The organism is Paenibacillus mobilis, from assembly GCF_058267595.1.
Genome location: NZ_JBZCMS010000004.1, coordinates 1 through 461,373 on the forward strand (window position 1 = coordinate 1; position 461,373 = coordinate 461,373).

Below are 461,373 nucleotides of genomic sequence, written 5' to 3' on the forward strand. Positions count from 1 at the left end.
CACAGATATCAATGGGGACGTAAAAAGATGACTCCTGTACAGTACAGGAATCATCTTTTATCTGCGGCTTAAAACCACAAGTCCCTTTTTTTACAAGTGTCCTTGACAAAGGGTACAGTTCACGCCCCCTCTTTTTGTATTTTAAGTGAGTTTGCGCTTGCCTGGCTTATATAGGCTATAATGTATTCGTATAATTGCCTACTGTTGACATATACTGTCGTTTGATCTACATTGCTTAAACATGCTATAAGTGTAGAAGTGTAGAAGTGAAGAAGTGAAGAAGCAGCAGAGACATGAGCAGGTTTATTTGTTTATTTTGTTAATTTTATTAATCGGGATAAAGCTTTATCCTGTGATCTATAGAGAGGTTTTTGATATGGAAAATAACTTTTGGCGTGATTTGCCACGACCATTTTTTATACTGGCACCCATGGAAGATGTGACGGACGTTGTATTTCGTCATGTGGTAAGTGAAGCGGCCAGACCGGATGTGTTTTTTACGGAGTTTGCGAATACAGAGAGTTACTGCCACCCGGAGGGGAACCAAAGTGTGCGCGGGCGGCTGGCTTTTACAGAGGATGAACAGCCGATTGTAGCCCATATCTGGGGAGATAAGCCGGAATATTTTCGTCAAATGAGTATCGGGATGGCGGAGGATGGGTTTAAAGGCATTGACATCAATATGGGTTGTCCTGTAGCCAATGTAGCGGAAAATGGTAAGGGGAGCGGCCTGATCTGCCGTCCCGAAATCGCAGCGGACATCATCCAAGCCGCCAAAGCCGGGGGACTGCCCGTAAGTGTAAAAACAAGGCTCGGCTTTACGGAAGTAGACGAATGGCGCGACTGGTTAACCCACATTTTGAAGCAGGACATTGTCAATCTGTCCATTCACCTGCGGACCAGAGAGGAAATGAGCAAAGTAGACGCTCACTGGGAACTGATTCCGGAGATTAAGAAGCTGCGTGATGAAGTCGCGCCACATACACTTCTGACCATCAATGGGGATATTCCTGACCGTCAGACTGGCCTTAAGCTCGCTGAGCAATATGGGGTGGATGGGATTATGATTGGGCGGGGGATTTTTCAAAATCCGTTTGCTTTTGAGAAGGAACCAAAGGAGCACAGCAGCGAAGAATTGCTTGATCTGTTAAGGCTGCATCTGGATCTTCATGATCAATATTCAGCGCAGATGCGACGTTCCTTCAGTGCTCTTGTCCGCTTCTTCAAAATCTATGTCCGTGGATTCCGCGGGGCCAGTGAATTAAGAAATAACTTAATGAGTGCCAAGTCGACGGGTGAAGTGCGTGCGTTGCTCGATGAGTTTGGTAGCAGAGATCAAGATGGTGCGGAGGATCGGTAGAGGTTAAACGGCGACAGTTTAGGACTTTATTTTCTTGTCCTTAGCTGTCGCCGTTTCATTTTCAGGAGCCAGTCTAAGCTTTTATTTAACCTAAGCGGGGGTTCGTCGTCATCAACGTGCTTCCGATGTTCCTCCCCAGGTTTCACCCCATATGCGCATTTCCCGAAGTACAGGGATGTACGCCCTTCCTTTATCTGTTAGCGAATACTCAACTGTAACAGGTGAAGTAGGGAACACCTGGCGGTTGATGACTCCATGCTGCTCAAAGTGACGCAAGACATCCGTTAGAGACTTGATGCTGACGTTGTTTAAATGTCTTCGCATCTGATTAAATCGCTGAGGGCCCAGACTAAGCAAGGTGAGTACTAAAATAGCCCATTTTCCGCGAACAACCTCCAAAGCCTCGCGAATGGAGACGAGACATTGTTCGTCCTCTTTGCTGATATCCACAAAATCATCCCTTACTATTGTATAGTTAGTCTAATTTATAGAGCTATATAAAAATAATGTGTCTACTTTAAAGTATATACTTAATAATTTATAGTAACAACAGAGCTTATTTAACTGCCAGGGTTGAATTGGTTTTGAAGGTCCACTGCTAATTATTTAGAACATATTGTGCCAGCATGGGGCAAGGTAATTATGAGGAGGAGATAAGTATGTCCATTGATCAATCGTCTCAGAAGGTGGAGGCTCAGTTTTTTGATGTTATTCAAGATCGGAGATCTGTAAGGTACTATGATTCCGAAGTGAAAATCTCACGGGAGGAAATAAAAGATATATTGCAGCTAGCTACGCTGGCTCCTTCTGGCGCCAATCTCCAGCCGTGGCGGTTTCTCATCATCGATTCGCAGGAGCTAAAGCAAAAACTGCTTCCGATCGCCAACAACCAGCAGCAAGTGATCGAGGCTTCAGCCGTCATTGCGGTACTCGGAGATTTGGAAGGTTATACAATGGCCGAGAAGGTTTACGGGATGGCGGTCGATGCGGGGTACATGCCTGAAGAAACAGCTAAATCATTCGTGGAGCGCTACCAAAGACTTTTCGCGAGTATGCCTCCAGAAAATGTACTCCAAAAAGTACTTATTGATAGTGGCCTGGTATCCATGCAGCTCATGCTTGTCGCTCGTGCTAAAGGCTATGATACGGTCCCGATGGGCGGTTTTGACCCAATAAAATTTGTAGAAGAGTTTGACATTCCGGCGAGATACGCTCCAGTTATGCTCATCGCCATCGGTAAGGCGGCAAAGCCCGGACACCGGACGTTAAGATTACCGATAGAAGATGTCGCTTTCTTTAATGAATTGCCTAAGGCTTGATATTAATCATTTATGTTATATAAAAAGAAGACAAAGGATATGAACTGCACCGCGCCGATTGTTAACCAAACTAACAATTGGAGGTGCAGTTTTTGTGTTTTTCGCGGAGATCAAGGAACTTCGGCACCTGATACCTTATTGACCATTAATGGGGATTTTAGTATTTTGCGGACCGTGTGGTAGAATGGAGTCGTGAAATTGATGCTGATGTTGCACTATTGGGTCATGGAGAAGAGCGCTAATCAAACAGCGAATGTGGAGGCATCCCCCATCATCTTGGCGGGGTGTTTTTTTGGGATAAGGCAATCGGCAATTGTATCGAAGTTAGCGGCAGAAGCCTAACCATATAGGGGGATTATATGTCCTGGAGTAAATTAAAGCAGCAGCTGGAGAGTTTTCTCAGTCCTGCGTTACATGGCAGGGTTGAATACCGGGCAACAAGTTACCGCTATTTACCGGATAAAGCAGGGAGCTCTTATATTTCGGTAGATAAAAAGAATGTATTCGATATGAGGGATAAAACCAGCGGTATCCGCTGGTATCAAACGGAACTGGAAGTCAAAAATGACCCAGGGATTGAAATTCCTATTAGCTCGGAAGAAATCGAGGCAGTTAGAAAAGAGACCAAAGGCAACGTTCCGGAGGATCGGCTTATCGTCATTGCCAGAAACAGAAAAATGACAGAACTTGCAAAAGAACTTATGGCGGCTCAGTCCTCCTTAAGTAAGTCCAATTTTACCGCTTTAGCTAATAAGTTTTTAACTACTTCTATAGAGGACAGCATGGAGAGCAACGATATCTTAATGAATGTTCTGGCTTTGGTGGACAAAAGAGTGGGGAAAAAGCGGATTTTAAACATGGCCGAGAAAATGAAGCTAAAGCATCCCGTTGTGCAGTATTTTTATGAGCTGCGGCGCAGTGCGTTGTGATGTAAACGAAAGAAGACGCCAGGAAACTCCTGTGCGTCTTTTTGCTTAGACGGCATATAGCCTGAAAACTTCCCTTTAAAACCAACTCCATAACAATGCTAATCAGCATTGTTACTCTCACTATATATATTTTTCTCTTTGAGAAATCAGAATCAGTCTTTTAAATATTGCATTTCTTAATTACATCTTGCAACATACGTAAGTTATAATGGATGATATGTATAATAATGTAAATCGGTGGTTTATATGGGGGCGAAGATTTTGAGGCTTGTAAAAATTTTATTAATAGTGTTAGGATTCAGCATGATATTTGGCTGTAGTTTTAATCAGAAGAGCATTAAAAGCTTTAAAAAGGATACTATTTACCAACTAAAAGTAGTGGCCTATGATGATGAGTCCTTTATGAATGATTTTGGGAATTTCATTAATACGGAGTACCCCAATATTAAATTTCAAGTGATGCCTTTCAAACAAGTATATCAAAGCGCGGATATGGCACAGGATTTTGTTAATTTGGTCGCAGAAAATAAACCTGATTTAATTATAGGAGCTTTTGATTTCTTAATGGCAAAGTTGCAAGAAGAAGGGCAACTTCTTTCTTTAAATACCCTATTAGGAAAAGATACATTGAACCTCTTACATCCAGGTATAAGAAAAGCCCTAGAATCTTCGGGAGATGGGGCTATATACAATATTCCACTCGCTTATGAGGGGGAAGCCTTATATTATAACACGGATATTTTTATGGAAAACGGTGTTAGCCTACCAGAAGAAACTATGGCCATGCCTGAACTGCTTAATTTAGCAGGGCGATTTACAAATTCCGGAGAGTCTGGGCTTTTTTATCCTTCGGATCCAGGTGCGTTAGTAAGGGAAATCGGGAGCCTAGAAGGGCTTACTATGGTTCAGCCGAGTAAATTAAATTTGGTAATTAACACAGATAGCTGGGCTAATATAGTAAATCAGATTAAACCGTTGTTTGAACAGGGAGCAATAAGTACATGGGATGATGAAGCGGATGAGGATTTATTTTTAGCAGGAAAGGCTGCAATGACAATAGCTTCAACTAACTTCTACAAGGATTTAGAGTCATCAGGTACTAAGTTCAACTGGAATGTTATTCAACTCCCCCAAAACAGCTCAAATCAATTGAATATTTCTACAGAAAGATTGGTTGCGGTATCTAAATATAGCGGAAACCCTGAGACGAGCAGCTTGTTAATTCATTATTTATTATCTAAACAAATGGCAACCGTTTTTCAAAATATGAACTCCCTGCTTTCTTCATCGATAGAGTCTCCAATAGCGATGGATTCGTCACATCCACTTCATTTTATGTATACGGGTGATGCGAATTTAGATGCAATAAGAAACATGAATTTGTTTGCAGAGATCCCGCCAGAAATCCAAGATAAATATAAGGACACAATTAAATTGATCATAAATAATGATATTGACGTTCAAAAAGGTCTGGAAGATATTCAAAGTTTTGCTGCAACCTATAAAAAATGATTAGTTGTATGTTTACTATAGCTAATTTAAAAGGGTGAACCTATTGAAAGCAAAGTTGTTATTAACTATTTCAGTATTGCTGTGTGTCATGTTGTCGGGATGTTCTAGTGCTAAGGAAAATAATTTATTTGATCAAGATCATACCTATGAATTAACCGTATTATATTCAGGATCTAATTTTTATAAAGATTATGGAAATTACATAGTAATGAAATATCCGAACATAACTTTTAAAGTAATTTCTATAGACCGGTTATTTAAGGAAACAGACCCCTTACAAGTGACCTTGCCTAAGCTCGTAGCAGAAGAAAAGCCAGATTTATTATTCCTGACCCCCGGGCAGGAACAGATATTAAGAGAGCAGGACAGGCTTCAGCCTCTACGCGCGAGTTTAGGTTCAAAAACAATAGAGCTCATCCCGCAAGCTGTTCAAGATGTGTTGGAATTTAATGGCGGGGGGGACATATATAGCATACCTGTATCATTCAGTTCTCAGGCGTTGTTTTATAATAAAAATGCGTTTACAAGTTTGGGGATTTCACAACCCTCTATGACTATGAATTGGACCGATTTTGTAAATACGGCTTTAAGATTTAGCCATTCGAGCTTTCTTGGATTATACCTTCCTAATCCTGACCCCAATGTATTATTTCAGTACATAGGTCTTTCGGAGAATCTGACATATATCGATAAAAACAGCGCAAAAATGATTCTGAATTCAGAAAGCTGGAATAAAATTATTAATGATATGAAATCCCTTTACAATGACGAGGTGGTAAATGCAGTACAGTCCAACACGGAAAACAATTTTATGAACGGGACAGCGGCTATGACAATTGCCAATGAGAGCCTGTTTAATCAGTTAACAAGCACAAAGGCTCCATTCGAATGGGGAGTTGTGCCGCTGCCAAGCCAAGATTCTACGATTCCTATAGATCTGGGTCCTTCTATATCTGTCAATAAAGATGGGGCACATGCAAATGATGCCGTAAAAATTCTTCAATATATATTGAACGATCCATCAAATATTATTTTTAGGCAGAATGCAGGTGGCATGCTTCCGGCCACTATGGCTGCTTCGGCTCAAACGGATGAAACAAATCCAATAAACTTTTTGTACAACATGAAAGCCAATCTTAATATGCATGAAGTAAATAAAAGAATTAATAAAACATCCGATGAATTCATAAGTAATTTTAATTCTTATTTGTCTGAAATGCTCTGGAAAATCATCGGGGGAGAGATAGATTCTTATGAAGGGCTGAGTAATGTTGAAAAATATGGAGCTGAGCAGTTGTTATTATTAGATATGGAGAATAAATCAAATGGGTAGTCAATAGATGCTCAGCGAAAGCTCTCCACTGCTCTATTCTGTGGTACCTATCCGATTGTTTGCCTATAAGGCGACCTTTGTCGCGGATGAGATTGAACTTGTCGATCACGACTGTATGGAGTGGATACATCCCGAAGCTGAAGGACTATGAGTTTGCTCCGGCGGATGTGAAGTTTGTGAAGATGGTATTATGATGTCGTTAGGAACGCTTGCTTGTAAAGCAGGCGTTTTTTTATGTACTCGTTGAACGAGTCGTTAAATGACGTACGTACATCAAAATATCGAAATTTTTAATCAAATTTTATTGACACCTAAAAAAAATCGGCGTTATGATCGTGACAACACCTAACCTACAACATAAAAACAGTTTTTATCATTGCCATATGAAAGCGAATACAGTTGCGGAGCGATTTATGAACGAGACGAAACGAATGACTTTAAAGGAAATTTCCCAGCAGATCGGCATTTCGGTTGCGACGGTGGACCGGGTTCTGAATAACCGGGGCAACGTAAAACCCGAGACGTACCGGAAAGTGATGGAGAAGCTGGGCGAACTGAATTACAAGCCGAATAAATCGGCGAGTTTCCTGTCGCGGAAGAAGGAGATTTCGGTCGCCGTCGTGTTCCCCGAGCTGCCGGATTATTTCTGGAGCCAGATTGAGAAAGGCGTAGAAGTGGCGACGGAGGAACTGCGCGATTACGGGCTGCGGATCGAGCTGTTCAAATCGGAGAAATACGATATGGAGAAGCAGAAGCAGGTGGTTCAGGATATTATCGACAGCAAGGCGTTTGACGCGATTGCGGTTTCGCCGAACGATTCGGAGGAAATGGCCGAGCTGATCGACCGCGCCATGGACGAAGGCATCGCGGTTTGTACCTTCAACAACGACTCGCCGTTCAGCAAACGGTTGTTTTACGTCGGCTGCGATTATCGGATTGCCGGCAGGCTCGCTGCGGATATGCTGTGCAAAATGACAGGGCCCGGAGCGAAGTTTGGTCTGATTACCTCGGATGCTTCTTCGATTCCTTCGGCCACTACGTTCCAGCTCCAGCAAAAAATCACCGGCTTCCGCGAAGTGGTCGCCGAACAGCGGGCGCAGCTGACCCAGCTGCTTAAACTGAAGCAGGAAGAATATGATCTGCCCGGCATATTCGCAGACTTGTTCGCCCGGGTGGATGCGGTTTATGTGACCAGCGCCAAGCTGCATATTGTTGCCAGACATTTGGAGCAGGCGGGCTTGACCGGAAAGGTGCCGCTCATCGGCCATGATATGACGGAGGAAATTTATGAGGACCTGCAGCGGCAGCTTGTCTCGGCAACGATTTGCCAAGATCCGGTGAATCAGGGCTACCTGGCGGTCAAAACTCTTTTTGATTATCTTGCTTATAATGAACCTATTGATTTGAAGGAGCATATCACCAAACTTGAGCTGGTGACCCGGGAGAACGCGAGATATTACATTTAATACCGGAAAGTAGTAGATATCCGGCCTTATCATCCATTCCCTGCAAGGGAGTGGAGTTATTCGGAGTAAAATGATGTACGTACATCATTTTGTTATTGATTTCAATCAGTAATTTATTCCTTGAAAGGGGGGATGCAAAACCGGGGTGAAGAGAGCTTTTTCTATATTGGGCTCCTATTCTAGCGGCTATGTTCTACGGCTATGTTCTAGTGCCCACATTCTAGTGCCCACATTCTAATGCCCATATTCTAATGTTCGTGCTCAAGCTGCAGGGGTCACCTGAGGGCTTGCCAGAGAGAGAAATGAAACCGTTTTTTTAGCTAGAAGCGGCCCTTCAGGCCGCCTTACCAGGCAAAGAAAGGAGCGTTCAAATGAGCCAAACAAGAAAGATGTTATCCGCCGTAATTGCGGTCCTTTTGCTGCTGACGGTCACAGCCTGCTCCGGAACCGGCCAAGCGGACGGCGGGAAGCAGACGATTACCTGGTGGGACACGATGACAACGGAGGGCAGCGTGAATGCCATCAACAAGATTATTAGCGAATATGAGGCGGTCCATCCGAATGTCGTAATCAAACGGACTTATCTTTCCTACAATGATATCAAGACGAAGCTGCTGCTCGGTTCGATCGGCGACAAAGGGCCGGATATTTTGTGGATCGACAGCGCCGACCATCAAACCTTTGCCGCGGCGGGCGTGCTCGCCGATATTACGGACGAAGTGAAGGCCTGGGGGCAAGCCGATAAATACGTAAAAGGACCGTGGTCATCGACCGTTTATGAGGGACGGAATTACGGGGTGCCGGTAGGCAGCAATAACCTGGCCCTTTTTTACAACAAAGATATGCTGGAGCAGGCCGGCCTGAAGCCGCCGACCAATTGGGAGGAACTGCAGACAGCGGCCGCCAAGCTGACGAAAGGCAATGTGTTTGGTTTTGCGATGAGTGCAGTCAAAACGGAGGAAGGTACGTTTCAATTTTTGCCGTTTCTGCTACAGGCAGGAGCCGATGTTACGGACTTTGATGCACCGGGAACTTTGAAAGCGCTAACCCTGCTGACGGATATGGTCAACAAAGGGTATATGTCCCGGGAAATCGTGACCCAGAAGCAGGCGGACACTGCCACGCAGTTTGCTGCAGGGAAGCTGGCGATGATGGAGAACGGCACCTGGCAGATTCCATTCCTGGATCAGAATTCGAAAGTGAACTGGGGCGTTGTGCCGCTGCCGGCCGATCAGCAGTCGGCCACCGTGCTTGGCGGAGAAAACTGGGCGATTTCCGCAGCCTCCAAACACAAAGAAACGGCGTTTGACATCATCCAGTTTGCGAACGAGCCGGACCGGCTGAAGGAGCTTTTGAAGACAAACGGACGGCTGCCGAGCCGAGGGGATCTGCTTCAAGATCCGTTTTGGCAGTCGGATGAAAGAATGAGGGTTTTTGCCGACAGCATGCTGGATTCCAAAGCGCGGGCTTACGGCCCGAATTATGCGAGCATTTCCGAAGCGATTCAAACGATGATGCAGGAAGCCTTTACCGGTGCGGAAACGCCGGAAGCCGCTCAGAAAAAAGCCAGCGCTGCCATTCATAAATTACTTGAGGAACAGCAGGCCGATTAAGCGGTGTGCGAGGTGCGCACTAACGATATTTTTACGATGTTTCAATAACAATTCTGTTGGCGTGTGCACGCCGCATGATCGGCGTACGCCACCCCCTATGCGATGAAATTCCGAAAGGAGGAATCCGTCATGGAATCCAAAACGGTCTCAACGATCCCGGCTGGCCCAACGATGCCGCAGGCCAATCCCCGGACGCGATCCGGCTTATTTACCGCGTGGACGAATTACCTATTCATTTTGCCGATCGTTTTGTTTGTGCTCGTGTTTGTGCTGTTCCCAATTCTGTATAATGTGACGCTGAGCTTTCAGGACGTGAACGTCTACAACTTCAAGAAAGCGCATGCCTTTGCCGGTTTGGAAAACTATATCGAAACGTTTAAAGATCCGGTGTTTTATACGGCTTTGCGGAATTCCGTTGTTTTTACGGTATTCAGTCTGCTTTTCCAGTTTGGCATCGGTTTTGCGTTTGCGTTGTTCTTCAACTGGAGGTTCCCCGGACGAAATCTGATGCGTTCGCTGATGCTGCTCGCCTGGATGCTGCCGGTCGTGATCAGCGCCTCGGTGTTCCAGTGGATGCTGAACGGCGACTATGGAGTCGTCAATTATGTGCTGCAGTGGCTGGGGATCATCCATGAACCGCACAGCTGGCTCAGCGATAACCGGACTTCGCTGATGTCCACGATCGTGGCCAATATCTGGATCGGCATTCCGTTTAATATGATCATTTTGCTCACCGGTCTGCAAAGCATGCCGGAGCAGCTGTACGAAGCCGCCAAGCTGGACGGGGCCAGCCGGGGGATGCAGTTCAGGAAGATTACGCTGCCCCTGATGAAACCAACGATTCTTATCCTGCTAATGCTCGGCATTATCAATACGTTTAAGGTGTTCGACCTGATCTTTATCATGACGGCGGGCGGCCCGGTCAACTCTTCCAATGTGCTGCCGATTTATTCGTACCAGCTGTCTTTTACGAAGTTTGAATTTAGTCAGGGTTCAGCCGTATCGATGGTGATGTTTATTATTCTGATCCTGCTGGCGATCGTTTACCTGAACATGACGCGGAAGGAGGAAGCCCAATAATGAGTACCGCCTATTCCCGAAAAACATACCTGCTCACCCTCGTTTCGGTGATCCTGACGGCGCTGTTCCTGTTCCCCGTCTATTGGATGATCAAAACGTCGCTCACCCCGATTACGGATTTGTTTTCGACGCCGCTGAAGTTCGGACTTGCGAATTCGACGGGGCAGGCTTACGCCGACAACTTCATTCACAACCAGGATATGCTCCGGTATATCGGCAACAGCTTTATCGTGGCGATCGGCACGATGGTGTTGACTTTGATTTTTGCGGTGCCGGGCGCTTACGCGCTGGCCAGGCTGAATATCAGAGGGAAAGCGCTGATCATGATTTTGCTGCTCGCGATCCAGATGCTGCCGGGCATTACGATGGCGATGCCGCTGTTTATCATGTTTTCCAAGGTGCATTTGGTTGACAATTATTTGGGACTTATTCTGGCGGATATGATTCACGCGCTGCCTTTTGCGGTCCTGATTCTGCGGCCTTCCTTCATGGCGCTGCCCAAAGGGCTTGAGGAAGCGGCGGCGATCGACGGCTGCAACAAGTTTACCGCTTTTATCCGCATCATGGTTCCGCTGGTCGTGCCGAGCATGATGACGGTCGCCGTGTTCTGCTTCCTGTTCGGGTGGGGGGACTTCGTGTTTGCGCTCACCTTGACGACAGACGACGCCGTCCGCCCGCTGACGCTGGGCCTGTACCGCTTCATCGGCCAATACGGGACCGAGTGGAACAATCTGATGGCGGTCGCCACGATTGCGGCGCTGCCGATTATTATCATTTTCGTCGCTCTGCAGCGTTATGTGGTTGGCGGAATTGTATCCGGTTCCATGAAGGATTGAGTTTGAACTAGAAAAATATAAAGGATAGGAGCATTTGCGATGAAATTTACTGATGGTTATTGGCATGTCAGAACAGGCTTAAACGTTTTATATCCGGTTGAAATCCGGGATGTGAAGCTGGCTGAGGATGCGGTGACGGTTTATGCCTCGACCAAAAAAATCGAACACAAAGGCTCAACCCTGAACACCACCTTGCTGACCGTCCGCTACAGCTCCCCGATGAAAAACGTCATCTGCGTCGAATACATCCATAATGACGTCGATGAAGCGGCTCCGAAATTCGAAGTCCGGCAGGACCCGGCTGCAGCCGTATCCGTCAGCAAGGAGGGCGGCATTGCCCGCCTCGCCAGCGGCGAACTGAGCGTAAACATCGACCTGATGCAGGGCTGGCAGGTGGACTATCGTTACGGGGACCGGAGATTGACCGGCACGGGCTATAAAGGTCCGGCCTACATCAAATCCCTGCTTGGCCCGGAGGTCTACATGCGCGAGCAGCTTGATCTTGGGATCGGAGAATACATCTACGGGCTCGGCGAACGTTTTACCCCTTACCTGAAGAACGGGCAGACGGTCGACATGTGGAACGAAGACGGCGGAACCTCCAGCGAGCAGGCTTATAAAAATATCCCGTTTTATCTGTCCAATTACGGATACGGTATTTTTGTGGACCACCCCGAACGGGTTTCCTATGAAGTCGGCTCCGAAATCGTCTCCAAGGTGCAGTTCAGCGTTCCCGGCGAAAGGCTGAGATATTACATCGTCGGCGGGGATACGCTCAAGGACGTGCTCGGCAATTACACGGCGCTTACCGGCAAACCTGCGCTGCCGCCGGCCTGGTCGTTTGGGTTGTGGCTGACCACCTCGTTTACGACCAACTACGACGAAGCAACGGTCAACAGCTTTGTGGACGGGATGCTGGAGCGGGATATCCCGCTGCATGTGTTCCATTTCGACTGCTTCTGGATGAAGGAATTCCAATGGTGCGACTTCAAGTGGGATGAGGATGTTTTTCCGGATCCGCAGGGCATGCTGGAACGGCTTAAAAGCAAAGGGCTTTCCATCTGCGTCTGGATCAATCCGTATATCGCCCAGAAGTCGGACCTGTTCCAGGAAGGCAAGCAGAACGGCTATCTGGTGAAAAATCCGGACGGCACCGTCTGGCAGTGGGACCGCTGGCAGTCGGGCATGGGCCTGGTCGACTTTACGAATCCGGCTGCGGTGCGATGGTACAAAGACAAGCTGATCGAGCTTCTTCGGATGGGCGTCGACTGCTTCAAAACCGACTTCGGCGAACGGATCCCGACGGATGTCGTTTATCACGACGGCTCCGATCCCGTTAAAATGCACAACTATTATACGTTCCTGTACAACAAGGCGGTATTCGAAGCGCTGGAAGAAGTCCGCGGGAAAAACGAAGCGATGGTGTTCGCCCGTTCCTCCACTGCCGGCGGTCAGCAGTTCCCGGTTCACTGGGGCGGCGACTGCTCCGCGTCTTACGCCTCCATGGCGGAGACGCTGCGAGGCGGCTTGTCCCTCGGTATGAGCGGCTTCGGCTTCTGGAGCCACGACATCAGCGGGTTCGAGCGCACGGCGACGCCGGATCTGTACAAACGCTGGTCCGCGTTTGGTTTGCTGTCGTCCCACAGCCGGCTGCACGGGAACGAGTCGTACCGCGTGCCGTGGCTGTTCGACGAAGAGGCGGTGGATGTGCTTCGCTATTTCACCAAGCTGAAATGCACGCTGATGCCTTATTTGTACGGCAAAGCGGTGGAGGCGGTGGAAGCGGGGCTTCCGGTGATGCGCTCCATGGTGCTGGAGTTTGCGGACGATCCGAACTGCGCGCCGCTGGACCTGCAGTACATGCTTGGCGACAAGCTGCTGGTGGCGCCGGTCTTCAACAACCGCGGCGAAGGCAGCTATTATTTGCCCCGGGGACGCTGGACACATCTGCTGACCGGCGAACAGCGGGAAGGGGGACAGTGGTATGCGGAGAATTACGATTATTTCAGCCTGCCGCTGTTCGTCCGCGAGAACACGCTGCTTGCTGTCGGGCAAAATGAACAGCGGCCGGATTATGATTATGCGGACGGCGTTTGCCTTCATCTGTTCGAGCTGCGGGACGGAGCTTCCGCAGAGACGGTCGTCTACAGCACCAAAGCCGAGCGGGAGCTTCAGGTAAATGCGGAAAGAGCAGGCCGGGAAATCTGCATTACGGCGCAAGTGCAGCCGCAGCAGGCGCAAGCTGCCGGCAAGCCGTGGCATCTCGTCCTGAGAAACGTTGACGAGGTGGAGTCGGTCACCGGCGCTTCTGCCGAGCAAACGCCGCAAGGCCTGCTTTTGACGCCGGATGAAACGGGGGACAGAGCTGTGATCGTTCGGCTGAAATAGCGGACAGGTGAAGTCGTAGGGGCATTCGGTATAACAAAGGTAGAAAAAAAGCTAAAAGCATAGGGGGATCGCGCCTTCATAAGGGGAACAGCGCCTTCGCCAGTGAATGTTAAGTTTATGGTGAGGTTAAACCGATAAATTTATTAATAATCGTGTTTAGAACTCGAAGAACGGAGATTCCCTTATGCTAAATAAAATACTCGCGCTATTTAGAAAGCCGCAGCCAGCTAAGGTTTCTAAGAAGCCACCCTCAGCCGCAGCATCCAAATCCCGCAGGAAAGTAGAAGCCGGCCGAATCGGGGAATTAGGCGAGCACAAGATCAATATTCAGCTGGATCAGCTGCCGAAGGACTGCAAATCACTTAGCGATCTTATGGTAAAAAATCCGAAGTCCCGGACGGGTTATTCGCAGATCGACCACCTGGTTATCACTCCTTATGCCTTATTCGTTATTGAAACCAAAAACTACAACGGTGAGATCAAAGGCGGGCGTTCCGACAAACAATGGTCCGTCAGCAACCGGTTTAAGATGTATAACCCCTTGATGCAGAATTATGGGCACATCAAGGCCGTAGAAAATTTGCTTGCTGATGAGACGAATCTGAGGTTTGTTTCGTTGGTTTCATTTACGATGAGATGCAGGTTCAGCATTGACCTGGAACTTCGAAAAATCCATTCGGACGAACTTATCGTTTATGACACTGAGCTGTCCGAGTTTATATCCAGAAAGCTCATCCGGTTAAAAACGGAGAAGCCGGAACCTCTGTTCAATCCTGAAACAATTCAAAAGATATACGATGAGCTTAAACAGGCCAATATCACGGATCCGGCCATCCGTCAGCAGCATATTGACAGCATCAAAACGACTAAGAGCAGTGCGTCCTCTGGACATGGACAAAAGACTTCATCTTAAAAAGACTAAAAAGCTGATCCCTGCACTTCGCAGGAATCAGCTTTTTGACGTTTAAAGTCACGTGCTTAATCGGTAATGGTCTATCCCAAACAGCTCTTCACGTGTCTCCTCGCCCCAAATCCCATGTCTTAATTCATCATTAAAGCATGCCCTGCTTCCGCTCAATTTCGCAGGTAGAATTTACAGCGAAACCGATTGTGCTGCCGGCAAAAGGGTCTGGAATTCCGCGAGCGAAAGCACGTTAGCGTATTTGGCGTTCAGATCAAACAGGTTCGTACAGTGGGAGAAATAGGAGCGGTCGAAGCAGCATTCGTCGATGACGAAGGTGGTGAAGCCATGGGAGTGGCTGTCCACGGCCGTTGCCCGCACGCAGCCGGAGGTGGATACGCCGCATACGACTACGGTGTTCACGCCCTCCCGAATCAGATGAGCGGTGAGCGAGGTCTGGAAGAAGGCGCTCGCTTTTGTTTTGTCCAGCACCCACTCGTTCTCCAGCGGTTGGATGAGGTCAGGGAACTTATTGAACTTTCCGCTCATATCGAGCTTGCTTTTCGACTTGACGGCTCCGCCGGCATAGGTGCTGTTATAATCGTCGCCGCGCGTAAAGATGATAGGCTGATTCATGCTTCGGAACAAGCCGAGCAATTGCGCGATTTTCGGCAGCGCCTCCCAGGAAGCGGGGCCGCAGGCGGTCGGAAACTCCGCGATGGACTCTTCCAGTGTAAGTCCTTCCGAGCCGGTAAAACCGTAAGTGGCATCAACGACCAGCAGGGCCATCCGCTGTCCGGCCTCCATTTCCTCCATAAAACCTGCCTTGCGGTATGTTGTCCATTCCGGTTCCGGAATGGCTTTCATCCATTCTTTAATCGTAGTTTGATCCATGAGGGTATACCCCTTTCCTTCCCAGAGGGAGTTCTTTTATATGGTTGCCGCTTTGGCCGCTGCGGATTTCCAATACTCGACGATTTCGCTGCCTGTTGCGATCCAGACGTCTTCACGGCTGCGGATATGCTTGAAAGCTTTCTCCAGATATTTGCTCCGGAAAGGATGGCCGATCAGGAACGGATGCACGCAGATCGACATCACTTTGCCGGTATGGCCGCCTTCCTCGTAGAGCACATCGAATTGATCGATGATGGACTGCGCAAATTCCTCGGCGGTATAGTTCAGGTTCAGAATAGCGGTAATATCATTAATCTCAATGGAGTAAGGAATCGTGTACAGCGAGCCGCTGCGGACCTTCATCGGATAAGGCTGCTCGTCGTTCACCCAATCGGCGACATAGGTAAAACCTTCCTCGGCAAGAATGTCCGGCGTACTGAAGGTTTCCGACAGTGCCGGTCCGAGCCATCCCTTCGGTGCCTTACCCGTGGCGGCCGTAATTGTATCGCGCACATTGCGGATAATTTGCCGTTCCTCTTCTTCCTCCATGCCGACAACGAAGCGAGAGTTGGTTTGCCCGTGTCCGAGCCATTCCCAGTCGAGCTTCATTCCTGCTTCCATGATTTGCGGATACATTTCACACACTTCGCTGTTCAGCGTTGCGCTTCCCTTGATTCCGTATTTATCCATCAGGTCCATCAACCGCCAGACCCCGACACGGTTGCCGTAGTCGCGCCAGGAATAATTCATGATGTCGGGGACAAGTCCGGCGGTAACCGGTGCAATGGACGTACTGGGCAGGTCGAAGTGAAAATGCTCGATATTCGGGACGACCCACAAAGCTACGCGGGCACCGCCCGGCAGAGGCAGCGTTTCTCTGTCGACAATTGGAACAAAATCGAACCTTTCATGATTCATTTTCTCTCACTCCTTCAATTTTGAGTAAAATTCGATAAAACCTAACCAAACTTATTCAAAACATACCATAATTATATCGGTAAATCCGAAGGGGTCAATAACTTTTTGTGAATAAACCTAACATATATATGACATAAAAGGCGACTTTTTCTTCAGCCTTACAAGTTGCCGGGAATGAGTCGATAAGATAAGATGGAGGATATTCGATCAAACTAAGTAGAAGAGAAGCATCAAAACGGAGGATATACCTATGTTAGTAGCCATCCAGGAAGCGGCCAAGCTGCTTGGCGTCTCTCCGACGAGCTTGCGCAGGCTGGAGAAGGATGACATTGTAAAAGGGTACGGCATTCGCGTCTATTACACGCCGGGGGGACAACGCCGTTATTCCACGGAGGAAATCGAGCAGTATTATTTGAACCGCGGATTCTCCGGCCGCTTCGGCTTCGGCGATCACCCTGTGCTGCTCGTTATGGATTGCAATACCGCGTTCACAAGCAAAGATTCGGCCATGCACGGCGAATGGGATAAGGAGATCGCCCATATTAGCGAACTGGTGGATACGGCGCATAAGACGGGGTGTCCGGTTATTTTTTCAAATTCTTATTTCGATCCAAAGGATCCGGCGCTGAACCTATTTCTCCGCAAGGTGCCTGCCATGGAGGCTCTCGCCCATGATCCGGCGGAGATCCAAATCGATCCCCGCATCAAGGTGAGACAAACGGATCGCAAGATTTTTACTAAATATTACACGGTTTATTCCGATACGGATTTGCTGCCCCTTCTTCGTTCTTTCGACTGCGATACGCTGATCCTGTGCGGCTTCTCCACGAGCGGCGCCGTCCGTTCCATGGCGACCGAAACGATCCAATACGCCATGCGTCCGATCATACCCGCCGAAGCGGTCGGCGACCGCGACGACCTTGTGCATCGCAACAATTTGAGCGATATCGACCGCAAGTTTGGCGATGTGGTGAAGCTGAGGGAAGTGCTGCAATATTTGCAGGAGCGTAAGGGTTAATGGTTATTGCCGAAATTCGATCTGAAACAAACAAGGCTTGGGAAGCGCCGCACGCCCCCAAGCCTTTGTTTGTTTGCGGCCAAAGCCGGCAAACGTGCCTCTTTTTACCGCCGCATTTTTTATTGCTCAGCCATATGTATTTAACATAGGTTTCTGCCTGTTTAAGCCTTAAAATGAACCACGGCGCTGTACTGCAGCTGGTTTCGGACCGGGTCGAAGGCGGCCTGATGCTGCACCGAATGAACCTTGAGCATTAAAGCTTTGTTAATGTCGATGCGATCCTCGATCGTTTTTTCCAGAACCTTAAGATCGTAAGCCTGAAAAAACTCTATTTTATCCTGAATTGTATCCAAGGTAATATTCACGGTTTCACCTCCTGCTTGCAATTCTATTGTAGCAAAAAAGTTAAAGGTTCCCGCAAGGTTTTCTGCCCTCTTTAGCGCATTCGCCGCCCAATCCCATTAGCTCCTTTAGCTTTGCCAAAAAGGCTGCCCTACGGCAGCCTTTCAAATTTGTTTTCCTGGGCGTCGATCAGCGCCAGTTTGTAATTGAGTTTTTCCAGTGTTTTCATCAGCAGTCCTATTTGTTCCTCGACTTTGTTTTTTTGGCTGGCGAGCATTATTTTTCTTAGGGGCAGGGTGCGGTCTCCGCTTTTGTACAGTTCAACGTATTGTTTGATTTCCGCCAGCGGCAAACCGGTCGAACGCAGCGCTTGGACCATCTCTACGCAGTCGACGAAATGGTCGCTGAATTTACGGACCCCGTTTGCATCCCGCTCTGCCGCAGGCAGCACGCCTTCCTTCTCATAGAAACGCAGCGTATACGGGGATATCCCCGTTTGCTTAACAACTTCCTTAAGGGTATAAGCCATAAAAGACCTTTCACCGCCTATCGAGGTTAGAGTTACTCTACTCTATTTTATAATCCCGGCTTGCCTTGAGTCTATAACCCCCTTGTCCATAAAGGATAGGGTTTTTCATTTGACTTAGAGCGGCTGTAGCCCGGTAAGCTAAAGGAGCAATCATAAACCAGTGGAAGAGGAGGGTCTTCAATGACCAAAACGGTATTGATTACCGGGAGTTCAACCGGGCTGGGAAATACGGCTGCCAGAAAATTTGCCGAAGAAGGATGGAATGTAGTAGCAACAATGCGTAAGGCTGATAAGCGTTTGGAAGAGGATTATCCCGAGAAAATATGCGTAATGGAACTGGACGTGACCAGCCCGGCCACGATCAAGGCAGCCATTGACGCCGGAATCCAGCGGTTCGGACGGATCGACGCCGTTGTGAATAACGCCGGCGTCAGCATCCTGTCCATCTTTGAGGCAACGCCGATGGAGACTGTCCGCAGCGTGTTCGAAACGAATGTTTTTGGCGTCATGAACGTCGTTCAGGCTATTACCCCGTATTTCCGTGAGCAAGGCGGCGGTACGGTTATTAACATCACCTCGAACGTTGGTTTTACGTCCAATCCGCTCCTGACGGTATACGTGTCGACCAAACATGCCGTCGAAGGATTTACAGAGGCGCTTTCGTTCGAGCTTGAATCGCAAAATATCGCCGTCAAGCTGGTAGAACCCGGCGCCATGCGGACCACCCATTTCGCCGCCAACACGATGGCCGCCACCAAAGACTTGGCTATTCCTGAAGCGTACAAGCCCTATTTTGATCATATGATGCGAACGATGCTGCATTATCCGTTTGAGAACGCGGATGAGAAGCAGGTCGCCGAACAAATCTACGCCGCAGCGTGCGATCCGTCGGATCGGCTCCGTTACCTCGCAGGTCCGGACGCGGAGGAAACGGCAAGGCTGAGATGGACCCAATCGGAAGAAACCTATATGGCGACCATGCGGGAGCTGCTGGGGCAGACGGCGTGGAACAACAGCCAAAACTGATGAAGGCTGATGGCATAAGCTAAGCTTTGAAGATTCTGCTCCAAAAGGATGGTGGGTTGGAAGATGAAGGAGAGATTGCACCCTGAACTTAAAGAAGGATTTAACGCTTTGCCGGAGGTCTTGTATACCCGGGACAATTTAGAGGACAAAAGGGAAGAGATGCAGCTGTTTGCCGCCGCCGTGGCTGCATCGCTGCCTGCCCATGATGCCGTAAGGATTACCGAGGCCTATGCGCCGGGAGCAGCAGGAGACCCGGATGTACGAATCAAGATTTACCAGCCGCCCGGGAAAAATGTCCCTCTTCCAGGCGTTCTCTACATTCACGGCGGAGGTTATATTCTAGGCTCTGCGGATATGATGGATCCTGCCCTGCAGCAAATGGCGGCGGAGCTCGGCTGTGTCATCGTATCCGCAGATTACCGGCTGGCGCCGGAGCATCCTTTTCCGGCTCCGCTCGAAGATTGTTACGCCGCGCTTCGCTGGTTCTCCGAGCACGCGCAGGAGCTGGGCAGCGACCCTTTGAGAATCGCCGTTATGGGCCCTAGTGCCGGGGGCGGTTTAACGGCCGCTTTGTCCCTTTTGGCCAGGGACCGGAAGGGCCCCTCAATCCTGTTCCAAATGCCGCTTTACCCGATGCTTGACGACCGGATCGTCACCCGATCCAGCCAAGAAATCACGGATGAGCGTGTATGGAGCACGGCCAAAACCCGGCTGGCCTGGGAGATGTATCTAGGAGAGCAGGAGGAGGTTTCTCCTTATGCCGCTCCGGCACGGGCCGCCGATTTATCGGGACTTCCGCCCACTTACACCTGTGTCGGGGATCTGGATCCGTTCCGCGATGAAACGATCGATTACGTATCCCGGCTGACGCAGGCCGGCGTACCTGCCGAATTTCATTTGTACCCCGGCTGTTTCCATGGCTTTGAAGAGTATTTTCCTTCTGCGGAAATCAGCCGGCGGGCGACCCGGGAATATTATTCGGCTTTAGCAAGAGCTCTGCACAAATGATCGGCTGCCCGGCCTAATCAGCTGCATCTAATCTCCTAAACCCCAAAATGCACCTTCCCTGTCAGCGTTCGCTGTCCAAGAAGGTGCATTTCATTTAAGTATTCGTTATTTAGCCTGATCCGTTCGTTTCCTTAGGCCAAAGCCCGCTCGACTTCCTGCTTTAACTGGCCTGCATTCAGCTCCGCAGGGAACTGAAATTCCTTGTTGTTTATGAATACGGTCGGGACCATCTTTACTTTGCGTTTCATCGCTTCGGCCGTGATTTGCAGGCTTAACTCAATGTTGTCCGGCTGCTCCTGCAAGCCGTATTCTTCCACCAGCAGCTTTTTAATCGAATGGCTGTCCGATTCGCTCCAGCGGTTTTGTTTGGCAAACAGCTCTTTCATGAGCTCATAGACCCGCTGCGGATCCCCATAATCCAGGAAGGCGTTCGCCAAGGTGCCGTACAACAGCATTTCGCGCGGCTTGTCGTAATGTTTGATCACATACTGAACCTGGCCGCTCGCGAGTGCGGGAAAATGCCCGCCGCGCGGCATGGAGGTCCAGCGGGTGATATTCAGGTTGCGGGAAGCCCAGCTTTTGGGAGGCGGCAGCACATCCGCCTTGAATAAGGCCAGGCCCGTCGGGACTTCGATATAGCCAAGCGGCGGCAAACCGTTTCCGTTTTCATAATACATACGCGTAGAGGAGGCTGCCGTGTCAGTCACCCAATAGATCATGATATGGGTGATTAATTCATCCCAGGAGTATATTTTTTGCAGGTCGCCTTCACAATCGCTCCAGGCGTGGAATTTCTCCATGATCCAGGCCGCCAGACCGACCGGGGAGTCGGATAGACCGTAAGCAAGCGTTTGTGGACGGGTACGGCCAAGCTGGGGATGTCGCCCACCACTTCCCGGGTAACTTCCCGTAAGCTGGCGGGTGCTTTGTAGCCGAATTTATCTATTGAAAAAGGTCATGGATCTCATAAAAAAGAACCTTTTCCAAGGAAAAGGCTCCCTTATCTGCTATCCGTTATTTGCTTTCGTCCTGGATTTCCTCGCGGAAACCCTTGAGGCTCATTTTGCGGTTATCGTTTTTGGCTTCGATATCCTGTTTTTCGGCCGCGGAAATTTCATCGGCATGCTCATCGAGATATTCCTCGGCTTCGTTCAGGTTCGCAATCGTGTGATTGATATGCTGCTGCAGATGAACGGCATTATCCTTGCGGTTATCCGGTTTAGGCACGGTATTCCCTCCTTTTTCTAAGAATCGCTGTTAGGATGCATGATTTAATTGAAAGCTATACGCAGGAATGAAGGAAATTATGGAAAGGAGCCTCCCGTCCAATTGAATCCCGCCCGCCGTTAGGGTAAAATTGCACTATCTGTACTTAGGAAAAGGGGATTGTTTCGTTTGAGCCAAGAAGAAATCGTAAATGAACTGCCGGAGAATTACGCCGAGCTGAAAAAACAGGCCAACCGCACGGCGGATTGGAGAGCGCGTCTGGCTGCCGTGGAGGAGCTGGGCCGTTTCGACCATAAACAGGTCATCGATATTTTGACCCGCCTGTTGGAGAGTGATCCGGTATATACCGTCCAAAATGCCGCCTATCAAAAGCTCAAAGCTTTTGGCTATGACGCGAAGGCGCCTTCTCCAAATAAACCGGAGCCCGTTAAAGGGGTATCCAAGATTTTGCTTCGCATCAAAAAAAGTCTTCCACGCGATCATGCCTATGAGGACTTCAAGGAAAAATTCAAGAAAATGCGTATCGATATCTATGACGCTTATGAAGGCGAAAAAGGCGAGGATTTTGATGCCTGGCTGCAGAAAATGTGGTCCGAGCTTGGAACGCCGGCGGGCAAATAAAAGATAACAAACCTAAAAAACCTCTTTGATCAGGATCAGCACCCCGGTTTATTGACGAAGTTCACCGTTGGAGCGTTCAAGTTCAAAGAGGTTTTTTGCTTTCAGGTTATCCTTGGTTCAGCCACGACTCGTTTACTTTGATTTCGGTTCTGATTATAATGAGTTTCGTAAAATTTAATTGCAAAACATTTACTTTCGAGAGGATACGGGACTAATGTTCTGAATCGGGACGCACGTTTGCAGCCGGTTGAAATCCCTGGAGTAAAAACTGGAACGTTAGGCCAGTTTTCTCCATCCCCTTTCGTTTGTTATGATCAGATTTGGAGAGGAGGGAAAAAGATGAAAAGAAAAGTGCTGTTATCCGGTTTTGAGCCCTTTGGCGGTGAGCAGGTGAATCCGTCTTACGAAGCGGTCAAAAGACTGAACGGTAAAACGGCAGGCGATGTGGAGCTGATCGGTATTCAGGTCCCGACGGTTTTTAAAACCTCGATCGAGGTGCTGACCGAGGCTATCGAACGGCATAAGCCCGACGTAGTCATAGCGGTTGGACAAGCGGGAGGCAGGGCGCAGATTACGCCTGAACGCATAGCCGTTAACGTCGACGATGCCCGGATTCCCGATAACCGGGGGCAGCAGCCTGTCGATGAACCGGTTATTACCGGCGGTCCGGCTGCTTATTGGTCAACGCTGCCCATCAAAGCCATCGTCCGGAAATTAAGAGAAGCGGGAATACCGGCAGCCGTGTCCAATTCGGCGGGAACCTTTGTGTGCAATCACCTGTTTTACGGTCTGATGCATGAGCTTCAGGAAAAATATCCGCAGATCCGGGGAGGATTTATCCATATTCCGTATTTGCCGGAGCAGGCATTAAGCAGCGGTCAGCCTTCAATGAGCCTGGATACCGTTGTCCTGGCGCTGGAGACGGCAGCCGCAGAGGCTGTTCATGCGCTTCAGGATATCAAGGAGACAGGCGGAGCGTTCCATTAAGTCAGGAAGCAGGGAAAGGAGGGGCGTGAGGCTGCTCCTCTTTTGCGTTCTCCCTTTACCGCCAATTTGGTTTACCTTATAGTTCCTTATGAAAGAGGCAAAAGGAAGCCGGGACGGCACACGGATTAGCAGCTTTAATCAAGATTCAAAATATTTAACAGAACAGAATATAGGAGAAGCGTGATGACAAAAAAATACAGCACGTTAGATGTTACGGAGCAGGAATTACGGCCGGACTCTATATTCGGTACGGATGCAGGGATGGCCTTGGTGGATGCTAAGGGAATTTTTATCAAAGTCAATTCCGAGCTGTGCCAGTTTCTTGGATATGAGGAACAGGAGCTTCTGGGAGAATATGCGGGAAAAATCGTCCATCCAGAGGATATGCCTCTTATCCGCAAGAATTACCGGGCCTGGATGGAAGAAGGCACAGAAATATTGCATTTGGAGAGTCGTTATCTACATAAAGAAGGACATGTTTTGCGCGTATTGGCCCGGTTATTGAAAATGCCGGTCATGGACACGAATTTCATAGTGCTTCATCTTACGGATATGACCTGGACCAGTCAGCGGAATCAAGGCAAGACCAACTGGGAAGTGATGAAAACCCTCTATCATTTAAATTCGGACGCCGTTATGGTTGTAAACCTTGAGGGCAGGGTCATCAAGGTTAATGGCGCGTTCGAAAAAATGTTTGGTTACCGGGAAGCGGAAATGCTGGGCGGGTATCCGCCTACCATTCCTTACGCGCTTCTTCAGGAAACCTTGGCTTGCCTTAAGGATCAGAAAGGAGATCCTGCGCTCCTCAAGAAGGAATACGAAACCGTCAAACGGACCAAAGAAGGCCGGTTGATTTCCGTTTTTGTGAAACTGTTCCCAATCTGCGATGAAACCGGAGCGCTTTATGCGCTTGGCAAGGTAATGAAGGACATTACGGAACAAGGCATTTTGACCAGCCAGTTTCATGATCTCGTGGAATTTAATCTGGATCCTATTCTGATCTTTAATTCCAGCGGTTATGTCGTGCAGAGCAACAAGGCGTTTACCGATCAATTCGGCTGGCCGATGAGCCGGGTGCTGGACCGGCATTGGCATCAGCTTCCCTTCATCGTCCGGGAATATGATTCGGATTTGAAGCAGATGGCCGAGAAAGTGAGCGGCGACAATATCGTGACCGGCTTCGAAACCCAGCTGCTCAAAGAGAACGGCGAAATCGTGCAGATTTCGCTGACCGGATTTCCGCTTAAATACGGCCGGAACGGTACGGGAGGCAGCGCATTTATTATCCGGGACATCACGCCTCAGAAGAAAGCGGAGCAGCTGATGATCGAATCGGAGAAACTTTCCCTGGCGGGCCAGTTGGCGGCAGCCATAGCGCATGAAATCCGCAACCCGATTACTTCTATTAAAGGGTTCCTGAAGCTGCTTGAAAATTCCGAACGTAAACAGCATTATTTTGAAATCGTCAATACGGAAATCGACCGGATCGAGCTCATCCTGAGCGAAATGCTGGCGCTGGCCAAACCGCAGGCTTCCAGGCTGGAGCGGAAGAGCCTCAGGCTCATTCTCGATCAAGTCGTTTCATTGCTTGGCGGAGAAGCCAATATGAACGGCATTGAACTGATTCTGAACGATTATGCCGAAGGAGCGGAGGTGGACTGTGACGAAAACCAGATCAAGCAGGTCTTTATCAACTTCATAAAAAACGCTATCGAAGCCATGCCGGAAGGAGGAACCTTGACGATCGAACTGTCTGCGCCGGAACCGCCTGATTCCCCTGATTTAAAAATCGTATTTACCGACACGGGGACGGGAATTCCGCCGGAGCTGCTGGCCAAAATCGGGGAACCCTTTTTTACTACAAAAAAGAGAGGGACCGGTCTTGGGTTTATGACCAGCAGAAACATCATCGAGAACCACAAAGGAAAACTAAGCATCACAAGTAAAGTGAATGAAGGAACAAGAATTGAAATCAGGCTTCCATCGGCTGGCCTGGCTTAGCACTAAGAAGTTTTACGCCAATGAGAAAGGTACCTGGGTTTCATTTGCCTAAGGGCCTTTCCCCTGACAACCATCGATAATTCGATTGACAATAGAGGTCCGGGTGCCTATTATATAGAATAATTTAATTGCCTTTTTTTGGCCTATAATTCCTACTATTTTCATTAACTTAATAAGATTTAAGGGGGATGCTCATGAACATCGACCATATCGAGGCCTTTATTTACATCCATCATTATGGAAGCTTTAACAAAGCGGCTGACGTTCTGTATATTTCCCAGCCTACTGTAACTGCCCGGATTCAATCTCTGGAGCGGGAACTGGACTGCCGGTTATTCGACCGCCTGGGCAAACAGGTTCATTTGACGGATAAAGGCAGACAGTTTCTTCCTTATGCCCAGCAGATTCTCCAAACCTATCAAAAAGGAAAACATCAGCTCCACACAGGCGAAGCCCTCCCGGGTGAAATCCGGATCGGCAGCACCGTTTCGGTATCGAATTATTTAATGCCTTCCTTGCTGACCGGCCTGAACAGAAAATTTCCGGACATCAAATTCAAGCTGTTGACGGCGGCAACGGACGCGTTGGCCTCCAAGCTGGCCAACAAAGAAATCGACTTCGCTTTTGTCCGAAAAATCGTTAACCCCAATTTCCAGTCCTATTCCTTCTATGAGGATCCGATCCGTCTATACGTCTACAAAGAACATCCGCTGGCTGCGGTGAAAAACGCATCCATCCGCGACCTGGAGGAGGAGCGGCTGATTTTCTTCGAATGCGGCTCCCTGGATTGGCTCCGGATTCAAAGAGCGTTCGAAATTCTGCAGCAGCCCCCGAACATTTTATACCATGTGGATAATTCCGAAACGGCCAAAAAGCTGGTGCTTGGCAGGTCGGGCATCGCTTTTCTGCCCGGCGTTTGCGTCAGACAGGAGGTGGAGAGCGGGGAACTGATCCCCGTAGACATCTCCGAAACGGCTGGAACCGTCCTGCAAACCCATCTGATTTCCCTGAAAGACGAGCATACAACTGTCATAGAATCCTTGTTGGAGCTGGGCCGGGAGCTGTAGCCGGAGGCGATTCGATTTTTACATCGAAAAATAGAAAAACTCTATTAGACGCGTGATAAAAATCACGGTAAAGTTAGTACCAATATAATTCTTACTAATTCGATAGGTATTATCGATAAAAGAAAAAGTCTAATTTGAGGGGGATCTATCGATGAGAAAAACAAGCGCTGTCCTATTTGCCATTTTATTGACCGGGGTGATCGCGGGATGCGGCAGCAAGGAAAAAGCCTCGGGAAATGCCGCTGCCGCGGCAGCCGGGAATAAAGAAGCCGTGACCAAAATCGTTGTCGGGACCGGAACCGGGTTTCCAAAGGTCTGCTTTATCGACGAAAACGGCAAATTGACCGGCTTTGACGTAGAACTGGTGAAAGAGATCGATAATCGCCTTCCGCAATATGAATTCGAATTGCAGACCCAGGAATTCTCGAACCTGCTGCTGAGCCTTGAAACGAAAAAGATCGATTTTGTCGCTCACGAAATGGAAAAGAATCCGGAAAGAGAAGAAAAATATTTGTTTAACAAAGAACCTTACGCCCACTGGAGAAACAAAATCATCGTGGCGAAGGATAACGACACCATTCACTCGCTGGACGACCTGCAGGGCAAAAAGGTGCTCACCGGAGCTACAAGCGCGGAAGCTCAGATTCTCGAAAACTATAACAAAGACCATAACAATGCGATTCATATCGTCTACCAGAATGGAGCGGCCAACGATACGGTAAGCCAGATTACGAGCGGACGGGTGGATGCTACCATCGGCGCGGATTTCTCTCTCCCGCTGATCGATCCGCAGGGCAAACTCAAGACGGTTGGCGATGACTTGTCCGAAGCGGATATCCTGTTCGTGTTCCGCAAAAATGACCCGGCCGACCAAAAGCTGGCCGATGCCATCGACGGCGCGATCAAGGAACTGAAAGCTGACGGCACGCTGGGCAAGCTGAGCAAGGATTGGCTGGGCCAAGACTTCACGGCGGATTCGGACACGGGCAAATAAGCATCAGGAACGGAGGGGACCGCATTGGGAGCGCCGTTTGATTTTTCTTTTATTTTTCGTTTCTTCCCCAAGCTGTTTGACACGCTTGGACTTACGCTGCTTATTGTCGCCGGTTCGCTGGCGGCGGGGATCGTCGTCGGTTTCCTGATTGCGCTCCCCCGGCTTTACAACGTACCGGTATTAAAGGGGTTCTCCCAGGTCTATGTTTCCTTCTTCCGGGGGACTCCGATTCTGATTCAGCTGTTCCTATTCTATTACGGCCTGCCGGAAATTCTTAAGCTGGTAGGGATTGACCTTTCCAAAGCGCCGGTGCTGGTTTTCGTCATCATTACTTACGGCCTGAATACCGGGGCTTTCCTGTCCGAGACGATCCGGGCTTCAGTGACGGCCGTGAGCAAAGGCCAAATCGAAGCGGCTTACGCGGTGGGCATGACGGGGGTTCAGGCGTTTACGCGCATCGTTTGGCCGCAGGCGCTGGCGGTAGCCGTGCCGGTGTTCTCCAATGTCGTGCTCGCGCTGCTGAAAGATACCTCGCTCGCTTTCACTTTGGGCGTGATGGAGCTTACGGGCAAAGCGCAGACGCTTGGCGCGATCACCCAGCATTTTATTGAAGCTTATATCTCGCTCGCTTTGATCTATCTGGTCATCAGCATGGCTTTGGAGCAGCTGCTCAGGCTGGCGGAGCGTAGACTGATGCGGCACGAACAAACCGATGCTGTCGCCGCCAGACGATTCAGGTTTCCCAAAGCCCGTTCTTACCGGCAGCTCATTGCGGGAGCGGATCCCGGCAAAGGAGGAGCGGAGTTATGAAAATCGACTTGACGTTTGTATGGACGGCTTTTCTGCAGATCCTGCCGGCGATTCCTACAACCCTGGTTATTACGGCGGTTTCGGTCTCGGCGGGTTTTGTGATCGGATTGCTGGCAGCATTGGCCCGGATCTACAAGGTTCCGCTTCTCGGGCAGGCGGCCTCAGCTTATGTCACCTTTATCCGGGGAACCCCGATGCTCACCCATCTGCTGCTGATTTATTTCGGGCTTCCGGTCATCCTGGACGCTTTGTCGGCCCAGTTCGGCTGGGGTTTCAAATCCGCTTCCATTCCGATGATCGGTTTTGCCTTCGTTTCTTTCTCGATTACAGCCGGCGCTTATATGTCGGAAGTCATCCGGTCGGGCCTGCTTGCCGTTGACCGGGGTCAGATGGAGGCGGCTTATTCCATAGGCATGACTACGCCGCAGGCCTTGCGCAGAATCGTGTTCCCGCAGGCTTTATCGGTCAGCATTCCCAACCTGTCCAATTCCGTGATCGGGATGCTGCACGGCTCTACGCTGGCTTTTACGGTGTCGGTGGTCGACATCAACGCGAAAGCTCAGATCGTCGCTTCGACCAACTGGAAATTTTTTGAGGCTTATGTGGCTGCGGCTCTGATCTTCTGGGGGCTTACGCTGCTTATCGAACGGCTGACCGCCGTGATCGAGAAACGCATGAATCTGTACAACCGGGGTGGCGTTATATGATCAAACTCAAAAATATCCGCAAATCCTTCGGCAAACATCAGGTGCTGAAAGGCATCGACCTGACCGTGCAAAAAGGGGAGGTCGTTGTGATTCTGGGCCCTAGCGGTTCGGGAAAAACGACGCTGCTCCGCTGCGTGAATTATCTGGAGAAACCCGGCGACGGCGAAATCCGGATCGGAGACTACCATTTGAACTGCAAACAGGCCGGCAAAAAAGAGATTCACGCCCTGCGCCGGAAATCGGCCATGGTGTTTCAGCAGTATAATCTGTTCCGCCATAAAACGGCGATCGAAAACGTCATGGAAGGGCTTGTCGTCGTCAAAAAGCTGCCCAAGGCAGAGGCGCACCGGCGCAGCGCCGAACTGCTGGAGAAGGTGGGGCTTGGAGCCAAGCTTGATGCGTATCCGAGCCAGCTTTCCGGCGGACAGCAGCAGCGTGTAGGCATTGCACGCGCGCTGGCGCTGGAGCCGGAAGTGATTCTCTTCGACGAGCCGACCTCGGCACTCGACCCCGAACTGGTGGGCGAGGTGCTGGAGGTCATTCGCAAGATCGCGGCGGAAGGCATCACGATGATCGTGGTCACGCATGAAATGGGTTTTGCCCGGGACGTGGCGAACCACGTTGTATTTATGGACGGGGGCGTCATCGTGGAAGAGGGCAGCCCGGCCGAGGTCTTTAATCATCCGAAGGAAGAGCGGACCCGGCAGTTCCTGAAGCGGATTACGCCGGAGCCGAGCTACAGCATCTGAACTCTAGCCAATCAGGGGGAATCGAAATGGCAATCAAGATCAGCATATTGGATCAAAGCCCGATTTATCCGGGCGAAACCTACGAGGTGGCGCTGGCCCATACCGTAGAGCTGGCGCAGAAAGCCGAAGAGCTGGGTTTCCGCCGGTTTTGGGTTTCCGAGCATCACGACTCCGGCCAGGTGGCGGGTTCGTCGCCCGAGGTGCTGATTTCTTACCTGCTGGCCAAAACGAATACGATCCGCATCGGTTCCGGCGGGGTGATGCTTCAGCATTACAGCCCTTATAAAGTTGCCGAAAACTTCAACGTATTGGCCACGCTGGCACCGGGCCGGGTGGATCTGGGCATCGGCCGGGCGCCCGGCGGGCTTCCCCGCAGCACCCAGGCGCTGCAGAGGGGCGGCGGAGATACCGCTAGCCTTACTGAGAAAATCACTGAGGTGGCCCAGCATTTGGGCAGCGGACTAGGTGAGGATCATCCGCTTGCGGGGCTGCGGGCTACGCCGCTGCCGCTAACCGCATCCCAGCTGTACGTGCTCGGCGCAAGCGTCGGCAGCGCCAGAATTGCGGCGGAGCTGGGCCTGCCTTACGTATTCTCCTTGTTCATCAACGGGGACGAAACCCAGGCGGCCGAAGCGGTTCAGGCTTACAGGGAAACCTTTGAGCTTCAGGCCGGGGAAAAAGGGCTTCCGGGTTTGAAGCCGCAGATTATCGTCGCCCTTTCGGTGGTCGTGGCGGAAACGGAGGAGGAAGCGGAGGAACTGGCCGGCCATTACAAGCTGGTCAAAATTCATTTGTCCAGCGGCAAAACTTTAACGGTCGCCACGACCGAGCAGGCGGAGGAATTTGCCCGGCAGACCGGAGAGCCCTATACGATTCAGGAGCTGGAGCCTGCCGTGGTGAAGGGCACCAAAGAATCGGTGCGGCAAAAGCTGCTGGAGCTGCAGGAAACCTTCGGCGTCGAGGAATTTGTTTTCACCAGCAACATTTCGCCGTTCGCCAAGCGGCTCCGCTCGTTTGAGCTGCTGAACGAGGCTTTGGCCGAAGTGCCGGCCGAAGCCTGAGGTACTGTTTCTATTCCGCACAGGAGGTGTCTCTTATGGCTAACCAGCCTACAGGTACAAATATAGATACGGCTGCGGAACCCGGGCTGGAGCAATGGGTGCGGATTCGCAGGCATCTCCATCAATATCCGGAGCTCTCCGGCGAAGAGATGGAGACTACGGCTTATATCCGCGCCCGGCTGGAGGAGCTGGGCATCCGGATTGCAGACGCCTTCCAGCTCCGCACCGGTCTGGTTGCGGAGGTAGGCGGGCAGCGCCCCGGGCCGGTCATTGCGATCCGCGCCGACATCGATGCGCTTCCCGTCACGGAGGAGACGGGCCTGCCCTACGCTTCCGCCATCCCTGGGAAAATGCATGCCTGCGGCCATGATTTCCACGCCGCGGCGCTGATCGGGACGGCGTATGCCCTGAAGCTGCGCGAAAGCGAGCTTTCCGGCACGGTCCGGCTGATCTTCCAGCCAGCCGAAGAGAAAGCGAAAGGCGCGCAGCAGGTCATCGCCAGCGGAGCGCTGAAGGGGGTGGCGGCCATCTTCGGGATGCACAACAAACCCGATCTGCCGGTCGGCACGATCGGGATCAAGGAAGGCCCGCTTATGGCGGCCGCCGACGGTTTTGCGGTGCAGGTGCACGGTAAGGGCACCCACGCCGCCGTTCCGGAAGCGGGCCTTGATCCGATCGTGGCCGCTTCGCATATCGTGACGACGCTGCAGTCGATCGTGAGCCGGAATGTCGGCTCGCTGGAAAGCGCGGTCATCAGCGTCACGAAATTCAACAGCGGAACGATCTGGAATGTCGTTCCGGACCTGGCGGTGCTGGAGGGTACCATCCGCACCTTTGAAGAAGGCGTCCGCACGCGGGTGCTGGAACGGTTCCGCCAGATGGTGGAGGGAACGGCGGCCAGCTTCGGCATGGCGGCGGAGCTTCGCTTCATTGAGGGGCCGCCGCCCGTGCGCAACGATGCCGCGCTTGCGGCGCTTGGCAGCCAGGCCGCCCGCGAAGCGGGTTATACGGCCATTGTGCCCGTGCCTTCGCCGGCGGGCGAGGATTTTGCCGTCTATCAGCGCCATGTGCCGGGTTTGTTTGTGTTTATGGGGACAAACGGGACCGAGGAGTGGCATCACCCGAATTTTAATTTGGATGAGGCGGCCCTGCCGGTGAGCATAGGATTTTTCACCAGGCTTGCCGAGCTTGCTCTTGAACGGTTTACGCAAGACGGGGGTGAGCCGAGATCACGGAGCTGAAAGCTGATCGGTCCGCCTCTCTTTTGCATAAAGTTTATGACGTCCTGATCGTCGGAGCGGGCTCCATGGGGATGAGCGCCGGCTATCATCTGGCCAAAAGGGGCGCCGGCGTGCTTATGATCGACCGCTTTGATCCGCCGCACCGGGAAGGCAGCCACCACGGCGAACCCCGGCTGATCCGCCATGCCTACAGCGGGGATCCCGTTTATACGGACATGGCGCTCCGCGCGCAGCGGCTCTGGGAAGAAGCCGAGCAGGAGAGCGGGGAACGGCTGTTTGTCCGGTCCGGCGTGCTTAACGTGTCCGACAGTGAGCTTTACGGCTATGGTCCGCGTTTCCTGGAAGCCCGGCGGCGTTCCGTTCCGGCGGAGCTGCTGGATGCCGGCGAAATCCGGAAGCGCTGGCCCGGTCTGCAAATCCCGGACCGGTTCGAAGCGTTGTACGAACCGGCGGCCGGTTATTTGCACAGCGAACGCTGCGTGGCCGCTTACCGGAAGCTGGCGCTGCAGGCCGGAGCGGAGCTGCTGCCTAATACGCCGGTGATGCACGTGGCGGCGGAACCCGGGCAGGTTACGATTTTTACGAGAGAGGGCTGCTATCACGGCGCTGCCGCCATTTTGAGCGCGGGCGCCTGGTTCCGCTCCCTGACGCCGTTCCTTTCGCTGCCCATCCGCGCCGTCCGCAAAACGGTCGGGTGGTTTGAAGCCGGCGGAGCGTTCCGTTCCGGAGATTTCCCCGGGTTCACGCTGAACGCCGAAGAAGGAAGCTACTATGGATTTCCCGATATTGGCGGGGCCGGCTTGAAAATCGGGCGTCATGATACAGGTCTCCCCTGGACACCCGGGGAGGAGCTTCTGCCGTTCGGCGCACGGGAGGAAGACGAAGGGGACCTCCGCAGGCTGCTGGAGCGTTATCTGCCCGGAGCGGCGGGCCGGCTGCAGAAGGGAGCCGTATGCAAATATGAGCTTTCGCCGGACGAGGATTTTATTCTGGACCGGCATCCGCAGCATAAACATGTCATTGCCGCCGGAGGTTTCTCCGGGCACGGCTTTAAATTTGCGAGTGTCATCGGGGAGGTTCTGGCGGATCTGGCAATGGAACAGCCGTCGTCTTTTGATTTAAGCCCTTTTGCGTTATCCCGCTTTAACCGCCGTGCGGTCAAAGCTTAATTTTTGACAATCTGGAGGAGATCCCTTTGAGCGAAGCGTATAAACTGGCTTTTTTAGAGGCTTATGACCAGCTAAAGGAAGCGGTGGACGGTTTAAGTCCGCAGCAGCTGGACTGGAAGCAAACCCCGGAGGTCTGGAGCGTCAAAGAGGTGCTTACTCACCTGACCGACCATCTCATCGTCGTTTCGTTCCGCATTCGCGACATTCTGGCGGGAACGGAGAAACCGCTGCCGGTATTCAGCCAGGACAACTGGATCAACGGCCAGCATGCCAACGACGGTGAAATCGAGGACATTTTTGAGGTTTATGGGACCCTGCTTCGGTATAACGCCAGGCTGTTCGGACGGCTGACGCCCGAAGACTGGGCGAAGACGGGCATCAATGCCAAAGGCGAAGAGGTGACCGTCTCCGAAATCGCACGTCTTTTTACGGCGCATGTTCAGAACCATCTGGGGCAGATCAGCCGGATCAAGCAGGCGCTTGCCGCGGCTGCGGTATAAATGAACGAAACCTACAATATTAAAGGAGGATGATCATGATGGCCAAATCCAAACAATTAAAGCTGGGCGCTCTGCTGCACGGAGTCGGAGGCGGAACGTCGATGTGGCGTCACCCGGACGCGAAAGCGGACGCCAGCGTTAATTTTGAGCTGTATAAGCAGTGGGTGCAGAAGGCGGAAGCCGGTAAACTTGATTTGATCTTTATCGCGGACGGCTTGTATATCACGGAAAAATCCATCCCTCATTTCCTGAACCGGTTTGAGCCGATTACGATCCTCAGCGCCCTGGCCGCAGCGAGCAGCCATATCGGGCTGGTCGGGACGTTGTCCACGTCCTACAGCGAACCGTTTACGGTTGCCCGCCAGTTTGCTTCCATCGACATGATCAGCGGTGGCCGGGCAGGCTGGAACGTGGTTACCTCCCCGCTGGAAGGTTCGGCGCTCAATTACGGGAAACGGGAGCATCCCGACCACGACAAGAGATACCGGATTGCAACGGAATACCTCGAGGTCACCCGCGGGCTGTGGGATTCCTGGGAGGATGATGCGTTTGTGCGGAACAAGGAGACCGGGCAGTTTTTCGATCCGGAGAAAATGCACACGCTGAACCACGAGGGAGAGTTTTTTTCGGTAAAAGGCCCGCTTAACATTGCCCGTTCCAAGCAGGGGCGTCCGGTAATTTTCCAGGCCGGAGCCTCCGAGGTCGGGAAAAATTACGCGGCCAAAGAGGCGGATGCCGTCTTTACCGGACATGAAACGCTGGCGGAAGCGGCGGCTTTCTACAGCGACGTGAAGCAGCGGGCCGCTTCCTTCGGACGCAACCCGGACGAAGTGCTGATCTTTCCGGGCATTTCGCCGATTATCGGCGCTACCGAAGCAGAAGCCGAGCAAAAATATCAGGACGTGGCGGCGCTCGTCACTATTGAAAATGCACTGGATTATTTGGGCCGATTCTTCGAGCATCATGATTTCTCCCAATATCCGCTGGACGAACCGTTTCCGGAGCTTGGCGAGCTGGGCAAAAACAGCTTCCAAAGCGGCACGGATAAAATCAAAAAGGATGCCAGGGAACGCGGCTTGACGCTCCGTCAGGTGGCGCTGCAGTCGGCGACGCCGCGCAGCGGCTTTATCGGTACGCCTGAGCAGGTTGCGGACCGCGTTCAGGAATGGTTCGAGAAGGGGGCGGCGGACGGATTCATGATTGCTTCCGCCGTTCCGAACGGGCTTGAGGATTTCGTGGACCATGTGGTGCCGATCCTGCAGGAACGCGGCTTGTTCCGTACGGAATACGAAAGCGGCACGCTGCGCGGCAATCTGGGATTGCCTGTGCCGGAGAACCGTTATGCGGCGGAACGCAAAGCGGCGGCAAGCGCTGCAGGCTCCCCGGCAGCCGCCAGCGAAACCGCCTCCGGCGTTTAAGATGCGCCGATGGTTATGGATATGGAGAACCGGGGGAAGGCACCTTATGCCGCAGGCATAGGTGAGGACAGCAGAAAGGCCGTAATCGAAGCTGTAAATGAAGTCACTGTGCATGAAGTTACTACTATGAATAAGGTTACTGTGAAAGGCTGGCGGCCTCCGTCTCGGCCAATGCCGGCGGCCGGTTCGAGCTGGTGCTTCGGGAAGGACTGGCCGTGGTCAACGACCCTTCGGCGGTAAGCAGAATCAGGCAGGCTGCCGTAAGGGAATTGGGGAATGAGGCTGTCCTTCGGCTTGACCGGGCCAGTCTGGCGGGGGAGGATTTCGCCTGGTATCTGGACCGGGTTCCCGGCGCTTTTGCTTTTATCGGCTGCGGCAACTCTGAACGGGGAATCAGCGCTCCGCTGCATCATCCGCAGTTCGATTTGGATGAATCCATCTTGGTACGCGGCGCGCGTATTTTTGTGCGGCTGGCTTTATCGGAAGGGACAGGAGGAGATCAAGAAAGATGAAAATAGCGCTGTTCAGCTTGCTGATGAACCTTCCAAATGCGGTTACGGGTGAGACCTTAGCGGCGCAGCAGAAATTTCAAAATGTGTTGGAGCAGGCCGCCCTAGCCGAACAGCTTGGCTTTGACGCTTACGGGATAGGGGAGAGGCACGGAGAACCTTTCCTTTCCTCCTCGCCGCCGGTCGTTTTGACGGCCGTTGCGGCCCGCACTTCCAGAATCCGGCTGCTGACCACCGTTACGGTGCTGAGCGTGCTGGATCCCGTCCGGGTGGCGGAGGATTATGCAACCCTGGATCATCTTTCGGGCGGAAGGCTGGAGCTGATCATCGGCAAGGGGAATGATCCCCGTCATTATCCGCTGTTCGGTGTGCCGGAGGAGGAGCAGTGGCAGTCTCTGGCGGAGCGTTACCGGCTGCTGCGCAGGCTGTGGAGCGAGGAACAAGTGACCTGGGAAGGCCGTTACCGGCCGCCGCTGCATGAGGTCACAACCCAGCCGCGCCCCTTTCAGCCGTCCATTCCGGTGTGGCATGGAAGCGCGTCGAGCACCTTGTCCACCGAACTGGCGGCCGAATTGGGCGAGCCGATTTTCTCCTCCAATACTTTTCATCCGATGGAGAAATACAAGGCGTTAATTGATCATTACCGCCAGCGCCTGGAGCATTACGGGCACGATCCGGGCAAAGCGGTTGTAGGGGCAGGAGCGGGAAGTCTTTATCTCGCCGATACTCCGGAGGAAGCGGTCAGACGCTATAAACCGTATCACGATGCTTTTGGCATGACCGAAGCTTCCAAACATAATAAATCGCCTTTTACCGGCCTTCAGGATTATATCGATAACGGCCCTGCGCTGGTCGGCAGCGCCGAGCAGGTGATCGACAAGATTCTGAAATACCAGCGGGCGTTTGGCCATGAAGTGCTGGCGATCAGCGTGGACGGTCTGACGGAGGCGGAGCAGCGGGAACAGCTGCATCGTTTTGCCGAAGACGTGTTTCCTGTGCTCAAACGGGAAATCCCAAGCAGCGTGTGGGGCGGATCGGGCAAGCCGGACCGCCGAAAACGCCTGCAGCAGGCATCCAACAAAATCTGATCAAGAGGAAGCGGAGCGGGACCGGACCGGAATAACGGGCCGTGTCCCCTTCCAGCCGAAACCCCGGAGAGAAGCCAAGGCTTCGACCGGGGATTTCTTTTTATATGAAGTAAGGGCTTTAGAATCCAGCTGAATTTTGTAGGATAAAATCAACATTAAACATTATAACGTTATATTTACATAGGTGTGTTGTTATGATAGTTTAAGGTATAAATAGATACTTCATTTTGGAGTGTGGAGGTGAGCCGATGAGCAGAAGGCTGCTTAGAAATCTGCAGCAGACCGATGGCAGGCGGATAGATCTCGTGATAACGGATGGAATCCTTACCGAAGTTCTGGTTCAGGGGCAGGATCAACCGGGTGAGCTTGGGGAGAAAGAGCCTGATTCCGGCGGCCGTTTTGACGGCTTTGACGTTTGGGAAGCGCCGGCTGGCACTTACGTCTCAAGCGGCTGGATAGATATGCACGTTCATGCCTTCCCTGAATTTGATCCGTATGGGGATGAAATCGATGAAATCGGCGTCAAGCAGGGCGTAACGACGATCGTCGATGCGGGCAGCTGCGGAGCCGACCGGATTGCAGATCTGGAAGCAAGCGGGAGGAAGGCGGATACCCGGCTGTTGGCTTTTTTGAATATTTCCCAAATCGGGCTGAAACGCATTGATGAATTGTCCGATATGTCCTGGATCAACCGGGAAAAGGTCGTGCAGGCTGTCCGGGATTATCCGGAATTTATCGTTGGCCTCAAAGCCCGGATCAGCCGAAGCGTCGTTAAGGAAAGCGGCATTCAGCCGCTTATGGCGGCGCGGGAGCTGTCGGAGCAGACGGGATTGTCGCTGATGGTCCATATCGGCTCGGCGCCGCCGGACATCCGGGAAGTGGTGCCGCTGCTGCAGCGAAAGGATATCATTACGCATTATTTGAACGGCAAAGCGAACAATTTGTTTGACGCGGACGGCAATCCGCTGGACGTATTGACGGATGCGGTACGGCGCGGCGTGCACCTGGACGTGGGCCACGGCACCGCCAGCTTCTCGTTCGCCACGGCGGAAGCGGCCAAACGGCACGGCATTCATCCGGATACGATCAGCACGGACATTTACCGCGGCAACCGGCTGAAGGGTCCGGTATACAGCATGGCGAACGTGCTGAGCAAATTTCTGGAGCTCGGCTACGGGCTGGAAGAGACGGTGCGGCGCGTCACGGTGAATGCCGCGGACTGGCTTGGCCGTCCGGAACTCGGCCGGATTCAAGCCGGGGATCCGGCGAACCTGACCTTTTTTACAGTGGCAGACGAAGCGACAGTTCTTGTGGATTCCGAAGGGGAACGCCGGACCTCAAACCGGCGAATTGAAGCTAAAGGAGCGATTGTCGGTGACAAATTCTTTTCAAGCGAAATACGGGCTTAAACGGGTAATTAACGCCAGCGGGCGCATGAGTATTCTCGGGGTATCCGCGCCAACGGACACCGTTATGGAAGCGATGAAGCAGGGCGGGCAAAGCTACGTGGAAATCGCCGATCTGGTCGATAAAGCGGGGGATTACGTGGCGCGCCACGTCGGCTCGGAAGCGGCGGTTGTCGTCAACTCCGCCTCCAGCGGCATTGCGCTTTCCGTAGCGGCCATCGTGACTCGGGGCAACCGCCGCCTCAGCGAGCGCCTGCACCAGGAGCCGATCGAGCGAAACGAGATCATCATCCTGAAAGGGCATAACGTACAGTATGGAGCGCCGGTGGAAACGATGGTATACCTCGGCGGCGGCAAGCTGGTGGAGGTCGGTTACGCCAACGAAGGCAAAGCCGAGCATATGGCGGATGCCGTCAATGAACGTACGGCCGCTTTGCTGTATGTCAAGTCCCACCATGCGGTGCAGAAAAACATGATCTCCGTCGAAGAAGCCTGGGAGGTCGCGCAGAGCAAAGGGATTCCGCTCATTGTGGACGCGGCGGCCGAAGAGGACCTGCAGAAATATGTAAAAGTGTCCGACCTCGCCATCTACAGCGGCTCCAAAGCGATCGAAGGCCCAACGTCCGGCATTGTGGCCGGCAAGCGAACCTATATCGAATGGCTGAAGGTGCAGCTTCACGGCATCGGCCGCAGCATGAAGGTCGGCAAAGAGACGACGTTCGGATTGCTTCAGGCCCTGGACGAATATGCGGAGAAGCAGGACCGCAGCGAGCAGGAGAAAGAGGAACTGCAGCGTTTGGTGGCCCTGAACGGCCAGATCCCCGGTATCAAGGTCACGATTGTACAGGATGAAGCGGGCCGGGCCATCTTCCGCGGCCGTATCCACGTGGACGCTTCGGAAGCGGGCTTAACCGCCAGGGAACTGAACGACAAGCTTCAAAAGGGAGACATCGCCATTTATACTAGGGACTATGGAGTCCGCCAAGGGTATTTCGATATCGACCCGCGTCCGCTCATGGGAGACGACATGGCCGTCATCGAAGCCAAAATCCGCGAATATACAGGGGGAACAGCAAATGTCTAATATTAGCAAACGTTTCTATAGAAACCGCGTCGCTTTAAACGTGTTAACCAAAGATATCGAAAATTCTAAAGAAATTTTTGAAGCGGCCGAAGGCCATGTTTTGGTCGGCGTCCTGTCCAAAAACTATCCGACCGTCGAGCAGGCCGTGGAGGCCATGAAAGCTCATGGCCGTGAAATCGAAGATGCGGTATCGATCGGACTCGGCGCGGGCGACAACCGCCAGGCCGCCATGGTCGCGGAAATCGCCAAATATTATCCGGGCAGCCACATCAACCAGGCGTTTCCGGCCGTGGGCGCTACGCGCGCCAACCTGAACGGCAAAGACAGCTGGATCAACAGCATGATTTCCCCGACGGGCGAGGCGGGTTACGTCAATATTTCGATGGGGCCTGTCAGCGCAGCGCAGCCGGATAAAGCGATTGTGCCGATCAAAGCGGCGATTGCGCTCGTGAAGGATATGGGCGGCAATGCGCTTAAATATTTTCCGATGCAGGGGCTTAGCCGGGAAGAAGAGTTCCGTGCGGTGGCCAAAGCCTGCGCCGAAGAGGAATTTGCGCTGGAGCCGACCGGCGGAATCGACCTGGACAATTTTGAAGCGATTTTGCGCATAGCGCTGGAAGCCGGCGTTCCGCAGGTGATTCCTCACGTGTATTCGTCTATTATTGATAAAGAGAGCGGAGCAACGATCATCCGGGATGTGCGGGTGCTGCACGAAACGATGACGAAGCTGGCTGACCTCTATGCCTAAGACGGTTGCCGCCTTTGGCGAGGTGATGATGCGGCTGCAGGTGCCGGGCCATGAGCTGCTTGCCCAAAGCGATACGCTTAAATATTCGTTTTCGGGAACCGGCGTGAACGTCATCTCGGCGCTCAGCCAGTTCGGACATAAAGGCTACCTAGTATCGAGGCTGCCTGACAATCCGCTTGGCGACGCCGCTGCCGCCTATTTGCGCAAGCTGGGGATCGACACTTCCAAGATTTTGAGAGGCGGCAGCTATTTGGGCATGTATTTCCTGGAAAATGGATTCGGAGTCCGGCCCAGCCGGGTCACTTACTCGAGCCGGCAGGAAAGCAGCTTTAACACCGCTCCGGACGGCGTTTATCCGTTTGAACGAACGGCCGGCGAAATCGACGCCGTTCATTTCTGCGGCATTACGCTGGCCATGAATGACGGCGTCCGCCAGGCGATGAAGGCATTTGCCGGGCAGGTGAAAGCCCGCGGCGGTCTGGTCATCTTCGACTGTAACTACCGCCCGGGACTATGGGCAGCAAACGGCGGTTATGCTTTCGCCAAACCGCATTACGAAGCCATGCTGGAGCTGGCTGACGTCGTGTTCATGAACGAGCAGGACGCGCTGCATGTGCTTGGCATGACCTCCGCCACCGGCAAGCAGGAGCGCGAGGAGCTGCTCGAAGAGCTGATCCCCGCTGCGGCGGAGCGGTACGGCGTGCGGGCGGTGGCGGGCACGCACCGCAGCATCCGTGCGGACGGGCGTCATTCGCTGCGCGGCTACGTATACCGGGACGGCCGGTTCAGCTATTCGGACGTGCTGGTGTTCCCGGTGCATGACCGGATTGGAGCCGGCGACGCATTTGCCAGCGGCATTATCCACGGCGAGCTTGAGGGATTTGCCCCTGAACGGACCGTCGCTTTTGCGGCTGCGGCGGGCATGCTGGCCCATACGGTAACGGGCGATACGCCGATGGCGTCCGAAAGCGAGGTGCTCCGGGCGATGGCCCAAGGCCTCCGCGATGTGGAAAGGTAGGAATACAAGGTGAGTTTAAAACGGAAAGACAGACCGTTATATTTGCAAATTAAACATATTATCAAAGACCGGATATTGCACGGCGTTTATCCGCTGGATTCGGTCATCCCCTCCGAACCTCAGCTGGAGAAGGAGTTCGGGGTCAGCAAAATCACGGTGCGCGGCGCCGTGCAGGAGCTGGTGCAGGAGGGGTATCTGGAGAAAGGCAGCGGAAGGGGAACGCGGGTTGTCCGCAATACCGTTACCTCCAAGCTGTCCAAGTGGAAACATTTCACGGAAATTCTCGTTGAAGAAGGCCATAAGATTCGCAAGCAGTGGCTCGGACTCCAGCAGGTCAAGAACGAACCCGGCAGCAAGCCCTTCGAGCTGTTTGGTCCGCTGTGCCTGAAGCTGAGCCGGATCTATTATCTGAACGATGTTCCGTATATTTACTACGAGCATTACGTGTCTCCGGCCGTGGACGGCCTGGAGGACGATGAGCTGGACGGGCGCTCCCTGTATGAGCTGCTTGAGGAGCAGGGAATCACGCTCGATAAACTCCGCGACGAATTCGCCGCCGAGCTGCCCTCCGCCGAAATCGCGGAGCTGCTGAAGCTGGACGAAGGAATGCCGGTGTTAAAGCGGATCCGGTATTCTTTTGACGGCCAGGGACAGGTCGCGGAGCTCAGCTTTGGTTATTACCATACGGCGAAGCAGAGTTATGTGGTGAATTACGAGGCTTAGCCGTTTTGAATCGTTAATGATTCAGGTTGTAAGATCCTTTAGTACGTGAATGGAACCGTTAATTATGTTATGTAAAATAACACATTAACGGTTTTTTTATAGCCATTTTAAGAAACTAACAAAAATAACCGTGTTTTCACGCTTTATCGCATTTATAATTTAAAGCACTATCTATAATTCTATCGCCTTTTGTCTGTTTTGCTCTCATGTGGCTTGCTTGGTTGGCATATGCAAATTCAGAAGGGGGAAATGGGAATGCGTTCAGCGATCCGCAGACGGCTGCTGCAGAAACACCGTGTCTTTTTTCGTCTTTTGGCACCTTATCTTATGTTTATGCTGCTCACAATGGTGCTTGGGACTGTGCTGTATGATAAAACGCTGAAGCTTGTAGAACAGGAGACGGTCAAATCCAATCAACAGATGCTGGACCAGGTCAAAGATATGATCGACCGGAGAATCTCCGAAATCGATACGATTGCCAGGCAGCTGATGTCCGACCCGAAAATCATGGGCCTGCAGCAGGTGGACAAGCCGTTTGAAGGCGCAAATACTTACAGGGTTTACGAAACGCAGAACAGCTTGTTTAACTACAACATCTCCAATAACTTTATCCTCGATTATTATTTATTCTTCAAAAAAGGCGATCTGGCATTATCCTCTCAAACCTCTTACACCCTGCCTAAATTTTATCCGACTGTGCTTCAATATGAAGGTTTGGATTACGACAGTTGGAAATCCACATTGTTTGATCACTATGAAGTCCGACGGTTTTATCCGGCCCATACTGCTTTATATGAAGGCGGAACTTATTCGCTGCTGACCTACGTTCGTTCTATTGGTTATCCGGGACATACGGAAGGGGCATTAGTGATTCTGGTAGATACGCGCGAAATTGAGAAGCTGCTCAGCCGCATCAACCTGCAGGGAGGGCAGGCCTCCATTACGGATGCCGACGGTCAAGTGCTTGTTTCCGTAGGGCCGGGACCGGAGGATGCCGGAAGCGGGGGCAAAATGCTGAATACCTATGCCAAATCCTCTTCCAGCGGCTGGACTTATTCGGTTTCCCAGCCTGCCAGGGTAGCGATGGAGAAGGTTTTTTATATTAAAAAGATTACGTTTATCCTCGTATTTGCTTTTCTCGGAGCAGGAGCGCTGCTGGCCTTTTTCTTCGCTTACCGGAGCAGCCGGCCGCTGCAGCATCTCGTCTTCCTGATTCGGGAACGTCTCGGGGATCCGGGCCGGGCGGGGGATACCTACGGTTTCATTCATTCCTCCGTTTCGAAGCTTATCGACAGTCATGAAGAGCTGCGGCATGAGATTGAACGCCAGGCCCCGTTTCTGCGCGAAAGCTTTTTCGACAGGCTGTTCAAAGGGGATTTTCAGTCTCCTGCGGATATTGAGTCGCTGCTGGATCACCAGAAGCTGCAGCTTAAAGGCAACAGATATGCGGTGGGACTGCTGTATTTCCATAGACCGGATAACGGGCTGAATACAGATCTGCTGCGCGAGCTGGATGTCAACCGGGTGCTGATCAAAGAGGTGCTCAGGGACACGCTTGGCAAACAGCATTTCTTTCATGACATCTCTGAAGATAAAATTGCTCTTTTGTTTGTGGATCAAGGGGAAGACGAAACGGCATTCCGGGGACAAATCGAGCAGTGGTCCCGCGAAGGCTTGCAGAGAATCACCGGGCAGCTTGGCTATAAGCCTGCTATTGCCGTCGGCCATTTATATGAATCGCTGCTGCAGGTCAACCGGTCGTTTGAAGAAGCCCGGCAGGCTGCGGCGTATTCTGCCGGAACGGAAGACGGCGCGGTGCGCTGGTACGGGGAACTGCCGGACGGAAGAAATGAATTTTATTATCCGGGAGAAGTGGAGACAAGGCTGATCAACGTTACCAAGGCCGGAGACGCTGCGGAAGTCGGGGAGCTTATCCAGATGCTGTATAACGATAATTTTGTTGCTAGGCATCTGCCTCTTTCCATGCAGCAGCTGCTGCTGTTCGAGCTGCTGGGCAGCCTGGCTAAAGCGGAAGCCCAGATCCGGCCGGGAAAGGTTCGCGATTTTCGTTCCCTGTTTCAACGCATTCAGCTGGCAGAGGTTCCTGCCGAGCTATTCGGGCAGATCGCCGAAGGGTACACCCAGCTGTGCCGGATTGTAGACGAAAGGAAACGCAGCCGGAACGTGCGGCTGATCGATGACATTATGGAGCTGATTGAACGCGATTACAACGTTGCCGATCTAAATCTGGATTGGGTGGCTGACCGGATGAACATGTCCAAGGTTTACCTGTCGCAGTTTTTCAAGGAGCAGACCGGTACGAATTTCTCCGATTATTTGGAGAAGCTTCGGATGGAACATGCCAAATATCTGTTGTCGGAGACAGAGCTGACCATCTGGGATATCGCCCTTCAGGTCGGTTATCGCTCCTCTAATACCTTCTGCAGAGCGTTCAAACGGAGCAACGGAACAAGCGCAACGGCATTCCGGGAAGCCGCGGAGATTTATCGGAAAGAAGCTTTATGACAGATTTCTGTCATGTATGTTTCCGTGAATAGGCCTGATTCCTAAGGGATTCCTAAGAAATGCACAAATGAAAGGGGATTCACCACCTGTTTTCTTAACAATTGCACATGCCTGAAACACAATACGATAGACTTCCTTCCACCGCTCTTTTAATCTTAGAACCAATTTCCGGCGCTTCGCGAGAGCTTCAGATTAAGCCGGAGTTTTAAGAAAGGCGGTGGTTGCTTCTTTCATCCTTAGCCCGGGAACTTTAACCGGGTTAATACCACATTTTCTGAGGAGGGGAAGACAAGTGGGCATGTTGCAGGAGCAGGTAACCCCCCTTCCGGCGGGCGAACGTGAGCCGGCTGCTGTCAGGAAGAAGCGGACCTTCTTCCGCCTGCGGCGCAGCTGGCAGCTTTATGTGTTAATGGCTCTGCCCTTTTTGTATCTGATTATCTTTAAGTACATCCCGATGTACGGTGCCCAGATTGCGTTCAGGGATTATATCGTTACCAAAGGCATCTGGGGCAGCAATTGGGCGGGACTCAAACACTTCGAGCGGTTTATACACTCTTACGATTTCTGGAGGATTACGAAAAATACGCTGCTGCTCAGCCTTTACAACCTGGCCGCCGGCTTTCCTTTCCCTATTTTGCTTGCACTTGGCCTCAATTATATGAGGAACGGCATCTTCAAAAAGTCGGTTCAGATGGTAACCTACGCTCCGCACTTCATCTCGGTCGTCGTGATGATCGGGATCGTCAAGGAGCTCCTCAACCCGCGCAGCGGCATCGTGAACCAGGTTATTTCGTGGTTCGGTTTTGCCCCGATCGATTTTCTGAGCAAGCCGGGTTTGTTCAAGACTATTTACGTGACAACAGATATCTGGCAGCACATCGGGTTTAACTGCATCATCTTCATCGCCGCGTTATCCAGCATTGACCCGGCGCAGCATGAAGCGGCAGTCATGGATGGCGCAAGCAAACTTCAGCGCATGTTCCATGTCGACCTGCCGGGCATTATGCCGATTGCGGTAATCCTGCTTATTCTGAACACCGGGCACGTGCTGGATGTCGGATTCGAGAAGGTGCTGCTGCTGCAGAACCCGCTGAACCTGAAGACGGGGGAAATTATAGATACCTATGTTTACAAGGTCGGCCTGGCCTCGCAGGTGGCTAACTATTCGTATTCCACGGCAATCAATCTGTTCAAGTCGGTCATCAACTTGATTTTGCTGATCACGGTTAACAAAATCGCGCAGAAAACGCAGCACGGAAGCTTATGGTAAAGGGGGCGGACTCGGACATGGAAACTGCATTTAAAAACGAAACGTATTCGGACCGTATCTTTACTGTGGTGAATTATGTGCTGATTACCATCCTGTTTCTGCTGATTCTGTACCCGCTCATTTATGTAGTCAGCTCCTCGTTCAGCAGCTCGCAGGCGGTGGTGTCCGGTGAAGTGCTGCTTTGGCCGGTGCATCCGACGCTGGAGGGTTACCGGGCGGTGTTCCAGTACAAGCTCGTCTGGAGCGGCTTCGTCAACTCCGTGATCTACACGGCGCTAGGGACGCTGGTGAACGTGTTTATGACCGTGCTGGCGGCGTATCCGCTGTCGCGGAAGGATTTTTTTGGCAGAAACGTATTTATGGTGCTGTTTATGTTCACCACGATGTTCACGGGCGGGCTGATTCCGACTTACCTGCTGGTGAAGGATTTGGGGATGCTGAACAGCCTTTGGGCGATGATCCTTCCCGGAGCTTTGACCGTCTGGAATGTCATCATTACCCGGACCTATTTCCAGATGACGATACCCGATGAGCTGCTGGAGGCGGCCCAGCTTGACGGCTGCGACGATTTCCGGTTTGTCTGGAAAATGGTGCTGCCTGTCTCCGGCCCGATCCTTGCCGTCATTGCGCTCTATTATGGAGCCGCGAACTGGAATTCCTATTTCAATGCGCTTATTTATCTGAAAGACCAGGATATGTATCCGCTGCAGCTGGTCTTGAAAGACATCCTGATCAGCAATGACGTCGATACTACCGTGTTCTCGGGAGATCCGGCAGATGCGGCCCGGCGCGAGGCGATGCGTGTTCTGCTGAAATATTCCCTGATCGTAGTCACCACGGTGCCGCTGCTGATCGTTTATCCCTTCGTACAGAAATATTTCGTGAAGGGCGTCATGATCGGATCGTTAAAAGGATAATTAGGAGGGGTTATCATGAAGGGAAGATTATTATTCAGAAACGGCATGAGCTGTCTTCTTGCCCTTGTTGTTTTGCTCAGCGCGTGTTCCAGCAAGGGAAATGAGGCGTCGTCGCCGGATGACTCGAAAAAGGCCGTTACGGAAGCCGGACAGTTTCCCATCGTAAACGAGCCGATCACGATTAAAGTCATGACGGCCGCCATTCCGACCGTCGAGGACTTTGCTACCAACGAATTCACCAAATATCTGGAAGAGAAAACAAATATTCATATTGAATGGGAGGTCGTACCCAGCAGTTCTGCCGCGGAAAAGCTGAACGTGGTGCTCGCCGGCGGCGACCTTCCGGACGTCATCATGGGCATGAACGTTTCGAACGATCAGCAGCAGTTATACGGACAGCAGGGCGTGTTCGTGTCCCTGAATGATCTGATCGACAAATATGGGATCGAAACGAAAAAAATGTTTGAAGAGCGCCCGTTGATCAAAGAATCCATCACAGCCAGCGACGGCAATATTTACGCCCTCCCGGCGCCTAATGAATGCTACCACTGCTCCATGCGCCAGAAAATGTGGATTTATCAGCCTTGGCTGGATAAGCTGGGGCTTCAAATGCCGACCACTACCGAAGAGTTCTACGAAGTTCTGAAGGCTTTTAAAACGCAGGACCCGAACGGCAACGGCAAAGCGGATGAAATTCCTTTCTCCGGAGCGCCGATGGCTTACGGCACGACAACGACAACCGCCATTGAAAACTTTCTGATGAACGCCTTCACCTACGCGCCTTACACCCGGATTTATTTGAACGACGGCAAAGCCGATGTGCCTTACAACAAAGACGGCTGGCGGAAAGGGCTTGAATACCTGCATAAGCTCTACGCTGAAGGTTTGATGGATCCGCAGGCTTTAACCCAGGATGGCACGCAGCTTATGCAGCTTGGGGAAAATCCGGGCGTTCCGATTTTGGGTGCGGCATCCGCGCCTAATATGAGTGCGATCACGCAGCTCAGCGGCGAAAGCGGCCGCTGGCTGGAGTATGTGGCTGTCCCTCCGCTGAAAGGACCGGATGGCCTTCAGGTCACGCAGGTAGATCCTTATCAGATCGCCGGCGGGGCGTTTGTCATTACAAGCGCAGCTAAAAATCCGGAAGCGGCTTTCCGTCTCGCAGACATGCTGTATGACCGCGAGAATACGCTCCGCCTGAATTTCGGCGTTCTCGGCAGGGATTGGGATTGGGCGGCTGAAGGCGAGAAAGGGATCAACGGCGAGCAGGCGATTTACAAGACCCTCACCAAATTCGGTGTTCAGCAGAATTCCAACTGGTCTCAGGTAGGGCCGAATTTCCGGCCTAGCGAACTCCGCCTGGGTGAGGTTGCCGATCCGGACAACCCGCTGGAAAGCATTTTGTACAAAGAGACGAAGGAAAAATACGACCCTTACAAAATCGATACGGCCAGCGTTATGCCGCCGCTATTCTTCACCTCGGATCAAACGGCCGAAATGGCGGATCTGGCCAAAACCCTGTTTGATTATGTGAATGAAATGACGGCCCGTTTCGTAACCGGAGATATGGAGCTGAACGATGCCAATTGGCAGAACTACCTGCAGACGTTAGACGGCATGAACCTGAAACGTTATCTCGAAATCTATCAGGAAGTTTATGATGCGAAACAGAAGTAAAGCTGACAGAAAAGAGGTCTAAATCACATGGGGAAATTGGAAATGCCGGAAGGCTGGAAATGGTTTACGGAGAGCCGGTACGGGATGTTTATCCACTTCGGGCCTTATGCCCAGTATGGACGCGGGGAACAGGTTCTGTTCCGGGAGCATTTGAATCAGCAGGAATACGCCGAGAAGGCGTGTTCCTGGAATCCGCAGCATTACGATCCCGAGCTGTGGGCGTACACCGCCCGGAAGGCGGGCATGAAATATGCGTGCCTGACTACAAGACATCATGACGGTTACTGTCTCTGGGACACGAAAACCACCGATTATTCCAGCGCCGCACAGGCGCCGAAACGAGATTTTGTCCGCGAGTTCGTAGATGCTTTCCGTAAGGAAGGACTGCGGATCGGCTTGTATTATTCCTGGATCGACTGGCGGATTCCCGCTTATTTCGACGGTCCGGACAAGGACCCGGAGGGCTGGGCAGTGATGAAAGCTTATCTGCACGCTCAGGTCGAGGAGCTGGTGACGAACTACGGGCAAATCGACCACTTCTTCTTCGACGGTGTATGGCCGAGGGATTCGGAGGATTTGGGCAGCGTCGAGCTTGTGGCCCGGATGAAGGAAATTCAGCCGAATATCCTCGTCAACAACCGGCTGGGATCCTCCAAGGCGGACAACGTTTATGCCGATGGCGGAGCCGGGGCGGGCGATTCGGAGGTGCTCGGCGACTTCGGGACGCCGGAGCATGTCATCGTTCCCGATAAGAATCGGCTTTGGGAATCCAACCAGGTGACCACCTGGCGGCTTTGGGGATATACAAACGGCGAACGCTGGCGTCCTGCCGATTACTTGCTGGATATGCTTTGTGAATGTGCGGAAAAAGGCGGCGAACGCGGCGGCAATCTGCTGCTTAACGTCGGGCCGCAGCCGGACGGCCAGCTGCCGCCGGAGTTTGTGCAGCGCGTGCTCCAGATCGGGCAGTGGCTGGAGGTGCACGGTGAAGCGGTGTACGGCTCCGACGGCGGTGCGGTGACCGAATTTATTACCTACGGACGTCAGACGACCAAAGGCAACAATCTTTATTTGATCATTCGCTTCTGGGACGGTTCCCCGCAGCTGCGTCTGGCTGATTTGGCCGTAAAGGTCAGGAAGGTTGTGCTGCTGACGACAGGGCAGGAGCTGACGTTCAGCCAGACGGAAGATGAACTGGTCATCCAGGGATTGCCGAGTGAACGCCCAACCCGGCTGTTCCCGGTGCTCAAGATCGAATGCGAAGGAACTCCGGCTGCCAACGATTGGGGCAAACAGCGGCTGTGGGAAGGCGACCCCGCAAGGGTGGCCGAATGGGCCCGCAGGCAGCGGGGCACATCGGTTTTTGTGAACGGGAATGATTAATTTCATATGGACCGCCGGATCGGCCAGGGCCCTTGTTCCTGGCCTTGATCTGTCAAATCGAATGAAAGGAAGTGCCGGAATGAACGAACGCAGGGGAGAAACCGAACGGATTATGCAGGAGAAAGGCATTGTGCCGGGAGAGGTGCCGAAGGCGGCGGCCGTGAATCCGCCAGCCGTATTGCCCCCTTTCTAAGTGGATAAACGCATGATCAGGTCTGCGCTGAGCAATACGGTTTCCTGCGGAGCACCAGGGCGTTCTATGCGCCGCTTGAGCATTTCTACCGCCCGCTGGCCCAATTCCTCTTTGTGCAGATTAACCGTTGTCAGGGGAGGAGAGGCCTCAGCCGCAGCTTTGATATTGTCGATTCCGGCAATCCGGATGTCGCTCGGGAAAGAAATACCCGTTTCTTGAAGCTTATGCATCCATGCCAAAGCGATGTCGTCATTGGCACAGATCCAGCTGTCCGGGCGTTCCTCCGGCTGGAGTGCAGCGTAGTTCTCCCACATTTTCTTGAGCCAGCCGGGGCCGCCCTCCATATAGGGAAGATTCCATTCAGACAAACGGACATCAGGCTCCGCATAGGCCTCAAAGCCAAAACGGACACCGAGCTGCCTTTCCTTAAAACTGGTCGTCCTTCCATCGTCACCGATAAAGCCGATATGCCGCATGCTAAGCGACAGCATATGACGGACCAATGTGCTGCCCGCCTCGAGGTTGTCGTGGACCACCTTGTCGCATTTCACCATGGGATCTTTGTGATCAACCAAAATCAAAGGTTTCCCCGTGTTCTCCAGCGTATGCAGAACGGGATAGGAGAATTCGCCCATTACGATAACGCCGACGCAGCCAGCCCAGTCCAGGTGGGGAGCGATAGCTTCTTCCGGAGTGGCTGCTCTGCCGATCTCCGTCTCCGAGGGGGCCAAAATCAGGTGATGCCAGCCCTGCTCGCTGCAGCCCTCAATGAGGCCTGAAAGCACTCGCTGCCAGTAGCTGGCGTTCCCCTGATGGCTCTGCTTCATGCAGATGAGCACAAAAGAAGCCGTTGATCTGGATTCAGATTTCGAAGGCAGCTTGTTTTGCTGTTTATAGTACCCTGTAGTGCGAGCCAGCTCGAGCACACGTGCCCGGGTCGCCTCGCTGACGCCTGACTTGCCGCTTAATGCGCGGGATACAGCATATTTGGACAAGCCTAGCTGATCGGCGAGAAATTGAATCGATATTTTACGTGCCATCCCTACCTGCTCCTATTCAGAGTGAAAAATAAATTTTATCCTAACAAATTACATAACGAAAATGGATAAAACAAATCCGGAAACCTCGTGATTTCCCGCCAATATTGAGAAAAGGTTCTTTATTAACAGGTCCCTTTGGGGAGTTGACGAGGTTTTGGAGAGCGGATAAACTGATCGTAATAACGATATCATATCATAACATAACGAAAATAACATATTTATTCGGAGAGGAAGGCGAAAGATGAACGTTCTCGTATTTTACGATGAAAAATTCCCCTATCCCGGCGAAAGGCCGTCTGCCGATCATGTCCGGCTGCTTCTGAGTGGAGGAGCCGAGCTGGTAGATGCCGAGGGTCTTGCCCGAAGTTTGGCTTCCTGTAAGCGGGAGGTGCTGGTTCATCTTCACGGCCCTTATTTTCCGAAAGAAGCTTGGCCGGCTATTCTTGGACATCTGAAAGGCGGCGGCGGGCTGGTGCATGCCGGAGGCGTTCCTTTCCGTCAGCCGGTAAGCCGGGAGGGCAGCGGTTGGCGGATAGAGCGGGAACAGCCGGCTTACCACCAGCTGCTCGATATGCATGACGCTCTGGACGTCGATGTGCAGGCGGTGAAAGAAACCAAGGCTTCGGCCGAGTTTCCGGTACTGAGCGGCCAAGAGCAGCTGTTCGGTATTGCCCCGACCTGCGGCCTTACGCTGCATCCAACCAAGTCAAGCGATATGCCTGCGGAGATGGGATCCAGCGGACCGATGGACGCGGTCATTTATCCGCTGCTTACCGGGGTGGACGCGGACGGGCGGGAGCGCTGCGCCCCCGTTGTTATGCTGGAGCAGTATAAAGGGGCTTATGCGGGAGGACGCTGGATTCTGATTAATCAGCAGCTGAGTCCGGAGTTTTGGGCAGGCGGGGGCCCGGCGCTGCTGGGGGAATTGGCGCGGTATTCGGGACTCGGCGTAACGGAGTTGTGGCTGAAGCCGAATTATGCGTCCTATGAGCCTGGTGAACAGGCCATGATCACGATTCAGCTGCAGACGCTTGCACGGACGGAGACCACCAGCCGGAAATGGAATTTTTCCGTGGCGGTGTATAAGGACGGGGCTGAGCAGCCCCTATGGACGGCTGGCGCTGAAGCGCCCGCAGGCCGGGAGCAGCCTGACCTGCAGTTCGTCAGGCTGCCCGTAAAGGCCGCTATCGAATCCGGCTTGTACCGCGTGTTGTGTGAAGCGGCGTCGGATGCGGGCGAGAAACGAATCCTGACCCAGGGGTTCTGGGGCATGGATCGGGAGCTGCTGCAGTCCGGCGAACCGCTTAAGGCGGGGCGGGATTATTTTACGCGCGGAGGCAAGCCGGTCCCGATCGTCGGCATGACGTATATGGCGTCAGATGTGGCCCGTAAATTCCTTCATCTGCCTAATGTGCAGCGCTGGGACAGCGACATGGCCGAAATGAGCCGGGCGGGAATCAACCTGATCCGCACCGGGGTCTGGACCGCCTACCGCATGATTATGTTTGCCGACGGCCATGCGGCTGAAGATGCGATGCGGGCGCTTGACGCTTTTATCCTTACAGCCAAAAAGCACGGTTTGGAAGTGACCTTTACCTTCTTCTCTTTTGCCCCGGAAACATGGGAAGGGCTGAACCCTTATTTGGACCCGCGTTCCGTGGAAGCCGAAAAGCGGTTTATTGCCTCCATCGTAAGCCGTCATCAAGGGACGGTTAACGTTCATTGGGATCTCATCAACGAGCCGTCCCTGTTTAATCCGCAGCGGATCTTCGAAGGGCCGGTGACGGCAGCTGATCCTTTTGAGCGGAGAGCCTGGGGCGAATGGCTTCGTCAAAGATACGAAGGTGATTTAACCAGGCTGCAGGAATGCTGGAATATGACGCCGGACCAGCTGACGTCCTTTGAAACGGCCCCGGCTCCGGATCCCGATGATACGGCCTACCACAGCGTGCTTCAGCCGAGGAAACGCGGGCCGATGCTGGATTACGCCCTGTTTAGCATGGATATGCATAACCGCTGGGCAGGCGAGCTGATCGGGACAATCCGCCGCTCCGATCCTGAGCAGCTGGCGACAGTCGGCCAGGACGAAGGCATCTGTTCACAGCGTCCGTCACCGTTCTTCTACGCTCCGGCCGTGGACTATACGACGGTGCATTCCTGGTGGCAGATGGACCATCTGGCCTGGGACGGCATTTTTACCAAAACGCCGGATAAGCCGAACCTGGTCCAGGAAACCGGGATCATGCACGTTCAGCGTCCGGACGGCATGGCCAAACGGAGCGAGGAAGAACTGCGCAATATTTTGGAGCGCAAGTATGCGTATGCTTTTTCGACCGGGGCAGCGGGTGCGGTGCAGTGGATCTGGAACATCAATTATTTCATGGATAACGCCAACGAATCTAACATCGGTGCGCTGCGGGCGGACGGCACGCAGAAGCCGGAGGCGGACGTCTCCTACGACTTCGGGCGTTTCATGAAGGAAAATGTGGCTTTATTTGAAGAACGGAAGCTGGAGGAGGTAGCGGTGGTCTATCCGTTCTCCAACGATTTTTCAAGCCGCAAGCTGGCTTTCGAGGCTACAACCCGGGCGGTAAGAACCTTAACTTTCGGGTTAAACGTTCATCCGCGCGGCGCTTCCGAATATGATTTGGAGAGCCTGCGCCGCTATCCGGCCAAGCTGATCCTCGTGCCGAGTGCTCATAATTTTGCGGACGAAGCTTTTGAAGAATTGGTAGCCCTGGCTGAAAAGGGCAGCACCGTGCTTTGGACCGGCCCGCTGCGGATCGACGCTTATTGGGGGCACAACGCCTCCAGGCTGAAAGACAAGATCGCTGCGACCTCGCCTGGCAACGTGCTGCGGGAAGAACTGCTTGAGCTTGACGGAGAGCGGTATCCGGTTTCCTTCGGGGAGAAAAAGATCGGCCTGCTGGAGCTTGAAAGACTCCAAGGAACAGGGGCGAATCAGGCGCAGGGAACAGTCACCGTACCGCTTGGCAAAGGAAAGTGGATTTGGTGCCCGCTGCCGGTAGAACTGAACGAGCGCTGGGAAGCGATTGAAGCCCTGTATGAAGAAGCGTTGTCCGCTGCCGGCGTTACCCGTGAGCTGGAGTGGCTGGAAGGCGGGGAACTGGCCGGGATTTACGGTCGAAGGCTCGAATACGGTGACGGAAATCTGTTTGTGTTCGTATCCGAATATGGCGGAGACGCGGATATCCGGGTGCGTGATCCAAAGTCGCTGAACGAATACGCCTTCAGGCTTCCGCAGGAGCGCTCCGTGCTGTTTGCGACGGATGCCGGCGGATGCGTCACCTCGCTTTATCGGCCGGGGCAGGTGAAGATCGAGAGGGCAGAGAAGAAGAAAGAGACAACGACGGCTTAGCGCTTTTTTATCTATCTCGGGTTCCCTTTCGGTTTCGGTTTCGGTTATTCCTTGGAATCAATAGTCGAATTTATTTATTCAAGAGAGGACGGATTGCAGTGGGACTTACGAATAAAATCGGAGTGATTGTCGACAGCTTTGGATTGGGTATCCGGGAGGGGCTTATCAAAGCCAAGGAAATCGGCGCGGACGGCGTGCAGATTTGGGTGACGCAGGGCGAGATGGAGCCGGACAATATGAATGCCGAGAAACGGACGGAGCTGAAAAGGTTCATCCGGGAGCTGGGGCTCGACATCTCGGCGCTCTGCGCGGATTTTGGCGGAAGCGGCTTTAAGGACCCGGCGCAGAACGGATGGAAGATCGAAAAATCGAAACGTGCGCTCGATCTGGCGCTCGATCTGGACTGCCGCGTCGTGACGACGCATATCGGTATCGTGCCCGAGGATCCGGCCGACCCGGTTTATGCCATTCTGCAGGAGGCCTGCAACGAGCTGGCGGCCTATGCGCATTCGCTGGGCGGTTATTTTGCGATCGAAACCGGTCCGGAAACGGCGGAACGCCTGAAAGGGTTCCTGGATTCGCTGGATACCAAAGGCGTGGCGGTCAACTTTGACCCGGCCAATATGGTGATGGTGACAGGAGATGATCCGGCACGCGGCGTCCATACCCTCAAGGATTATATCGTGCATACGCACGTCAAAGACGGCGTCCGGCTGCGGGAAGTGAATCCGTACGACGTATACGGCGCACTGGATCATACGAAGCTGGATCAGGAACCGGGCTTCAAGGAGGTGCCGGTCGGCGAAGGCGGCGTTGACTTTGACGCTTATTTCCAGGCTTTGCAGGACATCGGCTATGGCGGTTACCTGACGGTGGAACGCGAGGTCGGCGATACGCCTGAAGCAGATATCAAGCAGGCGGTCGATTTTATCAAACGATACCGGGCTTAGACGCGCTTAGAAACAGGAGTCTCCGAATCGGAAGGAAGATGGAGGCTTACTAAATAAATCATACTAAAGAAATCAAAAAAAGGCGGCACCCTGGTTCCCAGGCAGCCGTCTTTTCCTATAAAGACTTGAGTTAAAAGCTGAGTTAAAGGCCTCAGTTAAATCTCGTTCCAGAAACGGCGCAGATTATCCAGGCCGATTCTTGCGCCGTCCCGGCAGGGCTCCATGCCTTCGAATTCCAGGGAGAGATACCCGTCGTATCCCGACTGTTTGACCAGGCGGAGCGTTTCGCGGATGTTCAAATCGCCTTGGCCGACGATGGCCCCGCGCAAATATTTGCCGGCCGCCGAACGGAACCAGCCTTCGCCGGGATCCTGGGAGGCAGGGCGGATGTAGAAGTCTTTGATATGCACGATGGAGGCGTATGGAAGGTTATTTGGCACGGCCGCCAAAGGATCTTCGTCGGCGCAGACGAAATTGCCGATATCCAGCGTTGTTTTGAAATTGGGTTCGCCTACGGCCTGAATGAGCGTTTGGACCCGGTCGCTCTGCTGGATGAAATAGCCATGGTTCTCTACGCTGGTCGTTATGCCGTACCCGGCCGCATAACGGGCTATTTCCCGGCATGCTTCAGCGAGCCGCTGGACCTGTGCATTGAAATGACCGATCGAGACGTCAGGAGAGGAAGCAACGTCATGGCGCATAAGAGATACGCCAAGCTTGGCGGCGATATCGACCTGCCCTTTGACCCGCTCAATCTCCTTGCGGAACAATTCATCGTCGTCCGTCAGGAAGTTGGCACCGATCGCATAATTGGAAAGCTCGAGTCCGTTGTGCTCCGCCCGGGAGCGGATTGCGTCAATCAGGCCGGGATTGTCGGTCAGGCTGTAGCCGAGCGGCACGATTTCGACGTGTTCGCCGCCGATGGAGGCCGTATAGTCGAGTACGTCCTCAACGGTCATCTCGCCGGATTGCAGGGCGCCATACAGGCTGTAAGTGCTTAATCCGATTTTCATAGATAAACCTCCTTGCCGGTAGCGGCGGATTCATAGACGGCATTCAGGATTTTCATGATTTCTACGCCGTCCTCCACCGGGCTCAGCGGCTGTTTATTGTGCTGGACGCAGTCGATGAAATGGGCGATTTCGCTTTCGAAGGCTTTCTCGAACTGGAAGCCGGCGCTGTCGGTTTGCGGCTGGATGTTGAGGATGGTGTTGTTTTTCTCCGTGACGATGCAAACCTCGGGATCGATTTCGAAGCCGCCTTTGTCGCCGTACAGCTTCACGATGCCTTCGTTTTGTTTGGCATGCAGGGAGAAGCTGACGTCGATCATCAGCGAAGCGCCGTTTTCAAACCGGATCAGGGCATTGGCCATATCTTCCACATCATTCAGCTCGGCGTTGTAATCGGCGGCCTGATAACGAGAAAGGTTCTGGATGTGGGCCCGGTTGCCCAGCTTGCTGTAAGTATTGCCGCTGACCGATTTGACCTTCGGACGGCCCATCATGTACCAGCAGAGGTCAATGACGTGTACCCCGATGTCGATCAGCGGCCCGCCGCCGGAACGGCTTTTGTCGCTGAACCAGCCGCCCGGATTGCCGAAGCGGCGAATATAGGAGGCTTTCGCATAATAGATTTCGCCGAATTCGCCGCTGTCCGCGAAGGCGCGCAGCATTTGGGCGTTCGGATCGTAGCGGCGGACGAAGCCGACCTGCAGCAGCTTGCCGGAGCTTTGAACGGCTTCCTGGACCTGAAGGGCCTCTTCCACGGTCTTGCAGAGCGGTTTCTCGACCAGGACATGTTTGCCGGCCTGCAGCGCGGCGATGCTGATTTCGGCGTGAGTATTGTTCCAGGTGCAGATGCTGACCGCGTCGATGTCCGGATCGGCCACAAGCTTGCGGTAGTCGGTATAAACCTTCTTCGCACCATAGGCGGACGCGGCGGCGTTGGCCCGCTCTTCATTCAGGTCGCATACCGCGTAAACTTCAGCTTCCGGATGAGCGGAGTAAGGCTTGAGATGATATTCGGAGATCGAACCCGTGCCGATCACGCCGATTTTGACGATGGACATAAATAAAAGCAGCTCCCTTCGATTTAAGAAACTTATCAGGTGAACCTTAGAAATTGAGTGGGGCAAAGAAGGAAAAATACGCCTTTAAAACGAAATGTTCGCCTGAAAGTGTTCTGCATATTTTGCCCTGAGCGAAATTCAACCGTTCACCTGAGGGTTTCGGATTTATTTGTATTGTTATCGATTTGCGGCTGGAAAGCCATGCACCACCTTGCTGTTTGTTTGAACAAATGTGCGATCAGGGGGAATCAGAGATGAACAAACCAGCTTCTTTACGCGAACCGATGGATATGCCGGATCCTTATTTTCCGGTCAAGCTGCATACCTGCCGTCATGGCAGCTGCGGGCGGGAGATGTTTCCGCCGCATTGGCATGAGCATATGGAGGTGCTTTATTTTACGAAGGGAGAAGCCGTTATAGAATGCAATTCCGTCCCATTCCGGGTCCGGGAGGGGGATGTGTTGATGCTGAACTGCAACGATCTGCACCAGGGAACCTCCCTTTCAGATGAGGTGGAATATTACGCCCTGATCTCCGACTTGTCTCTGCTGCAGAGTCCTTCGCCGGATGCGATGGAGGTGAAATACATAGCACCGTTCGTCCAGAACCGGATTCTGTTTCAGCATCTGATTCGGGACGATGAGGCCGTTGGAAAGGTCATGGATGCCATCGTGCAGGAATTTGCCAGTCAGCAGATCGGCTACGAGCTGGCGGTAAAATCGTCCATTTTCAGGCTGCTGACGCTGCTGATAAGGGAATATACGGCCGAGACACCGAAGGCGTCTTCCGGCGACAACACCCGAAGGAGGAATCTGGAGCGGTTTGCTCCGATTTTTGAATATATCGAACAGCATTATCTCGAGGAAATCAGCGTCTCGCAGCTCTCCCGGTTCGCGGGCCTGAGCCGCTTTCATTTCAGTCGGCTGTTCAGCGAGCTTACAGGACAGACCGTGACGGAATACGTCAACCATATCCGTATTTCAAAGTCCGAATACCTGCTCCGCAACACGGAAATGACGATCTCCGAAATTGCACTGGCTTCCGGCTACCAGGATCTTTCTTATTTCAGCCGGACCTTTAAGAAATTCAAAAGCGTGCCGCCTTCCGAATTTAGGACGTTTGCTCCTGAAGGAGCTGAAAGAGGGCGGCCATGAAACGGCTCCTTCCCCTGCCGGCTGTCCCGCAAAATCAGGGTCCCCGTTTCGGGCGTAACTCGCTTTTTTTCTGGATTGTGTTCGCTTTTTTGCTGGCGATCGTGCCGGTGTATGTAGTGGCCATGGCTCTGAACGAATCCGGTTCGCGGAGCGTCAAGAAGGAAATTTTCAGCTCCATGCAGTCGCGGGCCCGGTTTTTTATGGGGACTTTGGAGCAGGAGCTGGGCAACACGGTGCTGCTGATGAACAATTTATCCCAGGACTCCGACTTTCAGAAGCTGGGTACGATCGCCCCGGCATTGGGGCGGACGGAATATTTTCAGGCCGTGGAACGGGTTCAGGGCAAAATGCTGCTGCTGCAGAGCTCAAATCCTTATATTACGAGCGCCGAGGTTTATATTCCCCAAATCGAAAAAACGATCCGGGGCACGACCTACGTGGAACCTATGCCTGAGAAACAGATTGAGGCCATTAGGCGGAAGTCGGCCAGCTTTCTTTTTACATTCGAGAACAAACTGCAGATGGGTCTGGTTTATCCGGAATACAGTTCATCCGGCAAAGCCCCCAACTTCGCGATTCTTGTCACGCTGGATCGTTACCGGGTGCAGGAGGCGATGGAACAGGCTGTCGGCGGAAGCGGGGGCGCCGTTCTGACGGGGAATATGATCCCCTGGTCCGTGTCCGAAAGCTCTGAACCGGCTGCGGCCGAAACCGGGGACAAGCTGATGGAGCAAATTCAGGCGGGAAGCAGGGACCTGAAGGAGCTTTCGGGGAAAGTAATCCCGGTTAAAGCGAACGGAATCCGCTATTGGGTGAGCGTCCAGCCATCGGACAAACTGGATGCCGTGCTCGTCTTGTATGCGCCGGAGCGCCAATTCCTGCAGTCGCTGGGCATGTACCGGTTTATCTTTATCGGTTTGTCCATCTTCTCTCTACTGATCGTATTAGCCTTCAGCGTTTGGATTTACAATCGGATTCATCAGCCTCTCAACCGGCTTGTCCGGGCCTTCCGGAGACTGAATATTGAGAACCTCCAGCAGGTGGAGCTTCACCATGGCCATCCGGACGAATTTCATTATCTGTACGAGCACTTTAATGAAATGGTCCAGCGGATGCAGATGCTCATTCAGGAGGTCTACAAGCAGAAGATTCATGCCCAGCGGTCGGAGCTCAAGCAGCTGCAATCGCAGATCAATCCGCATTTTTTGTATAACAGCTTTTTTACGCTGCATCAGATGGCGGAGATGTGGGACATCGACAATCTGGTGTTGTTTACCCGTCACCTGGGCGAATATTTCCGGTTTATTACCCGCAGCGCTTCGGACGAAGTGAGGCTGCAAGCCGAGGTCCAGCACGCCCAATCCTACACGTCCATCCAGACGATCCGGTTTCACAGCTGGATTACCGTAGAGTGGGACCCGATTCCGCCCGGCTGGAGTAACCGTACGCTGCCGCTGCTAACCTTGCAGCCTTTAATCGAAAATGCCTATGAACACGGCTTGAAAAGCAAAGAGGGAGGCGGGAGGATCGAAATTCGAATGACGGCGGAGGTAGACGGTCTTCGACTGTCCGTTGAGGACAACGGCGATGCTTTAACGGATAAACAATTATCCGGCTTAAAGGATAAGCTCCGGGGACCGGAAACGGAAGGGGAGGAAGTTACGGGACTGGTTAATGTGCACCGCCGCCTTCAGCTGATGTTCGGCGGTCAGTCCGGACTTCAGTTGACCCGCGGCAGGCTAGGAGGATTACGGATCGAAATCATTTTGCCTTTGGAGGAGGAGACCCAGGATGTACCGGTTGCTGATCGTGGATGACGAACCTTTTATTGTGAAAGGGCTTACTTATTTGTGTGAGCACACAAGCCGGCTGGATCTGGAGGTTGAGCAGGCTTACTCCGCCGTTTCGGCTCTGGACAAACTGGAACGGACGCCGGCCGACATCGTCCTTACGGATATCCGGATGCCGGGTTTAAGTGGATTGGAGCTGCAGAAGGTGATTCGCCAACGCTGGACGAGAACCAAAGTGATTTTTCTGACCGGATATGATGATTTCGCTTTTATTCAGGAAGCCACCCGGGACGGCAGCGCGGATTATATTTTGAAAACTGAAGGCAATGAGGCCGTGCTGGCTGCCCTCAGGCGGACGATTGTTTTGCTGGAAGAAGAGTTTAATGCTTTCAGGCTGCTGGTGCAGGCGGAAGAGAGGATGGCGCGGACACTTCCGCTGCTGCAGAGGCAGTTTCTGCTCGACCTGCTATACGGTCAGGATATTGTTGAAGACACTCGCTCCGATTTTGCCGAACTAAAGTTTGAGCTGGACGAGACAGTTCCTTCTCTGCTGGTGCTCTGCCGGATCGACGAAAGTGCGGCCCTGGATCGGGGGATGAAGACTAGATTCGGATATGCCCTGGAGCAGCTGGCTCATGAGCTCATAAAGCCTTTTGCCCGCATGGCTGCCGTAGAATACGAGTCGTTCCGGAACGTCTGGTTTATTCAGAATGTAACTTCGGGCGGCAGTGTGACCGGAGGGAACCTCCTGCAAAGCTTTAATCTGGTTAAACATGCCTTGGAGCAGGTTCAGAACCGTTCCAGAAGCCTGCTAGGACTTCGAATTTCACTGGTTGTCGCCGGAAATTGGGTCTGCTGGAGGGAAATCCCCGGAAAGTTTGAGGACCTGAAGCTGCTGCTGGGAAGTGGATTGGGCTGCGTGGAGGAAACGCTGCTTGTCGAGCATGAACCCCGTACCGGCAAAGGCCTGGTGGAACGCAGCAAAGACGCTGCTGTCCGGACCGTAACCAAAAAGGTGGAATTCATGCGTGCATCCCTTGAACAAAGAGATTGCAGGACTTTTGGAGAACTGCTGGAGGATTTGACCACCTCCATATTCGAGGACAATTCCCCGGCTGGAACGCTGGATAAAATCACCGTCTATTATCAGATCGTTTCGTTGTATTTCCCTTATATTCGCCACGTCGAGAATGCTTTGGACCCGGCTCGGGGCCGGTTTATCGATCTAGGCAGGCTTACCCGGTACGACAGCCATTCATCATGGAAGGACGCAGCAGCGTATATCAGGCAGATTGCGGATTGCATCTTTGAAAGCTTGGAGAACGGAAGAAACGAGCAGCAGCATGAGGTTATCGACAAGGTGAATTTATATATCGAGCAAAATTTATCGGGGGATCTGTCCTTAACGCAGATCGGCGACAAGGTGGGCCATAACCCCTCTTATTTATCCAGACTGTACAAGCAGGTAACAGGACAGGGATTATCCGAAGCGATTACGGCGGCGAGATTGTTGAAAGCCAAGCAGCTACTGGAGGAAACAACGGATAAAATTCATGAAATCGCGGCCGCGGTCGGCTTTATTTCTCCCCCTTATTTCTATCGTTTCTTCAAGGCGGCTACCCACTTGACTCCGCAGGAGTACAGAGAAATCACAAACAAGTAAACAAAAGATAGCAAAGTAAAGAGCTTAAACTAGATAGCTCTTTTTTTGTCCCCTTATACTTTTGTTAAGCCATTGTAAAGTTTCCTTCAGAACTAATGTCAGGTAACGGGTCTTATGCTGTGCATGCAGTCTACCCAATTACAAGGAGGTTAGCGTAATGAAGAGAAAGAAAAAAGGTTTGGCGCTGCTCGCAGGTTTGCTTGTGTTATCTATGGCCCTCAGCGGCTGCGGGAGCGGAAACGGCAGCAGCAACACAGGGGAAGCATCAGCCGGTACAAGCCCGGCGGTCAGTGAACCCGGTGATCCGTTTGGCGTTTATGATCCTCCCGTAACCCTGACAGCGGTAAAGATGCTAAGCGAAGAAGTAAAGTTTCCGGAGGGGCAGGACATTGAACACAATGTCTGGAGCGACTTGTACAAACAGATGGGCATTGATGTGAAGTATAAATGGACGGTAACAGGGAGCGACCAATACGATTCCAAGCTGAATATCGCCATCGCATCCAAGGATTTGCCCGATTTTATGATGGTCAACGAAACACAGCTCAGACAGCTGGCCGATGCCGGACAGCTGGCCGATTTGACGGAGGCTTTCAATAATTACGCCAGCGATGATCTTAAAGCGGTCATGAAGATTGACGAAAATGCGCTGCCTTCCGCTACCTTTGACGGGAAGCTGCTGGCCATTCCGTCCACGCAGCCGGTGATCGGCGGTTCGGCGCCGCTGCTTTGGGTCCGGGCGGACTGGATGAAGAAGCTTGGGCTGCCTGCGCCAAAATCGATGGACGATGTCGTGAAGATCGCCGAAGCTTTCGCTGCTAACGACCCGGACGGCAACGGAAAAGCCGACACTTACGGCCTCGGGCTGACTCAGAAGATCGGGCAGAGCACGGACAGCATCGGCATTTTCAACGGATACGGAGCTTATCCGCAAATCTGGGTGGATGACGGATCAGGCGGCCTCAAATACGGCAGCATCCAGCCGGAAATGAAAGAGGCGCTGGCTACGCTGCAGAAGATGTATGCAGAGAAGCTGATCGACCCGGAATTTGGTGTGAAGGATACGGTAAAGATGTTCGAAACCATTACCTCCAATAAACTCGGCATGGTGGTAGGTCCAAGCTGGTATCCGGCATGGCCGTTCTGGGATATGGTGAAAGCCGATCCATCGGTCGATTGGGTATCTTATCCGATGCCTTCAGTGGATGGCGGCGAAGCTACCGTCCAAATGCCATTCTCCGTTTCGCAATATTATGTGTTAAAGAAAGGCTACAGCCATCCCGAGTTGATCGTAAAGCTGGCGAATCTGTATTATCAGAAGCTGTACAGCGAAGAAGCCGAATTTGATAAATACGGCCAAGTAACCACGGCAACCGATTCGATCGGGGTCAACAAATATTCGCTGGTCGAGGTCGTAAATCCAAACAAGGATTTGATCCGCCAGCAGGAGCTGGAGGAGGCGCTCAAGAGTAAAAGCGACGCCAATATTTCCAGCTCGGAGACCAAAATCATGTATAAGGAATTCCAGACTTATCTGGACGGGACCAATCCGGCCGGCTGGTCCGGCTACGCCGCCAACGGTCCGGACGGTGCGATGAAGCAGTTGCGTATACTGAACGATGCCGGAAAAGTCATCAGCAACGGATTTGTCGGGGCCCCTACAGAAACCATGGCTGAGAAGAAGGTGACGCTCGACAAGCTCGAAATCGAAACGTTCACCAAAATCATCACCGGCGAAGCATCCGTGGATTCCTTCGATTCCTTCGTGAAGAGCTGGAAATCGCTGGGAGGGGACCAAATTACGGAGGAAGTTAACGAATGGAAAACCTCGCATTAACCTCTGAGCGGAACAAAGGGGAAGGGCCTTCAGGAGTTCCTTCCCCTCCCGGTGAAACGATCCCTTCGCCGGGCAGAAGGCCCGCTTTGTCGCTGCAGCTGCGCAGACAATGGCCGCTGCATCTCATGGTTCTGCCGGCTATTGTGATTGTGCTGATCTATTGTTATTGGCCGATGGTGGGCATCATTATGGCTTTCCAGAAGTTTGACCCGTTCAAAGGCATGCTTCATTCCAAATGGATTGGCCTCGATAATTTCAAGTATGTATTCGCTTTGCCGGATACGCCACATGTCATCTTCAATACGATTTTTATTGCGGCGATGAAGATCGTTGCCGGGCTGATTGTCCCCATCACGATAGCCCTGCTGCTGAACGAGCTGCGGAGCGAACTGATCAAACGCGGGGTGCAGACGCTGATTTATTTGCCGCATTTCTTGTCTTGGGTTATTCTCGGCGGCATTTTCATCGATATTCTGTCGCCGACCACCGGGATCGTCAATCAGCTCCTTGGCCTGTTCGGCATAGAGCCGATCTTTTTCCTGGGCAGCAACGCCTGGTTTCCTTATACGCTTGTCGTGACCGACGTTTGGAAGGAATTCGGGTTCAGCACGATCGTTTATTTGGCGGCCTTGACGTCGATTGACCCTTCGCTTTATGAAGCGGCTACGATGGACGGGGCGAACCGCTGGAAGCAGACTGGGCATGTCACGCTGCCCGGTATGCTGCCGATCATCATTTTGCTGGCTACGCTCAGCCTGGGCAACGTGCTGAATGCCGGCTTTGATCAGGTGTTCAATATGTACAGCCCGACCGTATATGAACGCGGAGATATTCTCGATACCTTGATTTACCGGATAGGCCTGGAAAATGCGCAATACGGCGTGGCTACGGCCATCGGCCTGTTCAAGTCGGTCGTCTCCCTGATCTTTATCGTCACTTCTTACAGCCTTGCATCCAAATTTGCGAACTATCGAATCTTCTAGCGGAGGAGGTCAAGCCGATGCATCTGATGACGCCGGGTCGCAGAATTTTCCTTATCCTGAATTATATCCTGCTGATCGGGATCTCCCTGCTTTGCCTGTTGCCCCTTATTCATATTCTGGCCGTATCGCTCAGCTCCAAAGGGGCGGCGACGACGGGAGCGGTAAAGCTTTGGCCCATCGAATTCACCTGGAGCTCCTACGAATATGTACTGAACCGGCCCCAGTTTCTGGCGTCCATGTGGATCAGCGTTCAGAGGGTGCTCCTGGGAACGGCAATCAGTATGCTGCTTACGCTTCTCACTGCCTATCCGCTGTCCAAGGAACCCTCACAATTCAAATTCCGGACGGGTTACGCGTGGTTTTTTGTTTTCACTACGCTGTTCTCCGGCGGGTTGATTCCCTGGTACGTGACCGTGAGGGATACCGGACTGGTGGATACGCTGTGGGCTTTAATTATTCCCAACGCCGTAGGCGTATTTAACGTTATACTGCTGCTCAACTTCTTTAGGGGGCTGCCGAAGGAATTGGAAGAATCCTGTTTTATGGATGGAGGCGGCTACTGGACCAGCTTGTGGAAAATTTACGCCCCTCTGTCTTTGCCTTCCTTGGCAACGGTTACGCTGTTTACGATGGTGGGTCATTGGAACTCCTGGTTTGACGGGCTGATTTTAATGAATTCGCCTGACAACTACCCGCTATCGTCCTATTTGCAGACCGTCATCGTGCAGGAGGATCTGTCGCATATGAATGCGGATCAGGCGGCGGCTATGGCCGACGTGTCCAACCGGACATTCAAGGCTGCCCAGATCTTCGTGGGTTCCCTTCCCATTCTGGTCGTTTATCCTTTCCTGCAGCGGTATTTCGTGAAGGGGATAGTGCTGGGGAGCGTGAAGGGATAACCTCGCAGGGCATAAAATTAAGGATAACCAACAAGAGAATAAATGGACCGTATCCGATCACCGCAGGTTCGGCAACTTTAAGAGATTATCCTAAGAACTTCGGGATAATCTCTTTTATTAGGGGGATTCATTTTGTCCTCAAATGTAAACTTTCGGCCCCAGGGTCAATTTGGGCTTCCCGCCGACCGATAACAAGGACAGAGGGAGGAGGAAGAAGATGGATATCCCAGCTACATCTATGTCTATGAGCCAAGCCAAGCTGGCTCAGGCCGTCAGCATTCAGGTTTTATCGATGGCGAAAAACCAGGCGGAGACGCAAGGACAAAATCTCGTGCAAATGCTCGAAAAAAGCGGCAGCCCCAATCTGGGGAAAAACCTCGATATCTCCATTTAAGGAGCGGACAACCGTCGGCTTCCAAAACAAGCAGGCATGCCGTTAAGGAGGTGCCTGCTTGTTTTTGTCCAAGAGCCTGCCGAGGATGGAAGCAATCCGCGACATAATATGATAAAATGATTAGGTTGCTGGATATTTGACCATAACTGCAGAACGCCCGAAGAGATACGTGGGGACGAACCTTATGTTCAGCCCGCAAATCTTAAGGCCGCCTGCTAAACAAGATCGCTATAGATGGAGGGGAATACGATGCTGCCGATTGATCCGCAATACATTCAACAGAGAATCGACGAGATGAAAGACCAAGATTTATATATACATCTTGAATTAACAAACGGGGCTTATGCGGCTCACCACGACGCGTCCCGGCATCCTGCCGCCAATTTTATTACGAATGCGGTCATCCGCTACGTCCATGGCGGTATTTCCGGAGTTGGACCCTACCGGGTAGGTCTCAAAATGGAGCAGGGCTGGATCTATTCCGAAGGCCTGACCCATTATGAAGAGACGGAAAATGATCGGCTTATTCTGGCCGGGCATGACAAGGACGGCAAGCTGGTAGTTGCCCTGCAAATCAGCCCGTACCCTTTTAAATGACGTTACGAGGAATGGAGATGAGGAGATGATCACGGATATGGATCGTTATGACAATCACCGCGTATTGGTCGTACTGCCTCACCCGGACGATGAAAGCTTCGGCGTCTCGGGGAGTTTGGCCAAATACGTAAAAAACGGCTCCCGGGTTACATACGCTTGTTTGACCCTTGGACAAATGGCTCGCAACATGGGCAGCCCACTGTTTGCAAACCGTATTACGTTGCCTGAAATCCGCAAGGAAGAGCTGGCGCAGTCCTGCCGGGCGATCGGCATTCAGGATTTGCGGATGCTTGGCTTCCACGATAAAACGATTGAATTCGAAGAGCGTGAGCTGCTGGACGGAGCGATTTCAGCTTTGATTGAAGAACTGAACCCGACGGTTATTTATACATTTTATCCTGGTTATGCGGTTCACCCCGATCATGATGCGACCGGCGCCGCCGTTGTCCGCTGCGTAGAGAACCTGCCGGCTGAAAGAAGACCGGTGGTCCGCGCGATGGCGTTCTCAAAAGGCTGCGAAGATATCATCGGGCCGCCTGACGTCCGAGTAGATGTTAAAGATTTCGTGAAACAGAAAGCGGCTTCGGTTCAGTCGCATAAATCGCAGTTCTGGGTGCCTGAGCTCAAGAAAGCCAGCCAGAAAGATTTGGAGGACCGTTTCGGCACGGAGCGGTTCTGGACCCTGAAATTCGATTGACGGTTGGTTATTGGGGGAATTCAATTCTTAAACGAAAAAAAGCCCGGTACAGTGATATGTGCCGGGCTTTCAATATCTTACTTCGAAATGTCCAAAAATCCCTCTCCAAACACGTCCCGCACATCATGAATGGTAATAAAGGCTGCCGGATCGACGGCTTTTACAATCTTTTTCAGCGGGGAGACTTCCTGTTTGCTGATGACGATATAGAGAACCTCTTTCGGGTTTTTGGTATAGTAGCCATGGCCTGACAGCACGGTCACGCCGCGGTCCATTTGGGTAATGACCCTCTCGGCAATGTCGTCCTGCTTCTCCGATATGATCGTTACTGCTTTTTTGGGATTCAGCCCCTCGATGATAAAGTCCATCACTTTCGTACCTACATACAAAATGACGATGGTCAGCATCAGCTTTTCCGCACCGATAATGAAATAGGAGGAAAAGGCGACGATCAGATCAAAAAACAACAGCGCGTAACTGATATTCCAATCGAGATATTTATTGGCGATCCGGGCGAGAATCACGGTTCCCGCCGTGGTTCCGCCTACCCGCACGATCAAGCCGATGCCCAGTCCCACAAGCACGCCGGCAAAAATCGCATTAACGGTCAGCTCGTCGGAATGAACCCTCCAGTTTGCCGTTAAATGCAGAAACAGGGAATTAAAGGCGACGGCAAGGACCGTGTACAGCGTAGTTCGCCGGTCCAGAAATCTATAGCCGACAATCAGCAGAAATCCGTTGATGACGATATTGACAATAGAAGGCGACCACTGAAACAAATAATATAAAATGATGGTGACCCCGGTCACGCCGCCCTCGCCAAACTCATTCGGGATAACAAACAAATTGACGGCCAGCGCGAATAAAAAGGCACCTAACATAATGAATGCGATATCCGCAGCTTTCTTTTTCATAACTTAACTCTAGTCCTCTCTGCAAGCATGTCTCCAGTTTTACAACCAAATCATCGTATCTACTTACGCCATCAAAGTCAATACGACTTTGACACTTTACTTTGCTATCCAATTCACTTGAAAAAGAACCGGATTCGCTCCGGACGGATGGACGACCGGGAAGGGAGAAGCATAAAAAATGCACCCTCAGAATTTCCATCGGCTAAACCCAAGCGGGTTCCAATGTCTATTTTGAGAGGTGCATTTCATTTGGCTGTCTCCGGTTCTTTTACGGTTATGTCTGCATTTTGTTGAGCGTGCCAGGTTGAAAAAAAGTGCCGGCAGAAAGACCGGGTTAGAATAAACGTCAGGAAGATGCTGCTCCAGGAGCAAAACCAGTTCCAGTCGAGGTACCGGACCAAGTCGGTGTAGCGTTCAATCAGGACCTCGATAACCGTTAATCCGGTGCTCCAGAGGACATAATAGACAAATTCCATAAGTCTCCGTTCTCTGACGGGTTTGTAACAAATGCAAAGGGCACAAATACTTGGATAAGCGATGTACTCATAAGTAAAGCTCGTCACGTAAATGTCCGAAAGTTCCCGGACAGGGTAGGACAACAAACCAAGCTCGACGGCTAAATGGCCAATCAAACACGTCACCAGCTGTTTAAAAAAGAAAGCGGTACACGCCAGTCGTCTTTTTGTCCGCGGAATGAAAAAAAACAAAGCAAAGGATACAACCCAGACCATGATAAGAATCCCGTATTGCACCTTAAGGCTCATAAAATGACCTCGTCTTCGTTTGGGCCTGCCCTGAAAAACCAATCGACGATCCGCTCCACGGTTGTTAGCAAAATCAGAAAGCAGATGGATCTGAGCGCCCAGTTAAAATGGTGGTATTCTATCAGCCGCGTGTATTTGACGATCAAGCTTTCACAAAACGTAAGAAAAGCAATACAAAACAAGAAATGAAGAAACCTGCGGGTTCGCGAAATGCCGATACTGTATACAATGAAGATGCTGCATACCAAAGGGAACCAGATCACTTTGAAAGTGAGCCCGATATGGGAGGCTTGAGGAAATTCACGAACCGGGTATGCAATGAAATGCCATTCTACAAGGCAGGTTTCGATCAACCAGGCGATCCCTTGGCATACAAGCCAGCTTAGGACAAAAATATGTCCTTTCCCTTTTGGGATGAGATAAGCGGAAAGGGTACCGGCGACGACCCAAATGATTAATAGAAGATTTTTGTCCATGTCCATACCTTTAAAATGTGTAAAAAAGCTAATTTCATGCATAAACGGCAGCCTTGGACGCTAATTCGGTCCTGAGGCTGCCGTTTGTTTTTTATCCGGATATGCTGTATAAATAAACTTCGACATTCGCCAGCGTCGGGCACCAGCGGGATTGATCGATGATCAGCCGGATGCGGGCGGCCTTGACGGGAGCGAAGCGGCAGATGTGCTTGTATCCCACCACCGTGCCTTCATATACAGGTCTCCAACGGGTTTGCGTTTCTACCGACAATCCATCGCCCAGCCCGTCTTCCGTCTTTCCGTCCTCCTGAATCTCAATCCGGAAGGCTTCAATCCGTTGTCCTACCGCAATATGCTCTTGGAGCACTATGCGGTTAAAGGTTTGAATGGAGCCAAGGTCGATTTCGAGCTCGGCCCGCTCCACGCCTTCCGGGGCGGACCAATAGGTTTGGTTTCCGCCGCTGACGGCAGACGCGCCATCATGCTCCGCATCCAGGCTGGCAGACGCGCGGACGGCTGCGTTCGCCGCGAGATTATGGCTGTACAGTCGACTGATTCGTTCGCCTAATCCGGCCAGGCTGCGGACATCCTGCTCGTGAATCAGTCCCCGCCGGTCCGGCGGCAGGTTCAGCAGGAAAGTGGAGTTGCCGCCGACCGTCCGCTCGTACAGCTCCATCAGCTCATCCGGCGATTTCACCTGATCGTCTTCCGACTCGTGGTAAAACCAGCCGGGTCTGATGGAGGTGTTGACTTCAGCCGGATACCAGACCAAAGCGTCGGCCTTCTCGATGATGCTGCGGCTTCCAAGATCGTCTTCGTCCGAATTGATCCGGGAGGCAAAAACCCCGTCATCTTCGGTTTGCGACTTCTCCTGGATTTTTTCGTTATCCTGCAGGCTCGCGGGCACTACGCTCCATTCCGAGGTCCGGGTATGTCCGGCTTCATTGCCGCACCAGCGGACGTCCGGTCCGCAGACCGAAATTACGGCATTCGGCTGAAGCTCCCGGATCACGGCGTAATAGCGGTCCCAGTCATAAACCTGCCGTTTGCCGTTTGGACCTTCGCCGCAGGCTCCGTCAAACCAGACGCTGAACAGTTCGCCGTAGCCGGTCAGCAGTTCGGTCAGCTGCCGGACGAAGTAATCATTGTAAGCGTCCGAATCCCCGTAACTCGGCTCATGCCGGTCCCAGGGCGAAAGGTAAATGCCGAATTTCAGCCCGGCTTCCCGGCAGGCGTCCGAAACTTCACGGACGAGATCGCCTTTGCCGTCCCGCCAGGGGCTGTTTTTGACGGAATGCTCCGTTACGCCGCTTGGCCACAAACAAAAGCCGTCATGATGTTTGCAGGTGAGGATCAAAGCTTTCATGCCAGCGGATTGGCATGCCGCCACCCATTGCCGGGCGTCCAGCTCGGTCGGCTGAAAAAGGGAGGGAGACTCGTTGCCGAGTCCCCATTCCCGATCCGTAAACGTGTTTACGGTAAAATGGATAAAAGCGTAAAATTCTAGGGACTGCCAGGCCAGCTGGCGTGGAGCCGGCTGGACCCGGGCAGCTTCCCGGATGGAAAGGGCCATGGTTTTGTCTTCCTTTTTGCATTTTTTTTCTTTCTTTTTGCATTTTTTATCGCCGCCGTGAAGAGACCGGTGTCAGAGGCGGATTAATGATTGAACTTTAACTTGCCGTCGTAAAGCTGGGCCACCTGCTGGTCTGTCAGGGCACCGCTCAGAATCAGCACTTCGTCCATCAGGCCGTAATAAGGATTTTTCCCTGCGGCCGAAGTGGATTGGTTGCCTAGAAGCAGCGGTTTGTTATTGGCAAACAAATCAGCGCCTTCCTCGGACACCGGCACGGACATGACCAGAGCGCCGTTGATATAAACTTTATAGTCGTGGCGGTCATAAGTCTGAACGACCTGGCTCCATTTACCGGCCGGAACGGTCAGTTCCGAATTCGGACCCAAAGTGGTCGGATACCAGCGGGCGCCTTTGGCTCCGTCTTTGCCGGCCAGGATAAACGGATTCTGGAATCCGCCGGCCGGAGCATCGGTCAGCAGCGTGGCGCTGTACATTTCGTTGGCGTTGTCTCCTTTGGAGTAAAGCACTTCAGCTCCGTTGGCCGCAGGCGCGGACAAGCCGAAATCATCCGGTTTGACCCACATGGAGATGGTGTACTCGCTGCGGTTCAGCAGCTGGTTATTAGGGATGGAAATGTAGCTGTTTGCCGCCGAACCGCTGCTGCCGAAGCGCAGTGCACGTCCTTTGTAGCTGTCGTTGTTAACGATGCTTACGGAAGAGGATTTGGTGCCGTTCAACCCGCTTTCCGAGCTGTCTTTCACCTCGCTGCTGTTGCTGCGCACATTGTCGAAGGTATAGTGGGCAATCACGTCTACATCAGCGGCCTGGGGCTGGTCCGGAGCCGTGCCGGCCGGATCGGCTTTGGCAGCCGGATCGTTGTAAACGGCAATCTCGGTAAGAGCCGGCGCGTTTCCGGCATCATGGATCGTCATTCTGATTTGGCTTGCGGTTACCGGATCAAATACTGCGGTATGACTTGCGCCGATACCGTAGCCTTCATAAAACGGCACCCAGTCCGTTCCGTTCCAGTAGTCATAGCTGTAGGAACCGATGGCAGGCTGGAAGGGGCGGTAGTTCCCCGACTCCGGCGCTGTCGCTACATATTCCCCGGCTTTTATGGCGTTAAAGGTGGTTTCTTCGCCCAGGTCGATCGTAATTGACTGTTCCTTATTCGTGCTTGATGTCCAATAGGTGCTGGGCAGGCCGTCCGTAAGCGAACCGGCCGCATAAGGCGTTGTGCTCGTAAAGTCGGTGGTCACCTTTTTCCCGAGGGCGAGGTTCACGATTTCCGGCGGATTCTCCGGCGTTACCCGGTCGCCTTGCTGCACTTCCTGTACGCCGATGTCCGGCGCATCCCCATAATAAAGCGGGTTTCCGTAAAAATCCTTGTCGCCAAGCTGCGGCACGTAAATGCCGGCGTCAACCAGCGGCGAGCCTTCCTGCAGCTTGTAGCCGTCCCAGACGGTCGCGCCGCTCAGCACGCCGTTGGGACCTGCGCTAGGCGCCTGGCCGGGATCCACGAAAGCCGGATCGGCGGTTACTTGATCCGGGTCCTCCGGCAGTCCGACGGCCGTGAAGCCGTTGGCCGCATAAAAAGCGTTATGGCTGAATTCGCCCGTGCCGTAGTCATCAGGGGAAGCGGCCCAAGTGGACGGCGAAGGTCCCGTTTTGTCGTAGAACACATTGTTGTAGAAATAATACGGCACTTGATCGAAATAAGCCCCGATATCATCGTTCCGGTTCGTAAACGCGGTTTTTTGTCCGTCATAGACAAACACGTTGTTCAAGAAATAAGTCGGTGAGGAATCCGGCCCGAACCAGCCGAATTTAATCAGGTATTCTCCGTCGTCGTCGCTGATGTTGTAGCGGGCGATGTTATTGGCGCTGCGGCCCAGGTAAGACATCCAGCCCATCGGATTGTCGTGCGTATAGTTATATTGGTAAACGATGTTGATGTTCGGGGAATCGAAGTCAAAGGCGGTGCCGTCCCCGTTGCTGGCATCGGTCGTTGTCGGACCGCCGTAAACCTCGTTGTTCTGGAACACGACATTCCACGATTTCCATGGATAAATGCCCGCGGACTGGGCGTTGTACCGCTGCATCCAGCCGTCCAGCACGTTGTATTCCACGACGGCATCCTTGGCGTCGCAAAGGTCGATGCCGCCTTGGGCGATATCCTGCAAATAGTTGTGGCCGATGTAGATGTTGGTTTGCCACAAGCCGTATCCGCCGATTTCATCCTGGAAATCGGTTTTGGTCGTGTAGTTGAAATTAGCGATTGCGAGCAGGTCGACGTGTTTGATAAAGTTGCGTTCGATCCGCACGTCGTCAAACGTCATGTTCGGCTTAAGCGAACCTATCACGTAGAACATGATGCCGCCGTTAAAAGAAGCATTTTTGTATTCGTTAGGCCATTCATCGGGGCTGTCGACATCATGGATGTAGCAGTCGCTGATGTAAATGTGATGCATGACGCTGTTGCCGCCCTCCGGCACCTGGTCCGTGTTCAGCACAACGAGAATACCGTCCCGGATGTTGGAAGGTTCACCGTTCTGGTAAGTCGTTTTGACCAGATCGGTATCAAAATCGTCGTCATTGGTCACCTCGAGATGACGGATCTCCCAATACTCCTGATTTTGCAGAAAAACAGCCCCGGTCTGATGATAAGGCCGCGCCACGCCACCGCCGTTGATCACCGGCAGATCGCCTTCGCCGTAGCGGTCGATGAGGATCGGCGCGCCTTCGGTGCCGGAGCCTTTAGGCCACAGCTGGCCGTTCCAAACGCCGCCGGATTTAAACAGCAGGGCGTCGCCCGGCGCAAAGGTGGTGGCATTGATTTTTTCGAGGGATTTCCAGGCTTGGTCCGGGCTTGTGCCGGTATTGGAATCATTGCCTGCCGCGGAATCCACGTAATAGGTGGTTCCCGTTACGGTAGGCGGCTCGGCGTCCGCGTTCACGGATGCTTCGGCAGCAGCCGCGGAGGCCGGGGAGGAGGATAAACCGGCGGTGCCGGTATCCGGAGAAGCCGCGTAAACGGCGGAATTTCCGGTTGAGGGGATGCCCCATAAAGTAGTTAAAGCCATCAGCACTGACATCAATAAATAACAAGTTTTCTTCAAATCCGTCCGCTCCTTTTTCTAAACAATTTAGAAACTATCCTTTTCGGGTTAGCGTTCTTCTGAATTTACCGTTATTTGATCATAATGGGCTTGCTGGATATTCACTTTCGCGGATTTGGCGGCAGAGCTGATATAGTCCGCGAATTTAGTCCGGAGCAGCTGTTCCCGGATCTGCCCCTGAACCTCCTCGAAAGGAACGGCCTGATTTTGTCTAACCGCATCCAATTTCAGCAGGCTGTAGCCGGAGCCGTCATCCAGCATGGAGGAATGCTGGCCGGGCTGCAGGTTCCCGGCGGTACTGGAGAGGAGGTCTTTGTTTTGAAAAAGCTGGCTTGAACCCCCTGAACCGCTCGTACCGCCTGAACCGGCAGCCGTAACGGTCTGCTTACCGTAGGTGGCTTTCTTCGCCTTAAGCGCGGCTTCCGCAGGGGATTTTCCGCTGTCCAGTGCCTGTCGGACCTGTTCGGCAGCCGTTTTGGCTTCCGCTTTGCTGTTGTCCTGGTAGGGGATGCGGATCAGCTCGATGTCGTATTCGTCCCGGCTTTGAAACAGCTCCGGATGAGCGGCGTAATAGCTTTTCATTTCCGCTTCCGCCGGTTTCAGAATTCCTTCGCCAAGCTTCTCCTGAAGCTGCTGCTTGAGATGGCTCATATAATAATCGTAATACTGGTCCAGCGTAAAAGAGGAAAGCCCGTAAACCGGCTGGCTCGATTGAAGATTTTGGCCGCGCTGCCGGTTCTGCGCCTGCCAGTCGGCAAGAAGGCGGGAGAAAGAAAGGTCCTGAATGAGTCCCGCCTGCCGGGCCAGCCGCTGGACGGTTTTGTCTTCGGCGGCGATCCGGTTGGTCCGCTGCTTCAGCAGCTGGATCGGGATTTCGCCCCCGAAGGAAGTCGTCCAGTAATCCGGCCGGTCGTCGGCGCCGTATTGGGTTTTGAAATACGTGGTGACGGCGCTTTTTTCACGGTTCATCAGCAGCCGGTATTCCTGTGCGGTCACCGGCTCGCCGTCAACCGTCAGGATTACGGCGTCAGCGCTGGCGGCGGACAGCTTCTCCGGGCTGCCGGGCATGGCGCCGTCAGGGCTGACATTGGCGGTTATGGCTGGGCTATTGTCCGCCTCCGGGCTGCCGTCCTTCCCGCCGGAAAAAGCGGCGGACAAGCTGACGGCTGTTCCCCCGGCCGCGGCCAGAACAAGCGCAAACGCGCCGAGCACCAGCAGCCGTGTCCGCTTCTTCGCTGCGGATTTGACCCGGCGGCCGGCCTTGGAAGAAGGTTTCCATTCGCGACTCCAATTTTGAATTCGACTCTGATTTCGATTCTGGTTCCGTTTCCGGCTCCTGTTCATGCCAGGCACCTCCCGAAGCTTCAAATCTTGCAGAAAGAAAAAGTCCGGTAAAAAATCGAACGTTGTCCGATCCCTCGGGCCCAGGCGTTTACCCCAAATCCGGCTGATCCGTGAGCCGGACCTCCGGCCGTTCGCAGCCGTGCAGCTCGAACACAACAAGCTCGTTGCGGCCTTCCTTCAGCAGCGGGGCAGGGATGTACAGCGTTTTTTGCGGCCCTGCTTTCCAATACCGTCCGAGGTTGAAGCCGTTTACATAAACAACGCCTTTGGTCCAGCCGTCCAGCTTCAGGAAGGTATCCGCTTTCGCTTGGGCCTGAACCTCAAACGTGCCGCGGTAAAACGCCGGCTGCTGAGGCTGCGGGCATTCGGCTGCTGCCTTGCCGCCGAATGCGCCGGTCCCGGTTTCATTCGCCGGCTCCGGCTCGCAGGCGGAGTAGATCAATTTGTTCAGGGAAGCGGGCTCCAGCGGAAGCCGATGAATCGTCCAGCCGTACAGGAACTGGTTCCCGTGGCGGACGCCCTCCGTGATGCCTTTCGGATCGCGCAGCAGCGGCCCGTAGTTGATGCGGCCCATATTTTCCACCAGAATGTCCAGCTTGAGTCCCTCTGGAGGGATGGATAAAGGCAGCGTGGAAGGCGACCAGCGCTCGATCGTCCCCAGATAACGGCCGTTGCCGTAAACGATGGCCCGGTCGCTTACATGCTGGAGCACCAGCTCCATTTCCGGGCGTGGGCCGGTGATTGTGGTGGAGTACAGGATAAAGCCGTATTGCTGGCCCAGCTTTTCCATCGGCTCCGGAGAAGAGCGGTACAGAGGCTCGGACAGCTGCTCAAGCGAGCTGAACAGAGGGACTTTTTCCTTCATGGTAGCTATGCCATAATCGGCGGTCGGAATCGGCTCAGGGAGCGAAAGGGGAGGCAGTTCCTCAAATTGCGAAATCACTTCCCGCACCGCAAAAAATTTGTCCGTCGGCACCCCGCTTTCGCTGAGCGGCGCGTTGTAATCGTAACTCCCCACGGTCGGTTCGTAGGCGGTGATATGATTGGCCCCGTTATAGAAGCCGAAATTGGTCCCGCCGTGAAACATATACAGGTTAAACGAAGCGCCGCTGTCCAAAATGTCGGCAATCGTTTGGGCCGTATCATCGGCGGTCCGGGTATGGTGCTCCTCCATCCAATGGTCGAACCAGCCGTTCCAGAATTCCATGACCATGAGCGGACCTTCCGGCTGGTATTCCCTCAGCTTGGCAAAGGCATCCTTCGGCTGGGAGCCGAAGTTGACGGTAGCCAGCACCCCGGGAACCGTCCCGCCCTGCAGCATAAAATCCTCCGGGCCGTCGGACGTGAACAGCAGCACGTCGATGCCTCGCGTTTGCATGGCATTTTTGATGGCCTGCAGATAGGCTTTGTCATTGCCGTAGCTGCCGTATTCGTTTTCGATCTGCATGGCGATTATAGGGCCGCCGTTTGTACACTGCAGCGGACGGAGCAGCGGCAGGAGCACGTCGAAGTAGGCTTCGACCTTTTTCAGATAGAACGGATCGTTCGAGCGCAGCCGAAGGTTGGCATCCGCCAGCAGCCAGGCCGGCAGGCCGCCGAATTCCCATTCGGCGCAGATGTAAGGACTTGGCCTTACGATGACATGAAGTCCCACCTCTCCGGCTAAAGTGATAAAGGACACAACGTCAGCCATGCCTTCAAAGTGAAAAACACCTTCCTTAGGTTCATGCAAATTCCACGGAATATAAGTCTCTACCGTGTTTAAGCCGCAAGCCTTCAGCTTGAGCAGGCGGTCGCGCCAGTATTCCGGCACGACGCGGAAATAGTGGAGTGCGCCGGACATGATTCGCAGCGGCTCCCCGTTCCAAACGAAATCATTGTTGGTGATGCCAAAAGAACCCACAAATTTGCCCTCCCGTGATTGCTGTGAATTTGGTTGTGTGGTTATGCTCTCTACGAAACCGGCTGATCCTTATCCCTTCACGCCGCCCATCATCATGCCGTCGGTCAGCCGCTTTTGCAGCAGGGCATAAATGATAATGGTCGGAATGAGGACGATGACCAGTCCGGCAAACAGCGAACCCCAATCGGTCGCATACTGCTGAATCTGCATCAGATTGGACAAGCCGATCGGAATGGTTTTTTTCTCGTCGCTCGTAATTAAAGTCAAGGCCAGCACGTATTCGTTCCAGAAATCAAAGAAACCAAAAACGATCAGGGTCACGACGGCAGGACGGGTAATCGGCAAAATAATCCGGAACAGCGTGCTGGTATATCCGCATCCGTCGATCAAAGCCGCTTCCTCAAAGTCGCGGGGAATGCTTTTCATGAATCCGATCATGAGGTAAACAGAGAAAGGCAGGCTGCCCGTGGCATATACCGCGCTTAGCCAAAATCGGTTGTCAAGCATGTGCAGATTGTTCATCAGGATAAAGAGCGGCACGATAATGTAGACGCCGCCGATAAAGAGACCAGCCATGTAGACGTTGGTTATGAACGTTTTCCCCCGGAAGGACATCCGGCCAAGCACGTAAGCCGTCGGCAGCGCGACCGCGAGCAGAATCGCCATCGACATGGCGACCACAAACACGGAGTTCAGCATATAATCGCCGATGCGTGCCGTAGTAAAAGCTTCCACGTAGTTGGACCAGTTAAGCTGTTTGGGCAGGCTCCAGGGACTTTCCATCACCTCCTCATTGGATTTCAAAGAAGCAAGCACGTTCCAAAGCAGCGGATAAATGACAATCACGGCCTGGATGATTAAAATAAGGCGGAGAAACAGCCGTCCGATCCAGGCCAGCGATTTTTTCCCGGAATGGGGAAGGGTTTGCGGCGTATGGGAGGAACGGGTGGTTTGGGCATTAGCTGCAGCGGACATCTCAGGAGTTCCCCCTTTCCGTTAACCGGTTGCTCAGCAGGGCGAGCACGAATGAAACGATAAAAACAAACACGCCGATCGCCATGGCGTAACCAAAGTTGGAGTTGGCGAAAGCCTGGCTGTACAGGTAGGTCATCACGACTTCGGAGTGGCGGTCCGGCCCGCCTGCGGTCATGATGGACACGATGATAAAGCTGATCGTCAGCACCCCGTTGATGCTGAAGATGATCGTGATCCGGATGATCTCCCACAGCAGCGGGATGGTGATATGGAAAAATTGGCTGACCGGCGTCGCCCCGTCGATGCTGGCCGCTTCGTAGAGCTCCGGCGAAATGCCGTCGATGCCGGCCATGTACATGACCATGTAATAACCGGCTGCCTGCCAGATCATCGTCACCGCAAGCGCCCACAGCACGGTCCGGGAATCGCCCAGCCAGGCCAGCGCCCAGTTGCCGAGACCGACGCTTTCAAGCCCGGCGTTCAGAAAGCCGATCGTCGGGTGATAAATAAAGGACCAGAGGATTGCGATAACTACGAAGGATAAAATGCTCGGGAAAAAGAAAACCGTCCGGTACAAAGAACGTTCCCGGAGTTTGGAGCGGGTCAGGATGGAGGCGTTCACCAGCGCGATGAACAGCGTCAGGACGGGAACGACCAGCATCAGGAACCCGGTGTTGCGCAAGGACAGCAGGAACACGTCGTCATGAAACAGGTCGGTAAAATTTTGCAGGCCGACCCATTTTGGCTTGTCGCCGATTCCCGTCCATAAATAAAAGGATTTCTGGAACACCTGAATGGTCGGATATAGCTTGAACAAAGCCATCAGCACGAGGCCGGGCAGGAGACAGAACAAGAGGAACCATTGGCGTTTGGCTTTCATGGACATGGGGATTCACCTCCGAAAGGAACTATTGAGCTGGGGTGTCGATGTGAGCAGGGATGCAATGTCTGCGAGCGATGTGTGCAGAGCTCCGATGCAAACCGAGCGCTACGCTTCTGCAGACGGGTCCTCCGATGCAGACCGAGCGCTACGCTTCGGCAGACCGCTCCGATGTCGAGTGTTCTTACGACCGCTGTTCCTCCCGCATTTCTTTAACTAGGTTAAGAAGGATGAAATCCGGGAGCAAGCCTATGCTTCCGAGGTAGCTTTCCTTTGGAAAGCTTTCAGGCGGACGCTTCGCTTCTTCAGAATCACTCGCCCTCTCCGTTAAGCAGGCTTAGCGCTCTTTGGTGAGGGAACTGGCAGGGCTCAAAAAGTTCATTGCATAGCTGAATTTTGTAATAGGGTAAAAGGTTGAGCGTGTTAAAGGCCACGCTCGAACCTTAGGGGTAAAGCTTTTTGTTATAGCCGTGAAAAGGTACGGCGACTAAACTTTAAATCGTTAAATATAAACTAAAAACCGAGATAGAGAACCCAAGATTTAAAATCTAGGATATAAAACCTAAGATATAAAGCCTAAGACCATGAAACCTAAGATCACGAAACATGGATCTGGAAGCTGGCTCGCATCGCCAGATCCATGTTTTGAACCTAATTCCCGTTTTTCTCGAGCTCCTCGTTCAGCTCGGTATAGAGCTTGGTCAGCTTGCTGCTGTATTCGTCGAGGCTCATCTGTTTGTTCATAATGGAAGAGATCGGCTTGTAGACCTCGTCGCTAGGGTTGTATTTGCTGCCTTTGGCAACGGATTTGAAGCTGCCGTTGACGGCTACCATGCCGCTGTCCACGGCTTTATAGACGTTGTAGGTCGTTTCGGAGATGTAAGGTTTGGCCAGATCGGGCGCGCCTTTGACGGCAAGCACGGCTTTGGATTTTTCGGCGTTCAGCTTCACGCTTTCGTCGGTGTAGAGGTAGCGGAGGAACGCTTTGGCCAGCTCGGTGTTTTTCGCTTTGGCCGGGATGACGATCTGCTCGACGCTGGTCAGCGCGGTTACCGGATCGCCGTCTTTAAAGGCCGGCACGCCGAGGAAGCCGAATTGGAAGCCGTCTTCGCGCGGCGCGTCTTTCATTTCGTCCTCGAACCAGGTGCCGTTCGGAATGAACATCGCTTTGCCCTGCAGGAAGGAGGTTTGCGCCTGGGTGTGGTTGAGGGCGACGGTGCCTTTCATGAGGCCGTTGTCTTCGGTGGCGATTTTTTCGATGATGCCCCAAACCTGCTTGAAGCTGTCGCTGCTCCAGAAGGCGGGATCGTAGTCAAAAAACTGGTTCAAGGCGTCCTGGCCGCCGACATTGTAGATGGAGGGGACGATCATTTCCTCCAGATACCCCGGATAGAGGCCTTGGTAGGTGAACAGCGACCGGCCGTTGGCTTTGGCGGTGTCGTTCAGGGCGAACAGTTCGTCCCAGGTTTTCGGCACCGGAATGTTGTTGCTGTCAAACAGGTTTTTGTTGTACCAGAGTCCCATGACGCCGAAGTTAAACGGCGCGAGATACACTTTTCCGTCTCCGTAAGGGGACATGGCGCGTGATTCCAATACGCCCGGTAAAATTTTATCCTTGAGCGTGCCCGAACCGCTTTCGTCCTGGCCGTCAAACACGTCGGTCAAGTCCAGCAGGGCATGGTCTTTGATAAGCCCGTCGAGGATCGGCGTGTTGTCGCTGCCCGCGACGTACATCAAATCGGGCGGGTTGCCCGCGACGATTTTTGGCCGCACCAGCTCGGCGATTTTTGGGCTTGCGGTAATGTTGATTTTGGTGCCGGGATAAGCTTTCATAAAATCTTCGGCGATCGTATCCCAATATTCGCGGCCGTAGCCGCCCTGGAAGACGGCGATGTTCAGCTCGGGATCGGCAAAACCGCTAGTACCCGCAGAAGCGGAGCTGCTGCCGGCATTGCTGCCCGGGTTATTGCTTGCGCTGTCCGAGCTGCTGCCGCCGTTGCTGCCGCAGCCTGAAAGGACAAGGAATGCCGTTGCTACAATGCCTAAGGTTTTAATACGTGTCTTTAAGCTCATCGAATGACCTCCCCTGAAAAATATGTGTTCATTATATAAGCGGAAAGCCGATTGCCAAATATACAAAACAGCGGAATCAGCTGGACGATTTTTGGGGATTTTACACGGACTTAACAAAAAACTGGACGATTTTACGATGAAGCTTAAAATCGTCCAGTTTGATGGGAAACCTCTAACCTTTTATGTCAGCTGGTATAGGAATACCGCTTTAGTAAGCGTTTACCATTATGAGGTTTGAGGGATGATTTTTTTGGGAGAAACACCGAACTGGCGTTTAAACAGACGATTGAAGTAATAAGGGTCATGAATGCCGACCTCGGCTGCCGCTTCTTTCACGAGAAAACGTCCTGAGGACAGCAGCTCGTAAGCTTTGGCCATCCTGAATTCGTTCAGGTAAGTCAGAATGCTTTGCCCGGTTTCCGTTTTGAACAGCTGACACAGGTAGGCTTCGGACAGATTGACATAAGCGGCGACCTCCGTCAGCACGATCCGTTCCGCGAAATGCCGGTGCAAATACTCCAGCACGCTGACGATTTCCGGACGGTAACTCGAACCCGGACCGGAATGCGGTTCCGCGCCGGAAAACGGATAGGCAACCCCATCCGGGTCCGAAGGATAAAGCGAGGCAGCTTGCCCCGGTATGTTTACGGCGCTGAGCGGCGGGGCTGCCGAAGCCGGCAAAATGGCGGGGGCCTTTCCAGGTTCCGTAAAAAGCACGGGCAGTACGGCTTTGCATTGCCGGATCTGCCGGTTAAGCTCCTGTACCGTGCCTGCGCCTTCCGTATAAACAATCCCCGTCTGAAGGTTGTAATACATATGCATCAGGCTGGCGATCCGGTTAGCCAGGTGCTCCGGCCATTCCGCCCCGCAATCCGGGTCGCAGCTCACGGCAAGCAGCCATCCCCCGTTCTGCAGGGTTACGGCCGACCGGTGAGCGGAATCGGGGCAAAGCTCGCCGAGCAGGCTGATTAAAGCCGGCTCCAGGCGCCCGGTTTCCTCCTGCGACAGAGGAGATGCAGGTGAAGGGACGGCCAGGAACAGCAGCACCTGTTCGCCGGGGGCGAACCCCGGAAGCGCTTCCGCTTTTGTTTTTACGGCAGGCGCTTCCGAAGGGGAAGGCAAGGGGAAAGTAGAGTTCCAGGCTTCCGCTGAAAGCTGCCTGAACGCTTTTTCGAAAAGGGAACCGGCGGAAGGAGGAAGCTGGCCATGAATCTGATAGCGGCGATCTTTCCTGTCCAGCTTGTCGGCGATTTCGTGCAGCACCTTCATAAAATTGTCCCTTTCCAGCGACAGCTTGAGCATATAGTCGTGAGCCCCCTGCTTCAGCGCTTCGCGGACCAGCTCGAAATCGTTATAGTTGCTGAGGACCAGCACCTCGCCGTCAAACGGCTCGTTTTTCAGCTGCTTGATCAGCTGGATGCCGTCCATGTCGGGCATTTTGATGTCCGTGATCACGATGTCGATGCCTGTGCCCTGTATACTTGAATTCTCCGAAACATCCGAAGCGGCGGCCGGCCGGATCGCCTCCAGCGCCGCCTGCCCGCTGGAACAGGAACCGGCATAAACAAACCGTCCGGTTTCCCAGCGGATCAGCGTTTGAACCGCATGCCGCACAATCAGCTCGTCGTCAACAATCAGCACTTTATACATACGTTTTGACCTCCTCATGAACGAAATGTACCGGCAGAACCAGCCTGGTTTTTGTTCCGTGCCCGGGTGCGCTTTCCGTGCGGAGCCCGTAAGCCTCGCCGTAATGAAGCCGGATCCTTTCGTGGACGTTGTGAATGCCGATGCCGGACAGCCGGCTGCCCGCATTGTTTTTGTGCTCAAGCTCCGCCGGATCAAACCCCTTGCCGTCATCGGCCAAGGTCAGCGTCAGATCGCCGCCGCGGACGGCAAAACGGACGGTAATAAACGTTCGTTTGCTGTTTTCGGCGCCGTGAAGGATCGAATTTTCCACGATAGGCTGCAATATGAATTTTGGCACAATGACGTCTTCATCCGGCTCGACGGCCTGGCAGTCCAGTTCAAAGGAATCCCCGTAGCGGATCCGCTGGATGTTGGCGTAATGGCGAAGATTCGCCATTTCTTTGCTTAAGGGAATCAATTCTTCCTTCACAAGAATCGTATTCCGCAGCAGCTCCGATAAGGAGCCGATGCCTTGGGTGAGCGATTCGTTGCCGCTGAGCATGGCGCTCCACTTCAGCGAATTCAGCGTGTTGAACAGAAAATGAGGATTGATCTGCGCCTGCAGCATTTTCAGCTCGGCCTCTCGTTTGGCCTGCTGCTCCAATTGTACCTGCCGGATCAGCAGCTTCAGCTCGGTCACCATGTCGTGGATCGTGATGGTCAGCTGCTGCATTTCATCCGGCGGAGCCACCGGCTTCGGAATCGGGTCGAAGCGGCCTTTGTGGATCCGTTTGGCATAACGCAGCAGGGAACGGAGCGGCGAGTTGATGCTGTCGTAAATCCAAAGCCCGATCACGCTGGAAAGGACCAAGGTCAGCAGGCAGAGCAGCACGATATTTCCCCGCAGGTCGCCAAGCTCTGAAATGATATAGGAATGGGGGATCAGACCGATCAAATACCAATTCGCCGCATCGATGTAGGTGCTGCTGACCAGATACTGCTTGGACCTGATTTTGGTCTGGAAAGCCCGCAGCGACCCCGCCTCATGCTGCCGTTCGATCCGTTCCGTCAGATCGGCCCGGTTCAGGCTGCCCTGCTGGACGGCCGGGCTATTGGAAGAGATGATGACGCCGCTCCGGTCGGTGACGTAAACGCTGCTGTCTTTGCCCAAATCGACCGATTGGAACATGTTGCGGGCGAACACTTTTTCATCCATGGCAATGACCAGATAGCCAATCTGCAGATTGAGGTTGTCGGCGGAGTAAATTTTCCGGCTGAGCGCAATGACGGTGCTCCCGCGATTGGACCGGAGATAAGACCAGTAGGCGTTCCTCGGCGCGCCTTCCGTCTGCTTGACCATGCTCCCGAGCTGGTTGTCCGGGTACCATTGATAACCCAAATCGAAAAAGCTGGACCCGTCATTGGTCATGATCACGATGTTCGAAAGATTGCTGAAGCTGAAAAACTGCGAGCCGAGCTCGTTGCGGATCCGGGTCTGCAGCGTGTTTTTATCGATATCGCTCAAAGCGGAGTAATGGGTGAGGCCGTATTGAATGGAGTCGTTAATGATGATATTTTCGCTGAGCGTTTCGTATTGCCCGAGCTCGCGGGAAATGTTCCGGGTCAGCTCCGTCAGCGTCTGGCTGGAGTAGGCGCTGATTTTTCCCGTAATGGAATTTTCGTAGATTTGATTGGAATAAAAAGCGACAATGGCGACCGGCAGCAGGGAAGTGATGAGAAAGGCGGTCAGCAGCCGGTTTTTGATGGACAGGCGCCGCAGCAGGAAAGAAGATTTCTTGTAGATGGGAGAATAGAATCCGGGACGCACTTCAGAACACCTTCTTCGGTCATCTTTTGTATCATCATAGCAGAATCTGGCGGACTGGCAACCGTCACAGGGGATGATAGTTTGCTTGCAGAGTTGACATAAATACCTAATAATGCTATATAAAAAAGGGTTAGCACTCTGGAATGATGAGTGCTAAAGAAAGTTCAAATCCATTCCTTATCCCTACCCATATTGAGCTTGAAAGGAGAACGCTTCATGGCAAAAATGCAGTTTAAAGCCGAGTCCAAACGTTTGCTGGACATGATGATTCACTCCATTTACACGCAAAAAGAAATTTTTCTCCGCGAACTGATCTCTAACAGCAGTGACGCCATCGACAAGATTTACTACAAAACGTTAACCGACGAGAACCTGACCTTCAACAAAGAGGATTATTATATTAAAGTGTCCGTGGATAAAGACAGCAGAACGCTCAAGCTGTCCGATACCGGGATCGGCATGACCCGCGAAGAGCTGGAGAACAACCTGGGCGTCATCGCCAAAAGCGGCTCCCTGGCGTTCAAAAACGAAAACGAAGCGAAAGACGGCTTCAACATTATCGGCCAGTTCGGCGTCGGCTTCTATTCCGCGTTTATGGTCGCCGATAACGTAACCGTGATCTCCAAAGCGCTGGGCAGCGACGAAGCGTTCAAATGGGAGTCCGAAGGCGCGGACGGCTATACGATTGAGCCTGCTTCCAAGGAAACGGTCGGCACGGATATTATCCTGAAAATCAAAGAAAACACGGAAGACGAGCAATATGACGAATTCCTGGAAGAATACCGCCTCAGATCCATCATCAAGAAATATTCCGACTTCATCCGTTATCCGATCAAGATGGACGTCACCCGGCAAAGAGCGGTGGAAGGCAAAGAGAACGAATATGAGGACTACACCGAAGAGCAGACGCTCAACAGCATGGTGCCGATCTGGCGCCGCAACAAAAACGAGCTGACCGACGAGGATTACCAAAACTTCTATTTTGAAAAAAGATACGGCTTCGACAAACCGCTGAAGCATGTCCACATCAGCGCAGACGGCGCTGTCGTCTATAATGCGATCTTGTTCATTCCGGAGAACACACCTTTCGACTACTATACCAAAGAGTATGAGAAAGGCCTTGAGCTCTATTCCAACGGCGTACTGATCATGGAAAAATGCGGCGACCTGCTGCCGGACTATTTCAGCTTCGTCAAAGGGATGGTTGACTCCGAGGATCTGTCGCTCAATATCTCCCGTGAGCTGCTGCAGCATGACCGCCAGCTGAAGCTGATCGCCAAAAATATCAAGAACAGAATCAAAAGCACGCTGCTCGGTCTGCAGAAGGACGAACGCGATAACTATGAAAAGTTCTACAAAGCGTTTGGCAGACAGCTTAAATTCGGCGCTTACAGCGACTTCGGCGCGAGCAAGGAGGATCTGCAGGACCTGCTCATGTTCCATTCCTCCAAGGAGAACAAGCTCGTTTCTCTCGCCGAATATGTCTCCCGCATGCCGGAGGATCAAAAATATATCTATTACGCAACCGGTGATTCGGTAGAACGCATCGAGAAACTGCCGCAAATCGAGCTGGTGGCCGATAAAGGCTACGAAATGCTTTATTTCACCGACGATATCGACGAGTTTGCCATCAAAACGATCGCCAAATACAAAGACAAAGAATTTAAAAACGTCTCCAGCGGCGATCTGGGCATCGAATCCGACGAGTCGGCGAAAGCAGCCGAAGCGGAGCAGAACGAGAACAAAGACCTGTTCGAAGCGATGGCCGGCATTCTCGGCGACAAGGTTAAAGCCGTCAAGGCTTCCAAACGCCTGAAAAGCCATCCGGTCTGCCTGTCCTCGGAAGGCGAGCTGACCATCGAGATGGAGAAGGTGCTCCGCTCCATGCCGAACGGCGAAGACGTCAAAGCCGACAAGGTGCTGGAAATCAACGTCAACCATCCGGTGTTCAGCTCCCTGAAAGCCTCCCTGGAGAGCGACAAAGAGAAGCTGGGCCTGTACACGAACCTGCTGTACAACCAGGCGCTGCTGATCGAAGGCCTGCCGATCCAGGATCCGGTGGAATTCACCAACGACATTTGCAAAGTGATGGTTTAATTCCGGGGGCAGCCGCCTTGCCGTAATATCTGCAACAGCCCAATAGCAAGTAAAAAAGCCCAAACGCAGAGAATATCTTTTCTCTCCGTCCGGGCTTTTCTTTTGCGCTGCGGCCTAGGGCCGCCTTTTTCAAATCTGATGATTCGAAACGTAAGATGTGCCTGAGGCTTGAACCGCCGGGGAATAACCCAGCTTCTGCGAAATTTCGTCCGCGGCGGCGCATACCTTCAACGCCAATTCCCCAACCCGTCCGGGCTCGAATTGAACCTCCAAACCGGCGGTGCTCAATGCCGCGATGATTTGGCCCGAATGGTCAAAGATGGGAGCGCTCAGCTCGACCGTATAATTTTCCAGTTCCGAGCGGCTGAAGCTGTATCCTTTTAACCGGGAGTCCTCCACGGCCTTCCGCAATTCCTGTTCGTCGGTGATCGTTCCGGAAGCAATCGGTTTCAAGTCCGTTGTATTCAAATAGGCTTCTCTTTCGTCCTCCGGCATGAAGGCCAAAATGATCCGGGAAGAGGCTCCGGCGTAAAGCGGGGCTTTTCTGCCGATTTTCGTGAACAGGCGGACCGGGTGGTCCGTGTCCAGCTTTTCGATATAGATGCATTCGCTGCCGTCCCTGATTACCAGGTGAACGGCCTCCTTGATGTCGTTTCTGAGCTTTTCCATAATCGGCAGCGCCGTGTGGCGGATATCCAGCCGTTCGGCCACCAGATTCCCGAATTGGAGGAACAAAAGCCCAAGCGAATATTTCCCTTCCTTGTCTTTATTCAGAAACCCCATTTCCTCCAGCGACCCTATCATGCGGTGTACCGAGGTTTTGGGAATCCCCGAAAGCTTCGCCATTTCATTGATGTTCAATTTATGATGATTCAGAAAAAGATTCAGCAGATCCATCGATCTGACTACCGTTTTGTTTTTGTTTTGCACGTGTTTCCTCCTGAAAAAATTCCCTTAGGTTTCCTATTAAGTATCAAGTATACAACCAGTTTGGCCAAAATGGCATGCCGTCTTTATCATAAATGCTGTTGAAGACAAAAATCAGACAAAATTTTTGATTTTTCTCTTGCTTTCCTTTCAATTCCTACTATAATGATCGTATATATTGGCTTTCATAATTCGGATCAATAGTTCCGAATTTCGGTACATAAAGAAAGGGGAGATGGATGAGATGGAACCAACGGTGCTTCGTGTATCCAGCAGAAAAGATATTTCAGACTTCGTGAATTCCCATCCGGTCAGCAAATCCGGTTTTAAAATTATTTTACTGGCGCTGGCCGGCGTATTCGTTGATGCTTATGATTTTACAAGCATTGGCATCGGTACGGCCCAGCTTCAGGAGCAATTTAGTTTATCGGCTGTGGAACTGGGCAGCCTGACGGCGATTATGGCGGTGGGTTCGCTGCTCGGAGCAATCTTCGGCGGGTATTACACGGACAAATTCGGACGGAACAAAATGTTCCTGGTTGACTTGTTCCTGATGGTGTTTGCGGCATTTGGTGCCGCGCTTTCCCCCAATTTCGGCTGGCTCGTCTTTTTCCGCCTGTTGATGGGAATCGGCGTAGGGCTGGACATTCCGGTGGCTTTAAGTTTTATAGCGGAGTTCAGCAACCTTAAGAAAAAGGGGAGCAACGTTACGCTCTGGTGTCCTTTATGGTTTACAGCCGCGTCGATTACGGGACTTATTGCGCTTCCTTTTTATTTGCTGGACCAGCACGAATACATCTGGAGATGGTCCGTTGGCATCGGCGGGGTTTTTGCCCTGATCGTGTTGTTCCTCCGCTATTTCTTTATGAATGAAAGCCCGCTTTGGGCGGCGCATCATTTATCGATCGAGGAAAGCGCCCAGGTGCTGCGCAAAACCTACAACATTGAAGTGGTGGTAGAGAAGGGAGCGGAAGCCGGCGGCGAAGGGCAGGCTCCAAAGGCCAAACCGTCATACAAAGCGATCTTCCAAGGCAAATACAAGCTTAGAACCTTGCTGTCCTCCATTATTACCTTCACGCAAAGCATGGAATATTTTGCGGTAGGGTTTTACATCCCGACCATTTCAAGCATTTTGTTCGGCAAAGGCGTGATCTACGCTATCGTGGGCACCATCGTTTTTAACTTGTTCGGTGCTCTCGGCGGCTTCCTTGGCGCATCGCTGAATACCCGCTGGGGGGTCCGCAAGCTGTCCATCCTCGGATACGTGCTTGCCGGGCTCGGTCTTCTGCTGATGGGCACCACCGGCAACGCATATGCCGGAATTTCCGCGGTGCTGCTGGCGGCGTTTATTTTCGGGCATGCGTTTGGCCCGGGCTCGCAAGGGATGACGATGGCAACGTTGTCTTATCCGACTGAACTCCGGGGGCTCGGAACCGGCTTCGGGCAGGGCATTACCCGGGCGGGCAGCGTACTTGGCTTTTTTCTCTTCCCGGTGGTGCTGGCGGCGATCGGCCTTTACAACACGCTGCTGCTGCTGGCGATCGTTCCTATCCTGGGCCTGCTGGCAACGCTCCTGATCAAGTGGGAGCCGATCGGACTGGACGTGGAAAACGGGAAAGACGTTGTGGCTTGATCAGCATTATTTTGTCTAGGAAAAGATTTATTTGATCTGGATTCAGGGCTTTTACCCAGAAAAAAACCTTGATTTTTACGGAAATGCCTTCAAAATAAACTATAAAATAATAACCGAATAACGGTTTTTAAGTTCCGAATTTCGGTATAAACAACGAGTTTTAATAATCAGGATTAAGCCATTCAGATTGAGGGAGTTCAAAAGCGCTTTTCCCTTTTCAGGAGGAACAGTATGGTAAACAGTAATTCAAACGGAAAGGGGATAGGGAGCGAGCCGCAAATCCTGCCGCTCGGGGATTCGGCGCTGGTAGTCAAATTCGGCGATTCCATCGGGCTTGAGACGCACAAACGGATCCGGCAGCTGTCGGAGCACCTGGAGCGGCATCCTTTTAAAGGCATGATCGAATATGTTCCGGCTTTTACGACGGTAACGATTTATTACGATCTTTGGGCGGCTGCGGGAGGGGACTTGGCAGTGACGCAGGAAGCAACAGAACGGCCCACCCCCTTTGAGAAAGTAAAATCGACCGTCCTGGAAGTGCTGTCCGACCTTAAGGATACCGGGACATCGGTGCCGAAGACGGTGCGGATCCCGGTATGCTACGGCGGGGATTTGGGGCCAGATCTGCAGGAGGTTGCGGACCGAAACGGGTTAACGCCGGATGAGGTCGTCAGAATTCACAGCTCGGCTGATTATCTGGTTTACATGCTCGGGTTTGCGCCGGGATTTGCTTATTTGGGCGGGATGTCCCCCCGGATTGCGACTCCGCGCAGAGAAACCCCGCGCCTTGCGATTCCTGCGGGAACCGTTGGCATCGCCGGTGAACAGACGGGGGTATATCCGATTGAAACCCCGGGCGGCTGGCAGCTGATCGGGAAAACGCCGGTCCGGCTGTTTGTTCCGGACAGGATGCCGCCGACCGTGCTTAAGGCCGGGGACGTTGTCCGGTTTTATCCGATCTCCCGTGAAGAGTTTGAGGACTGGGAGGAGGCGAAGTCATGAGTCTGCTTATCGGCAAACCGGGACTGCTGACTACGGTGCAGGACCAGGGACGGTTTGGTTTTCAAAAATACGGCGTGATCGTCGGCGGCGCCATGGACGCTTTTGCCCTGCGCACGGCGAACCTGCTGGTCGGCAATCCGCAGGACGCTGCGGGGCTTGAAATCACGATGCTGGGCCCGGAAATCCGCTTTGAACATACGGCGCTGATTTCGGTCTGCGGCGGCGACCTGTCGCCAAAGCTGAACGGACGGCCGTTCCCGTTATGGAGAACGGTGCTGGTTCCGAAAGGCGGCGAGCTTTCTTTCGGGAAAATGCAGCTTGGCTGCCGCGCCTATCTCGCGGTAGCGGGCGGCATCGACGTACCGCCGGAAATGAACAGCCGCTCGACCTATCTGCGGGCGGGAATCGGCGGTTACCAGGGACGCGCGCTCCGGACCGGCGATCTCCTTCCGGTCGGCGAGCCGACGCTGCTCGGCTCGCAGCTGCTTGCGCTGCTTGCACGCAGCGCGGATAAGGAGGCCGGAGCGGTCAGCCGCTGGTCGGCGGCATCAAGCCTGCGGCCCGCATATTCCGCAAATCCGGAAATCCGGGTGACCGCCGGCGCGCAATACGGCGACTTTACCGAAGAAAGCCGCGCAGGCCTGGAAAACGGCACGTTTTCGGTGCTGCCGCAATCGGACCGGATGGGCTACCGCTTTACCGGCACCCCGCTGAAGCTCGAACAGCCGGCCGAAATGATTTCGACGGCCGTTACGTTTGGCACGGTGCAGGTGCCGCCGGGCGGCGATCCGATCGTGCTCATGGCGGACAGGCAGACGACGGGCGGTTATCCGGTCATCGCGCAGGTGGCAGCCGTCGACCTGCCGCTGCTGGCACAGGTGAACCTGGGAGGCCGGGTGCGGTTCCGCCTCATTCCGCTGGAAGAGGCCCAAGACCTCCAGCTGCAGCGGGAGGCGGCGATGCAGACCCTGGAAAGCGGAATCGAAAGCCTTCGCTGATTGGATGCGGCTCTTTTGCAGGGCGGGTCTACAGTCGTTTGCTTTAGTGCATTCACGATGGAACGAGGCAGAGAAACAAGGCTGCCTGGATTTTAGATAAAGCTTTTTTATATCCGAAGGAGAGGAGGGCGGCTATGACTGACAAGGGTTATGCCAAATTGGAAATATCGAATTTGAAGGTGGAGTATTACACCAAAAACCAGCGGACCGTAGCTTTGGAAAACGTAGACCTGAAGGTGGAGGACGGCGAGTTTGTTTCCGTCATCGGTCCCAGCGGCTGCGGAAAGTCCACGCTGCTGAAAGTGGTATCCGGCCTGCTTGCTCCCGCGGCCGGCACGGCCCGGATCGACGGGCAGCCCGTCAAGGAGATTCCCGGACAGGTCGGCATGGTGTTCCAGAACGACGCGCTGCTGCCCTGGAAAACGGTGTCGGATAATATCCGGCTGCCGCTGGTCATTAAAGGACTGCCCAAAGAGGAGCAGGAGCGGGAGATTCAGCGTCTGCTGCAAATGGTCGGGCTGGAAGGCTTCGGAAACTACCATCCCAAACAGCTTTCGGGCGGGATGAAGAAACGCGTCGCGCTGGCCAGAACTTTTGCGTATGACCCTGACATTTATCTGATGGATGAACCGTTTGGACCGCTGGATGCGCAGACCCGGGTGAAGATCGGCGAGGAGTTTCTGCACATTTGGGAACGCGTCGGCAAAAGCGTGCTGTTTATCACGCACGACATCGAGGAAGCCATCGCTTTGTCGGACAGGGTGATCGTAATGTCCGCCCGGCCGGGAAGAATCAAGGCCGAATTCAAGGTCAACCTGGAGCGGCCGCGTCCTTTTTACGATATCCGCTTTGATCCCGTGTTTAAAGAACTGCAGAAAGAGATCTGGGCCCAAATGTCCAGCGAAGAATAGAAAGGAGAGGGAAATCATGGCCTCGGAACCGAAAGAGAGGGATTCAAGCCCTCCTTCCACAACTCCCGGAAGGTATAAAAGCAGAAACATCTGGCTGGGAAGAGTGATTTTATTCGTGGTAATTATCGGCCTTTGGGAGCTGCTGTCGGGCCGGGCATTTAACGCTTTTTGGGTCAGCAAACCTTCGCTGATCGCCAAGCGGATTTACGACATGACCCTGAACGGAGATTTGTGGTTCCACTTAAGCGTTACGCTGCAGGAATCCGTCGTCGGGCTGCTGATCGGGATGGTCGGCGGGACGCTGCTCGGGATTGCGATAGCGTTCAGCGGCATTTTTCAGAAATGGGTTTACCCGTACATCATGGCTTTATACAGCCTTCCGAGAGTATCGCTGGCCCCGCTCTTCATCGTCTGGTTCGGCATCGGCATGTCCTCCAAAATTTTGATGGTTGTGGCGATGGTCATCTTTGTCGCTTTTTATAACGCCTATGAGGGCGTCCGCAATATCGACAAGGACCTGCTGGATATGATGAGCACCTTCAAGGCCAAATGGACGCATAAGCTGAGCTGGGTCGTTTTCCCGTCCATTACGACCTGGATTTTGACCAGTCTCCGCCTGAATATCGGGATGGCACTCATCGGTTCGGTAATTGCCGAGCTGGTCGGCTCCAACCGTGGGCTGGGTTATTACATCACTTATTCTTCGAACATGCTGGATACGACCGGGATCTTCACCGGCCTGGTGCTGATCATGATCATCGCTGTGGCTTTGGAGCAGATCATTATCCAGATCGAACGCCGTTTGCTGAAATACCGTTAAGCCAGTCCGTTTTCGGCGCGCCCGCTCAAACTATGCGGGCCTTGACAGGCAAAGCCGGGCCGAATTCAATATCAAATCCAATTAAGAGATAGGGGAGGCATGGAAAATGAAAAAAACAAAGATTTCGATTGCTGCGCTGCTGGTACTGATGATGATGGTGCTGGGAGCGTGCGGGAACGGCAATAATTCGGCATCGTCCGGCAACGGTGCGGAGCCGGCTGAAACGGCTTCGGGTGCCGCTTCAGGCTCAAACGCCGGCAATGCCGGAGGGGCAGGATCTTCCCAGGAGCCGGTCACGATTCGCGTCGGGCTGGTCGGCGGCGGCATGACTCCGCTTATCGCGCAAATCGGCATCAACGACGGCTCTTACGAGAAAGCGGGAATCACCGTCAAAGAAGAAGATTTCAGCTCAGGCGCAGACATGGTGCAGGCGCTGGTCGGCGGCAGCCTTGATATTGCGCTCGGTTCTTACGAACACGTGCTGAGACAGCAGAAAAACGGGCTTGGCGTTAAGGCCTACGGCGAAATCTTTAACGGCGGCGGTTACGCGCTAGTAGTCAAAAAAGATGCCCCTTACCAATCCCTGGCGGATTTGAAAGGGAAAACGCTGGCCGTAACCAAAGTCGGAAGCTTGTCGGATACGGTTCTCCGCGAGGGGCTGAAAGAGGTAGGGATTGACGGGAACAAAGACGCCCAAATCATTAACGGCGGCAGCGGCGCAACGATGCTGGCTGCGATCGAAAGCGGCAAGGCGGCCGGCGGCATGGCCTCCGAGCCGACGATTTCGCAGATGGTAGCTACGGGCAATTACCGGGTGCTGTACGATCCGCCGTATGATTTTGCGGGCATCGTCGTGATGGCCAAAACGGATTGGGTGGACAAAAATCAGGACGCCATGCGCCGTTTCCTTCAGGTGAGTACCGAAATTAACGACCGTGCGCAGCAGGATCCGGCTTCAGCGGTGACAGCCATGCAGAAAGCGTTCAACCAGGTTCCTGCAGACGTCATGCAAACGGCTGTGAAAAACCAGCTGGCCAAAGTGCCGGAAGGGCTGAAAGTAACGGAAGCCGGTGCCAAAAAGGTATCCGACATCGAAATCGAACAAGGCGTCATCACCGAGGAAATTCCGTTTGACAAAACCGTTGACCTGTCTTTACTTCCACAATAAAGGAGTGACCTTCAAGACTATGGCTAAAGATTTGAGATCTTATCTGGCACAGCTGGTCCGGCAAAATGAAAACAGTCTTCGTCTGGTGGACACGGAGGTGGACCCGCGTTTCGGCATTACCGCCTATGCGGCGGCGCTTGCGGAAAAAGGCGACTATCCGGCCCTCCTGTTTAACCAGGTAAAAGGCTCGGAAATCGCCTGCATCTCTAATTTGCTTACCTCCTACGAGCGGGTGGCTTTGTATCTGGGCTGCGAAGTGCAGGATATTCCGCGGGTTTACGGGGAGAAGCTGCAAAAGCCGATCGATCCGGTCGTCGTTGAACCGTCCCAAGCTACCGTTAAGGAACGGGTGATCGAAGAGAAGGACGTTGATTTGTCGAAGCTGCCGATTCCGGTGCATAACGAGCTCGACGGTGGCCCTTACCTGTCCGCAGGCGTCATGATTATCCGTGATCCTGATTCGGGACAGATCAACGCCGGCATTTATCGGCACCAAATCTTCAACGAACGCGATATGGGCGTCTGGTTTCTGGGGGCGCACCACGGCGGCCTGATCTATAAAAAATATAAGCAGCAGGGCAAACCCGCCCCGATCGCCATTGCGCTGGGCCACCATCCCGGCTTTCTGATGGGCGCCGTATCCCGGGTACAGGGCATCGGCGGCGAATACGAAGCGGCGGGCGCCTTGATGGGCGAAGCGCTTGAGCTGGTCAAGGCCGATACCTCCGATCTGCTGGTTCCGGCGCATGCCGAAATCATTCTGGAGGGCGAAATTCTGCCGGACAACGACCATGCGGAAGGGCCTTTTGGCGAATGGCCGGGCCATTACCTCGGCGGCGGCTCCGTGCCGACAATCCGCATCACCCGGATTACCCACCGGAACAACGCGATTTTCCAGGACATCGTCGCATCTGGACGCGAGCATCTGGTGGTAGGCGGCGTGCCGCGTTCGGGCAGCATTTATCAAACGGTTAAACAAGTCGTGCCGAGCCTGAAGACGGTTAACGTGCCTTTCTACAGCCGGATGAACTGCTATATTTCGCTTCGCAAAGAACGAGATTCGGACGTGAAAAAAGCGGCCTTTGCCGCGCTGAATACCGAGCAGGAAAACCTGCGCCACATCGTGGTCGTAGACGAGGACATCGACGTGTTTAACGGGGAAGAAATCGCCTGGGCCATAGGCACCCGTTTCGATGCCGAGCGGGATCTGCTCGTGATCCCGAAATGGAACGGCCCGGGCGGACTGCTCCCGACCAACTGGGAGTATAACGCCGAAGGCAAAAACACGCCGCGCATGTCCAGCGCCGTGGTCGTGGACGCGACCAAACCCGCGCCGCCGGTCGTCTTTCCGAAGCGAGCAGTCGTTCCGCGCGAGCAGGTGGAGCTTGCGGAGCTGCAGGCGCTGCGTCATTTGAACGCAGAAGAGAAAAGCAAGTGGCTGCCGGAATAAAGCGGCAATCTATAATTTTTTAAACCTTTTTAAGCCTCAAGCCCATTCCGGAGGCCTGACTTGTTCAGGCGCCGCAATGGGCTGGGGCTGGCTGTTTCTTATCGGAAACCGGCAGTTTTACAGATTGGCCGTGAACAAACAATGGGAGGGAAAACAAACCATGACTATCGTAGATTTGAACAGCGACATGGGCGAAAGCTTTGGCGCTTATACGCTGGGGAATGACCAGGAAGTTTTGAAATACGTGACGTCCGCGAATATCGCCTGCGGTTTCCACGGGGGAGATCAGGCCACGATGCGCAAGACGGTAAAGCTGGCGCTCGAGAGTGGCGTAGCGATCGGCGTGCATCCAGGGCTGCAGGATCTGATCGGCTTCGGCCGGCGGGATATGGATATTTCTCCTCAGGAGGCTTACGATCTCGTAGTCTATCAAATTGGCGCTTTGTGGGCTTTCGTTAAAGCCGAAGGCGCCCGATTGCAGCATGTGAAAGCACATGGCAATTTGTACAATATGGCCGTCAAAAACGCGGCGCTGGCCGAGGCGATTGCCGAAGCGGTTTATAAGGTCGATCCCGAGCTGATCCTGTACGGTCTGGCCGGAAGCGAGCTGCTTACCGCCGGAAACAAAGCGGGCTTGCGTACGGTCAGCGAGGTGTTTGCCGACCGTACGTACCAGGCGGACGGCTCGTTGACCTCGCGCCGGCTGCCCAATTCCATGATCACGGATGACGAAATCTCCTTGAAGCAGGTGATCCGGATGGTCAAGGAAGGCAAGGTCTTGTCGCAGCAAAACATTGACGTTCCGATTCAGGCGGATACGATCTGTATTCACGGCGACGGGATTCATGCCGTAGAATTTGCAGCCAAAATCAGAACGTCGCTGGAGGCCGCAGGGATCACCGTTCAGGCACCAGGCAAAACATTCGGACAAAACGCCTGACGGGCGCACGAAGGAGGAGAAACCGTGGAGAAACTTCATTTACGGACCGATGTGTTGATTATTGGCGCCGGAGCGGCCGGCATGATGGCGGCCCGGGCGGCGGCGGACGAAGGTGCCGACGTTATTTTGACCGACAAAAGTTTGATCGGCCGGGGCGGAGCGACCATTCTGGCGCAGATGACCGTAGCCGTAGCTTTGGGAGAAGCGGAAGAGGATAACCCGCAGGTCCATTTCGAGGATACGATGAAAGGCAGCCGTGGGCTGGCCGATCCGTCCATTGTCCGTGCGATCGTGGACCGGGGGCCGGAGGTTATTTTGGAGGCGGAGCGTTACGGGGTCAAATGGGCGCGGACGCCTGAAGGCAAACGATCCCAGGCTTTTGCGCCAGGGCACTCCAAAGCGCGCTGCGTTTACGTGGATATTTTGAACACGGGCGGCGCGACATCCGCCGGGTTAAAGAAATCCATCTGGCGGGATCCGAAGATCAAACGCCTGAAAAATATCATGATTACCAAAATCGTCGTCGAGGACGGAAAAGCGGTTGGAGCCGTCGGCTTTGAAATGGAGCAGTACCGGCCGGTCAGCATCGCGGCGTCCTCGATCATCCTGGCGACGGGCGGCCTGACGGAAGCGTTCGCCCGCAACAGCGCCTCCGCCAACATGACCGGCGACGGTTACGTACTCGCGGCTGAAGCGGGCGCAGAGGTGCGGGATATGGAAATGGTGCAGTTTTTCCCGATTGCCCACTTGTTCCCGCCGCTCGTAGGCATCGATCCGATTATGTGGGATCCTTTCCGCTACAAGCTCGGCGGCCGTCTCTTAAACGGCAATGAAGAAGAGTTTATGGATAAATACAACGGCGAGGTGGCAGGCCGGTATACGGCTGCGCGCGACCAGACTACTCTGGCTATTTTCCGCGAGGTCGAAGCCGGCCGCGGCACGCCGCACGGGGGAGCTTACCTCGATTTCCGGATGGTGCCGGAGGAGAAGCTGAAAGAAGCGTTCGGCCCGGTCATCGACATTTTGCGGAACCAGGGCGTGGACCTGACCAAAGACATGGTCGAAGTCGCCCCGATGGCGCATTTTATGCTCGGCGGCGTAAGAGTGGATGACGCCATGCGGACGCGGGTGCCGGGATTGCTGGCTTCTGGCGAGCTGATCTACGGCATGCACGGCGCGAACCGTCTGTCCGGCAACGCTATCACGGAAGCGCTGGTCACGGGCCGGATTGCGGGCGAAACCGCGGCTCGCGAGAAAAACGAAATCGACGAAGCGGCGGTCCGCCAAGCGCTGGAGGAAGAAACCGCCGTGCTGGAGCGTTTCTGGCATCCGCAGCCAGTCGAGAAGGACACGGCTTCCCTGCAGGCCTACAAACGCAAGCTTCAGCAGGTGATGTGGCAGGGCGCCGGACCGCTCCGGACGGAAAGCGGGCTGCTTGAAGCGCAGAAAGCGCTGGCTGGCCTGAAGGAAGAGCTGCAGGCCATTTCGCTTGCCCGGCCGAGCAAGTTTGCGTTAAGCCTGATTGAAAAAATCGAGGCGGCCAATCTGCTTAAAATCAGCGAAGCCATCATTTTGGGTGCGCTGGCCCGCAAGGAAACACGCGGTGCGCACGTCCGTCTGGACCATGACGAAACGATGGATGTCCCATTGAGCTCAAGCTTTGAACTGAACGGAGACGGGGAATGGACGCTCCGGCAGATCGAATTGCCTGCTGCCGTTAAATAAGAAAGCCCCATAGAGGTTTAATCAGAAGGGAGATTTGCATGATGCCGGTTGTCAATTTAAACGTCCTGCGCGGAGATGCCGAAAACGGTGAATATACCGAACAGTTTGAGGTCCCTTATGAGGACGGAATGAGCCTGCTGGACGCTATTTTCTGGATTCGGGAACATCAGGATCCTTCTTTTTCGGTCAGATATTCCTGCCGTTCGGCGAATGCCTGCAAGGAATGCTCCGCACTCGTAAACGGGAAAGCGGGGTATCTGTGCAGCATCCGCGCCGTGCCGGACACGGAGGTCAAAATCGAGCCGCTGCGCGCTTTGCCGTGGATCAAGGATCTGGCGACAGGGCTGGAGTGAGCCGAGGGTGCTTTCGAAGCAAGTTTTATTGCGAAGTATTTTCTATAGAAGTAGTCCTTCATAAAACTTTTAGGAGGAACCAACCATGGCCTGGTTTCAGCCTCGCAGCTTAAGCGAAGCGCTTGAGCTGCTTTCCGGGAATCGTTCCCGCATCGTGTGCGGGGGAACGGATTTGTTTGTCAACGGGCAGCGTTATTTGAACGAAGCCGAACCGGCCGATTGGGTCGACATCGGCCGGGTGAAGGAGCTGAAGCAAGTCCGGCGCACCGAAGCCGGGCTTGAAATCGGCGCAGCGGTAACGGCGGCGGAAATTTGGCAGGACCAGCGGTTTTCGTCCGTGCCGGCGCTGCAGCAGGCAGCCAAAACCGTCGGCGGATGGCAGATCCAGAACCGGGCTTCGCTTGGCGGGAATGTTGCCAACGCTTCGCCTGCCGCCGATATGGTGGTCCCTCTGGCGGCCTACAGAGCCGAGGTCCGGCTTGCCGGCAAAGACGGAACCCGGACCGTTCCGGTCTCCGAATTTATTACCGGCCCCAAACGTACGGGTCTCCGATCAGGGGAACTGATCGTTTCGCTGTTTATTCCATCGGCAAACCTGGATGTCCCGCAGGTCTTTTTGCGTCATGACCAGCGTTCGGCAACCGATATTTCCATCGTGTCCGTTGCGCTCCTGCTGAGCGGCAGGGGGCAGCGGATCGATTGGGGAACGGCGGCCGTCGGCGCTGCTGCCCCTAAACCTTTTGTCCTCAGCGAAGAAGAAGAGCAAAGCTGGAAAGGCGAGCTGAATGCCGACAAGCTGAAAAAGCTGGGCAACCTGTACGCCGGTGCAAGCTCGCCTATAACGGATGTGAGGGCAAGCGACGAATACCGCCGCGCTCTGGTCGGTACTTATGTGCAGCGTGCAGCCAAGCTGCTGCTGGATCAGATCGCGGGAAACGAGAAGGAGGAAAACCAATGACGGACCAAAAGCTGACCGTAGCGATGTCGGAAAGCGACCGTACGCTTAAGCTGTTGACGGGGGCGCGCAGCATCCCGGGTTATTCGATAGAGGTGCAGCAAGAATCGATTGAGGATATTTTTGTGAAGCAGATTTCCGAAGCCGCTTATGACGTCTCCGAACTTTCCCTGGCTTCTTATTTGATTGCCAGAGGCGGAGGAGACGCGCGGCTGACCGCGGTTCCGGTGTTCCTTTCCCGTTCTTTCCGCCATAACGCCATTTATGTCCGCTCCGACAGTCCCTGGCAGCATCCTTCCGAGCTCAAAGGGCGGAAGTTCGGGTTCCCCGAATACCAGATGACGGCAGCGGTTTGGGTGAGAGGCATGTTCCGCGACGAGTGGGGCATTGCCAACGAAGACATGCAGTGGTTTACCTTCCGCCCCGAAAGGGTTCCCGTCGATATTCCGGCGGTGCTGACCGAAGGGGATATTTTTGCGGCGCTTGTAGAAGGTAAGGTGGACGCGATCATGACGGCTCGCCGCCCGCCGGCCCACCTGTTTCCGGCCTCGGGAGAAGGTGGGGTTCTTCGCCGCCTGATTCCGGACGTGTGGAACGTGGAACGGGAATATTACGGCCGAACGGGGATTTTTCCGATTATGCACTTGGTTTCGGTCAACGCGGAGACGGCCCGGCAGCACCCGGATCTTCCGGAACAGCTGTACAAACAAATGCTGGAAATCAAGGATGAAGGCATCTCCGGCATGCTGGAGACGATCAAAAACTATACATCGGCGCCGTTCCTATGGGAATCCGTGGAAAGCTCGGCCAAGCTGATGAACGGGGATTTGTGGCCGTATGGCCTCAAGCAGAACCGGGCCCAAATCGAAAAATTTATCACTTACCTGCAGGCGGACGGTCTGCTGCACCGCAGCCTTTCCCTCGAAGAATTGTTCCACGAGTCGGTGCTGAACACCTAAACAAACTAGGGAGGCGGTTTTGTGAGCGCTGGACGACAAGACGACAAAATCAGGCTGAACCTTAACGGGCAGGAAGTAGAGTGGGCGGGTGAACCCGCCGCGTCGCTGGCGGACGTGATCCGTGAAAGCGAAGGACTCACCGGAACCAAAATCGGCTGCCGGACCGGGGAATGCGGCGCGTGCACGGTGCTGCTGGAAGGACAACCGGTCGTCTCCTGCCTGATTCCCGCGGCTTCCGTGCAGGGGCAGCAGGTAGAAACGATTGAAGGGCTGGCGCGCCAGCCCGAATTTCAATCGCTGATGGCGGCTATGCAGGAGAACGGCGGCGTGCAGTGCGGATTCTGCACCCCCGGCGTCATGGTGACGCTTTGGGCCTGGCTGCAGAATCCGGCTTTGTTTAACGGGGACGTCGGTGCTGCGCTGAAAAACAACCTGTGCCGCTGCACGGGTTATGTGGGCATCATTCGTTCGGCCGAGCAGGTTTTGGCGGCGAGGGGGGCGAGCTTATGAGCGAGCTTAGAAAAAAATCACCCGCCGACCTCGGCGCGAAACTTGCCGGCGAAACCCGTTATTTGCATGACATGAATTTCCCCGGGCAGCTGGTAGGGGCTATCTACCGCAGCCCTTACGCTCACGCCCGCATTCTTTCCATAAACGTAGACAAAGCCCGCGAAGTGGAAGGTGTCGTGGCGGTGATCACGGCGGACGATGTGCCGGACCATAAATATGGGCCGACCAAATTCAAGGATTGGAACATCCTTGCCAAAGACCGGGTTTTGTTTATCGGCGACGAGATCGTGGCGATTGCAGCCGAAACGAAAGAGGCGGCCCGGCGTGCGCTCGAGCTGGTGGAAGTGGAATTCGAGCCGCTTCCCGGCGTATTCGATCCGGAAGAGGCCATGAAACCGGAAGCGCTGCTGCTGCATGGAGAAGTGGAAGCCAACCTGCCTATGCACGTCAGCGTAAGCCGAGGGAATGTGGAGGAAGGGCGGCAGCAGGCGGCGGTCGTCAAAGGCGGCCGGTATTATTCCAACCGTGTTTATCAGGGGCATCTGGAACCGGTCGGCGCGATTGCCAGCTGGTCCGACGAAGAGGGCATCACCATCTGGGCTCCTTCGCACATCCCGTACCGGGCAAGGGAAACCTATGCGGCCGGTTTCGGACTGCCGGAAGATAAGGTGAGAATCATCGTACCGCCGATCGGGGGTTCCTTTGGCTCCAAATATGTCCTGAAGGTGCATGTGATTGCGGCGGCGCTGGCGATGGTGACCCGCAGGCACGTCAAAATCATCCTGGACCGGTACGAGGATATGATTACGGCCCACCCCCGTGTTCCTTTGACCTTCGATATCGAAATCGGGTCGGATGCGGAGGGTCATTTCGTTTATAAAAAGCTTACCGTTTATGCGGATGCCGGAGCACGGGTTTACTGGAGCCCTAACGTGGTTTCCACCGTGTGCACCCGGGCGGACAATATCTATCATTTCCGCAACGTCCAATCGGACGGTTATCTTTGTTACACGAATAACAGTCCCACAACGTGCATGCGCGGCTTCGGCAATGCGGAGATGCTGTTTGCGGTGGAGAGCGTCATTGATGAGCTGGCGCTTGCGCTGGACATGGACCCCGCCGAGCTGAGGCTGAAAAACATCGTCCACCAAGGCGATACGACGCTGCACGGCTATCGTCTTGACACCTGCAGGCTGGATGAATGCATTGAAAAAGTGAAGGAGCTGTCCGGCTGGGACCGGCGCTCTTCGCTGCCGCCTTACCGGGGGCTTGGCCTTGCGGTGGCGAACCACGTCTCCGGATTCCGGGCGATCGACCCCCGTTTCGACGGCTCGACGGCGGTCATCCGCCTGAAGCAAAACGGGGAGATCGAGGTGGAAACCGGGGAGATTGAGCTTGGACAGGGCATGTCTTTGACGTATGCCCGTATTGCGGGGAAAGTTCTCGGCATTCCGGAAGAAGCCGTTTTGGTCAAATCGGGCGATACCGGCCGTTACCCGTTCGGCATTGGCACCCTGGCTTCGCGCAGTACGGTGATGGGAGGCAATGCCGTGCAAAAAGCCGCGTCATCGCTGGCCCGCAAGCTGACGGAACTGGCTCGGGAGATGTTTGACGAGACCGCGGAATACCGGGAAGGGGCCGCCGTTTGCGGCGGAAAAACTTATGCCTTAAGCGAGCTGGCCGCCTGGTATCGGACCCGGCATGCAGGCGAAGAACTCGAGATCAAGGAGACCTACGTGCCGGATACCGTGCTCCCGGACGCTACGTATTTCGGTCATCCTTCGCCGAATTATCCATTCGCGGCCCACGTCGCCGAAGTTGAAGTTGACCCGGATACGGGCAGAACCAAAGTGACCGGATATTGGGCAGTACATGATTCAGGCACCATTATTCATGAAACGATGGCCAAAGGCCAGGTTTTGGGCGCGATCGCCCAAGGCGTCGGCTGGGTGACGATGGAGGATCTGCTGGTCAAGGAAGGAAAAGTCATGAACCCTTCGATGATGGATTACCGGATGCCGGGGGCGGGCGATATGCCGAAGGCGGAGGTCTTTTTTATCCAGGGGGCGGATCCAAACGGGCCGCTTGGCGCCAAATCGATCGGCGAGGTGGCGCTTGATCCGGTGCCCGGCGCCATCGCCAATGCGATTGCCCATGCGACGGGCAAACGGGGGTATACCCTGCCGCTGTCGGCGGAAAAGGTATGGAAATCGCTGCAGAACGTATAGGCCACAACCGGCGGGAGCCGGAGCCGGCTCATCCGGTTGTGCGGGCGGGAGGGAGAAACGATGGAAGAAATCATCCGGATTTTGCAGGACTGTGAATCAAACGGTGAAACCTGCGTCATCGCTGCCGTCGTGGATGTGGACGGCTCCGCTTACCGCAGGGAAGGCGCACGCTGCGTTATTTTGGAGCATGGCGAAATCAGGGGCATCCTCAGCGGAGGCTGCATTGAAGAGGACTTGAAGGAACATGCCGCGGAAGTATTTGCCACGGGAGTTCCCCGCCGTTTGAATTACGATTTCCGGGCGGGAGAAGATGAGGTATGGGGTCTGGGCGTCGGCTGCAACGGAGCAGTTGGCATCTGGCTGGAATTGTACGATCCTGTCCGTTTTCCGGAGGAGTCGGAGCAGCTGGCCTCCGATTATCGCCGCCGCCAAACGAGCCGGATTCCCTATGAGACGGTAACGGTTCTGGCTTCCTCGGACCCGCTTGTCCATCCTGCCGGCAAGCGTTGGACGGCTTCCGCCGATCCCTCCGCGCCGGGAACTTATGCCGGACAGTTCCGCAAGGGGCAGACCGCAGGCCTGGTGAAAACGGTGAAGGACGGGGCCGTGCTGGAACTGCTGGTGGAGCTTGTCCGTCCTGTTCCCGAGCTGGTCGTTGTCGGCGTGGGCGAAGATGCGCGCGTTCTAAGCGACTTGGCCAAACAGCTCGGCTGGAAGGTCAGCCTCTTGTACCATAACACGGACAAGGCGACTCGGCAGCATTTCCCGGGTGTGGACGATGTCCTGATCGTCCCGCGTTTGGCTTTTGCGCAGGCCGACGTGGCAGGCAAATTTGTGGTGGTCATGACCCACAACCTGGAGCTGGACCGTGAAGCGGTCCGGCAGCTGATCCGGGCCGACATTGCTTATATGGGATTGGTTGGCTCTAAATACAGGCTGGAGCAGATTTTGAACTATATTTACCGGGAGGAACCGTCGTTTGATGCCGGACTGCTGGATAAGCTTTATTCGCCGGCGGGTTTGGACATCGGCGCGGAGACGCCCGAAGAGATTGCGCTCAGCATTTTGGCGGAGGCGGCGGCCTGCCGCAGCGGCCAAAGCGGCGGTTTTCTGCGCGACCGCAAAGGTCTCGGAAACGTTGGAGGCAGCGTTCGCAGCGTTCCTCCTATTCCCGGGGCCGGCCAGACCGGTGCAGCAAAGCCGACGGCACGGCATCAGGAGGAGCACAGCCATGCTTGAGCGGATCAGCGTGCTGATCCTGGCCGCAGGCTCCTCCAGCAGGATGGGCACGCCGAAGATGCTGCTGCCCGCTCCTGAAGGCAGCTTGCTGAGGCAGACGGTCAGCCGCGTCCTGGCCGCAGGGCCGCTGCATGTGGCGGTCATAATGTCCAAAAACGGCCCGGTCGGACGTGAGCATCTGGTCGGCCTGCCGGCGGAATGGCTGGAAACGGACCGGTCGCGGCTGGGTCTCGGAGACTCGCTGGCTGCGGGCATCTCAACGCTTGCGGCTGGCCGGTCTCCGCTTGGCATCATGGTGCTGCTCGGCGACCAGCCGCTGATCGATCCCCGGCTGATCCGCCGCGCAGCGGAGCTCTACTTGGAAAGCAGGGCGCCGATCGTTCAGGCCCGCTACACGGACCGTCCGGCCCATCCGGTTTTATTTGACGCGACCCTTTTTCGCGAGCTTGAAAGCTTGTCAGGCGATGAGGGGGCGCGGAAGCTGCTTCAGAAATACAAATCCCGGATCCGCTACGTGGACGCCGGATTTCCGGCGCCGGGCGATATAGATACGCCCCAGGACTACGAAAGATATATCCGGGAAATAGCGGATGTCTGACCGCCGAATTTCCGGACAGAGGACTTAAACAGGAAACCGTTCCGAACCGCCGGGCGGTTTTCTGTTTGTTTTTGCCCGAACCTCAAATTTAAGCTGATAAATCCGGGGAGTTGTTATATAGTGGGTTTAAAATACTTAACAAAGAAGGGAACAGCCGTTGAGTTTATTTGTGCGTGAAAAACCCTTTTACCGGACTTTTTTTTATTTAACGATGATTATCGGGCTGCAAAACCTGATTTCCTTCGGGGTTAACTTGTCCGACAACCTGATGATCGGCGGCTACAGCGAGGCTGCGTTGTCAGGAGTAGCGCTCGCCAACCAAATCCAGTTCCTGCTGCAGATGCTTGTTATGGGCACTTGTGAAGGCGTTGTCATTTTGTCCGCCCGGGCCTGGGGAGGCAAGGATATTCAAACCGTCAAGCAGGCTGCGGCCATCGGCATGCGGATTGCGCTGCTGCTGAGCGCCGTGATGTGGGCCATCGTTTTCTTTTTCCCTCATGCCTCATTATCGGTATTCACGGGAGACGAAGCGGTAATCGCCGAGGGAGCCCGGTATTTGCGGATCATTTGTTTTTCGTACCTGTTTTTTGCGGTGACCAATATTCTGCTGGCTTCCCTGCGCAGCGTGGAGACGGTAAAAATCGGATTTGTCGTGTCCATGTCCACGTTGATCATCAATATTTGCCTGAACTATATCCTGATCTACGGCAAGCTTGGGTTTCCGGAGCTCGGCATCCGGGGTTCGGCGATTGCGACCTTAACCGCCCGCATTTTGGAGACAATCATCGTGACGGTGTATATCAAACGGTATGACGCCAAGATTTTGCTTCGCTTCAGGGAACTCCTGACCCTAAATGCCGCTTTGTTCAGGCAGTATTTGAAGGTCGGCTCCCCGATTCTGATGTCCAACACGATCTGGGGGGCGGCGATGGGCGCGCAAACCGCCATCCTGGGACATATGGGAGCTTCGGCGATCGCCGCGAACAGCATCGCGACCACGGTTTTTCAAATCGTGACGGTTATTACCTATGCATCGGCCAGCGCGACTTCGGTGGTGATCGGCAAAACGATCGGCCAGGGCAGGATGGAGCTCGTGAAGCCGTACGCCAAAACGCTCCAGCTGCTGTATGTCATTATCGGGCTCGTTACCGCCGTTCTGCTGTTTGCCGGCAAGGATTACGTGCTCCGGTTCTACAGCATTTCCGGCGATGCGAAAGATCTGGCGCTGCAGTTTATGACGGTGTTATCCGTCACGGTCATCGGGACGGCTTACCAGATGCCGGCTTTGACCGGGATTGTAAGGAGCGGCGGGGATACCAAATTTGTGCTGTATAACGATACGATTTTTATGTGGCTGGTGGTGCTGCCTTCTTCGGCTTTGGCGGCATTTGTCTGGCATTGGTCTCCGCTGGCCGTGTTTATTTGCCTGAAGTCCGACCAGATCCTGAAATGTTTTGTCGCTTTGGTGAAGGTGAACCGTTTCCGGTGGATCCGGACTTTCGGGAAAGCGGCCTGAGCCGAATATGGCTGACGGTCAACCGTCACAACGCGTCCAGCATTGCGGTATATGAGAATAAAGGGTTTAGGAACCGGTGGTGGTCCGGTTTCATCATGCGGCGGCGGTCCAGGGCTTCTTAGGAGTCCGGGGCGCCGTTTTTGCATTTAAGGAGCAAGGAGTGAAAAGAGAAGGGCACTGCTGCCGCTGAGCAGGAACAGCTTTTGCCTCTCCCGCAGCGCAGTGAGGCGGGATTCGATTTTTTTCGAATTACGAAAAGGGAAAGTCGAAGAAACTCGTTTTTTCAGGAACCATCTTTTTTCTTACTGAAAATGGTTATAGAGCAAGGAAATTGGGTATAGAGTACTAACCCTAATTACGTCATCTTGTGATCATCAGCTCTAGGACAAACGGTTTAGAAACCGGGAATTTTAACAAAAAAATTATAGGAATTTCGATTCTAATATCGAATGTAAGCGCTTTTTGGAAGCGGTCAGGCTTGTTATCAATTTCCTTTTTATGTATCATCCAAATAAACCTGATTCCGTTCTTCAAAAAGCGAACTACGGTTTCGTGAAGCGAAAGAATAGGGTGGTGGGATGAAATCCAAGTCAGCATTTGAACACAACACGTGGAGATTTACGCGCTACGGTTCTCTGTCTCTGATATCGCTGGTCTATTTGTTTAATCCTTCAAGCATTCCCTTATGGATCAGGTTAGGAATTATTATTGCGCTTCTGGGAACTGTCCCCGTTACCGTCAGCTTATACCGTCATTACTCCAATAAGCCGGCTGCCATTCAGCTAGCCGTAATCTGCGAGATGGCGTTTATTGTGCTGCTGCTGTTTCCGACCGGAGGAATGGACAGCCCGTTCAAGTGGTATGCTCTAAATCCGCTCATGGTGGCTTCCGAGCTGCTTAGCGCTTGGTTTGCTTGGAGCCTGCTAGTCAGTTATATCGGTGTTCTTGGCACCGTATTTTATATTTTTTTGAATTTAGAGTTAAAAAATGTACCCGACTTCGCCTTTAAAAACTCCGGCTTGATCGCCGCGCTTGTGGTGGTGGTCGTTGCGATGCAGCTCATCGGGAGAGTGCTGCGGGAGCTGGACCGCGCCAACGAGCGGACGGACGAGACGCTGGAGCATATCAAATCGATTTATCATATCGTCGAAACCGCCAGTCACCATGAATTTATGAATATCGGCCAGATCATCGCCGATTGCGTCGTCAAGCTGACGAAACTTCCGAAAGCTTTGTTCTGGTTTGCCCCGAGGCCGGGAGATGTTACTCCCGCCAGCCGTCAAACCGGGTGGAACAAAACGGAGGAAGCCCTCCTGTTCGCCCATATGGAGAAGCATCTGGAGGAGTGGAGGAAAAACGACGAACCTTTTTACAGGGGCATTGAGCATTTCGGCGACTTTTTGTTTATGCCGGTCAGGATGAATACGCGTTTCGTAGGCATGATCGGCGTCAGGCTGGAAGCCATAGACAAAATGGAAGTGAACCGCTGGCTGGCCCAGCAGCTGATTCTGCTGCAGGAGATCAGCTCGATTATTCTGGAGCGCCACGAGCTGACCGTTACGGAGAACCGTTTGATGATCATCAACGAGCAAAACCGGATTGCCGACGAAATGCATGACAGCGTTTCGCAAAGCCTGTTCGGGATCGTTTATGCCGCCCACTCCCTGAAGCAAACCTGGCGACAGTTGCCGGAAGAGAAGCTTGAGGAGCAAATCGATCTCATCAAGGACAGCGCGACGATGGTGGCCAAGGAGCTGCGCAAGACCATTCACAGCTTAAGCTCGAAGAAAAGCGGCGGGCAGAACTGGCTCGGTACCGTCCGTTCCCATCTCAGCACCCTTTCCAGGCTGAACGGCGTGGAAATCGACCTCAAGGTCAGCGGGGATGACTACGGGCTGCCTTATCATTATCAAAAAGCTTTGTTCCGCATCATTTCGGAAGCGACGGGGAATTCAATCCGCCACGGCAAAGCCAAGCTGGTCCGCGTGGAGTTGTCCCTGCGCCCGGAGTGGATCAAGCTGTCCGTCTCGGACAACGGGCTCGGCTTTGATCTGGAAAGCGCAGCGGCCAAGGAGCCGGAAGGCGGGCTGGGCATGCACAACATGAATTATTTAACGAAGTCGCTTGGCGGGGAAATCAACATTTCCAGCGCGGTCGGCTCCGGCACCCAAATTGAATTATGGATACCGGTCGGCGTTCTTGAATACAAATAAAGTTACGCTGAGGAGGCTGCTTAACGATGAAAATCGTCATTGTAGATGACCATCCGCTTGTGAGGAAAGGACTGGCTGCCGTTATATCCATGCAGCCGGACGTCCACTTTGCTGGCGAAGCGACAAACAAGCGTGAAGCTTTAAGCGTTATTGAGAATACAAGTCCTGATTTGGTGCTTTTGGATCTTAAGCTTGCCGAAGAGTCGGGTCTCGACGTCATTGTGGCCGCCAGGCGCATGGGGATCCGCAGCAAGTTTGTCCTGCTGACCTCTTCGGCCAGCCGCGAGGACTTTAAACGGGCCGAAGAGATCCAGGTGGACGGATACGTCATGAAAGAAGCGCTGCCGGAAGAACTGCTGTATGCGATCCATCTGGTACATAAAGGCCGCAAATATTATGATCCCGGTCTGGTGACCAGCCGTCTGCAGGACAATGAGATGAGCCCGGCGGATGAACTGACGCCGAAGGAGAAGGAAGTCCTTATTTCGCTTGGACAAGGCTGCAGCAACCGTGAAATTGCCCAAAGGCTGTTTATCAGCGAATATACGGTCAAGAAGCATGTCAGTCAGATTTTGGCGAAACTTCAGGTGGCGGACCGGACCCAAGCCGCCCTTTATGCCAATTCGATCGGATTGTGCAAATACGAGGCGACAAATTAAACGTATTGGTTTTGACAAAAACAGTGGATTTCCGCCCTGTTCTAAAGCTGCTGAAACGAGCAGCAGCGAAACGGATAAGAAGCGGAATACGAGAGACGCGGATGAGGGCATCCGCGTCTTTTTTATGGGCGCAAACCCGCGTCACTCTAAGGAAACGCTTACATTCACTGCCTGCGTCGAGCGTTTTTTTTGCATGGTACAAAAGTATACTTTTTGCATGTTCACAAGTAGCACCCCCGTTTCCACGAAAGTTAACCCTAAAGTAATCCAAGGAGTCATGTAATTTCACATGTAATTGCTAGAATGAAAACATCAATAAGAGGTAGCGATGATTTGGCGGATGCCGGATCAAGCCGTTTCCAGGGCGGAACGGTTGATAACGGAAAGGGGGATACCGATGGAAAAAACGATTTTGGATTATGTCCATATCATCCAAAAGAAGCTGTGGATCATATTCGTATTCGTATTGATCGCCTGTGCCACCACCTACTATGTTAGCAAGACGTTTGTTACACCGGTTTATGCTGCTTCCGGCCAATTGATCGTCAACTCTATCAATCCTGTCCAGGGCAGCAACAACCTGAACGATCTCAATACGAGTTTGAATCTGGTCCAGAGCTATAAGGAAATCATGGAGTCGCCAAAAATTTTGGGCGAAGTGGTTGCGAATTACCCTCAGCTTGGACTCACGGAGGAAGAACTGGCCAAGAAGCTGGAAGTGAAGGTTTCGGAGAAAAGCCAGGTCATGAACCTGAATGCAACGGATGAAAGCTATACCAGAGCCGCCGAAATCATCAACGCGGTGTCTGCGACTTTCATCAACGATATCCCGACGTTAATGAATCTGAATAACGTAAAGCTGCTCACGGCGGCGGATACCGAAGCTCATCCCGGTCCGGCCAACGGAAGCGTGATGATGAATCTGCTGATCAGCTTTATCGTTTCTTTGATGGTCGCCATCGGCGTCATACTTTTTCTGGAAAGCATCAACAACACGGTGCGTACGGAGAAGGAAACCGAAGAATGGTTTGGCCTGCCGGTTATCGCAAGCGTGCCGATGATGTCGAAGAAGCAGGCCGGTAAATCGTCGGCGCAAATCACCGGAAGAGTGGAGGAACCGTCTTATGCTGCGCTTAAATGACAGCCTAGTGGCCGAACGAAATCCGTCTTCGGCGGCAGCCGAATCCGTCAGGGCGCTTCGGGTATATATCCGCCAGCATCTGCGCGGCGCCGGAGACAACGGCACCGCACTGCTGCTGACTTCCGCAGGTGAAGGGGAAGGCAAAACCGTGCTGGTCTCAAACTTGGCCGTGTCTTTCGCCCAGGAGGGCAAGAAGGTTTGCGTGGTCGACGCTAACCTGAGAAAACCCGCTTTGCATCTGGTTTACGGCCTGAACAACGGAAACGGCCTTTCCGAATATTTGAGGGGCGCCTGCGAAGCCGAAGCGATCGTCCGGCCCAGCTCCATTTCGGATTTGGCCGTCGTTACGGCCGGCGCCGAGCCCTGGAATCCGGCGGAGCTGCTCGGCAGTGAGCGGATGGGCGAGCTGCTGGCCAAGCTGAGGCAGGAATATGATGTCGTGCTGCTGGATTCAGCCGGCGTGCTGAACTGGGCCGACGCCCGCGTGCTGGCTTCTTTAACCGACGGGACGGTGCTCGTCGTCCGGCATGGACGGACGAAACGGGAAGCCGTAAGCAAGGCTAAGCAATATATCGATCAAGCCGGAGCAAACGTGCTCGGGATTGCGATGAATCAGGTCAAATAATTTCAAATCACTTGGGAGGGTACACGATGAAAAAGGTTAAAAAGGCAATCATCCCCGCAGCAGGTCTTGGCACTCGTTTCCTGCCGGCAACCAAAGCGATGCCGAAGGAAATGCTCCCGATCATCAACAAACCGACGATCCAGTATATCGTCGAGGAAGCGATCGAATCCGGCATCGAAGATATCATTATCGTAACCGGTAAAGGCAAACGGGCCATTGAAGACCATTTCGATAATGCCTTCGAACTGGAATCCAGGCTGCTGGAAGACGGCAAGCTTGAGCTGCTGAAGGAGGTTCAACGATCGGCGAAAGTGGAAATCCACTATATCCGCCAGAAAGAACCCAAAGGCCTCGGCCATGCCGTATGGTGCGCCCGCCGTTTTATCGGCGACGAACCTTTTGGCGTGCTGCTCGGAGACGACATCGTGACCGGCCAGAAGCCTTGCCTTAAACAGCTGATCGACCAGTATGAAGAAACGCAAAATTCGGTGATCGGCGTCCAGCAGGTTCCCGATGAGCTGACTCACCGTTACGGCATTATTGAACCCGACTTCCAGCAGGACCGCTTGTACCGCGTAAATAATTTCGTGGAGAAACCGTCTCCGGGTACAGCGCCTTCCAATCTGGCAATTATGGGTCGTTATGTATTTACCCCAAAAATCTTCAAATATCTCGATCTGCAAGAAAAAGGCGTGGGCGGCGAAATCCAGCTGACGGACGCCATCCAAAAGCTAAATCAAAGCGAACGCGTTTACGCTTACGATTTTGAAGGCACCCGTTTTGATGTCGGCGAACGCCTCGGTTATATTTTGACGACGCTGGAATTTGCGATGCAAAGCGAGGATTTGCGTTACCCTGTATTGGATGCCATGGCGGAGTATTTAGAGCGGAACGAACAAAGAACAACCATGATCGGTTGAGAGGAGTTGCGATAAATGAGCATGCCTAAGCCTAACCTTCCCGAAGAAATGGACTATGCCATGCCCACGCAAAACGTTTTTTACAAGAGGTACGAGGAGACTCAAACGATCCCCGGCTCCATGTATCTCTTCATGAAGAGGCTTCTGGATATCATGCTTTCCTGCATCGGGCTGGTGCTGACGGCACCGGTATTCCTGATCGCGGCGATCTGCATCAAAGTGGAGGATCCGGGCGGCAAAGTATTTTTCAAACAGACCCGGATAGGCAAAGACGAACGCCCCTTCGAAATGTACAAATTCAGATCCATGGTCTCGAACGCCGAAGAGCTCAAGAAAGAGCTCATGAAGTACAACGAGGTCAGCGGAGCGATGTTTAAGATGAAAAACGACCCCCGCATTACCCGCACCGGACGGTTTCTCCGCAAAACGAGCATCGACGAGCTTCCCCAGCTCTGGAACGTGCTGCTCGGCAATATGAGCCTTGTTGGTCCGCGGCCGCCGCTTCCCGATGAAGTCGCCCAGTATACCGATTACCACAAGCAGCGTCTGAAGGTCACGCCGGGCTGCACGGGGTATTGGCAGGTCAGCGCCCGCAACAGCGTCGGATTCGAAGAAATGGTGCAGATGGATTTGACCTACATCAAAGAACGCGGTATCTTGCTGGATCTGAAAATTATTATGCTTACCGGCTTTAAGATGATCAATTCCAAAGATGCGTACTAAACGGAAACCTTTAGGAAAGTAGGGTGATCTGATGCCTTACGGGAGCGGGAAACCTGAGCTTTCGATTGTGATCTGCACATACAACCGCGCCGTTTTGCTCCGCAAAACGCTGGAGTCGCTGAAGGATCTTGAAGGCTTGGAGCAGGCTGAGATCATCGTGGTGGACAACCGGTCCACGGACGATACCCGAGAGGTAGTGGGACGTTTCGTGAAACGCGGCATGCTCCCGGCGCCCTGCCATTACGTGTTTGAATCCAGGCAGGGGTTGTCGGCGGCCAGAAATGCCGGGATCGCTGCTGCAAAAGCCGAGGTTATTGCCTTCCTGGATGATGATGCGATTCCGTCGGCCGGCTGGATCGAGGCCATCCTGTCCACGTTTGACGAAAGACCGGAGGTCGATGCCATGGGCGGAAAAATCCATCCGCTGTTCGAAAGCGAACGTCCGGGCTGGCTGTCCGGACCTTTCGAGCTTCCGTACACGATTGTGGACTTGGGAAATTCCGTCAAAGAATATCCCTCTTCCTTGCATCCATATGGAGCAAACATGGCGATGCGCCGCGAGGTTTTTAACAAAGGGCTGTTTCCGCTGGAGTTGGGCCGCAAAGGAAATCTGCTGCTGTCCGGGGAGGAGACCTGGATCTTTGACCAGATCCGCCGCGGCGGCGGCAAAATCGTTTATCATCCCCGGATGGAGGTCGAGCATTTTGTTCCCTCAAGCCGGCTGAACAAGGAATGGATTTTGAAACGTTATTATTTTCAAGGAATATCAAACGGCATGAAGCGGGAAGGACTGGGGTCCACCTGTTTTTTGCTCGGCAAAACGGCCGCCAAAGTATTGTACGTCTCGGTGAGCAAGCTGTTTGCCAGAGATGAAACCGCAAGGCTGCTGAATCAATGCAGAATGGAGAGCATCCGCGGAACTCTGCATACCGTGCTGAGCCGCGGAAGGGAACCGGGCACAGAGTGAGGTGGGAAGTTGGCTATGATCAATGAATGGTGGGCGGCAAGGCGGAATATGTATCCGATAGGCGCCGTGCTGGCCGTCCTGCTGTCGGCCCTGCTGCTTGGAGGAGCCGTGATTTATCAGCCCGGAGCATGCGCCGCCTTGGCGGTTCTGGTCCTCCTGCTGGCTTTTACAATCCGGCATCCGCACCGCATCAGCTATCTGGTTCTGCTGTCGACGGCTTTATCGGTGGATTACCTGTACAGCGGATCGCTGTTCGGCATTGAAATTTTGTCCTTATACAAACTGGCCATTTTGGCGCTGCTTATGCCCTGCATCCTTATATACGGCATTTCGCTGAAATTCGTATACCCGGTGCTGGCGCTGATCGCGATGCTGGGGATCACCTTCTTTTTCTCCACCTGGCTTCCGCTGCTGACCGCTTCCATTGCGGTCAAGTCGTTTATCGGCTTGTCCCTTCCCTTCTTTTTTCTGCTTATCAAGTGGAAAAAGGAAGTGGCCGAGCGGCAGATGAAAATCATTTGCCTGCTCCCTATCGTAAGCGTCAGCGTCGGCGTCATCCTGCAGCTCCTGCACGTGCATCAGCTGCTGGACGTTGAATTCACCGGCGCTATCCGGCTGCAGGGGGCAAACATTCCGCCGCATCTCGCGATGCTTTCGTTTCTGGGAACCGCGATTCCGTTTGTAGAGCTGAAGCGGAACGGGGCAAACCCGAAATTTTTTTATACCGTCATGGCGGTTAATTTCGGGATTCTGATTGCGACAGGAACCCGGGGGCCGATTCTGGCGATGGTTTTTCTGGCGCTTTATTATTTCTACGATTTGGCGCGGGAATATTTGAAGGGCAAAGCCCAGCTGATCATTCCGCTGGCCGGAGCTGCGGTCGTCATTGCCGCAGCGGTAGCGCTGCAGTGGGACAACATGAAGAAACGTTCCTTCGAAAGATCGACGGACGATGCCGTTGACTTGTCGGGACGGTCCGAAGCCTGGGCTTACTTTCTGAAACAGGTGGACGGCCATACGTTGGCCGGGAGGGGGCTGGGCTCCGTAACGGTAGCGAACGACGGCACTTTGTTTTCGGGTTTCGTAGTTCCGCATAACGAATATATCCGGTTTTACGTAGATACCGGTTACGTAGGCGCCGCGCTGCTGTTCCTTTCGCTGTTTATCGTTTTCTGCAAAATCTACAAGGTGCTGCCGGCAGCGATCAGACCTTATTATATCGGGCTGATTGCGGCGTTCCTGATTTATTCCTTTTCTGACAACACGTTGTCTACCGTGCAGTTCATTATTCCGTTCTGCTGGTATTTGAACGGTCTGTACCGCTATTCCAGGCCCGGGTCAAACGATTCCTCTTAAAGAGAAGTGATACGATGAGCCAAGTTAATCTGTTTGATGTCAATTTCAATAACTACGATTTCGCCGATCTGCTGGAGTATATCGATTATTCGATCCAGAACCGGAGGCATTCCTATATCCTGACCTGCAACGTGGATCATTTGATCAAGCTGCAGAAGGATTCGGAGTTTAGAAACGTTTATTCGAAAGCCGGTGCCATCGTCGCCGACGGCATGCCGATTATTTGGGCCTCGCGACTGCTGGGCAGCCCGCTGAAGCAAAAGGTGTCCGGGTCCGATCTCTTTCACCGGCTCGGGAGCGATTTCGAGAAACGGAAATACCGGCTGTTTTTTCTAGGCTCCGCAAACGGGGTGCCGGAGATGGCAAGCCGGAATCTGAAACGCCAGTATCCCGGCATCAACGTGGTCGGCTGTTATTCCCCTTCTTACGGCTTTGAGAAAAATGCGGAAGAAAACGAATATATCGTCCGCATGCTGATCGACACCCAGCCGGATATCGTATTCGTCGGGGTGGGGGCGCCCAAGCAGGAGAAGTGGATTTACCGCAATTATCTGGAATACAGGGCCCCGGTCTCCATCGGCGTAGGCGCAACCTTCGATTTCCTGTCCGGCTCCGTAAAACGGGCCCCGGATTTCATGCAGAAGACGGGCTTTGAATGGTTTTGGCGGCTGGCCCAGGAACCTCGGCGGCTCTGGAAAAGATATCTGATAGACGACTCCCGGTTCGTCGCGCTACTCATGAAGGAATATTTCAAACATGGCAAACGGAGAAGGGAGGAGGCGGATGTGCTGAATTCCGCGGACGATCATGAATAAACCGGCGCGCCTGTTGTGGCTGCCTGCCGGAGTCATGCTGCTGATCTTTCTGTTCTCGTCCCAGTCCTACGAACAGCAGACGATCAAAAAGCCGCTCGCCGAATGGCTGGGAAGCGGCAGCGTCAGCCGCCATCTCTCGGATGTTACCATTCATTACGGTTCCCAGACGGTGGACGGCAAAAAAGAAGGCTCCGCAGCCGTAGCGGAATTTCTGCTCCGCAAATGCGCCCATCTGCTGGAGTACGGCATTCTCGGATTTTGCCTGATCTGGGCCATCCGGACCTTCTTCAGGCCGGGAATGTCCATGGCGGTGTGGCCCACGCTGCTGACCGCCGCGGGTTATGCGTCTCTGGATGAATTTCATCAGATTTTCGTCAAAGACCGAGGACCCCATCCGGAGGATATTTTGCTGGATACGGCGGGTTCCCTGGTCGGGATTTTACTATATGCCAGCTGGGAGAAGCTGAGAACCAAACGGCGGAAGGACAGTCCCGCCGTAAACGGGAGGACATTATGAAACCGACGGATTTCTTTGTACGATTTGCGCAAAGCCGCGGAAAATCTCTTGGGTTCACGGCGGCCGCCGGCGCTGCCTGCATCGTGCTTCCTTTTGCCATCGGTTCGGTCAGCGCGAAGCTGAGTCCCGCGCTCAGCCAGCAGGGTTTGCTGCTGCTGCTCCTGCTGTTTCCGGCCTTCCTGCTTGCTTTAAGCGGCTCGAAATATCTGGTGACCTACGGTCTGTTTGTCTGGGCGATCGGTCCGGAAATCAGAAGGCTATCTGACTGGATAGGCGGTGAATATACCTCTGTTTCCGTGCTCAGCTTGGCGCCGCTCCTGGCCAGTTCGATGACGGTCATTCCGGTTTTGCGGGGCATCCACCTGATGGAGAAACCCGGCAGGAAAGTGCTGCTGTATTTCGGGGTGGCTCTTCTGTACGGAAGTGTAATCGGGCTTGCGAGGAACGGAACAAGTTTTGTTTACGATTTGGCCAACTATGCGATTCCGATGCTGCTGCTTCCTTTTTTTGCGATCAAACGCTTCAGTCCGGAGGAAACGGATAAAATCCTGTCCGGCTACGGCAATATAGCCGTTCTGGTCGCCGTTTACGGCATTATCCAATACCTGGTCGTCCCGCCGTGGGACGCCTTCTGGATGAACCATGTGGAGATGAACTCCATCGGGTTTCCCGAACCGCTTGAAATCCGGGTGTTCTCCACGTTGAATTCGCCGGGTCCGGCGGCAGGGTTTCTGGCCTGCGCGGTGGTCCCTATGGTGCTGGAGAAGAGATGGAGAGGAACCCTCGGCTGGTTAGGCGTGCTTCTGGTCGCTTTTTGCCTGCTGACGACACTGGTGCGCTCCTCCTGGCTAATGATTATCGTCATGCTGCTGGTCTATATCGCTACCTCTTCTTCCAAAAGGAAATGGAGAACGCTGCTTCAGCTGGCGCTGGTTGCGCTCGTCGTAACCTGGGCGCTGCCGAAGCTGCCCGGCGCAGAAGGCCTTACGGCGAGGATGCAGACGCTGGGTTCGATCGAAGAAGACCATTCTTATAACGAGCGGCTTGACCTGCTGAACACGATGCTGCCGATGGTGCTGCACAATCCGGCCGGTCAGGGCATCGGCAGCGTGGGGACCGGAACCAAACTTGGCAATGAGGGCGAGCTCGGGGAATACGGCATTATGGACAACGGTTTTCTGGCTTTGCTGCTTACTTTTGGAGTGGCGGGCGGACTTTGTTTCTTCGGAGCGCTTGGCCTGCTGGTCAGATCGATTATTGCCGCGGTGCTCCGCAAAGGGCCGATGCAGCTTTATGCAAGGCTTTCTTTGGCGGTTTGGGCGGGAGCGGTGGCCAGCTTGTTCTCGGATAACGGATTTCCAGGCATGCGCGGTTATCTGATTTGGATGCTGATCGGCATCGGGCTTGGAGCCCGATCAGCCATGCTGCAGCGAAAGGAGGAGAGCTATGGAGCAGTCCAACGTGAAGTCGTTCCCCGGTAGGAGCCTCTTCAGCACGTTCAGCCGGTTTGCCAGCAGCAAGGCGCACAGCTCGGCGGCGCTCAAAACGATGTTTTTCAGCATTTTTGTTTTGCTCATCAACATGGTGACCGGCGTCCTGACGGCCCGCTTCCTCGGACCGACGGGGCGGGGGGAACAGACGGCCATGGTAAACTGGTCGCAATTTCTGGCTTTCTGCATGACCTTCGGCATTCCCTCCGCTCTCGTGTTTAACGCGAAGAGAAGGGCGGAGCAGACAGGAGGGCTGTATGCGACGGCCCTTTTGATGGGCGTCGGTTTCGGCGGCGTGGCTATGGCGGTTGGCATTCTGGTCCTTCCGATGTGGCTCGACTCCTTTGACCGCGACGTGGTCCTGTTCTCGCAATGGTCGATGATCCTGTGTCCCCTAATCGTGATTTCGCAGATCAACAACGCGATTCTTCAGGTCAGGGACGAGTACAGGCAGTACAACAGGATCCGTTACCTGGTGCCGCTGACCACGCTGCTGATGCTGGTCGTTCTGATCCTCACCGGCACCATGAATGCCCATACGTCGGCCGTGGCTTACCTGCTGCCCGCCGTGCCGTTTTACATCGCCATGACGGTAAGGATGCTCCGCATCTACGGCAGGCAGCTTAAGGTGAGCCTGGACAATTTCAAACGGCTGTTTACTTACGGATTAGGCTCCTACGGCAACGATTTGATGGGGCAGGTTTCCTTATATATCGACCAGATCCTCATTGCGGGCCTGCTGAACCCGTCGGATCTGGGGCTTTACGCGGTAGCGGTCAGCCTGGCGAAAATGGTCAGCGTTTTCTCCAACTCCATTATCGTCGTGTTGTTTCCGAAGGCTAGCAGCCTGAACAAGCAAGAGGCGGTTGATATCACCTTCCGCGCGTTCCGGATCAGCACGGCGGCGACGCTGCTCGCCTCGCTTGCGCTGATGCTGATTGCGCCTTACGTGCTGACCCTGCTGTACGGCGCCGAGTTCAAAGCGGCGCTTACCGTTTTCCGGCTGCTGCTGCTGCAGACGGCGATTGGAGGGGGGACGATGGTTTTGGCCCAGGCCTTTATGGCTCTCGGCAAACCGAAGGTCGTCACGCTGCTTCAAGGGCTGGGCCTGGCGCTAGTCGTACCCTTGCTGTTTCTGGTCGTTCCCCATTTCGGCCTGATAGGAGCCGGATATGCGATGCTGGCTTCGGTACTGATCCGGTTTGTCTTCATTCTGCTTAACTTCAAATACACGTTAAAAATCAAAATCCCACCGCTATGGGTCACCAAAGAAGACATCTTGTGGCTGCGGAGGACGATCCATTCCACACTGCGCAAAAAATCAGTGAACATGTAGAAAGGAGAGGGTACACGCCATGCATCCTATGACCGTTGGTTCTAAGGACAACCGAATTTCAGTCGTCATCATAGCCCAGAATGACGAACAACGCATTCCTGATGCTGTTGCATCATGCCGCTCATTTGCGGATGAAATCGTCGTTGTCGATGGAGGGAGTGAAGACGGCACAGTAGCCACCGCCGAAGCGCTGGGGTGCCGCGTGTATGAGAACGCTTGGCCCGGTTATGCCAAACAGCGGCAATTCGGGGAAAATCAGGCTTCCTATGATTGGATATTTGTCATCGATACGGATGAGGTGGTGGACACCAAGCTGGCCGCTTCCCTGCTGAAACTGAAACCCGGATTGTCCGACCCCACAGCGGCCTATTCGGTATACCGGATCGGGGACTTTCTGGGACGCTGGCTTGATAAGGGAGAGTATCTGGTGCGGCTGTACAACCGCAGCGCATACAAAATCTCGGATTCCCTCGTTCATGAGATGCCTGACGTGGAAACCTCCAAGATCGTAAAGCTGAACGGCGTTTTGTGGCATTACGGCTTCCGCAGCATCAACGACCATGTGAACCGCTTCAACAAATATACGGATCTGGAAGCCCAAACCGCCCTGCGCGGACGCAAGCCCTTTCGGGTCTTCAACCTGCTGTTCCGCCCGCCGGCCCGGTTCGTGCAGAAATATTTCCTGCATGGCCTTTACCGCAAAGGCGTGGCCGGATTTGCCGTGGCCGTCTTTTGGATGATGTATGAATTCCTGGCTTGCTTCAAGCATTACGAGCTGACTTCAGCCCGCAAAAGGCTGGATCAGCATCAGCCTTCCAGAGCGCGGGCGGCGACTGCCGAATCCGAAAAGAAAGGGGAGACGAGTTATGCCGTACAATGAAGGGCTCCGGGAAGGGCTCCGAATCATGACAACCGGCATGAGCTGGCCTACATTTCAGCCCGGAGGACTAAACACCTATTTCAGATCGATCTGCGAGCAGCTTGCGGAGAACAATCGAGTGGAGGCCCTGATCTACAGCGCCGAGAAGCCGCAGGTCCGGGAGGGGCTGGACATCCATCTGGCCGGAGAGCCGGGCATGACGATCTGGAAACGCAAAGACGCCTTCCAGCGGCTGGCCGCCGAAAGGATGAATCAGGGACATGTCGACGTGCTTTATTCTCATTTTGCGCCGTACGGGGTCGGCCCGGCAATCGAAGCCAAGAAACGGGGCATTCCGGTCGTCATGACCTTTCACGGTCCGTGGAACGAAGAGATGAAAATCGAAGGCCGCGGGCTTCAGCACCGCGTCAAAACGACGATCGCAAAAGCGATTGAACGCAAAGCCTACCGGCTGGCGGACCGCTTCATCGTGCTGAGCGAAACGTTCCGCGACATCCTGCACACCCAATACGGGGTGCCGCTGCATAAAATTTCGATCATCCCGGGAGCGGCGGATATCCATCGCTTTACCCCGGCCAGCAACCGGCTGGCCGTCCGCAGGCAGCTGAATCTGCCGGAAGGGGCTACCACGGTGCTTACCGTCCGTCGGCTGGTCAACCGGATGGGGCTGCTTCAGCTGCTGGACGCCTGGAAAAAGGTGACGGCCCAGTTCCCGAACGCGATCCTCCTGATCGGCGGCCGCGGTCCGCTGCGGGCCGAGCTGGAGAGCCGCATCGCCGATTACGGCCTGTCGAGCAAGGTCCGCCTGCTCGGTTATATTCCCGACGAAGAGCTGCCTTCCTATTACCAGGCGGCGGATATGTTCGTCGTGCCGACCCAGGCGCTGGAGGGCTTTGGGCTAATTACGGTCGAAGCGCTGGCGGCGGGATTGCCGGTCATGGCCACGCCGGTGGGCGGCAACCGGGAAATCCTGAGCGCGTTCCGGCCGGAGCTTCTGTTTAAAAGCGCAGACAGCTCCGATATCGCGGACGGCCTGATCCGGATGCTCGATAACCGCCGCCTGCTGCCGGACCGCGAGCAGTGCCGCGGTCATGTGCTGGAGAAATACACCTGGCCTGGCGTAGCCGGGCAGGTGCAGGACTTATTTTACGAAACGCTCGGAAAGGAGGCGGTGTCGGGATGATCAAAGTCGCTTATATCGACCATACCGCCAAATGGAGCGGCGGCGAAGTCGCCTTGTTCAACATCCTGACCAACGTCGGCGAACATGTGGAGCCCCTTGTGATCCTTGCGGAGGAAGGAGCGCTGGCCGACAGGCTGCGGGAACGCGGCATCGATGTCCGGGTTGTGCCGCTGGATGAACGCGTGCGGACAAGAGGACGGAACGCCTTAAGTCCGGGAATTGCCGGAGCGGCGCTGAAGCTGCTCGGTTACGGCAGAAAGCTGGCTCCGCTGCTCAAGGAAGAGAAGGTGGCCTGCGTGCACACCAACTCGCTTAAATCCGCCTTATACGGCACGATAGCCGCCAAAAAAGCCGGCGTTCCGCTGATCTGGCATATCCGGGATCATATCGGCCCGCCTTACCTGAAGCCGGTTGTCGCCAAAGCGATCCGGCTCATGTCGCGGAGCCTGCCGAACGGCGTCATCGCGAACTCCAACTCCACGCTGAACGCGCTGGAGCTGCCGAAGTCCAAGAAGACGCTGGTCGTGTATTCGGCGTTTGCGAAAGCCGTCGGCGAGAAACGCCGCGCCGCCGGATCCGGACCCGGACAGCAGTTCAACGTGCTGCTGGTCGGCCGCCTGGCTCACTGGAAAGGCCAGCACGTGCTGCTGGAAGCGGCCAAGTCGTTTAAGAGCGACCCGCGGGTCAGCTTCTGGCTGGCCGGCGACGCCCTGTTCGGCGAAGAGGCCTATAAGGACCAGCTGCTGGGTGAGATGCAAGCTAACGGTTTGACCAACGTCTCCATGCTCGGGCATGTGGACGACGTCCAGGCCTTGATGGCTTCGGCGGACCTGCTGGTGCACACCTCCATCACGCCGGAGCCTTTTGGCCAGGTTATCGTGGAGGGCATGGCCGCAGGCCTGCCGGTGATCGCCTCCAACGAAGGCGGACCGGTTGAAATCGTGGTTCCGGGCCAGACGGGAATGCTGATCGAGCCGGGCAAGCCGGAGAAGCTTGCGCAGGCGATCCGGTGGATGCTGGAGCATCCGGAGGAGCGCGAGCGGATGGGCCAGAAAGGCATCGAGCGGGTGAAGGAACGTTTTGTCATCGAAAATACGGTCAAGGACATCGTTGAATATTACCAAGGTCTGCTTTCAACAGTTTAACCGACCTTCGGGCTAAAGGATGATTGGGATGAAAATGGCAATTGCTCACGATTACCTGATACAGATGGGCGGGGCGGAAAGAGTGGTGGAGGTGCTCCACGACATGTACCCGGATGCGCCGATCTTCACCACCGTTTCTCACGACAGCCGTCTGCCGGACTCGCTGAAAAACGCGGACATCCGGACGACCTGGCTGCAGAACATTCCGGGCGTGAAGACGAACTTTAAAAAGATGCTGCCTCTCTACCCGCTGGCGATCCGCAATTTCGACTTTCGGGGTTATGACATTGTCCTCAGCTCCAGCAGCGCTTTTATCAAAAGCATTCAGGTGCCCAAAGGGACCTTTCACCTTTGCTACTGTCATACGCCGATGAGGTTTGCCTGGGATTACGACACCTACATGGAGCGCGAGAGCCAGCCGGGCATGGTGAAGAAACTGCTGAAGGTGTACATCCAGCAGCTTAAATCGTGGGATCAGCGGACTTCTTCCCACGTCAACCAGTTTGTGGCGAACTCTTCGGTCGTGCAGCGCCGCATCCAGAACTACTATCAGCGCGATGCCGAAGTGATTTTTCCGCCGATCAATACCTCCCGGTTTCAGAAATCGGCCGAGGTGGAGGACTATTACCTCATCGTCTCGCGGCTGGTGTCCTACAAGCGGATCGATTTGGCCGTCGAAGCTTTTAACCAAAGCGGTCTGCCGCTGTACATCGTCGGCGACGGACCCGACCGCAAGCGTCTGGCCGATATGGCGAAAGGGAATATCAAGTTTCTCGGCCGTCTGGGCGACGCCCAGGTCAACAAGCTGATGTCGAAGTGCCGGGCGTTCATTTTTCCGGGGGAGGAAGATTTCGGCATCACGCCGCTGGAAGCGAATGCCGCAGGGCGTCCGGTCATCGCTTACCAGGCGGGAGGAGCGCTCGACACGATCGTGCCCTACGTGAACGGCGTTTTTTTCCGGAACCAGAAGGTGGATGATCTGCTCGCGGCGGTGGCCGAGGTGGAAAGACATGCCTGGGACGCCGACCAGATCATGGGCCATGCGAAGAAATTCGACGAGGATACGTTCAAAGAGCAGTTTAAGCAATACGTGGAACAGGCTTATGTAAACTTTTTAAAGGGAGGAAGCGGATCATGAAGTTGGCAGTCATTGGAACCGGTTATGTAGGGCTTGTCTCGGGAGTATGTTTTGCTTCGAAAGGAAATGAGGTCGTTTGCGTAGACCTGGATCAAAGCAAGATCGACAAGCTGAACCGCCTGCAGTCCCCTATTTATGAGCCGGGCATCGAACAGCTGATGGAGGAAAATGTCCGCGAGGGACGTTTATCCTTCACATCCGACTTCCAAGAGGCCGTCCGCCGCTCCGAGCTGATCATTCTGGCGGTCGGCACGCCTTCGCTGCCGGGCGGCGAAGCCAACCTGCAGTATATCGAGCGGGCGGCCGCCGATATCGGAGAAGCCATGAACGGTTACAAAATCATCGTGACCAAAAGCACCGTACCGGTGGGCACCAACGAGAAAATCCGCCAGGTAATCGCCGCCCATACCTCCTTTACGTTTGATGTGGCTTCCGTCCCCGAATTCCTGCGCGAAGGCACGGCGATCCAGGATACGCTGAAGCCGGACCGCGTCGTGATCGGTCTTGACAACCCCGAGCTCGAAGGGACGCTTACGGAACTTCACAGATCTTATACGGACAACATTTTTGTGACCGATATCCGCAGCGCGGAGATGATCAAATATGCTTCCAACGCTTTCCTGGCGACAAAGATTTCTTTTATCAACGAAATTGCCAACATATGCGAAAAGGTAGGCGCGGATGTCACGGAGGTTGCCAAAGGCATGGGCAGCGACCAGCGCATCGGCTCCTCTTTCCTGCGTGCGGGCATCGGTTACGGCGGTTCCTGTTTCCCGAAGGATACCAAAGCGCTGATCCAGATTGCCGGCAACGTGGATTACGAATTCAAGCTGCTGAAGTCCGTGGTGGAAGTTAATACGGGCCAGCGTTATAACGTCATCGCCAAGCTGAAGGAGACGCTCGAAACGCTTAAAGGCGCACGCATCGGCATTTGGGGCGTATCCTTCAAGCCGGATACCGACGACATCCGGGACGCTCCGGCGCTGGAGATCGTCGAAACGCTGATCCGAGAAGGCGCGGTCGTCAAGCTGTACGATCCGATTGCGCTGGACAATTTCCGGCAGCAGTTCGACCATCCGGGGCTGCATTGGTGCAGCTCAGCCGAAGAGGCGGCAGGAGGCTGCGATGCGGTTTGCCTGCTGACCGATTGGAACGAGTTCAAGGAGATCAACCTGCATAAGCTGGCCCTCTTGATGAGGCAGCCGGTCCTGATCGACGGACGGAACGTTTACGGACGTGATCAAATCGAAGGCACCGGACTGGAGTATATCTCCGTCGGCAGACCGCAAATGGGCGCTTATTCCGAATATCCCCGCAAAATTGCGGAGGTTCTGTAAAGGGGTGGATGACAATGAAACTGGTACTTCTCTCAGGCGGTTCAGGAAAAAGATTGTGGCCTCTCTCGAACGACTCCAGATCCAAGCAGTTCCTCAAGGTGCTTCATGACCCGGACGGACGCCCGGAATCGATGGTGCAGCGCGTCTGGCGCCAGCTCGGCCAGGTCCGTCTGGCGGATTCGGCTTATCTGGCCACCGGCCGGGCGCAGGTGGAAATGATCCAAAGCCAGCTCGGCCAGGAAGTGCCGATCATTGTGGAGCCGGAACGCCGGGACACGTTCCCGGCCATTGCGCTCACCGCGGCGTACCTTTATTCGGTTGAAGAGGTTTCTCCGGACACGGCCGTCGCCATATTGCCGGTGGATCCTTATGTGGAGGATGCTTTTTTCCATACCGTATCCAGTCTGGAGGAAACGCTGGAGCAGAGCGGCGCCAATCTGGCGCTGATCGGCGTAGTGCCGAACCACGCCTCCGAGAAATACGGATACATTATTCCGGCGGAATGCGGGGAAAAGGATGCGTTTAAGCCGGTCGGCCGTTTTCAAGAGAAACCGGAGGAGCATGTGGCCAAGGCGCTTATCGAACAGGGGGCGCTCTGGAACTGCGGCGTGTTTGCTTTCCGCCTCGGGTATCTGCTGGATATTTTGCGGGCCAAAGGGCTGCCGCTGCAATACGAGGAGCTGCAAAGGCAATATAAGCTGCTGGCGAAGATCAGCTTTGATTACGAGGTCGTGGAGAAGGAGCAGGATATCGTTGTCGTGCCCTATGACGGCTATTGGAAAGACCTGGGCACCTGGAATACGCTGACGGAGGAAATGGCCAACCCGCAGCTTGGAAAAGGCACGATGACCGTCGATTCCAGCAGCAGCTGCCTGATCAACGAGCTGGATATCCCGGTCGCCGTGATCGGCGCTCCGGATTTGATCATTGCCGCAAGCCCCGACGGCATTCTGGTGACCCAGAAGGATGCCTCCCCGCGGGTTAAGGAGGTCCTCAAGTCTTTCGAGCAGCGGCCGATGTACGAGGAACGCCGCTGGGGACATTACCGCGTGGTGGATTATATCCAATACGATGACGGCAGCAAGGTGCTGACCAAACGGATTTTTATTCATGCGGGCCGGAATATCAGCTACCAGCTGCATAACAAACGCTGCGAAGTGTGGACGCTGGTCAGCGGCCAGGCGAAGGTGATCCTGAACGAGAAAATGCATGATGTCCGCGCAGGCGACGTCGTGCGGATTCCCGAAGGAACAAAACACAGCATTCTGGCCGTGACGGATGTTGAATTTATCGAGGTTCAAACCGGGCCTGAGCTGGTTGAGGAAGATAATATCCGAATTTGCATGGATTGGGAGGACATTGTCCTGCACCAATTTATTTCCTGATCGTATTCTGATAGAAACGGCTATATGAAAAAAATGGACCAATTTTGCGAGCGTATAATGAAAATTTTCAGTAAAAATTTAGGCCAATACATGAAAAATATATTTTTTTTCAAAAATCGACCAATAACGCTGATTAATCCCAAAAAAAATGTCGATATATACGGTATACAGGTCCGAAAGGGGAAAAACATCAACATGAAATACCGTATGTATCGCTCTGTTTGTCACGTGTTATTTGTCGTCCTGCCGCTGCTTTTAGGTCTGGTTTCCACTGCTTCTGTCCCTGCAAACGCCTTGGCCGCTGCAAGTCCGATCAATCCGAGCGCTACTCCGGAGGCCAGGGAACTGCTGAATACTTTATACAACGTTACCGGTAAAAATATTATTTCGGGCCAGCACGACTATCTGGAGAGCCCCGATGAGATCAATAACAAGCTCACCCAGCTGAGCGGCCAATATGCCGGAGTACACGGCTATGAGCTTGGTCCGATTCTGGGGCAAACCCCCGGCCAAATCGCCGAGGAGCGCCGAAATGTCGTAAACAGCGCCATCAACTGGTACCGCTCGGGCGGCATCGTGGCGATGACCTTCCATGAAGCGCTGCCGGGCACCGCACCGCTTTGGAGCAACGTTCAGAAATCCGTTTCGCAAGCGGATTTCAACAAATACGTAACGCCGGGCACCGCGGAGTACAACGCGCTGATTGCCGACCTGGACAGCGTGGCGTCTTCTCTGGAGAGGCTGCGGGACGCCGGAGTACCCGTACTTTGGAGACCTTATCATGAAATGAACGGCGACTGGTTCTGGTGGGGAAAGAAAACCAACTTCTCCGCGTTGTGGAACTTGATGTATGACCGGTTTGTCAACGTCCACCATCTGGACAATCTGATCTGGGTATGGAGCCCGAATGCGCCGGCCAACAGCAATTATTCTTATGGGTCTTATTTTCCGGGAATCGCGAATGTCGACGTCCTGGCGCTGGATATCTACAATAACGATTTCAGACAGTCCTATTACGATAATCTTCTGAAATTAGCCCAGGGCAAGCCGATCGCGATCGGGGAAAGCGGTGAAATGCCGAGCCCGGCCCTGCTGTCCATCTTCCAGCCTGACTGGTCCTATTTTATGACCTGGGGCAGCATGCTGACGGACAACAATTCGAAAGCCACGATTGATTCTTACATGAACAACAGCTTTTTCCTTACCAAATTCAAGCTGTCTCTGCTGAACAAAGTGCCTCTCAGCAACGAGCTCCAGCCGCCGACCTTGCCGCTGACCAGCGGCTTGTTCGGCGAATATTTTCCAAACGTTAATTTGACCGGCGTTCCGCTGACCCGAACCGATGCCAAAATCGATTTTGATTGGCGCAGCGGTTCGCCGGGTATGTCTATACCAAACGATAATTATTCCATTCGATGGACAGGATTGATCAAGCCGCTTTACAGCGAAACGTATACCTTCAGCACACTGTCCGACGATGGAATTCGCGTTTGGGTTAATGGCAGCCTCCTGATAGACAGCTGGCTGAAACAGAGCTGGACGGAGCGTTATGGCAGCATTGCGCTTAACGCCGGACAACTCTATGACATCAAAGTTGAATATTATGAGGGGCAGGGCGACAGCATGGCCAGATTAATGTGGCAGAGCGCTAGCCAGGTCAAACAAACGGTACCGCCGGAGGTGCTGTTCCAACCAAGCGCTGTGCTTTAATCATCGCCGGTGAAGCGACTCTGCCGGGGTGCTGCGCCCTACATCTTAAGCCTAACCGGTTCAGAGGTTGTCCGGCTGGCAAACGTGGGGTGAAAACCATATGGGATTAAGACGTATCTCTGCAATCAAAAACTTGCTGTTTGTCATGGAAATTATCGGACTTATCGTCTTGTTATCTCATGCGGGCCGATCCGGAAAAACGGACCTCGCAGCAGCAAGCGCCATGGACAACAATAAGATCATCTGGAAGCTGGGCAGCGAGGACGGGAAGTCGACCGAATTCGGGGTTGCTTCCGGGAGCTCCGCCAAGACGGCCAGTCTTGCCGCATCCGTGACCGGAACGGAGTGGAGCAGCGTTCCGACAGGACTCAGCATGGCGAAGAATCCCGATTTTGAAATGAACTATAACCTGAATCAGATTCCGGAGAACGGGGTCTTGTTTCGGGTTAAAATTTTGGATGCCTACAAATCCGTTCCGCAGCTTGCCGTGTTCTCCAATCATGAACTGTCTGGCATTATTCAGGTCGCCGGTTCATCCGGCACGGGCAGCAGCTATGCCTATAACAAGTCTTACGAGATTTATATCCCGAAGGAGCAGCTCCAAACGGGCAGCAATCAGCTTAAACTGCAGCTTGTCCGCTGCCTGTACTGCTCTTCGGCGGAGGATCCGTATCTTTGGCTGACCTGGGATGACCTCAGCCTTGTGGAGCTGACGTCGCCGGCTGCCGAGCCGATCCATGGCCGTTACGTGCAGACGGGCACCAATCTCAATGATTTTGAGTTTTATTACGACGAAGGCGCCGTCCGGCATTTGCCTTACGTGCTTAAATGGCTGGGACTTGCCTACAGCGGCAATATCATGCGGGTAAGCTGCGCCAGCAACGTCGGGGAATCCTGCTCCGATGTGCTCGACTATTATAAGGTGCTTAAGGATTATAATACGCAGGCCGCGGCCTTGTATTTGTATACCGGGGACATCAAGCTGAAAGCGGACGGCTCGCTGCCGGACAGCGCCAAACAAAAGTTGTCCGCCTATTTTGACAAATACGGCAAGTATTTTCAATATTACGAAGTGGACAATGAGCCCGGCCTGTTTAACCGCTCCAAAGCGGTGGATCTGGCTGTGGCCGGCTGGCTGAATCAGGAAGGGAAAAAAATCTCGCCCGAGCTCAAAACGGTCGCCCCCGGCTGGGCTTATTGGCCCGCTTATTCCGTGAAGCAATGCCAGAATCAGAACGGAAGCGCCCGTTCCTGCGGCACGCCGGACGGCTGGGAACGGGATCCGGCACAACGCCTGGATCTGGAACGGGTAACGGACCTCACCAACGGTCATGCATACGGAAGTTCTTATGCCGATAAAGAAGGCGGAAGCCTGACCGAAAATCTGCAAACCTTCAAAGGCGCCAGCGACGCTTTCACCAAACCGATGTTGTCCACGGAGTTCGGCACCTCCGACAGCCATACCGATCCGCCGCTTTACGGAGCTTCGGAGCCGCAGTCGGCCGCTTTCGACCGGATCTTCAGGGCGCACATCGGCTTTGCCGATCTGTTTATCCAGCATGCGGCTTTCTACAAGGACTACTCGTTGTTTGAAACGGGGTTTGATCTGTCGAGCCATAATCCGGCCGATACCAAGCAATACGAATTTCAGTCGGGCGGCGACACGCGGGTGGATGTCATGAGGCGTTTGACACTGGCTTATGCGACGCACGGCAAACCGCTTGCTTACGAGGTGCTGAACAAGGATCAGACGGCGGACAAGCTGGTTTATGTCCGCGCGGTGGACACCTCGACGCTTGAGCCCTTGCCGGTATCGGGCGCGACGTCCAACAAATTGCTGATCAACTTCGTCAATTTCGAGGACAGCACGCAGACGGTAAAAGTCAATGTGACGATGCCGGAGCAGACGACTTATGAAGGGGAGCGGTTTGGCGCCGGGGAAACCTATGAACAGGCCCGGAGTTATGTGACGGGGCTGAAGGCGTCGCCTGTGCTCACCTTTACGGAAACGCTCAAACCCGGAGAGGCTGTGCAGTATATTCTGCAGCCTTCCTCCTCCGTTAAAGCGGAGCCGCCGGCCTGGGTGACCGCTTCCGAAGAGAAGGGAACGGGAATCAAGGTGGAATGGCTGGAGTCGGAGGGCGCGGCCAGCTATGATGTTCTTCGGGCTGAAGGAGAAGCTGGGGCCTGGTCCGTTATTGCCGGGCAGGTCAAAGAAACCGAATATACCGACAGCAATGTAGAAAAGGGCAAATCCTACCGCTACGCTATAACGGTAAGCGGTCAGACCGCCCGCTCGGATGCGGCTTCGGCTTTGTTCACGGGGACGGCCGAGCTGGACCGCACAACCTTTAGGGTAAGCTCTAATATTCCCGCCGGCAAAACGAACCCGCAGGCTGCCATTGACGGCAATCCGCGGACCCGCTGGGATACGGCCGGCAATCAGACGCCGGGGCCGTATTTCCAAATCGATTTAGGGAACGTCCGGCAGGTCGGAAAAATTTTACTGGAATACGAAAATTCGCCCTATGATTATCCGCGGCAGTACAGGGTTGAGGTTTCCACGGACGGCTTGAACTGGCGGACGGTTGCCGAGGGACAGGGGAAAAAGGAACGGACGGAAATTTCGTTTGCTCCGGCGGAGGCGAAACAAATCCGGATTACCCAGACGGGATCGGGAGGAAACTACTGGTCCATCCATGAACTGCATGTGTATTCCGGTTAAGCCGGAGAGGGATACGGGACAGGCGTAGATCCGCTTAGGCGGAACGTGCTGGCCCGGTTTCTTTTTCTTCGGGATTATTGGCGGAAGGTTTCAGAGGATAAAGTTAAAGGACATAACGGATAAACGCCCAAATCAGCAGTACCCAGATCGGGATGGAAATGATGAGGGCCCAAAGAAAACCTTTGGAAAAAGACGAGTGATTGTTCTCTTCCATTTCTTTCTCTCCAATTCTATAAAATAAGGGACCAGGGACTTCCGTTAGGTCCTAGAGACGGCCAGTAGGGCTTTAAGTATAACTTACCATAGAGAAAGGCCTTCTTTCCAATATAGATCGGCCGGATGCCTCCGGATCTTTAGATCAAAGGCCCTGCGTTTTCTCCGGGGACCTCATAATCGGGGTCCGCTCGCCCCGCCGGGATGCCCGTCCAATTATTTCATTGGGAATTGCGGTGGGTCAGGCTTGACAGATTGGACGCCGGGATATAAATTGAGGGTCATATATGATATATTCGTATGGTATATTCGGTACTATGGGGAAATTAGAGAAAATGAGGTTTTTTCAATGTTGACTGAAATTCAATCTCTTTCTGAACAACTGACTAGAGAGTACGCAATCAAAGGAAATGTCGTAACCGGTCTGGCGGATTTGCTGTCCATGCTGAACAAGGCCAGATTGTCCGCGTTAGCCTCCACGTACGAAATTGTCGGCCGCTCCAAAATGAAAAAAGAGCAGCTGGTGGAATCGCTTGCTGAGCGGATGACCGATCCCGCTTACGTAAGATCCGTTTTGCTGCTGGCTGAAGAGCCGGAGTGGAAGTGGTTTGAGCGTCTGGCCAAGAAGCCGGTTCTGGAGGACAAGGGACAAGCCCTTGTGGAATCCGTTTTTCTGCTTGAGTATGGCCTGGCATTTGCTGTTGATGAAGACGAGAAAACGTATTTTGTTCTGCCTGAAGAAATCAAAGCCGCGTATGCGAAGCTTAACAAAACCGAATTCAAGAAGCAGCAGGCTCGTTTATGGCTGGTCCATGATTATGTGGCCGCTTTGACAAACCTGTACGGCGCTTTCAAACCGGAGACGCTGCTGAAGGTGTTTAACGCGCAAAATGAGGTTAAACTCACGGAAGAAGAACTCGCGACCGCCCTGAACCATTTTCTGCTCCGCGAGCAGCTGTTTACGGTGTATGGGGAATATATTGTGGATCTTTCGCTCGAACCCGAGGAGACGGAAGAGGATTTGAACGGCCTGCTTGAGCTCCGAGGCAGCAAACCTTTTTATATCCCGGAGCAAGCCGAACTTCTGAAATATAAAGATGATCTTTATTTTGAAATGACGCCTCAATTGGCCGAACTTAAAGCGTATGTCGTCAAGGAGTTTGGCGCGGAGGAAGCGATGGCCGAAGCGCTGGTGGACGACGTGCAGCTGGCCTGCGCGGTTGAATCGCCGCTTGAAGAGATTTTCGAAGAGTTCGGGAAATTCGGCCTTGAATTCCGTACGGAGGAGCAAGCCCGGCAACTGACCGAGCGGGTGATCGAAGTCTACAATCATACCCGGATGTGGTCGAACGGCGGATATACCCCGGTGGAGCTGCGCAAGCTTTTGAAGCCGGAGGTCGTGAAAGCCGCTCATACGACGCATTATTTTCCAAATAAAAAGCAGCAGGTTACCGTCACCAAAGTGGGTCGGAACGATCCTTGCCCTTGCGGAAGCGGACTGAAATACAAGAAATGCTGCGGCAAAGCTTAAAACGTCTATCTTGCTAACTTAATGGTTTATATTAGGATTACGGTTTCATCCTCTAAGTCCAAAAGGCCTTCTCTGCAGCTGCAGAGGGGCCTTTTTTAGTTTGTCTGTGAAGATGACCCGGGACCGGCGGTTGATGCTGCACAGGAGTGGAAAAAAGAAATAAAGCCGTTTTTTGCCCTTACCAACTCCCTGAAACAGAACTATTATAGTGAGGGGCTGCAGGGAAACACCAGTTAGAGGATAAGTTGGAGTTATTTGTATCTGAATGAAATGGGGTTTGATAACGTGTTTAATTTGAATAATATAGACATTGCCAGGCAGCATGCCCGGGAAATCGTGGAGGACTGTCTCCGGATGCAGGCGGCGGCCCAAATCGCCAAAGAGCAAAGCAAACAGCGCAGGGAAGAAAAAAGAACCGGCGTATGGCAGGAGTTCTGGTCCGCATTGACCGGCTTTGGAAGAAGAATGCTGTAATAAGAAAAGGCAAACTTTAATTAAGGTTTCGATAATTAAGGATTTAGGCTTCCTCCGGGAAATCAAGGTTTCCTCAAGCGGTACATGCAAGCTTGGCGGACCTCAGGGCTAGACTTCGAGGAGTGAAATTTTTCCAAAATAGGTTTGTGTCCCCTTTCCCGAGAGAGTTATAATAGACGCGAACTATACAATCTAGCTCTGGGAGGTTCGAAGGAAGCATGAATTATAGAACGCTTGGCAAAACAGGACTTCGAGTATCGGAAATCGGCTATGGAGCCTGGGGGATCGGAAAATCGGGCTGGCTCGGCGCCGAAGATCAGGAATCATTAAAGGCGCTTCATCGCTCCATCGATTTGGGTTTGAACTTTATTGATACGGCGCTTGGCTACGGGAACGGACACAGTGAAAGCCTGGTTGGACAAGTGGTCCGGGAGCGCTCGGAGACGATCTACGTGGCGTCCAAAATTCCGCCGAAGAACGGGCAATGGCCGGCCCGCGCGGGCGTTCCTTCATCGGAAACCTTTTCGAAGGAGCATGTCATCTCCAGCACGGAGCAAAGCCTCCGCAATTTGGGGATGGATACGCTGGACGTTCAGCAGTTCCACGTCTGGTCTGACGAGTGGGTTGGACAAGGCGATTGGCTTGAAGGGGTTCAGAAGCTGAAGGAGCAGGGGAAAATTCGCTTTTTCGGCATTTCCATTAATGACCATCAACCGGAAAACGCCATTAAGCTGATTGAAACCGGTGTCGTGGATACCGTTCAGGTCATCTACAATATTTTTGATCAAGCTCCAGAGGACCAATTGCTGCCGGCTTGCGAGAAACATAACGTTGGTGTGATCGTGCGCGTCGCGCTGGACGAAGGCGGGCTTACCGGCACGATGACGCCGGAAACGACTTTTGCGGAAGGGGACTTCCGCAGCCGTTATTTTAGAGAAGACCGCAAGCAGCAGGTCATCGACCGGGTCAACCGGATCACGGAGGACCTGAACATTACGAACGCGGAAATGGCGGAAACAGCCCTTCGCTACGTACTCAGCCATCCAGCCGTTTCGACGGTAATCCCGGGCATGCGGACTGTCCGCAACGTGGAACGGAATATGGCGGTAGGAGACGGCAGGGGACTGCCGGCAGCTCAGGTCGAGAAGCTGAAGAACCACCGGTGGATCCGGAACTTTTATCAATAATCGGCAGGGTTTTGCAGCGGCATGAGGCGAGGCCGCCTGATAGGGAGAACAAAACAAAAAAAGGCGGGGCAGCGGATCATGGATCCAAACTGGCCCTGCCTTTTTTTGCGTTTATAAGAATCCGCTACCGCAGCCCCGTTTATTGAAAAAGAGCATCGATAGAGTAGGAACCGGCGCCGGTGAACGCAAGGCCTGCAAATACGGCAATCAGGATCAGATTTAACTCGTAACCGTTCGAAGTGCTCCAGAAGCCGTTGCGTCCGTGAACCTTAACGATAGCCATAACCATCGTCAAAGCCAGCAGGATCGCCACAACCGGCGTAAAAAGTCCGGCAGCAAAAGCAAGGCCGCCCACAAATTCAATCAGACCCGCAACAACGGCTGCCGCTACACCGGGTTTAATGCCGATGGATTCCATCCAGCCGCCTGTTCCCTTAGGTCCGTAACCGCCAAACCAGCCAAACAATTTCTGTGCCCCATGCCCGGCGAAGGTGAGCCCAATCACCAGACGGATAATCAATAAACCTAAACTTAACATCGTGAATACCCCTCCAATTAATTTTTTGTTAAGAATCTTTCATTAAAGATATATGTTAAAAATAATCCTCAGCGTACTTAAAATCGTTCCCGCTCACCTCCCGTTTCCTTCTACGCCCTGATATTCGGTGGACAAAATATCTTAATTTAAAGATAAATTTACTATAACTTCTTTCTGGGGTTCTGGCAACCCTTTTTTGGAAAAAAGTTAGTAACTAAATTTAATTTACACCAAATGCAAAGCCGACACGTACAATAACCTATATTTCGCCTAAAAGGGAGGATTCCTTAATGATCCATATATTGTCCGGAAATGCCGGTTTGAATACGTTAAATCTTACTCCTTGGGAACGGGGAGTGCTGAGTATGAAGCAGAACAGTACCGTCGTTTATACTTACAGCACGCCGGAGGCTTTAGCCTTTGAATTGAAAACGAGAAAAGCAATCGTGGATGCTGCCGATGGCTTATACCGGAGCGGAGCTTCTTTTGCCGAATTCCGCCGGAGCCGCTGCAACCCGCGTTATTGGATCCGGACCCGGCCCGGCGGCTTCCAACTCAGAAGCGATGCCCTGCCTTCGGACGGGATCAACGATATTTTTCAAAACGGCAGAATGTATGCCTTCGAATGCGCGACGGCGATCGTGATCATTATGTATAAGGCGATTTTGGACGCGGTTGGGCCGACGACTTTTAACACCTATTTTAAGGATTTGCTGCTTTTCACCTGGTATTTCGATAACGATTTGAAGTTTAATCGCGTCGAGCTTCCGAATGTTTATCCGGGAGACGCGCTGTATTTCAACAATCCCGATTTCAACCCTAGGACGCCGGGCTGGCGCGGGGAAAATGTCATTATGATGGATCAAAACCTTTATTTCGGCCATGGTCCCGGGATTTTGTCCGGCGAGGCGATGCTGGCGATTTTGAACTCCAACCGGATTCCCTTCAGCATGACGCCGGCTTATCTGATGAAAGAAGCGCTTTGCCTTGACTTTGAACACATCCGCAAGCTGCAGGACGGATCGGCGCGGATCGGCCGGCGGAAATATTTGTTTGCTTAGAAGAGACTTGGAGGAACGCTTTTGTAGGAAGATTTGCTCGGCGGCTAAGCCGGAATTCGTTCTTTAAGACCAGGGCGGCAGGAAGCGGGAAAAAGGCTGGGGACTGTAAGTTGACAGCGTATATCGGTCGTGATAAATTCATCTCTGAAATAGAAGGAAATCGATAACGGATCAGGGAAAAAAACGGACTTTTTACTATTTTAATAGCAGAGAGAAGGAAATCAAGGATATGCGATTCAGTTACATCAGCCACCTGCACTGCCCGAAATGCGGCGAGGAATATCCGGAGGACGAGATTCAGCAGCTGTGCCAATGCGGTTCTCCTCTTTTAGTGGATTACGACCTGATTGCGTTGAAGAAAAACTGGATGCCTGCCGACCTGGCTGGCCGCAATAACGATTTATGGAGATACCACGAGCTGCTGCCGGTTAAGGAAGAGGAAAATGTGGTCACGCTTGGCGAGGGGATGACGCCTCTTCTGCGCATGGAACGTGCGGGGCAGGATATGGGCATTTCGAATCTGCTGATGAAAGATGAAGGAATTATTCCGAGCGGAAGTTTTAAAGCGCGCGGCGCAGCGGTGGGCGTGTCGAAAGCGAAGGAGCTTGGCGTAAGAGAGCTGGCTATGCCGACGAACGGAAATGCGGGCGCGGCATGGTCTCTTTATGCGGCAAGAGCAGGCATAAAAGCATCCATCGTCATGCCGGTTGAAGCACCGGTCATCACCCGAAACGAGGTGGCGGTATCCGGGGCCAACCTGAACCTGGTCAACGGTTTGATCAGCGATGCGGGGAAAATCGTCGGACAAGCGGTGAAAGACTACGAATTGTACGATGCTTCAACGCTGAAAGAGCCCTACCGGATTGAGGGCAAAAAAACGATGGGCATCGAAATCGCGGAACAGATGCACTGGAAGGTGCCCGACGTTATTTTGTACCCTACGGGCGGCGGCGTAGGACTGATCGGCATTCATAAGGCGCTTAAGGAGCTGGCCGAGCTGGGCTGGATTAAAAATAAGCTGCCGCGCCTTGTAGCCGTGCAGGCTGCAGGCTGCGCTCCGATCGTAAAAGCCTGGGAAGAAGGCAAAACCGAATCAGAGTTTTGGGAGCATTCGGAAACGGCGGCTTTCGGCATTAATGTGCCGAAAGCTTTAGGGGATTTCCTGGTGCTGGCGGCTATTGCCGAAACTGGGGGCTGCGCGGTAGCGGTCGACGACAGCGAGCTGCTTCAGGAACAGGCGGTCATCGCCCGGCTGGAAGGCGCCTTTGTTTGTCCGGAAGGCGCCGCCGCGTTTGCCGCTGCCCGCAAGCTGAAGCAAAACGGCTGGATTCAAGCCGAAGAAACGGTGCTTGTTCTAAACACCGGCAGCGGTATTAAATATCCGGAAACCGTTCAAGCGGAAGCACCGGTGCTTCAGCCTGGGGACCTCTTGAACCGTCCGTAAGATAAAGAGGAAAAGAGCGACGTAGCGCATTTTAACTGTAGAAGAGCAAAGGGGGAGCCGTATGGCACGATCTGAAGAAATCAGTCTGGAGGTCATTCCTTGGGGCTCCCGGGCTTACGATCAGGCGGTCAGGCTCAGGGACGAGGTGCTAAGAAGGCCGCTGGGCATGAGCATTTATAAGGATGATCTGGACGGAGAGAAGGCCGATGTTCATCTTCTGGCCACCCGGAATTCGGAGGCAGTTGGCGTTCTGCTGCTCCGCAGCATGGACGGAGACCCCTCCGCCTTGCAGATGAAACAGGTCGCCGTAGCCGACAGCATGCAGGGCAAAGGAATCGGCCGGCTGCTGGTCGCTTACGCGGAGCGGATTGCCGGGCAAAAGGGAGCTCGAAAAATTGTTCTGCACGCCCGGGTGACCGCGCTTCCTTTCTATGAAAAACTGGGGTACGTTCCGATTGGGGATCCCTACACGGAAATAGGCATTCCGCATAGGTTGATGCAAAAGGAGTTGCCGGAAGAGCGGCCGACTGCAGCTGAAAAGCAGCGGAATAGAACAAGAAGAGAAGGATATTTAAACGAAACGTAAAAGGGGGCTGCCAAGGCAGCCCCCTTTTACGTTTCCGCGTTCCTGGCTATAAACTCGCTGAGGAAGGAAACGAACATGTTTCTTTGATATTCACCCGGTTGCGGCCGGCTGATTTGGCAAGATACAAGGCTTGATCCGCCAAAGCGATTAATTCGCTCTGCTGCATGGCCGGATCGGGGATGATGGTAAAACCTCCGATGCTGACGGTAACCAGGTTATGAAACGTTGAGCGTTCATGAGGAATGCCCAAAGCTTCGACGGCGGTCCGGATGCGTTCGCCCAGCTTTTTAGCGTATTCCGGTCCCTGCCTGGGAAGGACCACGGCAAACTCTTCGCCTCCATAACGTGCCGCAAGCCCATCCGTTCCGGACAGCTCCCGCTGGATGGCAGCCGATACTCTTTTTAAAACCTGGTCGCCTCTTAGATGTCCGTAAAAATCATTGTACGGCTTGAAGCAGTCGATATCGAGCAGAAGCAGGGAAACCGGGAGCCGATCTGCCGTCAGCCGTTCAAAATGCTCCTTCAGATAAGAATCGAATTTGCGCCGGTTTGCGATGCCTGTCAGGCCGTCCAGATTGGAGAGCCGGGTTAATTTGACGTTGGCCAGCTCCAGCCTTTTCTGGGAGGCGGACAATTGGATATGCTGGCCAACAATTTGCGTATAAAGCTGGGTAACCTCATATACGAGGGAAGCGATTACCACGCTGGCTGCGGCCAGAGAAAGCAGTCTTGCCGTATACCAGCCGACGCTGTAGCGGGCCCCGGCGAACAAGGTTACCGTGACGTCCATCAGCGACGCCAGAATAGCGATAACTAACCATAAATTCAGGACATTGTTCAGCCGTCTGCGGCGGAACGCCATAAGTAGAACCAGCAGGTTGATCAACCAAACCGCTGGACCGATGCCTGACGTAAACAGGATTTTGTAGTTCCCTTTTTGAATGATTCGGGGCAGCCAGTCATTTCCCAAAGTCGTGAGCAGATAAAGGCCCAGCACCAGAGCCAGGGTAAGGGTCACGGCCAGCAGGCCCAGGGGAACCACCTGCCGCGGAGGGACCAGCCGTCGTTTTATACGGGAGGCCGCAAAATAGAAGCCGATGCCCAGCGGGAATCCCGTATGCCAAAATACCCAAAGCCAGACCGCGCTTTGCGTACCGGCACCGATCAAACCCGTCTCCGAAAAAACGCCCGGAAAGGTTAAGATATGCGGGATCATGATAAGACCGGTAAATAAAAACGTACAGCTGAGCACGAGCACGGCTTTGGAGCGCGAAGCGTTATATTGGCCAAACAGCATGAAGGCGGTCAACAAATCCCCGAACATGTACCAGGCGATGAAAGCCGGCAAAAAGGCTTTGACCTCACCCAGCGGATAAGCCCCGAAAGGAAGCACTGCCGCCGCTATAAGCAGGATGATCAGCCCCAGATAACCGGCCAATTTAATTTGATTTTTGCTTGGAGGCACTTGCAGCAGGTGCCTAGCTTGTTCCATTTGTTCTTCCATATAGAGCCCCTTTACTGTAAATAGGGTGTCTGAACGTCCAAAATCTATATATACCCTTCAATCCATCAACTTGAAACAACATATTTCTACATTATTCGATAAATTTCGCCACGTCTATCCTAAATTCCTTAATAAACAAAATTTTGGAACCTTTTTTTGATATGGTAAGATGGTAAAGTCTTTTATGTTGAATTCCTATACGATCATCGGAGGTAGAATCATGATAATAGAAGTCTGGTCAGACTACATGTGTCCTTTTTGCTATATAGGCAAACGCAGGCTGGATACGGCAATTCAGCGTTTTGGCCACGAGGATCAAATTGAACTGGTCTTCCGCAGCTTTGAATTAAATCCCCATGCCGAGGTAAGCAGCGGCAAAACCATCGCTGAGGAGCTGGCGGCCAAATTCGGGGTCAGCGTGGATCAAGCGAAAGCGATGAACGAGCAGATGACGGCCAATGCGCGTACAGCAGGTCTGGAATACCACATGGAAACCATGGTGCCGACCAATTCCTTTGATGCGCTTCGTTTAACCCATTGGGCTGCGGCCCAGGGGAAAATGAAAGAGATGAGCGAGCGGTTGTTCAGCGCGGTGTTTACGGAGTCCAAGTCCGTAGGGGACCGGGCGGTTTTGGCCGGCCTTGCCGCGGAAATCGGTTTATCGCGCGAGGAAGCGGCGCAGATGCTGGGGAGCAGCGCTTATGAAGCCGAAGTGCGTTCGGACGAGGAAGAAGCGGGGAAATTGGGCATTACAGGGGTTCCGTTTTTTGTATTCGACCGTAAATTCGCCGTATCCGGCGCCCAGCCGGACAGCGTATTTATGCAGGCCCTCCAGAAGGCCTGGGAGGAAAGCCAGCCGTTCACCGTAGTGGGCGGGGATTCCTCGGCGACTTGCGGCGACGATGGATGCAAGCTGTAAGCGATGATGGAAGCAAGGCCAGCATTAATCTGAAAAAGCAGCCAAAGGCCGCCGCCGGCCGGGGTTCATCCCCGGTTCGGCGCGGCCTTTTTTCATTCATTCTTATTCCCGGCTCGCCGGTTCAACTATGCCAATGACTTCCATGCCTCCATATTCAGCTCGTTATTGAGGGCTGCGGCGGTAAAAGCTCCCGCGGAAGCGGCCATTATGGCCTGATGGGCTCGCGATGAGGCATCTCCGGCGCTGTAGACGCCGGGAATGGTTGTTTTTCCCATTTCATCGATGACCACCATGCCTCTTTCTGTAACCTCGCATCCCAAGGCCAAGGGCAGCCCGGATCCCGTAACCAGCTCCGGTCTGAAAAAGATGCCTTCACAAGGAATTGCAGTTCCGTCATTAAGCAGTACCTGCCGGACCTGTCCGCCGTTCGAATCGATCGAGGCGATCGGTGTTTCGAATACCGGAACCTGATGCTGCTCAAGATCTTCCCTCTGTTCACCGGTCAGCTCATCGGGGCCGTTTGTAACGAGCGTAAACCGTTTCGTCCATCCGGCAATCAGCCGCGCGAAATGGTAAGCCTCGTCTCCGTTGTTGATCACGACAAGCGGTTTGTCCCTAAATTCCCAGCCGTCACAATAGGGACACACAAACGCACTGGTGCCGTAAACCTCAGCAAGTCCCTGGATTTCCAGCGGCCGGTCTTTCATTCCGACGGCAAACAGCAGTTTTTTGCCGGAATAGCTTTGCCCCGACGCCGTCGTGATCTGGAAATTCCCGTCCGTCCCCGAAGCGGAAACGGCCGTATCGTCCGTAAAGGAGACGGACGGGTAAACCAGGATCTGCTCTTTGGCAATCCGCTTGAGCTCGCTTGGCTTGATGCGGTCTCGCGAAAGAAAGCCGTGCGCTTCCCTGGTTACGCGGTTGCGGGGTTTGTCCTCATCGATGACCACAACCTCTTTCCTTGCCCGCCCCAAAACAAGAGCGGCGTTTAATCCCGCCGGACCTCCGCCGATGATAACGACATCAAACAGTTTATTTTGCATATTGCACACTCTCCTTTTATATAATAGATCCACGATATCCATAATTTGTGCGCAAGAAGCGACCGTAGTCACTCCTTGTCCGCTCCCCAGCTATGCGCTTAACTGTTTATTTCACTGTTTACTTCACTGTGCGCTTCCTCGTGCCCCTTGCAGGTTTGAGCTGCAGAGGCGGAGTCCAGCACCGACTGGATCGTATGATTTTCAAGATACTGATAAAGCTGCCGTTCCGCACCGTCCATCACTTGTTTGACCAGACATTCGCTGCCGCGCTCCAGCGGCTGGTGCTCCTCGTCGGTCCGCTCTTCGGCCAGCAGGCGGTGCTGCTGTGAACTGGAGTTTGAACATTCAAACAAATGTTGTCTTCCTTCAATCACCTGAATGACCTCCCGGAAGCTAATCTGACGGGCCGGACGGGCCAGCTCGTATCCGCCTTTTACGCCGGGCACGGCGCGGACGATGCCATCTTGCCTGAGCTTGGACATGATTTTGGACAAATAGCTTTCCGACACGCCAAGCGCTGAGGACAGCTCTTTGATGCCGATGTTGTGTTCGTGTTCCGAGTGAGCCAGGTGGATTAAAGCATGAAGCGCATAATCGGTGCTTTTTGAAAATTGCATGTTCGACTTCCTTTCGCAAACTCGCTCCATTATGGATAATGTGGATGTTATATATCTATAATATAAAACTTCATTCTCGTTTGCAACCATCGCCCGTACCTCTCCCCTGGTCCATAAAATTTTAAAGCGTTGAAAATAACCGCCTAAAGCGCGCTGGTGCTGCGTTTTGGGCGGTTTTTCCGCGGTTTTGCATACGATATCCCGGGAATCAATACACAAGAAATAATGACACAGTGGACAAAATGAACTATAATTGCTGAGGATTATAAACTATAACAGATATATAATAATGGTAATACAATAAAAATCACACCCTGTGGGAAAGGCGGAGCAGGACATGATTTCGCTTAAACACGTCGGCAAAACCTATGGGATTCCCGGACAAGAGGCCTTTTCGGCCGTTCAGGACGTATCCCTGGACATATATCCCGGCAGCATTCACGGCATCATCGGGGAAAGCGGGGCCGGAAAATCGACGCTGCTTCGCATGATGAACATGCTGGAGCGGCCGGACGCCGGGCAGGTCTGGTTCGATAGCCGCGAGCTGACCGGCATGACGGAGCAGCAGCTGCGGGATATCCGCCGGCAATCCGGCATGATTTTTCAGCAATTTAACCTGCTGCATAACCGGACCGTCGCCCGCAACGTGGAGATGCCGCTGGAGCTGGCGGGCGTGCCGAAGAAGCAGAGAGCTCTTCGCGCGGAGGAATGCCTGGCCATTACGGGCCTGACCGATAAAGCGCGCCAATATCCGGCCGGCCTGAGCGGCGGGCAGAAGCAGCGGGTGGCGATCGCCCGGGCGCTGGCGCATAACCCGAAGGTGCTGCTCTGCGACGAACCGACCTCGTCCCTGGATCCGCGTACCACGGCGGATATCCTGAGCGTGCTTTGGAGGATTAACCGGAGCCTTGGCGTAACCATTGTAATCGTGACTCACGAGATGGAGGTCGTGCGGCGGCTCTGCGACGAGGTATCGGTGATGGAGGGCGGCCGTCTGACCGACCGGTTTGCGCTTCCGCAGCGGAGGGCAGGCTTAAACGGAGAAGGCGTTTATGCTTACGACGAGATTTCATTTCCCCCTCCGGCCAGTTACCGTGAACAGCTGCTTGGGAAGGACGGTGAGCGAAAATGACAGAAGGGTTTGATTTTCGGACGCTGCCCTTTACTTCCGGCCTGGCTTCGGCCGACTTGTCCCTGTACGATAAACTGGTCCAATACCAGACGGAGATTTGGAAGTCGATCGGCCAAACGTTTGAGATGGTGGGCATTTCGCTCGCCGCGGCCATTCTCCTCGGCCTGCCGGTCGGCACGCTGCTGTATTTGTCCCGCCGCGGCCAAATGTATGAGAACCGTACGGTGTCGGTTGTTACGAACACGCTGGTCAACATTATCCGTTCGTTTCCCTTTCTGCTGCTGGTCGTGTTTCTCATTCCGTTTACTCGCCTGCTGGTCGGCACTGCGATCGGGACGATCGCCGCTTCCGTTCCGCTGGCCATCGTGGCCATCGCTCATTACGCCAGGCTGGCCGAGCAGTCGCTGCTCGAAATTCCGCGCGGCGTCATTGAAGCGGCAAGATCTATGGGATCTTCCAGGCTTCAGATCATTTTAAAGTTTTTGTATCCGGAAGCCCGCTCCGGCCTGGTGCTGGGGCTTACCTCCTCCACGATCAGCTTTATTTCCTACTCTACGGTGGTGGGGATCGTTGGAGGCGGCGGGGTCGGGGATTTTGCGATCCGCTATGGCTACCAGCGTTATGAGATGGACATTACGGTTTTTATTATCATTCTGATGATTATTTTGGTGCAGGCCGTGCAGTTTGCGGGGAGCCGGCTGGCTGCCTGGCTGGATAAACGCTGAAGCGGAGGATAAAGGGGGGGCTGGCCGTTGCGCTGGCCGTTACGATTTGGATGCACTTCGCGGTTCGCCGCGTTTCAAATACAGCCGCTTGTGCGGCAGCATCACGTAAGGCATTTATTTAGAAGAGAGGTTGGGTTTTACATGTTCAGAAAAATGGGATTGCTTTCGCTGACGCTTGTGCTGGCTTTGGCCGCTGCAGGCTGCGGGAAAAAAGATAACAATGCCGGCAATGCGGCGTCATCCGCTCCGGCTTCGGAGGGGAAAGGCCAGGAAGTGAATTTGAAGGTCGCTACGTTGATTCCGCCAATGACGGATATTTTGGATATCGTCACGCCAATTCTGAAGGAAGAAGGCGTCAATTTGCAGCAGGTTGTGCTTTCCGACAACGTACAGCCGAACGACGCGCTGGCCAACAAGGAAGTGGACGCGAACTTTTTCCAGCACGTTCCTTACATGGAACAGTACAATGAAAGCAAAAAGGCAAACCTGGTTGCCGTGCAGCCGGTATATAACGCCGTTTACGGCGCTTACTCCAAACGTTACAAAAAAATCGAAGACCTTCCGGACGGCGCAACTATCGTGATCGCTAACGATCCGTCCAACATCGGCCGTTCCCTGAACATGCTGGACGTAGCCGGACTTATTAAATTAAAAGAAGGAACGGGCATCAACTCCACCCAAGCGGATATCGTGGAGAACCCGCATAAATTCAAATTCCAGGAAGTGGATCTGCTGATGCTCGCCCGTATGCTGGACGATGCGGACCTGGTGCTGATGACGCCGGCTTACGCGAAACCGGTCGGCTTGACGCCAACCAAAGACGCGCTGATCAAAGAAGGCAAAGACGACTCCGAATTTGCCATCACGCTGGTAGCGCGCGAAGACAACAAGGATTCGGACGCCATTCAGAAATTGGCGAAAGCGATCTCCGGTCCTGAAGTGAAGAAGTTTCTCGAAGACAATTACTCAGATATTGCCATTCCTGCATTTTAAGCGGGGTGATTCCCGGCTCCTGCCACCCGGCAGAGGGTCGGGGATTTTTTTTATGCAGAAGAGTGCGTTTTCCTTACAGCCAAAGACACGTTCCTGAGAAATCAAGGAGCAGCGCCTGCGTACCCTGACCTCCGGTTTTACGGTTTAGCCGGTTGTCATTTCCTCTTGCCCGGGAATGTACTATAATGAGTGGAACCCTGGACCGGAGGTTATGGAAGACATGAAAAACCTGCTCGTTACCGGCTACCGCGCGCATGAGCTGAATATTTTTAATCAGAAACATGAAGGCATTCCGTTTATTAAACAAGCTATTAGGAATAAATTGATCCCGCTGCTGGAGGATGGCCTGGAATGGGTCATTACCCCCGGGCAATACGGCGTTGACCTCTGGGCCTGCGAAGCGGCCATAGAGCTGCGGGAAAGTTATCCCGCACTCAAGTGTTCGATCCTTGCCGCTTACGCGAACCCGGATGAGAACTGGAAGGAGGACAAACAGGCGTATTTCCGGCAGATCACGGAGCAGGTCGATTATTACGGCGCGGTCAGCAAACAGCCTTACAACGGCGTTTGGCAGCTGACCGCCCGGGACGATTTGCTGCTGCGCAAAACCGACGGCCTGCTGCTTGTTTACGACGAAGACGCCGGCGAAGCCAGCCCTAAATACATCAAACTGAAGGCTCTCAAGAAACAAGGGGAAGAAGATTATCCGGTGATCACGATCAGTGCGGAAGATATTGAAAGCGTCGTGAATGAGGCCAGGCTGGACGGGCCCGAATGGGATGATGCGTATGAAGGGGGGACAGGCCGTGAATAAACAAGAACAGGTCTTGATAGAATTCCGGGACTTATTCAACAAGATGGTTTGGCTTAACAAAATGAAGATGGAAAACAGTCTTAAAGGTTATAAACCTTCCGAAGTGCACTGCATCGAATACATGGGAACCCATGCAGATTCAAACGTGACCAAACTTGCGGAATCTTTTTATATGACCAAAGGCGCCATCAGCAAGCTAACCAAGAAACTTATGGAAAAAGGTCTGATCGAAAGCTACCAGAAGCCGGACAACAAAAAAGAAATCTATTTTAGGCTTACTGAAAAAGGGAAAGGGATCTATCATATCCACGAGAAGCTGCACAAAGAGTTTCAAGAGCGGGATAAAGCCGTATTTGAGCAGGTAACCGAGGAGCAATACGACAGTCTGCTTAGGTTCATCGACAAGTACAGCAGACATTTGGATGCGGAAATAAAGAAACAGGGGATAGAGATGAATTAAGTCGGAATTAGACCGAATCAACCGAATCGAACGAATCAACCGAATCAGGAAAAAGAATCCCAGGCAGCCGGGCTCTTCCAGAGCAGGCTGCTTTTTTGTGTCTGTTATTTTGTTGACAAGGAAACTAAATTGCGTTAATGTTTAGTTGACTAGGAAACAAAGAGTAATACCGAGAGGAGAATAAAATGACTAAACCTCAAATAAAAGAACAAGGATTACCCAAAGAAATCCTTATGGCAGCCTGGGCTATTGCGCTGGGAGCCATTGCCCCCATGCTGGACTCCACGATGGTGAACATCGCCATCGATCAACTTAACAAGGATTTTAATACGACCTTGGCTGCCATCCAATGGGCCGTTTCGGGTTATGTTTTAGCGCTTGCGATAGCCGTTCCGGTATCCGGCTGGCTTATGAACAGATTTAACGGTAAAAAAGTGTTCGTCGGCGCCGTCATTGCCTTTGGCGTAACTTCCGTTCTTGCCGGCCTGAGCTGGAACGTTTCCAGCTTTATCTTTTTCCGGCTGCTTCAAGGCTTCAGTGCCGGGATTATTACCCCGCTAATGTCAACGCTGCTGGTTAAAACGGCAGGCCGGGAAAATCTGGGGAAAGTGATGGCGATCGTCAGCACGCCTATGATTTTCGGCCCGATCCTGGGACCTGTAATCGGGGGATTCATCGTTCAAAGCGTGTCTTGGCATTGGATTTTTTTCATCAACGTGTTCATCGTTTTGATTGCCGCGCCGCTTATTATGAAAAGGATTCCGGACTTTGAACCGTTCAACAAAGACAGCGGATTCGATCTGTTCGGGATCATTAATTTGTCCTTAATGAGCGCGGCATTGATCTACGGAATTACGAAAGCAGCGGATCATACTTCATTTACCAACAGCGAAACCCTGTTATGGGTGGGTACCGGCCTTGCTTTAGGCATCATTTACATCGGATATAACCGGATCAGAAAAGACCGGACCGTACTGCCGCTGAATTTGTTCGCGCACAGGAGTTTTACGGCATCCAGCATCAGTTTGTTCCTGGCGAATATAGCCGTGATGGGCCCGATGTTAATCCTGCCGTTGTTTTTCGAAAACCTCCGCCATTTTACGGCCATCGAAGCTGCGCTCGCATTGATTCCGCAAGGCGCAGGGATGCTTGTTACGAGGCCGCTGATCGGAAAAATGATTGACAAGCACGGCGCAAAATACGTGGTTATAGGCAGCCTTGTGATTTCCCTGATCGGATCCGTGCCGCTGATCTTGATCACCGATCAGACAAACCTGATCTGGATTTCCATCCTGTTGTTCATCCGGGGGACCAGCTTTGGGGGAATTATGCTTCCGCTTACGAGCGACGCCTATACGGGACTTGACGGCAAACAGCTTCCGGAAGCCGGAGTGGGAATAAATATCATTGAAAACCTGGGTTCAAGCTTCGGCTCCGCTTTGATCGCAACCGTTGTCGCAGCTGCCGCGCAAGGCCTGCAGCCAACAGTCTCAAGCGGCTTAAAAGGTTATCATGCCGGATTTTTAGTTTCTGCTGTTGTCCTTGCCCTCGTTTTTATTCCGGGACTGTTTCTCACCCATAAAAAGGCGTAAAAAAACCTGCGCTCAAACCTTCGGACGCAGGTTCCTTTTTTGTATTCCTTTAGCGATGTACCGAGAAGGCTTTGGTTAGGGGGCTAACTAAGATTTTCCTTCATGCCCGGCTGCAGCAGATGGTTGTAATTGCTCCGCAGAAACTCCAGCACCTTGTCGCAGATAATCCGGTGTCCGTCCTTATTCGGATGTATGCCGTCCACGCACAGAAATTGGGTGTAATCAGGATGAGCGAGAAAAGCGCTCCGGACGTCGATCATCTTGGTTTTGGTCAGCTCCGAAACTTTGAAAATAGTAGAGTTGTAGCGTTCCTGCCACCAATAAATTTTGGTGACGCTGCCGAGCCATTTCATGATGTTGCTTTCGGCTGCCGGATTGCTGCCGCTGACCCATTTGAAATAATTGTCCGCGTTCAGCGGAGGCAGGTTCATCAAAATCGGGGTGATCTGCTGGCTGCGCAGGTATTCAATCGTTTCGGTCAGCATGCGCTCAAACAGGTTGAAGTCCGTTTTCGGGCTATGCTCGGCATCCGGATCGGCCGCGATCTCCTGCCAGTTGAAATCGCAATCGTTGCCGCCGTATTCGATCAGCACAATATTCGGCTTGTCCTTTGAAATATCTTTCTTCAGGCTTGTGATGCCTTTCATCAAGGTGTTGCCGAATTTGGCCGTATTGCGGACGGCACCCCTAATTTTCTCCTGCAGTAAAGAGACGTAATTCTCCTCTAAAATCACATATTTGCTCCGGTCCTCGTCGTACACGACTCCTTTGGAAATGGAATCGCCGCTGACGATGTATTTCGGATCGCCGCTGTCCATTGAAGGAACAAACGTATCGTTTTCCCGCATGATATTCACCCCTTTATCCGTTAGAAAGCTTCTATATTTATTGTAATCCAGCCGAAACGCGAAGAGCAAGCAAGGAGGGCGGGAATAAAGAGACTGAAAAGGTTTCCAATTTTGAAATTTCCAATCTTTCATTATGGTGATAGAATAGAACCGAATGACAGGCAGCAACTTACCAATAGGGATCGGGAGGGATAGACGAATGGCACAAACCGAGCAAAAGAAGATCAGATGGGGCATTTTAAGCACGGGCTGGATTGCCGAGATGTTTGTGGAGGACTTGGCTCATGTGACTAACGGGGAATGTGTGGCGGTTGGTTCACGGACTTTGGAAAGCGCTTCAGCGTTTGCCGAAAAATTTGGCATTCCGAAGGCGTACGGCAGTTATGAGGAATTGGTTCAAGACCCGGACATCGATGTCATTTACATAGGAACGCCTCATCCTTTTCATAAGGAAAATACGTTAACCTGCCTTCGTGCGGGCAAAGCGGTATTGTGCGAGAAACCTTTTACGATCAACAGCGGGGAACTGCAGGAAATGATCGACCTGGCGAAAGACAAAGGCTTGTTTCTGATGGAAGCGATGTGGACCCGTTTTCTGCCTCCGATCCGCAAAGTAAGGGAATGGATTGCCGAGGGACGAATTGGCGAAGTAAAAATCGTGAAAGCGGAATTCGGCTTTAAAGCGGACTGGAATCCGCAGCACCGGCTGCTGAACCGCGGGCTTGGCGGCGGAGCGCTGCTGGATGCGGGAATTTACCCGGTTTCCTTCGCTTCGATGGTTCTGGGGCCTTCTCCGGAAAAGGTCCACAGCACCGCCCATATCGGCGAAACCGGCGTGGATGAACATTTCTCGATCCTGCTCGATTATGGAAGCGGCAAGTCCGCGCTGCTGAGCGGGGGCGTGCGCGTCGGCATGCCAAACGAAGCCATCATTTACGGAACCGAGGGATATATCCGCATTCCTTCTTTCCTGAGCACCAAAACGGCTACCCTTTATGTCAACGGGGAAGAAACCGAAACGGTGAAGGACGACCGCGAAACCCACGGATACAATTTTGAAGCCGAGGCGGTTGGCGAATACCTGCTGGCAGGCAAACAGGAAAGCGAAATCATTTCGCTGGACGAATCGCTGAAGCTGATGAAGCTGCTGGATGAGCTCCGGGGACAGTGGGGACTTAAATACCCGAACGAATAAAGGCCTGACGAAGTCCTGATTCTTAAGTTGCGCAAAACGGAAACCGTCCTTGCCTACAGCACCGTTTGTAGCGAAAAGGGCGGTTTTCCTATGCAGATGTTTAACTATCCAAGGATACAGCCATTTTTCAAGAAAGTTGTATTATACATATAAAAGATTGTATGATACAGATAAATAGGCTTGAAGGGAGAGCTTATGCGAACAAGATATGTGGAAGAGATTGAACATGAAGTCATCGCCATGCTGCGCCGTGCCGACTTTAAACGTACGCTCGACGGCTCGGAAACGTCCATGGACCGGTCGGGATACCTGCTGCTGAAGTGGCTGGAGAAAGACGGACCGGCAGCTATCGGAGCGATCGCCGAAGCTTTTCATCTCGATAATTCGACGATCAGCCGGCAAATTGCCGCGCTTGAGCATAAAGGCTGGGTGCACCGCACGCCAAGTCCGGATGATGCCCGGATCAGCCTGATCGGGGTTACGGCATCGGGAACCGAAGCCCTTGCCCAGGCCCGCCGCAAGCGGAAGGAATCGTACAACGTGCTGCTGCAGGATTGGACGGATGACGAATTGGAGACCTTTTCTTCCCTGCTGACTCGCTTGAACCGGACGATCGATGAATATAAGCGCCGGAAATAACAAAAAACAGGGCCATGGGCCGCACATAGAATAAGGAGGAAACAAGATGAACGAATTGAATTTGGATTTTAGCAAAACGGCTTTGGTGCTGATTGACCTGCAGAAGGGCATCGTGCAGATGTCGGACGGCCAGGAAGTAGTCAACCAGGCGGAGCGGCTGGTCAAGCTGTTCCGGAAAAATAACGGGTTTATCGCCTTCGTTAACGTCGGCTTCCATGACGGCAAAGATATGCTTCAGCCGCTTACCGATCAGCCGGCTGCACCGGCGGGCGAACGTCCGGCGGATTTTGCGGAATTTTCGCCCGAACTTGAAGTAGGCCCAAGCGATTACGTAGTAACGAAACGCCAGTGGGGGGCATTTTTCGGTACCGATCTGGACCTGCAGCTCCGCCGCCGCGGAATCGATACGATCGTGCTGGGCGGTATCGCTACCAACATCGGGGTGGAAAGCACTGCAAGGGAAGCCTTTCAGCACGGCTATAACCAGATTTTCGTGACGGATGCCATGAAGACCTTCAGCCAGGAGCAGCATGACGCGACCGTGAAATACATCTTCCCGCGCATCGGCAAAATCAGAACGACGGAACAATTTTTGGCCCAGTCGCAGGAATAAGAGGGCTGTAAAAAAAGACCGGGAAACCTCGCCGTCAGGCGACTTTCCCGGTCCTTTTTTAGGGCTTTTTCCAAATCACGGTATCCCCGTTTATCCTTTCTGGGGCGAAAAACCTTCCTCCGCCAAATACTCCCCGGCTTCTTCGCGGGTTTCGAAGGCCATTTCCAGATTAGGTCCGGAGTAGATATACCACAGGTCGTCTTCATATTTCAGCGTCAGCGTTTGGCCTTCGTCATTGGTCCAGATGCCGCCTGAAGTTTGCGGTTGGAACGAAGCAGATTCGGCGGACGGAGCCGGTGAGGAACCCGGGTCTACCGCCCGCTTGGCGGACGCAGCTGTCTCACTGGAGGCGCCTGCGGCACTAACCGCACCATCCGCACCTGGTACGTTCGCTGCGCCGGAAGGACTGCTGCCTGTGGAAAGGGAACGGATGGATTTTTCCACCAGCTCCCGGAGGGCCGCTTCCGAATAGTCGCGGATGTTCACGAAGCCTTTATCATCGGTTTCATACCCCTCCAAGAGGCCGGCGTAAATAAATCCGTTTCCGTTTGGATGGAGGTGGAAAGCCACCGTCTTTTTGTCGTGCACGCTTTGCTCGTAATGGAAGTTAACCCGCTTGAGGGAGACGTTTCTGCGCTCCAGCTCGGGGAAAGATTCAAGGATTTCCAGTTTTTGCTCAAAAGTTAACATGAGGGATCCAGCCTTTCGAAGTTTTCATAGCATGCCTTGCACGCCTGCTGCTGCCGATTCGACTGTGATTATAACACAGCTGCCGGGAAAAGCGATGGCCCCGGGAGACCGGCCGGTACTAACGATGCCGGATTCAGGCTTGCCGGACCTTTATTAAAAAAGGCTCATGATGCCGCCGAACAAAGCGCGGACGGCGCTGAGCAGCGTGGAATACAACGTCGTATAAATTAAATAAAATGTCACCGCGTTGACGATAAACAGGCTGTAAACCCCGTCCAGTTTACCGATCGAAAGCACGGAAAGCGGATGGTTGAGCAAAACCACATTAATAGCCAAAATAAGAAATAACACAGCTGCCAGAAAAAAGAGATAAGACAGCCCGTACAGCGTAAGCAGCGCGCTGAGGTCGGCCAGCAGCACGGAAGCTGCCGCCGGAACCAGCAGGGCTCCGAACCTGGAAACGGACATCTGCCAACGGTTTTCCGCACCTGTCAGCTTTAACAGCCCGGCAGTCAGGATGGCCGCTGCAGCCAAAGTCAATGCCATCAGCCATAGCGGCTTGATAAACGTAGTCCCGAAGGACATATTTAGCGGCGCCAGCCGGATGACAAAAAACAAAGCCGACAATACCGTGATCAGGATCATCGTAATCAGTCCATGCGGCATATGGGATTCGTTGACAGAGCGGGCGGTTTGATAGGGTTTGGCCAGCAGGCCGAGAAAATAACCCAGGTACCTTTTGCCGGCCTCGGCCGCCTGCTGCTTCCGGTCCGCCCCGGCGTCCTGGCTGCCAGGCAAAGGAATGGATCCGGTTCCATATCTTGAGCGAGAGCCCGGCTGGCCCTCGGCTGGAGATTGCCGCTGCTGGCTTAAGCTTGAATTCCTAGCGGTTTCCGTGGGATGGGCCACTCTCGGAAAGACATAGTGGTCCCGTTTATCGGAGACACTTGGGGTGCCCGCCGGGGGCCGTTCGGCTGAAGAGGCGGTTTCGCTGATGGACCTATCGTTAATGGACGTATGTATGTTTTGTAAAAGCTGAGAAGGCTTTGTGGCCGAATCGGCACGCCCGTTTCCAGGGTCAAGTACCGGGCCCTTTCTTATTTGACTGCTGCTTGCTTCGCTTTCTATGCTGCTGTTGTTGCTGCTTTCATGCTGGCTGGAGTCAAAGGCTCCCTGGTTTCTGAATCGCTGGTCTGAGTTTTCCAATTCATCTCCTCCTAATATTTTACAAAAAAAGTTCTTACATTCTACATACTAAAGAGTTTGGCGTTTTTTGTATACCGTTGTGGCCGAAAAAATGCCGAAACAAGGCTGAAAATGTCGATCGCCTATAACCCGTGTTATACTTAGGACTAACGGCATTTCGGAGCCATTAACCTGGAAAGGACGGACTTTCATATGAAGGATAAACAGCGGTTTCCGGCTGCATTCCGCTCGTCTGGAGCTGCCGGGGACGAGAGCTCCAAAACAGCGGTTTTTCTGGACGTTGACGATACCTTATACGATCATTTAATCCCCCTGCGCGAAGCCCTGACGGAGGCGCTTCAGCTGCCGGACGATTTTCCCCATGATCGCGCTTATTATCTGTTCCGTTATTACAGCGACTTGCTGTCCGATCAGGAGGATCTTTCCGCCGTGCCGGACAAAGAGAAGGTGGCAAACATGCAGCGGAAACGTTTTAGATTGATGCTGGCGGATTTAGGGGTATCCATCACGGAGAGACAGGCGGAGCAGTTGCAGGCTGCTTATCTGTCGAAGCAGTTCTCCATCCGGCCTTTTGAAGGGGCGATGGAGCTGATCGGGGCCTTGAAGCAGCAGGGGCATATTGTGGGCCTGATTACAAACGGGGCTGGACCGCATCAGATGAAAAAGCTTCACGCGCTTAACGTGCATAACGTAATCCCGGGGCAGAGGATTTTTGTGTCCGGCGTTGTGGGCATCGCTAAACCGGATCGGGCCTTGTTTGCTCACGTCAACCGGTCTACGGGCACAAAACCGGAGCACAGCATTTATATCGGCGATTCCTGGCGGAATGATGTGGCAGGCAGCCTGGGCGCGGGCTGGACCTCCATCTGGTTTAACCACCGTGGCGCCGAACCGGAGTCCGTCTTGCAGCCGCATCATGTGGCGGCCAGTTACGCGGAGATCAGCCGCATTCTGCTCGGCTCCGGGCAAGGGGAGGGGTAACCGATGGCTTTCCTTTTTTCTTATCTCAAAAAATATCGGGTCGCGGCCATTTCCGCCCTTGTCATGATGATGGCCGAACTTGCGGTGGAGCTGATTCAGCCCTATCTGATTTCCAAAATCATCGATGAGGGCATCCGCCCCCAGCAGCTCTCCGTGGTCTGGCTGTGGGGAGGCGTGCTGGTAGTCAGCGCCGTGGTGGCGTTTATAGCCGGCGTTTCAAGTTCCTTTTTCGCTTCGCATACGAGCCAGGGTTTTGCTTTTGATCTGCGCGACCGGCTGTATACCAAGGTCCAGTCTTTTTCCTATTCGATCTTCGGCCGGTTTGCGGAATCCTCACTGATTACCCGGCTTACCGGCGATACGACGGTGCTGCAGGACATGATTTTCATGAGCCTGCGGTTTGCGACGCGCGTGCCGCTGGTGGTGGCGGGAAGCATGATTATGGCGATGGTCGTCAACCTGAAGCTTGGTTTGTTCCTGACGGTCATTGTGCCGCTGCTGCTGGTTTTTGCCTTTTTTATGATGAGAGCGACGACGGCTCAATTCCGTAAAGCCCAGCGCAGGCTGGACGAGGTGAACGGCGTCATTCAGGAAAATCTGACCGGCATCCGGCTGATCCGGGTGTTCGTCCGGATGGGGCATGAGGTGGAGCGTTTCGCCGGGGTCGCTTCCCGCCTGATGGCCGACACGGTTAAGGCCTTGCGGCTGACGGAGACCACTACGCCGGTTATCCTGCTGATGATTAATGCTGCGGTTATCACCGTGTTGTGGTTTGGCCGGCTGGATATCTCCACAGGCAGCGCCACCGTCGGCGAGACGGTAGCCGTCATCAATTATTCGCTGCGCGTTACGGGAGCTTTATCGGCGTTGTCCTGGATTATGGCTTCTTATTCCCGGGCGGGGGCTTCCGCGCAGCGGGTCGGAGAGGTGCTCGGAACGGAAAGCGGCGATACTGCGTTTGCGATAGGAGAGCCTGCTTCTCCAGATAACAGGGGGAAAGGCTTAAAAACGGCGGATGCCGAAAGCCGGAAAATTTCGGGCACGGGCCTCAAAGGCAAAGTCGAGTTCAGGGACGTCAGCTTCCGTTATGCCGACAGCGACATGGAGGTGCTGGAGCATCTTTCGTTTACCGCCGAACCGGGGCAGACAATCGCGATTATGGGAGCGACGGGCTCGGGCAAATCTTCCCTGGTGCAGCTGATTCCGGCCCTGCACGAGCCGTCCGGCGGCAGCGTGCTCATTGACGGAGAGGAGTTGTCCGCGTTGGACGCTTCCGCCCTCCGCCAAGCGATCGGTTACGTGCCGCAGGAAATCGTGCTGTTCAGCGGCACGATCCGCGACAATATCGCCTGGGGGCGCGAAGACGCTTCGATGGAGCAGATCCGCCTGGCGGCGAAACGCGCGCAAATTCACGAAACGATCGAAAAGCTGCCCCAGGGCTACGACACGATGCTGGGCCAAAGAGGCATCAATTTATCGGGCGGACAAAAGCAGCGGTTATCAATCGCGCGTGCTTTGGTCCGGGAGCCGGCGATCCTGATTCTTGACGACAGCACCAGCGCGCTCGATTTGCGGACGGAAGCGGCGCTGCTCGGCGCGCTGGAGGAATTGTCGTGCACGACCTTCCTCATCACGCAAAAGATCAGCTCCACCCGGTCCGCCGATCTGATTTTGCTGCTGGATGAGGGCAGGCTGATCGCCAAAGGGAAACACGAGGAGCTGCTGGTTTCCTCCTCGCTGTACCGGCGGATCTGCGAATCGCAGAACCAGCTGCCGGTTGGCGACGACGAGCCTGCAGCATTACTTCAAGGGGAGGGAGCAGCGCATGTTCAAAACCTTCACTGAGCCGTTCAGGCATCCTTATCCGAAGCTGGAACCGGCTGGCCGGACTGAAGAAGATGGAACGGAATCGGGCGCAGGAGGCGGAGGTAGAGGCCCAAGATCTGCTGGCGGCGCCAGGGCAGCCTCCGGACGGAAGCCGAAAGCCAAACCGAAAAACTGGTCCGCCACGCTGGGCCGGATCTGGCTGTATTTAGCCAAACGCAAGCTGAAGCTGATGCTGGTGCTGCTTATGGTCTTGTTCAGCTCGGCTTTGTCCCTGCTTGGACCCTATATGATCGGAGTTGCAGTCGACCATTATCTTGAAGGTTCGGGCGGCGGCCAATGGGTGAAGTTTCTAATAGGTCTCAGCGTGGTTTATTTCCTGTTTTCCCTGACCTCCTGGCTGCAGAACATCTGGATGATCGAGATTGCCCAGGAGACGGTATTCCGTATGCGGTATGATTTGTTCTCTCACCTGCACCGGCTTCCGATCCCTTTCTTCGGCAAAAGGCAGCAGGGCGAAATCATGAGCCGCCTGACGAACGACGTGGAAAATGTCAGCTCAACGCTGAACAGCTCCGCAATCCAATTATTTTCCAGCGTGCTCATCTTGGTTGGCACTTTAGGCGTCATGCTTTTCCTCAGTCCGCTGCTTACGTTGCTCACCTTTATCGTTGTTCCGCTCATGATGCTGGGCATGCGGTGGATTACGCGCCGCACGGGGCCGCTTTATAAAGCCCGGCAGCGCAGCCTCGGCGAACTGAACGGCTTTATCGAAGAGACGCTGTCCGGCCAGCGAATCATCAAAGCTTTTTCCCAGGAGGAAAAAGTCATCCGCGGATTTCGTGAACGCAACGACGCCATCCGTTATTCGGGTTTCTGGGCCCAGACGATCTCCGGATTTATTCCGAAGCTGATGAACGGCCTGAACAACCTGAGTTTTGCGATCGTTGCGGGCATGGGCGGGATTTTGGCGATCCGGGGGGCCATTACGGTCGGGGTGATCATTGTGTTTGTCGAATACGCCCGGCAGTTTACCCGGCCGCTTAATGATTTGGCCAACCAGTGGAACACGCTGCTTTCGGCCATCGCCGGTGCGGAGCGTGTGTTTGAGGTCATCGACGAGGAAGTGGAGTCGCAGGATGAAGGGCAGGCTGAGCCGGTTAGCCGGGTAGAGGGTGCCGTTTCTTTTTCCCAGGTCGGCTTCTCTTACGAGGAGGGCGGCGATACGTTGTCCGACATTACCTTTGAGGCCAAGCCGGGCGAAATGATCGCGCTGGTCGGCCCGACGGGAGCGGGAAAAACAACGCTGATTCAGCTGTTGTCCCGCTTCTATGATGCAACAGCCGGCACCGTAACGCTGGACGGACGGGACATCCGGTCTATCCAGCGGGAAAGCCTGCGTTCGCAGATGGCTTTTGTGCTGCAGGATTCCTTTCTGTTCCAGGGAACGATCCGCGAAAATATCCGTTTCGGCCGTCTGGATGCCACGGACGAGGAAGTCGAAGAGGCGGCCAAATTGGCCAATGCGCATGGTTTTATCGCCCGGCTGCCCGGCGGCTACGATAAAAAGCTGGACGTAGGCGGAAGCGGAATCAGCCAGGGGCAAAAACAGCTGCTCGCTATTGCCCGGGCAATTTTGTCGAATCCGGCGTTGCTGGTGCTGGATGAAGCGACAAGCAGCATCGATACGGTGACGGAGCTGAAAATTCAGGAGGGGTTGCAGCGTCTGATGCAGGGGCGGACCAGCTTTGTCATCGCCCACCGGCTGAATACGATCCGGCAGGCCGACAAAATTCTGGTGCTGAAGGAAGGGCGGCTTATCGAGCAGGGGTCTCATGAGGAACTGCTGGCGAAAGGCGGATTTTACAGCAGCCTGTATCACGGAAGGCTGGAGGAACAGCTGCAGGAATTCTAGGAATCTTGGAACGTATAGCAGGATCAGCCTTACTTGGAAGCATCGCCGGGGCAAAAACAATTTAGGTTGTTTGCTCGTTTGTGCAGGTTGGCGTTTTATGGTAAGGTAAAAACAATTCTAAGGATCGGAGGGTTTGCGAAGCGATGTGGAACTTTATCCGTTTGCGTAACGACGCTTTGTGCATCTAATTGAATAGAGCTCAAAGTTCCTGCCTGGACGGCGGGACGAACGGGATTGGTCTGCATATGTACGTAAACCGGAATAGAGGGACGCATCATTCGGCAGCTTAAACGGCTGCCGGATTCGCGGCTTCTTTAAAGGGGGCGGACAACAGCGCCCTCTTTTTTTGTGCGCCGAGGTATGCGCCCAGTTGTTTCTTCCGGCTCAGTGATTCACGGAATCAGGCGATTCAGACCGGGCACAATAGGGTTAGGTTTTTTCCGTTCGTATCCATGCCAGGCAGGAACTGAGATGGAGCAGGGAAACCCTGCAGACAACAAATTGAATCTTGCGGCAGAAGCTGCCTGAACCGCGGCAGGCCCCCTTTGTATGGGGCAGCCCTTCCCGGTTTGGATAAAACGGAGGTAGAGGATTTATGATGGAAATTCAGGAGCAAAAGGCCATTCTCGTCGGCGTTAATTTGAACAACCAGCCGGATTTCGATTATTCAATGGAAGAGCTTGCGAATCTGGCAGCGGCTTGTGAAGTGGAAGTGGTTGCCGAGCTGACGCAAAATATGGAGAAAATCAATAAATCGCATTATATCGGCACCGGGAAAGTGGAGGAAGTGCGCGATCTGTTCAACAAACTCGAAGCCAATCTGGTCATCTTTAACGATGAGCTTTCCCCGTCCCAGATCCGGAACCTGGAGTCCGATCTGGATTGCAAAGTCATCGACCGGACGATTCTTATTCTGGATATATTTGAACAGCGGGCTAAAACGCGCGAGGCCCAGCTTCAGGTGGAAGTGGCACAGCTGCAGTACATGCTGCCGCGCCTGATCGGCCTGCGCGAATCGCTGGGCCGCCAAAGCGGCGGCGTAGGCACGAAAAACAGGGGCGCCGGAGAAACCCGGCTGGAGCTGGACCGCCGGCGGATCGAAGAGAAAATCAGCGCCCTGTCTAAGGAGCTTGAAGTGGTGGTCGCCCAGCGCCAAATCCAGCGTAAACAGCGAAAGCGCAACGAAATTCCGGTGGTTGCTCTGGTCGGCTATACCAATGCGGGCAAATCCACGGTGATGAACGCGCTGCTCGAAACGTTTGGCGGGGGAGAAGGCAAACAGGTTTTCGAGAAAAACATGCTGTTCGCCACGCTGGAAACGTCCGTCCGCAGCATCGAGCTGCCGGATAACAAATCGTTCCTGCTGACGGATACCGTCGGGTTTGTCAGCAAGCTGCCGCACCATTTGATCAAAGCATTCCGCTCTACGCTGGAGGAAGTAGCGGAGGCCGATCTTCTGGTTCACGTGGTGGATTATGCCAACCCGAAATATGAGCAGATGATCCAGATCACCGAACAGACGCTGAAGGACATCGGCGTGAAGGATATTCCGACGCTTATGGCTTACAACAAAGGCGATCTTGCCGGAGCCGAAATTCCGAAGATTGAAGACAACGCCATTTACATGGCGGCAAAACCGAGAACAGGCATCGCCGAGCTGGTAGACCTGATCAAAAAACAGATATTCAAGGATTACGTAACCTGCGAAATGCTGATCCCTTATGACCAGGGGGCAGTCGTTTCTTATTTCAATGAACACGCAAATGTGTTGGAGACGGAATATGAGAATGAGGGTACTCGGCTGCGGCTGGAGGCCCGGAGGAAGGATTTTGAGAAATATCAGCAGTATGTGGTGTAATTGAGGACACGGCCCTTTAAAAGGTCGTGTTTTTTTATGTTTGGAAAATAAAGATGAGCTTTAGCAGGAGAAGTCCATATTACCCTTTCTTGAAAAGTCTGTCTTATTGCTGTTTACGTAGTTTTTCTCTTCATTGTAAAAAATGAAACGATCCATGCAGACCCGGATAAGCTGTGCTCTTTTCACCTGCTTGAAAAAGGTGAGCGGTAATCACCTTGATTACTGTCAAATGAACTTTTCAACCTTTAGTATTGTTTATAAAGATGAACAGATCGAAGTGAATTGCTAAGGAAGGAGGTTGGCTTTTGACGGAAAAGGAACTGTTTGAAACCTATAGTAAAGAGGTGTACCGGACCTGCTATTATTTGCTGCATCATGCTCAGGACGCTGAGGATGTTTGCCAAGATGTGTTTATTACGGTTTTTCGGCAGGATTGGAGGAAGGTCAGCTATCCCAAAACTTGGTTGATGCGAATTACAGTAAACCACTGCCTGAATTACTTAAAGAAAGAGCGGGCGATGAAACGCAGAGAAAAGCGTCAGTTGGCGGAAGTGGCGCAAAAGACCGGAGACGCGGCAGACAAAACGGCTGTTCAGCGGGAGGAAACGGCAGCATGGAGAGAAATCATCACGGAATTACCAGAGAAGATCCGCACGGTCATTCTGCTGCGATATATGAATGAGCTAAGCCTGTCCGAGATTGCCGCAATACTTGAAATTCCTACAGGAACGGTTAAATCGAGGTTGTTTAAGGGTATCCGGCTGTTACGGAAAAAGGTGGATAAACAAGAACACATTTATAAGCAGAAAGGGGAAGTTAACCATGAAGCTTACTGAAAATACAATTTCTGAACAACTAAAGGGTGATTCTCAAATTCCCTATCCCGACTTTGACCGGATGTGGAATGAAATTCGTCTGGATAAGGAGCGTTGCCCTTTTCTTCATGAGGAGGGAAGAAAATCAAACTTTGGACATGGAAGAAGAATCAAAAAGCCGCTTTTGCTCGGAGCCGCCGCGGTAGTGCTTCTTTCTGCTCCAGTATATGCTGCAGTTCGTTACGACTGGAATCAAATTCTTCAAGGACGTGAAGGAATACAAAGGGCAATAGAGCAAGGGTTAGGCCAGGAACTGGGGCAGACCCTAACGGTACAAGGGGTGACCCTGACCTTGGATACCGCTTTTACCGATGAAAACCGGACCTTTATTTTATATACGTTGGATGCTGGAGACTACAAGTGGGATCTGTTAAACTTCACCTCAATTGCACTGAAAGATGAACAGGGGAACCAGATTGAAGGAAGGTATTCTCAAGTGCTTGATCAAAATGAAGGGAAATATAAAGGTTATTTTGAAACCGACTGGACACCGACATCCGCACAAGCTGACGTTCATTTTGTAATTGACGGAATCCAGATGTTGGATTCCGTGGAAAAGCAGGTTCCGTTAGACCCCACACGAACAGGTTCCGGACAATTTAATCTGAATAAGGATGGATTGGGCCGGTTTAAGGTCAACACAATGCTCGACTCCAAAGATAAGCTGACTTTCTCAACTTCGCTCACCTTTACCCAGGATGATGTGCGGGGTTATGCCGATCCACGACTTAAGGTGTATGAATCATCCGGTCGTACCATCAAGGAAAGTTCGCCAGGCATTTACGGGACACCTGATGAGAATGGGGCCTATACCTCGGAACAGTTCTATAACCTGTCCGACCTGAAGGAGGCCAAATCCTATGTGCTTGCCTATAATAGAGAATCTGGCAGCATGAATCATCCGTTGAATATTGAACTCAAATTAGATAAAAGAAAAATGCTTGCAGCAACTAATACTAGAGCTTTAAATCTTCCATTTGCCGGATTGGAAAAGGGCAGTTATTTGAAAGAATTGGTGATGACCCCGACGCAAATTAGAGTAAGCATTGCCCGGAATAACAAGATTGTCCGTCTTCCCTATAACCTCTACGAGCTTGACGTTAATGGAACCCGGCTTGAAGGGGGAGTATGGACGGGGGATAATCCGTCGGAGGCGGATCTGCGTTTTGAAATTCCACCTGACCTGCAAGTGAACAGTGATTCCAATATAACTCTCATAGCTCGCCATAAAGTGAACACTTATGATGACCCTTTTGATCCGATTAAGCTGGAGTCAATCAGCGAGCAGGCAAGAACGCTGGATACCCTCCTCGGCGGATATACCGTTCACTGGACTTATTACCTGAAAGACGGAGACCTGTATGTGGTTAGTGCAAGCGATGATCCTAACTTTGGAGGGATAAATCAAACCTATATGCTGGAGGACGGCAAACGAAATTACGGGAAACCTTATAAGGTTCAGTTTTCGGGTGACGGCAGTAGCCAAGGAGTCGACCGTTATGCTCAGTTTACGAAGGATTCAGCCGTTATCTACCCTTGGGCTTACACGGACGAGGAGCCGGAAAAAGAAGTATCTATCGAGCTGACGAACAAGCAAAAGAAATAAATTTCCAAAGAGACGGATCCGGACACCGTTTGTCCGCCGTCTCTTTTATTTATTCAGATGAAAATAGTCGTTGCCTCCCTTGGAACATTCTGGTATGATCGAATCCTTCTCATAATTGCCCTTGTCTGAAGTAGACGGATCAGCCGTCACCAACACTTATCGGAGGTGCTCCACATGCTTTATTTGACTTTGGCTTCCAAAGCCTACGCCCGCAATTTGCAATTTAGGGGCGCGCATCTGTTTCACAACGTGGCAAGCGCCGCATTCGGATTTTTGTACGCCAGCCTTTGGATCGGTCTGGGACAGGATCATAGCTTAGGCGAATACGGTGTGCAGGGCATGGTGGCCTACATTGCCTTTAATCAGGCCGCCTTATGGATTACAACTTTTACATCAAACGGGCTTGGGATTCCCCAGTCGGTCAGGACAGGCCAGATCTCGCTGGATCTGATGAGGCCGGTCCATTTATTCAGCCACCTGATGGCCCGGGAATGGGGGCAGCTTGCCTACCAGTTTATTTACAAATCCCTTCCAATCTTTACTCTCTATTTCTTCCTGTTCCATTTAAGTCTCCCGCAGTTTTTCCAAGGGGCTTTAAGTCTGCTTGGTCTGATCGGAGCAGCTTATATGTCGATCTGCATCAACTATTTAATAGGCGTCACTGCGCTCTGGACGACAGAATCGAATTGGCTGTATTGGGGCAATTACAGTCTGAGCAATCTGTTATCCGGCTTTTTTGTGCCGCTGGAATGGCTTCCGGACTGGCTGGCCGGGATTGCCTGGTTATCCCCTTACCCTTATCTGCTTTATGTTCCTTCGCGATTATATCTGGGATTAGGTGGTGGTTCTCTGCTGTGGGGAACCTTGTTTTGGTGTCTGCTGATGACCTTCCTCTGCCTGTCGGTTACTAGATCGCTGCGGCAAAAAGTGGAGGTACAGGGCGGATGAGAAGCGAGTCCTGGTTATCTGTTTATAAGCTGCTGATCCTGACAACGCTGCGGAGCCGGATGCAGTATAAATTTAATTTCGTATTCGGTTCGCTGATGGCGGCAATCGTCCAGATTAATGAATTTCTGATGGTCGCTATCGTGCTGTATAAGTTCGGGGAAATCAAGGGCTGGTCGCTTTATGAAATCGGCTATTTGTATGCCGTGTTGACCTTGGCGAGGACGCTCTACCGGACTCTGGGAGATGAAGTGCATCATTTGGAAAAATATTTGGCGAGCGGGGACCTGGACGGCGTGCTGATCCGGCCGCTGCCTGTCCTCTTGGCCTTAATGCCGCAAGGGTTTCGCCTGATGATCGGTGAAGTGCTGCAGGGCGGCTTTGTCCTGGTTTGGGCGTTCATCGGTTTGATGCGCAGCGGGCAGATTGGCTGGGCGGCCATCCCTTTGACAATGTTTATTATCGTGGCTGGAGCGGGAATTTTGTTTGCCATTGGACTTGCGACGGCGGCATTGGGCTTCTGGACGACACGGATTTCCGAGCTGCAAAATCTGACCGAAGACGCGGCCAGAGCCGCCGCGCAATATCCGCTGACTCTTTATCCGAAGTGGCTGTCCGGTCTTCTGCTGACCATAATTCCGGTTGGCTTGGTCAACTACATGCCTTCCTTATACATTCTGCGGGGTGAATTAGGCCTGTGGGCCGTTGGTCTGACGGGTTTGGGTGCGGTTCTTTTTCTGCTGCTGAGTCTGCTGTTCTGGCGGTTTGGGCTGACGAAATATCAAAGCACCGGAAGTTGACGGCAGCGTATGTCCTCCGGGCGGCCGAAAGACAAAAGGGCGGAGAAGCGGCCGGGGGACAACGCGGACAATAAATATGAAGCAATCCTATAAAAGGTATCCGTGAAGGAGGATGAACCATGCGTATAGAAGCCAGACATTTAAACAAACAATTCAAAACCCCGGTGGTGCGTGAGGGGCGTTTTGCCGGACTGCGGACTTTATTCGCCCGAGATTACCGAATTAAGGAAGCCGTTAAGGATATCAGCTTTAACATTGAATCCGGCGAATTTGTCGGGTATATCGGCCCTAACGGCGCCGGTAAATCGACAACGATCAAGATGCTGACCGGCATCCTTCATCCTACAGGCGGGGAGGTGCTGCTGGGCGGAATCAACCCGCACCGGGAACGGAAAAGGGCCGTTCGGCGGCTCGGAGTCGTGTTCGGACAGCGCAGCCAGCTGTGGTGGGACCTTCCGGTCAAGGATTCCTATGACATTCTCGCCAAAATGTACGGCGTGGAGGAGACGCTCAAGCAAAGCCGGCTGGCGCAGTTTGCAGCCTTACTGGACCTTGAGGAATTCTGGCTGACGCCGGTCCGCAAGCTGTCGCTGGGACAAAGGATGCGGGCCGATCTGGCCGCCGCGCTGCTTCACGATCCGGATTTGCTGTTTCTGGACGAGCCGACGATCGGGCTGGACGTCAATGCCAAACGTGAAATCCGCCAATTTCTGAAGGTGCTGAATGCCGAGTTTGGCAAAACGGTTCTGCTGACCACTCATGATATGGATGATATCGAGCAGCTGTGCAGCCGGGTTATGGTGATCGGGAATGGGGAGCTCTCCTTTGACGGCACGGTGCAGTCCCTGCGGGATACAATCGGCCTGCCGACGAGGTTTAGAGTCGCTTATCGCGGCGAAGTGAATATTGCTGCGCTGGACCATCCCAAGCTGACCGTCACCTATAAGGAAGGCAGCGTCGTCACCGTTGAAGCCAACCGGAAGGCCATCAAAACGATGGAGGTGCTTCGTGAGCTGGCCAGCTGGGGAGAGATCGAAGACGTGGAGATGGTAGAACCCGATTTCGAGGAAGTCATTCACCGGGTTTATTAGAAATTTAAGGATTTAAAAATTAAGAGTTAAAAAATCACAGAATCACATAATCACAGATCATAAGCTGAATAGGTCCGTTGTCTTGCCCGGTTCCCCCGGTTTGTTTATAGTAGAGGGAAGATGAGTGAACAGAACAGGAGAGACGATATGAACGAGAAAGCATTATCCCCGCTTGTCAAAGCTTTAAATATGGAGCAGCACGTCGAAGGCGGCTGGTTCAAGGAGCTTTGGAAGTCTTCCTTTGAAATCCCGCACGAAGTTCTGAAGCCCAAATATTCAGGAGCCCGTGCGGCAGCCAGCTCCATCTATTTCCTGCTTCATCCGGGCGAAACCTCGGCCTGGCACGTGGTGTTGTCTGACGAGCTGTGGCTGTATCACTCCGGCGGTCCGCTGGAGCTGACGCTGGGAGGTAGCGGAGAAACGCCGGAAGACGGACAGAAAATCATCCTGGGTATGGACCTTGCAAACGGTCAAACCCCGCAGGCCCTTGTGCCTGCAGGCGTTTGGCAGTCAGCCCGGCCAATCGGCGACGAACCGGTATTCGTCTCCTGCGTGGTAGCGCCGGGATTCCATTATGATGATTTCAGCCTGGAGAAGAAATAAGATAAAGTGTACAAAAAGAAGCCAGCCCGATCCGATTCCGGAAGCGGTTGGCTTCTTTGCTGCAAGCTTTTGAACGTTTCAGTTCAAAGGCTCTTTTTTTTTCTGAAAAAGTGTGCCCTTATTCGCTTATTGCTCGCCGACCTTCTCGAACCGCCAAAACAAGCTGACGAAGTCGCCGTTCATTTGAGGGAGGGTCAGCCCGTTATACATCAGCTCGTCGCCTCCGTAAACACGGCCGGTTTCCAGATGACGGTATAAATAATCGGGATTGAGGCCTTTGGTCCGTAAAATCTGCACCCGCTCGTTCGGTTGGGACAACACGCGGAAAAAAGCGAGCACCGCTTCGTTCTGTTGCTCGGAGACAAACGTCCAGGCTGCTTCATTGCCTTCAAACGGATTCAGGATCCGGTAAAACGTGCCGAACTGGATCAGCTCCCGCACTTCTTTATAAAGCGCAATCTGGGCTTTCACCGTTTGTTTCTCGTCCTCCGTCAGCTTGGTCAGGTCCAGCTCGTAGCCAAAGTTGCCGGACATGGCGACATGTCCGCGGATATCAAGCGAGGTGATCCGGTTCACCTGATGGTTCGGGGACGTGGAGACGTGGGAGCCCATGGTGACTGCCGGATAGACAAGGCTGTTCCCGTATTGGATTTTCAAGCGGCTGATGGCATCGGTGTTGTCGCTCATCCAGGTTTGCGGCATGTAATAAAGCATGCCCGGATCATAACGTCCGCCGCCGCTGGAACAGCTTTCAAAGAGCACGTCAGGGAAAGCGGAGGTCAGCTCCTCCATCACCCGGTACAAGCCCAGCATGTAACGGTGGGACGTTTCCCGCTGGCGTTCAGGCGGCAGACCGGCGGAACCGACTTCGCTCAGATGGCGGTTCATGTCCCATTTTACGTAGCTGATCGGGGCGGAGGCCAGAATGCTTCCAACGACCTGAACGATATAATCGCAAACCTCGGGCCGCGATAAATCAAGCACCAGCTGGTTGCGGCTTTCGGAACGGGCCCGTCCCGGCACGTGAATGCACCAGTCCGGATGGCTGCGGTACAGGTCGCTGTCCGGGGAGACCATCTCCGGCTCGAACCAGAGGCCAAACTGCATGCCCATGTCCGTGATGCGGCGGGCAAGCCCATCCAGGCCGTCCGGCAGCTTGCGCAGGTCCGTCACCCAGTCGCCGAGCGAGCTGTGGTCGTCGTCCCGTCGGCCGAACCAGCCGTCGTCCAGCACAAACAGCTCCATGCCCAGCTCGTGCCCGGTAGAGGCGATGGCAACGATTTTTTCGGCGTCGAAATTAAAATAGGTCGCTTCCCAGTTGTTGATCAGAATCGGCCGCACGGCGTCGCGATGTTTGCCCCGGACCAGCCGGCTTTGATACAGCTTGCTAAAGGTCCGCGACATTTCGCCGAGCCCTTCGCTGGCATAAACCATAACGACCTCCGGCGTCTGGAAGGAAGCCCCCGGCTCCAGCGCCCAGGAGAAATCAAAAGGATTAAGGCCGATGGATACCCGAGTCGTCTGGAACTGCTGGACGTCGGCCTGGGCGATAAAGTTGCCGCTGTAGACCAGGTTGAAGGCATAAACCTCCCCCGCGTCTTCGTTTGTGTCCTTGCGCAGCAGGGCAAGAAACGGATTTTGCTGCGGGCTGCTGGCTCCGCGGCGGCTTTCGGCCGCCTGGATACCGGGCGCAAGCGGACGGCGGGCAATGTTTCGTTCCTTTAAGTGCGCCCCGTAAAACGTCAGCATGTCAAATTCGTCGTCGCGGAAATCGACGCTGGCGCTGAGCGCCCGGAGCAGCTTCAAGTGCTGCGTGCCGCCATTATCAAGACGGACGGACCGGGTGATGGCGTTTTGGGTATTAAAAGCGCTATAAATCAGCGTCACGCGCAGGCCGGTCAGCTGGTCTTCGAGCAGCAGCTCGAGCGTGTCCGCCTCTTCCTCCGACTCGACATAAACAGCCGGCAGACCCGGCAGGGCGGGTTTGCCCGCATAGATTTTATGAGAAACATAACGCAGATCCGTGACGGTTGAGCCGTCTTCCTGGCCGACCTGATAGGCAGGCACACCAAAATCGCCAGCACCGAAGCCCGGATACTCCTGCGGCAGCGTGTCCAGGGTGACGTCGTGGTCGTTCGGATCGACGTTTGGAGCAAAAGCCCGGCCGATAAAGGCGAGCCGGCTGCTATCCCGGTAAGCTTTGATTTTTCGACCCCAATACAGGTGGGCAACAAATTCTCCTTTCACGATTTGCATCACGTAGCTGGAATTGGCGGATTGAAGGTGAAAAACGCGTTGTTCCGCATCAAAATGAATAGCCATGGCAACATATCCTCCCGATGATCAAACAGATTAGATTCAATAGCTGGATTGAAAAGGGCTTCGTGTAAAAAAGAGCGGCCCAAGCTTGCCGTCGCGGACATTTTTAGAAAAAATTGCTTTCTTAGACGGCTGCCGATTACCGGTATCGCGCTCCTTGTAATTTGAGCTATACTTAGGATAAAGCGCTTAACCATGCTCATCAAGAGTAAGATATTTTTCCGGAAAGGTAGAATATTGCTATGGAAGCTAGAGAGCGTAAGCTTAACAGGCAAACCTCGGTTTCGTTTCATTTTGTACTGCCCATGCCGATGATGATGCTTAAGGCGATCGGCTGGCAGACGGTAACCACGCATAACTATGTCTGGGACGGACGGAACCGCCCCGGGGACCACTGCGTTTTGCAAATCACGCTGTCAGGACGCGGAGAAATTGAGCTGAACGGGAAGAAGCACAGCCTTGAAGCGGGGCATGTGTTCCTGGTGGATGTGCCGGGCAATCACGTTTACCGCCTGCCGGAAAGCTCATCCAGCTGGGAGCTGTTGTACGTCGAGCTTTCGCACGATGCGCTCGGTTTTTGGAGGGAGCTGATTGCCGCCGAGGGACCGGTAGTGCGGATCGGGCTGGAGTCGGCTTTTATGGAGCTGATGTGGCGAATTTACGAGGAAGCGGTACAGGACCGGCTCAACGATATTTATCAATGCTCGCAGGCGGCCTACTCCATCGTGATGCAGCTGGCCAGCCTGTTTGAAAGGCGCAGGGGCAGTCGGAGACTGCCGCCCGCGGTGGAGAAATGCAAACAGTTTATCGAGGAGCGATTCAGCCAGCCGATCAGCCTGGACGAGATGGCTTCGGCCGCGGGCTGCTCGAAATATCATTTGACCCGGGAATGCGAGCAGGCGCTCGGGGCTACGCCCGGCCGTTACTTGACGAAGGTGCGTCTGGAGCGGGCTTCGGTGCTGCTGCTTTCTCCCGAGGAGCGGACGCTGGAAGAGGTTGCGGCGCTGACCGGATTTTCGAACGCCAATTATTTCGGCAAGGTGTTCCGCAGCCACACCGGCATGTCCCCCGGCGAATTCCGGCGCGGCAGCGATCTTTATGAGATCCGGCGGATGCTTTTTCCGAGCTGATGGGGGAAAGCATAGGCCTGGATGCAGTAGATGCAAATAGCAAGTAGGTGCAGCAAGTGGCAAATAGGTGCCGAGTAAAGGCGGGTACGGGCTATTAGATGCCATGCCGCTCGTCCGTGGCCAGCCTCCCGGACAAGCGCCGCGCCGATTCCAGGCGGACATTTTTAATAGCCCATATTTAGCCGTATAATAAACGTGAGCCTAATCAGCTTACATATCCTTTAGGAGGAAGATCACGATGTATGAACATCTTGTTTTATTGAAAGTAAAGGAAAGCTTTACGGAGGAAATGCTGCAGGAAGCCGTAAAAAAAGCAAAGGCTTTTAAAGAGGAAATTCCGGGCATTGTGGAGCTTAGCTCGGGAATCAATGTAACGGAGGACGAGAAACATAAGCAAGGGTTTGTGCTGGCGATTCGGGTCACGTTCGAAAGCCTGCAGGCTTGCCGCGATTACGACGTCCATCCGGCTCACCAGGCCTTCCTGCAGGAGTTTGGACCCCATACGGAAAACATCATTATTGCAGACTATCCGTTTTAATGAAGGAATCCCGTAAAAAAAGAAGGGGCTGGCACTTATCGTGTCCAGCCCCTTTTCCTATTAAAGTGTTAATTGTTAAATGTCAGTTTTAAAGCCCACGCAAACTATCCGAGTCCGCTCCGGAGCAAGGCCCTTTTGCAGGAAATTCAGACAATGCCCCGAATTACGAATTTAGTTACGCCTCAAACTTCAGCAGACCGAGATCAAATTCCGGGATCAGCCCTTCGGCTCCGGCACGTCCCAGCAGGGAAGCGATCGCCTTGTAGCCGTCCGGGCCGAGGTCGCGGGTAAATTCGTTTACGTACAAATTGATGTGCTGCTGCGCCACGTCAGGATCCATCTCTTGGGCATGCTCAAGGATATAGCCCCGCGAAGCTTCCGGATGAGCCCAGCCGTAATCGATGGACGAGCGGATCCAGCCTGGAATAGGTGCCAGATCCAGCGAGCGGCGGGCAATAATCGCGCCGAGCGGAATCGGGGTGCCGGTATCCTCTTCCCACCAGCTGCCGAGGTCCTGCAGCAGGGCCAGGCCGTAGGAAGGATAGGTGAAGCGCGCTTCGTGAATGACCAGGCCGGCGTCGATTTTGCCGTCGCGCACGGCCGGCATAATTTCGTCAAACGGCATCACGACGATTTCGCCGACGCCGCCGGGCACCTTCTGCGCCGCCCAAAGGCGGAACAGAAGGTAGGCCGTCGAGCGGTCGCTCGGCACGGCTACCCGTTTGCCGGACAGAAGCGCCGGGTCGGCTTCGGCGGACAAGCCGCCGCGGGTCAGCACGAGCGGACCGCAGCCGCGGCCAAGCGCGCCGCCGCAAGGCAGAAGCGCGTAGTCCCTGAGCACCCAAGGCAGGGCGGCATAGGAAATTTTCAGCACCTCGGGGCCTTCCCCGCGGGCTGCCAGATGGTTGGTGATGTCGATATCCGCGTAAGTAACGTTTAATTGGGGGGCGCCGGGAACGAGCCCGTGCGCCCAGGCGTGAAATACAAACGTGTCGTTCGGACACGGTGAATAAGCGATGTTCATGCGATTGATGCTGCTCATATGTTTAATCCCTCCAAGATTCCGCAATTACCGCAAAAGCGGCTTCCAATGCTTTCAGGGCATCTCCGATTCGCCACAAGGATTTGTCGCGCGGGCCGACGGCGTTCGAAACGGCCCGCAGCTCCAGGGCAGGCAGCCCGAATTCCCGGGCTGCCGCGGCAATGCCGAAGCCCTCCATGCCTTCAGACGCCGCGCCGGGGAACCGGGCGGCCAGCATGGAGGCGGTGGCGGCCGTTCCCGTCACGGTCGCCAGGGTTAATGCCGGTCCCAGCGTGACCGGCAGCCCTGCCGCAGCCAGCGCTGCGGCTGCGCGCCCGGCCAAAGCGCGGTCGACTTGCACGACCGCGCTGCCGAAGCCCAGCTCGTCGAGGCTGCTGAAGCCCTCCGGCGTCTCCGCGCCGAGGTCCGCAGCGATGATCTCGCTGGACACCACCAGCGAGCCGATCTCCGCCCGGCCCGCATATCCGCCGGCGATGCCGGCGTTCACGACGAGGCCGTAGCTGCCGCTGTCTGCGGCCAGCAGCTTCGTCGTGCCGATGGCCGCCTGAACCGGTCCTACGCCGGCCAGGGCCACCTCAAAACGCCCGTCTCGGCCCAGGCCGCGCAGCACGGCTTCACGTTCCGCCTCGACGGCGGTCAGGATCAGTATCTTTTTGCTTCGTATCTCCTCAAATTCCGGCATCTCGGCACAAACTCCTGTCTTTCTAGCATGTTCTCTGAATTGAACTCATAGAATCTATTATAGCTCCGTGCCCCTGCGGGGAACAAGCATGACGCAGTGCTGCACGGTTGTTCATCCGGCGGAAAAAGCGGCGGAAAGCCCGGCAAATCCAGCCGCTTTTCTCTTAAATTTTGTTTTATTTTTTATTTGTAGTATAAAAGGATGAACCGATACTAGATTAGGAGGAAACACGCTCATGAGAAAGGCTTCAAGCTTTGGAAAACGTTCGGTTTGGATCATGCTGGTCTCCGGTCTCCTGCTGGCGGTGCTGCCGTCTTTGCCTGCGGCTGCGGCGGCTTCCGCCGCTTCAACGGCTCTGCTCGGATTAAATGACGAACTTACCGATCTGCTCCCTGTCTTTAAAGACGGAAACTATTTCGTGCCGGTGCGCCAGGCTGCGCAGCTGCTTGGTCTCAAGTTTTCGGGCACGCCGCAGGAGATTGCGCTGGCGTCGGGCGGGGGAGCCATGCTTCTCCTGAAGCCTTCAAGCGCGCAGGCGGTCAAACCGGACGGTACGGCGGCGAAAGCCCCCATGTTCGTCGAAAACGGCTCCACGCTGGTCCCGCTCGGCCTTGTGGCCGCTTCCTTCAAGTATCAGGTTACGTACCAGGCCAACGAACGGCTGCTGCGAGTGGTGACGGTTTCGGGAACGATGGACGGTAAAACATTTGACGACAAATATAAAACAGAGATCGACAGCCATTTGAAAGCGGTCCGCGAAGCCGAAGAGCAGGCGAAACCCGTTCCTTCGGAAGCCGGGAAAGGCGGCGGCAGCGGCGATCCGGGCAAAACGTTGTATTTGACTTTTGACGACGGTCCAAGCGCCCATACGGGGCAGCTGCTCGACATTTTGGACAAATATGAGGTTAAAGCCACCTTTTTTATGCTCGGCAATCATATCAGCACTTATTCCGATTCCGTTAAACGAATGGTCAGGGAAGGCGACGGCGTCGGTCTTCACGGCATGACCCATCAGAAGGACCTGTTTTACAAAACGCCCGAGGCTGCGCTTCAGGAAATGAATGACGATAATGCAAGGCTTTATAAAGCCGCCGGCGTCAAATCGGCGCTGATCCGGCCGCCTTACGGCAGCAAACCGTATTTTACGGACGGCTTCCGGGATAAGGTGCTGGGGGAGGGATATCATCTGTGGGACTGGAACGTGGATTCCCAGGACTGGAAGTTTAAAGAGGATACGGCTTCTACTTATGAGAACGTGATGAAGCAGATCAAAAACGTTTCGGCCCGCGGAACATCCCCGGTAGTGCTGATGCACGATCTGCCGACGACGATCAAGGTCTTGCCGCAAATCCTTTCTTCGCTGAAGAAAGAGGGCTACCGCTTTGCGGTGATCACGCCGGAGCTAAGGCCGGTGAACTTCTGGAATGACGAGCGGTAGACGGACAAATCTGCCTGAAAGCCCCCGCGGAATTACAGATTCTGCCGGGGGCTGGTTTTTTTGCGGAAAAAAGATATATTTAAAGGCAGAGCCGGCGAAAAGCTTCAAGACCAATGACAAACCGGCGGCTCGCCGGGGCAAGGACACACAGAAAACTTAGACGTACAAGCTAATCGACATAGATTTTAATCCATGAATTCAGAATCGTGAAAGAGGGTGAACCAGATGTCAAAAATGGATGAGCAGGGCCGCGTAACGCTTGACGAGACCGACCGTAAAATCATTAAAGCGCTGAATGCCAACGGCCGCATTTCTTATACGGACTTGGGCAAGGAAATCGGACTGTCGCGCGTAGCCGTGCAAACTCGTATTAACGCTTTAATGGAAGAAGGCGTCATAGAACGCTTTACAGCGGTCATCAACTCTGAGAAAATAGGAATTTCCGTATCGGCTTTTTTTAACGTGGAAGTAGAACCTCAATACCTGCAGCGGGTGGCGGAGACGCTCGCGGAGGAACCTGTCGTCACAAGTCTTTACCATATGACAGGCCCATCCAAGCTCCATATGCATGCGCTGTTCGCAGACAACAAGGAGATGGAAGCCTTCATGAAGGAGAAGCTGTATATTCTTCCGGGCATTACAAGCGTCGATTCCCAAGTGCTGATCACCCGCTATAAAAGCCGGATGGGCATGCGGCTGTAAGGGCCGGGCCGATACCTGATCCTGGAGGGAAAGGGGGACCACCATGCACGATTACGAAAAAGGCGCCGAAGGCCAAGGAGCGGGCGGCGTGCCGGATCACCTGGATGCCGGACTGCAGGTCGTATTTGTCGGCTTTAATCCCAGCTTGATTTCGGGAGAGACCGGACATCACTACGCCAACCCCCGCAACAACTTCTGGCGGATCCTGCATCAGTCGGGCCTGACGCCAAGACTTTATGACCCTTCGGAGGACGGCGAGCTGCTGAAGCTGGGATACGGCTTTACCAATATTGTTGCCAGACCGACGAAGGGCATCGACGATTTGACCAAAGAAGATTACCGGATCGGCCGGGAAGTGCTGAAGGAGAAGCTGCTGCGCTATAGGCCCCGGGTCGTCTGTTTCGTAGGCAAAGGCGTGTACAAGGAGTACAGCCGGAGAACGAGAGTGGATTGGGGGTTTCAACCCGAGCCCTTCCTGGAGGGGATGCACGAATTTGTCGCTCCCTCTTCAAGCGGACTGGTCCGGATGCCGATACAAGAAATTGTGGGTATTTACGCCAGGCTGGCGGATGCGATTTCTGAAAAAGAAGTCACGTCATTTTCATAGTGATTAAGGAAACGTTTTCGGGAGAAGGCGGACCGCCTTCTCTATTTTTTTTTGCGCTTCGAAAAATAGTCAGAAACCCAGTAAAGGAGCGGAGTTTCGGCGGACAAGCACCTCTAACCGGGCATTTGGCAGGATTGACATCACTATATATAGAGTATAAATTTAATATCAGCACCTATATCTTGGGTTTTGAACCCCGGATTTAGGGTTAATGACACAAGAGGACAAAATCCGCAGAATCACGCGTCTGACAAGGGTGAAAGGATGATTTCGAGTGCTAATCGCCTACGATTCCAAGACAGGAAATGTTAAGAGATTTATCAACAAATTGAAAATGCAGGCAGTACAAATCAACGAGTCTATGACCATCGAAGAACCTTTTGTACTGGTTACATATACAACCGGCTTCGGGCAGGTGCCGGAGCGGGTCGCTTCTTTTCTTCAGCGCAACCACGACCGTCTGGTCGGGGTAGCGGCAAGCGGCAATCGCAATTGGGGTGACAAGTTCGCCAGAAGCGCGGACCTCATTTCAGAGAAATATCAGGTGCCGGTCATCAGTAAATTCGAGTTGTCCGGGACTTTTGGAGATGCAGAACGATTTAAACAGGAGGTGAGCCGGTTTGCGGCATATTGAGCTTAACAACATGTTGATGAAGACGGGCGAAGACGGATTTTTCCAATTGGAGATGGACCGGGAGGCGGTTCGCGAATTTTTGGCGGATGTCGATTCGAAGAGCCTGAAGTTTGAAAGCACGGCGGCTAAGGTCGCTTATATGATTCAAAACGATTACTACGAGGATTTCTATCAGAAGTATACCCCGGACGAAGTGGAACGGGTTTATGAAATTACGCATAGCTATCATTTTGAGTTCCAATCTTATATGGCAGCATCAAAATTCTATACCGATTACGCGGTGAAAACCAACGACCGCTCCCAATACTTAGAGCATTATCCGGATCGTGTAGCTGTTGTAGCTTTGCATTTGGGCCGAGGCAATGCCGAAACGGCCTGCACGCTGGCGCATTCCATGATGGAGCAGCGCCTGCAGCCGGCGACCCCGACGTTCCTGAACGCGGGCAAAAGCCGCCGCGGCGAGCTTGTATCCTGCTTCCTGCTTGAAATGGACGACTCCCTTAACTCCATTAACTACGTGCTGAACACCTGCATGCAGCTGTCCAAAATCGGCGGCGGCGTGGCGGTGAACCTGTCTAAGCTGCGCGGGCGCGGCGAAGCGATCAAAGGCGTGGAAGGCGCAGCCAAAGGCATTATGCCGGTGCTGAAGCTGATGGAGGATGCGTTCTCCTACGCGGATCAAATGGGACAACGCAAAGGTTCCGGCGCAGGTTACTACAACATTTTCGGCTGGGACGTTATCGAGTTCCTGGACAGCAAAAAGATCAACGCGGACGAAAGAACCCGTCTCAAAACGTTGTCCATCGGCCTGATCGTACCAAACCGTTTCTACGAGCTGGCAAAGGACAACCAGCCGCTGCACGTGTTTGGTCCTTACAGCGTATTTAAAGCTTACGGCGTACATCTCGACGACATGGATATGGACGAAATGTACGACAAGCTGCTGGCGGACGACCGCGTGAAAAAGAAAGCCGTCATGAACGCGCGCGACATGCTGACGAAAATCGCCATGGTTCAGCTGGAATCCGGCTATCCTTACATCATGAACAAAACAAACGCGAACAAGGGCCATGCCCTGAAAGGCATCGGGCAGATCAAAATGTCCAACCTGTGCACGGAGATTTTCCAGCTGCAGGAGACTTCCGAAATCGCCGACTACGGCCAGGAAGACCAAATCCGCCGCGACATCAGCTGCAACCTGGCTTCCCTGAACATCGTGAATGTCATGGAGTCCAAGAAAATTCGCGAATCCGTTCACGAAGGCATGACGGCCCTGACTTCCGTTAGCGACATGACCAACGTGGGGAACGCGCCGGGCGTAGCGAAAGCCAATCGCGAAATGCATTCCGTCGGGCTGGGAGTAATGAACCTGCACGGTTATTTTGCCAAAAACAAAATCGCTTATGAAAGCGAAGACGCCAAAGAGTTTGCACGTGCCTTCTTTATGGCGATGAACTACTATTCGATCGAAAAAAGCATGATGATCGCGGTGGAAACCGGCGAAACGTTTGCAGACTTCGAGAAATCGGAATACGCGAACGGGAATTATTTTGACCGTTATCTGGAAGAGGACTATCGTCCGACAACCGACCGGGTAAAAGCTTTGTTCGAAGGCCTGGAGCTTCCTTCTCCGCAGGATTGGGCCGAGCTGAAAGCAGCCGTTATGAAAAACGGGCTGTACCATGCTTACCGGATGGCGATTGCGCCGACGGCCAGCATTTCCTACATCCAAAACTCCACTTCCAGCGTAATGCCGATCGTGGAGCAGATCGAAACGCGGACTTATGCGAATTCAACAACTTATTATCCAATGCCTTATTTGCAGCGCGATAATATCTTTTTCTATAAATCTTCTTACAACATGGATCAGTTCAAGGTGCTGGACCTCATCGCCGAGATTCAGCCGCACGTGGACCAAGGCATTTCGACGATCCTGCACGTGAACAGCAACGTGACGACACGCCAATTGGCTCGTTACTATCTGTACGCGGCTCATAAAGGCCTGAAATCCTTGTATTACACGCGGACCAAAAAGCTGTCCGTGGAAGAATGTCTGACCTGCTCCGTTTAAGGTTTAGAGAACGGGGAGAACAGCGCGCCTGAGCGGCGCCTCATAGAGGAAGGGGAACTTGGGAATGAACGCAATCAAAGCGGTGAACTGGAACCGTCCGGACGACGATTTCACGCTGATGTTCTGGAACCAGAACATTATGCAGTTCTGGACGGACGATGAAATTCCGCTGTCTGACGATAAAATGTCCTGGCTGACGTTAAACGACGATCAGAAGGACGCTTATATGAAAGTGCTTGGCGGATTGACGCTGCTCGATACGATTCAGGGCGGCGTCGGCATGCCGCAAATCATGGAGCATGTAGACGGCCTGCAGCGCAAAGCCGTGCTTGGTTTCATGGGCATGATGGAGCAAATCCATGCCAAATCGTACAGCAGCATTTTTACGACGCTGGCTTCTACGGAAGAAATCGACTCCGTTTTCCGCTGGGTGGAGCAGAATACTTATCTGCAAACCAAAGCGGAGACGATTCGCCAATATTACAATAATATCAATTCGCCTAAAGAGCTGTTCCTGGCGATGGCGGCGTCCGTGCTGCTGGAAAGCTACCTGTTCTACAGCGGTTTCTTCTACCCGCTTTATCTGGCGGGCCAGGGCAAAATGACCTGCAGCGGCGAAATCATCGATTTGATTCTCCGCGACGAGAGCATTCACGGCGTTTATGTCGGCGTTTTGGCTCAGGAGATTTTTGCCGAGCTTTCCGAAGAAGAGCAGCGCGACGCGCACGAAACGCTGGTAGGCCTGCTTCGTTACCTGCATACCAACGAAGAGCGTTATACCGAACAAATTTATGCGCCGATCGGCTTGGTCGAAGACGTGAAGGTGTTCCTTCGCTACAATGCCAACAAAGCGATGATGAACCTGGGCTTCGATCCTCTGTTTGAGGAAGAAGAAGTCAACCCGATCGTCTTCAACGGCATTAGCACACATACGAAGCAGCATGACTTTTTCTCCAAAAAAGGGAACGGTTATGTGAAGGCGCTGAACGTAGAGCCTTTGACCGACGACGATTTTCAATTTTAAGGTCGATTTATAAATTTAGATAGCACAAACAAAACGGAAGCCCTTTGGGTTTCCGTTTTGTTTTTTTATGGATAAAGGAAAGGATAAGGGAAGGGAGCGGCGGGCGATTATGAAAAGCAAAAAGGAAGGAAACACTGGAGTAAACAAGAGGTCATGAATTTGGAGGAGCCAGAGAGATGGAATTATTCAAAGCCATGCAGGAGTACGACTATGAGCAGCTGATCTTTTGCCAGGACCAGGTTTCGGGGCTTAAAGCGATTATAGCTATTCACGACACGACCCTCGGTCCCGCCTTGGGCGGCACACGGATGTGGACTTATGCGTCGGAGGCAGCGGCCATCGAAGATGCCTTGCGCCTGGCGAAAGGAATGACTTATAAAAACGCCGTATCCGGGCTGAATCTGGGCGGCGGCAAAACCGTTATTATCGGAGATCCGAGAAAAGATAAAAACGAAGCGATGTTCCGCGCTTTCGGCCGGTTTATTCAGGGGCTGAACGGTCGTTACATCACCGCCGAGGACGTGGGCACCACGGTAGCGGACATGGAACTTATCCGTCAGGAAACGGATTTTGTGACCGGCACCTCCGCTTCGGCAGGAGCCTCCGGCAATCCGTCGCCTGTGACGGCCTACGGCGTTTATCGGGGTATGAAAGCGGCCGCCAAAGAAGCCTTCGGGAGCGATTCGCTGGAAGGGCGGACGGTAGCTGTTCAGGGGATCGGGAACGTTGCCACCCATCTGTGCAAATATCTGCATGAAGAAGGCGTCAAGCTGATTGTGACGGATATTCATAAAGAAGCGGTCCGCAGCGCGGTCGAGCAGTTTGGGGCGACGGCGGTGGACCCGGACGATATCATGGGCGTGAAATGCGATATTTACGCGCCGTGCGCGCTGGGGGCCACGATTAACGACGACACGATTCCGCGGCTGAAAGCCAAAGTGGTTGCCGGTTCGGCCAACAACCAGCTGAAGGAGGCGAGCCATGGCGACCGGCTGCAGGAGCTGGGGATTGTTTATGCACCGGACTATGTGATCAACGCGGGCGGCGTCATCAATGTCGCCGACGAGCTGCAGGGCTACAACGCGGAACGGGCCATGAGCAAGGTTGGGCAGATTTACGACAGTCTCAGCCGGATTTTTGCCATTTCCCGCGAAGAAGGCATTCCTACCTATGCAGCGGCGGACCGGCTCGCCGAGCAGCGGATCGAGCGGCTGAAAAATGCCCGCAGCCTGTTTCTGCGCAATGGGCACCATGCCCTGAGCGGCCGCGGCGAGCGGTAGCTGATAGAAACAAAGAACCCGCAGCGGGGATTCGCTGCGGGTTCTAATTTATCTAAAGCGCCTTTGGAGCGCGGGTTGGAGCGGCTGGCTGCGGGTTCAGCTTTCGAGCGAACCGGATTGGCTGCCGGTGCCGGACTTCAGAGAGCCGACGCTGCGCAAATAGACCAAAGAAGAGATGATCGCCAGCAGCGCCATAATCATCAGGCCCCAGAAGATGTTGGAATAAGCAGCCGAAAGGGAAAGTCTCTTCTGCCATTCCATGGCGCTTGAGGCAACTGCAACGCTGAAGGCGCCGCTGAAAAATTGCAACAGATTAAACAGTCCCATGCCGGAGCCTACCTGCGATTTGGGCAGAATCCGGGAGATTTCGTTGGATACGCTGCTCGACAGCATAGAAAAGCTAAGACTGTTGAGCACAAAGATGAACAGGATCGACAGCCAGGAATTGGCGGCAAACAAGGCGAATAAAATCGTTGCGAACAGCACCATCAGCGGAGCGTAACGAAGAATCGCCGAATTGCCGTGCCGGTCTATAATGGAGCCCACTTTGCGGGAAGCGAATATGGCCAGCAGCGAACCCGGAAAAATAACAAAGCCGGCATGACTGGCGCTGAAAGCAAAGCGATGGACCAGAATTTGCGGGATCAGGAACAAGGTTGCAAAGCTGCATAGATACGAAAGAATGCCGACCAGCGATAAGGCGACATAAGCCCCATTTCCGAACAAGGCGGGCTGGACAAACGGTTCAGACGCCAGGCGGATGCGCAGGACAAACAAAACGAGTCCGGCAAATCCGGCAGCCAAGGCCAGCCAGGAATGGTTGGTCAGGAACAGCAGGATTCCGCTGGTGCCAACGGCGAGGAATACCGCCCCAGCCGTATCGAAAGCGCCGCGTTTTGGGATTTCCCTTGGAAGAAACGCATAAAATAGCGGTGCGAGCAGAAGGCTGATGGCGGTAACCACAAACAGATAATGCCAGCCGAAATAATCAACAATGGCGCCGCCGGCTACAGGGCCCAGGCCAAGGCCCAGGGAAACGGCCGACATAATAAAGGCCATCGCTTTGCCGCGCCGCTCAATCGGAATGTACCGGGTGAACAGCACCATGGACAAGGAAATAACCGCCCCTGCGCCGACCGCCTGAAGCACGCGCATGGTCAGCAGAACCCAGAAGCTGGTGCTCAAGAGGCCTCCGATGGCCGCAAGTCCGAGAACCAGGAGACCGATAACGAGAAGCCGCCGAAGGGGCACGAAGTCCGAAAGCCGGCTGTAAGTGATGGAAGAAATCGCAAACATGATGGAATATCCGGTTACGATCAGGGAAGAGACCGAATCCGAAAGACCAAAGGAATCGGTAATCTCGGGAAGGGCCAAATTAAACATGGACGTATTCATGATTGCCAGCACTACGGCAAGACCGAGCAGCAGGGTCGTCATGCCTTCCTTTTTTAAACCTGAATTGATATGGCCCTCAGCATGGAGGGAAGAAGTAACATCATTTGATGCTGCCTTCATGATTTCACCCACTCTTCTCTGTTTTTATAGTTCTAATATTATCGAACAATTGAAATATAGCATGCGATCGTTTAAAATGCAATTAGGGATTTTTATGTTATAAGCTGCCTGCCTTACTTTGTCTGCTGCAGCCTTATTTCCATAGAAATTTTAGGGACCAAACCTCATGATTCTCCGGCATCTTTAGAAAAGTTGGACCAAAATTTCTTTATACAAAGGGGACTTTCAGATGAAAGTACTATACCATCCGGATCGTGACGATCTCGAACTTTCCTCCATTTTATATGCTTTAAGCGATCCGATCCGCTTATATATCGTTTCTCAAATCCACAAATACGGGGAAAATCCGTGTAATTCGTTTGAGGTTCCCATCGCCAAATCCACCGTATCCCATCATATCCGCACTTTACGTGAGGCCGGGATTGTATTTACCCGCATACAGGGAACGCAGCGGCTGATTTCCATACGGGTTGATGATCTGGAGCAGCGTTTCCCGGGAGTGCTGGACACCGTGTTGAAGGCGTACGAAACTTCAGGGCATACGCTCCAGCCGGCGGAGAAGGAATAAAGAAAACACGCAGGGAAATAAATTCCTTGCGTGTTTTTTTAACGATTTTGAAGTCTGCTTCACCTGCCGGGGAAGGGTAATATCACGGTAGACGCCAAGGTTTTCCGTCTTCGTCTTCGAATGATGAGCATCCGGACAAAAAGAAGAAACGAATGCCGATAATGAGGCTCCGTTTCTCAATAAGGGAGATAAGGTCTACAAGGATTACATACCCGCTTGTACCGGGATTAATCAGCACCCCATTTATTCGGGCAGCAAGAGAAGAAAGGATCGTGAACAAAATGAACCAAGACATGGACCGGAAAATCGAGTTGGCCGGAAAATCCGTCCCGGTCATCGGACAAGGCACCTGGTATATGGGCGAAGCAGCCGACCGGCATAAGGAGGAGGTTTATGCGCTCCAGGCCGGGATCGATCTGGGCATGACGCTGATTGACTCCGCCGAGATGTACGCCGAAGGCGGTGCGGAGCTGGTGGTGGGCGAGGCCATTAAAGGGCGCCGCGACCAGGTGTTTCTTGTATCGAAGGTATATCCCCACAACGCGGCGGGGTCCAAAATGAAACAGGCGTGCGATCGCAGCCTGAAACGGCTGGGCACGGATCATATCGACCTTTATTTGCTGCACTGGCGCGGAAATATCCCTCTTGAGGAGACGGTGAAGGCCATGGAAGAACTGCAGCGGTCCGGAAAAATCGGCGCCTGGGGAGTATCGAACCTCGATACGGCGGACATGGAAGAGCTTTGGGGCTCGCCCGGCGGGGACCGCTGCGCCGCTAATCAAGTGCTTTATCATGCCGCTTCCCGGGGTATTGAAGTGGAACTGCTGCCGTGGGCGCGGCGCCATCAGGTGCCGACGATGGCTTATTGTCCGCTGGCCCAGGGCGGCCAGCTGCGGAGGGAGCTGTTGACCCATTCGGTGATCCGCCGGATCGCGGATGAACGTGGAGTTTCCCCGGCTCAGATTGCTTTGGCATGGGTCATCCGGGGCGGGGACGTTATCGCCATTCCGAAGGCGGTGCAGCCGCAGCACGTGAAGGAAAACGCGGCAGCCGCCGCAATCCGGCTAACCGGTCAAGAGCTGGCAGCGGTCGATGAGGTTTTTCCCGTCCCGGCGCATAAGGTACCGCTGGATATCGTCTAAACGGCAACGGTAAACCGGATAGTTGAAGCGGCTTAAGAGCGGGGGCGGCATTTTTTTTGCGAAAGAAGAAATAAAGGCCTCTGTTATGATAAAATGGAGTCCAAGAACTCAAATACAAACTAATATGCATGGGAGCCTGCGGAAGCAAGCTGAGAGTACGACTGATCCGTCGTAGACCGTCCGAACCTGTTGGGTAATGCCAGCGTAGGGAGATTGTGAACCGAACATAGGGGCACTCTGCTTAGGCGGAGTGTCTTTTTTGCGAGGATGGAAATAGACAGCTCCGGCATTGGTCCTCCGGACTCCCGCAAGGAAAGGTTGAAAAACGTATGCCAAATCCAAATGCTGCAACTGAAGTTTTAAAGCAGGCTGCTCCGCTGATCGAAGCGGTGCGCCGGGTGAATCCGCTGATTCACAATATCACAAATGAGGTCGTCACCAATTTTACAGCCAACGGCCTGCTTGCGCTGGGCGCTTCTCCGGTAATGGCCGCGGCCGTGGAGGAAGCGGCGGAGATGGCCGGGAAGGCCGGCGCATTGGTGCTTAATATGGGGACATTAACGGGAAGTACGGTGGAAGCGATGCTGCTGGCCGCCAAAGGGGCCAATGAAGCCGGTGTGCCGGTGCTGTTTGATCCGGTGGCCGCCGGAGCCACAAAATTCCGCAGCGAAACGGCGCAGCGGATATTAAGCACGGTTAAGGTCGATTTGGTCCGCGGGAATGCGGCTGAAATCGCCAACCTGATCGGAGAAAACTGGGCGATCAAAGGGGTGGATGCCGGCGCGCTTCCGGAAGGAGCGCATCCCTCCGAGCTGGCGGAACGGGCTGCAAAGCGCTTGCAGACGGTCGTTGCCGTCTCTGGCCCTAAAGACTACATTTCGGACGGAGAAACCGTCTACGAGATCGAAGGCGGACATCCGATCCTGACCCGGGTAACCGGCACCGGCTGTCTGCTGACCTCGATCCTGGGCGCCTATGGCGCGGTCGAAAAAAATCTGCTGCTTGCGGGAGCCGCGGCGCTGGCCGGATATGGCGTTGCCGCATCCCGCGCAGCCGAACGGACAGCGGAGATCGGCCCGGGGGCTTTCCAGATCGAGCTTCTGAATGAGCTTTATAAGCTGTCCCCGGAATCCGTTTTAGAGGAAGGAAAAATCACTGTGCTGGGAGGCGCTGCTCATGAACCGGGTTTATAAAGCGTTAACCGTTGCCGGGTCGGACAGCGGAGGCGGCGCGGGCATCCAGGCGGATCTGAAAACCTTTCAGGAGCTCGGCGTATACGGGATGTCGGCGCTTACGGCGGTGACGGTCCAGAACACTCTGGGCGTTCAGGGGGTCCATCCGGTGCCGGCGGAAACCGTGGCTGCACAAATCGCATCCGTCGGGGAAGACCTGAAGCCGGATGCGCTGAAGACGGGCATGCTGTTCAGCGCGGAGATCATCGAGGCGGTGGCCGGTCAAATCAGCCGGTTCGGCTGGAACAAGCTGGTGGTGGATCCGGTCATGATCGCCAAGGGCGGAGCCGAGCTGCTGCTGGAGGAGGCCGTGCAGGCGCTGCGAAGCAAGCTGCTGCCGCTGGCGCTGGTCGTTACGCCGAATCTCCCCGAAGCCGAGAAGCTGACCGGAATGGCGATCACCGGCGCCGAAGACAAACGGGAAGCCGCGAAAAGGCTGCATGCGTTTGGCACGGCTTATGTGGTCATCAAAGGCGGCCATGAAGCGGGCAATCCGGAGCGGTCGGTCGACCTGCTTTATGACGGCAGCGGGTTTACCGAATTCGCCGGCCGCCGTGTAGAGACGCCGCATACACATGGAACGGGCTGCACGTTTTCGGCCGCGATCACAGCCGGTTTGGCGGCCGGGCTTCAGATGACCGAAGCGGTTGGACAGGCGCGGGACTTTATTCAGGCAGCGCTGGAGGACGGGCTTGGCATCGGGAACGGACATGGCCCGACGAACCACTGGGCCTACGGAAGACGGCAGGGAAGGGACTGAAACTGTTAACGATCGCTCTCCGCGGGGTTATATACCTTAAGAAGCTGGAGGCTTAGAGCCTCCAGCTGAACGACACCTTTGCGGGGAGGTTTTTTCACATGATCCTGATTCAGGCTTATCTGTTTGTTCATCCGTCCGAACGTGAGGATTTTCTGGAGCAGGCCGGCATTCTGCAGCGTAAAACACGCGAGGAATCCGGCAATATTTGCAGCCTATTATATGAAGCTGTGGAAGAGCCGAATACCTTTGTCATGATTGAGAAATGGAAAGATCAGGAGTCCTTGAACGGTCATAACAATACGGACCATTTTGTCGGTTTTTTTCAGATTGCAGACGGGTATTGGGTGAAGCCGATGAAAGCGGAGGTTCATGAAATTCCGGATGAGACTGGGGGCGGGGAAGCGGCGGCAGCGGCTGAAGCAGCTGTAGCGGATGAACCAGCTGATGGAGCGGATCGGACAGCAGCCGGGGCATAGGCCTCGAGAACAAGCTGAAGCTTGAATGCGAACTGAAGCTCAGTCTTAAAGCTCAGTCTAAAGCTAAGCTAAGCCTGCAGAAGTCTAGGGACGCTTTTTTTCCGGCAGCCGAAAAAAAATAAAGGCAGACAACGCCATCCGAGGATGGCGTTGTCTGCCTTTTTGCGCTGGGCGGCTTATAAAGCCCGCCCAGCCGCAGTCACGGCCGGCCGCTGAGCAAAGCTCCAGCGGCCCTTCAGCCGAGCAGCGCCAGAAACTGCTGCTCGGAGATCAGGCGGATCGGCAGGCCCGCGCCGGCCAGCCGTTCCGCCTTTTGGATTTTGCTGCTGCGGGCTTCACCGCTCTGCAGCTTCACAAAATCCTTCTGACCCACGACTAGGTAGTGGGTCTGCAGCTCCACGGCGTCGGCGCAGCTGCCGCCGCAGTTCACGACCCGCTGCATCGCTTCCAGCCGGGTCAGGGAACCGAGCCTGCCGGTGAACACGACATTTTTCCGATAGAAAATATGGTTTTGATCCACCTCGGCTAAAGGCGTTAACGCCAGTTTTTGCGCGCTGCGCGAACCGCCGGTACGGAAAGCCGCCGTTGTGGCTCCGGTTTGGCTTTTCCGTTTGCTTCCTTTGGCTGTGGTTTTGGCGGAGGTAAAGGTTTCGTAGCTCCCTCCCGGAAACAAAGCGCCCAGCCGGTAGCCGTAATTCTCTGCAAGCCCCGGGCAATCCGGCGCACCGCCGGAGGCCTCAAAACATTTAAGCAGCAGCTGCGCCGCAATCCGCGCATCCTCCAAAGCATCATGGTGCCTGAAGCCGGCAAGCCGGTGGAAGGCGGCCATTTGGTTCAGTTTATAACCGGGCAGGCCCGGCCAGATTTTTCGGGATAATAAATAAGAGCAAAGATAAGTGCAGTCCGGATAATCCTGCCTAATGGCCTCCATGCAGTAGCGGAGCACGCTCATATCAAAAGAAGCGTTGTGGGCAACCAGGGTGCGGCCTTCAATCAGCTCCCGGATCTCCTGCCAGACCTCGGAAAACGTTGGCGCATCCTTGACCATGTCCGGCGTAATGCCGTGAACCGCCACGCAAAACGGATCAAACGTATCGTGCGGGTTCACGAGCGTATATTTTTCCTGGACGATCACGCCGTCCCTGACTTCCACCAGGCCGACGGAGCAGACGCTGGCCCGGTTTCGCATATTGGCAACCTCAAAATCGATGGCGGTATAATTCAACAGCTTCACCCCGTTGGTTCATTTAAACGAATGTAGAAAAAAAGCCCATGTATCCATATTCTACTCTATTTAAGGAGGGACAGCATACAACCAAGGGAATCTTAATAAAAGTAAGTAACAACCAATTGTATAGTCTAGAGAGTTCTGGTACACTACAGAAGCCTAGTATTTTTAATTTAAGATTATTAATTTCATATTAATGAATGAAAAAAGGAGGCAGGACCATGATTACTCTTTATCCCGCTTCGGAGCGGAACGAAGCCGATCTGGGCTGGCTGCGGACGGGCCGGAGTTTTTCTTTCGGTGATTATCAGGATGAGAACAATATGGCTTTTGGGCCGCTGCGCGTGTTTAACGATGATTTTATTGCACCGGCACGCGGTTTTGGCGCCCATCCGCACAGCGACATGGAGATCGTCTCCATCGTATTGACCGGACAGCTGCGCCATGAAGACAGCATGGGCAACGAAGCCGTGACAACCTTTGGCGGCGTGCAGCGCATGTCGGCCGGGAGCGGCGTGATCCATACGGAGCATAACCCTTCTCAGGAAGAAGAGGTGAACCTGCTGCAGATCTGGTTTATGCCGTCTGAACGGGGCAAGCAGCCTTCTTATACGACCAGCCAATTTGATCCTGAAGGGCTCAAGGGCCGGCTGCTGCCGGTCGTAACGCGGGAGGGCAGCGACACGGCCGCGGACATCGGCCAGGATTTGACCATTTATATGAGCAAGCTGCCGGCCGGGGAGTCGGTCGCTTTTCATCAGGAGGCGGGACGCCGTGTTTTTCTGTTTGTGATGGAAGGCCGGCTTTCTGTGCAAAAAGAGCACGAACTGGGCAAACGCGACTCGGCCCGCATCGTTGAGGTCAAGGACCTGGAGCTGACGGCCAAAGAGGATGTTTTCTTTATGCTGATCGACTTGCCTTAAGTTAAAGGAGGGATTGGAATGGCGGAACGTGTATTGGTAAAACATGCGGTCGCAGGCCGGTTGCTGCTGGATACCTCCAGGGAGGCCGGAGTCACTTATGAAGTCAGCCGAAGCGGCGGCGAAGCGGTCGTAGAGCTGCGCGGGGTCGCTCCCGAAATTGGCGCTGCCGTCATGAGCCTGAAAGAGGAGCTTAACTTGTTCCTGTTTGAGGAACCGGAGCAAGGCGATACGATCAAACACTGGTTCTATGTGAACTCGGGCGACAAAGTGCATTATGAGGAGAATGGCGGTGTGCTGCGAATCACGGCTGGCGGCGAAATTGTCTATAATCCAAAGGATTATTGGGATTAACCCGATCTCTATTCCCGAATTTTTATTCTGCATGAAAGAACAAGAAAGCCGGACCTTGGGGTCCGGCTGTTTTATTTTTTATTGAGAGATCGGGTTTAACAGCATTCCGTCTGAACCTATAGTCCCGCAAAGGTGCCGTAAATCAGGAACACATTCAGCACAGACAGGACAACAGCTATAATCCACGAAGTATATTTGACCCATGTCCGGTTGGCGAAGGGCCCCATTAATCTTTTGTCGCTGGTAAAAAGAGCGAGGGGGATAATGGCGAAAGGCAATTGAACGCTCAGGAATACTTGCGTATATAAGAGCAGCTGCTCGACGGCATTTTCCCTTCCTCCAAACAAAATCACACAGATGATTACAGGGATCACGGCAATCAGACGCGTGATGATTCTGCGCAGCCAGGTCGGGATCTTCATCTGGATAAAACCTTCCATGACAATCTGCCCCGATAAGGTTCCCGTAATGGTGGAGTTTTGACCCGAAGCAAGCAACGCAACGGCAAACAGCGTACTGAGCAGAGGACTGGCAATCGCCCCGACGACGGCATTGTCCGAGAGAGCATTATACAGGTCGGTGAAACGGCCCAGATCGCTTGTCGTCCCGAAAAACATCGCTGCTCCCAGAACCAGCAGCAGGCAGTTGATAATAAAGGCAATGCTCAGCTGGATATTGGAGTCTATCGTCGCAAATTTGATGGCTTCCCGTTTGCCCTGCTCATCCCTTTTAAATTGACGGGTCTGGACAATCGAGGAATGCAAATACAAATTATGCGGCATTACGGTAGCGCCGACGATACCCAATGCAATCAACAGCATGCCGTTATTCGTAGCGATTTCAGGGCTTGGAATAAAACCGCTAAGCAGCGGGCCGATGCTTGGGCTGGAGAGCAGCACTTCATACAAGAAGACGATAAAAATGGTGGCGATCAAGGTCGCGACAATCGCTTCGATTTTTCTAAATCCGACCTTGACCAGCAGCAATAACAAGAGGACATCCAGCGTTGTAATCAGGACACCGATCAAAAGCGGAATTTTGAACAACAGCTGGAGCGCTACGGCTCCGCCAATAACCTCGGCAATATCCGTGGCCATAATCGCCAGCTCGGTCAAGATCCATAATGTAAAGGCCACCGGCTTGCTGGTGGCCTGGCGGGTAGCCTGAGCCAGATCCATGCCGGTCACAATTCCCAGTTTGGCCGACATGCTCTGCAGCAGCATGGCAATCAGGTTGGAAATCAGAATGATGCTGAGCAGCGTATAACCGAATTGCGCGCCGCCTTGAATCGACGTAATCCAGTTGCCGGGGTCCATGTAACCTACGGCTACCAATACGCCGGGGCCGCTAAACGCAGCGAGCTTTTTCCAAAATCCTGCTTGCTTCGGAAGACTTACCGTATTGTTGACTTCCTCCAGACTGGCTCCGTTGGCGTGCATGATAAGTCTTTGCTTTTGTTTGACAGTAGGCAGTTCTCCCATGATCAGTCACCTCTTTATCTTTAAAATCTTATTTTTTCATTAGCTCTCAAACGGGCTTCGAATTCTTTAATGCTAATTTTGCCTCAGGGAAACTTTATTGTCAATATATAATTTATTTTGCTTTGATTAAAATATTGTCATCGGACAAACAATGGTTTTAAAGTAAAGTAATCCAAAATGAACGAAAAAAGACCGCCGAGAATTTCTCGGCAGCCTGGCCGGACCCTAAGGTCCGGCATTTTTGTTGGACTGTTTTCAGCCTCTTAGCAGCGACTCTGCGCCATCCACGAATATTTCCGTGCCGGTAACGTGGGAGGATTCTCCCGAGGCCAGAAACAGCACCAGCTGGGCGACCTGTTCGGCGGAACCCGGTCCTTGTTCCAGCGGCTGGCTTCCTTCCGGATATTCCACGGGAATGACGATTTTATTGAGATCGTCCGACGGATAGGTATTATCTCCGATGTTGGTTTCAATCGCGCCCGGACAAATGGCGTTGACGCGGATTTTGTATTGGGCGAGCTCCAGCGCGGCCATCTTCATAAAAGCGACCTGACCGGCCTTTGAGGAGGAATAGGCGGCGAATCCAAAACCGGAGAACACCCGGTTGCCGTTGACGGAGCTGGTGATTACGATGCTTCCGCCGTTGTTTTTCATATGGGGAATCGCATATTTAACCGTGGCGAACGTGCCCCGGAGATTGGTATTGAGCGTCCGGTCCCATTCTTCAACGTCCAGCGTTTCAATCGGGGCTTTGGTGCCGTTGATGCCGGCATTGGCAAACACAATATCGATCTGCTTGTCCTGATCGGCAATTTCACGGAAAGCTTGTTCGACCGATTCCGGTTTGGAAATGTCGCATTCCATGACAATACCCGTGCCGCCGGCCCGTTCAATCTCCTGTTTAGTTTCCTCCGCATGTTCCGGCGTCCGGTCCAGCATGTAAACTTTGGCGCCGTGACGGGCAAAAGTGACGGCCGTGGCTTTGCCGATCCCCGAACCTCCGCCGGTTACCACCGCGATTTGGCCTTGCAGTCTTTGTTCTGGCATGATGCGCTGCCTCCTTGCTGAATTGTTTGGTTTATAGAAAGGGAAGTCGCTATAAAATTACCCTCTTTGAAGGGACGGAACCAGGGAACGGGAGATTGGCCTCCCGCCGCGGGCAGCAGCGAACCATTTACACGGATTTGGACGAGGATAAGCTTGCTTGGTGTTTGGAAAATTAATATCGTGCACGGAAAATGGGCATGAAACTAAAAATCACAGCATTGCTGGCGGAATCTATTTCTTCTACAATATGGTTGTATAAAAACAGGAGGGAGACTGGCGCATGTCTAGCTTTAAATTTCCTAACGATTTTATCTTTGGTTCAGCTACATCTTCTTACCAAATTGAAGGCGCATACAACGAAGGGGGACGCGGACTTTCCATTTGGGATACCTTCGCACGCACCCCAGGCAAGGTGGAGAACGGCGACACGGGCGACCTTGCCTGCGACAGCTACCATCTCTATAAAGAAGACGTTCAGCTTTTAAAAAATATGGGCGCCAAAGCCTATCGGTTTTCGGTGGCTTGGCCGCGGATCATCCCTGACGGCGACGGAGCGGTCAACCAGGAAGGGTTGGATTATTACCATCGCCTGGTAGACGAGCTGCTGGCAAACGGCATCGAGCCGATGTGTACGTTGTACCACTGGGATCTTCCTCAGGCTTTGCAGGATAAAGGCGGCTGGGAATCCCGCGAAACGATTCCGGCTTTCGTGCGTTACGCCGAAACGATGTTTAAATCGTTTGCAGGCAAAATCAGCAACTGGATCACCTTTAATGAACCTTGGTGCGTATCGTTCCTTTCGAACGAAATAGGCGCGCATGCTCCGGGCAAAACCGATTTTCAGGCCGCGCTTGACGTCGCTCACCACCTGCTGGTGGCGCACGGCGAAACCGTCAAGCGTTTCCGGGAGCTCGGCGTGGACGGCGCGATTGGCATTGCGCCGAATACGGAATGGTTTGAGCCGTTCAGCACCAGTCAGGAAGATATTGACGCCTGTGCGCGCCGCAACGCTTATTTTAACGGCTGGTTTTTTGACCCTGTATTTAAAGGGCATTATCCGCAGCTGGCTTTGGACTGGTATAAGGCGAAAGGATATGAGCCTCCGGTTCAGCCCGGAGACCTTGAGACGATTTCCCAGCCGATTGATTTCCTGGGCATCAACTATTATACAGGCGGGGTTGGCCGCAATAACCCGGAGGAAGGGCTGCTGGAGTTTGAAATTGTGGACGCCGCGTTCGACAAAACCGATTTCGACTGGAACATTTACCCGCAGGGCTTTTATTCCGTTTTGACTTGGGTGAAAGCCAATTACGGCGATATTCCGATCTACATTACGGAGAACGGCGCTTATTATGAATCCGAAGAGGAAAACGGGGAGTATCGCGATCCGAAACGGATCGAATACCTGCGCAAACATCTGATTCAGCTGAACCGCGCTTTGGCTTCAGGCGTAAACGTAAAAGGTTATTTCTTATGGTCCCTGATGGACAACTTTGAATGGGCCTTTGGTTACAGCAAACCTTTTGGTCTGGTGCACGTTGATTTCAAAACGTTCAAACGGACGCCAAAAGACAGCTATTATTGGTATAAACAAGTGATCGCCGAAGGCGGGCTTGAATCGTAAATCCGTAATTTTAGGCAAAACCAACAAACCTCCCGCGGCTCTGCGGGAGGTTTGTTGTGTTTCCGGTACGGATTCATCTTGCTTTCATTTTTTTGATTTATTTTCCGGTATAACGCTCCAGAGCCTTATCCAGCCGCTGCAGGGCTTCCTCAACGATGCTGCGGGCGCAAGCGAGATTCATCCGCATAAATCCTTCGCCTTCTGTGCCGAAAGGAGCTCCGTTATTAAGGCCGAGCCGGGCTTCCTGGATCATAAAAGCGTTAAGGTCGTCGGCGGAAAGGCCGAGCTCCCGGAAATCCAGCCAGAGCAGGTAAGTGGCTTCCGGCAGAACCGTTTTGACCAGCGGGCTGCCGTCGGCTTTTTGATAACGGGCGATATGCTTCTGTACGTACTCCATGTTGGAACGGATGTAGGCCAGACATTCATCCAGCCAGGCATCGCCATGGGTATAAGCCGCTTCGGCGGCGGCCAGCCCGAAAATGCCGGCGTGGGCCACTTCGCGGATGTTGAGCGTATGGACGAATTGTTCGCGCAGCTCCGGATTTGCGATGATGATATGGGACGTGTTCAAAGCGGCCAGGTTAAACGTTTTGCTTGGGGCCGTACAAATGATGGAATGCTGCTCTGCCTGCTCGGAGAGAGAAGCGTAAGGCACATGCACGTTCGGCTCGAACGTCAAATCGGCATGGATTTCATCGGAAGCGACCAGCACGTTGTAACGCTCCGCCAGCTCGTGGAGCCGCATCAGCTCATCCCGGGTCCACACCCGGCCCACCGGGTTGTGCGGGCTGCACAAAATCAGCAGCTTCGCTTGGCCGGCCTGTCCGTTCATCAGCGTTTCGAGCTGCTCGAAATCCATTTCGTAGCTTCCGTCTTCCTTATGGAGGAGCGGATTCAGCAGCAGCTTCCGGTCCTGATTATTCACTACCTTGGCAAACGGCGGATATACCGGAGGTTGGATGATGACTTCGTCACCGGGCTCCGTGAAGGTCTCCACGATGTGATAAAGCGCGGGAACAACGCCTGGAGCAAATACGATCGACTCCGGGTCCACCTTCCAATTATGCCTTCTGCCCATCCACCCCGTTACGGCGTCTTTATAGCCGTCGTTCAGATAGCTGTATCCAAAAACCCCGTGATCCGCCTTTTCCTTCAAGGCTTCAATTACGGCTTCAGGAACCCTGAAGTCCATATCCGCTACCCACATAGGCAGCACATCCGCAGTGCCGAAAATCTTGTCCACAAAATCCCATTTGACCGAAGACGTGTTTAACCTGCTGACCGATGAATCGAACAATGACATTTTAGAAACCTCCTTGGATTCAGGCGTTTGATTAATAGAATAAGTCTATACGAAACCCGTGTTTTTATCAAAAATAGTAATCTCTAAATCTGCCAAAATTTACAACAAGCCCTTCTGGAAAGCGTTTGGTAACATAGACTTAATCCGGTAGATTTTACTGAAAAAGAAGGGCGGGGGTTATTTCGATGAATCGTTGGCTGAAAGCCGCGGCTGCAGCCTGTCTCGGGACTGGGATCTGTTCGGCGGCCCTGGGGATTGGCGCTCCGACGGTCAGCCTGGCAGCAAATGCCTCTCAGGTTTTTCAAGATATTGACGGCAGTTTTGCCAAGGCGGCTATTTTGGATTTATATCAGCGGAAAATCATAGAGGGGACAGCACCGGGCACTTTTTCTCCTAAAAAAACATTAACCCGCGCCGAAGGAACAAAGGCGATGCTTGAGCTTTTAAAGCTTGAGCCTGCGGAAGGCGGCATCCCCGCTTTCCAGGATGTGCCGAAAAACGCCTGGTATTACGGTTATGTGCAGGCAGGCGTTTATCTGGGTTTGGCCCAGGGAAAAGGAAGCGGCAAATACATGCCGAATGAAGGGGTAACCCGTCAGGAACTGGCCGTTTGGCTGGTGCGCTTTTTAAAGAAAACGGCCGCTGTCGGGGATTTGTCCAGCCTTTATTCCGATTCCAATCAGATTGCCGACTGGGCGGCATCCTCCGTCTACACGGTTCAAAAGCTGGGGCTGATGGCCGGGGCGGACGGAAGGTTTCGGCCCACGGCAGCCGTAACCCGGGAGGAATTGGCGGCCGTCATGGACCGGATCGTAACAGACGGCAGCTATGAGAACGAAATTTCTTCAGCCGTGCCGCAGCCGATCCAGATCGGCTGGCAGTATGGGCAGACGGATGCCGAATTTAAAGCCAGCGTCGCGGCTTCGGACATTAACGTGCTTTCTCCGCGCTGGTATTTCCTGAATGCGGACGGCTCCTTAAGCGATTCAACGACCTCTACGCTGGCGGGCTGGGCCAAATCCACGGGCCGCAAAGTATGGCCGCTGGTCGGAAACCGCTCCAACGCGGAGTCTACGCATGCGATGCTGGCGAACGCGGCTTCTGCCGACAAGACGGCCGCTTCCCTTGCATCCTATACGACTCAATATAATCTGGACGGATTAAATCTGGATTTTGAAAATGTGCTTCCGGCCGACCGCACGTATTTGACTTCTTTTGTGTCCAAGCTTGCTGCAAAGCTGCACCAGGCCGGCAAAAAGTTGTCCGTGTGCGTATCGCCGGATTTGGGCTCCGACTGGACAGCGGCTTTTGATTACGCGGCGCTGGCAAAAAGCGCAGACTACATTATACTGATGGGATACGACGAGCATTGGGGCAGCGATCCCGAACCGGGACCGGTGGCTTCGCTTGCCTGGGTACAGTCCGGCCTGGACAAGCTGCTTAAGCAGACTGCGCCGGGGAAAATCATTTTGGCCATGCCGCTCTATAACCGGGATTGGGCCGTCAATTCGAGCGGCAGGACCGTTTCGGCGGAAGATGTAACCCTAAGCGAGCAAATTGCGAGAATCTCGCGGTACGGCATGTACCCTTCGTGGAAATCGGCTATCGGCCAGTACACGGGGGCTTATCAGCTAAACGGAGTCCGGCATCAGTTCTGGTTCGAAGACAGCCGTTCCCTTACGCTTAAATATCAGATGGCGCAAAGCCGGAAGATTGCCGGTTTCGCTTATTGGTCGATAGGCGGCGAACATACGGGGCTGTGGCAGGCCCTGGACAACGCGACACGGTTTAACAGCTATCGTTTTTAATTTTTTATAACGATAAAAAGGGCATCAGGTCATATAGACCCGGTGCCCTTTTTGCTTAATCTTTTTCATTGGAGCGATAGTTACCGGCCCTTCCGTCAAGTCTCGTACAAAATGCTGCCGGTCATCGACAAGTCGTACCCGGAGAGCGACCGCAGCTCGCTTTGGAAAGCTTCGGAACGTAAAATTTGCAGCACGGCCTCTACCCAGCCCTCATTTTCCTTCTTCTTAAGAAGCACCAGATCATAACGTTCTCCTATAAGCGGGATGAAGTCCACGTTCCCTACGGTCATGGCGGCTTTTTCGATTCCAACGCCGACATCGGCTTCGCCGGAAGCCACTTTTCCGGCCACGCCCAAATGATTGGTCTCTTCCCGTTCGTAGCCCTGTATCTCTTCCGTCCGGATTCCGTGCAGCCGGAGCTGCTCGTCGAGAAGCACCCGGGCGCCTGAGCCTTTATCGCGGTTGACGAACCGCAGTCCGGAGCGTTTTAAATCCTCCCAGCCAAGCAGTCCTAGCGGATTGCCTTGCTGCACATATAACCCGGCTTTCCTTTTTAACAGGTTCACCACGACATAAGAAGAGCCGATGAGAAACCTCCGTACATAAGGAATGTTGTATTCCCCGGTATCCCCGTCGAGCAGGTGGGTGCTGACAATATCGGATTCCCCGCGGTACATGGAAATCAGACTGTCCAGGCTGCCTACGAAAGAACGCAGCGGACGTACGCCGGGAATGCCCCGTTCCATATATTTGGCCAAAATATCAAGGCTGATGTCCTGCCCTGTTATCACGAGCGAACGGCTGCCTGCCCCCGGCAGGGTGGCGGAAGCGGCAAACGGAGGCGCAGAGCCCGGAGCAGACGCGGGAGAGCGGTCCACTGCGGAGGGAGCGGAAATTTTAACGCCTTTCGACCGGTTTTTGTAGGCTTCCAGGTCCGCAGCGTCCACGCGCATTTGTTTGCCGACGCGGTAGGAGGGGAGCTCCCCTTTTTTGATCAAATCGTATACGGTTAATTTCGAGATTTTGAGCAGCTTCGCAATCTCTTCGGTAGTGTAAGAAACATCGCTGGACATGGCTGTCCTCCTTCATTTAAAGCTTGGCCTCTTCCGGTGAACGTTCAGTTAAGTCTATTTATTTTAACATAAACAAAGATTGTGCAGAAAATAACATTTACAAAAGCTATTCTTAATATTTATAATCAAACCATACAAAACATAACTAAATATACATAAACATAACTGTTAGGGGGAGAAGTAATGAAGAAAATGCGATTGAGTATGATTTTGTTATTGGCTGCGATGGTGGCGGCCATACTTTCCGGATGCGGAAGCAGCAAGGGGAATGACAACTCGGCTTCTGCTGGAACGGCTTCCAACGTGACGGCTTCGGCCGATGAAAGCGCCAGCCCGCCGGCATCCGCCGACGCCGCCTCCGAAGAGCCGAAGGAGACCGTAGAACTGACCGTTTCGGCGGCTGCCAGTCTGACGGACGCGCTGAAGGAAATTCAGCAGGCCTTTGAAGCCCAGAATCCGACGATCAAGCTGAATTTCAATTTCGGAGCTTCGGGGACGCTGCAGCAGCAGATCGAACAGGGAGCGCCTGCGGATTTGTTTTTGTCCGCATCCGCCAAAAATATGCAGGCTCTTGTGGATAAACAACTGATTGACAGCGCGCAGGAAGTCAACCTGCTGAATAACGATCTTGTTGTAGTCACACCTGCCGACCAGACAAGTGCCGTGAAGTCCTTGGAAGATTTGAAGAAAGCGGAAGTTAAAAAAGTGGCGATCGGCATTCCGGAAAGCGTTCCGGCAGGCAGTTATGCCGAGGAAGCTCTTCAGACAGCCGGCCTGTGGGACAGCCTGCAACCCAAAACCGTACAGGGCAAAGACGTCAGACAGGTGCTGCAATATGTAGAGACGGGAAATGCCGATGCCGGTTTTGTTTATAAAACCGACGCCCTGACCTCGGATAAGGTCAAAGTGGCTTTCAGCGTGGATCCGTCCACCTACAAAGCGATCCAGTATCCGATCGGGATTGTTAAAGCCACCAAACACGGCGAAGAAGCCAATGCTTTTTATCAATACCTGCAAAGCCAAGAAGCGCTGGATGTATTTGTGAAATATGGCTTCACGGTTCCGCAGAAATAAATAGGGATGAACATCACTTGGGATCAATTTTGGCCCCCGGTTCGGCTGTCGCTGCTGGTGGCGCTGCTCTCCAGCCTCATGGCGCTGATCCTGGGGGTAGTGGCGGCACGGTGGATGTCGAGGGCAAAATTCAAAGGCAAGGTGCTGGTGGAAACCTTGTTTATGCTGCCGCTGGTGCTGCCGCCGACCGTCGTCGGCTTCCTGCTGCTGGTTGCACTGGGACGCAGAAGCTGGCTCGGGCGGTTGATCGAATGGATTTTTGCTTCGCCGATCATTTTCACCTGGTGGGCAGCGGTGGTTGCCTCCGTTGTGGTTGCTTTCCCGCTGATCTTCCAGACGATGAAGACCGGCTTTAACTCCATTGACCGCAGCCTGGAAGACGCCGCGCGTTCTATCGGAGCAAACGAATGGCAGCTGTTCCGGTACGTTTCGCTGCCGCTGGTGCTCCAGTCGCTGTTAAGCGCTTATATTCTCGGCTTTGCCCGGGCTTTGGGCGAGTTCGGCGCCACGCTGATGATTGCCGGGAACATCCCGGGCAAAACCCAGACCGTTCCGACGGCTATTTATGTCGCGGTAGATTCCGGAAACATGCCGATGGCCTGGACCTGGACGGGGGCGGTCGTGTTGATTTCCTTTCTGCTCCTGCTGTTTACGGGCAGACGGGTTAAAGTTGAATAAAAGGAAGACCCCCGCTGCCGTGCGACGGCTGGCGAGGGTCTTCTTTTTCTGCAGACGCCTCAGGCCGGCGAAGACGCGGCGGAATAAGGCGTCCGAGGACGGTTCGGTGCCGGTCTCGTTAGGATGTGGCCGTATCCAGCGGCTTCAGCCGGGCTTCAATTTGAGCCCGCTTCGGCTCGAGGAAAGGAGGCAGGGCCAGGGATTCGCCCAGATGCTCAAACGCCTCATCCGTATCAAAGCCCGGGCCGTCCGTGGCCAGTTCGAACAAAATGCCGTTCGGCTCGCGGAAGTAAAGGGAGTGGAAATAGAACCGGTCCACATAACCGGAATTCGGGAAGCGGACCTTCCGCACGGCTTCGATCCACTGCTTCAGCTCGTCGTCGTTGTCCACCCGGAAAGCCACATGGTGAACCCCGCCGCGGCCAAGGCGCTCCTTTGCCAAATCGTGGCGTTCCTCAAGGTGGATTTCGGTTCCGCTGCCGCCTTCTCCGGTCTCAAACACCAGAATATCCGGCTGATCGGGGGCTTCCTCATTCGGGAAACTTCCCTTGCGACGGTAGCTCAGCAGCTCGGTAAGCACGGCCGCGGTAGGCGCGGCTTCCTTCACGGTCAGCTTGACCGGTCCCAGGCCGGTAATACTGAATTCAGCGGGCACCGGACTGTGTTCCCACGGCGTTCCCGCCGCGACGCCGGCGTCGTGCTCGTCGGAGACGAGGATAAGCCGCTGGCCTTCAAAATCGCGGAACGCCAGCGTAAGCCGGCCCGCCCGCGGACGGATGTCCTCATGGACCACGCCGTATTCCTCCAGGCGTTTCTTCCAGTATTCGAGGGCGGCATCATTGGGCACGCGTAGGGACAAAGCAGAAATGCTATCGTTGCCGTCGCGGTTTTGACCGGCCATCGGCATTTCGAAGAACGTCAGCTCCGTGCCCGGATTTCCTTTTTCATCCCCGTAAAACAGGTGGTACATGGAAACATCGTCCTGGTTGACCGTTTTTTTGATCAGCCGCAGGCCCAGTGTTTTAGTATAAAAATTATAATTGGCCGGAGCTTTGGCGGTCATGGCTGAAACGTGGTGTATGCCTTTTAATTCCATCTTCCATTCCTCCGATTCTTGTTCCAGGATAAACCTGTTGTTGCCTTCAATGTAAACTATTTTCTATAAAAAATCAAGTTACTGAATTATTGTAACCGAACATGATAGGATTGACAGCTTTCCGGGAGCATATTATAGTTCTCGCGACGATAAGAGATAGATCGGGAGTGGAGCTGGATTGCTGTATTCTTTTTTGCTGACGCTGTATCACGTATCATTGCCTATATCGCTGCCGGTAGCGGGCGGGGCGCTGCTCAGGCGCTTCAAAGGCGTGGACAACCGCGCGCTGTCGGCCCTTGCCCTGTATGTGCTCAGCCCGGCGCTTATTTTTGAAACGCTGGCCCATGCGCAGATCGGCTCAGGCGATGTGGGAACGACGGTATTATTTTGCATCGTAAATGTGCTTGTCATGTGGGGAATTGCCGCCGCAGCCGCCAAAATCATGCATTTGAACCAGGAGCAGCAGGCGGGACTGACGCTGGTCTCCGTTTTTACGAACAGCGTCAATTACGGCTTGCCGCTCGTACAGCTGGCTTTTGGCCAGGCGGGCTTGGACAAGGCTTCCGTGCTGGTCGTGATCCAGATGATTCTCGGCAATACGGCCGGGGTTTATTTTGCGGCCCGGTCTCATTTTACGATCAAAAAAGCGCTGCTAAAGGTGATTACGATGCCTGCCCTATATGCGGCGCTGCTGGCGGGTTTTGTGAGGCTGACGCAGGTTGGCCTGCCGGAGGCCTTGGAACAGGGGATCTCCATGATGGCGGCGGCCTACGCGCCGGTGGCCCTGTGCATTTTGGGGATGCAGATGGCGGGGAGAAGACGCGGGGAAGGGGAGGAGACCCGTTTGCCGGAGCGGAAGCCATTTGCCGTCGCTATGGCCGTAAGACTGGTCCTTTCGCCGGGAGCTTCCTGTCTCGTTCTGTTCCTGCTGGGTGTTCACGGCCTGATGTTTTCGGTGTTTCTGGTGCTGTGCGCTATGCCGGCCGCGGTGAACGCGCTGATCATGTCGGAGGAATTCGGCGCGGATCCGCGCACGGTTTCCCGGGTTATTTTATGGACCACGCTGTTGTCCTTCGTGACCCTCCCGCTATTGATCGGGATTCTGCAGTAGTTTCAATAGCATGTAATTCGTTATAAAAAAAGCCGCACCAGCAGGCTCGATTTCTCAGCCCCGGTGCGGTTTTTGTTTCTTTAGCAGCTGGTTCAGCACCTCGGAAACCACAAGTCCGATGGCGATCGAGCCGGAAATCAGAAAAGCCTGCGCGGCCAGCTGGATGGCCGTGTTGTAGTCGTTTTCCACGAATTTGCGCATGGCGTCATAAGCGAGGCCGCCGGGAACCAGCGGAATGATGCCGGCTACGCTGAAGACGATGACGGGCATCCGGTACACCCGGGCTGACACCTGGCTGATGACGCCGACCACAAAGGTCGCCGCTACCGTGGAAATAACCGTATCATAATAAGGATCCAGCACGAGATAGATGACCCATCCCATCATGCCGCCAAGCCCGCATTGAAACAAGGTTCGCTTGGGTGCGTTAAAAATGATGCCGAAGCCGGCCGAGGCGATAAAACTGGTTAGTAACTGTGTAATCATATACATAGGATCCCTCTTTAATAGAAAAATGCCTTTATAAAAAGGTAAAAACGGCTGCGATTCCCGCGCCGATGGCAAAGGCGGTCAGCATCGCTTCCGCGCCCCTGGACAAGCCCGACACCAGGTGGCCGGCCATCAGGTCCCTGACGGCATTGGTAATGAGCAGCCCCGGCACAAGCGGCATGACCGAGCCGATAATGATTTTGTCCAGCTCGCGTCCCAAGCCAAGAGAAATGAACAGATAGGATACGAGGCCAATCAGCAGCGAAGTCGTAAACTCGGCGAAAAATTTCACGTTGATCAGTTTATGGAACAGGATCACGGCCGAAAAACCGAGCCCTCCGCTGATTAGGGCGGGCAGAAAATCATAGGCGCTGCCGCCGAACATGATGGCAAAACAACCGCTGGAAATAGAAGCCGCCGCGATTTGCAGGCCTACTGGATAAGCGTGGGACGAATCATCGATTTCGCGGAGCAGGCCGGCCGCTTCCTCGGGTCCGATTTCCCCGGAGACCAGTTTTCTTGAAATGCTGTTCACGGAAGCTACCTTCTCCAGGTCGGTGGTCCGTTCCGCAATCCGGATCAGCTTGGCCGCTTCGGGACCTCCGGCCTGAAAGATGATCCCCGTAGGCGTCACGTAGCTGTGAGAGCCGGAGAGACCTACGGCCTGGGCGATACGGATCATCGTGTCTTCGACGCGGTAAGTTTCCGCACCGCTCTGAAGCATGATTTTTCCGGCCAGCATGCAAATATCTATAGGGCTTAAAGGGGGGAGATTCTCCCTGGACGTCATGGTTGAAAACACTCCTTCGATCGTATAGCTCATTATGTACGCAAGTATTATATCACGGCAACGCTGCGTCCAAACGCGAATTAAACATCTAAAAGGGGAGAGCCCCGCAACAATACAGCTCTTTTTCCAACTGAATCCGGTCATCCGGTATAGATTGCATATATTTAAGTAAGAATACGGAATAACAAGTTGAATAAATGTTTGAGAAAATAATCACAAAAATCAAATTAAAAATCGACAATTTTGTTAAAAAAGCCATGTGAGATATTGTTTTCTGCTATCTTTATAGGGTAAGGTTATGGGTGATGCATTGTGAATGTAAAAATTCTGCAATGTCCGGCGTTACAAAGTTATTAAGGAATAATTTAAGGAGAGAGGAAAAGATGGATAAAAAACCAAGATCGCTTCGAACGCTGATCGCAGTGGTTATTACCCTGGTCACCTTGGGCGTGCTGATCTGGGGAATGTTCTTCACAGCGGATTACCTGGTCCTCGACCCTAAGGGACCTGTGGGACAATCCCAGAAGGATCTGATCATCATTTCGACGCTGCTCTGCTGCATCGTAATCGTTCCCGTTCTGATTCTGACAGCTGTCATCGTTTGGCGCTATCGCGACAAACCGAATCGCAAAACGGCCTATTCCCCAAATTGGCATGACAGCAAAGTGCTGGAAACCGTATGGTGGGGCGTGCCGATTCTCGTTATCATCGTTCTGGCGGTAGTAACGGCGCGTTATACTTATGCGCTTGAGCCTTCCAAGCCGATTGATGCCGAGCAAAAACCGGTTACGGTACAGGTAGTTTCCCTGGACTGGAAATGGCTGTTCCTGTATCCGGAAGAAAACATCGCTTCGGTGAATACGCTGACGATTCCAAAAGGCGTACCGGTTCGATTCGAAATTTCCGCGGACTCCCCGATGAATTCGTTCTGGATTCCGCAGCTGGGCGGGCAGATTTACGCGATGTCCGGCATGTCTATGACCCTTTATTTGAAAGCTGACGAAGTCGGAAAATACTTCGGCTCCGGCGCCAACTTCACCGGCGAGCATTTTGCGCAAATGCGTTTTGACGTGAATGCGGTTGAGCCTGCCGACTACCAGAAATGGGTAGACAAAGTGAAGGGCAATACCGGCAGCACGCTTACGGAAGCAAGTTATGCCGATTTGGCCAAACCGGGCGTTATGGGCCAAACCGAATATTCTTCGTTCCCTGAAGGACTGTACAGCAAAATTGCTTACAAATACGTGGTGGACGGCAAACAAAACTCTGAGTCGTCAGAGGGTACAACAAATGAAGGAATGCCCTTGAATACGGGCTTTGGCGTTAATGGACTGGGCGATGCCCAGCCGGCACACTGATGAAAGGGAAGGAGACCCTCCATGCTAGATTCGATTAAAGACTTCGCATCGTGGTTCTTCGTCACGGGGGATCCGCTCATTTATGGTGCGGACGTATCCATCGTGGTTGCGACAATTGCGATTTTATGGGCGCTGACCTATTTCAAGAAATGGGGTTGGCTGTGGAGAAACTGGCTGACCACGGTCGATCACAAGAAAATCGGCATCATGTATATTCTTGCGGCGCTGCTCATGTTGTTCCGCGGCGGCGTTGACGCGATCCTGATGCGTACCCAGCTTGCGCTCCCGGGCATGAAGTTCCTGGAGCCCGAGCATTACAATCAGATTTTTACAACTCACGGCACGATCATGATCCTGTTCATGGCGATGCCGTTGATGTTTGGTTTGTTTAATATTATTATCCCGCTTCAAATCGGAGCGCGCGACGTTGCGTATCCGTTCCTGAATGCGCTGAGCTTCTGGCTGTTTTTTGTCGGAGCGATGCTGTTCAACCTGTCCTTCGTCATCGGGGGCTCGCCGGACGCAGGCTGGATGAGTTACCCGCCGCTTTCCGAATTGATGCACAACCCGGGCGTAGGACAAAACTTCTACATCTGGGGGATTCAGATTTCGGGTATCGGTTCCCTGGCGACAGGCATCAACTTTATGGTCACCTTGATCAAGATGCGCGCACCGGGCATGACGCTCATGAAAATGCCGATGTTCTCCTGGTCCGTATTTGCCACCTGTATCATTATCATTCTGGCGTTCCCGATCCTGACCGTAACGCTGGCGCTGCTGTTCCTCGACCGTTTTGCGGGAGGTCACTTCTTTACGCTTGACCTGGGCGGCAACCCGATGATGTACATCAACTTGTTCTGGATGTGGGGACACCCCGAGGTTTATATCGTGGTCCTTCCGGCTTTCGGTATTTTCTCCGAAGTCGTGTCAACATTCTCACGAAAACGGATTTTCGGTTACAAATCCATGGTATTCGCGTTGCTGACCATTAGTGTGGTTTCCTTCTTCACTTGGCTTCACCACTTCTTTACGATGGGTTCCGGCGCGGATATCAATGTGTTCTTTGCGATATCGACGATGATTATCGCCATTCCGACAGGGGTTAAAATCTTTAACTGGCTGTTCACGATGTACCGCGGCCGTATCCGTTTCGAGCTGCCGATGATGTGGACGATTGCTTTTATTCCTTGTTTTGTAGTCGGCGGTATGACGGGGGTTATGCTTGCGGTTGCGCCTGCTGACTTCCAGTTCCACAACAGTTACTTCCTGATTGCGCACTTCCACCAAGTGTTGATCGGCGGCGTGGTGTTCGGTTATTTCGCAGGTCTGTACTACTGGTGGCCTAAAATGTTCGGGTTCATCCTGAACCACAGACTGGGCGTTTGGGCGTTCTGGTTCTGGAACATCGGTTTCTATGTATGTTTCATGCCGCAATATTCACTCGGCTTGATGGGGATGACCCGCCGCGTAAGCGAATATTCCTGGGATACCGGCTGGGGACCGCTGAACTTTATCTCCACGATCGGCGCCCTGCTGATGGGTATCGGTTTCGTTATCCAGGTAGCGCAAATCTTGTACAGCACATTCAAACATAAAAAAGTCGGCAACGACCCTTGGGATGCTCGTACGCTCGAATGGACAACAGCTTCTCCGGCTCCGGAATACAACTTTGCAGTGATCCCGCACGTACATTCCGTGGATGATTTCTGGGAAGTAAAAGAGCGCCGTGCCAAAGGGATTGCAGATGATCCAATGCCTCCGATCGAACCGATTCATATGCCTAAGAACTCTATCATTCCACCGATCATGGGCGCTTGCTGGTTTGTAGCAGGTTTCGGATTTGTGTTTGAGTGGTGGTGGTTCTACATCCCAGGCATGATTGGTGTAGCAATTTGCATGATCGCGCGTTCCTTCTCTTACGATACGGATTATTACATCCCTGTCGAAGAAGTAGAACGCACTGAAGAGGCAATAAGGGGGTCTGTATAATGGCACAAAGCGTGGCACACAAAGGAAATCATAGTGCAGACCATGATCACGGGCATCACGATCCTAACGAACTTAAGGTCCTTGGCTTCTGGTTCTTTCTGATTTCCGACGTTATCCTCTTCTCCGTCTTGTTCGCAACCTTTATCGTGTTGCGCCATAATACGGCGGGAGGACCTGACGGCAAAGAGCTTTTTGAACTGCCGGGAGTCATTTGGGAAACCTTTATCCTCCTGACAAGTAGCTTTACGAGCGGTCTGGCCACTTTGGCCATGAACCGCGGCAATAAGAAACAGCTGATCGGATGGCTGATCGTAACGGCTATCCTCGGCGCATCGTTCGTAGGCCTCGAGGTTTCCGAGTTCGTTAAAATGGTGAATGAAGGCGCTGGTTATTCGAGAAGCGCATTCCTGACCGCTTTCTTTACCCTGGTCGGTACGCACGGACTTCACGTTTCGGTTGGTCTTTGCTGGATGATCGGACTTATGATTCAGCTGGGCAAACGCGGAATTACGGAGACGACAAAAGGAAAAGTTACGCTAATCAGCTTGTACTGGCACTTTTTGGACGTTATCTGGATCTTCCTGCTCACGATCGTATATTTGATGGGGGTGATGTAAATGGCACAACCAAATACGCACGGCCATGACGCTCACGAATCCCATGGATCGTTGAAATCGTATATTCTCGGTTTCATTCTTTCCATCGTATTGACCATCATTCCTTTGGTTATCGTGATGAATGACCTGATGGCCAAAACGGCTACCTTTATTGTGATCATGATTGCTGCGGTGTTGCAGCTCCTGGTTCAGCTGCTCTTCTTCATGCATCTTCGGGAGACGGAAAAACCTCGCTGGAACGTTATGGGGCTTGTTCTCGGCATCATTATTCTGATTACGGTTGTCGGCGGCTCCATCTGGATCATGGAAGTCAACAAAATCGGATACTAAGAGTTTGAGATTTAAGGGAATACTAAGGGCCTGCATGGTGACATGCAGGCCTTTTTTTACGGGGATTTTGTATTTAGTACCATGTTTAATTTATCCCGGAAACGGTTAGTATACAGTACAAAGGCAAGCTTGCTTAGTCAGACTGAAAAGAACAGGCTGACCATGAAAAGCGGACACTGCCCCGATTAGGGAATGTCCAAAATTTGACCGGGAGTGATCAGCATGGCCGCTAAAATATATTCGTTTAAAAACAGGAAAGAAATGCGTGAAAATGGCCACTATTTTGCATTAACCCTGACTACGATCGCTTGGGTCGTATTGGTTGTCGGCATTATTCTTTGTCTGGTCCGTTTATCTGATTTTAATGACCGGAATATGTACCTGATGGGAGGAATCGGCTGTATTGTCGGCAGTATCTTTATATACAGCATAGGCGGCTTCCTGCATGCCGCCCAAACGAAAAAGTTCCGACAGGCCAATGATGACGTGAAACGGAAATCCTGATCAGTACGCTAATGACAAGACGTCTGCCAGGTATCTGTTTATGGGTCCAAACTACGAAAAAGCCCCTTGCGCAAGGGGCTTTTTCGTATGATTGGCTAGTCACGAGGTTAACATTGTTTGTGCCAAAAATGCCGATGGGGGTAGTAATCTTTAATTCTTTTTTTTAATTCGTACAGCTGGACATCTTCATTGTCAAAATTGCCTGTGATGCATCCTGAACAAAACTGATGGCTGTTAATCAACATGGTTTTGTAGCTGCTGCTGCTTAAAGTATGTAGAGCTCTTTGCGCTGCTTCGGGAAAGCTGACCGCTTGACGTTTAAATGGACGGTAAGCCAGATAAATCTCGCTTTTAAACGAAGTGGAATGAATCTGACTGAATTGTTCCAAGCTCATCAGTTCCGGCGTATGTTTGCTTGAGAGGGTAATGACCTGTTGATCGCCTACATATACTCCGGAATATTCGCCCAGACCCCCATATAAAGTGGCAATCACGATGGATCCGCTGTTCGGCTTCAGCGGTTTGAATAAGTCTGCAAGCATGTGATACCCTTCTTTATCAGTAAAATTATTCCAACTATAGAAATTATAAAACGCCTTCGGATGTTTATCAATACCGCGCAGGCAGGAATATACGGTTCCTGGCAAAAAAATCCCCCCGCCTCCAAATTGGAAGCAGGGGGAGCTTAAACAGAACTTATTGCGAGCCGGATTTTTGGGGCTCAGGATAGGTTTTGCCTTTGGTGTCTACGGTAACCTTGCTCATGACATCCAGATCGTTTGCAGCGGGCATATCGCTGCTGTCGCGCGGAAGGTTCACAATGGCGTCCACGGTAGCCATTCCTTTAATGACTTTACCGAAGGCGGCATACTGCCCGTCCAAATAATCGGCGTCCGCTACCATGATAAAGAACTGGGAGCCGCCGGAATTCGGATCCTGAGCACGGGCCATGGAGATAACGCCACGTGTATGCTTCAGATCGTTTTGGACGCCGTTCGAAGTAAATTCGCCCGCGATCGAATACCCGGGACCGCCGGTCCCGTTTCCTTGGGGGTCTCCGCCCTGGATCATAAATCCGGGAATGACGCGGTGGAACTTGGTACCGTCATAGAAACCTTTTTTAGCCAGGGAAATGAAATTGTTGACCGTATTGGGAGCCGCTTTAGGATACAGCTCGATTTCGATTTTGTTTCCGGTTTTCATTTCAATGGTGACTACCGGATTGTCCGGAGACGTGAAGGCCGGGTCAGGCTGAACTTCCTTGGAGGGATCGTCCGATGGAGGCGTGGCCGAGCTTGGAGCTTCGGAGGCGCTGGCTCCGTTATCCGTACTGCTTCCGGCGTTGTTTGAGGCGTTCGAAGCGGAATTGCTGTTGTTGGAGCTGCCGGTATTGCCCGCTTCTGCCGTTTTGTTCCCGCAGGCGGTAAGTGCAAGTACAAGCACCAGCATTAAGGTCAATAGGGCTGGAGCAAAAGTGATGCGGCGTTTCATGAAAAAAAGCCTCCTTGATTCGATGGAATTAAAATTTGATAATCCTATCATAACATCCCGAATAAACAGAGCCAAATCTCTATAAATCGGGAAGCGGAATCCGGAAGGAATTTTCTCGGGATTCGTCGAATTGGTTATTCGCCAAGCAAAACTTACATGCGCCGACAGTTTACAGTTAAGGAGAAGATCAGCGACGCGATTCAGGAGGTCGCGAGCGGAGGGGAAAGGCAGCTCGTCAGCATGGAGACAGGGGCGGACAACGTACGCAATTTGGCGGGTGAGGTGACCGGGGTTGCGAATGAAATCGGCGAAGTTCATGTGATGATGAACGTTACCTCCCAGCTGGCCCAGGAGGGCAATGAATCCGTAGCTACCACAACCAGCAAAATGGACTCCATTCATGCCCATGTCCAGGAGCTGGACAACGTCATAGAAGGCCTGACGCGACGGACTGAAGAAATCGGCAGCATTGTTACGGTGATTGCCGGCATCGCCCAGCAGACCAATCTGCTTGCTTTAAATGCGTCTATTGAAGCCGCCAGAGCCGGGGAGCAGGGCCGGGGATTTGCGGTGGTAGCCGCGGAAGTCAGAAAGCTGGCCGAAAACGCTGCCTTATTTGCCGACCAGATCCGGAACCTGATCGAGAAAGTAACGGAAGAAATGGGCGGCGCCCAGGTCTCCATGACGCATGTTGCGACTTCCGTCCGCGAAGGCATTGAGGCGGCACAATCCTCCGAAACGGCGTTTAATCATATTTTGATTACCGTACAGGGTTTGGCCCGAAGCATCGAAGCTTCTGCGAACAAGCTGCAGCGGATGAAGGAAGAGGCGGGGAATGTCGATCAGGCCATCGGTCAGGTCCAGCAGCTCTCCAGGGAAAATGCCCGGAATACGGAAACGATTTCCGCTTCCGCGCAGGAACAGCTTGCTTTGGCCCAGGAAGTAGCTTCCTCGACGGAAGAACCGAAGAAACAAGCGGACGAATTAAATGAATTAATCAGCCGTTTTACCCTCGAATAGAAAGGGCCCCGCTTTTAAGATAAGCTGGTACAAGAAAAAGCGGGTACAACAAAAGAAGCACCGCCGGTAGAAACCGGGGTGCTTCTTTTCTCAAAGCTTTTCCTGAAGTCCGTCCCGCGGCGGAGCATCTTCCTCGTCCGCGCCGGCTCCATTGATCAGATCGGTGCCGTGCATAACGTCTACAGGCTGGGCAGCCGCATCGACCGGGCTCTCCGGTTGAATGTCGTCCGCATCCGGCACATCGGGGAGTTCGCCTTGGTCCAGCAATTCCGTATTCCGGTCCGTTTCGTCATCGTAGGAGCTTAGACTCTGGGTGATCCGAGTATCGTGAGGCAGCAGGTCGTCGCTCGGGATGTCGTTTTCATCCTTATATTCGCCGAGGAGCTCGTACTGCTCGAACATACGGTCACCGTAGGTTTTATTGATCGGGTCTTCAATATTGCTTCTTGAAGCATTACCTTGCCCGTTGAATTCAGCCATCTCATCGAATTTATCGTCGAAGTTGTCCATTGGATAGTCCTCCCGATTTGAAGTAGCAAATCCTTTCCTTTAATGGAGTTTACCCAAACCTCGCCTGAATCAACCGAACCATTCTTTTAGAATTTAGGGAATACATATCTGACCAGAAAGTATAAAAATCCAAAAAACAAAATAATATAAGCTGCATATTTAATAAAGGTTGAAGCTACCATGCTGGAGTCGGAACGTTTATGAATTTCCCTGCGTTCAACGTCTACATCGCTTGTCTCACGGCGATCCCGTGGTTCATACATCGGCTTCTCCTCCTTTTTAATGGGCTAAAAATAAAGTCATTTATCCTTGATCATTTAATAAACGGCAGTTCCTTTCCTGAACCATAAAAGGATTATCTATTTACCCATATGGTAAAATTTGATAATGTTAGTTTGTATTTTACGAAATCCAAACCAAAGATGGATGGTTATTGAACAATCAGTCAACATGCGGGAAAGCTGCGGGGAATGGCGCCTGACTCATAAGATTAAACCAGGGGTGGCTAATGAGGTATTTGTTAAGAACAATAGTTATTATATTGGTCCTGCTTATCATGGGGGCCGTTATTGTGCCCGCCGCGGATTGGAGGGAACAAGCGGGCAGCAGCACCAAAATCAGCGATTGGCAGGTCTGGGAGGTCAACTCTCTAAGACCCGATATCACGGAGGAGCAGCTTGAGCAAACCGGCCAATGGGTACGAGCGTCTTCAGAAGCTCCCCTTCCGTCAAACGAAATCGACAGGGACCGGACGGAATCATTGTGGATTAAAGTCTCCCTGCCCCAGGCCAGCGAAAATGCCGCTGTTATGATCCGGAAGCTCTACGGGGAACGGGTGAAAATTTTATATGAGAACAAAGTGGTTTACAGTGTGGACCACCTCAGCGGCCGCGATGTGAATAATCTGCTCCTTCCCGTTCATATGGAGAACGGCTCGGAGCAGCAGACCCTGTACATAGGCGTCTCTTCAAACAGCGGTCAGATCGGGTTATATGAAGATATCCAAATCGGTCCGTTTATGCCGCTGCTGATCAATTTCGTCAAAAGCGATTTATCGGATTTTGTGCTGGGCAGCGCATTTATTTTTATTTCGGTCGTTATGCTGCTGTGTACGTTATTTTTGAATGAAGCCAATATCCGGGGCTGGCTTGCCCTAACGGTCGTTATATTGTGCATAGGCATACTCGTCATTACCTATTCGCCGTTTCTGTACACCTTTTATGGAAGGTACGAAGCGTATTATTATAATCTGTTTGATATGGCCTTATTTGTTTTTTTGCCGGTTTTTATCTTTTATGTGGAACAAATTTTTGATAAAGAAAAATATATCGCCTTCATCCGGGGCTGCCGTATTTTCCAGACGGTTTATTCCCTGCTATGTTTTTCCCTGCTGTTGCTGGACCGGATTACGTCGTCCGGAATCGATTACGTATATGACCAGATTACGGGCAATCTTCTTGGATATGTGACGATAGCGCAGCTTGCGGTGCTGGTGCTTTATGCGGTCTTAAATGCTTTTAGAGGCAATAAGGAAGCGATCATCTTTACGATCGGCCTTGCTTTCTTGGCGTTGACCGGAATCGGGGAGCTTATCGTTTATTATGCCAGCAGCCAGCAGTACCGCCTGGTGCTGTGGAAATGGGGCGTTCTTTGTTTCGTTATTTCGCTTATCGTTATTTTGGGCCGGAGATTCGCCAGAAATCATGAGCAGGTCGTGGAGTATTCCCGCAAGCTTGAAATGTTCAACAACGAACTGCAGCGTTCGGAAAAAATGGAGATCATCAGCGTGCTGGCCGCTTCCGTCGCTCATGAGGTGCGCAATCCACTGCAGGTTACACGGGGATTTATCCAGCTGCTTGGGGAAAAACAGCCGGACTCCCAGGACCGGGTTTATCTGGATTTGGCCCTTGAAGAGTTGGATCGCGCTTCCGGGATCATTACGGACTTTCTGACTTTCGCCAAACCGGAAGGCAGCAAAACCCGCCAGTTGAATGTAAATGAAGAGTTCAGGCATATTGAAGGGATCCTGCAGCCAATGGTTCACCTGGTTGGCGGGAAAATCGAGGTGGACATTCCGCCGACTCTGACCGTCATGGGAAGTTCTTCGAAATTTAAGCAGGCTTGTATCAACATTATTAAAAACAGTATTGAATCCTTTCAGGACGAAGGGGAAATCCGGATTTGGGCTTATGAGGTCAACAAACACGTTTATATCCATATTCGGGATAACGGTGAGGGAATGACGGAAGAGGAAATGGGACGGCTTGGAGAGCCTTATTTCTCAAACAAAACCAAAGGAACTGGGCTGGGGCTGATGGTGACGTTCCGAATTATCGAAGCAATGGCGGGGAACTTGAATTTTACAAGCCAGAAGGGGAAAGGCACCGAAGCCGTGCTCCGGTTTCCGTCAGGTGAAGCCTGAGCAGGAAACCGGCGGCTTTCGCAGATTAAGGTTTATGACTTAAACGATAGCATTAAGAATTAAGAATTCCACATCGCTTGAGGCTGGACTTTGGCTTCGAGCACGGAAGAAGGGGCCGGAGGCAATACCAGATAAAACTCGTCTGCGTTCTCCTCCACCGTACGGACGGAAATGTGGTCCGGAAGGGAAATGCCTAAAAACTCCTGAATGGCTCCTTTCGGATCGGACAATAACTTGCTTTTGAAAGAGGGATCTTGCCAGGCCTTCTGAATGAGCTGGGATTGAAGAAGAGCTCCAGTTGACATATCACATCATCCTTTCAAAATTGGTTATATTTTCCTACTAAGTTTACCATTAATAGAGCGGCTTAGCTAGTACAATTTATGGTTTTATCCATTTTTTACAACTGATTTTGACAAAAAATATTGCAGTCCGCCTGATTGCAGCAGCATTTTCTCCTGCTCGATCTGAGCGGCCCCATTGTGCAGGTTGTCCAGCAGAAAATGATAGAAGGAATAGAGTTCCGGGACAAAAGGCTTAACTTCAAAGACGTCAGGCTCCCGGCTTTCCGCCCGCGCGGCAAAGCTGGATAAGGCGTTATAGGTAAACAACGCTTCTCTCATGCCATCAGGGGTCAGCGGCTGCTCCTCGGGCAGAGCCAGCTTAACGCGGGCCAAAGCGCCAAGGCTGTTGTAGCTGCCTTCCTCCAGATCCTTCTCCCAATCCTCCCAGTCATCAAGCATCTGCAGCACTACGAGCGTTTGGTCCACGGCTTTCTCGACTGCGGGAATCCATTCAGGGCGTCCGCCATGAAGGAGCAGTCCGGTTCCGGCCAGCTTGACCAAAGAAGCCTTGTGGCCCATTCTGACAGGGTCCACATGGAACCAATCCTGTTCTTGTTCGCCGCTTACCGCTTCGGCCCACTGGAACAAATACCGCTTATGGTATTCCCAAAAACCGGAGGCTGCCGGAAAAATCTCACCGTACAGCTGCTGAAATTCCCTGTGCAGCAGCGCGGATAGAGGGAGCAGGCGCTGCAGATCGGCGCCAGGCTCGTCCATGGCTCTATCCTGCAGATGAAAGGCCATCATCCCGAAGATATGCGTCAATGAAATCCGTCTGCTGAGGTTCCGGTCATGGCCGGCTGCGGGTTCCATCCAAAAAGGCAAGAGGAAGCAAATATAGTTCGTTGGCACCTCCCGTTTAGTGATGTCGAATCGCTCCAAAAACTGAAGAGCTTGTCCCTGAAAGGGGGAATCCCACGCCAAAATGCGACTTTCTGCTTCTTTAAACGCCTCTTTCAGATCTTTTTCATAACTTTTATACCATTCCATTCGAGCACCTCCCAAAATTTAGCAGGCTGTTATCTCATGAACAGAATATATTATAAAAGATGGGACTATTTGTTTACATCTATTTCTTTTGTCGCAGAGACAAGGGCTGAAAGCAGCCGCCGCGCACGGGAATTGCTTGATTGGCGGACGGCTGTTGTTCTATTCGAAAGGTTGCCCCGGATTTACCATAATTGAAGAAAGCCGATCAAAATTAGCAGCGCGCCGGAAATGACCGTTGCCCGGCTGCCCAGCTTTTCGGCCGCATATTTTTCGCCAAACCAGGAACTGAAAGCAAACAGCAAATAACTGAAGATACCTACGGAAAGGGCCGTCAGCCAGATGTTAAGCTCGGTGACGCCCGCGTTAAATCCTCCGGCCAAAGCGTTCATGGCCAGAGCGATGCCTAAAACGGCCGCTTCGCTCAGGCTGATCGATTTCGAGCTGTCTTTATCCGCTTCCTCCGGGTTGCGGAGCAGCCTGGAGAAATGGCCTGCGCTTTCCGGGGGGGCGGTTTCCGGAACCTGCTGTTCTTTGGAGGATTGCAAAAGCACCCAGATTCCTACGGCTATAATGACTGCGGAGCCGATGACGTGTGCAATCCAGGGATGGATCCACAGCGCCAGCAAGCTTCCGAATGCGCCGGACACCAGCGTCCCCAGAAAGGAAATCAGGGCGACCGCCAGATTGGAGTACCAGGGGATGCGGATCCTTCGGACGCCGTAAGCAATACCGACTCCGGCGTTGTCTAGGTTGGAGGCCAAGCCAATGGCGAGTATAGCCAGCAAATGGTAAGAAGACATGATGTTCGCTCCTTTGCCTTAACTTTCAACACAGCATATGCCCAGAGCCCAGGATATGTTTCTGACGATTTGATGACCGGGCGCACAAAACGTTATCTTTTCAGGGCGTTACCATGTATAATCAAAGAAAGAATGATCGAGGAGGGGTATCAGTGCTGGAAAATTTGCTTCGGCCTTCCCATTTGCTCCTGCTAGCTGTAGCGGCTTTGTTGCTGTTTGGGCCAAGTAAGCTGCCCGAACTCGGCCGCAGTTTTGGCACGATGCTTCGGGAATTCAGACGGACTATCCGCGGCGATGCGGCGGGAGACAAGCTGCCGGACAACGGCCCGGTTATTGAGGATACGATTCAAGAGAAGAAATCATAAGGGATTGCCAGGCGAGCGACGCGAGCCTGTTTAACACCGCTTGCCCCGTTTTTGGAACAGGGCAGGCGGTGTTTTTTTTATACATAATTAGGAAGAAAGGTAAGGGTTTTGCCTGCAAGGATACGGCTGCGGACGGGTGTAAAGCCGCCCCTGACTCGGGCAAGTTAAAAACTTGGGCCGAATGTGGTACATTGTTAACAGAAAACATTGATTTACGGAGGGACAATAAGATGCAGGACAATTACAACCGGAAGCTCGAGGATCAAAAAAGTTTATTCAAACAGCTGGGAATCAAGCTGGATGCGCTGACCATACACGAGAAAGATTTTGACGCCAAGATGCGGGGATACGATAAGGAACAGGTAGACAGCTTTTTGGACGACATCATTGTAGATTATGAGCGGTTTTACGATATCATTACCGACCTGCTCGACAAATACAAGGAAATCCAGCGCAGGCAGTCGAACTGGGAAGAGGAACGCAGAACGTTTGCCGCTCAGCGCGCCAGAATAGAGAATACCAACACGGTTGACCGCAGAGTTGTGGAAGACGGCATACGCAGCCTGGAGCGGGCGCTGGAGAACCTGAAGCTGAACATGAAAGACGATTTTTAAAGCGGGAGCAAGGTAAAAGCTTGGTTAGAAGCAGACGAAATCGGAAGGCATAAAATCCGTTCAAATGTGCAGGATAAAAATGTTCTTGCATGATTTGGAATTTTCGCATTGTTTTTTTGGACTAAAGGTGTTATGATGATATCAAGATTTAGAATAAGTCTAAATTTAAAAAAAGATGAGCGAACGGCTTTTTAGGCCGTTTCCCCAATAAGCTTAAACATGAGATGGAGGAATGAACGATGAGTACTTTGAATTCGGCTACAAACCAAGCTGTGGAACAACATTTGAACCGCCAGGTTGCCAACTGGACACTGCTTTACACGAAATTGCACAATTTTCACTGGTATGTGAAAGGCAACCATTTCTTTACGCTGCATGCCAAATTCGAAGAGCTTTACAATTCCGCTGCCGGTTATTTGGACGAGATTGCAGAGCGCCTTTTGGCGATTGGCGGCAAACCGGTGGCTACGCTGAAAGAAGTGCTGGAAACGGCAACGCTGAAAGAAGCGGCTGGCTCGGAGAGCGCAGATCAAATGGTCGCAACCGTGATCAGCGATTTTGAATCCCTCACGGCTGAATTGAAACAAGGCATGGATGCGGCTGAAGAAGCCGGAGACCAAGCGACTTCCGATCTTTTGCTCGGCATTAAAGGCGCTTTGGACAAACAGATCTGGATGCTGAACGCTTACCTCGGCAAATAAGCCAAACTTTTTAAGGATGCTTCGTTAAGTTGTTAAAGTGATAGACCGCTGTTTAAGCTCCCTTTCCGTTTCCGGGTTAGGGAGTTTTAATTTTTTTAAGCCAAACTGCCCTGGGACAGATCCGGAAAAGTGCCGGAGCAAGGGAGAACTGCAGCGAGACTGTTTCGATTATTGCTTACTGGGTAAATCTATTTCATGCCAGGTACGTTGATTGCCGCTTAAGCGGTTAGGGATATATGGAAGATAAAAGAACAGGCAGAAAATGAAAAGCATATATAAGGAGCGAATAGAAGATGGAACAAGCCAAAAAGGGTTTTACGAAAATTACGGTAACGGTAAATGGAAAAAGGGTAGGAAGCGGATTTCTGATCGATCAGGAAACCTACGTCCCGGTAGCACCGGAATATGTCCGGGTCTATGAAACGGAGATGTCCTGCGAGCGCGGAGAGAAGCAGGCGATTTGAGGCGTTGATCCTCCTTTTTTTGTGAGATAAAGGTATGTAAGCTTGATCAAGCCCAGAAGGTTCTGGGCTTTTTTTCTAATTAATAAAATGGTTGCTAACCCCGTTTAAACGCCGGAAGGAAGTTTAATATACTAGCGTACCCGATGGTACGAAAAAAAACCTCAACTAGGAGTGATTCTAATGGCACAAAAAGATAATAATCGTCCGATGAGCCGTGAAGAAGCAGGCCGAATGGGTGGAGAAGCAACGTCAAAAAGTCATGATAAAGAGTTCTACCAGGAGATCGGCCGCAAAGGCGGCGAATCGACTTCCGATTCTCATGACCGCGAGTTTTACCAGGATATTGGCCGCAAAGGCGGTGAAGCGACCTCCGATTCCCATGACAAGGAATTTTATCAGGAGATCGGCTCCAAAGGCGGCAGCGCTCCGCATGACGGAAGCGACGGCAAGATGAGCCGCGAGGAAGCAGGCCGCAAAGGCGGCGAAGCCAGATCCAGGCAGCGCAATGACTAAGGAGCAGCCGCTCCAAGGATCCATGCGTCCAAGATTATTAGCTCCAAGGTTCAGCAGCCCTAAAGCTCAATAGCTCTAAAGTTCAATAGAACGTGTCCCTTATTAATAGGAATAAAGCTTAAGCTTAAAATAGCAAAAAGGCTGATGTCAGGCAGCTTGCCTGGCATCAGTTTTTTTCATTTTACAGGAACTATTATGTATCCTTTACACCTCATAATTGGCGTCCCAGCGGATGCTAGTCTGGCCGCCAATTTTTGCCGATTCAAGAGCAAAAGTGTTCAAACCTGCCGGTTTGGGTTACATAGAGGGGAGTGGGTCAAATTAGTTACCCAGCAGGCGTTCCGGTTCCCGCTGCAATCGGGAGGTTTCGGGCGGAACGTCAAGTAGAGATGCCGAAACAAGGAGGAAACTATGGAAGCTTTGAAACACAGCCGTATTTTAATTTTGTTAATCAGCACCATCTTTATTTGTATAGGAGCTTTTTATTTGCTTTGGGGCCTGCAGCAGGAGAGGAGTCTTGGAGCAAGGACGGAAATGTCGGCTTTTGCTCTTACGTCTGCTCCAAAGAAATCATCCGCCGGCGATTTGCGCGCGGTGAAACCCAAGACTATGGTTACGAAAACATCCGATCCTTTTCTGCTTCGCCGCAGCATGCCGGCCGGCCGAACAGGTTCCTATGGCAGCAATGATCCCGGCAAACCCGCTGTACCGGGCATGCCGGTTCTTTTCCGTGCCGACAAACCGCAGATTTCGGGCCAGGCAGGGGCTCCAGCATCCGAAGGAGCCTCAGCCGCAGCAGCGGCAAAAGCGGCCGAGCAGGTCCGTAAAACCCATTTATCCACACCTCCCATAACTCTCTTCTTTACGCGGACATCGCTGCTGCCCAGGAAAGACAAAGACAAGGCAACCAGCACCTACACCGTGACCCAAGAAGATCTGCTTCTCCTGGAGAAAATCGTAATGGCAGAAGCAGAAGGCGAACCGTACGAGGGCAAAGTGGCAGTTGCCAACGTTGTCCTGAACCGGCTGCGGTCAGCCAATTTTCCCGATACCATTCATGACGTTATTTATGAAAAACATCAATTCAGCCCCGTAGCGAACGGGCGGCTTAACCGCGTCCAGCCAAACGATGATACCCGGCGTGCGGTAACCGAAGCCTTAAACGGCCATAAGGAAGTCAGCGACGATACTTATTATTTTCTGTCTTTGAAGCTGGCGACGGATTTAAGCGTTCACCATCATAAAACAAAAACGAAGACAATCGGCAACCATACTTTTTATAAATAATATTTAAATTTTTCCATAAAAACCGGCCTCGAAGCCTTGAACTGTCCCCCAAAGAGTGGTAAAGTGTTGGATGTTGGTTGACTGACTGACCGAATTTGAATTTTGGTCATTTTTATAAAAAAAGATACGAAGGGGGAGAGCGATGCCTGCCATAGATCGCCGCAAGCAGGTGCTGGAGGCGGCCGCCAAATCTTTTTCATTATTCGGATACAAAGCGACGACCATGGATCAGGTGGCCAAAATAGCAAACGTCGGGAAAGGGACGATTTATACCTTTTTTTCCAATAAGGAAGAGCTGTTTGATGAAATTTTGCAGTCGGTTCTGGCGGAGATGAAGGAAATCGTGCTCCGGGAAATCCGGGACGATCAGGCGTTTTTCGACAAGCTTTACAAAGGCCTGGATGCTATGCTGGATTTTCGCAGCGAACATGGCCTGCTGGTCAAACTGGCGCAGGAAGTCCGCGACTTCGGGACGATTCAGGCTCAGGAAGCAATGCAGCGGGTGGAAAATGTCATTCTCGATTATATCGAGCGCCAGGTGGTGTTAGCGGTGCGGCAGGGGGAGATCATTTCGGCCGATCCGAAAATCGTTTCCTTTATTATGCTGAAGCTCTATATCGCCTTAAGTCTGGATTGGAATAAGCAGCATGAAGCGCTGGATAAAGAGGATATCAAACATTATTTCCGGATTATTTTGGGGGAAGGTTTTGCCCTCCGGCCTTAACGGAACCGGGAACAAACCGTAGAACTAAAAATAGAGAGCAAAGGAGAGGAGCCTGTCATGAAGGCGATATCTGTTTTTCTTAAAGACCTGAAATTCGGGGCAAAGAAACCGCTGAACATCATTTCGTTTATTGCCGTTATTTTTGTGCCTATTCTATACAGCGGCATGCTGATTGCAGCCTTCTGGGATCCTTACGGCCATCTCGATAAACTGCCGGTGGCCGTCGTTAACATGGATAAAGGGGCGGAATACGAAGGGAAGTCCCTGCATATCGGCCAGGATTTGGTCGATGAGCTGAAGGACGGCAAGGATTTTGACTGGCAGTTTGTCAGTGAGCAGGAAGCTGAAAAGGGGATTGCCGACAACAAATATTATATGAAGATCACGATTCCGGAAAATTTCTCCTCACAGGCGACTACGCTGATGGAGGACCAACCGAAGCCGGCCGATCTGATCTATGAGCCAAACGGCGACTATAACTTTATTGCCGGCCAGATCGGCAACAGCGCGGTGAAGGATATCAAATCCCAGGTTTCCGCCAAAGTGACGGAAGCCTACACGGAAAGCCTGCTGGGCAAAGTGACGGATCTCTCAAGCGGCCTTGCGGACGCAGGCAGCGGAGCCGGAGATATTCATGAAGGCGCCAGCAAGCTGGAAGACGGAACTGCAAAACTTAAAGAGAATTTGAACAAGCTGGTGGCCGGCACGACGGAGCTCAGCAGCGGTATCAGCCCGCTGAAGAGCGGTGTCGACAAGCTGAGCGGCGGAGCCGGGGAGCTTAATAGCGGAACCTCGAGCCTCGCAAGCGGTCTGGACCAATTAAGCGCGGCGCATAAGCAGCTTGAAAGCGGCACGACTCAAGCCGTTCAGGGCGTGGATCAGCTGGCCGGCGGTTTGAAGCAGACCCAGTCCGCGGACGCCCAGATCAATCAGGGTCTGCACTCCGCGCTGGAAGGAAGCCAGAAGCTGCAGCAGGGGCTGCAAAGCTCGGTCAGCAGCACGGAGCAGCTGGCGCAGGGGGCGAGCGGTTTAGCGCAAGGGCTGGATCAGCTGGTCAAAGCGAATCCGGCACTGGCCGAAAACGCAGACGTGCAGAAGCTCCTGGCGACCAGCCAGGCGGTCGCGCAGGGCACCCAGCAGCTGCAGGACGGACAGAAACAGCTGCTGGAGGGCAGCAACCAGCTGGTTGCCGGCAATCAGCAGCTCGCCTCCGGCAGCGACAAGGTCGTCAGCGGCGAGGAGCAGCTGGTGCAGGGAGCCGGCAAGCTTCAGGCGGCCGGCCCGCAGCTGACGCAGGGCATGAGCGAATTCGGCAAAAAGCTTGCCGAAGCGGCGTCCGGCAGCCATCAGGTGGCGAACGGAGCCAGCCAGCTTGCAGCGGGAACCGCTGCGCTGCAGCAGGGCGTGACGCAGCTCGGCGGCGGAGTCAGCGAGCTGGCCAGCGGCTCCAAGCAGCTGGATGAAGGCGCAGGCACGCTGAAGAGCGGCATGCAGGATCTGGTCAGCGGCTCGGGCGAGTTGGCGAGCAAGCTTAACGATGCCGCCGGTCAAACGGCTCAAGTGAAAAGCGGGGACGACGTGGTGTCCATGTACGCCCAGCCGGTTGACGTCCAGGAAAACGACAGCCGCAAAATCAGCAAATACGGCACCGGGATTGCGCCGTACTTCCTGTCGCTTGGCTTGTTTGTAGGCGCTCTGCTTTCGACGATTATCCTTTCGATGAGAGGGACGTCCGTGGAAGGGGCTACGGGCTGGCAGCGTTTTGTCAGCCGGTTCCTGACTTTCGGAGCAATGAGTTTGTTCCAGTCGCTGGTGGCGGCCTTTATCGTGCACAGCATCATTGGACTGGAAGTGGAGAGCGTGCCGAAATTTTACCTGTTCACGTTCGTCACCAGCTTGACCTATATGATGGTCATTCAGGCGATCGTAACGTGGCTGGATCAGCCGGGCCGGTTTGTCGTTGTTCTGCTGATGATCTTCCAGTTGACGACCAGCGGCGGGACTTTCCCGGTCGAATTGCTTCCGGATTGGATGAAGCCGATCCACCCATGGCTGCCGATGAGCCATTCGGTAGCGGGTTTCAAAGCCGTCATTGCCAGCGGCGATTTCAGCGTCATGTGGAATCAACTGGATCTGTTATTGATTTACGCCGTTATTTTTGTAGCGTTGACCTTGATTTATTTCATTACGCATACGCCGCGTGAATCGTCCGTATCTACAGGCAAGGAACAAACGACAGCATCGGTTTAACCGATCGGGCTGCCATTTATGGATTTTGCTAAAAAACCAAAAGCTGCCTCAATTTCCTTCAGGGAGATGGGGGCAGCTTTTTTGTGTTTGTTCCTTATATAAGTTTTCAAAGCCGAGGGGGCCGGAGTCCCCCTATTCGGGGAAATATCGGACGTCTTGGATAAGGAGCTGCGGGCCTGAACGGAATTGGAAAGGATTGGATCGAATTGGGCGGAGGTTGAATATAAATAAATGTCGCCTCTCCGGTACAATGGCCTAATCCGTAAAGCGCTACCAATTTGTAAACTTAATGTTAAATAAATTAACGTATAAAAGGAATTCACATTGTATTCTTCAAAATGAACCTGAAATTTTGTGATGTACATGTTAGATTTTTGAGTGAATAGCCCTATTATTAATTGAATAGCATAAATATGCATATAAAATGTATAAAATAAAAGAAAACAGAAAAAATCATGTTACTTATTTTGACGCCGGATAAAGCCCGCAGAAATAACTTCCATCGCAGGTCATAAAAAAACTTTTTACCATCATAAAAAGTTTGAATTATCCTCTTAAGCTTTGCAGTGCTAAAATATTAAAACTAATAGGAAGTCTGAGCTGAATAATTATGCATGAAATTTGGTTGCCGGACGCTGTTAACCCTCTTTGATTCAAATAGATTCGTTTCCGAATGAAAGAAATAACGTACAGAAAGGTTGCTTGAGAATGAAACATACTGACATTCCCGCTAAACAGGGTCTGTACGATCCGACTTTTGAAAAAGACGCCTGCGGCATGGGCTTCGTAGCCCATATCAAAGGCCGCGCCTCCCATGATATTGTCACCCAGGCTTTGACGATGCTGGTGGCCATGGAGCACCGGGGCGGACAGGGCAGCGAACCGAATTCCGGAGACGGAGCAGGTATTTTGCTGCAGATTCCGCATCGTTTTTTTGCTGAAGAATGTGAAGAATTAGGGTTCCATCTGCCGGAACCGGGGCAATACGGGGTAGGCATGATTTTCCTGCCGCATGACGAAGAGATCCGCGCGCAGCAGGAGAACCGCCTGGCCGAAATAGCCAGGGAGGAAGGGCAGGAGGTGCTCGGTTTCCGCACGGTGCCTACCTTTGACGAAATGCTGGGACAAACGGCCAAAGCCGCTAAACCTTTCGTCCGTCAAATTTTTATCAAACGCAGCGAAGGGCTGAAGCAGGACATCGATTTTGAACGCAAGCTTTATGTCATCCGTCGTAGAGCGGAGCTTGATATCCGTTATGGCGGCGCCGCAGAAGGCGATCAGTTTTACATGCCAAGTTTGTCCTGCCGCAAAATCGTCTACAAAGGCATGCTGACGACCGAACAGGTAGGGGAATTTTACCTGGATTTGAAGGACTCCCGTCTGGAATCCGCCATTGCGCTGATTCACTCCCGTTTCAGCACTAACACGTTCCCGAGCTGGGAGCGCGCGCACCCGTACCGTTTTATGATTCACAATGGGGAAATCAATACACTGCGCGGCAACGTGAACTGGATGCGGGCCCGCCAATCGCTGTTCCAAAGCGACGTTTTCGGCGATGATCTGGAGAAAGTGAAACCGGTTATTAACCCTGACGGTTCCGATACCGGCATGTTTGATAATACGTTCGAATTTTTGTATTTGTCCGGCCGTTCCCTGCCGCATGTCGCCATGATGATGGTTCCTGAACCGTGGAATAGCCATGAGAGCATGTCGGAGGACAAAAAAGCTTTTTACGAATATCACAGCACCCTGATGGAGCCATGGGACGGACCTGCCGCCATGGGCTTCACCGACGGGATTCAAATCGGGGCGATTCTGGACCGCAACGGTCTGCGTCCGTCCCGCTACTATGTAACCAAAGACGATCTTATCGTGTTGTCCTCCGAAGCCGGGGTTCTTGACATTCCGCCGGAAAACGTAGCCTTGAAGGACCGTTTGCGCCCGGGCCGCATGCTGCTGGTGGACACGAAGGAAGGCCGGATCATTTCCGACGAGGAAGTGAAAGGCCAGATTGCCAAGGAACATCCGTACCGCGACTGGCTGGATGAGCATCTGATCACGCTCGAAGAGCTTCCGGATGCGCCAGCGCTTTCGGAGCCGAATCATCACAACGTGACCCAGCAGCAGCTGGCTTTCGGCTACACGTTCGAGGAGCTGCGCAAGGTGCTGGAGCCGATGGCGCTGACAGGCCAGGAAGCGATTGCTTCCATGGGCTACGATGCCCCGATCGCGGTCTTATCGGACCGTCCGCAGCGTTTGTTCAACTACTTTAAGCAGATGTTTGCGCAGGTCACCAATCCGCCGATCGATGCGATTCGCGAAGAGCTGGTTACTTCAACCTGGACCACGGTAGGTCCGGAGCGCAACCTGTTGAATCCGGAGCCGGAAAGCTGCAGACAGATTCGCCTGGAGACGCCGATTTTGTCCAACGAGGAATTCGCGAAACTCCGGCATGTGCATCGTCCGGGTTTCCGCGCGATGACGATTCCGATTTTATTCCCGGCTGCCGAAGGCGCGGAAGGGCTGCGTCAGGCTGTCGAAACGCTGTGCGAAGCGGCCGACCGGGTTATCGATAAAGGGCATAACGTGCTTATCCTGTCCGACAGAGGCGTGGATGCCGAAAATGCGGCGATCCCTTCGCTGCTGGCCGTATCCAGCCTGCATCACCATCTGATCAAGCGGGAGACGCGCACGAAGGTTACGATTTTGCTGGAATCCGGCGAACCGCGCGAAGTGCATCATTTTGCGCTGCTGCTTGGTTACGGGGTCAGCGCGGTCAATCCTTACCTTGCTTTCGAAACGATCCGCGACATGATCGGGCAGGGCATGATTACGGGCCTGTCGCTGGATAAAGCGATTAAAAACTTCATCAAGGCAGCAACCAAAGGCGTCGTGAAGACGTTGTCCAAAATGGGCATCTCCACGATTCAATCCTACCGCGGCGCGCAAATTTTTGAAGCCGTCGGCCTGAAGCAGGATTTCGTGGACCGTTACTTTACCTGGACGCCGTCCCGCATCGGCGGCATCGGCATTGAAGAAGTAGCCATGGAGGCGCTCGCGATGCACTTCCGTGCCTTCACGGAACAAAGCGGACGCGATGAAGTGCTCGATTCGGGCGGCGACTACCAGTGGAGAGCGGACGGCGAAGAACATTTGTTCAACCCGCAAACCGTTCATCTGCTGCAGCAGGCGGTCCGTACCGGCGACTACAATCTGTACAAGAAATTTGCAAAGCTGGTGCAGGGGGAAAACGAACGTCACCTGACGCTGCGTTCCCTGCTGAAACTGAAGCCGGTAGGACCTAAAGTGCCGATTGAAGAGGTAGAATCTGCCGCTTCCATCATGAAGCGTTTTAAAACCGGGGCCATGTCTTTTGGTTCGATCAGTAAAGAAGCGCATGAGACGATTGCCATCGGCATGAACCGCATCGGCGGCAAAAGCAATACCGGCGAAGGCGGCGAAGATCCGGCGCGTTATATCCCGGATGCCAACGGCGATTCCCGTCGCAGCGCGATCAAGCAGATTGCGTCCGGACGTTTCGGCGTCACGTCGCATTATCTGGTGAATGCGGATGAAATTCAGATCAAAATGGCGCAGGGCGCCAAACCGGGCGAAGGCGGACAGCTGCCGGGCCGCAAGGTTTACCCTTGGGTAGCCGAGGTTCGCGGCTCTACGCCGGGCGTAGGTCTGATTTCCCCGCCTCCGCACCATGACATTTATTCGATCGAGGACCTGGCACAGCTCATTTACGATATGAAAAACGCCAATGCCAGAGCGCGCATCAACGTGAAGCTGGTGTCGGAAGCCGGCGTCGGCACGATCGCCGCAGGCGTGGCCAAAGGCCGTGCGGACGTGATCCTCGTCAGCGGCTATGACGGCGGCACAGGCGCTTCCCCGCAAAGCTCGATCCGCCATGCGGGTCTGCCTTGGGAGCTTGGCCTTGCCGAAACGCATCAGACGCTGATGCTCAATAAGCTGCGCGACCGCGTCGTGCTGGAAACGGACGGAAAAATGCTGAACGGCCGCGATTTGGCGGTAGCCGCTCTGCTCGGCGCCGAAGAATACGGCTTCTCCACCGCCCCGCTTGTGGCGGTAGGCTGCATCATGATGCGCGTCTGCCAGCTGGATACCTGTCCGGTCGGCGTAGCAACCCAAAATCCGGAGCTGCGCAAAAACTTTACGGGCGACCCGCAGCATGTGGTCAACTTTATGAGCTTTGTGGCGGAAGACCTTCGGGAATGGATGGCGGAGCTTGGCTTCCGCAGCCTGAACGAAATGATCGGCCGCACCGATTGTCTGGATACGGACGAAGCGGTCAGCCATTGGAAGAAAAAAGGGGTAGACTTGTCCAGCCTGCTGCATATGCCTGAGCTTCCGGAAGGAACGGCCCGCTACTGCACCCGTCAGCAAAATCACGGCATCGAAGAGACGTTGGATTACAAACAGCTGATGAAAGCGGCCGCTCCGGCTCTGGAGCGCGGCGAAGCGGTCAGCGCGCGTTTCCCGATCACCAACGTGGACCGTTCGACAGGAACGCTGCTCGGCAGCGAAGTCACCCGCAAGTACGGCGCGAAAGGGCTGCCTGAAGATACGATCAGCTTCCACTTTGAAGGCTCCGCAGGCCAAAGCTTTGGCGCGTTTGTACCGCGCGGCATGACGCTTTCCGTCGAAGGCGACGCCAACGACTATACGGGCAAAGGATTGTCCGGCGGCAAGCTGATCGTGAAGCCGTCGCCGAAATCCACCTTTGCGCCGGAAGAGAATATCATCGCGGGCAACACTTCCTTCTACGGCGCTACCGGCGGGGAAGGCTACATCAACGGCATCGCCGGAGAACGGTTTGCGGTCCGGAATTCGGGCGCGAACATCGTGGTTGAAGGCGTGGGCGACCACGGCTGCGAATATATGACCGGCGGACGCGTAGTCGTGCTGGGCGGCACCGGCCGCAACTTTGCGGCAGGGATGTCAGGCGGTATCGCCTATGTATATGATCCGGAGGGGACCTTCGTAAGCCGCTGCAATCTGGAAATGGTGCTGCTGGAGCGGGTGGAGGACAACGCAGAGCAGGAAGAGCTGCGCAAGCTGATCAGCCGCCACGTTTTGTACACAGACAGCAAAGCCGGACGCAGGGTCCTCGACTCCTGGTCCGAAGCGCTGCCGCAGTTCGTCCGCGTCATTCCGAAGGACTACAAACGTATGCTGGAGCAAATCCGCAAGGTTCATGACGACGGATTGCAGGGTGAAGAGGCGCTGCTGGCCGCTTTCGAGGCCAACATGCGCGAGATGGCGAGAGCCGGCAATTAAATCGTGCAGCAACACTAGAAGGCTGCAGCGGCATTGTTCATCTTGAATCGTCTGCAGTCATCCGTTGTTGATAGGAGTTAGGTTTTGATAAAAAAAAGCCGGGTTCAAGGCAGGTCGCCTTAACCCGGCTTTTTGTTGTTCCCCTTGCTGATGCCGGTTTGACGGATGTGTTACAATTAAGGAAAATACTGTCTGGCAGGGCGAAATCCCTCCCGGATAAATGCTGCATGCAGGTATTTTTATTTCAATGTTTAAAAAGAGGAGCGTGCCCCATGATGAGCCAGGAACCGGTTGTCCGGCTGGTAGGAGTCACCAAAAAGATCGGCGGAAAAACGCTGATCGACAATTTGAACCTGGAAATCCCCTCAGGCCAGGTTTATGGTTTTTTAGGCCCCAACGGTGCCGGTAAAACGACGACCATCCGGATGATGGTCGGGCTGATGTCCATCAGCCAAGGCGACATTTACATAGGAGCGTCGAGCGTAAAAGAAGACTTTGAAGGCGCCATGAAGCAAATCGGCGCGATCGTGGAGAACCCGGAGATGTACAAGTTTCTGACGGGTTATCAAAATTTGCTGCATTATGCCCGGATGAGTCCCGGTATAACGAAAGCTCGGATCGACGAGGCCGTAGCTCGCGTCGGATTGATGAACCGGATCCATGAGAAGGTGAAAACCTATTCCCTCGGCATGCGTCAGCGGCTTGGCGTGGCCCAGGCCATTTTACACCGTCCAAAGCTGCTTGTACTGGATGAGCCGACGAACGGACTGGACCCGCAGGGAATCCGCGAGCTGCGGGACTACCTGCAGGAGCTGGCCCACCACGAAGGAACCACGGTGTTCGTCTCCAGCCATTTGCTGGCCGAAATGGAGCTGATGTGCGATACGGTTGCCGTAATCAAGCAGGGCAAGCTGGTGGATGTTAAAACGCTGCGGGGGAATACGCAAGCGGACAAGCAAGAAACGGCGTTTGAAGTGGACAAACCCGAGGCTGCGGCGGCGATCGCCGGAGCGGGGAAAATCGACGGGACACTGCTGGTCGTGACGATGGACAGGGAGGAAGTTGCGGAATTAAATGCCCGTCTGGCTGCCGGCGGCATCCGGGTGTACGGCATCCGGACGATGACCCGCTCGCTGGAGGATCAATTTTTGGAAATGACGGGAGGTGGCCAGATTGGGTAATTTCCTGCAGCTGCTCAAGAATGAGAACATGAAAATTTACAGACGGGTTCGGACCTGGGTAATGTTTGGCCTTATCATCATTATCCCGGCGTTAATTGCGGTGCTGATGAAAATCAGCATGAGCACGGATCCGGGACCCTGGGACGTTTTTTCCGATCTGACGATTATGTATTTGCTGGTGTCGGTTTTTTCGGCCGTCATTTTTGCGGATATCGTGGCGTCGGAGTTTGGCTGGGGAACGATCAAGCTGCTGCTGATCCGGCCCTGGAAGCGCAGCAAAATTTTGTTGTCCAAGCTGCTGGCGGGAATCCTGTTTTCGCTGCTGCTAACGATTCTGTTTATTGTGGTGGATTTTGTGTTATCCTTTGCGCTGTTTCACGGAACGTCGGGCGGCGGGTATCCGGCGGGATATTCGGCTTTTTCCTACAGCATGGAGTCGCTGCTTTACCGGTATGTGGATTTGCTGGTCATCTGCATCTTCGCGTTTATGCTGTCCACCTTGTTCCGCAGCAGCGGCATTGCGATTGGTTTGGCCATGTTTATCCTGTTCGCCCGCAATATTTTCCAGATGCTGCTGGATCCGGAGCGATATGCTTGGACGAAATACGTGTTATTCACCAATATGGATTTGAGCCGATATATGCTGGGCGGCGGCACCGCCGGCATGACCCTGGGATTTTCGGCAGCGGTGCTGGCGGTATACGTTATTATTTTCCTCGTCATCTCCTGGATTGTGTTTACAAAACGAGATGTGGCGGCATAAGCTAGCCTTCGGCTCTCGGGAGAACTGCCGGTAAAGAGCCTGATGAAAGAGTTGCTGAAAAAGTTAAAATAAAACCCGCAGGTCCCTTAGGAGGAAGCTTGCGGGTTTTATTTAAGTGCTCCATGCCATAGGCAGGTTACTTAAGGTTTTTATCCTGTTTCAGCCGGAATTCCGTCGGGGTCAGGCCGAATTTTTTGCGGAACACCTGCGTAAAATGCCGCATGTCCTGATAACCGATACGTTCAGCGATTTCCGCCAGCTTAAACCCCGGGTTCATCAGCAGCTGTTTCGCCTGCTCCAGCCTGAGCGAAATCACGTACTCTTTATAGCCTTGACCTGTCTTTTGTTTGAACAGTTGGCTGAAATAGACAGGGTTCAGGAACACGACGGAGGCGATACGCTCCAGCGACAGATCTTCGTTGTAATGTTCTTTGATGTACTGCAGAGCCACATCGATCGCTGTTTCGCCGCTTCCCTTGACCGGTTCGGGCAGCTTGATCGGCGAGGCCTTGCGCATTTTCATAATAATTTCCGGAACCGAACGAATATCATGGTTCTCGTCCGAGTACATAATCTGGAACGGAACTTTTAAATAGTGGTTCATATGTTCTTTAAACTGTGTCTGCAGCTTTTCCAGCTTGCTTTCATCGGCCGGCGTAAACAGCCCAAGCACGCTTTGCCTGTCGTAGCTGACCACAAAACCGCCGCCGCCGCGGTCCACCAGCTCTGAAAGCACGTTTTCGATAATAAAATGTTCCAGGTTCACGTTTCGGTCCCCAGCGTCGAGCTGGACCAGAATCAAATAAAAACTCGGATAATCCTCAATAAAAGGTTCAATATTCAGGTTGCCGGTATCGAGTCCCGAGGCCAGACGCTGAAAAACGCCTTCGCGCAAATATTTCAGGTTTGCTTTCAGCAGTTCTTCTTCGCGGAACGTTTCCCGATCCAGCTGAACTTCCTCTTCAAGCTCCTCTATAAGCTCCGCAAGGCGTTTCTTGCCGATCGGCTTTAGCAAGTAGTCCCGGGCTCCCAAACGGACGGCTTCCTGGGCATAGGCAAATTCATTATGGGCGGAAATTACGACCCATTTGACATAAGGGTAACGGTGTTTGGACATCTTCATAAATTCAAGACCGTTGATGCCCGGCATCAGAATATCGGTCAAGACGATATCAATCCGCTTGCTGCCCAGCAGCTCCGCGGCTTCGGCCGTCGATTCGGCGACATCCACATGATGCCCGGGGAACGTCTGAAGGATCGTCCGTTTGATTCCTTCCCGTATCGTGCGTTCATCGTCTGCAATCAGAATATTCACAAGCCTGTTCCTCCTTCTTCCAGCTGCGGGAGACGGATTATCACCGTTGTTCCCGTTCCGGGCGCGCTTTGGACCTCAAGGCCGCCCTCAGCGCCATACATATATTGCAGTCTGCGGTGCAGGTTGATCAGGCCAATGCCGCCTTTCGTATTGCTTTCAAGCTCCTGTCCCTCATTGAGGGAGCGGGTGAGCCGATCCAGCACGGCCTGCTTCATGCCCTTGCCGTTATCCTGGATGATGATTTCAAGGCTGCCGTTCTGTTCACGAGAGTAAACCAGAAGCCTGCCCGGACGATCCAGCGATTCCAGTCCGTGTTTGACCGCATTTTCTATGACAGGCTGCAGGGTCATCTTCGGAACCCGAATATCCAGAAACTTCTCTTCGATCTGGATCTCAACCTCCAGGCGGCCTTCCAGCCGCAATTTAATGATGGTCAGGTAGTGCTGAATCTGTTCCAGCTCTTCGCGAAGCGTAACCTTCGCCCCGGCCTCCCAATGGGAGCTGTAGCGGAACATATGGGACAAGGACAGCACTACTTCGCCTAGGCTGTCTTGCCCTTTCTCATCCAGCATCCAATAAATCATGTCCAGTGTATTATACAGGAAATGAGGATTGACCTGGGATTGCAGGGCGTGCAGCTCTGCATTTTTTTCACTGACCGAAGAGATTTTGACCCGTTCGATCAGCTCCTCGATCCTCTGAACCATCCGGTTAAAGGAGGCGACCAAAATGTTAATCTCCACATAAGAGGTAACATTGACTTCGCCGCGGAAATTCCCGATCTCAACCTGTTTCATCTCCCGGATCAGCCGGATCAAAGGACGAGAGATGGTTCTTGATACCATGGAAGCGATCAGCGCCGACACAATGATCAGGATGGAAATGACGATCAGCAGGTAGCGCTGCATCTGAACCATTTCGACGTTCAAATCCCGGTTTGGCGTAACGCTGACGACAGACCAGTCCGAGAAAGGCAGGCGGGAGGCTACGGTCAAATTTTGTTTATCCTGGCGCACCGCGACTTCCTGGGAATCCGTCATATGGGAAAGCCTAGGAGCATTCTGATTCGAGACATCGGTCGGATAAATGACCCGATCATCCTGGGACATCAGATAAACCTGACTATGCTCGCTTAACTTCAGGTTGTCTAAAGCGGACAAAACCTGTTTGGAATCCATCTCGTAAAGGACGATCCCGATAAGCTTGTGTTCATCCAAATTATAAATTTGCCGGCCGAAGGCAAAGACCGGGCGGCTTTCGTTCTGGTCAATCAGGGAGTGGGGGAATACCCCCAGCAGAACCAGCTTGCCTGATGACTCCATCAGCTGCTTATACCAATCTTTCGACTTATACGCAGGATCCACGATGTTAAAGTAGTTTCCGTAATTATAAATCTTGCCTTGATTTGTAATAACATGGATACCGATCAAATCGTCCCGCGAATAAAAAACCGCGCCGATTAAGTTGGTGATCGACTGTTCATTGATGTATTGCAGCGCCGGCTCAGTTGTCGTTTCCCCCAGAATCCGGACCATATCAAAGTTATTGCTTAAGGTCTTGGACAAGCTGTCGTACCCTTTATAAAGCAGATCGAACAGCCCGACGGTCTGAGAGACGTTTTTCGTGGACAAATCGCTGATCTTCTGGTGAAACTGGGAGGTTGTCCTGTTGTAGTAGAGCAGACTGACAATCAGCAGGATGCCAGACATGCAAAACAAAAACAGCAGAAACAACCGATGGTTTATGGAATGAATGCCTCTCTTCAAGGAATTACTCCTCCCGTTATCGTGTTCTGCTGTTTTATTATAATGCGGGTTTGTGGAAAAACAAACCACTTTGTCAATTATTGTTAGCCTTTAACCGCACCGGCAACCATACCTTTGGTGATGCGTTCGGACAATACGAAGTAGATCAGAATAACCGGCAGGGCACCCATGATGAGGAATGCGCCGATATCGCCGTAGTTGACCGAATATTGGCTGACGAAGGAATAGATACCGAAAGGCAAGGTTTTCCATCTTTCGGAAGAGATGAACGTTGCAGCCATAATATATTCGTTCCAGATATTGATGAAAGTCAGGATACAAACCGTCATCATCGGCGGAGCCGAAATCGGAAGAATAATGCTGCGGAAAATCCGGTAAATGCTGGCGCCGTCCACAAAAGCGGATTCTTCAATTTCGCCCGGAATGCTTCTCATAAAGCCGGACAGGATAAAGATCGCAATGGGAAGCTGGAAGGCAATGTACGGCAAAATCAGGGACAAAGGCGTATCCAAAACGTGGAATGCGCCGAATTTCAGGTTTTTGAAGATCAGCATCAGCGGCAGGAGCGTGGCCTGCATCGGAATCATCATACCCATCAGGAAGATGAGCATAACCGCATTGCCATATCTCCAGCGGAAACGGGAGATCGCGTAAGCCACCATCGAAGCCAACAGAATAACGAAGACCATGGTGGAGACGGTGACCAGTACGCTGTTGCCTAAGTACTGAAGGTAGTTCCCGTTTTCATAAGCTTCCTTGTAGTTGCCCCACAGGAATTGCTTAGGCAGGGAGAAAAAGCTTCCGCCCAAAATTTCTTCGTTTGATTTCAGGGAATAAAGAAACAGCCACAACAGCGGGTACAATTGAGTGATAACAGGAATCGCGAACAGAAGATACACGAGTCCTTTTTTTACGTATTTCATAATCGTGATCTCCTCTCGTTATCCTACTTTTCTCTCGATACGTCCAAAAATAAAGTTGATGATAAAGGTACAGATCAGACAAACGAGAACCAGGAAGGTTGCGATCGCACTGCCGTATCCATATTTCAAGGACAAGAACGAATTGTTGTACATGAGCGTCGAAATAACGTCCGTGGCATGTGCCGGACCGCCGCCCGTAACGACCATAATCATGTCGAAGGACTGCAGGGAACCGATGAACGCAAGCACGATCGAAATCTTGAAGATCGGTACTATTAGCGGCAGCGTAATGTAACGGTCCGCTTTAAAACCTTCGGCGCCGTCAATTTTGGCCGCTTCATAAACTTCCTCCGGCAGATTCTGCACCCCTGTAAACTGGATTAGAAGGTGGTAGCCGAAATACTGCCAAAGCGAAATAATATAGACAAAGTAAATGGCGATTTTAGGTTCCGTCAGCCAGCCGTGCTGCCAGCTGTCGAGACCAAGGGAAACGAGAATGCCGTTAAGCATACCGCCCATGGACGCCGGATTGTAAATCGTTTTCCAAAGTTGGCCGATGATAACGACCGAAAGGATAACCGGTACAAAATAAACGGAAACCAGCGTATTGGCTCTTTTCTTGATATAGCGGTTAAGCATGATGGCCATAAACAAACACAAAGGAATTTCAATCATGGATGCTACTGCATAAAGCAGGGTCCGCCGAACGGACGGCCAAAATACGGGATCATGAAAAAACATCGTGTTAAAGTTGGCAAAACCTATAAACTTGGAATCCGTAATCCCATCCCAGCTAAGAAGGCCGGTATAGAAGGATACGAGAATAGGCACAAATACGAGCAGTACGTACAATAGCAGACAAGGAAGCACAAATACGGCAATTGTACGGGCCGGAACTTTCAATACATTCATGGTTTTCTCCGCCTCCCTATATATATCTTTTCGAAAAAGCAGGATGCGAAGGAGCTTGTCGGCTTCTTCGCATCCACTTTACTTTAAAAGCCGTTTTTTATTTGTTGGCTTCAAATGCGGTTTGATGCTCTTTAGCTACAGTTTGGGAGTCTACTTTTTGTACAAACAGGTTTTGAATGCTGCTCAAGTGAGCTTGCGCCACAGCAGGGTTCATCGTGTTATCGAAGGCAAGGTCGCCGCCTTTGATCTCGTTGAACAAGGCTGCTACTTCCATGGACAAGTCGGAATATCCGGCTGCTTTCAGGTCACCGTCAACTTTTTGACCCAAACCAACGGCATTTTTGTATTCGAACTGTTTCTTAGGATAGTTCACGCCGAAGTAGTTCAGGAAATCTTTAGTTTCTTGCAGATGTTCGCTGTTGGCGGATACGGCAAATGCGCTACCAGGAGCCAACATGAAGTCGTTCAGATCGCCTTTACCGTCAACGGTAGGGAAGCGGAATGCGCCGACTTTGCCGCCTACAGGAGAAGCGTCGATGGCGCCGGTTTCCCAAGTACCGATAATGAACATGGCTGCTTTACCTGTTTTGAACAGGTTACCGCCGGCGTTAGCGTCGATGGACGTTGCGCCGTCAGGGAATGCGCCTGCTTGAACCAGGTCTTGGAAGCGGTCAACAGCTTCAGTGAATGCAGGATCTTCAAATGTTTTCTTGCCGTCCACAACGTCTTGCAGGAAGCCAGGGCCGCCGTTTGTGCGGAGCAAGATGTTCATGAACAGGAAGGAACCGGTCCATGTATCTTTTTCACCGATCGCGATTGGCGTGATGCCTTTAGCTTTGAGGGCTTTCACGTCAGTCAGCAATTCGTCAAAAGTGGTTGGCACTTGAGAGATGCCTGCTTGCTGGAACAAATCTTTGTTATAGAAAACAGCTTCAACGTTGTTGCCGTCCGGAATGGCGTAAACATTGCCATCGAAGGTGTAGTTGTCAAGGAGTCCGCTTTGGTACGTATCCTTCAGACCGTTTTGATCCAGCATATCGTTCAGCGGAGCCAGAAGGCCTGCGTCTACGAAAGGTTTCATTTGAGCAGCAGGGTTAACGATTGTAATATCAGGTACTTCTTTGGAAGCGGCTTGCGTTTTGAGCTTCACCTTTTGTTGGTCTGTATTCAAGGTATCAAGCTCGATTTTAACGTTTGGATGTTCTTTCTCGTAGCTGTCTACCAGATCATGCAGCGTCTTGTAAGACGGAGTTGTTTGGTCTGGATAAATGTTTTGGAAGGTGATGGTAACCTTCTTGTCGCTGCCGGAGCTGCTGGATCCGCCATTTGAAGAAGCGGCCCCTGAATTGCTGTTGTTGTTAGCGTTTCCACATGCGGCCAGGCCCAAAGTGAGTGCGCCAGCCAGAACTACAGCTAATGTTTTGAGTGGTTTGTTCGCCATTATTCATTGCCCCCTAGATTTGTTATACGTCTATTGTTACTTTTTGAAGCGCTTCCATCAAGGCGGGAATTTAAGGTTTGAGGTTTGTTTTTTTTAGGTTGTAAAAGAGCGATTGGCTCAATCGGATTTGCAAATTCAAGAAATAGGTGCCCAGGCGGATAACTTCTTGCTCTTAAGATGCCCAAAATCATCAAAAAAATCCGGATTAATAAAGATTAAGGGAATAGGCTCAAAAAGCCCCTTAAAAACAAATAGATCACCTGCAAAATGCGGGTGATCTTATCTTCAAAAACGGGTCTTGAGACCCGTTCGTTCACCTTGTTTGAGCTCCGGCTAAACGCTTTCGGCACCGGTCTGGACGGCATTTTTGCCAAACGCGTTTCTTCCGTCGAGTGCCGGCTGATCCATCCGGGTTTCCCCGTTCAGCCGGCCACCCTCGGAAATAACGAGCGTGCGGGCGTCAATGTTTCCGACGATATAGCCGTTTTCAAGCAATGTAAGGCGCCCGTCCGTAACGACGTCACCGAAGACTTTTCCGGCCACCACGATGGAGGAGCCTTTGATATTGGAATGGGCTTCGCCGCTGGTCCCGATGACCACTTCGCCCGAGCTTTCGATTTCTCCCCGGAATACTCCTTCAATCCGCACGCCGGACTCGCTGCGAAGCACGCCTTCCATATCGCTTCCCTGGCCGATGAGCGTATAAGTCGCTTTGTTTGATTTGGACATTTTCATTTTGCTGCCTCCTTGAACCCGATTTTATTGAACGTAAGGAAGCGGATTAACCGCCTCATTTTTCTTCATGACTTGAAAATGCAAATGAGGGCCTGTGCTTCGTCCCGTATTTCCGAGCTTGCCGATGCTCTGGCCCTTTAGAACCGTGTCTCCTTCCTTCACCAGGGAGGAGCTTAGATGCATATACCAGGTTTCCAGGCCGCTCGTATGCCGGATCACAATAAAGTTGCCTCTTGAGCTGTCGCGCTGGACGGAAATGACTTGGCCGGCTGCCGCTGCGTATACGGGATCGCCGGTATTTCCGGCAATATCGATGCCGGCATGGAAGGCCGATTGGCCCGTAAATGGATCGGTGCGGTAACCGAAGCTGGACGTAATTCTGCGGGAAGGCGTTGGCCAGAAAGAAGGAGTGGAGGAGAGGGCTTCAAGCCGTGCTTGGGCTTTGCCGAGCTGCGAAGGGATTTGCTGCTGCATCTGGTCGATCAATTTGTTGATGGCCCGGAAATCATCTTCGGTTTCCTGAACCAGCGCTTCGGCTCCGTTTTGATGAACGGCAATAAATTCGCCGCCGACGGCTTCGTTTGCGTTCCATTCCAAGGTGGAAGGGGAAATGCGGAGCGCGGATTTTTCTTTCGTGCCGCTGTCCGCGCTGCTGGTTTTAGTTTTGGACTGAGCCGGCTTATGCCCGCCAAGAAAGCTTTCCAGCTGCTCCTGCAGGGCGGTTACGGCCTGAAGCCGTTCCTGGACATTTTGCGATTCCGCCGAAAGGGTGACGACCTGTCCGCGCAGCCGTCGCAGCGCCTCATCCTTATCGGAAACGACGGCTTCCATGGCGAGCTGCTGATCGGCGAACTCCTGCTGCTGGGCAGCCAGCTCCTGCTGAAGGCCGGCTATCCGGTCCGCTGACCTGAGCTGCAGGCTGATAATCAATCCGGATATGGACAGAATCGCGGCAAAAGGAACGTAAAGGAGCACAGGCTTAGGCACGTACAGCTGCTTGACCGGCGATCGGCTCTCCCTGAGGACCAGCAGGGTTAAACCCTGCGGCGTTCTTGCAACTCTCATAACGTCTCCTTTCTTTATCCTTAATAGAATCCAAAGCATGCCTATCCATTATGTATTCCGGCATAGCTTTAAACATGCTATTTTTTCAGATTAATATGTTGGAGCCCGCGAATAAGAAGAGAGCAGGATGGTTAATGCTGAATGGAGGGGTGGTGCTTTTGCTGTGGTTGTTATTTGCACTGATTGCTTTTATTTTTCAAATCGCGACGATCCTGATCCTGGAGTTCCGCAGCGCCTCCAAAACGGTAGCCTGGCTGTTTATTTTGTTTTGCGTCCCGATGATCGGCTTTGTTCTTTATTATTTTCTGGCCAGGGATTACAGGAACCGGAGAAAGCTCCGCCAGAGCGGATCACGCCTCTTCCGGGAAATGAAAGCCAGGCTTTGGGAGCAGTCGGAAATCATTGACGACTTATCCGGCATGCGCAATCCGGAATTCCGGCATCAGGAGCGGCTGTTCCAGCTGCTGACGCATCTGTCGGAAAACCCGGTTACGGGCTGCAACGAAACGAAGGTGCTCAAGGACGGGGAGGAAACCTTTCCGTGTATGCTTGAAGCGATGGAAAAGGCGAGAGATCATATACATATTGAATTTTATATTTTCCGCAGCGACATGATCGGCAGCAGATTCAAGGAGGTTATGATCCGCAAGGCGCGGGAGGGCGTGAAGGTAAGACTGCTGTGCGACGGGCTGGGAAGCGTTAAGCTGAAGCGGCATTTCATCCGGGAACTGCAGGATGCCGGGGTGGAATTCCATTATTTTCTGCCGCCGTTAATTGCGCTGCTGGATAAAAGGGTGAATTACCGGAACCATAGGAAAATCGTCGTAATCGACGGCAAAGTCGGCTTTATGGGCGGCATAAACATCGGCGATGATTATCTGGGCCTCTACCCGACAATGGGCTACTGGAGAGACACTCACCTCCAGGTGGAAGGCGATGCCGTTTATTTTTTGCAAAACACGTTTCTGGGCGACTGGAAGCTGGCCTGCGGCGTTCAGCTTGAAGGGGCCTCTTATTTTCCGCCCCATATTTGCCGGGGGAAAGAGCAGGTGCAAATTCTGACCAGCGGTCCGGATCAGCATTGGAGCGCGATTCAGGAGATGTGTTTCGGAGCGGCGGCCGTCGCCGGAAAAAGAATCTGGATCACCACGCCGTATTTCATTCCCGACGACGGAATTTATGAAGCCTTAAAGACGGCCGCCGTCAGCGGCGTGGACGTCCGGATCATCATTCCCTATCATTCGGATAACCGGCTGGTTCATTGGGCATCGCTCTCTTATGTGGAGGAGCTGCTGCAGGCCGGGGTGCAATTCTACCAGTATGCCAAAGGATTTGTTCACGCCAAGGTGATGATCGTAGACGGCCTGCTCGCAACGGTGGGCTCGGCCAACCTGGATATGCGCAGCTTGTTCAGCAATTTCGAAATGACGGCCATCCTGTTTGATGAAACGCCGATTGCCGAACTTGCCAGACAGTTTGAAGAGGATCTTCAGGAGTGCAGGCCGATTCTGCTGCAAACGTTTCTGAACCGTCCGCGGAGGCAAAAAGGGCTCGAAATGTTCGCCCGGCTGCTTTCTCCGCTTCTTTAAGAAGAGGAGCCGCCGGTGCGGCCTATTTTTTAACCAGATGCTTCAAAATCAGATCCAGCGATTGAGGCGGCACCTGCTCCAGCAGGTCGCCTTTTTTGCTTAATCTGGCGCCGATGTTTAGTAGATGGAAATCCGAAGGTTTCGGATTCCGGCGGACCTCGTCCCAGGTGAGCGGCGTCGAAACGCTGGCGGCCTTTTTGGCGCGCGGCGTGTAGGCGGCTGCGATGGTTTTTCCGGAATAATGCTGCAGATAATCAAAATAAATGCGGTCGCCGCGGTCTTTTTTCAGGCGTTCGATCGTAAACAGGGCGGGATGTTTTTCGGTGATGTACCGGGCCACGAAATGCCCGATCGCACGCAGCTCGTCGAAGGTAACACCGTAGTGGATGGGGACGATAATCTGCACGCCGGTTGCCCCGGACGTTTTGGGCACCGATTCGAGGCCAAGAGAGGACAGGCAGTCGCCCACATAACTGGCCGCCTCCATAATTCTGGGCTCCTCCTCCACGGAAGGATCCAGGTCAATGATCCATTCGCACGGCAGCGTCTCTCCGGTGTAATGCAGCGACGGGTGGAATTCGATCGACGCCAGGTTGCCCAGCCACAATAGGGTGGGGAGGTTGTCCAGGACCACGTAGCGGATGCCTTCATGCTCGGACGTGGCCACAAAATCCGGGAGTGGTTCGGGAGCATTTTTCTGATAAAAAAAAGAGCCGTGAATCCCTCCCGGATAACGGATGGTCGTCAGCAGCCGGTTGCGGCATCTGCGCAGCAAATAAGGAGCCAGCTCGGCCAGCTTTTGCAAATAAATGAGTTTGGTGACCCCGGCTTCGGGCCAAAGCAGCTTGTCCGGGTTGGAGATGGTCAGATCCCGACCTTCAACCTGGATGGTTCCTTTTACGGCGGATGGCATGATACGAATAACCCCCTTAGTTTTAAATTTGTTTGTGCGGCGTTAGCCCGCGTTTCCAGCGAAGTCCCGCATGCCTAGAATTCCCCGGGCAAGAAACGTTTATAAGGAGCGGGAGGGGAAGAATGGCCGGGAGAGCGGCGGGAAATGCTGTAAGGGAATGAACCAGCCGGAAAGAGAGGACATGCTTTATGGAACTAAAACCGGTTCAGCCGTTTGAGCCTGTAATGACGGAAAAACTGCCTTCCGGCGGACGCTGGGCTGCCCAGGTCAAATGGGATGGCGTTCGCATGCTGGCTTACAACGACGGCAGCTCCTGCAAGCTGATAAACCGGAAAGGAAACGAAAGGACGCTTCAATATCCGGAGTTTGCCGATACAAGCCTGTACTGTAAAGCAGGATCGGTGATTCTGGACGGAGAAATGATGTCGATCGAAAACCGGAAACCTTCTTTCCACGCCATTATGAAACGCGACAGTTTAAGAAAAACCCATGAAATCAAATTTGCGGCAGACCGGATTGCCGTGAATTATATGATTTTTGATATTTTATATTGCAATGGCCAATGGGTAACGGACCGCACCTTGGAAGAAAGGCAGCGGCTGCTTGAGGAGTTGATTATACCGGGCGAACGGGTGCAGCTCTGTCAAAATTACGGCGATCCGGAGCAGTTGTTCGAAGTGATGAAGCGCAGCGATTGGGAAGGCGTTGTTTGCAAAGACTTGGATAGCGTTTATGCAATAGGCGGGAAAGACAAGCGGTGGCAGAAGAAAAAATTTTTCCGCGACCTTTACGCGGCGATCGGCGGCGTCACCTACCGCGACGGCATCGTTAATGCCCTGCTTCTGGGTCTTTACGATGAGGAGGGGCGCTTTCTTTACATTGGTCATGCCGGGGCCGGGAAGTTTACCGTGTCGGACTGGCGGTTTATGACCGAAGAGGCGGAGCGGCTGAAAATGAAGGAGCGTCCGTTTCATAATAGGCCTGAACGCCTGAAAGGGGCGGCCTGGATGCTGCCGTCCCTAACGGTGAAAGTGGAATATTTGGAATGGACCCATGGCTGGACGCTGCGCCACCCCGTGCTTCATGGCCTCGCGGGTGTCAGCGCCGAGCAGTGTACCGTGACCCAAATCTGATCGCAGCCGGAACTGTATTGCCGCGTTAATTAGGAAGGTTTGGATCAGACCGCCTTAAGAAGATTGCTTCGATTTCGTGGTTTTCCGTTTCGGTTTAGGCGGATCGGTCAGCGGGGCCAAAGCGCCCGGAACTATGCTGCCCGCACTTTTGGCAGTTGAACCTTTGCCTGCTGCGGCATTGTCTTCGGCTGCTGCCGCCGCTTTGGCTGCCGTTTTGGAACGCCCTCTGCCAGAGCTTGTCCGGCCTGACGATCCGGCCGCCGCCGGGCTCCCTGCTCCAGCTGCGGCTTTCGCAGACCGTGTTTTTCGCGCGGCCGGGGCCGGAGCCGCAGGCGTTCCTGGATCGGTGCCGATCGGCCGGACGGCTTCGATGCTGGCCTGAAGGGCGGCCATCAGGTCAACGACGTTGGTTTCCGGTTTGGCCGGAGCCAGCGAAACCTCTTCGCCCGCTACTTTGTGCTGGATCAAATCCAGCAGGGCAGCGCGGTAATCGTCCGTGTATTTCTCTGGTTCGAACGGGGTGGAAAGCTGTTCGATTAGCAGCTTCGCCATCGTCAGCTCCTTCTCATTCACCTCCACCTGTTCGGGCAGGCCGGGTACCTGGGACACCGGGCGTATTTCATCCGGATAAAAAATGGTTTCCACGGCAAGGCAGTCGTCCTCCATCACCCGGATGGCAGCCAGGCTGCTTTTGGAGCGGATGGCGATTTTGGCGATGCCGATTTTACCGGTATCCCTCATCGCCTGCAGAAGCAGGCGATAGGCATTAGAACCGGCCTGATCGGGCGACAAATAATACGTCTTTTGAAAATAAATCGGATCAATTTCATGCAGATCGACAAAGTCGAGAATCGTAATCGTTTTGTTGTTCCGCTCGGCGAGCTGCTCCAGCTCCTCTTTATCGAACAGTACATATTTTCCTTTCTCATATTCGTAACCCCGCGTAATTTCATCCCATTCCACATCCTTATCACAGGACGGGCAGCGCCGTACATAGGAAATCGGACTGCCGCACGTTTTATGGATATATTTCATGGAAATATCCTTATCTTCCGTAGCCGAAAACATTTTTACCGGCACATGCACCAGGCCGAAGCTGATCGCTCCTTTCCAGACGGTATGCATCCGCATCAAACTCCTTTCCGTTTGGTGTTCTGTTCCCCGAAAGGGGCTGTTCTTCCCTTTAGTATGGTTGCGGGGAGCCTTATTATTGCAGGCAGATCCCGGAGAAATTGGCTGACGGCCTGCTGTCTGTCCTTGCGGGACATAGGCATGAAATATATAATGGGATAGAAAAATCAGGACCTGAAAATGATTCAGCGGCGTTCTGACATGAGTATCCATGAAAAAATATCCATGTAAAAACGAACTTTGCAAAATAATCCATGCAAAAAACAAACCATGCAAAATCAGCGTTTGCCGCAGCCGGGCAGGAACCCGGGCGGACATGCGAGTTTTTTGCTTGAACGGAAAGGCGGTAGCGCGTTGATCAACAAAGAAACCGCGCAGCTTGTAATTAAGGCGGGGCAGCTCCAGGACACCCGGGGGCTGGCTGCAAAACTGGCCGCTCTGGCTGAACCGGGGACGGTTCTTGTGCTGGACGGCGATTTGGGCGCGGGAAAAACGGCCTTCTCCCAGGCTTTTGCGGTGGCCCTTGGCGTGGAAGAGCACGTAAATAGCCCTACTTTTACGATTATTAAAGAGTATGAAGGCAGGCTGCCTTTTTATCATATGGACGTATACCGCTTGTCCATGGAGGAAGCGGACGAGCTGGGACTGGATGAATATTTTTTCGGAGAGGGCGTCACGCTTGTGGAGTGGGGCAGCCTGATCGAAGAGCTGCTGCCGAATTCAAGGCTTCATCTATATATTGAAGTTACCGAGTCGGAGGAACGGCTGATCTATATCTGTGGACAGGGAGAGCCGTATGAATCCTGGACGAAGCACCTGAAGGAAAATGGGGTATAACAATGGAACAAAATAATTTAACGGGTCGCCGTTATTTGGTGATGGACACTTCCACGGCGACGTTGTGTACAGCGGTCATGGAAGGCGCACGCGTGCTCTCCGAAAACAACCTGCTGGCCCAGCGCGGCCATGCCGAGCTGCTTATGCCGGCGGTGCAGGAGGTTCTCGGGGCGTCAGGCACCCGTCGGCGGGAGCTGTCGGGTATTATCGCCGGCGTGGGTCCCGGATCGTATACCGGGATCCGGATTGCCGTATCGGCGGCAAAAAGCCTCGCTTGGGCGCTGGGCATTCCGGTCGTCGGCATCTCCAGCCTGGAGATGCTGGCGCTCGGAGCGTGGGCCCGCGGCGCAGGTTTAGCCGCCGGGGATTTGATCCCGGCGGCGGAAGGGCGCGGCGGTGCTGAGGCAGCGGCGGGGCAGGCCAGCGCCGCTGCGGAGTGGGTCGTGCCGCTGATGGATGCGCGGCGCGGCCAGGTTTACACGGCGCTGTTTGAAGCAGCGCCGGGCAGCTTGACCCGCCGGCTGGAGCCGGACGGCATCCGCCTGATGGCGGATTGGACGGCCAGCCTGGCGGCCCTGTGGTCCGCGCTGCCGCCGGAAGCGCGGCCGTCCGCGGTGACGCTGGCCGGCGACGCGGACAAACATGCCGCAGCGGCGGAATCGCTGCGGCCGCTGCTCGGCGCTGCGCTGCGCATCGCCGAATACGCGCCGGAGGGCGCGTGGGGCGGGCTGCTGGGCGCGGCCCGGCTGCTTCGCGGCGAACGGGACGATGTCCACGGGCTGCAGCCGAATTATACCCAACTAACGGAAGCCGAAGTGAACAAACTTCAGGGAAGGTAAGGAGGGACAAGTTATGGAGAGCGAAAATAGACGCACTAACCAGGCATACAAGGACGAAATTATTTTTCGCCCCATGCTGATGGAAGATATTCCCGATATTATGGTCATAGAACATGAATCCTTTACCCTGCCCTGGTCGAGCGACGCGTTCCGCAATGAGCTGACGCATAACCAGTTCGCCCGTTACCTGGTCATGGAACGGAACGGAGCGCCGATTGGATATGCCGGCATGTGGACGGTGCTGGATGAAGCGCATATTACCAACATTGCCGTCCGAACGGCTCACCGGGGCCAGCGGCTCGGCGAGCTGCTGCTTCGCCAGCTTATGTCTTACGCTTGGGAACTCGGCATGATCCGGATGACGCTGGAGGTCCGGGTATCCAATAACGTGGCGCAGTCGCTTTATGAGAAGCTGGGTTTCCGCGGTATCGGCATGCGCAAAGGATATTATTCGGATAACGGGGAAGATGCACTTATTATGTGGTGTGATTTATCGGACAAGATGAAAGTTGAAGGCGGCAGGGAAGGAAGCGAAATGAATTGGCAGACCCGGGAATAAACTCAGAGATCATCGGCCGGAAGGAAAACGCTTCAAGCGGTGATTGTTATATTTTAGCGGTGGAGACCAGCTGTGACGAAACTTCGGCGTCCGTGGTCAGAAACGGGAAGGAAGTCCTCAGCAACATCATTTCCAGCCAAATTGACACGCACCGGGCCTTTGGGGGAGTGGTGCCTGAAGTGGCTTCCCGGAAGCACGTTGAAGTGATCACCCTCATCATGGAAGAAGCTTTGGAGAAAGCCGGAATCCAGCCGGCAGACTTGTCGGCCGTGGCCGTTACCCAGGGACCGGGACTTGTCGGAGCGCTGCTGGTCGGAGTTGTTGCGGCAAAAAGTTTTGCGTTTGCGCTGGATAAACCGCTGATCGCCACGCATCATATCGCCGGGCATATTTACGCCAACCGGCTGGTTAAGGAACTGCGTTATCCCTGCGTCGCGCTGGTTGTGTCCGGCGGCCACACCGAGCTGGTGCTGCTGGAACGCGAAGGGCATTTCCGGCTTATCGGCCGTACCCGGGATGATGCGGTCGGCGAAGCCTATGACAAAGTCGCGCGGGCGATCGGGTATCCTTATCCGGGCGGCCCGTTCGTTGATAAAGCGGCGCTGGAATCCCCAATCGCGGAGGAGCTGCCCCGCGTCTGGCTGGAGCCGGACTCTTACGATTTCAGCTTCAGCGGCTTGAAGTCGGCCGTGCTTAACCTGGTAAACCGCAGCAAAATGAAAGGCGAAACGCCGGATTACGGTGCTATCGCCCGCGGTTTCCAGGAATCCGTGATCGAGGTGCTGGTGGAAAAAGCAATCCGCGCCGTCCGTTCCACGTCGGCACGGCAGCTGCTGCTTTGCGGCGGGGTAGCCGCAAACAAAGGGCTGCGCGCCACCTTGACGGAGCGCTGCGAAAGAGAAGGCGTGGAGCTGATTATTCCGCCCCTCGCCTACTGCACCGACAACGCTGCCATGATCGGTGCTGCGGCTTATCTTAAATGGCAATCCGGCGAATACGCCGATTTGTCCCTGAAAGCCGAACCCGGCCTTTCGCTGGAGGCCTGGTCGGTTGAATAACATAACACCCGCCCGCTGAGGGGCGGGTGTTATTTCTTTTATGCCCGATTGACATTCCCCGGTTCAAGCCAGCAAAATAAAACTCAAATTGGATAATACCGCCAAAACCTTCTACCAGCATTTAGGAGCGGTCGTAACCGTGAAAGAAGAAATCGAAATCGGCGGAAAAACGTTAATCGAACTAGGCCTGGTATGGGACCGGCAAAAGTTTGAAGCTGTGAGGGATAGCATGACGCTGTAAAGGTAGTACTGAAGAAAAATGGAAACGGAATAAAAGGGCACCATAACTAACCCGACGACCAAGGAGGTTGTGCATGACGAACGAGGGATTGTCCGATTCTGATTCGACTTTAAAGCCGCTTTCCTGGCTTTACACGTATGCCTGCCATAAAGATGAGAGGGAGCTCTGCGGACTTGAGCTTAGACGGCTGCTGGGAGAGGAGCCCGGCTCCCGTCATGTGGAGAGCGGCATCCGTATCGATCCTGCCCGCAGCCCGTTCCTTCATGAAAGGCTGGCCGTGCAGATCGAGTGCGAAACCCTGGAGCAGCTGGAAGAGAAAGCAGGCGGGCTTGAGCTTGGGGACGTTACCTTCAAGCTGCGTTATTTGGATGCGGACCGGACCGAAACTTACGACGGAAAAAGGGCGCTTGAGCGCCAAATCGGTTCAAGGATCAAAGGAAAAGCGGAGATGAAACGGCCGGACCGGCTGCTTGGCCTGGCTTATTCCAATCACCGCTGGGTGCTGGGCGAATGTACCCCTGGAGAGCCGGAATGGCTTAAACATAACAGCAAACCGCGTCAGTATTCGACGGCGCTGAGCACCAGGGTTGCCCGGGCGGTCGTCAATATAGCCGTTCCGGTGATCGAAAGAAACAGCCTTGTGGATCCCTGCTGCGGGATCGGTACCGTATTGATCGAAGCTTTGTCCATGGGCATCCGGGCCGAAGGGTTTGATATCAACCCGCTTGCCGTAAGCGGGGCGAAGGAAAATCTCCGGCATTTCGGCATGCCGGCTGAGGCGGTCGGTCTTGCGGATATGCGGAAGCTCGAGGGACGCAGATACGATTCGCTTATTCTCGACCTCCCTTATAATTTATGTTCGGTTCTGCCGGAAGAAGAATTGCTGGAGATGCTGCTTAGCGCCAGAAGGCTGGCTCCGGAGGCGGTCATTGTGACCATCGAAGACATCCTTCCCGTTCTCCGCAAGGCGGGATGGACGGTAGCGGAGTCCTGCAGCATCTATAAGAGCCGTTTTTCAAGGCAGTTGCTGATATGCAGCTGAACGTTTGGGAAGCCGGTCCTTTTTGACTATAATTGAAGTGGGAGTACCCGGAAAAAGGAGATGTCTCGCATGGAACAAATCGCTATCATTTCAGATATTCACGGAAATATGCCGGCTTTGAAAGCCGTGCTTCAGGATATACAGGACCGGGGAATCTCGCGGATTTTTTGTCTGGGCGACCTTGTAGGAAAAGGGCCGCACGGCGACCTGGCCGTCGATCTGCTCCGGGAAAAATGCGAAAGAATCGTTTCCGGCAACTGGGATGAATTTATCCGGGAACCGAGCGAATTCGAGGCCGTTCTTTGGAATCAGGACATGCTGGGGGCTGAACGTCTGGCTTATCTGGGGACGCTGCCCTTTTGCATCGAATTTAAGATGAGCGGCCGTCTGGTCCGGCTGTTCCATGCTTCCCCGCGAAGCCTTTATGAGCGGATTTATCCTTGGGATGAGGTGGAGAAAAGGGAGTCGCTGTTCGAGCCGTCGGAGCACTGCCGGGTTGACAAGGCGGCTGACGTGGCCGGCTACGGAGACATCCATACGGCTTTCCTGCAGCATCTGGATAACGGAAAAACCTTGTTTAATGCGGGAAGTGTGGGCAACTCGCTGGATATGATCCAGGCCTCCTATGTTATTATGGAGGGGGTATTCGGCGGGAGTGAAACCGCCCCGTTTGGCCTGCAGTTCGTCCGGGTCCCCTACGATGTGGAAGAAGCGGTCCGGGAAGCCGAGGAAAGAGTGATGCCGCTGGTGGAGCCTTATGCGGTAGAGCTTCGGACCGGGCAATATCGGGGCAAGGACCAGAATTGACTGACGGAATCTAAATCGCTTGGGTTAATGAAAAATAAACGGGGAGATACGTATCCGCATTGGACGTGTCTCTTTTTATATCCAACCTGAAAACCTAAAAAAAGCCGCCGGCTAAAGGCCGGCAGCGGTATGCTGCGCCGAGTCAGACGACGACTTGCGGAACATGAAGAAATACATCAAGGATGCTGCGACATACAGGCAGCCGGTAATGCTGAAGGTAAAGGCGTATCCCCAATAGCTGCCGTAATCCGTTACGAGCCGGGACTGAACGGGCCCCATCGTAGCCCAGCCCAGCATAAAAGCCGTTTGGGTCAAGGAATTGGCGATGCCGCGCCGGTGGTCGCCGATCCGGTCCACCATGATGGAGGATTGGATCGGATTTGCCGCATTCATGAGCGCCTGGCGGAACAGGAAACTGACGGCGGCGATCGCAAACCAATGCGTAAATCCGGTCAGCAGCAGGAAAGGCAGCGACAGCATCTGAAAAATAACGACCGCTTTCACCTGACCGAATTTTCTGGCCAGCGTCGGACCGATCAGCATGGAGACGATGGTCATCACCTGTCCGAGCGAGATCAGAATTCCCATCAACGACAAGGACACCGCGAATCGGTTCGTGAAATACAGGTTCAGGTAAGGGACCACCAGCCCGGAGCCCAACCCGATCAGGAGCTGGGCAACAACAAATTTGCCGATCGTTTTAAATTCGGCGGCCGTTTGGCCGGCCGGGCCTTTCTTGTCCGCTTTGGCCGCCGGGAGCGCGCCGCCTTTGGAATCTTTACCGCTGGCCGCCGCGGCTGATTTGGACTCGCGCACGAACAGCATGGGAAGAAACGCGGCAAAAGTGGCGCCTCCGCCGATAGCGAGTACGGTTTGCAGGCTTGAGAGGGTGCTTAGCCCGGCTGCCTGCAAGGCATCGGCCAGCAGACCGCCGCCCATGCTTCCGATGACCTGAGAAGCCAGTACCAGGGAAGAAAAATAACTGAACATGCGAAGGCGTTCTTTAGGTTTGACGTTTTCGGCAAGAAACGGAATTGAAAGCACTTGAAAAAAAGAGGCGAACAGGCCGGTAAACACGGCCAGGCCGAGCAGGCTGGCTTCGCCGGACATAAAGGAGCGGAGCAGGAAAGCCGCGCCGCTGAACAAAGCGCCGATAATCAGTATTTTTTTGCGGCTGGCTCTGTCGCCCCAAATGCCGATCGGCACAAACAAAAGCGCCGTGGCGAAAGATTGGATGCTGACGACTCTTCCGTTCATGGCATCGTTATAGCCGAGCCCCTGGATATACAGATTATAAAGGACACTGAACATACCGGTGCCGATTTGATATAAAATATTGGCAAGGAAAAACAATTTGATATTGCCGGGCCATTTATTCAGTTCATATCTGGCTGACTGGATGAAACGCATTTTATGGAATGCACCTCCGGGGGTAACAACTTTACCATTCTATCATGTCAAAGCTGAAACAAGGAACGTTAATTTAGGACAAAGGAGGAGCCGCCAATGAACGAAAAACAGCAGCGGCTGAAGCCCGAGCCGGTAACGGGACCATCCCCAAACCAGGCCAAAACCGAAACGGCCACCTTTGCCGGGGGCTGCTTCTGGTGTATGGTTAAACCCTTCGATGAGCTTCCGGGGGTATATTCGATTGTATCGGGCTATACGGGCGGGCACACCGAAAATCCGACTTACGAAGAGGTAGGAACCGAAACGACGGGGCATGCGGAAGCCGTACAGATTGTTTTTGACCCTGAAATTTTCCCTTATGAACGTTTGCTGGACATTTATTGGCAGCTGATCGACCCGACGGACGACGGAGGACAGTTTATGGATCGGGGCGCTTCTTACCGGACGGCGATTTATACGCATAGCGAAGAACAGCGCCGGAAAGCCGAAGCCTCCAAAAAGGCGCTGGAGGGAAGCGGACGTTTTAAAAGCAAAATCGTTACGGAAATCAGTCCGGCCGGCCCTTTTTATTCGGCAGAGGACGTTCATCAGAACTACTATAATACGCATCGCAACGACTACAATATTTATTATGAGGCTTCCGGCCGGGAAGATTTCGCCGAGAGACATTGGCGCGGGCCAAGGGACCGGGAGCAGCTCCGCAAACGGCTTACCCGTCTGCAGTACGAGGTGACGCAGCATGGCGCCGAAGAACCGGCATATGACAACGCCTATTGGAATCAGACTGAAGTGGGGATTTACGTAGATATCGTTAACGGGGATCCGCTGTTCAGCACGTTGGACCAATTCGATGCCGGAACAGGCCGACCAAGCTTCAGCCAACCGCTGAATGCCGGTTTTGTCCGCAAGGAAGCCGACTATGGCGGGGGCCGGGTGAAGACTGTGCTGAGGAGCCGGTTATCCGGCTCCCGCCTGGGCGTCCTGCTGCGCAGCGATCAATCGCCGACAGGTTTTATTTATCAGGTGAACTCCGCCGCCCTGCAGTTCATCCCTAAGGAGGAGTTGGAGCCGGCAGGCTACGGGGCGTATGCGGGACTTTTTCAAAGCTCGGAGTAAAAGGTGAACACGGCAAGGTTATGGGGGCTAGGGGAGGCCGGTAGAGAAAGCCGACTTAGCTAGTCTTTAGTCCGTTCCTGCCGGCCTAACCCGCCTGCTGAAAATGAACGGAGATCAGCTCTTCGGTGGCGGTGTCGAAACGGACGTAGACATAGACGCCGAATTCACGGTCGTTTTTCTTCAGCCAAAGCTTAAAACGTTCTTCACTGACCGTTGGGGAAATGGTGTATCTGCCGATGTGCAGGTAATCCAGCACGGAAGCCCCGTATTGGGTAATGGCCTGCTGGACGGCAATCTGTCCCCACTTGGCGTAGGCCGGATCGTCGAAATGAACGTTTGAAGAAGCGATAACCGCAGGAGCGAACAGGTGCATAATAAACGAAACGACGGAATGTCTGACCAATGTCGCCAGCGACATGATAAAAATCCCCTTTTCCTAAATGTTGTATTCGTAATAGGATGCGGTGAAACAGGCAGGGATATGCACCTCATCCTGTTTATTGGAGGGGAGGCAGACTTAATTCAAAGTAAGCCTTACTATAAATAAGCGCCCCGATCGTCCAAATGGACTCTCGCGGCGCTTATTTGTCTTATTTGCGTTCCAGCTGCTCCATGCCGGTAAAATCATCAATGATCTTCTCGGGACCGGTAACGATCTCTTTATCCCAGCCCAGCATGCCGCCTTCGTAATTGTGAATCTTCTCAAAGCCCAGCTCCTGAAAATAACGAGCGACATTTAAGCTGCGCGAACCGCTCCGGCAAATAAACACATATTCCCGTTCTTTATCCATCTCATCCGCATATTCGGCGATCTCGCCCATCGGAATGAGCGGGACGGTCGGGATGTGTCCGGCTTCATATTCAAAGGGCTCTCGTACGTCGATAACGATCGTGCCCCGTTCTTTATCGTCCAAAATCTGCTGCAGCTCGTCTGCATCGACATGGGATACTCCGTAAATGATTTTGCTCATGGTTCAGCTCCTCTCCTTATCGGCTAACGTTTTGAATTCTAACATTGCGGCGGGCCTGTTTCAAGAAAAAGACAACCCGCATCAAGGAACAATAGAAGGCCTATCCGGATCTGTCAAGCTGTGGACAAAATTATCCACAATTCAGCAGTTTTTGTTTGTAAACGGAATGTAAGCATACCCAGTAAGGGTTTGATTGAAACAGGAAAAAGAGCTGTTTTTGCCGGCGTTAACCTGTGAAAACTGTGGATAATGTGAACAACTTGGTGGATAAAAGGGCCTTGACTTTCAAAGTTATTGTTATTAGCGGGATTTTAGCCGATTTTCCTTGCTTTTTTGTCCAAATTAATCACGGTTTTTGTGGATAACCATGTGCATAAATTTTACGTCGTAATTTCGAATTTTTTAAAACTTTTTATGCTCCGAAAACAAAGATTAGTCAAGCTTCGGCAAGCTGCTCCCATTCGGCATAAGCTTCCGCCAAATCCGCTTTTTGTTTATCGATTGCAGTTTGTCTCTCCTGGACGGCCAAATAATCCTGGTAAACCTCGGGCAACGTCAGTTCGTGCTCCAACACTCCGATCACTTCCTCAAGCTTGGCAATGGACGCTTCAAGCTGCTCCATTCGGCGCTGCCGGTTCCGTTCCTCGCGTTTGGCCTGCTTATCGGCTTCGAAAGAAGCGGCGCCCGTTTTGGCGTCGTTTATGTCAGCAGGTTCTTTCTTGGCAGAGGCCTGTTTGGCAGCTGCCGATGCGGCAATCTCAGCGGCAATCTCGGCCAGCTCCTGTTTCTTCTCGACATAATCGTCATAATTTCCTAGGAAATGGCGCGCGCCTTCCGGGTGGAGCTCAATAACGCGTTCGGCCATTTTATTAAGAAAATAACGGTCATGGGAGATGAACAGCAGCGTTCCGTCATAATCGAGCAGGGCGGATTCCAGCACTTCCTTGCTGTATAAATCCAGATGGTTGGTCGGTTCGTCAAGGATCAGCACATTGGCTTTCTGCAGCATAAGCTTGGCTAGGGCCACCCGCGCTTTCTCCCCGCCGCTCAGGCTGGAGACCCGTTTTTGCACGTCATCTCCGCTGAACAGGAAATTGCCGAGAATGGTGCGGATGCGGGCTTCCTCCACCTGGGGATAAGCGCTCCATAACTCCTCGAGCACGGTGTTGCTGCCGGTCAGATGGGTCTGCTCCTGATCGTAATAGCCGATCCGGATCTTCGTGCCCCAATTGACCTTGCCGGAAGTCGGCTTAAGGTCACCGGTCAGGATTTTGAGCAGCGTCGATTTGCCGATTCCGTTCGGGCCGATCAAAGCGGCGGTTTCGCCGCGCCGCAGCTCGAAGGAGACATTTTTAAACAAAGGGTGATCCGGTGAAAAAGCATAGGCCAGCTGGTCAACCTGCAGCACCTCACGGCCGGACATGATTTCCGCTTCAAAGGAGAAGCTGGCTTTCTTCAAATCGCCAAGCGGTTTGTCGAGCACCTCCATTTTGTCGAGCATTTTCCGGCGGCTCTGGGCCCGTTTGGTGGTCGAAGCCCGCACGATGTTTTTCTGAATAAACTCTTCCATCCGGGCGATTTCGTCCTGCTGTTTCTCGTATTGCTTCATGGCGCTTTCGTATTCCGCGTCCTTCAGCTCGGCATAACGGCTGTAATTGCCCGTATAACGTTTGGATTGATGGCGTTCGATCTCGACGATGGACGTAACGAGCCGGTCCAGAAAATAGCGGTCGTGGGAGACGACGAGCAGGGAGCCGGAATAGGCTCGCAGATAATCTTCAAGCCAGGTCAACGTTTCGATGTCCAGATGGTTGGTCGGTTCGTCCAGCATCAGGACGTCGGGCGCCTTCAGCAAAATCCGGGCCAAAGCCAGCCGGGTTTTCTGGCCGCCGCTCAGCGTGGCGATCGGGGTATCCGGCGGGAAATCGCCAAAACCCATTCCGTGCAGCACGCTGCGGATCCGCGTTTCGATTTCATAACCCCCAAGATCCTTGAAGCGGTCGGAATTGTGGGCGTAACGCGCCAGCAGGTCCTGATAGCTTTTGTCCTCGTGATTGGCGGCAGGGTCGGCAATCTGATGCTCCATGCGGCGAAGCTCCGCTTCCATATCGAGCAGAGGAGCGAAGACCAGCAGCATCTCCTCCCAGAGGGTTTTGTCCGAGGCCAGGCCGCTGTTCTGCGCGAGATAACCCAGCGTCGTTTCTTTGGCTTTAAAAATTTGCCCCCCGTCGTAAGACATTTCTCCGGCGAGGATTTTCAGGAGCGTCGATTTGCCCGCGCCGTTGACGCCGACCAGGCCGATTCTTTCGCGTTCCTGAATCTGAAGGCTGATGCCTTCCAATATAGGGGTTACTCCGTAAAGCTTCGTAATATTTGAGGCTTGAAGCAGCATAATAACAAACATCCTCCATCTTTATGGTCATCCGCCGGCGAGCGGCGGCAGTAAGGTCAATATTCTTTTTCAGTTTAACCGAAACCGGCTCCATTTGCACCGGAAAGAGCGGTTTAAGGCATTTTAAACCAAGCTTTCAGGAAGCGGGGCGGGCTTGTTTTCATTTTCATGGAACAATGATAAACTAATTAGTAGAACTATTAAACGGAAAGGCTCCCGAAATGGAACAGAAAGAACTCAAACAACTGCTCAGACAGCAGGCTGCTGCAAACCGGGCTTCAATAGAGGAAGGCGTGCGCCTGACGTTGTCAGAAGCCGCATGCAGGCTTGCGGAAAGCCGGGTGCTGGGGCCGCTTCGGGAAAGCCGGCAGGGCAAGGGACTGACGCTGTTTACCTATTTGTCTTTTAAGGACGAACCCTCGACGGTTCCCTTGGTGGACAGCTGTCTGGAGCGGGGCGACACCGTGCTTGTGCCTAGAATTACAACAGGCAGACGGCTGACGCTTCACCGCTTTGAGGGCTGGGATTCGGTTGAATCCGGCCTGTGGGGCATTCCAGAGCCGGTGGCCAGCAGTCCGGTTTGGCCGGAAGACCGCTACGGCGAAATTGATTTTGTTATGGTACCCGGCTTGGTCTATGATCGGCAGGGAGGCCGGGTCGGTTACGGCGGAGGTTATTACGACCGTTTTGCCGAACGTCTCCGGCAGGAGCATAACAATAAGGAAGCCGGCGCTGCGCTGTTTGGCTCTCTACTGTTCGAGGAGCAGCTGATGGAGCAGGTTCCGGCCGAGCCCCATGATCTCAAGCTGGACGTATTGATAACAGCAGCAAACGTATTTTACATAAACAAGGATAAGGATGTATAACCATGGAGCAACCAGGAAGCGGCATGACCCATTTTAATGAGCAGGGCCGGGCCAAAATGGTGGATGTGTCCGGTAAGGAAGCCACGTTCAGAACGGCGGTCGCCGTCACGACCGTCACCATGCTGCCTTCGACGCTGGAGGCGGTCAGACAAGGAAACATTCACAAGGGCGACGTGTTGGCCGTAGCCCAAATCGCCGGCATCCAGGGTGCGAAACGCACCTCGGACTGGATTCCGATGTGCCATCCGCTGCCGCTGACCGGCGTGAACATTACGTTTGCCGACAACGGCCACGACCAGCTTTATATTGAAGCTTCCGTCAAAACGGAAGGCCGCACCGGCGTGGAGATGGAGGCGCTGACGGCGGTATCTGCCGCGGCGCTTACGGTTTACGACATGTGCAAAGCGCTGCAGAAGGATATTGTCATCGGTCCCACCGAGCTGAAATTCAAACAGGGCGGCAAAAGCGGAGATTATCAGAAGAAATAACCCAGAGTTCCTAATTGCGGATGGAGGATAACCTTTATGATGAAGTGGAAAACAGCCATCCTCACGGCCAGCGACAAAGGCTCCCGGGGAGAACGGGAGGATACGAGCGCCCAGGTGATCCGGGAACTGGTCGAAGAGGAATTGAACGGTGAAATTATCGAATACCGAATCGTTCCGGACGAGGAAGACGAAATTATTGCCGCACTTATTGAAATGACGGATTATTTTCAGGCCAATCTCGTTTTAACGACCGGGGGAACGGAGCTGGCCGCAAGGGATGTTACCCCCGAAGCTACGCGGAGAGTGATCGAACGCGAGGTGCCCGGGCTGGCGGAAGCGATGCGGGCGGGAGCGATGAAAAAGAATCCGGCCGCCATGCTGTTCAGGGGCGTCGTAGGCATCCGGGGCAGAACGCTGATCGTCAATTTGCCGGGAACCCCTAAAGGCGTTCATGAAAATCTGGCCGCGATTATGGAACAGCTTCCGGAAGCGCTGCTGATGGTCACTGGCCAATTCCGTCTGTAATCAGCCATTATTTAATTTTTAGGACAGCTTAAAGGATGCGGCAGCCAAGGAGGATCACATGAGCGAACCATCCACATCCAAAACGATGAGCATGACCAGCCACCTCGTGGAGCTCCGCAAACGCCTGCTTGCCGTATTGCTGGTGTTTGCCCTTGTGCTGGTCGGCGGTTTTTTTGCGGCGGAGCCGGTCTATCACTATCTGACGGCCAAAGGCAGCGGCGGAGCGTATTTGCGTTTAAATGCTTTTTCCTTCTGGGACGGAGTGGGCATTTATATGAAAATCGCGCTGACCGTCGCGTTCGGCATTACTTTGCCTTTTACCTTCTATCAGCTGTGGGCGTTTGTGAGCCCCGGCCTGAAGCCTGAGGAGCGCCGGGCGACGCTGAAGTATATTCCGTTTGCATTTTTCAGCTTTGCCGGCGGAGCTGCCTTCGGGTATTATGCGGTGTTCCCGCTGGCCCTTCATTTTACCTCTAATCTCAACAGGGAATTAGGCCTGGTTGAAACCTACGGGGCGGCCGACTATTTCCGCTTTCTTACCAACATCGTAGTGCCTGTATCGCTGGTATTCGAGCTGCCGCTGGTGGTGCTGTTCCTGACCCATCTCCGGCTCGTGAATCCGGCGAAGCTGCGGAAAATGCGGAAAATGGCCTATTTCGTGCTCGTTGTGGCCTCCGCCGCGATTACGCCTCCCGACTTTTTCTCGGCATTTCTGGTGCTTGTTCCGCTTCTGCTGCTGTATGAATTCAGCATTGTTTTGTCGGCGCGCGTCTACCGAAAGCAGCATCCGCAACAGCAGGAAGGCTGATCGCTACCATGTCCGTTTGAGCATAATCCCGGAATATATTCTTTCTGCCAAGGATAGAATGAGTAGGGAATGTCCAAACGGCTTTTTTGCAAAGAGGCACTTTAGAAGGAGTCTTTAAAATCGGGATGTTTTTTCGGTAAAAAATTGTACAAAGGGCTTGAAAAAAGAAGTTAACTTGAGTATCATAAACAGTGTTGTTAGCACTAACACATGTCGAGTGCTAATACATAACAGACAGTCACTTTAAATTAAAAATCTAACATAATTTCGAAGGAGGCTATTTTTTCATGATCAGACCTTTAGGTGAACGCGTATTGGTGGAAGCTAGTGAACAAAGCGAAACAACGGCATCCGGAATCGTGCTTCCGGACACCTCCAAAGAAAAGCCGCAAGAAGGCAAAATCGTTGCCGTAGGCAGCGGTACGCTGAAAGACGGCGTTCGTGTTCCTTTGGAAGTTCAAGTTGGCGACGTGGTGATCTTCTCCAAATATGCCGGCACAGAAGTTAAATACGAAGGCAAAGAATATTTGATTATGAAAGAAAGCGACATTCAAGCCATCGTTGAATAATAGACCCGCACCAAATCGAAAGACAGACTTCAAACCTGGACGAACCAATAAAATAAAACGATAATTTGGGAGGTTTCTTACAATGGCAAAAGACATTAAATTCAGTGAAGACGCTCGCCGCGCAATGCTTCGTGGTGTAGACGCTTTGGCTAACGCCGTAAAAGTAACGCTTGGTCCTAAAGGCCGCAACGTAGTATTGGAAAAGAAATTCGGCAGCCCGCTCATTACCAATGACGGCGTAACGATCGCTAAAGAAATCGAACTGGAAGACGCTTTTGAAAACATGGGCGCTCAGCTGGTTAAAGAAGTAGCAACCAAAACAAACGACGTTGCCGGTGACGGTACTACGACAGCAACCGTTTTGGCTCAAGCCCTCATCCGTGAAGGTTTGAAAAACGTAACGGCCGGCGCAAGCCCGATCGGTCTTCGTAAAGGGATCGACAAAGCCGTTCGCGCTGCGGTAGAAGAGCTGCAAAAGATCTCCAAAACGATCGAAGGCAAACAATCCATCGCTCAAGTAGCTGCGATCTCCGCTGCTGACGAAGAAGTAGGCCAACTGATCGCCGAAGCGATGGAGAAAGTCGGCAAAGACGGCGTAATCACAGTCGAAGAATCCCGCGGATTCGCTACAGAACTGGAAGTTGTAGAAGGTATGCAATTTGACCGTGGCTACATCTCTCCTTACATGATTACAGATACAGACAAAATGGAAGCTAACCTGGATAACCCTTATATCCTGATTACCGATAAAAAGATCAGCAGCACGCAGGAAATTCTGCCATTGCTTGAGAAAATCGTTCAACAAAGCCGTCCGCTTGTCATCATCGCGGAAGACATCGAAGGCGAAGCTCAAGCGATGCTGATCGTCAACAAACTGCGCGGCACATTTAACGCGGTAGCTGTAAAAGCTCCTGGCTTCGGCGACCGTCGTGAAGCTATGCTGCAGGATATCGCTGCTTTGACCGGCGGCCAAGTGATCACGGAGAAATTGGGTCTTGACCTGAAATCCACGACGATCGATCAATTGGGTAACGCCCGTCAAGTGATCGTAACGAAAGAAAACACAACCATCGTTGACGGCGCTGGCGACAAAGCCGATATCGATGCTCGCGTAAACCAAATTCGCGCTCAACTGGAAGAAACCACTTCCGAGTTCGACAAAGAGAAACTGCAAGAACGTCTGGCCAAACTGGCTGGCGGCGTAGCGGTTGTTAAAGTCGGCGCAGCTACCGAAACCGAACTGAAAGAGCGCAAACTGCGCATCGAAGACGCCCTGAACGCAACTCGCGCTGCGGTTGAAGAAGGGATCGTTGCCGGTGGCGGTACAGCACTCGTAAACGTATATGGCGCTGTTGCAGCCGTTCAAGCGGCTGGCGACGAAAAAACAGGCGTAGAGATCGTACTCCGCGCTCTGGAAGAGCCAATCCGCACGATCGCCGCTAACGCTGGCGAAGAAGGTTCCGTTATCGTTGACCGTCTGAAAAAAGAAAAAACAGGGATCGGCTTCAACGCCGCTACCGGCGAATGGGTAAACATGATCGAAGCCGGTATCGTTGACCCTGCCAAAGTAACTCGCTCCGCCTTGCAGCATGCTGCATCCGTTGCAGGTCTGTTCCTGACAACCGAAGCTGTGATCGCTGACAAACCAGAACCTGCTGGCGCTGCTGGTGCCCCTGATATGGGCGGCATGGGCGGTATGGGCGGCATGATGTAACGCCTGCACCACCATAATTAACTCTGAATCAATTACATCAAAAAAACCGGGACCCTTAGGGCCCGGTTTTTTGTGTATATGAGAAAGTTTGCTTTCAGCTTCCTCTCTCTAGTCAAGTAACTAAATAAGTAGAAGAGAAGGGAAGCAAGCTCCCCTTCTTTTAGACCAAATCCATTAATACCAGCACTTGCGGAAACATTTTCTATGATGGTGGTGGTGGTGCCGATGGGGATGTTTACAAACTACCAAGACCTTTTGACCAGGCTTTAGAACAACAACAACAGGTTTTCCATGTCTTTTTCTCATTCTAATCACCTCCACAATCAACTTATGAAATTTAATAGAAAAATTGTGGGTTAAACAGTATTTACTTTCACTTTTCCCCTGAAATCCACGGTTGTTCTGCTTTATATGTCTATGTTTTGAGAAAAAGTAGTTGATATCCTTACTAGGCACGCGTTCAAAATAGACCGATAAACGTCGAAAAGCCCGCTTGACCCTTAAAAAGGGGCCTTTGCGGGCTTTTTTGTCTTTGTTTAGTTGTTAATAAAACTATTCATTTTTAAAGTAAACCCCTTGATTAAGGGCCGCGATCAGTCCTGTATGCTCCGGCCGCCATCCGAGTCGTTCCTGGGTCTGTTGGCTCGAGGTCGGATTATCGGCTGAAGCTGGAGCCGCCAGAAAACCAAAATGGGCGTCTGCCTCTTCCCGGGAGATGCTGGCCACAGGTACGTTGAGCCCGCTTCCAATCGCGGCTGCAATTTCACGGAGTGGAACTCCCTCATCGCCGACGGCGTGCAGGATGGATCCGGCTTGCGCTTGTTCCAATGCCAGCCGGAACAAACGGGCGGCATCGAGGCGGTTTACCGCCGGCCAGCGGTTTGATCCGTCGCCGATGTAAGCCGATACGCCTTTGCTGCGGGCAATGCCGATTAGAGTGGAGACGAAACCTTGATTCCCTTCGCCGTGCACGGAGGGGGAAAGACGGACAACGGAGGAACGCACTCCGCGCCGGGCCAGCGAGATCGACAGATTTTCGGACGCGGCGCGCGATGTCTTCGAATCGGACAGCATTTCCTCGGTCCCTATAGCTCCCGGCGGACACACGCCCAGAAGCATCAGGGTACCCGAGGTATTTACGAACGGCTTGCCCGAGCCCTCAAGCGCTGCTCCGATCGCCTCGACCGCGCGCAGATCGGTTTCGATGGCCCCTGCATAATCCGAAAAATCATGTTTAAAAGCGAGATGTATCACCCCATCCGCCGACATGGCGGCACATTGAAGGCTGCCCAGGTCGTCAAGACTCCCGGGGTGTGCCTCTGCTCCCGCTGCAGCCAGCTGAGCGGCTGCTTTGTCTGTGCGGGCAAGGCCGATAACCTGATGTCCTGCACCGATGAGCTCTTTTACTACCGCGGATCCAATAAAACCGGTTGCTCCTGTAACAAATACACGCATAATTCCTGTTCCTCCTCCAATTATTAGGTTGTACCAAACCATTTGAATACAGGAACATTATAAAGCTTATTTTTAACTAAGTAAACTATTTTAATAAAATTAGTTAATTTAATAAATGTTGTTTGTAGTCCCCAGGGTTTCAGCTATAATAGAATTTATGAGCTTCAGAGGAGGTATTTAGCGGTGAGGAAAGGCCAAAGCAAAGAAAATTATCTCTTGAAATTAAAATCCGTTATGAGACACACGCGGTTCAGCCAGTTGAAAATAGATGAAATCGCCAAATACATGGATATCAGCAAGGTGACGCTTTATAAACATTTTTCCTCCAAAGATGAAATCATGGAGGGGCTTGTGGACTATTCCGTTCACTTTTTGAAAGAGATAGACAGCTTCATTCAAGATGATTCCCTTTCTTATGTGGCTCGTTTTCAAAAAACATTCATCCAGTCTTTGGTCTGCGTCCTTTATTTATCCGACGTGTTCCTGAATGATCTGAAAGAATTTTATCCGGGGCTTTATGACCATCTTGCAGCGGCCCTGCAAAACCGGAATAAAAGTCTGGAGTCCTTTTTCGAAACCGGGATGGATCGGGGAATCTTCAACAGGATGAACGCGGTGCTGTTTATGGTTCAGGACGATGCCGTACTTCGGCGTCTCATGGAACCGGCGTTTTCGATCCAATATGATGTCACCTTGAAACAGGCTATTTTCGATTTTTATAAAATGAAGAAATATCAGCTGCTGAAGCCTGAATATTTGGAGGAAGCGGACGACTCCGCGGTTGAAAAACATCTCGTCCTGCTATTACAAACGATAGCTTAATCATTTGCCGTAAGTAAGGCTCCCGGAAGGGAGCTTTTTTCATGAAAAAAGTATGGGCTTCTGGTCGAATTGACGGAAACAAAGGGACGGCCGTAAATTGAAAAGGATCTATTCTTAAAAATTCCCAGTTTTGGTATCCAATGAAACGAGCGTGGATTAAGGAGGGAGCTGCTTGTGCGGAAAATCGGCAAATGGCGTATTCAGTCGATTATGATCTTTACTTGATAAAGCAGTACCCGGACCATCACGACAGTTATGGCCTCAGGTTATATGCCCTAAACTAGCCAGCTATAAAGTCATTAGCGGGAGCATTGATATAACGCCGTTCGAAGAGGCCGTAGAAAAATACGGAGATAAAAAACAAAATTGAGCAAGGATTCGGCTTCAAAGGAATCAGCCGGGAGTATTTAACTTGTATGAGACGCGGACATCCGGCCGGGTAATTCTCTCTCTCCTGTTTTTGATATAGTTTTTTGCTATAACCGGCTATATCTTTTTGGATTTACCCTATATCAGGGGAACTATGCTATTTTGAGTTTAACGAGAAAAGCGGACGACAGCAGGCCTGCAGGAACCGCTCGACCAAACTCAATATAGAGGAGAGTTTCCACATGAAAAGCAGCAATTTGGGGTACCCGCGCATCGGCAGAAATCGGGAATGGAAAAAAGCAATCGAGGCTTATTGGGCCGGAAAGCTGGAGGAGCAGGAGCTGCACAGCGAACTGGAAGCCATTCGTCTCGAAAATTTGAAGTTCCAGCAGGAGCAAGGAATCGACCTGATTCCGGTCAACGATTTTACTTATTATGATCACGTTTTGGATACGTCCGTCATGTTTGGTCTGGTTCCAAAACGTTTTGCTTGGACGGGAGGCCGGGTGGATCTGGCCACTTATTACGCGATTGCCCGGGGAAATAAGGACGCAACCGCCTCCGAGATGACCAAATGGTTTAATACAAACTATCACTATATCGTACCGGAGCTTACTGCGGATTTGCAGCCTGTGCTGACGTTGAACAAGCCGCTTGAAGCTTACCGCGAAGCGAAAGCGAAGCTGGGTATTGAAGGCAAACCGGTGCTTCTCGGCCTGTTCACGCTGCTGAAGTTGTCCAAAGGGTATGAAGCCGAGCAATTCACGGCTTGGGTAGACCGTCTGCTGCCGCTGTATGGACAAGTGTTGTCCGAGTTGGAGCAGGAAGGCGTGCAGTGGGTACAGATCGACGAACCGGCGCTTGTGGGCACGCTGACAGCAAAAGAACTTGCCGAAGTGCAGCGCATTTATGCTGCATTAAGCGAGCAGCTGTCCAAGCTGAACGTATTGGTGCAGACTTATTTTGAAGCGGTGGATCACTATCAGGAGATCGTATCCCTGCCGGTGCAGGGCATCGGCCTCGACTTTGTGCACGACAGAGGGCAAAATCTGCGTTCCCTGCTGGAGCACAGCTTCCCTGGCGACAAAGTGCTGGGAGCCGGCGTCATTGACGGTAGAAGCATCTGGAAAGCGAATCTGTCCGGACAGCTTGCGCTGCTGGATACCTTGAAAAAGGTTGTTTCTTCCGACCGACTGGTCGTTCAGCCTTCCAACAGCTTGCTGCACGTGCCGGTAACGGCTGCCCAGGAGCAGAAGCTGGAGCCGGTTTTGAAAGAGGCGCTTGCTTTCGCAAATGAAAAAATCGCCGAGCTTGTCCTGCTTACCAAAGCAGGCAATCAGGGCGCGGAAGCCGTCAGCGCCGAGCTGGCCGCAGCGGATCGCGGACGCAAAACGCTGCAGGAGTCGCCTGCCAGAAACAAAAAAGCGGTTCGTCAGCTGACGGCCGAAGCCACCGCTCAACCGGCCGAAAGAACGGCTGACGTGGATACGCGCCGTGAGCTTCAGCAGAACAAATATCAGCTGCCGCTGCTCCCAACGACCACGATCGGCAGCTTCCCGCAAACGCCGGAAGTGCGGAGCGCCAGACAGAAATGGCGCAAAGGCGAATGGAGTCCGGAGAAATATGAAACGTTCATCAAGGAACAGATTCAGGACTGGATTCGTATTCAGGAGGAGCTTGGACTGGATGTGCTGGTGCACGGAGAATTCGAGCGTACGGACATGGTGGAATTTTTCGGGGAAAAGCTGGATGGCTTCGCCTTTACGTCGCTGGGCTGGGTACAATCTTACGGTTCTCGCTGCGTGAAACCGCCGATTATTTACGGGGATATTGAATTCACGGCTCCGATGACGGTGGCCGAAACGGTTTATGCCCAATCGCTCACCAAAGCTCCGGTAAAAGGCATGCTGACCGGTCCGGTCACGATCCTCAACTGGTCCTTTGTTCGAGACGACCTGTCCCGCGAGGAGGTCGCTTATCAAATTGCGCTTGCCCTGCGCAAAGAGGTAGAAGCTTTGGAAGCGGCGGGCATCGGCATGATTCAGGTTGACGAACCTGCCCTGCGCGAGGGACTTCCGCTCAAACGAGACCAGTGGCCTCATTACCTGGAATGGGCGGTGAAGGCGTTCCGGTTGTCCACGATAACGGTTAAGGATGAAACGCAGATCCATACCCATATGTGCTACAGCGAATTCAACGATATCATCGAAGCGATCAGCGCTTTGGATGCGGACGTCATTTCGATTGAAACTTCGCGCAGCCATGGCGAATTGATCGAAAGCTTCGAGAAATACACTTATGACAAAGGTATCGGTCTCGGCGTTTACGACATCCACAGTCCGCGCGTACCGCCGGTTGAAGAAATGACCTCCATGATCGACCGCGCTTTGCGGGTGCTGAAGCCGTCCCAATTTTGGATTAATCCGGACTGCGGACTGAAGACGCGCAAAGACGAAGAAACCGTGCTGGCGCTGAGAAACATGGTGGAGGCTACCCGTCTCTCCCGAGAGAAATACGGCGTGAAAGCCTAATTTTCGAGCTAAGCCAAATAGAAAGCAGGTCCCGGATTCACCGGAACCTGCTTCTTTTTTTAGGATAAAGTCGGATCCACAGCATTTGTTCCTATCCGTGCCCGGACCTGGGGGAGGAAGCATGGATCTTCAGATTTCCAAAGGCTTGAACGGCAGCTTGGGCCACTTCGATGTCCTGGGGACTGGTTCCCCCGCTCACGCTAATTCCGCCGACTATCCGGCCTTCAACATAAAAGGGATGCAGTAGGTTGGTCTTGTCCTCTGCATAATCTGCCTATCTATAGCTCAAGTAACGACTGAACCTCCATTGGTAAAATAAACCTGCCCCGATGTGTAAGAAGCGTCATCCGAGGCCAGCAGCACATAAACGGGAGCCAGTTCAAACGGCTGCCCCGGCCGCCTGAGCGGAACCTCGGTCCCAAAAGTGGTGACCTCCTCGGCGGTGAAGGCGGAAGGGATTAACGGCGTCCAAGTCGGCCCGGGAGCTACAGCGTTGACGCGGATGCCCTGCTCGGCCAGCGAAAGGGATAAAGAGCGGGTAAAGGATACAACGGCTCCTTTGGCAGCGGTATAATCGATCATGTTGGCCATGCCGGAGAAGGCAGTATCCGAGGTCGTGTTGATAATCGAGCTTCCTGCGCGCAGATGGGGCAGCGCGGCTTTCGTCAGATCAAAAAATGAAATAATATTGGTATGGAACGTATTCAGCAGCTGCTCACGGGAGATTTGCAAAATGCTTGGCTGATGAAACTGCACCCCGTGGTTATTCACCAGAATGTCCAGCTTGCCATAGGTCTGGACCGTTTTCTCCACTACGGCGTAACAGTTGTTCTCCTGCCTCAAATCGGCGGCAAGGGACAAACATTGGCGTCCAAGCTTGTGAATCATTTGTTTGGTTTCGGCGGCATCCTGATGTTCGTCGAGGTAAACGATGGCGATATCGGCGCCTTCTTTGGCAAAAGCGATGGCGACAGCACGGCCGATCCCGCTGTCACCGCCGGTGATCAGCGCAATTTTGTTTTTTAATCTGCCGCTGCCGGTGTAAGCAGGATTGTCGGAGATCGGGCGAGGATTCATGACATATTCAAAGCCGGGATGCCTGTCTTGATGCTGCGGCGGAAAAACGACAGGGACGACGGTACTGCGCGTTTTCCAGCCCATATAGGGATACCGGGGATAAGTCATCATTTTCTCCTTTCGGAATTCCGTTTGTAGTATCCATATTATTCATAGATAAAGCAACTAAGAAGGAGGGGGCTTATGCCTATCGAAAAAATCTCCAAAGAGCTTGTCTGGCAGCTGCGCCATGAAATGATGTGGTCGGACCGGAGCCTGGATTACGTCAAGCTGAAAGACGATGATGATGGCACCCCCCGGCAGGCGGGGGCAAAACGCCTTTTTTGCAATGCCCGGATCGAGAAGGCGGCTTTTTAGGAGAAATTCGGACTGCTTAAAACGGGGAACGAATTTGAGAAGGATGGCAAAAGGTATGTGGTGATGGAGAAAACAACGGGAGGGGGAGGAATAGAAAATGGCTGAAGGCAAAACGAATGCCATGCGGCTGCTTGACAAATCGAACATTCCGTACGAGGTGCTGAGCTACGATCATGAGGACGGTCAAATTCACGGTACCGCCGTTGCGGAGAAAATAGGCAAGCCGCAGGAATCCGTCTTTAAAACGCTTGTGGCCCATCAGGGCAGCCAAATCTATGTGTATGTCATTCCGGTAGCGGAGGAACTCGACTTGAAAAAAGCGGCCAAGGCAGCCGGGGAGAAAAAGATAGAGATGCTGCCTGTCAAGGAGCTGCTCAAGTGGACGGGCTATGTCCGGGGAGGCTGCTCTCCTGTAGGAATGAAAAAGCTGTACCCCACTTTTATCGATGCCAGTGCCGAAGGACAGGCAAGCATCGCGGTCAGCGCGGGGAGAATTGGCACACAAATAGAGCTGAATCCGCAGGAGCTCGCGGCACAGGTAAAAGCTAAGTTTATTCCTTTAATTAAGGAATATGGCGGCGAAATTTTATGAAGACGAACCGGTCCCTATCGGAGCAGCGGCCGGATTCCCTCTATAAGCGGCTTGACCGCTCCTCCGGTCAGCCGGATCAGATCGTTCGAGGAAGAGCGGGTGTCGATGTTTTTGAGAAATCCAAAAATCCAGTTTTCAATCGACGAATCTTCGCGCACGGAAACGGATCCGCCCGAAACCTCCGATAAAACTCCGGCCAAATCGTCAATACTCCACGTTTGAGGAGCGGTGAGCTCGTAGGTTTTGCAGGCATGAAGTTCCGCTTGGGCCAAGACGGCGGCAATAGCTTGTGCAAGGTCTTGGCGGGTAACGAAATTGAAGCGTCAATAAAACAGCTGCGCCACCGCCCGATTCAAAAACATCAGGCGGCAAAACGCAGCTGTTCTGTTCAACTTTTAAGCCGTTGATCTGGCGTAATCGCAATCGTTCGGCCGGTTTTCTTATGCCTATTCCTGCAGGATTCAAAGTCAAAACCGGCGTTTCAATTTACGCATACAAGTTCAGTTCATGAATCGACCACCAGCTGGTGCTGGTGCCGGTTTGCACGATTTTGATGTATCTGGCCGTCTGGGGAGCGAAGGTAACGGTGACCGTCGGTCCGCTGCCGGTTCCCGACGCAATGGCGCTGCCAAAATTAATGCCGTCATTGGATACATAGATTTCATAACCCCGTGCGTAGTCTTCGTTGCTGCCTGTAGAGTCCATGATGATTTTGCTGAAGTTTTTGGCCGCCTTCAGGTCAAGGGTTAATTCTTGCCCAGGAGCCATCGGCGCCCCGGTGCTCCAGCGCGTGGCCGGGCTGCCGTCGAACAGATTTGCGGCAAGATCGCCGCTTGAAGGCGTTGAAGCCCCGGTCCAGCCCGTCCGGTCAAGCGGGGTATTCCCGCTGGCGGCGTTGGTGCCGTATACGTTGAATTCATGGATGGACCACCAGCTGGTCGAGGTGCCGGTCTGTACGACTTTGATATATCTGGCATTCTGGCCGGCAAGGGTAACGGTGAGCAGTGCTCCGCTTCCCGTCCCGCTTGCGACCGGGTTGCCCCAGGTGCTGCCGTCATTGGACAGATATACCTCGTAACCCCGCGCGTAGTCGTTGACGCTGCCCGCTGAATCCATTTGGATGGTGTTGAGGCTGTATGCTTTTTTCATGTCAATGGTCAGCGTTTGTCCGGGAGCCATCGGCGCACCGGCACTCCAGCGCGTCGCTAAATTCCCGTCAAACAGATTGGCCGTTCCGTCCGCGCTGGCCGGATCGGAGACAGCCGTCCAGCCGCTGCGGTCCAGCGCCGTCCCGCCGCCCGTGTCCGAAGAGGTAGCGGCCGAAGCCGGATTGCTGAAAGCCGACAGGTTGCCGGCCGCATCTTTGGCTTTTACCGTATAGCTGTAACTGGTGGATGCAGCCAGACCGGTGTCCGTATAGCTGGTTGTAGTCGAAGTGCCCGCCAGATTTCCATTGCGGTAGATTTCGTACCCGGTGACCCCAATGTTGTCCGTAGAAGCATTCCAGTTCAGGTTAATCTGGCTGGATGAAACGGCAGCTGCTGTCAGATTGCCTGGAACGCTTGGCGGTGTCGTGTCGTTGTTGCCGCTGCCATTCCCCGCAAATTCCGTAAGCGTCTGGCGCATGGCCGAAGCAGGGTTGTTTCCATATACGGTACCACCGGTATTGTTGATGATATGGGTAATTTCGCTGCCCGGCGTGCCGTTCAGCCAGATCGTGGTGGCATGGTGAATTTTGACGCCGGGCACGTTCGGCACCTCAATAGCGCTGTTCAGCTTGACGGCTGCATCCCGGAAATAAGAATAGATTCCAAGACCCCAGGCTTCGTGGCTGGTTACGGAGTCGGCCACCTTGTAAGAAGCGTACCCGCTCACCGCTCCTGCATGAGACATCCAGGCCGGCTGGTTGGGAACGTCGTAAGGAATTTCCGACTGATAGAAATAAAGTCGTCCGCCGTTTCCGTTCCAAACCGTCTGGTATTCGTTGTGGTGTTCGTTAAACAGACCGTAAATGGTGACATTGGCACCGTTGACGATCAGGCCGTTTTTGGACACGTTGCTGGTCCAGCCGGCGCCGTTGCCGTGGTCGGCGCGCCAGATCCAGAAATGGTCGCCGATGACGTTGCTGCTGTTGATGACCAGGTTAGCATCCGTTCTGCCATTGGAAGCGCCTCCAATCCGGAACGTAAGATCATGCAGCGAAGTAGGATTGGCGGCATGGCCGGCGCTGCTGCCGGCAGGACCTACTTCGAGCAGGGACGAGGTGTTGACCGGCCCTGCGTCAAAGGTCAGACCGGCAATTTTGACGCCGTCTACATCAGCGACAGTCATCACCGGTTTTCCGTTGTCCGGCACCAGGGTCGGAATGCCGATGCCAAGTACGACCGTATTCGGATTGGTGATGCGGATCGTATCATTCAAGTGAAAGATACCCGGCGTAAAGAGCAGGTTTTTCCCCTGGGCGAGAGCCGTATTGATGCTGGCCGCCGTAGCCGTATCCGGTTTCGCGATATAGAACTGGTCGATGGAAAGGGAGGTGCCCGGCGTAGAGCCGTTCGCCCAGCTCACTCCCTGGGTGTTCGTCTGAAGGGCGGGGACAAATACGCGGTATTGTCCGCCGTTATCGATGTAGAGGTAAGGTTTTTCCCGGATGACCGGCGTCTTGTCCACTACCGTATATGGAGGTTCCGGAAACTGGCCGGCAGGCGCATTGTTGTCGCCGACAAACACCATATTCCAGACACCGTTATTCCAGGAGCCCCATTGGCTGTTCCGGGACAACCACTGCTGCTGGGAAGCGGGAACGACCGCGCGGTCCACAATGGAGTCCGCCAGGAAACCGCCGCTCGCCCAGCCTGCGTTCCAGTTGGAATCGAAGTCGAACAGGTCCAGCTCCCCTTTGATATGAAGGCGTCTAAGCGGAGCAGCCTGCGAAACGGCGATTTGGGTGACGCCGCTGGAAGGGCTGATGGTCAAGTTTTCGATCGTACGCCAAAAATTTCTCGTAGCGTTCCCGTTGTCCCAATCCGCGTTGACGTTTAACCCGCCGTTAATGGTCACGTCGCCGGGATTTTGTCCCAGCCCCGCCACATGGGTGTTAAAACCTACGTTAAAGTTGATATTGTAGGAACCCGGTTTAAACAAAAGCGCGTTTCTCTGGCTGCCGAACTCATTGGTTTCCTGGGCGGCAAAAACGGAGTTTACGGTGTTCTGAATATCCGCTGCCGGCATTGAAGGATCAAATACGTAGACATTGGGTCCAAAAATGGTGGTATTCGCGTCGCCAATCCCTGCGGCATGCGAAATGCCGGGACCGGCCGAAAACAACCCCATGACCATAACCAAACCGGAAACGGCCGAAACTACTTTTTTAAACATAAATGTCTCCTCCCGCAAATAGGTTTTTGATCAACCGATTCTGGAACTGTATTCAGGAGTTCAAAAGCGAGTAAGCGTTTGCAAAAAAACGGGTTGTCCTCCTCCTTTCCTGTCAAATCAGGAAACGAAATGCTCTGGAAGAAAATAGCAAGGATGTAATGTAATTATACCTAAATTTTGTAAAAAAGCAGGTTTGATTTTTAAAGAAGTTTTTGCAAGAGGTGAGCGTGAAATCAAATGGCAGCCGGGCGGGCATAATGAAACTGTTTTTTAACATAAATCTGCTTGAATGCCGTCATTTTTAAAATTGGCTTTACATAAAATTTACATTGGTTTTACACTGTGATTACACGAACGTCAAGTCCGCAAAGTACAATTACATAGTTAAGCTAATTAAGTATGCTGACATTCGGAGGACCGACATGTTAAGAGAAACAAACGAAGTCAATACAGGACAATACGTAAACCGGGATCTCAGCTGGGTGGAGTTCAACCGCCGGGTGCTGCAGGAGGCCCAGGACAGCGGCACGCCGCTGCTTGAGCGTCTGAAATTCCTTGGCATTGTGGCGAGCAATCTGGACGAGTTTATGGCTGTCCGGGTGGCCGAAACAATGGAGAAGATCAAAGCCGGCTTTACGCAAAAAGATTTTACCGGTTACGCCCCTTCAGGGCTTTACCGCCGTCTGGTCAAACGAATCAAGCAAATGACCGCGGAGCAGTATAAAAGCTACCGGGAGCTGACGCGTTTGCTCGCCAGGAAAGGGGTAGTTTTTCAGGAATATGACGATCTGAATACGACCCAGCAGAAAGCGCTGGACCATTATTATCACGACATCATTTTTCCAGTGCTGACGCCGATGGCGGTGGACCAAAGCCGCCCGTTCCCCCTCGTTCATACGAAATTCGTTTATCTGTCGGTTCTGCTGCGCAAAGAGGATGCCGAAACGGAGGAAGAACCCTTATTTGCGATTGTACAAGTTCCTTCCAACGTGCCGAGGGTGGTTCCGGTGCCGCTGAGAGCCAACAGCAAACGCAAGTCGTTTATTTTGATAGAAGAGCTGATCAAACATCATATCCATACTCTTTTTATCGGGTATACGCCGCTTGCCGTTCATGAATTCCGTTTGACGCGCAATGCGGATCTGACCATCAATGAAGAAGAAGCGGAGGATTTGCTCGAGGAAATTGAAAAAGAGCTCCGCAGACGCAGACGCGGGGCGCCGGTCCGTCTGGAAGTGCAGAAAGGGATTCATCCGGACGCGCTGGCCGAACTGCAGGAAGAGTTCGAGCTTGAGGACATTTACGAAATCGACGGTCCGCTCGATTTAAGTTATCTGATCGGGTTCGCCGACGGCCTCGAAGGTTTTTCCCATTTGAAATACCCGCCGGTTCAGCCGGTTTATCCGCAGGAATTCCAGCCGCATGAAAGCCATTTCGAATTGCTGCGCAGGCAGGACGTGCTGGTTTATCATCCTTATGAATCGTTTGACGCGGTCACCGACTTCGTGCAGGAAGCGGCGGAAGATCCGAAGGTGATGGCAATCAAAATGACGCTTTACCGGGTGAACGGCGATTCCCAGCTGATCCCGGCCCTGGCTCATGCGGCGGAATGCGGCAAGCAGGTGACGGTGGTGGTCGAGCTGAAAGCGAGGTTTGACGAGGAACGGAATATCGCCTGGGCGAGGAAGCTGGAGAAAGCCGGCTGCCATGTCGTTTACGGTCTGGTCGGATTAAAGACCCATGCCAAAATCATCCTGGTCGTGCGCCGCGAGCAGCAGGGACTGCGCCGGTATGTGCATGTCGGCACGGGCAACTACAATGCCAGCACGGCGAGAGTCTATACGGATGTCGGTCTGTTTACCTCCAATCCGGTCATCGGGGACGATGCTTCGGAGCTATTTAACGAAATTACCGGCTTCTCCGGCCCGAAAAATCTTAAGGCGCTGCGCATCGCGCCCAACGGGCTGAAGGCCGAGCTGTTCCGCCTGATCCGGCGGGAGGCCGAGCAGGCTCGCAAGGGCAAGAAAGCGCGGATCATCGCGAAGATCAATTCCTTGTCCAACCAGGACATGATCGACGAGCTGTACCTGGCTTCCCAGGCCGGGGTACGCATTGAACTGATCGTCAGGGGGGTATGCTGCCTGCGCCCGGGCGTGGAGGGCCTCAGCGAAAATATCAGGGTCATCAGCATCGTGGACCGCTTCCTGGAGCACAGCCGGATTTTTTATTTCGAAAACGATGGAAACCCGGATGTCTATTTGTCCAGCGCGGACTGGATGACGCGGAACCTCAAGCGGCGGATCGAGCTGATGTGTCCGGTGTCGGATCCGGCGGCCAAAGAGACGGCGGTCAACATCCTGAAGCTGCTGCTGCGCGATAACGTCAAAGCAAGAGAGCTGCAGGCGAACGGCAACTACGTTTTCGTGAAAAATGAAGAACCTCCGCTGCGAAGCCAGACGGAGGCAATGAACATTACTTTATGGAAGCCGCAAGGTTGGACCATGTCAACTTGACCTTCCAGGCTTCTTCAAGATCCTTTGAGGTTTCTTCCATACGGCTGTTTTGAACCAGCGGCTCGTCTGTACCGTGCAATATCACGTGCAGCGAGCCGTTTTTGGCGGTTACGGTGATGCTCTCCACCACCGGGGTGGAACGGATCGCTTTGGCCAGCATCAGCAAAGAACCCAGCCGGTGGACCCGTTCGGTGTCCGAAGGCTTCAGGATGTCGCCGTGCTGCTCCAGCAGCTGCGGCGTACGTTTCTTCGGGTGATAGTCGGCGGTTATGGCGCTGAGCACCGCTTCCCGGTGAGAGAGTCCGTAAATGCCGCCGTACATGATCCGGTACACGGCATGCTGGCTGCTTTTGTAATAGTTGATCTGGATGCCGGAATCGCTGAGCATAGCAGCGGTGTACATGACCGCGTTATCGCGGTCGTCAGGGTTTTTTTGCTCGAGAGCTTTATAGAGCTTGAGCATGTCTTCATAAACGGCGGTCAGAGAAGCCTCAGGCACGGGGGGCCCAAAGCGGATCATGCTGCGGATGCTGGTCTTTAAGGCATCCTTCACCACCGGCTCTTTGGGCTCAAACCAGTCCCGGAACAAGCCGTCGCGCAGCCCGGCCCCGCTGACGATGTAGCGGTCGGCCTTGACGGTGCGGAACACGGTCTGCAGAATGAGCAGGCCGGGCACGATAAGGTCGGCGCGGTCCTTGGATAAGCCGGGGAGCTTTTTGCGGAAGGAGGAGCTTTCGTAAGGCAGGACGTCGGCCATGTCGTCGATCGTTTTGTCTTCCATTTCATAATGGTGGACGGCAGGTAGAGAATATTTGGTCTGCCGCTGATGCATTTTGGCCAGCGTCCGGATCGTGCCGCCAAGGCCGATAAGCGGCAGTCCGGCATGGCGCTGGGTCCAGTCCTGCGCTTCAAGCGCCTTTTTGATTTCGGACCGAAGAGCCTCCACCTGGTCTTTGTCCCATTGTTCGTCCGTGGCAAAGCGGGCCAGCGCATTTACGGCGCCAAGCGGAATAGAAATGCTGTGAACCAGCTTGCGTTCCCTGAAGAGCGTCAGCTCGGTGCTGCCGCCTCCGATATCGACGATCAGGCCGTCCCGGACGTCCATCGATTGGAGCACTCCCAGGAAACCGTAATACCCTTCCTTCTCGCCGCTTACCCGTTCGATCACCAGCCCGGTTTCCGCTTCCAGCCAGCCGATGACTTCTTTGGCATTCGCCGCGTTGCGGATGGCGGCTGTCGCTGCAGCCCGAATATGTTTCGTTTGAAACTGGCCGCAGATCGTTTTAAACTGCTTCAGCACGTTTATGGCGTCATTCAGATGGCTGCGCGGCAGGCTTCCGTCCGGTTCGACTTCACGGCTCAAGCGGGCCGAATATTTATTTTCATATATGATCCGGTAGCTGCCCCCGGGTTCAATTTCATAGATCACCAGCCGGATCGAGTTGGATCCGATATCAATGATTCCAATGTTGTAGTTGCGGCTCATAGGTTTCTCCTTATCACACGGTTTCGGTCAGTATTATCTGAGTCTGTTCTATGAAGTTAACACGGCGGACCCGCGATTTCAATGCTTGTTTCAAGCCCCGGGCCCGGTCACATGCCGACTTCCGGACGTAAACCGGGCTTCCCGGATCGGTTATTACTAGGTTACCCGGAGGAAGCCGCCGCAAACCTGTTTTTAATAGAAGTTCTATAAAGAATTCCTCAAAACAAGTAGTTTCGGAGAAGGGTGCCGGCGCAGCTCTTCCTGGATGAAAATATTTCAAATTTAAAGGGAAAAAGTGAGAAATGTCTCATCGTCCTCTTGAAACCTCATGTTACGATAGCCGGGACAGAAGTCATACAGAGGTGGTGTCACGATGAAAAACAAACAAAGCAAACGTTTTTCCATCTATATTGTGGTGTTAATCTTATTGATCGGATTTGCGGGAGCAGCCGTCTACGGACTGAAATCGGCCAAATCCTCGGAACCGTCTGCCGCGGGGAATAAAGCGAATTCGCCTTCCTTTTCTCAAACCTATTATATCTATGATACGGTCGTAAACGTCAAAATTTACGGGGACCGGGCTTCCCAGCGGAATATGGATGAGATCAAGCAATTGCTGGAACGGATGGATACGGAGCTAAGCCGGACCAAAGAAGGCGGGGACCTCTATCAAGTAAACCAGTACGCGGGCATTAAAGCCGTAAAGGTTTCGGAAGATACGCTGGATGCCGTCAAGCAATCGGTGAAGTATGCGCAGGAAATGAACGGTTTGTTTGATCCAACCATCGGTCCGCTTGTGGACCTGTGGGGGATCGGCACGGAAAATGCCCATGTTCCCGAGAAGCAGCGGATCAATGAAGTCAGAAAGCTGATCAATTATAAAGACGTGCAGATCGATGAAGCCGCCAAGACGGTCAAATTGGCCAAAAAAGGGATGGTGCTCGATCTGGGGGGCATCGGCAAAGGTTATGCGGCCGACAAGGTTGCCGAATATTTGAGAGGCCAAGGGATTACCAGCGCGCTGATTGATTTGGGCGGCAGCAGCATTATCACCCTGGGCGCGAAACCAGATGGCTCGCTGTGGAACATCGGGCTGCAGGATCCCGATCAGAGCCGGGGCACCCAGCTTGGGACGATCAAGATCAATAACGAAGTCATTGACGACTCCGGCGTCTATGAACGTTTCTTCATACAGAATGGCGTCCGCTACCATCATATTCTGGATCCCCGGACCGGGTTCCCGGCCCAAAACGGCATCAAAAGCCTGACGATCATGAGTCCGAGCGCTACCGATGCGGATGCCTTGTCCACCGGCGTCTTCTTGATGGGCGTACAGGACGGCCTTGCTTATCTTGAGAAGCTGCCTGAGCGGATCGAAGCTTTTTTCGTAACGGATGATAACAAGATTTATGCGACGCCAGGCATCAAAAAAAGATTAAATATTACGGATTCCACCTACAAACTCGGCAATTGAGGAGATAAGGGCTAATAGAATAAAGGGGGGTATCTGCACAGGCAAATTCCGTTAAACTAGCATTTAATGGGATAGAAGGGGGGAGAGTATGCAGACTCGAAGCTCTGGGAATGCCAAAGGCATTGACGTTTCGCATCACAACGGAACGGTGGACTGGCAGAGGGTAGCGGCGTCCGGACAATCGTTTGTGTTCGTGAAAGCGAGCGAAGGCACGACCTTTAAGGACCCGATGTTTGAAGCCAACGTCCGCGGCGCCAGAAAAGCCGGTTTGCTGGTAGGCGCTTATCATTTTCTGAATGCGGCAAACACGGAGGCGGCCCGGGACGAAGCAGCCAATTTCGCTGCGGCCATGTCGGTTGTCGGCGGCGCAGCCAGCCTTGATCTTCCGCCGGTGCTTGATTATGAAACTAATCCCTCGGGAATCAGCCAAAACCAGCTGAATGCGGTGGCCAAAGCTTTCCTGGCGGAGATAGAACGAATAACGGCCCAAAAACCTGCGGTTTATACCGGTAACGATTTTGCCGGACATTTTTATTCGCAGTTCGGGACGTATCCGCTTTGGGTAGCCCGGTACAGCACGCAGCCCCCATGGGATGTGCCGGCCTGGTCCTCCTGGACCTTCTGGCAGTATAGCCAGACGGGAAAGGTTCCCGGGATATCGGGCGCGGTCGATTTAAACGTATACAGCGGGTCGCTGGCCGAGCTTAAAGCTTGGGCGGCGGGTCAAACGAACGGAGAGGGTGGGAAAGATATGGCTACGGTGGAGGAACTCCAGAAGATCATTCAGGCCCAGGAAGCCCGGATAGCGGCGATGGAGAAGAAGCTGAACATGTCCGGACAGGAACCGCTTCCGTCCTGGGCCGAACCTGCCGTGATCGCAGGCAAAGCCGTTGGCGCCATTTCGACTTCGGCGGATAAAAGTATTCCGGATCTGATCGCGCTTCAAATGCTGAAAAATTTGGGCCTGCTGGATCCGAATGTTCTCCGGGTAATCAAGGCGCTGGCGGCCAGCCAAACCTCAAGCTGATCTTACGATATCGGTGAGCAGCACGCAGCAGGACTAACATGCAGAAAAACCGCGGGATCCCAAACCTGATGCTCAGGCCTGGAATCTGGCGGTTTTTTGTTTGACCGAAGGGTAACTTCGAGAAGGACAAGCTTCGGCTTTTATTCGAAGAATCCGGCATCGGCTGATTTCCCCTGTGCGTTCGGATTTGCGGATTTAGCATGGGGAAGGCCTGCCGAATCCCGATGTTTAGAGAACGTTGCTTTAAGCAAAGGCGGGGTGACGAGTGTTGTGATCATAACAACAATAACGATAGCCGTAAAATAAGCTTCGCCAAGAAGGCCGGAGGACAGGCCCGTTGCGGCCAGTATCAGGGCTACCTCTCCCCGGGAGACCATTCCGGCGCCTATAGCTGACGAGGAACGAAGGGAAAAGCCCGTCAGCTTGGCTCCGAGTCCGCCGCCGATCCATTTGGTAAGGATCGCAACCGCGCTAAGGATCAGGATGATTCCGATTTGCCCCCAGACGCCGGCGAAGTTCACTTTTAAGCCGATGCTAATGAAAAACACAGGTACGAACAGCGCGTAAGCTACCGGTTCGATCCGGGACTCCACTTTAGATTTGGAAGGTGTTTGGGAAACGGCAATCCCGGCAATAAAAGCGCCGATAATCCCGGCTACGCCCATCACTTCCGCGAAATAGGAAAAAGCAAAACAGATGGCAAGTCCGGCGGAAATAGCGGTTTCGGTCACCCGAAGTTTGCCGAACAGCTTCATGGCCCAAGGAACAAGCAGCCATGCTGCGGCAATGGATACGGCAAAGAAAATCAGTTTTTTGCCCGCAATCCAAAGCAGGGGATCCCCGCCCTGGCCGGTGCCGAGAAAACTCAGCATAAAGGCGAGCAGGAGCACGACCACCACGTCATCGATAACGGCGGCGCCGAGAATCGCCGAACCTTCGCGCGATTTCAGCCGGTCCAACTCTTTGAGCGTCTGAACGGTGATGCTGACCGATGTCGCCGAGAGCAGGAGGCCCATAAACAGGGACTGGGACTGGCCGAGCCCAAAAGCCAGAGCGGCGGCATATCCGCCAAATAAAGGCATCAGGATGCCGCCCACCGCTATGGCTACTGAAGTTTTCCAGTTTTCCCTAAGCTGCTTCAGATCCGTTTCAAGACCGGCGATAAACATCAGCAGCAGAACTCCGATTTCGGAGAAAATATGCAGCCATTCAGCTTCGTGAACCCACCCTAAAACAGCCGGCCCCACCAGAATGCCGGAAATCAGCTTGCCGAGCACCGAAGGCTGGCCAAGTCTGGCCGCCGCATCCCCCGCCAGCTTCGTAACGATCAGGATCAGTCCCAAAGTCCAAACAAATTCCATGACAAAACCCCTTCCTGCAGCAAACAAAAGGGAGCCGTTAACGCAGGTCCGGGCATAGATTTGGCCTGAAAAAGGGCAAAAAGGAGCCTGCGTTGGCAGGCTCCTCCAGTCGTTGCTATTCATATTTAATCTCATTATACCAGAAATTCGGGTACAAATGAACCCCATGCAGCCGTCCATTCTTTGGGGACTGGATATCCGTGTATACCCGGTGTCCGGCGGAGGCATATACTGCCTCTGAAATTGAATCAAGGAGGCATTCTAATGAATAATGTTGGAGATTGCGGCTGCGGAGATAACGTTACCCCTGTAGCCCCTGTAGCCGGCGTTGGTTTCACTTCTACCGGCGTTATCCTGGTTCTGTTCATTTTGCTCGTGATCATCGCCAGAACGTTCTTGCTGTAAGAATCGTAAGGCTTGCGCCGATTGCGCCTTAAGGTCGAGTTCGATAGTTTAAAAAAAGATTCCCGCAAACCCTCTTCGTGTAAAACGGAGAGGGTTTGCGGGGCTTCCTCCGTTCTTTCTCCGCTTTCTTTACATTTGCGATTCACTTTCATACAATAAGACAAGAATATACGCAGTCTGAGCCATTGCGCGTTTTTTAGCCATAAGACAGCAGGAGACATGTTACGGGAGGTTTGCAGGGATGGGTTTGGAACAGCTTACTCCGGAAGAACAAGCTGAGGTTGCCCGCATCCGCAAAAGAGTCATCGAAACGATCGGCAGCAATATGGATTTATACGGCATTACTCAATCGACAGGCCATTTATACGGACTGATGTTTTTCGCCGACAAGCCGATGACGCTGGATGAAATGGGCCAGGAAATGAAAATGAGCAAAACGAGCATGAGCACCGGAGTCCGTAAACTGCTCGACTTGAAAATGGTGAACAAGGTGTGGGAGAAAGGTTCCCGCAAGGATTTATATGAAGTGGAGTATGACTGGCATCAGACCTTCGCCGATTTTTTTGCGACGGAGTGGAGAAGAGCGGTGGAGAGCAACCGGAACGCCCTGCGCCGTTCCATGACTGAAATTAACCGTCTGCTGGATCAATCCTCAGCGGAAGCTGAAGGCGCTTTTCATAAAACGCTGCTAATGGACAAGGAAAAGATGGAGAATGCCATGGCCTATTATGCCTGGCTGGACCGCCTGATCGATACGATGGAGAACGGGGACATATTTGATTTTATTCCGAAGGAATCCCGTGAAGGTTAGAGATCATGAATCAGACGTCTTGCAGAAGGCTTTATGTCTTCCTGGGGCGTCTTTTTATTATCAAAAATAACGCCAAAACCGCCTGCGGCAGTGAGCCGTCAGGCGGTTTTGGCGTTTATGTCCGCTTCTTCCAATCAACCGAAACGTCCGGAGATGTACTCCTGGGTCATCGGATCGGACGGATTGGTGAAGATTTTTTCCGTTTGATCGTATTCGATAAGTTTCCCCATATAGAAGTAAGCGGTATGGCCGGAAATCCGGGCCGCCTGCTGCATGTTATGGGTTACGATCACGATGCACAGCTGTTCCTTGAGCTGCAGAATCGTTTCTTCGATTTTGGATGTGGAGACAGGATCAAGCGCCGAGGCCGGTTCGTCCAGCAGCAGAATCTTCGGCTGCACGGACAAAGCGCGGGCGATGCAGAGACGCTGCTGCTGGCCGCCGGACAGAGATAAAGCGGAAGTATGAAGGCGGTCCTTCACTTCGTCCCACAAGGCGGCTTTACGCAGGCTGTCCTCTACGATATCGTCGAGCTGCGCTTTGTTTTTGATGCCATGGTAGCGCGGTCCAAAAGCGATGTTGGCATAGATGGATTTATAAAACGGGTTTGGACGCTGCCAGACCATGCCGATGTTTTGGCGCAGCACCGTCACGTCCGTTTCCGGAGCGTTGATATTTTTGCCGTCGATCCAGATGCTGCCGGTCATGCGTGAGCCGGGGATTTCGTCGTTCATCCGGTTCAAGGCTCTAAGAAACGTGGATTTGCCGCAGCCGGACGGGCCGATCAAAGCGGTAACCGAATTTTCCGAGAAGGACAAATCGACGCCTTTTACGGCTTCATTTTGACCGTAATAGATTTTAAGATCTTCGGTGCGAAGAATATCCGTCATTTCATCGATCCCCAATTCTTATTTAATGGAAGTGAATTTTCTGTACAGCAGTCTGCCTATCCAACGGGCGAGCAGGTTAAAGAGCAGGACCATGATCACAAGCACGGCGGATGCGCCTGCGGCGATTTCCGGAGCGTCGGGCGAAAGCCCTTCGCTGTTGACCTTCCAGATGTGAACGGACAACGTTTCGGCCGGCCGCAGCGGGTTGATCGGCGAATGCAGGCTTGTCGGATTCCAGTCCGTGAAATCCAGCTTCGGCGTCGTCAAACCGGCCGTGAACAGCAGCGCGGCGGCTTCCCCGAAAATCCGTCCGGCCGCAAGAATCGTACCGGTAATAATGGCCGGCAAGGCCACCGGGAACAGGATGGAGGTAATGATTTTCCAGTGGGACAAGCCCATGGCAAGACCGGCTTCCTTTTGCTCGTCCGGGACGTTGCGGAAAGCCTGTTCGGTTACGCGGACCATCAAAGGCATATTAAAAATCGTCAGCACGAGTGCACCCGATAACACGGAAAAACCGAAATGAAAGGTGTTTACGAGCACCAGCAACCCAAACAAACCTACAACGATCGATGGGAAGGAAGACAACACTTCGACAACGAGACGTATAGAGGCGGTAATCCGGCCTTCTTTGGCATATTCGGCCATGTAGATGCCGGCTCCGATTCCCAGCGGAATCGTGATGATCAGCGTCAGAACGAGCAAATAAATCGAGTTGAACAGCTCGGGGCCGATGCCGCCGCCCGCTTTAATTGTCTCCGGTTCGGAGGTCAGGAAATGCCAGTCGATATGGCTGATTCCCTTAATCAAAATATAACCGAGCATCCCGACGAGGATGGCAATGATCAGTACGGAAAGAAATACGATAACGCCGGTGGCAATCCGGTCTTTTACTTTGGCGCTCAAATTTTTGTCCTCCTTTCAAGCAGACGAACAACCAGAACAAATACAAAGGTCATCAGCAGCAGAATAAGCGCCATACTCCAGAGCGTATTATTCTGGACGGTGCCCATAACCGTGTTGCTCATGTTCAGCGTGATCACGCTTGTTAACGTGGAGGCGGACTCAAACAGCGATGTCGGAATATGCGGCGCATTCCCGATAACCATCTGCACGGCCAAAGCTTCGCCGAACGCACGGGCCATCCCCAGAACAACCCCCGTCAGAACGGAAGGAAGTACGGTAGGAATAACGACGCCCGAAATCGTCTGCCAGCGGGTTGCGCCAAGACCGTAAGAAGCTTCCTTAAGGTTTCGGGGCAGGGAGCTAAGAGCATCCGTAGCGATACTTGTGATCGTCGGCAGGATCATGATCGACAAAACGATCGAACCTGCAGCCACGCCGATCCCTTGGCCGGGGAATACATCGCGCAGGAAAGGCACGAGTACGCTGAGACCGATAAAGCCGTAAACGACGGAAGGAATGCCGGCTAGGAGTTCGACTACGGGCTGGAGAATTTTTTTCCCCCAGTTAGGTGTGATTTCAGTCATGAAGAGCGCGGCGCAGACGCTCAGTGGGCTTGCGATGACTGCTGCCAGCAGCGAGGTCACGAAAGAGCCGAAAATAAAGGGCAGCGCGCCGTATTTATTGGAATCAGGCTGCCAGGTCTGTCCGAACAGGAATTCGGACAAACTTACGCCGTTAACTGCAAAAGTGGTGACACCTTTACTTGCTACAAAATAAACTATGGATACAATGATAATAATGAGAAGTGCAACACAGAAGGTCGTATAGATTCGCCCGATCCATTCTTCGGCCCGGTGTTTTCGGAACAGAAGAGGGGTCTCTTGTTTTGCTTTCATGAATGGCCTTCTTTCCTGGATTATTAATAATGGGAGCTTACCTGGTTATAAACGTGAAAATAGAGGTCGAAGGCAAACGCCTTCGGCCTCCTGTCAGAACAAGCGCCTTACTTCTTATTTGTTGGTAATTTTGCCGTCTTTATCGCGAACAATTTTCATATCGGATACTGGAATGTAGCCCAGTTCTACTACGTCGCCTTTTTGAACTTCATCGGAAACCATGTAGTCCAGGAAAGCTTGAGTAGCGGCATCCGGGTCACCTTTAGTGTACATGTGCTCGTAAGCCCATACCGGATATTTACCAGTAGCAACATTGTCCGTTGTTGGATCTACGCCATTGTATTGAACGGCTTGAACGGTGTCATCGATGTAAGAGAAGGCAAGGTAGCCGATGGCTCCTGGAGTTTCATTAATCAGCTTCTTAACTGTACCGGATGCGTCTTCTTGGATCGAACCTTTCAGGTCTTCCGTTTTTTGACCCAAAGCGTATTTCTCGAAAGTAGCGCGCGTACCGGAGCTGCTTGGACGGTTAACGATTACGATGCCTTGATCTTTACCGCCAACGTCTTTCCAGTTCGTAACTTTGCCGGTGAAAATGTCAATCAGTTGTTGTTGAGTCAGGTTTGTTACGCCAACTTCTTTATTTACTACTGCCGCCATTGCGACTACAGCAACTTGATGGTCTTTAAGTTCTGCAGCTTTAGCAGCATCGTCGATTTTTTCTTCAGCGAATACGTCAGAGTTACCGATTTGCACTTGACCCTCAGAAACTTGAGTCAGGCCGGTACCACTACCGCCGCCTTGCACCTGGATGGAAACACCGCTGTTCGTTTCGGAGAACTTTTTAGCAACTTGGTCAACCAAAGGCTGCAGTGCTGTAGAACCGGAAGCGATAATGGAACCGCTAAGCGAAGAATCAGCAGAAGCAGGAGCGTTGGAAGCTGTGTTAGCCGAGCCGGAAGCGTTGTTGGAAGCATTGCTGCCGGAAGAGCTGTTCGTGTTGTTGCCGCAAGCCGCCAGAGAAACACTGAACGCGAGAGTTAGCGCAAGTACCGCGGATTTACCAAATTTCATGACTAAGGATTCCCCCATACATTTATATTTGTTTTCTCGATGATTTAGTTTGTCCTCATCGACATAATTAATTATAAAAACCGTTCATTTGACAGAGGTCAGCTTAATGTAAAATTAATAATAAAAATCTCAATATAATATCTATATAGAAATAGAAAAACTGTATAATAAATTTATAGGCAGGAACGAAGGGCAGGAACGGACATTGAATTTATTGAAGCTTAAAATCCTTGTATTAATTGAAAAACATAAAAAAGTGACGGATGTGGCCAATGAGATGCAGCTTAAGCAGCCGACCGTCAGTTTTCATATGAAAAGCCTTGAGGAAGAAATGGGCGTAGCCTTATATCAGACACGGGGCGGACGAGTTTGGCTTAGCGATGCCGGAAAGGCGCTTTATCCTTACGCACAGAAAATGACGGCTTTATTTCAGGAAGCGGAGCGAACGATGGAGAATTTCAAAAAGTCCGGAACCGGACAGCTCCGCGTAGGGGCGGAAGACATTTATTCCCTTGCTTTGCTCAAGGCCGTCAGGGAGCTTGAGCTGCTTTACCCTGAACTTCAGGCCGAGGTGCGTCTGGCGCCGGAAAAAGAACTGGTTTCGCTGTTTGCGGAAGGAGAGCTGGACGCCGTTATTGTGGAACAGAAGGCAGCGGGCAAAGCGGCCGGTTCCTTTGAAAGCTTGTTTGAGGATGAGCTTGTCGTCATCTGCGGCAAACAGCATAAATGGGCGGGCAATAACGCTTTAACGGTTGATGAAATCAAACTGGAGAAGTTTGTGGTTTATGATCAGTCAGCCTATTTAAGCAGCGCCGTTATGGGCTGGGCGGGCAAACAAAAGATCGGACTCCTCAGCGCGACCGTTGTTTCAACTTTTGCTGCCGCGGTGCAGGCCGTTCAATTGGGGATGGGGGCCGCCTTTGCCACGCGGAAAGCGGTTCAGGGGCTTGGCCCAGGGGCCGAAGGCAAAGAAATAGCAGTGCTCCCGCTGCCGGGCGCACTGCCTGAGAAAGCTTTTACATTAGGTCTGCTGGAGCAGGGCGGCGATGCTTCTTCCCCATACATTCAGGTTTTGTCGGACAAACTGAAAAGTGCAGCCGGGGAACTAAAGCTTTAGTAGAAATAAAGCTGCTTAGTTGAAAAATTAGGCGACGAAACCGCATCTAGCCTCTATTCGGAATAAACGCCGACGGTGCTGAGCATAACTTTGCCGGGACCATCGCCCAGATAAAAGGTAATTGAAGCGAGTTTCCCCGGCTGGAAAGCGGGATTTTGTTCAGCAAATCTGCTGAAATCGATCCGGTAGGTCTGGAATATGGCCTCTGTCGCTTCTTTATATTTGCCGTCTTCGATTTTATCTTCAAGCCAGGCATTTACCGTAAATTTGCTGACAGGCAGCGGTTGAACGGCCATAAAATCCGATAAGGGAAGGCGGGCTTTGGCGCCGTCCTTGTCTGCTAATTCTACAGATATATCGGGCGAAGTGGCAGCTGCCGCCGTTTGATCCCCGTCAAGCTGGTAATTCAGGTTGGCCAGGGAAAAGGACAAGCCTTTGGCACGGCCTAAAGCTTCGCTCAGCGGATTGCCGGTGACGGTACCGCCGCTGCCTAAACGCAGCGTATAAGAAGGCTCCTCCGAACCTTCAGGAACCGCTCCGGAAGAGGCCTCCGACGGCCATTCGAGGATGGCCCCGCGTTCGGTTTTCGCGTTGTTGTCCCGGTCTTTTGCCGGTTCCTCAGATACCTTTACCTGATGGGCTTCGGCTGTGCCGCCTGCACCGATCGTATGGATGTTGCGGTCTTCGCCATACCCGGCCAGCAGGGTCAAATGCCCATCCACAAACCGATTGTAATAAGCGGTATCCGGCAGCCACGGCAGTCCGGCGCGGTAATCCTTAAAAAGCGCTTTGTATTCCGTTTGGGCATGCAGCGTTGCTTCCATAAAAGCGGATATATAAACCTTAGCGATCTGCCTCTGGCTGTCTTCATCCATGATCCGGCTCCGGCTCAGCAAAATGCCGTTCGGAAAGCTGGCGTCATAATGCCCCCAGCTCGTATTAAACTGGCTGTGGTTGGCGCCGTCGACGTACAAGGTGGCCTTGAAGGCATTGCTGTTTGGATCAAAGGAAACCCGGCTGTACTGCCGGTCCCCGTAAAAATCGCTGACATCGCCGTCCTGGGCCCCCTGCAGCGAAAAATAGTTCACATTGCTCAGCTGCGCCGCGTTATTGTCGACCTGCTTGTCGGTCGGGGCGATTGCGGCTACGCTCACAATGTGAAACTTATCAATATTTTCAAGCGAATCCCCAGGCTGGAACCAGCGCAGCGGGTCCGCGGCCATCGCCACGGCCTGCCCCCCGCGGGAATGCCCCACCAGGCCGATCCGGTCGAAATCCACTTTATTGTAAAAAGGAGAGCTGCTGTCGGCCGCAAATTGGTCGATTTGCTGAAGATGCTTCAGCAGCAGCCAGGCCCGGGCTTTCATGTCATTGTCCGGAATGCCGGTCCAGGCCGAATAATTCAGAAAATTTTCATCCACGGATACGGCAATAAACCCGCGGCTGGCCAGCAGCTCGCCCAGATAACCGTACCCTTCGTCCGAATAATCCTCCATTAGATGATTGCCGTGCACAAGCAGGACCAGCGGGAAAGGCCCGCTGCCTTCCGGCATCCAGACCCGCCCGTTCAGAGGCAGGGCTTTGGGGTCAAACCCCCAGAAAGAGGTCCGGGCTTTGGACCATTTCGAAATGATTTTCGAGCCGTCTACGGAAACGGAACGCAGCTCGGCGCCTTGGGCGAATTCGTCCCGGTGCAGGTCGCTTCCGCTGCCATAGGTGAAATAGCGGTAAGCCGCCGGCCCGGCCAGCCCCGGATTGCCGGCGTCGATGGCGGCCGAGGCTTCAGCCGTCGCGGCCGCTTCCGGCGGAGCCGGCCTGCTGCCGCTCGTATGCAGCGGCAGATAAAACAGCGCGGCGCATGCGGCCGCCGGCAGCAGGGCCATGGCCAGCCTGCGCCGGGCCTTCTGGCGCGGCTTGGCCAGGCAGCCGGCCGTGAAGCCGGCCAGCGTGCCGGCGCACGCGGCAAACAAAGCCACCGCCGTCGACACGTCCCATCTTACGCCTGAATAGCGGAAGATGGTCAGCACGGCTCCGGCGGTGAACAGCCATGCCCCGAGAAACAGCCGGGGCACGGACAGGCCAATGAGCGCCAGCAGCGCGGCCAGCACATTGGCGACCAGGGCCATGGCGATCGTTCCGCCGGCCGTAAACAGGAGCACGTCAACCGCCGTACCGTACCCGGTTGGCAGTCCTAGGGCCGTTAAAGTAAACGCCGCGAGCACCACGGCCCAAAGCCCGAACAGGGAGACCTGCCAGAAAAGCGTATCGTAACGGTAGGTAGCGGCCAGCCGGGCTTTGATCCGGCGTCTGAACGGAGGTTTGGAAAGAGAAAGAGGTAAAGCTTGATATAATCTTTCAAGTTGAGTGTCCATGAATGCTCCCCAAATGATGATGAAATAATAAAAACAAATGAAGATGAACGATGAAATCATCTGACGGTTATCTTTTATTGTAACATGAAAAACAGCCTCCACCGGATAGGAAATCATGGTGAAGGCTGTTAAGTCTGGAAGGCATAAATGCCTGAAGTGCCGTATGATTTTTGAGTTTAACAATACATCAGCGGGGCACCAGATTAAAGATTTCCCCGTTTTCCATCACGTCGATCAGGCGGTCAAGCCAGCGATAATAGGCTTTGGCTTCAAGCAGCTTGCTTTTATCCTGTTCCAGAACGGCTTTGAAGGCTTCGCTGTCCGACTGCTGGATCAGCTTGTCGGTTTCCCTGACCGCTTTCTGAAGCGCGGAGAGATTGCTTTCCACGGCTTTTTTCCAGCGGATCGCAAAGTAGTCCAGAAACGTTTGATGCCAGTCGTACTCCACCTCATAAAAATCCTTTCTGGATCCTTTTTCCCATATCTTATGCACCATTCGCAGGTCCAGCATCGTCCGTACCGCCGTGCTCATGCTCGTTTTGCTCATTTTCATTTCACTGCCCATCTCGTCCAGGGTCATCGGCTTGCCCGCAAAAAATAAAAGCCCGTACAAATGGCCGGCGGAATGGGTCAGTCCGTATAAGTCCATATTGCTGCCTATATGTTCAATGACACGTTTTCTTATCGTTAAAATAACCTCTTGCTGTTCCTCCGTTAAGTGGTCTAGGACCATCACTTTTCCTCCTATCTTGTGCCGAAAACCTTTGAGCAGTGAGGGGTTCAAGCTGAATATCGTTCATTGTAAATAAGCGTTCTCCGGAAGTAAAGGAGCAAACTAGAAAGCATTAAGGAGGAAATGGGAGGATAACCTAGATATACTTTGTACAGTTTTTTCTGTACGTACTATACGTACGGATTTTTAGGTTGATGTTTTAGGCGGCTTGTGGTTACAATGGGTACATTCCGTTGGACCGAAGACGCATTTTGGGGCAAAAGTATGAATGGCGAGTTCAAATGGGCGAGTTCAAATGTTTGAATTCCGAATTCCGCAGATGTCCGGCTTCCATGAGGTAGACGATAGAGCGGACTGATGAAACGGATCCTTTAAGGGTTTGACCATAAAAGGGGTGTTTACATGGCTATATTGGAATTGAAAGAAGTCAGCAAGCTGTTCGGGCCTCACGCCGAGCAGGGAATGAAGCTGCTGAGAGAGGGCTGGAGCAAGGAAAAGCTGGCTAAAGAGAAACATATAACGGTCGGCGTTAACCAGGTCAGCTTTGACATCAAGCAAGGCGAGATCTTTGTCATCATGGGATTGTCCGGCAGCGGAAAATCTACGATGGTCCGCATGCTGAACCGGCTGATCGAGCCTACTAGCGGACAAATTCTGGTTCACGGCAAGGATTTGCTGAAGATGAACCGCGAGCAGCTCCGGGAAGTCCGGCGCAAGACCATAAGCATGGTGTTCCAGAAATTTGCGCTGTTTCCGCACCGGACGGTGCAGGAGAACGTGGAATATGGACTTGAGGTGCAGAAGGTCAATAAGAAGGAACGCGCGGAGAAAGCTGCGAATGCGCTTGAACTCGTAGGCCTTAAGGGCTGGGAAGACAAAATGCCCGACGAGCTGAGCGGCGGCATGCAGCAAAGGGTCGGACTGGCCCGCGCGCTTGCCAACGATCCGGAGGTGCTGCTGATGGACGAAGCGTTTAGCGCGCTGGATCCGCTGATCCGCCGGGACATGCAGGACGAACTGCTTGATCTGCAGGAAAAAATGAAAAAGACCATCGTGTTTATCACGCATGATCTGGATGAAGCGCTGCGGATCGGCGACCGGATCGCTTTGATGCGCGACGGTGCGGTTGTCCAGATCGGCACGCCGGAAGAAATCATGATCCATCCGGCCAACCGGTACGTGGAACGGTTCGTCGAGGACGTCGATTTGTCGAAGGTGCTTACGGCCTCTCATGTCATGCGCCGACCGGAGACGATTACGCTGGACCGCGGTCCGCGCGTTGCGCTTGAGCTGATGCGGGAGAGAGGCGTATCCAACCTCTTTATCATTGACCGCTCGAAAAAGCTCCTCGGCGTAATCACTGCCGAAGATGCCTCGGCCGCGTTCAAAAACAAACGGACGCTCGAAGATATTCTGATCCGGGAGACGCCTACCGTTGCCCCAGACCGGGTTTTGAACGAACTATTTGAAATGACGAGCACGTCCAAGCTGCCGCTTGCCGTCGTTGACGATCAAAACCGCCTGCTCGGCGTGATCGTCCGGGGCGCACTGCTCGGCGCGCTTGCTGGAGAACTGGAACTGGAAGGGAGGGATGAACATGCTGCCGAAACTGCCGCTCTCTGATTGGATTCAGGAACTGGTAGACTGGATGTCGGCCCATCTCGGACCGTTGTTTGACGGCATTTCCGCCGTCATTGAAGGTATCGTAAACTTTTTCGCCGATATTTTCCTTCTGCCGCATCCGCTGCTGTTCATCGTGATATTGGGACTTATTGCTTATTATGCGGGGAAACTGCCTTTGGCGCTGTTCTCCATGATCGGTTTTCTGCTGGTGTATGATCTGGGCTACTGGGATCAGACGATGAATTCCCTGGCTTTGGTCATCACTTCAGGACTGATTTCCATTATGGTTGGTATACCGATCGGGATCTGGTGTGCTTATAAAAAATCCGTCTCCAGCGTAATTATTCCGCTGCTGGATTTCATGCAGACCATGCCGGCTTTTGTTTATTTGCTTCCGGCGGTTACGTTCTTCAGCCTGGGCGTCGTCCCCGGCGTCATCGCCTCCGTCATTTTTGCCATTCCGCCGACCATCCGGCTAACCCGGCTCGGGATCATGCAGGTTTCGGGCGAATTGGTCGAAGCAGCCGACGCTTTTGGCTCCACGCCGATGCAGAAGCTGTTTAAGGTGCAGCTGCCTCTGTCGCTGCCGACCTTGATGGCCGGCGTTAACCAGACGATTATGTTGTCTTTGTCCATGGTGGTTATCGCTTCGATGATCGGGGCGCAGGGCATAGGCGCTGAGGTTTACCGCGCAGTGACCCAGCTTCAGATCGGGAAAGGATTTGAAGCGGGTATTGTCGTCGTGGTGCTTGCTATCGTGCTTGACCGGCTGAGTCAAAACCTGATTAAACCGAGAACCAAACGTAAAAGACGTACGGCTTAAGCGGCGTGAAGCGTCAAAGCCGGACGGCTGAAACGGGAATCAAACAAATCAAACGGAAAGAGAGTGATAAGAAAGATGAAACTTAAGAAGCTGAAGTTTAGAAGTGCAGGTTTGCTGGCAGTGTCGGTTGTTTTGGCTGTAGGACTGGCAGCCTGCAACCCGGATCGTAACGGCGCTTCCGTTACGGATCCCGGAACAGCAGGAGGAAATTCGGGCAGCGCGGCGAACGTCGGCGATCAGGTGAAACATCAAATTATCGGGATCGATCCGGGCGCGGGAATCATGAAAGCTACCGCACAAGCGATTACTGACTACGGCTTGGACGGCTGGCAGCTGGTCGAAGGCTCCGGTGCGGCGATGACGGCCGCACTCGACAAAGCGATTAAAAACAAGGAGCCGATCATCATTACGGGCTGGACGCCGCACTGGATGTTCTCCAAATATGATTTGAAATATCTCGATGATCCGAAAAAAGTATACGGGGAAGCCGAAGAAATTCATACGATCGCCCGTAAAGGACTCAAAGAAGACGAGCCGACGGCTTATGAATTCCTGGACCGCTTTCAGTGGACCGATAAGCAAATGGGTGAAATCATGACGGCCATCCAGGAAGGACAAGAGCCGGAAGCTGCTGCCAAAGCTTGGGCGGACGCTAATGGAGATGCCATTGCTCCTTGGATCGAAGGGCTTACTCCCGTAGACGGCAAACCGCTCAAGCTGGCTTATGTGGCTTGGGATTCCGAGATTGCCAGCACGAACCTGTTGAAATATGTGCTTGAAAGCAAACTGGGCTACAAAGTAACCGCGCTGCAGGTTGAAGCAGGACCTATGTGGACAGGTGTAGCTAACGGCGATGCTGATGCTTCGGTTGCTGCGTGGCTGCCTTTGACGCACGCCGACTATTGGAACCAGTTCAAGGATAAGCTTGAAGACCTTGGCGCCAACATGACCGGCGTGAAGACGGGGCTGGTTGTGCCGGCTTACATGGACATCAACTCCATCGAAGATTTGAAGGATAAATAAGGAAATCAAGCCAGCGGCTGCTTGGATAACGCAAGTTGGAAAATAGCCTGCAGGATCGCCAAAATTCCGGTTGTGGCCGGGACGGCGGTCCTGTTTTTTTTCATTTTCTTCCTATATAATAGAAGGGCCGATGAATGCGCAGAATAACTAGGCCAAGCGAGGCCCGTCCGACGGACGAGCTTGACCGGTTATTTATGCTGTCATAGGCTGTGCAGCCGGGTATCCGAAGTCGCGATTCCGGCCATTCTTATTTTACAAGCCAAAGGAGATTTTACTGATGAGTGTACATATTGCAGCCAAAGCCGGGGACATCGCCGAAACGATTTTGCTGCCGGGTGATCCGCTTCGCGCCAAATTTATCGCCGAGACCTATCTGAGCGATGTGACCTGCTACAATGAAGTCCGCGGCATGCTTGGGTTTACGGGGACCTATGAAGGGAAAAGAGTGTCCGTTCAGGGAACGGGCATGGGGACCCCGTCCATTGCCATTTACGTTAACGAGCTGATCCGCGATTATGGCGTAAAAAATCTCATCCGCGTCGGCACGTGCGGCGGGATGCAGGAGCATGTTCATGTGCGCGACGTCATTTTGGCCCAGGCGGCCTGTACAGATTCCAGCATGAACCGTCATGTGTTCGGCGGGTATGATTTTGCGCCGATTGCAAGCTTTGAGCTGCTTAAATCCGCTTACGAACGCGGCGTGGAGAAAGGGCTCAACATGCACGTCGGCAATATTTTCAGCTCGGACATGTTCTACCGCGACGACACTTCCGTTACCCAGCTGCTGATGAAATACGGCGTGCTTGGCGTGGAAATGGAAACAACGGCGCTTTATACGCTGGCTGCCAAATACGGCGTAAACGCCTTGACCATTTTGACGGTCAGCGACCACCTGCTGACAGGGGAAGAAACGACTTCCGAAGAACGCCAGACCACGTTTAAAGAAATGATGGAAGTGGCGCTGGATACGGCTATTCATTTGTAGGATTTAAGGAAAGCGGGGATTTGCCCATGAGAATGGTAGATTTGATCGAGAAGAAACGGGACGGCGGCGAGCTGCTGACCGAAGAAATTACTTATATTATTGAAGGTTATACCCGCGGGGAAATACCGGACTATCAGGTCAGCGCTTTGGCGATGGCGATCTTTTTCCAGGATATGAACGAACGCGAACGCGCCGACTTGACGATGGCCATGGTGCATTCCGGGGATGTCATCGACCTTTCCGCCATTGAAGGCGTGAAGGTGGACAAACATTCCACCGGCGGCGTGGGCGATACGACCACGTTGGTGCTGGCTCCGCTTGTAGCAGCGCTGGATATCCCGGTAGCGAAAATGTCCGGCCGAGGGCTGGGCCATACCGGGGGAACGATCGACAAGCTGGAATCCATTCCGGGCTTTCATACGGAAATCAGTACGGAAGAGTTCGCAGACCTCGTCAACCGGTTTAAAATTGCCGTTGTCGGCCAGTCGGGCAATCTGACGCCCGCGGACAAAAAGCTGTACGCGCTGCGCGACGTCACCGCAACCGTCAACTCCATCCCGCTGATCGCAAGTTCCATCATGAGCAAAAAGATCGCCGCAGGCTCCGACGCCATCGTGCTCGACGTGAAAACGGGCTCCGGCGCTTTTATGAAAACGGCGGAGGATGCCGCCGAGCTGGCGCAGGCCATGGTGCGGATCGGCAACAACGTCGGCCGCAAAACGATGGCGGTGATCTCCGACATGAGCCAACCCTTGGGCCGGGCGATCGGCAACGCGCTTGAAGTGCAGGAAGCGATCGATGCCTTAAAAGGACAAGGTCCCGAGGATCTTGAGGAGCTGTGCCTGGCTTTGGGACGTCAAATGGTTTATTTGGCGGGGAAAGCCGCTTCGCTGGAAGAAGCGGAGGAGAAGCTGCGCGAAGCGATCCGCAGCGGTGCCGCGCTGGAGAAGTTCAAGCAGTTTATCGCCAATCAGGGCGGCGATCCGTCGGTGGTGGATCACCCGGAGAAGCTGCCGCAGGCGGCTTACAAAATCGAAGTGCCGGCCAAGGAAGACGGCGTTGTAGCGGAGATTATCGCCGACGGGATCGGCACGGCCGCCATGTGGCTGGGCGCGGGCCGCGCGACGAAGGAATCCGAGATCGACCTGGCAGTCGGCCTTATGCTGAACAAGAAGATCGGGGATGCGGTCAAAGCCGGTGAATCTTTGGTTACCATTCACGCAAATACGGAAGATGTAGAGGCGGTTAAAGCCAAGATTTACGAATGTATCCGTTTGGCGGATCACGCCGATGCGCCGGTGCTGGTGCATGGCATCGTAACGGAATAATCGGCGGGCAGGTTAAAACAAAATGATGCCGGCGCAGGCGGAAATCAGGACGATTTTTAACGGATGAACTTTGTATTTGATCACCGCAAGGAAGGAAGCGGCACCGATCAGCAAAGTCGCCAGGGTGGTCCAGTTGAACACGTTTTTCCCCGGATCGGGGAACCCGAAATGGATCGCCGCGTACACGATCAGGCCCGTAATAACCGGACGCAAACCATAGAATGAGGATTTAACCCAAGGGTTCGAGTGGAGCTTAAAGAAAAAAGCCGCGATCAGAATCACGATAAGCAGGGAAGGCAAAATAATGCCGGCCGTGGCGACAATGGCGCCGGGCAGACCCGCAATATGATAACCGATCAGAGTGGCGCTGTTGGTGGCAATCGAACCGGGCGACATGCCTGAAAGAGCTACGGTCCGCTGAAACTCCTCGTTAGACAGCCAGCCGTAGTGGCGGGTTTCGTATTGAATCATGGTTATGACGGCGTAGCCGCCTCCAAAGGACATAAATCCGATTTTTAAAAAGGAAAAAAACAGCTGCCAGAATAACACAGGCTCCACTCCTAGATGTAATATTCAATGACACCTTGGTCGGATTTCCCGTCCGGGGTGTCTTTTTCTGTTCTGACCTTCAGCCCGAGCCACTTCTTGACGCGGATAATCATAATGCCAAGCATGAGCCCGATCATGATCATAAAAATAGGGTTCCAGCCAGTCACCAGCAGCAGCGCAAGCGAACCGGCAGCTACAACAAGCGTAGTCCGGTCAAAAAGCGCATTTTTGCCCATTTTGTAAGCGGCGACCGCAATCAGGCCGATAACGGCGCCGTTGATGCCTTTAAAGGCGGCCTGAATTTTCGGCAAATCTTGAAGCCGGGAATAGAAAAAACTGAGTGCATAAATCATCAGGAAGGTGGGCAGGGTGATGCCGAATACGGAGGCAATCGCACCGGGAATTTTACCCAGCCGGTAACCTATAAAAGCCGAAGCGTTGACGCCGACGCCTCCCGGAGCGGAGCCCGCAATCGACAGCAAATCGCTCATCTCCTGTTCGTCCATCCAATTCTTTTTTACGACAACTTCACGTTCAATAACGGCCATCATGGCATATCCTCCTCCAAAGGTAGAGGGACCGATCTTAAAAAAGACCCAGAATAATTGCCAAAGCAGGGCCAGCTTTTGTTTTCTCTTTTTGGTCATGGAAACTTCTCTCCAGCTGTGGATTTCTTGCATTCATTATAGCATCTTTTTTTCATTATGAATTTAACTTTTGGGAATTAGGCTTGAAACAGGTTTGAAACACGGGGTTGTATGGGGTTTTGGATGATTTCATACGGTAAATGGGATCGGTTTTATGGTAATTATTTATTTGGGTTTTAAGTTTATATTATTTTGGTAAAAAGTTGGGAGCTAGCCAATTGCAGGGTCAACCCTTTATAATGGGAATAATCCGACAAGATTAATGCGAATAATGGAGCGGTTTGATGAATAAAACAAGCTTATTTGTTCCCACAACCAAAAAAGCGGTATATAACAGGATCGCCCGGCAAAACGATATCTCGAAAGCGGAACTGCTGGAAACGTTTAAGCTTACCGGCAGCAGTTTGACCCGGATGCTTGAAGAGTTTGTGGAAGACGGCTGGATTATCGAAGCCGGGTTTGGGCAATCCACCGGCGGAAGGAAACCGATTCTTTACCGGATTAATCCCCTGCGCCGAGTCATTTTTGGACTGGAGATTTCACGTCTGTCCTCGTCGCTGGGTCTGTATGATTTAAACCTGAACCCGCTCGCGTATCACAAATGGCCGATGGACGAAACGATGACGCCGGAGCGGCTGGTCGAGGAGGTCGGCAAACAGGCTGGTGCCATGCTGAAGGAAAACGGGCTGGACGCAGGCCGGGTAGAAGGAATAGGGATCGGGGCAGTTGGCCCGCTCGACAGGAAGGCCGGGATGATCCTGAATCCGGAATATTTTCCGGCTGAAGGGTGGGAAAACGTGCCCATCTGCCAATGGATCGAGGCGAAGACCGGCATACAAGCGATTCTGGAAAATGGTGCGAATGCGGCCTTAATCGGTGAGCATTGGGCTTTGCGGGACGATAAAGTCCAGCATATGCTTTATGTGCATGCCGGAACGGGCCTTCGTTCGGCGATGATGTCGAACGGGCGGCTGGTTCACGGAGCGGTAGACATGGAAGGTTCGATCGGCCAGATGATTATTCAGACGGACGGCCCGCGCCTCCACGACACGGGGAACTACGGGGCGCTGGAAGCTTATGCATCGGTACAGGCTTTGGAGAAGCAGGTCCGGGCCCAGCGGAAATTGGGGGCAGGCCGTTTGGCAGAGCTTGGCTTGCCGGAGGAAGGGCTGCGGCAGCCGGATAAAATCCATTTTGATCTGCTGGTCCAGGCACTTCAGGAAGGCCAGCCGTTTATCCGGGATCTTTTTGAGCAATCGGCAGCTTATTTGGGGGTAGGGCTTGCTAATTTAATTAATATTCTTCACCCGGAAATCGTGATTCTCGGGGGGGCGCTGATCAGTGCCTATTCCAGCTATTATGATAAGGCTATTGCCGTCGCCCGGGACAAAATCTATGATTATCCACAATATCAGCCCCAATTCTCAAAAGGGATCTTACAGGAAAATGCAGTATCGACTGGGGCAGCCATTCTGGTGTTTGACCAGATTCGGATCTGAGTTCAAAAGAAAATAAAGCCGGCTCTCCTGGAGCCGGCTTTTTATATGGCGAAGAGAGGGATAAACAAGGGTCCGTTTCCTTGGACACTTAAGTTCGGGGTTCCAGCCATACATAATAGGTTATGGTTTTGTTGAAATAAACCTCGTTGGCACAAACTTTATGATGGGGAATTCTGGCTTCCTGCTGGCGGACCAGTTGAAAAACAAGCGCATAAGCCAGCTTAGGATCAGTAGTCATATATCCGTCATACTCATGACCGATTTTATTGTAGGCATCGCTGCTCACCCATTCGTGTGCTTCGCGCAAGGTTTCGAAAGACTCCGTTTCTTCAAACCATCTGAGATGCTTGGGATAAGGGTCTGCCCGCTGCCCCGTGCCTTTTGTGTGAAAATCAGCAGGGTAACTGTACCTTGGTTTTTCATCCATACTGTACATCTCTTTCCTTGGGGATTTTTGTTCAAAGTACACGTCTCTTATAGGGTTCAACTAGGGCGATTTAAATTTATTGCTGCATAACCACCCCAAGCCGCTCATACAATTGATTGCGCTGCTGAACCGCCCAAGGCTGATCGGGCTGGGATTCCAGCATGCCAAGCAGCAGATCGTGAAAGTCCTGAATCATAAATCCTTCGGGCAGGCGAGGCTGCTTCAGCAGCGCCGGAAAATCATAATCCGGGAGGGCGATAACGCTATCCGCCGCTTGCTCCATCCAGTCCAGCCAATCCTCCAGCTGCAGCAGATCCACCCTCCATAAATCCAGCTGTAAACCGAGGCAGTCCTGAAGGGTTTCATAGCTGGATTCGTCCTGAAATCTCCGGCACAGCTTCACCGCCAGCGTATAAAGTTGGTTAGCAGCAGCAAGCTGAGGGCCGCCGTTTGGCCTGAATTCCAACCTGGACAGGAAATCTTCAGCTGCAATCGAAGAGCCCTCGTCATATAACAGAAGACCGTTAGCTAAAGTCTCCAGCATATTTTCCACCTGTTTATCTGTAAACAGCCCTGCGAACAGGGCCCGATTCAAACGTTTGTTATCCATATGTATGCCTCCATGATTAAAAAGAAATCAGACCCGCAAAAGCTGCGGGGCCTAATCGCCGGTATTCTGTCCGGCTTTCCTCTCAATTTTACGATATTTTCGATTCCAAGTGTTGAAATCTATTGAATGAGCCGGCATGAGGTGAGGGGATGCCTTTCCGAATGGCAGCGGCAGCCGATAGGCCGGTTTGTATGTATCTCTCCTTCCTTAAGCGCAGAAAGGAAGGAGAGCGTTCCCCCTCCTGTCAGATAAAAAACGGAAGCAAAAACAAAGAGCCGATTCCGCCAAAAGGAATCCGTCTGGGGATGAAGCGGCGTCTTGGGAAAAATCCCGGGTAGAACCCGAATTGTCTGTAAGTGGATTCATTTGCCGGCATCCCGTTCATGCTGTTAACCATCTCGTTTGTAGGAATGGCCAGCGTGACGTAATCCTGATCGACATGGGCAATAAACCCGTCATGCGTTTGCCCGTCCGTGGTCGTAATTCCGACGTACTTATTCATGCAGCTCCAGCATACTTGTTGGTAATTGGTTTCCATAAGTATCCTCCTCGAATGGTTGGTCTCGACAATAGTCTATGGACCAGAACCCAGTTCGTTCACGGCGAATACCCAGTATGGGTGATTGTTTGGATTGCTTTTTTTTGGCATTAAGGCCAAAGGCCTTACAAGCACGCAGGAAATTCGAAGCAGGCTGCGGCAGCTACTGGCCCTTAATTCCTGTTTTTGGCGAAAAGGGTTTGGGCAGCGATTTACCGGGGTAATAACAACCAATTCCATTTTAAACCATCTGCAAAGGGAGGAAAAGCAAAGTGAATTTAAGTGTTCATGCTTCTATGCCTTATAATCACCAATTCTTTAAGTCCCCGAGTACCATCGTCTCCAAAAAAGAGGAACCCCGCGAGAAAAACGCCAATTTTGCGGAGATTTTAAACGAAAAGCTGAAGCAGACCGAACGACGTTAACTTGTATTTGTACAAAACGAGTGTTACATTTTTTATTTGCTGAAAAAGCCGCCTCCGGTACAATAAAGCCGTTGGACGGCTTTTTGCGTTGCTTGAAAACAAGGTTGCAGAAAGAAGGAGTAAAAATGAGCTCGTTTAGACAAACGGAGGATGGATGTATTCAAACAAGTTTAAGAGGAAAGGACCTGCTCGTAAACCCGATGCTGAATAAAGGAGTGGCCTTTACACAGGAGGAACGCCGGGAACTGGGGCTGGGCGGTTTGCTTCCCCAGGTGGTCATGACCATTGAGGAGCAGGTAAGCCGGGTTTATGAGCAGCTTCAAAGCCAGCCGGATAACCTGCATAAAAATATAGCCCTAAACGATTTGTTTCACCGCAATGTCGTTTTGTATTACCGTTTGCTGAGCGAGCATTTGAGCGAGATGCTGCCGATCGTGTATACGCCAACCGTAGGGCAGGCGATTCAGGCGTACAGCCATCAATATCACCGGCCCGGCGGCGTTTATTTGTCCATCAATGATCCGGAAGGCATTGAGCGGGCTTTTCAGAATGTGCTGGATTCCATGGAGCAAGTGGACCTGATCGTCGCAACGGACTCGGAAAGCATTTTGGGCATCGGCGATTGGGGCGTCGGGGGAATCAATATTTCGATCGGCAAACTGGCCGTATATACGGCTGCTGCGGGAATTGATCCAAGCCGGGTGCTTGCCGTCGTGCTCGACGTAGGGACGGGAAATGCCAAGCTGCTGGAGGATCCTTTATATATGGGGAACCGCCACGCCCGCGTGCGCGGGGAAAGATACGAGCAATTCATCGACCGGTTTGTAGAGGCGGCGGTCCATAGCTTCCCGGATGTGCTGCTGCACTGGGAGGATTTAGGGAGCGTGAATGCCCGCCGGATTTTGAAAAAGTATGCCGCCGGCATGCTTACCTTCAACGACGACATCCAGGGGACGGGGGCCGTTACCCTGGCTGCCGTCCAGTCGGCTTGCCGGCTCACGAACACGCCGCTGACAGAGCAGCGCGTGCTGATCTTCGGCCCCGGCTCCGCAGGGATCGGCATTGCCGATCAAATCTGCGCCGCCATGGCGCTGCAGGGTCTGGCCCCGGAGGAGGCGCACCGCCGTTTCTGGGCATACGACCAGCGGGGCCTGCTGACGGAAAGCACGGAGGACGTGCTGGAATACCAGCTGCCTTACGTGCGCGAGGATGCGGAATGCCGGGATTGGCTGCGCAGTGAAGCGGGCATGATTCCGCTGCTCGAGGTGGTCCGCCGGGTGAAACCGACGATCCTGATCGGCACCTCCGGCGTCGCCGGAGCTTTCTCGGAGGAGATCGTGCGGGAAATGGCCCGGCATGTGGAGCTTCCGGTCATCCTGCCTATGTCCAACCCGACCGCCTTGGCCGAGGCGGTGCCGGCGGATTTGCTCGCCTGGACGGAAGGACGGGCTTTGATAGCGACCGGCAGCCCGTTTGAGCCCGTTGAGCTGGACGGCGTGCGCCGCGAAATCGCCCAGTCCAATAATGCTTTGGTTTTCCCTGGACTGGGGCTTGGCGCGATCGTCGTCAAAGCCCGATGCCTGACGCCGGGCATGTTCAGCGCAGCGTCCGAGGCTATAGCCGGGTTTGCAGCGGCAGGTGGAGGAAGCCGCCAAGCGGACGGCCAGGCGGGTCAAAGCCGCATGCTGCTTCCGCGCGTGGACGATCTCCGCGCGGTTTCCCTGGCGGTGGCCGCCGCCGTAGCCCGGCAGGCGATTGCGGAAGGGGTGGCAGGCCGAATTCCGCAGGACGTGGACGCCGCCATTAGTGCCGCGGTCTGGCAGTGCGCCTATAAGCCGATCAAAGCGGCGGGAGAACCCGTGATGGCCTGATCAAGGGCCATACGTTCAACCTAAAAAGCCATTGCGCGTTCAGCGGCAATGGCTTTTTTTTGAATAAAGAAATCCTTAAAAGTGACTCTTAAAGGAAACCCATGCAAACCGGCCCCTAGTCCTCATCCTCCAGAATGGAAACGTCGCCGAGTTCGCTGAGCCGTCCGTCCGCCGCATCCTGATACAGCCGTTTCAGCCATTTCAACTCGGTTTTGGCATGCTCGTAATTGCCGGCCATCAGATGCAGCACGCTGCGGGGGACGACGCCGATATGCTCTTGATACACCTCGTACAGATAGTTGACCTGGTGCCCCGCTTCAGTGACTCTTTTTCTCAGCACCTCCGCTATTTTGGCCTGGTCGCCTTTCCAGGCAAAAGCAAGCGCCATTTTGATCGGCGTATGAATCGGTTCGATTTCCTCCAGCATGCTGAGCAGGAGCTTTTCGAAATAGGCTTTGCCTTTATCCGTAATGTGATAGACGGTTTTGTCCGGGCGTTTGTCGCTTTTGATGATCTCGACAGCTTCGATATGCGCCTGCTTCGCCAGCTGCTCGACCGCATAATAGAGGGACCCGATCTGAATTTTGGTGTTCTGGTCGAGCGCCCGGTCTTTCATGATCGTGCGGATCTCGTACGGATGCATGTTTTTCTCCATCAGGAGTCCGAGAATGGCCAGTTTGATCGGCATGTTTTATTCCCCGGAAACGTGAGCGGCCGGTTTAGGCGCAGCGGATTTTCTGTTGACGAGCACGCGGTCTTTTGGCATAAGCAAAATGAACACCGCAGCTGCCCCGGCCGCAATAAGCGACCATAAAAACGTATGAGCAATGGAAGTGGCCATCGCATCGGAAATTTTGTTCAGCACCGCTTCCGGAATCAGCTTCCGATTCTCCGGCGTAAGAGCGTTTTGCGGATTGCCGATGGAAGCCGCGTTTTGGCCGCTGCCGGCAAAAGCTTTCGTCATCTCGCTGGTGAGCAGGTTGCGCTGAATAATCCCGAAAATCGTAATGCCTACCGTCATGCCCAAAGAGCGCATGAAAGTAACCGTGGAAGTGGCCGAACCGCGCTGGCGCATTTCAAAATGGTGAATGCTCGACAGGTTTAGCGTCGAGAAGGAGAAACCGACCCCGATTCCCATCACTATGCTGTAAACCGTCAGCAGCGCCCGCGGCGAATCCGAGTTCAGGGAACCCAGCAAAATCGTGCCGGCCAGGAAAAAGACGACCGAAATCAGCATGATGTTGCGGAAGGAGATCCGGGTGGACAGCAAACCGCCGGACTGTGCCCCGATAACGGAACCGATCATCATCGGCATCAGAATGAGGCCCGAATTGGTGGCCGAACCGCCGTAAACGCCCTGAACAAAAATCGGAATATAAACCGTCGCTACAATAAACACGGCCCCGTAAAAAAGCGCTACGGCGTTGCTGGCCGCAAACAGCCTTACCTTAAACATCTCGAAGGAAATAATCGGCTCGGAAACCTTCCGTTCGATCAGCAGGAAGGCGATCAGCAGGATGACAAATCCGGCGAACAAACCGATAATTTGTACGGAGTCCCAGGCATAGGTGTCGCCGCCCAGCTCCAGCCCGAACATGAGGCAAACGATAGCTCCGATCAGCGTAATGGCGCCGAACCAGTCGATTTTTTGTTTCATATGGGATGGAGATTCTTTATAAAATCCCGTTATCAGGATAAAGGCTACGATCCCGATCGGAACGTTGATGTAGAATACCCAGTTCCAGCCGAGGTGGTCGGTAATGAACGCCCCCAGGAGAGGACCCACAATGCTGGACAATCCGAATACGGCGCCAAATAGGCCCGTAGCTTTACCGCGGGATTGCGGCGGGAAAATATCGAATATAATCGTAAAGGCGATCGGCATCAAGGCGCCGCCTCCGATCCCCTGAATTACCCGGAATAAGCTAAGCTGCGTAATGCTGCCGGCAAGGCCGCACAAAATGGAACCCAGCAGGAAAACAAGGATGCCGAAAACAAAAAATCTTTTGCGTCCGTACATATCGGACAATTTACCGAAGATCGGCGTTCCGGCCATAACGGCAACCATATAAGCGGAGGTTACCCATACAAACTGCTCCATCCCGCCAAGATCGGAGACGATGGTGCCCATAGCCGTAGTAACGATCGTATTATCCATTGCAGCCATCAAAATGCCCAGCAGCAAACCGGCTACGATAAACCGGAGACTTCTTGGATTGCTTTGAATCATGATTGAACTCCTTTTTCTCTATTCAAATTTGAATACTTCATTATTATATTCAAATTTGAATAGAAATCAATCAAAAAAAGCCGCTCCTTTTGTAAAAAAAGAGAGCGGCTTTTGCGCCAAAGAAGACGGGGAATATAGGAATAATAGACGTAAACCTACTGCATGCCGGAGGCATCGGCCGGGAACACAAGGCCCAGCTGCCTGCGGGCTTCATCCATAATTTCCGCTGAAATGAGCGTCCGTTCATGGGTGTTCACCGTCGATTCTACGGCTCCCTGGCGGATCATTTTCATAAATTCAACCGTTTCATAAGTCATCGTCGGCAGAGCGGTCGGAATGGAGATATCCTCTTCGCTTCCGTCGCGGTACCGGATATAGACATGATGGGGCTGACTTAATTTATCGATTACGATAGACCCTTGTTCCCCCTGAATTTCGGAAGGCAGGGCGGAGTCGCTGATTTTGGAGTACATGACGACCGCATCCATTTCCGGATAAGAGGCAATCAGCGTTCCTTCACCGTCGACGCCGGATTCCAGCATGTAACCCGTTGCTTTGACTGCGGAAGGTTTGCCGAACAGAGCCACCATAGGGTAAATGCCGTAGATGCCCAGATCCATCAGTGCCCCGTTGGAAAACTCCGGTTTGAACGCATTCAGGATTTCCCCTTCCTTATAGGCATCGTAGCGGGAGGAATATTGGCAGAAGTTCGCAATATAGCGGCGGATCGGGCCGATTTTGTTCAGGTTGTCGCGGATCGTCCGGAAGTTGGGCAGCAGGGTTGTTTTCAGAGCTTCCATAAAAACAACGTTGTTCGCTTTAGCCGCTTCAATGACGGCTTTGACCTCCCGCACGTTTGAGGCCGCCGGTTTCTCGCAGAGCACATGTTTGCCGTGATTCATCGCTTCTATGGCCTGGCTCGCATGCAGAGAATTAGGACTGGCTATATATACAGCGTCTATCGTATCGCTTTCCAGCATCGTTTTCAGATCCGTGTAGGTGTTAGGAATTTTATGTTTCTCGGCAAAAGCTTGCGCTTTCTCAAGAGTCCGGGAATAAACGGCTGCCAGGGCAAACCCTTCAGCCTCAGCCGCCGCCTCTATGAACCGGTCGGAAATCCAGTTGGTTCCAATGATGCCGAAACGAATCATGTTTTTGCCTCCTTAAGATAACTTGCGCCCTCGCTCGTTTCCGGCAGCAAGTATTCATCACATTGTCAGTTATAATAGAACCGGAAGAGAAATGCAACCCTGCCGGCGCTTGTACGCCTGTTCAGGTCAGCTCTGCGTCACGGATTAAGGATTCGGTTGTTTCAGAAATATAAAAAAGGACGGGCGGACCCGTCCCTTCCGGAATATTGCGTGCTCCAGGCACGAGCAGCGAGGGAGACGGTTCTCCCGTTCTGCAGCCCGTAAAAACCGCCTGCCTTGGCTTAGCCCGGCATGTCTGCTATACGCAGCCTTAACATAGGCTCATAATAAGCTTTCATCATTTCAAATTCCGGCATAATCCGGTCAATGTGCCGGATGGTTCCCATGCCCGAGTGCCGGCGGTATTGGGTTAAAGGTTCGTTAAGATAGCCCATCGGCACGCCGTTGATGGCGATTCTGGCCCAAAGATCGTAATCATGGGTATAAGGCAGACCCGGATTAAACCAGCCGACCGCTTCGATCAGATGGCGCAGCATCATCACCGTGCAGCCGTTGATCGGACAATAGTCGAGTATGGCGGCTACGAGCGCTTTTTCACTGGGAAAAGGCACCTGGCTGTTAGGCTGAATGATCTGGCCGTATTCATTGATCGTGTGGTAATCGGTGAAGCTGAACTGCAGGTTATGGCTTTCCATGAAAGCGACCTGTCGGGCGATTTTATCGGGATAAAAACAGTCGTCCGAGCTGAGCCAGGCCACGTATTTGCCGCTGGCCATACTCATGCCGTAGTTGAGGGCGCTGGCCGTACCGCCATTGCTTTTTCCCAGATAGGCAATCCGGGACTTAAAAGGAGCGATTTGTTCCTGATGCTGCGTCGAGCCGTCATCCACGACAATTATTTCAATGTCGGCTCCGTAACTCTGAGATAATACGCTGGAGATCGCCTGGCCGATATAAGGACAATTATAAAAAGGAATCACAACCGTAACCAACGGAGGCATGTGTCCAACACCTTCCTTTAGGGTTTCAGACTATGTAATTAGCATATGAAAAAGAAAGAGGAAGAGATTGGATGGATGCCCTTGGAGCATGGATCGCCGGAGGGGACCGGGAGTATCCGAGGTTGCATCCTTAAGGAACGAGGAAAAAAAGCCGAAGGCTAAGGCACCATTTTATGGGGTGACCAACGCCTCCGGCTCCAAATTCAATAGGAAAAAAGCGGCAAGCTTTATCATGCGGCGCATGTTCAAAAAGGCAGGCCTAAAGCTGGCCCTCTTAAGGCCTAAAAGCCTCAAAGCTCCCAGCACAGCAGCAGACCGGCTTGGGACAAGCCGCCGCCGAAGCCGTAAAGCATGAGCAGCTGGCCGTTTTGGATGCTGCCGCTGCGTACGGCCTCGTGCAGTGCGATCGGTACGGAAGCTGCCGACGTGTTGCCGGTCAAAGCCAGCGTGCTGACCGTCTTCTCGAGCGGAATGCCGGTCCGTTCGCTGACCGCTTCCAGGATCCGCATATTCGGATTGTGCGGAATGAACCAGTCTATATCGCCGGCTTCGATGCCGTTTTGTTCCATGAACAGGCTGATGCTGTCCGGCACCCGGCTTATAGCCCAGCGGTAGACGGCGCGCCCGTTCTGGACGATATAGCCGTTTTGCTCGATCGGCATTTCCCCGATGCTTGGGGCGAGGCTGGAACGGTACAGGTGATGGCCTTCCGCGCCGTCGGTCAGGGCGATGGAGCCAAGCCAGGAAGCCGGCCGGTCCGGCGATCCGGCTTCAACCAGCACCGCGCCGGCACCGTCTCCGAATAGGATGCAGGTCGTCCGGTCGGTGTAGTCGGTGATTTTGGACAAGGTTTCCGCGCCGATCACCAGGATTTTGCGGTGCATGCCCGTGGCGATCAACCCTCCCGCTAACTGAAGAGCCGCCACAAAACCTGCGCAGGCAGCCTGGACATCCACGGCCCCGCTGCTCCCGATGCCGAATTCGGCCTGCACGCGCGCCGCCATCTGCGGGAAAAACGTGTCCGGCGTCGTCGTGGCAACGATAATATAATCCACATCGCCAAGCTCGACCTGATATTCCTCGATCATGCTGCGGACTGCAGCAAAACAAAGATGGCTTGTAAATTCCCCCGGAGCGGCAATCCGCCGCTCGCGAATCCCCGTACGCTGGACGATCCATTCGTCCGAGGTATCCACGATTTTCTCCAGATCCTCATTGGTTAATTTCTTTTCCGGTAAATAGGAACCGACCGCTGTAATTCTCGCCGTTGTTTTATAAGTAAAGTTTTCGCCTTGTTTGTTCATCGGTAAAACCTCCTTGGTCAATCGTCCTCAAATCGTCGGTTATTCCGCAAAACCCGGGGGTTGAGGGATTTTAAACGTTAGACAAAAGAAGGAACGTTTTTTTTATTTTTAGTACCAGATACTAAAACTTAGTGCTAATATAACGCTCCTAACCTTTATAGTCAACTGGAAAGATCCATTTTTATTCGTTTGATTTTTTAATGACAAGGAGTATTGCAAATCCTTTCGGATCGTAGCACAATTGTGTTTATAATCTTCAAATATTTAAAGATTTAGAAACAGAGAGGGTGGGCATGAAATGGAGATGCAGATTCCCCGTTTTAAGGCGGAATTTTTTAAAGCTTTGGCTCATCCGCTGCGGATCCGGATTTTGGAGGTGCTGTGCGAAGGAGAACGGAACGTTAATGAAATTCAGTCCATCGTAGGTCTTGAAGGCTCGGCGGTGTCCCAGCAGCTTGCGGTGCTGCGCGCCAAAAATCTCGTGAACACCGTTAAAACGGGAACAACCGTCACGTATTCGCTCCGCGACCCGCTGCTCAAGGACCTGCTGGCCGTGGCGAAACAAATTTTCAATAACCATCTGGTTGAAACGATTTCGGTATTGGAAGAGATGCAGCAGAACCCTTAGAGAAAAGAAGGTAGAAAGATGAAGTGGAGTGGACGTTATCAGCATTACAGCGGCGAGGCGCTTAGAAGAGATTTGATCGCGGGATGTATTGTCGGCATTGTCGCGATTCCGCTCGGCATGGCTTTTGCCATTGCTTCGGGCGTTAAACCCGAATACGGGCTGTACACGACGATTGTCGCCGGGATTCTTATTTCTTTGTTTGGCGGTTCCAAATTCCAGATTGGGGGACCAACGGGGGCGTTTATCCCCGTGCTGCTGGGCATCGTGCTGCAGTATGGCTATCAGGATCTATTGATCGCGGGGTTTATGGGCGGCGTCATCTTATTGCTGATGGGACTGCTGAGGCTGGGATTTTTGATCCGCTATATCCCGAAACCGGTAACGATCGGTTTTACAGCCGGGATAGCGGTGACGATTTTTTCGGGTCAGATCGGAAATTTCCTCGGGCTTACCGGACTCAAGCGGCATGAATACTTTTTGGGCAGCATGCAGGAGCTTTGGAGCCGTCTTTCGACCTGGAATATGTACAGCGTGATTACGGCGGCAATCTGTCTGGCCGCTCTGCTGCTGACACCGAAACTGCTGCCGAAGGTTCCCGCCTCGCTGGTAGGGCTGCTGCTGTCGACCCTGGCGGCGCTGTGGCTGTATCCCGGCCAGGTGGCCACGATCGGCTCGACCTATGGCACGATCCCGGGCGGTCTGCCGGCGGTTCACGGCCTGGATTTATCGGCCGGCCACCTGCTGAGGCTTCTGCAGCCGGCGCTCATCATCGCGATGCTGGGCAGCATCGAATCGCTGCTTTCCGCCGTTGTAGCCGATGGGATGAGCGGCACGCGCCATAACAGCAACCGCGAGCTGCTCGGGCAGGGCATCGCCAACATCGTCACGCCGTTCTTCGGCGGCATTCCCGCCACGGGCGCGATCGCCCGTACGGCGACCAATATCCGCAGCTCGGCCGCATCCCCGCTTTCAGGCATCGTGCACGGGGTTGTGGTCCTGCTGATCGTCGCATTATTTGCGCCTTATGCCTCTCATATTCCGCTGGCCAGCATGGCGCCCGTGCTGATGCTGGTAGCCTGGAACATGAGCGAACGCAAAGCTTTTGCAAAAATGCTGAAAACCCGCACCGGCGATTCGCTTATTTTGCTGGTCACCTTTCTTCTGACCGTGTTCACGACGTTAACGTCCGCGGTCGAAGCCGGACTGCTGCTGGCCGCCGTTTTGTTTATCTGGGGAATGAGCCGTTCGCTTGTCATGCATAAATCGCTGCCCGACCCGGCCGGCGGGGAACGTAAAATATTGGCGCTTCAGCCTGACCGGCACCACGATTGTCCGCAGATCGCGATTTTCAGCGTCAACGGAGCTTTGTTTTTCGGCGCGGCTACGGCTTTTGAGCAGGAAGGCAGCGAACTGGCCGAGCACCGGCTGGGCTGCGTAATCCTGCGGATGAGCCGGGTGCCGTTTATGGATACGACCGGCGAATCGCATTTTACCGATCTGGTCAGGAAGCTGCAGGGCAAAGGCACGACCGTCCTGATTTCCGGCTTGAACCGCCAGCCCAAAGAAATGCTGATGAAAACCGGCGGTTACGCGCTGCTTGGCGACAAACACTGCTTCGAGCATACCGGGGAAGCGCTGGATTACGCGCTGGCCCGTGTGGACCGGCCGCTTTGCAAGGGCTGCCGCCAGTTTGCCTTCAAGGAATGTTCCGTGCTGTGCCAAGGGGAAGGAGAAGCGGCGGTGCTTGCCGTTCCGGGTTCGGTGGGGAACCCTGTGTAATGGGTTGTTTTTTGATCTTTGGGAAATGTTTTACATATTTCTCTATCAGCCGGCCTTTTTAACACGTTTTAACAGATTAAGGATCCCGGTTTCATACAGCCTGGGATTCTATTAAATATTCAGCAAATCTTTCTCCTTTATTCTACTTCTGGAAACAAATTCCTGAATCTGAGAGGAGAGGTAGATTTGTTGAGACAAACCGCAGTAAAAGCTTTGCTGGCCCTGATGATGGGGGGCGTATTGACGTATCCGGCCGTATCGCTGCAGGCGGCGGCCCCTGCCCCGGTGCTGCATGACGACAACACTTCCGGCAATGCCGGAGACTGGTATACGGGAGCGGTACCGCCGCAGGTATCGCCGGATAAACCCGTTCTGCTGTTCGTGCAGGGGCTTCATTCCGACTTTGGGCGATGGACGGGTGCGGACGGTTATTATGATGCCGCTTATAACGCCGGGTACCGGACGGCTTTCGTCCAGTTGAGCGATGCCGATGGCGCTGCGGGCACGATGTGGGTGAACGGAGAGCAGCTGGCAAAGGTGATCCGTGAAGTGGCTGACTACTACGGCGTGCCTAAAATCAATATCATCGCCCATTCCAAAGGCGGCATAGATACGCAAACGGCTTTGGTCCATTATGGAGCCGCTCCGTACGTAAATGTGGTGCACCAGCTGTCCACGCCCAACAAAGGCTCCGAACTCGCGGATTTGGCTTACAGCTCCTGGGCGTCCTGGCTGGCGGACATTTTAGGCCAGCAGGATGACGGCGTATACACGCTGCAGACATCCTATATGGCGAATTTCCGTTCCTTAACGGACAGCCGCCCGGAAAACGCCTTAACCCGAACCTACATGTCGGGAGGCATGGGGGATGACGGCATTTTCACCAGCGGATGGTTCGCCCATGCGGTCCTTCCCGGCGAAGATGACGGAGCGGTTTCCATAGCTTCGGCGATGGGACTCCCTTACGGCATTCAGAGCTTTACGAAAAATATTTCCCACAGCGCCATGGCCACCGCTTCCCAAACCTGGAGCCTCGTGCAGCCAAAGCTGTCGGCGGCTTCCGCTTCTGCTGCGGGGGTTCAATCGGCTGAGGCGCTGTCCGAATTCGCGGAGCAAGGCGGCAATCTGATCCTGCGGGGAGGAGCGGTAGAGGGCAGCGAATCCGTGCCGATCCCGCTGGAAAGCGGGATCGGCAGCCTCGCGCTGGAGGTGATGACCAGCCGCGAGCAGACTGGCCTCGAGCTGATCTCCCCTTCGGGAGAACGATATACGCCTGAGTTGGCCCCTGAGGATGCCGATCCGGACGGAATTTTTGCATCGGCGGTCAAAAGGGTTTTTCAAGTTTCCGCCCCGGAGTCCGGGGAATGGACGCTGCAGCTGACCGGCTCGCACGATGCGTATTTCGCGCTGGCGCAGATCGGAAACGCTGAAACGACGACGGTGCAGGCAGGCAAAAAAGTATACCGCCAAGGCGAGAAAGCCGAGCTGAACGTCCGGTTCGACAAGCCGGTGAAAGGCTCCGTTAAGCGGCTGCAGCTGACCCGTTCGGCGGAAGGTTTTTCCTCCTTCACCGTGCAAACCCTGCCCGAAACGGCGGTAAACGGCAATCTGAAGCTGCCGTTTACCGTGCCTTCCGAACCAGGCGTCTATAATTTGTCCCTCGACGTCGAAGGGGTCAACGCCCAAGGCGAACCGGTCGTGAGATCGGTGAACTATAATTTTGCGGTAACCGATTCGGAGGGACGTGTGCAATAAACAAGGCACCGCTACCCCGGCTGCCTACTTACCCGATATATCGATAGGCAGCTAGCGATGCCAGGCAGCACAGCCCGGCGGCGGCCCGGAAGCCGCAGCTTAACAAAAAAACCGCGGCTAAAGAAAAACCTTTAGCCGCGGTTTTTTATTCCAAGAAATTAGCTTTGGTGCGGAACCTCGACTTCCGGGTTCACGTCCGCTTCGTAATCGACGCCTTCGGTTTCGAAGCCGAACAGCTGGAAAAATTCTTTACGGTAGCCTTCCAGGTCCGTCTGCTGCCAGATGTTTTCGCTGTCCACGCTGTTCCAGATATCGGCGACTTCCCGCTGCACGTCCTCGCGCATTTCCCAGTCGTCGATTCGGATGCGGTGCAGCTCGTCAACAGGCACTTCGCCCTCCGTATAAAGGCGTTCCGCAAACAGACGATACATTTGTTCGATGGTGCCTTCGTGAATGCCTTTTTCTTTCATGACCTTGTACAAGGCGGAAATATAGAGCGGCACAATCGGAATGGCGGAAGAGGACTGCGTAACCAGCGCTTTGCCGACCACGACATAAGCGTGCCCCTGCTTGGCGGAAAGCCGATCGTCCATCCGGCGGGCCGTAGCTTCCAGATGATCTTTGGCTTGTCCGATGGAGCCGTCGCGGTAGATCGGCTGGGTAAGCGCCGGGCCGAGGTAGGAGTAAGCCAGCGTAATCACGCCGTCGGCCAGCACGCCCGCTTGTTCCAGCACGTTGATCCAGTCCTGCCAATCGTCGCCGCCCATCACTTCAACCGTAGCTTTGATTTCTTCCTCGGTGGCCGGCTCCAGGGAAATATCCGTAACGGTACCGTTGTGGAAATTCACCGTTTTATTCGTATAGGGTTGACCGATCGGCTTCAGCACGGAGTTGAATACTTCGCCGGTAGCGGGATTGGTTTTGCGGGCCGTCGCCACGCTGTAGATCACCATGTCCACCTGCCCAAGCTCGCGTTTGATCAGCTCGGCCGTGCGGGATTTGGTATCTGCGTCAAAAGCGTCGCCCGTTACGCTGAACGATTTCAGGCCGGCTGCTTCCGCAGCTTTTTCGAAAGCCGCAGAGTTGTACCAGCCCGCGGATGCCGTGCGGGTCGGAGTGCTTTTGCTTGGGCGGTATACGCCCACGGTATTGGCGCCGGAGCCAAACGCGGCCACGATCCGCGCCGCCAGACCGTATCCGGTCGATGCTCCGATTACAAGCACATTGCTTGGCCCTTTGATGGCCGGCTGTGATTTTACATAGTCGATTTGCTGCTGAACCTGCGCCGCACATCCAACGGGATGAGAGGTGGTGCAGATAAAGCCGCGTGTTCTGGGTTTAATAATCATTGTTAAAGTTCCTTTCTTTATCCGTAATGTCCTGAAAGATTTCATCGATAAAACGAATGCAGCGTATGTAGAATATAGGCGTACGCTTCCTATTTTAGCAACAATTAACCGGTCATAACCAGTATCGGCGGCTTTTTTTTGGGAAAAAGATTTTTTACGGCAGGCCTTAAGCCGCCGCCTTTCTCCGGTAAACCGCCAGCAGCACCAGGCCAAACAACGTCCCGGCCAAGGACATGGCGGAAATCAGCAGAAACAGCACGTGCCCGCCGGCCGCTTCATAGACGGCACCGCCCGCATAAGAGGCAATGATGCCTGATACGCCGAAGAACAGCAGGGCCAGCACCCGTCTGTCCGGTAGCCCGCCATTCGACGGGAACAATCCGGTATAAATATTGGATCGCCGACGAATAAAAAACCGGAAAGGTCAGCAGCTGCAGAAGCTGCAGATAAGCAAGCCCATGCGGGTCGGTCAACCAGGCGCTGACGAAAAAACGGAGAAAATAAAACGCGCCGGCGATCGAAATCGTGAGCAGCTCCCGGCCCGGCCGCAGCCACCAGAAGCTGAGCGCAAACACCGCGATTTCGGAGCCCGCGGCCAAAAACCAGGCTTGTCCGACAAGCCCGGAGCTGCCGCCCAGCTCTTTAATATACACGCCCAGGAACGTATCGTTCATGCGGGCAGGAACCGAGCTGATAAACACGAGCAGCAGAAACATCAGGGTTTATTTGTTGCCAAGGAAGGTCCTGAGGCTCCGCAGCGTCACCGGTTTGCCTGCAACCGGAGCATCGGGCATGCCTATTGTCAGCAGCAGGCTGACGACGGACAAGCCGGCAAACAGATAAGCCAGGCTGTGGGCGCCGAAATAAGCCATACAATAACCGGACAGCAGCGCCATTACGCCGTAACCGAGCGCCCCAAACGTGCGGATGGAGCCGTAGCTGCTCCCGGCCGCTTCGGCGACCCGGAAGTTCAGGCTTTCCGTCAGCGGATCGATCGGCATCAGCACGAAATAAGTGACCATGGCAAAACCGATCAGCAAACTGTAAGTGCTTGAGGCGTACAGCCCAAAGCCGGTAAAGGCCGACAGGATGAGCAGGGCAATAAGCACCTTGCGGACCGTTTTGGTCCGGTCGCTGATCATCCCCCAAAGCGGCTGGGCGATGATCGTAATTACGCCGCCCGTACCGACGATGGCGCCGATCTGGGAAGGATTTAATCCCTGACTTTATTTGGCTACTATGCATATTCCAATTTATCATAGTTTTCTTCCTATGTTACACTTAAACGGAAATCAGCACGGATAAGTCAGCGAATCTACACCCGCTAGATTAAAATAAGAGAGTCGGATGCCCGGGGACATTCTAAGGGAGATTCCGAGGAGATTCTTAGGGAGATTTTAAGGAGAGTTAATGGGATGAGATTGGTATCATGGAACGTAAACGGCTTGCGGGCCGCAGTGAGCAAAGGTTTTCAGGATTATTTCAACCAAGTGGATGCGGACATTTTCTGTGTGCAGGAAACCAAACTCCAGGCCGGGCAAATTACGATGGAGCATGGGGAAGAATATGAACAGTATTGGAATTATGCGGTGAAAAAAGGCTACTCCGGCACCGCGGTATTTACCCGGATCAAACCTTTGTCCGTCTGGTATGGACTGGAGGAGGACTCGGAGGCCGAGGGGCGCACCATTACGCTGGAATTCGAAGGTTTTTACCTCGTGAACGTATACACGCCCAACGCAAAAAGGGATTTGTCCCGCCTGCCTTACAGGCTGGAATGGGAGGACCGGTTCCGACAGTATTTGCAGGACCTGGACAGCAGGAAGCCGGTCATCGTCTGCGGCGATCTGAACGTGGCCCATCAGGAGATCGATCTGAAAAATGCGGCGTCCAACCGCGGCAACTCCGGTTTTACGGACGAGGAGCGGGCTAAAATGACCCATCTGCTCGGATCGGGATTCGTGGATACGTTCCGTCATTTCTATCCGGACACAACAGACGTTTACAGCTGGTGGTCCTATATGATGAAGGTAAGGGAACGGAACATCGGCTGGCGCATCGACTATTTCCTGGCCTCCGAGCGGCTGCTGCCGCTGCTCCGCGATGCAAGGATCGACACGGAAATCCTGGGCAGCGACCACTGCCCGGTCATTCTGGAGATGGACGATCTGGCTTAAGCCCCATTAGGCGAACAGGCTAAGAGGCCGGCCGCGGCGATTCCGATTCGTGGATGATAAGTGCTAATATAGAAGAATACAAGTTATGCCGGGCAAAACAAATTAACGGATAAGGTGAGGGACAGGATCATGAAAGATTTTAACGTTATGCTGGAGAAATATGCGGAGCTGGTCGTCAAGGTTGGCGTCAACATTCAGCCCGGACAGGTTTTACTCGTGAATGCGCCGCTGGAAACGGTGGATTTCACGCGTCTGATCGTGGCTAAGGCTTATGAAGCCGGAGCGAAATTTGTCCAGGTGGACTGGGACGACGAGCAGGTGACGCGCCTGCGTTACGAAAAAGCGCCTGACGATTCTTTCGGTTATTATCCGAAATGGCAGGCCGATACGATGGAGCAGCTCGCCGAAAGCGGCGGCGCTGTTTTACATATCAAGGTTCCGAATCCGGAGCTGTTTAAAGGCATCGATTCCTCGAAGGTGGCGACTGCGGTTAAAGCCGCTGCGGTTGCTCGGGAGAAATACCAGTCTTACGTACGCAGCAACAAGGTCGTCTGGTCCCTGATCAAGGCGCCTACCCGGGATTGGGCGAATAAAGTTTATGCGGACCTTCCTGAAGAGGAACGAGTGCCGGCGATGTGGGAAGCGGTGTTTAAGATGAACCGGGTTAAGGCGGACAACGATCCGATCCAGGCCTGGAAGGAGCATATTACGACCCTTAAGGAAACGCAAAACCGCATGAACACAAAACGTTATAAAGCGCTGCACTACCGCGCGCCGGGCACGGATCTCCGCGTGGAGCTGCCGGAAGGCCATCTGTGGCTTGGAGGCGGCGATAACGCCGAATCCGGCACTTATTTCGTGGCCAATATGCCGACCGAAGAAATCTATACGATGCCGAAACGGACGGGCGTAAACGGAACGGTTGCGAGTACGATGCCTTTGAACCTGAACGGCCGGCTGGTGGAAGGCATCAAGCTGACGTTCAAGGGCGGCAAGGTAGTGGAATATGAGGCCGAGTCCGGCCGCGAGCATCTGACTTCCCTGCTGGAAACCGATGAAGGGGCGTCTTATCTGGGCGAGGTGGCGCTGGTTCCGCATCTGTCGCCAATTTCGCAGATGAACCGCATTTTCTACAACACCGGCATTGATGAAAATGCCTCCTGCCATTTCGCGCTGGGCAGCTGCTATCCGGTGAACATCGAAGGCGGCACCAAGCTGAGCAAAGAGGAGCTGAAGGCGAAAGGCGGAAACGTCAGCCTGACGCATGTCGATTTCATGATCGGCTCCGCGCAGCTGGAAATTGACGGCGAGCTGGAGGACGGCAGCGTGGAAGCCGTGTTCCGTGCGGGAAACTGGGCCTGAACCATTACCCCTAAATAGACGGCAGGTGATTGTTTGTTTAAGATCCTACTGATCGAAGACGACCGGACCTTGTACCAGGAGGTCAAAGAGCGGCTGACGCAGTGGTCTTACGAAGTACACGGAATTAGCGATTTCAGCCAGGTGCTAGAAGAATATACGGCGGTCCGGCCCGATCTGGTGCTTATTGATATCCAGCTGCCCAAGTTTGACGGCTTTCATTGGTGCCGGATGATCCGGGCCCACTCCAATGTGCCGATCATTTTTCTGTCCTCGCGGGATCATCCGACGGACATGGTCATGGCCATGCAGCTTGGGGCGGACGATTATGTCCAGAAGCCGTTTCATTTTGAGGTGCTGGTTGCGAAAATTCAGGCCACCCTGCGCAGGGTCTATAACTACGGCAGCGATACGTCCGCAACGTTTAAAACCTGGTGCGGCGCGGCCGTCGATTACGAAAAAAACACCGTCACCAACGAAACGGGCGCCGTAGAGCTGACCCGTAATGAAAGCCTGATCCTGAAGCGGCTGATCGAGCACAAAAACAAGGTGGTCAGCCGGGAAGAGCTGATCCGCAGTTTATGGGAAGACGAGCGGTTTGTGAGCGACAATACGCTGACCGTCAACTTGAACCGGCTGCGCAAGAAGCTGGAGGAGATCGGGCTTGGCCAGCAGATCGAAACCAAGGTCGGCCTCGGGTACATGGCCGCTGAAGAGGACGCTCCATGATCGGCAAATTTCTGCGCGAGCGGATCACCTGGATCGCTTTTATTTTGCTGCAGCAGGTTCTGATTCTGTTTATCGCTTATGTCGATGCGGCGATCCCTTTTTGGCCGGTAGCTTATATCGTGTTTTTGTCCCTGCTGGCCCTTTTGGCGTTCCTGGTTTTCCGTTATTTTAAAGAGACGCGTTTCTACCGGAGCCTGGAGGAGTGGAGCAGCGGACTGGACATGAACAGCATCGAAGAGCCGGACAGTCCTTTCGAGCGGATCATCGACGCCAGCATTGCCGGTCAGACGGAACGGCTGCGCCGGACGGCTTCCCGCAGCCAGATGCTGCTGGAAAGCGAAAAGGACGACCTGCTTTCCTGGATTCATGAAGTCAAAACGCCGCTGACCGCCATGCATCTCATGATCGAGAGGATGGAGGAAGCGCCCATGAAGGCCAATCTGACTTATGAATGGCTGCGCATCCACCTGCTGCTTGACCAGCAGCTGCATCTGAAGCGGATGTCCTTCCTTGAAAATGATCTGTACGTCGAGAAGCTGAACCTTAATGCGCTGCTTGTCCAGGAAATCAAATCCCTGCAGTCCTGGTGCATGCGGAAAGGGATCGGATTTGATCTCCGGCTGGGGGCGGAGGAGGTCTACAGCGACGCCAAATGGCTTTCTTTTATCTTCCGCCAGCTGCTGACCAATGCGGTCAAATACAGCGACAACAGCGACATTACGATCGTCAGCGCGCTGCAGGACGGACAGGTCGTCGTGGAAGTACGGGATGAGGGACGGGGGATTGAGGCGCAGGATCTCCCGCGCATCTTTGATAAAGGGTTTACTTCGACGACCCGGCACGGGAATCAGGCATCGACCGGGATGGGACTATATCTGGCGCGCCGTGCGGCGGAAGCGTTGTCCATCCGGATTCGGGCCGAATCGGAGCCCGGCCGCGGTACCCGCATGATCCTTATTTTTTCGAGAAGGAATGAATTTGTGGATATGATAAGCATGTGACGTTTTTGTCACATGCTTATCTTGTTTTGTTAGGCAATTCAAACGCCGAAACCCCTTTCCATTTTATATACTGGGAACAAATCAAGGCCGCCAGGCCGCTAAGCACAGCAGAGGGGAATCGAAATGAGCATATTGGAAGCACGGAAAATTCATAAAATTTACGGCAACAAGCTGAACAGCCAGGAGGTCCTGAAAGGGATCGATATCTTGATCGAGGAAGGAGAATTCGTCAGCATCATGGGCCCGTCCGGCTCGGGCAAAACGACGCTGCTGAACGTGCTGTCGTCCATCGACAAGCTGAGCCACGGCTCCATCCGGATCAACGGCGTGGAGATGACGAACATGAAAGAAAAGCAGCTGGCCGAATTCCGCAAACGGCATCTCGGTTTTATTTTTCAGGATTACAATCTGCTGGATACGTTGACGGTCAAAGAAAACATCCTGCTGCCGCTCTCCATTACGAAGACGCCAAAAGGGGAAGCCAATGACCGGTTCGAGTCGGTGGCCTCCGAGCTCGGCATTCTGGAGCTTGCGGACAAATACCCGAACGAAATTTCGGGCGGGCAGAAGCAGCGTACTTCGGCGGCACGGGCGTTTATTCATGAGCCGAGCCTTATTTTTGCCGATGAGCCGACAGGCGCCCTGGATTCGAAATCCGCGTCTGACCTGCTGAACAAGCTGAGCGAGCTGAACCGAAGCCGCCGGTCGACGATCGTGATGGTCACGCATGATCCGGTAGCCGCCAGTTATTGCAGCCGAGTCGTTTTTATCAAAGACGGACAAGTCTACACCCAGCTGAACCGCGGAGCTCAGGACCGGCAGGTGTTCTTCCAGGACGTCATGAAAACGCAGGGCGTGCTGGGCGGGGTGCAGCATGAACATTAATCATCTGATCTGGCGCAATCTGCGCAAAAATCTCAAAAACTATTATCTGTACGTCTTTGCCTTGATTTTCAGTTCGGCCCTGTATTTCTCTTTCGTCACCCTGCAGTATGACCCGTCTATGGACGGAACAAAAGGGACGGTTAAAGGGGGAGCGGCGCTGGGGGCGGCCTCCGTGCTGCTGGTGGCGATCGTGACGATTTTCCTCCTGTATGCCAACAGCATTTTTATCAAGCGGCGCAGCAAGGAAATCGGATTGTTCCAATTGATTGGGATGACGAAGCAGCGGATTTTCCGCATTCTGAGCGCTGAAAACCTGATGCTGTATTTCGGCTCGCTGATCGTGGGCATTCTGGTAGGGTTTTCGTTCTCCAGGCTGATGCTGATGATCCTGTTTAAAATTATCGGGATTGAAACGGAAACCGCCATGCATTTTTCGGCCAAGGCTCTTGGACAAACGCTGGTTATTTTCTGCGGCATTTACCTGCTGATTATGCTGATGAACTATACGTTTATTTTGCGGCAGAGCATTTTGTCACTGTTCAGAGTCCGTTCCTCTACGGAGACCCAAATAGGCAAGCTGTCCTTCTGGGAAATCGTGATGGGGCTGCTTGGCATCGGTTTTATTTTGGCTGGGTATGCTGTTTCCTCCAGGCTGTTTGGGGGAGACTTCAAGACGGTAATTCAACTGTTTGGAGCGATGCTGTTTATTTTGGCTGCTGTCATAATCGGGACTTATTGGGTCTACAAGGGTTCCGTTAGCTTCATTTCCAAGCTGATCCGCAAAAGCAAAGGCGGCTATCTGGGCATTACGGATGTTCTGTCCTTGTCGTCCATTATGTTCCGCATGAAATCCAGCGCGCTGATGCTGACGATCATTACTACCGTTTCAGCGCTGGCGATCGGTCTGCTGTCCTTGTCTTACATCTCTTATTATTCGGCGGAGAAATCGGCTGCTGATTCGGTGCCGCTGGATTTTGCGCTGACCAAAACCGGGGACGCCGATTTGTTCGGCAAAGCTTTGACCGAACAAGGCATCGGCTATACGGTAAAACAGGTGGAGGTCATTCATGTGCCGGCGGATATTAAAGCCGTCCAGGACGGCGGAGCCAGCGAGCTGATCTCCAGCGGCGGCGAAAAGGTCAATTTGGCCGTGATCGGGGAACGGTCGGTCGACAAGCTGGAGCTGGGCGCGGACGAGGCGGTTTTTACCGGCGGCAACGACCTGCTGCAAAAGTTTCTGCCGCTTAAGGATTCCGGAGACATCCGGCTTGTTTCTGGCGGACATGATTTGCCCCTGAAGTATTTGGGCTTACGCCAGGAGCATGTGATTTCGTCGCAGTATTCCATAGGGACCCTGCCTACGCTGGTCGTGGACCAAACTTTGTTTGACAATTTGAAAAAGCAGGCCGATGAAGTGTTCCACTACAACGGCGTGCAAATTACCGATCCGGCGCAGCTAAAGCAGGCCAATGAAATTTTTCACGGCGTAGCCGGTCAAATGATGGGGGATCCGCTTTCCAGACAAGATCTGGTGAAAAATCAGCGATTGGGCATGGGGCTCACCATGTTTATCGTCGGTTTCCTGGGGCTGACTTTTCTGATTACCTCGGGCTGCATTTTGTATTTCAAGCAGACGGGCGAAAGCGAAGACGAGAAGGAGAGCTACACCATTTTGCGCAAGCTCGGGTTTACGCGCGGGGATCTGCAGAAGGGTATCCGGGTGAAGCAGGTGTTCAATTTCGGTATTCCGCTTGTCGTAGGCCTTTGCCACAGCTATTTTGCCGTGCAGTCCGGCTGGTTCCTGTTCGGCACCGAGGTCTGGACCCCGATGCTGATCGTTATGGGTCTGTACACCGCGCTGTATTCCATCTTTGGCATTTTGTCCGTTCAGCATTATAAGAAGGTTATCAAACAGGCGCTTTAATCCGTTGAAAAAAGGGCGCTGCAAATTTTAAATCTGGTTTTGCAACCTTTTGCAGACTACCTCTGTCTGAAGTATAGAAATAAATAATCCCAATAAAACGAACAGAAGAGGTGTCTCCCCATGGTAAAATCCGTACAATCGGCAAAATCGACAAAACGTAAATTTGCGGCTGGTATCGCAGCCCTTTGCTTGTCCCTGTCCCTTGGCAGTCAGGTGTTTGCTGCAGATGCAGGCTTCAGCGACCTAAACGGCGTGAACGGCCAGGACAAAATTTTGTCCCTCCAGGAAAAAGGCCTGCTTAAAGGAACGGGCAATGCCGAATTCCATCCGAACGCCAGCCTGACCAATGCCGAAGCGGTGCAAATGATTGCCAACGGCCTGTCGGTCCTTGCATCCGCTCAAGCCGCCGAAGCCGCCGACAAAGGCGTGTTTATCAATGTGGTGGATACGGCCTGGTATGCGCAGGCTTTTCTGGACGCTTCAAACAAAGGTCTGGATATCGACAGCGCTGTTGTTCCTTCCCAGGCGATGACCCGCGAGCAGTACACCGCTTATCTGGTGCAGGTCGTTGAAAAATGGGCCAACCTGCCGATGGTGAATCTCGTGCCAAAAGACATCGCAGATGATGCAGACCTGAATCCGGTTTACCAAGGCGCGGTGCAGCGGGCTTTGGCCTGGAACATCACCTCGCTGGACGAAAACGGCAAATTCAACCCTAAAGGCGGCGTAACCCGCGCCGAAGCGGCTGTTATGCTGTACAACATGATTGAATTCGTGAATGCTCATCCATTTGAGGCACCGGCTCCTGCCGGCGAGTAAATTTTACGGCACGTAAGCTTGAATTGGAAATGAAAAAGGCATCCTTCCGAGTTTCGGAGAGGATGCCTTTTATGTTTTTCATCGGAATTAAATTTCGATGGATTCGCCCGGTTTGAGGACTTTGCCTTTAAGGCCTTTGGCCTCCAGCTTGCTGACAAAAGCGTCCGCGTCCTGTTTGATCGGAGGGAAGGTGTCGTAATGAATAGGCACGATAAGTTTGGCGTTATACCAAACGGCTGCCTGCAGCGCATCTTCAGGTCCCATTGTAAAATGGTCGCCGATCGGCAGGAACACCACGTCGATTTCGTTCATGTCGCCGATCATTTTCATGTCGCCGAACAAGCCGGTATCGCCGGCGTGCACGATGGTTTTGCCTTCCGCTTTGATGATAAAGCCGGCCGGCATACCGCCGTAAACGACCGTTTTGTTGGTTTCGTCAATCATGCCGGAGCTGTGGAAGGCATGGGTCATTTTGGCCGTAGCAAAACCAAGGTCAACGGTTCCGCCGATGTTCATGCCGATCGTTTTCTCTACGCCCTGCCAGGTCAGGTAGGTGGCCAATTCGGGATTGGCGATGACCGGAGCATCGTTCGCTTTGGAGATAGGCGCCGCATCCAGAATGTGGTCGGCATGCGCGTGGGTTAAAAGCACCGCGTCGGCTTTAATGTCTTCAGGTTTAACGGTTGCGAGCTGGTTGCCGCTCAGAAAAGGATCGACAATCAGGGACTTGCCGTTTGAATTTAATTGGATAGTGGAATGTCCATGAAAGATAAGCTGCATGTGTCCGTTGGCCTCCTTAAGAGAGATGGTAGGTGGCTGCGCTCGGGCAGCCCCACAACCTATTATAATCTCTTAATTTGGATAATCCAAAATCTTGGGGATTGCGGAGTTTCTATTTTTTGAGCAGCAGGTACAGAAAATAAGGCGCTCCGATAAAAGCGACCACGATCCCGGCCGGGATGCCGTCCGGATCCGCCAGATTGCGCCCGATCGTATCGGCCAGCAGCAGCAGCCACCCGCCCATCAAAATGGACACCGGAACAAACAGCTGATGCCTCGGACCTACCAAAGCTCTCGCAATATGCGGAGCCATCAGCCCGATAAACGCGATGCCCCCGGTGACCGAAACGGCGGAAGCGGCCAGCGCAACGGCGGCAAGCGTAAGGAGGATCCGGTCTTTTTGCATCGGTACGCCCGCTCCCACGGCAACCTCTTCATTCAGCGCCAGCAGGTTTAACGTTTTGGATTTGTATAAGGTATACGGAATCAGCACCGCCAGCCAGGGCAGCAGCGCGATAATAAACGGCCAATCGGTGCCCCAGACATTGCCGGCCAGCCACCTGGAAATAAAGTCGACTTTGGCGGGTTCCGTTCGGGAAATCAGCACGATCATGATGCCGGATAAAGCGAGGGAGAACCCGACACCGGTCAGGACAAGCTTCATCGGCTGCATGCCGTCTTTGCGGCTGTAGGAGAACGAATAAATGAGCGCGGCCGTAACCAGGGCGCCGGCAAAGGCCACAAGCGGCATCACGTAAGCAAACGTATCGGCATCGATCGGGGCAAACAGGAAAAAGACCGTAATGCCTACGCCGGCGCCGGCATTGATGCCGACGATACCCGGATCGGCCAGTTCGTTGCGGGTAATGCCCTGAAGAATGGAGCCGGACAGGGCAAGCGCCATGCCGGCCAGCAGGGTAATCAGCATGCGCGGAAGCCGGATGGAGAACAAAACGAACTCGTCTTTAAAGGTCCCGTGACCGAGTAAAGTGGGAATCAGCCGGTCATAGGAGACGGAAGCGTAACCGATGCCCATGCCGACGGCGATCGTCGCCAGCGTGAGCAGCAGCAGGCCGCCAAAGACAATTTGTTGTCTGCGGATCAGTTGAAGTTGGCTCATGACAGTGACTTGACTCCTTTACGTACGATTAACAGGAAAAAAGGTAGTCCCATAATCGAGATGATCGCCGCGATCGGCGTTTCCATAGGCGCGTTGACCATCCGGGCCAGGAAATCCGCAAAAAGCATAAAGACGGCGCCAAGGATGGCCGACATCGGCAAAATGGTCCGGTAATCCGTGCCGACCAAAGCTCTTACGATGTGAGGAATCATTAAGCCGATAAAAGCAAAATTGCCGACCAGGGCGACGGATGCGCCGGCAAGCAGCGTAATCAGCACATATAAGGCGATTTTAACCTGCGTGCTTTTCAGGCCGAGGCCCACGGCTGCTTCTTCGTTCAGGCTGAGAATGGTGAGCTGCCGGGATAAAAGGAGGGCCGCAGCCACACCAAGGAGGATAACGGGAGCGATCGTTTGAATTTGTCCCCAGGTGGTGCCGATAAGCCCGCCGGCGGTCCACATGGAGACGTTTTTGGAGATTTTGAAAGCCAGGCTGATGCCATCGGCAACGGCGGACAGCAAGGCGGACACCGCCGCGCCGGCAAGCACCATGCGCAGCGGGGAAAGCCCTCTGCGCCGCAGGGCGCTGAGGCCGAACACGAGCATCACGCCGCAAGCCGCGCCGATAAAGCAGGCCGTCATCGTGCCGAAGTAACCGACGGCGGGAATAAAAGCAAAGGTAAAGGCCAGCGCCGCATTTGCCCCGGCGGTAAGCCCGAGCAGCCCCGGATCAGCAAGCGGATTCCGGGTCAGGCCCTGCATGATGGCGCCGGCAACGGCTAAAGCGGAGCCGACGAGAATGCCGCCGACTTCGCGCGGCAGCCGGATGTCGCGGATGATCGAAATATCTTCGCCTTGAACGCCCGGGCGAAAAATAGCGCTCCAAATATCCGATAAAGCTATGTTTTTAGCACCGATCATCATGGCCAAGGCGAACATAGTAAGGAAGAGAAGCAGGCTAAGCAGCAGCTTCGGCACAAAGTTGCGGGAACGTTTGGATCCGGACAGGTTTTTTGGCCTGCTTGGGGAAGCTGGCTGATTGGACAAGTTTGTTTCCGGTAGTGGTTTCATGGTTTGCTCATCAGTTCCTTATAAGAGGATAGCAGAAAGAACTCCCGAAGGAGTCCTTCCGCACGCTAGGCGTTTGGTTTGGCGTTATTAGCTGCCCAGGAACGATTTCTTGAAGAAATCAAGCTGATAATCTAGGGACATCATGTCGTTGAAATAGAAGGTGGTGGCATCCACTTCAAACACATGGTTATTTTTGACGGCAGGGATATTTTTGTACGTATCGGTCCCCTGGAAGGAATTGTCCATCGAGGCATCCTTCGAGAAAATGGCATAATCCCCGATATACTCTGGCAGGACTTCCAGCGACAAATCATAGTAGCCCTGCTTGGAGGTCATCTCTTTGACCTTATCCGGCATTTTCATGCCCATCGCCTGATAGAGGATTTCGGTGCCGCGGCCCCAGGCATCCCCAAAGACGTACAGCTGCTTGGAGTCGCCTTCCATGACGGTTACGGTTTTGTCCGCGCCGATTTTGGCTTTAATTTCATCGCCTGCCTGCTTGGCGCGTTCCTTGAAATCGGCGATCCAGTCGGCTGTTTTTTGCTCCTGGTTGACGGCTTTGCCGATTTCTAAAATCTGCTGCAGGTAGTCCACTTTGTTATATGTATAAGCGACAGTGGGAGCAATCTGCTTTAATTTATCGAGGTTTTTGGCATCCGAGCTTGTGATAATCAAGTCGGGTTTAAGCTCAATGATTTTTTCCAGATTTTCTTCGGACACTTCCGGGATATCCTTCAGCTGTTCCTTAAAATTAGGATCCGATTTGGTCCAGGAATCCACGCCGACAAGCGGGACGCCTAATCCGATCAGATTGCCTGCATAACCGGCCAGGGCGACCACACGCTGCGGGTTCGCCGGAAGGTCGATCGGTCCGTTCTCGGACTGATAAGTGATCGTGCCGGAGGCGCTGTCGCTTGCGGCAGGGTCTGCACTCGAATTGTTGGCATTTGAGGAGCCGCCGGCGTTATCCGTGCTCGCATTGGAGCTTGCGGACGTATTGCCGGCGCTGTTTGCGCTGTTGCTCTGATTGTTGCCGCAGGCGCTTAAAGCAAGCACTACGAGGACTAACAGGGGAAAAAATAACTTTTTCATCTTTCAAAGACACCCTCTTCATAAAATTATGATATTGATAATCATTATCAATTCAATGATATAAAAACTTTAAATATAAGCCGGGAGTTTGTCAATCCCTAAATTGAATAAAACATATGTTCGTGTTTTTGATTGACATTTGGAAAAATCAGGTTTATAGTAAAAGCAATCAAAACAGGTTAGCGGAAGAAGCACTCCGCAGGCAAGGTCTTTGGGCCTTCTTGCAGAGTGCTTTTTTTATGCTCCAGGGCGGTTTTACCGGGTGTGTTCTTCATCCAGCTGTTTTGAAAAATTAAAAAGAGGAGTTGGAAATTCATGCGCGCTAAGAAGGGACAGGTTTGGTTGAGGAGGACTGCCAGTTTACTGCTGGCCTTGGTTGTGAGTATCGGGGCATTAACGCCTGCCGCTTATGCGGACAACTGGAGCTCGGCTTTGTCCAGCCTGGAAGGGCTGCATGACGGGTTTACGGCGCTGGAAGCCGTCGTGAAGGCGGAGAAAGCACAAATTGCGGCTTTAAACAAAACCAATAACGACCAGCTGTCCAGATTGAATGCCAGCATTAGCAGCATCGACAAGGCGAAGATCGGCCAGCTGCAAAGTGCAGCGGATGCGGCCTCCAAGAAATATGCCCCGCTGCTGGCCGAATACACGTCCCTTGGCAAGCAGGCGGCAGCAGCCAGGAAGATCAATAACAAGAAAAACGCGGATCTGCTGGACTTGAAGCGGAACAAATTGAAGCCCTCTGTGGAGGCGGCCAAGCAGGAGATCAAAATCAAGAAAGATTCATTAACAACCGCAAAAAAGCAGGCGGCCGCCAAAAAGAAAACGGTGCAGGATGCCCTGCTGCCGATCAAAACGCTGAAACAGCAGATGACGGCCGAGAACAAGAAGATTGCAGCGGCCAACAAAAATAAAAGCGCCGCGGACAAGCTGTATCGCGCAGCGGTCAAGCAGGGGAACGCCATTACCGCGGCTGCCGAAATGGCTGTGATGTATGCCGAACTGGGCAAGGTGCACAGCTCGCAGCAAACGCTGAAATCCTGCGCGGATAAAATTTCGGCCGCGCTCAAGACGGCCCAAGCCAAGCTACCTAAATAGGCAGTTCGGAGGGTGCTAATCTAAATGAAATGACGCGGAATAAAAGCGAAAGGCCGATATTCATTCCCGAGTTAACAAAACCCCCGATTCTATTTCATACAGCGGTGATAGACTGAAGCTGTATGTCTTCCGTAATCATGGAATCTTTCATTACCAGAAGATAGAAAAGGGGATTGGGATGAATAAACGTTCTATTCGTGCCTGGATTATGTACGATTTTGCAAATTCGGCTTATGCCACAACGGTTCTGGCGGCAGTTCTGCCCATTTTCTACACGGAAGTGGCCGCTTCTACGCTCAACCCGACAACGGCCTCTTCTTATTTGGGCTATACGCATTCCATCGGCATGTTGTTTGTTGCCTTGCTGTCCCCAATTTTGGGTGCAGCTGCGGACCGATCAGGGAAAAAAGGCAGCTTTCTCCGTTCTTTCTCCCTGCTTGGCATGCTGGCTACGCTCGGTTTTGCTTTTATAGGTGAAGGGGACTGGCTGGCTGCTTCGGCTTTGCTGATTCTGTCCACCATCGGTTTTGCGGGCGCCAATACGTTTTACGACGCTCTGCTGCCGGATCTTGTGCCCTCCGGCAAAAGGGAATATGTCTCTTCGCAAGGCTATGCTTACGGATACATCGGCGGCGGGATTTTGCTGGCGATAAACCTGCTGATGATTCAGAAGCCGGAATGGTTTGGCCTGCCCGATACTACGTCGGGTACCCGGCTTGCTTTTGCCAGCGTGGCGGTATGGTGGCTTGTTTTTTCCATTCCTTTGTTCCGGGCAAGCGGCAGACCGGGACTACAGTCCGGGAGAACTGCGGCCGTTTCTCCAAAAGGCAGCCAGCCGGCCAAAACCGGTTTTGCCGGGCTGATCAAAACCTTGCGGGAGTTGGGAAGATATCCGCAGCTGCTGAAATTTATGGTCGCTTTCTGGTTTTTTAACGACGGAATCAACACCATTATATTAATGGCGACCGTTTATGGTTCAAGCATCGGGATCGGCACAAGCGATCTGATTTTGGCTTTGCTGATTACGCAATTTGTCGGGTTTCCCTGCACGCTGCTGCTCGGGAAACTGGCCGAACGTTTCGGGGCCAAGAGGATGCTGTACCTTTCGCTTGCTTGTTATGTGCTTATAGTCGGACTGGGTTACTTTATGACCAACGCTCTCCAATTTTACCTGCTGGCAGGCATGGTTGGGCTTGTGCAGGGCGGAAGTCAATCGCTGGCCCGCTCCTTGTTCAGCGAATTGATGCCGGCTCGGCGTACAGGTGAATTTTTTGGTTTCGTCAACGTCACGGGCAAATTTTCATCCATTTTTGGCCCGTTTGTTTTTGGATTAGTCGGGCAGCTGACGGGTTCCACGCGTTGGGGCATCTTATCGCTTCTGGCCTTTTTTGTGATCGGAATCGCGCTGATGGCCTGGTCCAATATGGAGCGGGGAAAAGAAGACGCGCTCCGTGACGGGTCGTCAGGTAACGGTTCGTTTCCGCCTAATACGGTGCCGGTTTCGGAATCCATGGTCTGAGCTCCTCATAAAGATGAGCAGGCAAAAACGGGCCAAGCTGTTTAACCCCTTCGCCTCAAGACGGGTGAAGGGGTTTTAGTTTGGAATTCGGACATAAAGGATATTCTGGCAAATAACGAATTTACTTTTCGTTGACATTGAGAATCATTATCAATTATACTCGGGGTATCAAATGGTTCTCTGCAAAGGGGGATGTTCTGGGTGAGCAGGATTCTTGTCGTTTATGCCAGTTTGACCGGCAATACGGAAGAAATGGCGGAATTGATTGCGGAAGGCGTTAAAGCGGCCGGATCGGAAGCGGTCCTGAAAATGGTGGATGAATGCAGCGCAAATGAACTGCTGAATTATGACGCCTTTATGTTAGGCGCCTATACATGGGGAGACGGCGAGCTTCCCGATGAATTCCTCGATTTTGTGGAGGAACTGGAAGAGCTTGACCTTAAAGGAAGACCTGCCGCACTGTTTGGAAGCGGGGATACCGGATACCGGATTTTTTGCGGGGCTGTGGATCTGCTGGAGGAGAAGCTTAAGCTTTGGGGAGCTGCCGTTGCTCAGGAAAACCTGAAAATCGAATATGGGCCAAGTCAAGAAGAAAAAGGGGCATGCCGGGATTTTGGCCGGAAATTCGTCCAAAGCCTTGGCGTGGTTACCTGATCGATGAACTTGATTATCAGAGACTATGAACTTGAGGCGTGGATTCGTTCAAGCATGCAATTTGACAGCACCAGGCCGGACGATTCACCCGTGGACTATAAGCTGACTTGGCAGCAGAGAGTACAGTACTCTGCGGGGCATGCGCTTAACGACTTTTTCACCCTAGAGCCTTATCTCAGGTATAACACGCCCATTCAGTCCATGCTGAACCGGCGCTGGCCCAGAAGCAAAGACAGCTTTCGCAGCTCCCTGCATTATTGGGAGGTTTATAACCGGGCCGTATCGGCGTTAGCCCGTATTTCCTCCGCTTACATAGACGAAACGCCTATCCTCATGTACGAACAGATGGAGACCCGGGTGCCGGAGCTGTACGCGGATTTATCGATGATTTTTCAAACGGTTTGGCAGCGGCCTTCCGGAGGAATCAAACTGCAAAAGTTCCTGGTCGAAGACAACCCCGAGCTGGTGCGGGCGTTTCTGCATCTCTCCAATGTGTTCTGGAACAGCGCCTACGGTTATCCGCCGGATGTGGTGGAAATTACGGTTTTGCTGAGCGGGCAAACCTATACTTACACCCGGGAAAGCCTGAACCTGCAGCAATCTTTGGATTATGTTTATCTATTGTCCGAAACGGTAGAACTGGATAAGGCGGCCCAGGATGAGCCGTTTTATGCGGACGGGAAAAAGACGGACGGGACCTTACCGGCCTTTGATCCGTTAAATAAAAATAAAGCATGAGGACAAAAATCCTCATGCTTTTTTATTCTAATCAACCGCGGGTCCGCGAAAATTTTTCACAAATCTGGAGAAATTCGAAGGGAAACCCTAGGTTCAAACGGCAGCAGATTATTCGATAAAGGCTTTTGTGGCGTTGTACAGTTTTTCGGTGTATTCGTCGATTTCGTCCCGGGACATGCGCAAACGGCTTTCGGAAGTACCGTATCCGATTTCCGTTTTTCCCTCTTCCAATCCCTTGAAAATCCCATCGGCAAAAGCATCCAGCGGCTCACCCTGGGTATGCAGTCCCGATCCGCCCAGATCGGTGTTTACCGCCGGAGGAGCCACTTCAATTACCTCAATGGAGGTAGCTGAAAGCTGATGTCTCAGACCCATGGTAAAAGAATGCAGCGCCGCTTTTGTGGCCGAATAAATCGGAGCGATCGCAAACGGGGTAAAAGCCAGCCCGGACGTCACGTTAATAATAGCCGCGTTTTCTTTACCGGCAAAATAGGGAGCAAACAAAAGGGAAAGATGGAAGGGGGCTTCAACATTCGCTGTAAGTTCTTTATTGAAGTAACTCCAGTTTTCCTTTGCATCCGCTTTTAACACATTAAAACGCTGTTGAATCCCGGCATTGTTGACCAGGATATTAACTTCCGGATAATTAGCGGTGATCCAATCGAACAAGGCGATACGCTCGGCTTCGATCGACACATCACATACCCGGGTAATGAGGCCGGGGACTTTTTCCTGGGCTTCCTGAAGCACGTTTTCACGCCGCCCGCAAACAATGACTTGATTTCCTCTCTTGATAAAGCGCTCTGCAAAAGCCAGTCCGATGCCGGAGCCTCCGCCGGTAATGAGAATTGTGTTTCCTGTAAGCTTCATCATTTTATGACTCACTCCTTAAGTGTAGGGTTTTAATTCGTACAGGCAACCGCTCGCTTTTATAACAAAACGGTTAGTTATAATTTAGATCAAACCTGCTTTTTTGTCAAATCCATCTTCCCTTCCTATAAAACAGAAAGGGCGAACGTTCGGGTTTCCGGCTTTACCCCTCGATCTTGCGGACATTTCGTTTATACCCAAATCTACTGCTTCTATAAGCCCAAGCGGCGGATATATAATGAAATCGATAGGATGACTGATACGAAGGGAGAGGTTCGAACAAATACCGGGGCCACTTATATGCTGTCGGCCATCCTGACGAAGGTGGCGGGACAGACGCTGCTGGAGTTTCTCCAGCCCCGCCTGTTTGAGCCGCTTGGCATTCGCCATCCTGACTGGCAAACTGATCCCCGTGGAATCAATACCAAAGGTTACGGCCTGAAAATTACGACGGAGGACATAGCCAAATTCGGTCAACTCTATTTGCAAAAAGGGGTTTGGAACGGGCAGCGGGAGGTTATCGCAAGGGCGGCATCATAGTTCTCCAGGACAATACAAAACTGTCCGAATGCACCGTCTCCCCGGTATACGCCGTGGCGGCAGCGCCAAAACTGGTAGCCGTACCCCTGAGTCCAGTCGCTGTCCCCGCCTTGTCCATTTGAAACAGGATAAATGTTTCGTTTGGAGAGACGGAAAGCGCTCCGGCCCGGGGGCAAGCCGTTTCCTGACAAGCGCATCTTCTTATAGTCGTAATCCTTTAATCGATAAATCCGTGTATTCATGAACCTTTACTCAAACTTCAAATTTTCCAGCAGGGCACCTGCCCATTCCTCCGGCACATCAAAAAAAGAAAGGTGATGGCCCGGCAGAACGGCCAGCTCTGAACCTAAGGCCTCCGCCAGCACCTTGGCCGTTTGGCCGTAGTACAAATCGCTGTCCAGTGTCTGCCGTCCGGCCGCAAACTTCAGCGGAACGCCGCTTGCGAGCAGCAGCTCGGCGCTCGGTTTATAGTGAACCAGCGGCGTCAGCTCATGGTTCACGTAAAAGCCGGCATTGCCGGCAATGCGGTCCTTATAGGCCTGCGGGATGCGGGCTTGGGCCTGCGGAGGCAGCTTCAGCGACAAGGACAGCATAAACATGGCTTCGTTTACGCCATGGATTTCCGCGGTCCGCGAGACGCCGCCGAAGAAATACCGCCATCTTTTGCTGTCCGGCAGCAGCCGGATGACCGGCGGTTCGTGAATGATGGCAGCCTTCATGGCCTGGGGCTGGCTTTTGATCATTTCCAGGGCAATAACGCCGCCGTCGCCGCTGGCGAAAACAAGCGCCGCATCGTGCCCGGCTGCCCGCAGCACGGCCGCGGCATCTCGCGCCTGCCTGCCAATATCAAAGCGGTCCGGCTCACTCCGGGTGCTTCGGGAATGACCTCTGCGGTCATAAGTGATCACCTCGTAATGCTCGGCGAGCAGGGGAGAGACAGCCTCGTAGCAGCCGGCATCCCCTTCGCTGGGAATCAGGAGCAGCGGCTGTCCGCCGCCGCGAATTTCATAATATAACGTATCGCCTTCGGTAGTGACGGTTCCGGTCGTTGGAGAGGCAAAGGGATTGTTCATATTCAGCAAAACTCCTTTTAGGCATGATTGCAATGCCCATTTTTATAAGGGCCATTCGATTATCCATTATGACTGATTTTCAGTCAATAAACACCCCCGGCCGGTCCAGCCAGGGGTGTTCGGTGTGCAGAACGGCATCTTTTTAAGCTTCTTATTTGACCGCCCCCTGCGTAACCCCGTTAATAATCCATTTCTGCGCGAATACGTACACCAGGATCATCGGCAGCATGGCGAGCAGGTAAGAAGCAAAAGCCAGGTTGAATTCGGTATTGAATTGTCCCTGGAAAATGTACTGCACCAGCGGCAGGGTATACATGCTCTGATCGCTGATAATGACGAGAGGAAGCAGGAAGTCGTTATAAGTGGACAGGCAGATCAAAATGCCTACGGTGGCATTGATCGGCATCATCAGCGGGAAAATAATCCGCCAGAACGTGCCCCATGTCGAGGCCCCGTCTACCCGGGCCGCTTCCTCAAGCGCCGTCGGAATGGAACGGATGTAACCTACATAAACAAACACGTTAAAGGCCAGCCCGTAAACGGTATGGAGGATCGTCAGCCCGACCAGGTTGGTCATGCCCATGGCGGAGGTCAATTTGACGATCGGCAGCATGATGATCGGGAACGGAATAAACATTGCGCTGATGAAATAGAAATACAATCCTTTAAAAAATTTATGGTTCATGTTCCGTGCAATCGCATAAGCGACAAGGGAGTTGGTCAGCAGCGTCAGCACGGCGGTTGCCAGCGTTACCAAAGCGCTGTTGCCGAACGCGCGGAAGAAATTCGTCATGCGGATGGCTTCCGAGAAGTTGCCAAACCGCCAATGCGTCGGCAGGCCAAACACCGAAGTCAGCATGTCCTGCTGATTTTTCAGCGAAATCGTAATCGCCATATACAAAGGGAACAGGATAAACAGCGTTCCCAGCGCAATAAAAATCGTAACCGTCCAGTTGGTTTTTCCCCGAACCTTCATCACATATCCGTCTCCCTTCTCTGCAAGAATCGGATTTGAACAATCGAAATCAGTGCAATCACGATAAAGTAAATCACCGAGTTAGCCGACTGGTAGGCAAATTCGCCGCCTTCAAAGCCGCCGGTGTAGATCAAGTGGGAGATGGACTGCGTAGCGCGTCCCGGGCCGCCATTCGTCAAAGCGACGATCAGGTCAAACACCATCAGCGAGTTTTTCATCGCCAGCACCATGTTGATGGTGAAGAAGGGCGCGATCATCGGGAAGGTGATTTTCCAGAACTCCTGCCATTTGCTCGCCCCGTCCAGATTGGAAGCTTCGTAAATATCGGTCGGAATGGTTTGCAGGCCGGACAGGTACAGGATCGTGTTAAACGCGATGCCCTGCCAGACGGCTACGAATGTTACGCCGAGCCAGGCGAATTTTTCATTCCCCAATATATTGCCCGCCAGTGTGTCGCTGCCGAGGTGAGCACCCCAAATCGGAAACACGTTCGAGAACAAGTAGTTAAAAATGTAACCGACAATCAGCACGCTCAGGATATTCGGCAGGAAATAAACCGCCCGGAAAAAATTCCGCGCTTTGATGCTGGCGTTTAGTCCCAGCGCAATAAGCAAGCTGATGATATTGATAAAGATGGTGGCTACCACCGCAAATTTAAAGGTGAACCCGTAGGCATTCCAGACATTGCTGTCCTGGAACAGGTAGTAATAGTTTTTAAAGCCGATGAAATCATAATGATCCCCAAAGCCGTTCCAGTTGGTAAAGGAATAATAAACGCCCTGAAGGGCCGGAAAGGTGTGAAACAAGAAAAAGAGAACTACTGCCGGAATCGTCATCCAGTAAAACGCCGCGCGTCGTCTAGCCATCCTTCATCCTCCTTTTGGTCTGCTTAGCGATAACGGGTAGCGGGTTATTGGGTCTGCCGCCGGTTGGCGACTTTGTCCCACTCCGTGTCCAAGGTGTTCAGGAACCCGTCAATATTACGATTTTGCAGGAATGACTGGGTAATGGAATTCAGCTGAACGGCAGCCGGAATGAAATGGTCCGCAAAGTCCACGAACCTGGACTGTTCAAAATACGGTTTAAGCTCCGCGACCGCGGAGTCGTCCTGATTGACGCCTTCCACAGCGGAGAATGCGGTCTGCTCGTCGATGTATTGGCCGATATTCGCTGGCTGCAGCAGAAATTCTACGAATTTGGCCGCTTCCTCTTTATGCTTGGAAGACTGCGTAATGGCGAGCAGCGTATCCACGCCGGAGATCAGGTTGACTTTGTTTGGATCGTTGCCGGTAGGAAAAGGGAAAAATCCCAGCTTGAGATCCGGGTTTGTTTTGCGGAGCTCGGGAATGGCCCAGGTTCCCTGGATGTACATGGCGGCTTCGCCGCGGGCGAAAGCGCGGTTGCCGTCGGCGTAGGTTTTGCCGAAATTGTCGCTGTGGCCGTAGTCCAGCAAAGCGATCATTTTCTCCGCTACCTCCCGGAAATGATCCTTAAAAGTGGTTTCGCCGGCCCGGCGGGCCTTGAAGAAATCGTTGCCTACAATATTCGGCCCGAGGGCGTTAAAGGACAGGTTGGTCTGCCAATCGTCCTTGTAGGTAAAATAAAAAGGGATGATCCCGGCGGCCTTCACGGCCTTGGCGGTTTGGATCAGCTCGTCCCACGTTTTGGGCACCTGCAGGTTCAGCTTGCGGAAAATTTCCTTGTTGTACATAATACCGTTGGCATTGGTCGCGTAAGGAACCCCGGTGATTTCGGCCATGCCGGTTACATCGTTGATTTGCTTGACATAAGCAGGATTCACTTGATCCAGCAAAGGCTGACCGGTCAGGTCTTCAAAAATGCCGCTTTGAGACAAAACGGAAAAGGTGTCCGTGGCCCCCATGCCGACGATGTCCGGTTCATCGTTTTTGACCACCCTTGTGAGTAAAACGGTTTCAGCATCCGGCGGATTTACCTGCGTCACCTCGATATCCGGATTCTCCGCGTTAAACTTGGCAACCAGCTTGTCGAAAGAATCTTTGGCCTCCGGCTTGTTCTGGAAAAATTCGATGTGCACTTTGCCGTCTGCGGACGTTTTGCCGCCGCATGATGACAGCAGAGTGCCTGCCAGCAGGACAACGGTGATGACGCTTACAGTTCTGCCGAACCTTCTCATTCTGCATTCCTCCTCATGTTTGCTTCAAGACCCTTGCGGGATAAGAAAAAAACGGTAGGCTTGCTTGTTTATTACCCCCGCCGGCCCGAAGGAGAAACAAAGGTCGGTAAATTCCTTGTCCTTATCAGGAGGACAACAAGACAAAAAACCGCACCAGGACTGGTGCGGCTGTTCCCGAATAAAATTTGCATTTCGGGTTATTTCTCCAAATTGGCGAACTGGGAGACCACCTCGTTAAAGCGGCCGCGTTCGTCATAAAACGGGGCGTGTCCGCTGAAATGGAAGGGAACGAGCTGCGAATTTGTTATAAGCTTGTGGACCTCCTGCGCCTGAGCGAAAGGAACGACTTGATCATGGATGCCGTGAATAATCAGAGTAGGCAAGGTGATCAGGGGCAGCTCGGCGGTCAGGTTGGAGTCCCTGAGCGTACGAATGATGGCGGCCGTGGCGTATCCTGCAGCCTGGTAACCGATTTGGGAGAAAAAGTCCCGGAAGGCTTCCGAGATTTGCTGGAAGAAAAAGCCGTCGATCGTTTTCCGCCACATATTGGGCCGATCATTGTAGGTTTCTTCCAGCAGCTCTTTGGCTTTGTCCGGGGTAAAACCCGTCGGGAGCGCCCCGCTGACCAATACGAGTTTGGACACACCGAAGCCGCCGTACCGGGTCACGTATCTAGCCGCGATGGCGGCGCCGGTTGAATGGCCGACCAGCGTTAGGTTATCCAGCTTTAATTGATGGATCAGCACGCGGAGATCGTCGGCCATCCGGTCGTAATCGTAACCCGTAAAAGGTTTATCGGAATCGCCGTATCCCCGCCAGTCGTAACCGATGCAGCGGAACCCTTTTGCCGGCAGCACATCGTATTGGTATTCAAATTGTTTGTGGCTGAGCGGCCAGCCGTGAATAAACAAGATCGTTTTATTGCCGCCGGGTTGGATATCCTCAACGAACAGCTTTACGTTATTTTCCACTTCCACATAAAATCCCATGTTGGAATTAAAACCCCCTTCATCCGTTTTGCCTTAAAGATATGAGATCAAAGAGGGAGAAATTCCCGGGCGCTAAACGTTTGTCCATTGAGAGGCCGGCCCGGGCAGGGGAACCAGCGGGTTTCTTCTTCCGTTTTCCGAGTTGGGGATCGGGGGATTGGCGCCCGTTTTGCTGAACATCGGATCGACCAGAAAGGTAGCTCCTTCGTATTCAATCCATAAAGTGGCGTGGCGGATAAGCCGTATTTTCATTTGTTTTTTACCTCCATTTGGCTTAAGCAATTCTGTTACAATGAAAAGATAACACCCGGCTTGCAGAGTCAGAATAACCGGGTGAACGAGTTTAACCCCGTTTATTTTCATGCCGAATCAGAAGAAATCATCGAAGCGCACAGGATCAGCGGGGAAGGCTGTTATTGGCTGAGGGTGAGAAGTACGGACAACTCGGAGCTGAACCGGCTGCTGGAGGTAGCCGCCGATCTCAGAGGCGCCGATCTGCGCGCGGCGGATTTGATCGGCGCGGATTTCCGGGATGCGGACTTGAGCGGCGCCGATCTGTCCGGCAGCTTGTTTGTGACGCAGCCTCAGCTCAATGCTGCCAAAGGGGATCAAACCACCCGGCTGCCGGCAGGCGTCAGCCGCCCGGCGCATTGGGTCGGTTAAGCGTAACCATGACGGTTGTTCAGCTTTTGATGGCAACCACACGGATTCTCCGGTAGTCCATCACCCAGCGCTCTTCCTGGAAGAATAGGGGCTTTAATTCGTTTTCCAGAACGTTTAGAACGGCTTCGTGCTCGGCGGGAGGAAGCTCATTCAACAGACCGCCGGCAATGACGTTTGCCCAGGTGCGAAAGCCCTGGATTCCGCCCTCCAGCGGAGTCGGGCGGTCAAAGCAGTGGACCAGCTCGACTTTAAAGCCGTGTTCCTCCAGCAAAGAGGCATATTGCCCGGGAGTGGGGAAATACCACGGCAGCTTCAGCTTTTCGCTGATGCCGCATGCGGCGAAAGCACGCGGCAGGCCGCTGACGATGGATGCGATATTGCCGTCAGCGCCAAATTCGGCGACCAGCCTTCCGCCCTGGCGCAGGCTGGAGGCCATGGAAGCGGCGGCTCCGGCCGCATCGGTAAGCCAGTGCAGCGCCGCGTTGCTGAAGATCGCGTCGGCAGGAAAATCGGCTTGATAAGCCTGCCCGTCCGCCAGAACAAAGCGGAGCTGGGGGTGTTTGGCTTTTGCGGCCTCGATCATCTCGGCGGAAGCGTCTACTCCCGTTACGTCTGCTCCGCTCCGGGCGATGGCGGCAGCCAGATCGCCGGTCCCGCATCCCCAATCCAAAATGCGTTCCCCGGGCTGAGGCTGCAGCAGCCGGATCAAGGGGGTGCCGAGCTCCGATACAAAATGCAAGGCGGAATCGTAGGTTTCCGTATTCCAATGCTGATTCATTTTTCGCGCCTCCTGTTTGGAGAAATATAGGGTCGAATGTTATTTTACGCCCGGCTTTATTCGTAAGGAAGTATATAAACCATATAACTGTTATTGGTTTTATCTATAAGAGGAAGCCTTTTGAAGCAGATCCCTCCCTTAACGGAGTCCCACTTGCAAATAAATGGAAAAACCCGTGATCCAAACCTTTCACCGCAGTCGAACAGGTCACATCTTTCCCGAAAACTCTTCTATATAATGAGAAAAACAAGCTTATAAACGGAGGAGGTTCGGAACATGAAGACAAGTCGGCGTTTGGCGTTTTTAGGTCTTGCAGCGGTTCTTTTCGGTGCGGCCTTAACGGCATGCGGAACCGGTCCCAAAGCGGAAACCCTGAAGCCGGATGAACTGAAGCAGCTCGTGCAGGATTTCAGCTCGGGAAAAAGAACCGCCGAGTCTGCGTCCATTACGGGCACCAGGCTGACGGTGAAAGAGGCACAGGGGGAGGAAACGGCTTATGCCCTGCCGGATCAGGAATTTTTCGTATCCATCGCCCCTTATTTGGAACAAACCCATCCTTGCGCGATCCATAATCTGGCCGGCTGCCAAGGCGAATTGAAGGAACGGGAGTTTACGGTCACGGTGCTGGATTCCGACGGAAAAGCCGTCATGGATAATGCGCCTGTAAAATCGCAAGCAAACGGATTTATAGATCTTTGGCTGCCAAGAAATGAAACCTACAACGTGACGGTCAGCTACAAAGGCAAAACCGCGCAAACCACGGTGTCGACCCGTGAAAGCGATAATACCTGTATCACAACGATGAAGCTGGGCTGAGAAAATAAACGGCTGCCGCCGTGACAAGCGGCAAAAAGTCTGACCCATAAGAGGTCAGGCTTTTTTTGTTGACCGATTGATAGTTGTGGCGATCGATACTGAAGTTCGATAAATGAAATTTCTCATCGTTAATCAAATGATTTTTAGTCATAAAAAAACAGGTTTCCGTAGGAGTCTGTAGGTTCTTATAGTCGCTCAAGTAAGGTTATTTTCAAATGTTACGTTTATTCACATTAGCCTGTCCATTTAGAAGAGAAGCCGTGCCGCATCGAACCGGGAACAAGGAAACGACAAGGAAGGAGGGCTGCCGGTGATCCGTTTTCAACAGGTAGATAAACATTTTGGACATTTTCAGGTGCTCAAAGGAATTGACCTTCAAGTTCAGGAGGGGGAAGTCGTGGTGGTCGTCGGTCCGTCCGGATCGGGGAAAAGCACGATGCTGCGCTGCATCAACCGGCTGGAGACGATAACAAGCGGCGAGTTGACGGTAGGCGGTGTTCCAGTTCATGACCGCGGGACCGACATCAATAAGCTGCGGCGGGATATCGGGATAGTTTTTCAGCATTTTAATCTTTATCCGCATAAAAAGGTGATCGATAACATCACGCTCGCCCCGGTTAAGGTATTGGGCATTTCCAAAGCGGAGGCCGAGCAGACGGCCATGTTTTATCTCGAAAAGGTAGGCATTGCCGACAAAGCCAACGCGTATCCTTCGCAATTGTCGGGCGGTCAGCAGCAGAGGGTAGCCATCGCCCGGGGACTCGCCATGAAACCGAAGATTATGTTGTTTGACGAGCCTACTTCGGCGCTTGATCCGGAAATGGTCGGCGAGGTGCTGGACGTGATGCGGACGCTTGCGAAGGAAGGCATGACGATGGTTGTGGTTACGCACGAAATGGGCTTCGCCCGCGAGGTGGCGGATCGGGTGATTTTTATGGACCAGGGGCAAATTCTTGAGGAAGCGACGCCGGAAGAATTTTTCGGGAATCCGCGCGAAGAGCGGACACGGTCGTTCCTCAGCCGGGTGTTGAGCCATTAAGAAAAAAGAGATCAGGGAGGAAGAGAACAATGAGAAACAGGATGAAAAAAAGATGGGTGCCGCTCGGCTTTGCGGCAATCTGCGCAATGCTCGTGCTGGCGGCCTGCGGCAATAACGGTTCGGGCGGCAATACAGGTTCGGCGGCTTCCGGTGCTCTGGACAAAATCAAGGATCGCGGGAAACTTATCGTCGGCGTCAAATACGATACCAAGCTGTTTGGCCTGAAGGACCCGGCTACCGGGAACGTTGAAGGATTCGACGTGGATATTTCCCGGGCGATCGCCAAACACATTCTCGGTGACGAAAATGCGATTGAGCTTAAGGAGGTTACTTCCAAAACGCGGATTCCGATGCTGAACAACGGCGAAATCGACATGATCGTGGCAACGATGACGATAACCGAGGAACGCAAAAAGGAAGCGGACTTCTCGGATGTCTATTTCCAGGCCGGCCAGTCGCTGCTGGTGAAGAAGGGCAGCCCGATTCACGGGATCGAGGACGTAACCTCCAGCACAACCGTGCTTGGCACCAAAGGGTCCACGTCGGTCAAGAACATCCGAGACAAGGTATCCGGCGTCAAAGTGCTGGAGTTCGACAACTACCAGGATGCGTTTAACGCTTTGAAAGCGGGGCAGGGCGCCGCCTTGACGACGGATGATGCGATCCTTTACGGCATGGCCGCCCAGGATTCCAATTATGAAGTGGTGGGCAAACCGTTTACGGATGAGCCTTACGGCATTGCGGTGCAAAAAGGCAACAGCGATATTGTGCAGGCGGTTAACGATACACTGAAGGAGCTGCATGACAGCGGGGAATACGACAAGATTTACGAAAAATGGATCGGTAAAAAACCGGTCGAATAACCTGGCTGCTTAGAGAGCCAAAAGGACGGGGCGGAATTTCCGCTCCTCCATCCTTTTAGGTCATGCTGTATGGCGGAAAGGGGTGACGTAAAAATGGACTTTTCAATCTTAACCGGTCATTTCGGGGATTATTTGGCGGGGTTTCGGGGGACGGTTTTCTCCAGCCTGCTGGCGCTAGCCGGAAGTTTCGTGCTCGGGGCGCTGATCGCCGTATTCCGGATGGGCCCCGTGCGGGTTTTGCGCTGGTTAGGTACGGGATATGTGGAGTTTATCCGTAATATTCCGCTGCTGCTGGTCGTTTATGTTTTTTATTACGGGCCAGCGGCTTTCGGACTGCCTTTGGACGGGTTTACCGCCGGAACGATCGGGCTGGCCGTCTACACATCGTCATTTATTGCCGAAGCGATCCGGGCCGGCATTATGGCCATCCCGAAAGGGCAAACGGAAGCGGCGCGATCATCCGGGTTGTCTTACGGACAGACGATGTTTCATATTATTTTGCCGCAAGCGATCAGGCTCGTCATCCCGCCGCTTGGCAATCAGTTTATCAATCTGATCAAAAACTCCTCCGTCCTGACGATCGTCGCCGGGCTCGACCTGATGTATTTTGCCGATATCGTGAATACGGACACGTTTCGGACGTTTGATACTTACATTTTTGTAGCGCTGTTTTATCTGGTGCTGACGCTGCCGCTCAGCTATGGCGTGCGGTTGTGGGAACGGCGGCTGCAGCGCAAATATTAAACGATCCGGGCATAGACAATGCAAAAGACGGGAGGAAAAACGCTTGGAAGGAGGCTAAGGAAATGGATTTTGCTGGCGCATACAACGCGGACAATTTGCGGTTTCTGATCGATGGATTATCAATGACGCTGATCGTCGCCGGGGTATCGATTGTGCTCAGCTTCCTGATCGGCTGCGTAATCGGTGTGATCCGTTATTCGAGGCTGCCGGTTCTGTCGCCGGCTCTGTTCGTCGTCGTAGAGCTGATCCGCAATTTGCCGCTGCTGCTGATCATTTTCTTTATACGGTTTGCGCTGCCGGAGATAGGCATTAAGCTCAGCCTTGTTACGGCAGCCATTGCAGCGCTGACGATATTTGAAGCGGCCATGATTTCGGAAATCGTGCGAGGGGGCTTAACCTCCATCGACAAAGGCCAAGTTGAAGCCGCCCGTTCATCCGGTCTGAACGCCTTTCAGGCCTTGTGGCATATCGTGCTGCCTCAAGGATTGCGGCGGATGGTTCCTCCGCTGGTCAGCCAGTTTATTTCGCTGCTCAAGGACACGTCGCTGGCAGTCGTGATTTCCCTGCCGGAGCTGATGCATAATGCGGGTATCGTTATCGGACACGGCTACAGCTACACGATTCCGATCCTGCTGCTGGCGGCTTTGATTTATTTCACCGTCAATTTTTTGCTTTCGCTGTTGTCCAGGCGTCTGGAAACCCGGCATATTTAAGAAGCTGATTGACATATAACTGACATATAATGGAATGGAAGCTATAGGCGCTGATCCCGATTTATGGTACCATAATGAGCAAAATATCAACAACAACTCACGGGAGCCAGGTGGACCTATGGGGACATTCCTTTTTAGCAAAACAGAGCTTGTGGGTTTCCGGGGGACCCGCAAAGCGGGAGAATGGCCCCTGGGGCTTTTGCGAAGGTATTTTAAATCCGTTTATGTTCAAATCGGAGTTATTGCGGCAGGCACGGCGCTGGCAGGAGAGCTGAAGATCAACCCGTTTGATGGAGATATTTTCAGGATCGGTCTCGGAAGCAGCGCTTTTTTGCTGTTTCTGCTGCTGCTGAGACGCCTGCCTTATATCTTCACCGGCATGGTTACCGGGCTTGTCGTATTGGCGTTCCGGACAGGGCTTGACCAGCTGCTCGGCCATGGCCTTACCCCGGCGGAAAGCTTCACCCGGCATTGCTCGGCGGCGGTTTATTATTTCATATTTGCGGTGGGGATGAGCCTCATCAAAACGCGTCTGGACAGCTTTTATCCCTTGGTGCTGGGAGCGATCACGGCGGTGGTCGACCTAATGTCTAATGAAGCGGAACTTCTGACGCGCCTGCTTGTGACGGGCACAACCACGTTTGAGCTGAACGAATGGACCTTTTTGATGGCGATTGCGATGCTCCGGACGTATTTTGTCACCGGGATTTTCAGCAGCATTGCCGTCAGCCGGATGCGCATCCTTCAGAAAGAGCAGAACCGGAGGATCGAACAAATGCTTAGTGTCAGCTCGGGATTATACGGCGAGGTTTTTTACCTGAAAAAGTCGATAGATACGCTGGAAGATGTCACGCTCGGCGGCTATGAGCTTTATCAGGGGCTGACCGCCGAAGGGCAGGAGGAGCACAAGCGGAAGGTGCTCGGCATTACGCAGCAGATCCATGAGGTGAAAAAGGATTCGCAGCGCATTTTGGCCGGGCTGATCAAGCTGACGGACCGGGAAGTGCCCGGCGATATGCCGCTGTCATCGTTGATCCAGTATACGATTAACGGCAATCAGCAGTATGCGGAAATGCTGGGCAAAAGGATTGTTTTTACGAATAAAATGACCTCCGACTACGTTACCTGCAGCTATCTGCCTCTGCTTACGTTGCTCGGCAATTTGACGGCGAACGCCGTGGAGGCGATCAAGGACAAGGGAGAAATTCATCTTGAGATCCGGGAGCAGGAGGACTTGACTCTTTTTACGGTGGGCGACAGCGGGGCTGGCGTGCATCCTTTGGACCGCGATCTGCTGTTTGAGCCGGGGTTTACGACCAAGTTCGATGAAGAGGGAGTTGCGGCCACGGGAATAGGTCTCTCGCATGTACATGATATTGCAGACCGGCTGGGCGGAGAAATCTCGGTCGGAACGGCCCCCGGTCTTGGGGGGGCGCTGTTTCAAGTCCGAATTCCGACGGAGAGACTGCTGAAGACGGAGGTTTCCCATCCCCGTATTGTTGAAGATTCCCTGTATGAAAGCATACGCGGATAACCGGGAATAGAGCTGTTAAATACCTCTTTGAGGAGGTGGAGAAAATGTCCCTTTCGTTCTGTATCGTGGACGATGACGCCAGTGCCAGAAGAATGCTGCAGCATATTATCGAAGACAGCAGCCTGGGCGAGGTGACGGGAACAGCCGGCGGCGGGCTGGAGGGCGTTCGTCAGATTTTAAGCGAAGCCCCGGACATTGTGCTTATGGACCTGCTGATGCCGGACCAGGATGGAATCGAAGTGATACAATCTCTGCGCGCGCAAGGCTGCAGTTCCCGGTTTGTGATGATTTCCCAGATTGAAAATCAGGATATGGTCGGCCGCGCCTACCGCAGCGGCATCGAATTTTTTATTCGCAAGCCGATCAACCGGATCGAGGTAGAAACGGTGCTGCGAAAGGTCAATGAGCGTTACGCCATGAGCCATTATCTGGATGAGATTAAGGTAAGTCTGAAAAAGCTCGAAGGGCTGCGCAGCGCTCCGCCCGTTCCGGCCGGCAAACGGACCGTCCGCGAAACGCTTCAGCCGATCCTGATGAACATGGGGCTGATCGGCGAAAGCGGCAGCCGCGACATGATTACGATCATGGAGCTCCTGCTCGATCGGGAGGGCGGGAACGGCAGCCATTTACCTCCCCTGAAGGAGCTTTACCAGCAGGCGGCCGCCACTTATAAGACGAACCCGGAGGATATAGCCAAGGAGGTAAAAGCAATCGAGCAGCGGCTGCGCCGCGCCCTGACGGCCGCATTGTCCAATCTTGCTTCGCTTGGTCTGACTGATTACGGGAACCCGCGTTTCGAGTATTACGCTCCGCTTTATTTCGACTTCGAAGACGTAAGGCTCAAAATGAAGCAGATCGAGGAAGGAAAGGAAACATCGACCGGCAAAGGGAAAGTGAACATCAAAAAGTTTCTTCAGGTACTGTATATCGAAATCAAGGAGCAGCTGGGCGTTTAGCCTGGGGCTCTTTTTTTGTTTGGAGAAGAGATTGTGAGCCATTTATTATTTTGTGTCAAATAATATTACATTAGACATGATCAATTGGATAAAATTACGCTTACTTTTTACATACCTAACATATGCGTGTAAACTACATAAAAAGTAAGCGCTTTAATGTTGATTTTTTTGTTAATTTACTATTGAAATCTGGTTTTTCGTGTACTAAAATGAGACTAGAAATTGCGTAAACGTTTTGACAAATGAAATCATCAATTTTTATTAGGTCCATAATTATAAGGATTTAATGATGTAAAAACGTTATTACAAATTGATGGGAATGGGAGGTAGCAGTGACCAATAGAAACATCACCATAAAGGATGTAGCCAAACAAGCAAATGTTTCGGTTGCAACCGTATCCCGGGTCATCAACGGGCTTGATCGCGTAAGCGAATCAACCCGTAAACGGGTACTCAAAATTATTCAGGAATTAAATTTTGTTCCCAACAACATGGCGGCCTCCATGGTCAATAAGAAAACGAATATGATTTCGGTTGTCGTGCCGGAAATTCAGAATCCATTCTATACGGCGGTCATCGAGGGAACAGTTGAGGTAGCGAAGCGGGAAGGTTTCTTTACGCTGGTGCTTTCCACCAACGGAGATGAAGGCGAAGAAGAGGAGTTTCTGGACAGCTTCCTGGGGAAAAACGTCGACGGTATTATTTTGATCGGCAGCCATAAAGAAGCGGGATTTTATCGGGAAATTCAGAAGCCGACCATTCTGGTAGACCGTTATTTCAATGACAGCGGTCATGACGGCGTCATGATCGATAATTACCGCGGCGCTTATGAAGCGACCAAACATTTTATCGATTATGGACATGAACGGATTGCTATCATCGACGGCGCTCATGATTTTAATGACGGCAAGGACCGCTTCTGGGGTTATAAGCAGGCCATGCTTGAACATGGATTTACGCCTGATCCTGCTTATCATAAACAGGGGAACTGGACGGAAGAGGACGGCTATAAATTTGCTAAGGAGCTGCTGCAATCGCATCAGCCGCCGACGGCAATATTTGCCGCCAATAACGTTCTTTGCAAAGGAACAATCCGGGCGATTCGCGACTTGAACCTGAGATTGGGGGAGGATATTTCACTGATCGGCTTTGATGAAAATGAGCTGGCGCAGTTCGTGCAGCCCCAGGTTACCGTGGTACGCAGACCGACGAGGGAAATGGGGGAACAGGCGGCGGAAATGCTCATCCATAAGATTAAAGGCGGTCAGTCGGAGCCTTCGAAGCCTAAGAAAGTGATTTTGGATGTGGAACTGATGAAATACGGTTCGGTCAAGAAACTGAACTAGAGCGGGAAGGGACCCTGATGGCGGACAGCCGATAAGGCGTAGGTCTACTATACCAAGCAAACAGCAGGAGAAATAAAAGTTTTATTGAAGCCTTGTTCGCCTATCACGATCCCTTTCCCCTAATTAAATGATTTCCTGCATTCAACTGCACCCAAAGACTTTGATGTATTAACGCTTAGTCTTATTAAAGCTACCCAAAATCAGGGATACAATCGAACAATTTCTGAAGCCTGCGTGATGAAAGACGAGGGAAAAGGAGGGGAAGGCCATGCAGCCTGTTTTGACAATGGAAGGGATCAGCAAGGAGTTTCCGGGGGTTAAGGCTTTAACCGACGTTCATTTCGAGCTGTATCCTGGTGAGGTCCATGCGCTGATGGGGGAGAACGGAGCAGGCAAATCTACGCTGATGAAAATTTTATCCGGCGTATATCCGGCTACCAGCGGGGTTATCAGGCTCAAGGGGGAGGAGGTTCGTTTCGGCAATCCTCTTGAAGCCCAGAGGCAGGGCGTATCGATTATCCATCAGGAGTTTAATTTGTTTGCCAACCTGTCTGCGGCGGAGAACATCTTCATCGACCGGCCGGAAATCACCGGTAGATTTGGACGGATCGGATGGTCGAAAATGTACGATGAAGCGCAGCGGCTTATCGATTCCATCGGAGGAAGCGGCATAGACGTCCGCAAGGAGGTCCGTCATCTCGGGGTCCACAGCCAGCAGGTTGTGGAAATTGCCAAAGCTTTGTCTTTCCGAGCGGATGTGCTGATTATGGATGAACCTTCGGCCGCTCTGCCGGAGAACGAGGTGCAGAAAATGTTTGACGTCGTAAAGCTCCTGAAATCGCAAGGAGTTGCGATCGTCTACGTTTCGCACCGGATGAAGGAGATCTTTGAAATCGCCGATAAGGTCACGGTGCTTAGGGACGGAAGGAAAATCGATACCCGGAGCATCGGAGAGGTAACGGAACAAAGCCTGATTCAAATGATGGTGGGCAAGGAGGTCAACCAGCTTTACCCGGTTCGGGAGCAGGAGTCCCGCGAGGAGAAGGCGCTTGAGGTCAAAGGATTGTCGCTGGATGATAAACACGCCGTTTCCTTTGCTCTCAGGAAAGGAGAGATTTTGGGGTTGTTCGGAATCCCGGGTTCCGGCTCCCATACGGTTGCCGAGCGGCTGTTTGGATTGAAACGGGGAACGGGGGAGATCATCGTCGGAGGGAAAACGGTGCGGATCCATCGTCCTGGCGATGCCAAAGCGCAAAAAATCGCTTACGTTCCGCCGGACCGCCACCGCCAAGGGATTATCAAACCGATGTCCATTCGTCAGAATATCTCCATTCCTAACCTCAAAGAGCTGTCCAAAGGCCCGATTCTTGACGGCAGAAAAATGATGGAGACGAGCCGCGAATACATGGAGAAGCTGCGAATCAAAGCGCCGAGTGACCAGCAAAGCGTCGATTACCTCAGCGGCGGCAACCAGCAAAAGGTCGTAATCGGCAAATGGCTGGCCGCCAAACCGGAGATTCTCATCCTTGAAGAGCCTACGCGGGGCGTGGACGTGGGGGCGAAAGCGGAGATTTACAGCATCATTCATCAACTGGCGCAGGAGGGTCTCAGCATTCTGCTGATCTCTTCCGAAATGCCCGAGGTGATTGGACTGAGCGACCGCATTCTGGTGCTTTACAAAGGTGAGGTCGTGCATGAATTTGGCCGCGGGGAAGCTGATCAGGAGCAATTGCTGCAGCGTGCTTCGCATCCGCGTTATACGGAAGGAGGCAGCTTATGAAGCGGATCTTCAATATCCATGAGGCGCCGATCATCATTTTTACTCTTGTTGTGATTGTGCTGTTCTCAATTCTTTCTCCGGATTTCTTTCAATTTGATAATGCCTGGCTGATTCTCGATCAGAACCTTTCTTCCTTTATCGTCGCTATCGGCATGACTATGGTGATTTTGCTGGGAGGGATGGATTTGTCCGTCGGTTCGGTTCTGGCGCTCACGGCTACCTCGGTCGGACTGTTTCTGAGCCACGGCTTTCCTCCCTGGCTGGCGGCTTTGCTGGGGGTGTGCATCGGAATCCTGTGCGGGGCGGTTAACGGTTATTTCATCGCAGTGAGAAAAATCCCCGACATTATCGTAACGCTGGCCACCATGTATATTTTCCGCGGAATCGCGGTAGGCGTCAGCGGCGGTACCTGGATGACCAATTTCCCCGAGGGTTTCCGCTTCTTTGGTCAAGGGAAACTGGCGGGCGTTTCATTTCCGCTGCTGGTAGCGATTGTACTTGTGGCCGTCTTTATCTATCTGATGAAATTTACGCGAAGCGGCAGACGGATTTACGCGATCGGCGGGAACGGGGCGGCTGCAAAGCTGGCCGGCATCAGCGTGGCGAGGACGAAATTTACCGTTTATGTATGGACGGGAATGCTGGTAGGCATCGCTGCGGTGATTTTTGCCTCCAAGGTAGGAAGCGTGCAGGCCTCGACGGCCGGCAGCAGCTTGTCCTTTGAAGTGATGGCGGCGGTGCTGATCGGGGGTGGAAGCATTTTTGGCGGTGTCGGGACGGTCGCGGGCACTATGCTGGGCGTTCTGTTTATGGGCATGATCAAAAATGGGCTGATCATCTCCAAGGTTTCTCCGTTTTGGGTCGATGCGACCACCGGTTTTCTAATCCTGTTAGCGATCGTGATCAATACGCTGCAGCGTGTCAGAGAAAGCAAAAGCAAAGAGGGTGATTTGGTATGAGCGTATGGGTAAGGGCATTTTCGTTCAAGGAAAATAAATTGCTGGTTCAGCTTTTGCTGCTGCTCTTCATCATCGTGTTGTTTAGTTTTCTGTCGCCTTATTTCCTATCCTTCACTAATTTCATGAATGTGCTGAACCAGATGGTCGAGATTGGCCTGATCGCTATTCCGATGACGATGATCGTCATTTCCGGAGCGATGGACCTTTCGGTTGGTTCCATTCTGGGATTCTCGGCGGTGTGTCTCGGAATTGCGTTCGAGCACGGCCTGAATATTTGGCTCAGCGTTCTCGTTGCGCTCATAGCGGGTTTGCTGTGCGGGGCGGTTAACGGCTATCTGATCGCCCGGCACCGCATGCAGGCCATTGTAGTGACGATCGGTATGCTGGTCATGCTGCGCGGCCTGGTTTATGTCATCAACGAAGGCCGGCCCATCAGCGGTTATCCGGACGGATTCTATTTCCTGGGCCAGCAATACGTCGGCGGCATTCCGTTTAACGCCATTTTTCTGGCCGTCATGTTCCTCCTGGCTAACTTCGTTATGAGAAAAACGAGATTCAGCACTTATGTATACGGCATCGGCAATAACGAGGAAGCCGTGCATTACTCCGGGGTTTCCGTGATTCGTACACGATTCATCTTGTTTTTGCTCAGCGGTTTATTTTCGGCATTGGCGGGTGTTTTCCTGGTGTCGCGTCTGGCAAGCGCGGAAGCGACCTCGGGTACCAATATAGAGCTGGATGTTTTGACAGCTACTTTAATAGGCGGAACGCACATTTTTGGAGGGAGGGGCAGTCTTTCGGGAACGTTCGTCGGTTTGCTGATCATCGTCTTTTTGCGAAACGGGCTTAATCTGCTTGGAGTCTCGGTGCTCTATCAGGCGGTTATATTAGGGGCGCTGCTCTTAATCGCCGTAGGGAACAAAAAATTTAACGGGGGGTTAACAGGATGAGAAAAATGGCATTGGCAGTATTGTCGGGGGTATTGGCGTTAAGTTTGGCAGCATGCGGAAATACAGGCGGCAGCGGCGGAAATGCCCAGGCCGGAGCTGACGGTCAAGAAACCTCGGGCGGAGGATCTAGAACTTATTTCATCAACCCGAAATCCATAGGACCGGCTTATTGGGCTGCCGCCCAAAAAGGAGCCGAACAAGCGGCAAAGGATCTGAATGTCAAAGTGGTCTATAACGCGCCTACCGAAGCGGATTCTTCGAAACAAATCAACATGATTCAGGATATGCTGACGCGCAAGGTGGACGGGATCGGGGTATCCCCTAACGACGCCAAAGCGGTAGGACCCGTGTTCAAGAAGGCGGCCGGACAAAACGTCAAGATTGTAACCTGGGACAGCGATGCTCCGGATACGGACCGCCAATATTACGTGGCTCCGGATACGGATGAAGCGGTCGGCGAGCTGCTGGCCAAAACGATCGGCGAAGAGATCGGCGGCAAAGGGCAGGTAGCTTTTATGGTGGCCGGCCTGGGCTCGCAGAACCAAATCGCCAAATCGGACGCAGCCAAAGCTTATTTCGCCGCCAACTATCCGGACATTGAGCTGGTAACGACCGTATCGAGCGACGACGATCAGCAGAAAGCTTACGCGAATGCGCAAAACCTGATTAAAACCTATCCGGATCTGAGAGGCATCATCGGCTTTGCCGGCGGAGAGCCGCCAGCGGCCGCGGAAGTGGTGGAGCAGGCCGTCAAAGCCGGGACACTGAAGCAGGGGCAGGTTGCGATTACGGGCATCGCGGTTCCGAGCGTCGTGAAGAACTATATCAAAAACGGCACGATCAAAACGGATATTATTTGGGATCCGGGCAAATTGGCGTACACCACGGTATATGTTCTGGATCAATTGGCGCAGGGCAAAGAAATCAGCGACGGCATGGATATTCCGAACGTCGGCACGGTTAAGGTGGACGGCAGCAACGTATTTATCGGTACGCTGGAAGTAACGGGCGACAACGTGGACAGTTTTGATTTCTAAATGGATTTCTATTTTGGCAGCTGAGGGAGAGGTATTTCATGGAGCATAAAGTGGAACCTGAGGAGCTGACGCCGGAGGCGTTTGCCCCCTATGGGAAAGTGATCGATCTGCCGGCCGGGGCCCCGTCCAAAAGCGGAGAAGGCTGGGACTGCTGGAGTTACATTCAGATGCTTGAGGCAGAGGTGCCCATCGGTTTTGGACTGGTGGTCACCCGGGAAAGGGAGCCGGTCGTTGCCGCCATGGAACGGCACGTCAGCCGGGAGGAGCTGCTGCTGGCCTTTGACCGGGAAATCATTCAGCCTGTCGCCCGGTGCGCGGATATCGACGATCCGGATGAAAGTCCGGATCCGTCAACCGCAAAATGTTTCCGGATCAAACCGGGGCAGGCCATTGTGATCGGCAGGGGAGTTTGGCACAGTCCGGCCTATTCTTCCAAAGGAGAGGCCCGGTATATGTTCGGGATTGAGAAGAAGCAGGACAAATTTGGCGATGAAATGATTAATCCATGGGTCGACTTTAAAAATAAGGATACCGTCCGGTTCGGCTAGGACGGGAAGGAGCGCAGCATGAATCAGGAACAGCAAATTATGCGTTGGATTGACGGTCATCAGGAAGAAATCATTGATTTTTTACGGCAGCTTATCCGGATTCCCAGCGTGAACCCCTGGTTTTTTGAGGAGCCGGGTCCCTCGAAGGAAAAGGAGCTTCAGGAATTTTTGGCCGAAAAGCTGTCCGGGCTGGGAGGCCGGATCGAGCAGTGGGAGCCGGTTGCAGACGAGCTGAAGCAATACGAAGGGATGGCGGGTTATTACCCGGGCCGGGATTTTACGGGCAGACCGAATTTGGCCGCGACCTTCGCAGGGGAAGCTGCAGGCAAGTCTCTGCTGCTGTTTGGCCATATCGATGTCGTCATGGCAGGCAGCAAATGGACGGTCGATCCGTTTGAGGGCCAGGTGGTCGACGGGAAAATGTACGGCCGGGGCACAGTGGATATGAAGGGCGGCGTGGCGGCAATGATTATGGCCGTAGAGGCCGTGCTCCGCAGCGGCTTTAAGCCCAAAGGATCCGTTATTGTAGGAACCGTAGTGGACGAGGAAGCCGGCGGCATGGGCGCGCTTGACTTCATTCATCACGGTTACCGGGCGGACGCCTGTATCTTGACCGAGCCTACTTCCCTTACGATCGCTCCGCTGTGCAGAGGCATTTTATGGGGGAAAATCAAGGTCCAGGGCCGAAGCGGCCATATCGAAATGCCGCAGGCGGATTGGAAGGACGGCGGAGCAGTGGATGCGATCAAAAAGGCCAGGTATCTGCTTGGTGAAATCGACCGCTTGAATGAGGATTGGGCGGTGCGAAAAACGCATCCTTATTTGTCTATTCCGTGCCAGGTGCATGTGGCGCAGTTGAATGCAGGGGAATACCCAACTTCGTTCGCCAATGAGGCGGAAATCGTGTTTAACGCGCAGTACCTGCCGTCCGAACGCGACGACAAGCTGGTCGGAGGCCATGTGAAGAAGGAATTGATAGACTTTCTGACGCAAGCGGCCGAGGCCGATCCGTGGCTGAGCGAGCACCCGCCGGAAATCGAATGGCTGGTCGATGCCGATTGTGCGGAAACCGATGCCGGTCATCCGTTTGTGCAGACCTGTGTACAGTCCCTTCAAGCGATCGGGGAAACGGGGAAAATCGAAGGGCTCGGCTTCCATACCGATATGGGCTGGCCCGTTAACGTAGGCATCCCGACCGTCAACTTCGGTCCCGGCGATCCCAGCCTGGCTCACCACAGCGACGAATTCACGCCGGTGGAGGAAGTGATTCAGGCCGTCAAAATGATCGCCAAAACGATCGTCGACTGGTGTGGCGTAGAAGAGGCTTAATGCCTGCTGCAGGCGGTGCTCCGAAAGGCTGCCTAACGCTGCCGCATGCCCGAGGGCTCTCGCTCGAGCCGCCGGTCAGCCGGGTTCTATCATAAATGGAGGGAGCTATTACTATGAAAGTGTTATTTATTGGGGAATCGTGGATTGTCCATATGATTCATACGAAAGGTTACGACAGCTTTACCTCGACCAAATACGAGGAAGGCGCAACCTATCTGCTCGACTGTTTGCGCAAAGGAGGCATCGACCTAACTTATATGCCGTCGCATGAGGTGCAGGTGCGTTTTCCGCAATCGCTGGAGGAACTGAAGGCTTATGATGCGATTGTGCTCAGCGATGTGGGAGCCAATACGTTCCTGCTGCAGAACTCTACCTTTTATCAAATGCAGGTTGTACCCAATGCGCTGGAGCTGATCAGACAGTTTGTTGCCGAAGGAGGAGGCCTGCTGATGGTAGGGGGATATCTGACCTTTATGGGAATCGAAGGGAAAGCTAATTATAGAAATACGGTGCTTGCCGAGGTTCTGCCGGTTGTGATGGAAAGCGGCGATGACCGCGCAGAAATGCCGAGCGGCTTCTCGCCGTCTATCTCAAAGTCGCATCCGCTTGTGGACGGTCTCGGCGACTGGCCGAAGCTGCTCGGTTATAACCGGCTTAAGGCGAAGCCGGATGCCGAGGAGCTGCTCAGCCACGGGGACGACGCTATTTTGACCGTCGGCACCTTCGGGGCGGGCAAAACGGCGGCTTTCGCCAGCGATTGTTCGCCGCATTGGGGTTCCCTTGAATTTATGGAATGGGAACATTATCCGGCCTTCTGGACGAAGCTGGTCCAATATTTGAAATAGGCGGGCATAAAAAGACGGCAAGCTCACCTTGCCTGCCGAAGGGATAAAACATATTTTTATTTAGGGCAGATACCTAGGGGTATTCTGCCTTTATTTTTCAAATTTTATCGGACCGGCGAGTCCAGCTTCTGTTGTCATTAGTCGTTGCGAGGTTTCGCATCTCTGGAGTTCTGTCATCAAAATAAAGTTCCCCAATTAAAATCCGTTTGTTATAATAAAAAGTAGGGTGCTTACGTTTTACGCCTAACCAACAAAAAGATACTAGAGACAGAATTCTGGACTGGAGGAAGAAACCTTGAAAACTGAATCATCCGATAGTCAACGGATATGGCCCGTGCTTACCGCCATCATCTCCGGTTCTTTTTTGACTATCTTGAACATTAGCAGCATCAATGTTGCGATTCCTGCGCTGATGGAGCATTTCAATTCGCAGCTGAGCCTGATCCAGTGGACGATTACCGGCTTTATGCTGGCGATGGGCATCACGGCTCCGTTAGCGGGTTATGCCGGGCAGCGTTTCAGCACAAAGTATGTCTTTATGGCCTCATTGATCGGCTTTACGCTGTTTTCCCTGCTGTGCGCTACCGCTTCCACTCCGCTTATGCTTATTGTGTTCCGCGTTTTCCAAGGCGCGTTTACGGGGCTTGTCGGGCCGACGGCCATGACCATCGTATACCAGGTTATTCCGCGGCAGCGGCAGGCGATCGGCATCAGTCTTTGGTCGCTGGCAGCCATGCTGGGACCTGCGATCGGGCCGACGATGAGCGGCTGGATCCTTCAGCATCTGGAGTGGAACTGGCTGTTCTGGATTAACGTGCCGATCGGCATCTTGGCTGTACTTGCATCGGGTCTTTGGATTCCGAAAAATAAACCGGTCAAAGGCGGATCGTTTGACGCCGCCGGTTTGGTGACTGTATTATTCGGCAGCCTGGCGCTGCTCGTTGCTTTCAGTCAGGCCACCGCCTGGGGCTGGCTGTCGGTCAAGACGCTGGGTCTCCTCGTTGCCGGAGCTGTGCTGGTCTTCGCGTTTATTATGCGCGAACGAAGCGCGGCCGCTCCGCTGCTGAGCGTTAAAGTGTTCGGCTATAAACGTTATACGCTTACGTTAATTATCGCTACGATTATCACGGTCAGCCTGTATTCAGGTACTTTGCTGACTTCGTTGTTCCTGCAAAATGTGGAACACCGGTCGCCGCTGGAAACCGGGCTTATCCTGCTTCCGGCTTCGCTGGTAATGGCCTTGTTTATGCCGGTTGTCGGCAAGCTGTACGAAAAAATCGGCCCGTTCTGGCTGATTAGCGTCGGCGTGACGCTGATTTCGTTGGGCACGCTCGCGCTGGGCTGGCTGAGCGTGGACACTTCGCCGCTTTATATCGTCTGCTGGATGACCGTGCGCAACATCGGTTTTTCGCTGACGATGATGCCGGCCAGCAACGCCGGCATGCAGTCCATTCCGAAGGAACTGGCCGGTCACGGTTCCTCCATGAGCAACTGGATCCGCAATGTGGCGGGTTCTTTCTCCGTTGCTTTGTTTACGGGCCTGCTGTCTACCCGCTCCGGCGCTCATCTTAGCCAGCTCGTCAGCACGACCGGGGCCGATCCGACTAAACCGGCGGAGCAGCTGCTGGCCGAAACGATGGGCATCAACGATGTCTTTTTGATCGCGGCTATTATCGGCATTATCGGTCTGCCGGTCGCCTTTTTCCTGCGCAGCCGGGTTTCGAAACCAACGGACCGCACGCCGATTGTCCGTCAGACTACTTTGGTCAACAAGGCGCAATAAGTTGCATGGAACAGTCGTAGAAGACATTTGATGCCTGTCCGCTTTCAGGCTGACGCAAGTAGAACCTCCCGATCCATCAGCGGTCGGGAGGTTTTTTGCTTTTTCCGGATGATTGCATCCCTTCCCAATATATGCTATGACTGAATTTAAGTTATAACGGTGTCTAAATTTAAATTACAGGTGTGGTTGAAATGACGATTAAAACGCTGTTTGTGGCGCCTTACGAAGCCATGGTGAATTTGATAGAGGAATGCGGCAGGGAAGAGAGCGAACTCGACCTGCACGTTCAGGTCGGGAACCTCCAGCAGGGCGTGGCTTTGGCAAAGCAAGCGGAGGCGCAGGGGTATGAAGCGATCATAAGCCGCGGAGGCACGGCGAAGCTGATTGCGGAAGCGGTGGACATTCCGGTGATCGATGTGCACGTTTCCGGGTACGACATGCTGCGGGTGCTGACGCTGGCCAATGATTTTCCGAGAAAAAAAGCGATCGTAGGTTTTTCATCCATTACCCTTGGAGCCAAGGCGATCATTGACCTGCTGGACATTCCCATCGATATGTACACAATCGAATCCGAGGACGAAACGGAAGGGCTGCTTAAACGTTTGAAGCAGGAGGGCTACCAGCTGATTATGGGCGACGTCGTTACCTTCGAAACCGCATCCCGTCTGGGACTCCTGGGCATACTGATCCAATCCGGGCGCGAAGCAATCTTTAGCGCGTTTAAAGAAGCCAAGACCGTATCGCGCTGGATGCTGAAAAGCCGGCTGGAGATCGAGCGTTTAAAAAAGATCCTGCAAATTACGGCGTCCGATTTCATGGTGGTCTCGGAACAAGGCGAAGTGGTGTATGAGCAGTGGAGGGAGCTGGCGACGAGGCCCCGCACGGATCTTGCGTTTGAAGCGGGGTTGCCGAAAGCCGGTGCCGGAAGGGAAATGACCCATGCCACGGATGTCGACGGCCATACGCTGAAAGTTACGAAAACGCAAATCACGGTTGCCGGCTCCGCTTTTCTCGTTTGCGAATTTGCCCGGCTCTATGGAGCACGCGCCGAAGAAGCGCATGAAAGCTTAAAAATAGGTATGCCGGCTCCGCCACTGGTCATTCACCAAAGCGAAGCGATGAACGCGTGTTTGGCTTTGATCCATCGCTGCCTGTCTTATAATCATTTTATTTTAACAGGGCCGGATGGGGCCGAATCGGAGCTGATTGCCCGTTATATTCATTTTCACAAATTTCAGGGAAACGGTCTGTATGCCTCCGTAAAAGCGGCGGATCTGCTTGAACTGGAGCCTGAAACGCTTGACAGCGATATTAAAACGATTTATGTCCATACGCTGCTCCCATTGGGCTCAGGGATGAAGGACAAGCTCTGGGGGCAGCTGGAGCTGTTAAAACAAAGGGGGATCACGGTCGTTTTGCCGGTGATGGAGGAAGAAGCCCAGTGGGGCAACCGGATCTACGGGGATGGGATGATCCGCATCCATCTGCCGGCTTTGGCACAGCGCAAAGAAGACCTGAAAGAGCTGGTTACGGCGTTCCTTCTTCATTTCAATCAAACGCTGGGCACTTCTGCGGTCCGTATTCATGAGCAGGCGCTGGCGCTGCTGGCCGGATACGCCTGGCCGGGAGATGTGGAAGAACTGAAGGCGCTGCTGCAGGAAGCCGTTTTAATGGAAAAAGGCTACGTGCTCGAAGTCCGGTTAATCGAGGAGCTGCTTGCGCGCAAAGGTGCGCTGCCGGCGGGCTTGCAGTCGGACCTATTGACCGGCTCCCTGGAGCACATAGAAAAGAAGATCATTGAGAAGGTGCTTGAAGAAGAAGGTTTTAATCAAACAAAGGCGGCCAGACGTTTGGACATTAACCGCTCCACCCTGTGGCGCAAGCTGAAGGGGTAATTGAATGGACTGTTTAATAATGCAACAGTTTTGTGTTTATCTCATTTTTTAAACACAAAACTGTTGCATTTTATTATGTATGCGTTTACTATAGAAACTGTAATCGGTTACAAGATAAAATGGTGCTTCAAATTACAACATAAGGGGCGGTGCAACCATGAAAATCAAAGCGGCCATTGACAAAATCCCCGGCGGGATGATGTTGATCCCTTTGCTCATAGGGGCTATCATTCGTACGTTTTTTCCATCCATATTTGATTTGCCGGAATTCAAAAGCTCGTTTACGGGAGGACTTTTAACCGGGACTTCGGCTTTGCTGGCAGCATTCTATATTTGTTTAGGTTCCACGATCCGCTTTCAGGCCACCGGCTATATTTTGAAAAAAGGCGTGAGTCTTTGGGTCGGCAAAATTGGCACGACCTTTTTGATCGCTTTGTTGATCAAGGCTATTTTCCCGGATCAAAACAATCTCTTTCTGGGATTGTCCGCTTTGGCAATCATAGCTGCTTTCTCCGATACGAACGGCGGCCTTTATATGGCGCTGATGGGACAGCTCGGAAGAAAAGCCGAGGACGTTGCCGCTTATTCGATTATGTCGCTTGAATCCGGTCCTTTTTTCACCATGCTGATTCTGGGCGTAGCCGGACTGGCAAGCTTTCCGGTTCTGGCGTTCGTGTTCGCGATCCTGCCGCTGATTCTCGGCATGATTCTCGGTAACCTGGATGAAAAAATGCGGGAATTTTTAAGCAAAGGACAAGAAGTCCTGATTCCATTGTTCGCGCTGGCCATTGGGTCGGGCATTAACCTGACCAACGTGGTCAAAGCCGGTTTCTCCGGCGTGCTGCTCGGGATTGGCGTTGTCGTGATTACCGGCGTGATTCTGTTCCTCATCGACCGTCTGACCGGCGGAAACGGCGTAGCCGGCATTGCCGCTTCGTCTACCGCAGGGAATGCTTCAGCCGTGCCGATGGCCGTTGCAGCCGTATACACCGGCTACTCCGCCATTGCGGCTACAGCAACGCTTCAGGTTACAGCCGCCGTTATCGTGACGGCTATTCTGACACCGCTGCTCACCACCTGGTTCGCCAAACGCGCCGAGCGGCGTAAAGCAACCGCTTAACTCTTTCACGCCATCATTTTAGTTGTACTATAGAGAATGCAGTAAAATAAGGAAGTGGAGAACTCATGCGTGGTTTTTACATCATTGCGGACGATTTGACGGGCGCCAATGACGCAGGCGTACAGCTGTCGAAGATTGGCATTGCCTCAACCGTCTGGCTGGATTTTCAAGAAGACGCTTTGGGATCGGCCGGAGACGTGGCAATTATCGACACCGACAGCCGGGCGGCGGAAGAACGGGTCGCTTATGAACGAAGCAGCAAGGCGAGTTCGATTCTTCGGAGTCATGGCTACGAGCATGTTTATAAAAAAATGGATTCAACGTTAAGAGGAAATGTCGCCGCCGAGCTGGCGGCCGTCGTTTCCGTTCATCAGCCTGAAATCGTGGTGGTTGCGCCTGCTTTTCCAAAAATGAACCGGCAAACCTTAAATGGATGCCAATACGTAAACGGCCGGCTTGTTTCGGAAACGGAGTTTGGACGGGATCCGAAGACGCCGGTCACGGACAGCAGCATCCCGAATTTGTTTAAGGGTTATGTAGACGCTAACCGGATTTGCCTAATCAGCCAAACTGAATTGGCGGATTCGCCGGAACAGACGAAAAACAAAATTCTGGAGCAGGCCGCAGAAGGCCCGGCCTGGTTTATCTGCGACGCTTCCACGGATGCCGATTTGGAGGCGATCGCCCGGCTGTTTGCCCAAACCGGCAAACGGACGGTATGGGCCGGATCGGCCGGCCTGATCGAGCAGCTGCCGGCTGCGCTGAACTTGAAGCAAACGTTCAGCGGTCAGCCGGAACAGCTGGACATTACCCGGACGCTGACGGTTTCCGCCAGCTTGTCCCAGGTGACCAGGCGGCAGCTCGAGAGAGCTCGGGCGCTGCCGGACGTTTTTTTCCTCGAGATGAATCCGGCGGATTTGATCCGGCAAACCTACGAGGTACAGGATATTGTTCGTACGTTTGCAGGGAATGCGGACTACAGGCATTTCGTGCTGTTCGTGGATCCGTCGGCGGAGAACCGGGAAGCGACAAAAAAGCTGGAAGCGGAGCTTTCTATGAGCAAAACGCAAATCAGCGAAGCGATCTCCAGGGAGCTGGGCACGATTGCCCGGGCGATTCTGCAGGCTTTTTCCGATATCAACGGGCTGGTGCTGACGGGAGGCGACACGGCTAAAGCCGTTTGCAACCGGCTGGGCATGACCCGGCTGCGGCTGTACACCGAGGTGGAACCCGGACTGCCGCTCGGCAAAATGAGCGATGCGCCTTCGTCCCGGGACTATTGGACCGTTACGAAAGCAGGCGCTTTCGGCAGCGAAAATTCTTTGGCGAATGTACTAAGTTATATGAACGGAAAGGATGAATGAACATGAGTCAAATCAAACCGATTGTCGGAATCACTATGGGGGACGGAGCGGGCGTAGGACCCGAGGTTATTTTAAAAAGTCTGGGCGATCCGGAGATTTATGATCTCTGCCGTCCCGTTGTCATTGGCGACAGCAAAATTCTGAACCGGGCCAAAGCTTTTGTCCACAGCGATTTAAAGGTCGAAACCGTTCAAGAGGATCAAATTGCCGATCTTCCGTATGCCTACGGGACGGTCTACTGCCTGGATCTGAACCTGCTGAGCGAGGACCTGCCTATCGGCCAGGTGTCGGCCGAAGCCGGCCATGCCGCGTTTGAATATTTGGCTAAAGCGATCGATCTGGCGAAAAAAGAGGCGATCGACGCCATTTGCACGGCTCCGCTGAACAAGGAGGCCCTCCATAAAGGCGGGCACAAATATCCGGGCCATACGGAAATTCTGGCCGATTTGACGGGCACAAACGAGTTTTCCATGATGCTGTCCGCGCCTAAACTCAAAGTCATCCACGTCACGACCCATGTCGGGATTATAGACGCCGTGAAAATGATTAACCCTGAACGCGTCTACCGGGTGATCCGGCTGGCCCATGACACGCTGGTCAAATCGGGCATCGAAAATCCGAAAATCGCCGTTTGCGGCATCAACCCGCATGCGGGCGAAAACGGACTGTTCGGCTATGGCGAGGAAGAGGAAAAGGTAGTTCCGGCCGTGAACAAGGCGCAGGACGAGGGAATCAACGTTGTTGGCCCGCTGCCTGCGGATACGCTGTTCTTCCGCACGGTCCGCGGCGATTTCGATATCGTGGTGGCGATGTATCATGACCAGGGACATGGTCCTGTCAAGGTGCTTGGCCTCGATGCGGGCGTCAATATTACGGTCGGCCTGCCGATCATCCGTACGAGCGTCGACCACGGCACCGCGTTCGACATTGCCGGCAAAGGCATCGTGGAAGAAAAAAGCATGACCGAAGCGATCCGCCAGGCCGTCGAGCTGGCTCCAAAAAGAAAATAAATAAACAAACAAAAATCGCCCCTTAAAGCAGACATTGGAAGAGTGCCGGGAAGTGCACTTCAGTGAAGCTTTAAGGGGTATTTTCTTTTGTTGGCTTTATTTTACAGTTTCGATTGAACAGGAGTTCACGGACCGCGGATCGAATAAGATGCTAGAAGCAGGCCACAGGCAATAAGCTGGAACTAGGCAACGCAAAATAAATACACCTACAAAGGAGCACGGCATGGACAAGAAACAGCTTGTTATTTTTCTGGATAGCGGAGATACGATCATTGACGAATCTACGGAAGTAAGGAATGACGAAGGCATTGTCATCAGCGCAGATGTGATTCCCGGTGCAGATGTCATGGTCAAGACGCTTTACGAACGGGGTTATACGCTTGTACTGGTAGCGGACGGGGATACGCAGTCTTTCTATAACGTCATGAAGCAAAACGGATTATTCGACTATTTTACGGCTATGATTATTTCCGATAGTATCAAGGCAACCAAGCCGAGTCCCCGCATGTTCAAGGCAGCGGCGGGCGCGGTAGAGCTGACTGAGCAGGATTATGGCCGCATTGTGATGGTCGGCAACAATTTAAGCCGTGATGTTAAAGGGGCGAATGCGCTGGGCATCACGAGTATTTTTCAGAGCTGGACTCCGCGTTATCCGTCTGAGCCTGCCGATGAAACCGAACGGCCGGACTATATCATTCTGGAGCCGCTGGAGCTTCTGGAATTGGCGGATCGTCTGAATGAGCGGCTGGAAGCGCAGCTGCAAATCCGCGGCTGACTTCAAATTAACGGACAATAACCCCGCACTGGAGCTTACCCCGGTTCGGGGTTTGTTTTATCTCCTGAACTTATTGTAAATTAGAAGAGCACATAGCTGCATATTATTGGAAAAGGGGAGGCGTTTGGAGATGGCGCAAGTCAGTTTTGATCTGAGCGGCAAAGTTGCAATCGTAACCGGAGCCGGCCGCGGAATCGGGCGGGTCGTTGCGGAGGGATTGGCTCATGCAGGAGCGGATGTGGTCCTGACGGCAAGAACGGAAGCGGAGGTGCTCCAGGCCGCGGATGAAATCGGTCAGGCTGCAGGCAGGAAGACGCTGGGCCTTTCTTTTGACGTAACGGACAAGCAGGCCGTAGATTCCGCTGTGCAGCGGGTAGTGGAGGAATTTGGACATATTGACATTCTGGTGAACAATGCCGGTACAACCATTCGCAAGACCGCCTTCGAGTTTGGCGAGGAAGAGTGGAACTTTATTTTCGATACGAACCTGAAATCGATTTTCTTTATCTCCCAGGCGGTTGGAAGGCATATGGTTGAACAAAAATACGGCCGGATTGTAAACATCTCTTCCGCGGCTTCGGAAATGACCCTATCTTTCTCAACGGCCTACGGCCCGAGCAAAGCGGGCGTCGTGCAGCTGACCCGGCAGCTGGCGACGGAATGGGCCAAATTCGGCGTAACGGTCAATGCCGTCAGCCCGTGGTTTTTCAGAACGCCGTTAACCTATCAAAATCTGGACAAACCCGAAGTGAAGCAGGTCATTGAAAAGAGGACGCCTATGGGGAGATACGGAGAATTAATCGAGCTTGTGTCCCCGGTTTTATTTTTCTGCTCGGACGGCTCGAGTTATGTAACCGGGCAAAATTTGCTGGTGGACGGCGGCGCCTCTCATTTTGCTTTTTAAAGGGTTTAAACGGCGGTTAAGTCTCGAAGTCCCGATTCATCAAATAATCCGCCGAAAGAGGGCTGCTGTAGTAGCATAATGCTTTAAATAGAGAAAAGCCCGCGTTAGCGCGGGCTTCAGGCTGTCGAGAAACCCCCTGTTTTTTTGCAGGGGGTTTAAAATTTCCTTATTAGTTTATAAAAATGGGTTCTCAGATCGTTTTAAATCCATTTTTGTTTTAAAAGATGAGTCTCCCCATATAAAAAACAGAGTGTCGAAAAGTCCTCTGGACTTTCTCGACACTCTGAAGCCCGCGTTAGCGCGGGCTTTTTTGTATTTTTAAATTTAAACGGGAGGGGGAGTACAGAGTACAGCCCACTTTATTCTTTATTCGATCACGATTTGTTTTTTGGACCGGCCGTCATCCTGGCGTTTAGGAATTTCCAGCTTCAGCACCCCGTTGTCCAATTTAGCCTTGATGCCTTCTTCGTCAATGTTTTCCACATAGAACCGGCGGACAAATTCTCCGGAGCGGCGTTCCTTGCGGATCATTTTGCCGACATCATCTTTTTGCTCGGTATATTCATCCCGTTTGGCCCGAATAGTCAAATAATCGTTGTTAATTTCAACATGAATATCTTCTTTCGGGATGCCCGGAAGGTCCGCTTCAATGCAATACCGGTCTTTTTCTTCCCGGATATCCGTCCGGAAGGACTGGGCTCCGCTGCCAAACGGGGAGAGCCATTGATCTTCAAACATCTCATTGAAAGATTTCAGCATCTGTCCGAAATGATCCTCGTTTCTTCTGCGGAAAGGCGTCAAATCAAACATACGAATCAGCTCCTTCATTAGGCTTTGGGTTGAAGTTCAACTTACACTAAAAATTATAGTTCTCGGCTCTCCCGCCTTCAAAGCCGTTTTTTGGCCGATAAATCGGATTGGGATCGAAAAAAAGTCATTTCAGCGAAATAGATCGATAAGAGGTATTATTTGACCTTTTTTGACCTTCTGACTTTGTTTGACTAATCGATGGAAGCGGGGATGCCTGATAGCAAAAAAAGGCCGCTTTCAGCCCATAATATCGGTCAGTGCAGCGCTGAAAGCTTCGTTTTCTGCATGGGTGCCGACTGAAATGCGGATATGGCGGGGCAGGTTCCAGATGCCGCCATACCGGACGATTATGCCTCGTGACAGCAGCTCTCCATATACCCGTTTCGCCTCTGCTCCAATTTCCACCAGCACAAAATTGCTCATCGTTTCGGTATAAGCTAACCCGAGCTCCTGAAAGACCCGATACAGCTGGCGTTTGCCGGAAGCATTAACCGCAAGCGTCCTTCCGACATGCTCCTCATCCCGAAGTGCGGCTTCGGCGGCTGCCTGGGCCAGCATGTTGACGTTAAAGGGTTCTTTCACCTTGGCAATATGCTGAATAATCGCTTCCGGCGCGATTCCATACCCGATTCGGAGTCCGGCCAGACCATAGATTTTGGAAAAAGTCTGCAGCACGATCAGCGGATATCCGGCCTTGATAAATTCCAGGCCATTGGTGTAATCCGGCGCTTCCGCGAATTGGCTGTAAGCCGCGTCCAGCAGGACGATCGCATGACCGGGCAGCTTGTCCAGCAGCAGCCGCAGCTCATCTTCAGGGAGATAGGTTCCTGTCGGGTTGTTGGGCGAGCAGAGGCAAAGCAGCCGGGTTCGTGGCGTTACCGCCTGGAGGATGGCGCCGATGTCAAACTGAAAGCCCGTGTCCAGGTGCACCGGAACGACGGTTGCTCCCATTAAATGGGCTCCGAATTCATATTCGCTGAAAGAAGGGCTGCATACGATCATTTCATCCCCCGGATCCAGGAAGGTTTCGGCAATCAGGGTAATCAGCTCGTCGCCCCCGTTGCTGATCAGAAGCTGATTAGGCTTGATTGCATATTGATCGGCCAAAGCCTGACGCAGCCGGGACGCTCCGGCATCCGGATAGCGGTGGATCTCCGGCAGCAGCCGGGAGACGGCTTCCAAGGCCTTGGGAGAAGGCCCCAGAGGGTTCTCATTTGAAGCCAGTTTAATGACCTGCGATAATCCGCGCTCCTGCTGCAGCTCCCAAATCGGCTTCCCTGGCGAATAAGGGGTAATTTGCTGCAAGGCACCGCGCGCTTGGACGTTCCATCGGTTGTTCATGGATTTTCCCTCGCTTTACCAGTTTGTTTTGAGGATTTCGAAACGGATAAACGGCTTAAATATAGCGCTTCTTAAGTCTGTTGTAACCAGCCATTCGACCGGAATATCAAGCGGTCCGCTGCCGAAGGGAAATCGGTTGGCCAAAAAAATTCAGGAATGGATGGTTACGCGGGAACGGGTACCCGGTATATTCGATTTTGGCTTAAGACAAGACCAGAGCCTTGCCCCCGGCAAGTCGTCTATTGACAGCCATACCGTCTATTTGACAACCACAAACTTATTTACCGAAAGGACGGATGCAACATGGATCATCAAACCACACCGCTGCTTACCGCCCTGCGGAGGCATGCTGCAGAAGAACCCGTGCAGTTCCACATCCCCGGCCATAAAAAAGGGAGAGGTGCCGATCCGGAGTTTCGGGCTTTTGTAGGCGACAATGTTTTATCCATTGACCTGATCAATATTGCGCCGCTTGATGATCTTCACCAGCCGGCAGGGGTCATTCGCGAGGCGGAGGCGTTAGCCGCGGATGCCTTTGGTGCGGATGATACGCTGTTTTCGGTGCAGGGGACGACGGGAGCCATCATGACTATGATTATGGCCGCCTGCTCCCCGGGGGACAAAATCATCCTGCCGCGCAATGCGCATAAGTCCATTTTGTCCGCCGTCATTTTTGCCGGGGCGCTGCCCGTCTGGGTAGATCCGGCCAAGGACCGGCGGCTTGGCATCGAGCATGGCGTAACGATGGATTCAATTCGGGAGGCCGTAAGCCTTCATCCGGACGCCAAAGCCGTTTTGATCATTAACCCGACGTATTACGGCACAAGCATAGATTTGCGGCAGGCGGTGAAGTTCATTCACAGCCGCGGTCTTTTGGCCCTGGTGGATGAAGCGCACGGCACGCTTTTACACTGCCATGAACGGCTGCCGATGTCGGCCATGCAGGCAGGCGCGGACATGGCCGCCTCCAGCGTCCATAAGCTCGGCGGTTCCCTGACGCAAAGCTCCGTGCTTAACGTGAAAGGCGGGCGGGTGGATATCAGGCGGGTCCGTTCCTTTATGAGCATGCTGACGACGACATCGACTTCCTATATCCTGCTGGCTTCACTGGATGCAGCCCGAAGACAGCTTGCTCTGCATGGGCGAGCTTTGGCGGAAGAAACCATCCGGTTAGCTGTGGAAACCCGCAAGCAGATTAATGAAATCCCGGGGCTCTACTGCTTTGGCGATGAAATTTGCGAGCAGCCCGGCGTGTTCCACTACGATCCGACTAAACTTTGCATCCATCTGGGGCTGGGCATTACCGGATTTGCAGCCGAACAGTGGCTGAGAGAAACGCACAACATCGAGGTGGAACTCAGCGATCTGACAAACCTGCTCTGTCTGGTTACCTTGGGGGACACCAAGCGGGAGACCGAGCTGCTTATTCAAGCTCTGCGGCATTTATCGGACACGTTTTTCAGGCCGGAAGCCGGAAGTATTGCTCCGAACGGAGCTTCGAGTCCACCGGTGCCCGGTGCGGTCAGTCTCCCTGCGGCAGGCCGGTTTGCGATGCCGCCCAGAGAAGCTTTCTATGCGTTATCGGAAAGCGTGGAGCTGCTCGGCTCCTGCGGCCGGACAGCGGCCGAGTTTCTATACGTGTATCCGCCGGGCATTCCGATTGTCATGCCGGGCCAAACGATAACAGCGGAGGCGCTGGACTATATCGTGAAGCACCTTGAGGCCGGACTGCCGGTGAAGGGGCCGGAAGACCCCGCTGTTCAAAGGCTGCGGGTCGTTGCGGCCGAGGGGGCCCGCCTCGTCTAAGGCGCCCGGCTCTGTTTCAGGGCCGGACCGACTGTTTCTATATCACTTAGTTAAAGGGAGTTGACTAGCATGAAGTTTCGCAAAACGATGCGGAGGCTGGCGGCGTTTCCGGTGCTGACGGCGCTGCTGCTGGCCGTCTCCGGATGTTCCAACCAGGTCAGCGTGCTAAATCCGAAAGGTCCCATCGCGGAGCAGCAGCGAGACCTGATGATCATTTCGCTCGTTTTATGCTGCATCGTCATCGTGCCGGTGCTGATTTTGACCGCGTTTATCTTCTGGCGGTACAGGGACAAAAAGGAACGCAAGGCTTCGTATACGCCGAATTGGGCGCACAGCACCAAGCTGGAGCTGGTCTGGTGGGGCATTCCGATCGTGATCATTTTGATCCTCGCCGTCATTACGGCCAAATCCACCTACGCGCTGGAGCCTTCGAAACCGCTAAAGTCGGATGTCAAGCCGCTGACCGTCCAGGTTACCTCGCTGAACTGGAAATGGCTGTTCCAATATCCGGAGCAGGGCATCGCTACGGTCAACGAGCTGAAAATTCCGGAGGGCGTGCCTATCCGCTTTGAAATTACGGCCGACTCGCCGATGAATTCGTTTTGGATTCCGCAGCTTGGCGGCCAGATGTACGCCATGTCCGGCATGGCGATGACGCTTTATTTACAGGCCGACGGGCCGGGACATTACTGGGGTTCGGGGGCTAACTTTACCGGGACAGACTTTGCCAAAATGTATTTCGACGTCGATGCCGTGAGCAAGGAGCAGTTCGGCAAATGGGTGGACGAAGTCAAAATGTCTTCACCTGCGCTGACGGCGGACGGGTACGACAAGCTGGTTCAGCCGTCGACAACTCCTAAACAAAGCTTTTCGTCTTTCCCTGAGGGACTGTTTGAACAAACCGTCATCAAATATGCGGCGTCTACTCACCAAGCGGAAGCAGCTGCAGGCGATAATAGCGTGAAGGCGGACGGAAGCAGCGCGTCTACGGCTATCCCGGGCCAGCCGGACGGCGGAAATGGCGGAAATGAAACGTCGGGAGAACAACCATGACGGACGTTAGAACAACAGGAAGGGAGCGGCTAAAATGATGTTAGACAAAATCAAAGCGTTTGCTTCCGGTTTTTTTGTTACGGGAGATCCGCTTATTTACGGCGCGGATGTCAGTATCGTGGGAGCGCTTCTGGCCATTTTGTTCGTGCTTACTTATTTCAAAAAGTGGAAATGGCTGTGGCGGGAGTGGCTGACCACGGTCGATCATAAAAAAATCGGCATTTTATACATTCTTTCGGCATTCCTGATGCTGTTCCGCGGCGGGGTGGATGCCCTGCTGATGCGGACGCAGCTGGCCATGCCGGATCTCAAATTTTTGCAGCCGGATCATTACAACGAAATTTTTACGACCCACGGGGTCATCATGATCCTGTTTATGGCCATGCCGTTTATGTTCGGCTTGTTTAACGTGGTCGTACCTCTGCAAATCGGGGCACGGGACGTAGCCTATCCGTTTCTGAACGCGCTCAGCTTCTGGCTCTTTTTCGCGGGTGCGATGCTGTTTAACTTGTCTTTTGTCATCGGCGGTTCGCCGGACGCAGGCTGGCTCGCTTATCCGCCTTATTCCGAGCTGATGTACAACCCGGGAGTCGGGCAGGACTTTTATATTTGGGGCATCCAGATTTCCGGGATCGGCAGCTTGATGACGGGGATCAACTTTATCGTCACGATTCTGAAAATGCGCACCCCGGGCATGAAGCTGATGAAAATGCCGATGTTCCCCTGGTCGGTGCTGTCGAGCTGCATCGCGATCATTTTTTCGTTCCCGATCCTGACGGCAACCTTGGCGCTGCTGTTCCTGGACCGCTATGCCGGCGCGCATTTCTTTACGCTGGACGGAGGCGGAAACCCGATGATGTACATCAACCTGATCTGGATGTGGGGACATCCGGAGGTTTATATTATCGTGCTGCCGGCATTCGGGATTTTCTCCGAAGTGGTAGCGACATTTTCCAAGAAAAAGCTGTTCGGCTACAACTCCATGGTGTATGCGATGATGATCATCAGCATTTTGTCCTTTTTCGTGTGGGCGCATCATTTCTTTACGATGGGTACGGGTGCGGACGTCAACGCCTTTTTCGCTTTGACCACGATGCTGATCGCCATTCCGACCGGGGTCAAAATCTTCAACTGGCTCTTTACGATGTTCCGCGGCAAAATCACGTTTGAAACGCCGATGCTGTGGACGGCCGGGTTTATCCCTTGTTTTGTGGTCGGGGGGATGACAGGGGTGCTGCTGTCGGTAGCGCCTGCCGACTTTCAATATCACAACAGCTATTTCCTGATCGCGCATTTCCATCAGGTCATTATCGGAGGCGTGGTATTCGGTTATTTTGCCGGACTGTATTACTGGTGGCCTAAGCTGTTCGGCTTCAAGCTGAGCGAGCGCATCGGGCGCTGGGCGTTCTGGCTCTGGAATATCGGCTTTTATGTCTGCTTTATGCCGCAGTACGCGCTGGGGCTGATGGGCATGACGCGCCGCTTGGTCACTTACGGCTGGGACAAAGGCTGGTGGGGGCTGAACCTTGTGTCTACCATCGGCGCGGGCGTGATGGGCGTCGCTTTCCTGGTTCAGGTTTGGCAAATCGTGCACGGGGTCAAACATTACCGCAATAACCTCGACACGACGGGCGACCCGTGGAACGGCCGCACGCTGGAATGGTCGATTCCTTCTCCGGCGCCGCTTTACAATTTTGCCGTGCTGCCGCAGGTGTCCGAACAGGATGACTGGTGGGAGCAAAAACAACGCGGAGCGTCTGGTTCAGCGGAAACGGGACTACGGGGCTTGGGACAAGGAGATTCCGCAGCTCCAAAGCTGGAGCCGATCCATATGCCGAGAAACTCGGGCATTCCGATCATCATGGCCGGCTGCTTTTTCCTGGCCGGATTCGGTTTTGTATTCCACTGGCTCTGGCTGATCATACCCGGACTGGCCGGGGTGGCTTTGTGCATGCTGAAGCACTCTTTCAATTACAATACGGATTACTACATTTCGGTTGAAGAAATCGAAAGGACTGAAAAAGCGATTAGGAAGGTGACGGCCTCATGAAATCCATCCAACAGGTGAAAGGACAGGCCGCTTTCTCCGGGGCCCATGAGCAGCATGCTCATGGCCATCCGGATTTGGAGGAGCTCCGTACGTTTGGTTTCTGGATTTACCTGATGACGGACATTATGATTTTTGGTACGTTTTTTGCGACTTATGTCGTGCTGCGGGGCAGCACGAACGGCGGTCCCGGACCGGCTGAACTGTTTGAGCTGGGCGGGGTGATTGCCAGCACGGTCATTTTGCTGACGAGCAGCTATACCAGCGGGCTGGCGGTGCTGGCCATGCAAAAAGGAAAACAGCGGGCTTTGATCGGCTGGCTGCTCGTCACGGCTTTGCTTGGAGCCGTGTTTATCGGGCTGGAAGTGAGAGAATTCGCTCATTTCGTGAGTGAAGGGGCTACGATGGGCCGCAGCGCGTTTTTATCGGCTTTTTATACGTTGGTAGGCACTCACGGCCTGCACGTTACGATCGGCCTGATCTGGATGTTAGCCTTGATCCTGCAGATTTCCAGAAAAGGCATTACGCCAGTGACGAAACGCAAGGTTCAGGTTATCAGCCTGTTCTGGCACTTTCTGGACGTCGTTTGGATCTTCGTATTCACCGTCGTCTATTTGATGGGAGGGAACTGATATGGCGAATGATCATGCAGCCGGGACGCATACCGATGCCGAAGCGCATGGGTCGCTGAAATCGTATACGATGGGCTTTATAATTTCCCTGGTACTGACGGCGCTTCCGGTGGCGATTGTATTGGGTGATTTGATGGATGGCGTTCAGAAAAAGGTAGTCCTGATGCTGGCCGGGGTGCTGCAGCTGGTCGTACAGCTTTTGTTTTTCATGCACCTGAGGGAGGAACGCAAGCCGCGCTACAACCTGATGGCCCTGGCGCTTGGCCTGTTCATTCTGATCATCATTGTCGCCGGCTCCATGTGGATCATGCTGTATAACACGGTAGCTTCCTGATTCTTGCAAAAATAAACAACCGCAAAGGCTTATGCCCTTGCGGTTGTTCGTTTATGGAGCGTCGGGTTCAGCCTCGAACCCGGCTTCGCTTTCGGTTTCAGATTTGCTTCAGCTCCCGCTCTGGACTACATCAGTCCGCGCAGTGCTTTGGCGAAGCTCGCGATGCCCCGGCCGATTTCGTCCGCTTTGGCTCTGGCAAACGTAAAACGGACATACCCCGCGTCGGAGCCGTAGACACTGCCCGGCACAAACACGACGCCGTTTTTAATGGCTTCATCCAGCAGCTTGGCTTCGGGAACATCGGGTACAAGCTTGCACCATAAATGGAGTCCGCCTTCGGGGACCGTATAAAGGACCAAGTCTCCAAGCTCCTTCTGCAGTGCTTCGATCAGCAGATCCCGTTTGAAGATCAGCTGCATCCGCAGCCGGTTCAGATGCGGTTCGAATTGCGGCGATTTTAGGAACTGCGCGGCCACCTGCTGCGGAATGATGCTGAGGCCAAAGTCCATCTGCTGCCGGGCATCAGCCAATCTTTCCACGATGGCATGCGGGGCAACCATCCAGCCGACCCGCAGTCCGGAAGCGGCGATTTTGGAGAAAGAGCCGATGTGCAGCACGGAGCCGTTGACGTCCGCCGCTTTAAACGGCAGCGGGGTTTCTCCGTTATAGGCCGTCAGGCTGAACGGATCGTCCTCCACGATCGGGAGCCCCAACTCGCTGGCGACGTCCAGCAGCTGCTTGCGGCGTTCGGCGCTGGTTACCGTGCCGGTCGGATTCTGAAAATTAGGATTCAGAAACACCATCTTGATCCGGTGTTTCTTGTGGAGCAGCCGGATCTCTTCGGGATTTACGCCGCAGCGGTCCACCGGAAGCCGGAACAGCCGAAGCCCCGCAGACTGAAACATCGGCAGGGAATAGCAATAGGAGGGATCTTCGACCGCAACCGCGTCCCCCGGCGACAATAAACATTGCGTAATCAAATACAGCGATTGCTGGGAGCCGGAAGTAATCAGAATAGACGATTCCCCCGTTTCAATGCTCCGGTATTTGCTCAGATAAGGAACAAGCGCTTGCCTTAGCGGGACGTAGCCCTGCGGGTGATCGTACCCTAAATAAGAGGTGTACTGATGCCCGTTCATCAGCGCCGTAATTTCTTCAATCGGCGCCAGATCTGCGGATAGCTCGCCGCTCGCGAAATCGATCAGGGAAGGCTGCTGGTTCAGCGCTTCCCTGATTTTGCGCATAAACGGCAAATTTGGCAGGAAGCTGCCGCCTTCCACGTACCGGTTCCAGTTCGGCGTATGTTTGGGCGTGGCTCCCCATTTGGTCCGGCTTACACGGGTACCGCTGCCTGACCGGCTTTCGATAATGCCCATCGCCCGCAGCTCCCCAAAAGCCATAATAATAGTGCTGCGGTTGACTCCAAACTGCTCGGCCAATTTTCTTTCGGACGGCAGCAGGCTGCCCGGCGGGAATTCGCCGTAGGATATTCGCTGCTCCAGATGATCGGAGATTTGTTCATATAACGTTTGTTTGCTTTGGCGATCGGGCCTCCACATGCTGCGACGACCTCCCCAGTAGTGCTTTTTTAAGTTAGTGCTTTTTTAAGTTAGTGCTCTTTCGGGTGATTGTGATTTTTATCATAGCACTGTTTATTGGCGATTCAGATGGCTGTTTCCGGCTAAACGTGACAAAACTAAAGCGATTTTATTGCAAATTGTTGAACATGGATGGGTGAAAAGAAGGTGAAATGGCTGGTTCACCAGCGAAATTTCCGGGATTTGGAGGATGAACGACCGGTTATCGGCTAAAGACGGCCCGTTATTTCATAAGGTTACGTTTATAAATGGATGGGCCTAATTGGTCCGATTTTGGGTGGTCTGATTTTCGGGATTTTATTTTAATATAGTTGAAAATCGGGTCATTTGGGAGGGGATACGATATGAATAAACGTCAAATTAAGGTAGCGGCCGTTCAGTCCGCCCCGCTGCTGTTCGATAAGCAGTCCGCCATGGACAGAATTGACGACAAAACCCGGGAGGCGGCACGTCAGGGAGCCGAGCTGATCGTGTTTCCCGAGGTATTTCTGCCAGGCTATCCGCGAGGGTTAAGCTTTGGCGCCCGGGTGGGCAGCCGCACGGCGGGAGGAAGAAAGGATTGGGAACGCTACTGGGCAAGCAGTATCGACGTTCCCGGGTCTGAAACGGCGGTATTCGGCGAGCTGGCGAAGGAGCTTGGCGTTTATTTGGTGATCGGCGTGGTGGAGCGCGACCAGGAGTTCAGCAGGGCGACTTTGTACAACTCGGTCATTTATATCGGGCCGGATGGCCGCCTGCTGGGCAAACACCGGAAGCTCGTTCCGACGGGTTCGGAACGCCTGCTGTGGGGAGAGGGAGACGGCAGCACACTTCCCGTTATCGATACGTCGTTCGGCAGGATCGGAGGATTGATCTGCTGGGAAAATTACATGCCGCTGGCCCGCACAGCCCTCTATGCGCAGGGCATTGATATTTATATCGCGCCTACGGCAGACGCCCGCGATACGTGGCAGGCCACGATCCGGCATATTGCCTGCGAGGGACGCTGCTTTGTGATCGCCTGCAACCAGTTTGCGACCAAAGCTTCTTATCCCGCCGATCTGGACGGTTACGAAGAGCTGGAACAGGACGGCGAGATTTTATGCAGGGGCGGCAGCGCCATCGTGGGACCGCTTGGCGATTATGTAGCCGAGCCGCTTTACGATGAGGAAGGAATCGTGTTTGCCACACTGGATCTGGCCGAAATTCCGCAAAGCCGGTTTGATTTTGACGTGGTAGGCCATTACAGTCGTCCGGACGTGTTCCAACTGATCGTGAACGAGAAGAAGCAAGAGATTGTACGGAAAACAGAAGGTTGACTGGGGCATCGTTAAGCTCCGCCTTCGACCGGGCCGGGTGCATAGAACAACAGCAGGTCCGTTCCTTTAGGAACGGGCCTGTTTGAGCGCAATGGCAATGAAGTCGCGGACATAGCCCTCCAGATCGTCCCGCTTGCGGGAGCCGAGCACGATTTTGTTGCCGATCTTTACGCCTTTTACGTGGACCAAGGCCAAATCTCCGCGCCGGATAAACGAGTCCGCCGCCAGAGACGAGACAAAGCTGGCGCCGTATCCGGCCGCCACCGCCTGGATGACCTCGTGAAGTCCGTTGAACTGCAGTTCGATAACGGGCGGGGAGACCTTGTTCTGCCGGCAGAGTTCGGTCAGCGTGTTCCTGGTATTGCTGCCTTCTTCCCGCATGATAAACGGCTCCTTTAACATTTCGTCCAGGGGAATTTCGCCGCCGGCGTGTTTATGACCGGGAGCGACGACAAACACAAATTGGTCAGTGAACAGCTCAAAACGCTGAAAAGAAAGGAGAGGATTGTCCGACACCTCATTTTCCCCAAATATCGCGATATCCGCCGCATATTGGCTGAGCTTTTCCAGGGCATCCTGCGAGTTGGCGGTGGAAATTTCCACCTTGATCTCGGGATATTTTTGCTTGAACAAGGCTGCCCATCCGGGGATGAACGTGCTTGATGCCAGGTAGTTGCCGCAGATTTTCAGCTTTCCTTCCGGGTGGCTTTGCTGCTCCGCGATCATTTCTCCGATTTGCTCTTCCAGACTAAACAATTGTTCAATAGGTGTGAAAATTTTTTGCCCAAAGGGAGTTAATACAAGGTTTCGCCCCTTTTTTTCGAACAAAGCCACTTGATATTGCTTCTCCAGGTTCCGGATTTGCGTGGAAATAGCGGGCTGGCTGATATTCAAACGTTTTGCGGCTTCGGTTACGCTTCCCGTCGAAGCGACGGTATAAAACAGCATCCAGGCATGAAGATTCAGTCGCATTTAAACACCTTCTATAAATTTTGTGAATGGATCATTAAAAATATATATTATTATCTTATGTTTTTCGGATTTATACTTCAAGTAACTTGAGAGGAGGAGCATCATTATGGATACGGTGATTTATCTGGTCAGACACGGGCAGACGGAGTGGAATCTGGAGCACAGAATGCAGGGGCACCAGGACTCGCCGCTGACTGCCGCCGGGCGACTGCAGGCGGAGAAGCTGCATGAACGTTTAAGAACGGTTGATTTTGCCAAAGTGTATGCCAGCACGAGTCCAAGGGCGATTGCCACCGCCGAGATCATTTCCGGAAAAAAACGCGAACACATCGGCCAATGGGATGGATTAAGGGAAATCAACATGGGTTTGTGGGAAGGACGGCAGGTAGGCGATATACAGAACGAATATGGGGTGGAGTTTGACAACTTTTTTAGCCGCCCTCATTTATACGTGCCGACTGCCGGAGGAGAAACCTATGCCAAACTGCGGGAACGGGCTGTATCAGCTCTTGAGGCTATATTGACGGAAGCTGTACAGTCCGATGCGAAAGGGGGTCGAGGCAGTCACATTCTGGTTGTGACGCACCGCATGACTTTAAGAACGCTTATGAACCACTACGCCGGTAACGACCTTGAAGGAATGGGAGAGGCTCCGGACGTCCCGCCGGCTAGCCTGAGTACAATTGCTTTTAGGGAAGGAAGAGCGCGGGTCGAGCTTTATGGGGATATATCGCATTACAAGGATGAATAGTTAGGGCTAAAGAAAAAGCAGGCCGGCTGCAAGCCTGGCCCTGCTTTAAAATCAACAATGAACATCGACGCGGTACGTTATGATTGCATAATTACCCACAGAGGATCAGACTCAGCAGGGTCAAAGTCAATATACCGGCGCGCAGGGGAATCACTCGATCCCACCGGTTCTGAAGCGCCCGGGCATTGTAAGGAAGTTGCCCTGCCCGAGCGGCACTGGTTAATTGCACGTTTACGGGTTTAGATACGGTGGAATACAAAACAAGGAACAACACTTGAGCCATAAGGGCAATAAGAATCCACACAAGAGCTGTAATGGGAGCGGAATCGAGCAGTTGGGTGATGGCCAGCAAAAGGGATGTGACGATACCTGCAGCACCAAAAACGGGCATTCTTTTATCGGCAACCTCATGCATTCGGCCCATTACTTCAGCCATGGCGGAATCTGTGCTCAAAGAAAGGGCCTTTCTGCCAACGACCGTAAAAAAAACATCGACACCGTACACGACTCCAACGCTGAGAATAGATAATACATACAGTATATGGTTGATAATCTCCATTAGAGAGTTGCCTCCTTATAAGCCGCCCCGGCTTTCGAGTTTCGGAACAGAAGGGCTGCTACCAGCAGCACGAATGCCGCCGTGATAAAGTGCTGCCAGCAATCCTGTACGCGGCCTCCTCCGGCAAGAACCAAGGTCCCGTCAAAAAGCGGCATCAAAGATCCGGCGGCCAGATAGATGCCCAATGTTTTTTTCATCCGCAGCAAAGCAAATAGCATAATCGCCAAACCTGTCACCACGTCCCGGTCCGCTTTGACTCGTACGAAATAGCCATCTGGCAGGCTATGCAGCGGCAGCCCGAAAGCTCGGGCTGCGGCCTCGGGTTGAATAAAGCCATTAATTCCAAGCGTAAACAGACCAAATCCGATGAGAAGTGTAAGCCAAAACGTTACCGATTTCGTTCCCCAATCGTTTTTCATTTTCAGTCACTCCGATCTTTGTTCATTTAGATAAGTCAAAACGGCGTGAATCGCCAACTGTTCGGCTTGCTCGGTGTCCCCGTAAAAACGCCTAGCCATCACGATCGAGCAAATGCCGTGCAAAATACTCCACAGAACGTAAACCCGCTGGTTCAGAAGTTCTTCCTCTTCGTCAGGGCGAAGCAGCTTTAACGTTTTAAAGGTGACTTCCCCGATTTTCATTCCCTCTTGCCATGTCTCTTGAACGCCGAATGGGACTCCGTCCATGCCATACATGATCCTGTAATAAGCCCCGTGGTCCCATGCAAAACGGCAATAGGATATAGTCAGCGCCACCATTTGTTCATAAGGATCAGTGTTTGATTGCCGCGCATGTTCCATTTGTTCCGCGAGAAGGGTAAACCCTTTACGCAAAAGCTCCAGCACCATTTGATCCTTATTTTCAAACAAGTCGTAGATTTTGGTTGTGCTATATTCGATGGCCTCGGCTACTCTTCGGATGCTGACGTACGACCAACCTTCCTTCTCAGCCAGGCGAATCGCTGCATCCAGTGCCTCCTCTCTTAATTGCTGCCTTACTCGTTCCATTCGTTTAGTCAACTTTTTGCAAGCTCCTTTGCATCTTTTTATGTAACAACGTAATTAAAAATAACACTGTTATTTTTTAAAGTCAAGTTGTCTTTAGAAAGCCGTACCTGACCGAGTCTGGCCCCGAGTTATGGCAACTGTTTTCTCCGGATTAGGGTTTGCAGGCTGTTAAACGAGAACGCAAAAAGGGCTGTGACAGCTTGCCTACCGGCAACCAACCTGTCACAGCCCTTGAACCCATGGCAGACGCGGGCCTTTTTTATTTCTCTTTCCCCGTAGCCACGGGATTCTCCTCATAGCTGACCCAATCGCTCCAGCTTCCCGCATAAAGCTTGGCCTGCGGATAACCGAGCAAGTGCAGCGCCAGCACGTTAGGCGTTGCGCTCACGCCGGAGCCGCAATAAACGATTACGTTGCGGTCCTGGTCAAACGCTTCGGCGACCGGCTCCAGTTGCTGGCGGATCTCGGGCTCTGCTTTCCAGGAGCTGCCGTCGCGGAAGAGGTGTTTCCAGAAACGGTTGATGGCGCCGGGGATATGTCCGGCTTTCTTGTCGAGTGGTTCGTGTTCGCCGGCATAGCGGCTTTCGTCCCGGGAATCGATGAGCAGGGCGTTTTTGCTGTTTACGGCAGATCGGACTTCATGGACGTCCGCAACCATAGACGCCTGAACCTTCGGTTCGAAAGAGGCCGGAACTACGATGCGCGTATCCGAGGTGACGGGGTAACCGCCATTTTTCCAGGCCGAATAGCCTTCGTCCAGAACGGACACATTTTCGTGCCCAAGCCATCGGAGCAGCCACCAGAGTCTGGCGGCGTACATGCCTCCTTGATCATCATAAGCGACAACGCGCACCTGATTGCCAATGCCGGCGCGGCTCAGTTTGGCCGCAAGCTCCTGCGGGTCCGGCAGCGGATGTCTGCCGCCGTGTTCGCCGGGAGGGGCGGACAGATCCTGCTCCAGATCCAGGTAAACGGCCCCGGGAATATGGCCTTCCTTATATGCGAGAGGCCCGGCTTCCTGATCGGCTAAATCAAATCGGCAATCGGCGATTACCAAATCGGGGTCATACATGCGGGCAAGCAGCCACTGCTTGGATACGATGGGTTCCATCTTGCTCCTCCTTCTAAATGAATTGCTGAGCAGGCATCCATTCTCATTCGTGCCTGTTCTATTCTTCCCTCAATGTAGCACATGTGAAAGGGGTGTACAATTCCATCAAATGTGGGTGTGATTTGATAATGCCGCAGGAAATTCGCAAATAATCAACAAAAAATACTATAATATCTATCAAAATATCCATAAGGGCTATTTCGAATTTGGTAGAAGGTGTGGTTAAATAGGGAAATAGAAGAATAAGAAGGAATATATTGAATCTGACTAGCTAGGAGGGAACCATGTCTCGAGTATTTTCGACTTTGACTATTTTACTTGTTGTGATTTGTATGATTTTCACCTCCGGTTTGGCTTACGCCAGCTCGGAATTATCCGATGTGCAGCATAAGCTTAAGGAAGTTCAGCAGGAGAAGAAAGCCTCACAGCAAAACCTATCGGATTCCAAAAGTGAAATGAATGAGATTCAAAAGGAAGTTCAAGCCTCAAACGAGAAGTTGAATCATCTGGATCAGTACATAGGCAATGTAACCGATCAAATGCAATTGCTGGTAGCCGATATCCAACAGGAGAAAACGAACCTGACGCAGATTGCCCAAGATTTGCAGGAGGCGGATTCCCGCATCGAACAGCGCAATAAAAGGCTGGCCGAAAAATTGCGGTCGCTCTATATGGACGGTAACGTCAGTTATTTGGATGTGCTGCTTAATTCCACCAGCTTCTCGGATTTTATCGACCGCTTTCAATCCTTAGAGGAAATTTCCCGCTCCGATAAAGATATGCTGGAGAGCAATAAACAAGATAAACAGCTTATAGCGGAGAAAGAGGCACAGCTGCAGCAGGAGCTGGCGCAAGTCCAGCAGAGCTATAAAACGATGCAGCAGAAGCAAAATGATCTGGTGTCCCAGAAGAACAAAGAAGCGGTAAACAACGTCAGTTATTCGCAAAAACAGAAGCATCTGGAAGATGCGGCCCAGTCCGAAATGCAAAATTTACAGGTACTGGCCGAACAGGAAGCGGCCCTGCTGCAGCAGGAAAAAGAATTAAAAGCTTTAGCCGAATCCTCATCGGCGCTGGCAACTCATGCTTCGCTGCAGAAGGTGATTCATCCGCTGCTTGGCATCAAATATGTGTGGGGCGGAACTACAACCGACGGCTTTGATTGTTCCGGTTTTACACGATATGTCCTGGCCAAATACGGGGTTCACCTGCCGCGTACATCGGCTGAACAGTCCCATTTCGGGGACTATGTATCCAAAGATGATTTGCGGACCGGAGATCTGGTATTCTTTAATACTTACGGTCAGCCAGGCACGGTAACGCATGTTGCGATTTATATCGGCAATGGACAGATCGCCAATGCGGTCTCTACGTCTGTTCAGATCAACCGTCTGAACGATTCCTATTTTAGCCCCAGATACCTTACGGCCCGCCGGGTTCTTAGCGACAAGCAGTATCAGGCGATTACAAAATAAAACTCGTACATTTCCAGGCAAAAAGCCCGCGCGATTGCGGGCTTTTTCTGTTATCTCCTCTACTCGTACTCCAAATTCCTTCTATCCCTTTAAAGCGCCGATCATGACGCCCTTTACGAAAAAGCGCTGAATAAACGGGTAAACGCACAGGATCGGCAGCGTGGCGACCACGATGGTCGCGTATTTGATCGTTGCGCCGATTTGGAACTGCTCGCCTACCGCGGAGCCGGAGGTCATGTTATCCGTCGAGCTCAGGATCAGAATCTCCCGCAGAAAGATTTGCAGCGGATACAAATTGTGATCCTGGATAAAAATCGAGGCGTAAAACCAGCCGTTCCATTTCTCCACCGCATAATACAAGCCCATAACGGCGATGACCGGCAGCGACAGCGGAATGATGATCTTGAACAAGATGGTAAAATGGTTCGCTCCGTCAATCTTGGCGGATTCCTCCAGACTATCCGGGACAGCCTGAAACGAAGTTCGCATGACAATCAGGTTAAACGTATTGACGGCAAACGGGATGATCGTCGACCAAAGCGTATTGTACAAGCCGACGCCTTTCACGACCAGATAGAAGGGCACAAGCCCGCCGCTGAAAAACATGGTGAAGGTGATGAGCATCATAAACAGCTTGTTCCACATCACGTTTTTCCGCGACAGCACGTAGGCGCCAAGCGCGGTCATCAGCAGGTTCAAGGCAACGCCCACCACCACGATAAACAAGGTGTTCCGATAACCCGTATAAATGCCGGGATTGGAGAAAACGAGCCTGTAGGCCTCCAGATTGAAGCCGAGCGGCTTCCACAGCAAACCTTTATGGGCAATAATTTCGTTCGGATTGCTGAACGAGGCGAATACGACATGAAGCAGCGGGTATACCGTAGCTATGATCAGCAGAAACAATACAAAATAAATGAGGTTCAGGGAAATCCTTTCGTACCTCGTCGTTTTCAATGCGGCACCTCCTGTAAAGCCGGGGCTGTTCTAAGAATCGCGCTAACCCTAATGCGGATTACCATAAGCTGTTGCTGGTTATTCTTCTGCTGAGCCAGTTGGCCAGGACGAGCAGAATCAGATTGATAATGGAGTTGAACATGCCGACCGCGGTGCTGTAACTCCAGCTGAATTCCAGCAGACCCTTGCGGTAAACGAAAGAAGAGATCACATCGGCCGTCTCGTACACCACCGGGTTATAAAGCAAAATGATTTTCTCGAACCCTACGTTCAGCAAATTCCCCATGCGCAAAATAAACAAAATCACGATTGTCGGCAGGATGCCCGGCAGGGTAATATGCCACATTTGCTTAAGTCGGCCGGCTCCGTCCATGCGGGCGGCTTCGTATTGCTCCTGATCGATGGCCATCAGCGCAGCCAGGTAAATGATCGATTCCCAGCCCGCTTTCTGCCAGATTTCGGACAGGATATAGATCGGACGGAAGAGACCGGCGTGCTGCAGCATGGCGGTCCCGTCCCCGCCGAAATAAGCGTAGATAGTGTTGATAACGCCGCCGCTGTCCGTGAAATCCCGAATCAAACCGGCGATGACGATCATCGAAATAAAATAAGGCATGTAAGTGGCCGATTGAACGACCTTGCGGTAGGTCTTGTTCCGGACCTCGTTGATGAGCAGCGCCAGCAGGATCGGGGCCGGAAATTCGAACAGCAGCGAATAGACGCTGATGATTAGCGTATTTTTCAAGACGCGCAAGAAATAATAGCTTTCGAAAAAGGTCGTGAAATGATGGAGCCCTACCCAGGGGCTGTCCATGATGCCTTTAAGCGGCGAATACTCCTTGAAGGCGATCAGCACGCCGTACATCGGCGCGTAATTGAAGACGGCGTAAAAAGCGATCACCGGAAGCATCATCAGATACAGGTATTTGTTCGTCACAAAATCCCTGATCAATTTCGCGCGGAATGCGTTTTTATTCATGTCTGTTCTCTCTCCTTAAGCGGGAGAGGGGCAAAAGCGGCGGATTTGCCTCGCCGCCTTCGCCTTTCCCGCGTCTCCCCAAACAGGCGTTTTAACGGTTGTTGTAGCGGTCCAGGGCCGCCTGCTGAATTTCCGTCGCCCGGTCGATGCCGAGCGTCTTGAGTTTGCTCATGTAGCTGTCGAACGCATCCAGCGGTTCGTTGCCCATAATGATTTTGAGCGTCATTTCATCGACCAGCGTGTTGACGTCGTTCATAATCTGCGCAAGCTCCGACGCCTCCTCCGGCGTTGGCGTAATCTGCGGCAGCTTGTATTTGTCCACGTCCGTATGGGCCCAGGTTTCGATCGCCGATCTTTGCTCCGGCAGGGCCAGATATTGGGTGATGTAGCGTTTATCCTGAACGAACGGGCCTCCGTAGTTGGCGCGGATATACAGCGACATCGCCTGCGAAGGGGACAGCTTATCCGGATTGTTCATCAGCAAATCGGTATAGACCGGTTCGCCGTCTTTCATTTCGTAGCTGACGCCTTCCTGACCGAAGTTGAAATACATATGTCCTTCTTCACTGTAACCCCAGTCCAGCAGGCGGGCCGCCAGCTCCACGTTTTGCGCTTTGGAGGTAATCGCTACGTTGGTACCCGTCGTATATACGGGGTCTTTCTGTCCGAGCATCGGAACGTCTCCCGGGTGCAGCACCGGATAAGGCGCGGCCACCAGCTTCGCGTTCGGGTCTTTCTCCTCAAGCAGAGGCAGCCATTTGCCGATGCCGCTGCCCGAATTATGGACGGTTGCTCCGGTGGTTCCGTTTGTTATGTTAGTGTCCAGCGCTTTGCCGTCGACGTTGGCGATGTTTTTATCGAGCAGGCCTTCGGCGTACCACTGGCGGAACGTGCTTAAAAATTCCTTGTAACCCGGCTGCATAGGGCCGAATTTGACCGTGCCGTTATCCTGGAACCAGGTGTGGCTGGCACCGAAGGCGCCGATAAACGCGCCGTTGTTCAAAAATTCCGATTGGAAAATATACGAGAGGGGAGCGGTCGCCCCTTTCTTGTCTTTAAAGGCTGTCAGCATGTTATGCCAGTCGTCGATCGTCTCAGGCACCTTGAGGCCAAGTTCGTCCAGCCAGTCCTGGCGGATAATCGGGCCTTGGTATACCTGAAGCAGCGGATCTCCGCGCAGGAAGGGGAAGGTATAGTAGCTTCCGCTGTCCGTTTTGAGCATTTTATCGATATCCGGATTTGCCTGAAGATACTTCTTCAAGTTAGGCGCGTATTTGTCGATGACATCATTCAAGCGCAGAATGTAGCCTTCGGCGATGGCTTTCTCCGGACCGCCGGGAAAGTTGAACCAGTCGTATTCGATCATGTCCGGCAGATCGCCGGAGGCCAGCATAATGTTGAGCGAATCTCTTGACTGTCCGGCCGGCGGGCTGACGAATTTAAGCGGAATGCCCGTCCGCTTCTGCCATTCCTGGAAGAAAGGCACTTCTTCCATGGTAGCTTTGACCGAGCCGTATTCGGCCCAATAGGTTAAAGGTTTGCCCGCATCCGCTTGCAGCGGGTAAGAAACCTCCGAGGGTGCGGCGTTGTTTGGCCCGCTCCCGTTATTTGCGTCTTTTCCCGAATTCTGCGTATCCGCTTGGCTTCCGCTGCCGCCGCAGCCGGAGAGCAGCGTGAACAGCATCAGAAAGGCAAGGGCGAATGCTGCGTGTTTCCTTCTCTTTGTACCGGGCAAGCTCATATAGCTGTAACCTCCCTGTTTTTTGCGAATTTGAAGTGTGAGGCGCCTCACTACCAATTATGCGGCAGCCTGCCGGATCCGGGAATCGTCAACATCCCGAATCGCATCTTCGATTTCCTGAATTACATCATCAATACCGGAAACGGCATCATCAAAATCGGAAATTTCTATGGATAACACCGATTATTTCTGAAAAAAAAGAGGCTCCGTCAGAGCCTGCAAATCCATATGCGGCTTAGCCCGGCCTTATGGCCCGAACGCCGCTACAACGTTTTTTGGTATTGTCCGGGGGTAACCCCTTCATATTTTTTGAAAGTCCGGATAAAGGTATTGATATCATGGAATCCCGACTGCGAAGCAATGGATTTGATGCTCTGCGAGGAGTCCTGCAGCAGCCGTTTGGCATGGTCCATCCTGAACCGGTTGATCGTATCCAGCAGACCTTCACCCGTTTGCTCCTTAAACAATTTGGACAGGTAGGTCGGGGTCATGCCAAATTGTTCGCCGATCAGGGATATATTTAAATTCGGCTGATCATAACGCTCCGCAATGAAAGTCATGATTTCGGCGCTTCTTTCCTGGAGCACCAGGCTGCGGGAGGATTGCAGCTGCTGTTTCTGCTTGGCGGCTGCATAGGCGCAAACCTCCCGGACAACGGACAGCAGCGATTTCTCCATATCCTTGATCGATTCGCTGTTCATAACCTTCGTTACCCATTCGGTGCGGATGACCGCCGGATTCTCCTCCGTATCCCCGAGTTCGCCGGCCGTTTTGATCAGCGTGCTGACCAGATCGAACATCAGGCATTTGACGAGGTTCACGGAGATTTTGTTGGTCTCCATACATCCGGCTATAAGGCTTCGGATCATGGACTCGGCTTTATCGGCATCCCCTGCTTTGACGTGGTTCATCAGCTGCCGCTCGGCTTGCAGCGAATAAGGATAACCGCTGCCGGTATCGGCGGCTTCACCGGATCCCGGCCGGATGTCGTCATAAGCGATCACTTCCCGGCTGCCGCCGATCACGACCAGGTATTCCATGGCGTCAACCGCTTCCCGGTAAGCAACCGAGAGATCGTCCAACGAATGTTGAATGCCGCTGATGGACACCAGGGTATGAATGCGGAACTTATCTTTCAAAAATTGCCGCGCCCGCTCCGCCAGTCCCTCTGCTTCTTCCGGAAGCCGTTCCCGGTCACCCGGCGCGAAGTTCAGCAGGCAGGCAAGATGGTCGTCCATCTCGCAGACAAAACCCAGATGGCGTTCATTGGCCAGGTCCTCCACGATGTTGGTCACGATGAACTGCATCAGCTTGGGGTTGTCCGCAAGGCCGGATATTCCGTCCGGCTGGTCCGCAAACGGCTCGTAATCTACATAGAAGAGAAGCACGGCGAAATCGCCGGAATGAAAATGAACGTCAAACGCGGCGAGCGACTCATCGAGAGCCAGCGGTCCGTCCAACTTCCCTTTCAGCATACGCGCCAGCATATTGGAGCGCAGCATGTAGGACTGCTGCCGCATCCTCAGCCGGATCTGTCCTTGTTCGCTCAGCGTATCCGATATGACCCTTTGAATGTGAAGGAATTCATTTTCGTTGCCTTCGACCAGGCCGAATTTATACTCCGAGCCTTTGAGCAGCCGCAGCAGCTTGCTGACGGGACTATAATGCCTCAGAAGAAAAAACAGGCTCAGCAAAATCCCGCCTGCTACGCTGACCCAAAGGCCGGCGTAAGTAATATTCCGCAGGGAGATCGTTTTCTGCCAAAATTGCGTCCGCGGGACCGCCGTTACATAAATCAGTTCCGAGTTTTTGGATTTAATATACATAAATTCGGAAGGCTGACCCTCATAATTTCCGTAATAAGAACCGGTTTCGCCTGTAAAATTCATATCCAGCAGATCCAGCGGGCTGCCGTGTTGATCGGTGGAAAGAAGCACCTGCTTGTCCCGGTTCAGGACCATCACCTGGCCGTTGCTGAAGTCTTTGGCATTGACGATGCTTTCCATAAGTTTTCCCGTATCCAGCAGCACAACCGCCGCTCCCGGAGGACGGCTCCATTTATCCTTAGGGAAAGAATGAATGTAAGCAAGCGCATTGCTGCCGGAATCCTTGCCTTGCAGTTTGACAAACCTGCCGTTATCGTTCTTTTGCAGGATTTCCAGCCATACCTCATACGAGATTTGTTCATTCTGATGGATGGATTCAAAGGCCAGCCTGCTGCTGCGATAAACGCCCGGTTCCAATACCAGATCCTGATCCCTCCAGTAGATGTAATAGGTTTTGATCGAAGGGTAGAGGGACTGGTAAATGGCTATTTCCTGAGCGGTTTGGTGCAGGCTGTACAGGTCCGAATCGAGGCTGCCCGGTGTTTTGTACAGGTTCGAATACATAAATCCCCGGATCCGCACGTTCCAGATCAGCTCGGTCGTCAGGCGGTCCGCAGTCTGGATCTGATTGTCGATGGTGCCCCGGACCTCTTTCAACAGCACATCGTTGGCGCGGTGGATTTCACTTTTCAAAATGCCTTGGGAGCGGGTATAAACCAAAAAACTGATGAGGACCGGAATCATCAAAATGACCAGGTAGGAGAACAGCCAGGATAAAATAATGCTTCTCCAATTTAATAGAAAACGCTTCCACAAGTCGGGACAACCCCCTTGCCCGGCGTGACCGCCCGGACTTTATTTCAATGCTTGCCATTCTGGATGGTAGAAGGAACCCGCCGCTAAGGCGGGCAAGGCGGTGCGGCTTTTATTTCCTTATCTCGAAAAACTGGCATTCCCGCCGCGGATGGTACGTAAGGTCGCTGACGCTGGATTGGGTAATGATCGTCTCCGAAGTGAACCGGACAATAGACGTAGAAGAGTCGATCAGATGGTCGCCGCGGAATACGCGGATATGCTGCTTTTGATCTACGGCTTCCTGGAAGTCGGCATCGGTGAATAATTCTCTGGTAACAGGCATATAGGGATAACTCCTTTGTCAAAAAATGGTCAATACTATTCAAAGGCGGTTTGCCAGGGTTAGTTGTCGGCAGGGGAAAGATGAGCGCGCGGCTTGTTCCTCTTCCCCCTCCTTCCCTTGCAGCCAAGCTTGTTCCTTTGCTTGTTCTTCATTGTAAAACATTTGTCCGGCTTCATGAATACCGATAGAAAAAATAAACCTTTATGTTCTTCCGCCATGCGGATACAATAGCATAAAACAACAGGGAAACAAGCGGAAGCGCCGCTTTTGATTTCATTGCTTTATTCAGTACAAGAGGAGTGCAGCTTATGAATATTCAGGAACTAAGACAACACCGGCAGTATCCGGACAATATCGGTCAGGAGCACAGCCGGGCAACTTTCGAGCGGGATTATTCCCGCCTAATCCACTCGCCGACCTTCCGCCGGCTTCAAGGGAAATCCCAGGTGTTCGGCGCGGGTACAGGCGACTACTACCGCACGCGGTTAACCCACTCCCTGGAAGTGGCGCAGATTGCCCGTGAGGCGGCAAGAAGCCTGCTGCGGGCATATCCTGCCGTGGAGACGGAGCGGGCCGGGCATCCCGGGCTGATTATCGATCCCGAGGTGGTGGAATGCGCGGCCATCTCGCATGATTTTGGACATCCCCCATTTGGACATAAAGGCGAAGAAGTGCTGGAAGGCATTCTGGAGAATTTAATAGAAGAAAAAATCAAACAGTCGCTGAAAGGGCGCAAGGTTTCCCCTGCGGAAGCCAAACATACGCGGGAAGCGATCCGCCGGAAATACGAGCATTTCGAAGGCAACGCCCATAACTTCAGGCTGATGATGTTCCTGGAGAAACGGGAAAGCCATGACGGCCTGAATTTGTCCGACGCCGTGCTGCTGGGCACCAACAAATACCCTTATCCGGGCACGGAAAATAAGAAGGGTCTCTACCACCATGAATGGGAGTATATCTCCTACATTCGGGACCGGTGGGGCATCCCGGCCGGCAAAAAAACGCTGGAAGCGCAGCTTATGGATCTGTGCGACGACATCGCTTATTCCGCACATGATCTTGAGGACGGAATTAAAGCGGGCAAAATCGAAGTTCATGAGCATTTCCTCAAGGACTCCCATATTCAAAGATTAATCGTTGAGAAAATCACGACGCTGGAGGACGACTTCTGGAAAGGCTGGCCCCGGGAACAAATAGGGATGAAGGTCGACGAGGTGCTGACCTCGTTCCTTCAGGTGTGGAATGCCAAAATGCCGACCTGCGATCACGACTATTCCCGTACGCGGCGGGAGGTCAAATCCTATTGGGTCAGCGTGTTCGTCGGCAGCCTCGGCGTGATCAGCGACGGCAACTGGCAGAAGGTGACGTTTGTCAAGGAAGGTTATGAAGATGAGGACATGCTCCGGACGGTCAGCGTGTTAAAAAGCTTCGCCTGGGTCACGATGATTCGCGACCTGCGGGTGCAGCGGCTGCAGAAGCGCAGCGCCTGGGTGATCAAAAGGTTATGGGATGCCTTCGTGGATCCCGAAACCTCAAAATCGATCATTCCCGGGGACTGGCTGCGCCGTTTCGACCGCGACCAGCAGAAGCCGAACCCGATCTGGACCTGGGAGCATATGATTATCGATTACATTGCGGGCATGACCGATGCTTACGCCGAGAAAATTTACAACGAGCTTTACGGCCTGAAGGTCGGTACGATTTACGACATGGACTAACGCGTGCGACGAATATAAGGCACAAAACCTGCGTTAACAATAAACAAAGCCCGGGTCCCTACAGGCAGGAGAGCCGGGCTTCTATTTTAAGCTGCGGTGAGCTTTTATCATTGAATCTTATCTCATCCTTGAATCCTAACGGTTTTTATTCTCTTCCAGCGGCGGGTTCGCATGGCATTTGCGGCATACCGGGTAATACGATTCGCTGCCGCCGATCTGGATCTGCTCTCCCGTATAAACGGGTTTGCCGTTTTCGACGCGCAGGTTCATGGTCGCCTTGCGTTCGCAGAACCAGCAGATCGTTTTCATCTCTTCGATTTTATCGGCATAAATGAGCATCAGCCGGCTGCCTTCGAACAGCTGGTTTTGAAAATCATTTTTGAGGCCAAACGCCATTACCGGCACATTCAGCTCATCGACGATCCGGACCAGCTGGCGGATATTTTCCTCGTTCAGAAACTGGCATTCGTCCACCAGCACGCAGTAGGGCTTCGGGTGATGTTCTTTTACAGCCGTATAGATGTCGCTGTCTTCAAAAATCGGGATAGCTTGTCTGCGAAAGCCGATCCGCGAGGAAACGAATCCGACCTCATCACGGTTATCCACCGCCGACGTAAAGATCAATACAGGTTTGTCCTGCTCCTCATAATTGTGGGCCACCTTCAGAATTTCAATGGATTTGCCGCTGTTCATTGCTCCGTATTTAAAAAATAATTGGGCCAAGGGAGATGTTCCTTTCTGTCATTAAATCGCAAACCAAAAAAGATAAACTTCAATTATTCTAACATAAATATTGGCCGGAACCCGATTCTTTTTCAACGAAAGCCGAGCAGCTGTTGAACCATAGCCCGAAAAAAATTCGGGATTTTGAATCTGCCGGATGACTTTGGTATGGTAGAGAGGAAGAAGGCAAGGCGCGATTTTAAAGGTTATTTATAAGGAATATATATATCGTTCTTTAGGGAGGAAAAGGGAGCATGTCACAGCTTACGGTGGATACGCAATATGGAACGGTTGAGGGCATCCGGGGCGAGGGCGTCCGAATTTGGAGAGGCCTGCCTTACGCCAAGCCGCCTGTCGGTGAGCGGCGTTTTCAGGCTCCAGCGGCTCCCGATGCCTGGGCAGGGGTAAGGAAAGCCGATACCTACGGGCCGATCAGCATCCAGCCGGTTCATGAAACAGCGGGATTTTTTGGCGCCGATGCGGCGCCGGGTGCTTCGGAGGACTGCCTGTACCTGAACGTCTGGGTGCCTGAGGAAACGGGGGACACGCCGCTGCCGGTGATGGTGTGGATCCATGGCGGCGCTTTTGTAACCGGATCGGGCAGCGTGCCGATGTATGAAGGTACCAAATTGGCCCGCCAAGGCGTTATTGTCGTCAGCCTGAACTACCGTTTGGGCGTTTTGGGCTTCATGCATGCCGGTTTCCTTGGCGAGGGATTCACCTCGAACGCCGGGCTGCTTGACCAGATCGCTGCGCTGAAATGGGTTCGCGACAATATTGCGGCATTCGGCGGCGACCCGGAACGCGTCACGGTTTTCGGCGAGTCGGCCGGGAGCATGAGCATCGCGGCGCTGCTGGCGATGCCGGCGGCGAAAGGGTTGTTTCAGCGGGCCATTATGGAAAGCGGGGCATCGCAGGTGATGCCCGAGCCGGCCGCCCGTTCGATCACCGGGGCGCTGCTGGGACTGCTTGGCATCGATCCCGGGGAGGCGGACAAGCTGAAGACGGTTCCTGCGGAGCAGCTGATGGATGCCGCCGGAGAGTTAAGAAAGCGTTACGGCAACGATATTGCCATGCTGCAGCAGCCGGTTGTGGACGGAACCACGCTGCCGCATGAACCGCTGGCTGCCGTAAAGGACGGCTTTGCGGGGGATATTCCCATCCTGATCGGGACAAACCGGGATGAAGGCGTTTTGTTCATCAGACCCGATTCCCCGGTAATGGAGGAAAAGGATTGGCTGAAGGCGATGGAACTCATGACGGGCATCAGCGGCGAAAAAGCGGCAGCGATTGCCGCCCGTTACCCGCGAACGGCGGCGGGACAAGCCCAGATTTTGACCGACCTGTATTTCTGGCGGTCCTCCCTGCAGTTTGCTAAGGCGCAAAGCCGGCATGCTCCGGTATGGATGTACCGTTTCGACTGGACAAGCCAGGCGCATCCTTTCCTGATGCAGGCGATGCATGCGGGGGAAATCATGTTTGTTTTTGATCATCTGGAGCTGCTGAAGAATATCGGCGTCCAGGCGGAGGATTCGGCCAAAGCGCTGGCCCGCCGTATGCAGGATGCCTGGGTTTCTTTTGCCAAGCACGGAATGCCGGCAGTGGAAGGGGACGTCTGGCCGCCGTACGGGCTGCCGGAGCGGGCAACTTATATTTTTAATATCCAATCTGCGGCCGTGCAGGATCCCGAGGCCGAGAAACGGGTGCAGTTGGGTTTATAAATGAAAAGAGAGTAGGACAAGTCTCATGGACAAGGAAGTTTCAAAGCCCGACCTGGATGTTATTTTGGAGGGGCACAAGGCCTTTTTCGAACAGGGGGGAACCCGGAGCATAGCGCTGCGTATTTTGTATCTTAGACGGCTGAAGCAGGCGCTGAAGAAATATGAGAAGGAGTGGTTTGCCGCTCTCAAACAGGATCTGAACAAATCCGATTTCGAGAGCTACACGACAGAGCTGGGCCTCGTGCTTTCGGAGCTCGGGTTTATTTCCCGCAAGCTGACCGGGTGGGCGAAATCGAAGAAAGTCAGAACGGCAGTCACCCATATCGGCTCCCGAAGCCTGATCCTTAAAGAGCCTTACGGCACCGTACTGGTCATCGCCCCCTGGAATTACCCGCTGCAATTGGCTTTGTCCCCGCTGGTCGGAGCGATTGCCGCCGGAAATACGGTGGTGCTGAAGCCCTCGGAACTGACGCCGGCGGTATCCGGTCTGCTGGGGAAGATGCTGAAGGAGGTTTTTCCGCCGGATTACGTAACGGTCGTGGAGGGCGGGCCCGAGGTCAGCGCCGCGCTGCTGGAGCGGAAATTTGACTATATCTTTTTTACCGGAAGCGTTAAGGTCGGAAAAATCGTCATGGAGGCAGCAGCCAAGCAGCTGACGCCGGTTACGCTGGAGCTTGGAGGCAAAAGCCCCTGCATCGTCCATGACGACGCCAATCTGTCGCTCGCGGCCCGGAGGATCGTGTTCGGCAAGTTTACGAATGCGGGGCAGACCTGCATCGCCCCGGATTATCTGCTCGTCCACCGGAATGTAATGGACCGTTTGCTGGCGGAGCTGAAGACGGCCATTACCCGCTTTTATGGAGAGGAGCCGCTGAACAACCCCGATTACGGACGTATCGTGGGGGAACGGCAATTTGACCGGCTCCTCCAATTTTTGCAGGACGGCCGGATTGCGGCGGGCGGAAGGGCCGACCGGGACAAACTCAAGATTGAGCCGACGATTTTGATGGACGTACATGGCGGAATGCCGGTCATGCAGGAGGAGATCTTCGGGCCGCTGCTCCCCATGCTGGTGTATGACGAGCTGCAGGAAGCGATCGATACCGTCCGGAAACGGCCGAAACCGCTGGCTTTGTACCTGTTCACAAGCAGCCGCAAGGTGCAGCAGGCTGTAACGCACGAGCTTTCCTTCGGGGGAGGGACGATCAATGATACGCTGATGCATCTGGCGACGCCTTACCTGCCGTTCGGCGGAGTCGGGGAAAGCGGAATGGGCAGTTATCACGGCTACGAAAGCTTCCGGACGTTTACGCACGAGAAAGGCATCGTCAAGCAGACGACCCTGTTTGATTTTCCCTTCCGTTACCCTTTCTCCAAACGGGGGCTGGCCTTGATCCGCAAACTTTTGAAATAGTGGATCCGCACAAAAAAATAATCCCGGACCGGACATTCGTCCATCCGCGTTAAGGCTCTTCTTCATACCTTGTAAAGAATAGGCAATGTTCACAAGGAAAGGTGAAGGAGGGCCTTTTTATGTCGCTTAAAAGCTGTGAACCGAAACCAAACGACGCGGTGACGGCGGGGATGCTCCGGGCAGTTTCTGCGGGCATGCTGCCTTTTTACCGGGCAGTCGCCTTCAGCGGCACATTTGCACGCCAGTGGAGCAAAGCCGTCGTAGAAGCGGATCTGCCGGCCATGAAGAAGCTGCTGAAGACGGTTGATCCCTATGCGGCCAAACAGGGCATCGGCACAAACGGGATCGGTTATTTTGTGACCTTCGAACTTCCGAATGGACCCTCTTATTGCACCAACGGAATCACGATCCCGCCGGGAGCCGTCCGTTTTACCTTTCAGCCCCGGATCCATCAAAGGGTGGCCAAAGCGGTGATTCCCCTGTACGCCGAACTCGCCGTTAATAGGCCGTTCGCCCAAGCGCTGGCCAAAGCGGTCCGCAGAAAGGACCGCCGGGCTGTTTCCTGCATGGTGCGGAGTTTGGTCCGCACGAACGCTTTGCGCTCCGTCGAGGTTGACGGCACAGGTTTTGCATTAAACTTTAAATACCGTTCAACGAAATATGCCTACCGGAATCTGCTGTTTCTGGAGCCTTTTTATTAAAAGGCGAATGAACGGCCATGCGTTAAAAGTCAGTTTCCGAACCTCAACTCTCAAATCTTTCAACTCCATCCCGCTCGTTTTCCGGCGTTTCCGCCAAAGGAACGGCACGTTCGGCGTTGACGTAACCGGCCCCGTAAGTATTCGGATCCTTTTCCTGCCCCAGGTCGGTTCCTTCCATCAGTCTTTTTTTGACCGCTTCCGGCGTTATGCCGGGTTCATGCTGCAGGATCAGAGCCGCAATGCCGGCGCAGATCGGCGTCGCCATCGAAGTGCCGGATAACATAAAATAATCGGATTCGATCCGGTTCCATGCCTGGGTTTTGTCCAGATAGGAGCCGGGGGAACGCAGCGAAATGATGCGGGCTCCGGGTGCCAGCAGGTCGGGTTTCGCTATCCCGTAAGGCGTAGGCCCGCGGCTGGAAAACGGAGCCACCTCGTCATCCTCGCGAAGAAACGGAGTCTGATTGTCGTCCAGTGCGCCGACCGTAATGACCCGCCGGCTGATCCCGGGACTTGTAATCGTGCCGGAGGACGGCCCCTCGTTGCCGGCCGAAACGATTACGGTGATGCCTGCATCCCAGGCGGCATTAACGCTTTTAACCACGGGATCATCAGCTTCATCGGGATACGGCTCTGGCGAAGTGCCTATCGATAAGCTGATGATATGAATGGGATCATCGGGGTGGGTTTCGTTGTGGCGGATGCACCATTCCAGACCCTCCATAATGGTTCCGATGGTCCCGTTGCCGTGATGATCCAGCACTTTGATTCCGTAAATGCGAGCCTCCGGCGCAGGCCCCGCGTACAAGCCTCCGGACTTCAGTCCGCTGCCGGCGGCATCTCCCGCGCAGTGGGTGCCATGCCCGTGATCGTCATAGGGTTCAGTCCGGCCGCCTATAAGGTCGACAAACCCGGCGATCCGGTCCTCCAAATCGGGATGGGGATAAATGCCGGTATCAATAATGGCGAGGGTAACGCCTTTTCCGGAGAGCCTGTGGCCCTTGCGTACAATTTTCATGGCTCTGGCGGATTTAAGGGCCGAGTCCAGCATCACTTTGACTTTGCGGTTTAAGTAAATCCGCCGGATGCCGTCCGGACAGGCTAACAGCTCAACCAGCCCGGCAGGCGTAATTTCGGCGCTGCAGCAGTTGATTTTGCTGAAGCGGTGTCTAACCGTAAGCCTATCTTTTTTTCCAAAAGGACTGCCCGTCCCCGGCCTAAAAAACATCTCCTCATCCTCATTTTGTTCATATTCAATAATTACGGGGAGCCTTAAATGATGATGGAGAAAACCTTCAAGCGTCCGGTGAAGGAAGTGCGGAAGCTTCGAGAAAGAGATTTGAAGACTCGCAATCTCGCTGCATAGAGGCTGATCCAGCTTGAAGGCATAGGATTGCATCAATTGCAGCAGGGGAGCTTTGAACAACATAGGATCACCGCCTTGCACAGTTAAACGGGGGTGTCCCCGTCTCTAGCAATCTATGAACGAAGCGGCCGGAGAGTCACGTTGCCAGTCTAGCTTCCCAGCGGATTTGGCCTGATCAACTGGGCGGCCGACCCTTCGCTTTCTAGCGCATTACTCCGCCGCATTGCAAAGCCCCTTCCTTTGCTTGATAATGAACTAAAAAACAGGAAGTAAATCAGGGGGAACTTGGCCAACCATGAAGTCCATTTACGAAATCGCCGCCAAGGCGGGTATTCACGAAGACCATTTGGAGCCTTACGGAAAATACAAAGCGAAGCTGAATCCTTCGCTGCTTGAAGAACTGCAGGACCGGCCGGACGGCAAACTCGTCCTGGTGACGGCGGTCAATCCGACGCCGGCAGGCGAAGGCAAAACGTTAACGACCATAGGGCTGTCCCAATCGCTGAACGCGATCGGCCATCAAGCGGTAGCCGCTCTTCGCGAGCCGTCGCTGGGTCCCGTGTTTGGCATGAAAGGCGGGGCAACCGGAGGAGGCAAAGCGCAAATCCTCCCTGCCGAAGACATCAATTTGCACTTCACAGGGGACCTGCATGCCATTACTTCAGCGAACAATCTGCTGTCCGCCATGATCGACAACCATATCTACCAGGGCAATGCGCTGCAGCTTGATCCGGCTCGTATCGTCTGGAAGCGGGCGTTGGACATGAATGACCGCAGTCTGCGAAGCATCGTGACCGGGCTTGGACAAGGCAACGGGCCCGTCCGCGAAAGCGGGTTTCTGATCACCTCGGCTTCAGAGGTTATGGCGGTTTTATGTCTGAGCGAAAATCTTCAGGATTTGAAAACCCGACTTGGCCGGATGTTGGTCGGCTACGATGTGAACGGCGAGCCTGTAACGGCGGACAAGCTGAAGGCGGTGGAGTCGATGGCGGTGCTGCTTAAGGAAGCGGTAAAGCCGAATCTGGTGCAGACCCTGGAAGGCACGCCGGTGCTGGTGCACGGCGGACCTTTTGCCAACATCGCCCACGGGTGCAGCAGCTTGATCGCGACGCGGACGGCGCTTAAGCTCGGGGAAATTGTCGTGACTGAAGCGGGGTTTGGCGCAGAGCTGGGCGCGGAAAAGTTTTTTGACATCAAATGCCGTCAGGCCGGCCTGACGCCGTCGGCAGCCGTGCTGGTCGTGACAGCCAAAGCGCTGAAGTACAACGGCGGGACGCCGAAGGATCAGCTGGGCACGGAAAACGTGGACAGCTTGAAGCAGGGGATCGGCAACCTGAGAAGGCATGTGCGGAACCTTCAGAAATTCGGCGTGCCGGTTTTGGTGGCGATCAATCATTTTGCGACGGATACGGAAGCCGAAATTGCGGCGATCCGCGAGGAGTGCTCGGCGCTGGGCGTACCGGCCGAAGTGTCCCGGGTTTTTGCCCTGGGCAGCGAAGGCGGCAAAGAGCTGGCCCAAAGGCTGGCGGAGCTCCTTGAAGCGGAGCAGGCTGATTTCCGTCCGCTTTATGAGACGTCCCTAACTTTAAAAAGCAAAATCGAAACGATCGTGAAGGAAATATACGGAGGGGCGGCAGTTTCCTATTCGCCGGGGGCCGGACGGGCCCTGGCCCAAATGGAGCAGCTCGGTTACGGCCAGCTGCCGGTTTGCATGGCGAAAACGCCTTATTCCTTTACGGACCAGCCGTCGAGGCTGGGGGCGCCGGAAGGTTTTACGGTCAACGTTTCGGGCGTAAGTTTGTCTTCCGGCGCAGGATTTGTGGTCGTGGAAACCGGCAATACGATGAGAATGCCCGGCTTGCCTAAAGTACCGGCTGCCGAACGCATTTCCCTGAAGGACACAGGGGAGATTGAAGGGCTGCTATAAGTCCCGGCCGGAATCCGGCCGGGTAAGAACATCAAGGAACCTCCTTGCTAAGGGATCTTATCCCGCGGCAGGGGGTTCCTTTTCTTTTTGTCGCAACAAGCGGTTTATCAGGGGTATTCGCTTTCAGGCTCGGCGATCAATTCTTGGATGCTTGTCATGCTAGTCTGCATAATTGGCCAAGTACCCTCATAGACATGTTATCAGATTGGGAAAACATTGTGCCAAAGGGGATGATAACATGCGTCGTATCACGTGGATATTAGCCATCGTGGTGTGCTTTTCCGTCGTACTGGCCGGATGCGGAAAGAAGGATGCGGCAGGCGTCGTCAAAGATTTAAACCAGGCTTTAGGCAAGCTGGACAGTTATGAAGGTTCGGGGGTTATGACGTTACATACCGGCGAAACGCCTCAGACGTACAAGGTACAGGTGTGGTATATGAACCCGTCTTATTACCGGATCGCATTAACCAATGCGCAAAAAGACATTACGCAAATCGTGCTTCGCAACGATCAGGGCGTTTATGTGCTGACGCCGAGCCTCAACAAAAGTTTCCGCTTCCAGAGCGACTGGCCGGACAACCAGGGACAGGTTTATTTGTATCAGACGCTTGTACGGAGCATCTTGTCGGACAACACGCGCCAGTTTGTGGACGATAAGGACAGCTACGTTTTTGACGTAGCCGCCAACTACAACACCCAGTCGCTGGTCCGCCAAAAAATTTGGCTGAGCAAAGACGACTATAAGCCGCAGCAGGTGCAGGTGTCCGATTCCTCAGCTCAAGTCGTGGTGGAAGTGAAATTCGACCAATTCGAGTTCGGCAAGAAGTTTGAGAAAAAGGATTTCGATATGCAGGAAAACCTCAATACGGCCAGTCAAGACTCACAAGGCACCCTGCTTGAGGTGGACGAAAACGGCCAGCTGATCGAAAAGCCGGCAAGCGCCGACACGTCAGCGGGGGGCGGCAGCGTGGAAAGCGTGCCGGCTCTGAATGAATCCTTTGGCGTTATTCTCCCGACTTACGCACCGGAAGGCGTCGAAGAGAAATCAACCCAGGTGGTGGACGATACCGAGCGGAGCTCCGTAATGGTACAGTTCGACGGTGATTACCAATATACGCTGCTGGAGTCCCGTTCTCTGGACCGTGCCGTTTCCCTCCAAAAAGGGGATATGGTCGATATGGGCTTTACGTTCGGCCAGCTCACCGGCGACGATCTGCAAACGTTGACCTGGACGCAGGACGGACTGGACTTCCAGATTACAAGCGCCGATCTTCCGGTGAACGAGATGATTAAAATCGCCGCTTCTATGCAGGACCAAACGGGTAAATAATAAAGCAAGGCGGAATAAAGGCCGTCTGGGAAATGCCCCGGCGGCCCGGCCATCCGCCTTGTCTTGTTATTTTGTCCGGGGAAAATGAAGGGTCCGGCAAAGGGCGGCTTCTGCGGAGGAAACCTTGCCAATTTGACAGTGGGCGAACAGGACATTAGGATGGATCTAAGACTTCGTGGGCTTACATTGTTAAAGAAGGTGACCTTTGTGCAAGTGAATTATCGACCGACTGTCGCAGAGATTGATCTGGATGCCCTGGAATCCAATTACCTGGCATTCAGGCAGGCGCTGCCGGAAGGGATGAAACTGCTGATCTGCGTAAAAGCTAACGCTTATGGGCACGGCGCCGTGCATGTGGCGAAAGAAATGGAGCGCCTCAAGGCGGATTATATAAGCGTGGCTTTTCTGGATGAGGCGCTTGAACTGCGTGCGGCCGGCATCACCATGCCGATTCTCGTTCTGGGCTACACTTCTCCCGAAGGGGTGAAAGCTGCGCTGGAACAGGACATCACGCTTTGCCTCTTCGATGAGGATGTGCTGGAAGCCGCCCGCAGGCTTGGGGCGGAGAATACCGGACACAAGCTGAAGATCCATATCAAAGTGGATACGGGCATGGGCCGGATCGGGCTGCTGCCGGAAGAAGCGCCGGCATTTGTGCAGAAAGCTTTTTCAATACCAGGCATTGAGGTCGAAGGATTGTTTACCCATTTTTCCACCGCAGATGAAGAAGACAAAACGTACACCATTGAACAGTACAGACGGTTTCGTACCGTGACGGACGCGCTGAACGAACGCGGAATCAAGGTGCCGATCATACATACGGGCAACAGCGCCACAGCGATCGATCTGCCGGAACTTTCCTTCGATATGGTTCGGGTCGGCATTGCCATTTACGGGCTGTACCCTTCGGATGAAGTTCATCGCCAGAACGTGAAGCTTACACCGGTACTCTCGCTCAAAACCAAATTGTCTTATGTGAAAGAACTGCCGCCCCATTGGGGAATCAGCTATGGGAAAAGATACGAGACGCACGAACCGGAAAGGATCGGCACTTTGCCGGTCGGTTATGCGGACGGTTATTCCCGGATGCTCGGTGGCAAAGCGCATGTTCTGATCCGCGGACACCGCGTACCTGTCGTCGGAACGATCTGTATGGACCAATGTATGGTATCTCTGCAAAGTTTCAAGGACAACGGAGAACAAATTCAAGTCGGCGAGGAAGCTGTTCTGATCGGCCGGCAGCAGGGCGGAGAAATTTCCGCAGGTGAGCTGGCTTCCTGGTTGGGAACGATCCACTATGAAGTGATCTGTATGATTGCCCACCGGGTGCCGAGGGTTTATAAGAAATCCGGGCGCCGGGACGAAATCGCCAATCCGCTGATCTAGGCGGGGCCGGCGGCAATTTTTCGTCAAGCAAAACTTTTATCGAACTTTGAAGGAATCTGCTGAAGACATCCCGAATGTTTTAACAAAGAAGCGGCTTTCCGTTAGAGGATAACTGGATCCGTTCTGCGCGTAATATGGCGGCGTATACTAGGTATATAACTAATATATTGAAATACGGCTTAAAGTATATACGCCAAATAGGTTCTAGTTTATAATGGATGCAGCATACTTGATATACGGGAAGCATATATTCCTTTGTATATATTTCCTTGAATAGCGATATACTATTTTTAGGGAATGGTTCGAAAGGTTTTGTGGGGGTGGAAATCAGTTGGCAAATATGCACAGTACCAAAAGAATCATGATCAGTTTGCCGGATCATCTTCTGCAGGAAGTGGACGGAATTGCCCGGCTGGAGAATTCCAATCGCAGTGAGCTTATCAGACAGGCCATGAAGCTGTATTTGAACGAACGCAAGAAGCGGTTCATTCGGGATTCCATGCAGCGGGGGTATATGGAAATGGCCAAAATCAATTTGACCATGGCTGCTGAGGCGTTTCACGCAGAGGAAGATGCAGACAGCACCCTTGACCGCCTGGTAAGCGGGGTGTAAACATTGATTGTAAAGCGCGGCGACGTTTTTTTCGCAGATCTCTCTCCTGTGGTCGGTTCCGAGCAGGGTGGGGTCAGACCGGTGCTGATCATCCAGAACGATATCGGGAACCGTTTCAGTCCGACTGCCATCGTTGCGGCCATCACGGCCCAGATCCAGAAGGCAAAGCTGCCGACTCACGTGGAAATTGACGCTGAAGCACACGGCTTTGACCGTGACTCCGTCATTTTGCTGGAGCAGATCCGGACGATCGACAAACAGCGGCTTACGGACAAAATCACGCACCTGGACGAGGAAACGATGAAGAAGGTGGACGATTCCCTTCTCATCAGTCTGGGTCTCATCGATTTTTAGGTAAGCGCATTTAATGGGATATGTAAGGGGGCGCACCGCCGATTGGCGGAGGCGCCTTTTGTTTTGCCGGGAATTTTGCGATAATGGGAAGGAACGCGTTTTTTGTGAAGTCTGAAGTGAAGAAGAGAGGGAATTATCCATTGTCAGAACAAAATATAAATGTACAAGCCGAGGGGCTTTCCGAGCAGGCGAAAGCGGAGGAGCAGGAGCAGATCGTCCGCCAGGTCTCCAAAGAACTGAATCTGACGCTCAAGCAGGTCCGCACCACGATTACCTTGCTGGATGAAGGCAATACGATTCCGTTCATTGCCCGTTACCGGAAAGAAATGACGGGTGAGCTGGACGAAAACCAGCTGCGCAGCATCGAAGAAAGAAACCAATACCTGCGAGGCCTCGCCGAACGCAAACGCGAAGTCATCCGCATCATCGACGAGCAGGGCAAGCTGACCGGGGAGCTGGCTGATTCGATCCGCCAAGCGGTCAAGCTGCAGGAGGTCGAAGATTTGTACCGGCCTTTCCGCCAGAAGCGGAAGACGCGGGCAAGCGTGGCGAAGGAGAAAGGGCTCGAGCCGCTGGCCGAGTGGCTGCTGTCCCAGCCGGCCAAAGGAGATCCTGCGGCGCAGGCGGCGGCTTACGTCGATGACGACAAAGGTGTAGCCACCGCGGAAGAGGCGCTGCAGGGCGCCATGGATATTCTGGCTGAGCAGTTTGCGGACGACGCGAAGATCCGCGCCTGGATCCGCCGTTATACGATGGATCATGCCCTGATCGTCTCGGAAGCGAAGGATGCGGAGCAGGAATCCGTCTATGAGATGTATTACAACTACCGGGAGCTGGCGAAAAAGATGCCGCCGCACCGTATCCTGGCGATCAACCGCGGCGAACGGGAAAACGTGCTGAAGATCGGTATGGACGTGCAGCCGGAGCCGGCGCATACGTTCATGGCGAAGCAAATCGTGAAAGGAAGCTCGGTGACCGCCGCTTGGCTGCAAACCGCGCTTGAAGACGCTTATAAGCGGCTGATCGCGCCTTCCATTGAACGCGAGCTCCGGGGAGAGCTGACGGAGAAAGCCGAAGCGCAGGCGATTTCGATCTTCTCCGCGAACCTGCGCAGCCTGCTGCTGCAGCCGCCGGTGAAGGGCAAAACCGTGCTTGGCGTCGATCCGGCTTACCGGACGGGCTGCAAGCTTGCCGTTGTTGACGACACCGGCAAGCTGCTGGAGGTGGCCGTGACGTACCCGACGCCGCCGAACAACAAAAAGAAAGAAGCCGCGGCCAAGTTCCACGAATTGATTGACCGTTACGGAATCAATCTGATTGCCATCGGCAACGGCACCGCATCGCGCGAAACGGAGCAGTTCGTCGCGGAGGTGATCGCCGAGCGCAAGCAGGACGAGCTGGTGTATCTGATCGTAAGCGAGGCCGGCGCGAGCGTGTATTCCGCCTCCAAGCTGGCGCAGGAGGAGTTCCCGGAGCTGGACGTCGCCGAGCGCAGCGCGGCGTCGATTGCCCGTCGCCTGCAGGATCCGCTGGCGGAGCTGGTCAAAATCGAGCCGAAAGCGATCGGCGTCGGCCAATACCAGCATGATGTTTCGCAGAAACATCTGGACGAAAGCCTGAAGGTGGTCGTGGAATCGGCCGTTAACCACGTCGGCGTGGATGTGAATACCGCTTCTTCGGCGCTGCTGTCTTACGTATCCGGCGTAAACGCCACGATTGCGAAGAACATCGTGAAGTTCCGCGAGGAGAACGGCAAATTCATCAGCCGCAAAATGCTGCAGAAGGTGCCGCGCCTCGGCGCAAAAACGTTCGAGCAGTGCGTAGGTTTCATGCGGATCGGCGGCGGGGAGAATCCGCTCGACTACACGCCGATTCACCCGGAATCCTATGACGTCGTAAACCGCCTGTTCGCCGAGCTGGGACTCGGCATCGATCAGCTCGGCACCAAAGAGCTGGCCGACCGGCTCGCCGCAGTTAATGTGGAAGAGCTGGCTGCCAAGCTGGAAGTCGGCGCGCCTACGCTGCGGGATATCGTGGACAGCCTGGTTCGTCCGGGCCGCGACCCGCGTGAAGAACTGCCGGCACCGATTTTCCGCAAAGACGTGCTGAAGCTGGAGGATCTCGTGCCGGGCATGGAGCTTCAAGGAACCGTGCGCAACGTCATCGACTTTGGCGCCTTTGTCGACATCGGCGTTAAAAACGACGGCCTGGTACACATTTCCCAGCTCAGCGGCGGGTTCGTCAAACACCCGATGGACGTCGTGTCCGTCGGCGACAACGTCACCGTTTGGGTATTAAACGTGGATGAAAAGAAAGGCCGCGTCGGCCTGACCATGCGCCCTCCCGGCAGCAGTGCCGCCGGCGCAAACTGACGAGTCAGAGTCAGGGCCCTCGCTGAACAACTCAAAAAAGCCGCAGATCCCGTTTGCTATGGCAAAGGACCTGCGGCTTTTTTATGGACTTATTGTGCGGTCAGCCTTCCGGATTGACCGTTACTGAACCTCTTCGGAAGACCCGGGTTCGGTCTTGCGGTTATGGTAGAAAAACCAGCAGTCGTTCAGCAGCTTGACCTGGCGCCGGTCTTTTTTGTAAAAAGCGTTCATCATCTGGTTGCAAAGCCACTTCGGCAACTTATTCGCCTCCTCCGTAATTCCCTGTTACGGTAACTATATGGAAGAGGGCCCAAATGTGTGCGCACAAAATTTGCGCGGAAAAGCAAAAAGCCCCGCCAGGCGGGGGATTTCCACTTTTACTTCAAAGCTTCGGCTTCTTCTTCAGCTTCCTCGTACCATTGCTCCAATTGGGCCTGCAGCGCCCGGATTTCGGTCAGCAGGGAAATAAGCGGGTAGCTGGTTTCCTGAATGGAGGAGAAGGATTGCTCCAGACGGTTAATGTAGTCCAGACCGCCGACGATCTGATCGGATTCCCGTAGCAAATCAAGGCTGTCGCATTCCGCAACCGCCTGGGGCAGGACGGGCACATTGTCCGCTGTCAGTTTGTCCACTTCTTTGTTCAGGCGCAAATTCAAAGCGCTGAGCTGGTAAGCATGATCGGCCGGCATCTCCACAAAAAGAAGTTCGGTTCCTTGCTGTAAAATACAATAACGCATGGTTGGCATGACGGTCGTTCTCCCTCCGGTATTCATTACTACTTGACAGTGTAGCGTAAGGGGAAGTTAAAATTCAAGTACAAACCTAACCGCTTTCGGGGAGACCGGACTTTGAAGACGGGCCGAAAAGCAGGAAGGAGGGGACAACAAAGCATGAACGATAAGGAGCTTCAGAGCTGGGTGGAGGACCTCTCGCTGCGCTGGTTCGGCAGGGCGTTCAGCCATACGGCGAGCTTTAATTCCAGGCTCCGTTCCACCGGCGGCCGTTATTTCATGAAGAGCCATAACATTGAAATCAATCCCAAGCAGCTCGAGCATTACGGCCATGAAGAAACGGAGAAAATCATTAAACACGAGTTGTGCCATTACCATCTTCATATACTCGGGCGGGGATATCAGCATAAAGACGCGGATTTTAAAGCCCTTTTGAAAAAAGTGGGCGGCAGCCGGTTCTGCCAAAGCCTGCCGGGCGGACAGGGGCGCCGTACGCTGCCTTACCGCTACGAGCTGATCTGTCAAAGCTGCGGGCTGAAATATCCGCGCAAGCGGAAAGTGGACGCCAAACGGTACCGCTGCGGGAAATGTGCGGGCAAGCTGAAGTTGTTTTCCATCCCGCCCTCCTGAGTGACGGTTGCCGCGTTGTTCCTTTTCTTCAGTCCGAACGGCCGCGCACCGCACAGAGGACCTTATAAAGTGATATAATATCTTTGTAAGAACTTTAGACTTTTAAAGGAGGCGTCACCCTTATGGCGAAATCTGCTGCCAGGAAATACCGCGACAAACGTGTAAGAGAAGGAAAGCTGAACCCGGAAACCGGACGCAGCCCGTTTGCTTCAGCCGATCTGCGAACCCGGATGACCAAAACCAAACAAGAGGTGCTGCAGCAGCGGGGCCGCAAATACAAGAACCTGCTCTTGGAGGGATCAAGAGAAGGTTCTTTTTTTATGGGAAATGCAGGCTTGACTCGGCTTTTGAAATTGTGATATATTCAGTTATGTTCACTACAATGTTCCCTGATAGCTCAGTTGGTAGAGCACTCGACTGTTAATCGAGTTGTCACAGGTTCGAGTCCTGTTCGGGGAGCCATTTTTATTTGGAGAGATACCCAAGTGGCTATAAGGGGACCCTCTGCTAAGGGGTTAGACTGCGTAAGCGGTGCGAGGGTTCGAATCCCTCTCTCTCCGTAGATGAAGAAGAGCTTCAGCATAAGCTGGAGCTCTTCTTTTTTTACATACTGACCGGACGGGAACGGCCAAGCGCCTGCCTGATGGCATAGGCAACCCCGTCCTCCTGATTGCTCAGGGTAACTTTGCTGCACAAGGCCTTGATCCGCTGATGGGCGTTCCCCATCGCTACGCTTAGCCCGGCTGCAGACAGCATGGAGATATCGTTATAGCTGTCTCCTATGGCCATAACCTCCGACATGGGGATATGATGAAGGTTCGCCATCCGGGAAAGAGCAAGCCCTTTGGAAGCGTCGGGATGTTCGACCTCAAAATTGTGATCCGCCGAAACCACCAGAGTCAGCCCGGGATAGTCCATAAAATATTGGCGGCCAGCCGCCAATTTCTCCTCCTGGAAAGAAAAGGCGAGAATATTATAAATTTCCGCGTCCTCCGGGACATGCCGATAAGAGGAGATTCGGGTAATCCCGTGTTGGGAATATTGTTTTTCCGCGGCATGGAGCAGCGTTTGCAAAGAAATACCGGGATGGCTGCTGAGAGCCCGGTCCATTTCGGCGCTCATAAGCTCATGGGCATTCTGCGGGGAATAAATCGCTTGGTCGGTCATGATTTCGAAGTAATATTCCTGGTCTTCCAGCCAAGCCAAAACTTCCATCGCTGTATTCCGTTCCATGGGGACCGAATGCAGAGCTTGACCTTGGACATCGTGCAAGGTGGCCCCATTGGCTCCAATAACCGGTGTTACAATCCCGGCCTGGCGGCAAATATGCTGCACATCATAGAAGGCGCGGCCTGTAGCAATCGTCACCAGCACCCCTTGGGCCTGAGCTTCGCGAATCGCTGCCGCATTTTCGAGACTGATCTTGCTTTCCTGGTCCAAAAGCGTTCCGTCCAAATCGACGGCAATCATCTTGATCATGATTCCTCATCCTCCTTTTTGTCGAAATCATCGGTAGTCAAGACTTCAACCCCGTGCCCGCGTAGCTGCTCCAGCAGCTCCGGTTCGGGCAGCCGATCTGTAATGAGCAGATCCACGCCGGACCAGCTGCCAAACCGGTAATAGTTGCTTTTGCCGAGTTTGAGATGGTCGGCCAGCACAATGACCTGGGAAGCCTGCTCCATCATTCGTTCTTTGACCCGGCCTTCTTCCTCATAAACCGCAAACAAACCTCCGTCCGCAATGCCGCCCGTCCCGATAAAAGCCTTATCCGCCCGATAACGGGCTAACGTATCCGTAACGGATGAACCGTACACGTAGCGGTGTTCCTTTTGAAGCTGTCCTCCCAGAAGGTGGATGGAAACGTCCGGTTTGGCCGACAGCACGTCAGCCTGGTTGATGGAGTTGGTGATGACATAAGTGCCGGCGGCCGTCCACATTTCCGCGCAGGCCTGCACCGTCGTTGACGAATCGAGGATCACCCGTTCGCCGGGGCGCACTAGACTGGCTGCGACGCGTCCGATCTGCTGTTTTTCGGCTGATACCGACAGCAGCCTTTCATTATAATTTTTAATGGCTTCATAAGGAGTTGAGGGGAGAAGGGCTCCGCCCCGGGACCGGATGATGGCTTGCTGTTCCTCCAGTTTGACCAGATCCCGGCGGGCCGTGTCCCTCGAAACGTCAAACAGGGAGCAGATCTCCTCAATCGAAATCCGTTTATGCGCCTGCAAATAATCGATGATGCTGCGCATGCGTTCTTCTTGGTACATCATCTTGCCTCCGTTCTACTTATGTTTACGTAAGTGATTATAAGTTTTACTAAGGTTTTTTTCAATACATTTAAGTGAAGTTAAGTTTTTTGCTGATTATTTTAAGGGACGATGTCCATTTCCGAAGAGAAAAGCCTAACCCGCATAAGCCATAAAAAAAATCAAAAAAGTTGTTGCCTAGTCCTTGGATTTTTGATATACTCATTCTTGTCGCTGCGAAAGACGCTTGCGATAAAATGAATTGCAAGGCCCGTTGGTCAAGGGGTTAAGACACCTCCCTTTCACGGAGGTAACAGGGGTTCGAATCCCCTACGGGTCACCATATGCGGTAGTGGTGGAATGGCAGACACGCTATCTTGAGGGGGTAGTGGGCGTACGCTCGTGGAGGTTCGAGTCCTCTCTACCGCATTCTGGTTAAACGAAAAGACGGCTTCACAGAGTTCATTCTGTAAGCCGTTTTTTTTGTTTTTTATTGAAAATTTTCAGCAAAAATAACCATACAGCAAAAACTTTACAATTCAGCTCGGCTATACTAGTATAATTCATGTTCTCTTTTTACATAAATCTCTTTTGAAACACAAAAATATGCTACAATGAATGAATAGCTGGAAAAGAGTGTAAGCTTGAAGCGGAGCGGAAATGGCGGTTGTTAGTTGGTATCCTGCTTTTTCTTCTCCAGGATGGCGGCATATTGAGGATAGAGATGGCCCATGCATTCCGTACATATATCATGCGTAAACTCGATATGAAGATGATTTCTTAAGTAGCTTTCCAAGGAATGCCAGCGGTCCTGGTTGTCCCTGATTCGTTTGCACACCGCACACATGGGGAGCAGCCGGCTGATCGGCGAGTTGACGAGATGTTCTGCAGAGGGTGAGGATGCGGGAGTTGTATGAAGGGCTGAAATATCGTGCAGGCTGACGACCAGTCCATTGACCATTTGGTGTTGATCAATCAGAGGTGCCGTTTCGAGCAGCAGCCATTGGATACCCGCTGAAGTATGGTTATGGAATTGAACCGGCTCAAAGGAATCGATGCCCTGAAGCAGGTCGTCCAGCTTGGAAAGACAGTATTGGGCTAACGGGTCTCCGTTTGCGCTTCTCGATTCGGCGATCTGAAACAGGTTTACACCACGCCAGTCAAAGCCGGAAGGGACGTTATTCTGCAGCGCGATCTGAACCCAAAACTCATTGTAATCGACGATATATCCTTCCAAATCCGTTATTACAAGCCCATATTTTAGGGAACGGACGGCGTTTACCCACTGCAGATTCAAATTGACCACATGAACGCTCCTTACTATAACTTGGAAATCAAACAAGTAGCACAAGCAGGAGCTTGTCTGTAAGTCCATTATATACGAACATGCGTCATTTAACAACAAAAAATAACTTAATTACGTAATTGATTTACAAATACATTGGGGGAAAGTCAGAATGCATTCCATTTATGAACGGATCGACCTGCTGATCCAGATGAAGAAAATGACCAAAAAGAGCTTTTGCGAGAAACTGGGCATCAGCACCGGCAACCTCGGGGACTGGAAACGGGGAAAATCGACGCCGAGCACCAATAAGCTGATCGAAATTGCCGCTTTCTTTGATGTAAGCCTGGATTGGCTAATGCTGGGCAAAGGGGCTTCGGCAGCGGGAGTAAAAGAACAGGTAGAGTCCTATGGCCGTTATTCTGAGCTTCTGGATGAAGATGGGAAAACCGCTTCGCTTTCCCCGGAGGAAGAAGCTTTTATCCGCGAATATATCGCTTTTGCCCAATTTCGGAAACGGCGGGGCAGGGATAAAGGGAATGAAGAGTAAGGGATGTTGATCTTCCTTTTACAAAGGCCTTTACTTTCTAAGTGAATAAGTGTATATTATTAATGTTCGCTTCAAAAATAATTTGCGGTAGTGGTGGAATGGCAGACACGCTATCTTGAGGGGGTAGTGGGCGTACGCCCGTGGAGGTTCGAGTCCTCTCTACCGCATAACGGATTTAAGCGGCATTATTAAAAAATCTCTTCCTGTGCAGGTTAATTGCCGGGAAGAGATTTTTTTATGCTTGTTTTGAAAAAGGCCTTCCGGACTAGCGCAGCTAGTGATCGGAAGGCCTTTTGTTTATGGTTGTGCGTTAGCTTAACCAATTAAGGTTTGAACAAGAAGGAAAACGTTAAGGGCAATGATGACCGCTGTAATAAACCAAGCTAAAATGGCAATCCAGCGTTTGTTGACGAATTTGCCCATTTTCGTTTTGTCGCTGGTGAATTTCACGAGCGGCACAACGGCGAAAGGAAGCTGCAGGGACAACACGACCTGGCTGAAGACGAGCAGATCCTGGATGCCGCCTTCCCCGTAAAGCGCAGTGACAATGACAGCTGGAATGATGGCGATCAACCGGGTAATCAGGCGGCGCAGCCAAGGTTTAAGCCGGATGTTGACGAAACCCTCCATTACGATTTGTCCCGCGAGCGTTCCGGTCAAAGTCGAGTTTTGGCCGGAGGCGAGCAGGGCGACGGCAAACAGCACGCTGCCGAGGGTGGTTCCCACAATCGGCGTAAGCAGGTGGTAAGCATCCCCGATGTCCGCCACGCTGAACATGCCGTTTTTATGGAAGGTGGCGGCCGATACGATCAAAATAGCCGAGTTGATCAACAGAGCGAACGTAAGGGCTATCGTGGAATCCCAGGTCATATAAGTGATGGCCTGTCGTTTGCCCAGCTCGGTTTGTTCATATTTCCGGGTCTGCACGATCGAGGAATGCAGGTACAGGTTATGAGGCATCACCGTTGCCCCCAAAATGCCGACCGCAATATACAGCATGGCCGGATTCGTCACGATTTCGGCGCTGGGCACATACCCCGCAAGCACGCCGCCCATATCCGGTTTGGCCAGCAGAAGGTCGACCCCAAAACAAACGCCGATGGTCAAAATCAGAACGACGACGAAGATTTCAAGCGACCGGAAACCTTTATTCTGTAGAAGCAAAATAATAAGTACGTCCACTGCAGTGATTAGCACCCCGTAAAGCAGCGGGATTCCGAACAGCAAATTCAGGGCAATGGCTGAACCGATCACTTCCGCCAGATCGCAGGCCGCGATGGCCAGCTCGCAGAGGAGCCAAAGTGAAACGGCAACGGGACGGGAGTAATGGTCGCGGCAGGCTTGAGCGAGGTCGCGGCCTGTCACGATGCCCAATTTTCCGGATAAATGCTGGAGCAGTACGGCCATCAGGTTCGATATAAGAATAACGGCAAGCAGCGTATAACCGAATCTTGATCCGCCTTCAATGTCGGTCGCCCAGTTGCCGGGGTCCATGTAACCTACGGCGACAAGATAGCCGGGGCCAGCGAAGGCCAGAAATTTTTTCAGGTAAGAGCCCGTTTTAGGTATATGCATTGAACCATGGGATTCCGCTAGAGACGGACGGGAGGGCGAGGCTCTCCAGCCCTTTAATTGAGGATTTTCGTTTTCATAAGCTTCACTCATGGAGGATCACCCTTTTCATGTTAAAAATTTTCGTTATCATCATTGTACATCTACAATAGTTTTTGTCTAGGGAAACTTTTTGGTGCAAGCGCTTTTTTGTTGTTTTTGGGTAAAAATAGGCGCAAGCTCTGCCCTTATAGGCTATTGCTCAACATCGTTACTGTAAACCTAATGTATGCAATTTAATCCGTTTTGACATCCTAACCTATAGATTTATGTGCAGGACCGGCGGTCGTTTCAAACAGTGCAGCAGGTTTAATTACTACAATAGGAAATCATTAGAAGGAGTGAGCAGCATGGAAGCTTTGTATACAGCGAAAGTGAAAGTAATCGGAGGCCGTTCCGGTTCGATCGAGTCCTCGGATGGCGTTCTCAAGCATAATCTAGTTATGCCTAAAGAACTTGGAGGATCCGGCGGAGAGGGTACCAACCCGGAACAGCTTTTTGCCGCGGGTTACGGCGCCTGCTTTGAAAGCGCGCTGGCCAACGTGGCCCGCAAGGAGAAGATTAAGCTCGAAGGCGTTGAAGTGGAAAGCCAGGTGACGATCGGCAAAGACGAAGCGGACGGCGGTTTCCAGCTTTCGGTCCAGCTTGACGTTAAAATTCCGAATGTGGACAAAAGCCAGGCCCAGGAGCTGCTTCATAAAGCGCATCAATTTTGCCCGTATTCGAAAGCAACCCGCGGCAATATCGTTGTGAAGCTGAACACGGTGGATTAAGGGATGGCTTTCCTGAAAATCATGAGCCTTCCGCCTTCGGGCGGGGGCTTTGCTATTTTTTAGGAAAAAGGGCCATGATAAGAGAAAAACTCTGTCATAGAACTGTCAAGTTCTTTCGTGAGAGCGGGCGGCAGAAACAGGTACAAGTTGACATAAAGGTGAAAATTCTTTAATATGTCTAAGTGCTTGAGGTTCCATTAAATAAAAGATAACGGGTGATGAAAAGATGTCCTCTTACAGACCTAGCGTTGATAACGTCATTTTGGCCAGCAGCAATGAAAAAGACGGCTTGTACGAATTTATAGTCCATATGGTTGACGGAACCGAATGCCGCGTGTTCTATAACCGTACTCCCGAATGGAAGCTGACCAACATCAGCCGTTTGCAGAAAACGCCTTGTCCGGTATGCCGCAAAGACTTTATTTGCAGATGCATGGAGAGCTTTACCGGAGAAATCGATGAGCAAATGAATGAAGGCCAATGGTTCGAGAAAGCTGCCACTAAATAAGTTGAACATAAAGGAATAGAAAGACACGAGCAGGAGCTGTGATAAAATCCCCTTATAGCGGACAGAAGCCAAGCAGAAGTTTGGAGGTTGAATCTGTCGCTGTGAAGGGGATTTTTTTATAGTCAGTTAAAGAAAGGATGAACGAAATGTTGAAATTTCTGCCTCCGGCACGAAGCAACCGCTGGTTTCTCTGGTACCTGGTCTATGCGGCGGTTATGACGATTGCCTTATCCTTTTACCGGTTTTCGCTGATGAAAACCGATTTAGATGGGGGGCTGCTGGCCCGTTTTGCGCTGCTGTCGCTGGCTTTTTCCGGGGTGGTTCAGATCTGCGGCTGGTTCGGCGGCAAGCTGGTTTGGGCCATCACGACGGCCGGATTAATCGTCGGCTTTTATACCCTGTTCAGATTCGCGAACCAAGATTTGTCCGGCTGGCAGGACCTGGCGTCCTTCGTCTCTTTTATGATCCTGACGGCGGGCGGTTTTGTCATCGGTCTGCTGGTCCAGGCTATTCACGGGCTTTACCGGCACTTCCGCAAATCCAAAGAAGATTGATGCCTGACGGTTTACCGGAATTCCGAAAGAGGTGAATGATGGATGTCTGCTTCCCTCCTGACCAAAAAAGCGCTGGCCCATTCCTTAAAGAAATGGATGGAGCATACCCCGCTGAACAAAATCACGGTCAAGCTGCTGGTCGACGACTGCGGGCTGAACCGGCAGACCTTTTATTATCATTTTCAGGACATCTTTGAACTGCTGGGCTGGATATACGAAACGGAGGCGGTGGAGAGCATTGCCGGCTGCCGCAGCTACAATACCTGGACCGACGGGTTCTACCGGATTTTTCAATATATCAAGAATAATAAAAAGTTTTGTTTCAACACGCTGGATTCCCTGGGGAGGAATCATCTGGACGTTTACCTTTATGAGGTTACGAACGATCTGATCATGGGCGTCATCCAGGAGCTGGCCGGCGACATGCGCGTGAGTGACGACGACAAAAGATTTATTGCCAATTTCTATACGCTGGCCTTTACGGGACTGGTGATCCAGTGGATGAGGGACGGCATGAAGGAGCAGCCCAAACACATCATAGAACAGCTAAGCCTGCTGATCGAAGGCCATTTTCTTCGGGCGTTACATAAATATGAGCAGTTGCAAAAACCGTTTACGCTATAAGCGTGCGGTTTTTTTAATTGGAAAGAACGTTGCCAGGCAGGTTTAGTTTTAGGTTTTGCTGGTTATTGGCAAGGCGAATTCCCACGTTTGATGTCAGTTTGTTATACAATCGGCACGATTTGTCCAAAATCCGGACATTCCGCTGTTTTTGCATATACCTTCAGGGGAGGACGCGGATTACATTAGGGATTGACAGAGCAAGTTAACCCTATATTCCTATGGAGGCGAGCGTTATGAATCAGGAAGATGGCAGCCGGCAGGTTTATTTCGTGGGCGGAGGCATTGCGTCCCTTGCGGGGGCGGTTTATCTCGTAAGGGACTGCGGTTTCCAAGGCAGGAACATTCATATTATGGAAGAAATGAAGATCCTCGGCGGCAGCAACGACGGTGCGGGCAATCCGGAGCACGGGTACGTGATCCGCGGCGGCCGGATGCTGAACGACGAAACGTATGAAAATCTTTGGGAGCTGCTGAGCACCATCCCCTCCCTCGATCATCCCGGAAAAACGGTCCGCCAGGAGATCACCGACTTTGACAACGCCAATCCGACGCATTCCAATGCAAGGCTGGTTAATAAACAGGGTGAAGTGGTGGACGTGCTGTCGATGGGTTTCGATATGGCCGACCGCCTGGCCTTGGGTAAGCTGATCGTCGCGCCTGAGGAGAAGATGGGCAAAGCGCGGATTAACGATTGGTTTGGCCCGCATTTTTTTACGACGAATTTCTGGTATATGTGGGCGACCACCTTTGCGTTCCAGCCCTGGCACAGCGCTGTCGAGCTCAAACGGTACATGCTTCGATTCATGCATGAATTTCCGAGAATACAGACGCTGGAAGGCGTTACGCGGACGCCCTACAACCAGTACGAATCGATTATCCTGCCGCTGCAGAAATTTCTGGAGCCTCACGGCGTCGATTTCAGCCTGAAGTGCACGGTAACGGATTTGGAGTTCAAGGAAAGCGACGGCATAACCGTAACCAAACTTTATGTGGAACGGCAGGGCATAAAGGATGCAATTGAGCTGAACGATGGAGATTTGGTGATTGTAACCAACGGTTCCATGACCGAAGGCTCGAGCCTGGGATCGATGACCTCGGCGCCGCGCCTGAACGGCAAGGGCAGCTCCTGGAGGCTGTGGGAGAACATCGCCGCTAAAAAAACCGGCCTTGGCAATCCGTCGCCTTTCGCCGACTATATTGAGGGCTCCAAGTGGGAGTCGTTTACGGTGACCTTTCAGGATGCCAAATTTTTTGATCTCATGGAAAAATTCACCCGCAACCGGGCCGGAACCGGCGCGCTGGTTACTTTCAAAGACTCGAGCTGGCTGATGTCCGTCGTGCTCGCTTTCCAGCCGCATTTCAAAAATCAGCCGCCGCACGTGCGCGTCTTCTGGGGATACGGGCTGTATCCCGACAATGTTGGGGATTACGTGAACAAAAAAATGAGCGAATGCACCGGTGCGGAAATTATGGAAGAGCTGATCGGGCATCTTCATTTTAATGAACACTGGGACGAAATCATGGCGACGGCCAGCTGCATTCCCTGCATGATGCCGTTTATCACGGCCCAGTTCATGCCCCGTCTGATCAGCGACCGGCCTAAAGTAGTGCCCGACGGTTCGACGAACCTGGGGTTCATCAGCCAGTTCTGCGAAATTCCGGACGATGTCGTGTTCACCGAGGAATATTCGGTCAGGGCGGCCCGGATTGCCGTTTATACGCTGCTTGGCCTAGACCGCCCCGTGGAGCCGATCCATAAATATCAATACGATGCCCGCACGCTGCTGTCGGGGCTTGTGACTTCTTTCCGGTGAAAAAAGGAGAAGGGCTCTCTTCATTTGATTGGGTTCAGGAAAACTCATACAATAGGAGCATAAGGTTTGAGCATGGCTGAAAACAGTTCGTCCCGGGAGGTGAGGAGTTTGCAGGAGATGGATAAGCGGACCGACTATCCGGTGGTGCTGATCGACGGGGTGTGCAGTCTTTGTCAGGGAATCACGAAGTTCGTGATTCGTCATGATCCCGCAGGCTATTTTAAGTTTGCCTCTTTGCAATCCGAGACGGGAAAAAAGCTGTTGAAAGAGTACGAAATTCCTATGCCTGCAGCCGCCGGTACGCAGAAGTTAAATTCGAAGCCGCAGGGCCGGGGGGAAGTGTTCCCGGAACGACCCGAATACGACACGATCGTACTAATCGACCAGGGGCGTTATTATACCCGGTCCGACGCTGCGCTGAGAATTGCGGCCCGGCTTGAGTTTCCCTGGAACCTAGCCCGTTTTGTGAGAATCATCCCCCGTGTTATCCGGGATGCTTTATATCGTCTTGTGGCAAACAACAGATACCGCTGGTTCGGCAGGGAGGAATCCTGCCTTGTGCCTACTCCTGAGCTGTCCCGGCGTTTCCTGGAGGACAAGTAAGCAGGAGCGAGAGGGATTGAGGGATCCATACGGAAGATCCAGGACTTGCCAAATTTGAAGGTCTATGTTATTCTGGCTGTACATGAATATGGAACGGACGGAAGCACCGTCAAGAACCGAGAGATTCGGTTTTTGGCGGTGCTTTTTTGCGTTCGTTTGAAAGGGGGATAAAGGGGTGGCGGTGCATATGGTGCTTGCGGTCGAAGATCCCGGGTATATTGAAGCGTTTATGGACTATGTCCGCAGCAGCGAATATAGCCGGCGGCTACAGATTACATCGTTCAGCAGGCCGGAAGCATTCCAAGCGTTCTGGCGGGAGCCGGGCGGGATTAAGGCTGATTTTGCCGCAGTTGAACCTGTTTTTATGAGCGATTGGGTTGATGTCCAGGAAGAGGGGGCAGAACGACGTTGGATTTGCCTTAGCGATTCGGGCGGCGTCCCGGCCGAGCTTCCGGAAAATATACGGGTTCTTCCTAAATTCAGCCCGCTGCCGGAGCTGCTGGAGGAACTGCTTGCGTTCGGCCGGGAACGGGGAGAAGGCGTTGTCAGACCTGCCGCCCGCGTACTTCCGCCTGTACCGGTCATAGGTGTTTATTCGGCGGCAGGCGGCACCGGGAAAACTACCGTGGCGCTTCATTTGGCCAAACAGCTGGCCGCTGAAGGAGCCAAAGTTTTTTATTTGAATCTGGAAACCTTCGGCATGCCTTTGGGGCCTGCAGGCACGGAGGGAATCGCGGCTTCCGCCTCCGGTTTAAGTGAGCTGCTTTATGTATTGGAGGCAGCCGCAGAGCTGGGAAAGCTGCCGTCGGAGCCGGTTTCCAGGTATGCCGTACATCATCCGCTGATCGGAAGCGACACTTTCGCGCAGGTATCGAACCAACGCGAGCTGCTAGAACTCGATCGGGCCGGCACGATCCGGCTTATGGACTATGTGACCGGAAGTGGCAGCTATGATGTTCTGGTGGCAGTGTGCGACGCCTATCCGAACGGTAGAAGCGAAGGTATGATCGAACGCTGCGACCGGCTGGTTTGGCTGCTGATAGATGACGAAGAGGTCCTTGATAAATCAGCTTTGGCTCTGGAGCTTTTGGGGAAAAGCAAAGAAAAAGACATAAAGGCCGCATCAAATCTGATGTCTAAAACCTTATTTGCGTTAAACCGCTATACAGGTACAACGTTATGTGCCTCGCCGCGGCCGGAGCTGATTCCGGCGGTTACGCTCTGCGAGGTACCATCCTGGAAACAGTCGGATAAAATCCGGATTTTGGCGGATGCGCCTGCTTTCCAGCGGGATATGCTGAAGCTGTGCCGAAGGCTTTTTCAGCTTGAAGAACGCGGAGCTGAAGTCCCGGGAAGGGCATGGACATGACGGACAGAGATCTGAAGGACAGCGGCATGACGGAGGAGCGTTTAGGGCAGCTGCGCCGTGAGCTCCGGGCGGGGCTGGACATGAGTTCCCCGCTCGGCGATGAAGAGCTGCTGCAATATATCGAACGAAGGATGCTGCGGAAGCCGGAGCTTGCCGAATATACGGCTTCAGAGAAAAGGCGCCTGGTGCGGCGGATGTACGATTCCTTCCGGGGACTGGACGTCCTGCAGCCGTTGGTGGATGACCGTTCCATTACGGAAATTATGATTAACGGCCATGAGGAAATTTTTGTGGAACAGGAGGGGGAAGTACGCCGGGTATCCGTCCGATTCGAATCCAGGGAGCGGCTGGAGGACATTATCCAGAGCATCGTTTCGGGCGTTAACAGGGTCGTGAATGAATCCTCTCCGATCGTTGATGCAAGGCTGAAGGACGGCTCGCGGGTCAACATTGTTTTGCCCCCGGTCGCACTGAAAGGACCTACGCTCACGATCCGAAAGTTCCCGGAGCATCCGCTGAGTATGGAGGACCTGATTCAACTTGGCAGCCTTAGCCGGGAAGCGGCATCGTTTCTGCAGCGGCTGGTGCGCAGCAAATACAACCTGTTCATCAGCGGAGGAACGGGATCGGGCAAAACGACCTTCCTGAATGCTTTGTCCCAATACATTCCCGCGGATGAACGGATTATTACGATTGAAGACTCGGCCGAGCTGCAGATCGCGACCGTTCCCAATCTGGTTTCACTGGAAACGCGGAATGCCAATACCGAAGGCCGGGGAGAGATAACGATCCGTGATTTGATCCGGGCTTCGCTGCGGATGAGGCCCAATCGGATTGTGGTAGGCGAAGTGCGGGGTGCCGAAGCACTGGATATGCTGCAGGCGATGAATACCGGGCATGACGGATCGTTATCCACCGGCCACGCTAACAGTACAGTAGATATGCTCAGCCGTTTGGAGACGATGGTGCTTAGCGGCGCCGACCTGCCCGTTCCGGTAGTCCGAAAGCAAATCGGATCGGCGATTGATATTTTTATCCATTTATCTCGTATGAGAGACCGCTCCAGAAGAGTGACGGAGATAGCCGAGGTAGCCGGGGTTTCCGACGGGGAGGTTGCCCTCCGTCCTTTGTACGTGTTCCAGGAGGAAGGAGAACAGACCGGAAAGCTCGTCGGGAAGCTGGTCCGCACTTCCAACAAGCTGCTGCATACGGATAAACTTCGTATGGCCGGCATTTCGGACCGGAGTGAAAGAGAAGGAAGAAAGGGGAATTGAGGAAAAGGAGGAACAGACATGAGGCGTCCGAACCCCTTGCCGGGCAGGTCTCTAAATAAGGAATTGCCGGATTATGGGGAATATACGCTGAGTTTCAGGCAAAAGGCTGCCAGCCTGGCCGCCGGCGGCATTTTGCTTTGGGGCATTGGGTATTTGTTTTTTCACTTGTGGTACCTGGCTTTGGTTCCGGCGATAGGCGCGGCTGCCGCTCCCCGGATCTGGAGTTCTTTTCTGCTTGAACGGCGGCGGAGCATGCTGGGCATACAGTTTAAACAAATGCTTTATTCCTTATCCAGCTCTCTTGCGGCCGGGCGATCGGTAGAGAACGGGTTCCGTGAAGCCATAAAGGATTTGCAGTTTCTTTACCCCGACGGCAATACGGACATGATCAGGGAGCTTTATATCATTTGTACACGCTTGGAGTATGGACAGCCTGTTGAAGAAGCGCTGCAGGATTTTAGCAGCCGGGCCGTGCATGAGGATATAGCCAATTTTGCGGATGTATTTACGGCCTGCAAGCGGACCGGAGGGGATCTGGTGGAAGTAGTTCGCCGGACTTCAACCCTGATTGGGGAGAAAATGGAGATCAGTATGGAAATTGGCGTATTGCTTGCTCAGAAAAGGCTGGAATCCAAGCTGCTGCTGGCCGCTCCGTTTTTTTTTCTTGTATTTATGAATCTCTCTTCCCCCGATTATATGAGTCCCCTATACAGCGGGGCGGGATTGATCGTTTCCTTTATCGCCCTTGTACTGTTTGGCGTCTGTTTCTGGCTGATCCAAAAAATCATGAAAATTCGGGTTTAGGAGGGAGCAAGAATGGCAGCCGTTTGGGGAACGATGGGCACCGTTTTAATGGCGGCATGGATAGTCCTTTTTATGAAGGCAAAAAGCTTCTATGGAACCCATTTATTCGGCAATCCTGAGGCATTTGGATTAAAGCTGAGGCAGGCCGCGGCGCCTATGCTTTATATGCTGTATTTCATCAGAATAGCAGAAAGATTTCCCGGACTTCTCTTTAAACTGGCCGGCATGCTGAGGCGGCTTTTTGGAGAGAAGGCGGGAGGTGAAGCAGCGCTTCTTTTTCTGGCGGAGTTGTTGTCCTATTCCTATTTCCTCTTGACGGGCGGATGTCTTTTTTCTTTGATTCTTGGAGGAGACATTACCGGATTTGTTACAGGCGGTTTGCTTGCTATTTTGATTCCGACAGCAGCAGTCGCCGATTTACGAAATAAGGTAAAGAAAAAGGAACAGGACATGCTGATCGAGCTGCCCGAGCTGTTGAACAAAATCATGCTGCTCGTAGGGGCCGGGGAAACGGTACAGCAGGCTTTCCGGCATTGCATGCACCGGAACAAAGAGGGGAATCACCCTCTTTATCAGGAACTGGCCGGGATGCTGGCCGAATGGGACAGCGGTTTTTCCTTTGCCCAGGCGCTGGAGAATTTCAGCAGAAGGTGCGGGCTGCAGGAGGTCGGTTCCTTCTCTTCAGCGGTTATGCTGAATTACCGGCGCGGCGGCACTGATTTTACGTTGGCGCTTCGAGAGCTTTCGAACACGCTTTGGGAGAAACGCAAGTCTGTCAGCCGGATACGCGGGGAACATGCCTCCTCGAAACTTCTGCTTCCTATGCTGCTGCTGTTTATGGTGGTCCTTTTGCTGGTAGGGACACCTGCGTTTATGATGATGGGGTTTTAAGGTTTGTGTTTGTCTACATCCGAAGGAGGAATTTGAATGTTAATGGCAATGAAAGAAAAACTGATGGCGCTCCACCGCGACGAAGAAGGCCTGGGGATGCTGGAGATGATTCTGATTATTGCGGTTATTGTGATTTTGGCCATTATTTTCAGAGATAAGCTGAAAGAAATTGTGGAAAGCTTGCTCGGCAAAGCCAAAACAAAAACAGAAGATTTTATGGATAACGATTGATGAGGTTTTTTCTCAGAAAGGAGGAAGGGACTTTTACCCTCGAGGCATCTTTGCTGCTTCCGGCTGTTTTTATGTCGGTTCTGGTTCTTATGTTTCTCTGTTTGTATTTGTATCAAAATACGTTATCTGCGCAAGCTGCTGCGGTCGCGGCCGAACGGATAACCTTCTCTTGGAACAACAGCAGCAGGGATTCGCGGACAGGCAGCTATAAAGAAGGGGAGTATGACCCGTTGTACTGGAGGTTTACGGAGGATGGGCTGCTGCAGGCCATTTTTAACCGGTCCAGCGGCTCCGGAAACGTTCGGCTGGATCTCCCGTTAGGCGAACCCGCTGATGGGGATTCCTTGAGCGAAAAAAAGCTGAAGCACACCGGCGTTGACATTCCGGATTTTTTTAACGGCGGGCTTATTTATACCCATGATTTGCTGCAGCGGAAAGTTGAGGCCGATTTGCTAAGGGAGCTGCCCGTTTCATCGCTCAACAAAAGCTTTGGCGGGGATTGGGGAGTGAAGGTCCGTTCGGTTTCATACATCGCGGAGCCGGCAGAGTGGATTCGAACCGTAGAGCTGGCCAGATATTTTACGGCAAGGTTCCGCAGTTCCGGAGAGCAGGGGACCGACCAAAAGGAAGCGGGAGAAGCCTTACGGCTGTTTGCCAAATGAATTTGAGCCCGCCTGCTTCTGTCCCTATGATAAATATCCAAGATAAGGGTTTGACGGTTCAGTCCGGAAAGGAGGAAAAATGTTCAGGAACGAGGGGTGGGAGCAAGGAGCGGTCAGTGCGTTTCTTATTATGATTTTTGCGGCTGTATTTGCGTTTGTGGCGCTATTCGTGGATTACGGCAGAATGGCGGCGCTTCAGGCTCAAAGCGAAGCGGCGCTGCATGCGGCCGTCCGTTCCGTATTGTCTTCTTATGATCCTGAACTACTGGAGAACTACGGGTTGTTCGCCGTTGGCTCCACGGACAGCAATTATATAATGTCCAAAGTGCTTCAGGAAGGATTTAATTACTCTGCGCGCCAAAACAGGTTTTCATTGATGGGCGCGAAGCTGGATTCCTCGGAGCTTACCCTCTCAAGGCCGCTGGGAACCTATTCCGTGTTTGAACAGCAAATCCGTGAACAAATGAAATATAAGGCCCCGATTAACTTAGCGCTCGAGCTGGTCTATAAATTTAAGCCGGTTTCGGAAGTAATGAAAGAAGCTTCCAATACGATGGATGTGCTGAAAAAGCTGCAGGAGCTCTATGACCAGAGGGAAAAACTGATCGACAAGGTTCTTGAAGCGCAGCAATCTACCCTAAAGGATACTGAATCGCTCGGGAATTCTATTCATAACGGGAGTCCGCAGAACCTTGAACCGGAACTTGGGGCCGTAGTGGCTGATGCGGAGGACGTGGCAGCCCAGTATGGAGAATACGTGAACAAACTGGAAGCGGATCGCAGCCGCGAGCCGGAGGATAAACGGTATACCCTTGAGCTTAACCGGTATCGAGCTGGGGTAACGCGGATTTTTTCGGTTATGGCGGCTTCGCTTGGGAAGTCAGAGAGGTCTCATCAAAAATTGCTTCAAGATAGCGGCAACTGGATTAAAGAAGCTGCGGATTTAAACGGACAGATAGAGCAGGTAATAAAGGAAGCTGAGCAGCGTGAGGAAGGAGCGGACTACGAGGCGGTTGGCGGTTCGCCGGGGATGGGACAAGCCGGGGACAACCAGACGGAAGGAGGAAAAGAGATCAAGGAAATCCGGGGACAGACTCGTTCCTTGCTAAGGGAAGACCGTTTTTTTGCAAACTTGAGCCGGAATGTGGAACACCAGTTTGAATTCTTCAACGAGGTGCAGTCACGGACAAACATATTGTCTGGAAAAGAGGAGGGGATTCTAGCAGGCAGCACTGGGACGGCGGAGTTTACTGGATCCGTCGAAGAAGCGGGCGAGGCCGCAGACCACTATGCGAATCGGGTTTCCAAGGATTTGAATCAAGAGGAATTTGAAATTCAAGAGAAAAGGGATCATGAAGGTGAAATTAAGTCTACCGAGAAAGCGGCTAAAGGAAAACTTAAGCAGGCAAAAACTATCATCTCCAGGCTGAATGATTTAAAAAGCGAGGTTCGCGAGCAGCAGACGCTTTTTGATTCGCTTAAGGGATATTACGAGGACAATCTTGCATTCAATTCTGAAGCTGGCGATAACGCAGTTCAAGAGGATATGAAAGAAGATATTTATGAAACGGGTTCGGATTCGATGAAAGGCATGGACCGGCTGTACGGCGGTTTTGCTTCCCTATTAAGCCGCATGACGGATACCGGACTGGAGGCCGAATATGCCGCCGAGTATTTTAAGGCATTTGATGTGACTAAGCTGAAAGGTTTGATCGAAGGAGGAGAGCAAAATGCCGAGCCGGGGCTGTTTGGCCCCGAGCAGCAGGGGATGGAGTATGTCCTTTATGGTTTTCATAACCCTGCCGGGAATCTGACAGCTTCTTTTAGCGAGATTTTTGCTATGCGTTTAGCCATCAGGACTATGGAGGGATTTATTGTCAATGCGAGCAAAGGAAATCCCCTTCTGATTCTGGCTTCGGCCTTGTTGTATGGTGCCGAACAGGCACTGGCGGATATGTTGACCTTGGTCAGGACGGGCAGCGTGCCGCTGAGCAAATATGTCAATGTTTCGTTAAGCTACAAAGATTATTTGCGGTTGTTCATGTTTGCCCATGGCAGCAGCAACAAAGGATTGTCCAGAATGCTGGCTTTGATCCGGATGAACACAGGCATCAATCCCGGTGAAAGAGCCACCTACGCGGAAGGGAAGGCAACCACAGGCATCCATTTATTGTTCCTTCCCGGCATTGCTGCGGCTATGAATAAGGCCTACTCCGGACAAGGTCAAATCGAGGGGAGCAGTTATTTTGCGGTCAAAAGTGCGGCTGATTCTTACTAGCAGGCCGATGCTGAAAGTTCCCCCTGGAAGGAGCAGGGGCAGGGACGGCAGCATGGTGCTTGAAGCCTCGCTGGTGCTTCCGTTGTTTATCCTGTTTGTGTTTTTCTTTAGTTACATGGTGCAGATGAGCCTGATCTCCACCCGGATGCATACGGCCGTTATAAATTCGGTTAAACAAGTCTCTTCCAATATTTATCCGGTTTATTTAGCTGTTCAAGCTGCGCAGCGGGAGAACGGAGATGCTGGAGATTCCCCAGCCGACGCAGAGGAAACGGAGACGGGGAACGGTAAGGGGAACGGAGACAGAAACGGGAGCGGAAAATCAAAACCGGCGATTCGACTGCCTTCCTTATCTATCTCTGATTTTTCGGAAAAATTCTCGTCACAACTCCCGCCACCTTTATCCAATTGGCTTAAGGATGCCGTAAATCAAGGAGCTGAGCCTATCGAGCAATTAAAAACGGAAGCTTCAGAAGCCTTGCTGGATCCCGTAGCGAAGCCGCTCCTAACGCCTTTTCTGGAGGAAGCGGGACTGAATCCGGACCGGACTCATGTGTCCAAAGTGGAGGTCCCGGATTTGAAATCCGGTAAAACCCCTTATTTTGGCGTGGAAATCAGTTATGAGCTGCCCATTCGCGTGCCATTTACCGGCAGCAAGCTGTTTCTTCAATCCAAAGCCTACGAACGGTTATGGATCGGGGATACGCTTGAACTCGAAACAGAAGGCGGGCAGGGAACGGAAGGAGAAACCGGAGTTAAGCCCGTCGTTTTGGATAAGCCAAACCCGGCATATGCCGGAAGGAAAGCAACGATTCGGGCCAAAATTGCCCCGGGAGGGACGGCCACCCTGACGATTTATTATAAAAGCGGAAAAAGCATGGCCAAATACTTGGGAACAGCAACCGCAGACAAAAACGGAATGGTTGAATGGACCTGGCTGGTTGGCGGAAACACCACTCCAGGGACCTGGCAGTTTGTCATTGAAACGCCGGAGGGCGGGGTGACGGAATCGGTATTTGCGGTTGAAAGTTCAAATAAGGAATGATGTTTAGCGGAATAACGCAAAGGAGGAGCGGAATGACCCATGATCTGGCCTAATATCTGGTCTTATATAGGCTGCTTTGTTTTTTTGATGGCGGCGTTTTATACCGACATTCGGACGATGAAAATTCCAAACAAAATTACCGCTGCTTCTATCGTTTCTGGATTGGTTTATCAGTTTGCTTCGGACGGTTTTGGCGGACTGTGGTTTAGTCTTAAAGGATTTGGCGCAGGTTTCGGCATCATGCTGGTTTTGTATGGCTGCGGAGCGGTAGGAGGAGGGGACGTCAAGTTGTTTGGCGGCATCGGCGCCTGGACAGGAGTGTTTTTTACCTTAAGCAGTCTGGTTTATTCGGTATTGGCAGCAGGAGTAATCGGGTTCTTTATTTTAATGCTCCGCGGGGATGCAGTCGCAAGAATATCGAATGTCTGGCGAAGCTTATACGGTGCCGTAATGTTAAGAAATGTCGGGCCGTTAAAGTATTCCCGTGACAAGATGATCCGGTTTCCGTTTATGGTAGCTGTACTTCCGGGCACGATTTTGGCCTATCTGAATATGTGAGGAGGGAACAGGAATGAGAGCTTTGAGCACGGATTTCGTGGAAAATAACGGTACATATATGGTGCTTACAGGCGATGACCTGCATGCAGGCAGCTTAAACAGAACCCAATGCGGCATGCTCACGGCAAACCGGATTCCGCACCTGCTAAAAGTCAGTATCCAGGAGATTGATTTCGAAGTTAAACTTCTCTATGAAATAACAGGCAAACGAATGCTTTCCCACCTGCTGAAGAGTGAAAAGATGAGCCAAACCGAGTTTTTAGGATTGCTTCTGCAGGTGACGACCGTTTTAGCCCAATGCAAACAATATATGCTGAAGGCTTCCCGGTTTCTCCTTGAGGGATCCTATATTTTTGTAAAAGGGAGTTTGTCCTCGGGAACCGTTTATTTGACTTACGTGCCCGTTAACGATATACAAATCAACGCGAGTTTCGGGCAAACCTTCGAGCAGCAGGACCCGGCCAAAGTGCTGCTGGATTTCATAACCGGTTTGGTTCCCAAGATCGAGGAACTTGAGGGAGCATGTATCCAGCAAATGATAAAATTTTGCAGCAGCCACGATGCTTTTACTTATGGGGGATTCCGGAGCTTGCTTCTTCAATTGCTGGAAGGATACGAGGGAGAAAATTCACGGCAAGCAGAAGGTGACCGATCCGGGTCCATGCCCGGCTCCTTCCGCCTATCTCCGTATCTTGATGTAGAAAGGAGGCCGGAAAGAATTCCGGAAGAGGGCGGCGACGAGCTGTTGGCGGAAAGACTCCCTTCCTTTTTACCCGGCTTGCCTGGTATTTTTACGGGTTTTAGCGGAAAGATCAAACAAGCGGCGTTTTCGGAATCGGCCGCGTTTTCTGCAATAGGAGCTGGAGCTGAAATAGCGACAGGGCTAGGGGCTGGAACGCGAGCACGAACAGGAACAGGAACAGGAACAGAGACAGAAACGGGGGCTGGCCGCGGCGGCAGCAGTAACGAAAAACAATCCTCTGGCAGACGTACCTATATCCTGTTGGCGGCAGTATTGCTTTCGGCCCTTGCCTGGAAGTTTTTATACCTAGATGAACCCAAGCAAAGCGGGCTGTATTTTTCCTCCTTTATTACGTTTGCAGCAGCGATTGCTTCCATATTGCTGATTAAACGGAAGTCCATGTTGGGGGCTGGGGCAGCGGATGAGAATTATCTGGATAACGATCTGAGCAAGGCTGATAATTTTTCTACATTCTCTAGCGGACTTACTCCGGGACTAGCCGGTCTTTCTGGACAAGGACATAAGCTGGTTGGCTCCGGCTCCAGGTTGATTGAATATGTGACCGATCGTGAAGATCCTTGGCCTGGAGACAATTTGAACGGAAGAAATTTTACCTTAGCGAATCAAGACCGGAGAAATGATGCTTCGCCAATCAAACATTCCCTTCCGGATTTAAACCCGCAGGAAGAGACCGGGCATGACGGTTTATATTCTGAACATTCTCAGATCAGTCAGGGAGGACTGCAGCAGGCTACTGTGCTGTTAAGCAGGGAACAAATGATGGACAATGGGCCCGCAGGCAGGCTCGGCGTGTTGGAAAGAAGAGAGAAAGGGCAGGAGACGCTGCAGCGGATTGAGCTGAAAGCGGGCAGTTTCGTGATCGGAAGGGCCCCGGAAGTGGCCCAATACGTTGAAAATAGTCCGGGGACCTCCAGAGCGCATGTAGAGGTTTTGGTCAATCCTCAAAATTGGAGAATAAAAGATTTAGGGTCTAAAAACGGTACCGTGCTCAACGGTGAAAATATGGTTCCTTATAAAGACTACCGGCTTTTGCCCGGAGATGAATTTCAGATCGCGGGTGTCAGTTATAAGCTGTCAGGCACCTGAAACGAATAGGGATCAGTCCCCGCTGCGTTTTTTCAAGTCGGCCAAGGCTGCGTCCAGATCCGGATAAGCAAATTCAAACCCTGCTTCTAGCGCTTTGGCAGGCAATACCTTTTGACCGTCGAGCAGCAGGGTGGATCGTTCTCCCAGTGCTGCTTTAAGCAGGACGCCGGGCAATGGAAGCCAGTAGGGCCGACGGTAGTGTCTGGCAATAGCATGGCCAAAGCTTTTATTGGTAACGGGTGATGGAGCAACTGCGTTTACAGGCCCGGAAACGTTCTTGTTTTTGATGGAAAAATCAATCAGTCTTAACATATCCTCGAGGTGAATCCAGGAAAGCCACTGCTTTCCGCTGCCGATCGTCCCTCCCGCCCCTAGCAGAAATGGAAGCTTCATCAGCGGGTAGGCTCCGCCTGTATTGCCGAGCACGACGCCGGTTCTAAGCTTGACCAGTCTAATCCCCTGGCGGACGATTTCATCTGCCGCGTTCTCCCAGCCGATGGTTACTCTGGAGAGATAGTCCGATGGCGTTACCTTCGCGGTTTCGTCGAACGTCTTTTCGATCGAAGTACCATAAATGCCTACGGCCGAGCTTTGCACGACAACCTCCGGCTTCCGGGATAACCCCCGGATCCATTTAGCGGTTTGGTGAACGGTGGTTAACCTGCTTTCGATAATCCGCTGTTTGGCCTTTTCGTTCCAATGCTGGTTCAGGGAAGCGCCGGCAAGATTAACTACAGCATCTATTTGTCCGGCAGCATTAGGATTGCTGAGAATCTGCTGCCAGCTCCAGGACTCGATTGCCGCGTTCTGGTTTCCCTGCAAGACTTTGTCCGGCGTCCGGCTGATGACGATAACCTGATCGCCTTGTTCTTGGAGCCAATCCGTAAGTTTTCTGCCGATAAAGCCGGTACCCCCGGCAATTGCGATTCGCATTCCTTAACGCCTCCTTATATTTAAAATCTGCATGATTCGCTGAGCGAAAACACTCAGTTTGCTGCCAGTGACACTAAGTGGAAGCTTCTAGCTTTATTTTAGCATTCAAGTTAAAATAGGGGGAAATCCTGAATGAATAAGTAGTCAGGAAGTGCCGAAAGGAGCATCCAAATGTTAAAAATAGGTTCACATGTATCCTTTTCAGACAAAGGATTAATTACGGCAACCAAGGAAGCGGCCTTATACGGGTCGAACACCTTCATGATATATACGGGAGCCCCGCAAAATACGCGCCGCAAACCGATTGAAACGATGAACATCGAGGAAGGCCAGGCTTTGATGAAAGAAGCGGGCATCGAAGAGATCGTGGTGCATGCGCCTTATATTATCAACCTGGGCTCCTATAAGTCCAATACTTACGAGCTTGCCGTAGATTTCCTCCAGCAGGAAATTCACCGGACTCATGCGCTGGGCGTGACGCAAATCGTACTTCACCCCGGTGCTTTTACGGACAAGGATGCCGAATACGGCATAGACCGCATTGCCGCAGGCCTTAACGAAGTTTTGAACGGCACTCAGGAAACGGACGTTCACATCGCCTTGGAAACCATGGCGGGGAAAGGAACCGAAATGGGCCGCAGCTTTGAGGAACTGGCGCGTATTATGGATAAAGTAACGCACAATGAACGTCTTACCGTAACGATGGATACCTGCCACATTCATGATGCCGGATATGACATCGTTCATGATTTGGACGGCGTGCTTATCGAGTTTGACCGTTTGGTCGGTTTAAACCGGATTCAGGTCATGCACATCAATGACAGCAAAAATCCGGCCGGTTCCCGCAAAGACAGACATACGCCGATCGGTTCGGGGTATATCGGGTTCGAAGCTATTAAACGTTTTACCCGGCATGAGGCGCTCAAACATCTGCCGTTCATCCTGGAAACGCCTTGGATCGGCAAGGATGCCAAAACGCAGCGCCCGATGTATGAGATTGAAATTGCCCTTTTAAGAGGGAACGTGGCGGAACGTTTCGGCGAAACTTTTATTGCAGACGTGGACAAGCTTAAAGCCTTTTTTGCCGAGAAGGGTGTGAAGTCCCGCAGCTTTGTGCTGGATACCTGGAACCTTCTGAAAAATGATGCCAAAGCGAAAAAAGCGGATCCGCGGGAACCGCTGGAGCGCCTTTATGATCAGGTTATTGAAGAAGGCTTGTTTGCCGAATTGAGCGAAGAGGAAGTCAACAAGCGTTTGATCGCCTGGTTAGCCGAAGAATAAATGTAAAGCTGAAGAATAAATGTAAGGCCGCGTAATAAGCGTAAATTGTGGATTGACCGTTTCATATTTCTCCACCCAAAGTTCATCTTTATGAAAAATATAGTTTTCAGCTTTTAGAGATTTTCAACAGCGGAGAGGGGCATGAACAGGAATGACGGATAAACAGACGGAGCCTCATACAGGCAGCCAAACAACGACACCATTGAACGGACACACAGGGCAGCAGACCGGCCGGGAAACGGACCGGCATATTAATCCTCACCTGCAGCAAACGGGACAAGCGCGGCAAAACCGGGCCAGAATGCTTATCTCCTGTCCGGACGGACCAGGGATCGTGGCAGCCGTATCGCGTTTTTTGTTCGATCACGGAGCTAACATCGTCCAGTCGGATCAATATACGATGGATCCGGAGGGCGGGATGTTTTTTATGCGGATCGAATTTGATCTGGAACAGCTGCCTGACCGGCTGGCTTCGCTGGAAGCCGATTTTGCGGAAATCGCCCAGAACTTCCAGATGAACTGGTCCATTCATCCGCTGAGCCGGCGGAAAAAGCTGGCGATCTTTGTTTCCAAGGAAGACCACTGCCTGGTCGAACTGCTTTGGCAATGGCAGGCGGGGGACCTTGACGCGGATATTGCGATGGTCGTCAGCAACCATCCGGATATGGGAGATTACGTCCGTTCGTTCGGCATCCCCTATCATCATGTTCCGGTTACTGCGGATACGAAAGCGGCCGCGGAACAACGCCAGCTTGATCTGGTGAACGGCAAGGTCGACGTTATTGTTCTGGCCAGGTACATGCAGATTTTGAGTCCGGCGCTCATTCAGCCTTACCGGAACCGTCTGATCAACATCCACCATTCCTTCCTGCCAGCTTTTGTGGGCGGCAAACCTTATGCCCAGGCCTATGACCGCGGTGTGAAAATTATCGGGGCTACCGCCCATTATGTCACGGAGGAGCTGGACGGCGGACCGATCATCGAGCAGGACGTGCAGCGGGTCAGTCACCGGGACGATGTGGCTGAACTGAAACGGATCGGCCGGACCATTGAACGTGTGGTTCTGGCCCGTGCGGTCAAATGGCATATTGAAGACCGGATTCTCGTTCATCAAAATAAAACCGTTGTTTTTAATTAGGATTCCTCTTTAACTCGGCTAGTCATTTAAGAACGGTTTCCCTTTTGAAATCCTTCTATCAAGCACTTTCACAGAAGTTTTTAATCTGAGAAAGTGCTTCTTTTTTTACGTAAATGGTGTATAAAGTTCCTAAATTTAAGGGTAATGTATGGGGTAAGGGGTAGTATGTGCTAGAAGGCGCATACCGCTCTCGGAACCGAATTATCGAAAAATGTAGAAAAAAGATTGGATTATGTGTTACAATATCAGCAGATATAAAAAGTCATTTTGACTTTTTCAAAATGACGATATCAATACCCAATCATATTCCCGGAAGGAATAGAGGAGGAAACAATTTCATGAGTTCAATTGAACAGAACAAAGAAATCGAAGCCTTGTCGATCACAACGATCCGTACACTGGCTATCGACGCTATCGAGAAAGCTAATTCCGGACATCCAGGTATGCCGATGGGCTCCGCGCCAATGGGCTATCAGCTGTTTGCGAAAACAATGAACCACAATCCTTCCAATCCGACTTGGATTAACCGCGACCGTTTCGTATTGTCTGCAGGACACGGCTCCATGCTGCTTTACAGCTTGCTTCACCTGAGCGGCTACGACCTTTCCCTGGATGACTTGAAACAATTCCGTCAATGGGGAAGTAAAACTCCAGGTCACCCTGAATTTGGCCACACTGCTGGTGTTGACGCGACTACAGGTCCGCTTGGTCAAGGTATCGCTATGGCGGTAGGTATGGCTATGGCTGAGCAACAGCTGGCGGCAACTTACAATAAAGGCAACTTCAAAGTAGTAGATCACTTTACGTACGGCATTTGCGGCGACGGCGACTTGATGGAAGGCGTTTCTGCTGAAGCAGCTTCCCTGGCCGGCCACCTGAAACTCGGCAAATTGATTTTCCTCTATGACTCCAACGATATTACTTTGGACGGTAAAGCTAACCTGAGCTTCTCCGAAAATGTAAGACAACGTTTTGACGCTTACGGCTGGCAAACGCTGTTCGTAGAAGACGGCAACGATCTGGACGCTATTGCGGCAGCCATCGAAGAAGCCAAAAAAGATACAGCTCGTCCTACTCTGATCGAAGTTAAAACCGTAATCGGCTATGGCAGCCCGAACAAACAAGGGATCGGCGGCCACGGCGGTACTCACGGTTCCCCGCTGGGTAAAGACGAAGCCAAACTGACTAAAGAATTCTACAAATGGGTTTACGAAGAAGACTTCTACGTTCCACAAGAAGTACGTAACCATTTTGCTGAAGTGAAAGAAAAAGGCGCAGAGGTCAACAAAACTTGGGATGAGCAATTCGCTAAATACAAAGCCGAGTTCCCTGAACTGGCTAAACAATTTGAACTGGCTATTTCCGGCCAATTGCCAGAAGGCTGGGACAAAGACCTGCCTAAATACAGCAAAGACGACAAAGCGGTTTCCACTCGTGTTGCATCCGGTAACGCTTTGAACGGCCTCGCTCCAAACGTGCCTAACCTGGCCGGCGGTTCGGCTGACCTGGAAAGCTCCACAATGACTCACCTGAAAGGTCTTACCAACTACGCTCCAGGCAGCTACGACGGCCGCAACATCTATTTCGGCGTTCGTGAGTTCGGCATGGCTGCGGCTATGAACGGTATTGCCCTGCACAGCGGCATTAAAGTATTCGGCGGTACATTCTTCGTATTTACCGACTACCTGCGTCCGGCTGTCCGTCTGGCAAGCCTGATGAAACTGCCTGTTACTTACGTGCTGACCCACGACAGTATCGCTGTCGGCGAAGACGGTCCTACGCATGAACCAATCGAACAATTGGCTTCCCTGCGCATTATCCCAGGTTTGACGGTTATCCGTCCTGCTGACGGCAACGAAACTTCCGCAGCTTGGGCTTATGCGGTTGAGAACACTTCCAGCCCGGTTGCTCTCGTGTTGACTCGTCAAAACCTGCCTATTCTTGAGAATACGGCTGAAGCAGCCCGCGAAGGCATCAAACGCGGCGGTTATGTAGTATCCGATGCGAAAGACGGCAAACCGGTTGCCCAATTGATCGCAACAGGCTCCGAAGTTCAACTGGCTGTGAAAGCACAAGCCAAATTGGCAGAGGAAGGCATCCAAGTACGCGTTGTCAGCCTGCCAAGCTTCGATCTCTTCGAAAAACAAGATAAAGCTTACAAAGATTCCGTTATTCTTCCAGACGTGAAAGCCCGCGTAGCCATCGAAATGGCTTCTCCGTTCGGCTGGGAACGTTATGCTGGCGAAAGCGGCAAAATCCTCGGTATCGACACCTTCGGTGCTTCCGCCCCTGGCGACAAAGTCATCGCAGAATACGGCTTTACCGTTGAAAATGTAGTGAAGCTGGTTAAAGAACAGCTGTAATAGGATAAGCAAAGCGCTGCGGGTCACCCGCAGCGCTTACCTTTCTATGCCTTCAGACCCTCAAAAACCGGGCGGCATAGAAAAAAGGCCCTACCGCCTTCGGCGATAAAGCCTTTTTCGTCTTTCAGCTAATTCATTTTTGGTTATCCGCGATTCGGTGTCCGATCCACTGCTCGTATACTTTGACGACAGCGGAAAGATCTTCGTCACCGTAACCCTGCGTTTGTCCGGCCTGGAACATCGATTTGGCCAGGTTCAGCAAAGGGGAAGGCAGGCCGGCTCCGTCATTAAGCGAAGAGGCCAGCTTCAAATCCTTGAGCATCAAGGCAAGGGAGAACTGGTTATCGAAGTTATGTTCGATAATTTTGAGGCCCTTCAAATCAGCGGCTTTGCTGCCCGCCGAACCGAGCTGAACAAGCTCCAGAAACTGATCAACCGGGAGTCCTGCTTTGGAGGCCATGGCGAACCCTTCGGCCAAAGCAAGGTTATTGATGCCGACAATGGTATTATGGGCCAGCTTGGCGATGGAGCCTGTGCCGTTTTCGCCCATGTAGAGCACTTTTTTGCCCATGGTGTCAAAAAGGTCCCGATGAGCTTCCACGGTTTCGGCAGGTCCGCCGACCATAAAGACGAGCGTGCCGTCGATCGCTGCAGGTTTGCTGCCGGTCACAGGCGCATCCAGAAAAGTTCCGCCTTTGGCGGCGACTTGCTCGGCGAGCTGTCTGGACAGGGCAGGAGAGATCGTGCTGGAGTCAATGACGGCGCTGCCTTCGCCCAGTCCGGCCAGCAGGCCGTCTAGTCCCTCATACACGGCCGCGATGGACGAATCGTCGCTCACCATGGTGATAACAACGTCTTGTCCGGCTGCGGCTTCACGGGGAGTAAGCGCAACGGAGGCTCCTTCTTTGGAAAGAGCCTCCGCTTTGGCGGCGGAACGGTTATATACCGTAACGGCATATCCTTTTTTCAGAAGATTGGAGGCCATGGGCGCACCCATGGTGCCCAGTCCGATGAATCCGATTTTTTTCATAATGATCGTCACCTTCTATATCCAAATTTAAATATCCTAGCTTATTCTATCACGGCTGAAGGGACGTGTATAATGCCCTTGTTTTCAGAGGGAAATTACAGTATCCTAAATTTGGTTGTTTGAGTCAGGACAAGTTAAGAGAGATTTAGAGCTGGATTGTCACTAAAACAAAGTTAACGGAGGCGTTATCCTAGATGTCTAAACAAGTTAGTTTTGATTACAGCAAAGCCCTTTCGTTTGTAAACCAACATGAAATCGATAATTTGGCAGAGCCTATCCGTTTGGCTCATGAGCAGCTTCATAAAGGCACCGGCGCTGGTTCCGACTACCTCGGCTGGATCGATCTGCCTACGGCTTATGACAAAGAAGAGTTTGCCCGCATTCAGCAGGCCGCCAAGAAAATCCAAGGCGATTCCGACGTGCTGATCGTGATTGGTATCGGCGGTTCTTACCTGGGAGCGCGCGCGGCTATCGAAGCTTTGCAGCATTCCTTCTACAACCTGCTGCCTAAAGACAAACGCAAAACTCCTGAAATTTATTTCGCAGGCAACAACATCAGCTCTACCTATGTGAACCACCTGCTGGAGCTGATCGAAGGCAAAGACTTCTCCGTCAATGTCATCTCCAAATCCGGTACAACAACCGAGCCGGCTATTGCTTTCCGTATTTTCCGCAAAGCTTTGGAAGAGAAATACGGCAAAGAAGAAGCCCGCAAACGGATCTACGCCACTACGGACCGCGAAAGAGGAGCCCTTAAAAAATTGGCTAACGAAGAAGGCTACGAAAGTTTCGTGATTCCTGATGACGTAGGCGGACGTTATTCCGTTCTTACGGCTGTAGGTTTGCTGCCGATCGCTTCTGCCGGCATCAACATTGAAGAAATCATGAAAGGCGCAGCCGATGCTGCTAAAGAATACAGCAATCCTAACGTGGCTGAAAACGGCGCTTACCAATATGCCGCAGTCCGCAATGCTTTGTACCGCAAAGGCAAAGTAACCGAAATCCTGGTGAACTACGAGCCATCCCTGCACTATGTATCCGAATGGTGGAAACAATTGTACGGCGAAAGCGAAGGCAAAGACTACAAAGGCATCTACCCGGCTTCTGTAGACTTCTCGACAGACCTTCACTCCATGGGCCAATTCATTCAGGAAGGCAACCGCAACATTTTTGAAACGGTCATCCAGGTTGAAGAAGCTAAAAGCCATATCACAATCGAAGAAGATCCAACGGACCTTGACGGCTTGAACTTCCTGACAGGCAAAACGATGGATTTCGTAAACAAAAAAGCGTTCCAAGGCACCTTGCTTGCGCATACGGATGGTCAAGTGCCTAACCTGATCGTAAACGTAAAAGACATGAGCCCATACTCCTTCGGCTACCTCGTTTATTTCTTCGAGAAAGCCTGCGGCGTGAGCGGCTACCTGTCCGGCGTAAATCCGTTTGACCAACCGGGGGTTGAAGCTTACAAGAAAAACATGTTCGCCCTGCTTGGCAAACCAGGCTACGAGAAAGAAAAAGCCGAGCTGGAAGCCAGACTTTCCGAATAATCGGAGCCGGGTTTTATCGGATTTAAGGCTTACGTTTCCAGCGTGAAATAAGCTATAATAATAGCCAGACCTCAAGAAGCAGTTCGCAGCCTTCAGGCGGAACTGCTTTTTGATTACCTGCAAGATGACATAAAGGGTCACAGTCGGACCCGGTTAGAGCTATTTTTAGCGAATTCTGCGTTATTACGGCATTAAAGGAAGGATCACGCATATGCTTACTACATACAAAACGGTCCGTCAGGAAGGCAGCAAAGAGATCGTCATCAAGAAATCCAGATTTATCGGCCACATTCGTCCTGTGGAAACCGAAGAAGAAGCGGTGGCTTTTATTGAGGAAATCAAGAAACAGCACTGGAACGCCACCCATAACTGCTCGGCCTATATGATAGGGGAACGCGACGAAATTCAAAAGCAGTCGGACGATGGAGAGCCAAGCGGAACGGCTGGTAAACCTATTTTGGAGGTGATTCGAAATCAGGGGTTAAAAAATGTCGCCATCGTAGTGACCCGTTATTTTGGCGGGATCATGCTGGGGGCAGGCGGATTGATCCGGGCTTATACGGACGGCGCGGTTGCAGCAATTGAAGCGGGAGAGCCAATTATTCGTGTACTGCACCGCGAAATTGTTGTAGAATTGGACTATACCTGGTTAGGCAAAGTGGAGAATGAGCTGAGGAACCGGGGAATCCGGATGGGGCAAACGGATTTCACCGACAAAGTCAGACTAACTTGTCTTCCGCTGGAGCTTGAGGCTGAGCAGTTTGTAGCATGGATGACCGATTTGACGCAGGGGCAGTCTCAGATTACGGAAGGCGAAAGGATCTTTTATATCGAAGGAGAATAGTCTATGGCGAGAAGAGCAGTAGAGCACGAGTTGACGCGAGAGAGGATTATGGAAGCCGCCAGGCACTTGTTTATCACCAAAGGTTACCGGTCGATTTCAATGCGAAGCATCGGTCAGCATCTGGGATACAGTCATGGTTCGCTTTATTATCATTTCAAGGAAAAAGCCGAGTTGTTTTATGCGATTGTCATCCAGGATTTTCACCATGTCTCCGTATTATTTGATCAAGTTATGGAAAGACCGCTGGAGCCGGGCTTAACCCGAATCGAACAGCTGATGCTGGAGTTTATCAAATTCGGTTTGGATCATCCGCATCAATACGAAATAATGTTCATGCTGCGGGATGAAGAGATTTTGGCTTACTGCCGGTCGGAACAAACTAAATGCTACGAGCATTTCGCTTCGTTGGTCCGCAAACATTTGAAAGAAGAGAATCACCCGCTTCGAAATCATGTTTCACTCCCGCTAAATATGTTCCTCAGCTTACATGGATTCATATCGAACTACATCCAAGGCCGGGTAAGTTTTGAGGAGATTAAGCCATCTGCCATAGCCCATGCACGATTTTTGAATTATAACATCAACGCCGGATAACGGCTTTTTATTTCACCTAATCGCTTTAGTCAATTGCATTGATATAACATTAACTCATTAAACAATTAAATCAATATTATCAATTTTTCAAATCGGATCAGAAATTTCGCCGCAGCCCAGAACGAAGATTATACAAGCAAGATACGAGCATAGGCAAAGAGCTGCGGTGTTCCGAATTTTTCCATTCGTCGTTGACGAGGGGGTCATGGTTTGATAAAGTATTTTTAAATCATAGTAAGTCGATGAGATTAATGTTTGAGATGCAGCGGGCACAGGAAGGGTGGAAGCGGGAATGCATGTCGAAGTGCGGCATTTGGATAAGCATTTTGGTGATTTTCATGCAGTGAAGGATGTCAGCTTTGAAATTGAAAAAGGCAAATTAATAGGCCTGCTGGGTCCAAGCGGTGGGGGGAAAACCTCTATACTCCGCATGCTGGCCGGCTTAGAGCAGCCGGATCAGGGCGATATCCTGTTTCATGGTGAACGGGTCAACCGCCTCTCGCCGCAGGATCGCGGAATCGGTTTTGTATTTCAAAGTTATGCCCTGTTTAAGCATATGACGGTTTTTGACAATATTGCTTTTGGATTAAAGATCAAGAAACTGCAGAAGGCCCAAATCCGGGAACGGGTTATGGAGCTGGTTGAGCTGACCGGCCTTAAAGGTTTTGAAAAAAGGCTTCCGCACCAGCTGTCCGGCGGACAGCGCCAGCGGGTTGCTTTTGCCCGCGCGCTTGCCCCGAGCCCCCAGCTGCTGCTGCTGGACGAACCTTTTGCCGCCATCGACGCCAAGATCAGGCAGGAGCTGCGCACCTGGCTGCGTGAGCTGATTGAAGAAGTGGGCATTACCTCCATCTTTGTTACCCACGACCAGGAAGAAGCCATTGAAGTGGCGGATGAAATCATGATCATCAATCAAGGCCGCCTGGAGCAGAAAGGCACCCCTTGGGATCTATATAAGGAACCGAATACGCCCTTTGTGGCTTCTTTTATCGGTCAATCCACGCTGGTCGAGCATGCCGCCGCATTAAAAGGGTTTGAGGAGGAAAGCGGGGGCAGCGGGACACATGCGTTGATCCGCCCCGAATATATTGAAGTTGGACCGGAATCCGAGTTTGCGCTGCTTTCGGCAACGGCCGAGGGAGTGGTTAAGCACCTGCATTTCAGGGGCAGCGAGTGGCTGGTGGAAGTCGAGGTTGGCGGACAAACGCTGACGACCTTCCGTTCCTTGGAGAAAGAAAATCTGCAGATTGGACAGGAAATCCGCGTGCTTGTTCACCGCGTCTATCTGTTTAATGAAGAGCGCAGCTGGATTGCCGAAAATCCGCTGAAGCGGGACCCGTTCAGCGTGATCATTTAAAATATCCGTGTTTGCGCACATAAAACGCCAGGCCGCTTTTTCCAAGACAGGAGAAGGCAGCCTGGCGTTTTCAATGAGATTCATTATTCGTTGTTATACATGGCAGCGGGTCAAACTCTGGAGCGGACTTCCTGACGCATGAACAGAACGTATGATAGACCAAAGCAGATGATGGTTGCGGCAAGCAGGCCGGTCAGCTGCGGCCAAATTAGCAGCAGGCTTTGCCCCAGTGATAGAGGACTTGCGATCGCTCCGACGAGCTGATCCATGGTCAGCGGGCCAAGCGAACGAACGCCGGGCGACAGCATGGTTGTTAGGGTCTCCGAAAACAGCTCCGTCGGCGAGATCCGGTTCAGCGTCAAGATGAAGTTGATATGTTGGAGCTGAGTTTCCGGTGCTGCCGTTTGCGCTACCGCCGTCGCGCTGTCGATCATGTTGATGATCATGCTGTAAAAGATAGTGAAGAACAGCCAGATGGCGATCGAAGACAAGGCCGAGGTTGCCGCCTGCCGGAAGCGGATCGAGAAAAGGATCGACAGGTTCAGCCAGAAGCCGATATAGATGACGGCCATCAGCAGGAAAACAATAATCCGCAGAAACTCTTCCGGCGTGGGCGGATAACCGATGGTAAACAACCCCAGTCCCATCACCAGAAAGCCAAGCGAAAAAACAACGACGGTAATGACGAACAGGGCGGAAACGAATTTGGCCTTGATGAAGTCGTCCCTGTAAATGGGCTGCGACAACAGCCGTCCCAGTGTGCCCTTGTTCCGTTCGGAGTTAACCGCGTCAAAACCAAGCGTGATCCCGATCAAAGGGCCAAGCCAGGACAGGAACGTGGAGAAGGACGGTACAGCCAGCGACGAGCTCGTTAAGGTATACATTTTTAGAAATAAAAACGTATCGCTGGTGCCGGAAGTGTCTTTGGCGGTAGCATCGCCGGAGCGGATGGCGGTAACCGCCGCATAAATGGACCCGATACAGGCCAGCACAATAATGGCCATCAAGATAGCGAAACGCCAGCTTCGGAAATGGTCGCCGCATTCTTTTTCCACCATCACCCAAAATGAGGAGGCGGTGCGGGAGCGTTCTCCCGCCTGCTCCAGATCACGGCGGGGACGAAGCTGCGCCCAGACCTTCCTTGCCGTCTCCCGAACCGCATTCAGCCGGAGCGTTTCGGCAAGCAGTCGGTTCGACTGCGTTTTGTTCAAGGAAGTCATGACTCCTCTCTCCTTTCAAAATAGCGGTGGTAAATGTCGTCCAGACCGTATTCCTTGCGGCGGATGTAAAAGAGCTCAGCCCCGCTGTGAGTGACCGCTTCGGCGATTTGCGCCGTCAAGTCGCGGTCGCAGACGATCGTGGCGATCGGGCCTCGCCCATTCCTGGTTCCATCCCAATCTCCGGCTGTCGGCTTGCGGATTTCGTTTACGCCTTCCAGGGCGGAAATGGCTTCGTCCAGCGGGGCCAGCCACTCTTTGACCCCAACCTCAACATAATAATTGCCGTCTTCGTCAAGCTGCTCGGACAAAGAACGGATGTCGCCGGCGGCGATCAATTGGCCTTGAACGAACAGGCCGACCCGGTCGCAGATTTGCTGCACCTGGTGCAGATGGTGGGAGGACAGCAGCACGGTCAACTGCTCATCGCGGCTGAGCGCCGAGATCAGCGCAAGCAGTTCGCGCACCCCTTCGGGATCAATCCCAAGCGTCGGTTCGTCGAGGATGATGACCTCGGGGTTCTTGATCAGAACGTCTGCGAGTCCGAGCCGCTGCCGCATCCCGCGGGAAAATGCCCCTACCTTTTTACCTGCATGTTCGGATAAGCCGGTCTTTTCAAGCAGGGCGGCGGCTTTGACGACCGCATCCTCCCGGGAAATCCCATTCAGTCTGGCCGTATAGATCAAATTATCCAAAGCAGTTCTGTCTTCGTAAAAGCCGATGTCATCCGGCAGGTAGCCGACTTTGCGTTTAACCTTCAGCGCTTCTCTGGCCGGGTTAAGCCCGCATATTTTGGCCTGGCCCGAAGTGGGTTCAGTTAATCCAAGCATCATCAAAATGGTTGTGGTTTTTCCGGCGCCGTTGGGGCCAAGCAGCCCGAAGATTTCGCCCCGGGAGATCGTTAAATTCAAATGATTGACGGCGGCCGTATCGCCGTATTTTTTGGTCAGTCCTTTGAGCTCAATAACAGGCGCCGCGGCAGGCCATGCGGCTGCAGCAGCCGGAGTGGGTGTCATGCCGGCGGTCATCGCTTATCTTCTCCCGAATTTCCGGAACAGATAATAAATGCCGGCGATGACGACCAGTATGATGAGGATCCCCACCCATCCCCATAATACCGATGATTTAACCGTCACCCGGATATCCGCGTTTGCGCTTTTGCTGGCCGAAGAAGCCGTCAGGCTGACAACGTAGTCGCCGGAAAGGGCTTTGCTGCTGGATTTGATCGTAGCCTGCACCTGTTTGCTTTCTCCCGGAGCAATGGAGCTGATGGAGGAAGGCTCAAAGGAAACCGACCAATCCGTTGGCGTGTTGGATGAGAAGGACAAGTCCTGCAGTTCGGCGGAGCCGGTGTTTTGCACGACCAGCGTCAGCTTGCGCTCCGCACCGGCTTTGACGTCCGTACTCAGGACATCGTCCGATGTGGAAAATTTCATAGCATACGTACCGGTTACCACCGCTTCAATGCTGGCATTGGCCGTAGTATCGCCGCTGGTTGCCGAAAGCGGAATTTTGTAGGTGCCGGCCTTGACCTGTTCCGGCGGTTTGACCTGAATCGAAATCGTCTTTTCGGAGTTCGGATCGACCTCAACCGAAGTCACGCTGTTGCTGTCGAGCTGGAAGCGGACGTCCCAGCCGTCTTCGGCCCCGGCGCTCAAGGCGTAGGTTTGTTTCTGAAGCGTCCGGTTCCGCAGTACCGCGCTGTAAGTGAAGGTGGAGTCCGAATAACCTTCCATATTGGCTTGATCCAGCGTAAATTCCGTTTTAAATGTTCCTTGCTCGGAAACGTTGACCACCAGCGGAAGCGAAGCCTGGTCCGCCTTCAAAGTGAAAGAGTACTGGCCTTTGTTGATCTTGAGCGGCACGTCCAAATCCAGACTAAAGGTTTGCGTTTCGCCCGGCTTTACGGCAATGCGCGAAATTTCCCGGCCGCCTGCGGACAAATTATATTTCCAGTCGCTGTTTTGCGTCTCCAGCGAAATTTCGGCGGAAGCGGTAGCCGACCCATGATTGACGAGATCCACCGAATAAGACACAGTTTCTCCGGGCGCCGCCGACCATTCCAAATAGGGAGTATATAATTCCAGCGCCCCCGCAGCCGCAGCGCGGGGAGATTCGGTCAGCACGCTGCCGCCCAGGGCGGTGAACAGGACCATGATGGACAGCGCCGCTTTTCGTAAGGATAAAAGCATGTTGGTTCCTCCTGTTTCATAAAAATGTCGAAATGCGGTGAGGCAAGCGGATGGAGACTTACGTCTTTCAGACCGTTGTTGTTGCGTTTTGCTGCCGCAGGGATGGGCCCCTCGCCTGTGGCAGCAAAGCTTTTTTTCTTTTCTCCGCTTGCCTTTCATTTCGGATACGAATGAAAAAGCAATTTGGATTTATGCTTTTACAAAAAAAAGTGGTTTTCAAATTCCTTGGTTTTTGGTAAAACGGGAGGTGGATGAAATTGAAGGCTTTTGCGGGAGGGCGGAGGAATGGACCTGCAAAATGAAGAGATGACCGGGCTGCTGCGCGAAATGTGCAGCGGCTCGGTGAAAGCGTTTGATGCGTTTTATGCCCATTATGCTCCATTTGTGCTGCAGGTGGCCTTGCGCCTGGCAGGAGACCGGATGGAAGCGGAGGATATCTGCCACGAAGTATTTTTGGAGGTGCTCCGCAAAGGAGGAGCTTACGATAAGGGGCGCGGGTCGATCAAAGCCTGGCTGGCAGTTTTGACGCGCAGCCGCAGCATCGACCGGCTGCGCCGCAAATCGAAGCTGCAGTATCCGGGAGACGAGGCGCTGGAAGCGGAAGCCGGCGGCGTTTCCGGCTCTGGTGAAGATGAAGCGCTGTCCAGGCTGGAACGCGAGGCTTTGCAAACGGCGATTTATGCGCTGCCGGAACCGCAGAAGAAGGCGATCATGGGTTCCTATTATTCGCTGCAAACCCAACGGGAAATGTCGGAGGCATGGAACGTGCCGATTGGAACCGTCAAATCATGGGTGCGGTACGGGCTCGGCAATTTGCGCAGGCAAATGGAGAAGCAGGGCTGGGGGGACCCACTGGAAGGAGGAAGCCGGCATGAGCGAACACATCGGTCTCAATAAAGCGAAGCTGGGGATAAACGGTCTGAATGATCAAGGCGAGCAGGACGCCTGCCTTCGCCTATATTCCGAACAGGAATGGATTGATTGGCTGCTGGGCTCCATACCGGAAAGCAAGGCTGCCGAAATGGCCGCGCACGCCGCTGTTTGTCCTGCCTGCCAACTGCTTAAACAACGTTGGGAGAGCATTTTGGGGACAAACGTTGATGCGGATGAACAAGGCGAAGGTTATGAAGCCGCCGAGGCCGCTGGAGTTGCTGAAGCCGTTGAAATCGCCGAAGCCGCCGAAGTCTTTGAAGCGGCTGCAATCCATGCTTATGATGCCGGAGCCGAATTTATTGGCACCGAATCGACTGAACCGGCGTTTAAATATGGTCAGGTATGGGGTCAGGCCGCCGAATTTCCACAGGACCGGATTAGAAAGCAGCTGCGGCATAAGGTCAGAATGATCGGAGTTCGCCGGAAAATCAGCGGGTTGTTTGCATCGCGCTGGAAATGGACCCTTGGTTTTGCGGCAACGCTTATGCTGCTGGCCATTTTTTGGGCGGCGCTGCCGCTGGCTCAGCCCGATACCGAGTGGAACCGTTATGTGAAGACCTATGAACCGGAGGCGCTACAAGTCCTGTCCGATCCGCAAACGGTGTCCTACCCGCTGCATTGGGGAGGAAAGGAGCCGCAGCTCGGCAAAATGTGGTATAATGCGGATTCCAAAGAGGTGCTCATGCTGGTGGGCGGCCTGGTTCCCGGCAAAGGACAGACCGTCCGCGTGTGGCTGGTGAATCAAAGCAGTGAAGACAACCTGGGGTTGCTTCGCTATGACGCCAACCGCGCTCATCTTTATGTAAAAGACAAGACGATTTCCCCTGCGGACAATATCGTATTGACGATTGAGCCGGAGGGAGGTCCGGAGCGCATTCATGCCGACTCAGGCGCCGCCGGGGCAATAGCCGTTGATTTTAATGAACGGTAACGACAACCGGCAACTTGGCAACCATCGGGACTAGAGTCAAGCCTAATAGTCAAGCAACCTCGGCAGGTTGTCCGGCGGCATGAGCTTAGGTCATAGAAAGGGGAATCTCCAATATGAGGGATCAGAATGTAGACCGGTTAGTGTTTACCGGGACAGGGGACGCAATGGGAGTACCCCGGGTATACTGCGATTGCCAAGTATGCGAAGAAGCCAGATTAACCGGAGTGAACCGGCGGTTTCGCTCATCCGTTACCGTTGAAGGGCCGGGCGGGGAGTTTATGATCGATTGCGGTCCGGATTGGAGGACTCAGATGGAGATGGCCGGAAAAAGGTTTATTCGCGATATCGTCATTACGCATGCCCATTTTGACCATATCGGCGGGCTGCCAGAGTGGGCCGACGCTTGCCGCTGGCTGGAGATCAAAGGGCAGCTGTATGCGCCGCAGGAAGTTATCGACATCATTTTGCGGCAGTATCCTTGGCTGGACCGCCATTTGGAATTGCATCCGATCGATCAGGGATTGTCGCTGGCCGGCTGGGAAATCAAAGGCTGGAAGGTCAACCACGGGAAAAACGGCTATTCCTACGCTTACAAGCTCTCCAAGCCGGGGATTACCTGGGTTTACTGCTCGGATTCGATCGGGCTGCCCGAGGATCAGAAGCAGCCTCTCTACGGCCTTGATTTGCTGGTGCTGGGTACAAGCTTCTATAAGGAGGAAGCGGAATACGCTGGGCGTTCCGTTTATGATATGACGGAGGCGCTGGGGCTCCTTGCTGAGGTTAAGCCGGGGCGGACGATATTTACCCATATGTCGCATGACGTGGACGTCCGGAAGGATTATGGGCTGCCTGAGCAAGTTGCGGTTGCCGTGACGGGCTACACGGTCAGCTTGACAAGGGGATAAAATGCAGCATTGGACAATCCTGCTAAAGAATACTTCAAGAACTCAAGGCATGTTCCCTCTGCCAAAAAGAACCCCCTCCTGTACGGACCGAAGTCCGATTTAGGAGGGGGTTCTGCCATTCGCTATTCTAGCTGGTTTCTTATTCCGCGTTCAAAATAAATTTGTCGATGACCTGCTTAATCCCGTCTTCGTTGTTCGAAGCCGTCACATAATCGGCGATTTCCTTCAGCGGGGCAATCGCATTGCCCATCGCTACGCCAAGACCGGCGGCTTCTAGCATTTCGTGGTCGTTCCAGGAGTCCCCGCAGGCAATCGTTTCGGACAGATCACAGCCGAAGTGGCCGGCCAGGAACGTCAGAGCCGCGCCTTTGGTGCCTTCCTTGTGCATGATTTCAAGGAAATGCGGTTTGGATTTAGTGATGTGAACGCCGTCGCCAAGCAGCTCGCGCAGGACCGGCGAAATTTCATCCAGGTATTCCGGCGAATCGATAATCAGGAATTTTGGCGTCTGCTTGGACAGCAATTTTTCAAAATCAGGTTCGATGTGATATTTGGTACCGTTCAAAGTTGCGTAATCGATCAGCTTTTGATTTTCCTCGCGGGCATAAAGCTTGTCGTCAATGTAGGTTTGCAGATGCAGATTGTTTTCGATGCAGAAATCGTAAAGTTTTTTCCCTGCTTCGTACGGTACATACCGTTCATAAAGTACTTTTTCATCGAGCAGATTTTTAACCAGGGCCCCTTGATACGTTATGATAGGCACGTTTAAACCGGTTTGGCGGGCAATGGCTTGCGCGGAGGCATAAGCCCGGCCGGTGGCCAGCGTCACCACAACCCCTTTGGCTACGGCTTGCTCAAGCGCTTCCTGCGTAGCAGGGGTGACTTCCTTATCGTCATTAATCAAAGTGTCGTCGATATCAATGGCCATCAGTTTATACATCGGTTTCTCTCCTTTATGGGCCCGTTAAGCGCAGCGGGTTTGACCCGCACCTACGGACTTTTCTATGGATTTATTGGGTTTATTGCGTATATGGCTCGGCGGGCCGCTTGTGCGGCAGCCGGTCATTCTATTCTTCCAGGAAAACCAGTCCTACAAAATCGTCCAGCTCCAGGTTGCCGAAATAGTGTTTCAAGTCGGTTCCTTCCAGAGCGGCGCGTACGGCAGCCTCTTCGTATTTTACACCACGCAGCAGGTTTTCGATATCCGCTACGTCGCCTACGCCAAAGAAGTCGCCGTAAATTTTGATTTCCTGAATATGGCCTTCTTTAATGTCCATCCGCAGGTCAACGATGCCGACCGGAAACTTCCGGCTGTGTTTGACGTTGGACTCCGGAGACAATCCGTAGTTCCAATCCCAATTTCTGTAGCGTTCTTCGGAGATTTCATGGATTTTGGCCCAGTCTTCTTCCTTCAGGACATATTGAGGCACCGCATCCGGATCCATGCCGAAGATGTACCGGAGCAGCTCGCTGCGGAACTCTTCGATCGTAATTTTTTTATCCATAAAATCAATGATGTTGGCTACGCGGCTGCGCACCGACTTGGTGCTTTTGGATTTGAATTTCTCCGGATTGGCATGAAGGGATGCCGCAACGTGGTCCAGATTCAGGTTAAACATCAGGGTGCCATGGCTGAACATGCGTCCGCGGGTGGAAAATTGGGCGTTGCCGGAAATCTTCTGATCGCCGACCTGCAGGTCATTCCGTCCCGTCAACTCGGCATTGACGCCGAAGTTCCGCAGCGCTTCAACCACCGGCTGGGTAAATTTGCGGAAGTTGTGGAAGGACTCGCCGTCATCCTTGGTAATAAAGCTGAAATTGAGGTTCCCGAGGTCATGGTAGACGGCACCGCCGCCCGATAAACGGCGCACGACTTGAATCCCGTTTTCTTTGACGTATTCGGCATTGATTTCCTCAATGGTATTTTGATGTTTGCCGATGATGATCGACGGGGCATTAATGTAGAACAGCAGATAGGTTTCGTCTGCAGGCAGGTGTCTCAGCGCATATTCCTCAATGGCCAAGTTAATAGAGGCATCGGTAATGCCCTCATTATCAATGAACAACATCTTTTTCATGTCCTCCAGTGCGACAAAAATGGATAAAGCTCGTCCTTCTATTGTAAACCAAATAAGCCGGAAACCAAAGGAAGATTGTAGGAAAAGCTCATTGCCCGGGCAATAGTCCGGCTATAAACTCCTTTTGGCCTGAAAAAGCCGTGCCGCCCGGCCGAAGCACAAACCAAACAAACTGTCCGTCTCTGGTGGAAAATGGCGATTTTTGCCCGGATTCGGTTGTAAGAAACCTCTCTTTCCCCTATAATCCAATAAGAGATTCGAACGAAACAAGCATACCTACCTTTTACAGGTTCCGAAGCCTTGGCAGTCCATGCACTTCGGATGAAAAGGGAAGCCGGTGCAACTCCGGCGCGGTCCCGCCACTGTAACCGGCCGATCTTGTTTGCCTGTAAAGGAAAACCTGCCGGAAGCCAGATACCTGCCTGCAAAAGCCGTAACGGTCCTTCGAGGAGAGGATAACGTTCTGCCTGAAAATAAAGCTGACCGGATAGAATCGCTGGCAGGTTCATCGCCATTTGATAAATTCGGCTCCTGCTGTGCTTTTATGCGGACGTGCCCTTCCGGAATGGAAGGGTTTTTTTTCGGTTCGTGCTCAGTTATCAGAAATTCAAGAGGAGAGGGTATTATGAACAAGTTGGCTAAAAAAACATGGAGCCTATGGCTCATCGCTCTTATGCTCGTCGTATTGGCGGGCTGCGGCAACGCAAATAACGGCAGCGCAGGAGCGCAGCCGAGCGGCAACGCCGCCGTACAAAGTCAGGAGCCTTCCACGCAGGCGGAAACCTCGGCTTCCGCAGAGGACGCCTCAAAAACCGCTTATCCGCTTACGCTTACGGATGCCACCGGCACGGAGGTCACGTTTGAGGCGGCGCCTCAGCGGATCATTTCCATTGCGCCATCCGAAACGGAAACCCTGTTTGCGCTCGGGCTGAATGACGAGATCGTGGGAGTTACGGATAACGACGATTATCCGGAAGCCGCGAAATCCAAGCCGAAAATGGGCGGCTACGAGCTGAATACCGAAGCGATTGTCGCCGCGAAGCCGGATGTTGTGTTTGCGGCCGGGATTACAAGCGCGGATACGATTAAAGGCCTGCGGGACCTGGGCATCAAGGTTTTTCAGTTTAATCCCAAAACGGTAGAAGCCGTTATTCAAGACGTCACGCAATACGGCCAAATCACCGATCACCAGAAAGAAGCTTTGCAGGTTACCAGCAAGATGAATGCCGAGCTGTCCCAGGTTGCCGATAAGGTTAAAACGATCAGCGAGGATCAGAAGAAAAAAGTCTATATCGAATTTTCCCCGGGCTGGACGGTCGGAAAAGGCGAATTTATGGACGAACTGATCACGTTGTCCGGCGGAGTGAACGTGGCGGGCGATACGACCGGCTGGAACGAAATCAACGAGGAAAATATTATCAAATCCAATCCTGACGTTATTCTCTACGCCAACAGCGCGGTAGACGAGAAAAACCGGACCCTGGATCAAATCATTAAAGCGCGTGCCGGCTGGGATCAAATTACGGCGGTTAAAGAAGGCCGTATCGTCGGGCTGGACGATAATCTGCTGAGCCGCACAGGCCCCCGCCTTACGGAAGGTTTGCTGGACGTCGCCAAAGCGATTTACCCGGATCTGTTCCAATGAAAACCAAACTGACAGCCGCTTTCGCTGTCGGTTTTATCCTGCTGATCTTGACGCTGCTGGTTTGCGTCGGAATCGGCTCCGTTTATATTCCGATCGGCGAAATCGCCCTTATTTTGCTGCATAAGCTGCCCTTTGTACAGCACGTCATCATGCCGGATTGGGATCTTTCGTCCGAAAAAATCGTCCTGGAGGTCCGCTTGCCCCGGGTCATTTTGGGCCTGCTGGTCGGCTCCTCGCTGTCCGCCGCCGGCGCGGCTTTTCAAGGGGTGCTGCGGAATCCGCTGGCGGACCCGTTTACGCTCGGCGTTTCGTCCGGCGCTTCCGTTGGGGCGGCCGTGCTGATTTTTTTCGGCTGGCAGTATTCGGTGGCGGGTATTTTTACGCTGCCTGCCGCAGCGTTTCTGTGCGGGATCGCTACGCTGGCCGTCGTTTTAAAGCTTGCTGGGGAGCGCGGGAAAATCCCTACGGAAAGCCTCATTTTGTCCGGCATTATTATGCAGTCCTTCCTGGGGGCTATCGTTTCTTTCCTGACCACGATGTCCAAAAGCACGGTTAATGAAATCCTATTCTGGACGATGGGCGGGTTAAGCCTGCGCGGCTGGTCCTACACCGCGATTTTATTTCCTTATTTGCTGGCAGGGGTTATCCTGCTGTGGAGCTGGTCCAGGCGGCTAAATCTGCTGGCACTTGGAGAAAAACAAGCCGCGCATACGGGGCTCGAGGTTGAACGGACCAAGCTGGCCGTTTTGGTTGTGGCGACGCTGATGACCGCGGCGGCCGTATCCGTTTCAGGCGTAATCGGATTTGTCGGACTGGTCGTGCCTCATATGCTGCGTTTAATGCTTGGCTCCGATCATCGTCTGCTTATGCCGCTTTCAGTCCTGGGCGGGGGGATCTTTATGATGTGGAGCGACTTGGCTGCAAGGACGCTGCTTGCGCCCACCGAAATTCCGTTAGGGGTCGTGACGGCTTTTGTAGGCGCCCCTTTCTTTGCTTATTTGCTGTATCGGAACAAGAAGCAGAGGGAAGGGAGAAGGTTATGATTCGTCTGGAAGGCGTCACTAAATCTTTCGGCGGCAGGCCGGTGCTCCGCGGAATGCATCTGCATGTCCGCCGGGGGGATTTTTGGGGGATTATCGGTCCTAACGGCAGTGGGAAATCTACGCTGCTCCAATTGATTTCCGGCGCCGAGAAACCGGACAGCGGGCAAATTCTGCTGGACGGCAAGCCGGTTGACGGATACGGCCGCAGGGAGCTGTCCCGGAAGCTTGCGGTGCTGCAGCAGGATGGACTGCCGCCCGTTTCTTTTTCCGTCAGGGATGTGATCGAAATGGGCAGATTCCCCTATTTGGACTGGCTGGGCCGCGACCGTTCGGGCCAGCCGGAAAGCTTGCTGGAGACGATCATGCGCAAGCTGGATCTGGTAGAGCTGGCTGACCGGCAGGTGAACGAGCTTAGCGGCGGGCAGCGGCAAAGGGCGGCGCTTGGCAAGGTGATGGCCCAGCAGCCCGAGCTTGTTTTGCTGGATGAGCCTACCACCTTTCTCGACATCCATTACCAGATTCAATTCATGGAGCTGATCTCGGAGTGGAGGAAGGAATCCGGGCTGACCGTTATGGCTGCGGTGCATGATATCAATTTGGCTGCTTTATATTGCGATCACCTGCTTGTGATTAAAGAAGGGAGCACAGCGGCTTCCGGACCTATGCCGGAGGTGCTGTCCCCTTCGCTGCTGCGGGATGTTTTTGAAGTGGACCTGGTCCGGGTTGCCCATCCTGACCACGATCTCCCGCAGTTTCTGCTCAGACCCGAAAGCCGGCGATTGCGGGAAGGATAAAGGAAACGGTGATTCAATAAAATAAAACGCCGGTGGTTATCCACCGGCGTTTTATTTTTGCCTGCCAGCTTTAATTGAACACTGGCAAGTGACGCGAAGTTATATTTTAAACTGTTTAATGGCTTCTCTAAGCTTATCCGCTTGTACACTGAGATGATTGACTTTTTCAAAGAAGGAGGCCATTTCTTCCTGCTGGGACTGCGCAGCCGCGCTGATTTGCTTGATGTTATCCAAGCTGGTCGCGGAAATGGAGGCACTTTCCTCTACCGAAGCGGTGACTTCCTCCGTACCGGCCGAAATTTGCTGCGTGGAAGAAGAGATGCTTTGCATCGTGATGTTGATGTTTTGGATCCATTCGTCCAGCGTCTGGAACGCTTTGCCAGCGTCACGGACTTTGCCTGCCCCGGATTGGATTTGATTGTTGACCTGGTTCATGGCCAATACCGAATTGCCGGTATCCAGACGAATTTGGTCCAGAGACTCCCCGATTTCCTTCACGGCCGTGCTGGATTGCTCGGCAAGGCTGCGCACTTCGCTCGCCACGACAGCGAAACCTCGGCCGTGTTCCCCGGCCCGGGAAGCTTCGATGGCTGCGTTCAGCGCCAAAATTTGAATCTGTTTCGTAATTTCGTTAATCGTATTAGCGATTTCGGTAATGGCTTCCGAACGGGAGTTCATTTGCTTCATATGGCTTAGCGACTGGGCGGCGGCCGTTTCGATCAGATTCATCTGGCCGACCGCTTCCTGGGCCAGCTTGTTGCCGGTATCGGCTTCTGCGGAGGCTTGGCTCATCCGTTCGGAAACTTCAGCAGAAGAGGAGGCTATGTATTGAACGCCTTGCGAAATTTCTTCCATGGCACGGGCATTTTCCGCTGCCGCCAGGGAGATCATTTCGCTGCCGCTGCGAATTTCTTTGCTGGATTCCCCGGATTTGCTAAGCATCGATTTTATGTTATCGATTCGCTGCGCCATGTCCGTACTGTCCTTGGCTACCTGCTCCGAGGTGGTGATGACGCTTGCGATCATGTCTTTCAAAGCGCCGGTCATGGTCTTGAAGCTGACGGCCAGCTGCCCGATTTCGTCTTTGCCTTTCACCGTAATTTCCTCGCGGAAATCGCCTTCGGCCATCTTTTGAGTTACGCTCGACAGCTGGCGAAGACGTTTGGAAATGCTTCGGCTGATCAAGTAGGCTGCAACAAAGCAGACGACAATAACGGCAACCGATAATCCGATACAGATCCAGGCGATCTGAGAGCGTTTCTCGGTGACGAATCCGGCGTCAATGCCTACGGCAACGACAAGGTCCGAGCCGGGCAAGCCTACATAAGCTGTTTTGTGGGTACCGAATTTGTCACTGTACAAATCGCTGAGCTGGACACCCTCTTTGGAGGTCGCCTGCTTCATGGCCGGCTGGGCTTCAATTTGCTCTTTGGCCTTCATTTCTGAGCCGCTGTCCGCAACAAGCACTACAGCCTGGTTGTCCTTTACCTGAGCCAAATAGGCCGTTTCAAGATTAAGGGACTTGATCTCCTTGTCGAAATAGGACTGAAGCGTGTAGATCGAATTATCGCTGCCGCTTTTTACCTGCATGGCTTGTGAACTGTTAAGATTTTTGTAGGTGTCCTGGGCGCTGGTCAAAAGCACCTTGTCGAACTGGGGCAGCACATTGTCATCGATGATCTTCATGGAGACATAATAAAAACTTAAGCTGAAGAGAAGCGATGAAAGGACGATGATCAGCGTAAACGTGACCATTAGTTTACGGGAAATAGAGTTCATTGAAAACATGGGATTCTCTCCTTCTCTAAGAATGCGCTGTTAGTCCTAGGTCATTTCCCGCAGAAAATGAAAATTCGGAGCAGCTTTCGTCTATTTTATAGTAAAAAAATCCATTATGGAATGAAAAAATCATAAACTTTTTGCCTTTTTCTGAATTATTAGCGAAAAGTAGTGAAAATCTTTACAATCCATGTTATATAATAAGCTTTTAGGCCTATTCAGGACCGCATAACCTATTTTTTCAGGAGGCTGCATTCCTACCGTTTTTGCGAATATCCAGGTCACCAAAACGATCGAAATCTTCGGCGTTGCCCTGACGCTGGGCAATACGATGTATGTGAGCGTCTATATGACCAGCGACCTGCTGAACGAAAAATATGGACGGGCAGAAGCCAGAAAAGCTGTCTGGTTCGGCTTTTTTACCTTGCTTGTGACTACGCTTCTGATGCAAATGGCGCTTATATTCAAACCGATTCCGGAAGCGGAACCGGTGCAGCAGTCGCTTGAGACGGTTTTTGGACTGCTGCCGCAGCTGGCTGCAGGCAGCCTGACCGCTTATTTTGTCAGTCAGCTGCTGGATGTCAGGCTTTATGCCTGGATCCGCCGTTTTTTCCGAAGCCTCATCAGCTGTGGATCCGGAATAACGGAAGTACGATGATCAGTTCTTTTGTGGATACGCTGATTTTTTGCACGATTGCTTTCTGGAATTATGATTTTTCGATCTGGTTTGAAATTCTGCTGACGACTTATGTCATCAAGTTTATTTTGACCGCCGCCGGAACTCCTTTTATGTATATAGCTCGAAGTTTTCACAAGGAGGAAGAAAAAGCGGACGTTTCTGTGCAATAAGGTTTAATGCAGGTTGATAAAGCAGGCAGCCCCTTCACCGGGACTGCCTGCTTTCTTGCGAAAAAAAACGGTTTTAACCGATAACGGTCAATTCCTTAGGGTAAGAGGTCAACACGGATACGCCCTGTTCGGTAACCAGAACGTCGTCTTCGATCCGTACGCCGCCTTTGCCCGGCAGGTAAATGCCCGGTTCAACCGTAAAAACATTGCCGCTTTGCAGCAGATCCGTATTGTCGCCGTGGACGGACGGATATTCATGAACATCGATGCCCAGGCCGTGGCCGAGGCGATGCAGGAAATAAGGGCCGTAACCCGCTTCCGTAATCACGTCGCGCGCGGCTTTATCGATGCTGCCGAAGGTGACGCCCGGTTTAGTTGCGGCGATAGCGGCTTCGTTGGCGGCCAGCACGGTGTTGTACATGCGGGTCAGCTCTTCGGACAAGCTGCCGACAGCAAAGGTCCGGGTAATATCCGAAGCGTAGCCGTTCGCATAAACCCCCATATCAAACATCAGCAGATCGCCGGCCTGAATCCGGCGCGTTCCCGGAACGCCGTGCGGCAGGGCGGTTTTCTCGCCCGACAGCACCATCGTATCAAAGGAAGGGCCGTCTGCTCCCGCCAGCCGCATTTGATATTCGATTTCCGCTACCAGCTCGTTTTCCGTCATTCCGATCCGGAATTTGGACAAGCCCTGCTTTAGCACTTCTTCAATCAGATTTACGGCATGCTGGAGTTTATGTACCTCTTCGGCTGTTTTGATAACGCGCATGTTCTGAAGCCAATCTCCGATATTTCGGGCGTCCTTGAACTGCAGTTCCGCCTGGAGGGCTTCGTAACGGGTGACGGACAGATTATTTTTCTCCAGTCCGATTACGCCCGTATTTCCTTTCAAGGCTTCCTTCAGTAAAGCATAAGGATTGTCGGTATCGGTATGGGTTACGATCGTGCCGATATCGCTAGCGGCGCGAGCGGCTGCTTCATCGAGCGCCGGCACTACCAGGAAGGGCTGCTCGCCGCGCTTGTAAACCGCGCCAAGAAACCGTTCATGCGGATTGCTGGCAAATCCGGTTAAATAATAGACGTGTTTGGGATCGGTAATAAGCAGGGTATCTACACCCGCCTGGGACATTTCCCGGTCCAGCTGAGGCCATTTTTCGTTCATTGTACGTTTCCCCTTTACTTGGAGGTTTGCGCCAGTTGTTTGATCGCTTCCTCCGGTTGTTGATCATAAATGCCTCCATGGTAACAAAGCACCTGCCGAATAGCAAGCGGAACCAGTTTGGACAGGGATTGAAGGGCCAGCGGCAGATCCGGCGTAAAAGCTACATTGGGTCCCGTCAGCTTCCCTTCAGCCACAAGCAGTTCATCGGCGGCCAGCAGCAGCTTTTCCTCAGGGAAATAGAAGCTTAAGTGGCCCGGCGTATGCCCTGGGGTATGGATGACTTGCAGCCCTCCGGGAACTACGGGCAAAATTTCCTGGTCCTTCAGAAAACGGGTAACCTTGACGGCCTTAAGGTCATCCAAAAATTTTTTGATTAAAGCACGCATCGGCTCCGGTATGGAGGCAATCCGGTCGGCGTTCATTTTGAGCATAGGAGCCCGTCCCTCGATAACGTCGCTGTCATCCGCATGGGCCCAAATTTCGGGTTTCTCCGGAAGGCTGGCGATTATCGCAGGCAAATTGCCGATATGGTCGATGTCCTGGTGCGTCAGGATGACACGGCGGATGCGGTTCCACTCGGCCCCTGTCTCCAGGACGGCTTCCCGGAGGATGTCCAGCGTGCCGACCATGCCGGTGTCAATGAGCGTACCCCCGTCTTGTTCGTTCCAGATCAAAACCGGATGGATCGGCATGCCGTTATGTTCAAGATTCAGATCAAAAATGCCCTGAGCCAGTTTCTGTATCATTTCAGGCGTTCTCTCCTTTTTAATTTCTTGGATTATGGGAACCATTATATCAGAATTGATATACATTTACCTGAAAAACGCCGGTACCTTTTAAACTCAGCGGGTTGCATGCAGCAGGTTTAAACGGCGGGGGATGGAGGTATAAAAGGAACAAGGGCTGCAGAAGAAAAAGCTTATGACGGCTTGATCGCAGCAAACCAAAGGAGGTAAACCCAGGTGGCGGAGAATGAGAAAGACTTCAAAGCAGGCGCATCCGGCATGGACCAGCCTGAACAATATGAAACCGATGCCGAAAGTTTGTTTGACAAGTTTGAAAGCGAACGCAATGTGGATCCGATTCCTGTAGAGGACCTGAACGAAGAGGTAAAGGAGGAGCGGAACAAAGAGGAGACCAAACATCATTCCTCCAGCGAAAAAAAATACAGGACCGGCTTTGAATAAACCTTGGGCTGATTCGATCTCGCCCTTGTGAACTTTTGAAGATAAAAAGGCCAGGCTCTTTTGAAGAGCCCGGCCTTTGCTGCGGGCGGTTTTAAAGCCTTCAGCCTGAAGGGACCCAAAGCTCAGCCCTTCAATTCAGGCACGACGTTTTGCGGTTCTGGGCCAAGAAGCGCCGACACCAGATTTTCGGCGGCCAGCCGGGCCATATCGTTTCGCGTTTGGGTGGTCGCGGATCCGATATGAGGCAGCGTGACAACGTTCCGGAGCGCGAGCAGCGGATGATCGGGCTGCACCGGCTCCCGTTCAAAGACGTCGAGTCCGGCGCCGAAAATTGTTCCCTGCTGAAGGGCTTCGGTCAAGGCTTCCTCATCGACGACCGGTCCGCGCGAGGCATTGATAAAAATGGCCGTAGGTTTCATCCTTGCCAATTCTTCCCTGCCAAACATATGGCGGGTTTGCGGCGTCAGGGGTGTCATCAGCACGACAAAATCGGAATGGCGAAGCAAATCGTCCATCTCCGCATATTTGGCTCCAAATTTCTGCTCCGCGTCCGGCTTGCGGTGGCGGTTGTAATATTGGATCTCCATGCCGAAGCCGAAATGGGCTCTTTGGGCCACGGCCTCGCCAATTCGACCCATGCCGATAATACCCAGCGTTTTATGATGTACGTCCAGCCCGAACAGCTCTTCACCGTCGCCTTTTTTCCATTGCCCCTGCTTGACATAGGCATCCAGCTCGGCTACGCGACGGGCGGTGGCCAGCATCAGCGCCAGAATCAGATCGGCTACGGTATCGTCCAGCACGCTAGGCGTATGCGTCCCGATAATGCCCCGTTCCTTCATGGCCTCCAGATCAAAATGATTGTAGCCGACGCTCATCGTGCTGACGGCTTTCAATTTGGGAGCATGGCTTAGCAGCTCGGGACCGATTTTGTTGCCGGAGGTCAGCAGTCCGTCGGCTTCGGCTACCTCTTTCAGGAGAACGTCATGCGGAACGGCTCCCTGACCGTCCCACTTCCGGTAATGAACATGTTTGGCAAGGTAACTCTCCGTTTCGGAAGGGATCCGGCAGGCAACGTAGATATGAGGTTTCATTAGGCAAGCTCCTTTCATGACAAGTATTAAACAGCGGATAACCGAATACCGGTTTCCGGCTTCCCCCTTAACTTTACACCGGTGAGCAGGAGGAAGAAACCCGCAAAAAAAGCGGAGCAGGCTGTGAGCCTGTTCCGCTTTGCGATCTTTTATTAAGATTTTTACCGGTTGTCCACTTTCTCCGGATATAAGTCATGGTTAAAAAGGCGCTGCTCGGCGAGCTGCTCATATTTGGTGCCCGGCTTGCCGTAGTTGCAGTAAGGGTCGATGGAGATGCCGCCTCTTGGCGTAAATTTGCCCCATACCTCGATGTAGCGGGGATCCATCAGCTTGATCAGATCGTTCATGATGATATTGACGCAATCCTCGTGGAAATCGCCGTGGTTGCGGAAGCTGAACAGATACAGCTTCAGCGATTTGCTTTCGACCATTTTGATGTCGGGAATGTAACTGATGTAGATGGTCGCAAAATCCGGCTGTCCCGTAATCGGACAAAGGCTCGTAAATTCCGGGCAGTTGAATTTGACGAAATAATCCCGGTAAGGGTGTTTGTTGTCAAAGCTTTCAAGCACCTCGGGTGCGTAGTTGAAGGGATATTTGGTGCCCTGATTGCCGAGTAGGGTCAGGTCCTGCATTTCGTCTTGCTGTCTTCCGCTCATAGGATAACCTGCTTTCATATTTGATTTGCGTTTATACGCCCCGTTTATTGCCCCAGATCAAGGCGTGCAGCTGCGGCAGCACCCGGACCCGGTTGAGCTCGGGTCTGGCCATGACCTTGTCGACCAGCTCCTCGTATCTTTGGAGCAGGAAGAGGGCGTGGTTTTCCACGTCCATCCGGATCGTGTCCGGATTGCCGACCTGCACATAGAACTGGGCCTGCGGATACCGCTGATGAACGTGGATCGCATAGTCCAGATCCTGATCGTCAAAGACGACCACTTTCAGGCTGTAATCGAAAGGGCGCGGACGCCGGGCGAGTCTTGCTACGATATCGTCCAGCGTTTCGAAATTGGTCTCCATGCCGGAGCTCGGCGGCTTCGGCGAAAGGGTGACCTCGTCGATGTCGGCAAGCCACTCCTGCCAGCGGGAGCCTTGGGTTTCGACCGCCGTGGAGATGCCTTTCTCCTGCAGCAAAGCGACCAGGCTGCCAAGCTGCGGCAGCAGGGCGGGGTTGCCGCCGGACAAGGTGACATGGGCGAAACGGTCTCCGCCAAGCTCGGACAAACGCTGCCAGATGTCTTCCGCGCTGAGGCGCTGAATCTGGTCTTTGGCGCTGCCGTCCCAGGTAAAAGCGGAATCGCACCAGCTGCAGCGGTAATCGCAGCCGGCCGTGCGGACGAACATCGTTTTTTGCCCGATGACCATGCCTTCTCCCTGAACGGTAGGCCCGAAAATTTCCAGGACGGGAATGGTGGCGGCAGATGCCGGGATCTGCGGCGTTAAGCCGTCAACTACTTGCGTTTCCTGCTTATCCAGCGTGCTCATGCCTGCATCCACTCCCGTCTGATTTCCGCATAACTTGTAGGCGTCTCGAACAGGCGGACAAATTCCGTCCGCGCTTCGATCATGCGGCCTTCGTTATTTGCTTTCTCCAAAGCCTGCTCCATTTGCTCGTAGAGCCAGACGACCATGTTTTCGGCCGTCGTATTCATTGGAGGCAGGGTTTCGTTCAAATAGCGGTGATCCAGGTAACCTTCGATTTCATTTTTCCAGATGTCCTTAATAACGCCAAAATCAACGGTAATGCCGGTTTCATCCGGCAGCCCGCTGATGCCGAACACAACGATATACGTGTGCCCGTGCAGGTTTTTGCATTTGCCCTCGTAGGCATGGAGGTGATGGGCGGCGTCAAAGGTAAACTCCTTGCTCACCAGCACCCTTCGGTTATGGTAACGCAGCTGTTCTTTGGTAATGTCGCGGCCGAACTGCTGCAGGGATTCTACGATGCGGAATTCTCCGGCTGTGCGCCTGGACTGATTCATCTGGCTCATAAACGGACACCTTCCGCGCGTGCGGACAGATAGCGGTCCAGCCCGGCTTTGCGCAGCTTGCAGGCCGGGCATTCGCCGCAGCCGTCGCCAATGACGCCGTTATAGCAGGTCAGCGTCCGTTCGCGCACGAACTCAAACGCGTTCAAATCGTCGGCCAGCTGCCAGGTTTGCGCTTTATCCAGCCACATCAGAGGCGTATGAATGACAAATTGATAATCCATGGCCAGATTCAGCGTTACGTTCAGCGATTTGACAAACGTGTCCCGGCAGTCCGGATAACCGCTGAAGTCGGTTTCGCATACGCCCGTCACCAGATGTCTGGCTCCGACCTGTTTGGCCATCACGGCTGCAAAGCTGAGGAAGAGGTGGTTCCGGCCGTCCACAAACGTGTTGGGCAGGCTGCCTTCCTCCTGGGCAATGTCGATATCGCTGCGGGTCAGCGCGTTTTCGGTCAATTGGCCGAGCAGGCTCATGTCAAGCACCGTATTTTTAATGCCAAGCTCCTTGGAAATGGATTTGGCGCATTCGATTTCGAGGCTGTGCCGTTGTCCGTACATAAAAGTAACGGTCTCCACTTCACGGAACTGCTGAACGGCCCAGTACAGGCAGGTGGTGCTGTCTTGGCCGCCGCTGAACACGACTACCGCTTTTTCATCTTTAAGCATAAAAAACCTCTCCTTCAAGGATCATGTCAAACGCCCGCGGGCAAAACGGATCCGTCTGCAAATATCGAAGAGAGAGGGTTCATGAACTTCAGGTCTACGCAAAAAAACAAGCCCTGGTTCCGTGGAACGCAGGTACTAATTAGTTTTTTATAGAGGGAGTTCTCGAACCTCTCCCATGTCCTTCAAACATGGATTTGTCTTCGGTTGTAAGGCCGTGTCCAATAACAATCAATCTTTCCTTTGGGCACCGGCGCAACGGTTATTATAACACAAGCGGGCCGCGGCATGAAGCCTTGACCCGTTATTTCATAGAATTGCCTGCGTTAACTCCGTCCTGCCGCGCGTTCGCCGCGAACGTTTTTGTAAGGTTCGATATGAATATGCACGTATTCGATTTCATAACTTTCCAGAATCCGGCGTTCAATTTCCTCTGTAATGGCATGGCTGTCCGCTACGCTCATCCGTTCATCTACGCCGATAGTGGCATCGACCAGCGTGTTGTTGCCGCTCACCCGGGCTTTCAGATCAATGATCGCCGCAACTCCCGGCGTGCGCTGCACGGTGCTGCGGATCTCCTCCAGCTGTCCGGCATCAAAGCCGTCGGTCAAATTATGGGTGGCCTCCCGGAAAATTTCCCATGCCGTTTTGCAGATGATTATCCCGACGGCAAGGGCGGCGAGGGGATCGAGCCACGGCATGCCGAATTGGGAGCCCAGAATGCCGGCAAAAGCGCCGATGCTGACCAGGGCGTCGGAACGGTTGTCCTGGGCGGCCGCGTTCAAAGCGCCGCTCCGGATCCGGCGGGCCAGCCCGGAATTGTAGCGGTAAACGCCGTACATGATCACGGCGCAAAGCAAAGCGACCCAGGCTGCCGTCATATCCGGCGATGCGGCTTCGGGTGCGCGGAATTTCATGATGGCCTGATAAAGCACCTGCAGGCCGACGGCAAACATGATAAAGGAAGCGATCAGGGAAGCGATGGTTTCGGCCCGGTAATGGCCGTAAAGATGATCGCTGTCCGGCGGCTTCCGGGAAATTTTTAATCCGGCAAATACGGCAATGGAAGCGACGATGTCGGTAGCGTTGTTAAGGCCGTCCGCCAGAAGCGCTTCCGAATGGGTGTAGGAACCGATCATTAGTTTGAAGGCGGAAAGAAGAAGGTAAACCGCAATGCTGAGCAGGGCTCCTTTTTCCCCTTGTTTGATGTTCTCGTAGGTATTTCGCAAAACCAAAACCTCCGGCCGCTTTGTCATTCGTTTTATTATCCATACCTTCATCATACCGGACAAAATTTGTGTGGGTCTACAGAAACAGTGTTGTCGCAGGCCCGCAATATGGGGCCGGGGTTACAAAGTTGGCAGTGTCCAAGAAGCATGGACAATCCCAATTCAAAGTGTCCAAGCCGATATGGCACTCCGGGGACAGCGAACAGCCAGAGTATAAACGGCTCTCGGACTCCCGGCAGCAAAAAGACGTGCTGCGCAAAACCTGCGACAGCACGCCCGAACGGCGGCAAGAAGCCGTTACATTCTATTTTTTCCGTAATAAATTTGGTCCGGCTTTCATTCTTAAGTCCAATCAGGCGCCGGTGCCAAACCGTTTGCGGTACCCGCATTTCCGGCACAGCTCTTCGATGGCTTCCCTTCTCGAGAAACCGTAGAACAAGTTGTTGGCCCGTTCGCTTTCCACGATTTCGGAGAAGCTGCTGCTTTGCACGTTGCCCAGATTAATGACGCCTTCGCCGTCCAGACAGCAGGGAATGACCGTCCCGTCCACCAGCACGCCGGCTTGGGTCCGAAGCCCGTGGCAAAAACCTTTGCCGTCGTCCTCCGGCGCATTCAGGCTGGGCCACTGGAATTCATAATCCTGGTTCAGATAAATGTTTTTGGCGATTTTGACGCCTTTACCCGGCTCGACTTTTTCTTCGATTCTATAATCGAGGCCGAACTCTTCCTCCAGCATGGAGAGGGTCTGGCGGTTGCGCTGGCGCTGGGCGTTGGTGAGGTTATCCTCGGTTAAATTCCACAGCCGGAAGGAGATCAGCACGCCTTGCTCGGCGGCATCGCGGGCAAAACGCAAAATGGAACCGACGTATCCTTCGCGGTCTTCGGAGCCTTCATGGCCGTCAAAGCTGTGCAGCGAAAAGTTCATTTGGCGCAGGGCGGGTTTACCCAAAATTTTGGCTGCGGCTTTATGCAGCAGAGTGCCGTTGGTCGTAATATTCACTTTAAAACCTTTCTCATGGGCCGAATCGAGCAGCAGGTCGATTTTCGGATGGAGAAGCGGTTCGCCTTTAACGTGAAGATAAATGTGGTTCGTATGCGGTTTAATCTGATCCAGAATGTCGTTGAACATTTCGGGTTTCATAAAGTTGGCTTTTCGAGCGGTCTGAGGGCAAAAGCTGCACGCCAAATTACAAACGCTCGTGATTTCGATATAAACTTTCTTGAATGTTTTCAAATGAGGTATCCCCAATCTGCTAATGATGGCCTGTTTATTTATTTTATAAGAAGAGGAACCCCCCTTCAAGCTTTGTAATCAAAATTGGAACGGATATCCAGTTATATTTAAAAAGTCCTAATATGAAATATTCCTATGACCTAATGAATTAAAAAAGTGTCAATTTTATGAAAAAATTTGAATTTTGAATGCAAACTATGAAAAATTTTACCTTAATTTCCGATATTAATGATAGTCTAGTCTTCATAGGAATTCCGAAGGATACCGCAACTTCGGTTTTCCGGAGAATTACAACTTTATACTTAGAATCATAATGAAGTAAACAGCAAACCAGTCCGAAAGGCTGGGACGCAAAACCACGGATCTAACGTTATTGACCCAACTATGACCGCCGGGCTGCCAATCTTATGTTTCTTCCACTTCGCTGCTTTTGGCCGCCGGGACTTTCAGATTTGATTTGAAGGTCTTTTTTGCGTTCTGCTTTCGGAAGGTTTGGGCGTTTTCGCGGGAATTTCGGCGCAAAGGAGGTCCGTTCAGGAACAGGCTGCCCGTCCCGTCAGGCAGCAGGAATTTAAACAAAGCATTTGAACCATCGGCAACTACAGACAGCAAAGGAGCAAGTAAGTTGAACCTGTTAATGTTGAGAAAAGGAATCACGCGCAAGCTGGTGCTGCTGGGCGCTGCTCCGCTTGCTATTTTGGCGATTGGGTTTGGCCTTGTTTTGAACAGGCTTGGATGGATGAATGTATGGGGAACCCTTTCCATGGTTGTCTTGTTTATCCTGCTCAGTCTGGTTGAACTCCGGCTTATTACGGATCATCTGATGAAACCGCTTCGGAAGATGACGGAATATGCGAAGGAGGCGGCGCAAGGCCGTAAGACCGACGCGGCAAAGCTGGAGGCAGGCGGTGAATTCGGGGAACTTGCCGCTTATTTCGGGCAAATGGGCACCAAACTCCATGAAGTTATCGGACATACAAGCGAAATGGCGGGGAAAGTCACAACTACGTCCAAAGATTTGTCCAGCAGCATGGAATTTTGCACGGACATGGTGGTCGGCGTTGCCGAATCCATCAAAATGATCACCGAAGGCAGCGAGCAGCTGGTAGAGAGCGCCAGAGGGAACAAACTGATGCTGGAGGAAGTAGGAAAAGGCATGGAGCAAATCGCCTTGTCCTCGCAGGACGTAGCTAACGAATCCTCCGACGCGGCGCGTTTGGCGAATGAAGGAAATGAAAAGATCGGCCGACTGGTCGATCAAATAAGCATTATTTACGATACGACGCTCCTTTCGTCGCAGGCGGTCCATGAGCTGGATGAACGGACCGCGGAAATCGACCGCGTTACGCTGATGATCGCCGAGATCGCAAGTCAAATCAACCTGCTCTCCTTAAATGCGGCCATTGAGGCGGCCAGAGCCGGGGAATACGGAAGAGGTTTTGCCGTAGTAGCCGGGGAAATCCGCAAGCTGGCGGAGCAATCCGCCGAATCCGCCAACGAGATCGCACGAACGGTATCGCATATCAGGCAGGGTTCCCAGGAATCGATTCTCGCAATGGGCAAAGTGAAAACCGAAGTGGAAACCGGAAGCGTCCTGGTCTCCGAAGCCGGCGAGTCCTTCCATGGCATCGTCCGTCTGGCGGAGCAGGTTTCGACCCGGGTGCAGGAGGTTTCCGCGGTTACCCAGCAAATCAACGCCAGCACCGAACATATCCTGGGCTCGGTTACGCAAACTTTAGCCATTACAGAAATGAATTTAGCCGGTACGAAAGAGATTGCGGCATGCTCGGATGAGCAGCTGAGCTCTATGGAGCAAACGCTGGCATCCGCCAGACAGCTTGAAAGTGACGCCGGGCAGCTTCGCGAGCAGTTCAGCAAATATACGCATTAGTTTAACCGAATATCCATATCTAACGGACTGAAACGGTCAGGGAGGGCGGAAATGGAACAGCTACCTTTATTATTCGAAGAACTTGTCCGGCTTACCGGTGTTGCAGACATTGCTTACCACGAAATAGTTGACGGCCGCCTTAGTCCGGTACTCAAAACGAATACGGACCATCTGGGCGTTGAGAGATGGAAGCAAGCGCATGCCGCGAATCCGGTCCACATTGAAAAAGACAGGCTCCTGCTGTCCCTTATGGCGCAGCCTCATACGTCTGTAGTTCAGGACGTCAAAAACGATCCGCGTTCGTCCGATGAGTTTTTTCTGTTCGGCATCGACAGCATTATGATTATTCCGGTTGTGGAGGAAGAAAGTGTTCAGGGTATTGTAGTTGTGGCTGCCATCGGGGAGCTGCATCATTTTGGCGAAGAGGAAATTCAACATGCCGAACGCCTGGTTGATCAATACAGAGGTGCTTTTCAAATTCTTGGATAAGGGGTTGGGAAGAAATCATGAACATTGCAGAGGCCATGCTAAAGTATTTGAAAGAAACCGGAGTTGAATACGTATTCGGGATTCCCGCCGGAATTATCAGCCCGATTTACGATGCTTTGATCGATGTGGATATTCAGCCTATTATTACGAAAAATGAAGCCGGCGCCGCCTATATGGCCGCCAGATACGCCAGCACGACCGGCAGGTTGTCCGTTTGCGCCGGTGCAGGTGCCGTAGGCGTCGGCAACATGATGAACGGCATAGCCGACGCGATGCGCGCCAAAGCTCCGATGCTGATCGTCACCGGGTATGTCAACCGCTGGCAGATCGGCAAAGGCGCGATCCAGGAGATGGATGCGCAGCATATCGTCAGACCGATTACCAAATACAGCAATACCGTCATGGATGAAGCCGATGTGCTGGCCGAGCTGGATAAAGCGGTGCGCATCGCCCTGACTCCACCCTTTGGTCCGGTACATATCTCCGTGCCGATCGACGTGCAGCGTCTCGAAGCTCCGGCCCGGCTTCCCGCTGCGCCGGATCTGCAGGAGCTTCAGCGCATGCCTTATCCGGCCGGTTTGGTTGACCACGCCGCCTCCTTAATCAACGACGAAGCCAGGGGGCTGATCATGGTGGGCCGTGGAGGGCGTTTGGTGGCCAAGGAAATCATGGCGCTCAGCGAACGGCTGCAGTGGCCGATTATCACCACTCCTTCAGCCAAAGGGATCATCCCGGCCGAATTTTTGCTGAACCTTGGCAATTACGGGTTCTCCAGCACGGACGTTGCCAGCGAATATGTCGCTTCAAGCGAACCGACCTGCCTGCTGATCCTGGGGACAAGCCTTGGCGAAGCGTCGACCTGCAACTTTAACGATGTGCTAGTAAGCGGGCGCAAGGTAATTCAAATCGATCGGGATGCGAAAGAGCTTGGGAAGGTTTTTCAGACCGATGTTCAAATTCAGGGAGATTTGAGGGATGTGCTGCCTTACCTGTCCGCCCGGGTCAAGCCGTCCGCCCATACCTTTGTCAAACCGCTGCCGCTGAATGCTCCGTATGAAAAAAATCATACCGGCTTGTCGCTGCGGCTGTTCCTGGAGAAGCTGGGCAAGGTGATGCCGAAAGAAACCCGCTACGCCTGCGACATTGGCGAGTTCACCAATTTTGTCGTGAAATATCTGGAGGTTCCGGAGGGCGGAGATTTTGAAATCAACCTGAACTACGGCGCAATGGGATCGGCGATGGCCGGAGGCCCCGGCGTTTATCTTGGAGACCGTACACGTCCGGTGGCGGTCATCGCGGGGGACGGTTCCTTTTTCATGAACGGCACGGAAGTGCTTACGGCGAAGGAATACAAGCTCCCGATTGTTTATATCATCATCAACAATGCCATGCTTTCTTACGTGGAACGAGGCCAAAAATTCCTGTTCAACCGGACCATACCGGATTATAAGCAGGAGCGCGTTTCGATCAGCGATATGATGCGCCTTGCCGGGATCAGGGGACTTTCTGTGGACACGCTTGAGGATATGGATGAAATCCCGGGTTTTATCCGGGAAATGACCGGTCCGTGCATCATTGAAGTCAATACGGACGGCAGCGAACCCGCTCCGATCCTGGACCGGCTGAAGGCGCTCAAGAAATAACGGAAACATCTAGATAACAAAAAATAAATCCTAACGGTTTTGGAGGAATTACACATGGGAAGTTTTACAATTAACGTTGATAAAAACGCAAAAGTCTTTTACGCAGAAGTAGAGGGCACTTTTACGCCCGAGGATGGCATGAAATCCATCAACGCTTACAAAGAAGCCGTTTCTACGATTAATATTCCTGAATTCGCCATCGATATTGACTGCACCAAACTGAATGTGTCTGCACCGGACACGCTGCCGCTGCTGGAGGCAAACTTTCAACAATTCAAAAGTGACGGGTTCCACAGCATTACCTTCCGCATCGCGAAAAATCCGATTCTGAAAATGCAGCTGTCCCGCGTAGCACGGACGGTTCAGATGGACAAATACGAAATCATCGAACAATAAATAACTAACGAGGAGGGTGCCCAATGAGCGGCGTGCAAATCAGGGAAATTGCGATGTATCATCCGGCCCATGAAGTAGGCAACGATTACTATATCAAGTATTTTGCCGAAAAGGGTACGGATGTCACAAGTTTGGTAAACGGCCTTGGCCGAAATAAACGTTTCGTTATTGATACCCCTGCCGAAAACTCTTTTACGATGGCTTTGGAAGCCTCCAAGGCGGTTTTGGAACAAGCCGGCCTGCAGGCTCCGGATGTCGACCTGATTATTTTCACTTCCCAAACACCTGAATACCTGCTGCCAAGCAACGCGCTGAAGCTGCATCATTCGCTGGGCGGGGATCTGAATACGGCCTGCTTCGACATCAATGCCAACTGTACCGGCATGCTGGTCGCCATCGAGCAAGCCTCCCGTTACATGATGTCCAATCCGCGGATCGAACGCGCTTTGGTGGTGGGCGCCGATTATTTGTCCATCCATACGCCGGATGAGCCTGTTTATCATTCCAACGTAGGTGAAGCGGCTGTAGCCGTCATCTTGGAGCCGGCCGAGGGGACGCGCGGATTTATCGATTCGGTTTACCAAACGGATACGTCGGTGATCGACAACTCCAAGTTTCCGGCCTACGGGTTGTCGAACCTGTACCGTGAGGAGTTTACGGCCAAGGACGCGCAGCTGCAGTTTGTGCCGTTTGACGATTCGGTTTGCGCCGCATCGGCTGTCGACTCTATCCGGATTTTGCTGGGCCGAAACGCAATAGACCAAAACGACGTAGCCGCTTTTATGTTCTCCCAGTTCACGCCCGGCAATATCAAACGCGTATCGGAAGGCCTTGGCCTGGACCCGGAAAAAGTCGTTTATATCGGGGACCGGTTCGGTTATACGCTCAGTACAAGCCCTGTTCTGGCGCTGCATCAGGCCGTCCGGGACGGAAAGGTAAAACGCGGGGATTATCTCGTGTTATGGACGGTAGGCGCGGGCTGGCAGAATGTGAGTTTGTTGTTACAGTACTGAGTTTACCTTAATGAACCTATGAACTTAATAAATCTAGCAGAACCTAATATGCATCCTGAAAAGCATCGGACCTGGTCCGGTGCTTTTCTTTTTTTGTGCGAGAGGTGTGGAATAAGGAGGGTGTCGGATTGTGTAGAAAATATAAAAAAGCAGTCGAATATTTCCTGAAGCCATAGTATATTAGTAAAGTACCTTGCACAGACGCAGACATCTATCGTTATCTTTTGTCTCGGTGCCCGACAATTGCAGCATACATGAGCAAGATTTACATACTTGGAGGAATTGTTATGGGGAGCTTTAGCATTGAGCTGCATAAGGCAACAAAAACGATGAAGGTTCGGGTGGAAGGCGTTTTTTCGCCGGAGGATGGCAAAGCTTCCATAGAGGCGTATCATCAGTATGTGGCCGGCATTCATGTTCCGGACTACGTTATTGATCTGGATTGCAGCCGTCTGGAAGTATCGGCGCCGGAATCGCTTCCGCATTTGGGTCACTGTTTCGAGCTGTACAAAAACGACGGGTTCCAAAAAATTATTTTCCGCATCGCCGCCGATAATCCGATTCTCAAAATGCAGTTGAACATGGTGGCCCGAACAACCAACCTGACCAACTGCGAATTTATCGAGATAAAGGCGGATAAAGATAATCAGGCAGTGTAAGGACCTGATACGAGTTAGGCTTGAAATTAAAAATGACGTGGGCCGGTGGGCATTCTGCACCCGGTTCACGTCATTTTTTTAGATGAAGCGTTTTTTAGGTCAGCGGCTCCCCGAGGCGGATTTGGCGCTGGCCAGCAGGGCGTTTTTCCATTCCGTATAGGTCTGCCAGGCTTCCCCGCTGTCGAGCAGGCTTTTGCAGGTATATAAACCTTCTTCGACGGATCCGACCTTTCGAGCAAGATGGAGCCTTACCGCCGCATTAAGCAGCGTTTGGTTATAGAACGCCATATGTCCGCGTCCCTGCAGGACCTCTTCAGCCGTGTGCAGCTGCAGAGCTGCCGACCACTCCAGGTCGGGAACGGGCGTATCCAGGCCGATCATTTCCGGATCGATGACATCCATGGAAGGCGTACCGTTGTCGAGGACGTAGATCCGGTTGGCGCGGTCAATGAACAGATCATCAGAGCCCTCCTGGCCCTGAATGATCAGGGCGTTTTTGTAACCCAGCTTGATCAATAAACGAGATATACGGTCAAACACCGTGTTATGAAAAATGCCAAACGCGATGTAGGGCGACGTACCATAATCGGCGAGTTTTTCGACCGTGTTAAAAATGGTGCGCATCCCCAGCTCTTCGCGGATTGGCCGCAGCGAGGCCAGCTTTGGGGACCAGCGGTCGGCATTGGCGTACAGCACCCCGCCGAGCCGGGCGGCGGCGATAAAGTCCTCGGGGGCCAGCAGCTCCGGATTCAGGCCGGCTTCCAGCAGAATATCCTGAAGGGTAATGCCCCATTTCGGCGGCAGGGGGGCGCTTCCGTGAAGCGTCACGGGAAGCCCTGCCGCCGAAAGCAGAAAAGCCACGGGGAAGGTGGAAATAAACGAAGACCTCCGTCCGTCGTAAGGTGCCGCGCAGTCCAGATTTTCCCGAAACACATTTTCCCGCCTGGCATTCATTCTGACAGCCTGCACGAACGCTTCCAGCTCGGGGATGGATTCCAGCTTGATCCGCTCGGCGGCGAGAAAAGCTCCGGTTTGAGCGGGGGTTGAAGCTCCGTTTAGTATCGACTCGGCGGCATGGTAGGCATCCTCGTAATTTAAGTCCCGTGCCCCGCGTTTGCCGCGCGCTACTTCTTTTAAATGATTGATCATGAGTTAAGCCGTCCTCCTCTTAGGGTTTATGCAGCAGCTGATAAGCCTTAACGATCGAGGTTGCTACATCGACCATGCGCTTGCGTTCGTTCATCGCCTGCTTGCGCAAGAATTCGTAGGCTTCCGACTCCGGGATGTTCCTCATCTTGGAAATAATGCCTTTAGCCATATCGATCCACTTCCGCTCTTCAAGCCGAGAGAGCAGCTGCTCCCGTTCTTTCAGCCACTGCTGCTGCGCATAGAACTGCCTCGCGCTGAAATGCAGCGCCCAATGAACATCGGACGGAGTCATGGAAGCCGAAAGGATGCCGTCAGCCGCAAAATCATCCTCACAAGCCGCTGCGGACAGGTCCGAGGTGAGCTCGGAGCACCACCAGAGCGCCGGTGCGGCTTTATGTTTCAAAAGCTCGCTGCGCCAATCCGGATATTCCGAAATCGGGACGACAAGGATCGCAGCGTCGGCGTCCTGGAACTGAAGCAGCGCTTCATCGGGATTGTCGGCCGCTGTGACCTGATAACCGCTCTGCAGCAAAACTTTTTCGGCGGAACCTGCTTCAGAGGAGAGAAGATACTGGTGATCCGAAGGGGTTAACCTGCTTCTAATGATCAATAGGGAGTGCATGTTCGGGACTCCTTTAGTTTGATTATGTAACATTATATAACGCGGGTAAGCATTGTCTAGCGGATTTTAAATAAAAAAATTTTATATGTTAGAATTATTGACGTGTCGACCTCCGGCATGTATAGTCTTTCTATAACTAATTTGCGCGGATACAATGGCGTATTCGTTAATCGAGGCAATGAAGCCTGTTTCATTTCGAAGGGAACTTTATGTTTCCCTGCGGAATGCTGCAGGCTTTTTCTGTTTTTCTTTAAACAAAGGAGCGTGGAGGGGATGGCCTTGAAACAGAAAGAGAAGCTGGTGCTGGTAGGTAACGGAATGGCCGGGCTGCGCATGCTGGAGCATTTGCTGAAGCTGGCGCCGGAGCGGTATGAAATTACGATTTTTGGTTCGGAGCCTCATCCGAATTACAACCGGATTATGTTGTCTTCCGTACTCGCCGGGGGAACCGGAATGGATGAAATTATTCTGAATGATCTGAACTGGTACAAAGAACATCACATCACGCTTCATCTGGGACATACGGTGAACCGGATCGATACGGCCGGAAAGAAGGTAGTTTCCGATCAAGGGGTGGAAGCTGCCTACGATGTGCTGGTGCTGGCTACCGGCTCGAACCCGTTTATGCTGCCCCTGCCCGGCGCGGACAAGGAAGGCGTAATTGCTTTCCGGAGCATTCAGGACTGCGAGACGATGATCGAAGCTTCCAAAACCTACAGCAAAGCTGCGGTAATTGGAGGCGGACTGCTTGGCCTGGAAGCGGCGAGAGGGCTGCTGAACCTG

421 protein-coding genes, 5 tRNA genes, 4 pseudogenes and 3 riboswitches (1 of these 433 only partly in view) are annotated in these 461,373 nt (G+C 52.9%); of the genes and pseudogenes, 289 read left to right on the top strand and 141 right to left on the bottom strand.

Annotation, left to right across the window (positions count from 1 at the left end; genetic code table 11):
* The first annotated feature begins 376 nt into the window (after window positions 1-376).
* Window positions 377-1,360 carry a tRNA dihydrouridine synthase gene (locus tag AC3ZPD_RS08645; protein ID WP_490984292.1) on the top strand — a complete coding sequence of 328 codons (984 nt, stop codon included), beginning with the start codon at window positions 377-379 and terminating at the stop codon, window positions 1,358-1,360.
* A gap of 111 nt (window positions 1,361-1,471) precedes the next feature.
* Here the strand turns inward: AC3ZPD_RS08645 and AC3ZPD_RS08650 are convergent, their stop codons facing one another.
* On the bottom strand, window positions 1,472-1,810 hold the full coding sequence (locus AC3ZPD_RS08650) for a winged helix-turn-helix transcriptional regulator (protein WP_490983892.1): 339 nt from the start codon (window positions 1,808-1,810) through the stop codon (window positions 1,472-1,474).
* Between the two features lie 209 nt (window positions 1,811-2,019).
* On the opposite strand from AC3ZPD_RS08650, the gene AC3ZPD_RS08655 reads away from it, so the two are divergent.
* The 10 genes from AC3ZPD_RS08655 to AC3ZPD_RS08700 all read left to right on the top strand — a co-directional run bounded on the left by AC3ZPD_RS08655 (window position 2,020) and on the right by AC3ZPD_RS08700 (window position 14,749).
* The gene (locus tag AC3ZPD_RS08655) at window positions 2,020-2,679 is read left to right on the top strand and encodes a nitroreductase family protein (protein WP_490983893.1); all 660 of its coding nucleotides are present in this window, start codon (window positions 2,020-2,022) and stop codon (window positions 2,677-2,679) included.
* 359 nt (window positions 2,680-3,038) lie between these two features.
* A complete protein-coding gene (locus AC3ZPD_RS08660; protein WP_490983894.1) occupies window positions 3,039-3,608 on the top strand; it encodes an SF0329 family protein in 570 nt (189 codons plus the stop codon).
* Window positions 3,609-3,854: 246 nt separating this feature from the next.
* Window positions 3,855-5,120 (top strand): ABC transporter substrate-binding protein, encoded by a 1,266-nt coding sequence (locus AC3ZPD_RS08665; RefSeq protein WP_490983895.1) that lies wholly within the window; start codon window positions 3,855-3,857, stop codon window positions 5,118-5,120.
* A 43-nt stretch (window positions 5,121-5,163) separates the two neighbouring features.
* Complete coding sequence (locus tag AC3ZPD_RS08670) at window positions 5,164-6,453, top strand: ABC transporter substrate-binding protein (protein ID WP_490983896.1); 1,290 nt, start codon at window positions 5,164-5,166, stop codon at window positions 6,451-6,453.
* Between the two features lie 413 nt (window positions 6,454-6,866).
* Entirely contained in the window at window positions 6,867-7,919 is a 1,053-nt protein-coding gene (locus AC3ZPD_RS08675) for a substrate-binding domain-containing protein (protein ID WP_490983897.1), read from the top strand.
* A gap of 371 nt (window positions 7,920-8,290) precedes the next feature.
* On the top strand, window positions 8,291-9,532 hold the full coding sequence (locus AC3ZPD_RS08680) for a sugar ABC transporter substrate-binding protein (protein WP_490983898.1): 1,242 nt from the start codon (window positions 8,291-8,293) through the stop codon (window positions 9,530-9,532).
* A 129-nt stretch (window positions 9,533-9,661) separates the two neighbouring features.
* Window positions 9,662-10,612, top strand: coding sequence for a carbohydrate ABC transporter permease (locus tag AC3ZPD_RS08685; RefSeq protein ID WP_490983899.1), 951 nt, complete (start codon window positions 9,662-9,664; stop codon window positions 10,610-10,612).
* Window positions 10,612-11,448: a carbohydrate ABC transporter permease gene (locus tag AC3ZPD_RS08690; RefSeq protein WP_490983900.1), complete on the top strand. Its 837-nt coding sequence runs from the start codon at window positions 10,612-10,614 to the stop codon at window positions 11,446-11,448. The genes AC3ZPD_RS08685 and AC3ZPD_RS08690 overlap by 1 nt, the downstream gene beginning before the upstream one ends.
* Before the next feature lie 39 nt (window positions 11,449-11,487).
* On the top strand, window positions 11,488-13,836 hold the full coding sequence (yicI, locus tag AC3ZPD_RS08695) for an alpha-xylosidase (RefSeq protein ID WP_490983901.1): 2,349 nt from the start codon (window positions 11,488-11,490) through the stop codon (window positions 13,834-13,836).
* 184 nt (window positions 13,837-14,020) lie between these two features.
* A complete protein-coding gene (locus AC3ZPD_RS08700) occupies window positions 14,021-14,749 on the top strand; it encodes a nuclease-related domain-containing protein (protein ID WP_490983902.1) in 729 nt (242 codons plus the stop codon).
* Window positions 14,750-14,929: 180 nt separating this feature from the next.
* Here the strand turns inward: AC3ZPD_RS08700 and AC3ZPD_RS08705 are convergent, their stop codons facing one another.
* Together AC3ZPD_RS08705 and AC3ZPD_RS08710 are read right to left on the bottom strand one after the other, a co-directional pair.
* On the bottom strand, window positions 14,930-15,631 hold the full coding sequence (locus AC3ZPD_RS08705) for an isochorismatase family protein (protein WP_490983903.1): 702 nt from the start codon (window positions 15,629-15,631) through the stop codon (window positions 14,930-14,932).
* A 36-nt stretch (window positions 15,632-15,667) separates the two neighbouring features.
* Window positions 15,668-16,549 (bottom strand): polysaccharide deacetylase family protein, encoded by an 882-nt coding sequence (locus AC3ZPD_RS08710; RefSeq protein WP_490983904.1) that lies wholly within the window; start codon window positions 16,547-16,549, stop codon window positions 15,668-15,670.
* Window positions 16,550-16,799: 250 nt separating this feature from the next.
* Here AC3ZPD_RS08710 and AC3ZPD_RS08715 point away from each other — a divergent pair, with 250 nt between their 5' ends.
* Window positions 16,800-17,567, top strand: coding sequence for an isochorismatase family protein (locus tag AC3ZPD_RS08715; protein ID WP_229752529.1), 768 nt, complete (start codon window positions 16,800-16,802; stop codon window positions 17,565-17,567).
* 161 nt (window positions 17,568-17,728) lie between these two features.
* On the opposite strand, the gene AC3ZPD_RS08720 is transcribed toward AC3ZPD_RS08715, so the two are convergent.
* Complete coding sequence (locus tag AC3ZPD_RS08720) at window positions 17,729-17,932, bottom strand: DUF2536 family protein (RefSeq protein WP_490983905.1); 204 nt, start codon at window positions 17,930-17,932, stop codon at window positions 17,729-17,731.
* Between the two features lie 128 nt (window positions 17,933-18,060).
* A complete protein-coding gene (locus tag AC3ZPD_RS08725) occupies window positions 18,061-18,438 on the bottom strand; it encodes a MerR family transcriptional regulator (protein ID WP_490983906.1) in 378 nt (125 codons plus the stop codon).
* Between the two features lie 180 nt (window positions 18,439-18,618).
* On the opposite strand from AC3ZPD_RS08725, the gene AC3ZPD_RS08730 reads away from it, so the two are divergent.
* On the top strand, window positions 18,619-19,464 hold the full coding sequence (locus tag AC3ZPD_RS08730) for an SDR family oxidoreductase (protein WP_490983907.1): 846 nt from the start codon (window positions 18,619-18,621) through the stop codon (window positions 19,462-19,464).
* A gap of 63 nt (window positions 19,465-19,527) precedes the next feature.
* A complete protein-coding gene (locus tag AC3ZPD_RS08735) occupies window positions 19,528-20,472 on the top strand; it encodes an alpha/beta hydrolase (RefSeq protein WP_490983908.1) in 945 nt (314 codons plus the stop codon).
* Window positions 20,473-20,603: 131 nt separating this feature from the next.
* Here AC3ZPD_RS08735 and AC3ZPD_RS08740 read toward each other — a convergent pair whose 3' ends face one another.
* Together AC3ZPD_RS08740 and tlp are read right to left on the bottom strand one after the other, a co-directional pair.
* Window positions 20,604-21,272, bottom strand: a complete 669-nt coding sequence (locus tag AC3ZPD_RS08740) for a DsbA family protein (RefSeq protein WP_490983909.1) — start codon at window positions 21,270-21,272, stop codon at window positions 20,604-20,606.
* 214 nt (window positions 21,273-21,486) lie between these two features.
* Window positions 21,487-21,699: a small acid-soluble spore protein Tlp gene (tlp, locus tag AC3ZPD_RS08745; protein WP_490983910.1), complete on the bottom strand. Its 213-nt coding sequence runs from the start codon at window positions 21,697-21,699 to the stop codon at window positions 21,487-21,489.
* Window positions 21,700-21,867: 168 nt separating this feature from the next.
* Here tlp and AC3ZPD_RS08750 point away from each other — a divergent pair, with 168 nt between their 5' ends.
* The 25 genes from AC3ZPD_RS08750 to AC3ZPD_RS08870 all read left to right on the top strand — a co-directional run bounded on the left by AC3ZPD_RS08750 (window position 21,868) and on the right by AC3ZPD_RS08870 (window position 49,373).
* A complete protein-coding gene (locus AC3ZPD_RS08750; protein ID WP_490983911.1) occupies window positions 21,868-22,320 on the top strand; it encodes a HEAT repeat domain-containing protein in 453 nt (150 codons plus the stop codon).
* A gap of 339 nt (window positions 22,321-22,659) precedes the next feature.
* Window positions 22,660-23,307, top strand: coding sequence for a pyroglutamyl-peptidase I (pcp, locus tag AC3ZPD_RS08755; RefSeq protein WP_490983912.1), 648 nt, complete (start codon window positions 22,660-22,662; stop codon window positions 23,305-23,307).
* 183 nt (window positions 23,308-23,490) lie between these two features.
* Complete coding sequence (locus tag AC3ZPD_RS08760) at window positions 23,491-25,308, top strand: PAS domain S-box protein (RefSeq protein WP_490983913.1); 1,818 nt, start codon at window positions 23,491-23,493, stop codon at window positions 25,306-25,308.
* Between the two features lie 194 nt (window positions 25,309-25,502).
* Window positions 25,503-26,375, top strand: a complete 873-nt coding sequence (locus AC3ZPD_RS08765; RefSeq protein WP_490983914.1) for a LysR family transcriptional regulator — start codon at window positions 25,503-25,505, stop codon at window positions 26,373-26,375.
* A 151-nt stretch (window positions 26,376-26,526) separates the two neighbouring features.
* Window positions 26,527-27,369: a transporter substrate-binding domain-containing protein gene (locus AC3ZPD_RS08770; RefSeq protein WP_490983915.1), complete on the top strand. Its 843-nt coding sequence runs from the start codon at window positions 26,527-26,529 to the stop codon at window positions 27,367-27,369.
* Window positions 27,370-27,393: 24 nt separating this feature from the next.
* Window positions 27,394-28,179, top strand: a complete 786-nt coding sequence (locus AC3ZPD_RS08775) for an amino acid ABC transporter permease (protein ID WP_490983916.1) — start codon at window positions 27,394-27,396, stop codon at window positions 28,177-28,179.
* Entirely contained in the window at window positions 28,176-28,886 is a 711-nt protein-coding gene (locus tag AC3ZPD_RS08780) for an amino acid ABC transporter permease (RefSeq protein ID WP_490983917.1), read from the top strand. The genes AC3ZPD_RS08775 and AC3ZPD_RS08780 overlap by 4 nt, the downstream gene beginning before the upstream one ends.
* Window positions 28,883-29,635: an amino acid ABC transporter ATP-binding protein gene (locus AC3ZPD_RS08785; RefSeq protein WP_490983918.1), complete on the top strand. Its 753-nt coding sequence runs from the start codon at window positions 28,883-28,885 to the stop codon at window positions 29,633-29,635. Before AC3ZPD_RS08780 ends, AC3ZPD_RS08785 begins: the two co-directional genes overlap by 4 nt.
* 26 nt (window positions 29,636-29,661) lie before the next feature.
* Window positions 29,662-30,696: an LLM class flavin-dependent oxidoreductase gene (locus AC3ZPD_RS08790; RefSeq protein ID WP_490983919.1), complete on the top strand. Its 1,035-nt coding sequence runs from the start codon at window positions 29,662-29,664 to the stop codon at window positions 30,694-30,696.
* Between the two features lie 35 nt (window positions 30,697-30,731).
* Complete coding sequence (locus tag AC3ZPD_RS08795; RefSeq protein ID WP_490983920.1) at window positions 30,732-31,937, top strand: amidohydrolase; 1,206 nt, start codon at window positions 30,732-30,734, stop codon at window positions 31,935-31,937.
* 23 nt (window positions 31,938-31,960) lie between these two features.
* Complete coding sequence (gene solA, locus AC3ZPD_RS08800) at window positions 31,961-33,106, top strand: N-methyl-L-tryptophan oxidase (RefSeq protein WP_490983921.1); 1,146 nt, start codon at window positions 31,961-31,963, stop codon at window positions 33,104-33,106.
* 26 nt (window positions 33,107-33,132) lie between these two features.
* Window positions 33,133-33,606: a DinB family protein gene (locus AC3ZPD_RS08805; protein ID WP_490983922.1), complete on the top strand. Its 474-nt coding sequence runs from the start codon at window positions 33,133-33,135 to the stop codon at window positions 33,604-33,606.
* Between the two features lie 38 nt (window positions 33,607-33,644).
* On the top strand, window positions 33,645-35,024 hold the full coding sequence (locus AC3ZPD_RS08810; protein ID WP_490984293.1) for an LLM class flavin-dependent oxidoreductase: 1,380 nt from the start codon (window positions 33,645-33,647) through the stop codon (window positions 35,022-35,024).
* A 194-nt stretch (window positions 35,025-35,218) separates the two neighbouring features.
* Window positions 35,219-35,536 (top strand): M20/M25/M40 family metallo-hydrolase, encoded by a 318-nt coding sequence (locus AC3ZPD_RS08815; protein WP_490983923.1) that lies wholly within the window; start codon window positions 35,219-35,221, stop codon window positions 35,534-35,536.
* The gene (locus tag AC3ZPD_RS08820) at window positions 35,533-36,621 is read left to right on the top strand and encodes an LLM class flavin-dependent oxidoreductase (protein ID WP_490983924.1); all 1,089 of its coding nucleotides are present in this window, start codon (window positions 35,533-35,535) and stop codon (window positions 36,619-36,621) included. Before AC3ZPD_RS08815 ends, AC3ZPD_RS08820 begins: the two co-directional genes overlap by 4 nt.
* Window positions 36,622-36,869: 248 nt before the next feature.
* Complete coding sequence (locus tag AC3ZPD_RS08825) at window positions 36,870-38,030, top strand: amidohydrolase/deacetylase family metallohydrolase (protein ID WP_490983925.1); 1,161 nt, start codon at window positions 36,870-36,872, stop codon at window positions 38,028-38,030.
* Window positions 37,996-39,111 (top strand): DgaE family pyridoxal phosphate-dependent ammonia lyase, encoded by a 1,116-nt coding sequence (locus tag AC3ZPD_RS08830; protein WP_490983926.1) that lies wholly within the window; start codon window positions 37,996-37,998, stop codon window positions 39,109-39,111. The genes AC3ZPD_RS08825 and AC3ZPD_RS08830 overlap by 35 nt, the downstream gene beginning before the upstream one ends.
* Window positions 39,104-39,859 carry a 2-dehydro-3-deoxy-phosphogluconate aldolase gene (dagF, locus tag AC3ZPD_RS08835; protein WP_490983927.1) on the top strand — a complete coding sequence of 252 codons (756 nt, stop codon included), beginning with the start codon at window positions 39,104-39,106 and terminating at the stop codon, window positions 39,857-39,859. The genes AC3ZPD_RS08830 and dagF overlap by 8 nt, the downstream gene beginning before the upstream one ends.
* Window positions 39,852-40,877 carry a sugar kinase gene (locus AC3ZPD_RS08840; protein ID WP_490983928.1) on the top strand — a complete coding sequence of 342 codons (1,026 nt, stop codon included), beginning with the start codon at window positions 39,852-39,854 and terminating at the stop codon, window positions 40,875-40,877. The genes dagF and AC3ZPD_RS08840 overlap by 8 nt, the downstream gene beginning before the upstream one ends.
* A 9-nt stretch (window positions 40,878-40,886) precedes the next feature.
* Complete coding sequence (locus tag AC3ZPD_RS08845; protein WP_490983929.1) at window positions 40,887-41,600, top strand: GntR family transcriptional regulator; 714 nt, start codon at window positions 40,887-40,889, stop codon at window positions 41,598-41,600.
* A gap of 255 nt (window positions 41,601-41,855) precedes the next feature.
* The gene (locus AC3ZPD_RS08850; protein ID WP_490983930.1) at window positions 41,856-44,126 is read left to right on the top strand and encodes a helix-turn-helix domain-containing protein; all 2,271 of its coding nucleotides are present in this window, start codon (window positions 41,856-41,858) and stop codon (window positions 44,124-44,126) included.
* A gap of 298 nt (window positions 44,127-44,424) precedes the next feature.
* A complete protein-coding gene (locus AC3ZPD_RS08855) occupies window positions 44,425-45,396 on the top strand; it encodes an ABC transporter permease (RefSeq protein WP_490984294.1) in 972 nt (323 codons plus the stop codon).
* A 17-nt stretch (window positions 45,397-45,413) separates the two neighbouring features.
* A complete protein-coding gene (locus tag AC3ZPD_RS08860) occupies window positions 45,414-46,313 on the top strand; it encodes a carbohydrate ABC transporter permease (protein ID WP_490983931.1) in 900 nt (299 codons plus the stop codon).
* Window positions 46,314-46,328: 15 nt separating this feature from the next.
* The gene (locus AC3ZPD_RS08865) at window positions 46,329-47,990 is read left to right on the top strand and encodes an ABC transporter substrate-binding protein (protein WP_490983932.1); all 1,662 of its coding nucleotides are present in this window, start codon (window positions 46,329-46,331) and stop codon (window positions 47,988-47,990) included.
* A 27-nt stretch (window positions 47,991-48,017) separates the two neighbouring features.
* Window positions 48,018-49,373, top strand: a complete 1,356-nt coding sequence (locus AC3ZPD_RS08870; RefSeq protein WP_490983933.1) for an alpha-L-fucosidase — start codon at window positions 48,018-48,020, stop codon at window positions 49,371-49,373.
* A gap of 189 nt (window positions 49,374-49,562) precedes the next feature.
* Here AC3ZPD_RS08870 and AC3ZPD_RS08875 read toward each other — a convergent pair whose 3' ends face one another.
* On the bottom strand, window positions 49,563-50,606 hold the full coding sequence (locus AC3ZPD_RS08875; protein WP_490983934.1) for a LacI family DNA-binding transcriptional regulator: 1,044 nt from the start codon (window positions 50,604-50,606) through the stop codon (window positions 49,563-49,565).
* A gap of 241 nt (window positions 50,607-50,847) precedes the next feature.
* Between AC3ZPD_RS08875 and AC3ZPD_RS08880 the strand changes: the two genes are divergently transcribed.
* Window positions 50,848-53,985 (top strand): beta-galactosidase, encoded by a 3,138-nt coding sequence (locus tag AC3ZPD_RS08880; protein WP_490983935.1) that lies wholly within the window; start codon window positions 50,848-50,850, stop codon window positions 53,983-53,985.
* 98 nt (window positions 53,986-54,083) lie between these two features.
* Window positions 54,084-54,935, top strand: a complete 852-nt coding sequence (locus AC3ZPD_RS08885; protein ID WP_490983936.1) for a sugar phosphate isomerase/epimerase family protein — start codon at window positions 54,084-54,086, stop codon at window positions 54,933-54,935.
* Between the two features lie 155 nt (window positions 54,936-55,090).
* Here AC3ZPD_RS08885 and AC3ZPD_RS08890 read toward each other — a convergent pair whose 3' ends face one another.
* Window positions 55,091-55,948: a sugar phosphate isomerase/epimerase family protein gene (locus AC3ZPD_RS08890; protein WP_490983937.1), complete on the bottom strand. Its 858-nt coding sequence runs from the start codon at window positions 55,946-55,948 to the stop codon at window positions 55,091-55,093.
* Window positions 55,945-57,003, bottom strand: a complete 1,059-nt coding sequence (locus AC3ZPD_RS08895; protein ID WP_490983938.1) for a Gfo/Idh/MocA family protein — start codon at window positions 57,001-57,003, stop codon at window positions 55,945-55,947. The genes AC3ZPD_RS08890 and AC3ZPD_RS08895 overlap by 4 nt, the downstream gene beginning before the upstream one ends.
* 254 nt (window positions 57,004-57,257) lie before the next feature.
* On the opposite strand from AC3ZPD_RS08895, the gene AC3ZPD_RS08900 reads away from it, so the two are divergent.
* From AC3ZPD_RS08900 to bshB2, 9 genes are all read left to right on the top strand, one after another.
* Window positions 57,258-58,157 carry a helix-turn-helix domain-containing protein gene (locus AC3ZPD_RS08900; protein WP_490983939.1) on the top strand — a complete coding sequence of 300 codons (900 nt, stop codon included), beginning with the start codon at window positions 57,258-57,260 and terminating at the stop codon, window positions 58,155-58,157.
* Window positions 58,154-59,974, top strand: coding sequence for a sensor histidine kinase (locus AC3ZPD_RS08905; RefSeq protein ID WP_490983940.1), 1,821 nt, complete (start codon window positions 58,154-58,156; stop codon window positions 59,972-59,974). Before AC3ZPD_RS08900 ends, AC3ZPD_RS08905 begins: the two co-directional genes overlap by 4 nt.
* Entirely contained in the window at window positions 59,949-61,610 is a 1,662-nt protein-coding gene (locus AC3ZPD_RS08910) for a response regulator (protein WP_490983941.1), read from the top strand. Before AC3ZPD_RS08905 ends, AC3ZPD_RS08910 begins: the two co-directional genes overlap by 26 nt.
* A 157-nt stretch (window positions 61,611-61,767) precedes the next feature.
* Window positions 61,768-63,447 (top strand): extracellular solute-binding protein, encoded by a 1,680-nt coding sequence (locus AC3ZPD_RS08915; protein WP_490983942.1) that lies wholly within the window; start codon window positions 61,768-61,770, stop codon window positions 63,445-63,447.
* 125 nt (window positions 63,448-63,572) lie between these two features.
* Window positions 63,573-64,430: an ABC transporter permease gene (locus AC3ZPD_RS08920; RefSeq protein WP_490984295.1), complete on the top strand. Its 858-nt coding sequence runs from the start codon at window positions 63,573-63,575 to the stop codon at window positions 64,428-64,430.
* A gap of 17 nt (window positions 64,431-64,447) precedes the next feature.
* Window positions 64,448-65,329, top strand: coding sequence for a carbohydrate ABC transporter permease (locus AC3ZPD_RS08925; protein ID WP_490983943.1), 882 nt, complete (start codon window positions 64,448-64,450; stop codon window positions 65,327-65,329).
* 217 nt (window positions 65,330-65,546) lie between these two features.
* Window positions 65,547-65,723, top strand: a complete 177-nt coding sequence (locus tag AC3ZPD_RS08930) for a YjfB family protein (protein ID WP_490983944.1) — start codon at window positions 65,547-65,549, stop codon at window positions 65,721-65,723.
* Between the two features lie 249 nt (window positions 65,724-65,972).
* A complete protein-coding gene (locus AC3ZPD_RS08935) occupies window positions 65,973-66,320 on the top strand; it encodes a YojF family protein (RefSeq protein WP_490983945.1) in 348 nt (115 codons plus the stop codon).
* Between the two features lie 25 nt (window positions 66,321-66,345).
* Window positions 66,346-67,017: a bacillithiol biosynthesis deacetylase BshB2 gene (gene bshB2 / locus AC3ZPD_RS08940; RefSeq protein WP_490983946.1), complete on the top strand. Its 672-nt coding sequence runs from the start codon at window positions 66,346-66,348 to the stop codon at window positions 67,015-67,017.
* A 77-nt stretch (window positions 67,018-67,094) separates the two neighbouring features.
* Here bshB2 and AC3ZPD_RS08945 read toward each other — a convergent pair whose 3' ends face one another.
* From AC3ZPD_RS08945 to AC3ZPD_RS09000, 12 genes are all read right to left on the bottom strand, one after another.
* Window positions 67,095-67,931, bottom strand: coding sequence for a YitT family protein (locus AC3ZPD_RS08945; RefSeq protein ID WP_490983947.1), 837 nt, complete (start codon window positions 67,929-67,931; stop codon window positions 67,095-67,097).
* A 245-nt stretch (window positions 67,932-68,176) separates the two neighbouring features.
* A complete protein-coding gene (locus tag AC3ZPD_RS08950) occupies window positions 68,177-68,695 on the bottom strand; it encodes a CBO0543 family protein (protein WP_490983948.1) in 519 nt (172 codons plus the stop codon).
* Window positions 68,692-69,171 carry a CBO0543 family protein gene (locus AC3ZPD_RS08955; protein ID WP_490983949.1) on the bottom strand — a complete coding sequence of 160 codons (480 nt, stop codon included), beginning with the start codon at window positions 69,169-69,171 and terminating at the stop codon, window positions 68,692-68,694. The genes AC3ZPD_RS08950 and AC3ZPD_RS08955 overlap by 4 nt, the downstream gene beginning before the upstream one ends.
* A gap of 91 nt (window positions 69,172-69,262) precedes the next feature.
* Complete coding sequence (locus AC3ZPD_RS08960; RefSeq protein ID WP_490983950.1) at window positions 69,263-70,744, bottom strand: alpha-L-fucosidase; 1,482 nt, start codon at window positions 70,742-70,744, stop codon at window positions 69,263-69,265.
* 83 nt (window positions 70,745-70,827) lie between these two features.
* Window positions 70,828-73,863, bottom strand: coding sequence for a LamG-like jellyroll fold domain-containing protein (locus AC3ZPD_RS08965; RefSeq protein ID WP_490983951.1), 3,036 nt, complete (start codon window positions 73,861-73,863; stop codon window positions 70,828-70,830).
* Window positions 73,864-73,911: 48 nt separating this feature from the next.
* A complete protein-coding gene (locus AC3ZPD_RS08970; RefSeq protein WP_490983952.1) occupies window positions 73,912-75,207 on the bottom strand; it encodes a peptidylprolyl isomerase in 1,296 nt (431 codons plus the stop codon).
* Between the two features lie 88 nt (window positions 75,208-75,295).
* On the bottom strand, window positions 75,296-77,110 hold the full coding sequence (locus AC3ZPD_RS08975; RefSeq protein WP_490983953.1) for a glycoside hydrolase family 35 protein: 1,815 nt from the start codon (window positions 77,108-77,110) through the stop codon (window positions 75,296-75,298).
* 69 nt (window positions 77,111-77,179) lie between these two features.
* Window positions 77,180-78,085 (bottom strand): carbohydrate ABC transporter permease, encoded by a 906-nt coding sequence (locus AC3ZPD_RS08980; RefSeq protein ID WP_490983954.1) that lies wholly within the window; start codon window positions 78,083-78,085, stop codon window positions 77,180-77,182.
* A 1-nt stretch (window position 78,086) separates the two neighbouring features.
* Entirely contained in the window at window positions 78,087-78,971 is an 885-nt protein-coding gene (locus AC3ZPD_RS08985; protein ID WP_490983955.1) for a carbohydrate ABC transporter permease, read from the bottom strand.
* 645 nt (window positions 78,972-79,616) lie between these two features.
* The gene (locus AC3ZPD_RS08990; RefSeq protein ID WP_490983956.1) at window positions 79,617-81,038 is read right to left on the bottom strand and encodes a carbohydrate ABC transporter substrate-binding protein; all 1,422 of its coding nucleotides are present in this window, start codon (window positions 81,036-81,038) and stop codon (window positions 79,617-79,619) included.
* Window positions 81,039-81,263: 225 nt separating this feature from the next.
* Complete coding sequence (locus AC3ZPD_RS08995; protein ID WP_490983957.1) at window positions 81,264-82,688, bottom strand: response regulator transcription factor; 1,425 nt, start codon at window positions 82,686-82,688, stop codon at window positions 81,264-81,266.
* Window positions 82,681-84,495 carry a sensor histidine kinase gene (locus tag AC3ZPD_RS09000; protein ID WP_490983958.1) on the bottom strand — a complete coding sequence of 605 codons (1,815 nt, stop codon included), beginning with the start codon at window positions 84,493-84,495 and terminating at the stop codon, window positions 82,681-82,683. The genes AC3ZPD_RS08995 and AC3ZPD_RS09000 overlap by 8 nt, the downstream gene beginning before the upstream one ends.
* 216 nt (window positions 84,496-84,711) lie before the next feature.
* Here AC3ZPD_RS09000 and htpG point away from each other — a divergent pair, with 216 nt between their 5' ends.
* A complete protein-coding gene (gene htpG / locus AC3ZPD_RS09005) occupies window positions 84,712-86,592 on the top strand; it encodes a molecular chaperone HtpG (protein WP_490983959.1) in 1,881 nt (626 codons plus the stop codon).
* A 129-nt stretch (window positions 86,593-86,721) separates the two neighbouring features.
* Here htpG and AC3ZPD_RS09010 read toward each other — a convergent pair whose 3' ends face one another.
* Window positions 86,722-87,522 carry an IclR family transcriptional regulator gene (locus AC3ZPD_RS09010; RefSeq protein WP_490983960.1) on the bottom strand — a complete coding sequence of 267 codons (801 nt, stop codon included), beginning with the start codon at window positions 87,520-87,522 and terminating at the stop codon, window positions 86,722-86,724.
* Between the two features lie 241 nt (window positions 87,523-87,763).
* Here AC3ZPD_RS09010 and AC3ZPD_RS09015 point away from each other — a divergent pair, with 241 nt between their 5' ends.
* The 40 genes from AC3ZPD_RS09015 to AC3ZPD_RS09210 all read left to right on the top strand — a co-directional run bounded on the left by AC3ZPD_RS09015 (window position 87,764) and on the right by AC3ZPD_RS09210 (window position 134,194).
* On the top strand, window positions 87,764-89,152 hold the full coding sequence (locus tag AC3ZPD_RS09015) for an MFS transporter (RefSeq protein WP_490983961.1): 1,389 nt from the start codon (window positions 87,764-87,766) through the stop codon (window positions 89,150-89,152).
* Between the two features lie 231 nt (window positions 89,153-89,383).
* The gene (gene pxpB, locus AC3ZPD_RS09020; protein WP_490983962.1) at window positions 89,384-90,154 is read left to right on the top strand and encodes a 5-oxoprolinase subunit PxpB; all 771 of its coding nucleotides are present in this window, start codon (window positions 89,384-89,386) and stop codon (window positions 90,152-90,154) included.
* Complete coding sequence (locus AC3ZPD_RS09025) at window positions 90,151-91,152, top strand: 5-oxoprolinase subunit C family protein (RefSeq protein WP_490983963.1); 1,002 nt, start codon at window positions 90,151-90,153, stop codon at window positions 91,150-91,152. The genes pxpB and AC3ZPD_RS09025 overlap by 4 nt, the downstream gene beginning before the upstream one ends.
* Before the next feature lie 134 nt (window positions 91,153-91,286).
* Window positions 91,287-92,063: an ABC transporter ATP-binding protein gene (locus AC3ZPD_RS09030; protein ID WP_490983964.1), complete on the top strand. Its 777-nt coding sequence runs from the start codon at window positions 91,287-91,289 to the stop codon at window positions 92,061-92,063.
* A 16-nt stretch (window positions 92,064-92,079) separates the two neighbouring features.
* Window positions 92,080-92,883 carry an ABC transporter permease gene (locus tag AC3ZPD_RS09035; RefSeq protein ID WP_490983965.1) on the top strand — a complete coding sequence of 268 codons (804 nt, stop codon included), beginning with the start codon at window positions 92,080-92,082 and terminating at the stop codon, window positions 92,881-92,883.
* A gap of 106 nt (window positions 92,884-92,989) precedes the next feature.
* Window positions 92,990-94,051, top strand: coding sequence for an ABC transporter substrate-binding protein (locus AC3ZPD_RS09040; RefSeq protein WP_490983966.1), 1,062 nt, complete (start codon window positions 92,990-92,992; stop codon window positions 94,049-94,051).
* Between the two features lie 19 nt (window positions 94,052-94,070).
* A complete protein-coding gene (locus tag AC3ZPD_RS09045) occupies window positions 94,071-95,501 on the top strand; it encodes a UbiD family decarboxylase (RefSeq protein WP_490983967.1) in 1,431 nt (476 codons plus the stop codon).
* Between the two features lie 160 nt (window positions 95,502-95,661).
* Entirely contained in the window at window positions 95,662-96,441 is a 780-nt protein-coding gene (locus tag AC3ZPD_RS09050; protein ID WP_490983968.1) for a LamB/YcsF family protein, read from the top strand.
* A 24-nt stretch (window positions 96,442-96,465) separates the two neighbouring features.
* The gene (locus tag AC3ZPD_RS09055) at window positions 96,466-98,166 is read left to right on the top strand and encodes an FAD-binding protein (protein ID WP_490983969.1); all 1,701 of its coding nucleotides are present in this window, start codon (window positions 96,466-96,468) and stop codon (window positions 98,164-98,166) included.
* 38 nt (window positions 98,167-98,204) lie between these two features.
* On the top strand, window positions 98,205-98,519 hold the full coding sequence (locus AC3ZPD_RS09060; protein WP_490983970.1) for a 2Fe-2S iron-sulfur cluster-binding protein: 315 nt from the start codon (window positions 98,205-98,207) through the stop codon (window positions 98,517-98,519).
* An 85-nt stretch (window positions 98,520-98,604) separates the two neighbouring features.
* On the top strand, window positions 98,605-99,477 hold the full coding sequence (locus AC3ZPD_RS09065) for an FAD binding domain-containing protein (protein ID WP_490983971.1): 873 nt from the start codon (window positions 98,605-98,607) through the stop codon (window positions 99,475-99,477).
* Complete coding sequence (locus tag AC3ZPD_RS09070) at window positions 99,474-100,433, top strand: substrate-binding domain-containing protein (RefSeq protein WP_490983972.1); 960 nt, start codon at window positions 99,474-99,476, stop codon at window positions 100,431-100,433. The genes AC3ZPD_RS09065 and AC3ZPD_RS09070 overlap by 4 nt, the downstream gene beginning before the upstream one ends.
* A 21-nt stretch (window positions 100,434-100,454) precedes the next feature.
* Entirely contained in the window at window positions 100,455-100,943 is a 489-nt protein-coding gene (locus AC3ZPD_RS09075; RefSeq protein ID WP_490983973.1) for a (2Fe-2S)-binding protein, read from the top strand.
* Window positions 100,940-103,171 carry a xanthine dehydrogenase family protein molybdopterin-binding subunit gene (locus AC3ZPD_RS09080; RefSeq protein WP_490983974.1) on the top strand — a complete coding sequence of 744 codons (2,232 nt, stop codon included), beginning with the start codon at window positions 100,940-100,942 and terminating at the stop codon, window positions 103,169-103,171. Before AC3ZPD_RS09075 ends, AC3ZPD_RS09080 begins: the two co-directional genes overlap by 4 nt.
* A gap of 60 nt (window positions 103,172-103,231) precedes the next feature.
* Window positions 103,232-104,410 carry an XdhC family protein gene (locus AC3ZPD_RS09085; protein WP_490983975.1) on the top strand — a complete coding sequence of 393 codons (1,179 nt, stop codon included), beginning with the start codon at window positions 103,232-103,234 and terminating at the stop codon, window positions 104,408-104,410.
* Entirely contained in the window at window positions 104,403-105,008 is a 606-nt protein-coding gene (locus AC3ZPD_RS09090; RefSeq protein WP_490983976.1) for a nucleotidyltransferase family protein, read from the top strand. The genes AC3ZPD_RS09085 and AC3ZPD_RS09090 overlap by 8 nt, the downstream gene beginning before the upstream one ends.
* A gap of 157 nt (window positions 105,009-105,165) precedes the next feature.
* Window positions 105,166-106,524: an MATE family efflux transporter gene (locus AC3ZPD_RS09095; RefSeq protein ID WP_490983977.1), complete on the top strand. Its 1,359-nt coding sequence runs from the start codon at window positions 105,166-105,168 to the stop codon at window positions 106,522-106,524.
* 578 nt (window positions 106,525-107,102) lie between these two features.
* On the top strand, window positions 107,103-108,737 hold the full coding sequence (locus AC3ZPD_RS09100; RefSeq protein ID WP_490983978.1) for a sensor histidine kinase: 1,635 nt from the start codon (window positions 107,103-107,105) through the stop codon (window positions 108,735-108,737).
* 26 nt (window positions 108,738-108,763) lie between these two features.
* Complete coding sequence (locus AC3ZPD_RS09105) at window positions 108,764-109,396, top strand: response regulator (protein ID WP_490983979.1); 633 nt, start codon at window positions 108,764-108,766, stop codon at window positions 109,394-109,396.
* A gap of 397 nt (window positions 109,397-109,793) precedes the next feature.
* Window positions 109,794-110,537, top strand: a complete 744-nt coding sequence (locus AC3ZPD_RS09110; protein WP_490983980.1) for a YveK family protein — start codon at window positions 109,794-109,796, stop codon at window positions 110,535-110,537.
* Window positions 110,521-111,162 (top strand): CpsD/CapB family tyrosine-protein kinase, encoded by a 642-nt coding sequence (locus AC3ZPD_RS09115; protein ID WP_490983981.1) that lies wholly within the window; start codon window positions 110,521-110,523, stop codon window positions 111,160-111,162. The genes AC3ZPD_RS09110 and AC3ZPD_RS09115 overlap by 17 nt, the downstream gene beginning before the upstream one ends.
* 26 nt (window positions 111,163-111,188) lie before the next feature.
* A complete protein-coding gene (gene galU, locus AC3ZPD_RS09120) occupies window positions 111,189-112,082 on the top strand; it encodes a UTP--glucose-1-phosphate uridylyltransferase GalU (protein ID WP_490983982.1) in 894 nt (297 codons plus the stop codon).
* Window positions 112,083-112,103: 21 nt separating this feature from the next.
* Window positions 112,104-112,805, top strand: coding sequence for a sugar transferase (locus AC3ZPD_RS09125; protein WP_490984296.1), 702 nt, complete (start codon window positions 112,104-112,106; stop codon window positions 112,803-112,805).
* Between the two features lie 31 nt (window positions 112,806-112,836).
* Window positions 112,837-113,772, top strand: coding sequence for a glycosyltransferase (locus AC3ZPD_RS09130; RefSeq protein WP_490983983.1), 936 nt, complete (start codon window positions 112,837-112,839; stop codon window positions 113,770-113,772).
* A 15-nt stretch (window positions 113,773-113,787) separates the two neighbouring features.
* On the top strand, window positions 113,788-115,128 hold the full coding sequence (locus tag AC3ZPD_RS09135; protein WP_490983984.1) for an O-antigen ligase family protein: 1,341 nt from the start codon (window positions 113,788-113,790) through the stop codon (window positions 115,126-115,128).
* 14 nt (window positions 115,129-115,142) lie between these two features.
* On the top strand, window positions 115,143-115,943 hold the full coding sequence (locus AC3ZPD_RS09140) for a WecB/TagA/CpsF family glycosyltransferase (protein ID WP_490983985.1): 801 nt from the start codon (window positions 115,143-115,145) through the stop codon (window positions 115,941-115,943).
* Window positions 115,936-116,460 (top strand): VanZ family protein, encoded by a 525-nt coding sequence (locus tag AC3ZPD_RS09145; RefSeq protein ID WP_490983986.1) that lies wholly within the window; start codon window positions 115,936-115,938, stop codon window positions 116,458-116,460. The genes AC3ZPD_RS09140 and AC3ZPD_RS09145 overlap by 8 nt, the downstream gene beginning before the upstream one ends.
* Window positions 116,457-117,941, top strand: coding sequence for an O-antigen ligase family protein (locus AC3ZPD_RS09150; RefSeq protein ID WP_490983987.1), 1,485 nt, complete (start codon window positions 116,457-116,459; stop codon window positions 117,939-117,941). The genes AC3ZPD_RS09145 and AC3ZPD_RS09150 overlap by 4 nt, the downstream gene beginning before the upstream one ends.
* Complete coding sequence (locus AC3ZPD_RS09155) at window positions 117,907-119,286, top strand: lipopolysaccharide biosynthesis protein (protein ID WP_490983988.1); 1,380 nt, start codon at window positions 117,907-117,909, stop codon at window positions 119,284-119,286. The genes AC3ZPD_RS09150 and AC3ZPD_RS09155 overlap by 35 nt, the downstream gene beginning before the upstream one ends.
* A 19-nt stretch (window positions 119,287-119,305) precedes the next feature.
* Complete coding sequence (locus AC3ZPD_RS09160; protein ID WP_490983989.1) at window positions 119,306-120,166, top strand: glycosyltransferase family 2 protein; 861 nt, start codon at window positions 119,306-119,308, stop codon at window positions 120,164-120,166.
* Window positions 120,153-121,349 (top strand): glycosyltransferase family 4 protein, encoded by a 1,197-nt coding sequence (locus tag AC3ZPD_RS09165; RefSeq protein ID WP_490983990.1) that lies wholly within the window; start codon window positions 120,153-120,155, stop codon window positions 121,347-121,349. The genes AC3ZPD_RS09160 and AC3ZPD_RS09165 overlap by 14 nt, the downstream gene beginning before the upstream one ends.
* Window positions 121,346-122,494 (top strand): glycosyltransferase family 4 protein, encoded by a 1,149-nt coding sequence (locus AC3ZPD_RS09170; protein WP_490983991.1) that lies wholly within the window; start codon window positions 121,346-121,348, stop codon window positions 122,492-122,494. The genes AC3ZPD_RS09165 and AC3ZPD_RS09170 overlap by 4 nt, the downstream gene beginning before the upstream one ends.
* A gap of 28 nt (window positions 122,495-122,522) precedes the next feature.
* Window positions 122,523-123,632, top strand: coding sequence for a glycosyltransferase (locus tag AC3ZPD_RS09175; RefSeq protein ID WP_490983992.1), 1,110 nt, complete (start codon window positions 122,523-122,525; stop codon window positions 123,630-123,632).
* The gene (locus tag AC3ZPD_RS09180) at window positions 123,629-124,969 is read left to right on the top strand and encodes a UDP-glucose dehydrogenase family protein (protein ID WP_490983993.1); all 1,341 of its coding nucleotides are present in this window, start codon (window positions 123,629-123,631) and stop codon (window positions 124,967-124,969) included. The genes AC3ZPD_RS09175 and AC3ZPD_RS09180 overlap by 4 nt, the downstream gene beginning before the upstream one ends.
* 14 nt (window positions 124,970-124,983) lie before the next feature.
* Window positions 124,984-126,354 carry a sugar phosphate nucleotidyltransferase gene (locus tag AC3ZPD_RS09185; protein WP_490983994.1) on the top strand — a complete coding sequence of 457 codons (1,371 nt, stop codon included), beginning with the start codon at window positions 124,984-124,986 and terminating at the stop codon, window positions 126,352-126,354.
* Window positions 126,355-126,549: 195 nt separating this feature from the next.
* Window positions 126,550-128,064 carry a glycosyl hydrolase gene (locus AC3ZPD_RS09190; protein WP_490983995.1) on the top strand — a complete coding sequence of 505 codons (1,515 nt, stop codon included), beginning with the start codon at window positions 126,550-126,552 and terminating at the stop codon, window positions 128,062-128,064.
* A gap of 145 nt (window positions 128,065-128,209) precedes the next feature.
* Window positions 128,210-130,789, top strand: a complete 2,580-nt coding sequence (locus AC3ZPD_RS09195) for a discoidin domain-containing protein (RefSeq protein ID WP_490984297.1) — start codon at window positions 128,210-128,212, stop codon at window positions 130,787-130,789.
* A 562-nt stretch (window positions 130,790-131,351) separates the two neighbouring features.
* The gene (locus AC3ZPD_RS09200) at window positions 131,352-132,533 is read left to right on the top strand and encodes a YecA family protein (RefSeq protein WP_490983996.1); all 1,182 of its coding nucleotides are present in this window, start codon (window positions 131,352-131,354) and stop codon (window positions 132,531-132,533) included.
* A gap of 285 nt (window positions 132,534-132,818) precedes the next feature.
* Window positions 132,819-133,007: a hypothetical protein gene (locus AC3ZPD_RS09205; protein ID WP_490983997.1), complete on the top strand. Its 189-nt coding sequence runs from the start codon at window positions 132,819-132,821 to the stop codon at window positions 133,005-133,007.
* Between the two features lie 218 nt (window positions 133,008-133,225).
* On the top strand, window positions 133,226-134,194 hold the full coding sequence (locus AC3ZPD_RS09210; RefSeq protein WP_490983998.1) for an aldo/keto reductase: 969 nt from the start codon (window positions 133,226-133,228) through the stop codon (window positions 134,192-134,194).
* 139 nt (window positions 134,195-134,333) lie between these two features.
* Here the strand turns inward: AC3ZPD_RS09210 and AC3ZPD_RS09215 are convergent, their stop codons facing one another.
* On the bottom strand, window positions 134,334-134,732 hold the full coding sequence (locus AC3ZPD_RS09215) for a DoxX family protein (RefSeq protein ID WP_490983999.1): 399 nt from the start codon (window positions 134,730-134,732) through the stop codon (window positions 134,334-134,336).
* A 290-nt stretch (window positions 134,733-135,022) separates the two neighbouring features.
* Here AC3ZPD_RS09215 and AC3ZPD_RS09220 point away from each other — a divergent pair, with 290 nt between their 5' ends.
* The 3 genes from AC3ZPD_RS09220 to AC3ZPD_RS09230 all read left to right on the top strand — a co-directional run bounded on the left by AC3ZPD_RS09220 (window position 135,023) and on the right by AC3ZPD_RS09230 (window position 137,823).
* Complete coding sequence (locus AC3ZPD_RS09220) at window positions 135,023-135,793, top strand: protein-glutamine gamma-glutamyltransferase (RefSeq protein WP_490984000.1); 771 nt, start codon at window positions 135,023-135,025, stop codon at window positions 135,791-135,793.
* Between the two features lie 229 nt (window positions 135,794-136,022).
* Window positions 136,023-137,237, top strand: a complete 1,215-nt coding sequence (locus AC3ZPD_RS09225) for a threonine synthase (protein ID WP_490984001.1) — start codon at window positions 136,023-136,025, stop codon at window positions 137,235-137,237.
* Between the two features lie 61 nt (window positions 137,238-137,298).
* A complete protein-coding gene (locus AC3ZPD_RS09230) occupies window positions 137,299-137,823 on the top strand; it encodes a GNAT family N-acetyltransferase (RefSeq protein ID WP_490984002.1) in 525 nt (174 codons plus the stop codon).
* Between the two features lie 46 nt (window positions 137,824-137,869).
* Here the strand turns inward: AC3ZPD_RS09230 and AC3ZPD_RS09235 are convergent, their stop codons facing one another.
* Window positions 137,870-139,327 carry a sensor domain-containing diguanylate cyclase gene (locus AC3ZPD_RS09235; protein ID WP_490984003.1) on the bottom strand — a complete coding sequence of 486 codons (1,458 nt, stop codon included), beginning with the start codon at window positions 139,325-139,327 and terminating at the stop codon, window positions 137,870-137,872.
* 220 nt (window positions 139,328-139,547) lie between these two features.
* Here AC3ZPD_RS09235 and AC3ZPD_RS09240 point away from each other — a divergent pair, with 220 nt between their 5' ends.
* Window positions 139,548-140,246 carry a DsbA family oxidoreductase gene (locus AC3ZPD_RS09240; RefSeq protein ID WP_490984004.1) on the top strand — a complete coding sequence of 233 codons (699 nt, stop codon included), beginning with the start codon at window positions 139,548-139,550 and terminating at the stop codon, window positions 140,244-140,246.
* 125 nt (window positions 140,247-140,371) lie between these two features.
* Here AC3ZPD_RS09240 and AC3ZPD_RS09245 read toward each other — a convergent pair whose 3' ends face one another.
* Entirely contained in the window at window positions 140,372-141,289 is a 918-nt protein-coding gene (locus AC3ZPD_RS09245; protein WP_490984005.1) for an NAD(P)/FAD-dependent oxidoreductase, read from the bottom strand.
* Between the two features lie 98 nt (window positions 141,290-141,387).
* Window positions 141,388-141,906, bottom strand: a complete 519-nt coding sequence (locus AC3ZPD_RS09250; RefSeq protein WP_490984006.1) for an RrF2 family transcriptional regulator — start codon at window positions 141,904-141,906, stop codon at window positions 141,388-141,390.
* 337 nt (window positions 141,907-142,243) lie between these two features.
* On the opposite strand from AC3ZPD_RS09250, the gene AC3ZPD_RS09255 reads away from it, so the two are divergent.
* The 6 genes from AC3ZPD_RS09255 to AC3ZPD_RS09280 all read left to right on the top strand — a co-directional run bounded on the left by AC3ZPD_RS09255 (window position 142,244) and on the right by AC3ZPD_RS09280 (window position 147,622).
* A complete protein-coding gene (locus tag AC3ZPD_RS09255; RefSeq protein ID WP_490984007.1) occupies window positions 142,244-143,038 on the top strand; it encodes a methionine ABC transporter ATP-binding protein in 795 nt (264 codons plus the stop codon).
* Window positions 143,039-143,100: 62 nt separating this feature from the next.
* Window positions 143,101-143,763, top strand: coding sequence for a methionine ABC transporter permease (locus AC3ZPD_RS09260; RefSeq protein WP_490984298.1), 663 nt, complete (start codon window positions 143,101-143,103; stop codon window positions 143,761-143,763).
* A 141-nt stretch (window positions 143,764-143,904) separates the two neighbouring features.
* On the top strand, window positions 143,905-144,756 hold the full coding sequence (locus tag AC3ZPD_RS09265) for a MetQ/NlpA family ABC transporter substrate-binding protein (protein ID WP_490984008.1): 852 nt from the start codon (window positions 143,905-143,907) through the stop codon (window positions 144,754-144,756).
* Window positions 144,757-144,976: 220 nt separating this feature from the next.
* Window positions 144,977-145,570, top strand: a complete 594-nt coding sequence (locus AC3ZPD_RS09270) for an SLOG family protein (protein ID WP_490984299.1) — start codon at window positions 144,977-144,979, stop codon at window positions 145,568-145,570.
* On the top strand, window positions 145,563-146,030 hold the full coding sequence (locus AC3ZPD_RS09275) for a MarR family transcriptional regulator (protein WP_490984009.1): 468 nt from the start codon (window positions 145,563-145,565) through the stop codon (window positions 146,028-146,030). Before AC3ZPD_RS09270 ends, AC3ZPD_RS09275 begins: the two co-directional genes overlap by 8 nt.
* Window positions 146,031-146,215: 185 nt before the next feature.
* Complete coding sequence (locus tag AC3ZPD_RS09280; RefSeq protein WP_490984010.1) at window positions 146,216-147,622, top strand: MDR family MFS transporter; 1,407 nt, start codon at window positions 146,216-146,218, stop codon at window positions 147,620-147,622.
* Between the two features lie 83 nt (window positions 147,623-147,705).
* On the opposite strand, the gene AC3ZPD_RS09285 is transcribed toward AC3ZPD_RS09280, so the two are convergent.
* Window positions 147,706-148,470 (bottom strand): SGNH/GDSL hydrolase family protein, encoded by a 765-nt coding sequence (locus AC3ZPD_RS09285; RefSeq protein WP_490984011.1) that lies wholly within the window; start codon window positions 148,468-148,470, stop codon window positions 147,706-147,708.
* 199 nt (window positions 148,471-148,669) lie between these two features.
* Between AC3ZPD_RS09285 and AC3ZPD_RS09290 the strand changes: the two genes are divergently transcribed.
* From AC3ZPD_RS09290 to AC3ZPD_RS09300, 3 genes are all read left to right on the top strand, one after another.
* On the top strand, window positions 148,670-149,665 hold the full coding sequence (locus AC3ZPD_RS09290; RefSeq protein WP_490984012.1) for a Gfo/Idh/MocA family protein: 996 nt from the start codon (window positions 148,670-148,672) through the stop codon (window positions 149,663-149,665).
* 195 nt (window positions 149,666-149,860) lie between these two features.
* On the top strand, window positions 149,861-150,304 hold the full coding sequence (locus tag AC3ZPD_RS09295; protein WP_490984013.1) for a MarR family winged helix-turn-helix transcriptional regulator: 444 nt from the start codon (window positions 149,861-149,863) through the stop codon (window positions 150,302-150,304).
* 46 nt (window positions 150,305-150,350) lie between these two features.
* Window positions 150,351-150,917, top strand: coding sequence for an isochorismatase family protein (locus AC3ZPD_RS09300; RefSeq protein ID WP_490984014.1), 567 nt, complete (start codon window positions 150,351-150,353; stop codon window positions 150,915-150,917).
* Window positions 150,918-151,007: 90 nt separating this feature from the next.
* On the opposite strand, the gene AC3ZPD_RS09305 is transcribed toward AC3ZPD_RS09300, so the two are convergent.
* Complete coding sequence (locus AC3ZPD_RS09305; protein WP_490984015.1) at window positions 151,008-151,607, bottom strand: hypothetical protein; 600 nt, start codon at window positions 151,605-151,607, stop codon at window positions 151,008-151,010.
* 153 nt (window positions 151,608-151,760) lie between these two features.
* Window positions 151,761-152,813, bottom strand: coding sequence for a hypothetical protein (locus tag AC3ZPD_RS09310; protein ID WP_490984016.1), 1,053 nt, complete (start codon window positions 152,811-152,813; stop codon window positions 151,761-151,763).
* Window positions 152,814-153,005: 192 nt separating this feature from the next.
* Between AC3ZPD_RS09310 and AC3ZPD_RS09315 the strand changes: the two genes are divergently transcribed.
* The 10 genes from AC3ZPD_RS09315 (at window position 153,006) to AC3ZPD_RS09360 (ending at window position 165,311) form a co-directional block, all read left to right on the top strand.
* On the top strand, window positions 153,006-153,794 hold the full coding sequence (locus AC3ZPD_RS09315) for an HAD family hydrolase (protein ID WP_490984017.1): 789 nt from the start codon (window positions 153,006-153,008) through the stop codon (window positions 153,792-153,794).
* A 3-nt stretch (window positions 153,795-153,797) separates the two neighbouring features.
* Window positions 153,798-155,639, top strand: a complete 1,842-nt coding sequence (locus AC3ZPD_RS09320) for an ABC transporter ATP-binding protein (protein WP_490984018.1) — start codon at window positions 153,798-153,800, stop codon at window positions 155,637-155,639.
* Window positions 155,620-157,533, top strand: coding sequence for an ABC transporter ATP-binding protein (locus tag AC3ZPD_RS09325; RefSeq protein ID WP_490984019.1), 1,914 nt, complete (start codon window positions 155,620-155,622; stop codon window positions 157,531-157,533). The genes AC3ZPD_RS09320 and AC3ZPD_RS09325 overlap by 20 nt, the downstream gene beginning before the upstream one ends.
* Window positions 157,534-158,131: 598 nt before the next feature.
* Window positions 158,132-159,391, top strand: coding sequence for a GTPase HflX (hflX, locus tag AC3ZPD_RS09330; RefSeq protein WP_490984300.1), 1,260 nt, complete (start codon window positions 158,132-158,134; stop codon window positions 159,389-159,391).
* A gap of 305 nt (window positions 159,392-159,696) precedes the next feature.
* Complete coding sequence (locus AC3ZPD_RS09335) at window positions 159,697-160,227, top strand: RNA polymerase sigma factor (RefSeq protein WP_490984020.1); 531 nt, start codon at window positions 159,697-159,699, stop codon at window positions 160,225-160,227.
* Entirely contained in the window at window positions 160,214-161,872 is a 1,659-nt protein-coding gene (locus tag AC3ZPD_RS09340) for a DUF4179 domain-containing protein (RefSeq protein ID WP_490984021.1), read from the top strand. The genes AC3ZPD_RS09335 and AC3ZPD_RS09340 overlap by 14 nt, the downstream gene beginning before the upstream one ends.
* Before the next feature lie 174 nt (window positions 161,873-162,046).
* Window positions 162,047-162,820, top strand: coding sequence for an ABC transporter permease (locus tag AC3ZPD_RS09345; RefSeq protein ID WP_490984022.1), 774 nt, complete (start codon window positions 162,047-162,049; stop codon window positions 162,818-162,820).
* Entirely contained in the window at window positions 162,817-163,617 is an 801-nt protein-coding gene (locus AC3ZPD_RS09350; RefSeq protein ID WP_490984023.1) for an ABC transporter permease, read from the top strand. The genes AC3ZPD_RS09345 and AC3ZPD_RS09350 overlap by 4 nt, the downstream gene beginning before the upstream one ends.
* A 119-nt stretch (window positions 163,618-163,736) precedes the next feature.
* Window positions 163,737-164,708 (top strand): ABC transporter ATP-binding protein, encoded by a 972-nt coding sequence (locus tag AC3ZPD_RS09355; RefSeq protein ID WP_490984024.1) that lies wholly within the window; start codon window positions 163,737-163,739, stop codon window positions 164,706-164,708.
* A gap of 147 nt (window positions 164,709-164,855) precedes the next feature.
* Entirely contained in the window at window positions 164,856-165,311 is a 456-nt protein-coding gene (locus AC3ZPD_RS09360; RefSeq protein ID WP_490984025.1) for a cupin domain-containing protein, read from the top strand.
* Between the two features lie 126 nt (window positions 165,312-165,437).
* Here the strand turns inward: AC3ZPD_RS09360 and AC3ZPD_RS09365 are convergent, their stop codons facing one another.
* Window positions 165,438-167,633, bottom strand: coding sequence for an alpha-galactosidase (locus AC3ZPD_RS09365; protein ID WP_490984026.1), 2,196 nt, complete (start codon window positions 167,631-167,633; stop codon window positions 165,438-165,440).
* Window positions 167,634-167,872: 239 nt separating this feature from the next.
* On the opposite strand from AC3ZPD_RS09365, the gene AC3ZPD_RS09370 reads away from it, so the two are divergent.
* Both AC3ZPD_RS09370 and AC3ZPD_RS09375 read left to right on the top strand, forming a co-directional pair.
* Window positions 167,873-168,760, top strand: a complete 888-nt coding sequence (locus AC3ZPD_RS09370; protein ID WP_490984027.1) for an AraC family transcriptional regulator — start codon at window positions 167,873-167,875, stop codon at window positions 168,758-168,760.
* A gap of 238 nt (window positions 168,761-168,998) precedes the next feature.
* On the top strand, window positions 168,999-169,298 hold the full coding sequence (locus AC3ZPD_RS09375) for a Dabb family protein (RefSeq protein ID WP_490984028.1): 300 nt from the start codon (window positions 168,999-169,001) through the stop codon (window positions 169,296-169,298).
* Window positions 169,299-169,473: 175 nt separating this feature from the next.
* On the opposite strand, the gene AC3ZPD_RS09380 is transcribed toward AC3ZPD_RS09375, so the two are convergent.
* Complete coding sequence (locus AC3ZPD_RS09380) at window positions 169,474-170,322, bottom strand: 1,4-dihydroxy-6-naphtoate synthase (RefSeq protein WP_490984301.1); 849 nt, start codon at window positions 170,320-170,322, stop codon at window positions 169,474-169,476.
* Between the two features lie 22 nt (window positions 170,323-170,344).
* Window positions 170,345-171,022 carry a futalosine hydrolase gene (locus AC3ZPD_RS09385; protein ID WP_490984029.1) on the bottom strand — a complete coding sequence of 226 codons (678 nt, stop codon included), beginning with the start codon at window positions 171,020-171,022 and terminating at the stop codon, window positions 170,345-170,347.
* A 235-nt stretch (window positions 171,023-171,257) separates the two neighbouring features.
* Here AC3ZPD_RS09385 and AC3ZPD_RS09390 point away from each other — a divergent pair, with 235 nt between their 5' ends.
* From AC3ZPD_RS09390 to AC3ZPD_RS09420, 7 genes are all read left to right on the top strand, one after another.
* Entirely contained in the window at window positions 171,258-172,460 is a 1,203-nt protein-coding gene (locus AC3ZPD_RS09390) for a polysaccharide deacetylase family protein (protein WP_490984030.1), read from the top strand.
* Between the two features lie 234 nt (window positions 172,461-172,694).
* Window positions 172,695-173,162, top strand: coding sequence for a chromate efflux transcriptional regulator ChrS (gene chrS / locus AC3ZPD_RS09395; RefSeq protein ID WP_490984302.1), 468 nt, complete (start codon window positions 172,695-172,697; stop codon window positions 173,160-173,162).
* Window positions 173,163-173,205: 43 nt separating this feature from the next.
* Entirely contained in the window at window positions 173,206-173,769 is a 564-nt protein-coding gene (locus AC3ZPD_RS09400) for a mismatch-specific DNA-glycosylase (RefSeq protein WP_490984031.1), read from the top strand.
* A 274-nt stretch (window positions 173,770-174,043) separates the two neighbouring features.
* Window positions 174,044-174,403: a class Ib ribonucleoside-diphosphate reductase assembly flavoprotein NrdI gene (gene nrdI, locus AC3ZPD_RS09405; RefSeq protein ID WP_490984032.1), complete on the top strand. Its 360-nt coding sequence runs from the start codon at window positions 174,044-174,046 to the stop codon at window positions 174,401-174,403.
* Entirely contained in the window at window positions 174,390-176,474 is a 2,085-nt protein-coding gene (gene nrdE, locus AC3ZPD_RS09410; RefSeq protein WP_490984033.1) for a class 1b ribonucleoside-diphosphate reductase subunit alpha, read from the top strand. The genes nrdI and nrdE overlap by 14 nt, the downstream gene beginning before the upstream one ends.
* A 64-nt stretch (window positions 176,475-176,538) precedes the next feature.
* Window positions 176,539-177,498, top strand: a complete 960-nt coding sequence (gene nrdF / locus AC3ZPD_RS09415; protein ID WP_094095473.1) for a class 1b ribonucleoside-diphosphate reductase subunit beta — start codon at window positions 176,539-176,541, stop codon at window positions 177,496-177,498.
* A gap of 176 nt (window positions 177,499-177,674) precedes the next feature.
* A complete protein-coding gene (locus AC3ZPD_RS09420) occupies window positions 177,675-178,778 on the top strand; it encodes a Glu/Leu/Phe/Val family dehydrogenase (RefSeq protein ID WP_490984034.1) in 1,104 nt (367 codons plus the stop codon).
* 96 nt (window positions 178,779-178,874) lie between these two features.
* Here AC3ZPD_RS09420 and AC3ZPD_RS09425 read toward each other — a convergent pair whose 3' ends face one another.
* Window positions 178,875-180,293 (bottom strand): MFS transporter, encoded by a 1,419-nt coding sequence (locus AC3ZPD_RS09425; protein ID WP_490984035.1) that lies wholly within the window; start codon window positions 180,291-180,293, stop codon window positions 178,875-178,877.
* Between the two features lie 229 nt (window positions 180,294-180,522).
* Between AC3ZPD_RS09425 and AC3ZPD_RS09430 the strand changes: the two genes are divergently transcribed.
* From AC3ZPD_RS09430 to AC3ZPD_RS09450, 5 genes are all read left to right on the top strand, one after another.
* Window positions 180,523-180,861, top strand: coding sequence for an ArsR/SmtB family transcription factor (locus tag AC3ZPD_RS09430; RefSeq protein WP_490984036.1), 339 nt, complete (start codon window positions 180,523-180,525; stop codon window positions 180,859-180,861).
* A 281-nt stretch (window positions 180,862-181,142) separates the two neighbouring features.
* Window positions 181,143-182,003: an aldo/keto reductase gene (locus AC3ZPD_RS09435; RefSeq protein ID WP_490984303.1), complete on the top strand. Its 861-nt coding sequence runs from the start codon at window positions 181,143-181,145 to the stop codon at window positions 182,001-182,003.
* A 329-nt stretch (window positions 182,004-182,332) separates the two neighbouring features.
* On the top strand, window positions 182,333-183,196 hold the full coding sequence (gene thiM / locus AC3ZPD_RS09440; protein ID WP_490984037.1) for a hydroxyethylthiazole kinase: 864 nt from the start codon (window positions 182,333-182,335) through the stop codon (window positions 183,194-183,196).
* Window positions 183,180-183,995 carry a bifunctional hydroxymethylpyrimidine kinase/phosphomethylpyrimidine kinase gene (gene thiD, locus AC3ZPD_RS09445; protein WP_490984038.1) on the top strand — a complete coding sequence of 272 codons (816 nt, stop codon included), beginning with the start codon at window positions 183,180-183,182 and terminating at the stop codon, window positions 183,993-183,995. Before thiM ends, thiD begins: the two co-directional genes overlap by 17 nt.
* 98 nt (window positions 183,996-184,093) lie before the next feature.
* Window positions 184,094-184,471 (top strand): putative quinol monooxygenase, encoded by a 378-nt coding sequence (locus tag AC3ZPD_RS09450; protein WP_490984039.1) that lies wholly within the window; start codon window positions 184,094-184,096, stop codon window positions 184,469-184,471.
* 235 nt (window positions 184,472-184,706) lie between these two features.
* On the opposite strand, the gene AC3ZPD_RS09455 is transcribed toward AC3ZPD_RS09450, so the two are convergent.
* On the bottom strand, window positions 184,707-185,696 hold the full coding sequence (locus AC3ZPD_RS09455) for an exonuclease domain-containing protein (RefSeq protein ID WP_490984040.1): 990 nt from the start codon (window positions 185,694-185,696) through the stop codon (window positions 184,707-184,709).
* Window positions 185,697-185,920: 224 nt separating this feature from the next.
* On the opposite strand from AC3ZPD_RS09455, the gene AC3ZPD_RS09460 reads away from it, so the two are divergent.
* Together AC3ZPD_RS09460 and AC3ZPD_RS09465 are read left to right on the top strand one after the other, a co-directional pair.
* Window positions 185,921-186,622, top strand: a complete 702-nt coding sequence (locus tag AC3ZPD_RS09460; RefSeq protein WP_490984041.1) for a pirin family protein — start codon at window positions 185,921-185,923, stop codon at window positions 186,620-186,622.
* Between the two features lie 18 nt (window positions 186,623-186,640).
* On the top strand, window positions 186,641-186,973 hold the full coding sequence (locus tag AC3ZPD_RS09465) for a hypothetical protein (protein ID WP_490984042.1): 333 nt from the start codon (window positions 186,641-186,643) through the stop codon (window positions 186,971-186,973).
* A gap of 116 nt (window positions 186,974-187,089) precedes the next feature.
* Here the strand turns inward: AC3ZPD_RS09465 and AC3ZPD_RS09470 are convergent, their stop codons facing one another.
* Complete coding sequence (locus tag AC3ZPD_RS09470) at window positions 187,090-188,454, bottom strand: Nramp family divalent metal transporter (RefSeq protein WP_490984043.1); 1,365 nt, start codon at window positions 188,452-188,454, stop codon at window positions 187,090-187,092.
* A 255-nt stretch (window positions 188,455-188,709) separates the two neighbouring features.
* A complete protein-coding gene (locus tag AC3ZPD_RS09475; RefSeq protein WP_490984044.1) occupies window positions 188,710-189,501 on the bottom strand; it encodes an SDR family oxidoreductase in 792 nt (263 codons plus the stop codon).
* Between the two features lie 280 nt (window positions 189,502-189,781).
* On the opposite strand from AC3ZPD_RS09475, the gene AC3ZPD_RS09480 reads away from it, so the two are divergent.
* A complete protein-coding gene (locus tag AC3ZPD_RS09480; RefSeq protein WP_490984045.1) occupies window positions 189,782-191,125 on the top strand; it encodes a GH1 family beta-glucosidase in 1,344 nt (447 codons plus the stop codon).
* 97 nt (window positions 191,126-191,222) lie between these two features.
* Here the strand turns inward: AC3ZPD_RS09480 and AC3ZPD_RS09485 are convergent, their stop codons facing one another.
* Window positions 191,223-192,428 carry a MalY/PatB family protein gene (locus AC3ZPD_RS09485; protein ID WP_490984046.1) on the bottom strand — a complete coding sequence of 402 codons (1,206 nt, stop codon included), beginning with the start codon at window positions 192,426-192,428 and terminating at the stop codon, window positions 191,223-191,225.
* Between the two features lie 185 nt (window positions 192,429-192,613).
* Between AC3ZPD_RS09485 and AC3ZPD_RS09490 the strand changes: the two genes are divergently transcribed.
* Window positions 192,614-194,236 carry an S-layer homology domain-containing protein gene (locus AC3ZPD_RS09490; protein WP_490984047.1) on the top strand — a complete coding sequence of 541 codons (1,623 nt, stop codon included), beginning with the start codon at window positions 192,614-192,616 and terminating at the stop codon, window positions 194,234-194,236.
* A gap of 95 nt (window positions 194,237-194,331) precedes the next feature.
* Here the strand turns inward: AC3ZPD_RS09490 and AC3ZPD_RS09495 are convergent, their stop codons facing one another.
* On the bottom strand, window positions 194,332-195,309 hold the full coding sequence (locus tag AC3ZPD_RS09495; RefSeq protein ID WP_490984048.1) for a substrate-binding domain-containing protein: 978 nt from the start codon (window positions 195,307-195,309) through the stop codon (window positions 194,332-194,334).
* A 183-nt stretch (window positions 195,310-195,492) separates the two neighbouring features.
* Here AC3ZPD_RS09495 and modA point away from each other — a divergent pair, with 183 nt between their 5' ends.
* Both modA and modB read left to right on the top strand, forming a co-directional pair.
* Window positions 195,493-196,383 (top strand): molybdate ABC transporter substrate-binding protein, encoded by an 891-nt coding sequence (gene modA, locus AC3ZPD_RS09500; protein ID WP_490984049.1) that lies wholly within the window; start codon window positions 195,493-195,495, stop codon window positions 196,381-196,383.
* Window positions 196,384-196,389: 6 nt separating this feature from the next.
* Window positions 196,390-197,061 carry a molybdate ABC transporter permease subunit gene (modB, locus tag AC3ZPD_RS09505; protein ID WP_490984050.1) on the top strand — a complete coding sequence of 224 codons (672 nt, stop codon included), beginning with the start codon at window positions 196,390-196,392 and terminating at the stop codon, window positions 197,059-197,061.
* Between the two features lie 118 nt (window positions 197,062-197,179).
* Here the strand turns inward: modB and AC3ZPD_RS09510 are convergent, their stop codons facing one another.
* Complete coding sequence (locus tag AC3ZPD_RS09510) at window positions 197,180-198,157, bottom strand: ring-cleaving dioxygenase (RefSeq protein ID WP_490984051.1); 978 nt, start codon at window positions 198,155-198,157, stop codon at window positions 197,180-197,182.
* A gap of 178 nt (window positions 198,158-198,335) precedes the next feature.
* Between AC3ZPD_RS09510 and AC3ZPD_RS09515 the strand changes: the two genes are divergently transcribed.
* Entirely contained in the window at window positions 198,336-199,268 is a 933-nt protein-coding gene (locus AC3ZPD_RS09515) for an AEC family transporter (RefSeq protein ID WP_490984052.1), read from the top strand.
* A 54-nt stretch (window positions 199,269-199,322) separates the two neighbouring features.
* Here the strand turns inward: AC3ZPD_RS09515 and AC3ZPD_RS09520 are convergent, their stop codons facing one another.
* A complete protein-coding gene (locus AC3ZPD_RS09520; RefSeq protein WP_490984053.1) occupies window positions 199,323-199,760 on the bottom strand; it encodes a threonine/serine exporter family protein in 438 nt (145 codons plus the stop codon).
* 28 nt (window positions 199,761-199,788) lie between these two features.
* Window positions 199,789-200,547 carry a threonine/serine exporter family protein gene (locus tag AC3ZPD_RS09525; protein WP_490984054.1) on the bottom strand — a complete coding sequence of 253 codons (759 nt, stop codon included), beginning with the start codon at window positions 200,545-200,547 and terminating at the stop codon, window positions 199,789-199,791.
* Between the two features lie 383 nt (window positions 200,548-200,930).
* On the opposite strand from AC3ZPD_RS09525, the gene qoxA reads away from it, so the two are divergent.
* The 5 genes from qoxA (at window position 200,931) to AC3ZPD_RS09550 (ending at window position 205,345) form a co-directional block, all read left to right on the top strand.
* On the top strand, window positions 200,931-201,905 hold the full coding sequence (qoxA, locus tag AC3ZPD_RS09530) for a cytochrome aa3 quinol oxidase subunit II (RefSeq protein WP_490984055.1): 975 nt from the start codon (window positions 200,931-200,933) through the stop codon (window positions 201,903-201,905).
* Between the two features lie 21 nt (window positions 201,906-201,926).
* Window positions 201,927-203,894, top strand: a complete 1,968-nt coding sequence (locus AC3ZPD_RS09535; RefSeq protein ID WP_490984056.1) for a cbb3-type cytochrome c oxidase subunit I — start codon at window positions 201,927-201,929, stop codon at window positions 203,892-203,894.
* A complete protein-coding gene (cyoC, locus tag AC3ZPD_RS09540) occupies window positions 203,894-204,511 on the top strand; it encodes a cytochrome o ubiquinol oxidase subunit III (RefSeq protein ID WP_490984057.1) in 618 nt (205 codons plus the stop codon). The genes AC3ZPD_RS09535 and cyoC (AC3ZPD_RS09540) overlap by 1 nt, the downstream gene beginning before the upstream one ends.
* Window positions 204,512-204,841: a cytochrome o ubiquinol oxidase subunit IV gene (gene cyoD, locus AC3ZPD_RS09545; RefSeq protein ID WP_490984058.1), complete on the top strand. Its 330-nt coding sequence runs from the start codon at window positions 204,512-204,514 to the stop codon at window positions 204,839-204,841.
* A 222-nt stretch (window positions 204,842-205,063) separates the two neighbouring features.
* Window positions 205,064-205,345 (top strand): hypothetical protein, encoded by a 282-nt coding sequence (locus tag AC3ZPD_RS09550; RefSeq protein ID WP_490984059.1) that lies wholly within the window; start codon window positions 205,064-205,066, stop codon window positions 205,343-205,345.
* Between the two features lie 107 nt (window positions 205,346-205,452).
* Here AC3ZPD_RS09550 and AC3ZPD_RS09555 read toward each other — a convergent pair whose 3' ends face one another.
* Window positions 205,453-205,992: a hypothetical protein gene (locus AC3ZPD_RS09555; RefSeq protein ID WP_490984060.1), complete on the bottom strand. Its 540-nt coding sequence runs from the start codon at window positions 205,990-205,992 to the stop codon at window positions 205,453-205,455.
* Window positions 205,993-206,041: 49 nt separating this feature from the next.
* Window positions 206,042-206,836: a peptidylprolyl isomerase gene (locus tag AC3ZPD_RS09560; RefSeq protein ID WP_490984061.1), complete on the bottom strand. Its 795-nt coding sequence runs from the start codon at window positions 206,834-206,836 to the stop codon at window positions 206,042-206,044.
* Window positions 206,837-206,992: 156 nt separating this feature from the next.
* On the opposite strand from AC3ZPD_RS09560, the gene AC3ZPD_RS09565 reads away from it, so the two are divergent.
* The gene (locus AC3ZPD_RS09565) at window positions 206,993-207,856 is read left to right on the top strand and encodes a methyl-accepting chemotaxis protein (RefSeq protein WP_490984062.1); all 864 of its coding nucleotides are present in this window, start codon (window positions 206,993-206,995) and stop codon (window positions 207,854-207,856) included.
* Window positions 207,857-207,946: 90 nt separating this feature from the next.
* Here AC3ZPD_RS09565 and AC3ZPD_RS09570 read toward each other — a convergent pair whose 3' ends face one another.
* Together AC3ZPD_RS09570 and AC3ZPD_RS09575 are read right to left on the bottom strand one after the other, a co-directional pair.
* Window positions 207,947-208,366 carry a hypothetical protein gene (locus AC3ZPD_RS09570; protein ID WP_490984063.1) on the bottom strand — a complete coding sequence of 140 codons (420 nt, stop codon included), beginning with the start codon at window positions 208,364-208,366 and terminating at the stop codon, window positions 207,947-207,949.
* A gap of 86 nt (window positions 208,367-208,452) precedes the next feature.
* Window positions 208,453-208,629, bottom strand: a complete 177-nt coding sequence (locus AC3ZPD_RS09575; protein WP_490984064.1) for a hypothetical protein — start codon at window positions 208,627-208,629, stop codon at window positions 208,453-208,455.
* Between the two features lie 245 nt (window positions 208,630-208,874).
* On the opposite strand from AC3ZPD_RS09575, the gene AC3ZPD_RS09580 reads away from it, so the two are divergent.
* Complete coding sequence (locus tag AC3ZPD_RS09580; protein WP_490984065.1) at window positions 208,875-210,788, top strand: ATP-binding protein; 1,914 nt, start codon at window positions 208,875-208,877, stop codon at window positions 210,786-210,788.
* Window positions 210,789-210,847: 59 nt separating this feature from the next.
* Here AC3ZPD_RS09580 and AC3ZPD_RS09585 read toward each other — a convergent pair whose 3' ends face one another.
* From AC3ZPD_RS09585 to ytaF, 3 genes are all read right to left on the bottom strand, one after another.
* Window positions 210,848-211,093: an NHLP leader peptide family RiPP precursor gene (locus tag AC3ZPD_RS09585; RefSeq protein WP_490984066.1), complete on the bottom strand. Its 246-nt coding sequence runs from the start codon at window positions 211,091-211,093 to the stop codon at window positions 210,848-210,850.
* A gap of 84 nt (window positions 211,094-211,177) precedes the next feature.
* Window positions 211,178-212,122 carry a hypothetical protein gene (locus AC3ZPD_RS09590; protein ID WP_490984067.1) on the bottom strand — a complete coding sequence of 315 codons (945 nt, stop codon included), beginning with the start codon at window positions 212,120-212,122 and terminating at the stop codon, window positions 211,178-211,180.
* A 182-nt stretch (window positions 212,123-212,304) separates the two neighbouring features.
* Window positions 212,305-212,922 (bottom strand): sporulation membrane protein YtaF, encoded by a 618-nt coding sequence (gene ytaF / locus AC3ZPD_RS09595; protein ID WP_490984068.1) that lies wholly within the window; start codon window positions 212,920-212,922, stop codon window positions 212,305-212,307.
* 152 nt (window positions 212,923-213,074) lie between these two features.
* On the opposite strand from ytaF, the gene AC3ZPD_RS09600 reads away from it, so the two are divergent.
* From AC3ZPD_RS09600 to AC3ZPD_RS09650, 11 genes are all read left to right on the top strand, one after another.
* Window positions 213,075-213,287, top strand: coding sequence for a twin-arginine translocase TatA/TatE family subunit (locus AC3ZPD_RS09600; protein ID WP_490984069.1), 213 nt, complete (start codon window positions 213,075-213,077; stop codon window positions 213,285-213,287).
* A gap of 230 nt (window positions 213,288-213,517) precedes the next feature.
* Complete coding sequence (locus AC3ZPD_RS09605) at window positions 213,518-213,901, top strand: DivIVA domain-containing protein (RefSeq protein WP_490984070.1); 384 nt, start codon at window positions 213,518-213,520, stop codon at window positions 213,899-213,901.
* Window positions 213,902-214,140: 239 nt separating this feature from the next.
* Complete coding sequence (locus AC3ZPD_RS09610; RefSeq protein ID WP_490984071.1) at window positions 214,141-214,602, top strand: Dps family protein; 462 nt, start codon at window positions 214,141-214,143, stop codon at window positions 214,600-214,602.
* Window positions 214,603-214,895: 293 nt separating this feature from the next.
* The gene (locus AC3ZPD_RS09615; RefSeq protein WP_490984072.1) at window positions 214,896-215,066 is read left to right on the top strand and encodes a hypothetical protein; all 171 of its coding nucleotides are present in this window, start codon (window positions 214,896-214,898) and stop codon (window positions 215,064-215,066) included.
* 180 nt (window positions 215,067-215,246) lie between these two features.
* Window positions 215,247-215,579, top strand: a complete 333-nt coding sequence (locus tag AC3ZPD_RS09620) for a KGG domain-containing protein (protein WP_490984073.1) — start codon at window positions 215,247-215,249, stop codon at window positions 215,577-215,579.
* 411 nt (window positions 215,580-215,990) lie between these two features.
* Window positions 215,991-216,866, top strand: a complete 876-nt coding sequence (locus tag AC3ZPD_RS09625) for a cell wall hydrolase (RefSeq protein ID WP_490984074.1) — start codon at window positions 215,991-215,993, stop codon at window positions 216,864-216,866.
* A gap of 142 nt (window positions 216,867-217,008) precedes the next feature.
* Entirely contained in the window at window positions 217,009-217,590 is a 582-nt protein-coding gene (locus AC3ZPD_RS09630; protein WP_490984075.1) for a TetR/AcrR family transcriptional regulator, read from the top strand.
* 57 nt (window positions 217,591-217,647) lie between these two features.
* Window positions 217,648-219,840, top strand: coding sequence for a YhgE/Pip family protein (locus tag AC3ZPD_RS09635; protein ID WP_490984076.1), 2,193 nt, complete (start codon window positions 217,648-217,650; stop codon window positions 219,838-219,840).
* Between the two features lie 708 nt (window positions 219,841-220,548).
* Window positions 220,549-225,144 (top strand): glutamate synthase large subunit, encoded by a 4,596-nt coding sequence (gene gltB / locus AC3ZPD_RS09640; protein ID WP_490984077.1) that lies wholly within the window; start codon window positions 220,549-220,551, stop codon window positions 225,142-225,144.
* A gap of 275 nt (window positions 225,145-225,419) precedes the next feature.
* Window positions 225,420-226,325 (top strand): ABC transporter ATP-binding protein, encoded by a 906-nt coding sequence (locus AC3ZPD_RS09645; protein WP_490984304.1) that lies wholly within the window; start codon window positions 225,420-225,422, stop codon window positions 226,323-226,325.
* Window positions 226,318-227,088, top strand: a complete 771-nt coding sequence (locus tag AC3ZPD_RS09650) for an ABC transporter permease (protein ID WP_490984078.1) — start codon at window positions 226,318-226,320, stop codon at window positions 227,086-227,088. The genes AC3ZPD_RS09645 and AC3ZPD_RS09650 overlap by 8 nt, the downstream gene beginning before the upstream one ends.
* Window positions 227,089-227,224: 136 nt before the next feature.
* Here the strand turns inward: AC3ZPD_RS09650 and AC3ZPD_RS09655 are convergent, their stop codons facing one another.
* The 7 genes from AC3ZPD_RS09655 to AC3ZPD_RS09685 all read right to left on the bottom strand — a co-directional run bounded on the left by AC3ZPD_RS09655 (window position 227,225) and on the right by AC3ZPD_RS09685 (window position 235,245).
* Window positions 227,225-228,403 (bottom strand): response regulator transcription factor, encoded by a 1,179-nt coding sequence (locus AC3ZPD_RS09655; protein WP_490984079.1) that lies wholly within the window; start codon window positions 228,401-228,403, stop codon window positions 227,225-227,227.
* A complete protein-coding gene (locus AC3ZPD_RS09660; protein WP_490984080.1) occupies window positions 228,400-230,169 on the bottom strand; it encodes a sensor histidine kinase in 1,770 nt (589 codons plus the stop codon). Before AC3ZPD_RS09660 ends, AC3ZPD_RS09655 begins: the two co-directional genes overlap by 4 nt.
* Window positions 230,170-230,252: 83 nt before the next feature.
* Window positions 230,253-231,092, bottom strand: a complete 840-nt coding sequence (locus AC3ZPD_RS09665) for a carbohydrate ABC transporter permease (protein WP_490984081.1) — start codon at window positions 231,090-231,092, stop codon at window positions 230,253-230,255.
* Window positions 231,093-231,110: 18 nt separating this feature from the next.
* Complete coding sequence (locus tag AC3ZPD_RS09670; protein WP_490984082.1) at window positions 231,111-232,004, bottom strand: carbohydrate ABC transporter permease; 894 nt, start codon at window positions 232,002-232,004, stop codon at window positions 231,111-231,113.
* A gap of 97 nt (window positions 232,005-232,101) precedes the next feature.
* Complete coding sequence (locus tag AC3ZPD_RS09675) at window positions 232,102-233,445, bottom strand: sugar ABC transporter substrate-binding protein (protein ID WP_490984083.1); 1,344 nt, start codon at window positions 233,443-233,445, stop codon at window positions 232,102-232,104.
* A gap of 333 nt (window positions 233,446-233,778) precedes the next feature.
* A complete protein-coding gene (locus AC3ZPD_RS09680; RefSeq protein WP_490984084.1) occupies window positions 233,779-234,180 on the bottom strand; it encodes a bactofilin family protein in 402 nt (133 codons plus the stop codon).
* A 24-nt stretch (window positions 234,181-234,204) separates the two neighbouring features.
* Window positions 234,205-235,245, bottom strand: a complete 1,041-nt coding sequence (locus AC3ZPD_RS09685; protein WP_490984085.1) for a M23 family metallopeptidase — start codon at window positions 235,243-235,245, stop codon at window positions 234,205-234,207.
* A gap of 158 nt (window positions 235,246-235,403) precedes the next feature.
* Between AC3ZPD_RS09685 and cls the strand changes: the two genes are divergently transcribed.
* Entirely contained in the window at window positions 235,404-236,834 is a 1,431-nt protein-coding gene (gene cls, locus AC3ZPD_RS09690; RefSeq protein WP_490984086.1) for a cardiolipin synthase, read from the top strand.
* Between the two features lie 22 nt (window positions 236,835-236,856).
* Here cls and ligD read toward each other — a convergent pair whose 3' ends face one another.
* The gene (gene ligD, locus AC3ZPD_RS09695; protein ID WP_490984087.1) at window positions 236,857-237,747 is read right to left on the bottom strand and encodes a non-homologous end-joining DNA ligase; all 891 of its coding nucleotides are present in this window, start codon (window positions 237,745-237,747) and stop codon (window positions 236,857-236,859) included.
* Window positions 237,748-237,935: 188 nt separating this feature from the next.
* On the opposite strand from ligD, the gene AC3ZPD_RS09700 reads away from it, so the two are divergent.
* Window positions 237,936-238,880: an ATP-dependent DNA ligase gene (locus AC3ZPD_RS09700; RefSeq protein ID WP_490984088.1), complete on the top strand. Its 945-nt coding sequence runs from the start codon at window positions 237,936-237,938 to the stop codon at window positions 238,878-238,880.
* A gap of 54 nt (window positions 238,881-238,934) precedes the next feature.
* Here the strand turns inward: AC3ZPD_RS09700 and ku are convergent, their stop codons facing one another.
* A complete protein-coding gene (gene ku / locus AC3ZPD_RS09705) occupies window positions 238,935-240,005 on the bottom strand; it encodes a non-homologous end joining protein Ku (protein WP_490984089.1) in 1,071 nt (356 codons plus the stop codon).
* Between the two features lie 363 nt (window positions 240,006-240,368).
* On the opposite strand from ku, the gene tsaE reads away from it, so the two are divergent.
* The 6 genes from tsaE (at window position 240,369) to AC3ZPD_RS09735 (ending at window position 245,394) form a co-directional block, all read left to right on the top strand.
* Complete coding sequence (tsaE, locus tag AC3ZPD_RS09710) at window positions 240,369-240,848, top strand: tRNA (adenosine(37)-N6)-threonylcarbamoyltransferase complex ATPase subunit type 1 TsaE (RefSeq protein ID WP_490984305.1); 480 nt, start codon at window positions 240,369-240,371, stop codon at window positions 240,846-240,848.
* A 2-nt stretch (window positions 240,849-240,850) separates the two neighbouring features.
* Window positions 240,851-241,687: a tRNA (adenosine(37)-N6)-threonylcarbamoyltransferase complex dimerization subunit type 1 TsaB gene (tsaB, locus tag AC3ZPD_RS09715; protein ID WP_490984090.1), complete on the top strand. Its 837-nt coding sequence runs from the start codon at window positions 240,851-240,853 to the stop codon at window positions 241,685-241,687.
* A gap of 13 nt (window positions 241,688-241,700) precedes the next feature.
* Entirely contained in the window at window positions 241,701-242,246 is a 546-nt protein-coding gene (rimI, locus tag AC3ZPD_RS09720; protein ID WP_490984091.1) for a ribosomal protein S18-alanine N-acetyltransferase, read from the top strand.
* Entirely contained in the window at window positions 242,243-243,304 is a 1,062-nt protein-coding gene (tsaD, locus tag AC3ZPD_RS09725; protein ID WP_490984306.1) for a tRNA (adenosine(37)-N6)-threonylcarbamoyltransferase complex transferase subunit TsaD, read from the top strand. Before rimI ends, tsaD begins: the two co-directional genes overlap by 4 nt.
* Before the next feature lie 314 nt (window positions 243,305-243,618).
* Window positions 243,619-244,587, top strand: coding sequence for a TRM11 family SAM-dependent methyltransferase (locus tag AC3ZPD_RS09730; RefSeq protein ID WP_490984092.1), 969 nt, complete (start codon window positions 243,619-243,621; stop codon window positions 244,585-244,587).
* A gap of 69 nt (window positions 244,588-244,656) precedes the next feature.
* A complete protein-coding gene (locus AC3ZPD_RS09735; protein ID WP_490984093.1) occupies window positions 244,657-245,394 on the top strand; it encodes a metallophosphoesterase family protein in 738 nt (245 codons plus the stop codon).
* 111 nt (window positions 245,395-245,505) lie between these two features.
* On the opposite strand, the gene AC3ZPD_RS09740 is transcribed toward AC3ZPD_RS09735, so the two are convergent.
* Window positions 245,506-246,804, bottom strand: coding sequence for an MFS transporter (locus AC3ZPD_RS09740; protein WP_490984094.1), 1,299 nt, complete (start codon window positions 246,802-246,804; stop codon window positions 245,506-245,508).
* A gap of 96 nt (window positions 246,805-246,900) precedes the next feature.
* On the opposite strand from AC3ZPD_RS09740, the gene msrA reads away from it, so the two are divergent.
* Window positions 246,901-247,920, top strand: coding sequence for a peptide-methionine (S)-S-oxide reductase MsrA (gene msrA / locus AC3ZPD_RS09745; protein WP_490984095.1), 1,020 nt, complete (start codon window positions 246,901-246,903; stop codon window positions 247,918-247,920).
* An 85-nt stretch (window positions 247,921-248,005) separates the two neighbouring features.
* Here msrA and AC3ZPD_RS09750 read toward each other — a convergent pair whose 3' ends face one another.
* The 3 genes from AC3ZPD_RS09750 to AC3ZPD_RS09760 form a co-directional block, all read right to left on the bottom strand.
* Window positions 248,006-248,338, bottom strand: coding sequence for a DUF3889 domain-containing protein (locus tag AC3ZPD_RS09750; protein WP_490984096.1), 333 nt, complete (start codon window positions 248,336-248,338; stop codon window positions 248,006-248,008).
* 172 nt (window positions 248,339-248,510) lie between these two features.
* The gene (locus AC3ZPD_RS09755; protein WP_490984097.1) at window positions 248,511-248,891 is read right to left on the bottom strand and encodes a rhodanese-like domain-containing protein; all 381 of its coding nucleotides are present in this window, start codon (window positions 248,889-248,891) and stop codon (window positions 248,511-248,513) included.
* Window positions 248,892-249,327: 436 nt separating this feature from the next.
* The gene (locus AC3ZPD_RS09760; RefSeq protein WP_490984098.1) at window positions 249,328-251,283 is read right to left on the bottom strand and encodes an ABC-F family ATP-binding cassette domain-containing protein; all 1,956 of its coding nucleotides are present in this window, start codon (window positions 251,281-251,283) and stop codon (window positions 249,328-249,330) included.
* A gap of 221 nt (window positions 251,284-251,504) precedes the next feature.
* Here AC3ZPD_RS09760 and AC3ZPD_RS09765 point away from each other — a divergent pair, with 221 nt between their 5' ends.
* The 6 genes from AC3ZPD_RS09765 (at window position 251,505) to groL (ending at window position 256,253) form a co-directional block, all read left to right on the top strand.
* On the top strand, window positions 251,505-252,149 hold the full coding sequence (locus tag AC3ZPD_RS09765; RefSeq protein ID WP_490984099.1) for a 5-formyltetrahydrofolate cyclo-ligase: 645 nt from the start codon (window positions 251,505-251,507) through the stop codon (window positions 252,147-252,149).
* 2 nt (window positions 252,150-252,151) lie between these two features.
* Window positions 252,152-252,637, top strand: a complete 486-nt coding sequence (moaC, locus tag AC3ZPD_RS09770) for a cyclic pyranopterin monophosphate synthase MoaC (RefSeq protein ID WP_490984100.1) — start codon at window positions 252,152-252,154, stop codon at window positions 252,635-252,637.
* 39 nt (window positions 252,638-252,676) lie between these two features.
* Window positions 252,677-253,162 (top strand): MogA/MoaB family molybdenum cofactor biosynthesis protein, encoded by a 486-nt coding sequence (locus AC3ZPD_RS09775; protein WP_490984307.1) that lies wholly within the window; start codon window positions 252,677-252,679, stop codon window positions 253,160-253,162.
* 58 nt (window positions 253,163-253,220) lie between these two features.
* A complete protein-coding gene (tatC, locus tag AC3ZPD_RS09780) occupies window positions 253,221-253,970 on the top strand; it encodes a twin-arginine translocase subunit TatC (RefSeq protein ID WP_490984101.1) in 750 nt (249 codons plus the stop codon).
* Window positions 253,971-254,257: 287 nt separating this feature from the next.
* A complete protein-coding gene (gene groES, locus AC3ZPD_RS09785) occupies window positions 254,258-254,539 on the top strand; it encodes a co-chaperone GroES (protein WP_490984102.1) in 282 nt (93 codons plus the stop codon).
* Between the two features lie 82 nt (window positions 254,540-254,621).
* Window positions 254,622-256,253, top strand: a complete 1,632-nt coding sequence (gene groL / locus AC3ZPD_RS09790) for a chaperonin GroEL (RefSeq protein ID WP_490984103.1) — start codon at window positions 254,622-254,624, stop codon at window positions 256,251-256,253.
* A 552-nt stretch (window positions 256,254-256,805) separates the two neighbouring features.
* Here the strand turns inward: groL and AC3ZPD_RS09795 are convergent.
* The gene (locus tag AC3ZPD_RS09795) at window positions 256,806-257,708 is read right to left on the bottom strand and encodes an SDR family oxidoreductase (RefSeq protein ID WP_490984104.1); all 903 of its coding nucleotides are present in this window, start codon (window positions 257,706-257,708) and stop codon (window positions 256,806-256,808) included.
* A 183-nt stretch (window positions 257,709-257,891) separates the two neighbouring features.
* Here AC3ZPD_RS09795 and AC3ZPD_RS09800 point away from each other — a divergent pair, with 183 nt between their 5' ends.
* Complete coding sequence (locus AC3ZPD_RS09800; protein WP_490984105.1) at window positions 257,892-258,530, top strand: TetR/AcrR family transcriptional regulator; 639 nt, start codon at window positions 257,892-257,894, stop codon at window positions 258,528-258,530.
* 611 nt (window positions 258,531-259,141) lie between these two features.
* Window positions 259,142-261,430 (top strand): 5-methyltetrahydropteroyltriglutamate--homocysteine S-methyltransferase, encoded by a 2,289-nt coding sequence (gene metE / locus AC3ZPD_RS09805; protein ID WP_490984106.1) that lies wholly within the window; start codon window positions 259,142-259,144, stop codon window positions 261,428-261,430.
* Window positions 261,431-261,521: 91 nt separating this feature from the next.
* On the opposite strand, the gene AC3ZPD_RS09810 is transcribed toward metE, so the two are convergent.
* Window positions 261,522-261,629 (bottom strand): hypothetical protein, encoded by a 108-nt coding sequence (locus tag AC3ZPD_RS09810; RefSeq protein WP_490984107.1) that lies wholly within the window; start codon window positions 261,627-261,629, stop codon window positions 261,522-261,524.
* An 86-nt stretch (window positions 261,630-261,715) separates the two neighbouring features.
* Window positions 261,716-262,618: an SDR family oxidoreductase gene (locus AC3ZPD_RS09815; protein WP_490984108.1), complete on the bottom strand. Its 903-nt coding sequence runs from the start codon at window positions 262,616-262,618 to the stop codon at window positions 261,716-261,718.
* A gap of 72 nt (window positions 262,619-262,690) precedes the next feature.
* Between AC3ZPD_RS09815 and AC3ZPD_RS09820 the strand changes: the two genes are divergently transcribed.
* Together AC3ZPD_RS09820 and ybaK are read left to right on the top strand one after the other, a co-directional pair.
* Complete coding sequence (locus tag AC3ZPD_RS09820) at window positions 262,691-262,864, top strand: hypothetical protein (RefSeq protein ID WP_490984109.1); 174 nt, start codon at window positions 262,691-262,693, stop codon at window positions 262,862-262,864.
* A 97-nt stretch (window positions 262,865-262,961) separates the two neighbouring features.
* The gene (gene ybaK, locus AC3ZPD_RS09825) at window positions 262,962-263,456 is read left to right on the top strand and encodes a Cys-tRNA(Pro) deacylase (protein ID WP_490984110.1); all 495 of its coding nucleotides are present in this window, start codon (window positions 262,962-262,964) and stop codon (window positions 263,454-263,456) included.
* A 14-nt stretch (window positions 263,457-263,470) separates the two neighbouring features.
* Here ybaK and AC3ZPD_RS09830 read toward each other — a convergent pair whose 3' ends face one another.
* Together AC3ZPD_RS09830 and AC3ZPD_RS09835 are read right to left on the bottom strand one after the other, a co-directional pair.
* Complete coding sequence (locus AC3ZPD_RS09830) at window positions 263,471-263,656, bottom strand: hypothetical protein (RefSeq protein WP_490984111.1); 186 nt, start codon at window positions 263,654-263,656, stop codon at window positions 263,471-263,473.
* Between the two features lie 286 nt (window positions 263,657-263,942).
* Window positions 263,943-266,834 carry a pectate lyase-like domain-containing protein gene (locus tag AC3ZPD_RS09835; protein WP_490984112.1) on the bottom strand — a complete coding sequence of 964 codons (2,892 nt, stop codon included), beginning with the start codon at window positions 266,832-266,834 and terminating at the stop codon, window positions 263,943-263,945.
* 422 nt (window positions 266,835-267,256) lie between these two features.
* Here AC3ZPD_RS09835 and ppk1 point away from each other — a divergent pair, with 422 nt between their 5' ends.
* A complete protein-coding gene (gene ppk1 / locus AC3ZPD_RS09840; protein WP_490984113.1) occupies window positions 267,257-269,347 on the top strand; it encodes a polyphosphate kinase 1 in 2,091 nt (696 codons plus the stop codon).
* Here the strand turns inward: ppk1 and AC3ZPD_RS09845 are convergent.
* Window positions 269,307-270,833 (bottom strand): Ppx/GppA phosphatase family protein, encoded by a 1,527-nt coding sequence (locus tag AC3ZPD_RS09845; RefSeq protein ID WP_490984114.1) that lies wholly within the window; start codon window positions 270,831-270,833, stop codon window positions 269,307-269,309. The two genes, ppk1 and AC3ZPD_RS09845, sit on opposite strands and share 41 nt — an antisense overlap.
* Window positions 270,834-271,206: 373 nt before the next feature.
* Here AC3ZPD_RS09845 and AC3ZPD_RS09850 point away from each other — a divergent pair, with 373 nt between their 5' ends.
* Together AC3ZPD_RS09850 and AC3ZPD_RS09855 are read left to right on the top strand one after the other, a co-directional pair.
* Window positions 271,207-272,307 (top strand): FAD:protein FMN transferase, encoded by a 1,101-nt coding sequence (locus tag AC3ZPD_RS09850; protein ID WP_490984115.1) that lies wholly within the window; start codon window positions 271,207-271,209, stop codon window positions 272,305-272,307.
* Between the two features lie 88 nt (window positions 272,308-272,395).
* Window positions 272,396-273,334, top strand: a complete 939-nt coding sequence (locus AC3ZPD_RS09855; protein ID WP_490984116.1) for a glycoside hydrolase family 25 protein — start codon at window positions 272,396-272,398, stop codon at window positions 273,332-273,334.
* A 140-nt stretch (window positions 273,335-273,474) separates the two neighbouring features.
* Here the strand turns inward: AC3ZPD_RS09855 and AC3ZPD_RS09860 are convergent, their stop codons facing one another.
* Window positions 273,475-274,695: a cation:proton antiporter gene (locus tag AC3ZPD_RS09860; RefSeq protein WP_490984117.1), complete on the bottom strand. Its 1,221-nt coding sequence runs from the start codon at window positions 274,693-274,695 to the stop codon at window positions 273,475-273,477.
* Window positions 274,696-274,959: 264 nt separating this feature from the next.
* On the opposite strand from AC3ZPD_RS09860, the gene AC3ZPD_RS09865 reads away from it, so the two are divergent.
* Both AC3ZPD_RS09865 and AC3ZPD_RS09870 read left to right on the top strand, forming a co-directional pair.
* Window positions 274,960-275,100 carry a YjcZ family sporulation protein gene (locus AC3ZPD_RS09865; RefSeq protein ID WP_490984118.1) on the top strand — a complete coding sequence of 47 codons (141 nt, stop codon included), beginning with the start codon at window positions 274,960-274,962 and terminating at the stop codon, window positions 275,098-275,100.
* Between the two features lie 241 nt (window positions 275,101-275,341).
* Window positions 275,342-275,911 (top strand): GbsR/MarR family transcriptional regulator, encoded by a 570-nt coding sequence (locus AC3ZPD_RS09870; RefSeq protein ID WP_490984119.1) that lies wholly within the window; start codon window positions 275,342-275,344, stop codon window positions 275,909-275,911.
* A 134-nt stretch (window positions 275,912-276,045) separates the two neighbouring features.
* Here AC3ZPD_RS09870 and pstB read toward each other — a convergent pair whose 3' ends face one another.
* From pstB to AC3ZPD_RS09890, 4 genes are all read right to left on the bottom strand, one after another.
* A complete protein-coding gene (pstB, locus tag AC3ZPD_RS09875) occupies window positions 276,046-276,801 on the bottom strand; it encodes a phosphate ABC transporter ATP-binding protein PstB (protein WP_490984120.1) in 756 nt (251 codons plus the stop codon).
* 18 nt (window positions 276,802-276,819) lie between these two features.
* Window positions 276,820-277,707 carry a phosphate ABC transporter permease PstA gene (gene pstA / locus AC3ZPD_RS09880; protein ID WP_490984121.1) on the bottom strand — a complete coding sequence of 296 codons (888 nt, stop codon included), beginning with the start codon at window positions 277,705-277,707 and terminating at the stop codon, window positions 276,820-276,822.
* A complete protein-coding gene (gene pstC, locus AC3ZPD_RS09885; RefSeq protein ID WP_490984122.1) occupies window positions 277,704-278,603 on the bottom strand; it encodes a phosphate ABC transporter permease subunit PstC in 900 nt (299 codons plus the stop codon). The genes pstA and pstC overlap by 4 nt, the downstream gene beginning before the upstream one ends.
* 114 nt (window positions 278,604-278,717) lie before the next feature.
* Window positions 278,718-279,677, bottom strand: a complete 960-nt coding sequence (locus tag AC3ZPD_RS09890; protein ID WP_490984123.1) for a phosphate ABC transporter substrate-binding protein PstS family protein — start codon at window positions 279,675-279,677, stop codon at window positions 278,718-278,720.
* 205 nt (window positions 279,678-279,882) lie between these two features.
* On the opposite strand from AC3ZPD_RS09890, the gene AC3ZPD_RS09895 reads away from it, so the two are divergent.
* Window positions 279,883-280,794 carry a LysR family transcriptional regulator gene (locus AC3ZPD_RS09895; protein ID WP_490984124.1) on the top strand — a complete coding sequence of 304 codons (912 nt, stop codon included), beginning with the start codon at window positions 279,883-279,885 and terminating at the stop codon, window positions 280,792-280,794.
* 53 nt (window positions 280,795-280,847) lie between these two features.
* Here the strand turns inward: AC3ZPD_RS09895 and AC3ZPD_RS09900 are convergent, their stop codons facing one another.
* Together AC3ZPD_RS09900 and AC3ZPD_RS09905 are read right to left on the bottom strand one after the other, a co-directional pair.
* Window positions 280,848-283,166, bottom strand: a complete 2,319-nt coding sequence (locus tag AC3ZPD_RS09900) for an alpha/beta hydrolase family protein (RefSeq protein WP_490984125.1) — start codon at window positions 283,164-283,166, stop codon at window positions 280,848-280,850.
* Window positions 283,167-283,353: 187 nt separating this feature from the next.
* A complete protein-coding gene (locus AC3ZPD_RS09905; RefSeq protein ID WP_490984126.1) occupies window positions 283,354-283,899 on the bottom strand; it encodes a GbsR/MarR family transcriptional regulator in 546 nt (181 codons plus the stop codon).
* A gap of 402 nt (window positions 283,900-284,301) precedes the next feature.
* Here AC3ZPD_RS09905 and AC3ZPD_RS09910 point away from each other — a divergent pair, with 402 nt between their 5' ends.
* The 5 genes from AC3ZPD_RS09910 to AC3ZPD_RS09930 all read left to right on the top strand — a co-directional run bounded on the left by AC3ZPD_RS09910 (window position 284,302) and on the right by AC3ZPD_RS09930 (window position 289,681).
* Entirely contained in the window at window positions 284,302-285,522 is a 1,221-nt protein-coding gene (locus tag AC3ZPD_RS09910) for a quaternary amine ABC transporter ATP-binding protein (RefSeq protein WP_490984127.1), read from the top strand.
* Window positions 285,497-286,345, top strand: coding sequence for an ABC transporter permease (locus AC3ZPD_RS09915; RefSeq protein ID WP_490984128.1), 849 nt, complete (start codon window positions 285,497-285,499; stop codon window positions 286,343-286,345). The genes AC3ZPD_RS09910 and AC3ZPD_RS09915 overlap by 26 nt, the downstream gene beginning before the upstream one ends.
* 75 nt (window positions 286,346-286,420) lie before the next feature.
* A complete protein-coding gene (locus AC3ZPD_RS09920) occupies window positions 286,421-287,368 on the top strand; it encodes a glycine betaine ABC transporter substrate-binding protein (protein ID WP_490984129.1) in 948 nt (315 codons plus the stop codon).
* A 277-nt stretch (window positions 287,369-287,645) separates the two neighbouring features.
* Window positions 287,646-288,353, top strand: coding sequence for a purine-nucleoside phosphorylase (gene deoD / locus AC3ZPD_RS09925; RefSeq protein ID WP_490984130.1), 708 nt, complete (start codon window positions 287,646-287,648; stop codon window positions 288,351-288,353).
* A gap of 26 nt (window positions 288,354-288,379) precedes the next feature.
* Window positions 288,380-289,681 carry a pyrimidine-nucleoside phosphorylase gene (locus AC3ZPD_RS09930; protein ID WP_490984131.1) on the top strand — a complete coding sequence of 434 codons (1,302 nt, stop codon included), beginning with the start codon at window positions 288,380-288,382 and terminating at the stop codon, window positions 289,679-289,681.
* A gap of 12 nt (window positions 289,682-289,693) precedes the next feature.
* Here the strand turns inward: AC3ZPD_RS09930 and AC3ZPD_RS09935 are convergent, their stop codons facing one another.
* Together AC3ZPD_RS09935 and AC3ZPD_RS09940 are read right to left on the bottom strand one after the other, a co-directional pair.
* The gene (locus AC3ZPD_RS09935; RefSeq protein ID WP_490984132.1) at window positions 289,694-290,230 is read right to left on the bottom strand and encodes a chromate transporter; all 537 of its coding nucleotides are present in this window, start codon (window positions 290,228-290,230) and stop codon (window positions 289,694-289,696) included.
* A gap of 11 nt (window positions 290,231-290,241) precedes the next feature.
* A complete protein-coding gene (locus tag AC3ZPD_RS09940; RefSeq protein ID WP_490984133.1) occupies window positions 290,242-290,877 on the bottom strand; it encodes a chromate transporter in 636 nt (211 codons plus the stop codon).
* A gap of 284 nt (window positions 290,878-291,161) precedes the next feature.
* Here AC3ZPD_RS09940 and AC3ZPD_RS09945 point away from each other — a divergent pair, with 284 nt between their 5' ends.
* Window positions 291,162-292,376 carry an ROK family protein gene (locus tag AC3ZPD_RS09945; RefSeq protein ID WP_490984134.1) on the top strand — a complete coding sequence of 405 codons (1,215 nt, stop codon included), beginning with the start codon at window positions 291,162-291,164 and terminating at the stop codon, window positions 292,374-292,376.
* Between the two features lie 88 nt (window positions 292,377-292,464).
* Here the strand turns inward: AC3ZPD_RS09945 and AC3ZPD_RS09950 are convergent, their stop codons facing one another.
* From AC3ZPD_RS09950 to AC3ZPD_RS09960, 3 genes are all read right to left on the bottom strand, one after another.
* Entirely contained in the window at window positions 292,465-292,803 is a 339-nt protein-coding gene (locus AC3ZPD_RS09950) for a hypothetical protein (RefSeq protein ID WP_490984135.1), read from the bottom strand.
* A gap of 76 nt (window positions 292,804-292,879) precedes the next feature.
* Window positions 292,880-293,413: a hypothetical protein gene (locus tag AC3ZPD_RS09955; RefSeq protein WP_490984136.1), complete on the bottom strand. Its 534-nt coding sequence runs from the start codon at window positions 293,411-293,413 to the stop codon at window positions 292,880-292,882.
* A gap of 244 nt (window positions 293,414-293,657) precedes the next feature.
* Entirely contained in the window at window positions 293,658-293,951 is a 294-nt protein-coding gene (locus AC3ZPD_RS09960; RefSeq protein ID WP_490984137.1) for a phosphatidylinositol kinase, read from the bottom strand.
* 272 nt (window positions 293,952-294,223) lie between these two features.
* Here AC3ZPD_RS09960 and AC3ZPD_RS09965 point away from each other — a divergent pair, with 272 nt between their 5' ends.
* Window positions 294,224-294,376, top strand: coding sequence for a hypothetical protein (locus AC3ZPD_RS09965; protein WP_490984138.1), 153 nt, complete (start codon window positions 294,224-294,226; stop codon window positions 294,374-294,376).
* 125 nt (window positions 294,377-294,501) lie between these two features.
* Window positions 294,502-296,247 carry an NAD-dependent malic enzyme gene (locus AC3ZPD_RS09970; RefSeq protein ID WP_490984139.1) on the top strand — a complete coding sequence of 582 codons (1,746 nt, stop codon included), beginning with the start codon at window positions 294,502-294,504 and terminating at the stop codon, window positions 296,245-296,247.
* Between the two features lie 115 nt (window positions 296,248-296,362).
* Here the strand turns inward: AC3ZPD_RS09970 and AC3ZPD_RS09975 are convergent, their stop codons facing one another.
* The 5 genes from AC3ZPD_RS09975 to AC3ZPD_RS09995 form a co-directional block, all read right to left on the bottom strand.
* A complete protein-coding gene (locus AC3ZPD_RS09975; RefSeq protein WP_490984140.1) occupies window positions 296,363-296,935 on the bottom strand; it encodes a PadR family transcriptional regulator in 573 nt (190 codons plus the stop codon).
* Window positions 296,936-296,938: 3 nt separating this feature from the next.
* On the bottom strand, window positions 296,939-298,477 hold the full coding sequence (locus tag AC3ZPD_RS09980; protein ID WP_490984141.1) for an MDR family MFS transporter: 1,539 nt from the start codon (window positions 298,475-298,477) through the stop codon (window positions 296,939-296,941).
* A 155-nt stretch (window positions 298,478-298,632) separates the two neighbouring features.
* Window positions 298,633-299,628 carry a Gfo/Idh/MocA family protein gene (locus AC3ZPD_RS09985; protein WP_490984142.1) on the bottom strand — a complete coding sequence of 332 codons (996 nt, stop codon included), beginning with the start codon at window positions 299,626-299,628 and terminating at the stop codon, window positions 298,633-298,635.
* A 281-nt stretch (window positions 299,629-299,909) separates the two neighbouring features.
* A complete protein-coding gene (locus AC3ZPD_RS09990) occupies window positions 299,910-300,629 on the bottom strand; it encodes a glycosyltransferase (protein ID WP_490984143.1) in 720 nt (239 codons plus the stop codon).
* A 290-nt stretch (window positions 300,630-300,919) separates the two neighbouring features.
* On the bottom strand, window positions 300,920-301,933 hold the full coding sequence (locus tag AC3ZPD_RS09995) for a ketoacyl-ACP synthase III (RefSeq protein WP_490984144.1): 1,014 nt from the start codon (window positions 301,931-301,933) through the stop codon (window positions 300,920-300,922).
* A gap of 298 nt (window positions 301,934-302,231) precedes the next feature.
* Between AC3ZPD_RS09995 and AC3ZPD_RS10000 the strand changes: the two genes are divergently transcribed.
* From AC3ZPD_RS10000 to AC3ZPD_RS10010, 3 genes are all read left to right on the top strand, one after another.
* Window positions 302,232-302,561, top strand: a complete 330-nt coding sequence (locus AC3ZPD_RS10000) for an ArsR/SmtB family transcription factor (protein ID WP_490984145.1) — start codon at window positions 302,232-302,234, stop codon at window positions 302,559-302,561.
* Window positions 302,562-302,579: 18 nt separating this feature from the next.
* The gene (locus tag AC3ZPD_RS10005) at window positions 302,580-304,340 is read left to right on the top strand and encodes a SulP family inorganic anion transporter (protein ID WP_490984146.1); all 1,761 of its coding nucleotides are present in this window, start codon (window positions 302,580-302,582) and stop codon (window positions 304,338-304,340) included.
* A gap of 189 nt (window positions 304,341-304,529) precedes the next feature.
* Window positions 304,530-306,095: an esterase/lipase family protein gene (locus tag AC3ZPD_RS10010; protein ID WP_490984147.1), complete on the top strand. Its 1,566-nt coding sequence runs from the start codon at window positions 304,530-304,532 to the stop codon at window positions 306,093-306,095.
* 158 nt (window positions 306,096-306,253) lie between these two features.
* Here AC3ZPD_RS10010 and fabV read toward each other — a convergent pair whose 3' ends face one another.
* The 3 genes and pseudogenes from fabV to AC3ZPD_RS10025 all read right to left on the bottom strand — a co-directional run.
* Window positions 306,254-307,444: an enoyl-ACP reductase FabV gene (gene fabV, locus AC3ZPD_RS10015; RefSeq protein WP_490984148.1), complete on the bottom strand. Its 1,191-nt coding sequence runs from the start codon at window positions 307,442-307,444 to the stop codon at window positions 306,254-306,256.
* Between the two features lie 275 nt (window positions 307,445-307,719).
* Window positions 307,720-308,160: an MFS transporter gene (locus AC3ZPD_RS10020; protein WP_490984149.1), complete on the bottom strand. Its 441-nt coding sequence runs from the start codon at window positions 308,158-308,160 to the stop codon at window positions 307,720-307,722.
* A gap of 6 nt (window positions 308,161-308,166) precedes the next feature.
* Window positions 308,167-308,658 (bottom strand): annotated as a pseudogene (locus tag AC3ZPD_RS10025) (MFS transporter); the annotation flags it as partial.
* Between the two features lie 201 nt (window positions 308,659-308,859).
* Between AC3ZPD_RS10025 and AC3ZPD_RS10030 the strand changes: the two are divergent.
* From AC3ZPD_RS10030 to AC3ZPD_RS10060, 7 genes are all read left to right on the top strand, one after another.
* Entirely contained in the window at window positions 308,860-309,621 is a 762-nt protein-coding gene (locus AC3ZPD_RS10030; protein WP_490984150.1) for an exodeoxyribonuclease III, read from the top strand.
* Window positions 309,622-309,750: 129 nt separating this feature from the next.
* Window positions 309,751-310,983, top strand: a complete 1,233-nt coding sequence (locus tag AC3ZPD_RS10035; protein WP_490984151.1) for an aminopeptidase — start codon at window positions 309,751-309,753, stop codon at window positions 310,981-310,983.
* A gap of 33 nt (window positions 310,984-311,016) precedes the next feature.
* Entirely contained in the window at window positions 311,017-311,709 is a 693-nt protein-coding gene (locus AC3ZPD_RS10040) for a response regulator transcription factor (protein ID WP_490984152.1), read from the top strand.
* Window positions 311,706-312,710 carry a sensor histidine kinase gene (locus AC3ZPD_RS10045; RefSeq protein WP_490984153.1) on the top strand — a complete coding sequence of 335 codons (1,005 nt, stop codon included), beginning with the start codon at window positions 311,706-311,708 and terminating at the stop codon, window positions 312,708-312,710. Before AC3ZPD_RS10040 ends, AC3ZPD_RS10045 begins: the two co-directional genes overlap by 4 nt.
* Window positions 312,711-312,833: 123 nt before the next feature.
* A complete protein-coding gene (locus tag AC3ZPD_RS10050) occupies window positions 312,834-313,595 on the top strand; it encodes an ABC transporter ATP-binding protein (protein ID WP_490984154.1) in 762 nt (253 codons plus the stop codon).
* A complete protein-coding gene (locus tag AC3ZPD_RS10055; protein ID WP_490984155.1) occupies window positions 313,585-315,519 on the top strand; it encodes an FtsX-like permease family protein in 1,935 nt (644 codons plus the stop codon). The genes AC3ZPD_RS10050 and AC3ZPD_RS10055 overlap by 11 nt, the downstream gene beginning before the upstream one ends.
* A 120-nt stretch (window positions 315,520-315,639) precedes the next feature.
* Window positions 315,640-316,338, top strand: coding sequence for an S-layer homology domain-containing protein (locus AC3ZPD_RS10060; protein ID WP_490984156.1), 699 nt, complete (start codon window positions 315,640-315,642; stop codon window positions 316,336-316,338).
* Between the two features lie 87 nt (window positions 316,339-316,425).
* On the opposite strand, the gene AC3ZPD_RS10065 is transcribed toward AC3ZPD_RS10060, so the two are convergent.
* From AC3ZPD_RS10065 to AC3ZPD_RS10080, 4 genes are all read right to left on the bottom strand, one after another.
* Entirely contained in the window at window positions 316,426-317,118 is a 693-nt protein-coding gene (locus tag AC3ZPD_RS10065; RefSeq protein ID WP_490984157.1) for a metal-dependent hydrolase, read from the bottom strand.
* Between the two features lie 112 nt (window positions 317,119-317,230).
* Window positions 317,231-318,238 (bottom strand): FecCD family ABC transporter permease, encoded by a 1,008-nt coding sequence (locus AC3ZPD_RS10070; RefSeq protein WP_490984158.1) that lies wholly within the window; start codon window positions 318,236-318,238, stop codon window positions 317,231-317,233.
* Entirely contained in the window at window positions 318,235-319,176 is a 942-nt protein-coding gene (locus AC3ZPD_RS10075) for a FecCD family ABC transporter permease (RefSeq protein ID WP_490984308.1), read from the bottom strand. Before AC3ZPD_RS10075 ends, AC3ZPD_RS10070 begins: the two co-directional genes overlap by 4 nt.
* 219 nt (window positions 319,177-319,395) lie before the next feature.
* A complete protein-coding gene (locus AC3ZPD_RS10080) occupies window positions 319,396-320,400 on the bottom strand; it encodes an iron-hydroxamate ABC transporter substrate-binding protein (protein ID WP_490984159.1) in 1,005 nt (334 codons plus the stop codon).
* A 315-nt stretch (window positions 320,401-320,715) separates the two neighbouring features.
* Here AC3ZPD_RS10080 and AC3ZPD_RS10085 point away from each other — a divergent pair, with 315 nt between their 5' ends.
* From AC3ZPD_RS10085 to AC3ZPD_RS10100, 4 genes are all read left to right on the top strand, one after another.
* The gene (locus AC3ZPD_RS10085) at window positions 320,716-321,498 is read left to right on the top strand and encodes a hypothetical protein (protein ID WP_490984160.1); all 783 of its coding nucleotides are present in this window, start codon (window positions 320,716-320,718) and stop codon (window positions 321,496-321,498) included.
* A 178-nt stretch (window positions 321,499-321,676) separates the two neighbouring features.
* Window positions 321,677-323,017, top strand: coding sequence for an MFS transporter (locus tag AC3ZPD_RS10090; protein ID WP_490984161.1), 1,341 nt, complete (start codon window positions 321,677-321,679; stop codon window positions 323,015-323,017).
* A gap of 201 nt (window positions 323,018-323,218) precedes the next feature.
* Window positions 323,219-323,671: a flavodoxin gene (locus AC3ZPD_RS10095; protein ID WP_490984162.1), complete on the top strand. Its 453-nt coding sequence runs from the start codon at window positions 323,219-323,221 to the stop codon at window positions 323,669-323,671.
* A gap of 3 nt (window positions 323,672-323,674) precedes the next feature.
* Complete coding sequence (locus AC3ZPD_RS10100; RefSeq protein WP_490984163.1) at window positions 323,675-324,409, top strand: hypothetical protein; 735 nt, start codon at window positions 323,675-323,677, stop codon at window positions 324,407-324,409.
* A 108-nt stretch (window positions 324,410-324,517) separates the two neighbouring features.
* Here the strand turns inward: AC3ZPD_RS10100 and AC3ZPD_RS10105 are convergent, their stop codons facing one another.
* Entirely contained in the window at window positions 324,518-325,279 is a 762-nt protein-coding gene (locus AC3ZPD_RS10105) for an SDR family oxidoreductase (protein WP_490984309.1), read from the bottom strand.
* Between the two features lie 252 nt (window positions 325,280-325,531).
* Between AC3ZPD_RS10105 and AC3ZPD_RS10110 the strand changes: the two genes are divergently transcribed.
* On the top strand, window positions 325,532-325,819 hold the full coding sequence (locus tag AC3ZPD_RS10110; protein ID WP_490984164.1) for a serine hydrolase: 288 nt from the start codon (window positions 325,532-325,534) through the stop codon (window positions 325,817-325,819).
* A 248-nt stretch (window positions 325,820-326,067) separates the two neighbouring features.
* Here AC3ZPD_RS10110 and AC3ZPD_RS10115 read toward each other — a convergent pair whose 3' ends face one another.
* The 6 genes and pseudogenes from AC3ZPD_RS10115 to AC3ZPD_RS10140 form a co-directional block, all read right to left on the bottom strand.
* A complete protein-coding gene (locus AC3ZPD_RS10115; protein ID WP_490984165.1) occupies window positions 326,068-326,892 on the bottom strand; it encodes an alpha/beta fold hydrolase in 825 nt (274 codons plus the stop codon).
* Window positions 326,893-327,043: 151 nt separating this feature from the next.
* Window positions 327,044-327,868, bottom strand: coding sequence for a carbohydrate ABC transporter permease (locus tag AC3ZPD_RS10120; protein ID WP_490984310.1), 825 nt, complete (start codon window positions 327,866-327,868; stop codon window positions 327,044-327,046).
* The gene (locus AC3ZPD_RS10125; RefSeq protein ID WP_490984166.1) at window positions 327,868-328,734 is read right to left on the bottom strand and encodes a carbohydrate ABC transporter permease; all 867 of its coding nucleotides are present in this window, start codon (window positions 328,732-328,734) and stop codon (window positions 327,868-327,870) included. The genes AC3ZPD_RS10120 and AC3ZPD_RS10125 overlap by 1 nt, the downstream gene beginning before the upstream one ends.
* A gap of 44 nt (window positions 328,735-328,778) precedes the next feature.
* Window positions 328,779-330,023: an ABC transporter substrate-binding protein gene (locus AC3ZPD_RS10130; protein ID WP_490984167.1), complete on the bottom strand. Its 1,245-nt coding sequence runs from the start codon at window positions 330,021-330,023 to the stop codon at window positions 328,779-328,781.
* Between the two features lie 197 nt (window positions 330,024-330,220).
* A complete protein-coding gene (locus AC3ZPD_RS10135) occupies window positions 330,221-331,012 on the bottom strand; it encodes an alpha/beta fold hydrolase (protein ID WP_490984168.1) in 792 nt (263 codons plus the stop codon).
* Window positions 331,013-331,096: 84 nt separating this feature from the next.
* A pseudogene (locus AC3ZPD_RS10140) lies at window positions 331,097-331,264 on the bottom strand (MBL fold metallo-hydrolase); the annotation flags it as partial.
* Between the two features lie 126 nt (window positions 331,265-331,390).
* Between AC3ZPD_RS10140 and AC3ZPD_RS10145 the strand changes: the two are divergent.
* Window positions 331,391-331,675 carry a pentapeptide repeat-containing protein gene (locus tag AC3ZPD_RS10145; protein ID WP_490984311.1) on the top strand — a complete coding sequence of 95 codons (285 nt, stop codon included), beginning with the start codon at window positions 331,391-331,393 and terminating at the stop codon, window positions 331,673-331,675.
* Window positions 331,676-331,694: 19 nt separating this feature from the next.
* On the opposite strand, the gene AC3ZPD_RS10150 is transcribed toward AC3ZPD_RS10145, so the two are convergent.
* Window positions 331,695-332,453: a class I SAM-dependent methyltransferase gene (locus AC3ZPD_RS10150; RefSeq protein ID WP_490984169.1), complete on the bottom strand. Its 759-nt coding sequence runs from the start codon at window positions 332,451-332,453 to the stop codon at window positions 331,695-331,697.
* A 276-nt stretch (window positions 332,454-332,729) separates the two neighbouring features.
* Here AC3ZPD_RS10150 and AC3ZPD_RS10155 point away from each other — a divergent pair, with 276 nt between their 5' ends.
* The 22 genes from AC3ZPD_RS10155 (at window position 332,730) to AC3ZPD_RS10260 (ending at window position 356,763) form a co-directional block, all read left to right on the top strand.
* Window positions 332,730-333,269: a CueP family metal-binding protein gene (locus AC3ZPD_RS10155; RefSeq protein ID WP_490984170.1), complete on the top strand. Its 540-nt coding sequence runs from the start codon at window positions 332,730-332,732 to the stop codon at window positions 333,267-333,269.
* A 310-nt stretch (window positions 333,270-333,579) separates the two neighbouring features.
* Window positions 333,580-334,308: an amino acid ABC transporter ATP-binding protein gene (locus AC3ZPD_RS10160; protein WP_490984171.1), complete on the top strand. Its 729-nt coding sequence runs from the start codon at window positions 333,580-333,582 to the stop codon at window positions 334,306-334,308.
* A gap of 41 nt (window positions 334,309-334,349) precedes the next feature.
* Window positions 334,350-335,171, top strand: a complete 822-nt coding sequence (locus AC3ZPD_RS10165) for a glutamate ABC transporter substrate-binding protein (RefSeq protein WP_490984312.1) — start codon at window positions 334,350-334,352, stop codon at window positions 335,169-335,171.
* Between the two features lie 93 nt (window positions 335,172-335,264).
* Window positions 335,265-335,915: an amino acid ABC transporter permease gene (locus tag AC3ZPD_RS10170; protein WP_490984172.1), complete on the top strand. Its 651-nt coding sequence runs from the start codon at window positions 335,265-335,267 to the stop codon at window positions 335,913-335,915.
* Between the two features lie 62 nt (window positions 335,916-335,977).
* Window positions 335,978-336,628 carry an amino acid ABC transporter permease gene (locus tag AC3ZPD_RS10175; protein ID WP_490984173.1) on the top strand — a complete coding sequence of 217 codons (651 nt, stop codon included), beginning with the start codon at window positions 335,978-335,980 and terminating at the stop codon, window positions 336,626-336,628.
* A 118-nt stretch (window positions 336,629-336,746) separates the two neighbouring features.
* Entirely contained in the window at window positions 336,747-338,162 is a 1,416-nt protein-coding gene (locus AC3ZPD_RS10180) for an ATP-binding protein (RefSeq protein WP_490984174.1), read from the top strand.
* Window positions 338,163-338,206: 44 nt separating this feature from the next.
* Window positions 338,207-339,118, top strand: a complete 912-nt coding sequence (locus AC3ZPD_RS10185; protein WP_490984175.1) for a response regulator — start codon at window positions 338,207-338,209, stop codon at window positions 339,116-339,118.
* 332 nt (window positions 339,119-339,450) lie between these two features.
* Window positions 339,451-340,464, top strand: a complete 1,014-nt coding sequence (locus AC3ZPD_RS10190; protein WP_490984176.1) for a LacI family DNA-binding transcriptional regulator — start codon at window positions 339,451-339,453, stop codon at window positions 340,462-340,464.
* 268 nt (window positions 340,465-340,732) lie between these two features.
* Window positions 340,733-342,244 carry a sugar ABC transporter ATP-binding protein gene (locus tag AC3ZPD_RS10195; protein ID WP_490984177.1) on the top strand — a complete coding sequence of 504 codons (1,512 nt, stop codon included), beginning with the start codon at window positions 340,733-340,735 and terminating at the stop codon, window positions 342,242-342,244.
* Window positions 342,241-343,203 carry an ABC transporter permease gene (locus AC3ZPD_RS10200; protein WP_490984178.1) on the top strand — a complete coding sequence of 321 codons (963 nt, stop codon included), beginning with the start codon at window positions 342,241-342,243 and terminating at the stop codon, window positions 343,201-343,203. The genes AC3ZPD_RS10195 and AC3ZPD_RS10200 overlap by 4 nt, the downstream gene beginning before the upstream one ends.
* On the top strand, window positions 343,200-344,153 hold the full coding sequence (locus AC3ZPD_RS10205) for an ABC transporter permease (RefSeq protein ID WP_490984179.1): 954 nt from the start codon (window positions 343,200-343,202) through the stop codon (window positions 344,151-344,153). Before AC3ZPD_RS10200 ends, AC3ZPD_RS10205 begins: the two co-directional genes overlap by 4 nt.
* A complete protein-coding gene (locus tag AC3ZPD_RS10210) occupies window positions 344,150-345,190 on the top strand; it encodes an autoinducer 2 ABC transporter substrate-binding protein (RefSeq protein WP_490984180.1) in 1,041 nt (346 codons plus the stop codon). Before AC3ZPD_RS10205 ends, AC3ZPD_RS10210 begins: the two co-directional genes overlap by 4 nt.
* Before the next feature lie 38 nt (window positions 345,191-345,228).
* On the top strand, window positions 345,229-345,738 hold the full coding sequence (locus AC3ZPD_RS10215) for an ureidoglycolate lyase (RefSeq protein ID WP_490984181.1): 510 nt from the start codon (window positions 345,229-345,231) through the stop codon (window positions 345,736-345,738).
* A gap of 18 nt (window positions 345,739-345,756) precedes the next feature.
* A complete protein-coding gene (locus tag AC3ZPD_RS10220) occupies window positions 345,757-347,067 on the top strand; it encodes a M20 family metallopeptidase (RefSeq protein ID WP_490984182.1) in 1,311 nt (436 codons plus the stop codon).
* Between the two features lie 113 nt (window positions 347,068-347,180).
* The gene (locus AC3ZPD_RS10225) at window positions 347,181-347,912 is read left to right on the top strand and encodes a glutamine amidotransferase (protein WP_490984183.1); all 732 of its coding nucleotides are present in this window, start codon (window positions 347,181-347,183) and stop codon (window positions 347,910-347,912) included.
* Between the two features lie 295 nt (window positions 347,913-348,207).
* Window positions 348,208-349,695, top strand: coding sequence for a DHA2 family efflux MFS transporter permease subunit (locus AC3ZPD_RS10230; RefSeq protein WP_490984184.1), 1,488 nt, complete (start codon window positions 348,208-348,210; stop codon window positions 349,693-349,695).
* 191 nt (window positions 349,696-349,886) lie between these two features.
* On the top strand, window positions 349,887-351,590 hold the full coding sequence (locus tag AC3ZPD_RS10235; RefSeq protein WP_490984185.1) for a PrpR N-terminal domain-containing protein: 1,704 nt from the start codon (window positions 349,887-349,889) through the stop codon (window positions 351,588-351,590).
* A 157-nt stretch (window positions 351,591-351,747) separates the two neighbouring features.
* Window positions 351,748-352,710: a 2-keto-3-deoxygluconate permease gene (locus tag AC3ZPD_RS10240; protein WP_490984186.1), complete on the top strand. Its 963-nt coding sequence runs from the start codon at window positions 351,748-351,750 to the stop codon at window positions 352,708-352,710.
* Window positions 352,711-352,775: 65 nt separating this feature from the next.
* Window positions 352,776-354,074 (top strand): four-carbon acid sugar kinase family protein, encoded by a 1,299-nt coding sequence (locus AC3ZPD_RS10245; RefSeq protein WP_490984187.1) that lies wholly within the window; start codon window positions 352,776-352,778, stop codon window positions 354,072-354,074.
* Window positions 354,075-354,076: 2 nt separating this feature from the next.
* Complete coding sequence (gene pdxA / locus AC3ZPD_RS10250) at window positions 354,077-355,084, top strand: 4-hydroxythreonine-4-phosphate dehydrogenase PdxA (protein ID WP_490984188.1); 1,008 nt, start codon at window positions 354,077-354,079, stop codon at window positions 355,082-355,084.
* A gap of 223 nt (window positions 355,085-355,307) precedes the next feature.
* A complete protein-coding gene (locus AC3ZPD_RS10255) occupies window positions 355,308-355,859 on the top strand; it encodes an HAD family hydrolase (protein ID WP_490984189.1) in 552 nt (183 codons plus the stop codon).
* Window positions 355,860-355,989: 130 nt separating this feature from the next.
* Window positions 355,990-356,763 carry an SDR family NAD(P)-dependent oxidoreductase gene (locus AC3ZPD_RS10260; RefSeq protein WP_490984190.1) on the top strand — a complete coding sequence of 258 codons (774 nt, stop codon included), beginning with the start codon at window positions 355,990-355,992 and terminating at the stop codon, window positions 356,761-356,763.
* A gap of 366 nt (window positions 356,764-357,129) precedes the next feature.
* On the opposite strand, the gene AC3ZPD_RS10265 is transcribed toward AC3ZPD_RS10260, so the two are convergent.
* A complete protein-coding gene (locus AC3ZPD_RS10265; RefSeq protein WP_490984191.1) occupies window positions 357,130-357,573 on the bottom strand; it encodes an Hsp20/alpha crystallin family protein in 444 nt (147 codons plus the stop codon).
* Between the two features lie 237 nt (window positions 357,574-357,810).
* On the bottom strand, window positions 357,811-358,914 hold the full coding sequence (hisC, locus tag AC3ZPD_RS10270) for a histidinol-phosphate transaminase (protein WP_490984192.1): 1,104 nt from the start codon (window positions 358,912-358,914) through the stop codon (window positions 357,811-357,813).
* A 303-nt stretch (window positions 358,915-359,217) separates the two neighbouring features.
* Here hisC and AC3ZPD_RS10275 point away from each other — a divergent pair, with 303 nt between their 5' ends.
* The 5 genes from AC3ZPD_RS10275 to cyoD (AC3ZPD_RS10295) all read left to right on the top strand — a co-directional run bounded on the left by AC3ZPD_RS10275 (window position 359,218) and on the right by cyoD (AC3ZPD_RS10295) (window position 364,786).
* Window positions 359,218-360,720: an aminotransferase class I/II-fold pyridoxal phosphate-dependent enzyme gene (locus AC3ZPD_RS10275; RefSeq protein ID WP_490984193.1), complete on the top strand. Its 1,503-nt coding sequence runs from the start codon at window positions 359,218-359,220 to the stop codon at window positions 360,718-360,720.
* A gap of 69 nt (window positions 360,721-360,789) precedes the next feature.
* Entirely contained in the window at window positions 360,790-361,773 is a 984-nt protein-coding gene (gene cyoA, locus AC3ZPD_RS10280) for a ubiquinol oxidase subunit II (protein ID WP_490984194.1), read from the top strand.
* Between the two features lie 37 nt (window positions 361,774-361,810).
* Window positions 361,811-363,823, top strand: coding sequence for a cbb3-type cytochrome c oxidase subunit I (locus tag AC3ZPD_RS10285; RefSeq protein ID WP_490984313.1), 2,013 nt, complete (start codon window positions 361,811-361,813; stop codon window positions 363,821-363,823).
* Entirely contained in the window at window positions 363,820-364,452 is a 633-nt protein-coding gene (cyoC, locus tag AC3ZPD_RS10290; protein WP_490984195.1) for a cytochrome o ubiquinol oxidase subunit III, read from the top strand. Before AC3ZPD_RS10285 ends, cyoC (AC3ZPD_RS10290) begins: the two co-directional genes overlap by 4 nt.
* Window position 364,453: 1 nt before the next feature.
* Complete coding sequence (cyoD, locus tag AC3ZPD_RS10295; protein ID WP_490984196.1) at window positions 364,454-364,786, top strand: cytochrome o ubiquinol oxidase subunit IV; 333 nt, start codon at window positions 364,454-364,456, stop codon at window positions 364,784-364,786.
* A 125-nt stretch (window positions 364,787-364,911) separates the two neighbouring features.
* On the opposite strand, the gene pdxR is transcribed toward cyoD (AC3ZPD_RS10295), so the two are convergent.
* Window positions 364,912-366,345, bottom strand: coding sequence for a MocR-like pyridoxine biosynthesis transcription factor PdxR (gene pdxR / locus AC3ZPD_RS10300; protein WP_490984197.1), 1,434 nt, complete (start codon window positions 366,343-366,345; stop codon window positions 364,912-364,914).
* Window positions 366,346-366,728: 383 nt separating this feature from the next.
* On the opposite strand from pdxR, the gene AC3ZPD_RS10305 reads away from it, so the two are divergent.
* The gene (locus AC3ZPD_RS10305) at window positions 366,729-367,682 is read left to right on the top strand and encodes a carbon-nitrogen hydrolase family protein (protein ID WP_490984198.1); all 954 of its coding nucleotides are present in this window, start codon (window positions 366,729-366,731) and stop codon (window positions 367,680-367,682) included.
* Window positions 367,683-367,748: 66 nt separating this feature from the next.
* Here AC3ZPD_RS10305 and AC3ZPD_RS10310 read toward each other — a convergent pair whose 3' ends face one another.
* Entirely contained in the window at window positions 367,749-368,654 is a 906-nt protein-coding gene (locus AC3ZPD_RS10310) for a LysR family transcriptional regulator (protein WP_490984199.1), read from the bottom strand.
* Window positions 368,655-368,760: 106 nt separating this feature from the next.
* On the opposite strand from AC3ZPD_RS10310, the gene AC3ZPD_RS10315 reads away from it, so the two are divergent.
* Window positions 368,761-369,405 carry a histidine phosphatase family protein gene (locus AC3ZPD_RS10315; RefSeq protein WP_490984200.1) on the top strand — a complete coding sequence of 215 codons (645 nt, stop codon included), beginning with the start codon at window positions 368,761-368,763 and terminating at the stop codon, window positions 369,403-369,405.
* Window positions 369,406-369,496: 91 nt separating this feature from the next.
* Here the strand turns inward: AC3ZPD_RS10315 and AC3ZPD_RS10320 are convergent, their stop codons facing one another.
* From AC3ZPD_RS10320 to AC3ZPD_RS10335, 4 genes are all read right to left on the bottom strand, one after another.
* Window positions 369,497-369,964 carry a hypothetical protein gene (locus AC3ZPD_RS10320; RefSeq protein WP_490984201.1) on the bottom strand — a complete coding sequence of 156 codons (468 nt, stop codon included), beginning with the start codon at window positions 369,962-369,964 and terminating at the stop codon, window positions 369,497-369,499.
* A complete protein-coding gene (locus AC3ZPD_RS10325; protein ID WP_490984202.1) occupies window positions 369,964-370,383 on the bottom strand; it encodes a DUF4267 domain-containing protein in 420 nt (139 codons plus the stop codon). Before AC3ZPD_RS10325 ends, AC3ZPD_RS10320 begins: the two co-directional genes overlap by 1 nt.
* A gap of 6 nt (window positions 370,384-370,389) precedes the next feature.
* Window positions 370,390-370,983, bottom strand: a complete 594-nt coding sequence (locus AC3ZPD_RS10330) for a TetR/AcrR family transcriptional regulator (RefSeq protein ID WP_490984203.1) — start codon at window positions 370,981-370,983, stop codon at window positions 370,390-370,392.
* 247 nt (window positions 370,984-371,230) lie between these two features.
* Window positions 371,231-372,082 carry a sulfurtransferase gene (locus AC3ZPD_RS10335; protein WP_490984204.1) on the bottom strand — a complete coding sequence of 284 codons (852 nt, stop codon included), beginning with the start codon at window positions 372,080-372,082 and terminating at the stop codon, window positions 371,231-371,233.
* Between the two features lie 284 nt (window positions 372,083-372,366).
* Between AC3ZPD_RS10335 and AC3ZPD_RS10340 the strand changes: the two genes are divergently transcribed.
* Window positions 372,367-373,557 (top strand): C40 family peptidase, encoded by a 1,191-nt coding sequence (locus tag AC3ZPD_RS10340; protein ID WP_490984205.1) that lies wholly within the window; start codon window positions 372,367-372,369, stop codon window positions 373,555-373,557.
* Between the two features lie 81 nt (window positions 373,558-373,638).
* On the opposite strand, the gene AC3ZPD_RS10345 is transcribed toward AC3ZPD_RS10340, so the two are convergent.
* From AC3ZPD_RS10345 to AC3ZPD_RS10370, 6 genes are all read right to left on the bottom strand, one after another.
* A complete protein-coding gene (locus AC3ZPD_RS10345) occupies window positions 373,639-374,514 on the bottom strand; it encodes a carbohydrate ABC transporter permease (protein ID WP_094095646.1) in 876 nt (291 codons plus the stop codon).
* A gap of 58 nt (window positions 374,515-374,572) precedes the next feature.
* The gene (locus AC3ZPD_RS10350; RefSeq protein ID WP_490984206.1) at window positions 374,573-375,493 is read right to left on the bottom strand and encodes an ABC transporter permease; all 921 of its coding nucleotides are present in this window, start codon (window positions 375,491-375,493) and stop codon (window positions 374,573-374,575) included.
* A 91-nt stretch (window positions 375,494-375,584) separates the two neighbouring features.
* Complete coding sequence (locus tag AC3ZPD_RS10355) at window positions 375,585-377,234, bottom strand: extracellular solute-binding protein (RefSeq protein ID WP_490984207.1); 1,650 nt, start codon at window positions 377,232-377,234, stop codon at window positions 375,585-375,587.
* A gap of 57 nt (window positions 377,235-377,291) precedes the next feature.
* Entirely contained in the window at window positions 377,292-377,414 is a 123-nt protein-coding gene (locus AC3ZPD_RS10360; RefSeq protein WP_268237157.1) for a hypothetical protein, read from the bottom strand.
* An 83-nt stretch (window positions 377,415-377,497) separates the two neighbouring features.
* The gene (locus AC3ZPD_RS10365) at window positions 377,498-379,876 is read right to left on the bottom strand and encodes a helix-turn-helix domain-containing protein (RefSeq protein WP_490984208.1); all 2,379 of its coding nucleotides are present in this window, start codon (window positions 379,874-379,876) and stop codon (window positions 377,498-377,500) included.
* A 109-nt stretch (window positions 379,877-379,985) separates the two neighbouring features.
* The gene (locus tag AC3ZPD_RS10370; protein WP_490984209.1) at window positions 379,986-380,198 is read right to left on the bottom strand and encodes a hypothetical protein; all 213 of its coding nucleotides are present in this window, start codon (window positions 380,196-380,198) and stop codon (window positions 379,986-379,988) included.
* 308 nt (window positions 380,199-380,506) lie between these two features.
* On the opposite strand from AC3ZPD_RS10370, the gene AC3ZPD_RS10375 reads away from it, so the two are divergent.
* Window positions 380,507-381,916 carry a deoxyguanosinetriphosphate triphosphohydrolase family protein gene (locus AC3ZPD_RS10375; RefSeq protein ID WP_490984210.1) on the top strand — a complete coding sequence of 470 codons (1,410 nt, stop codon included), beginning with the start codon at window positions 380,507-380,509 and terminating at the stop codon, window positions 381,914-381,916.
* A 135-nt stretch (window positions 381,917-382,051) separates the two neighbouring features.
* Here AC3ZPD_RS10375 and AC3ZPD_RS10380 read toward each other — a convergent pair whose 3' ends face one another.
* Entirely contained in the window at window positions 382,052-382,639 is a 588-nt protein-coding gene (locus AC3ZPD_RS10380; RefSeq protein ID WP_490984211.1) for a thymidine kinase, read from the bottom strand.
* A 254-nt stretch (window positions 382,640-382,893) separates the two neighbouring features.
* Between AC3ZPD_RS10380 and AC3ZPD_RS10385 the strand changes: the two genes are divergently transcribed.
* The 3 genes from AC3ZPD_RS10385 (at window position 382,894) to AC3ZPD_RS10395 (ending at window position 386,475) form a co-directional block, all read left to right on the top strand.
* Window positions 382,894-384,360 carry a carboxylesterase/lipase family protein gene (locus tag AC3ZPD_RS10385; protein ID WP_490984212.1) on the top strand — a complete coding sequence of 489 codons (1,467 nt, stop codon included), beginning with the start codon at window positions 382,894-382,896 and terminating at the stop codon, window positions 384,358-384,360.
* A 25-nt stretch (window positions 384,361-384,385) separates the two neighbouring features.
* Window positions 384,386-385,774 (top strand): aldehyde dehydrogenase, encoded by a 1,389-nt coding sequence (locus AC3ZPD_RS10390; protein WP_490984213.1) that lies wholly within the window; start codon window positions 384,386-384,388, stop codon window positions 385,772-385,774.
* Between the two features lie 119 nt (window positions 385,775-385,893).
* A complete protein-coding gene (locus tag AC3ZPD_RS10395; RefSeq protein WP_490984214.1) occupies window positions 385,894-386,475 on the top strand; it encodes a hypothetical protein in 582 nt (193 codons plus the stop codon).
* A 43-nt stretch (window positions 386,476-386,518) separates the two neighbouring features.
* Here AC3ZPD_RS10395 and AC3ZPD_RS10400 read toward each other — a convergent pair whose 3' ends face one another.
* Window positions 386,519-387,901: a S8 family peptidase gene (locus tag AC3ZPD_RS10400; protein WP_490984314.1), complete on the bottom strand. Its 1,383-nt coding sequence runs from the start codon at window positions 387,899-387,901 to the stop codon at window positions 386,519-386,521.
* Between the two features lie 235 nt (window positions 387,902-388,136).
* Here AC3ZPD_RS10400 and AC3ZPD_RS10405 point away from each other — a divergent pair, with 235 nt between their 5' ends.
* From AC3ZPD_RS10405 to AC3ZPD_RS10430, 6 genes are all read left to right on the top strand, one after another.
* Window positions 388,137-389,768 carry a formate--tetrahydrofolate ligase gene (locus tag AC3ZPD_RS10405; protein WP_490984215.1) on the top strand — a complete coding sequence of 544 codons (1,632 nt, stop codon included), beginning with the start codon at window positions 388,137-388,139 and terminating at the stop codon, window positions 389,766-389,768.
* Window positions 389,769-390,006: 238 nt separating this feature from the next.
* Window positions 390,007-391,098 carry an outer membrane lipoprotein-sorting protein gene (locus AC3ZPD_RS10410; protein WP_490984216.1) on the top strand — a complete coding sequence of 364 codons (1,092 nt, stop codon included), beginning with the start codon at window positions 390,007-390,009 and terminating at the stop codon, window positions 391,096-391,098.
* A 207-nt stretch (window positions 391,099-391,305) separates the two neighbouring features.
* Window positions 391,306-392,484: an alanine racemase gene (gene alr, locus AC3ZPD_RS10415; protein WP_490984217.1), complete on the top strand. Its 1,179-nt coding sequence runs from the start codon at window positions 391,306-391,308 to the stop codon at window positions 392,482-392,484.
* 331 nt (window positions 392,485-392,815) lie between these two features.
* Window positions 392,816-393,097: a CopG family ribbon-helix-helix protein gene (locus tag AC3ZPD_RS10420; protein ID WP_068693951.1), complete on the top strand. Its 282-nt coding sequence runs from the start codon at window positions 392,816-392,818 to the stop codon at window positions 393,095-393,097.
* A 3-nt stretch (window positions 393,098-393,100) separates the two neighbouring features.
* A complete protein-coding gene (locus tag AC3ZPD_RS10425; RefSeq protein ID WP_068693953.1) occupies window positions 393,101-393,451 on the top strand; it encodes a type II toxin-antitoxin system PemK/MazF family toxin in 351 nt (116 codons plus the stop codon).
* A 140-nt stretch (window positions 393,452-393,591) separates the two neighbouring features.
* Window positions 393,592-395,823, top strand: coding sequence for a Tex family protein (locus AC3ZPD_RS10430; protein ID WP_490984218.1), 2,232 nt, complete (start codon window positions 393,592-393,594; stop codon window positions 395,821-395,823).
* Between the two features lie 120 nt (window positions 395,824-395,943).
* Here the strand turns inward: AC3ZPD_RS10430 and cmpA are convergent, their stop codons facing one another.
* Complete coding sequence (cmpA, locus tag AC3ZPD_RS10435) at window positions 395,944-396,081, bottom strand: cortex morphogenetic protein CmpA (RefSeq protein ID WP_490984219.1); 138 nt, start codon at window positions 396,079-396,081, stop codon at window positions 395,944-395,946.
* 119 nt (window positions 396,082-396,200) lie between these two features.
* Complete coding sequence (locus AC3ZPD_RS10440) at window positions 396,201-396,569, bottom strand: hydrolase/acyltransferase (RefSeq protein WP_490984220.1); 369 nt, start codon at window positions 396,567-396,569, stop codon at window positions 396,201-396,203.
* Between the two features lie 144 nt (window positions 396,570-396,713).
* Here AC3ZPD_RS10440 and AC3ZPD_RS10445 point away from each other — a divergent pair, with 144 nt between their 5' ends.
* The 4 genes from AC3ZPD_RS10445 to AC3ZPD_RS10460 all read left to right on the top strand — a co-directional run bounded on the left by AC3ZPD_RS10445 (window position 396,714) and on the right by AC3ZPD_RS10460 (window position 397,744).
* Complete coding sequence (locus tag AC3ZPD_RS10445) at window positions 396,714-397,184, top strand: SprT family protein (RefSeq protein ID WP_490984221.1); 471 nt, start codon at window positions 396,714-396,716, stop codon at window positions 397,182-397,184.
* 122 nt (window positions 397,185-397,306) lie between these two features.
* Entirely contained in the window at window positions 397,307-397,543 is a 237-nt protein-coding gene (gene brfA / locus AC3ZPD_RS10450; RefSeq protein WP_490984222.1) for a ribosome rescue factor BrfA, read from the top strand.
* Window positions 397,544-397,570: 27 nt separating this feature from the next.
* A tRNA-Asn gene (locus tag AC3ZPD_RS10455) sits at window positions 397,571-397,646 on the top strand.
* Between the two features lie 9 nt (window positions 397,647-397,655).
* Window positions 397,656-397,744: transfer RNA gene (locus tag AC3ZPD_RS10460), tRNA-Ser, on the top strand.
* 43 nt (window positions 397,745-397,787) lie between these two features.
* On the opposite strand, the gene AC3ZPD_RS10465 is transcribed toward AC3ZPD_RS10460, so the two are convergent.
* On the bottom strand, window positions 397,788-398,660 hold the full coding sequence (locus AC3ZPD_RS10465) for a Cof-type HAD-IIB family hydrolase (protein ID WP_490984315.1): 873 nt from the start codon (window positions 398,658-398,660) through the stop codon (window positions 397,788-397,790).
* Window positions 398,660-399,451, bottom strand: a complete 792-nt coding sequence (locus AC3ZPD_RS10470; protein ID WP_490984316.1) for a DeoR/GlpR family DNA-binding transcription regulator — start codon at window positions 399,449-399,451, stop codon at window positions 398,660-398,662. The genes AC3ZPD_RS10465 and AC3ZPD_RS10470 overlap by 1 nt, the downstream gene beginning before the upstream one ends.
* A 247-nt stretch (window positions 399,452-399,698) precedes the next feature.
* Here AC3ZPD_RS10470 and AC3ZPD_RS10475 point away from each other — a divergent pair.
* Together AC3ZPD_RS10475 and AC3ZPD_RS10480 are read left to right on the top strand one after the other, a co-directional pair.
* Window positions 399,699-399,773 (top strand) — tRNA-Glu (locus AC3ZPD_RS10475).
* A gap of 3 nt (window positions 399,774-399,776) precedes the next feature.
* Window positions 399,777-399,859 (top strand) — tRNA-Leu (locus AC3ZPD_RS10480).
* 241 nt (window positions 399,860-400,100) lie between these two features.
* Here the strand turns inward: AC3ZPD_RS10480 and AC3ZPD_RS10485 are convergent.
* Window positions 400,101-400,736, bottom strand: a complete 636-nt coding sequence (locus AC3ZPD_RS10485) for a PAS domain-containing protein (protein ID WP_490984223.1) — start codon at window positions 400,734-400,736, stop codon at window positions 400,101-400,103.
* A gap of 151 nt (window positions 400,737-400,887) precedes the next feature.
* Between AC3ZPD_RS10485 and AC3ZPD_RS10490 the strand changes: the two genes are divergently transcribed.
* Together AC3ZPD_RS10490 and AC3ZPD_RS10495 are read left to right on the top strand one after the other, a co-directional pair.
* Window positions 400,888-401,265, top strand: coding sequence for a helix-turn-helix domain-containing protein (locus AC3ZPD_RS10490; RefSeq protein WP_490984224.1), 378 nt, complete (start codon window positions 400,888-400,890; stop codon window positions 401,263-401,265).
* Between the two features lie 84 nt (window positions 401,266-401,349).
* Window positions 401,350-401,432 (top strand) — tRNA-Leu (locus AC3ZPD_RS10495).
* A 148-nt stretch (window positions 401,433-401,580) separates the two neighbouring features.
* Here the strand turns inward: AC3ZPD_RS10495 and AC3ZPD_RS10500 are convergent.
* On the bottom strand, window positions 401,581-402,930 hold the full coding sequence (locus AC3ZPD_RS10500; protein WP_490984225.1) for an Nramp family divalent metal transporter: 1,350 nt from the start codon (window positions 402,928-402,930) through the stop codon (window positions 401,581-401,583).
* A 296-nt stretch (window positions 402,931-403,226) separates the two neighbouring features.
* Here AC3ZPD_RS10500 and AC3ZPD_RS10505 point away from each other — a divergent pair, with 296 nt between their 5' ends.
* From AC3ZPD_RS10505 to AC3ZPD_RS10585, 17 genes and pseudogenes are all read left to right on the top strand, one after another.
* Window positions 403,227-403,649, top strand: a complete 423-nt coding sequence (locus tag AC3ZPD_RS10505; RefSeq protein WP_490984226.1) for an organic hydroperoxide resistance protein — start codon at window positions 403,227-403,229, stop codon at window positions 403,647-403,649.
* 226 nt (window positions 403,650-403,875) lie between these two features.
* Window positions 403,876-404,157, top strand: a complete 282-nt coding sequence (locus AC3ZPD_RS10510; RefSeq protein ID WP_490984227.1) for a hypothetical protein — start codon at window positions 403,876-403,878, stop codon at window positions 404,155-404,157.
* Between the two features lie 146 nt (window positions 404,158-404,303).
* Window positions 404,304-404,711: a hypothetical protein gene (locus tag AC3ZPD_RS10515; protein WP_490984228.1), complete on the top strand. Its 408-nt coding sequence runs from the start codon at window positions 404,304-404,306 to the stop codon at window positions 404,709-404,711.
* A gap of 42 nt (window positions 404,712-404,753) precedes the next feature.
* Window positions 404,754-405,335 carry a TetR-like C-terminal domain-containing protein gene (locus AC3ZPD_RS10520; protein ID WP_490984229.1) on the top strand — a complete coding sequence of 194 codons (582 nt, stop codon included), beginning with the start codon at window positions 404,754-404,756 and terminating at the stop codon, window positions 405,333-405,335.
* Between the two features lie 233 nt (window positions 405,336-405,568).
* Window positions 405,569-407,149, top strand: coding sequence for an oleate hydratase (locus AC3ZPD_RS10525; RefSeq protein WP_490984230.1), 1,581 nt, complete (start codon window positions 405,569-405,571; stop codon window positions 407,147-407,149).
* A 72-nt stretch (window positions 407,150-407,221) separates the two neighbouring features.
* Window positions 407,222-407,752, top strand: a complete 531-nt coding sequence (locus tag AC3ZPD_RS10530) for a thiol-disulfide oxidoreductase DCC family protein (RefSeq protein ID WP_490984317.1) — start codon at window positions 407,222-407,224, stop codon at window positions 407,750-407,752.
* 175 nt (window positions 407,753-407,927) lie between these two features.
* Window positions 407,928-409,121 (top strand): P-loop NTPase family protein, encoded by a 1,194-nt coding sequence (locus AC3ZPD_RS10535; RefSeq protein ID WP_490984231.1) that lies wholly within the window; start codon window positions 407,928-407,930, stop codon window positions 409,119-409,121.
* Window positions 409,122-409,147: 26 nt separating this feature from the next.
* Window positions 409,148-410,395, top strand: a complete 1,248-nt coding sequence (locus AC3ZPD_RS10540) for a TadA family conjugal transfer-associated ATPase (RefSeq protein ID WP_490984318.1) — start codon at window positions 409,148-409,150, stop codon at window positions 410,393-410,395.
* An 18-nt stretch (window positions 410,396-410,413) separates the two neighbouring features.
* A complete protein-coding gene (locus AC3ZPD_RS10545; RefSeq protein ID WP_490984232.1) occupies window positions 410,414-411,199 on the top strand; it encodes a type II secretion system F family protein in 786 nt (261 codons plus the stop codon).
* 12 nt (window positions 411,200-411,211) lie between these two features.
* Complete coding sequence (locus tag AC3ZPD_RS10550; protein ID WP_490984233.1) at window positions 411,212-412,090, top strand: type II secretion system F family protein; 879 nt, start codon at window positions 411,212-411,214, stop codon at window positions 412,088-412,090.
* Between the two features lie 36 nt (window positions 412,091-412,126).
* Window positions 412,127-412,321: a Flp1 family type IVb pilin gene (locus AC3ZPD_RS10555; RefSeq protein ID WP_490984234.1), complete on the top strand. Its 195-nt coding sequence runs from the start codon at window positions 412,127-412,129 to the stop codon at window positions 412,319-412,321.
* Entirely contained in the window at window positions 412,321-412,983 is a 663-nt protein-coding gene (locus tag AC3ZPD_RS10560) for a pilus assembly protein (RefSeq protein ID WP_490984235.1), read from the top strand. The genes AC3ZPD_RS10555 and AC3ZPD_RS10560 overlap by 1 nt, the downstream gene beginning before the upstream one ends.
* A gap of 79 nt (window positions 412,984-413,062) precedes the next feature.
* Window positions 413,063-415,261: a hypothetical protein gene (locus tag AC3ZPD_RS10565; protein ID WP_490984236.1), complete on the top strand. Its 2,199-nt coding sequence runs from the start codon at window positions 413,063-413,065 to the stop codon at window positions 415,259-415,261.
* A complete protein-coding gene (locus AC3ZPD_RS10570; protein WP_490984237.1) occupies window positions 415,230-416,306 on the top strand; it encodes a pilus assembly protein in 1,077 nt (358 codons plus the stop codon). Before AC3ZPD_RS10565 ends, AC3ZPD_RS10570 begins: the two co-directional genes overlap by 32 nt.
* 39 nt (window positions 416,307-416,345) lie before the next feature.
* Window positions 416,346-416,864 carry an A24 family peptidase gene (locus AC3ZPD_RS10575; RefSeq protein WP_490984238.1) on the top strand — a complete coding sequence of 173 codons (519 nt, stop codon included), beginning with the start codon at window positions 416,346-416,348 and terminating at the stop codon, window positions 416,862-416,864.
* A gap of 58 nt (window positions 416,865-416,922) precedes the next feature.
* A pseudogene (locus AC3ZPD_RS10580) lies at window positions 416,923-417,300 on the top strand (DUF6382 domain-containing protein); the annotation flags it as partial.
* 30 nt (window positions 417,301-417,330) lie between these two features.
* The gene (locus AC3ZPD_RS10585; protein WP_490984319.1) at window positions 417,331-418,713 is read left to right on the top strand and encodes an FHA domain-containing protein; all 1,383 of its coding nucleotides are present in this window, start codon (window positions 417,331-417,333) and stop codon (window positions 418,711-418,713) included.
* 12 nt (window positions 418,714-418,725) lie between these two features.
* On the opposite strand, the gene AC3ZPD_RS10590 is transcribed toward AC3ZPD_RS10585, so the two are convergent.
* On the bottom strand, window positions 418,726-419,646 hold the full coding sequence (locus AC3ZPD_RS10590) for a TIGR01777 family oxidoreductase (protein WP_490984239.1): 921 nt from the start codon (window positions 419,644-419,646) through the stop codon (window positions 418,726-418,728).
* Between the two features lie 171 nt (window positions 419,647-419,817).
* On the opposite strand from AC3ZPD_RS10590, the gene AC3ZPD_RS10595 reads away from it, so the two are divergent.
* The 3 genes from AC3ZPD_RS10595 (at window position 419,818) to tkt (ending at window position 424,428) form a co-directional block, all read left to right on the top strand.
* Window positions 419,818-420,927 (top strand): deoxyribonuclease IV, encoded by a 1,110-nt coding sequence (locus AC3ZPD_RS10595; RefSeq protein WP_490984240.1) that lies wholly within the window; start codon window positions 419,818-419,820, stop codon window positions 420,925-420,927.
* Window positions 420,928-421,078: 151 nt separating this feature from the next.
* Complete coding sequence (gene purU / locus AC3ZPD_RS10600) at window positions 421,079-422,065, top strand: formyltetrahydrofolate deformylase (protein WP_490984241.1); 987 nt, start codon at window positions 421,079-421,081, stop codon at window positions 422,063-422,065.
* A 338-nt stretch (window positions 422,066-422,403) separates the two neighbouring features.
* Entirely contained in the window at window positions 422,404-424,428 is a 2,025-nt protein-coding gene (gene tkt / locus AC3ZPD_RS10605) for a transketolase (RefSeq protein ID WP_490984242.1), read from the top strand.
* Window positions 424,429-424,561: 133 nt separating this feature from the next.
* Here the strand turns inward: tkt and AC3ZPD_RS10610 are convergent, their stop codons facing one another.
* Window positions 424,562-425,458: an NAD(P)-dependent oxidoreductase gene (locus AC3ZPD_RS10610; RefSeq protein WP_490984243.1), complete on the bottom strand. Its 897-nt coding sequence runs from the start codon at window positions 425,456-425,458 to the stop codon at window positions 424,562-424,564.
* A gap of 194 nt (window positions 425,459-425,652) precedes the next feature.
* On the opposite strand from AC3ZPD_RS10610, the gene AC3ZPD_RS10615 reads away from it, so the two are divergent.
* From AC3ZPD_RS10615 to AC3ZPD_RS10630, 4 genes are all read left to right on the top strand, one after another.
* Window positions 425,653-427,008, top strand: coding sequence for a glucose-6-phosphate isomerase (locus AC3ZPD_RS10615; RefSeq protein WP_490984244.1), 1,356 nt, complete (start codon window positions 425,653-425,655; stop codon window positions 427,006-427,008).
* A 211-nt stretch (window positions 427,009-427,219) separates the two neighbouring features.
* The gene (locus tag AC3ZPD_RS10620; protein WP_490984245.1) at window positions 427,220-427,852 is read left to right on the top strand and encodes a YigZ family protein; all 633 of its coding nucleotides are present in this window, start codon (window positions 427,220-427,222) and stop codon (window positions 427,850-427,852) included.
* 3 nt (window positions 427,853-427,855) lie between these two features.
* A complete protein-coding gene (locus tag AC3ZPD_RS10625) occupies window positions 427,856-428,446 on the top strand; it encodes a TetR/AcrR family transcriptional regulator (protein WP_490984246.1) in 591 nt (196 codons plus the stop codon).
* Between the two features lie 292 nt (window positions 428,447-428,738).
* Window positions 428,739-429,803 (top strand): sulfate/molybdate ABC transporter ATP-binding protein, encoded by a 1,065-nt coding sequence (locus AC3ZPD_RS10630; protein ID WP_490984247.1) that lies wholly within the window; start codon window positions 428,739-428,741, stop codon window positions 429,801-429,803.
* Between the two features lie 110 nt (window positions 429,804-429,913).
* Here AC3ZPD_RS10630 and AC3ZPD_RS10635 read toward each other — a convergent pair whose 3' ends face one another.
* From AC3ZPD_RS10635 to AC3ZPD_RS10645, 3 genes are read right to left on the bottom strand one after another with little or no spacing between them, the layout of a single operon-like run.
* Window positions 429,914-431,023 carry an ABC transporter permease gene (locus AC3ZPD_RS10635; RefSeq protein ID WP_490984248.1) on the bottom strand — a complete coding sequence of 370 codons (1,110 nt, stop codon included), beginning with the start codon at window positions 431,021-431,023 and terminating at the stop codon, window positions 429,914-429,916.
* Window positions 431,020-432,048 carry an ABC transporter ATP-binding protein gene (locus tag AC3ZPD_RS10640; RefSeq protein ID WP_490984249.1) on the bottom strand — a complete coding sequence of 343 codons (1,029 nt, stop codon included), beginning with the start codon at window positions 432,046-432,048 and terminating at the stop codon, window positions 431,020-431,022. The genes AC3ZPD_RS10635 and AC3ZPD_RS10640 overlap by 4 nt, the downstream gene beginning before the upstream one ends.
* 3 nt (window positions 432,049-432,051) lie before the next feature.
* Window positions 432,052-433,212 carry a COG1470 family protein gene (locus AC3ZPD_RS10645; protein ID WP_490984250.1) on the bottom strand — a complete coding sequence of 387 codons (1,161 nt, stop codon included), beginning with the start codon at window positions 433,210-433,212 and terminating at the stop codon, window positions 432,052-432,054.
* Between the two features lie 285 nt (window positions 433,213-433,497).
* On the opposite strand from AC3ZPD_RS10645, the gene AC3ZPD_RS10650 reads away from it, so the two are divergent.
* The 3 genes from AC3ZPD_RS10650 to AC3ZPD_RS10660 all read left to right on the top strand — a co-directional run bounded on the left by AC3ZPD_RS10650 (window position 433,498) and on the right by AC3ZPD_RS10660 (window position 435,981).
* Window positions 433,498-434,109: an RNA polymerase sigma factor gene (locus tag AC3ZPD_RS10650; protein ID WP_490984251.1), complete on the top strand. Its 612-nt coding sequence runs from the start codon at window positions 433,498-433,500 to the stop codon at window positions 434,107-434,109.
* A complete protein-coding gene (locus AC3ZPD_RS10655; RefSeq protein ID WP_490984252.1) occupies window positions 434,084-435,076 on the top strand; it encodes an anti-sigma factor in 993 nt (330 codons plus the stop codon). The genes AC3ZPD_RS10650 and AC3ZPD_RS10655 overlap by 26 nt, the downstream gene beginning before the upstream one ends.
* A gap of 113 nt (window positions 435,077-435,189) precedes the next feature.
* Complete coding sequence (locus AC3ZPD_RS10660) at window positions 435,190-435,981, top strand: MBL fold metallo-hydrolase (protein ID WP_490984253.1); 792 nt, start codon at window positions 435,190-435,192, stop codon at window positions 435,979-435,981.
* Window positions 435,982-436,120: 139 nt separating this feature from the next.
* On the opposite strand, the gene AC3ZPD_RS10665 is transcribed toward AC3ZPD_RS10660, so the two are convergent.
* Both AC3ZPD_RS10665 and lplA read right to left on the bottom strand, forming a co-directional pair.
* Window positions 436,121-436,921, bottom strand: a complete 801-nt coding sequence (locus AC3ZPD_RS10665; RefSeq protein ID WP_490984254.1) for a Cof-type HAD-IIB family hydrolase — start codon at window positions 436,919-436,921, stop codon at window positions 436,121-436,123.
* 127 nt (window positions 436,922-437,048) lie between these two features.
* On the bottom strand, window positions 437,049-438,050 hold the full coding sequence (lplA, locus tag AC3ZPD_RS10670; protein ID WP_490984255.1) for a lipoate--protein ligase: 1,002 nt from the start codon (window positions 438,048-438,050) through the stop codon (window positions 437,049-437,051).
* Window positions 438,051-438,329: 279 nt separating this feature from the next.
* Window positions 438,330-438,499, top strand: a riboswitch (cobalamin riboswitch).
* A 185-nt stretch (window positions 438,500-438,684) separates the two neighbouring features.
* Here lplA and AC3ZPD_RS10675 point away from each other — a divergent pair.
* From AC3ZPD_RS10675 to AC3ZPD_RS10685, 3 genes are read left to right on the top strand one after another with little or no spacing between them, the layout of a single operon-like run.
* Window positions 438,685-439,704 carry an ABC transporter substrate-binding protein gene (locus tag AC3ZPD_RS10675; protein WP_490984256.1) on the top strand — a complete coding sequence of 340 codons (1,020 nt, stop codon included), beginning with the start codon at window positions 438,685-438,687 and terminating at the stop codon, window positions 439,702-439,704.
* Window positions 439,701-440,747 (top strand): FecCD family ABC transporter permease, encoded by a 1,047-nt coding sequence (locus tag AC3ZPD_RS10680; RefSeq protein ID WP_490984257.1) that lies wholly within the window; start codon window positions 439,701-439,703, stop codon window positions 440,745-440,747. Before AC3ZPD_RS10675 ends, AC3ZPD_RS10680 begins: the two co-directional genes overlap by 4 nt.
* A complete protein-coding gene (locus AC3ZPD_RS10685) occupies window positions 440,744-441,541 on the top strand; it encodes an ABC transporter ATP-binding protein (protein WP_490984258.1) in 798 nt (265 codons plus the stop codon). The genes AC3ZPD_RS10680 and AC3ZPD_RS10685 overlap by 4 nt, the downstream gene beginning before the upstream one ends.
* A 99-nt stretch (window positions 441,542-441,640) precedes the next feature.
* On the opposite strand, the gene AC3ZPD_RS10690 is transcribed toward AC3ZPD_RS10685, so the two are convergent.
* Window positions 441,641-443,329: a methyl-accepting chemotaxis protein gene (locus AC3ZPD_RS10690; protein WP_490984259.1), complete on the bottom strand. Its 1,689-nt coding sequence runs from the start codon at window positions 443,327-443,329 to the stop codon at window positions 441,641-441,643.
* 244 nt (window positions 443,330-443,573) lie between these two features.
* Between AC3ZPD_RS10690 and AC3ZPD_RS10695 the strand changes: the two are divergent.
* Window positions 443,574-444,169: pseudogene (locus AC3ZPD_RS10695) on the top strand (queuosine precursor transporter); the annotation flags it as partial.
* A 73-nt stretch (window positions 444,170-444,242) separates the two neighbouring features.
* Here AC3ZPD_RS10695 and AC3ZPD_RS10700 read toward each other — a convergent pair.
* Together AC3ZPD_RS10700 and AC3ZPD_RS10705 are read right to left on the bottom strand one after the other, a co-directional pair.
* The gene (locus AC3ZPD_RS10700) at window positions 444,243-445,331 is read right to left on the bottom strand and encodes a M24 family metallopeptidase (RefSeq protein ID WP_490984260.1); all 1,089 of its coding nucleotides are present in this window, start codon (window positions 445,329-445,331) and stop codon (window positions 444,243-444,245) included.
* Between the two features lie 14 nt (window positions 445,332-445,345).
* On the bottom strand, window positions 445,346-446,077 hold the full coding sequence (locus AC3ZPD_RS10705; RefSeq protein WP_490984261.1) for an MBL fold metallo-hydrolase: 732 nt from the start codon (window positions 446,075-446,077) through the stop codon (window positions 445,346-445,348).
* Between the two features lie 216 nt (window positions 446,078-446,293).
* On the opposite strand from AC3ZPD_RS10705, the gene AC3ZPD_RS10710 reads away from it, so the two are divergent.
* The gene (locus tag AC3ZPD_RS10710) at window positions 446,294-446,518 is read left to right on the top strand and encodes a YczO family protein (RefSeq protein WP_490984262.1); all 225 of its coding nucleotides are present in this window, start codon (window positions 446,294-446,296) and stop codon (window positions 446,516-446,518) included.
* A 122-nt stretch (window positions 446,519-446,640) separates the two neighbouring features.
* On the opposite strand, the gene AC3ZPD_RS10715 is transcribed toward AC3ZPD_RS10710, so the two are convergent.
* The 7 genes from AC3ZPD_RS10715 to AC3ZPD_RS10745 form a co-directional block, all read right to left on the bottom strand.
* Window positions 446,641-447,612: a 2-hydroxyacid dehydrogenase gene (locus tag AC3ZPD_RS10715; RefSeq protein WP_490984263.1), complete on the bottom strand. Its 972-nt coding sequence runs from the start codon at window positions 447,610-447,612 to the stop codon at window positions 446,641-446,643.
* Window positions 447,613-447,773: 161 nt separating this feature from the next.
* Window positions 447,774-448,271, bottom strand: a complete 498-nt coding sequence (queF, locus tag AC3ZPD_RS10720; RefSeq protein ID WP_490984264.1) for a preQ(1) synthase — start codon at window positions 448,269-448,271, stop codon at window positions 447,774-447,776.
* Window positions 448,272-448,302: 31 nt separating this feature from the next.
* Window positions 448,303-449,097, bottom strand: a complete 795-nt coding sequence (gene queE / locus AC3ZPD_RS10725; protein WP_490984265.1) for a 7-carboxy-7-deazaguanine synthase QueE — start codon at window positions 449,095-449,097, stop codon at window positions 448,303-448,305.
* The gene (gene queD / locus AC3ZPD_RS10730; protein WP_490984266.1) at window positions 449,094-449,603 is read right to left on the bottom strand and encodes a 6-carboxytetrahydropterin synthase QueD; all 510 of its coding nucleotides are present in this window, start codon (window positions 449,601-449,603) and stop codon (window positions 449,094-449,096) included. Before queD ends, queE begins: the two co-directional genes overlap by 4 nt.
* Window positions 449,600-450,268 (bottom strand): 7-cyano-7-deazaguanine synthase QueC, encoded by a 669-nt coding sequence (gene queC, locus AC3ZPD_RS10735; protein WP_490984267.1) that lies wholly within the window; start codon window positions 450,266-450,268, stop codon window positions 449,600-449,602. Before queC ends, queD begins: the two co-directional genes overlap by 4 nt.
* 133 nt (window positions 450,269-450,401) lie before the next feature.
* Window positions 450,402-450,445: riboswitch (PreQ1 riboswitch) on the bottom strand.
* A 146-nt stretch (window positions 450,446-450,591) separates the two neighbouring features.
* Entirely contained in the window at window positions 450,592-451,494 is a 903-nt protein-coding gene (locus AC3ZPD_RS10740; RefSeq protein WP_490984268.1) for a cation diffusion facilitator family transporter, read from the bottom strand.
* Window positions 451,495-451,846: 352 nt separating this feature from the next.
* Window positions 451,847-452,728, bottom strand: coding sequence for a radical SAM/SPASM domain-containing protein (locus AC3ZPD_RS10745; RefSeq protein ID WP_490984269.1), 882 nt, complete (start codon window positions 452,726-452,728; stop codon window positions 451,847-451,849).
* Between the two features lie 314 nt (window positions 452,729-453,042).
* Window positions 453,043-453,132: riboswitch (cyclic di-GMP riboswitch) on the top strand.
* 221 nt (window positions 453,133-453,353) lie between these two features.
* Between AC3ZPD_RS10745 and AC3ZPD_RS10750 the strand changes: the two genes are divergently transcribed.
* From AC3ZPD_RS10750 to AC3ZPD_RS10775, 6 genes are all read left to right on the top strand, one after another.
* The gene (locus AC3ZPD_RS10750) at window positions 453,354-454,619 is read left to right on the top strand and encodes a methyl-accepting chemotaxis protein (protein WP_490984270.1); all 1,266 of its coding nucleotides are present in this window, start codon (window positions 453,354-453,356) and stop codon (window positions 454,617-454,619) included.
* A 51-nt stretch (window positions 454,620-454,670) separates the two neighbouring features.
* Window positions 454,671-455,108, top strand: coding sequence for a GAF domain-containing protein (locus AC3ZPD_RS10755; protein WP_490984271.1), 438 nt, complete (start codon window positions 454,671-454,673; stop codon window positions 455,106-455,108).
* Window positions 455,109-455,125: 17 nt separating this feature from the next.
* Window positions 455,126-456,751, top strand: a complete 1,626-nt coding sequence (locus AC3ZPD_RS10760) for a thiamine pyrophosphate-binding protein (protein WP_490984272.1) — start codon at window positions 455,126-455,128, stop codon at window positions 456,749-456,751.
* A gap of 54 nt (window positions 456,752-456,805) precedes the next feature.
* Entirely contained in the window at window positions 456,806-457,147 is a 342-nt protein-coding gene (locus AC3ZPD_RS10765; protein WP_490984273.1) for a hypothetical protein, read from the top strand.
* Window positions 457,148-457,170: 23 nt separating this feature from the next.
* Window positions 457,171-458,160 carry a ketoacyl-ACP synthase III gene (locus AC3ZPD_RS10770; RefSeq protein WP_490984274.1) on the top strand — a complete coding sequence of 330 codons (990 nt, stop codon included), beginning with the start codon at window positions 457,171-457,173 and terminating at the stop codon, window positions 458,158-458,160.
* Window positions 458,161-458,447: 287 nt separating this feature from the next.
* Entirely contained in the window at window positions 458,448-458,819 is a 372-nt protein-coding gene (locus AC3ZPD_RS10775; protein WP_490984275.1) for a hypothetical protein, read from the top strand.
* A 99-nt stretch (window positions 458,820-458,918) separates the two neighbouring features.
* Here AC3ZPD_RS10775 and AC3ZPD_RS10780 read toward each other — a convergent pair whose 3' ends face one another.
* Together AC3ZPD_RS10780 and AC3ZPD_RS10785 are read right to left on the bottom strand one after the other, a co-directional pair.
* A complete protein-coding gene (locus AC3ZPD_RS10780) occupies window positions 458,919-459,968 on the bottom strand; it encodes an anthranilate phosphoribosyltransferase (protein WP_490984276.1) in 1,050 nt (349 codons plus the stop codon).
* A 19-nt stretch (window positions 459,969-459,987) separates the two neighbouring features.
* On the bottom strand, window positions 459,988-460,590 hold the full coding sequence (locus AC3ZPD_RS10785) for an ANTAR domain-containing response regulator (protein WP_490984277.1): 603 nt from the start codon (window positions 460,588-460,590) through the stop codon (window positions 459,988-459,990).
* A 279-nt stretch (window positions 460,591-460,869) separates the two neighbouring features.
* Here AC3ZPD_RS10785 and nirB point away from each other — a divergent pair, with 279 nt between their 5' ends.
* A protein-coding gene (nirB, locus tag AC3ZPD_RS10790; RefSeq protein WP_490984320.1) for a nitrite reductase large subunit NirB crosses the window boundary here: on the top strand, window positions 460,870-461,373 show its 5' portion. 1,938 nt of this gene lie beyond the right edge of the window; only the first 504 of its 2,442 coding nucleotides appear in the window; its start codon is at window positions 460,870-460,872; the stop codon falls past the right edge of the window.

Excerpts from the sequence above, each read along its gene's own strand:
- AC3ZPD_RS08645 (WP_490984292.1), top strand. The coding sequence starts at position 377 with ATGGAAAATAACTTTTGGCGTGATTTGCCACGACCATTTTTTATACTG.
- AC3ZPD_RS08655 (WP_490983893.1), top strand. The coding sequence starts at position 2,020 with ATGTCCATTGATCAATCGTCTCAGAAGGTGGAGGCTCAGTTTTTTGAT.
- AC3ZPD_RS08660 (WP_490983894.1), top strand. The coding sequence starts at position 3,039 with ATGTCCTGGAGTAAATTAAAGCAGCAGCTGGAGAGTTTTCTCAGTCCT.
- AC3ZPD_RS08665 (WP_490983895.1), top strand. The coding sequence starts at position 3,855 with ATGGGGGCGAAGATTTTGAGGCTTGTAAAAATTTTATTAATAGTGTTA.
- AC3ZPD_RS08675 (WP_490983897.1), top strand. The coding sequence starts at position 6,867 with ATGAACGAGACGAAACGAATGACTTTAAAGGAAATTTCCCAGCAGATC.
- AC3ZPD_RS08680 (WP_490983898.1), top strand. The coding sequence starts at position 8,291 with ATGAGCCAAACAAGAAAGATGTTATCCGCCGTAATTGCGGTCCTTTTG.
- AC3ZPD_RS08685 (WP_490983899.1), top strand. The coding sequence starts at position 9,662 with ATGGAATCCAAAACGGTCTCAACGATCCCGGCTGGCCCAACGATGCCG.
- AC3ZPD_RS08690 (WP_490983900.1), top strand. The coding sequence starts at position 10,612 with ATGAGTACCGCCTATTCCCGAAAAACATACCTGCTCACCCTCGTTTCG.
- yicI (WP_490983901.1), top strand. The coding sequence starts at position 11,488 with ATGAAATTTACTGATGGTTATTGGCATGTCAGAACAGGCTTAAACGTT.
- AC3ZPD_RS08700 (WP_490983902.1), top strand. The coding sequence starts at position 14,021 with ATGCTAAATAAAATACTCGCGCTATTTAGAAAGCCGCAGCCAGCTAAG.
- AC3ZPD_RS08705 (WP_490983903.1), bottom strand. The coding sequence starts at position 15,631 with ATGGATCAAACTACGATTAAAGAATGGATGAAAGCCATTCCGGAACCG.
- AC3ZPD_RS08710 (WP_490983904.1), bottom strand. The coding sequence starts at position 16,549 with ATGAATCATGAAAGGTTCGATTTTGTTCCAATTGTCGACAGAGAAACG.
- AC3ZPD_RS08715 (WP_229752529.1), top strand. The coding sequence starts at position 16,800 with ATGTTAGTAGCCATCCAGGAAGCGGCCAAGCTGCTTGGCGTCTCTCCG.
- AC3ZPD_RS08725 (WP_490983906.1), bottom strand. The coding sequence starts at position 18,438 with ATGGCTTATACCCTTAAGGAAGTTGTTAAGCAAACGGGGATATCCCCG.
- AC3ZPD_RS08730 (WP_490983907.1), top strand. The coding sequence starts at position 18,619 with ATGACCAAAACGGTATTGATTACCGGGAGTTCAACCGGGCTGGGAAAT.
- AC3ZPD_RS08735 (WP_490983908.1), top strand. The coding sequence starts at position 19,528 with ATGAAGGAGAGATTGCACCCTGAACTTAAAGAAGGATTTAACGCTTTG.
- AC3ZPD_RS08740 (WP_490983909.1), bottom strand. The coding sequence starts at position 21,272 with ATGGAGAAATTCCACGCCTGGAGCGATTGTGAAGGCGACCTGCAAAAA.
- pcp (WP_490983912.1), top strand. The coding sequence starts at position 22,660 with ATGAAAAGAAAAGTGCTGTTATCCGGTTTTGAGCCCTTTGGCGGTGAG.
- AC3ZPD_RS08760 (WP_490983913.1), top strand. The coding sequence starts at position 23,491 with ATGACAAAAAAATACAGCACGTTAGATGTTACGGAGCAGGAATTACGG.
- AC3ZPD_RS08765 (WP_490983914.1), top strand. The coding sequence starts at position 25,503 with ATGAACATCGACCATATCGAGGCCTTTATTTACATCCATCATTATGGA.
- AC3ZPD_RS08770 (WP_490983915.1), top strand. The coding sequence starts at position 26,527 with ATGAGAAAAACAAGCGCTGTCCTATTTGCCATTTTATTGACCGGGGTG.
- AC3ZPD_RS08780 (WP_490983917.1), top strand. The coding sequence starts at position 28,176 with ATGAAAATCGACTTGACGTTTGTATGGACGGCTTTTCTGCAGATCCTG.
- AC3ZPD_RS08785 (WP_490983918.1), top strand. The coding sequence starts at position 28,883 with ATGATCAAACTCAAAAATATCCGCAAATCCTTCGGCAAACATCAGGTG.
- AC3ZPD_RS08790 (WP_490983919.1), top strand. The coding sequence starts at position 29,662 with ATGGCAATCAAGATCAGCATATTGGATCAAAGCCCGATTTATCCGGGC.
- AC3ZPD_RS08795 (WP_490983920.1), top strand. The coding sequence starts at position 30,732 with ATGGCTAACCAGCCTACAGGTACAAATATAGATACGGCTGCGGAACCC.
- AC3ZPD_RS08810 (WP_490984293.1), top strand. The coding sequence starts at position 33,645 with ATGGCCAAATCCAAACAATTAAAGCTGGGCGCTCTGCTGCACGGAGTC.
- AC3ZPD_RS08820 (WP_490983924.1), top strand. The coding sequence starts at position 35,533 with ATGAAAATAGCGCTGTTCAGCTTGCTGATGAACCTTCCAAATGCGGTT.
- AC3ZPD_RS08825 (WP_490983925.1), top strand. The coding sequence starts at position 36,870 with ATGAGCAGAAGGCTGCTTAGAAATCTGCAGCAGACCGATGGCAGGCGG.
- dagF (WP_490983927.1), top strand. The coding sequence starts at position 39,104 with ATGTCTAATATTAGCAAACGTTTCTATAGAAACCGCGTCGCTTTAAAC.
- AC3ZPD_RS08840 (WP_490983928.1), top strand. The coding sequence starts at position 39,852 with ATGCCTAAGACGGTTGCCGCCTTTGGCGAGGTGATGATGCGGCTGCAG.
- AC3ZPD_RS08850 (WP_490983930.1), top strand. The coding sequence starts at position 41,856 with ATGCGTTCAGCGATCCGCAGACGGCTGCTGCAGAAACACCGTGTCTTT.
- AC3ZPD_RS08855 (WP_490984294.1), top strand. The coding sequence starts at position 44,425 with ATGTTGCAGGAGCAGGTAACCCCCCTTCCGGCGGGCGAACGTGAGCCG.
- AC3ZPD_RS08860 (WP_490983931.1), top strand. The coding sequence starts at position 45,414 with ATGGAAACTGCATTTAAAAACGAAACGTATTCGGACCGTATCTTTACT.
- AC3ZPD_RS08865 (WP_490983932.1), top strand. The coding sequence starts at position 46,329 with ATGAAGGGAAGATTATTATTCAGAAACGGCATGAGCTGTCTTCTTGCC.
- AC3ZPD_RS08870 (WP_490983933.1), top strand. The coding sequence starts at position 48,018 with ATGGGGAAATTGGAAATGCCGGAAGGCTGGAAATGGTTTACGGAGAGC.
- AC3ZPD_RS08875 (WP_490983934.1), bottom strand. The coding sequence starts at position 50,606 with ATGGCACGTAAAATATCGATTCAATTTCTCGCCGATCAGCTAGGCTTG.
- AC3ZPD_RS08880 (WP_490983935.1), top strand. The coding sequence starts at position 50,848 with ATGAACGTTCTCGTATTTTACGATGAAAAATTCCCCTATCCCGGCGAA.
- AC3ZPD_RS08890 (WP_490983937.1), bottom strand. The coding sequence starts at position 55,948 with ATGAAAATCGGATTAAGCACTTACAGCCTGTATGGCGCCCTGCAATCC.
- AC3ZPD_RS08895 (WP_490983938.1), bottom strand. The coding sequence starts at position 57,003 with ATGTCCATCGTCAAAATCGGCGTGATCGGCACGGGTTCGATCTCCGAA.
- AC3ZPD_RS08900 (WP_490983939.1), top strand. The coding sequence starts at position 57,258 with ATGAACAAACCAGCTTCTTTACGCGAACCGATGGATATGCCGGATCCT.
- AC3ZPD_RS08905 (WP_490983940.1), top strand. The coding sequence starts at position 58,154 with ATGAAACGGCTCCTTCCCCTGCCGGCTGTCCCGCAAAATCAGGGTCCC.
- AC3ZPD_RS08910 (WP_490983941.1), top strand. The coding sequence starts at position 59,949 with ATGTACCGGTTGCTGATCGTGGATGACGAACCTTTTATTGTGAAAGGG.
- AC3ZPD_RS08915 (WP_490983942.1), top strand. The coding sequence starts at position 61,768 with ATGAAGAGAAAGAAAAAAGGTTTGGCGCTGCTCGCAGGTTTGCTTGTG.
- AC3ZPD_RS08920 (WP_490984295.1), top strand. The coding sequence starts at position 63,573 with ATGGTTCTGCCGGCTATTGTGATTGTGCTGATCTATTGTTATTGGCCG.
- AC3ZPD_RS08925 (WP_490983943.1), top strand. The coding sequence starts at position 64,448 with ATGCATCTGATGACGCCGGGTCGCAGAATTTTCCTTATCCTGAATTAT.
- AC3ZPD_RS08930 (WP_490983944.1), top strand. The coding sequence starts at position 65,547 with ATGGATATCCCAGCTACATCTATGTCTATGAGCCAAGCCAAGCTGGCT.
- AC3ZPD_RS08935 (WP_490983945.1), top strand. The coding sequence starts at position 65,973 with ATGCTGCCGATTGATCCGCAATACATTCAACAGAGAATCGACGAGATG.
- bshB2 (WP_490983946.1), top strand. The coding sequence starts at position 66,346 with ATGATCACGGATATGGATCGTTATGACAATCACCGCGTATTGGTCGTA.
- AC3ZPD_RS08945 (WP_490983947.1), bottom strand. The coding sequence starts at position 67,931 with ATGAAAAAGAAAGCTGCGGATATCGCATTCATTATGTTAGGTGCCTTT.
- AC3ZPD_RS08950 (WP_490983948.1), bottom strand. The coding sequence starts at position 68,695 with ATGAGCCTTAAGGTGCAATACGGGATTCTTATCATGGTCTGGGTTGTA.
- AC3ZPD_RS08955 (WP_490983949.1), bottom strand. The coding sequence starts at position 69,171 with ATGGACAAAAATCTTCTATTAATCATTTGGGTCGTCGCCGGTACCCTT.
- AC3ZPD_RS08960 (WP_490983950.1), bottom strand. The coding sequence starts at position 70,744 with ATGGCCCTTTCCATCCGGGAAGCTGCCCGGGTCCAGCCGGCTCCACGC.
- AC3ZPD_RS08970 (WP_490983952.1), bottom strand. The coding sequence starts at position 75,207 with ATGAACAGGAGCCGGAAACGGAACCAGAATCGAAATCAGAGTCGAATT.
- AC3ZPD_RS08980 (WP_490983954.1), bottom strand. The coding sequence starts at position 78,085 with ATGTCCGCTGCAGCTAATGCCCAAACCACCCGTTCCTCCCATACGCCG.
- AC3ZPD_RS08985 (WP_490983955.1), bottom strand. The coding sequence starts at position 78,971 with ATGTCCATGAAAGCCAAACGCCAATGGTTCCTCTTGTTCTGTCTCCTG.
- AC3ZPD_RS08990 (WP_490983956.1), bottom strand. The coding sequence starts at position 81,038 with ATGAGCTTAAAGACACGTATTAAAACCTTAGGCATTGTAGCAACGGCA.
- AC3ZPD_RS08995 (WP_490983957.1), bottom strand. The coding sequence starts at position 82,688 with ATGTATAAAGTGCTGATTGTTGACGACGAGCTGATTGTGCGGCATGCG.
- htpG (WP_490983959.1), top strand. The coding sequence starts at position 84,712 with ATGGCAAAAATGCAGTTTAAAGCCGAGTCCAAACGTTTGCTGGACATG.
- AC3ZPD_RS09015 (WP_490983961.1), top strand. The coding sequence starts at position 87,764 with ATGGAACCAACGGTGCTTCGTGTATCCAGCAGAAAAGATATTTCAGAC.
- pxpB (WP_490983962.1), top strand. The coding sequence starts at position 89,384 with ATGGTAAACAGTAATTCAAACGGAAAGGGGATAGGGAGCGAGCCGCAA.
- AC3ZPD_RS09025 (WP_490983963.1), top strand. The coding sequence starts at position 90,151 with ATGAGTCTGCTTATCGGCAAACCGGGACTGCTGACTACGGTGCAGGAC.
- AC3ZPD_RS09030 (WP_490983964.1), top strand. The coding sequence starts at position 91,287 with ATGACTGACAAGGGTTATGCCAAATTGGAAATATCGAATTTGAAGGTG.
- AC3ZPD_RS09035 (WP_490983965.1), top strand. The coding sequence starts at position 92,080 with ATGGCCTCGGAACCGAAAGAGAGGGATTCAAGCCCTCCTTCCACAACT.
- AC3ZPD_RS09040 (WP_490983966.1), top strand. The coding sequence starts at position 92,990 with ATGAAAAAAACAAAGATTTCGATTGCTGCGCTGCTGGTACTGATGATG.
- AC3ZPD_RS09045 (WP_490983967.1), top strand. The coding sequence starts at position 94,071 with ATGGCTAAAGATTTGAGATCTTATCTGGCACAGCTGGTCCGGCAAAAT.
- AC3ZPD_RS09050 (WP_490983968.1), top strand. The coding sequence starts at position 95,662 with ATGACTATCGTAGATTTGAACAGCGACATGGGCGAAAGCTTTGGCGCT.
- AC3ZPD_RS09060 (WP_490983970.1), top strand. The coding sequence starts at position 98,205 with ATGATGCCGGTTGTCAATTTAAACGTCCTGCGCGGAGATGCCGAAAAC.
- AC3ZPD_RS09065 (WP_490983971.1), top strand. The coding sequence starts at position 98,605 with ATGGCCTGGTTTCAGCCTCGCAGCTTAAGCGAAGCGCTTGAGCTGCTT.
- AC3ZPD_RS09070 (WP_490983972.1), top strand. The coding sequence starts at position 99,474 with ATGACGGACCAAAAGCTGACCGTAGCGATGTCGGAAAGCGACCGTACG.
- AC3ZPD_RS09080 (WP_490983974.1), top strand. The coding sequence starts at position 100,940 with ATGAGCGAGCTTAGAAAAAAATCACCCGCCGACCTCGGCGCGAAACTT.
- AC3ZPD_RS09085 (WP_490983975.1), top strand. The coding sequence starts at position 103,232 with ATGGAAGAAATCATCCGGATTTTGCAGGACTGTGAATCAAACGGTGAA.
- AC3ZPD_RS09090 (WP_490983976.1), top strand. The coding sequence starts at position 104,403 with ATGCTTGAGCGGATCAGCGTGCTGATCCTGGCCGCAGGCTCCTCCAGC.
- AC3ZPD_RS09100 (WP_490983978.1), top strand. The coding sequence starts at position 107,103 with ATGAAATCCAAGTCAGCATTTGAACACAACACGTGGAGATTTACGCGC.
- AC3ZPD_RS09105 (WP_490983979.1), top strand. The coding sequence starts at position 108,764 with ATGAAAATCGTCATTGTAGATGACCATCCGCTTGTGAGGAAAGGACTG.
- AC3ZPD_RS09110 (WP_490983980.1), top strand. The coding sequence starts at position 109,794 with ATGGAAAAAACGATTTTGGATTATGTCCATATCATCCAAAAGAAGCTG.
- AC3ZPD_RS09115 (WP_490983981.1), top strand. The coding sequence starts at position 110,521 with ATGCTGCGCTTAAATGACAGCCTAGTGGCCGAACGAAATCCGTCTTCG.
- galU (WP_490983982.1), top strand. The coding sequence starts at position 111,189 with ATGAAAAAGGTTAAAAAGGCAATCATCCCCGCAGCAGGTCTTGGCACT.
- AC3ZPD_RS09125 (WP_490984296.1), top strand. The coding sequence starts at position 112,104 with ATGCCTAAGCCTAACCTTCCCGAAGAAATGGACTATGCCATGCCCACG.
- AC3ZPD_RS09130 (WP_490983983.1), top strand. The coding sequence starts at position 112,837 with ATGCCTTACGGGAGCGGGAAACCTGAGCTTTCGATTGTGATCTGCACA.
- AC3ZPD_RS09135 (WP_490983984.1), top strand. The coding sequence starts at position 113,788 with ATGATCAATGAATGGTGGGCGGCAAGGCGGAATATGTATCCGATAGGC.
- AC3ZPD_RS09140 (WP_490983985.1), top strand. The coding sequence starts at position 115,143 with ATGAGCCAAGTTAATCTGTTTGATGTCAATTTCAATAACTACGATTTC.
- AC3ZPD_RS09145 (WP_490983986.1), top strand. The coding sequence starts at position 115,936 with ATGAATAAACCGGCGCGCCTGTTGTGGCTGCCTGCCGGAGTCATGCTG.
- AC3ZPD_RS09150 (WP_490983987.1), top strand. The coding sequence starts at position 116,457 with ATGAAACCGACGGATTTCTTTGTACGATTTGCGCAAAGCCGCGGAAAA.
- AC3ZPD_RS09155 (WP_490983988.1), top strand. The coding sequence starts at position 117,907 with ATGGAGCAGTCCAACGTGAAGTCGTTCCCCGGTAGGAGCCTCTTCAGC.
- AC3ZPD_RS09160 (WP_490983989.1), top strand. The coding sequence starts at position 119,306 with ATGCATCCTATGACCGTTGGTTCTAAGGACAACCGAATTTCAGTCGTC.
- AC3ZPD_RS09165 (WP_490983990.1), top strand. The coding sequence starts at position 120,153 with ATGCCGTACAATGAAGGGCTCCGGGAAGGGCTCCGAATCATGACAACC.
- AC3ZPD_RS09170 (WP_490983991.1), top strand. The coding sequence starts at position 121,346 with ATGATCAAAGTCGCTTATATCGACCATACCGCCAAATGGAGCGGCGGC.
- AC3ZPD_RS09175 (WP_490983992.1), top strand. The coding sequence starts at position 122,523 with ATGAAAATGGCAATTGCTCACGATTACCTGATACAGATGGGCGGGGCG.
- AC3ZPD_RS09180 (WP_490983993.1), top strand. The coding sequence starts at position 123,629 with ATGAAGTTGGCAGTCATTGGAACCGGTTATGTAGGGCTTGTCTCGGGA.
- AC3ZPD_RS09185 (WP_490983994.1), top strand. The coding sequence starts at position 124,984 with ATGAAACTGGTACTTCTCTCAGGCGGTTCAGGAAAAAGATTGTGGCCT.
- AC3ZPD_RS09190 (WP_490983995.1), top strand. The coding sequence starts at position 126,550 with ATGAAATACCGTATGTATCGCTCTGTTTGTCACGTGTTATTTGTCGTC.
- AC3ZPD_RS09195 (WP_490984297.1), top strand. The coding sequence starts at position 128,210 with ATGGAAATTATCGGACTTATCGTCTTGTTATCTCATGCGGGCCGATCC.
- AC3ZPD_RS09200 (WP_490983996.1), top strand. The coding sequence starts at position 131,352 with ATGTTGACTGAAATTCAATCTCTTTCTGAACAACTGACTAGAGAGTAC.
- AC3ZPD_RS09210 (WP_490983998.1), top strand. The coding sequence starts at position 133,226 with ATGAATTATAGAACGCTTGGCAAAACAGGACTTCGAGTATCGGAAATC.
- AC3ZPD_RS09215 (WP_490983999.1), bottom strand. The coding sequence starts at position 134,732 with ATGTTAAGTTTAGGTTTATTGATTATCCGTCTGGTGATTGGGCTCACC.
- AC3ZPD_RS09220 (WP_490984000.1), top strand. The coding sequence starts at position 135,023 with ATGATCCATATATTGTCCGGAAATGCCGGTTTGAATACGTTAAATCTT.
- AC3ZPD_RS09225 (WP_490984001.1), top strand. The coding sequence starts at position 136,023 with ATGCGATTCAGTTACATCAGCCACCTGCACTGCCCGAAATGCGGCGAG.
- AC3ZPD_RS09230 (WP_490984002.1), top strand. The coding sequence starts at position 137,299 with ATGGCACGATCTGAAGAAATCAGTCTGGAGGTCATTCCTTGGGGCTCC.
- AC3ZPD_RS09235 (WP_490984003.1), bottom strand. The coding sequence starts at position 139,327 with ATGGAAGAACAAATGGAACAAGCTAGGCACCTGCTGCAAGTGCCTCCA.
- AC3ZPD_RS09240 (WP_490984004.1), top strand. The coding sequence starts at position 139,548 with ATGATAATAGAAGTCTGGTCAGACTACATGTGTCCTTTTTGCTATATA.
- AC3ZPD_RS09245 (WP_490984005.1), bottom strand. The coding sequence starts at position 141,289 with ATGCAAAATAAACTGTTTGATGTCGTTATCATCGGCGGAGGTCCGGCG.
- AC3ZPD_RS09250 (WP_490984006.1), bottom strand. The coding sequence starts at position 141,906 with ATGCAATTTTCAAAAAGCACCGATTATGCGCTTCATGCTTTAATCCAC.
- AC3ZPD_RS09255 (WP_490984007.1), top strand. The coding sequence starts at position 142,244 with ATGATTTCGCTTAAACACGTCGGCAAAACCTATGGGATTCCCGGACAA.
- AC3ZPD_RS09265 (WP_490984008.1), top strand. The coding sequence starts at position 143,905 with ATGTTCAGAAAAATGGGATTGCTTTCGCTGACGCTTGTGCTGGCTTTG.
- AC3ZPD_RS09270 (WP_490984299.1), top strand. The coding sequence starts at position 144,977 with ATGAAAAACCTGCTCGTTACCGGCTACCGCGCGCATGAGCTGAATATT.
- AC3ZPD_RS09280 (WP_490984010.1), top strand. The coding sequence starts at position 146,216 with ATGACTAAACCTCAAATAAAAGAACAAGGATTACCCAAAGAAATCCTT.
- AC3ZPD_RS09285 (WP_490984011.1), bottom strand. The coding sequence starts at position 148,470 with ATGCGGGAAAACGATACGTTTGTTCCTTCAATGGACAGCGGCGATCCG.
- AC3ZPD_RS09290 (WP_490984012.1), top strand. The coding sequence starts at position 148,670 with ATGGCACAAACCGAGCAAAAGAAGATCAGATGGGGCATTTTAAGCACG.
- AC3ZPD_RS09295 (WP_490984013.1), top strand. The coding sequence starts at position 149,861 with ATGCGAACAAGATATGTGGAAGAGATTGAACATGAAGTCATCGCCATG.
- AC3ZPD_RS09300 (WP_490984014.1), top strand. The coding sequence starts at position 150,351 with ATGAACGAATTGAATTTGGATTTTAGCAAAACGGCTTTGGTGCTGATT.
- AC3ZPD_RS09305 (WP_490984015.1), bottom strand. The coding sequence starts at position 151,607 with ATGTTAACTTTTGAGCAAAAACTGGAAATCCTTGAATCTTTCCCCGAG.
- AC3ZPD_RS09315 (WP_490984017.1), top strand. The coding sequence starts at position 153,006 with ATGAAGGATAAACAGCGGTTTCCGGCTGCATTCCGCTCGTCTGGAGCT.
- AC3ZPD_RS09320 (WP_490984018.1), top strand. The coding sequence starts at position 153,798 with ATGGCTTTCCTTTTTTCTTATCTCAAAAAATATCGGGTCGCGGCCATT.
- AC3ZPD_RS09325 (WP_490984019.1), top strand. The coding sequence starts at position 155,620 with ATGTTCAAAACCTTCACTGAGCCGTTCAGGCATCCTTATCCGAAGCTG.
- hflX (WP_490984300.1), top strand. The coding sequence starts at position 158,132 with ATGGAAATTCAGGAGCAAAAGGCCATTCTCGTCGGCGTTAATTTGAAC.
- AC3ZPD_RS09340 (WP_490984021.1), top strand. The coding sequence starts at position 160,214 with ATGAAGCTTACTGAAAATACAATTTCTGAACAACTAAAGGGTGATTCT.
- AC3ZPD_RS09345 (WP_490984022.1), top strand. The coding sequence starts at position 162,047 with ATGCTTTATTTGACTTTGGCTTCCAAAGCCTACGCCCGCAATTTGCAA.
- AC3ZPD_RS09350 (WP_490984023.1), top strand. The coding sequence starts at position 162,817 with ATGAGAAGCGAGTCCTGGTTATCTGTTTATAAGCTGCTGATCCTGACA.
- AC3ZPD_RS09355 (WP_490984024.1), top strand. The coding sequence starts at position 163,737 with ATGCGTATAGAAGCCAGACATTTAAACAAACAATTCAAAACCCCGGTG.
- AC3ZPD_RS09360 (WP_490984025.1), top strand. The coding sequence starts at position 164,856 with ATGAACGAGAAAGCATTATCCCCGCTTGTCAAAGCTTTAAATATGGAG.
- AC3ZPD_RS09365 (WP_490984026.1), bottom strand. The coding sequence starts at position 167,633 with ATGGCTATTCATTTTGATGCGGAACAACGCGTTTTTCACCTTCAATCC.
- AC3ZPD_RS09370 (WP_490984027.1), top strand. The coding sequence starts at position 167,873 with ATGGAAGCTAGAGAGCGTAAGCTTAACAGGCAAACCTCGGTTTCGTTT.
- AC3ZPD_RS09375 (WP_490984028.1), top strand. The coding sequence starts at position 168,999 with ATGTATGAACATCTTGTTTTATTGAAAGTAAAGGAAAGCTTTACGGAG.
- AC3ZPD_RS09380 (WP_490984301.1), bottom strand. The coding sequence starts at position 170,322 with ATGAACATCGCTTATTCACCGTGTCCGAACGACACGTTTGTATTTCAC.
- AC3ZPD_RS09385 (WP_490984029.1), bottom strand. The coding sequence starts at position 171,022 with ATGCCGGAATTTGAGGAGATACGAAGCAAAAAGATACTGATCCTGACC.
- AC3ZPD_RS09390 (WP_490984030.1), top strand. The coding sequence starts at position 171,258 with ATGAGAAAGGCTTCAAGCTTTGGAAAACGTTCGGTTTGGATCATGCTG.
- chrS (WP_490984302.1), top strand. The coding sequence starts at position 172,695 with ATGGATGAGCAGGGCCGCGTAACGCTTGACGAGACCGACCGTAAAATC.
- AC3ZPD_RS09400 (WP_490984031.1), top strand. The coding sequence starts at position 173,206 with ATGCACGATTACGAAAAAGGCGCCGAAGGCCAAGGAGCGGGCGGCGTG.
- nrdF (WP_094095473.1), top strand. The coding sequence starts at position 176,539 with ATGAACGCAATCAAAGCGGTGAACTGGAACCGTCCGGACGACGATTTC.
- AC3ZPD_RS09420 (WP_490984034.1), top strand. The coding sequence starts at position 177,675 with ATGGAATTATTCAAAGCCATGCAGGAGTACGACTATGAGCAGCTGATC.
- AC3ZPD_RS09425 (WP_490984035.1), bottom strand. The coding sequence starts at position 180,293 with ATGAAGGCAGCATCAAATGATGTTACTTCTTCCCTCCATGCTGAGGGC.
- AC3ZPD_RS09430 (WP_490984036.1), top strand. The coding sequence starts at position 180,523 with ATGAAAGTACTATACCATCCGGATCGTGACGATCTCGAACTTTCCTCC.
- AC3ZPD_RS09435 (WP_490984303.1), top strand. The coding sequence starts at position 181,143 with ATGAACCAAGACATGGACCGGAAAATCGAGTTGGCCGGAAAATCCGTC.
- thiM (WP_490984037.1), top strand. The coding sequence starts at position 182,333 with ATGCCAAATCCAAATGCTGCAACTGAAGTTTTAAAGCAGGCTGCTCCG.
- thiD (WP_490984038.1), top strand. The coding sequence starts at position 183,180 with ATGAACCGGGTTTATAAAGCGTTAACCGTTGCCGGGTCGGACAGCGGA.
- AC3ZPD_RS09450 (WP_490984039.1), top strand. The coding sequence starts at position 184,094 with ATGATCCTGATTCAGGCTTATCTGTTTGTTCATCCGTCCGAACGTGAG.
- AC3ZPD_RS09460 (WP_490984041.1), top strand. The coding sequence starts at position 185,921 with ATGATTACTCTTTATCCCGCTTCGGAGCGGAACGAAGCCGATCTGGGC.
- AC3ZPD_RS09465 (WP_490984042.1), top strand. The coding sequence starts at position 186,641 with ATGGCGGAACGTGTATTGGTAAAACATGCGGTCGCAGGCCGGTTGCTG.
- AC3ZPD_RS09470 (WP_490984043.1), bottom strand. The coding sequence starts at position 188,454 with ATGGGAGAACTGCCTACTGTCAAACAAAAGCAAAGACTTATCATGCAC.
- AC3ZPD_RS09475 (WP_490984044.1), bottom strand. The coding sequence starts at position 189,501 with ATGCCAGAACAAAGACTGCAAGGCCAAATCGCGGTGGTAACCGGCGGA.
- AC3ZPD_RS09480 (WP_490984045.1), top strand. The coding sequence starts at position 189,782 with ATGTCTAGCTTTAAATTTCCTAACGATTTTATCTTTGGTTCAGCTACA.
- AC3ZPD_RS09485 (WP_490984046.1), bottom strand. The coding sequence starts at position 192,428 with ATGTCATTGTTCGATTCATCGGTCAGCAGGTTAAACACGTCTTCGGTC.
- AC3ZPD_RS09490 (WP_490984047.1), top strand. The coding sequence starts at position 192,614 with ATGAATCGTTGGCTGAAAGCCGCGGCTGCAGCCTGTCTCGGGACTGGG.
- AC3ZPD_RS09495 (WP_490984048.1), bottom strand. The coding sequence starts at position 195,309 with ATGTCCAGCGATGTTTCTTACACTACCGAAGAGATTGCGAAGCTGCTC.
- modA (WP_490984049.1), top strand. The coding sequence starts at position 195,493 with ATGAAGAAAATGCGATTGAGTATGATTTTGTTATTGGCTGCGATGGTG.
- modB (WP_490984050.1), top strand. The coding sequence starts at position 196,390 with ATGAACATCACTTGGGATCAATTTTGGCCCCCGGTTCGGCTGTCGCTG.
- AC3ZPD_RS09510 (WP_490984051.1), bottom strand. The coding sequence starts at position 198,157 with ATGGAATTAAAAGGCATACACCACGTTTCAGCCATGACCGCCAAAGCT.
- AC3ZPD_RS09520 (WP_490984053.1), bottom strand. The coding sequence starts at position 199,760 with ATGTATATGATTACACAGTTACTAACCAGTTTTATCGCCTCGGCCGGC.
- AC3ZPD_RS09525 (WP_490984054.1), bottom strand. The coding sequence starts at position 200,547 with ATGACGTCCAGGGAGAATCTCCCCCCTTTAAGCCCTATAGATATTTGC.
- qoxA (WP_490984055.1), top strand. The coding sequence starts at position 200,931 with ATGGATAAAAAACCAAGATCGCTTCGAACGCTGATCGCAGTGGTTATT.
- AC3ZPD_RS09535 (WP_490984056.1), top strand. The coding sequence starts at position 201,927 with ATGCTAGATTCGATTAAAGACTTCGCATCGTGGTTCTTCGTCACGGGG.
- cyoC (WP_490984057.1), top strand. The coding sequence starts at position 203,894 with ATGGCACAAAGCGTGGCACACAAAGGAAATCATAGTGCAGACCATGAT.
- cyoD (WP_490984058.1), top strand. The coding sequence starts at position 204,512 with ATGGCACAACCAAATACGCACGGCCATGACGCTCACGAATCCCATGGA.
- AC3ZPD_RS09550 (WP_490984059.1), top strand. The coding sequence starts at position 205,064 with ATGGCCGCTAAAATATATTCGTTTAAAAACAGGAAAGAAATGCGTGAA.
- AC3ZPD_RS09560 (WP_490984061.1), bottom strand. The coding sequence starts at position 206,836 with ATGAAACGCCGCATCACTTTTGCTCCAGCCCTATTGACCTTAATGCTG.
- AC3ZPD_RS09565 (WP_490984062.1), top strand. The coding sequence starts at position 206,993 with ATGCGCCGACAGTTTACAGTTAAGGAGAAGATCAGCGACGCGATTCAG.
- AC3ZPD_RS09570 (WP_490984063.1), bottom strand. The coding sequence starts at position 208,366 with ATGGACAACTTCGACGATAAATTCGATGAGATGGCTGAATTCAACGGG.
- AC3ZPD_RS09575 (WP_490984064.1), bottom strand. The coding sequence starts at position 208,629 with ATGTATGAACCACGGGATCGCCGTGAGACAAGCGATGTAGACGTTGAA.
- AC3ZPD_RS09580 (WP_490984065.1), top strand. The coding sequence starts at position 208,875 with ATGAGGTATTTGTTAAGAACAATAGTTATTATATTGGTCCTGCTTATC.
- AC3ZPD_RS09585 (WP_490984066.1), bottom strand. The coding sequence starts at position 211,093 with ATGTCAACTGGAGCTCTTCTTCAATCCCAGCTCATTCAGAAGGCCTGG.
- AC3ZPD_RS09590 (WP_490984067.1), bottom strand. The coding sequence starts at position 212,122 with ATGGAATGGTATAAAAGTTATGAAAAAGATCTGAAAGAGGCGTTTAAA.
- ytaF (WP_490984068.1), bottom strand. The coding sequence starts at position 212,922 with ATGTCTTCTTACCATTTGCTGGCTATACTCGCCATTGGCTTGGCCTCC.
- AC3ZPD_RS09605 (WP_490984070.1), top strand. The coding sequence starts at position 213,518 with ATGCAGGACAATTACAACCGGAAGCTCGAGGATCAAAAAAGTTTATTC.
- AC3ZPD_RS09610 (WP_490984071.1), top strand. The coding sequence starts at position 214,141 with ATGAGTACTTTGAATTCGGCTACAAACCAAGCTGTGGAACAACATTTG.
- AC3ZPD_RS09615 (WP_490984072.1), top strand. The coding sequence starts at position 214,896 with ATGGAACAAGCCAAAAAGGGTTTTACGAAAATTACGGTAACGGTAAAT.
- AC3ZPD_RS09620 (WP_490984073.1), top strand. The coding sequence starts at position 215,247 with ATGGCACAAAAAGATAATAATCGTCCGATGAGCCGTGAAGAAGCAGGC.
- AC3ZPD_RS09625 (WP_490984074.1), top strand. The coding sequence starts at position 215,991 with ATGGAAGCTTTGAAACACAGCCGTATTTTAATTTTGTTAATCAGCACC.
- AC3ZPD_RS09630 (WP_490984075.1), top strand. The coding sequence starts at position 217,009 with ATGCCTGCCATAGATCGCCGCAAGCAGGTGCTGGAGGCGGCCGCCAAA.
- AC3ZPD_RS09635 (WP_490984076.1), top strand. The coding sequence starts at position 217,648 with ATGAAGGCGATATCTGTTTTTCTTAAAGACCTGAAATTCGGGGCAAAG.
- gltB (WP_490984077.1), top strand. The coding sequence starts at position 220,549 with ATGAAACATACTGACATTCCCGCTAAACAGGGTCTGTACGATCCGACT.
- AC3ZPD_RS09645 (WP_490984304.1), top strand. The coding sequence starts at position 225,420 with ATGAGCCAGGAACCGGTTGTCCGGCTGGTAGGAGTCACCAAAAAGATC.
- AC3ZPD_RS09665 (WP_490984081.1), bottom strand. The coding sequence starts at position 231,092 with ATGAAATACGTAAAAAAAGGACTCGTGTATCTTCTGTTCGCGATTCCT.
- AC3ZPD_RS09670 (WP_490984082.1), bottom strand. The coding sequence starts at position 232,004 with ATGAATGTATTGAAAGTTCCGGCCCGTACAATTGCCGTATTTGTGCTT.
- AC3ZPD_RS09675 (WP_490984083.1), bottom strand. The coding sequence starts at position 233,445 with ATGGCGAACAAACCACTCAAAACATTAGCTGTAGTTCTGGCTGGCGCA.
- AC3ZPD_RS09680 (WP_490984084.1), bottom strand. The coding sequence starts at position 234,180 with ATGAAAATGTCCAAATCAAACAAAGCGACTTATACGCTCATCGGCCAG.
- AC3ZPD_RS09685 (WP_490984085.1), bottom strand. The coding sequence starts at position 235,245 with ATGAGAGTTGCAAGAACGCCGCAGGGTTTAACCCTGCTGGTCCTCAGG.
- ligD (WP_490984087.1), bottom strand. The coding sequence starts at position 237,747 with ATGCCATCCGCCGTAAAAGGAACCATCCAGGTTGAAGGTCGGGATCTG.
- AC3ZPD_RS09700 (WP_490984088.1), top strand. The coding sequence starts at position 237,936 with ATGGAACTAAAACCGGTTCAGCCGTTTGAGCCTGTAATGACGGAAAAA.
- ku (WP_490984089.1), bottom strand. The coding sequence starts at position 240,005 with ATGCATACCGTCTGGAAAGGAGCGATCAGCTTCGGCCTGGTGCATGTG.
- tsaB (WP_490984090.1), top strand. The coding sequence starts at position 240,851 with ATGGAACAAAATAATTTAACGGGTCGCCGTTATTTGGTGATGGACACT.
- rimI (WP_490984091.1), top strand. The coding sequence starts at position 241,701 with ATGGAGAGCGAAAATAGACGCACTAACCAGGCATACAAGGACGAAATT.
- AC3ZPD_RS09730 (WP_490984092.1), top strand. The coding sequence starts at position 243,619 with ATGACGAACGAGGGATTGTCCGATTCTGATTCGACTTTAAAGCCGCTT.
- AC3ZPD_RS09735 (WP_490984093.1), top strand. The coding sequence starts at position 244,657 with ATGGAACAAATCGCTATCATTTCAGATATTCACGGAAATATGCCGGCT.
- AC3ZPD_RS09740 (WP_490984094.1), bottom strand. The coding sequence starts at position 246,804 with ATGCGTTTCATCCAGTCAGCCAGATATGAACTGAATAAATGGCCCGGC.
- msrA (WP_490984095.1), top strand. The coding sequence starts at position 246,901 with ATGAACGAAAAACAGCAGCGGCTGAAGCCCGAGCCGGTAACGGGACCA.
- AC3ZPD_RS09750 (WP_490984096.1), bottom strand. The coding sequence starts at position 248,338 with ATGTCGCTGGCGACATTGGTCAGACATTCCGTCGTTTCGTTTATTATG.
- AC3ZPD_RS09755 (WP_490984097.1), bottom strand. The coding sequence starts at position 248,891 with ATGAGCAAAATCATTTACGGAGTATCCCATGTCGATGCAGACGAGCTG.
- AC3ZPD_RS09760 (WP_490984098.1), bottom strand. The coding sequence starts at position 251,283 with ATGCTGCTTCAAGCCTCAAATATTACGAAGCTTTACGGAGTAACCCCT.
- AC3ZPD_RS09765 (WP_490984099.1), top strand. The coding sequence starts at position 251,505 with ATGGAACAGAAAGAACTCAAACAACTGCTCAGACAGCAGGCTGCTGCA.
- moaC (WP_490984100.1), top strand. The coding sequence starts at position 252,152 with ATGGAGCAACCAGGAAGCGGCATGACCCATTTTAATGAGCAGGGCCGG.
- AC3ZPD_RS09775 (WP_490984307.1), top strand. The coding sequence starts at position 252,677 with ATGAAGTGGAAAACAGCCATCCTCACGGCCAGCGACAAAGGCTCCCGG.
- tatC (WP_490984101.1), top strand. The coding sequence starts at position 253,221 with ATGAGCGAACCATCCACATCCAAAACGATGAGCATGACCAGCCACCTC.
- groES (WP_490984102.1), top strand. The coding sequence starts at position 254,258 with ATGATCAGACCTTTAGGTGAACGCGTATTGGTGGAAGCTAGTGAACAA.
- groL (WP_490984103.1), top strand. The coding sequence starts at position 254,622 with ATGGCAAAAGACATTAAATTCAGTGAAGACGCTCGCCGCGCAATGCTT.
- AC3ZPD_RS09795 (WP_490984104.1), bottom strand. The coding sequence starts at position 257,708 with ATGCGTGTATTTGTTACAGGAGCAACCGGTTTTATTGGATCCGCGGTA.
- metE (WP_490984106.1), top strand. The coding sequence starts at position 259,142 with ATGAAAAGCAGCAATTTGGGGTACCCGCGCATCGGCAGAAATCGGGAA.
- AC3ZPD_RS09815 (WP_490984108.1), bottom strand. The coding sequence starts at position 262,618 with ATGATGACTTATCCCCGGTATCCCTATATGGGCTGGAAAACGCGCAGT.
- AC3ZPD_RS09820 (WP_490984109.1), top strand. The coding sequence starts at position 262,691 with ATGCCTATCGAAAAAATCTCCAAAGAGCTTGTCTGGCAGCTGCGCCAT.
- ybaK (WP_490984110.1), top strand. The coding sequence starts at position 262,962 with ATGGCTGAAGGCAAAACGAATGCCATGCGGCTGCTTGACAAATCGAAC.
- AC3ZPD_RS09835 (WP_490984112.1), bottom strand. The coding sequence starts at position 266,834 with ATGTTTAAAAAAGTAGTTTCGGCCGTTTCCGGTTTGGTTATGGTCATG.
- ppk1 (WP_490984113.1), top strand. The coding sequence starts at position 267,257 with ATGTTAAGAGAAACAAACGAAGTCAATACAGGACAATACGTAAACCGG.
- AC3ZPD_RS09845 (WP_490984114.1), bottom strand. The coding sequence starts at position 270,833 with ATGAGCCGCAACTACAACATTGGAATCATTGATATCGGATCCAACTCG.
- AC3ZPD_RS09850 (WP_490984115.1), top strand. The coding sequence starts at position 271,207 with ATGAAAAACAAACAAAGCAAACGTTTTTCCATCTATATTGTGGTGTTA.
- AC3ZPD_RS09855 (WP_490984116.1), top strand. The coding sequence starts at position 272,396 with ATGCAGACTCGAAGCTCTGGGAATGCCAAAGGCATTGACGTTTCGCAT.
- AC3ZPD_RS09860 (WP_490984117.1), bottom strand. The coding sequence starts at position 274,695 with ATGGAATTTGTTTGGACTTTGGGACTGATCCTGATCGTTACGAAGCTG.
- AC3ZPD_RS09865 (WP_490984118.1), top strand. The coding sequence starts at position 274,960 with ATGAATAATGTTGGAGATTGCGGCTGCGGAGATAACGTTACCCCTGTA.
- AC3ZPD_RS09870 (WP_490984119.1), top strand. The coding sequence starts at position 275,342 with ATGGGTTTGGAACAGCTTACTCCGGAAGAACAAGCTGAGGTTGCCCGC.
- pstB (WP_490984120.1), bottom strand. The coding sequence starts at position 276,801 with ATGACGGATATTCTTCGCACCGAAGATCTTAAAATCTATTACGGTCAA.
- pstC (WP_490984122.1), bottom strand. The coding sequence starts at position 278,603 with ATGAAAGCAAAACAAGAGACCCCTCTTCTGTTCCGAAAACACCGGGCC.
- AC3ZPD_RS09890 (WP_490984123.1), bottom strand. The coding sequence starts at position 279,677 with ATGAAATTTGGTAAATCCGCGGTACTTGCGCTAACTCTCGCGTTCAGT.
- AC3ZPD_RS09900 (WP_490984125.1), bottom strand. The coding sequence starts at position 283,166 with ATGGACACTCAACTTGAAAGATTATATCAAGCTTTACCTCTTTCTCTT.
- AC3ZPD_RS09905 (WP_490984126.1), bottom strand. The coding sequence starts at position 283,899 with ATGGTCCTAGACCACTTAACGGAGGAACAGCAAGAGGTTATTTTAACG.
- AC3ZPD_RS09910 (WP_490984127.1), top strand. The coding sequence starts at position 284,302 with ATGGCTATATTGGAATTGAAAGAAGTCAGCAAGCTGTTCGGGCCTCAC.
- AC3ZPD_RS09915 (WP_490984128.1), top strand. The coding sequence starts at position 285,497 with ATGCTGCCGAAACTGCCGCTCTCTGATTGGATTCAGGAACTGGTAGAC.
- AC3ZPD_RS09920 (WP_490984129.1), top strand. The coding sequence starts at position 286,421 with ATGAAACTTAAGAAGCTGAAGTTTAGAAGTGCAGGTTTGCTGGCAGTG.
- deoD (WP_490984130.1), top strand. The coding sequence starts at position 287,646 with ATGAGTGTACATATTGCAGCCAAAGCCGGGGACATCGCCGAAACGATT.
- AC3ZPD_RS09930 (WP_490984131.1), top strand. The coding sequence starts at position 288,380 with ATGAGAATGGTAGATTTGATCGAGAAGAAACGGGACGGCGGCGAGCTG.
- AC3ZPD_RS09940 (WP_490984133.1), bottom strand. The coding sequence starts at position 290,877 with ATGACCAAAAAGAGAAAACAAAAGCTGGCCCTGCTTTGGCAATTATTC.
- AC3ZPD_RS09945 (WP_490984134.1), top strand. The coding sequence starts at position 291,162 with ATGAATAAAACAAGCTTATTTGTTCCCACAACCAAAAAAGCGGTATAT.
- AC3ZPD_RS09950 (WP_490984135.1), bottom strand. The coding sequence starts at position 292,803 with ATGGATGAAAAACCAAGGTACAGTTACCCTGCTGATTTTCACACAAAA.
- AC3ZPD_RS09955 (WP_490984136.1), bottom strand. The coding sequence starts at position 293,413 with ATGGATAACAAACGTTTGAATCGGGCCCTGTTCGCAGGGCTGTTTACA.
- AC3ZPD_RS09960 (WP_490984137.1), bottom strand. The coding sequence starts at position 293,951 with ATGGAAACCAATTACCAACAAGTATGCTGGAGCTGCATGAATAAGTAC.
- AC3ZPD_RS09970 (WP_490984139.1), top strand. The coding sequence starts at position 294,502 with ATGAGCTCGTTTAGACAAACGGAGGATGGATGTATTCAAACAAGTTTA.
- AC3ZPD_RS09975 (WP_490984140.1), bottom strand. The coding sequence starts at position 296,935 with ATGCCGATCAAACTGGCCATTCTCGGACTCCTGATGGAGAAAAACATG.
- AC3ZPD_RS09980 (WP_490984141.1), bottom strand. The coding sequence starts at position 298,477 with ATGATTCAAAGCAATCCAAGAAGTCTCCGGTTTATCGTAGCCGGTTTG.
- AC3ZPD_RS09985 (WP_490984142.1), bottom strand. The coding sequence starts at position 299,628 with ATGATTCGTTTCGGCATCATTGGAACCAACTGGATTTCCGACCGGTTC.
- AC3ZPD_RS09990 (WP_490984143.1), bottom strand. The coding sequence starts at position 300,629 with ATGCCTCCGTTGGTTACGGTTGTGATTCCTTTTTATAATTGTCCTTAT.
- AC3ZPD_RS09995 (WP_490984144.1), bottom strand. The coding sequence starts at position 301,933 with ATGAACAAACAAGGCGAAAACTTTACTTATAAAACAACGGCGAGAATT.
- AC3ZPD_RS10000 (WP_490984145.1), top strand. The coding sequence starts at position 302,232 with ATGGAGATGCAGATTCCCCGTTTTAAGGCGGAATTTTTTAAAGCTTTG.
- AC3ZPD_RS10005 (WP_490984146.1), top strand. The coding sequence starts at position 302,580 with ATGAAGTGGAGTGGACGTTATCAGCATTACAGCGGCGAGGCGCTTAGA.
- fabV (WP_490984148.1), bottom strand. The coding sequence starts at position 307,444 with ATGATTATTAAACCCAGAACACGCGGCTTTATCTGCACCACCTCTCAT.
- AC3ZPD_RS10020 (WP_490984149.1), bottom strand. The coding sequence starts at position 308,160 with ATGTTTCTGCTGCTCGTGTTTATCAGCTCGGTTCCTGCCCGCATGAAC.
- AC3ZPD_RS10030 (WP_490984150.1), top strand. The coding sequence starts at position 308,860 with ATGAGATTGGTATCATGGAACGTAAACGGCTTGCGGGCCGCAGTGAGC.
- AC3ZPD_RS10035 (WP_490984151.1), top strand. The coding sequence starts at position 309,751 with ATGAAAGATTTTAACGTTATGCTGGAGAAATATGCGGAGCTGGTCGTC.
- AC3ZPD_RS10045 (WP_490984153.1), top strand. The coding sequence starts at position 311,706 with ATGATCGGCAAATTTCTGCGCGAGCGGATCACCTGGATCGCTTTTATT.
- AC3ZPD_RS10050 (WP_490984154.1), top strand. The coding sequence starts at position 312,834 with ATGAGCATATTGGAAGCACGGAAAATTCATAAAATTTACGGCAACAAG.
- AC3ZPD_RS10055 (WP_490984155.1), top strand. The coding sequence starts at position 313,585 with ATGAACATTAATCATCTGATCTGGCGCAATCTGCGCAAAAATCTCAAA.
- AC3ZPD_RS10060 (WP_490984156.1), top strand. The coding sequence starts at position 315,640 with ATGGTAAAATCCGTACAATCGGCAAAATCGACAAAACGTAAATTTGCG.
- AC3ZPD_RS10065 (WP_490984157.1), bottom strand. The coding sequence starts at position 317,118 with ATGCAGCTTATCTTTCATGGACATTCCACTATCCAATTAAATTCAAAC.
- AC3ZPD_RS10070 (WP_490984158.1), bottom strand. The coding sequence starts at position 318,238 with ATGAGCCAACTTCAACTGATCCGCAGACAACAAATTGTCTTTGGCGGC.
- AC3ZPD_RS10075 (WP_490984308.1), bottom strand. The coding sequence starts at position 319,176 with ATGTTCGCCTTGGCCATGATGATCGGTGCTAAAAACATAGCTTTATCG.
- AC3ZPD_RS10080 (WP_490984159.1), bottom strand. The coding sequence starts at position 320,400 with ATGAAAAAGTTATTTTTTCCCCTGTTAGTCCTCGTAGTGCTTGCTTTA.
- AC3ZPD_RS10085 (WP_490984160.1), top strand. The coding sequence starts at position 320,716 with ATGCGCGCTAAGAAGGGACAGGTTTGGTTGAGGAGGACTGCCAGTTTA.
- AC3ZPD_RS10090 (WP_490984161.1), top strand. The coding sequence starts at position 321,677 with ATGAATAAACGTTCTATTCGTGCCTGGATTATGTACGATTTTGCAAAT.
- AC3ZPD_RS10100 (WP_490984163.1), top strand. The coding sequence starts at position 323,675 with ATGAACTTGATTATCAGAGACTATGAACTTGAGGCGTGGATTCGTTCA.
- AC3ZPD_RS10105 (WP_490984309.1), bottom strand. The coding sequence starts at position 325,279 with ATGAAGCTTACAGGAAACACAATTCTCATTACCGGCGGAGGCTCCGGC.
- AC3ZPD_RS10110 (WP_490984164.1), top strand. The coding sequence starts at position 325,532 with ATGACTGATACGAAGGGAGAGGTTCGAACAAATACCGGGGCCACTTAT.
- AC3ZPD_RS10115 (WP_490984165.1), bottom strand. The coding sequence starts at position 326,892 with ATGAACAATCCCTTTGCCTCTCCAACGACCGGAACCGTCACTACCGAA.
- AC3ZPD_RS10120 (WP_490984310.1), bottom strand. The coding sequence starts at position 327,868 with ATGAAGGTTCGGGGAAAAACCAACTGGACGGTTACGATTTTTATTGCG.
- AC3ZPD_RS10125 (WP_490984166.1), bottom strand. The coding sequence starts at position 328,734 with ATGGCTAGACGACGCGCGGCGTTTTACTGGATGACGATTCCGGCAGTA.
- AC3ZPD_RS10130 (WP_490984167.1), bottom strand. The coding sequence starts at position 330,023 with ATGAGAAGGTTCGGCAGAACTGTAAGCGTCATCACCGTTGTCCTGCTG.
- AC3ZPD_RS10135 (WP_490984168.1), bottom strand. The coding sequence starts at position 331,012 with ATGGGATTTTATGTGGAAGTGGAAAATAACGTAAAGCTGTTCGTTGAG.
- AC3ZPD_RS10150 (WP_490984169.1), bottom strand. The coding sequence starts at position 332,453 with ATGAATCAGCATTGGAATACGGAAACCTACGATTCCGCCTTGCATTTT.
- AC3ZPD_RS10155 (WP_490984170.1), top strand. The coding sequence starts at position 332,730 with ATGAAGACAAGTCGGCGTTTGGCGTTTTTAGGTCTTGCAGCGGTTCTT.
- AC3ZPD_RS10165 (WP_490984312.1), top strand. The coding sequence starts at position 334,350 with ATGAAAAAAAGATGGGTGCCGCTCGGCTTTGCGGCAATCTGCGCAATG.
- AC3ZPD_RS10170 (WP_490984172.1), top strand. The coding sequence starts at position 335,265 with ATGGACTTTTCAATCTTAACCGGTCATTTCGGGGATTATTTGGCGGGG.
- AC3ZPD_RS10175 (WP_490984173.1), top strand. The coding sequence starts at position 335,978 with ATGGATTTTGCTGGCGCATACAACGCGGACAATTTGCGGTTTCTGATC.
- AC3ZPD_RS10180 (WP_490984174.1), top strand. The coding sequence starts at position 336,747 with ATGGGGACATTCCTTTTTAGCAAAACAGAGCTTGTGGGTTTCCGGGGG.
- AC3ZPD_RS10185 (WP_490984175.1), top strand. The coding sequence starts at position 338,207 with ATGTCCCTTTCGTTCTGTATCGTGGACGATGACGCCAGTGCCAGAAGA.
- AC3ZPD_RS10195 (WP_490984177.1), top strand. The coding sequence starts at position 340,733 with ATGCAGCCTGTTTTGACAATGGAAGGGATCAGCAAGGAGTTTCCGGGG.
- AC3ZPD_RS10200 (WP_490984178.1), top strand. The coding sequence starts at position 342,241 with ATGAAGCGGATCTTCAATATCCATGAGGCGCCGATCATCATTTTTACT.
- AC3ZPD_RS10205 (WP_490984179.1), top strand. The coding sequence starts at position 343,200 with ATGAGCGTATGGGTAAGGGCATTTTCGTTCAAGGAAAATAAATTGCTG.
- AC3ZPD_RS10210 (WP_490984180.1), top strand. The coding sequence starts at position 344,150 with ATGAGAAAAATGGCATTGGCAGTATTGTCGGGGGTATTGGCGTTAAGT.
- AC3ZPD_RS10215 (WP_490984181.1), top strand. The coding sequence starts at position 345,229 with ATGGAGCATAAAGTGGAACCTGAGGAGCTGACGCCGGAGGCGTTTGCC.
- AC3ZPD_RS10220 (WP_490984182.1), top strand. The coding sequence starts at position 345,757 with ATGAATCAGGAACAGCAAATTATGCGTTGGATTGACGGTCATCAGGAA.
- AC3ZPD_RS10225 (WP_490984183.1), top strand. The coding sequence starts at position 347,181 with ATGAAAGTGTTATTTATTGGGGAATCGTGGATTGTCCATATGATTCAT.
- AC3ZPD_RS10235 (WP_490984185.1), top strand. The coding sequence starts at position 349,887 with ATGACGATTAAAACGCTGTTTGTGGCGCCTTACGAAGCCATGGTGAAT.
- AC3ZPD_RS10240 (WP_490984186.1), top strand. The coding sequence starts at position 351,748 with ATGAAAATCAAAGCGGCCATTGACAAAATCCCCGGCGGGATGATGTTG.
- AC3ZPD_RS10245 (WP_490984187.1), top strand. The coding sequence starts at position 352,776 with ATGCGTGGTTTTTACATCATTGCGGACGATTTGACGGGCGCCAATGAC.
- pdxA (WP_490984188.1), top strand. The coding sequence starts at position 354,077 with ATGAGTCAAATCAAACCGATTGTCGGAATCACTATGGGGGACGGAGCG.
- AC3ZPD_RS10255 (WP_490984189.1), top strand. The coding sequence starts at position 355,308 with ATGGACAAGAAACAGCTTGTTATTTTTCTGGATAGCGGAGATACGATC.
- AC3ZPD_RS10260 (WP_490984190.1), top strand. The coding sequence starts at position 355,990 with ATGGCGCAAGTCAGTTTTGATCTGAGCGGCAAAGTTGCAATCGTAACC.
- AC3ZPD_RS10265 (WP_490984191.1), bottom strand. The coding sequence starts at position 357,573 with ATGTTTGATTTGACGCCTTTCCGCAGAAGAAACGAGGATCATTTCGGA.
- hisC (WP_490984192.1), bottom strand. The coding sequence starts at position 358,914 with ATGAACAACCGATGGAACGTCCAAGCGCGCGGTGCCTTGCAGCAAATT.
- AC3ZPD_RS10275 (WP_490984193.1), top strand. The coding sequence starts at position 359,218 with ATGGATCATCAAACCACACCGCTGCTTACCGCCCTGCGGAGGCATGCT.
- cyoA (WP_490984194.1), top strand. The coding sequence starts at position 360,790 with ATGAAGTTTCGCAAAACGATGCGGAGGCTGGCGGCGTTTCCGGTGCTG.
- AC3ZPD_RS10285 (WP_490984313.1), top strand. The coding sequence starts at position 361,811 with ATGTTAGACAAAATCAAAGCGTTTGCTTCCGGTTTTTTTGTTACGGGA.
- cyoC (WP_490984195.1), top strand. The coding sequence starts at position 363,820 with ATGAAATCCATCCAACAGGTGAAAGGACAGGCCGCTTTCTCCGGGGCC.
- cyoD (WP_490984196.1), top strand. The coding sequence starts at position 364,454 with ATGGCGAATGATCATGCAGCCGGGACGCATACCGATGCCGAAGCGCAT.
- pdxR (WP_490984197.1), bottom strand. The coding sequence starts at position 366,345 with ATGTGGAGGCCCGATCGCCAAAGCAAACAAACGTTATATGAACAAATC.
- AC3ZPD_RS10305 (WP_490984198.1), top strand. The coding sequence starts at position 366,729 with ATGAATAAACGTCAAATTAAGGTAGCGGCCGTTCAGTCCGCCCCGCTG.
- AC3ZPD_RS10310 (WP_490984199.1), bottom strand. The coding sequence starts at position 368,654 with ATGCGACTGAATCTTCATGCCTGGATGCTGTTTTATACCGTCGCTTCG.
- AC3ZPD_RS10315 (WP_490984200.1), top strand. The coding sequence starts at position 368,761 with ATGGATACGGTGATTTATCTGGTCAGACACGGGCAGACGGAGTGGAAT.
- AC3ZPD_RS10320 (WP_490984201.1), bottom strand. The coding sequence starts at position 369,964 with ATGGAGATTATCAACCATATACTGTATGTATTATCTATTCTCAGCGTT.
- AC3ZPD_RS10325 (WP_490984202.1), bottom strand. The coding sequence starts at position 370,383 with ATGAAAAACGATTGGGGAACGAAATCGGTAACGTTTTGGCTTACACTT.
- AC3ZPD_RS10335 (WP_490984204.1), bottom strand. The coding sequence starts at position 372,082 with ATGGAACCCATCGTATCCAAGCAGTGGCTGCTTGCCCGCATGTATGAC.
- AC3ZPD_RS10340 (WP_490984205.1), top strand. The coding sequence starts at position 372,367 with ATGTCTCGAGTATTTTCGACTTTGACTATTTTACTTGTTGTGATTTGT.
- AC3ZPD_RS10350 (WP_490984206.1), bottom strand. The coding sequence starts at position 375,493 with ATGAATAAAAACGCATTCCGCGCGAAATTGATCAGGGATTTTGTGACG.
- AC3ZPD_RS10355 (WP_490984207.1), bottom strand. The coding sequence starts at position 377,234 with ATGAGCTTGCCCGGTACAAAGAGAAGGAAACACGCAGCATTCGCCCTT.
- AC3ZPD_RS10370 (WP_490984209.1), bottom strand. The coding sequence starts at position 380,198 with ATGCCTGTTACCAGAGAATTATTCACCGATGCCGACTTCCAGGAAGCC.
- AC3ZPD_RS10375 (WP_490984210.1), top strand. The coding sequence starts at position 380,507 with ATGAATATTCAGGAACTAAGACAACACCGGCAGTATCCGGACAATATC.
- AC3ZPD_RS10385 (WP_490984212.1), top strand. The coding sequence starts at position 382,894 with ATGTCACAGCTTACGGTGGATACGCAATATGGAACGGTTGAGGGCATC.
- AC3ZPD_RS10390 (WP_490984213.1), top strand. The coding sequence starts at position 384,386 with ATGGACAAGGAAGTTTCAAAGCCCGACCTGGATGTTATTTTGGAGGGG.
- AC3ZPD_RS10395 (WP_490984214.1), top strand. The coding sequence starts at position 385,894 with ATGTCGCTTAAAAGCTGTGAACCGAAACCAAACGACGCGGTGACGGCG.
- AC3ZPD_RS10405 (WP_490984215.1), top strand. The coding sequence starts at position 388,137 with ATGAAGTCCATTTACGAAATCGCCGCCAAGGCGGGTATTCACGAAGAC.
- AC3ZPD_RS10410 (WP_490984216.1), top strand. The coding sequence starts at position 390,007 with ATGCGTCGTATCACGTGGATATTAGCCATCGTGGTGTGCTTTTCCGTC.
- AC3ZPD_RS10440 (WP_490984220.1), bottom strand. The coding sequence starts at position 396,569 with ATGCCAACCATGCGTTATTGTATTTTACAGCAAGGAACCGAACTTCTT.
- AC3ZPD_RS10445 (WP_490984221.1), top strand. The coding sequence starts at position 396,714 with ATGAACGATAAGGAGCTTCAGAGCTGGGTGGAGGACCTCTCGCTGCGC.
- brfA (WP_490984222.1), top strand. The coding sequence starts at position 397,307 with ATGGCGAAATCTGCTGCCAGGAAATACCGCGACAAACGTGTAAGAGAA.
- AC3ZPD_RS10470 (WP_490984316.1), bottom strand. The coding sequence starts at position 399,451 with ATGTACCAAGAAGAACGCATGCGCAGCATCATCGATTATTTGCAGGCG.
- AC3ZPD_RS10490 (WP_490984224.1), top strand. The coding sequence starts at position 400,888 with ATGCATTCCATTTATGAACGGATCGACCTGCTGATCCAGATGAAGAAA.
- AC3ZPD_RS10500 (WP_490984225.1), bottom strand. The coding sequence starts at position 402,930 with ATGAGTGAAGCTTATGAAAACGAAAATCCTCAATTAAAGGGCTGGAGA.
- AC3ZPD_RS10505 (WP_490984226.1), top strand. The coding sequence starts at position 403,227 with ATGGAAGCTTTGTATACAGCGAAAGTGAAAGTAATCGGAGGCCGTTCC.
- AC3ZPD_RS10510 (WP_490984227.1), top strand. The coding sequence starts at position 403,876 with ATGTCCTCTTACAGACCTAGCGTTGATAACGTCATTTTGGCCAGCAGC.
- AC3ZPD_RS10515 (WP_490984228.1), top strand. The coding sequence starts at position 404,304 with ATGTTGAAATTTCTGCCTCCGGCACGAAGCAACCGCTGGTTTCTCTGG.
- AC3ZPD_RS10520 (WP_490984229.1), top strand. The coding sequence starts at position 404,754 with ATGTCTGCTTCCCTCCTGACCAAAAAAGCGCTGGCCCATTCCTTAAAG.
- AC3ZPD_RS10525 (WP_490984230.1), top strand. The coding sequence starts at position 405,569 with ATGAATCAGGAAGATGGCAGCCGGCAGGTTTATTTCGTGGGCGGAGGC.
- AC3ZPD_RS10530 (WP_490984317.1), top strand. The coding sequence starts at position 407,222 with ATGGCTGAAAACAGTTCGTCCCGGGAGGTGAGGAGTTTGCAGGAGATG.
- AC3ZPD_RS10540 (WP_490984318.1), top strand. The coding sequence starts at position 409,148 with ATGACGGAGGAGCGTTTAGGGCAGCTGCGCCGTGAGCTCCGGGCGGGG.
- AC3ZPD_RS10545 (WP_490984232.1), top strand. The coding sequence starts at position 410,414 with ATGAGGCGTCCGAACCCCTTGCCGGGCAGGTCTCTAAATAAGGAATTG.
- AC3ZPD_RS10550 (WP_490984233.1), top strand. The coding sequence starts at position 411,212 with ATGGCAGCCGTTTGGGGAACGATGGGCACCGTTTTAATGGCGGCATGG.
- AC3ZPD_RS10555 (WP_490984234.1), top strand. The coding sequence starts at position 412,127 with ATGTTAATGGCAATGAAAGAAAAACTGATGGCGCTCCACCGCGACGAA.
- AC3ZPD_RS10560 (WP_490984235.1), top strand. The coding sequence starts at position 412,321 with ATGAGGTTTTTTCTCAGAAAGGAGGAAGGGACTTTTACCCTCGAGGCA.
- AC3ZPD_RS10565 (WP_490984236.1), top strand. The coding sequence starts at position 413,063 with ATGTTCAGGAACGAGGGGTGGGAGCAAGGAGCGGTCAGTGCGTTTCTT.
- AC3ZPD_RS10575 (WP_490984238.1), top strand. The coding sequence starts at position 416,346 with ATGATCTGGCCTAATATCTGGTCTTATATAGGCTGCTTTGTTTTTTTG.
- AC3ZPD_RS10590 (WP_490984239.1), bottom strand. The coding sequence starts at position 419,646 with ATGCGAATCGCAATTGCCGGGGGTACCGGCTTTATCGGCAGAAAACTT.
- AC3ZPD_RS10595 (WP_490984240.1), top strand. The coding sequence starts at position 419,818 with ATGTTAAAAATAGGTTCACATGTATCCTTTTCAGACAAAGGATTAATT.
- purU (WP_490984241.1), top strand. The coding sequence starts at position 421,079 with ATGACGGATAAACAGACGGAGCCTCATACAGGCAGCCAAACAACGACA.
- tkt (WP_490984242.1), top strand. The coding sequence starts at position 422,404 with ATGAGTTCAATTGAACAGAACAAAGAAATCGAAGCCTTGTCGATCACA.
- AC3ZPD_RS10610 (WP_490984243.1), bottom strand. The coding sequence starts at position 425,458 with ATGAAAAAAATCGGATTCATCGGACTGGGCACCATGGGTGCGCCCATG.
- AC3ZPD_RS10615 (WP_490984244.1), top strand. The coding sequence starts at position 425,653 with ATGTCTAAACAAGTTAGTTTTGATTACAGCAAAGCCCTTTCGTTTGTA.
- AC3ZPD_RS10620 (WP_490984245.1), top strand. The coding sequence starts at position 427,220 with ATGCTTACTACATACAAAACGGTCCGTCAGGAAGGCAGCAAAGAGATC.
- AC3ZPD_RS10625 (WP_490984246.1), top strand. The coding sequence starts at position 427,856 with ATGGCGAGAAGAGCAGTAGAGCACGAGTTGACGCGAGAGAGGATTATG.
- AC3ZPD_RS10630 (WP_490984247.1), top strand. The coding sequence starts at position 428,739 with ATGCATGTCGAAGTGCGGCATTTGGATAAGCATTTTGGTGATTTTCAT.
- AC3ZPD_RS10635 (WP_490984248.1), bottom strand. The coding sequence starts at position 431,023 with ATGACTTCCTTGAACAAAACGCAGTCGAACCGACTGCTTGCCGAAACG.
- AC3ZPD_RS10640 (WP_490984249.1), bottom strand. The coding sequence starts at position 432,048 with ATGACCGCCGGCATGACACCCACTCCGGCTGCTGCAGCCGCATGGCCT.
- AC3ZPD_RS10645 (WP_490984250.1), bottom strand. The coding sequence starts at position 433,212 with ATGCTTTTATCCTTACGAAAAGCGGCGCTGTCCATCATGGTCCTGTTC.
- AC3ZPD_RS10650 (WP_490984251.1), top strand. The coding sequence starts at position 433,498 with ATGGACCTGCAAAATGAAGAGATGACCGGGCTGCTGCGCGAAATGTGC.
- AC3ZPD_RS10655 (WP_490984252.1), top strand. The coding sequence starts at position 434,084 with ATGAGCGAACACATCGGTCTCAATAAAGCGAAGCTGGGGATAAACGGT.
- AC3ZPD_RS10660 (WP_490984253.1), top strand. The coding sequence starts at position 435,190 with ATGAGGGATCAGAATGTAGACCGGTTAGTGTTTACCGGGACAGGGGAC.
- AC3ZPD_RS10665 (WP_490984254.1), bottom strand. The coding sequence starts at position 436,921 with ATGTATAAACTGATGGCCATTGATATCGACGACACTTTGATTAATGAC.
- lplA (WP_490984255.1), bottom strand. The coding sequence starts at position 438,050 with ATGTTGTTCATTGATAATGAGGGCATTACCGATGCCTCTATTAACTTG.
- AC3ZPD_RS10675 (WP_490984256.1), top strand. The coding sequence starts at position 438,685 with ATGAACAAGTTGGCTAAAAAAACATGGAGCCTATGGCTCATCGCTCTT.
- AC3ZPD_RS10680 (WP_490984257.1), top strand. The coding sequence starts at position 439,701 with ATGAAAACCAAACTGACAGCCGCTTTCGCTGTCGGTTTTATCCTGCTG.
- AC3ZPD_RS10685 (WP_490984258.1), top strand. The coding sequence starts at position 440,744 with ATGATTCGTCTGGAAGGCGTCACTAAATCTTTCGGCGGCAGGCCGGTG.
- AC3ZPD_RS10690 (WP_490984259.1), bottom strand. The coding sequence starts at position 443,329 with ATGTTTTCAATGAACTCTATTTCCCGTAAACTAATGGTCACGTTTACG.
- AC3ZPD_RS10700 (WP_490984260.1), bottom strand. The coding sequence starts at position 445,331 with ATGAACGAAAAATGGCCTCAGCTGGACCGGGAAATGTCCCAGGCGGGT.
- AC3ZPD_RS10705 (WP_490984261.1), bottom strand. The coding sequence starts at position 446,077 with ATGATACAGAAACTGGCTCAGGGCATTTTTGATCTGAATCTTGAACAT.
- AC3ZPD_RS10715 (WP_490984263.1), bottom strand. The coding sequence starts at position 447,612 with ATGAAACCTCATATCTACGTTGCCTGCCGGATCCCTTCCGAAACGGAG.
- queF (WP_490984264.1), bottom strand. The coding sequence starts at position 448,271 with ATGAGCGGAAGACAGCAAGACGAAATGCAGGACCTGACCCTACTCGGC.
- queE (WP_490984265.1), bottom strand. The coding sequence starts at position 449,097 with ATGAGCACGCTGGATAAGCAGGAAACGCAAGTAGTTGACGGCTTAACG.
- queD (WP_490984266.1), bottom strand. The coding sequence starts at position 449,603 with ATGAGCCAGATGAATCAGTCCAGGCGCACAGCCGGAGAATTCCGCATC.
- queC (WP_490984267.1), bottom strand. The coding sequence starts at position 450,268 with ATGCTTAAAGATGAAAAAGCGGTAGTCGTGTTCAGCGGCGGCCAAGAC.
- AC3ZPD_RS10755 (WP_490984271.1), top strand. The coding sequence starts at position 454,671 with ATGGAACAGCTACCTTTATTATTCGAAGAACTTGTCCGGCTTACCGGT.
- AC3ZPD_RS10760 (WP_490984272.1), top strand. The coding sequence starts at position 455,126 with ATGAACATTGCAGAGGCCATGCTAAAGTATTTGAAAGAAACCGGAGTT.
- AC3ZPD_RS10765 (WP_490984273.1), top strand. The coding sequence starts at position 456,806 with ATGGGAAGTTTTACAATTAACGTTGATAAAAACGCAAAAGTCTTTTAC.
- AC3ZPD_RS10770 (WP_490984274.1), top strand. The coding sequence starts at position 457,171 with ATGAGCGGCGTGCAAATCAGGGAAATTGCGATGTATCATCCGGCCCAT.
- AC3ZPD_RS10775 (WP_490984275.1), top strand. The coding sequence starts at position 458,448 with ATGGGGAGCTTTAGCATTGAGCTGCATAAGGCAACAAAAACGATGAAG.
- AC3ZPD_RS10780 (WP_490984276.1), bottom strand. The coding sequence starts at position 459,968 with ATGATCAATCATTTAAAAGAAGTAGCGCGCGGCAAACGCGGGGCACGG.
- AC3ZPD_RS10785 (WP_490984277.1), bottom strand. The coding sequence starts at position 460,590 with ATGCACTCCCTATTGATCATTAGAAGCAGGTTAACCCCTTCGGATCAC.